This is a genomic window from Streptomyces sp. NPDC096339 (assembly GCF_044762985.1).
Taxonomy (GTDB): domain Bacteria; phylum Actinomycetota; class Actinomycetes; order Streptomycetales; family Streptomycetaceae; genus Streptomyces.
The window spans coordinates 1-342,445 of the sequence record NZ_JBIWFI010000004.1; the positions used below are offsets into that span (position 1 = coordinate 1).

Annotated in this window: 351 protein-coding genes, 4 tRNA genes, 1 rRNA gene, 1 pseudogene and 1 riboswitch; of the genes and pseudogenes, 193 read left to right on the top strand and 164 right to left on the bottom strand. The window is 71.6% G+C overall.

What is annotated here, in order from left to right; translation table 11 throughout:
• The first annotated feature begins 144 nt into the window (after positions 1-144).
• Together rrf and ACIQ5Y_RS08280 are read left to right on the top strand one after the other, a co-directional pair.
• Positions 145-261: ribosomal RNA gene (gene rrf, locus ACIQ5Y_RS08275) — 5S ribosomal RNA — on the top strand.
• A gap of 128 nt (positions 262-389) precedes the next feature.
• Positions 390-956: a GNAT family N-acetyltransferase gene (locus ACIQ5Y_RS08280; protein WP_403876574.1), complete on the top strand. Its 567-nt coding sequence runs from the start codon at positions 390-392 to the stop codon at positions 954-956.
• Here the strand turns inward: ACIQ5Y_RS08280 and ACIQ5Y_RS08285 are convergent.
• The 6 genes from ACIQ5Y_RS08285 to ACIQ5Y_RS08310 all read right to left on the bottom strand — a co-directional run bounded on the left by ACIQ5Y_RS08285 (position 953) and on the right by ACIQ5Y_RS08310 (position 8,032).
• Positions 953-2,470: a type VI secretion protein gene (locus tag ACIQ5Y_RS08285; RefSeq protein ID WP_403876576.1), complete on the bottom strand. Its 1,518-nt coding sequence runs from the start codon at positions 2,468-2,470 to the stop codon at positions 953-955. The two genes, ACIQ5Y_RS08280 and ACIQ5Y_RS08285, sit on opposite strands and share 4 nt — an antisense overlap.
• A gap of 2 nt (positions 2,471-2,472) precedes the next feature.
• Positions 2,473-3,888 carry an ATP-binding protein gene (locus tag ACIQ5Y_RS08290; protein ID WP_403876579.1) on the bottom strand — a complete coding sequence of 472 codons (1,416 nt, stop codon included), beginning with the start codon at positions 3,886-3,888 and terminating at the stop codon, positions 2,473-2,475.
• A gap of 19 nt (positions 3,889-3,907) precedes the next feature.
• Positions 3,908-5,467 carry an SCO6880 family protein gene (locus tag ACIQ5Y_RS08295; RefSeq protein WP_403876581.1) on the bottom strand — a complete coding sequence of 520 codons (1,560 nt, stop codon included), beginning with the start codon at positions 5,465-5,467 and terminating at the stop codon, positions 3,908-3,910.
• The gene (locus ACIQ5Y_RS08300) at positions 5,464-6,780 is read right to left on the bottom strand and encodes a hypothetical protein (protein WP_403876584.1); all 1,317 of its coding nucleotides are present in this window, start codon (positions 6,778-6,780) and stop codon (positions 5,464-5,466) included. Before ACIQ5Y_RS08300 ends, ACIQ5Y_RS08295 begins: the two co-directional genes overlap by 4 nt.
• The gene (locus ACIQ5Y_RS08305; protein WP_403876586.1) at positions 6,770-7,606 is read right to left on the bottom strand and encodes a hypothetical protein; all 837 of its coding nucleotides are present in this window, start codon (positions 7,604-7,606) and stop codon (positions 6,770-6,772) included. Before ACIQ5Y_RS08305 ends, ACIQ5Y_RS08300 begins: the two co-directional genes overlap by 11 nt.
• 117 nt (positions 7,607-7,723) lie before the next feature.
• The gene (locus ACIQ5Y_RS08310; protein ID WP_008742356.1) at positions 7,724-8,032 is read right to left on the bottom strand and encodes a hypothetical protein; all 309 of its coding nucleotides are present in this window, start codon (positions 8,030-8,032) and stop codon (positions 7,724-7,726) included.
• Between the two features lie 868 nt (positions 8,033-8,900).
• Between ACIQ5Y_RS08310 and ACIQ5Y_RS08315 the strand changes: the two genes are divergently transcribed.
• Positions 8,901-9,110 (top strand): hypothetical protein, encoded by a 210-nt coding sequence (locus ACIQ5Y_RS08315; protein WP_403876589.1) that lies wholly within the window; start codon positions 8,901-8,903, stop codon positions 9,108-9,110.
• Between the two features lie 37 nt (positions 9,111-9,147).
• Here the strand turns inward: ACIQ5Y_RS08315 and ACIQ5Y_RS08320 are convergent, their stop codons facing one another.
• On the bottom strand, positions 9,148-9,963 hold the full coding sequence (locus ACIQ5Y_RS08320) for a pentapeptide repeat-containing protein (RefSeq protein ID WP_403876592.1): 816 nt from the start codon (positions 9,961-9,963) through the stop codon (positions 9,148-9,150).
• 418 nt (positions 9,964-10,381) lie between these two features.
• On the opposite strand from ACIQ5Y_RS08320, the gene ACIQ5Y_RS08325 reads away from it, so the two are divergent.
• From ACIQ5Y_RS08325 to ACIQ5Y_RS08340, 4 genes are all read left to right on the top strand, one after another.
• The gene (locus tag ACIQ5Y_RS08325) at positions 10,382-10,990 is read left to right on the top strand and encodes a LysE family translocator (protein WP_403876595.1); all 609 of its coding nucleotides are present in this window, start codon (positions 10,382-10,384) and stop codon (positions 10,988-10,990) included.
• Positions 10,991-11,052: 62 nt separating this feature from the next.
• Complete coding sequence (locus ACIQ5Y_RS08330; protein ID WP_403876597.1) at positions 11,053-11,847, top strand: thioesterase family protein; 795 nt, start codon at positions 11,053-11,055, stop codon at positions 11,845-11,847.
• Positions 11,848-12,143: 296 nt separating this feature from the next.
• A complete protein-coding gene (locus ACIQ5Y_RS08335; RefSeq protein ID WP_403877450.1) occupies positions 12,144-13,151 on the top strand; it encodes an NlpC/P60 family protein in 1,008 nt (335 codons plus the stop codon).
• Between the two features lie 205 nt (positions 13,152-13,356).
• The gene (locus ACIQ5Y_RS08340) at positions 13,357-14,097 is read left to right on the top strand and encodes a phosphatase PAP2 family protein (RefSeq protein WP_403876600.1); all 741 of its coding nucleotides are present in this window, start codon (positions 13,357-13,359) and stop codon (positions 14,095-14,097) included.
• A 130-nt stretch (positions 14,098-14,227) separates the two neighbouring features.
• Here ACIQ5Y_RS08340 and ACIQ5Y_RS08345 read toward each other — a convergent pair whose 3' ends face one another.
• Complete coding sequence (locus ACIQ5Y_RS08345) at positions 14,228-14,446, bottom strand: hypothetical protein (RefSeq protein ID WP_403876603.1); 219 nt, start codon at positions 14,444-14,446, stop codon at positions 14,228-14,230.
• 74 nt (positions 14,447-14,520) lie between these two features.
• Entirely contained in the window at positions 14,521-14,736 is a 216-nt protein-coding gene (locus ACIQ5Y_RS08350; protein ID WP_403876605.1) for a hypothetical protein, read from the bottom strand.
• Between the two features lie 132 nt (positions 14,737-14,868).
• Here ACIQ5Y_RS08350 and ACIQ5Y_RS08355 point away from each other — a divergent pair, with 132 nt between their 5' ends.
• Together ACIQ5Y_RS08355 and ACIQ5Y_RS08360 are read left to right on the top strand one after the other, a co-directional pair.
• On the top strand, positions 14,869-15,699 hold the full coding sequence (locus ACIQ5Y_RS08355; RefSeq protein WP_403876608.1) for a hypothetical protein: 831 nt from the start codon (positions 14,869-14,871) through the stop codon (positions 15,697-15,699).
• Between the two features lie 150 nt (positions 15,700-15,849).
• On the top strand, positions 15,850-16,044 hold the full coding sequence (locus tag ACIQ5Y_RS08360; RefSeq protein WP_384590815.1) for a hypothetical protein: 195 nt from the start codon (positions 15,850-15,852) through the stop codon (positions 16,042-16,044).
• Between the two features lie 333 nt (positions 16,045-16,377).
• Here ACIQ5Y_RS08360 and ACIQ5Y_RS08365 read toward each other — a convergent pair whose 3' ends face one another.
• On the bottom strand, positions 16,378-16,692 hold the full coding sequence (locus ACIQ5Y_RS08365; RefSeq protein ID WP_384590818.1) for a metal-sensitive transcriptional regulator: 315 nt from the start codon (positions 16,690-16,692) through the stop codon (positions 16,378-16,380).
• A 196-nt stretch (positions 16,693-16,888) separates the two neighbouring features.
• On the opposite strand from ACIQ5Y_RS08365, the gene ACIQ5Y_RS08370 reads away from it, so the two are divergent.
• Both ACIQ5Y_RS08370 and ACIQ5Y_RS08375 read left to right on the top strand, forming a co-directional pair.
• On the top strand, positions 16,889-17,509 hold the full coding sequence (locus tag ACIQ5Y_RS08370) for a DUF47 domain-containing protein (protein WP_384590821.1): 621 nt from the start codon (positions 16,889-16,891) through the stop codon (positions 17,507-17,509).
• 5 nt (positions 17,510-17,514) lie between these two features.
• Positions 17,515-18,513: an anion permease gene (locus tag ACIQ5Y_RS08375; protein WP_403876612.1), complete on the top strand. Its 999-nt coding sequence runs from the start codon at positions 17,515-17,517 to the stop codon at positions 18,511-18,513.
• Positions 18,514-18,795: 282 nt separating this feature from the next.
• Here the strand turns inward: ACIQ5Y_RS08375 and pstB are convergent, their stop codons facing one another.
• From pstB to mshD, 7 genes are all read right to left on the bottom strand, one after another.
• Complete coding sequence (gene pstB / locus ACIQ5Y_RS08380) at positions 18,796-19,572, bottom strand: phosphate ABC transporter ATP-binding protein PstB (protein WP_384590827.1); 777 nt, start codon at positions 19,570-19,572, stop codon at positions 18,796-18,798.
• Between the two features lie 29 nt (positions 19,573-19,601).
• Positions 19,602-20,684, bottom strand: a complete 1,083-nt coding sequence (gene pstA, locus ACIQ5Y_RS08385) for a phosphate ABC transporter permease PstA (RefSeq protein ID WP_403876614.1) — start codon at positions 20,682-20,684, stop codon at positions 19,602-19,604.
• A complete protein-coding gene (gene pstC / locus ACIQ5Y_RS08390) occupies positions 20,684-21,670 on the bottom strand; it encodes a phosphate ABC transporter permease subunit PstC (protein ID WP_403876617.1) in 987 nt (328 codons plus the stop codon). The genes pstA and pstC overlap by 1 nt, the downstream gene beginning before the upstream one ends.
• 129 nt (positions 21,671-21,799) lie before the next feature.
• The gene (gene pstS, locus ACIQ5Y_RS08395; RefSeq protein WP_403876620.1) at positions 21,800-22,936 is read right to left on the bottom strand and encodes a phosphate ABC transporter substrate-binding protein PstS; all 1,137 of its coding nucleotides are present in this window, start codon (positions 22,934-22,936) and stop codon (positions 21,800-21,802) included.
• A 245-nt stretch (positions 22,937-23,181) separates the two neighbouring features.
• Complete coding sequence (locus tag ACIQ5Y_RS08400; protein WP_403876622.1) at positions 23,182-24,153, bottom strand: CHAD domain-containing protein; 972 nt, start codon at positions 24,151-24,153, stop codon at positions 23,182-23,184.
• The gene (locus ACIQ5Y_RS08405) at positions 24,134-26,398 is read right to left on the bottom strand and encodes an RNA degradosome polyphosphate kinase (protein ID WP_403876624.1); all 2,265 of its coding nucleotides are present in this window, start codon (positions 26,396-26,398) and stop codon (positions 24,134-24,136) included. Before ACIQ5Y_RS08405 ends, ACIQ5Y_RS08400 begins: the two co-directional genes overlap by 20 nt.
• Before the next feature lie 608 nt (positions 26,399-27,006).
• A complete protein-coding gene (gene mshD, locus ACIQ5Y_RS08410; RefSeq protein ID WP_403876627.1) occupies positions 27,007-27,933 on the bottom strand; it encodes a mycothiol synthase in 927 nt (308 codons plus the stop codon).
• A 192-nt stretch (positions 27,934-28,125) separates the two neighbouring features.
• Between mshD and ACIQ5Y_RS08415 the strand changes: the two genes are divergently transcribed.
• Positions 28,126-29,943 carry a bifunctional metallophosphatase/5'-nucleotidase gene (locus ACIQ5Y_RS08415; RefSeq protein WP_403876630.1) on the top strand — a complete coding sequence of 606 codons (1,818 nt, stop codon included), beginning with the start codon at positions 28,126-28,128 and terminating at the stop codon, positions 29,941-29,943.
• A gap of 62 nt (positions 29,944-30,005) precedes the next feature.
• Here ACIQ5Y_RS08415 and ACIQ5Y_RS08420 read toward each other — a convergent pair whose 3' ends face one another.
• Both ACIQ5Y_RS08420 and ACIQ5Y_RS08425 read right to left on the bottom strand, forming a co-directional pair.
• Positions 30,006-30,656: a dihydrofolate reductase family protein gene (locus tag ACIQ5Y_RS08420; RefSeq protein ID WP_403876633.1), complete on the bottom strand. Its 651-nt coding sequence runs from the start codon at positions 30,654-30,656 to the stop codon at positions 30,006-30,008.
• Positions 30,657-30,763: 107 nt separating this feature from the next.
• Positions 30,764-31,546 carry an alpha/beta fold hydrolase gene (locus tag ACIQ5Y_RS08425; protein WP_403876636.1) on the bottom strand — a complete coding sequence of 261 codons (783 nt, stop codon included), beginning with the start codon at positions 31,544-31,546 and terminating at the stop codon, positions 30,764-30,766.
• 129 nt (positions 31,547-31,675) lie between these two features.
• Here ACIQ5Y_RS08425 and ACIQ5Y_RS08430 point away from each other — a divergent pair, with 129 nt between their 5' ends.
• A complete protein-coding gene (locus ACIQ5Y_RS08430) occupies positions 31,676-32,245 on the top strand; it encodes a TetR/AcrR family transcriptional regulator (RefSeq protein ID WP_403876639.1) in 570 nt (189 codons plus the stop codon).
• A 134-nt stretch (positions 32,246-32,379) separates the two neighbouring features.
• A complete protein-coding gene (locus tag ACIQ5Y_RS08435) occupies positions 32,380-33,252 on the top strand; it encodes a phosphatidylinositol-specific phospholipase C (protein ID WP_403876642.1) in 873 nt (290 codons plus the stop codon).
• On the opposite strand, the gene ACIQ5Y_RS08440 is transcribed toward ACIQ5Y_RS08435, so the two are convergent.
• The 3 genes from ACIQ5Y_RS08440 to ACIQ5Y_RS08450 form a co-directional block, all read right to left on the bottom strand.
• Complete coding sequence (locus tag ACIQ5Y_RS08440; protein WP_403876645.1) at positions 33,232-34,689, bottom strand: sensor histidine kinase; 1,458 nt, start codon at positions 34,687-34,689, stop codon at positions 33,232-33,234. The genes ACIQ5Y_RS08435 and ACIQ5Y_RS08440 overlap by 21 nt on opposite strands.
• Positions 34,686-35,417, bottom strand: coding sequence for a response regulator transcription factor (locus ACIQ5Y_RS08445; protein WP_403876648.1), 732 nt, complete (start codon positions 35,415-35,417; stop codon positions 34,686-34,688). Before ACIQ5Y_RS08445 ends, ACIQ5Y_RS08440 begins: the two co-directional genes overlap by 4 nt.
• 67 nt (positions 35,418-35,484) lie before the next feature.
• On the bottom strand, positions 35,485-36,753 hold the full coding sequence (locus ACIQ5Y_RS08450) for a S1C family serine protease (RefSeq protein ID WP_403876651.1): 1,269 nt from the start codon (positions 36,751-36,753) through the stop codon (positions 35,485-35,487).
• A 158-nt stretch (positions 36,754-36,911) separates the two neighbouring features.
• Between ACIQ5Y_RS08450 and ACIQ5Y_RS08455 the strand changes: the two genes are divergently transcribed.
• Positions 36,912-37,289 carry a hypothetical protein gene (locus ACIQ5Y_RS08455; RefSeq protein WP_403876654.1) on the top strand — a complete coding sequence of 126 codons (378 nt, stop codon included), beginning with the start codon at positions 36,912-36,914 and terminating at the stop codon, positions 37,287-37,289.
• A complete protein-coding gene (locus ACIQ5Y_RS08460; protein WP_403876657.1) occupies positions 37,271-37,408 on the top strand; it encodes a hypothetical protein in 138 nt (45 codons plus the stop codon). The genes ACIQ5Y_RS08455 and ACIQ5Y_RS08460 overlap by 19 nt, the downstream gene beginning before the upstream one ends.
• Before the next feature lie 31 nt (positions 37,409-37,439).
• Here the strand turns inward: ACIQ5Y_RS08460 and ACIQ5Y_RS08465 are convergent, their stop codons facing one another.
• Together ACIQ5Y_RS08465 and ACIQ5Y_RS08470 are read right to left on the bottom strand one after the other, a co-directional pair.
• Positions 37,440-38,462: a LacI family DNA-binding transcriptional regulator gene (locus ACIQ5Y_RS08465; protein WP_403876659.1), complete on the bottom strand. Its 1,023-nt coding sequence runs from the start codon at positions 38,460-38,462 to the stop codon at positions 37,440-37,442.
• Between the two features lie 91 nt (positions 38,463-38,553).
• Complete coding sequence (locus tag ACIQ5Y_RS08470; protein ID WP_403876662.1) at positions 38,554-39,327, bottom strand: response regulator transcription factor; 774 nt, start codon at positions 39,325-39,327, stop codon at positions 38,554-38,556.
• Between the two features lie 472 nt (positions 39,328-39,799).
• On the opposite strand from ACIQ5Y_RS08470, the gene ACIQ5Y_RS08475 reads away from it, so the two are divergent.
• From ACIQ5Y_RS08475 to ACIQ5Y_RS08535, 13 genes are all read left to right on the top strand, one after another.
• On the top strand, positions 39,800-40,054 hold the full coding sequence (locus ACIQ5Y_RS08475; protein ID WP_403876665.1) for a MoaD/ThiS family protein: 255 nt from the start codon (positions 39,800-39,802) through the stop codon (positions 40,052-40,054).
• 10 nt (positions 40,055-40,064) lie between these two features.
• Entirely contained in the window at positions 40,065-42,068 is a 2,004-nt protein-coding gene (locus ACIQ5Y_RS08480; RefSeq protein ID WP_403876668.1) for a hypothetical protein, read from the top strand.
• A gap of 64 nt (positions 42,069-42,132) precedes the next feature.
• Positions 42,133-42,849 (top strand): DUF2993 domain-containing protein, encoded by a 717-nt coding sequence (locus ACIQ5Y_RS08485; protein ID WP_403876671.1) that lies wholly within the window; start codon positions 42,133-42,135, stop codon positions 42,847-42,849.
• Between the two features lie 161 nt (positions 42,850-43,010).
• A complete protein-coding gene (locus ACIQ5Y_RS08490; RefSeq protein ID WP_350206375.1) occupies positions 43,011-43,094 on the top strand; it encodes a putative leader peptide in 84 nt (27 codons plus the stop codon).
• A 182-nt stretch (positions 43,095-43,276) separates the two neighbouring features.
• Positions 43,277-44,122 carry a sulfurtransferase gene (locus ACIQ5Y_RS08495; protein ID WP_384589020.1) on the top strand — a complete coding sequence of 282 codons (846 nt, stop codon included), beginning with the start codon at positions 43,277-43,279 and terminating at the stop codon, positions 44,120-44,122.
• 67 nt (positions 44,123-44,189) lie between these two features.
• The gene (locus ACIQ5Y_RS08500; protein WP_384745469.1) at positions 44,190-44,480 is read left to right on the top strand and encodes a DUF1416 domain-containing protein; all 291 of its coding nucleotides are present in this window, start codon (positions 44,190-44,192) and stop codon (positions 44,478-44,480) included.
• A 151-nt stretch (positions 44,481-44,631) separates the two neighbouring features.
• Positions 44,632-44,895: a DUF3099 domain-containing protein gene (locus ACIQ5Y_RS08505; protein ID WP_403876675.1), complete on the top strand. Its 264-nt coding sequence runs from the start codon at positions 44,632-44,634 to the stop codon at positions 44,893-44,895.
• Positions 44,896-45,025: 130 nt separating this feature from the next.
• A complete protein-coding gene (locus ACIQ5Y_RS08510; protein WP_403876678.1) occupies positions 45,026-45,889 on the top strand; it encodes a hypothetical protein in 864 nt (287 codons plus the stop codon).
• The gene (locus ACIQ5Y_RS08515; protein ID WP_403876681.1) at positions 45,886-46,734 is read left to right on the top strand and encodes a hypothetical protein; all 849 of its coding nucleotides are present in this window, start codon (positions 45,886-45,888) and stop codon (positions 46,732-46,734) included. The genes ACIQ5Y_RS08510 and ACIQ5Y_RS08515 overlap by 4 nt, the downstream gene beginning before the upstream one ends.
• On the top strand, positions 46,731-47,633 hold the full coding sequence (locus ACIQ5Y_RS08520; protein WP_403876684.1) for a hypothetical protein: 903 nt from the start codon (positions 46,731-46,733) through the stop codon (positions 47,631-47,633). Before ACIQ5Y_RS08515 ends, ACIQ5Y_RS08520 begins: the two co-directional genes overlap by 4 nt.
• Positions 47,634-47,915: 282 nt before the next feature.
• Entirely contained in the window at positions 47,916-48,488 is a 573-nt protein-coding gene (locus tag ACIQ5Y_RS08525; RefSeq protein WP_385404312.1) for an FABP family protein, read from the top strand.
• Between the two features lie 80 nt (positions 48,489-48,568).
• Complete coding sequence (locus ACIQ5Y_RS08530; RefSeq protein ID WP_403876687.1) at positions 48,569-49,033, top strand: Fur family transcriptional regulator; 465 nt, start codon at positions 48,569-48,571, stop codon at positions 49,031-49,033.
• Between the two features lie 21 nt (positions 49,034-49,054).
• Positions 49,055-50,023 carry a YgfZ/GcvT domain-containing protein gene (locus ACIQ5Y_RS08535; protein ID WP_403876690.1) on the top strand — a complete coding sequence of 323 codons (969 nt, stop codon included), beginning with the start codon at positions 49,055-49,057 and terminating at the stop codon, positions 50,021-50,023.
• Between the two features lie 18 nt (positions 50,024-50,041).
• On the opposite strand, the gene dtd is transcribed toward ACIQ5Y_RS08535, so the two are convergent.
• Entirely contained in the window at positions 50,042-50,467 is a 426-nt protein-coding gene (gene dtd / locus ACIQ5Y_RS08540) for a D-aminoacyl-tRNA deacylase (RefSeq protein ID WP_403876693.1), read from the bottom strand.
• 136 nt (positions 50,468-50,603) lie between these two features.
• Here dtd and ACIQ5Y_RS08545 point away from each other — a divergent pair, with 136 nt between their 5' ends.
• From ACIQ5Y_RS08545 to ACIQ5Y_RS08560, 4 genes are all read left to right on the top strand, one after another.
• A complete protein-coding gene (locus ACIQ5Y_RS08545; protein WP_403876696.1) occupies positions 50,604-51,188 on the top strand; it encodes an AmfC protein in 585 nt (194 codons plus the stop codon).
• Positions 51,189-51,263: 75 nt separating this feature from the next.
• Complete coding sequence (locus tag ACIQ5Y_RS08550) at positions 51,264-52,508, top strand: GNAT family N-acetyltransferase (RefSeq protein WP_403876699.1); 1,245 nt, start codon at positions 51,264-51,266, stop codon at positions 52,506-52,508.
• A gap of 80 nt (positions 52,509-52,588) precedes the next feature.
• Positions 52,589-53,440, top strand: a complete 852-nt coding sequence (locus ACIQ5Y_RS08555; RefSeq protein ID WP_403876701.1) for a sigma factor-like helix-turn-helix DNA-binding protein — start codon at positions 52,589-52,591, stop codon at positions 53,438-53,440.
• Positions 53,441-53,464: 24 nt separating this feature from the next.
• Positions 53,465-54,232 carry a putative protein N(5)-glutamine methyltransferase gene (locus ACIQ5Y_RS08560; RefSeq protein WP_403877453.1) on the top strand — a complete coding sequence of 256 codons (768 nt, stop codon included), beginning with the start codon at positions 53,465-53,467 and terminating at the stop codon, positions 54,230-54,232.
• A gap of 164 nt (positions 54,233-54,396) precedes the next feature.
• On the opposite strand, the gene ACIQ5Y_RS08565 is transcribed toward ACIQ5Y_RS08560, so the two are convergent.
• A complete protein-coding gene (locus ACIQ5Y_RS08565) occupies positions 54,397-54,873 on the bottom strand; it encodes a hypothetical protein (protein WP_403876704.1) in 477 nt (158 codons plus the stop codon).
• A 166-nt stretch (positions 54,874-55,039) separates the two neighbouring features.
• On the opposite strand from ACIQ5Y_RS08565, the gene ACIQ5Y_RS08570 reads away from it, so the two are divergent.
• The 3 genes from ACIQ5Y_RS08570 to ACIQ5Y_RS08580 all read left to right on the top strand — a co-directional run bounded on the left by ACIQ5Y_RS08570 (position 55,040) and on the right by ACIQ5Y_RS08580 (position 56,483).
• A complete protein-coding gene (locus tag ACIQ5Y_RS08570; RefSeq protein ID WP_403876706.1) occupies positions 55,040-55,447 on the top strand; it encodes a helix-turn-helix domain-containing protein in 408 nt (135 codons plus the stop codon).
• An 18-nt stretch (positions 55,448-55,465) separates the two neighbouring features.
• Positions 55,466-56,023 (top strand): hypothetical protein, encoded by a 558-nt coding sequence (locus tag ACIQ5Y_RS08575; RefSeq protein WP_403876709.1) that lies wholly within the window; start codon positions 55,466-55,468, stop codon positions 56,021-56,023.
• A gap of 118 nt (positions 56,024-56,141) precedes the next feature.
• Entirely contained in the window at positions 56,142-56,483 is a 342-nt protein-coding gene (locus ACIQ5Y_RS08580; protein WP_403877456.1) for a DUF2516 family protein, read from the top strand.
• Positions 56,484-56,506: 23 nt separating this feature from the next.
• On the opposite strand, the gene ACIQ5Y_RS08585 is transcribed toward ACIQ5Y_RS08580, so the two are convergent.
• The 3 genes from ACIQ5Y_RS08585 to ACIQ5Y_RS08595 form a co-directional block, all read right to left on the bottom strand.
• Positions 56,507-57,859, bottom strand: a complete 1,353-nt coding sequence (locus ACIQ5Y_RS08585; protein ID WP_403876712.1) for a PP2C family protein-serine/threonine phosphatase — start codon at positions 57,857-57,859, stop codon at positions 56,507-56,509.
• A gap of 993 nt (positions 57,860-58,852) precedes the next feature.
• A complete protein-coding gene (locus ACIQ5Y_RS08590; protein ID WP_403876715.1) occupies positions 58,853-59,893 on the bottom strand; it encodes an NlpC/P60 family protein in 1,041 nt (346 codons plus the stop codon).
• Positions 59,894-60,144: 251 nt separating this feature from the next.
• A complete protein-coding gene (locus ACIQ5Y_RS08595) occupies positions 60,145-60,984 on the bottom strand; it encodes a class I SAM-dependent methyltransferase (protein ID WP_403876718.1) in 840 nt (279 codons plus the stop codon).
• Positions 60,985-61,217: 233 nt separating this feature from the next.
• Here ACIQ5Y_RS08595 and mshA point away from each other — a divergent pair, with 233 nt between their 5' ends.
• On the top strand, positions 61,218-62,600 hold the full coding sequence (gene mshA, locus ACIQ5Y_RS08600; RefSeq protein WP_403876721.1) for a D-inositol-3-phosphate glycosyltransferase: 1,383 nt from the start codon (positions 61,218-61,220) through the stop codon (positions 62,598-62,600).
• A complete protein-coding gene (locus ACIQ5Y_RS08605) occupies positions 62,593-63,087 on the top strand; it encodes a YbjN domain-containing protein (protein ID WP_403876724.1) in 495 nt (164 codons plus the stop codon). The genes mshA and ACIQ5Y_RS08605 overlap by 8 nt, the downstream gene beginning before the upstream one ends.
• 13 nt (positions 63,088-63,100) lie before the next feature.
• On the opposite strand, the gene ACIQ5Y_RS08610 is transcribed toward ACIQ5Y_RS08605, so the two are convergent.
• Positions 63,101-64,417: an MDR family MFS transporter gene (locus ACIQ5Y_RS08610; RefSeq protein ID WP_403876727.1), complete on the bottom strand. Its 1,317-nt coding sequence runs from the start codon at positions 64,415-64,417 to the stop codon at positions 63,101-63,103.
• Between the two features lie 152 nt (positions 64,418-64,569).
• On the opposite strand from ACIQ5Y_RS08610, the gene ACIQ5Y_RS08615 reads away from it, so the two are divergent.
• Both ACIQ5Y_RS08615 and ACIQ5Y_RS08620 read left to right on the top strand, forming a co-directional pair.
• A complete protein-coding gene (locus tag ACIQ5Y_RS08615) occupies positions 64,570-65,328 on the top strand; it encodes a phosphoglyceromutase (RefSeq protein WP_403876729.1) in 759 nt (252 codons plus the stop codon).
• A 164-nt stretch (positions 65,329-65,492) separates the two neighbouring features.
• Positions 65,493-65,855, top strand: coding sequence for a hypothetical protein (locus ACIQ5Y_RS08620; protein ID WP_403876732.1), 363 nt, complete (start codon positions 65,493-65,495; stop codon positions 65,853-65,855).
• Between the two features lie 88 nt (positions 65,856-65,943).
• Here ACIQ5Y_RS08620 and ACIQ5Y_RS08625 read toward each other — a convergent pair whose 3' ends face one another.
• A complete protein-coding gene (locus ACIQ5Y_RS08625; RefSeq protein WP_167350612.1) occupies positions 65,944-66,093 on the bottom strand; it encodes a hypothetical protein in 150 nt (49 codons plus the stop codon).
• Between the two features lie 151 nt (positions 66,094-66,244).
• A complete protein-coding gene (gene phoU, locus ACIQ5Y_RS08630; RefSeq protein WP_403876735.1) occupies positions 66,245-66,922 on the bottom strand; it encodes a phosphate signaling complex protein PhoU in 678 nt (225 codons plus the stop codon).
• Positions 66,923-67,148: 226 nt separating this feature from the next.
• On the opposite strand from phoU, the gene ACIQ5Y_RS08635 reads away from it, so the two are divergent.
• Positions 67,149-68,348 (top strand): sensor histidine kinase, encoded by a 1,200-nt coding sequence (locus ACIQ5Y_RS08635; protein WP_403876738.1) that lies wholly within the window; start codon positions 67,149-67,151, stop codon positions 68,346-68,348.
• Positions 68,349-68,400: 52 nt separating this feature from the next.
• Positions 68,401-69,081, top strand: coding sequence for a response regulator transcription factor (locus ACIQ5Y_RS08640; RefSeq protein WP_007265514.1), 681 nt, complete (start codon positions 68,401-68,403; stop codon positions 69,079-69,081).
• 260 nt (positions 69,082-69,341) lie between these two features.
• On the opposite strand, the gene ACIQ5Y_RS08645 is transcribed toward ACIQ5Y_RS08640, so the two are convergent.
• Positions 69,342-70,028 carry a DUF461 domain-containing protein gene (locus ACIQ5Y_RS08645; protein WP_403876740.1) on the bottom strand — a complete coding sequence of 229 codons (687 nt, stop codon included), beginning with the start codon at positions 70,026-70,028 and terminating at the stop codon, positions 69,342-69,344.
• 659 nt (positions 70,029-70,687) lie between these two features.
• Between ACIQ5Y_RS08645 and ACIQ5Y_RS08650 the strand changes: the two genes are divergently transcribed.
• The 6 genes from ACIQ5Y_RS08650 to ACIQ5Y_RS08675 all read left to right on the top strand — a co-directional run bounded on the left by ACIQ5Y_RS08650 (position 70,688) and on the right by ACIQ5Y_RS08675 (position 76,946).
• Positions 70,688-71,170 (top strand): CarD family transcriptional regulator, encoded by a 483-nt coding sequence (locus ACIQ5Y_RS08650; protein WP_003953493.1) that lies wholly within the window; start codon positions 70,688-70,690, stop codon positions 71,168-71,170.
• A gap of 296 nt (positions 71,171-71,466) precedes the next feature.
• Positions 71,467-72,213: a 2-C-methyl-D-erythritol 4-phosphate cytidylyltransferase gene (gene ispD, locus ACIQ5Y_RS08655; protein WP_403876743.1), complete on the top strand. Its 747-nt coding sequence runs from the start codon at positions 71,467-71,469 to the stop codon at positions 72,211-72,213.
• Positions 72,203-72,700, top strand: a complete 498-nt coding sequence (ispF, locus tag ACIQ5Y_RS08660) for a 2-C-methyl-D-erythritol 2,4-cyclodiphosphate synthase (RefSeq protein ID WP_403876746.1) — start codon at positions 72,203-72,205, stop codon at positions 72,698-72,700. The genes ispD and ispF overlap by 11 nt, the downstream gene beginning before the upstream one ends.
• Positions 72,701-72,794: 94 nt before the next feature.
• Entirely contained in the window at positions 72,795-74,195 is a 1,401-nt protein-coding gene (cysS, locus tag ACIQ5Y_RS08665) for a cysteine--tRNA ligase (RefSeq protein WP_403876749.1), read from the top strand.
• A 104-nt stretch (positions 74,196-74,299) separates the two neighbouring features.
• Complete coding sequence (gene rlmB, locus ACIQ5Y_RS08670) at positions 74,300-75,271, top strand: 23S rRNA (guanosine(2251)-2'-O)-methyltransferase RlmB (RefSeq protein WP_403876752.1); 972 nt, start codon at positions 74,300-74,302, stop codon at positions 75,269-75,271.
• Positions 75,272-75,413: 142 nt separating this feature from the next.
• Positions 75,414-76,946, top strand: a complete 1,533-nt coding sequence (locus ACIQ5Y_RS08675; RefSeq protein ID WP_403876754.1) for a DoxX family membrane protein — start codon at positions 75,414-75,416, stop codon at positions 76,944-76,946.
• 81 nt (positions 76,947-77,027) lie between these two features.
• Here the strand turns inward: ACIQ5Y_RS08675 and ACIQ5Y_RS08680 are convergent, their stop codons facing one another.
• The 3 genes from ACIQ5Y_RS08680 to ACIQ5Y_RS08690 form a co-directional block, all read right to left on the bottom strand.
• Complete coding sequence (locus tag ACIQ5Y_RS08680) at positions 77,028-77,747, bottom strand: NDP-sugar synthase (protein WP_403877459.1); 720 nt, start codon at positions 77,745-77,747, stop codon at positions 77,028-77,030.
• 67 nt (positions 77,748-77,814) lie between these two features.
• On the bottom strand, positions 77,815-78,228 hold the full coding sequence (locus ACIQ5Y_RS08685) for a hypothetical protein (protein ID WP_384586365.1): 414 nt from the start codon (positions 78,226-78,228) through the stop codon (positions 77,815-77,817).
• A gap of 165 nt (positions 78,229-78,393) precedes the next feature.
• On the bottom strand, positions 78,394-79,482 hold the full coding sequence (locus ACIQ5Y_RS08690; protein ID WP_403876757.1) for an ABC transporter ATP-binding protein: 1,089 nt from the start codon (positions 79,480-79,482) through the stop codon (positions 78,394-78,396).
• 174 nt (positions 79,483-79,656) lie between these two features.
• Between ACIQ5Y_RS08690 and ACIQ5Y_RS08695 the strand changes: the two genes are divergently transcribed.
• Together ACIQ5Y_RS08695 and ACIQ5Y_RS08700 are read left to right on the top strand one after the other, a co-directional pair.
• Positions 79,657-80,346, top strand: a complete 690-nt coding sequence (locus tag ACIQ5Y_RS08695; protein ID WP_403876760.1) for a hypothetical protein — start codon at positions 79,657-79,659, stop codon at positions 80,344-80,346.
• Between the two features lie 42 nt (positions 80,347-80,388).
• Positions 80,389-80,463: transfer RNA gene (locus ACIQ5Y_RS08700), tRNA-Thr, on the top strand.
• A 59-nt stretch (positions 80,464-80,522) separates the two neighbouring features.
• Here ACIQ5Y_RS08700 and ACIQ5Y_RS08705 read toward each other — a convergent pair.
• Positions 80,523-81,905, bottom strand: a complete 1,383-nt coding sequence (locus tag ACIQ5Y_RS08705; RefSeq protein WP_403876763.1) for an NAD(P)/FAD-dependent oxidoreductase — start codon at positions 81,903-81,905, stop codon at positions 80,523-80,525.
• 161 nt (positions 81,906-82,066) lie between these two features.
• Here ACIQ5Y_RS08705 and ACIQ5Y_RS08710 point away from each other — a divergent pair, with 161 nt between their 5' ends.
• A complete protein-coding gene (locus ACIQ5Y_RS08710; RefSeq protein ID WP_403876766.1) occupies positions 82,067-82,900 on the top strand; it encodes an aminoglycoside phosphotransferase family protein in 834 nt (277 codons plus the stop codon).
• A gap of 9 nt (positions 82,901-82,909) precedes the next feature.
• A complete protein-coding gene (locus tag ACIQ5Y_RS08715) occupies positions 82,910-83,380 on the top strand; it encodes a GNAT family N-acetyltransferase (protein WP_403876768.1) in 471 nt (156 codons plus the stop codon).
• Between the two features lie 4 nt (positions 83,381-83,384).
• On the opposite strand, the gene ACIQ5Y_RS08720 is transcribed toward ACIQ5Y_RS08715, so the two are convergent.
• Complete coding sequence (locus tag ACIQ5Y_RS08720) at positions 83,385-84,377, bottom strand: zinc-binding dehydrogenase (RefSeq protein ID WP_403876771.1); 993 nt, start codon at positions 84,375-84,377, stop codon at positions 83,385-83,387.
• Between the two features lie 73 nt (positions 84,378-84,450).
• Between ACIQ5Y_RS08720 and ACIQ5Y_RS08725 the strand changes: the two genes are divergently transcribed.
• Complete coding sequence (locus ACIQ5Y_RS08725) at positions 84,451-85,125, top strand: pentapeptide repeat-containing protein (RefSeq protein WP_403876774.1); 675 nt, start codon at positions 84,451-84,453, stop codon at positions 85,123-85,125.
• Positions 85,126-85,195: 70 nt separating this feature from the next.
• On the opposite strand, the gene ACIQ5Y_RS08730 is transcribed toward ACIQ5Y_RS08725, so the two are convergent.
• From ACIQ5Y_RS08730 to ACIQ5Y_RS08745, 4 genes are all read right to left on the bottom strand, one after another.
• Positions 85,196-86,026, bottom strand: a complete 831-nt coding sequence (locus tag ACIQ5Y_RS08730) for a hypothetical protein (protein ID WP_403876777.1) — start codon at positions 86,024-86,026, stop codon at positions 85,196-85,198.
• The gene (locus tag ACIQ5Y_RS08735) at positions 86,023-86,526 is read right to left on the bottom strand and encodes a hypothetical protein (protein WP_403876779.1); all 504 of its coding nucleotides are present in this window, start codon (positions 86,524-86,526) and stop codon (positions 86,023-86,025) included. Before ACIQ5Y_RS08735 ends, ACIQ5Y_RS08730 begins: the two co-directional genes overlap by 4 nt.
• 162 nt (positions 86,527-86,688) lie before the next feature.
• Complete coding sequence (locus ACIQ5Y_RS08740) at positions 86,689-87,312, bottom strand: response regulator (RefSeq protein WP_385129605.1); 624 nt, start codon at positions 87,310-87,312, stop codon at positions 86,689-86,691.
• A complete protein-coding gene (locus tag ACIQ5Y_RS08745) occupies positions 87,309-88,517 on the bottom strand; it encodes a sensor histidine kinase (protein ID WP_403876783.1) in 1,209 nt (402 codons plus the stop codon). The genes ACIQ5Y_RS08740 and ACIQ5Y_RS08745 overlap by 4 nt, the downstream gene beginning before the upstream one ends.
• A 626-nt stretch (positions 88,518-89,143) precedes the next feature.
• Here ACIQ5Y_RS08745 and ACIQ5Y_RS08750 point away from each other — a divergent pair.
• A complete protein-coding gene (locus tag ACIQ5Y_RS08750) occupies positions 89,144-89,698 on the top strand; it encodes a heme-binding protein (RefSeq protein ID WP_403876786.1) in 555 nt (184 codons plus the stop codon).
• Positions 89,699-89,742: 44 nt separating this feature from the next.
• A complete protein-coding gene (locus ACIQ5Y_RS08755) occupies positions 89,743-91,155 on the top strand; it encodes a M1 family metallopeptidase (protein ID WP_403876789.1) in 1,413 nt (470 codons plus the stop codon).
• 19 nt (positions 91,156-91,174) lie between these two features.
• On the opposite strand, the gene ACIQ5Y_RS08760 is transcribed toward ACIQ5Y_RS08755, so the two are convergent.
• From ACIQ5Y_RS08760 to ACIQ5Y_RS08770, 3 genes are all read right to left on the bottom strand, one after another.
• Positions 91,175-93,160 (bottom strand): bifunctional metallophosphatase/5'-nucleotidase, encoded by a 1,986-nt coding sequence (locus ACIQ5Y_RS08760; RefSeq protein WP_403876792.1) that lies wholly within the window; start codon positions 93,158-93,160, stop codon positions 91,175-91,177.
• A 24-nt stretch (positions 93,161-93,184) separates the two neighbouring features.
• Positions 93,185-93,766, bottom strand: a complete 582-nt coding sequence (locus ACIQ5Y_RS08765) for a GNAT family N-acetyltransferase (RefSeq protein ID WP_403876794.1) — start codon at positions 93,764-93,766, stop codon at positions 93,185-93,187.
• Positions 93,767-93,866: 100 nt separating this feature from the next.
• The gene (locus ACIQ5Y_RS08770; protein ID WP_403876796.1) at positions 93,867-94,442 is read right to left on the bottom strand and encodes a TerD family protein; all 576 of its coding nucleotides are present in this window, start codon (positions 94,440-94,442) and stop codon (positions 93,867-93,869) included.
• Between the two features lie 166 nt (positions 94,443-94,608).
• Here ACIQ5Y_RS08770 and arfB point away from each other — a divergent pair, with 166 nt between their 5' ends.
• Complete coding sequence (gene arfB, locus ACIQ5Y_RS08775) at positions 94,609-95,034, top strand: alternative ribosome rescue aminoacyl-tRNA hydrolase ArfB (RefSeq protein WP_403876798.1); 426 nt, start codon at positions 94,609-94,611, stop codon at positions 95,032-95,034.
• A gap of 239 nt (positions 95,035-95,273) precedes the next feature.
• On the opposite strand, the gene ACIQ5Y_RS08780 is transcribed toward arfB, so the two are convergent.
• Positions 95,274-95,843, bottom strand: a complete 570-nt coding sequence (locus tag ACIQ5Y_RS08780) for a flavin reductase family protein (protein ID WP_403876801.1) — start codon at positions 95,841-95,843, stop codon at positions 95,274-95,276.
• Between the two features lie 310 nt (positions 95,844-96,153).
• On the opposite strand from ACIQ5Y_RS08780, the gene cdgB reads away from it, so the two are divergent.
• Complete coding sequence (gene cdgB / locus ACIQ5Y_RS08785; RefSeq protein ID WP_403876805.1) at positions 96,154-97,881, top strand: diguanylate cyclase CdgB; 1,728 nt, start codon at positions 96,154-96,156, stop codon at positions 97,879-97,881.
• Between the two features lie 68 nt (positions 97,882-97,949).
• The gene (locus ACIQ5Y_RS08790) at positions 97,950-98,969 is read left to right on the top strand and encodes a CBM35 domain-containing protein (protein WP_403876806.1); all 1,020 of its coding nucleotides are present in this window, start codon (positions 97,950-97,952) and stop codon (positions 98,967-98,969) included.
• 4 nt (positions 98,970-98,973) lie between these two features.
• Here ACIQ5Y_RS08790 and ACIQ5Y_RS08795 read toward each other — a convergent pair whose 3' ends face one another.
• The 3 genes from ACIQ5Y_RS08795 to ACIQ5Y_RS08805 form a co-directional block, all read right to left on the bottom strand.
• Entirely contained in the window at positions 98,974-99,897 is a 924-nt protein-coding gene (locus ACIQ5Y_RS08795; RefSeq protein WP_403876809.1) for a 1-phosphofructokinase family hexose kinase, read from the bottom strand.
• Between the two features lie 114 nt (positions 99,898-100,011).
• Positions 100,012-101,163, bottom strand: coding sequence for an N-acetylglucosamine-6-phosphate deacetylase (gene nagA / locus ACIQ5Y_RS08800; protein ID WP_403876812.1), 1,152 nt, complete (start codon positions 101,161-101,163; stop codon positions 100,012-100,014).
• Positions 101,163-102,095: an ROK family protein gene (locus tag ACIQ5Y_RS08805; protein WP_403877462.1), complete on the bottom strand. Its 933-nt coding sequence runs from the start codon at positions 102,093-102,095 to the stop codon at positions 101,163-101,165. The genes nagA and ACIQ5Y_RS08805 overlap by 1 nt, the downstream gene beginning before the upstream one ends.
• A gap of 177 nt (positions 102,096-102,272) precedes the next feature.
• Here ACIQ5Y_RS08805 and ACIQ5Y_RS08810 point away from each other — a divergent pair, with 177 nt between their 5' ends.
• The 3 genes from ACIQ5Y_RS08810 (at position 102,273) to otsB (ending at position 104,809) form a co-directional block, all read left to right on the top strand.
• A complete protein-coding gene (locus ACIQ5Y_RS08810; RefSeq protein WP_403876815.1) occupies positions 102,273-103,592 on the top strand; it encodes an extracellular solute-binding protein in 1,320 nt (439 codons plus the stop codon).
• A gap of 61 nt (positions 103,593-103,653) precedes the next feature.
• Positions 103,654-103,890, top strand: coding sequence for a DUF3263 domain-containing protein (locus tag ACIQ5Y_RS08815; protein WP_376658593.1), 237 nt, complete (start codon positions 103,654-103,656; stop codon positions 103,888-103,890).
• 64 nt (positions 103,891-103,954) lie between these two features.
• Complete coding sequence (gene otsB, locus ACIQ5Y_RS08820; RefSeq protein WP_403876818.1) at positions 103,955-104,809, top strand: trehalose-phosphatase; 855 nt, start codon at positions 103,955-103,957, stop codon at positions 104,807-104,809.
• 1,459 nt (positions 104,810-106,268) lie between these two features.
• Here otsB and ACIQ5Y_RS08825 read toward each other — a convergent pair.
• The gene (locus tag ACIQ5Y_RS08825) at positions 106,269-107,714 is read right to left on the bottom strand and encodes a trehalose-6-phosphate synthase (RefSeq protein ID WP_403876821.1); all 1,446 of its coding nucleotides are present in this window, start codon (positions 107,712-107,714) and stop codon (positions 106,269-106,271) included.
• A 46-nt stretch (positions 107,715-107,760) separates the two neighbouring features.
• Positions 107,761-108,738: a glucosyl-3-phosphoglycerate synthase gene (locus ACIQ5Y_RS08830; RefSeq protein WP_403876824.1), complete on the bottom strand. Its 978-nt coding sequence runs from the start codon at positions 108,736-108,738 to the stop codon at positions 107,761-107,763.
• A 185-nt stretch (positions 108,739-108,923) separates the two neighbouring features.
• Positions 108,924-109,076, top strand: a riboswitch (SAM riboswitch).
• Between the two features lie 17 nt (positions 109,077-109,093).
• Here ACIQ5Y_RS08830 and thrC point away from each other — a divergent pair.
• From thrC to ACIQ5Y_RS08855, 5 genes are all read left to right on the top strand, one after another.
• The gene (gene thrC, locus ACIQ5Y_RS08835) at positions 109,094-110,368 is read left to right on the top strand and encodes a threonine synthase (RefSeq protein WP_384758101.1); all 1,275 of its coding nucleotides are present in this window, start codon (positions 109,094-109,096) and stop codon (positions 110,366-110,368) included.
• 240 nt (positions 110,369-110,608) lie between these two features.
• Positions 110,609-110,887, top strand: coding sequence for a MoaD/ThiS family protein (locus ACIQ5Y_RS08840; RefSeq protein WP_365172731.1), 279 nt, complete (start codon positions 110,609-110,611; stop codon positions 110,885-110,887).
• A gap of 408 nt (positions 110,888-111,295) precedes the next feature.
• The gene (locus ACIQ5Y_RS08845) at positions 111,296-111,502 is read left to right on the top strand and encodes a cold-shock protein (RefSeq protein WP_030009783.1); all 207 of its coding nucleotides are present in this window, start codon (positions 111,296-111,298) and stop codon (positions 111,500-111,502) included.
• Positions 111,503-111,866: 364 nt separating this feature from the next.
• Positions 111,867-113,489: a chaperonin GroEL gene (gene groL / locus ACIQ5Y_RS08850; RefSeq protein WP_403876828.1), complete on the top strand. Its 1,623-nt coding sequence runs from the start codon at positions 111,867-111,869 to the stop codon at positions 113,487-113,489.
• Between the two features lie 293 nt (positions 113,490-113,782).
• Entirely contained in the window at positions 113,783-114,391 is a 609-nt protein-coding gene (locus tag ACIQ5Y_RS08855) for a phosphoribosylanthranilate isomerase (protein ID WP_403876831.1), read from the top strand.
• Between the two features lie 455 nt (positions 114,392-114,846).
• Here ACIQ5Y_RS08855 and ACIQ5Y_RS08860 read toward each other — a convergent pair whose 3' ends face one another.
• The 3 genes from ACIQ5Y_RS08860 to ACIQ5Y_RS08870 form a co-directional block, all read right to left on the bottom strand.
• Positions 114,847-115,242 carry a VOC family protein gene (locus ACIQ5Y_RS08860; protein ID WP_403876833.1) on the bottom strand — a complete coding sequence of 132 codons (396 nt, stop codon included), beginning with the start codon at positions 115,240-115,242 and terminating at the stop codon, positions 114,847-114,849.
• Positions 115,243-115,402: 160 nt separating this feature from the next.
• A complete protein-coding gene (locus tag ACIQ5Y_RS08865; RefSeq protein ID WP_403876836.1) occupies positions 115,403-116,644 on the bottom strand; it encodes a hypothetical protein in 1,242 nt (413 codons plus the stop codon).
• A gap of 130 nt (positions 116,645-116,774) precedes the next feature.
• Positions 116,775-117,140, bottom strand: a complete 366-nt coding sequence (locus ACIQ5Y_RS08870; protein WP_403876839.1) for a protease inhibitor I9 family protein — start codon at positions 117,138-117,140, stop codon at positions 116,775-116,777.
• Between the two features lie 194 nt (positions 117,141-117,334).
• On the opposite strand from ACIQ5Y_RS08870, the gene ACIQ5Y_RS08875 reads away from it, so the two are divergent.
• Complete coding sequence (locus ACIQ5Y_RS08875; protein ID WP_403876842.1) at positions 117,335-118,513, top strand: S8 family peptidase; 1,179 nt, start codon at positions 117,335-117,337, stop codon at positions 118,511-118,513.
• Positions 118,514-118,517: 4 nt separating this feature from the next.
• Here ACIQ5Y_RS08875 and ACIQ5Y_RS08880 read toward each other — a convergent pair whose 3' ends face one another.
• A complete protein-coding gene (locus tag ACIQ5Y_RS08880; RefSeq protein ID WP_403876845.1) occupies positions 118,518-118,715 on the bottom strand; it encodes a DUF397 domain-containing protein in 198 nt (65 codons plus the stop codon).
• Positions 118,699-119,535 (bottom strand): Scr1 family TA system antitoxin-like transcriptional regulator, encoded by an 837-nt coding sequence (locus tag ACIQ5Y_RS08885; protein WP_403876847.1) that lies wholly within the window; start codon positions 119,533-119,535, stop codon positions 118,699-118,701. The genes ACIQ5Y_RS08880 and ACIQ5Y_RS08885 overlap by 17 nt, the downstream gene beginning before the upstream one ends.
• 115 nt (positions 119,536-119,650) lie before the next feature.
• Here ACIQ5Y_RS08885 and ACIQ5Y_RS08890 point away from each other — a divergent pair, with 115 nt between their 5' ends.
• Together ACIQ5Y_RS08890 and ACIQ5Y_RS08895 are read left to right on the top strand one after the other, a co-directional pair.
• Complete coding sequence (locus ACIQ5Y_RS08890) at positions 119,651-119,869, top strand: hypothetical protein (protein ID WP_403876850.1); 219 nt, start codon at positions 119,651-119,653, stop codon at positions 119,867-119,869.
• Positions 119,866-120,516 (top strand): hypothetical protein, encoded by a 651-nt coding sequence (locus tag ACIQ5Y_RS08895; protein ID WP_403876853.1) that lies wholly within the window; start codon positions 119,866-119,868, stop codon positions 120,514-120,516. Before ACIQ5Y_RS08890 ends, ACIQ5Y_RS08895 begins: the two co-directional genes overlap by 4 nt.
• Before the next feature lie 4 nt (positions 120,517-120,520).
• Here ACIQ5Y_RS08895 and ACIQ5Y_RS08900 read toward each other — a convergent pair whose 3' ends face one another.
• A complete protein-coding gene (locus ACIQ5Y_RS08900) occupies positions 120,521-120,724 on the bottom strand; it encodes a hypothetical protein (RefSeq protein WP_403876855.1) in 204 nt (67 codons plus the stop codon).
• A 119-nt stretch (positions 120,725-120,843) separates the two neighbouring features.
• Between ACIQ5Y_RS08900 and ACIQ5Y_RS08905 the strand changes: the two genes are divergently transcribed.
• On the top strand, positions 120,844-122,265 hold the full coding sequence (locus ACIQ5Y_RS08905; RefSeq protein ID WP_403876857.1) for a hypothetical protein: 1,422 nt from the start codon (positions 120,844-120,846) through the stop codon (positions 122,263-122,265).
• 10 nt (positions 122,266-122,275) lie between these two features.
• Here ACIQ5Y_RS08905 and ACIQ5Y_RS08910 read toward each other — a convergent pair whose 3' ends face one another.
• Positions 122,276-122,827: a GNAT family N-acetyltransferase gene (locus ACIQ5Y_RS08910; protein WP_403876860.1), complete on the bottom strand. Its 552-nt coding sequence runs from the start codon at positions 122,825-122,827 to the stop codon at positions 122,276-122,278.
• Positions 122,828-122,915: 88 nt separating this feature from the next.
• Here ACIQ5Y_RS08910 and ACIQ5Y_RS08915 point away from each other — a divergent pair, with 88 nt between their 5' ends.
• A complete protein-coding gene (locus tag ACIQ5Y_RS08915; protein ID WP_403876863.1) occupies positions 122,916-124,361 on the top strand; it encodes a PQQ-binding-like beta-propeller repeat protein in 1,446 nt (481 codons plus the stop codon).
• A gap of 178 nt (positions 124,362-124,539) precedes the next feature.
• Here the strand turns inward: ACIQ5Y_RS08915 and ACIQ5Y_RS08920 are convergent, their stop codons facing one another.
• From ACIQ5Y_RS08920 to ACIQ5Y_RS08930, 3 genes are all read right to left on the bottom strand, one after another.
• Positions 124,540-125,139, bottom strand: a complete 600-nt coding sequence (locus ACIQ5Y_RS08920) for a hypothetical protein (RefSeq protein ID WP_403876866.1) — start codon at positions 125,137-125,139, stop codon at positions 124,540-124,542.
• A 25-nt stretch (positions 125,140-125,164) separates the two neighbouring features.
• Positions 125,165-125,749: a GNAT family N-acetyltransferase gene (locus tag ACIQ5Y_RS08925; protein ID WP_403876869.1), complete on the bottom strand. Its 585-nt coding sequence runs from the start codon at positions 125,747-125,749 to the stop codon at positions 125,165-125,167.
• Between the two features lie 88 nt (positions 125,750-125,837).
• Positions 125,838-126,419: a MarR family winged helix-turn-helix transcriptional regulator gene (locus tag ACIQ5Y_RS08930; protein ID WP_403876872.1), complete on the bottom strand. Its 582-nt coding sequence runs from the start codon at positions 126,417-126,419 to the stop codon at positions 125,838-125,840.
• Positions 126,420-126,635: 216 nt separating this feature from the next.
• Between ACIQ5Y_RS08930 and ACIQ5Y_RS08935 the strand changes: the two genes are divergently transcribed.
• Positions 126,636-127,709, top strand: a complete 1,074-nt coding sequence (locus ACIQ5Y_RS08935) for an alkene reductase (protein ID WP_403876875.1) — start codon at positions 126,636-126,638, stop codon at positions 127,707-127,709.
• Positions 127,710-127,770: 61 nt separating this feature from the next.
• Here the strand turns inward: ACIQ5Y_RS08935 and ACIQ5Y_RS08940 are convergent, their stop codons facing one another.
• The 3 genes from ACIQ5Y_RS08940 to ACIQ5Y_RS08950 all read right to left on the bottom strand — a co-directional run bounded on the left by ACIQ5Y_RS08940 (position 127,771) and on the right by ACIQ5Y_RS08950 (position 131,222).
• Positions 127,771-129,345, bottom strand: a complete 1,575-nt coding sequence (locus ACIQ5Y_RS08940; protein WP_403876878.1) for a PTS transporter subunit EIIC — start codon at positions 129,343-129,345, stop codon at positions 127,771-127,773.
• An 80-nt stretch (positions 129,346-129,425) separates the two neighbouring features.
• A complete protein-coding gene (gene murQ, locus ACIQ5Y_RS08945; protein ID WP_403876880.1) occupies positions 129,426-130,358 on the bottom strand; it encodes an N-acetylmuramic acid 6-phosphate etherase in 933 nt (310 codons plus the stop codon).
• 9 nt (positions 130,359-130,367) lie between these two features.
• Entirely contained in the window at positions 130,368-131,222 is an 855-nt protein-coding gene (locus ACIQ5Y_RS08950; RefSeq protein WP_403877465.1) for a MurR/RpiR family transcriptional regulator, read from the bottom strand.
• Between the two features lie 285 nt (positions 131,223-131,507).
• Here ACIQ5Y_RS08950 and ACIQ5Y_RS08955 point away from each other — a divergent pair, with 285 nt between their 5' ends.
• Both ACIQ5Y_RS08955 and ACIQ5Y_RS08960 read left to right on the top strand, forming a co-directional pair.
• Positions 131,508-131,885, top strand: coding sequence for a hypothetical protein (locus ACIQ5Y_RS08955; RefSeq protein ID WP_403876883.1), 378 nt, complete (start codon positions 131,508-131,510; stop codon positions 131,883-131,885).
• Positions 131,886-131,892: 7 nt separating this feature from the next.
• Positions 131,893-132,159: a DUF4031 domain-containing protein gene (locus ACIQ5Y_RS08960; RefSeq protein WP_403876886.1), complete on the top strand. Its 267-nt coding sequence runs from the start codon at positions 131,893-131,895 to the stop codon at positions 132,157-132,159.
• On the opposite strand, the gene ACIQ5Y_RS08965 is transcribed toward ACIQ5Y_RS08960, so the two are convergent.
• From ACIQ5Y_RS08965 to ACIQ5Y_RS08975, 3 genes are all read right to left on the bottom strand, one after another.
• Positions 132,156-133,442: a serine hydrolase domain-containing protein gene (locus tag ACIQ5Y_RS08965; RefSeq protein ID WP_403876889.1), complete on the bottom strand. Its 1,287-nt coding sequence runs from the start codon at positions 133,440-133,442 to the stop codon at positions 132,156-132,158. The two genes, ACIQ5Y_RS08960 and ACIQ5Y_RS08965, sit on opposite strands and share 4 nt — an antisense overlap.
• An 82-nt stretch (positions 133,443-133,524) precedes the next feature.
• A complete protein-coding gene (locus ACIQ5Y_RS08970) occupies positions 133,525-134,769 on the bottom strand; it encodes a Cmx/CmrA family chloramphenicol efflux MFS transporter (protein WP_403877468.1) in 1,245 nt (414 codons plus the stop codon).
• A 72-nt stretch (positions 134,770-134,841) separates the two neighbouring features.
• Positions 134,842-135,522: a hypothetical protein gene (locus ACIQ5Y_RS08975; RefSeq protein WP_403876892.1), complete on the bottom strand. Its 681-nt coding sequence runs from the start codon at positions 135,520-135,522 to the stop codon at positions 134,842-134,844.
• Between the two features lie 109 nt (positions 135,523-135,631).
• Here ACIQ5Y_RS08975 and ACIQ5Y_RS08980 point away from each other — a divergent pair, with 109 nt between their 5' ends.
• On the top strand, positions 135,632-136,324 hold the full coding sequence (locus tag ACIQ5Y_RS08980) for a copper homeostasis protein CutC (RefSeq protein ID WP_403876895.1): 693 nt from the start codon (positions 135,632-135,634) through the stop codon (positions 136,322-136,324).
• A 217-nt stretch (positions 136,325-136,541) separates the two neighbouring features.
• Here ACIQ5Y_RS08980 and ACIQ5Y_RS08985 read toward each other — a convergent pair whose 3' ends face one another.
• Positions 136,542-138,629 carry a HelD family protein gene (locus ACIQ5Y_RS08985; protein ID WP_403876898.1) on the bottom strand — a complete coding sequence of 696 codons (2,088 nt, stop codon included), beginning with the start codon at positions 138,627-138,629 and terminating at the stop codon, positions 136,542-136,544.
• Positions 138,630-138,965: 336 nt separating this feature from the next.
• On the opposite strand from ACIQ5Y_RS08985, the gene ACIQ5Y_RS08990 reads away from it, so the two are divergent.
• A complete protein-coding gene (locus ACIQ5Y_RS08990) occupies positions 138,966-139,154 on the top strand; it encodes a hypothetical protein (RefSeq protein WP_384582154.1) in 189 nt (62 codons plus the stop codon).
• A gap of 212 nt (positions 139,155-139,366) precedes the next feature.
• On the opposite strand, the gene ACIQ5Y_RS08995 is transcribed toward ACIQ5Y_RS08990, so the two are convergent.
• On the bottom strand, positions 139,367-141,010 hold the full coding sequence (locus ACIQ5Y_RS08995; RefSeq protein ID WP_403876902.1) for a DNA repair helicase XPB: 1,644 nt from the start codon (positions 141,008-141,010) through the stop codon (positions 139,367-139,369).
• Positions 141,011-141,154: 144 nt separating this feature from the next.
• Here ACIQ5Y_RS08995 and ACIQ5Y_RS09000 point away from each other — a divergent pair, with 144 nt between their 5' ends.
• Entirely contained in the window at positions 141,155-141,682 is a 528-nt protein-coding gene (locus ACIQ5Y_RS09000; RefSeq protein WP_403876906.1) for a GNAT family N-acetyltransferase, read from the top strand.
• Here the strand turns inward: ACIQ5Y_RS09000 and ACIQ5Y_RS09005 are convergent.
• On the bottom strand, positions 141,679-142,296 hold the full coding sequence (locus tag ACIQ5Y_RS09005; RefSeq protein WP_403876909.1) for a TetR/AcrR family transcriptional regulator C-terminal domain-containing protein: 618 nt from the start codon (positions 142,294-142,296) through the stop codon (positions 141,679-141,681). The two genes, ACIQ5Y_RS09000 and ACIQ5Y_RS09005, sit on opposite strands and share 4 nt — an antisense overlap.
• 75 nt (positions 142,297-142,371) lie before the next feature.
• On the opposite strand from ACIQ5Y_RS09005, the gene ACIQ5Y_RS09010 reads away from it, so the two are divergent.
• Positions 142,372-142,956: a peroxiredoxin-like family protein gene (locus tag ACIQ5Y_RS09010; protein WP_403876912.1), complete on the top strand. Its 585-nt coding sequence runs from the start codon at positions 142,372-142,374 to the stop codon at positions 142,954-142,956.
• A 27-nt stretch (positions 142,957-142,983) separates the two neighbouring features.
• Here the strand turns inward: ACIQ5Y_RS09010 and ACIQ5Y_RS09015 are convergent, their stop codons facing one another.
• A complete protein-coding gene (locus tag ACIQ5Y_RS09015) occupies positions 142,984-143,601 on the bottom strand; it encodes a DUF4291 domain-containing protein (protein ID WP_403876915.1) in 618 nt (205 codons plus the stop codon).
• 214 nt (positions 143,602-143,815) lie between these two features.
• The gene (locus ACIQ5Y_RS09020) at positions 143,816-146,296 is read right to left on the bottom strand and encodes a helicase C-terminal domain-containing protein (protein WP_403876918.1); all 2,481 of its coding nucleotides are present in this window, start codon (positions 146,294-146,296) and stop codon (positions 143,816-143,818) included.
• Between the two features lie 156 nt (positions 146,297-146,452).
• Between ACIQ5Y_RS09020 and ACIQ5Y_RS09025 the strand changes: the two genes are divergently transcribed.
• Complete coding sequence (locus ACIQ5Y_RS09025; RefSeq protein ID WP_403876921.1) at positions 146,453-147,520, top strand: hypothetical protein; 1,068 nt, start codon at positions 146,453-146,455, stop codon at positions 147,518-147,520.
• A gap of 584 nt (positions 147,521-148,104) precedes the next feature.
• Here ACIQ5Y_RS09025 and ACIQ5Y_RS09030 read toward each other — a convergent pair.
• The 3 genes from ACIQ5Y_RS09030 to ACIQ5Y_RS09040 form a co-directional block, all read right to left on the bottom strand.
• On the bottom strand, positions 148,105-148,647 hold the full coding sequence (locus ACIQ5Y_RS09030; RefSeq protein ID WP_403876924.1) for a GNAT family N-acetyltransferase: 543 nt from the start codon (positions 148,645-148,647) through the stop codon (positions 148,105-148,107).
• Positions 148,648-148,914: 267 nt separating this feature from the next.
• Positions 148,915-149,754: a hypothetical protein gene (locus tag ACIQ5Y_RS09035; RefSeq protein WP_403876927.1), complete on the bottom strand. Its 840-nt coding sequence runs from the start codon at positions 149,752-149,754 to the stop codon at positions 148,915-148,917.
• Positions 149,755-149,771: 17 nt separating this feature from the next.
• A complete protein-coding gene (locus tag ACIQ5Y_RS09040) occupies positions 149,772-150,272 on the bottom strand; it encodes a SigE family RNA polymerase sigma factor (RefSeq protein ID WP_403876930.1) in 501 nt (166 codons plus the stop codon).
• Positions 150,273-150,437: 165 nt separating this feature from the next.
• Here ACIQ5Y_RS09040 and ACIQ5Y_RS09045 point away from each other — a divergent pair, with 165 nt between their 5' ends.
• Entirely contained in the window at positions 150,438-151,058 is a 621-nt protein-coding gene (locus ACIQ5Y_RS09045; protein WP_403876934.1) for an HAD family hydrolase, read from the top strand.
• 10 nt (positions 151,059-151,068) lie between these two features.
• Here the strand turns inward: ACIQ5Y_RS09045 and ACIQ5Y_RS09050 are convergent, their stop codons facing one another.
• Positions 151,069-151,320: a hypothetical protein gene (locus ACIQ5Y_RS09050; RefSeq protein WP_403876937.1), complete on the bottom strand. Its 252-nt coding sequence runs from the start codon at positions 151,318-151,320 to the stop codon at positions 151,069-151,071.
• Between the two features lie 226 nt (positions 151,321-151,546).
• On the opposite strand from ACIQ5Y_RS09050, the gene ACIQ5Y_RS09055 reads away from it, so the two are divergent.
• Entirely contained in the window at positions 151,547-151,930 is a 384-nt protein-coding gene (locus tag ACIQ5Y_RS09055) for a cold-shock protein (protein WP_136213802.1), read from the top strand.
• Positions 151,931-151,998: 68 nt separating this feature from the next.
• On the opposite strand, the gene ACIQ5Y_RS09060 is transcribed toward ACIQ5Y_RS09055, so the two are convergent.
• The 4 genes from ACIQ5Y_RS09060 to ACIQ5Y_RS09075 all read right to left on the bottom strand — a co-directional run bounded on the left by ACIQ5Y_RS09060 (position 151,999) and on the right by ACIQ5Y_RS09075 (position 155,654).
• Positions 151,999-152,886: a 1,4-dihydroxy-6-naphthoate synthase gene (locus ACIQ5Y_RS09060; RefSeq protein ID WP_403876940.1), complete on the bottom strand. Its 888-nt coding sequence runs from the start codon at positions 152,884-152,886 to the stop codon at positions 151,999-152,001.
• Positions 152,840-153,598, bottom strand: a complete 759-nt coding sequence (locus tag ACIQ5Y_RS09065; RefSeq protein WP_403876943.1) for a futalosine hydrolase — start codon at positions 153,596-153,598, stop codon at positions 152,840-152,842. The genes ACIQ5Y_RS09060 and ACIQ5Y_RS09065 overlap by 47 nt, the downstream gene beginning before the upstream one ends.
• A 15-nt stretch (positions 153,599-153,613) precedes the next feature.
• Entirely contained in the window at positions 153,614-154,102 is a 489-nt protein-coding gene (locus tag ACIQ5Y_RS09070) for a DUF2771 domain-containing protein (protein WP_403876946.1), read from the bottom strand.
• 187 nt (positions 154,103-154,289) lie between these two features.
• The gene (locus ACIQ5Y_RS09075; protein WP_403876949.1) at positions 154,290-155,654 is read right to left on the bottom strand and encodes an MFS transporter; all 1,365 of its coding nucleotides are present in this window, start codon (positions 155,652-155,654) and stop codon (positions 154,290-154,292) included.
• A gap of 456 nt (positions 155,655-156,110) precedes the next feature.
• On the opposite strand from ACIQ5Y_RS09075, the gene ACIQ5Y_RS09080 reads away from it, so the two are divergent.
• From ACIQ5Y_RS09080 to ACIQ5Y_RS09090, 3 genes are all read left to right on the top strand, one after another.
• Entirely contained in the window at positions 156,111-157,034 is a 924-nt protein-coding gene (locus ACIQ5Y_RS09080) for a DUF3027 domain-containing protein (protein ID WP_403876952.1), read from the top strand.
• A gap of 40 nt (positions 157,035-157,074) precedes the next feature.
• Positions 157,075-157,305 (top strand): hypothetical protein, encoded by a 231-nt coding sequence (locus tag ACIQ5Y_RS09085; RefSeq protein ID WP_403876955.1) that lies wholly within the window; start codon positions 157,075-157,077, stop codon positions 157,303-157,305.
• Positions 157,306-157,420: 115 nt separating this feature from the next.
• A complete protein-coding gene (locus ACIQ5Y_RS09090; RefSeq protein WP_403876958.1) occupies positions 157,421-158,896 on the top strand; it encodes a flotillin family protein in 1,476 nt (491 codons plus the stop codon).
• A 279-nt stretch (positions 158,897-159,175) separates the two neighbouring features.
• Here ACIQ5Y_RS09090 and ACIQ5Y_RS09095 read toward each other — a convergent pair whose 3' ends face one another.
• The gene (locus ACIQ5Y_RS09095) at positions 159,176-160,222 is read right to left on the bottom strand and encodes a WD40 repeat domain-containing protein (protein ID WP_403876961.1); all 1,047 of its coding nucleotides are present in this window, start codon (positions 160,220-160,222) and stop codon (positions 159,176-159,178) included.
• A gap of 76 nt (positions 160,223-160,298) precedes the next feature.
• Between ACIQ5Y_RS09095 and ACIQ5Y_RS09100 the strand changes: the two genes are divergently transcribed.
• Positions 160,299-160,967, top strand: coding sequence for a GDSL-type esterase/lipase family protein (locus ACIQ5Y_RS09100; RefSeq protein ID WP_403876964.1), 669 nt, complete (start codon positions 160,299-160,301; stop codon positions 160,965-160,967).
• Here the strand turns inward: ACIQ5Y_RS09100 and ACIQ5Y_RS09105 are convergent.
• Positions 160,964-161,263 carry a hypothetical protein gene (locus tag ACIQ5Y_RS09105; RefSeq protein WP_403876967.1) on the bottom strand — a complete coding sequence of 100 codons (300 nt, stop codon included), beginning with the start codon at positions 161,261-161,263 and terminating at the stop codon, positions 160,964-160,966. The genes ACIQ5Y_RS09100 and ACIQ5Y_RS09105 overlap by 4 nt on opposite strands.
• Before the next feature lie 262 nt (positions 161,264-161,525).
• Between ACIQ5Y_RS09105 and ACIQ5Y_RS09110 the strand changes: the two genes are divergently transcribed.
• A complete protein-coding gene (locus tag ACIQ5Y_RS09110; protein ID WP_403876970.1) occupies positions 161,526-164,138 on the top strand; it encodes an NACHT domain-containing protein in 2,613 nt (870 codons plus the stop codon).
• A 68-nt stretch (positions 164,139-164,206) separates the two neighbouring features.
• Here ACIQ5Y_RS09110 and ACIQ5Y_RS09115 read toward each other — a convergent pair whose 3' ends face one another.
• Both ACIQ5Y_RS09115 and ACIQ5Y_RS09120 read right to left on the bottom strand, forming a co-directional pair.
• A complete protein-coding gene (locus ACIQ5Y_RS09115; RefSeq protein ID WP_403876973.1) occupies positions 164,207-165,196 on the bottom strand; it encodes an aldo/keto reductase in 990 nt (329 codons plus the stop codon).
• 66 nt (positions 165,197-165,262) lie between these two features.
• Positions 165,263-165,874 (bottom strand): CGNR zinc finger domain-containing protein, encoded by a 612-nt coding sequence (locus tag ACIQ5Y_RS09120; protein WP_403876976.1) that lies wholly within the window; start codon positions 165,872-165,874, stop codon positions 165,263-165,265.
• A 104-nt stretch (positions 165,875-165,978) separates the two neighbouring features.
• Here ACIQ5Y_RS09120 and ACIQ5Y_RS09125 point away from each other — a divergent pair, with 104 nt between their 5' ends.
• On the top strand, positions 165,979-166,827 hold the full coding sequence (locus ACIQ5Y_RS09125; protein ID WP_403876979.1) for an SDR family NAD(P)-dependent oxidoreductase: 849 nt from the start codon (positions 165,979-165,981) through the stop codon (positions 166,825-166,827).
• A gap of 148 nt (positions 166,828-166,975) precedes the next feature.
• On the opposite strand, the gene thpR is transcribed toward ACIQ5Y_RS09125, so the two are convergent.
• The 3 genes from thpR to ACIQ5Y_RS09140 form a co-directional block, all read right to left on the bottom strand.
• Positions 166,976-167,575, bottom strand: coding sequence for an RNA 2',3'-cyclic phosphodiesterase (gene thpR, locus ACIQ5Y_RS09130; RefSeq protein ID WP_403876982.1), 600 nt, complete (start codon positions 167,573-167,575; stop codon positions 166,976-166,978).
• A 277-nt stretch (positions 167,576-167,852) separates the two neighbouring features.
• Positions 167,853-169,217: an MFS transporter gene (locus tag ACIQ5Y_RS09135; RefSeq protein WP_403876985.1), complete on the bottom strand. Its 1,365-nt coding sequence runs from the start codon at positions 169,215-169,217 to the stop codon at positions 167,853-167,855.
• A 24-nt stretch (positions 169,218-169,241) separates the two neighbouring features.
• Positions 169,242-169,679 (bottom strand): MarR family winged helix-turn-helix transcriptional regulator, encoded by a 438-nt coding sequence (locus ACIQ5Y_RS09140; RefSeq protein WP_403876988.1) that lies wholly within the window; start codon positions 169,677-169,679, stop codon positions 169,242-169,244.
• A gap of 160 nt (positions 169,680-169,839) precedes the next feature.
• Here ACIQ5Y_RS09140 and ACIQ5Y_RS09145 point away from each other — a divergent pair, with 160 nt between their 5' ends.
• Positions 169,840-170,022, top strand: coding sequence for a hypothetical protein (locus ACIQ5Y_RS09145; protein WP_030156886.1), 183 nt, complete (start codon positions 169,840-169,842; stop codon positions 170,020-170,022).
• A 14-nt stretch (positions 170,023-170,036) separates the two neighbouring features.
• On the opposite strand, the gene ACIQ5Y_RS09150 is transcribed toward ACIQ5Y_RS09145, so the two are convergent.
• The gene (locus tag ACIQ5Y_RS09150; RefSeq protein WP_403876991.1) at positions 170,037-171,497 is read right to left on the bottom strand and encodes an NCS2 family permease; all 1,461 of its coding nucleotides are present in this window, start codon (positions 171,495-171,497) and stop codon (positions 170,037-170,039) included.
• Between the two features lie 128 nt (positions 171,498-171,625).
• Here ACIQ5Y_RS09150 and ACIQ5Y_RS09155 point away from each other — a divergent pair, with 128 nt between their 5' ends.
• Both ACIQ5Y_RS09155 and ACIQ5Y_RS09160 read left to right on the top strand, forming a co-directional pair.
• A complete protein-coding gene (locus ACIQ5Y_RS09155; protein WP_403876994.1) occupies positions 171,626-171,925 on the top strand; it encodes a DUF2530 domain-containing protein in 300 nt (99 codons plus the stop codon).
• 164 nt (positions 171,926-172,089) lie between these two features.
• Positions 172,090-174,561, top strand: coding sequence for an HAD-IC family P-type ATPase (locus tag ACIQ5Y_RS09160; RefSeq protein WP_403876997.1), 2,472 nt, complete (start codon positions 172,090-172,092; stop codon positions 174,559-174,561).
• A 5-nt stretch (positions 174,562-174,566) separates the two neighbouring features.
• Here ACIQ5Y_RS09160 and ACIQ5Y_RS09165 read toward each other — a convergent pair whose 3' ends face one another.
• Positions 174,567-175,085 (bottom strand): PaaI family thioesterase, encoded by a 519-nt coding sequence (locus ACIQ5Y_RS09165; RefSeq protein ID WP_403877000.1) that lies wholly within the window; start codon positions 175,083-175,085, stop codon positions 174,567-174,569.
• Positions 175,086-175,181: 96 nt separating this feature from the next.
• On the opposite strand from ACIQ5Y_RS09165, the gene ACIQ5Y_RS09170 reads away from it, so the two are divergent.
• Complete coding sequence (locus tag ACIQ5Y_RS09170) at positions 175,182-176,141, top strand: GlxA family transcriptional regulator (protein ID WP_403877004.1); 960 nt, start codon at positions 175,182-175,184, stop codon at positions 176,139-176,141.
• Positions 176,142-176,154: 13 nt separating this feature from the next.
• Here ACIQ5Y_RS09170 and ACIQ5Y_RS09175 read toward each other — a convergent pair whose 3' ends face one another.
• From ACIQ5Y_RS09175 to serC, 4 genes are all read right to left on the bottom strand, one after another.
• Positions 176,155-179,274: a sacsin N-terminal ATP-binding-like domain-containing protein gene (locus ACIQ5Y_RS09175; protein WP_403877007.1), complete on the bottom strand. Its 3,120-nt coding sequence runs from the start codon at positions 179,272-179,274 to the stop codon at positions 176,155-176,157.
• Between the two features lie 75 nt (positions 179,275-179,349).
• A complete protein-coding gene (locus tag ACIQ5Y_RS09180) occupies positions 179,350-179,979 on the bottom strand; it encodes a class F sortase (protein WP_403877010.1) in 630 nt (209 codons plus the stop codon).
• Positions 179,972-180,760, bottom strand: coding sequence for a hypothetical protein (locus tag ACIQ5Y_RS09185; RefSeq protein ID WP_403877013.1), 789 nt, complete (start codon positions 180,758-180,760; stop codon positions 179,972-179,974). Before ACIQ5Y_RS09185 ends, ACIQ5Y_RS09180 begins: the two co-directional genes overlap by 8 nt.
• Positions 180,761-181,031: 271 nt before the next feature.
• Positions 181,032-182,150 (bottom strand): phosphoserine transaminase, encoded by a 1,119-nt coding sequence (gene serC / locus ACIQ5Y_RS09190; RefSeq protein WP_403877016.1) that lies wholly within the window; start codon positions 182,148-182,150, stop codon positions 181,032-181,034.
• A 200-nt stretch (positions 182,151-182,350) separates the two neighbouring features.
• Between serC and ACIQ5Y_RS09195 the strand changes: the two genes are divergently transcribed.
• Positions 182,351-183,307, top strand: coding sequence for an EamA family transporter (locus ACIQ5Y_RS09195; protein ID WP_403877018.1), 957 nt, complete (start codon positions 182,351-182,353; stop codon positions 183,305-183,307).
• 71 nt (positions 183,308-183,378) lie between these two features.
• Positions 183,379-183,651, top strand: a complete 273-nt coding sequence (locus ACIQ5Y_RS09200) for a DUF1876 domain-containing protein (protein WP_403877021.1) — start codon at positions 183,379-183,381, stop codon at positions 183,649-183,651.
• Positions 183,652-183,697: 46 nt separating this feature from the next.
• Here the strand turns inward: ACIQ5Y_RS09200 and ACIQ5Y_RS09205 are convergent, their stop codons facing one another.
• Both ACIQ5Y_RS09205 and ACIQ5Y_RS09210 read right to left on the bottom strand, forming a co-directional pair.
• On the bottom strand, positions 183,698-184,450 hold the full coding sequence (locus ACIQ5Y_RS09205) for an ABC transporter permease (protein ID WP_403877024.1): 753 nt from the start codon (positions 184,448-184,450) through the stop codon (positions 183,698-183,700).
• Positions 184,447-185,373, bottom strand: coding sequence for an ATP-binding cassette domain-containing protein (locus ACIQ5Y_RS09210; protein ID WP_403877027.1), 927 nt, complete (start codon positions 185,371-185,373; stop codon positions 184,447-184,449). The genes ACIQ5Y_RS09205 and ACIQ5Y_RS09210 overlap by 4 nt, the downstream gene beginning before the upstream one ends.
• A gap of 103 nt (positions 185,374-185,476) precedes the next feature.
• Here ACIQ5Y_RS09210 and ACIQ5Y_RS09215 point away from each other — a divergent pair, with 103 nt between their 5' ends.
• Entirely contained in the window at positions 185,477-186,262 is a 786-nt protein-coding gene (locus ACIQ5Y_RS09215) for a TetR/AcrR family transcriptional regulator (RefSeq protein WP_403877471.1), read from the top strand.
• 12 nt (positions 186,263-186,274) lie between these two features.
• Here the strand turns inward: ACIQ5Y_RS09215 and ACIQ5Y_RS09220 are convergent, their stop codons facing one another.
• Positions 186,275-187,273, bottom strand: a complete 999-nt coding sequence (locus tag ACIQ5Y_RS09220; protein WP_403877030.1) for a hypothetical protein — start codon at positions 187,271-187,273, stop codon at positions 186,275-186,277.
• A gap of 82 nt (positions 187,274-187,355) precedes the next feature.
• Entirely contained in the window at positions 187,356-187,751 is a 396-nt protein-coding gene (locus ACIQ5Y_RS09225) for a hypothetical protein (RefSeq protein ID WP_403877032.1), read from the bottom strand.
• 430 nt (positions 187,752-188,181) lie between these two features.
• Here ACIQ5Y_RS09225 and ACIQ5Y_RS09230 point away from each other — a divergent pair, with 430 nt between their 5' ends.
• The gene (locus ACIQ5Y_RS09230) at positions 188,182-188,511 is read left to right on the top strand and encodes a helix-turn-helix domain-containing protein (protein WP_403877035.1); all 330 of its coding nucleotides are present in this window, start codon (positions 188,182-188,184) and stop codon (positions 188,509-188,511) included.
• 11 nt (positions 188,512-188,522) lie between these two features.
• Here the strand turns inward: ACIQ5Y_RS09230 and ACIQ5Y_RS09235 are convergent, their stop codons facing one another.
• The 3 genes from ACIQ5Y_RS09235 to ACIQ5Y_RS09245 form a co-directional block, all read right to left on the bottom strand.
• Positions 188,523-189,482, bottom strand: a complete 960-nt coding sequence (locus ACIQ5Y_RS09235; protein WP_403877038.1) for a hypothetical protein — start codon at positions 189,480-189,482, stop codon at positions 188,523-188,525.
• 101 nt (positions 189,483-189,583) lie between these two features.
• Complete coding sequence (locus ACIQ5Y_RS09240) at positions 189,584-189,979, bottom strand: hypothetical protein (RefSeq protein WP_403877041.1); 396 nt, start codon at positions 189,977-189,979, stop codon at positions 189,584-189,586.
• A gap of 258 nt (positions 189,980-190,237) precedes the next feature.
• On the bottom strand, positions 190,238-190,705 hold the full coding sequence (locus tag ACIQ5Y_RS09245; protein ID WP_403877044.1) for a DUF3995 domain-containing protein: 468 nt from the start codon (positions 190,703-190,705) through the stop codon (positions 190,238-190,240).
• Positions 190,706-190,845: 140 nt separating this feature from the next.
• Here ACIQ5Y_RS09245 and ACIQ5Y_RS09250 point away from each other — a divergent pair, with 140 nt between their 5' ends.
• Both ACIQ5Y_RS09250 and ACIQ5Y_RS09255 read left to right on the top strand, forming a co-directional pair.
• Entirely contained in the window at positions 190,846-191,076 is a 231-nt protein-coding gene (locus ACIQ5Y_RS09250; RefSeq protein WP_403877047.1) for a FitA-like ribbon-helix-helix domain-containing protein, read from the top strand.
• Complete coding sequence (locus ACIQ5Y_RS09255) at positions 191,073-191,471, top strand: type II toxin-antitoxin system VapC family toxin (RefSeq protein WP_403877050.1); 399 nt, start codon at positions 191,073-191,075, stop codon at positions 191,469-191,471. Before ACIQ5Y_RS09250 ends, ACIQ5Y_RS09255 begins: the two co-directional genes overlap by 4 nt.
• An 84-nt stretch (positions 191,472-191,555) precedes the next feature.
• Here the strand turns inward: ACIQ5Y_RS09255 and argS are convergent, their stop codons facing one another.
• On the bottom strand, positions 191,556-193,325 hold the full coding sequence (argS, locus tag ACIQ5Y_RS09260; RefSeq protein ID WP_403877053.1) for an arginine--tRNA ligase: 1,770 nt from the start codon (positions 193,323-193,325) through the stop codon (positions 191,556-191,558).
• Between the two features lie 179 nt (positions 193,326-193,504).
• Here argS and lysS point away from each other — a divergent pair, with 179 nt between their 5' ends.
• Positions 193,505-195,244, top strand: coding sequence for a lysine--tRNA ligase (gene lysS, locus ACIQ5Y_RS09265; RefSeq protein WP_403877056.1), 1,740 nt, complete (start codon positions 193,505-193,507; stop codon positions 195,242-195,244).
• 69 nt (positions 195,245-195,313) lie between these two features.
• Here lysS and ACIQ5Y_RS09270 read toward each other — a convergent pair whose 3' ends face one another.
• The 3 genes from ACIQ5Y_RS09270 to ACIQ5Y_RS09280 all read right to left on the bottom strand — a co-directional run bounded on the left by ACIQ5Y_RS09270 (position 195,314) and on the right by ACIQ5Y_RS09280 (position 198,555).
• On the bottom strand, positions 195,314-196,681 hold the full coding sequence (locus ACIQ5Y_RS09270; RefSeq protein ID WP_403877058.1) for a DUF2637 domain-containing protein: 1,368 nt from the start codon (positions 196,679-196,681) through the stop codon (positions 195,314-195,316).
• Positions 196,682-196,806: 125 nt separating this feature from the next.
• On the bottom strand, positions 196,807-197,571 hold the full coding sequence (locus ACIQ5Y_RS09275) for a DUF3558 family protein (RefSeq protein WP_403877061.1): 765 nt from the start codon (positions 197,569-197,571) through the stop codon (positions 196,807-196,809).
• A gap of 114 nt (positions 197,572-197,685) precedes the next feature.
• Positions 197,686-198,555, bottom strand: a complete 870-nt coding sequence (locus ACIQ5Y_RS09280; RefSeq protein ID WP_403877064.1) for a DUF3558 domain-containing protein — start codon at positions 198,553-198,555, stop codon at positions 197,686-197,688.
• Between the two features lie 158 nt (positions 198,556-198,713).
• On the opposite strand from ACIQ5Y_RS09280, the gene ACIQ5Y_RS09285 reads away from it, so the two are divergent.
• The 4 genes from ACIQ5Y_RS09285 to ACIQ5Y_RS09300 all read left to right on the top strand — a co-directional run bounded on the left by ACIQ5Y_RS09285 (position 198,714) and on the right by ACIQ5Y_RS09300 (position 203,020).
• The gene (locus ACIQ5Y_RS09285) at positions 198,714-199,907 is read left to right on the top strand and encodes an RtcB family protein (protein WP_403877067.1); all 1,194 of its coding nucleotides are present in this window, start codon (positions 198,714-198,716) and stop codon (positions 199,905-199,907) included.
• 163 nt (positions 199,908-200,070) lie between these two features.
• Positions 200,071-201,288 carry an NAD(P)/FAD-dependent oxidoreductase gene (locus ACIQ5Y_RS09290; protein ID WP_403877070.1) on the top strand — a complete coding sequence of 406 codons (1,218 nt, stop codon included), beginning with the start codon at positions 200,071-200,073 and terminating at the stop codon, positions 201,286-201,288.
• Positions 201,289-201,320: 32 nt separating this feature from the next.
• Positions 201,321-202,217, top strand: a complete 897-nt coding sequence (locus ACIQ5Y_RS09295) for an RNA polymerase sigma-70 factor (protein ID WP_403877073.1) — start codon at positions 201,321-201,323, stop codon at positions 202,215-202,217.
• A gap of 143 nt (positions 202,218-202,360) precedes the next feature.
• On the top strand, positions 202,361-203,020 hold the full coding sequence (locus ACIQ5Y_RS09300) for a polysaccharide deacetylase family protein (RefSeq protein ID WP_403877076.1): 660 nt from the start codon (positions 202,361-202,363) through the stop codon (positions 203,018-203,020).
• Between the two features lie 9 nt (positions 203,021-203,029).
• Here the strand turns inward: ACIQ5Y_RS09300 and ACIQ5Y_RS09305 are convergent, their stop codons facing one another.
• The gene (locus ACIQ5Y_RS09305) at positions 203,030-203,797 is read right to left on the bottom strand and encodes an SDR family NAD(P)-dependent oxidoreductase (protein ID WP_403877079.1); all 768 of its coding nucleotides are present in this window, start codon (positions 203,795-203,797) and stop codon (positions 203,030-203,032) included.
• An 84-nt stretch (positions 203,798-203,881) separates the two neighbouring features.
• The gene (locus ACIQ5Y_RS09310; RefSeq protein ID WP_403877082.1) at positions 203,882-204,217 is read right to left on the bottom strand and encodes a YnfA family protein; all 336 of its coding nucleotides are present in this window, start codon (positions 204,215-204,217) and stop codon (positions 203,882-203,884) included.
• Between the two features lie 134 nt (positions 204,218-204,351).
• On the opposite strand from ACIQ5Y_RS09310, the gene ACIQ5Y_RS09315 reads away from it, so the two are divergent.
• A complete protein-coding gene (locus ACIQ5Y_RS09315) occupies positions 204,352-204,828 on the top strand; it encodes a hypothetical protein (RefSeq protein ID WP_403877084.1) in 477 nt (158 codons plus the stop codon).
• Here the strand turns inward: ACIQ5Y_RS09315 and ACIQ5Y_RS09320 are convergent.
• Together ACIQ5Y_RS09320 and ACIQ5Y_RS09325 are read right to left on the bottom strand one after the other, a co-directional pair.
• Positions 204,816-205,586: a Mut7-C RNAse domain-containing protein gene (locus tag ACIQ5Y_RS09320; protein ID WP_403877087.1), complete on the bottom strand. Its 771-nt coding sequence runs from the start codon at positions 205,584-205,586 to the stop codon at positions 204,816-204,818. The two genes, ACIQ5Y_RS09315 and ACIQ5Y_RS09320, sit on opposite strands and share 13 nt — an antisense overlap.
• A gap of 41 nt (positions 205,587-205,627) precedes the next feature.
• A complete protein-coding gene (locus tag ACIQ5Y_RS09325; RefSeq protein ID WP_403877090.1) occupies positions 205,628-206,074 on the bottom strand; it encodes a winged helix-turn-helix transcriptional regulator in 447 nt (148 codons plus the stop codon).
• A gap of 137 nt (positions 206,075-206,211) precedes the next feature.
• On the opposite strand from ACIQ5Y_RS09325, the gene ACIQ5Y_RS09330 reads away from it, so the two are divergent.
• The gene (locus tag ACIQ5Y_RS09330) at positions 206,212-207,108 is read left to right on the top strand and encodes an NADP-dependent oxidoreductase (protein ID WP_403877474.1); all 897 of its coding nucleotides are present in this window, start codon (positions 206,212-206,214) and stop codon (positions 207,106-207,108) included.
• 396 nt (positions 207,109-207,504) lie between these two features.
• On the opposite strand, the gene ACIQ5Y_RS09335 is transcribed toward ACIQ5Y_RS09330, so the two are convergent.
• Positions 207,505-208,035 carry a GNAT family N-acetyltransferase gene (locus ACIQ5Y_RS09335; RefSeq protein ID WP_403877093.1) on the bottom strand — a complete coding sequence of 177 codons (531 nt, stop codon included), beginning with the start codon at positions 208,033-208,035 and terminating at the stop codon, positions 207,505-207,507.
• Positions 208,036-208,085: 50 nt separating this feature from the next.
• Positions 208,086-208,622 (bottom strand): potassium channel family protein, encoded by a 537-nt coding sequence (locus tag ACIQ5Y_RS09340; protein WP_403877096.1) that lies wholly within the window; start codon positions 208,620-208,622, stop codon positions 208,086-208,088.
• A gap of 111 nt (positions 208,623-208,733) precedes the next feature.
• On the opposite strand from ACIQ5Y_RS09340, the gene ACIQ5Y_RS09345 reads away from it, so the two are divergent.
• Positions 208,734-209,129, top strand: a complete 396-nt coding sequence (locus tag ACIQ5Y_RS09345) for an SHOCT domain-containing protein (RefSeq protein WP_403877098.1) — start codon at positions 208,734-208,736, stop codon at positions 209,127-209,129.
• 43 nt (positions 209,130-209,172) lie between these two features.
• On the opposite strand, the gene ACIQ5Y_RS09350 is transcribed toward ACIQ5Y_RS09345, so the two are convergent.
• Positions 209,173-209,742, bottom strand: a complete 570-nt coding sequence (locus ACIQ5Y_RS09350; RefSeq protein ID WP_403877101.1) for a hypothetical protein — start codon at positions 209,740-209,742, stop codon at positions 209,173-209,175.
• Between the two features lie 102 nt (positions 209,743-209,844).
• Here ACIQ5Y_RS09350 and ACIQ5Y_RS09355 point away from each other — a divergent pair, with 102 nt between their 5' ends.
• Positions 209,845-211,695: a protein kinase gene (locus tag ACIQ5Y_RS09355; RefSeq protein ID WP_403877104.1), complete on the top strand. Its 1,851-nt coding sequence runs from the start codon at positions 209,845-209,847 to the stop codon at positions 211,693-211,695.
• On the opposite strand, the gene ACIQ5Y_RS09360 is transcribed toward ACIQ5Y_RS09355, so the two are convergent.
• A complete protein-coding gene (locus ACIQ5Y_RS09360) occupies positions 211,661-212,077 on the bottom strand; it encodes a hypothetical protein (protein WP_403877107.1) in 417 nt (138 codons plus the stop codon). The genes ACIQ5Y_RS09355 and ACIQ5Y_RS09360 overlap by 35 nt on opposite strands.
• Before the next feature lie 123 nt (positions 212,078-212,200).
• On the opposite strand from ACIQ5Y_RS09360, the gene sigJ reads away from it, so the two are divergent.
• Complete coding sequence (sigJ, locus tag ACIQ5Y_RS09365) at positions 212,201-213,154, top strand: RNA polymerase sigma factor SigJ (RefSeq protein WP_403877110.1); 954 nt, start codon at positions 212,201-212,203, stop codon at positions 213,152-213,154.
• Between the two features lie 61 nt (positions 213,155-213,215).
• Here sigJ and ACIQ5Y_RS09370 read toward each other — a convergent pair whose 3' ends face one another.
• Positions 213,216-213,653, bottom strand: coding sequence for a hypothetical protein (locus ACIQ5Y_RS09370; protein WP_403877476.1), 438 nt, complete (start codon positions 213,651-213,653; stop codon positions 213,216-213,218).
• Positions 213,654-213,963: 310 nt separating this feature from the next.
• Here ACIQ5Y_RS09370 and hemL point away from each other — a divergent pair, with 310 nt between their 5' ends.
• The 8 genes from hemL to ACIQ5Y_RS09410 all read left to right on the top strand — a co-directional run bounded on the left by hemL (position 213,964) and on the right by ACIQ5Y_RS09410 (position 222,230).
• Positions 213,964-215,286, top strand: a complete 1,323-nt coding sequence (gene hemL, locus ACIQ5Y_RS09375; protein ID WP_403877112.1) for a glutamate-1-semialdehyde 2,1-aminomutase — start codon at positions 213,964-213,966, stop codon at positions 215,284-215,286.
• Positions 215,283-215,972, top strand: coding sequence for a histidine phosphatase family protein (locus ACIQ5Y_RS09380; RefSeq protein ID WP_403877115.1), 690 nt, complete (start codon positions 215,283-215,285; stop codon positions 215,970-215,972). The genes hemL and ACIQ5Y_RS09380 overlap by 4 nt, the downstream gene beginning before the upstream one ends.
• A gap of 168 nt (positions 215,973-216,140) precedes the next feature.
• Entirely contained in the window at positions 216,141-217,364 is a 1,224-nt protein-coding gene (locus tag ACIQ5Y_RS09385) for a hypothetical protein (protein ID WP_403877118.1), read from the top strand.
• 76 nt (positions 217,365-217,440) lie between these two features.
• Complete coding sequence (locus tag ACIQ5Y_RS09390) at positions 217,441-218,070, top strand: TlpA family protein disulfide reductase (RefSeq protein ID WP_403877121.1); 630 nt, start codon at positions 217,441-217,443, stop codon at positions 218,068-218,070.
• 10 nt (positions 218,071-218,080) lie between these two features.
• Positions 218,081-218,818, top strand: coding sequence for a cytochrome c biogenesis CcdA family protein (locus tag ACIQ5Y_RS09395; protein ID WP_403877124.1), 738 nt, complete (start codon positions 218,081-218,083; stop codon positions 218,816-218,818).
• 13 nt (positions 218,819-218,831) lie between these two features.
• Entirely contained in the window at positions 218,832-220,559 is a 1,728-nt protein-coding gene (locus ACIQ5Y_RS09400) for a cytochrome c biogenesis protein ResB (RefSeq protein ID WP_403877127.1), read from the top strand.
• A complete protein-coding gene (gene ccsB, locus ACIQ5Y_RS09405) occupies positions 220,556-221,677 on the top strand; it encodes a c-type cytochrome biogenesis protein CcsB (RefSeq protein ID WP_403877130.1) in 1,122 nt (373 codons plus the stop codon). Before ACIQ5Y_RS09400 ends, ccsB begins: the two co-directional genes overlap by 4 nt.
• A 40-nt stretch (positions 221,678-221,717) precedes the next feature.
• Entirely contained in the window at positions 221,718-222,230 is a 513-nt protein-coding gene (locus ACIQ5Y_RS09410) for an SRPBCC domain-containing protein (RefSeq protein WP_403877133.1), read from the top strand.
• Between the two features lie 145 nt (positions 222,231-222,375).
• Here ACIQ5Y_RS09410 and ACIQ5Y_RS09415 read toward each other — a convergent pair whose 3' ends face one another.
• A complete protein-coding gene (locus ACIQ5Y_RS09415) occupies positions 222,376-222,843 on the bottom strand; it encodes a MarR family winged helix-turn-helix transcriptional regulator (protein ID WP_403877136.1) in 468 nt (155 codons plus the stop codon).
• Positions 222,844-222,935: 92 nt separating this feature from the next.
• Between ACIQ5Y_RS09415 and ACIQ5Y_RS09420 the strand changes: the two genes are divergently transcribed.
• On the top strand, positions 222,936-223,301 hold the full coding sequence (locus ACIQ5Y_RS09420) for a cupin domain-containing protein (protein WP_403877139.1): 366 nt from the start codon (positions 222,936-222,938) through the stop codon (positions 223,299-223,301).
• Positions 223,302-223,347: 46 nt separating this feature from the next.
• On the opposite strand, the gene ACIQ5Y_RS09425 is transcribed toward ACIQ5Y_RS09420, so the two are convergent.
• Positions 223,348-223,734, bottom strand: a complete 387-nt coding sequence (locus ACIQ5Y_RS09425; RefSeq protein WP_403877142.1) for a PLD nuclease N-terminal domain-containing protein — start codon at positions 223,732-223,734, stop codon at positions 223,348-223,350.
• An 89-nt stretch (positions 223,735-223,823) separates the two neighbouring features.
• Here ACIQ5Y_RS09425 and ACIQ5Y_RS09430 point away from each other — a divergent pair, with 89 nt between their 5' ends.
• Genes ACIQ5Y_RS09430 through mqnP form a run of 4 tightly spaced genes read left to right on the top strand, consistent with a single transcriptional unit; the run spans position 223,824 to position 227,078 of the window.
• The gene (locus tag ACIQ5Y_RS09430; protein ID WP_403877145.1) at positions 223,824-225,281 is read left to right on the top strand and encodes a menaquinone biosynthesis decarboxylase; all 1,458 of its coding nucleotides are present in this window, start codon (positions 223,824-223,826) and stop codon (positions 225,279-225,281) included.
• Positions 225,278-225,760, top strand: a complete 483-nt coding sequence (locus ACIQ5Y_RS09435) for a hypothetical protein (RefSeq protein WP_403877148.1) — start codon at positions 225,278-225,280, stop codon at positions 225,758-225,760. The genes ACIQ5Y_RS09430 and ACIQ5Y_RS09435 overlap by 4 nt, the downstream gene beginning before the upstream one ends.
• Entirely contained in the window at positions 225,757-226,161 is a 405-nt protein-coding gene (locus tag ACIQ5Y_RS09440) for a hypothetical protein (protein WP_403877151.1), read from the top strand. Before ACIQ5Y_RS09435 ends, ACIQ5Y_RS09440 begins: the two co-directional genes overlap by 4 nt.
• Positions 226,158-227,078 carry a menaquinone biosynthesis prenyltransferase MqnP gene (gene mqnP, locus ACIQ5Y_RS09445; RefSeq protein ID WP_403877154.1) on the top strand — a complete coding sequence of 307 codons (921 nt, stop codon included), beginning with the start codon at positions 226,158-226,160 and terminating at the stop codon, positions 227,076-227,078. The genes ACIQ5Y_RS09440 and mqnP overlap by 4 nt, the downstream gene beginning before the upstream one ends.
• A gap of 48 nt (positions 227,079-227,126) precedes the next feature.
• Here the strand turns inward: mqnP and ACIQ5Y_RS09450 are convergent, their stop codons facing one another.
• The gene (locus ACIQ5Y_RS09450) at positions 227,127-228,362 is read right to left on the bottom strand and encodes an RNA-guided endonuclease InsQ/TnpB family protein (protein WP_403877157.1); all 1,236 of its coding nucleotides are present in this window, start codon (positions 228,360-228,362) and stop codon (positions 227,127-227,129) included.
• A gap of 45 nt (positions 228,363-228,407) precedes the next feature.
• Here ACIQ5Y_RS09450 and tnpA point away from each other — a divergent pair, with 45 nt between their 5' ends.
• Together tnpA and ACIQ5Y_RS09460 are read left to right on the top strand one after the other, a co-directional pair.
• On the top strand, positions 228,408-228,836 hold the full coding sequence (gene tnpA / locus ACIQ5Y_RS09455) for an IS200/IS605 family transposase (protein WP_403877160.1): 429 nt from the start codon (positions 228,408-228,410) through the stop codon (positions 228,834-228,836).
• A 111-nt stretch (positions 228,837-228,947) separates the two neighbouring features.
• Positions 228,948-229,535: a Uma2 family endonuclease gene (locus ACIQ5Y_RS09460; protein WP_403877164.1), complete on the top strand. Its 588-nt coding sequence runs from the start codon at positions 228,948-228,950 to the stop codon at positions 229,533-229,535.
• A 28-nt stretch (positions 229,536-229,563) separates the two neighbouring features.
• Here the strand turns inward: ACIQ5Y_RS09460 and ACIQ5Y_RS09465 are convergent, their stop codons facing one another.
• Complete coding sequence (locus ACIQ5Y_RS09465) at positions 229,564-230,172, bottom strand: rhomboid family intramembrane serine protease (RefSeq protein WP_403877167.1); 609 nt, start codon at positions 230,170-230,172, stop codon at positions 229,564-229,566.
• Between the two features lie 86 nt (positions 230,173-230,258).
• Here ACIQ5Y_RS09465 and ACIQ5Y_RS09470 point away from each other — a divergent pair, with 86 nt between their 5' ends.
• Entirely contained in the window at positions 230,259-230,942 is a 684-nt protein-coding gene (locus ACIQ5Y_RS09470) for a UbiX family flavin prenyltransferase (protein WP_403877170.1), read from the top strand.
• On the opposite strand, the gene ACIQ5Y_RS09475 is transcribed toward ACIQ5Y_RS09470, so the two are convergent.
• On the bottom strand, positions 230,939-231,073 hold the full coding sequence (locus ACIQ5Y_RS09475; protein ID WP_403877505.1) for a hypothetical protein: 135 nt from the start codon (positions 231,071-231,073) through the stop codon (positions 230,939-230,941). The genes ACIQ5Y_RS09470 and ACIQ5Y_RS09475 overlap by 4 nt on opposite strands.
• Before the next feature lie 121 nt (positions 231,074-231,194).
• Between ACIQ5Y_RS09475 and ACIQ5Y_RS09480 the strand changes: the two genes are divergently transcribed.
• From ACIQ5Y_RS09480 to ACIQ5Y_RS09490, 3 genes and pseudogenes are all read left to right on the top strand, one after another.
• Positions 231,195-231,650, top strand: coding sequence for an Lrp/AsnC family transcriptional regulator (locus tag ACIQ5Y_RS09480; protein WP_030009228.1), 456 nt, complete (start codon positions 231,195-231,197; stop codon positions 231,648-231,650).
• A gap of 59 nt (positions 231,651-231,709) precedes the next feature.
• Positions 231,710-232,873 (top strand): aminofutalosine synthase MqnE, encoded by a 1,164-nt coding sequence (gene mqnE, locus ACIQ5Y_RS09485; RefSeq protein WP_403877174.1) that lies wholly within the window; start codon positions 231,710-231,712, stop codon positions 232,871-232,873.
• Between the two features lie 98 nt (positions 232,874-232,971).
• Positions 232,972-233,495 (top strand): annotated as a pseudogene (locus ACIQ5Y_RS09490) (GNAT family N-acetyltransferase).
• On the opposite strand, the gene ACIQ5Y_RS09495 reads toward ACIQ5Y_RS09490, so the two are convergent.
• The gene (locus ACIQ5Y_RS09495) at positions 233,470-234,375 is read right to left on the bottom strand and encodes a hypothetical protein (protein WP_403877177.1); all 906 of its coding nucleotides are present in this window, start codon (positions 234,373-234,375) and stop codon (positions 233,470-233,472) included. The pseudogene ACIQ5Y_RS09490 and the gene ACIQ5Y_RS09495 sit on opposite strands and share 26 nt — an antisense overlap.
• A gap of 90 nt (positions 234,376-234,465) precedes the next feature.
• Positions 234,466-234,840, bottom strand: a complete 375-nt coding sequence (locus tag ACIQ5Y_RS09500) for a peptidase inhibitor family I36 protein (protein WP_403877179.1) — start codon at positions 234,838-234,840, stop codon at positions 234,466-234,468.
• Between the two features lie 294 nt (positions 234,841-235,134).
• Here ACIQ5Y_RS09500 and ACIQ5Y_RS09505 point away from each other — a divergent pair, with 294 nt between their 5' ends.
• From ACIQ5Y_RS09505 to ACIQ5Y_RS09515, 3 genes are all read left to right on the top strand, one after another.
• Positions 235,135-235,407: a DUF4229 domain-containing protein gene (locus tag ACIQ5Y_RS09505; RefSeq protein WP_403877479.1), complete on the top strand. Its 273-nt coding sequence runs from the start codon at positions 235,135-235,137 to the stop codon at positions 235,405-235,407.
• Between the two features lie 416 nt (positions 235,408-235,823).
• Entirely contained in the window at positions 235,824-237,164 is a 1,341-nt protein-coding gene (locus tag ACIQ5Y_RS09510) for a dicarboxylate/amino acid:cation symporter (RefSeq protein ID WP_403877182.1), read from the top strand.
• A gap of 125 nt (positions 237,165-237,289) precedes the next feature.
• A complete protein-coding gene (locus tag ACIQ5Y_RS09515; RefSeq protein WP_403877185.1) occupies positions 237,290-237,757 on the top strand; it encodes a DIP1984 family protein in 468 nt (155 codons plus the stop codon).
• Between the two features lie 280 nt (positions 237,758-238,037).
• Here the strand turns inward: ACIQ5Y_RS09515 and ACIQ5Y_RS09520 are convergent, their stop codons facing one another.
• The 5 genes from ACIQ5Y_RS09520 to ACIQ5Y_RS09540 form a co-directional block, all read right to left on the bottom strand.
• Entirely contained in the window at positions 238,038-238,376 is a 339-nt protein-coding gene (locus ACIQ5Y_RS09520) for a hypothetical protein (RefSeq protein ID WP_403877188.1), read from the bottom strand.
• A gap of 83 nt (positions 238,377-238,459) precedes the next feature.
• Positions 238,460-238,798, bottom strand: coding sequence for a hypothetical protein (locus ACIQ5Y_RS09525; RefSeq protein WP_403877191.1), 339 nt, complete (start codon positions 238,796-238,798; stop codon positions 238,460-238,462).
• On the bottom strand, positions 238,771-239,091 hold the full coding sequence (locus ACIQ5Y_RS09530) for a hypothetical protein (protein ID WP_403877195.1): 321 nt from the start codon (positions 239,089-239,091) through the stop codon (positions 238,771-238,773). The genes ACIQ5Y_RS09525 and ACIQ5Y_RS09530 overlap by 28 nt, the downstream gene beginning before the upstream one ends.
• The gene (locus tag ACIQ5Y_RS09535; RefSeq protein ID WP_403877198.1) at positions 239,088-240,476 is read right to left on the bottom strand and encodes a hypothetical protein; all 1,389 of its coding nucleotides are present in this window, start codon (positions 240,474-240,476) and stop codon (positions 239,088-239,090) included. The genes ACIQ5Y_RS09530 and ACIQ5Y_RS09535 overlap by 4 nt, the downstream gene beginning before the upstream one ends.
• Positions 240,473-240,922 carry a hypothetical protein gene (locus ACIQ5Y_RS09540; RefSeq protein WP_403877201.1) on the bottom strand — a complete coding sequence of 150 codons (450 nt, stop codon included), beginning with the start codon at positions 240,920-240,922 and terminating at the stop codon, positions 240,473-240,475. Before ACIQ5Y_RS09540 ends, ACIQ5Y_RS09535 begins: the two co-directional genes overlap by 4 nt.
• 131 nt (positions 240,923-241,053) lie before the next feature.
• On the opposite strand from ACIQ5Y_RS09540, the gene ACIQ5Y_RS09545 reads away from it, so the two are divergent.
• Complete coding sequence (locus tag ACIQ5Y_RS09545) at positions 241,054-241,704, top strand: hypothetical protein (protein ID WP_403877204.1); 651 nt, start codon at positions 241,054-241,056, stop codon at positions 241,702-241,704.
• 16 nt (positions 241,705-241,720) lie between these two features.
• Here ACIQ5Y_RS09545 and ACIQ5Y_RS09550 read toward each other — a convergent pair whose 3' ends face one another.
• Both ACIQ5Y_RS09550 and ACIQ5Y_RS09555 read right to left on the bottom strand, forming a co-directional pair.
• Positions 241,721-241,912: a DUF397 domain-containing protein gene (locus tag ACIQ5Y_RS09550; RefSeq protein WP_403877207.1), complete on the bottom strand. Its 192-nt coding sequence runs from the start codon at positions 241,910-241,912 to the stop codon at positions 241,721-241,723.
• A complete protein-coding gene (locus tag ACIQ5Y_RS09555; protein WP_403877482.1) occupies positions 241,909-242,766 on the bottom strand; it encodes a helix-turn-helix domain-containing protein in 858 nt (285 codons plus the stop codon). The genes ACIQ5Y_RS09550 and ACIQ5Y_RS09555 overlap by 4 nt, the downstream gene beginning before the upstream one ends.
• Before the next feature lie 137 nt (positions 242,767-242,903).
• On the opposite strand from ACIQ5Y_RS09555, the gene ACIQ5Y_RS09560 reads away from it, so the two are divergent.
• The 3 genes from ACIQ5Y_RS09560 (at position 242,904) to ACIQ5Y_RS09570 (ending at position 245,117) form a co-directional block, all read left to right on the top strand.
• Entirely contained in the window at positions 242,904-243,329 is a 426-nt protein-coding gene (locus ACIQ5Y_RS09560) for an ATP-binding protein (protein ID WP_403877210.1), read from the top strand.
• Between the two features lie 325 nt (positions 243,330-243,654).
• Positions 243,655-244,515, top strand: a complete 861-nt coding sequence (locus ACIQ5Y_RS09565) for a helix-turn-helix domain-containing protein (RefSeq protein WP_403877213.1) — start codon at positions 243,655-243,657, stop codon at positions 244,513-244,515.
• Between the two features lie 14 nt (positions 244,516-244,529).
• Complete coding sequence (locus ACIQ5Y_RS09570; RefSeq protein ID WP_403877216.1) at positions 244,530-245,117, top strand: Uma2 family endonuclease; 588 nt, start codon at positions 244,530-244,532, stop codon at positions 245,115-245,117.
• Positions 245,118-245,142: 25 nt separating this feature from the next.
• Here ACIQ5Y_RS09570 and ACIQ5Y_RS09575 read toward each other — a convergent pair whose 3' ends face one another.
• On the bottom strand, positions 245,143-245,592 hold the full coding sequence (locus tag ACIQ5Y_RS09575; protein ID WP_403877219.1) for an adenylyltransferase/cytidyltransferase family protein: 450 nt from the start codon (positions 245,590-245,592) through the stop codon (positions 245,143-245,145).
• A 180-nt stretch (positions 245,593-245,772) separates the two neighbouring features.
• Between ACIQ5Y_RS09575 and ACIQ5Y_RS09580 the strand changes: the two genes are divergently transcribed.
• From ACIQ5Y_RS09580 to ACIQ5Y_RS09595, 4 genes are all read left to right on the top strand, one after another.
• Complete coding sequence (locus ACIQ5Y_RS09580; protein WP_403877222.1) at positions 245,773-246,120, top strand: GntR family transcriptional regulator; 348 nt, start codon at positions 245,773-245,775, stop codon at positions 246,118-246,120.
• 77 nt (positions 246,121-246,197) lie between these two features.
• Positions 246,198-247,121: a DUF1648 domain-containing protein gene (locus ACIQ5Y_RS09585; RefSeq protein ID WP_403877225.1), complete on the top strand. Its 924-nt coding sequence runs from the start codon at positions 246,198-246,200 to the stop codon at positions 247,119-247,121.
• Between the two features lie 144 nt (positions 247,122-247,265).
• Positions 247,266-249,131, top strand: a complete 1,866-nt coding sequence (locus ACIQ5Y_RS09590; RefSeq protein WP_403877228.1) for an AMP-dependent synthetase/ligase — start codon at positions 247,266-247,268, stop codon at positions 249,129-249,131.
• A 422-nt stretch (positions 249,132-249,553) separates the two neighbouring features.
• Positions 249,554-251,113: an alpha/beta hydrolase gene (locus tag ACIQ5Y_RS09595; protein WP_403877231.1), complete on the top strand. Its 1,560-nt coding sequence runs from the start codon at positions 249,554-249,556 to the stop codon at positions 251,111-251,113.
• Positions 251,114-251,134: 21 nt separating this feature from the next.
• Here the strand turns inward: ACIQ5Y_RS09595 and ACIQ5Y_RS09600 are convergent, their stop codons facing one another.
• Positions 251,135-252,304 carry a lipase family protein gene (locus ACIQ5Y_RS09600; protein WP_403877234.1) on the bottom strand — a complete coding sequence of 390 codons (1,170 nt, stop codon included), beginning with the start codon at positions 252,302-252,304 and terminating at the stop codon, positions 251,135-251,137.
• 377 nt (positions 252,305-252,681) lie between these two features.
• Between ACIQ5Y_RS09600 and ACIQ5Y_RS09605 the strand changes: the two genes are divergently transcribed.
• Complete coding sequence (locus ACIQ5Y_RS09605) at positions 252,682-253,881, top strand: calcium-binding protein (protein WP_403877237.1); 1,200 nt, start codon at positions 252,682-252,684, stop codon at positions 253,879-253,881.
• Here ACIQ5Y_RS09605 and ACIQ5Y_RS09610 read toward each other — a convergent pair.
• The 4 genes from ACIQ5Y_RS09610 to ACIQ5Y_RS09625 form a co-directional block, all read right to left on the bottom strand.
• On the bottom strand, positions 253,850-254,911 hold the full coding sequence (locus tag ACIQ5Y_RS09610) for an AraC family transcriptional regulator (RefSeq protein ID WP_403877240.1): 1,062 nt from the start codon (positions 254,909-254,911) through the stop codon (positions 253,850-253,852). The genes ACIQ5Y_RS09605 and ACIQ5Y_RS09610 overlap by 32 nt on opposite strands.
• Positions 254,912-254,971: 60 nt before the next feature.
• Complete coding sequence (locus tag ACIQ5Y_RS09615) at positions 254,972-255,397, bottom strand: ATP-binding cassette domain-containing protein (RefSeq protein WP_403877243.1); 426 nt, start codon at positions 255,395-255,397, stop codon at positions 254,972-254,974.
• Positions 255,398-255,589: 192 nt separating this feature from the next.
• Complete coding sequence (locus tag ACIQ5Y_RS09620) at positions 255,590-255,865, bottom strand: hypothetical protein (RefSeq protein WP_403877246.1); 276 nt, start codon at positions 255,863-255,865, stop codon at positions 255,590-255,592.
• Between the two features lie 122 nt (positions 255,866-255,987).
• The gene (locus ACIQ5Y_RS09625; RefSeq protein WP_403877249.1) at positions 255,988-256,416 is read right to left on the bottom strand and encodes a hypothetical protein; all 429 of its coding nucleotides are present in this window, start codon (positions 256,414-256,416) and stop codon (positions 255,988-255,990) included.
• 454 nt (positions 256,417-256,870) lie between these two features.
• On the opposite strand from ACIQ5Y_RS09625, the gene ACIQ5Y_RS09630 reads away from it, so the two are divergent.
• From ACIQ5Y_RS09630 to ACIQ5Y_RS09645, 4 genes are all read left to right on the top strand, one after another.
• Positions 256,871-258,613, top strand: coding sequence for an AMP-dependent synthetase/ligase (locus ACIQ5Y_RS09630; protein ID WP_403877251.1), 1,743 nt, complete (start codon positions 256,871-256,873; stop codon positions 258,611-258,613).
• 72 nt (positions 258,614-258,685) lie between these two features.
• Positions 258,686-259,414, top strand: a complete 729-nt coding sequence (locus ACIQ5Y_RS09635; RefSeq protein ID WP_403877253.1) for a DUF2625 family protein — start codon at positions 258,686-258,688, stop codon at positions 259,412-259,414.
• A 67-nt stretch (positions 259,415-259,481) separates the two neighbouring features.
• On the top strand, positions 259,482-260,297 hold the full coding sequence (locus ACIQ5Y_RS09640) for a class I SAM-dependent methyltransferase (protein ID WP_403877256.1): 816 nt from the start codon (positions 259,482-259,484) through the stop codon (positions 260,295-260,297).
• 61 nt (positions 260,298-260,358) lie between these two features.
• A complete protein-coding gene (locus ACIQ5Y_RS09645; protein ID WP_403877259.1) occupies positions 260,359-260,907 on the top strand; it encodes a hypothetical protein in 549 nt (182 codons plus the stop codon).
• Positions 260,908-260,920: 13 nt separating this feature from the next.
• Here ACIQ5Y_RS09645 and ACIQ5Y_RS09650 read toward each other — a convergent pair whose 3' ends face one another.
• Positions 260,921-261,424: an FBP domain-containing protein gene (locus tag ACIQ5Y_RS09650; protein WP_403877485.1), complete on the bottom strand. Its 504-nt coding sequence runs from the start codon at positions 261,422-261,424 to the stop codon at positions 260,921-260,923.
• 249 nt (positions 261,425-261,673) lie between these two features.
• On the opposite strand from ACIQ5Y_RS09650, the gene ACIQ5Y_RS09655 reads away from it, so the two are divergent.
• The gene (locus ACIQ5Y_RS09655) at positions 261,674-262,582 is read left to right on the top strand and encodes an endonuclease/exonuclease/phosphatase family protein (protein WP_403877487.1); all 909 of its coding nucleotides are present in this window, start codon (positions 261,674-261,676) and stop codon (positions 262,580-262,582) included.
• Positions 262,583-262,585: 3 nt separating this feature from the next.
• Here ACIQ5Y_RS09655 and ACIQ5Y_RS09660 read toward each other — a convergent pair whose 3' ends face one another.
• The gene (locus ACIQ5Y_RS09660; RefSeq protein ID WP_403877262.1) at positions 262,586-263,419 is read right to left on the bottom strand and encodes a thioredoxin domain-containing protein; all 834 of its coding nucleotides are present in this window, start codon (positions 263,417-263,419) and stop codon (positions 262,586-262,588) included.
• A gap of 240 nt (positions 263,420-263,659) precedes the next feature.
• Here ACIQ5Y_RS09660 and ACIQ5Y_RS09665 point away from each other — a divergent pair, with 240 nt between their 5' ends.
• On the top strand, positions 263,660-265,354 hold the full coding sequence (locus ACIQ5Y_RS09665) for a lytic transglycosylase domain-containing protein (protein ID WP_403877265.1): 1,695 nt from the start codon (positions 263,660-263,662) through the stop codon (positions 265,352-265,354).
• 283 nt (positions 265,355-265,637) lie between these two features.
• Here the strand turns inward: ACIQ5Y_RS09665 and ACIQ5Y_RS09670 are convergent, their stop codons facing one another.
• Complete coding sequence (locus tag ACIQ5Y_RS09670) at positions 265,638-265,841, bottom strand: cold-shock protein (protein WP_030012116.1); 204 nt, start codon at positions 265,839-265,841, stop codon at positions 265,638-265,640.
• Positions 265,842-266,078: 237 nt separating this feature from the next.
• Between ACIQ5Y_RS09670 and ACIQ5Y_RS09675 the strand changes: the two genes are divergently transcribed.
• Positions 266,079-266,978 (top strand): menaquinone biosynthetic enzyme MqnA/MqnD family protein, encoded by a 900-nt coding sequence (locus ACIQ5Y_RS09675; protein WP_403877269.1) that lies wholly within the window; start codon positions 266,079-266,081, stop codon positions 266,976-266,978.
• Between the two features lie 85 nt (positions 266,979-267,063).
• On the opposite strand, the gene ACIQ5Y_RS09680 is transcribed toward ACIQ5Y_RS09675, so the two are convergent.
• Positions 267,064-267,396, bottom strand: a complete 333-nt coding sequence (locus ACIQ5Y_RS09680; RefSeq protein WP_403877272.1) for a DUF4190 domain-containing protein — start codon at positions 267,394-267,396, stop codon at positions 267,064-267,066.
• Positions 267,397-267,487: 91 nt separating this feature from the next.
• On the opposite strand from ACIQ5Y_RS09680, the gene ACIQ5Y_RS09685 reads away from it, so the two are divergent.
• The 3 genes from ACIQ5Y_RS09685 (at position 267,488) to ACIQ5Y_RS09695 (ending at position 271,232) form a co-directional block, all read left to right on the top strand.
• A complete protein-coding gene (locus tag ACIQ5Y_RS09685) occupies positions 267,488-269,266 on the top strand; it encodes a serine/threonine-protein kinase (protein WP_403877490.1) in 1,779 nt (592 codons plus the stop codon).
• A gap of 78 nt (positions 269,267-269,344) precedes the next feature.
• Entirely contained in the window at positions 269,345-270,544 is a 1,200-nt protein-coding gene (gene mqnC, locus ACIQ5Y_RS09690) for a cyclic dehypoxanthinyl futalosine synthase (protein ID WP_403877275.1), read from the top strand.
• Positions 270,545-270,587: 43 nt separating this feature from the next.
• Positions 270,588-271,232: an imidazolonepropionase-like domain-containing protein gene (locus tag ACIQ5Y_RS09695; protein ID WP_403877279.1), complete on the top strand. Its 645-nt coding sequence runs from the start codon at positions 270,588-270,590 to the stop codon at positions 271,230-271,232.
• Here the strand turns inward: ACIQ5Y_RS09695 and ACIQ5Y_RS09700 are convergent.
• Both ACIQ5Y_RS09700 and ACIQ5Y_RS09705 read right to left on the bottom strand, forming a co-directional pair.
• Positions 271,201-271,512 (bottom strand): response regulator transcription factor, encoded by a 312-nt coding sequence (locus ACIQ5Y_RS09700; RefSeq protein ID WP_403877282.1) that lies wholly within the window; start codon positions 271,510-271,512, stop codon positions 271,201-271,203. The two genes, ACIQ5Y_RS09695 and ACIQ5Y_RS09700, sit on opposite strands and share 32 nt — an antisense overlap.
• 2 nt (positions 271,513-271,514) lie before the next feature.
• Positions 271,515-272,432, bottom strand: a complete 918-nt coding sequence (locus tag ACIQ5Y_RS09705; protein WP_403877285.1) for a DUF3152 domain-containing protein — start codon at positions 272,430-272,432, stop codon at positions 271,515-271,517.
• A gap of 246 nt (positions 272,433-272,678) precedes the next feature.
• Between ACIQ5Y_RS09705 and ACIQ5Y_RS09710 the strand changes: the two genes are divergently transcribed.
• Positions 272,679-273,371, top strand: a complete 693-nt coding sequence (locus ACIQ5Y_RS09710; RefSeq protein WP_403877288.1) for a demethylmenaquinone methyltransferase — start codon at positions 272,679-272,681, stop codon at positions 273,369-273,371.
• Positions 273,371-274,282 carry a glutaminase gene (locus ACIQ5Y_RS09715; RefSeq protein ID WP_403877493.1) on the top strand — a complete coding sequence of 304 codons (912 nt, stop codon included), beginning with the start codon at positions 273,371-273,373 and terminating at the stop codon, positions 274,280-274,282. Before ACIQ5Y_RS09710 ends, ACIQ5Y_RS09715 begins: the two co-directional genes overlap by 1 nt.
• Before the next feature lie 153 nt (positions 274,283-274,435).
• Here the strand turns inward: ACIQ5Y_RS09715 and ACIQ5Y_RS09720 are convergent, their stop codons facing one another.
• Positions 274,436-274,966, bottom strand: a complete 531-nt coding sequence (locus ACIQ5Y_RS09720) for a GNAT family N-acetyltransferase (RefSeq protein ID WP_403877291.1) — start codon at positions 274,964-274,966, stop codon at positions 274,436-274,438.
• A 153-nt stretch (positions 274,967-275,119) separates the two neighbouring features.
• Between ACIQ5Y_RS09720 and ACIQ5Y_RS09725 the strand changes: the two genes are divergently transcribed.
• Positions 275,120-276,316 carry an RNA-guided endonuclease InsQ/TnpB family protein gene (locus ACIQ5Y_RS09725; RefSeq protein WP_403877294.1) on the top strand — a complete coding sequence of 399 codons (1,197 nt, stop codon included), beginning with the start codon at positions 275,120-275,122 and terminating at the stop codon, positions 276,314-276,316.
• A 133-nt stretch (positions 276,317-276,449) separates the two neighbouring features.
• The gene (locus ACIQ5Y_RS09730) at positions 276,450-277,733 is read left to right on the top strand and encodes a geranylgeranyl reductase family protein (protein ID WP_403877297.1); all 1,284 of its coding nucleotides are present in this window, start codon (positions 276,450-276,452) and stop codon (positions 277,731-277,733) included.
• Between the two features lie 11 nt (positions 277,734-277,744).
• On the opposite strand, the gene ACIQ5Y_RS09735 is transcribed toward ACIQ5Y_RS09730, so the two are convergent.
• From ACIQ5Y_RS09735 to ACIQ5Y_RS09765, 7 genes are all read right to left on the bottom strand, one after another.
• Positions 277,745-277,996, bottom strand: coding sequence for a hypothetical protein (locus ACIQ5Y_RS09735; RefSeq protein ID WP_403877300.1), 252 nt, complete (start codon positions 277,994-277,996; stop codon positions 277,745-277,747).
• A gap of 43 nt (positions 277,997-278,039) precedes the next feature.
• The gene (locus tag ACIQ5Y_RS09740; RefSeq protein WP_403877303.1) at positions 278,040-279,269 is read right to left on the bottom strand and encodes an ABC transporter permease; all 1,230 of its coding nucleotides are present in this window, start codon (positions 279,267-279,269) and stop codon (positions 278,040-278,042) included.
• Positions 279,266-279,991 (bottom strand): ABC transporter ATP-binding protein, encoded by a 726-nt coding sequence (locus ACIQ5Y_RS09745; RefSeq protein WP_403877306.1) that lies wholly within the window; start codon positions 279,989-279,991, stop codon positions 279,266-279,268. The genes ACIQ5Y_RS09740 and ACIQ5Y_RS09745 overlap by 4 nt, the downstream gene beginning before the upstream one ends.
• Positions 279,988-281,709, bottom strand: a complete 1,722-nt coding sequence (locus ACIQ5Y_RS09750; protein ID WP_403877309.1) for a peptidoglycan-binding protein — start codon at positions 281,707-281,709, stop codon at positions 279,988-279,990. Before ACIQ5Y_RS09750 ends, ACIQ5Y_RS09745 begins: the two co-directional genes overlap by 4 nt.
• Positions 281,706-281,867 (bottom strand): hypothetical protein, encoded by a 162-nt coding sequence (locus tag ACIQ5Y_RS09755; protein WP_403877312.1) that lies wholly within the window; start codon positions 281,865-281,867, stop codon positions 281,706-281,708. Before ACIQ5Y_RS09755 ends, ACIQ5Y_RS09750 begins: the two co-directional genes overlap by 4 nt.
• Before the next feature lie 413 nt (positions 281,868-282,280).
• Entirely contained in the window at positions 282,281-282,733 is a 453-nt protein-coding gene (locus ACIQ5Y_RS09760; protein WP_403877315.1) for a hypothetical protein, read from the bottom strand.
• Between the two features lie 412 nt (positions 282,734-283,145).
• Complete coding sequence (locus ACIQ5Y_RS09765) at positions 283,146-283,985, bottom strand: C40 family peptidase (protein WP_403877317.1); 840 nt, start codon at positions 283,983-283,985, stop codon at positions 283,146-283,148.
• Positions 283,986-284,786: 801 nt separating this feature from the next.
• Between ACIQ5Y_RS09765 and ACIQ5Y_RS09770 the strand changes: the two genes are divergently transcribed.
• Genes ACIQ5Y_RS09770 through nuoN form a run of 14 tightly spaced genes read left to right on the top strand, consistent with a single transcriptional unit; the run spans position 284,787 to position 300,619 of the window.
• A complete protein-coding gene (locus ACIQ5Y_RS09770) occupies positions 284,787-285,146 on the top strand; it encodes an NADH-quinone oxidoreductase subunit A (protein ID WP_030028256.1) in 360 nt (119 codons plus the stop codon).
• A 15-nt stretch (positions 285,147-285,161) separates the two neighbouring features.
• Positions 285,162-285,716, top strand: a complete 555-nt coding sequence (locus ACIQ5Y_RS09775) for a NuoB/complex I 20 kDa subunit family protein (RefSeq protein WP_376658070.1) — start codon at positions 285,162-285,164, stop codon at positions 285,714-285,716.
• A complete protein-coding gene (locus ACIQ5Y_RS09780) occupies positions 285,713-286,456 on the top strand; it encodes an NADH-quinone oxidoreductase subunit C (RefSeq protein WP_403877321.1) in 744 nt (247 codons plus the stop codon). The genes ACIQ5Y_RS09775 and ACIQ5Y_RS09780 overlap by 4 nt, the downstream gene beginning before the upstream one ends.
• Complete coding sequence (locus ACIQ5Y_RS09785) at positions 286,456-287,784, top strand: NADH-quinone oxidoreductase subunit D (protein WP_403877324.1); 1,329 nt, start codon at positions 286,456-286,458, stop codon at positions 287,782-287,784. Before ACIQ5Y_RS09780 ends, ACIQ5Y_RS09785 begins: the two co-directional genes overlap by 1 nt.
• The gene (gene nuoE, locus ACIQ5Y_RS09790; protein WP_403877327.1) at positions 287,781-288,530 is read left to right on the top strand and encodes an NADH-quinone oxidoreductase subunit NuoE; all 750 of its coding nucleotides are present in this window, start codon (positions 287,781-287,783) and stop codon (positions 288,528-288,530) included. The genes ACIQ5Y_RS09785 and nuoE overlap by 4 nt, the downstream gene beginning before the upstream one ends.
• Positions 288,530-289,879 carry an NADH-quinone oxidoreductase subunit NuoF gene (gene nuoF / locus ACIQ5Y_RS09795; protein WP_384745630.1) on the top strand — a complete coding sequence of 450 codons (1,350 nt, stop codon included), beginning with the start codon at positions 288,530-288,532 and terminating at the stop codon, positions 289,877-289,879. Before nuoE ends, nuoF begins: the two co-directional genes overlap by 1 nt.
• On the top strand, positions 289,876-292,383 hold the full coding sequence (locus ACIQ5Y_RS09800; protein WP_403877330.1) for an NADH-quinone oxidoreductase subunit G: 2,508 nt from the start codon (positions 289,876-289,878) through the stop codon (positions 292,381-292,383). The genes nuoF and ACIQ5Y_RS09800 overlap by 4 nt, the downstream gene beginning before the upstream one ends.
• On the top strand, positions 292,380-293,747 hold the full coding sequence (gene nuoH, locus ACIQ5Y_RS09805; RefSeq protein ID WP_403877333.1) for an NADH-quinone oxidoreductase subunit NuoH: 1,368 nt from the start codon (positions 292,380-292,382) through the stop codon (positions 293,745-293,747). Before ACIQ5Y_RS09800 ends, nuoH begins: the two co-directional genes overlap by 4 nt.
• Positions 293,740-294,375 carry an NADH-quinone oxidoreductase subunit NuoI gene (nuoI, locus tag ACIQ5Y_RS09810; protein ID WP_403877336.1) on the top strand — a complete coding sequence of 212 codons (636 nt, stop codon included), beginning with the start codon at positions 293,740-293,742 and terminating at the stop codon, positions 294,373-294,375. Before nuoH ends, nuoI begins: the two co-directional genes overlap by 8 nt.
• Entirely contained in the window at positions 294,372-295,190 is an 819-nt protein-coding gene (locus ACIQ5Y_RS09815; protein ID WP_403877338.1) for an NADH-quinone oxidoreductase subunit J, read from the top strand. Before nuoI ends, ACIQ5Y_RS09815 begins: the two co-directional genes overlap by 4 nt.
• A complete protein-coding gene (nuoK, locus tag ACIQ5Y_RS09820; protein ID WP_403877341.1) occupies positions 295,187-295,486 on the top strand; it encodes an NADH-quinone oxidoreductase subunit NuoK in 300 nt (99 codons plus the stop codon). Before ACIQ5Y_RS09815 ends, nuoK (ACIQ5Y_RS09820) begins: the two co-directional genes overlap by 4 nt.
• A gap of 12 nt (positions 295,487-295,498) precedes the next feature.
• Complete coding sequence (nuoL, locus tag ACIQ5Y_RS09825) at positions 295,499-297,394, top strand: NADH-quinone oxidoreductase subunit L (protein WP_403877344.1); 1,896 nt, start codon at positions 295,499-295,501, stop codon at positions 297,392-297,394.
• Position 297,395: 1 nt separating this feature from the next.
• Positions 297,396-298,967, top strand: a complete 1,572-nt coding sequence (locus ACIQ5Y_RS09830) for an NADH-quinone oxidoreductase subunit M (protein ID WP_403877346.1) — start codon at positions 297,396-297,398, stop codon at positions 298,965-298,967.
• A 5-nt stretch (positions 298,968-298,972) separates the two neighbouring features.
• Complete coding sequence (gene nuoN, locus ACIQ5Y_RS09835; protein ID WP_403877496.1) at positions 298,973-300,619, top strand: NADH-quinone oxidoreductase subunit NuoN; 1,647 nt, start codon at positions 298,973-298,975, stop codon at positions 300,617-300,619.
• 64 nt (positions 300,620-300,683) lie between these two features.
• On the opposite strand, the gene ACIQ5Y_RS09840 is transcribed toward nuoN, so the two are convergent.
• The 3 genes from ACIQ5Y_RS09840 to fahA form a co-directional block, all read right to left on the bottom strand.
• Complete coding sequence (locus ACIQ5Y_RS09840; protein WP_403877349.1) at positions 300,684-301,286, bottom strand: Uma2 family endonuclease; 603 nt, start codon at positions 301,284-301,286, stop codon at positions 300,684-300,686.
• A 58-nt stretch (positions 301,287-301,344) separates the two neighbouring features.
• The gene (locus ACIQ5Y_RS09845) at positions 301,345-301,923 is read right to left on the bottom strand and encodes a hypothetical protein (RefSeq protein WP_403877352.1); all 579 of its coding nucleotides are present in this window, start codon (positions 301,921-301,923) and stop codon (positions 301,345-301,347) included.
• A gap of 152 nt (positions 301,924-302,075) precedes the next feature.
• On the bottom strand, positions 302,076-303,299 hold the full coding sequence (gene fahA, locus ACIQ5Y_RS09850) for a fumarylacetoacetase (protein WP_403877354.1): 1,224 nt from the start codon (positions 303,297-303,299) through the stop codon (positions 302,076-302,078).
• A gap of 142 nt (positions 303,300-303,441) precedes the next feature.
• On the opposite strand from fahA, the gene ACIQ5Y_RS09855 reads away from it, so the two are divergent.
• Positions 303,442-304,260: a Cof-type HAD-IIB family hydrolase gene (locus ACIQ5Y_RS09855; protein WP_403877357.1), complete on the top strand. Its 819-nt coding sequence runs from the start codon at positions 303,442-303,444 to the stop codon at positions 304,258-304,260.
• A 301-nt stretch (positions 304,261-304,561) separates the two neighbouring features.
• On the opposite strand, the gene ACIQ5Y_RS09860 is transcribed toward ACIQ5Y_RS09855, so the two are convergent.
• Together ACIQ5Y_RS09860 and ACIQ5Y_RS09865 are read right to left on the bottom strand one after the other, a co-directional pair.
• Entirely contained in the window at positions 304,562-306,565 is a 2,004-nt protein-coding gene (locus ACIQ5Y_RS09860; protein WP_403877360.1) for a CocE/NonD family hydrolase, read from the bottom strand.
• 32 nt (positions 306,566-306,597) lie between these two features.
• On the bottom strand, positions 306,598-308,124 hold the full coding sequence (locus ACIQ5Y_RS09865) for a peptide MFS transporter (RefSeq protein ID WP_403877362.1): 1,527 nt from the start codon (positions 308,122-308,124) through the stop codon (positions 306,598-306,600).
• 189 nt (positions 308,125-308,313) lie between these two features.
• Between ACIQ5Y_RS09865 and ACIQ5Y_RS09870 the strand changes: the two genes are divergently transcribed.
• From ACIQ5Y_RS09870 to ACIQ5Y_RS09885, 4 genes are all read left to right on the top strand, one after another.
• Positions 308,314-309,324 carry a polyprenyl synthetase family protein gene (locus ACIQ5Y_RS09870; protein WP_403877365.1) on the top strand — a complete coding sequence of 337 codons (1,011 nt, stop codon included), beginning with the start codon at positions 308,314-308,316 and terminating at the stop codon, positions 309,322-309,324.
• A gap of 222 nt (positions 309,325-309,546) precedes the next feature.
• A complete protein-coding gene (locus ACIQ5Y_RS09875) occupies positions 309,547-310,758 on the top strand; it encodes an outer membrane lipoprotein carrier protein LolA (RefSeq protein WP_403877368.1) in 1,212 nt (403 codons plus the stop codon).
• A gap of 126 nt (positions 310,759-310,884) precedes the next feature.
• Complete coding sequence (locus ACIQ5Y_RS09880) at positions 310,885-311,088, top strand: ribbon-helix-helix domain-containing protein (protein WP_225884906.1); 204 nt, start codon at positions 310,885-310,887, stop codon at positions 311,086-311,088.
• On the top strand, positions 311,085-311,501 hold the full coding sequence (locus ACIQ5Y_RS09885; RefSeq protein WP_403877371.1) for a hypothetical protein: 417 nt from the start codon (positions 311,085-311,087) through the stop codon (positions 311,499-311,501). Before ACIQ5Y_RS09880 ends, ACIQ5Y_RS09885 begins: the two co-directional genes overlap by 4 nt.
• A gap of 69 nt (positions 311,502-311,570) precedes the next feature.
• Here the strand turns inward: ACIQ5Y_RS09885 and ACIQ5Y_RS09890 are convergent, their stop codons facing one another.
• From ACIQ5Y_RS09890 to ACIQ5Y_RS09920, 7 genes are all read right to left on the bottom strand, one after another.
• Complete coding sequence (locus ACIQ5Y_RS09890; protein WP_403877373.1) at positions 311,571-312,887, bottom strand: M28 family metallopeptidase; 1,317 nt, start codon at positions 312,885-312,887, stop codon at positions 311,571-311,573.
• A gap of 212 nt (positions 312,888-313,099) precedes the next feature.
• On the bottom strand, positions 313,100-314,044 hold the full coding sequence (gene rarD / locus ACIQ5Y_RS09895; protein ID WP_403877377.1) for an EamA family transporter RarD: 945 nt from the start codon (positions 314,042-314,044) through the stop codon (positions 313,100-313,102).
• A gap of 167 nt (positions 314,045-314,211) precedes the next feature.
• Entirely contained in the window at positions 314,212-315,279 is a 1,068-nt protein-coding gene (locus ACIQ5Y_RS09900) for a 2-oxoacid:ferredoxin oxidoreductase subunit beta (RefSeq protein ID WP_403877380.1), read from the bottom strand.
• Positions 315,272-317,215, bottom strand: a complete 1,944-nt coding sequence (locus ACIQ5Y_RS09905; RefSeq protein ID WP_403877383.1) for a 2-oxoacid:acceptor oxidoreductase subunit alpha — start codon at positions 317,213-317,215, stop codon at positions 315,272-315,274. Before ACIQ5Y_RS09905 ends, ACIQ5Y_RS09900 begins: the two co-directional genes overlap by 8 nt.
• Before the next feature lie 172 nt (positions 317,216-317,387).
• Positions 317,388-318,047: a LuxR C-terminal-related transcriptional regulator gene (locus tag ACIQ5Y_RS09910; protein ID WP_403877499.1), complete on the bottom strand. Its 660-nt coding sequence runs from the start codon at positions 318,045-318,047 to the stop codon at positions 317,388-317,390.
• A 494-nt stretch (positions 318,048-318,541) separates the two neighbouring features.
• Entirely contained in the window at positions 318,542-319,843 is a 1,302-nt protein-coding gene (locus tag ACIQ5Y_RS09915) for a sensor histidine kinase (protein ID WP_403877386.1), read from the bottom strand.
• Between the two features lie 447 nt (positions 319,844-320,290).
• Complete coding sequence (locus tag ACIQ5Y_RS09920) at positions 320,291-321,475, bottom strand: sensor histidine kinase (protein WP_403877389.1); 1,185 nt, start codon at positions 321,473-321,475, stop codon at positions 320,291-320,293.
• 147 nt (positions 321,476-321,622) lie between these two features.
• Between ACIQ5Y_RS09920 and ACIQ5Y_RS09925 the strand changes: the two genes are divergently transcribed.
• The 15 genes from ACIQ5Y_RS09925 to ACIQ5Y_RS09995 all read left to right on the top strand — a co-directional run bounded on the left by ACIQ5Y_RS09925 (position 321,623) and on the right by ACIQ5Y_RS09995 (position 334,094).
• Positions 321,623-322,030, top strand: a complete 408-nt coding sequence (locus ACIQ5Y_RS09925; protein WP_403877392.1) for an NADH-quinone oxidoreductase subunit A — start codon at positions 321,623-321,625, stop codon at positions 322,028-322,030.
• Complete coding sequence (locus ACIQ5Y_RS09930) at positions 322,021-322,635, top strand: NADH-quinone oxidoreductase subunit B (protein ID WP_403877394.1); 615 nt, start codon at positions 322,021-322,023, stop codon at positions 322,633-322,635. The genes ACIQ5Y_RS09925 and ACIQ5Y_RS09930 overlap by 10 nt, the downstream gene beginning before the upstream one ends.
• Entirely contained in the window at positions 322,632-323,795 is a 1,164-nt protein-coding gene (locus ACIQ5Y_RS09935; protein ID WP_403877397.1) for an NADH-quinone oxidoreductase subunit C, read from the top strand. The genes ACIQ5Y_RS09930 and ACIQ5Y_RS09935 overlap by 4 nt, the downstream gene beginning before the upstream one ends.
• The gene (locus ACIQ5Y_RS09940) at positions 323,792-324,760 is read left to right on the top strand and encodes an NADH-quinone oxidoreductase subunit H (protein WP_403877400.1); all 969 of its coding nucleotides are present in this window, start codon (positions 323,792-323,794) and stop codon (positions 324,758-324,760) included. The genes ACIQ5Y_RS09935 and ACIQ5Y_RS09940 overlap by 4 nt, the downstream gene beginning before the upstream one ends.
• The gene (locus tag ACIQ5Y_RS09945) at positions 324,760-325,467 is read left to right on the top strand and encodes a NuoI/complex I 23 kDa subunit family protein (protein ID WP_403877403.1); all 708 of its coding nucleotides are present in this window, start codon (positions 324,760-324,762) and stop codon (positions 325,465-325,467) included. The genes ACIQ5Y_RS09940 and ACIQ5Y_RS09945 overlap by 1 nt, the downstream gene beginning before the upstream one ends.
• Positions 325,467-326,063 (top strand): NADH-quinone oxidoreductase subunit J, encoded by a 597-nt coding sequence (locus ACIQ5Y_RS09950; RefSeq protein ID WP_403877406.1) that lies wholly within the window; start codon positions 325,467-325,469, stop codon positions 326,061-326,063. Before ACIQ5Y_RS09945 ends, ACIQ5Y_RS09950 begins: the two co-directional genes overlap by 1 nt.
• On the top strand, positions 326,063-326,428 hold the full coding sequence (gene nuoK, locus ACIQ5Y_RS09955; protein WP_403877409.1) for an NADH-quinone oxidoreductase subunit NuoK: 366 nt from the start codon (positions 326,063-326,065) through the stop codon (positions 326,426-326,428). The genes ACIQ5Y_RS09950 and nuoK (ACIQ5Y_RS09955) overlap by 1 nt, the downstream gene beginning before the upstream one ends.
• Positions 326,425-328,449 carry an NADH-quinone oxidoreductase subunit L gene (locus ACIQ5Y_RS09960; RefSeq protein WP_403877412.1) on the top strand — a complete coding sequence of 675 codons (2,025 nt, stop codon included), beginning with the start codon at positions 326,425-326,427 and terminating at the stop codon, positions 328,447-328,449. The genes nuoK (ACIQ5Y_RS09955) and ACIQ5Y_RS09960 overlap by 4 nt, the downstream gene beginning before the upstream one ends.
• 38 nt (positions 328,450-328,487) lie before the next feature.
• A complete protein-coding gene (locus tag ACIQ5Y_RS09965) occupies positions 328,488-330,041 on the top strand; it encodes a NuoM family protein (protein ID WP_403877502.1) in 1,554 nt (517 codons plus the stop codon).
• The gene (locus ACIQ5Y_RS09970; protein WP_403877415.1) at positions 330,038-331,600 is read left to right on the top strand and encodes an NADH-quinone oxidoreductase subunit N; all 1,563 of its coding nucleotides are present in this window, start codon (positions 330,038-330,040) and stop codon (positions 331,598-331,600) included. Before ACIQ5Y_RS09965 ends, ACIQ5Y_RS09970 begins: the two co-directional genes overlap by 4 nt.
• 208 nt (positions 331,601-331,808) lie before the next feature.
• Positions 331,809-332,672 carry a zinc metalloprotease HtpX gene (gene htpX, locus ACIQ5Y_RS09975; RefSeq protein ID WP_403877419.1) on the top strand — a complete coding sequence of 288 codons (864 nt, stop codon included), beginning with the start codon at positions 331,809-331,811 and terminating at the stop codon, positions 332,670-332,672.
• Positions 332,669-333,061 carry a YccF domain-containing protein gene (locus ACIQ5Y_RS09980; RefSeq protein WP_384590665.1) on the top strand — a complete coding sequence of 131 codons (393 nt, stop codon included), beginning with the start codon at positions 332,669-332,671 and terminating at the stop codon, positions 333,059-333,061. The genes htpX and ACIQ5Y_RS09980 overlap by 4 nt, the downstream gene beginning before the upstream one ends.
• Positions 333,058-333,246 carry a hypothetical protein gene (locus ACIQ5Y_RS09985; RefSeq protein WP_403877422.1) on the top strand — a complete coding sequence of 63 codons (189 nt, stop codon included), beginning with the start codon at positions 333,058-333,060 and terminating at the stop codon, positions 333,244-333,246. Before ACIQ5Y_RS09980 ends, ACIQ5Y_RS09985 begins: the two co-directional genes overlap by 4 nt.
• 69 nt (positions 333,247-333,315) lie before the next feature.
• The gene (locus tag ACIQ5Y_RS09990; protein ID WP_403877425.1) at positions 333,316-333,573 is read left to right on the top strand and encodes a hypothetical protein; all 258 of its coding nucleotides are present in this window, start codon (positions 333,316-333,318) and stop codon (positions 333,571-333,573) included.
• Positions 333,570-334,094 (top strand): SMI1/KNR4 family protein, encoded by a 525-nt coding sequence (locus ACIQ5Y_RS09995; protein WP_403877427.1) that lies wholly within the window; start codon positions 333,570-333,572, stop codon positions 334,092-334,094. The genes ACIQ5Y_RS09990 and ACIQ5Y_RS09995 overlap by 4 nt, the downstream gene beginning before the upstream one ends.
• Here ACIQ5Y_RS09995 and ACIQ5Y_RS10000 read toward each other — a convergent pair.
• From ACIQ5Y_RS10000 to ACIQ5Y_RS10010, 3 genes are all read right to left on the bottom strand, one after another.
• Positions 334,078-335,313: an APC family permease gene (locus tag ACIQ5Y_RS10000; RefSeq protein WP_403877430.1), complete on the bottom strand. Its 1,236-nt coding sequence runs from the start codon at positions 335,311-335,313 to the stop codon at positions 334,078-334,080. The two genes, ACIQ5Y_RS09995 and ACIQ5Y_RS10000, sit on opposite strands and share 17 nt — an antisense overlap.
• A 9-nt stretch (positions 335,314-335,322) precedes the next feature.
• Positions 335,323-336,759, bottom strand: coding sequence for a SulP family inorganic anion transporter (locus ACIQ5Y_RS10005; protein ID WP_403877433.1), 1,437 nt, complete (start codon positions 336,757-336,759; stop codon positions 335,323-335,325).
• A 199-nt stretch (positions 336,760-336,958) separates the two neighbouring features.
• Positions 336,959-337,447: a YajQ family cyclic di-GMP-binding protein gene (locus tag ACIQ5Y_RS10010; protein WP_150209206.1), complete on the bottom strand. Its 489-nt coding sequence runs from the start codon at positions 337,445-337,447 to the stop codon at positions 336,959-336,961.
• A gap of 200 nt (positions 337,448-337,647) precedes the next feature.
• Between ACIQ5Y_RS10010 and ACIQ5Y_RS10015 the strand changes: the two genes are divergently transcribed.
• A tRNA-Tyr gene (locus ACIQ5Y_RS10015) sits at positions 337,648-337,729 on the top strand.
• 104 nt (positions 337,730-337,833) lie between these two features.
• A complete protein-coding gene (locus ACIQ5Y_RS10020; RefSeq protein ID WP_403877436.1) occupies positions 337,834-338,274 on the top strand; it encodes a DUF3574 domain-containing protein in 441 nt (146 codons plus the stop codon).
• A 28-nt stretch (positions 338,275-338,302) separates the two neighbouring features.
• Here ACIQ5Y_RS10020 and ACIQ5Y_RS10025 read toward each other — a convergent pair whose 3' ends face one another.
• Together ACIQ5Y_RS10025 and ACIQ5Y_RS10030 are read right to left on the bottom strand one after the other, a co-directional pair.
• Positions 338,303-338,959 (bottom strand): SDR family oxidoreductase, encoded by a 657-nt coding sequence (locus ACIQ5Y_RS10025; RefSeq protein WP_403877439.1) that lies wholly within the window; start codon positions 338,957-338,959, stop codon positions 338,303-338,305.
• A gap of 53 nt (positions 338,960-339,012) precedes the next feature.
• A complete protein-coding gene (locus ACIQ5Y_RS10030; RefSeq protein WP_403877441.1) occupies positions 339,013-340,299 on the bottom strand; it encodes an amidohydrolase family protein in 1,287 nt (428 codons plus the stop codon).
• Positions 340,300-340,614: 315 nt separating this feature from the next.
• On the opposite strand from ACIQ5Y_RS10030, the gene ACIQ5Y_RS10035 reads away from it, so the two are divergent.
• The 5 genes from ACIQ5Y_RS10035 (at position 340,615) to ACIQ5Y_RS10055 (ending at position 342,094) form a co-directional block, all read left to right on the top strand.
• A tRNA-Thr gene (locus tag ACIQ5Y_RS10035) sits at positions 340,615-340,687 on the top strand.
• Between the two features lie 48 nt (positions 340,688-340,735).
• Positions 340,736-340,808 (top strand) — tRNA-Met (locus ACIQ5Y_RS10040).
• A gap of 88 nt (positions 340,809-340,896) precedes the next feature.
• The gene (gene rpmG / locus ACIQ5Y_RS10045) at positions 340,897-341,061 is read left to right on the top strand and encodes a 50S ribosomal protein L33 (RefSeq protein ID WP_003956487.1); all 165 of its coding nucleotides are present in this window, start codon (positions 340,897-340,899) and stop codon (positions 341,059-341,061) included.
• Positions 341,062-341,211: 150 nt separating this feature from the next.
• The gene (locus ACIQ5Y_RS10050; protein ID WP_403877444.1) at positions 341,212-341,664 is read left to right on the top strand and encodes a MaoC family dehydratase N-terminal domain-containing protein; all 453 of its coding nucleotides are present in this window, start codon (positions 341,212-341,214) and stop codon (positions 341,662-341,664) included.
• 1 nt (position 341,665) lies between these two features.
• Entirely contained in the window at positions 341,666-342,094 is a 429-nt protein-coding gene (locus ACIQ5Y_RS10055) for a MaoC family dehydratase (protein WP_403877447.1), read from the top strand.
• Positions 342,095-342,445: the final 351 nt, after the last annotated feature.

Here is a 342,445-nt window from a genome sequence, read left to right on the forward strand (position 1 = left end):
CCAGATGTGGAAGCCCGGTAACGGGTGAAGCTGACTGGTACTAATAGGCCGAGGGCTTGTCCTCAGTTGCTCGCGTCCACTGTGTTAGTTCTGAAATAACGAACGGCTGTGATTACACACCAGCATTCGTAAATTTCATAGTGTTTCGGTGGTCATAGCGTTAGGGAAACGCCCGGTTACATTCCGAACCCGGAAGCTAAGCCTTTCAGCGCCGATGGTACTGCAGGGGGGACCCTGTGGGAGAGTAGGACGCCGCCGAACAATCATTGTGGGAAAGCCCCGCACCAGCCCTTCAGGGTTCGGTGCGGGGCTTTTCTGCGTTTACGGGTCGGATGCCCGGCCGGGAAATTGGAGTGAGCCCGCGGTGTGGGCGTCGTTAGGATCCGGGCATGAGCGATGACTACGTGATCAGGGCCGTACGGGGCGACGAGTGGGAGAAGGTCAAGGAGCTGCGGTTGGTCGCGCTGCGGGATCCGGCTGCGGCCGTGGCCTTCCTCGAGACCGAGGAGAATGCGCTGTCCCAGGAGGACGCGTTCTGGCAGCAGCGGGCTGCGGGGGCTGCCGAGGGGCGTGGTGCCAGGCAGTTCATCGCCGAGGCCGGCGACGGGCGTTGGGTCGGGTCCGCGACCGTGCTCATCGAGGCACAGGGCGCGACCGACTACTTCGGGGAGGTCGTCGAGCAGCAGCAGGGCCACGTGGTCGGCGTGTTCGTACGGCCCGAGCAGCGGGGCAGCGGGCTGGTGGAGAGGCTGTTCGATGCCGCGCTGGAGTGGGCCTGGTCGCTGGAGGAGCCGGTGACCGAGCGGGTGCGGCTGTTCGTGCACGAGGACAACGCCAGGGCCGAGGCCTTCTACCGGCGGTACGGGTTCGAGTCGAGTGGTGTGCTGGTACCGCTGGAGACCGGTGCCAAGGAGCGGGAGTACGTCTTCACGCGGCCGGCCGTGCCCGTCGGCTAAGGGAGGATCGCTTCCGGCCAGCGGGAGCGGGCCTGTTCGCGGCTGCGGCACAGGGCGACGAGGGGGAGCGCGTCGTCCGTCAGGAGTTCTGGGAGCTGGGGGATCGGGGCGACGGCCGCCACGTCCTCCAGGACCAGGGTGAGTGGTGGGTCGAGCCGACCGTGGGATGACCGTGCGGCCATGCGGCGGCCGTGCTCGACCACGTGAGCGGCGAGTGCGGTGAGGAAAGGCATCGCACCCGGGTGGGTGCGGGGGTCTTCCAGGGGTTCGCCCACCACGTAGAGGGTGCCCCCCTCGGCCACGAACGAAGCCAGGGTCAGGGAATCGGTTCGATTCGGGTTGCAGGCCTCGCGGATGTGGATCGAGGTCAGGGCGGACAGGGCGCGGGCCGTCAGTTGGAGGGCCTGTTCGCGGCGTTCGGGGTGGGCCGTGAGGGCGCTCTCCAGTTCGCCGGCCGCACCGGGGGCCGCCTGGGGGTGGGTGCGCAGGATCCGGACGGGGTCCTGGGCGTTGTTGCCCTGGGTCCAGCGGTGGAGCTGCTTGAACGGGCGGTCGTCGAGGGCGGCTGCCTGGAGCCAGCTGCGCAGGAGCGTTTCCGCCGTGTGGGTGAGGGCGGCGTCGAGGCGGGCCTGCGGGCGTACGGGGGCCAGGAGGGCGATCGCCCGGGCGGCGGCGGTGTCGCGGTCGGCGCAGCCCTCGGCCGGGTTCCAGTGCATGCGGGCCGGGGTGTCGCACAGGTGGGAGGGGTCGTAGAGGAGGACCGGGCCCATTTTGGCTCGGGCGTCCTTGGTCTCCGACCAGAGGACGGGGGAGGAGGTGACGACCAGGGCCGCGCCCTCGGCTGCCGTGATGGCCTGGAGGGCGGTGTGGTGACGCTCGGCCGGTCCGCCGTAGGCGAGGCGGGGAGTCGGGGTGGTGGCCGCGGGGGCGTAGCCGAATCCGTAGCGGTAGGCCTCGTCCGTGGTGGGCCGGCGGACTGCTGCCGAGGGAGCGTGGGCCGGGGCCGGGGTTGGTGAGGGGGCCGCGTTCGTGTGCGAGGGCTCGGCGGGGGCAGGTGCCTGAGCGGGTACGGAAGCCGTGGGGGAAGGGGCCGGGTGCGGGGGCTCGGCCGGGGCGGGTGCGGGTACAGGGGCCGGGTGGTGTTTCGCGAGGGTGCGGCGGGCCTTGGTACGGGCGACGACGCCCATCGTGAAGATCGTCAGGACCAGCAGGATGAGGAGCTGGCTGATGAACAGGCCCCAGAAGAGTCCCCAACCGGAGAGGGCTTCCGGGTTGGTGTCCGGCCATGCGGCCGGGATGTCGTGGGGTTGCGCTATCAGGGCGCGGACGGCTCCCGGGGTGCGGGTGAAGGTGACCGTGGCCGGCCAGGTGCCCTTGGCGAAGAGGGCCGCCAGGCCGGTGGCCGACCAGACCAGGACGGCGAGGCCGAGGAGGAAGGCCAGGAGGCCGACGAGAACCCCGTCGGGGATTCCGCCGGCCCGGGCCGTGGGCTCCGTACCTCTGGCGTTGGACACGGTCAGGCCACCGTGGTCGCCGAGCCGGGGCCGTTGTTGCGATGGCGTTCCATCGACAGGGCCCTTTCCTCCGCCTCGAGTTCCGCGGCCAGCATGTCGGCTGGGAGCACCGGGGCCGAGGACTCCGTCATCGCGCGGTCGGTGTAGACGAGGGGGCGTTCGGCCTCGGTGATCAGGTGTTTGACCACCTGGACGTTGCCGTTGACGTCCCATACGGCGATGCCGGGGGTGAGGGTGGGGATGATCTCGACCGCCCAGCGGGGCAGGCCCAGGACGCGGCCGGTCGCGCGGGCCTCGTCCGCTTTCTGGGCGTAGATGGTGCGGGTCGAGGCCATCTTGAGGATGGCCGCGGCTTCGCGGGCGGCCGCGCCGTCGACGACGTCCGAGAGGTGGTGGACGACGGCGACGAAGGACAGGCCGAGGCGGCGGCCGAACTTGAGGAGGCGCTGGAACAGCTGGGCCACGAAGGGGCTGTTGATGATGTGCCAGGCCTCTTCGACGAGGAAGATGCGCTTCTTGCGGTCGGGTCGGATCCAGGTGTGTTCCAGCCAGACGCCGACGATCGCCATGAGGATGGGCATGGCGATGGAGTTGCGGTCGATGTGGGACAGGTCGAAGACGATGAGGGGCGCGTCGAGGTCGATGCCGACGGTGGTGGGGCCGTCGAACATGCCGCGGAGGTCGCCGTCGACGAGGCGGTCGAGGACGAGCGCGACGTCGAGGCCCCAGGCGCGGACATCGTCTATGTCGACGTTCATCGCGAGGGCCGATTCGGCTTCGGGGTGGCGCAGTTGTTCCACGATGTCGGTGAGGACGGGCTGGCGGTCCCGGATGCTGTCGACGACGTAGGCGTGGGCGACCTTCAGGGCGAAGCCGGAGCGTTCGTCGAGGCCGTGGCCCATGGCGACTTCGATGATGGTGCGGAGCAGCGCGAGCTGACCGGTCGTGGTGATCGCCGGGTCGAGGGGGTTGAGGCGGATGCCCGAGTCGTTGGCGGCGATCGGGTCCAGGCGGATGGGGGTTATTCCCAGCTGCTGGGCGATCAGGTTCCACTCGCCGACGCCGTCTTCGCCCTGGGCGTCGAGGACGACGACCTGGCGGTCGCGGAAGCGGAGCTGGCGCAGGACGTAGGTCTTCTCGAGGGCGGACTTTCCGTTGCCGGATTCGCCCAGGACCAGCCAGTGGGGGGCCGGGAGCTGCTGGCCGTACAGCTGGAAGGGGTCGTAGATGTAGCCCTTGCCGCTGTAGACCTCGCGGCCGATGATGACGCCGGAGTCGCCGAGTCCGGGCGCGGCGGTGGGCAGGTAGACGGCCTGCGCCTGCCCGGTGGAGGTGCGTACGGGCAGGCGCGTGGTTTCGACCTTGCCGAACAGGAAGCTGGTGAAGGCGTCCGTCAGCGCGGACATGGGATCTCGCATGTGCGGAACTTCCCTCCAGCTAGCGTCGGATGCCGGTGGCGAACGGCAAGGTGTTGACGAAGGCGCGGTGGTGCTCGCGGTCGCACCATTCGAGTTTCAGGTAGGACTTGCCGGCGGAGGCGCGGATGGTGCGCTTGTCGCGGGCGAGGGCTTCGGGTGATCGCGAGGACACCGTGATGTACCCGACCAGGTTGACTCCCGCAGCGCCGCTGGCGAGATCTTCACCCCTCTGGTCGAGCCGTCCGTGGGCGGCGATGTCGCGGGGGTCGACGGTGCGGTTCATCTTGGCGGCGCGGCTGGCGTCGGCCTCGTCGTTCGTCTTCTCCGTGAGCATGCGCTCGATGGCGATCTCGGTGGGTTCCAGGTCCATGGTGACGGCGACGGTGCGGATCACGTCGGGGGTGTGGACGAGGAGCGGGGCGAGGAAGTTGACGCCGACGGGGGTCATCGGCCACTCCTTCACCCAGGCGGTGGCGTGGCACCAGGGGGCGCGGGTGGAGGACTCGCGGGTCTTGGCCTGGAGGTAGGTGGGTTCGACCGCGTCGAGTTCGGCGGGCCAGGCGTTGCGCTTGGTCATGGCCTGGATGTGGTCGATGGGGTGGTCCGGGTCGTACATGGAGTGCACGAGGGAGGCGAGGCGGCCCTGGCCCAGGGGCTGGCGGACGCGGATGTCGGCCTCGGCGAGGCGGGCGCAGATGTCGGTGAGTTCGCGGGCCATGACGATGGCGAGGCCGGCGTCGCGGTCGAGCTTGCGGCCCTTGGGGGAGCCGGCGCGGGCGATGGTGTGGGCTTCGGCGGCGAGTTCGCGCGAGTAGTGCATGCAGGCGACGAGGTACGCGCGGTGCTGCTCGGAGGAGGTGGACACCATCGACTGCAGCTGGTCGTACGAGTCGCGCAGCCAGCCGGGGGCGTTGGTGTCGCCGCGCTGGGCGACGTCCTTGGCGTGGGCGTCGGGGTCCGCGGGGAGGGTGCGGGCGAGCATCTGGAGGCGGGTGACGAAGCCGTCGCCGTTGGCGACGTGCTTGAGGAGGGTGCCGAAGCGGTCGACGAGGGCCTCCTGGTCCTCGCTGTCGCGCAGGCCGACGCCGGGGCCCTCGATCTCGATGGCCGCGGTGACGGTGCGGCGGTCCGCGTGGAGGAGTACGGCGATCTCGTCGGGGCCGAAGGGGGCGGCGAGCCAGCTGATGCGGCCGATGCCGGGGGGCGGGCCGATCTCGACCTCGCGGCCGTCGGCGGCGCGGGTGCCGGCTTCCATGGCGGTGGAGCGGTACGTGGTGCCGCGGCGCAGGGTGCGCTTGTAGCTGCGGTTGATCTCGAACCACTTGTAGAAGGTGCGGCCGCGGTAGGGGACGTACACGGCGGCGAGCGCGAGCATGGGGAAGCCGGCGAGGCTGACGATGCGCAGGGTGAGGTCGGGGACGAGCAGTCCGCTCATCATGCCGAGGAACGCCCCCGCGATGATCAGGGCGATCTCGCCGGTCTCGCGGTTCTTGCCGACGATCGCGTTCGGCCGGGCGCGGCCGATGAGATACGTGCGGCGGGGCGCGACCGGGTGCAGCTGGTGGGACTGGGTCGTCAACGCCCGTCACCTCCTGTGTTCCTCGTGCTGGAGCTCGTGCGGGGCGCGGGTGCGGCGGAGGGGACAGTTCCGCCGCCGGCTCCGCTGCCGGTGGGGCGGCTGCTGTGGGCGGCCACGCCTCCGGAGATGGGGTTGGCGGGACGGGCGGCGTTGGCCGCCCCGCCGTCGCCGCCGCGGTGGGCACCGCGGCTGCTGTGGGTCTTGATGCCCTGGGAGACGAGGGAGGCCGGGGAGCTGATGACGGCGGCTGCCTGGGCGCCGTCGGTGGCCTTGCTGCGGCCGGCGCGGGCGGAGGCGATCTCGTCGCCGAAGCCGGGGACGAAGCGGTAGATCACGGCGGAGGCGAAGATCGCCAGGAGGATGATGGCGAGGCCGGTGACGACGGCGGAGAAGGCGTTGGGGCCCTTTTCGCCGGTCAGGGCGCCGGCGAGGCCGAGGACGATGACGATGACCGGCTTCACGAGGATGACGGCGATCATGATGCCGGCCCAGCGGCGGACGTGGCCCCAGAGGTTGCGGTCGACGAGGCCGGAGTAGACGACTACGCCGAGGAGGGCGCCCACGTAGAGGAGGGCGGCCCGGATGAAGAGCTCCAGGAACAGGATGCCGGCGGCGAGGACCGTGACGAGAGAGACGACGATCAGCATGATCGGGCCGCCGCCGATGTCGTCGCCCTTCTTGAGGGCTTCGGAGAAGGAGCCGAAGAAGACGTCGGTCTGGCCGCCGGTGGCGGAGGCGATGACCTCGGTGACTCCGTCGGTGGCGGAGACGACGGTGTAGAGGATGAGGGGGGTGAAGGCGGAGGCGAGGACCGTGAGCCAGAGGAAGCCGATGGCTTCGGAGAGGGCGGTGGTCAGGGGGACGCCGCGGACGGCTCGTTTGGCCACGGCGAAGAGCCAGAGGACGAGGGTGAGGATGGTGGAGGCGGCGAAGACGACGGAGTACTGCTTGAGGAAGGCGGGGTTGGTGAAGTCGACGTTGGCGCTGCCCTTTACCGCTTCGCTGAGTTTGGCGACGATCCAGGAGGCGGCGTCGGCGCAGCCTTTGGCCAGGGAGGCTAGGGGGTTGAGGGCGTCGGTGGGGTCGCTCGGGGCGAGGCCGGTGCGGGGAGCGGCTCCGGAGCCCTTCTCGCAGTAGTCCTTGGCCGAGCCGACGAGGAGTTCACAGTCCTTGTTGCCCGTGGGTGTCGGCGTGGGCGTGGGCGTCGGGGTTGGGCTGGGGGCCGCGTAGGCGCGGGTGGCCAGGGTCGCGAGGGCCAGGTGGGCAGAGGCGATCACGCCCAGCCGGGCGGGGAGCCGACGGCTAGCGGGCATAGGTGAATCCTCCGAATTCCTTGATGGCCTTGCTCATGTCGTCGGACGTCGACACGGGGACATCGCCGGGAACCGGGGCGGGCCCGTCCTGCTGGGTGTCGACGGAGACCTTCCAGTCCTCGCCGATCCAGCTCAGTTCGAAGGTCCAGGTCTTCCAGAGGGTGCGGACCGGGTCGGTGGACTTGGCGCCGGACATGCCGATCAGACCCGTGTACCAGACGGCGATCTTGGCGCCGGTCGGGGTGTAGCTCTCGACTCGGGTGCCGATGGGGACGGCCCGGGTCACGAAGGTGCTCCCCTGCGGTGGGTTTCCGTTCGCGTCGAGTCCGAGCTTGGCGAGGAACGCGGCCGAGTACGCCTCGTCCTGAGGGCCCTTCAGGCGCGCTGCCGCTTCGGGTGTGTAGATCCCGTCGACGAGGGCGTGTCGGGTGTTCTTCTTGAACATGCCGTCGGAGCCCAGGGCCACCGCGTAGTTGGCGGCCGCGGACTGGGCGCCCTGTTCGTCGTGGGCGAAGCCGCGGGGGATGCCGGCTGCTTTGCCGGTGACGGGGTTGGTGCCCGTGGCCGCCGTGGAGGAGGCGGCCGGGGCGTTGTCCGCGGGTTTGTCCTGGGTGCCGTCCGGGGCCTGGTTCGCGAACGCGATGGCGGCGATCAGGAGCACCACGACGCCGACCACCGTGATCAGGCTGCGGGATGCGCGGGGGGCGCGGCGGGCCGGACCGTAGGGGTCGGCGGGCGCGTCCGGGAGGCGGGTGCGGGTCTGGCCCGTGCCGCCGACCTCGCCGTAGCCGCCGTTGCCGCCGCCGTAGTGGTCGTCGTTGCTCATTCCGTGTCGGCCCCCTCCGCGTCGTACGACGGTAGCGCTGGTTCCCGCGCAGGCGCGGTGTGGTGATTCCTCATCAGGTGCCGTTGCTGCCGTGGCCCCGCTGGGTGGGTGGTGCGGCTAGACGGCCATCCCGTAGACGATCGTGAAGAGCGTCCCGAGGGAGCCGATGATGAAGACTCCGGTCAGGCCGGCCACGATGAGGCCTTTGCCCTGTTCCGCGCTGAACGTGTCGCGCAGCGCGGTCGCGCCGATGCGCTGCTTGGCCGCGCCCCAGATGGCGATGCCGAGGCAGAGGAGGATCGCCACGGCCATGACCACTTCGATCATGACCTTCGCTTCGTTGCCGAGACTGCCGAACGGCCCCCAGTTCGGGGCGATTCCGCCGATGATGGTGGTGATGTCGCCCTTTTCGGCTGCCAGGATCATGTAACTCACCGCCCCTGTATGGGTAGTTCCGGTAGCCCGTGCCCGACGGCAGGGGTCACTCACTATCTTCGCTGATGAAACCGCCGTCGTCGTCGACTTGACGGCTCTCTTTACCCGATGTCCCAGCCTGTGACCCGACCGTGCGCTCTGACCTGGGCACGGATGGTGGGTATGCGAATGTGCGTGTGATCACTGTGTGTATCACGGGGGGTGACCCCGGGCAATGATCGCCGTCTCGGCGTGCGGGGGGTGGGGTGAGGGGCCGCCGTTCGGCGGAGTGCGGGGGTGTGTCGTTGGGCCGTCTCGCTGACATATGTCCGACATTCCGACAGTCATTCCATCCGTACGCGCTAATGCGGGTGATGCTCCGGTCGTTCGGAACGGCGACACGAGGAGTGGACGGATGGGTTCGGCAATCAGGGCGGGTCGGCGTGCATGGCTGGCCGGTGGTCTGGCGGTGCCGTTGGCGCTTGGGTTTACGGGTGTTTCGGCTTCGGCTTCGGCTTCGGCGTCGGCGTCGGCGTCGGCGTCGGTTTCGGCTTTGGCTTCGGCGGCTGCGGAGGGCTTGGGGGGTTGGGGGTGTGACGACGGCTTGAGAGCGGCCGGGAAGGAGGAGGTGAGGGCCACGCCGGAGGTCGGTGCTGAGGGGTGTGTGGGGCCGCGGGGGGCGCGGGGGCCGAAGGGGCCACCGGGGCCGAAGGGGCCCAAGGGCGACCGGGGTCCGGCAGGGCCTCCCGGGCGGCCGGGCGCGCCGGGTGCGCCGGGGCCGTGCTCGGACATCGACACGGTCCGGGGCACGGCCAACCTGGAGTTCACCGCGGCACTGGACCGGGGGCGGACCTTCATCGGGCGGCGGACCGTGAACCCCGTGCCGGGGCCCTACTCCTGGAAGAACCTCACCACGGCGGCGAACCCGGGCTACCCGAGGAACGCGTGCAGCGTGTCCATCGCCAGCGAGGGCAACACGGTGCGGATCAAGGTGCTCACGACCACGGGTGACATCTACGAGAACTTCTGCACGCACACGGCGGGCGTCGTGACCTGCCCTTCGGGGTGGACGGCCATCGTCCGGCCCTGAGGTGCGCGGGCGCGCCGCCGTTGCGGGGCTGTGGTTGTCAGGTCCAGTGGGCGGGGCGGGTGAGGGTGGCGGGGATGCGGGTTCCCGCGTTGCCCCGGGCGGCGGCCAGCTGGGGCTGGGTGAGGAAGACGGCCCCGCGCAGGTCCGCGTCGCGGAGGTCGGCGTCGCGGAGGTCGGCGCCGATCATGTCCGCGGTACGGAGGTCGGCGCGGCGGAGGTCGGCGGCGATCAGGTAGGCGCCGCGGAGGTTCGCGCCGCGCAGGTCGGCGCCGGCGAGGCGGGCGCCCATCAGGTCGGCGCCGCGGTGGTTCTTCCTGCGGCCCGGCACCTTGGCCCGTACGAGTTCGCTGGTCTTGAGGAGGAGGGCGTTCGCGTCCTGGCGGAGGGCGGACACGTCCAGGGCCACGAGGGCGGCGGCGTCGGCTCGCGTCCACTCCTCCGTGGTGTCGAGCACGCGCCGCAGGTCCGGGTGGAGCGGGGCGGCGGCGGGGAGGGTGAGGGCCTCGGCGAGGTAGAAGAGCAGCTCGTGCAGCTGCCGCATCACCGGGAAGACCTCGAACATCGGGCGGGCCGTGTCGGGGCCGGTGCGCCAGTCGCGGCCGCCGAAGGTCACCTGGGAGACCTGCTGGCCCGCGCCGAAGCAGTCGAAGACTGTGCAGCCCTGGAAGCCCTTGTCGCGCAGCTGGGTGTGGATGCCGCAGCGGAAGTCCTGCCGGAGGTTCTTGCAGGGGGTTCCGGCGGGCTTGTTCACGGCGAAGTCGTTCGACTTGGCGAAGGGGAGGGCGACGCAGCAGAGCGCGAAGCAGTTCGAGCAGTCGGCTTGCAGTACGGGGAGGGCGGGAGGGATGGCCACCGGTTCATTGTGACCTGTGGGGGGAGGGCGGCCGCATTTGGATGCGTGGGTGGTGGGTGGTGCCGGTGGCGGGTGTGCCTCCTGCTGCCGGGGTGGGGCCCCTTGTCGCGCGTACTGCCGTGCCGGTCGCTTCCCGCTCGGGGCCGCGGGTGGGTGCCGCTGCGCGGGGCCTGTCCCCTACCCGCCCTTCCACCGTTCCCCGGGCTCCGCCCGGACCCTCCCCCAGCTACCGCTGGGGGTACCCCCTGCCTCAGACGCCGGCGAGGCTGAAAGACCCGGGGCTCCGCCCCGGACCCCGGTCCTCAAACGCCGGACGGGCTGGAGGGGCCGGGCGGGCTGGAGGGGACGGGTGGGTTGGGGGGTGTGGGTGGGTTGAAAGTGGTTGAGGGTGGGTCGGGTGGGGGCTCAGGATCGGTGCATGACAGAAGTGATCGCAGTCGCAGTCATCACCCTTCTCGCCGTGATCAGTCCCGGCGCCGATTTCGCCATGGTGGTCCGCAACAGTTACCTCTACGGGCGGCCCACCGGGCTGTTCGCCGCCGCCGGGGTCGCCGCCGGGGTGCTGGTCCACGTCACGTACACGATGCTCGGGGTCGGGTTGCTGATCGCCTCCTCCACCGCGCTGTTCACGGCGATCAAGCTGGCGGGCGCGGCGTATCTGGTGTGGATCGGCGTGAAGACCTTCCGCGCGCGGGACACGGTGGCCGTGGACCTGGAGTCGAAGCCGGAGCTGACGCGGGCCGGGGCGTTGCGGTCGGGGTTCTTGACCAATGTGTTGAACCCGAAGACGACGCTGTTCGTGGTGTCGACGTTCACGCAGGTGGTCGGGCCGGACACGCCGGTGTGGCAGCAGGCGGGGTACGGGCTGTTCATGTCGGCGGCGCATCTGGGGTGGTTCGGGGCGGTGGCGTTGTTCTTCTCCGACTCCCGGCTGCGCGAGCGGATGCTGAAGGCGCAGAAGACGCTGAACCGGGCCATCGGGTCGGTGCTGGTGGGGCTGGGGGTGGGGCTGGGGTTCGCCCGTTGAGGGTGCGGGGTGCGCGGTGTGGGGGTGGTGCCGGAGGTTACCTGTCGGTAGCGTGAGGCCGCATGGGCGCTGTCGAGGGGTTCTACGAACGGGTGGATGCGGGGCGGTTCGCCGCCACCGAGTACACGAGGGGGCCGTGGGACGCGCGGTCGCAGCACGCCGGGCCGCCCGCCGCGCTGCTCGGGCGGGCGGTTGAGGAACGGCCGGGCGCGCGCACGGACATGAGGATCGCGCGGATCACGTACGAGATCCTGCGCCCGGTGCCGATCGGCGCGCTGGAGATCACCACGAGCGTGCTCCGGGCCGGCCGCAGTACCGAGGTCGTGGAGGCCGCGCTCACGCCGGAGGGAGCCGAGGCTCCGGTGATGCTCGCGCGGGCCCTGCGGATCAGGGTCGCCGAGGAGGCCGTGCCGGCGGTGGTGCCGGCGCCGGTGCTGCCTTCGCCTGGGGAGGTGGCGCAGACCCCGTTCTTCCCGGTGCCGTGGGACGTCGGCTACCACACGGCGATGGAGACCCGGTTCGTCGAGGGCGCGTTCGTCGAGCCGGGGCCGGGCACCTGCTGGATGCGGATGAGGGTGCCGTTGCTGGCGGGGGAGGAGCCCAGGGCGCTGGACCGGGTGCTGGTCGCCGCAGACTCGGGCAACGGCATCAGTTCGGTGATGGACTTCCGGCGCTTCGTCTTCATCAACGGTGACCTGACCGTCCACCTCCACCGCCATCCCGTGGGCGAGTGGGTCTGCGTGGAGGCCGCGACCAGTGTGGACGCGGGCGGGATCGGGCTGGCGGACGCGCGGCTGCACGACGAGAAGGGGCCGGTCGGGCGGAGCGCGCAGAGTCTGTTCGTCGCGCCCAGGTAGTTGCTCAGGTAGTTGCTTGGGTGGTTGTCCAGGCGGTTGCCCAGGTGGTTGCCCAGGTGGTTGTCCAGGTGGTTGCTCAGGCGGTCGTCCGGCTCGTTCGGATCGTTCGGCCCCTCCGTGCTTGTCGCACCCTGCGCCGCGCTCGGCCCACTGGTGCGTTCGCGTACCGGGAGGGACTGGACGCCCGTCCGCTGTCCGTCAAAGATGGCAAGTGGGGTAGTAGGACAGGCGACACGGTCGAATCGCGTCCGAAAGCGACAGCGATGGGGGAGGGTTGACGGGTGCGCAGATTCTGGATGGCCGGCGGGATCGGGATCGGGCTGTGCCTGAGCTTCCTCGTGTTGATCGTCGTCGGTACCTACTCCGCCGCGGCGGGACTGGGGCGCGCGGGCGCCGGCGCCAGTGCGGTGGGCCTCGCCAAGGGGGCGGTGCCCGCGAAGTACCAGGCGCTGGTGGAGAAGTGGGGCAACCTCTGCCCGGCCGTCAACCCGGCGCTGCTCGCGGCGCAGCTGTACTCGGAGAGCGGCTGGAACCCGAGTGCCGTCAGCCCGGCGGACGCGCGCGGTATCGCGCAGTTCATCCCGGGTACGTGGGCGGGCCACGGCATCGACGGGGACGGGGACGGGGACCGGGACATCTGGGATCCGAACGACGCGATCCCCTCGGCGGCCTCGTACGACTGCGAGCTGGCCAAGGACGTCGCGAGCGTGCCCGGTGACCCGGCGTCGAACATGCTCGCCGCCTACAACGCCGGGGCGTACGCGGTCATCAAGTACGGCGGGGTGCCCCCGTACAAGGAGACCCAGGGGTACGTGAAGACGATCACCAGCCTGGCGAAGAGCTTCGCCCGGCCCGTCGGCCGGGTCGCGCCCTCCCAACAGGCCGCCGGGGCGATCTACTTCGCGCAGAAGCAGCTCGGCACCCCGTACTTGTGGGGCGGCAACGGAACGCCCGACCAGGACGGGCGGTTCGACTGCTCGGGGCTGACCAAGGCCGCGTACGAGACGGTGGGGATCCAGCTGCCGCGTGTGGCGAACGACCAGTACAACGCCGGTCCGCACCCTTCGCGGGATCAACTGCTTCCGGGCGACTTGGTGTTCTTCTCCGATGATCTGACGAATTCTCGGGAGATTCGTCACGTGGGGCTCTACGTGGGGGGCGGCTATATGATCAACGCTCCCTACACCGGCGCGGTCATCCGCTTCGACAAGATCGACACGCCCGACTACTTCGGCGCCACGCGCGTCACGAAGGACGGCGCGGAGGCCCTTCCGGAGCGGGCCGGGGCGAGCGCGGCACCCTAGCAACTCTCCGTGAACCAAAGGCCCTGAGCTGCGACGATGAGTCACTCTTCGATAACGTTGGAGTGATCATTCGGTGGAGAGTGGAACGTACTTGCCAGAACGGGCGTTCCATGGACACGGGGCTTGATCAAAACGGGGGGCGAAGGGGCGCACACCGGCGTGCGTCCGCAGGGGAACCACGGCAAGAGCAAGGGGCCGCATCACCATGGCTGGACTCACGAGCAGTGGGCCGAATGTGGATGTCAGCCTGCTGTACGAGATCAACGGCGCGGCCCGGCAGGCCCCGAGCTGGCTGGACCGGGCGATCGGTCTGGCCGGTGAGTACGTGATTCCGCTGGCCTTGGTGCTCCTGGTCCTGTGGTGCTGGTGCGGTGCGCGCCGCCAGGACGAGGCCGCGGCCGTCGAGTCGTTCACCGCGCTGGTGTGGGCCCCGCTGGCGGCGGGCCTGGCCCTCCTCGTGAACGTGCCGCTGCGCGAATTCGTCCGGCGGCCGCGGCCGTTCGCACAGCACGAAGGGCTCCAGGTGCTCGACCCCGGTCTCGGGGCGCGCCTCGGCGCCGAGTTCGGCGACGCCCGGTTCTCCTTCGTCAGCGACCACGCCACCCTCGCGATGGCCCTGGGGATCGGCCTGTTCGTGGCCAACCGGAGGCTCGGGCTGCTGGGGATCGGGCTGGCCCTCGCCGAGGGCGCGTGCCGCGTGTACATGGGGGTCCACTACCCGACGGACGTCATCGGCGGCTTCGCGCTCGGCACCGCCGTCGTCCTCGTCCTCGCACCGCTCGCGATGGCCCTGCTGAACCCCGTCGTGCGGGCCGTCGCCCGGGCCCCGCGCCTGGGACGGCTCGTACGGGCCAAGGAGCGGATGCTGCCGAAGCCGGTCGGGCTGGCACAGCCGCAGAACCCGGCGGCCGAGCATCGCACGCACGAGAGCGACCTCGCTGCCTGAGCTCGGGCGGTACCCAGGGTCCGACCGCACTAGCCGTACAGCCTCCATACGCCGAGCAGTACGGCCGCCAGCAGGCACAGCCCCGCCGCGCCGAAGCACATCCGTACCGCCGTCGGGCGGGAGCGGGGGGTCACGGGTCGCCGCCGTCGGCATCGCCGCCGCGGCGGTAGCGGGAGCGCAGCCACAGGCCGGTCGCCAGGGCGGCGAGGACGGTGAGTCCCACGGCCAGGGCCACGTCGCCCGGCCCCTCCGCCGAGCCGACCGGTCTGGCCCAGGCCGCGGCGGCCGGGGCGGACACGATGAGCAGGGCCCAGAGGAGGGCGGCGAGGCGGGCTGCGGGTCCTGGCATGAGTCCAGGGCATCGGCTCCGGTACGACCCGGCCAGCCGAGTCGTCCGAACGGGTGACCCCCGGCCCAGGCGCCCTAGGGGGCCGTGTGCCGGGAGGCGTCCTTGCGGGCCAGGTCGCGGGAGCGGCGGGCCGGGCCCTTCCAGCCGCAGCTGCACACGGCCAGACAGAACGAGCCCCGCTCGGCGGTGGAGGTGGTGTGCCCGGCGGGCGGCTGCGGCGGCAATTGCGGGTGCTGGAGCGGTACGGAGACAAGCGGAGGGACCAACGGCGCGTCTATATACGGTTCCACACCCCAACGGTACCCGGGCGGGGCGCGGTTCCGGGAGGGCCGGGGGCCGTGACGGGAAACCCCGGACCTCGTTAACCGGAGCGGGTGGGGGCCTCGGGCAGACAGCGGTCACGCGTTGGGGGTTGGCAGGCGATGGTGGTGCACCAGCACAGGCGGCTGCGCGGGCGTGCGGGTGAGGCGGTGCTCGCGGCCGGCGTCACCCTGGCCGTCACGGCGCTGGCCGGATGCGCGGGCGGCGGCAGTGACGACAGGCCCCACGGGGACCCGGCGGCGGTGGTCCGCGGGGCCGCGGACGCGCTGACGAGGACGGGCAGCGCGCGGGCCCGTACGGCCATGGAGATGGCGACGGGCGGCACCCGGGTCACGATCCGCGGCGAGGGCGGCGTCGACTTCAAGAACCGGATGGGACAGCTGCTGGTCATGCTCCCCGCGGACGTGAAGGGGCAGGCCGAGCACCGGCCCATCACCGAGCTGCTCGTGCCCGGGGCCCTGTACATGAAGAACCGGGGCGCGGGCGTGCCCGACGACAAGTGGGTCCGGGTCGACACGACGACCCTCGCCGACGGGAACCTGGTCACGGGCGGGGCCACCGATCCGCTGGTCGCGGCGGAGCTGCTGCGGGGCGCGCAGGAAGTGACGTACGTCGGGGAGACCGAGGTGGCGGGCACCAAGGTGCGGCACTACCGGGGGACGACGGACATCGGGCGGGCCGCGCGGATCGCCTCCCCGGAGGTGCGCGGGGCGCTGGAGGCGGCGGCGAAAGGGTTCAGCAAGGACACCGTGCCGTTCGACGCGTACCTGGACGAGGAGGGGCGGCTGCGGAAGGTCCGGCACCGGTTCACGTACGTCAACGATGGCGTGATCGATGTCTCGTCCACGACGCTGCTGTACGGCTTCGGGACGCCGGTGACCGTCGTGCTGCCGGCCGGTGGGGACATCTACGCAGGGAAGATCGCCGAGTAGTGGGCATGGGCCGGTGCCGTCGGGCGGGTCGGGGCGGGCGGGTCGGGCCATGGCCCGGTGCCCGGAAATGGTCCTTCCGTGCCATGGGCGGCGCCGGGCGCTCTCCCTACGCTGAGAGACCGGGCGCCGGCGAGTGATGCGGCATGACCGATGACGGCCGGTGGCCGGTGGCAGATTGAGGTGACACGCGTGACTCCCGCAGGCGGTACGACGGTGCAGGACCACGTGGCGCTGGCCGAGATCGAACTGTGCGGTGAGCTGATCATCGCGGCGTCGGCCGCGGCCGAGGAGCGGCTGAGCCAGGACCGGATCGACGAGGTGCTGATGGGGATCTGGTCCGGCTGACGCGCCGTTGCCGGGGCTCCGCCCCGGACCCTCCCGCCGAGCCTGGTTCGCTCCGGACCTCCCGCCGCGTCCTGGGGCTCCGCCCCAGACCCCGCGCCTCAAACGCCGGCGGGGCTGGGTGGGTGCGCCTCGAACGCCGGCGGGGCTGGGTGGGTGCGCTTCGAACGCCGGCGGGGCTGGGTGGGTGCGCTTCGAACGCCGGCGGGGCTGGGTAGGTGCGCTTCGAACGCCGGCGGGGGCTGGGTGGGTGTGCCTCGAACGCCCGGCGGGGGCTGGGTGGGTGTGCCTCGAACGCCCGGCGGGTGGGGCCCGGCGTCCGGGCGTGGCAATCGGTTACGTGCGCAGCAGCCGGGCGATGGCCTTCGTGGCCTCTTCCACCTTGGCGTCGATCTCCGTGCCGCCCTTGACCGCGGCGTCCGCCACGCAGTGGCGCAGGTGCTCCTCCAGGAGCTGGAGCGCGAAGGACTGGAGGGCCTTCGTGCTCGCGGAGACCTGGGTGAGTATGTCGATGCAGTACACGTCCTCGTCGACGAGCCGCTGGAGGCCGCGGATCTGGCCCTCGATCCGGCGCAGCCGCTTGAGGTGCTCGGCCTTCTGGTGGTGGTAGCCGTGGACGGCTCCGGAACCCTCGGCCTCGATGGTCGTCATGACTTCTCCCGTGTGGTCCGCGCATACCCCTCGTGGGTATATGATACCGGGCTCCTGTCGAAGGGACAGGGGTCCGTGGTCCTCACTCTGCCTGATGGAGGACACTGGGGAACTGCCCGGAACCGCCGGTTAGCCGTGACCGGGGGATGCGCCTAGCATCAGCCTGACCGAATCCAATGCACCCCGAGGACCTCACGTGCGATTTCGTCTGACCCCCAGGGAGACGAGCTTCTACGACATGTTCGCCGCATCCGCGGACAACATCGTCACGGGCTCCAAGCTCCTGATGGAACTGCTCGGAGCGGACTCCTCCGCCCGGGCCGAGATCGCGGAGCGGATGCGGGCAGCGGAACACGCGGGGGACGACGCGACCCACGCGATCTTCCACCAGCTGAACTCCTCCTTCATCACGCCGTTCGACCGCGAGGACATCTACAGCCTGGCCTCGTCGCTCGACGACATCATGGACTTCATGGAGGAGGCGGTCGACCTGGTCGTCCTCTACAACGTGGAGGAGCTCCCCAAGGGCGTCGAGCAGCAGATCGAGGTGCTGGCGCGGGCGGCGGAGCTGACCGCGGAGGCGATGCCGCACCTGCGGACGATGGACAACCTCACCGAGTACTGGATCGAGGTCAACCGTCTTGAGAACCAGGCCGACCAGATCCACCGCAAGCTGCTCGCCCAGCTCTTCAACGGCAAGTACGACGCCATCGAGGTGCTGAAGCTCAAGCAGATCGTCGACGTGCTCGAAGAGGCGGCCGACGCGTTCGAGCACGTCGCGAACACGGTGGAGACCATCGCGGTCAAGGAGTCCTGAACCTCGTGGACACCTTTGCTCTGGTCGTGACCATCGGTGTCGCGCTCGGTTTCACGTATACGAACGGCTTCCACGACTCCGCGAACGCCATCGCGACGTCGGTCTCCACGCGGGCGCTGACCCCGCGCGCGGCGCTCGCCATGGCCGCCGTGATGAACCTCGCCGGCGCCTTCCTCGGCAGCGGGGTGGCCAAGACGGTCAGCGAGGGCCTGATCGAGACGCCCACGGGCGCCACGGGCATGTGGATCCTGTTCGCGGCCCTGGCCGGTGCGATCGTCTGGAACCTGATCACCTGGTACTTCGGACTGCCCTCCTCCTCCTCGCACGCGTTGTTCGGCGGCATGGTGGGTGCGGCGCTGGCGGGCGGTACCGGGGTGATCTGGTCGGGTGTGATCGACAAGGTCATCATCCCGATGTTCGTCTCGCCGGTCGTCGGTCTGACCGCCGGTTACCTGGTGATGGTGGTCATCCTGTGGATGTTCCGCCGCTCCAACCCGCACAAGGCCAAGCACGGCTTCCGTATCGCGCAGACCGTGTCCGCGGCCGCGATGGCGCTGGGCCACGGCCTCCAGGACGCGCAGAAGACGATGGGCATCGTGGTGATGGCCCTGGTCATCGCCGACGTGCAGACCGCCGACGACCCGATCCCGGTCTGGGTCAAGATCGTGTGCGCGGTGATGCTGTCGCTGGGTACGTACGCGGGCGGCTGGCGCATCATGCGGACGCTCGGCCGGAAGATCATCGAGCTGGATCCGCCGCAGGGCTTCGCGGCGGAGACCACGGGTGCCTCGATCATGTTCGGCTCGGCGTACCTCTTCCACGCGCCGATCTCCACCACTCACGTGATCACCTCGGCGATCATGGGCGTGGGCGCGACGAAGCGCGTGAACGCGGTCCGCTGGGGCGTCGCCAAGAACATCGTCCTGGGCTGGTTCATTACGATGCCGGCGGCGGCGCTGGTGGCCGCGTTGTGCTTCTGGGTGGTCGATCTCGCCTTCGTCTAGGCGGAGCCGCCCTCCTGCTGGGGGTCCGGGGGTCGTCCCCCGGGGGATGCGGTATCGCGATGCCGGCGGCGGCGCTGGTCGCCGCGCCGTGCTTCCGGGGCGTGGACCTGGCGTTCGTCCGGGCGGAACCGCCCCCCCCCTGCTCGGGGTGCGACCCAGGCGGTGCGGCCGCCGAGAACGAGAGCGGGCCGGCTCCCCCCACCCAGGGGGAGCCAGCCCTTTTTCTTTCGCCTTGCGGTGGCACCGCCATGCAGCACCGCAGGACGTCTGTGACCTCGGGGTTTAGCCGAAGCGGCCCGAGATGTAGTCCTCGGTGGCCTGGACGGACGGGTTGGAGAAGATCCGGTCCGTGTCGTCGAGCTCGATGAGCTTGCCCGGCTGGCCGACGGCGGCGAGGTTGAAGAAGGCGGTACGGTCCGAAACGCGGGCCGCCTGCTGCATGTTGTGCGTCACGATGACGATCGTGAAGCGCTCCTTGAGCTCGCCGATCAGGTCCTCGATCGCGAGGGTGGAGATCGGGTCGAGGGCCGAGCAGGGCTCGTCCATCAGCAGGACCTGCGGCTCGACCGCGATGGCGCGGGCGATGCACAGACGCTGCTGCTGACCGCCGGAGAGGCCGGAGCCCGGCTTGTTCAGGCGGTCCTTGACCTCGTTCCAGAGGTTGGCGCCCTTGAGGGACCGCTCCACGATGTCCGTGAGCTCGGACTTCTTGTACTTGCCGTTCAGGCGCAGGCCCGCCGCCACGTTGTCGAAGATCGACATGGTGGGGAAGGGGTTGGGGCGCTGGAAGACCATGCCGACGGTGCGGCGGACCGCGACCGGGTCCACGCCCGTGCCGTACAGGTTCTCGTCGTCCAGCAGGACCTTGCCCTCGACGCGGCCGCCGGGGGTGACCTCGTGCATGCGGTTGAGGGTGCGCAGGAAGGTGGACTTGCCGCAGCCGGACGGGCCGATGAAGGCGGTCACGGAGCGGGGCTCCACGGTCATCGAGATGTCGTCGATGGCCTTGTGGGCGCCGTAGAAGGCGGACAGTCCGCTGACGTCGATTCGCTTAGCCATGAGGGGTCACTTCGCTTTCAGTAGTCGCGTCAGCGACCGGTCTTCGGGGCCTTCCAGCGGGCGATGCCGCGGGCCACCAGATTGAGGATCATGACGAAGGCGATCAGGACGAGCGCTGCGGCCCATGCCCGGTCGTAGGAGGCTTCACTGCCGACCTTGTACTGCTCCCAGATGTAGAGGGGGAGCGAGGACTGGGCGCCTTCGAAGGGGTTGCCGTTGATCAGCTGGGTACCGAAGACCAGCAGCATGATCGGGGCGGTCTCGCCCGCGATGCGTGCCACTGCCAGCATGACGCCGGTGGCGATACCGCCGATGGCGGTGGGGAGCACGACCTTGAGGATCACGCGCCACTTCGGCACACCGAGGGCCAGGGCGGCCTCGCGCAGCTCGTTCGGGACGAGCTTGAGCATCTCCTCGGTGGAGCGGACCACGACGGGCATCATCAGGATCGACAGGGCCATGGCGCCGGCGAAGCCGGAGGGGCCGAAGCCGAGCATCAGGTTCCAGGTCGTCAGGATGAACAGACCCGCGACGATGGAGGGGATGCCGGTCATGACGTCGACGAAGAAGGTGACGGCCTTGGCGAGCGAGCCCTTGCCGTACTCGACGAGGTAGACGGCGGTCAGCAGGCCGATCGGCGCGGCGATCAGGGTGGCCAGGGCGACCTGCTCGATGGTGCCGAGCAGCGCGTGGTAGACGCCGCCGCCCTCGTCGAAGCTGGTCACGCCGTTCATGGAGTGCGAGAGGAAGTTCCCGCTGAGCAGCTTCAGGCCGCGGCTGATCGTGGTCCACATCAGCGAGAGCAGCGGGATCACCGCGAGGACGAAGCAGACCCACATGAGGGAGGTCGCGACGCGGTCCTTGGCCTGGCGGGCGTTCTCGATCACCGCGCTGGCGGTGTACGTGATGACGACGAAGAGGAGGGCCGCGAGCAGACCCCACTGGACCTTGCTGTCGAGGCCGAAGCCGAGGCCGATGCCGCAGCCGAGGGCGATCGAGAGGGCCGCGATGCCGGCCGGGGCCCAGCGGGGCAGGCCGCCGCGGGTCAGGCTGGTGGGGGCGGCGGACCGGGGGGCCCGGGCGGGGCGCTGGTCCTGGATTGCGTGGCTCATCAGGCGTTCGCCCCCGAGAAGTCCTTGCGGCGAGCGATGATCAGGCGAGCTGCACCGTTGACCAGCAGGGTGAGCAGGAAGAGGACCAGACCCGAGGCGATCAGCGCGTCACGGCCGAACTCGTTGGCCTCGTCGAACTTCGCGGCGATGTTCTGCGCGAAGGTGCCGCCGCCGGGGTTCAGGACGTGGAAGGAGATCAGGAAGCTCGGGGAGAGGACGGTCGCGACGGCCATGGTCTCGCCGAGCGCGCGGCCGAGGCCGAGCATCGAGGCGGAGATGACACCGGAGCGGCCGAAGGGCAGCACCGACATGCGGATGACCTCCCAGCGGGTCGCGCCGAGGGCCAGGGCGGCCTCCTCGTTCATGCGCGGGACCTGCAGGAAGACCTCGCGGCTGACGCTGGTCACGATCGGCAGGATCATGATCGCGAGCAGGATGCCGACGGTGAAGAGGGAGCGGGCGACGCCGACCTGGGTCTTGTCGAAGACGTAGGTCCAGCCGAAGAACTCGTCGAGCCAGAGGTTCAGGCCGTTCAGCTGCGGCACCAGGAAGAGGGCGCCCCAGATGCCGTAGATGATCGACGGCACGGCGGCCAGCAGGTCGACCACGTACGCGATCGGCGCGGCCAGCTTGCGCGGCGCGTAGTGCGAGATGAACAGGGCGATGCCGACAGCGATCGGAACCGCGATGGCCATCGCGATGATCGAGCTGACGACGGTGCCGAAGAGCAGGACGGCGATGCCGAAGACGGGCGGGTTGGCCGACGCGTTCCAGTCGAAGGTGGTGAGGAAGTTCCCCTCGTTCTTCGACAGGGCGATCGAGGCGCGGTAGGTGAGGAAGGCGGCGATCGACGCCATGATCACCAGGAGCAGGATGCCGGAGCCCTTGGAGAGCCCGGCGAAGATCTTGTCACCGGCGCGGCCGGTGGACTTGCTCTTGGAGAGGACTGGCGGAGCCGTGTCTATCTGGGTGGGTGTGAAAGCCATGGTCTTTCCGGTCTGTGTGGGGGGCAGGCCCCCTGGCGGCGGTGCACCGGATTTCCCCCGGGTGGAGGGGAGGGTCCCGGAGTCCGGCCCGCCCCGGACGGGGGGCGGACCGGACCTCGGGGTCAGGATTTAGCCGAGCGAGTTGATGACCTCGCGGACCTTCGCGTTGATCTCGGCCGGGATCGGCGCGTAGCCGTTCTCGAGGAGGACCTTCTGGCCCGCGTCCGAGGCGGTGTAGTTGAGGAAGGACTTCACGGTCGGCAGGGTCTCCGCCTTGTTGCCCTTGTCGCAGACGACCTCGTAGGTGACCAGGGTCAGCGGGTAGGCGCCCTCGGCCTTGGTGGTGTAGTCGAGCTTCAGGGCCAGGTCGGAACCGGTGCCGGCGATCTTGGCGGCGGCGATGGCCTTGGAGGCGTTCTCGCCGGAGGCCTTGACCGGGGCGGAGGCGCCGGTGTTCAGGTCGACGGTCTTGATGTTCTGGGCGCTGGCGAAGGAGAGCTCGAAGTAGCCGATCGCACCGTCGACCTGCTTGACCTGGGCGGCGACACCGGCGGAGCCGGAGGCGGCCTGGCCGCCCGGGGCGGCCCACTTCTTCGCGGGCTCGGCGGTCCACGCGTCGGGGGCGGCGGCCTTCAGGTACTTGGTGAGGTTCTCGGTGGTGCCCGAGTCGTCAGAGCGGTGGAAGGCCTGGATGGCGGTGGAGGGAAGCGTGACGCCGGGGTTCAGCTTCTTGATCGCCTCGTCGTCCCACTTCTTGATCTTGTCGTTGAAGATGTTGGCGATCGTGGCGGCGTCCAGGTTCAGCTTGTCCACGCCGGCGACGTTGAAGCCGAGGGCGATCGGGCCGCCGACCATCGGGAGGTCGATGCCCTGACCACCGGTGCAGACCTTCTTGGACTCCTCGACCTGCTCCGGCTTCAGCGCCGAGTCGGAGCCGGCGAAGCCGACGGTGCCCTGGTTGAACGCGACGATGCCCTCACCGGAGGAGGAGGACTTGTAGTTCACCTCGACGCCCGAGCAGGCGGCCATGTAGTTCTTGATCCACAGCTCGACCGCGTTCTTCTGGGCGGAGGAGCCGGAGGCCAGGAGCTTGCCCTTGGCGTCGGCGCACTTGATGTCGCCGGCGGCGGGGGCGGAGGCCTTCGGGCTGCCTTCGGCGGTCTTGGTGTTGTCGTCCGAGCCGCACGCCGTGAGGACCAGGGCGCCGGACACGACGAGCGCCCCGAGGGCAGAGGCACGAAGCATGTTCTTGCGCTGAAGCTTCACTTTCGGGTGTTCCTTCCAGAAGCCGCCGGCCGCTTTCTGTATCGGGGCGGCGTGCGAAGAGGACTACGTCGGTTTGCCCGGGTGAGCCGCTGGTCCGACCGGCGACTCGCTCCTTGCACCACCGAAATTAGGCAGAACAGGTGAAGCAGCCGACCGAGGAGAGTGAACGGACGGTGAACCGTGGCGGACGGCCCGGTGCGTTCCGACTGGTATGTACACGGCCGTAAGCATCCGTTATTCCTCCGTTACCGTGGCGTGATTGCGACGGGTTCCGGGAGGGGCTGCGGGAGCCAGATGCCCTGGAAGGCCGCCCGGGCCGCCTCGACCTCGTGCCGCTGGTCGGCGTGCAGCACGCCCAGCGCGTACGCCGTGGCCGGGGCGATGCGCGGGGTGCGGGCCGCCGTCGCCGAGGCCGCCGCGGCTTCGGCCGCGTCGCGGTGCCGGTCCAGGGCCTCGCCGGCCGCGGCCAGCCGGGCCACGTCGCCGCCGAGCGCCTCCCGTGCGTAGCGGTGGGTGCGCAGCAGTCGGCGCACCTCGTGCCAGAGCCCGTCGTGATCGCAGTCGTACGGGTGTGAGTGGTCGACCGGCGGGAGCGCCGCGACCGCCGTCGCCAGACGGTTTTCGGCCACCTCAGCCAGGGGGGCCAGGACCTCCGACACCCGGCCGCGGGCCGCGACCAGGTTCAGCGGGACCTCCGAGGCCAGCACCGCCACCGCGTCCGCCACCGCGTGGAAGCGGGCCGAGCCGAGGGCCTGGAGGGTGGCCGAGTGGGCGCGCGTCCGGGCCAGGGTGAGCTGCCGTTCCAGCAGTGCGCCCGCCCGGGCCGAACCCACCGTGAGGGCGCCCGCGCCGGCGCGGGGGCCCGGCACGTCCGCGGAGGAGGACCCCGACAGCCGGTGCAGCGCGTCCATCAGCCGGGTCAGCCGGGCCGCGTACGCGTGCTCGTCGGCCAGCGTCGTGGACAGCCACACCAGCTCGGTGCGCAGCCCGTCCGCCCAGGAGGATTCCGTCACCCCCCGGAAGGTGGCCAGCGAGCCGCTGATCCGGCGCGCGGCCCCCCGCAGGCCGCGCGCCGCCTCACTGCTCTCCACGGAATCCGACGTGCCCGCCGCGCCCGCATCGTGCAGGCGCAGCGCGCGCAGGAAAGCCGTGGCTTGGGATGTCAGGTAGACGCCGAGCACGTCACCTGCGGTCGGGTCATGGTTTGGCTGAGCCACGCCGGCGCCTCCGGGCGTCTATGAGCATCTCCTGTACGTGCCGCAGCGGCTGGCCCTCGGAGTCCGTGCTGTGCCGGGTCCATTCGCCGTCCGGGCCCAGGTGCCAGGAGGAGGTGAGGTCGGACATGCCGGTCTCCAGCATCCGGTCCAGTGCCGCGCGGTGGGCCGGGTCGGCGACCCTGACCAGTGCTTCGATTCGGCGGTCGAGATTGCGGTGCATCATGTCGGCGCTGCCGATCCACACCTCGGGCTCGCCGCCGTTGCCGAAGGCGAAGACCCGGGAGTGTTCCAGGAAGCGGCCGAGGATCGAGCGGACCCGGATGTTCTCCGAGAGCCCGGGGACCCCGGGGCGCACGGCACAGATGCCGCGGACCCAGATGTCGACGGGCACGCCGGCCTGGGAGGCCCGGTAGAGCGAGTCGATGAGCGCCTCGTCGACGATCGAGTTCATCTTCATGCGCACGTACGCGGGGCGGCCGAGCCGGTGGTGGGCCGCCTCCTTGTCGATGCGCGCTATCAGCCCGTCGCGCAGCGAGCGCGGGGCCACCATCAGACGGCGGTAGGTCTCGCGGCGCGAGTAGCCCGACAGCCGGTTGAACAGGTCCGAGAGGTCCGCGCCGACCTGCGGGTCGGCGGTGAGCAGGCCGAGGTCCTCGTAGAGCCGGGCGGTCTTGGGGTGGTAGTTGCCGGTGCCCACGTGCGAGTAGCGGCGCAGCGTCTCGCCCTCCTGGCGGACGACGAGCGAGAGCTTGCAGTGGGTCTTGAGCCCGACGAGCCCGTAGACGACGTGGCAGCCGGACTCCTCCAGCTTGCGCGCCCACTTGATGTTGGCCTGCTCGTCGAAGCGGGCCTTGATCTCGACGAGTACGAGGACCTGCTTGCCGGCGTCCGCGGCGTCGATCAGCGCGTCCACGATCGGCGAGTCGCCGGAGGTGCGGTAGAGCGTCTGCTTGATCGCGAGGACGTCAGGGTCGGCGGCGGCCTGCTCCAGGAAGGCCTGCACCGAGGTGGAGAACGAGTCGTACGGGTGGTGCAGCAGGACGTCCCGCTCGCGCAGCGCGGCGAAGATGTCGGGCGCGGACGCGGACTCGACCTCCGCGAGGTCCCGGTGGGTGCCGGCGACGAACTTCGGGAACTTCAGCTCCGGGATGTCCAGCGAGGCGATCCCGAAGAGCGCGGTCAGGTCCAGCGGCCCGGGCAGCGGGTACACCTCGGAGGCGTTGACCTTCAGCTCCTGTACGAGGAGGTCCAGGACGCCCGGGTCGATGGACTCCTCGACCTCCAGGCGCACGGGCGGGCCGAAGCGGCGCCGCATGAGCTCCTTCTCCAGGGCCTGGAGGAGGTTCTCGGCGTCGTCCTCCTCCACCTCGAGGTCCTCGTTGCGGGTCACGCGGAACATGTGGTGCGCGAGCACCTCCATGCCGGGGAACAGTTCCTCCAGGTGCGCGGCGATGACGTCCTCCAGCGGGACGTAGCGCTGCGGGGAGGCCTCCAGGAAGCGGGAGAGGATCGGCGGGACCTTGACCCGGGCGAAGTGGCGGTGGCCGCTGACCGGGTTGCGTACGACGACGGCCAGGTTGAGGGAGAGGCCGGAGATGTACGGGAACGGGTGCGCGGGGTCCACGGCCAGCGGGGTGAGCACCGGGAAGATCTGGTTCCGGAACAGCGTGAAGAGACGGGCCTGCTCCTTCTCCGTGAGGTCCGGCCAGCGGATCAGGTGCACGCCCTCCTCGGCGAGGGCCGGGGCGATGTCCTGCTGGAAGCAGGCGGCGTGCCGGGCCATGAGCTCGCGGGAGCGGGTCCAGATCAGGTCCAGGACCTCGCGGGGCTGCAGGCCGGAGGCCGAACGGGTGGCGACACCGGTCGCGATACGCCGTTTGAGGCCGGCGACGCGGACCATGAAGAATTCGTCGAGGTTGCTCGCGAAGATCGCCAGGAAGTTCGCCCGCTCCAGGAGGGGCGTCGTGGGGTCTTCGGCGAGTTCGAGCACGCGCTCGTTGAAGGCGAGCCAGCTGCGCTCCCGGTCGAGGAACCGGCCAGGGGGGAGCTCGTTGCCGTCCTTGTCCTCGTACGCGTCCAGATCGGCGTCGAGGTCCGGATCCAGGCCCACGTGGGGCCGGTGCGCGGCTATGGACCCCAGCCGCGGCGGCGCGCTGAACTGCGCCGCGGTGCTGGTGGTGGTGGCGGTGTGAGACGGGTGCTGGGCGGGGACCTCGGTGGGGCCTGCGCTGGGCTTGTGGCTCATGACTCCATTCTTCCGCGCACGCGGTAGGACAGGCGCGTCGGAAGTGTCGGCCGTCAGTCGGAGTCGGGGCTGCCGGGGCTGCATTCACGGAGCGTCGCAAGCGCGTCTGAATGCGCGGTTAATGGCGTGTGGCTTCCCGGGTCCGGCTGCCGCACGGACCGGTGTGGGCGTGGCGGTGGGCCTCGGGCCCCGTGCCGTGGGTTCCGTGCCGTGGGTTCCGCGCCTCGGGCTCCGCGCCTCGGGCCCCCGTGCCGTGGGTTCCGCGCCTCGGGCTCCGCGCTTCGAGCGTCGGCGGGCTGGAGTCGGCGGGGCTGAGCGGTTGCGGGTGCGGCGCCGTTGCGCGAGCGTCCCCGGGCTGCGCCCGGGCTTTCGGGGCTCTGCCCCGGACCCCGCTCCTCAAACGCCGGAGGGGCTGGTTTCGCCCGGCCGCGCCGGGTTCGCCGAGGAGCGGATCTTTGCCCGGCGGGGGCGGGTTCGCCGAGGAGGGGGTCTTTGGCCGGTGGGGGCGGGTTCGCCGGCGAGGGGGTCTTTGCCTGGTCGCGCCGGGTTCGTCGGTGAGTGGGTTTTCGGCCGGTGGGGGCGCCGGGACCGGCGCCCCCGGGGCGTGGTCAGCTTTCCGTGCGGTACATCAGGTCCACCTCGTGGGTGGTGAAGCCCATGCCCTCGTAGACGCGGAGGGCCGCCGGGTTGTCGGCGTCCACGTAGAGCATCGCCGTCGGGAGGCCCTGGGCCGCCAGGTGGCGCAGGCCGATCGAGGTGAGGGCCTTGCCGAGGCCGCCGCCCTGGGCGCCCGGGCGGACGCCGAGTACGTAGACCTCGCCGAGCTTGTCCGCCTCGTGGACCTTCGTCCAGTGGAAGCCGACGAGCTCGCCCTCGCGCTCGGCGAGGAAGAAGCCGTCCGCGTCGAACCAGGGCTGGGCGATCCGGTCGTTCAGGTCGCGCTGGGTCAGCGCGCCCTGCTCGGGGTGGTGGGCGAAGGCGGCCGCGTTCACCGCGAGCCAGGCGGCGTCGTCGGCGCCGGGTACGAAGGTCCGTACCGTCACGCCGGTCGGCAGGACCGGCTCGGGCAGCGGGTCGCCTTCGGCCAGCGGGCGGCGCAGCTGACGGAGCTCGCGGAAGAGGGTCAGCCCGAGCACCTGCGCCAGGTGCCGGGCCGCGGACTTGCCGCCGTGCGCCCATACGCGGATCCGCTTGCCGGAGGCGGCCAGCAGGGCCGAGCCCAGCGCGCGCCCGTGGCCGCGGCCGCGCAGTGCGGGGTGGACGACGAGCTCGGCGGCCGGGGCCTCCACCGGGTCGGTGTCCTCCAGTTGCCCGTATCCGGCGAGCCGCCCGCCATCGGTGAGCAGGAAGTGCCGGATCCCCTCGCGCGGCCCGCCGCGCAACTGGAGCCGGCCCTGCTCGGACACGGCGGTGGTGCCGTCCGACCGGGCCGCGTCCTCGATCAGCGCGAGGACGGCATCGGCCTGTTCCTCCGTCAGTTCGTCGAGGGTCTCAATCTGCCGTCCCGGCTCCAGGGCCGCTGTTGCGTCAGTCATGACACGAGCCTAGGCCGTCTCGTTCGAGTCGGGGAGGATCAGCCCGCGTTGTCCGGCTCCGTACCGGCGGGGGCGGTTCCTTCTTCTGCATGTAACCAGCTCGATACCGGTTACCCCCTGTCGTGCTACGCGCGTTGACAATAGGCTTCGGCGGACCTCCCAAGCAGTATCGCTGTCCACAAAGGGGATTAAATGTCAGCGACGCCACAACGGCACCGCCGAGCCCGCCGGTTGACCCTCACCGCCCTCGCCGTGACCGTCGGCGCCGGGGCCGTGGTCGCCGCCGCCCTTCCGGCCGGAGCCGCGAGTGGTGGCGGTAAGTCCGCCCAGGCCCGCACCGTCGACGTGCAGCTGCTGTCGTTCAACGACTTCCACGGCACGCTGGAGCCCCCGCAGGGCTCCTCCGGCAACGTGACCGAGCGTCAGGCCGACGGCACCACCAAAGCCATACCCGCGGGCGGGGTCGAGTACCTCGCGACCAGCCTGCGCGAGGCCCGCAAGGGCCACGAGTACTCCGTCACGGCCGCGGCCGGCGACATGATCGGCGGCAGCCCGATGCTGTCGGGCATCTTCCACGACGAGCCGACCGTCGAGGCGCTCAACAAGCTCGACCTGGACGTCACCAGCGTCGGCAACCACGAGTTCGACGAGGGCAAGGCCGAGCTGCGCCGCATGGTGTACGGCGGCTGCCACCCGGTCGAGGGCTGCTTCGAGTTCGGCAAGGAGTTCACGGGCTCCGAGTTCAAGTACCTCGCCGCGAACGTCACGGACGAGAAGACCAAGCGTCCGCTGCTGTCGCCCACCTTCATCTGGAAGAAGGGGGACGTGAAGATCGGCTTCATCGGCGTCACCCTGGAGGGCACCCCGGACGTCGTCACCGCCGAGGGCGTGAAGGGCCTGAAGTTCGGCGACGAGGTCGAGACGATCAACAAGTACGCCGCCGAGCTGAACAAGCAGGGCGTGAAGTCGATCGTCGCGCTGATCCACGAGGGCGGTCTGCCCGCGAGCGGCGCGTACAACTACGACTGCGACGCCCCGGGCGCCGGCGCCGGCATCTCGGGCGCGATCGTGGACATCGCCAAGAACGTGGACCCGAAGGTCGACGCGCTGGTGACCGGCCACACGCACCAGGCCTACAGCTGCAACATCCCCGACCCGGCGGGCAACCCGCGCACGGTGACCTCGGCGGCCTCCTACGGCCGGCTGTTCACGGACACCACCCTCACCTACGACCGGGCGACCAAGGACATCGTCCGCACCCCGGTCAAGGCGCCCAAGCCGGTCAACAAGATCGTCTCCCGGGACCAGCCCAAGGCCCCGGACATGACCGAGCTGGTCGACCGCTGGAAGGCCCTGGCGGCCCCGATCGCCAACCGCCCGCAGGGCTTCATCTCCGCCGACATCCCGGGCCGCGGCTCGGAGTCTCCGGAGAAGCCGCTGGGTGACCTGATCGCCGACGCGCAGCTGGAGGCCCTGGCCCCGGCGGACAAGGGCGGCGCGCAGCTCGCCATCATGAACCCGGGCGGCATCCGCGCCGACCTCGCCTACAAGGCGGCGGGCGCCGAGGGCGACGGCGTGGTGACGTACGGCGAGTCGTACACGGTCCAGCCGTTCAACAACATGATGAACGTCGTCGACCTGACCGGCGCGCAGCTGATCACGGCGCTCCAGCAGCAGGTCACCGGTCCGGTCAACGGGGCCAACCCGAAGATCCTCCAGGTGTCGAAGGGCTTCACGTACACCCTCGACATGACGAAGACCGGCGCGGACCGGATCGTCGTCGACTCGGTCAAGCTGAACGGCGCGGCGATCGACCCCGCCAAGACCTACCGCGTCGCGATGAACGAGTTCCTCGCGGGCGGCGGTGACGGCTTCACCGTCCTGAAGGAGCACAAGAACAAGCTGAACGGTCCGTCCGACCTGGACTGCTTCAACGCCTACCTGATGAAGTCGACGGCCGCGACCCCGATCGCTCCGCCGGCGGCGGACCGGATCACGGTCATCAAGTAGTACTTCGGTACGTCGTCGCGTCCGGAGGGGCGGTGGGCCTGGCCCGCCGCCCCTCCGGCGTTTCACCTGCGCCAGAACAGGTGGTGCGTCACCGCGCCGGCCGGGCTGGGCACGACATCGAGGTGGTAGCGGTCCAGGAGGTCTTCGGGGTACTCCCACAGCCGTACCCCGGAGCCGAGCACCACCTTGTCGCAGACCACGACGTGGAGGGTGTCGACGAGTCCGGCGTCGAGGAACTCCCTGACGGTGGTGGCCCCGCCGCCGAGCCGTACGTCCTTGCCCCGCGCCGCTTCCCGCGCCCGTTCCAGGACGGTGGCCGGGTCGGCGTCGACGAAGTGGAACGTGGTGTCGGAGAGGGTGAACGAGGGGCGCACGTGGTGGGTCATGACGAACACCGGGGTGTGGAACGGGGGCTCGTCGCCCCACCAGCCGCGCCAGTCGAGGTCCGTCCAGGGACCGCGCTGCGGACCGAACTTGTTGCGGCCCATGATCTCGGCGCCGATGTTGTTCCGGAAGTCCCGTGTGAAGTAGTCGTCGAGGCCGCGGCTGCCCCCGGGGTCGGTGCGGTTGGGCCAGCTCGCCGTGGCGCCGGCCCAGGAGAACATCTCGCCGGGATCGGCGTGGCCGAAGGGCCTCTCCAGGGTCTGGTTCTCACCGGCTCCGAATCCGTCCGCGGAGACGGTGAAGTTCTGGACCCTCAACAGCTGTTCCATGCGTTTCCTCCAACGTTGTCGACGTCGACAACGTTGGAGACTGCCCCGGCGGGCCGGACTCATCGCTCCGGACGCGCCCGACCGGTAACCCGGTCGGCGCAGAGGGCTCAGAGACCGGCCAGGAACTTCTGCACCGCGCGGTAGAAGCCCTCCGGGTCCTGGAAGGGCACGAAGTGGTCGCCTTCCAGGGGGGCGTACGAGGTTCCCGGCCGCCGGGTGACCATCGCGTCGGCCACCTCCCGGGGCAGGGCCGCGCTGCGCGTGCCGTGGACGAGCAGCGCGGGGCAGTCGCTCGCGAGCCAGGCGTCCCAGTGGTCGCCGCGGCAGCCTTCGATCGAGTCGAGCTGGTCCTGCGGGTGGAACGGCAGCCGCCAGCCGGAGCCGTCGGCGAGCGGGCGCAGCGCCTGCCCGACGATCTGGGCGCCCAGCGGTCCGGCGGCCTCCAGCAGCTCCTCGCGGGTGGGGGCGGTGTAGCGGGCGCCGCGCAGGAAGTCGAACCAGTCGGATTCGGCGGGGTGGATCTGCACCGTGGCGTCCACGTCGACGAGCGCACCGACCCGGTCGGGGTGGGCGGCGGCCAGGTGGAGGGCGTTGAGCCCGCCCAGGCTGTAGCCGAGGACGGTCACGGGCTCGTGGAGGCCGAGGTGGTCGAGCAGGGCGACGGCGTCGGCGACGTATCCCTCGCGGCCGTAGTCGGGGGCGCGGTCGGAGTCGCCGTGGCCGCGCTGGTCGGGGGCGATGACCCGCCACTCCTCGCCGAGGGCCGCGGCGAGCCCGGTGAAGGCGCGGCCCTCGGACATGCCGCCGTGCAGGGCGAGCAGCGGGCGGCCGGTGCCGCCGAAGTCGGTGTAGGCGAGGGTGCGGCCGTCGATCTTCAGCTCGCTGCGCATGTTCTTGCCTCCCGTTGTGGACCGGTGATCTTTCCGATGACGGAAGCCTGGCAGAATTTGGGCAAGCGCGCAATACGTTCGTCTTGCGCGCTTGCCCAACCCTCCGGAGGGCGCGGATACGATCCCGGTATGGGAAATCGCGAGGACCTGCTGGCCGGAGCCCGCCGCTGCCTGGAGGGGAAGGGGTACCTGCGCACGACCGTGCGCGACATCGCCACGGCCTCGAACGTGAGCATGGCCGCGATCGGCTACCACTTCGGGTCGCGCGACGCCCTGCTCAACCAGGCGCTCTTCGACGCCATGGAGGAGTGGGCCGCCGGGTCCGGACGCCTCACCGGGCAGGGCGAAACCGCCGAGGAGCGCTATGCCGACACCTGGGACCGCAAGATCCGGGACTTCGGCGAGATGCGCTGGTTGTGGACCGCCTCCGTCGAGGCCTTCGTGCACGCGCAGGCCCATCCGGAGCTGCTGGCGATCCTGGCCGAAGGGCAGCGCCGCAACCGGCGCATGGTGGCCGCCACGCTGGCCGGCGTGCCCGAGGCGGAGGTCGCGGAGGAAGACGTACGGTCCCTGGGCTCGCTGCACATCGCGCTGCTCAGCGGGGTCATGGTCCAGTGCCTGACCGACCCGGAACAGGCCCCGAAGGGCCGCGAGCTCGCCCAGGGGCTGCGCCGCATGGCGGACTTGCTGGAGGGTTAGGGCCCGTCCGACCCTGATCCGCCGGGCCGGCCCCGGTCGATACCCGGCAGTGCGAGAGGTCCGTACCGGCGGGTAGTGGAATTGACGTGGGCACGCCATAATCGCCCCACCACTGGGTCGGCGAAGGGGCGGGCATGGGCAGGGGACTGGACCGGCGGGCGTTTCTGACCGGAGCACTGGCGACCGGCGCCGCCATCGGGCTCGGCGCACCACCCGCCGCCGCGACGGCCCTCGGCACCCAGGACTGGATGGCCGGCCTCTCCGACGCCACCGCCCTCCAGCGGATGACCATCCCCGGCACGCACGACTCCGGCGCCACCAAGGGCGGCCTCTACGTGGCCTGCCAGAACACCTCGATCGCCCAGCAGCTCGACTCCGGCATCCGCTTCCTCGACGTCCGCTGCCGCGTCACCGGCGGCTCGTTCGCCATCCACCACGCGGCGTTCTTCCAGGACCTGATGTTCGGGGACGTCCTCGTCGCCTGCTGGAACTTCCTCGCCGCGCACCCGTCCGAGACCGTCCTGATGCGCCTCAAGCAGGAGTACTCCACGGACGGCGACGCCACCTTCCGGGCCGTCTTCGACGACTACCTGGACAACCGCGGCTGGCGCCCGCTGTTCCGCATCGCCGACACCCTGCCCTCGCTCGGGCAGGCCCGCGGCAAGGTGGTCCTGCTCGCCGACAACGGCGGCCTGCCCGGGCTGCGCTACGGCGACGGGAACGTCTTCGACATCCAGGACGACTGGAACGCCGAGCCCTTCGCCAAGCGCGGCAAGATCGAGAACCACTTCCGCAAGGCCGTCCAGCAGCCCGGCAGGCTCTTCGTGAACTACACGAGCACCTCGGCCTACATGCCGCCGCGCTGGAACTCCGATCGGCTCAACCCTCAGGTGCACGCCTTCGTCGACGGCGCGGAGATGGCCGGCCGCACCGGGCTCGGGATCGTCCCGATGGACTTCCCGAACACCCGGTCCGGCCTGGTCGCCTCACTGATCCGGCACAACTGACGGCTCCGCCGCCGGTGGCGGGGTCGGCGCCCCCGGGATGCGGAGCACCGCCTCCGTGCCCGGGCCGCCGTCCGCCGCCGCCCGCAGCTCGGCGCCGCCGCCCGCGCGTGCCGCCGTACGGGCCACGATCGACAGGCCGAGCCCGCTGCCGGGCAGGGCGCGGGCCGACTCGGAACGCCAGAACCGCTCGAACACGTGCGGGAGTTCCTCGGCCGGGATGCCGGGCCCGTGGTCCCGTACGGTCAGCTCGCCCGCCCGCAGCCTCACCTCGACCGCGCCGCCCGGCGGGCTGAACTTCACCGCGTTGTCCAGGAGGTTGACCACCGCCCGCTCCAGCGCGGCCGCCTCGCCCCGTACGTACCAGGGGTCCAGCGCGGAGGTGAACTCCAGCTCCGGACCGCGCAGCCGGGCCCGGGACAGCGCCGCCCCCGCGATCTCGTGCAGGGCCACGACCTGGAGCGGGCCGGGGGAGGCGGCGTCCGACCGGGACAGCTCCTGGAGGTCGCCGATCAGCGAGGCGAGCTCCGTCATCTGGGCCTTGACCGAGGCGAGCAGCTCCTTGCGGTCCTCGGGCGGGATGGCCCGGCCGGTCTGTTCGCTGCGCGCGAGGAGCTCGATGTTGGTGCGCAGCGAGGTGAGCGGGGTGCGAAGCTCGTGCCCGGCGTCCGCGATCAGCTGGGCCTGCCGTTCCTGGGAGGAGGCGAGGGCCGCCGTCATCGAGTTGAAGGACCGCGACAGGCGGGCGATCTCGTCGTGGCCCTCGTCGGGGATGCGGACGGTGAGGTCCTCGGTACGGGCGATGTGCTCGACCGCGCCGGTCAGTTCGTCGACGGGCCGCAGTCCCGTCCGGGCCACCCACAGGCCGGCGGCGCCCGCGCCGACGACTCCGAGGCCGGAGACGAGGAGCAGCACCCAGGCCAGGGTGGACAGGGGCTTGTCGATGTCGGCCACCGGCTTGGCGATGGTGATCCCGAAGACCGCGGAGCCGGGCTGGGTCCGCGCGGTGCGGGTGTAGACGCGCATCTCGATGCCGTCGGCGGTCGTCACGTCGTGCAGGGCGCTGGTGCGCTCGCCCCGGGCGATCTGCCGGTCCAGGGCGGTGACCGGCAGGGTCGCGGGACCGCTCACCCAGCAGTGCCTGCCGTCGGCCGTCACGATCTGCACGGTCGCGTTGAGGTTCCCGGCGATCTCCTGGCCGTTCTGCGGGGTGGGCGGCCGGTCCACGCAGGCGCCGTCGCGGATGGTCCGCAGCACCTGCGCGTCCGCCGACTCGTTCGCGGTCGTCAGGGAGTTGTCGAGCTGGTCGCGCAGCTGTGTCCGCACCATCACCCAGGACACGGCGGCGACCGCCGCGACGGCCAGCGCCACCGCGACCGCCACCAGCAGGGCCAGCCGCGAGCGCAGCGGCAGCCCGCGGAATCTGGCGGCCGGGCTCACTCGGGCCCGCTCTCGCCGGCGCGCAGTACGTAGCCCACCCCGCGCACGGTGTGGACCAGGCGGGGTTCGCCGCCGGCCTCGGTCTTGCGGCGCAGGTACATCACGTACACGTCCAGGGAGTTGGAGCTGGGCTCGAAGTCGAAGCCCCACACGGTCTTGAGGATCTGCTCGCGGGTCAGGACCTGGCGCGGGTGCGCCAGGAACATCTCCAGCAGGGTGAACTCGGTGCGCGTCAGCTCCACCGGCCGCCCGCCCCGGGTGACCTCGCGGGTCGCGAGGTCCATGCGCAGGTCCCCGAAGGTCAGCGCGTCCTCGTGGGTCTCGGCGTCGGGGCGCGGGGCGGCGTAGGAGCTGCGGCGCAGGAGGGCGCGGACGCGGGCGAAGAGCTCGTCGAGCTCGAACGGCTTGACGAGGTAGTCGTCGGCGCCCGCGTCGAGGCCGGTGACGCGGTCGCCGACGGTGTCCCGGGCGGTGAGCATCAGGATCGGGGTGACACTGCCCGAGGAGCGCAGCCGGCGGGCCGCCGTCAGACCGTCCATGCGGGGCATCTGGATGTCCAGGACCATCAGGTCGGGATCGTACGAGGCCGCCTTGTCGAGGGCGTCGAGCCCGTCGACCGCGGTCTGAACCTCGTACCCCTCGAAGGCGAGACTGCGGCGCAGGGCCTCGCGTACGGCCGGTTCGTCGTCCACGACGAGGATCCGCGCTTCGCCTTCGGCGGGATTCATCTGGCTGTCCCCCTGGGTGGTGTCCGGTGGGTGTGCGGGCGGGCGCCTCCCAGCCTCGCACGACGGGCTAGTAGGAGGTGCCGAAGCCGTTGTAGCTCTGGCCGCCGGTGTCGGAGGAGGAGCCGGTGCCGCCCGGGCCGCCCTTGCGCAGCGAGTCCAGGTCGGCCTTGATCGTGTTGACGGGGATGGCGAAGCCGAGGCCGACGCTGCCGGCGGTGGAGCTGCTGCTGGAGGGGGAGTAGATCGCGGAGGGCATGCCCACGATCTCGCCGTTCATGTTGACGAGGGCGCCGCCGGAGTTGCCGGGGTTGAGGGAGGCGTCCGTCTGGATGGCCTTGTAGGTGGCGGTGTCCGAGCCGGTCCGGCCGTTGAACTGCTGCCCGCCGTAGGAGAAGGGCCAGCCGTCGGTGCCCTGCTGGGGGGACTGGCGCTGCTCGGACTTGTCGACGGTGACGTCGCGGTTCAGGGCGGAGACGATGCCGCTGGTGACCGTGCCGGTGAGGCGGTCGGGGGAGCCGATGGCGACGACCTGGTCGCCGACCTTCACGTTGTCGGAGTTGCCGAGGGAGGCGGCCTTGAGGCCGCTCGCGCCCTGCAGCTTGACGAGGGCCAGGTCCTTGTCGGGGTCGGTGCCGACGACCTGGGCCTTGTACTTCTTGCCGTCGCTCGTCGTCACCTGGATCTCGGAGGCGCCCGCGACGACGTGGTTGTTGGTGACGATCTCGCCGTCGGAGGTGAGGACGATGCCGGAGCCGGTGCCCTGGCCGGAGCCCGTACGGGTGTCGATGCGGACCACCGAGGGGCTGACCTGCTCGGCGACGCCGGCGACGGTGCCGTTGCTGGACTGCGAGACGTTGGTGCCGTTCACACCGCCGCCGGAGGAGCCCTTGACCACCATCAGCTGCTGGACGGCGGCTGCGGTGCCGCCACCGACCACGGCCGCGGCGAGCGCCACGGCGGCCAGCAGCGCGACGGGCTTCTTGGCGCGGGGGGCGGGGGCGGCCGCGTGGGCGGGGCCGTGCGGGGCGGAGCCCCAGGTGTCCCAGCCGCCGGAGCCGCCGGAGCCGCCGGAGCCGCCGGAGCCGTCCGAGGCGTTGGCGGTGGTGGCGGCCGCGGGAACGGTCTCGCCCTGGATCACCGGGGGCTGGGACTGGGGTCGGTGTGCCTCGTGCCAGCCGGGGGCGGCGGGCGGGTAGGCGGGCGGCGGCGGGTAGGACCCCGCGGCCTCCTGCGCGAGCCGGTCACGTCCGCGCTGCCAGTCCTCGCCGAAGGGGGCGTGCTGGGTCGGGCGGTGTTCCTGGGGGTACTCGCCTTCGCGGCGGAGGTTCTCGGTCATGGCAATGACTCTGGGCGCCGTTGATGAGAGCTTCCTGAGTCTGGGCTGAGAAGCCCGACAGAACCGCGTATGCCCGAAATAAGTGCGCTTCCCCCGGGTGCCGCACTCCGCTATCTTGAACGTGTTCAGGTGAACGTGTTCAAAACCAGGGGGCGAGTATGGGCGGGAACGGGAACGGGACGGGTACCGGGATCAGGGCCACGGGCGCGCGTCGCAAGGTGGTCGGCCTGCCGTGGGGGGCGGCCGTGACCGCCGCCGCGGTGGCGGTCGCGATGTCACTCGCCCTCGGTGGCCGGGACTTCCTCTGGCTCGCGCTCTTCCAGTCCCCGATCGCCCTGCCGCTCCTGACGCGGTGGGCACCGAAGGCCTTCCCGGTGGCCTGCTTCGTCGTCGGCGCTCCCATGCTGCTCCTGGGCCTGCCCCTCGCCCTCTACGGAATCCCCGCGTTCCTCGCGGCGCCCCTGCTGCTGATCTTCGCGGCCTTCGCGGACCGCCTCGACCGGCAGACGGGGGCGACGTGCCGCGCGGCGTACTGAACGGAGTCGCCAAGGCCGCCCTGGCCGTCGGGAAGATCCTGCTGGCCTGGACGGCGATCATCGCCGCCATCCTCGGCTTCCTGTTCCTCCCGGTCCTGGCGATGCTCCTGGTGGCCTGAGGAGCCCGTCGGCCGCGACGGCCGACAGGCCCTAGCGACAGCCGCAGGAGCGGCGGATCACCAGGGCCGACGGGAACTGCTTCAGCCGCTCGCGCCGGGAGCCCGACACGCGCACGGCGTCGTCCAGGACGAGGTCCACGGCCGCGCGGGCCATCGCCGTGCGGTCCGAGGCGATGGTGGTCAGGGGCGGGTCCGTGAGGGCCGCCTCCTTCACGTCGTCGAAGCCCGCCACGGCCAGCTCCCCGGGCACGTCGATGCGCAGCTCGCGGGCGGCCCGGAGCACACCGATGGCCTGGTCGTCCGTGGCGCAGAAGATCGCAGTCGGCCGGTCCGGCCGGGCCAGGACCTCCAGGGCGACCTGGTACGCGTCGTAGCGGTTGTACGGGGCCTCGATCAGCCGGCCCTCGGTCGAGCGGCCCGACTCCAGCATGGCCCGGCGCCAGCCCTCGACGTGGTCGGCCACCGGGTCGCCGACCGACGGGGTGTTCTCGACCCCGCCGATGCAGGCGACGTACTCGTGACCGTGCTCCAGCAGGTGCCGGGTCGCCATCTGGGCCCCGCCGATGTCGTCCGTGATGACCGCGACGTCGTCGATGGCCTCCGGCCGCTCGTGCAGCAGCACCACCCGGGCGTCCCAGGCCTCGATCTCGCCGGCCGCCTGCTCGCTCATGCCCTGGCTGACCAGGATCAGGCCCGAGACCCGCATGCCGAGAAAGGCCCGCAGGTAGTGGACCTCACGCTCGGTGCGGTAGTCGGAGTTGCCGACCAGCACCATCTTTCCGCGCTCGGCGGCGGCCTGTTCGACCGCGTGCGCCATCTCCGCGAAGAACGGCTGACGGGCGTCCGGGACGATCATGCCTATGAGGTCGGTGCGCCGCGAGGCCATCGCCTGGGCGACCCGGTCCGGGCGGTAGCCCAGGTCCTTGATCGCGGCGAGGACACGCTCGCGCGTGGCCGGGGCAACCGGCCGGGGTCCGTTGTTGATGACGTAGCTCACGACGGCGGTAGACGTACCCGCAAGTCGTGCAACGTCATCCCGCGTCACCTTGGCCACGTCCGGGAGTCTACGCGGGGTGACCTACCTCTGGGCAGGGCGTCCTGCCGAGTGGACGGTCACACGGCCTTCGGCCGACCGGGTGACGACCTCAACCAGTGTGCACCGAGGCCTGCGCGGAAGCCTGCGCGGAGGCCTTCGCCGTGGCCTTCGCGGCAGCCTGCGCCGCCGCTTCCGCCGCCGCCCGTTCCACCTTCTCCGGGGTCACGAAGCGGTAGCCGACGTTGCGCACCGTACCGATCAGGGACTCGTGCTCGGGGCCGAGTTTCGCGCGCAGCCTCCGTACGTGCACGTCGACCGTGCGGGTGCCGCCGAAGTAGTCGTAGCCCCAGACCTCCTGCAGCAGCTGCGCACGGGTGAAGACCCGGCCAGGGTGCTGCGCGAGGTACTTCAGCAGCTCGAACTCCTTGAAGGTCAGGTCCAGGACCCGGCCCTTCAGCTTCGCGGAGTACGTGGCCTCGTCGACCGACAGGTCGCCGTTGCGGATCTCCATCGGGGAGTCGTCCGAACCCATCTGCTGCCGGCCGGTGGCCAGCCGCAGCCGTGCCTCGACCTCGGCGGGGCCCGCGGTGTCCAGCAGTACGTCGTCGATGCCCCAGTCCGCGGTGACCGCGGCCAGACCGCCCTCGGTCACGACCAGGATCAGCGGACAACCGGGCCCGGTGGAGCGGAGCAGCTGGCACAGCGACCGCACCTGCGGCAGGTCGCGGCGGCCGTCCACGAGGATGACGTCGGCGCCCGGGGTGTCCACGAGCGCGGGACCCTCGGCCGGGGCCACGCGGACGTTGTGGAGCAGCAGGCCGAGGGCGGGCAGCACCTCGGTCGACGGCTGCAGGGCGTTGGTGAGCAGCAGGAGAGAGCTCATGCCCGACCACCCGCCCGGGTCGGACGGTGGTGCACGGATCGCTGGTCCATCACGTCGGTTCCTCCTCGGTCCCGTCGAGGACGTGCGCGGTACTGCTTCGTACGGTGTCGTTCGCGGTCCCGCCGGCGTCCTCGCGGCCCCGCGCCCTGAGGCTTGCGGGGACGGCCAGTGTTCCCGTCTCGTTCAACGTGCTGAAAGCACAAAAGGACCCGGGGGCAACGTTGCCCGGATCCTCTCGCCACGAGAATAGCCCACCGGCCCTTTCGGGGCCGAGGCCTCTTCCGCTTCCGATTCTGTGGTTCGTGCCACGCCCGCGCCCTGCGTATGACCCGGTTTCACCGGATCGGCGGCCCGCCGAGCGGTGCGGTGGGGCCGACCGGGCGCATCCGGGGCGCGTGGAAGCACGCCGGGGTCGGGCGCGCGAGGGGTCATCATGGAGGCCGACGGTAGAGAGCCGACGATAGGAGCTGCAGTGGCAACCGGAACCATCCGCTACTGGGCGGCGGCCAAGGCCGCGGCCGGGACTGCGGAGGAGCCGTACTCGGCGGGCACACTGGCCGAGGCGCTCGACGCCGTGCGGGAACGCCACCCCGGGGAGCTGACCCGGGTCCTGCTGCGCTGCTCCTTCCTGGTGAACGACGAGCCGGTGGGCAAGCGCCCGCACGATGCCGTGCCTCTGACCGAGGGGGGCACCGTCGAGGTGCTCCCGCCGTTCGCGGGCGGGTGAGCGGAAGCCGATGAGCACGCCCGAGGAACAGCAGCAGAACCCCCAGCAGCAGCACCCGGCCCCGGTCCCCGACCCGGACCCGTACGGGACGCAGACCTGGCAGGCCGACACATGGGACACCGGCTACCAGCCGGTGCAGCCGCCGCTCGGCGCCGTCCCCGGCCAGCCGGTGGCCCCGGAGGGCTGGTTCCGCGACGAGGCCCCGGCCGGCTCCGCCGGCGAGGCATCGGCTGCGGCCGGCGTGCCGTGGCCCGGGGACCCGGCCGCCGAGGCCTACCCGTCGTACCCGGCCGCCCCGCAGGTCCAGGAGCCCCAGGCCGGCGGCCCGTGGCAGGACGGCTCCGCTCCCGGTGCCGGTTCGGGCCCGTGGCCCGAGGGCCCGGCCGCCGAGGCGTACCCCTCGCAGTACCGGCAGGCCCCGGCGGGGCAGCCCGCCGTGCCCGAGGGCTGGTTCCGTGACGAGGCCCCGGCCCCGGCCCAGGACTGGTCCCAGGGCGCGGGCTCCGCGTACGCGCCCGCCGCCGCCGCGGACCCCTACCTCCCGCCCCACCTCGACCCGCAGCCGCAGGCGGCCGTGCCCGCCTCGGCCGCGGAGACGGCGTACCTGCCGCCCTACCCGGGCCCGGAGCCGCAGCAGGCCGCGGCCGCCCAGCCGGACTTCGCGCAGCAGCCCGCCGGCGCGGCAGCCGCCGCGGAGACGGCCTATCTGCCGCCGTACCCCGGCCCGGAGCCGCAGGCCGCCGCGCCGCAGGCAGCCGCCTCGGCCGCGGAGACGGCCTATCTGTCGCCCTACCCGGGCCCGGAGCCGCAGGCCGCCGCGCCGCAGGCCGCCGTGCCCGCCTCGGCCGCAGAGACGGCGTACCTGCCGCCTTACCCCGGCCCGGAGCCGCAGGCAGCCGCGCAGCAGGCCGCCGTGCCCGAGGGATGGTTCCGGGACGAGGTTCCGGCTCCCGCCCCCGCCCAGGACTGGTCCCAGGGCGCCGGGACGGCCGTCTCGGCTGCCGAGACGGCGTACCTCCCGCCCTACCCCGGCCCGGCCGCCGAGGCCCCGGCCGAGCCCGCCGCGGGCGGCGCGGCTGCCGAGACGGCGTACCTGCCGCCCTACCCGGGCCCGGCGGAGCCGGAGGCCGCCGCCGAGCGGACGGCGTACCTGCCGCCGCAGGCGGCCGCCCCCGCCCCCACCGCCGAGCCCGCCGCAGGCGAACCGGCGGACGACGCGGCCTGGTCGCCCCCCACCCTCGGCGGGAACACCCTCCGCGCCGTCGACCCCGCGCAGGCCCGCGCCGAGGGCCGGTCGCCGATCATCGACCCGGGTCCGCAGTCGGCCATACTGACGGCCGCCCTCGGCCTGCTGATGGCCCTCGCCGCCTTCCTCGGCCAGTACGCCGTGCTCGTCCCGCTGATCGCCCTCCAGGCGCTCACCGCGGCCGGCTGGTTCCGCCTCAACGGCATGTGGCCGGCCCGCCAGGGCATCGCCCTGGCCTTCGCGGGTGCCCTCGTCGCCGACGCCGCCGTGCTCGCGGTGGACGATGCGTACGGCCCCGGCGCGATCATCGGCACCCTCGGTGCCTGGGTGCTGATCACCCTCGTCCTCCAGCTGCGCAGCCACGCCGACCCGGACGAGCGCATGTACGGCCTGATGGCCTCGGTGGCCTCCGCCGCCCTCGCCATCGTCTGCGCGGGCTGGCTCGCGGCCGACACCGCCGCGGTTTCGGTCGGCGCGTCGGCCGTCGCGGTGGCCGTGTTCACCCGCGCCCTGCCGCTGCCCACGGCCCCCTCGGTCGGCGTCGCGCTGGCCTCGGCCGCGGGCGCCGGACTCGTCGTGGGCGGGCTCACCGACGTCGGTGTGGGCGGGGCCCTGGTCGGGCTCGCGGCGGGCGTCTGCGCCCTGATCGGGCTGCGCGTGGCCGCGTACGACTACCCGTCGAAGTTCGTGCACATGACGGCCGGCGTCGCGCTGCCGCTCGCGGTGGCCGCTCCCGCCGTGTACCTGATCGGCCGGGTGGTGAGCTGATCTGTCCCTGACATCAGGCGTGGTCAACTAGAACGCACGTACCGGACTAGCGGGGGAGGGGCGCGTGCGGGTTCTGCGTGTCGTCGTGATCATCGGAGTGGTGCTGGGAGCCCTGTTCGCCGGGGTGGACCGGTGGGCGGTCGGCTACGCCGAGAACAAGCTGGCCGACCGGATCCAGGCCCGGCAGGGCCTGGCCGGCAGCTCGGAGGTGGAGATCCACGGGTTCCCCTTCCTCACGCAGGCGCTCAGCCACGACCTGGACCGGGTGGACCTGAAGCTCCGGGGCGTCGAGGTGACGGCGGACGGGCGCAAGACCCGCCTCTCGGAGCTCGACGCGAGCTTCCACGGAGTGAAGATCGACGGTGACTACGCCGGCGGGACCGCCAAGCGCGCCGAGGGCTCCGGGCTCATCACGTACGCCGACCTCACGGCGGCGTCCCAGACCGGCGCGACCCTCTCCTACGGCGGGGCGCCCGGCAAGGTGAAGGTCTCCGTGGGAGTGGACGTGCTCGGCAAGACCCTCACCCGCAGCGTCGTGTCGACCGTCACCCTGGTGGACGCGGAGGGCGGCAAGGGCGGAAAGATCGTCCGGGTGCACGCCGACGAGGTGCCGGGCGAGGGCATACCCGGCCTCGAACGGCTCGTCCGCAAGCGGACCGACTTCGACCGCAGCCTCGACGCGGGCCTGCCGGCCGGCCTCCAGCTCACCGCCCTGACCTCGGACGAAGCGGGCGTACACCTCGAACTGGGGGGTTCGAACGTGGTGCTGGCCGGATCGTGAGACGGAGCGGTCCGATCCGCAGAAGGACGGGCCGCCGGACGGCTCCAGGAGGCGGCGCGGCGGCCGCGAGCCGAGCCCGGGTCCCAGTATTCGGACGATCCCGTCTCGGGATATGACACGCCGGTGACAGGGCGGCCGATTCGTCCCTACGATCCATGGCTATGAAGCATCAGCAGGCGGACCTCACGAAGCGGCGGGCAGTAGACCTGTGTCGCGTCGCCGCCATGCTCTGTCGATCCATGTGACTTGTGAGCGATACCGCTCCATACGACCGGACGACGGCCGCCAGACCGGCCCTTCCCGCGTGACCGCACCCGCCTCCTGATCCCTGACGCCTCCCCGCGCAGGTTCGGAAGCGCACCCGTACGCACGCAGCAGCACCGCAGCACCCGTACTGCCCCCCGCACACTGCCCCGGAGGAGACACCATGAGCCGCAGCGACGTCCTCGTAGACGCCGACTGGGTCGAGGCCCACCTGAACGACGCCAACGTCGTCATCGTCGAGGTGGACGAGGACACGTCCGCGTACGACAAGAACCACATCACCAACGCCGTCCGGATCGACTGGAAGACCGACCTCCAGGACCCGGTCCGCCGCGACTTCGTGGACCAGGAGGGCTTCGAGAAGCTCCTCTCCGCCAAGGGCATCTCCAACGACGACACCGTCGTCCTCTACGGCGGCAACAACAACTGGTTCGCTTCCTACGCCTACTGGTACTTCAAGCTCTACGGTCACCAGGACGTCCGCCTCCTCGACGGCGGCCGCAAGAAGTGGGAGCTCGACTCCCGCGACCTGGTCGACGGCAAGGACGTCCCGAACCGCCCGGCCACCGAGTACAAGGCCAAGGCCCAGGACACCTCCATCCGTGCCTTCCGCGACGACGTCGTGGCCGCGATCGGCGCCCAGAACCTGGTCGACGTCCGCTCCCCCGACGAGTTCTCCGGCAAGCTGCTCGCCCCGGCGCACCTGCCGCAGGAGCAGTCGCAGCGTCCCGGCCACGTGCCGAGTGCCCGCAACATCCCGTGGTCGAAGAACGCCAACGACGACGGCACCTTCAAGTCCGACGAAGAGCTGACCGCCCTCTACGAGGCCGAGCAGGTCGACCTGGCGAAGGACACCATCGCCTACTGCCGCATCGGTGAGCGCTCCGCGCTCACGTGGTTCGTGCTGCACGAGCTCCTGGGCCAGGAGAACGTCAAGAACTACGACGGCTCCTGGACCGAGTACGGCTCGCTCGTCGGCGTGCCGATCGAGCTCGGCGCCAACAAGTAACCACAGGCGGCGGGCACGCGACGCCCTCCAGCCAGACGTACGACCTCTCTAGGACAGGACAGAGAACATGTGTGGAGCACAGATCGGCGGGCCTTCCCTCGACACGCTGAAGCCCGGTGAGACCGCGATCCAGGGCCAGATCACCCAGGGCGGCGAGCCGGTGTCCGGCTACGTCCGGCTGCTGGACTCGACCGGCGAGTTCACCGCCGAGGTCCCGACCTCGGCCACCGGCCAGTTCCGCTTCTACGCGGCCCCCGGCTCGTGGACGCTGCGCGCGCTCGTCCCGGGCGCCAAGGCCGACCGCGCCGTCGTGGTCGCCGAGGCCGGCGGCGTGACGGACGTGGCGATCGCGGTCTGACGGACCGTGCTCGCGCACTGAAGCACTGAACGACCGGCCGAAGGGCCGCACCCCAGGGGGTTGGACGCCACTGGACGGGGTGCGGCCCTTCGCGCCGTTCTCGCGCCGCCCGCGCCCTTGTGCGCGGGCGGCGCGGTTCTACCCTGGAGCTATGTACGCCAGGCGTAGGCGCGTGTACTTCCTGCTCATGGGCGGATGCCTGTTCCTCTTCGTCTCCGCCTGGTCCTTCGTGCGTCTGCTCTCGGTGGAGGCGGCGGTGGCCCTCTGCGTGGTCGCCATGGTCATCCCGCCGGTCGCCGCGGTGATCGCGAACCGGCGCGGCCCGGACGACCGTTGGTGGGACGACCCCTCGGGCGATCCGAAGTCCGACGAGTGGTGGGACGAGCTGGACGGCAAGCGGCGCCACGAGGACTGAGCCGGTCGAGCCGGATCCAAACCCGGCGAGATAAGAATGTAATAAGCATTCGTACAACCGCTCCCCCCTGGGTCGGGTCATGGATACGCACGGGTAATCAACCTGTGCCTCATGTCCGTGGGGGACTTCTTTGGAACACGAACAGACCATCCCCGAGCCGCGAAAAGAGGCGGAGACCAGCCCGGATTCGTACGTTCCGGACCAGCTCTCCACCCCTGAGGCCGCCGAACCCGCTGCCCACGGCGTTGCCGCTGCCGATGCCGCCGACGCCGTCGTCCCGCGCCGGGGTCTGCGTCGTACGACGCTCCTGATCGCGGGCGCGGCCGCACTCGGCGTTCTCGCGGGCGTGGTCACCGGCTACGCGATCCAGTACGACCGCGAACCGACCCCGCTGCCGCCGCTGGCGCAGCAGAAGATGGCGAACCCCGCGCCGGTCGCGGCGAACGACGCGACCAGCGACCGTTCGATCAACGGCAACCGCTGGGACAAGTCGGACGAGGACCTGGCGAAGAAGCTTCTGGAAGCCCCGGGCGGGGCGAAGGACGCGCAGTCGGGGTACGAGTCGGCGGACGAGTTCGCGGTGCGCTTCTACAAGGAGCCGGGGCGGAACTTCGGCAACCTGGTCGGCCACGGTCTGCGGCGGATCGCCACGGCGAGCTGGCAGGAGGGCGAGCACGAGTTCGTGGAGATCAGGCTGCTCCAGTTCCAGGAACGCTCCGGAGCCGAGTACTACTTCGGCCAGCCGAAGCACTACATGGCGGAGGACGGTTACGCGGGCAACGGCGGATACACCCTGCCCGGGGTGCCGGACGCTTTCGGGCACGCCTGGCTCTACAAGCTGAGGGAGAAGCCCGGCTACCTCCCCCTGCGCGAGGGCCGTGCGGTCATCCGGCGCGGGAACACCGTCGTTGACGTCGAGATCGTCAACAAGCGGGGCAATCTCACCGAGGGTGAGATCAATGAACTCGCCAAGCGACAGTTGGAGCGGCTGTGAGCGAACGGACGACCGGGGCCGGGGCCGGGACCGGGGCCGAGACCGACGTGGACGCGGGCCAGGAGCTCCTCGCCTCCGTCCGGCCTCCCCGTGAGACAAACCGCAAGGCCGTCTCCCTGATCGCAGCCGGCCTCGGAGCGGCGGTTCTCGCCGGCGGTGGCTTCTGGGCGTCGGCCAGGCTCGACGCGGCCGACCGGACGGCAGAGGCCCGGTACTGGACGCCGGCCGGTCGCTCTTCGGCGAGCGAGTCGAAGCCGGCCCCGACAGTGCCGCCCAACGAGCTCGTCGCGAAGCTGCTGCCGATGGAGTTCGGCGACGCGCTGGGCCCCGACATGGGCGGTGAGGGCAACAACTTCTACGTGTCCGGCGAACGCGCGTTGCACACGCTCAGGGACTCCGGGTCGGGCCTGTCCGGTGGCGAGCGGGCCGACCGGGACAAGGCGCTGGCCGGGCTGAAACTCAAGGGTCTCGCCGGCCGCAGCTTCTTCACGCAACGCGAACGCGTCGTCACCGAGGTCGAGCTCATGCAGGCCGACCCGAAGGCCCTCGCCGGCCTCTCGGAAGTCAACAAGAAGCTCCTCGACGTCCTGGAGAAGGTCTCCGGCAAGCGGCAGGCGCCCGCCGTGGACGGTTTCCCGCAGGCCAAGTGCGTGCTGTTCGACGTCGTCGACCCCCGGCCGGAGAGGGAAGAGAAGACGAAGCTCGACTCCCTCGAATGCCTGGCGGTCGAGGGAGACGTACTCGTCTCGTTCCGGACCTACGGGTACGTGATCTCGGTGGACTCTTCGGTCGCCCTGTTCAAGAAGCAGCTCAACCACCTGAAGTCCCCCGGGGAGTCCGTGTGACCGAGCAGAACACCATCGGCGAGATCTCCGCCGTCGAGCCGGCGACGCCGCAGACCGTGGAGACCCCGGTCCCCACTCCCGGACCGAAGGACCGCCGCAAGCTCCGTGCCGCCCTGCGCTGGACGGCCGCCGCGCTCGTCTTCGCCGTGGTCGGGGCGGGGACCGCGTACGGGATCACGCGGTCGGAGCGGACGGACCTGCCCGGCCTCTCCACCCTGCCCGACGGGCGGTGGACGTATCCCGCGCAAGCCCGGCCCGAGCTCCCCGCGGGTGCTCCGGTGCCCGCGGGTTCGGACAACCCGGACGGGACGCACTACGCGGACCTGCACGGTCTGCTGCTCACGGCCCCCGAGGGCGCCAAGCCCGACGAGGGCCTCAAGGCCGACAAGGACGGGGTGGTGACACCGGACGCGTTCCTGGAGGAGTACCCGGCCGAGAGTCGGCCGAGGCTGAAGGAGTCCTTCGAGTGGGAGGGAGTCCGGAAGATCGTCGGCCGGGGCTGGACGATGCCGGACGGCACCCGGAGCCGCGTCTACCTGCTGCGCTTCCACTCCTCCGACTTCGTCGGCGCCTTCGGCGGCTGCGCCCTCGGCACCAGCCTGAACGGTGCCGCCGCCCTTTCGCTCGACCCGGTCTGGGTCAAGGCCAAGACGAAGGAGCGCAGCGACCTCGGCACCATCGGCGTCGGCGCGACCGGGACCGGGATCGGCAGCGGGAGGGCCGGTGGCCCCGAAGCCAACGTCTACGAGGAGACCAAGCCCTTCGGTGACGAGCAGACCCGCCTGGGCTGCCTCCAGGCGGGTGATGTCCAGGCCGTGATCATCCAGACGCGCAAGGGCGGGGCGGCGGTCGTCCCCTTCCACCAGACGCTGATCCTCCAGGCCCAGCTGCTCGGCTGACCGGCGGTACGGCCCACCTCACACAGTGCGCCGGTCCCCGGGCCAGTAGGCTTGGGGACCGGCCCCGTACAGCCCCAGAAACGAATTCCGAGGAGCACCCCGTGCTTGAGGCAGTCTTCACCTCCCTGCTGGTCCTGGTCTGCGTCGGCGTCTTGGCCTTCACCGGCCTGGCGGTCAAGAAGCTGTACCAGGGTCAGCGCTGAGCCCCGGCTCCGCAGCCGGCCCAGCAGAGCGCCCAGACCGCCCCGGAACCCCTCCCACAGATCGCCTGAGCAGCCATTCATGATCCAGATCCCGTCCGACCTGAACCCCGGCCTCGTCCCCCTGGCCTTCCTCCTCGGTACCTGGGAGGGCGCGGGAGTCTTCGACTTCCCCGGTGAGGAGAAGTGCAACTTCGGCCAGGAGGTCGTCTTCGGCCACGACGGCCGGGACTTCCTGGAGTACACCTCCCACACCTGGGCCCTCGACGCCGAGGGCAACAAGGTGCGGCCGCTGGAGTCCGAGTCCGGCTACTGGCGCATCGACAAGGACCGCAAGGTCGAGGTCGTCATGGTCCGCGACCAGGGCGTCGTCGAGGTCTGGTACGGCGATCTCGCCGACCAGAAGCCGCAGATCGACCTGGTCACGGACGCCGTCGCGCGCACCGCGGCCTCCGGCCCGTACAGCGGCGGCAAGCGGCTCTACGGCTACGTCAAGAGCGACCTGATGTGGGTCGGCGAGAAGGCCACGCCCGACGTCGAGCTGCGTCCGTACATGTCGGCCCAGCTGAAGAAGGTCGTCACGCCCGAGGAGGTCGCCGAGATGGCGCGCAACCTCCCGGACATGCCGGACGACGGCATCGCGTTCTTCCGCTGATGCGCTGAGCGGTCCACAGGCTGTGAGTGAAGGGGACCGGGGCTCGCCCCCGGTCCCCTTCACGCGCTTACACTGGCGGGGTGGTCAGCACCGAGAGCGCCGAGAGCCCCGAGGGCACCGACTGGAAGAGCGACCTGCGGCAGCGCGGATACCGGCTGACACCGCAGCGCCAGCTCGTGCTGGAAGCCGTCGACGCACTGGAGCACGCCACTCCGGACGAGATCCTCGCCCAGGTGCGCAAGACCGCCTCCGGGGTCAACATCTCGACCGTCTACCGCACGCTGGAGCTCCTGGAGGAACTGGGCCTCGTCTCGCACGCCCACCTCGGGCACGGCGCCCCCACCTACCACCTCGCGGACCGGCACCACCACATCCACCTCGTCTGCCGCGACTGCGCGGACGTCATCGAGGCGGACGTGGACATCGCCGCCGACTTCACCGCGAAGCTGCGCGCCACCTTCGGTTTCGAGACCGACATGAAGCACTTCGCGATCTTCGGCCTGTGCAAGAAGTGTTCCGCCAAACACCATGACGGCCACGCGTAGCGGAGTCGTACGCTTGGTCCCATGACCAGCAGCCCCTTGCTCCACCTCCCCGGCGCCGTGCAGGCCGAAGGCCGCGACGAGGGCGTCGCCGCCCACTACGGCGAGCTGTACGGCGAACAGCGCGCGCTCGCCGACGGCCGCGGCTTCGTCGACCTCTCGCACCGCGGAGTTGTCACCGTCAGCGGGCCGGAGCGGCTGAGCTGGCTGCACCTGCTGCTCACCCAGCACCTCACCGAACTGCCCGCGGGCCAGGCCACCGAGGCGCTGATCCTCTCCGCCAACGGCCACATCGAGCACGCGCTGTACCTCGTCGACGACGGCGAGACCACGTGGGCGCACGTGGAACCCGGCACCCAGGGGGAGCTGCTCGCCTACCTGGAGGCGATGAAGTTCTTCTACCGCGTCGAAATCGCCGACCGCACCGACGAGTTCGCCGTCGTGCACCTGCCGGCCGGGTCCATCGCCGAGGTGCCCAAGGAGTTCACCGTCCGGGAGACCGCGCACGGCCGTGACGTCTTCCTGCCCCGTGCCGAGCTGGAGGCCTTCGCCGCGGCGCACGGCCCGGCCGCCGGGCTCCTCGCGTACGAGGCCCTGCGCGTCGAGGCGCACCGCCCGCGGCTCGGCCTGGAGACCGACCACCGGACCATCCCGCACGAGCTGGGCTGGATCGGCACCGCCGTCCACCTCCAGAAGGGCTGCTACCGGGGTCAGGAGACGGTGGCCCGCGTCCACAACCTGGGGAAGCCGCCGCGCCGCCTGGTCTTCCTGCACCTGGACGGCTCCGAGGTGGTCCTCCCGGCGCACGGCGCTCCCGTCCGGCTCGCCGCCGACGGGGAGGAGGGCCGCCAGCTGGGCTTCGTGACCACCGCCGTACGCCACCACGAGCTCGGCCCGATCGCGCTCGCGCTGGTCAAGCGGAACGTGCCGGTGGACGCGCCGCTGCTGGTCGCCGGTACGGCCGCCGCGCAGGAGGTCGTCGTAGCGCCGTGATCCCCGCGCGTCAGAGCACTAGATGTCGATGACGATGGTGAACGGGCCGTGGTTGGTCAGCGAGACCCGCATGTCCGCGCCGAACCGGCCCGTCTCCACCGTCGCGCCCAGCGCCCGCAGCTGTGCCACGACCTCGTCCACCAGCGGCTCGGCCACCGGGCCCGGCGCCGCCGCGTTCCAGGTGGGGCGGCGGCCCTTGCGGGCGTCGCCGTAGAGCGTGAACTGGGAGATCACCAGCAGCGGGGCGCCCACGTCGCTACAGGACTTCTCGGCCTCCAGGATCCGCACCGACCACAGCTTGCGCGCCAGCAGCGCCGCCTTCTCCGGGGTGTCGTCGTGGGTCACCCCCACCAGCACGCACAGCCCCTCGCCGACGATCTCGCCCACGGTCTCGCCGCCCACGACGACGCTCGCGCCGTCCACCCTCTGCACCACAGCTCGCATACCACCTGTGTACCAGCCTTGCACCCGTCCGGGGCCGATCGGGTGGAGTACGACTGCGTCGGGACCACGGAGAGTGGCACGATGCACGCAGGCGGTGCGGGTGCGCCGCACCGGTCGAGGGGACGGACCCGTTCGTATGAATACTTCTGGTACCTCCGTACCTGCATCACCCGCCTCCGTCGCAGCTGCCGCGGTACGACCGCCCGCGCAGCGCACCGGCGAACAGCCGGGGCCGGAGGACCCCACCAGCGAGCTCGGGCTGCCGGAACTGCGCGCGCTGCGCCGGGACGCGCAGCGCGACGAGGCCGATCTGAGCTACGTACGGCGGCTGCTCCAGGGCCGCATCGACATCCTGCGGGCCGAACTCGCCCGGCGCGCCGACCCCGGGGCGCCGGTGGTGGACCGGCTGGACCGGCTCTCGGAGATCCTCGCCGACGCCCCCTCCAGCCGCAGCGCCTCCGCCCGGCACGTCACGCTCGGCACCCCGCACGGCGAGGAGTACCGGCTGCTGGCGGCGGAGATGCTGGCCGACGTCGAGCTGTCGGACCTCAGTGCCCGCACGGACGGTGAACTGTACGAGGGGATGGGCAAGCTCGTGCGCTACGAGCAGCAGGTCTCGCGGCGCCGGCAGCAGCTCCAGCGGACGGTGGACGACTGCAGCGCGGAGATCACCCGGCGCTACCGGGAGGGAGAGGCGCAGGTGGACGACCTGCTGGCGTAGGGACGGCAGGGCGGCGCGGCGCCGGGCGGAAATCCGGGCGACCGGGCGCCGGGCCGGCTATTAGCGTGGGCGGCTATGAGTGCTGACGTCCGGCCGATCGCCGAATCCGAACTCCCCGAGTGGCTGCGGACCGTGAACACCGGTTTCCTGACCACCGCCCGTGTCACCGACTCCGACGTGGCCCAGCGGGCCAAGCACAACGACTTCACCCGGACGGTGGGCGCGTTCGACTCCGAAACCGGCCGCTGCGTCGCCGCCTTCCGCTCCTTCGCACAGGAACTCACCGTGCCCGGCGGGGCGTTCGTCCCCTCCAGCGCCGTCTCCAACGTCGGCGTGCTGCCCACGCACCGCCGCCAGGGGCTGCTGTCCCGGATGATGGCCGACGAGCTGGCCGCCGCGAAGGCGCGCGGCGACGTGCTGTCGACGCTGATCGCCGCCGAGTACCCGATCTACGGGCGGTACGGGTACGGCCCCGCGGCCTCCGTCTCGGAATGGGAGATCGACGTACCGCGCACCGGACTGGACCCGCGCCTCGCCGCGCCTGTGGACGGCGGTCGGATCGATCTGGTCGACGCGGCCGAGGTCCGGCGGGTGGGTCCGGAGCTGCACGAACGGCTGCGGGCGCGCACGCACGGCGCCGTGAACCGGAACGAGCGCTGGTGGAACCTGGCGACCGGCCTGGAGGAGATGTCGTACCGCCCGTACAAGGAGCAGTTCTTCGCGGTGTACCGCACGGCGGCCGGTGAGGTGGCGGGGCTGGCCGCGTACGGGGCCGACGACCACTGGACGGACGCGAAGGTCCCGCAGAACACCGTGCGGGTCAAGGACCTGATCGCCGTCACCCCGCAGGCGGAGCGGGCGCTGTGGCAGTTCCTGTGCTCGATCGACTGGGTGACCAGGGTCCGTACCGGCTACCGGGCCCCCGACGACCTGGTCCCCCAGATGCTGCCCGACCCGCGCTCGGCGCGGATCGTCACCGCCGCGGACTTCCTGTGGGTGCGGCTGCTGGACGTCGTACGGGCCCTGGGTGCGCGGACGTACGCCGTACCGGGGACCCTCGTGTTGGAGGTCGCGGACGCGGCGGGCCTGTCGGACGGCCGCTACCGGTTGGACGCGGGCACCGGCGCGTGCGAGCGGACGGAGCGGCCGGCGGAGCTGAGCCTGGACGTGTCCGCGCTCGGCTCGCTCTACTTGGGCGACGAGTCGGCGGTACGGCTGGCCGCGCTCGGCCGGGTGAGCGAGCTGCGGCCGGGGGCGGTGGAGCTGGCGGACGCGGTGTTCCGCACGGCCCGCCGGCCGTGGTGCCCGGACGTCTTCTGAGCCCTCGCCGCCGCGTCCGGTCCGTCACGTTCGCCGGCTCCGAGCGGTCAGTGTGACAACGGGCGAGAGGAGCCGGGGCGATGGGGAGCGGTACGAGCGGTACGAGCGACACGGGCGGGACGGGCGGGACGGGCGACGGGGAGTACCTCGCCGCGCGGTTCGAGGAGCGGCGCGGGCGACTGCTGGCGGTGGCCGAACGGATGCTCGGCTCGGCGGACGAGGCGCGGGAGGCGCTCCAGGAGGTCCGGCGGCTGGTGGAACACGCCGACGCCGGCTGGCTGACCGGTGTCGTCGCCCGGGTCTGCCTCGACCGGCTGCGGGCGCGGGCCGGCGTACTCGTGCTCCCCTCCGGCCGGCCGGAGCGGGAGGGGCTGCTCGCGGACTCGGTCGCGCTCGGGCTGCTCGTCGTACTGGACCAGCTCGCGCCCGCGGAGCGGTTGTCGTTCGTACTGCACGACCTGTTCGGGATGCCGTTCGAGGAGGTCGCGCCGATCGTGGAGCGCAGTCCGGAGGCGGCCAGGCAGTTGGCGATCCGGGCCCGGCGGCGGGTGCGGGGCGGGGTGCCGGAGCCGGAGGCGGACCCGTTCCGACAGCGGGAGATCGTCGAGGCGTTCCTCGCGGCGGCCCGGGAGGGCAGCTTCGAGGACCTGACCGCGGTGCTCGACCCGGACGTGGTGCTGCGGGTGGACGAGGCGGAGACGGCGGTGGGCGCGGGCGCGGTGGCCCGGCAGGCGCTCACCTTCCAGCGACTGGCCCCGTACGCGCGGCCCGCGCTGGTGAACGGCGTACCGGGGGCCGTCACGATCCCGCCCGGGGGCAGGACGGTGGCGGCCATGGGTTTCACGGTGGGCGACGACCGTATCGTCGCCATCGACATCTCGGCGGATCCGGCCCGGCTGGCCGCCCTGGACGTCACATCCATCGACAACTGAGGAAAGATCTACTTGACGCACTCGATGTCACCGGTGTCACTGGTGGAAGCCCTGCGCGCGGCAGGCTGCGTCTTCGCCGAGGAAGAGGCGGAGTTGCTGGGCGGGGCCGCCCGGGACGACGCCCACCTGGCGGAGCTGCTGGCCCGCAGGGTGGGCGGTGAACCGCTGGAACACGTCGTGGGGTGGGCGGAGTTCTGCGGGCTGCGCATGGAGGTGGGCGAGGGGGCCTTCGTGCCCCGCCGGCGCACCGAGTTCCTCGTGGAGGAGGCGGTGGCGCTCGCCCGGCCCGGCGCGGTGGTGCTCGACCTGTGCTGCGGGGTCGGCGCCCTGGGCGCGGCGGTGGCGGCGCGGACCCCGGGCGGGGTGGAGCTGCACGTGGCGGACGTGGACCCGGCGGCGCTGGCGTACGCGCGGCGCAACGTGGCCCCGTACGGAGGCACGGTGTGGGAGGGCGACCTGTACGAGCCGCTCCCCGCCTCCCTGCTCGGCCGGGTGGACGTGCTGGTGGTCAACGCCCCGTACGTGCCCACGGAGGAGATCGGCCTCATGCCGCCCGAGGCGAGGGACCACGAGCCGCGGGTCTCCCTGGACGGGGGCGCGGACGGCCTGGACATCCACCGCCGGGTCGCGGCGGGCGCCCCGCGCTGGCTGGCCCCGGGCGGCCGCCTGCTGATCGAGACGAGCGCCCGCCAGTCGCCGTCGACGGCGGCGGCCCTCACCTCGGCGGGCCTCAGGGCGCGGGTGGCCACCTCGGAGGAGTTCTACGCGACGGTGGTCATCGCCGAGGCCTGATCGGGGTGCGCGGAAAACCGTTTCGGCGGGGCTGTCACGTCCTTCTCCTGTTCCCCGTCATGTACGCGGCCCCCCGCGGTGGTGGCCCTGACGCTCGGCTCAGCGGCTGAACGCCGCCGGCGGGGGCCCGCGGACCGCTGCGGGCCCTGTTCAGGCCACCGGGTTCAGAAGCGGGGGCGGTTGAACCACTGCTTGGCTTCGTCACTGTTCGCATTGATGATCAGGAAGGCCGAGAGTGCGATGCCGACGCCGTTGGCGCCCTCCCCGCTGAGGAGGCTCACCACGGCGTTGACGGCGACGAGCCCGCCGAGGACGAGTACGGCGATCCGTACGCCGTTCTTGCCGTTGCGGCAGAGCGCGCCGAGGGTGATCGCCGCGGCGGCCAGGGCCAGGGCGATGACACCGATGGCGTAGAGCGTGGGCGCGGATCCGAACTCGGCGCTCTCCTTCAGCGCTCCGCTGGTGGTGGCGTCCGCGGCGGCGAAGACCAGCAGGCCGCCCAGCGTATTGAGGCCACCCATGACGAACAGGAGAACGCGCAGGGTCGTGACCTTCTTCGGCATCTCGACCGGGACCGGCCCGTAGCCGGGTATCGGCGAGGGTCCGGGGTACGGGGGCAGGTTGTCGGGTGTCGTGTTCATGGAGTTCTCCCTCGCGTTCGGTGTGATGCGCGGGCCCCTGCCCGCGCGGCGTCCCATGATCGGGGTCGATCCGGCGTGGTGGCGAGGGTTTTCCGGCATCGATACGGGTGGGAGATGCTGCAAGCGTCTGCTTGCAAAAGTTAGCAGGGTGGGGCAGGGTAGGGGCATGGCATCGCTCAACGTCGGAAACCTCGGCGAGTACCTCCGTGAGCAGCGTCGACAGGCCCAGCTTTCGCTGCGGCAGCTGGCCGACGCGGCGGGGGTGTCGAATCCGTACCTGAGCCAGATCGAGCGCGGGCTGCGCAAGCCGAGCGCGGAGATCCTCCAGCAGCTGGCCAAGGCGCTGCGGATCTCCGCGGAGACGCTGTACGTGCAAGCCGGGATCCTGGATGAGCGGGACCGGGACGAGGTGGAGACGCGGGCCGTCATCCTCGCCGACCCGTCCATCAACGAGCGGCAGAAGCAGGTGCTGCTCCAGATCTACGAGTCGTTCCGCAAGGAGAACGCGCTCGATGCGCAGGCCGGGGCGCCGAGCGACAGTGACGAGATGCCGCCGAAGACGAACTGGAATTGATCCGGGAGGACCAGCCACATGGCCATCGCCGATGACCTGAAGAAGACCCTCACCGACCCCACCCCGCTCTACTTCGCCGCCGGCACCGCGGACCTCGCGGTGCAGCAGGCGAAGAAGGTGCCGGGGCTCATCGAGCAGCTGCGTGCCGAGGCCCCCGCGCGGATCGAGGCCGTGAAGAACACCGACCCGAAGGTCGTGCAGGAGAAGGCGAAGGAAGCGGCCAAGGAGGCGCAGGAGGCGGTCACCGCCAAGGTCGCCGAGGTGCTCGGCGCGATCGACCCCAAGAAGCTCGGGGAGACCGCCCAGGATCTGGCGCTGCGCGGGGTCGGCGTGGCCGCGGAGTACGCCGTTCGCGCCAAGGAGACCTACGACAAGGTCGCCGAGCACGGTGAGCAGGCCGTGCGCGCCTGGCGGGGCGAGGTCTCCGAGGAGATCGTCGACATCGCCGTGGCCGTGGAGCCCGCGCCCGAGGCGGCGCCCGCCGCGGAGGCCGGCGCGGAGCCGGAGGCCGAGGCCGCCCCCAAGAAGGCCCCCGCGCGCAAGAGCACGGCGAAGAAGGCCACGGCCGAAGCGTAAGGGCGCGGCGGGCCGGGCACCTGGAGGGTGTCCGGCCCGTTGTGGTTCATGAGGGCACGGGTGCCGGTAGCGTGGATTGCGCAGGTATGCGCAGGCGGAGAAGAAGGCGGTCGAAGCGATGCTGATGAACGGGTTCGATAACGGGGTGCTCCCGTTGCTCGGGTTCGCCATGCTGGCGCTCGCCGTCGTGGCCTTCGTGTTCGCGCTGCTGGCGCGCGAGGACGCCTACCGGGCGGCCGACAAGCAGACCAAGACCTTCTGGCTGGTCATCCTCGGCGTCACGGTCCTGGTGGACTTCTTCCTGGCGTCGATGCTGTTCCTGACGATCGCCGGACTGGTCGCGACCATCGTGTTCCTCGTCGACGTCCGCCCGGCCCTCAAGCAGGTCTCGGGCGGCGGCCGGCGCAGCGGTGGCAGCAGCAGCGACGGGCCATACGGGCCCTACAACGGCGGGCGGTAGGCCACGGGGCCGGGTTCCGGCTCTCAGGTCTCGGTGCGTGAGAGCAGGACCACGGCCACGTCGTCGGTGAGTTCGCCGCCGGCGAGGCGGCGGGCCTCGGTGACGGACGCCTCCAACAGGCCTTCTCCGCTCAGACCGCGGCCCAGGTGCCGGTTGATCATCTCGACCATGCCGTCCTGCCCGAGGCGCTCCTTGCCCTCGCCGATCCTGCCCTCGATCAGGCCGTCCGTGTAGAGCATCAGGCTCCACGTGCCGCCGAGCTCGACCTGGCGGCGCGGCCAGCGGGCGCGCGGCAGCAGTCCGAGTGCCGGGCCGCTGTTCTCGTACGGGAGCAGGCGCGCGGGGCGGCCCGGCCTGGACACCAGCGGGGCCGGGTGGCCGGCCAGGCACAGGCCCGCGTGCCGGCCGTCGGGGGAGATGTCGACCGTGCACAGCGTCGCGAAGATCTCCTCGCACGGGCGCTCCACCTCCAGGACCTCCTGGAGGGTGGCCAGCAGGTCGTCGCCGCACAGACCGGCCAGGGTCAGGGCGCGCCAGGCGATGCGGAGCTCGACGCCGAGGGCGGCCTCGTCGGGGCCGTGGCCGCAGACGTCGCCGATCATGGCGTGGACGGTGCCGTCGGGGGTGCGGACGGCGTCGTAGAAGTCGCCGCCGAGGAGGGCCCGGCTGCGGCCGGGGCGGTAGCGGGCGGCGAAGCGGAGGTCCGAGCCTTCGAGGAGCGGCGTGGGGAGCAGGCCGCGCTCCAGGCGGGCGTTCTCCTGGGCCCGCAGTTTCGATTCTGCAAGCTTGTACTGGGCGATGTCCGCCCGCTTTCTCTCCACCGCGTAGCGGATGGCGCGGCTCAGCAGCCGGCCGTCCAGCTCGTCACGGAAGAGGAAGTCCTGGGCGCCGACCCGGACGGCCTCGGCGGCGCGCTCGGCGTCCGCCTCGGAGGTGAGGACGAGCACGGCGTGGCGGGGGGCGAGGCGCAGTACCTGGCGCAGGATCGCGAGCTGGTCGACGGCGGTGGCCGTCGCCGCTGCCCGGGGGCTCGTCTCCGGGAGGGACAGGTCGAGCAGGATGCAGTGCACGTCGGGGGTGAGCAGGCGCTCGGCCTCGACGAGGTTGCGGGCGGTGCGGAGCCGGATGCGGTGCCCGTCGGAATCGAGGATCTCGGGGACGGTGAGGCCGCCGGCCGGGTCGTCCTCGATGAGGAGGAGGGTCAGGGGGCTCGAGTGCGGGGTCGCCGTCGCGGTGGCCGTGGCCGTGGCCGTGGCTGTGGCCGTGGCCGTGCCGGTGGCGACGGTGGCGCCCGCGGTGGTGGTGGCCGTGTGTACAACGGCCTGACCGCTCGCCTCGGCAGTGATCTCCCGCTGCCTCGGTACGGGTACGGGCATCGTCTCCGGTTCCTTCCCTCCCCCCGAGGATGGTGCGCTCGTCCGGCAGACCCTAGCTGCCGGGCCGGGCGAGCGGAATGCCGTTGTGGATCGGGAGCTCCGGCATATGCCGTCATCACGGGGGAAATTCGGTCTCACTGGATGACAAACGTCACGGCGGGACCGTTGTCCGTCCCGTCTGGCGAGACGTGTCCGGGCCCGAGTTGGTTGCCTCGTTCCCGACGATGCGGACCATTCGCCCGATATCGCCCCCATCTTGCGTGCCGTCGGGGCCGTGCGCGCGTGCCGGCCGGGGTGTCCCCGCGGCCCCGCACTCCCGTGCCGGGGCGCCCCCGCGACCCCGTACCGTCCCGCCGGTGTGTCCGCCGCGGCCCCGTGCTCCCGCGCCGTCGGGGTCGGGTGTGCGGTGGGGCGCCCCCGCAGGGCGTCGAACGCACCCCGCTTCCCCTCTTCACCGCCTCGAACCGTTCGACGCCCGAGGAGGTGCCCCGGCGCGCGCCCGGCCCCGGCGGCCCCTCGCGTGCGGGCCGCCCCGGGGGTGCCGCCGCGTGCGGGCCGCCCCGGGGTGCCGCTGCGCGGAGCCGTCCCCTACCCGCCCTTCCACCGTTCCCCGGGCTCCGCCCCGGACCCGTCCCGGGGGCTCCGCCCCCAGACCCCCGCGCCTCAATCGCCGGCGAGGCTGGATGGGGGCCCGGTCCTCAAACGCCGGCGAGGCTGGAGGGGGACCCGGTCCTCAAACGCCGGACGGGCTGGACGTGCCCGGCGGGCGCCGGAGAGGCCGGGGCTCCGCCCGGACCCGGTTCTCAAGTGCCCGGCGCCCCGGGCAGGAGCCCCGCGCCGAGCCGCCCGCAGGGCAGTGGCGCGCGGGCCCAGTGTGATCGCCGAGCCGCCCGCAGGGCAGTGGCGTGCGGGCCCAGTGTGATCGCCGAGCCGCCCGCAGGGCAGTGGCGTGCGGGCCCAGTGTGATCGCCGAGCCGCCCGCAGGGCCAAGGGCTACGCGTCGGGTCGGACCACTGCCTTGATCGGCATGGAGCCCGCTCCCGCGATCGTGACGTTGCGGCCCGGGCGGGGGGCGTGGACCATCGCGCCGTCGCCGATGTACATCGCGACGTGGCTCGCGTCGTCGAAGTAGATGATCAGATCGCCGGGCCGCATGTCCTTCAGCGCGACCTTCGGCAGCAGCCGCAACTGCTCCTGCGAGGTGCGCGGGATGCCCTTGCCCGCCGCCCGCCAGGCCTGGGAGGTCAGTCCCGAGCAGTCGTACGAGCCCGGACCCTCGGCGCCCCAGACGTACGGCTTGCCGATCTGCGCGGTGGCGAACTGCACGGCCCGCTTGCCCGCGTCCGTCGCCGTGGCGTTGAGGTCCTTCAGCGCGCCCGTCGACAGCCACGCCGTCTGTGCCTTGTACAGCGCTTCCTGTTCGAGCTGGATCAGCCGGGCCTTCTCCTCGGCCTGCAGCTTGTTCTCCAGCTCCTCCGCCGCCTTGATCTTCCCCTCGATCTCCTTCTTGGCGGCTTCCTGCTTGACCCGGTTGGCCTCCAGGATCGCCCACCGCGCGCTCGCGTCCGCCGCGTACCGCCGCAAGTCGTTCTGGGTGCTGTCCAGTTCGGAGAGCATGCTGGAGGTGGCCTTCTCGCCCTGCCGCAACCGGCCCGCTCCGTCGAGGAACTGCGTCGGGCTTCCGCTCAACGCCAGCTGCGCGCCCGGGGGCAGGCCGCCCGAGCGGTACTGGGCGCGGGCGGCGGCGCCCGCGCGGCTCTTGAGGGTGTCGATCTTCGACTGCCCGGCCACGATCAGGTTGGCGAGCTCGACGATCTTCTCCGACTGGGCCTTGGTCTCGGCCTCGGCCTGGTTGTAGGCGTCGGTGGCGGCGCCCGCCTGGTGGTAGAGGTCCTCTATCTCCGCGTGGACCTGCTCCAGGGACTTGGCCCCCGGTTCCGGCGCGGGCGCGGCGGGCGCGGCGGGCGCGGCGGGCGCGGACGGTGCCGCGTGTGCCATGCCCGTCGCGAGGCCCGGCGCGGTCAATATCGCCATCGCACACAGCAGTACGAGAGCGCTCGCGCCACGCCTTTGCCTCACGGCCCCCATGGTCCCCCCAGACTCCATAACTGACTATCCATCAGTAACTTGTCATCGCCTTCGGGATGGTGTCACGAGTCGGTGAATTCCAACACCCTTGTGGATGGCCGGCCGGATCGGACAGGTCAGACCGGATTCATTTGAGCGCCCCCACCCCTGACGACTCAACGGGCCACCCGGATCACCGGTTCCCCGGCCCGCCGTATTCACCCCACCGGGCGCAAGGCCTCCCAGCGCACCGTCAGTTCCCCCTGCCGCCACCGCCCCGGACCGTCGGCCAGCGGCCAGTCGGCGGCCAGGTCCCGCGCCGTCCGGATCCAGCGCTGCCGCGCCCCGTAGGAGGCGTACGGGGCGGCCGCCGCCCACGCCCGGTCGAAGTCGCGCAGGAACGCGTGCACCGGCTCGCCCGGCACGTTCCGGTGGATCAGCGCCTTCGGCAGCCGCTCCGCCAGGTCCGAGGGCCGGTCCAGGGAGCCCAGCCGGGTCGCGAACGTCACGGTGCGCGGCCCCTCCGGGCCCAGCGCCACCCACACGTGCCGCCGCCCGATCTCGTCGCAGGTGCCCTCCACCAGCAGGCCCTCCGGGGCCAGCCGCGCGCACAGCCGCGCCCAGACCTCCGCGACCTGCTCCTCGTCGTACTGGCGCAGCACGTTCGCCGCGCGGATCAGCGCAGGGCGCTCCCCGCCCTCCAGCGGCACCTCGAAGCCGCCGTGCCGGAAGCTCAGGCCCTCCCGTTCGTACGGCTTCGCCCCCGCGACCCGCGCCGGCTCGATCTCGATGCCGACCACCCGCACCCGGGGCGCCGCCTCCCGCAGTCGCGTCAGCAGCTCGACCGCCGTCCACGGCGCGGCCCCGTAGCCGAGGTCGACGGCGACCGGCGCGTCCGCCCGCCGCAGCGCCGCCCCGTGCGCGGCCGCCATCCAGCGGTCCATGCGGCGCAACCGGTTCGGGTTGGTCGTCCCGCGCGTCACCCTGCCCACGGGGCGGCCCTGCTTCTGGCCGGAGCCACGGCTGGGCGAGGGGGACGGGGTGCTGCGGGAGGCCATGAGCCGAGGTTAAGCGGAGCGCCCCCACCGCGGGAAAACCGGGCCTCGGCGCAGCAGCACCACGCCCTCCGCAAGAAAAATCGCGGAATTCCCGGCCATCCCGGAATGCGCGGGACCGCCATCCGGGTTGCACTCCTTGAAGGGCGCCCCGTGCGCTCCCGTCGGCATGCCCGCCGGCCGTACAAGTCCGTCCGATCAGTCCGAGCGTCGTCCGAGCGAGAGGAACTGCTCCCTTGAGCCAGTACGTGTCCCGCATCGGCGGCAGTATCGGCGGCCGCCTCGCCGCCCGCGCGGGTCGCCACGAGCCGCCGCGGCTGCGCCTGCCGGCCGCCGTCGGAGGCCACCGCAAGCCGCGCCGCGTCGCCATGCTCAGCGTGCACACCTCACCGCTGCACCAGCCCGGCACCGGCGACGCCGGCGGGATGAACGTCTACATCGTGGAGCTGGCCCGGCGCCTCGCGGCGATCAACATCGAGGTCGAGATCTTCACCCGGGCCACCACCGGCGGGCTGCCTCCCGTGGTCGAGCTGGCCCCCGGAGTCCTCGTGCGGCACGTGGACGCCGGACCGTACGAAGGCCTGGCCAAGGAGGAGCTCCCGGCCCAGCTGTGCGCCTTCACGCACGGCGTGATGCAGGCCTGGGCCGGCCACCGCCCCGGCTACTACGACCTCGTCCACTCCCACTACTGGCTCTCCGGCCACGTCGGCTGGCTCGCCGCCGAGCGCTGGGGCGTGCCGCTCGTGCACGCCATGCACACCATGGCGAAGGTCAAGAACGCCGCGCTCGCCGAGGGGGACACCCCCGAGCCCGCCGCCCGTGTCATAGGCGAGACGCAGATCGTGGCCGCCGCCGACCGCCTCATCGCGAACACCGCCGAGGAGGCCGACGAGCTCGTACGGCACTACGAGGCCGACCCCGCCAAGGTGGCCGTCGTCCACCCCGGCGTGAACCTCGACCGCTTCACCGTCGGCGACGGCCGGGCCGCCGCCCGCGCCCGCCTCGGGCTGCCGCAGGACGCCGTCATCCCGCTCTTCGCGGGCCGCATCCAGCCCCTGAAGGCCCCCGACATACTGCTGCGGGCCGTCGCCGTCCTGGTCGACCAGGACCCCTCGCTGCGCCGCCGCCTCTTCGTCCCCGTCGTCGGCGGACCGAGCGGGAGCGGGCTGGCCAAGCCGGAGGGGCTGCAGAAGCTCGCCGCCAAGCTCGGCATCGCCGACCTCGTGCACTTCCACCCGCCGGTCGCGCAGGACGGCCTCGCGGACTGGTTCCGGGCCGCGTCCGTGCTGGTCATGCCCTCGTACAACGAGTCCTTCGGGCTCGTCGCGATAGAGGCCCAGGCCGCCGGCACCCCGGTGCTCGCCGCCGCGGTCGGCGGACTGCCCGTCGCCGTCGACGACGGGGTCACGGGCATCCTCGTACCCGGCCACGACCCGGTGGACTACGCGCGGCAGTTGCGGCGCTTCGTCGACGAGCCCGCGCTCACCGACCGGATGGGCGGGCAGGCCGCCCGGCACGCGCAGTTCTTCGGCTGGGACACCGCCGCCAGCGCCACGGCCGACGTGTACACGGCGGCGATGCACGATCACCGCCGTCGCGTACGCTCCCACCATGGCTGACACCGCCGAGATCACCGCGATCGTCGAGAGCGCCCTGACCGGCGCGGAGCTGAACTGGGAGAGCCCCGAGCCGGGCTCGTACGTCGTCCAGCTCCCCGGCACCCGCAAGCTGAGCACGACCTGCTCGCTCCGGATCGGCCGGCACTCCCTGTCGGTCAACGCCTTCGTGATCCGCCACCCCGACGAGAACGAGGCCGGTGTCCACCGCTGGCTGCTGGAGCGCAACCTCAAGCTGTACGGGCTGAGCTACGCGGTGGACCGGCTCGGGGACGTCTACCTCACGGGCCGGCTGCCGCTGTCGGTGGTGAACCCGGAGGACCTGGACCGCCTCCTCGGCACCGTCCTGGAGGCGGCCGACGGAGCCTTCAACACCCTGCTGGAGCTGGGCTTCGCGAGCGCGATCCGCCGCGAGTACGAGTGGCGCGTCTCCCGCGGCGAACCGACCTTCAACCTCGACGCCTTCAAGCACCTGACGCAGCCGTCGTAGCGCGTGACAGGCCCTACGCCTCGGTGGCGGCCGGAAGCGGTACGGCCTTCGGCGGGGTGCCGCCACCGGCGGCTCCCGCGTCCGCGTCCGCATCCGCATCCGCATCCGCATCCGCATCAGAGTCTCCCGCGGGGAGCCGGCGCATCAGCGCCCAGTACCCGAGCCCCGCGACCGTGCCCAGGACCGCCGTCGTCCCCCACAGCCACTGCGCCCCGAAGCGGTCGATGACCCACCCGGCCAGCAGGGGCGCGACCAGCGAGGCCACCGCCCACGACAGCGTGTACATGCCCTGGTAGCGGCCCCGTGCGTGGACCGGCGACAGCCGCACGACCAGGCCCATCTGGGTCGGCGAGTTGATGATCTCGGCCAGCGTCCACACGGACACCGTCAGCGCGAGCGCCCCGACGGAACCGCCGAAGGCCGTCAGCCCGAACCCGTACCCCGCGAGCAGGGCGGAGACCACCAGCAGCCTCTGCGGGTCCCGGTGCTCGATGAACCGCGTCACCGGGATCTGGAGCAGCACGATCATCACGCCGTTCACCGCGATGACCAGGCCGTAGTCGCCGGTGGAGAAGCCCGCGGCCCCCATCGCCAGCGGCAGGCCGAACGAGCCCTGCATGAAGATCAGCGAGATCAGGAACGACAGCCCCACGACCCCCATGAACCGTGCGTCGCGCAGCACCGCGCCCAGCCCGACCTCGGGCTCCGCGGCCGCCGCCGAGGCGTCGTCCTTCACGGGCCGAGACTCGGGCAGCTTCAGGTAGACGAGGAGCGCGCAGAGCAGCGTCAGCGCCGCCTCGCCCAGGAAGCCGGCGAGGTAGCTGTACTCGGCGATGAAACCGGCGACGGTGGAGGAGACGGCGAAACCGAGGTTGATCGCCCAGTAGTTCAGCGCGAACGCCCGTACCCGGTCCTCGGGCCGCACGATGTCGGCCATCATCGCCTGCACCGCCGGACGGGACGCGTTCGAGGCCATGCCGACCAGCAGGGCCACCGCGGCGATGGCCGCGGGGTGCTCCATGAAGCCCAGCAGCGCCACCGACAGGGCGGTCGACACGTTGGCGGCCAGCATCGTCGGCCGCCGGCCGAGCCGGTCGGTCATCACACCGGCGACCAGGGACGAGATCACCCCGCCGAGCCCGTGGAGGGCGACCACAAGTCCCGCGAAGGAGGCCGAATAGCCCCGGTCCAGGGTCAGGTACAAGGCCATGAAGGTGGCGACGAAGGCCCCGAGACGGTTGACCAGGGTGCTCGCCCACAGCCACCAGAACTCCGTCGGCAGACCCGACACGCTCTCCCGGGCGGCCCGTCTGACGCTGGCAACGGACATAAGGAATCCCCCCGGAAAAGTAAGTGTCGCTCGACCTGAACGCACGTTACGAGTGGAGGTCTCCGGGCGCCACTCGATTGACGCGGACCGTCAATCGGGGGCCCGCGTACGGCGCGAGCGGGCGCCCCCGAACGTCCATTAGGCTCGTACGCATGGCCGACGCACCGTACAAGCTGATCCTCCTCCGCCACGGCGAGAGCGAGTGGAACGCGAAGAACCTGTTCACCGGCTGGGTGGACGTCAATCTCAACGAGAAGGGCGAGAAGGAGGCGGTCCGCGGCGGTGAGCTGCTCAAGGACGCCGGCCTGCTCCCCGACGTGGTCCACACGTCCCTGCAGAAGCGCGCGATCCGCACCTCCCAGCTCGCGCTGGAGGCAGCCGACCGCCACTGGATCCCCGTCCACCGCTCCTGGCGCCTGAACGAGCGCCACTACGGCGCCCTCCAGGGCAAGGACAAGGCCCAGACCCTCGCCGAGTTCGGCGAGGAGCAGTTCATGCTGTGGCGCCGCTCCTACGACACCCCGCCGCCGGCCCTCGCCGACGGTTCGGAGTTCTCGCAGTCCGAGGACCCGCGCTACGCGTCGATCCCGCCGGAGCTGCGCCCGCGCACGGAGTGCCTCAAGGACGTCGTCGTCCGCATGCTCCCGTACTGGTACGACTCGATCGTCCCGGACCTGCTCGACGGCCACACCGTCCTGGTCGCCGCGCACGGCAACTCGCTGCGCGCCCTGGTCAAGCACCTCGACGGCATCTCCGACGCCGACATCGCGGGCCTGAACATCCCGACCGGCATCCCGCTCAGCTACGAGCTGGACGCCGAGTTCAAGCCCCTCAACCCGGGCGGCACCTACCTCGACCCGGAGGCCGCCGCGGCCGCCATCGAGGCCGTCAAGAACCAGGGCAAGAAGTAACCCACAGGCGCGAACAAGCCCCCGACCTGCGGTTTCACCCGTAGGGCGGGGGCTTGACGCACGTCGGTGCGGTGCGGGGGCCGGACGGGGGGATCGGTGCGGCCGAACGGGGGACGGCGGGCCGGGAGCGGTGACCGGGGGCCGTGTACCGGCGTTTTCCCGGCATGAAGATCAATCGATTCTCCGCGGTCGGCGCCCTCGCCGGCGTCGTCCTGCTGGCCGGTGGCGCCCCCGCGCAGGCGGACCCGCTCCTCGACCTCATCGACAACCTCAACATCTCGGACCTGAACGTCTCGCGGGTCCTGAGCAACCCGGCGGTCGTCGTCACCAACGGCGGCTCGACCACGCTCCAGCAGGCGGAGCCGCTGCTGACGCCGCTCGCCGCCCCCGCCGCCGCGCCCGCCGCCGCCCCGGCCGCCCCCGCCGCCGCCCCGGCCATGCCCGCCGCCCCGGCCGCCCCGAAGCGCACCGTGCAGGCCGCCCCCGTCCTCCCGGGTGGTGCCGCGCGCATCGACATCGCCCCCTAGCAACGGCCGCCCCTCCGACCAGCGAAAGCGCGAGGGCCCCGTCCGCGGAAACGGACGGGGCCCTCGCGCGCGCACGCACGGGCGGCGGTCAGCCGCCGCACTGGCAGGGGGCGCCGGACTGGCAGCCGCAGCCGCAGCCCGAGCCGCAGCCGCAGGCCGCCAGCAGAGGGAGCCGCAGCGGCTCCGGCTTCGGCGGCTGTTCCTGCTCCGGGGTGATGGGGACGGGGGAATCGGGCATGGATCCTCCTCGCAGGCGACGAACGGGATGTCGTGCTGCCTTCGCCTCATTCATGCCCAGCCACACCGGCGCGTCAACGGCGCATTGGCGCAGGGACCCGAGTACCCCCGGCGCGGACCGGACGCCGGTCACGCGCCGGCCGGGGCTCCGGTCAGACGCCGTCGACGACCGTCGGCTGCTGGAGCTCGTCCGCGTGCTCACCCGTCACCAGGTAGACCACGCGCTTGGCCACCGACACCGCGTGGTCGGCGAAGCGCTCGTAGTAGCGGCCCAGCAGCGTCACGTCGACCGCCGTCTCGATGCCGTGCTTCCAGCGGTCGTCCATCAGGTGCTGGAAGAGCGTGCGGTGCAGCTGGTCCATCTCGTCGTCGTCCTGCTCCAGCTGGAGCGCCAGGTCGACGTCCTTCGTGATGATGACCTCGGCCGCCTTCGCCATCAGGCGCTGCGCCAGCTGACCCATCTCCAGGATCGTGGCGTGCAGGTCCCGCGGCACCGCCGTGTCCGGGAAGCGCAGCCGGGCGAGCTTGGCCACGTGCTGGGCCAGGTCGCCGCTGCGCTCCAGGTCGGCGCTCATGCGCAGCGAGGTCACGACGATGCGCAGGTCGGTGGCGACCGGCTGCTGGCGGGCCAGCAGGGCGATGGCACGCGCCTCCAGGTCGTGCTGGAGGTCGTCGACCTTCTGGTCGGAGGCGATGACGCTCTCGGCGAGCTTCAGGTCGGCGTCGAGCATGGACGTCGTGGCCCGCCCGATCGCGGAACCGACGAGCCGGGCCATCTCGACCAGGCCTTCCCCGATCGAGTCCAGTTCCTCGTGGTACGCGTCGCGCATGTCTCGTGTCCCTCTCTCGACCTACTGATACAGCTCTACCGCTGGTGTTCCGGCGCCCGGGGATGTGTGTCCGGGCCCCACGTTTTCACGTTGAACCGCAAACGCGTCCGACTCCGGCATCACAAATGAATCAACCCCGTCGCCAGGGTGAACTCTGGGCGACGACTGTTCGAGGTGCCACCCGAACGGCTGTGGAAGTGTCGTCGGGCCTGCTTAACCTGGATCCATGGACGTGAACGCGGCGGTCGCCGCAGCTGCAGCGATCGCCGGTCTGTGTACCGGCGTCATCGCGATGCTGGCGTTCCGCTGGAGCGAGCGCGACCAGGCCCGCCCCACCCGGAGCTCCATGCGCCCCGACATCAACGCGGTACTGCCGCCCGGCGTGGACACCGTCCTGTCCGTGCTGCGGTCCTCCGCCGTGGTGCTCGACGAGGGCGACGCGGTGGTCAAGGCGAGCTCGGCCGCGTACGCCCTCGGGCTGGTCCGCGGCGGCAAGCTCGCCGTGGAGCCCATGCTGCACATGGCCCGCGACACCCGCCGCGACGGGGAGATACGCCAGGTCGAGCTCGACCTGCCCCGGCGCGGCACCGGCCGCGGCGAGGCCCTCGCGGTCTCGGCGCGCGTCGCCCCGCTGGGCTCGCGCCTCGTACTGCTCCTGGTCGAGGACCTCACCGAGGCCCGTCGCATCGAGGCCGTCCGCCGTGACTTCGTGGCCAACGTCTCGCACGAGCTGAAGACCCCGGTGGGCGCGATCTCCCTGCTCTCCGAGGCCGTCATGGACGCCGCCGACGACCCCGAGGCGGTCAGCCGCTTCGCGGGCCGGATGCAGATCGAGGCCACCCGGCTGATCAACCTCGTCCAGGAGCTCATCGACCTCTCCCGGGTCCAGAACGACGACCCGCTGGAGGACGCCGAGCCCGTCCGCGTGGACACCCTCGTGGCCGAGGCCATAGACCGCTGCCGCCACACGGCGTCGTCGAAGCAGATCACCATGGCCGCGGGCGGCACCGCCGACCTGCGCGTCTGGGGCAACCGCGGCCAGCTCGCGGCAGCCCTCGGAAATCTGGTCGAGAACGCCGTCAACTACAGCCCCGCCCGCACCCGCGTCGGCATAGCCGGACGCAGGGTGACGGCCCCCGGGGGAGACTTGATCGAGATCGCCGTGACCGACCAGGGCATCGGCATCCCGGAAAAGGACCGCGAGCGCATCTTCGAGCGCTTCTACCGCGTGGACCCGGCCCGCTCCCGAGCCACGGGAGGAACCGGCCTCGGCCTTGCGATCGTGAAGCACGTAGCGGCCTCGCACGGAGGGGAGGTGTCGGTATGGAGTTCCGAAGGCCAGGGGTCCACCTTCACCCTGAGGCTCCCCGAAGCGGCGGCGCAGTCCCCGGCGCCGGACCGCCACACCCACCCGACCCCCGCCTGACCCCGACACCCCCGCAAACCGCTCCAGCCACACCTGCCCCGGAGGACCTTCCGTGACCCGAGTGCTCGTCGTCGAGGATGAGGAATCCTTCAGCGACGCCCTGTCCTACATGCTCCGCAAGGAGGGCTTCGAGGTCGCCATCGCGGCGACCGGGCCCGACGGGCTCGACGAGTTCGAGCGCAACGGCGCCGACCTCGTCCTCCTCGACCTGATGCTCCCCGGCCTGCCGGGTACGGAGGTCTGCCGACAGCTGCGCGGCCGCTCCAACGTTCCCGTGATCATGGTGACCGCCAAGGACAGCGAGATCGACAAGGTCGTCGGGCTGGAGATAGGAGCGGACGACTACGTCACGAAGCCCTTCTCCTCGCGGGAGCTGGTCGCCCGCATCCGCGCGGTCCTGCGCCGCCGCGGCGAGCCGGAAGAGGTCACCCCGGCCGCCCTGGAGGCCGGTCCGGTCCGCATGGACGTCGACCGCCACGTGGTCACCGTCGCCGGCGCCAAGGTGGACCTCCCGCTGAAGGAGTTCGACCTGCTGGAGATGCTCCTGCGCAACGCGGGTCGCGTGCTGACCCGCATGCAGCTGATCGACCGGGTCTGGGGCGCGGACTACGTCGGCGACACCAAGACCCTCGACGTCCACGTCAAGCGCCTGCGGGCCAAGATCGAGCCGGACCCGGGTGCCCCGCGCTACCTGGTGACGGTGCGCGGCCTCGGCTACAAGTTCGAGCCGTAAGCCGACGACTCTGCCGGTGTTCCGGGGCCGGTCGGAGGCCGGCGCAGCGTCTCGAAGCCGGTGTGGCCCCCCGGGGCCTCGCCGTGCGAGGGGCGCACGCGGGATGGGGCTCGAGCCCGATCCCGGTGCGCCGCGCTACCTGGTGATCGTGCGCGGCCTCGGCTACAAGTTCGAGCCGTAAGCCGGCGCCGCCCCCGCAGCTACGGGAAGGGCCCCGGCCGCATCGTGCGGCCGGGGCCCTTCCCGTTTGCGTACGTGCCTCAGTGGCCGGCGCCGTGCGAGGCCGAGCCGGACGGGGTGCCCGCCGGGGTGCCCGAGGCCGCGCCCGCCGGGGTGCCCGAGGCAGCGCCCGAGGGAGTGCCGGACGGCGTGCCCGAGGGGGTGCCGGACGGGGTGCCCGAAGGGGTGGTGCCGGCGGCCGGGACGGCGCCCGGGGCGACGGTGGGGCCCCACGCGGCGTACATGCCGGTGGCGGGGACCACGAAGGCGCCCAGCGCGACGTCGCCCGTGCGGCTGAGCTGGAAGACGACCCTCTGGTTCTCGCCGAGCTTGGCGGCCTCGGCGCCTTCCTCGATCACGGCGGAGGCGTTGCCCTTGCCGCCCAGGACCACGGACCCGCCGGCCGGCACGGTGACCTTGCCCGAGCCCTCGGCACCCTTCAGGGTGACCTTGCCCTTGCCACCCGGGAGGGTGATGGCGTCGAGGGTCTGCTCCGTCTTGCCGGAGTTGAAGACCGTCGCCGAAATGGCGGCGGGGCCCTTCTTCTCCTTCTCGCCCTGGATGATCAGAGCGTTCTGGATCTTGATGACGCCCTTGGTGGTGGCGGCGTTGTCCGGCTTGATCTGGAGGGTCTGCGCGTCCTGGCCGGCGCCGCAGGCGGCCAGCGAGGCGATCGAGAACACGACGGCGGTGGCGGCGAGGGCGCCGCGTCGAAGGCTGCGGCTCACGGCGGCGGCATCTCCTTGGACGTACGGAACGGAAGGGTGGGTCCTCGGAACGGCCGGGGTAAAGCCGCTCTAAGGGTGTGTCAGCGGGCTCAGGTTACCGAGCCGCCACCCTGCCCCCGCACCCGACCCTCCGCAGCGCGGCCCCCGCCCTCACGCGGGTGCCGCGATCTTCCATTCCTCTCGTCGATCACGCGTCGGTTCAGGCCCCGCTTGATGTCCCGCTCCCCGCGCTGCTTCATGTCGGCTTCACGTGTCGATCACGTGAAGTCCCGGAGGGCCTGCGCATAACACGGCGCGGCCGCCGGTGATCAAATTCCGAGATTCCTTCGAACGGCGCTTCGTGATCAATTCAGGATTGGTCCGGAACCGATCCGTGCGGGTGCCCGCCAGTCGAACGGAGTAGTTCGGTTTCCCGGCGCGCAAACCGGCAAAACGGGACGTACGTCACACTGGCGGCGGCACGGGGGAGGTGTAGCGTGGCCCTTTCGGCTGGTCCGCACAGCGCCCCCGACCTGCGAATACCCCCTTCCAGAAGCCCTTCGCAGCACGTTCCTGTTGCTGTTGTCAAGCCCCGAGATGTGCCCTGACCTGCGAAAACGCCATTCATAACAGTCAGTTCTCGTGTTACCCTGGATAGCCACGGAAGGGGTACCTGTCACATGACGTTCAAGGTTGGCGACACCGTGGTCTATCCCCATCACGGGGCCGCGCTGATCGAGGCCATTGAGACTCGTCAGATCAAAGGCGTGGACAAGACCTACTTGGTGCTCAAGGTCGCTCAGGGCGACCTGACGGTTCGCGTGCCTGCGGACAATGCAGAGTTCGTCGGTGTTCGCGACGTAGTCGGCCAGGACGGGCTGGACCGGGTCTTCGAGGTGCTCCGCGCACCGTACGCAGAAGAGCCGACGAACTGGTCCCGGCGCTACAAGGCAAATCTGGAGAAGCTCGCTTCTGGCGATGTCATCAAGGTCGCCGAAGTGGTGCGTGACCTGTGGCGTCGTGAGCGTGAGCGCGGGCTCTCCGCGGGCGAGAAGCGCATGCTCGCGAAGGCGCGTCAGATCCTGGTGAGCGAGCTCGCGCTCGCTGAGAACACGAACGAGGACAAGGCCGAGGCCCTCCTCGACGAGGTGCTCGCGTCCTGACGCGAGGCCCGTACACCACGTTCTTCGAAACTGGGTGTACACAGTTGTGCCGCGGTGCCCGATGACACGGTCTCTCCTCCGAGAGAGGCCTGTTGCCGGGCGCTGCGGCATGTCTGTACCCATGCCTTTTGATCTACCGTTTCAGAACCGGTTCAGAACCCATCACCTCGATGGCGTGCCGGGTCCGGGCAGCCTGCTCGACCGGTCGTCACGGAAGGGGCGAGGGGCGTCGCACCCGGCACGCTTCAGGCCATACCCATGTCGGCCGAAGTCACAAACCTGGCTCGGAGCTACTGATGTCTGACGAAACGCGCCCCCACCGCACCGCCGCGGTGATCCCGGCCGCCGGCCGGGGGGTACGCCTCGGCCCCGGTGCCCCCAAGGCCCTGCGGGCCCTCGGCGGCACCCCGATGCTCGTCCACGCCGTCCGCGCGATGGCCCGCTCGCGCGCGATCTCCCTCGTGGTGGTCGTCGCCCCGTCCGACGGGGCCGAGGAGGTGCGCCTCCTGCTCGCCGAGCACGCCCTGCCGGAGCGGACCGAGGTCCTGGTCGTCCCCGGCGGGGAGACCCGCCAGGAATCCGTACGGGCCGGCCTGCGCGCGCTCCCCGCGGACATCACCTCCGTCCTCATCCACGACGCGGCCCGCCCGCTCGTCCCCGTCGACACCGTGGACTCCGTCGTCGAGGCCGTGCACCGGGGCGCCGCCGCCGTGGTCCCCGCCCTGCCGCTCGCCGACACCGTCAAGGAAGTCGAGCCCGGCAAGCCCGGCGAGCCCGAGCCGGTCGTCGCCACCCCCGAGCGGGCCCGGCTGCGCGCCGTACAGACCCCGCAGGGCTTCGACGTCGCCACGCTGCTGCGCGCGCACGACGAGATCGCCGTCGACGGCGAGGGCGCCACCGACGACGCCGGCATGGTCGAGCGGCTCGGCACCACCGTGCTGGTCGTCCCCGGCCACGAAGAGGCCTTCAAGGTCACCCGCCCCCTCGACCTGGTCCTCGCCGAGGCCGTACTCGCCCGCAGGAGGGCCACCGATGTCTACTGACCTGCCGCTGATCCCCCAGGTCGGCATCGGCACCGACGTGCACGCCTTCGAGACCGGCCGCGAACTGTGGTGCGCCGGCCTGCTGTGGGAGGGCGAGGACGGCCTCGCCGGGCACTCCGACGGGGACGTGGCCGCGCACGCCGCCTGCGACGCGCTCTTCTCCGCCGCCGGCGTCGGCGACCTCGGCGCGCACTTCGGCACCTCCCGCCCCGAGTGGTCCGGAGCCGCCGGCGTCACCCTCCTGGCGGAGGCCGCCCGTATCGTCCGCGCCGAGGGCTTCGAGATCGGCAACATCGCGATCCAGGTCATCGGAGTGCGCCCGAAGATCGGCAAGCGGCGCGAAGAGGCACAGAAGGCGCTCGCCGCCGCGGCGGGCGCCCCCGTCTCCGTCTCGGGCACCACCACCGACGGACTCGGCCTCACCGGGCGCGCCGAAGGGCTCGCCGCGATCGCCACCGCGCTCGTGTACCGGACGAACCGGGGCTGAATTCCGCCGGAGACGGCACATCTTCGGCAACAAAGGTGCCCCGGGGCCCCAAAGGGTCGCGGGGCACTGCTATGCGCGCACTACCCTGGATGCCGTGACTATTCGCCTGTACGACACCAGCGCCCGGCAGATCCGCGACTTCGTCCCGCTCACCGAGGGCTGCGTCTCGATCTACCTCTGTGGCGCCACCGTCCAGGCAGCCCCGCACATCGGGCACATCCGGTCGGGCCTCAACTTCGACATGATGCGCCGCTGGTTCGAGTACCGGGGCTACGAGGTCACCTTCATCCGCAACGTCACGGACATCGACGACAAGATCATCGCGAAGTCCGCCGAGCAGCGGCGCCCCTGGTGGTCCATCGGCTACGAGAACGAGCGCGCCTTCAACGACGGCTACACCGCCCTCGGCTGCCTCCCGCCCACCTATGAGCCCCGCGCCACCGGCCACGTCACCGAGATGGTCGAGATGATGCGCGGCCTCATCGAGCGCGGTCACGCCTACGAGTCCGAGGGCAACGTCTACTTCGACGTGAAGTCGTTCCCCGGCTACCTCTCGCTCTCCCGCCAGGAGCTCGACAACATCCGCCAGCCGGAGTCCACGGGCGAGACCGGCAAGCGCGACCCGCGCGACTTCGCCATGTGGAAGTCCGTCAAGCCGGGCGAGCCCTCCTGGGAGACCCCCTGGGGTCGCGGTCGCCCCGGCTGGCACCTCGAATGCTCCGCCATGGCGCACAAGTACCTCGGCGAGGCCTTCGACATCCACGGCGGCGGACTCGACCTGATCTTCCCGCACCACGAGAACGAGATCGCCCAGGCCAAGGCCTTCGGCGACGAGTTCGCCAAGTACTGGGTCCACAACGCCTGGGTCACCATGTCCGGCGAGAAGATGTCCAAGTCCCTCGGGAACTCGGTCCTCGTCTCCGAGATGGTCAAGCAGTGGCGCCCCATCGTGCTGCGCTACTACCTCGGCACCCCGCACTACCGGTCGATGATCGAGTACAGCGAGGAGGCCCTGCGCGAGGCCGAGTCCGCGTTCGCGCGCATCGAGGGCTTCTACCAGCGCGTCATCGAGAAGGCCGGCTCGCCTGTCGAGCCCGCCGCCGAGGTCCCGCCCGCCTTCGCCGAGGCCATGGACGACGACCTCGGGGTCCCGCAGGCGCTCGCCATCGTCCACACCACCGTCCGCCAGGGCAACAGCGCGCTGGCCGCCGACGACAAGGACGAGGCCATCGCGCGCCTGTCCGAGGTACGGGCCATGCTCGGCGTCCTCGGCCTGGACCCCCTCGACCCGCACTGGGCCGAGGAGACCGACCGCGGCGAGGACCTCCACGGCGCCGTGGACACCCTCGTGCGCCTCGTCCTGGAGCAGCGCGAGTCCGCCCGCGCCCGCAAGGACTGGGCCACCGCCGACGCCATCCGCGACCAGCTCCAGCAGTCGGGCCTCGTCATCGAGGACAGCCCGACCGGACCGCGCTGGACACTCGGCCCCCGCTGAGTCGCGCCGGCACAGCCGGCTCAGCCTGTTGTGCCGCCCGGCACTCCGGGCGGCACACTCTTCATACGTACATATCGCAGCACCAGACGAAACAGGTAGAAGTCATGGCCGGGAACAGCCAGCGCAGGAACCGCCGCACGTCCAACAAGAAGGGCGCGACGGTCGGCAGCGGTGGCCAGCGGCGCAAGGGTCTGGAAGGCAAGGGCCCCACGCCCAAGGCCGAGGACCGCAAGAAGCACAAGGCGAACCGCATCGCCAACGCCATGGCCCGGCAGGCCGCCAAGCGTCGTCCCGCCCCCCGCCGAGGCGGCCCCAAGGGCACCAGCGAGATGGTCGTCGGCCGCAACCCGGTCTTCGAGGCGCTGCGCGACGGCGTCCCCGCCACCACCCTGTACGTCCAGCAGTTCATCGACAACGACGAGCGCGTCCGCGAGGCCCTCCGGCTCGCCGGCGAGCGCGGCAACATCAACCTGATGGAAGCCCCGCGCCCCGAGCTCGACCGGATGACCAACGGGCTCAACCACCAGGGCCTGGTCCTCCAGGTCCCGCCGTACGAGTACGCGCACCCCGAGGACCTCACCGACGCCGCCTACGACAACGGTGAGGAGCCCCTCATCGTCGCCCTCGACGGCGTCACCGACCCGCGCAACCTCGGCGCGATCGTCCGCTCCGTCTCCGCCTTCGGCGGCCACGGCGTGGTCATCCCCGAGCGCCGCGCCGCCGGCATGACCGCCGGAGCCTGGAAGACCTCCGCCGGCACCGCCGCCCGCACCCCGGTCTCGCGCGTCACCAACCTGACCCGCGCCCTCCAGGAGTACAAGAAGGCCGGCATCGCCATCGTCGGCCTCGCCGCCGAGGGCACGCACGAGGTCCAGGACCTCGACGCGCTCGCCGGCCCGGTCGTCATCGTCGTCGGCTCCGAGGGCAAGGGCCTCGGCCGCCTCGTCGGCGAGAACTGCGACTACCTCGTCCGCATCCCGATGCCGGGCGGCGCCGAGTCGCTCAACGCCGGTGTCGCCGCGGGCGTCGTCCTCTACGAGGCCGCCCGCCGCCGCGCCACGACCCCGCGCACCTGAACCGCTTGATCCACTTGGCTCACGGAATGTGACCCGTGAGCGTGTCACCCCGCCCGTTTCGGGCGGGGTGGCTTGATCTTGACGGGCCTCGGACACATCGCTGGTGTCAAGGCAGTGTCCTAAACACTGATCACTCGGTTAGATGAGTGTGGACACCAGAACGTCAGGGTTCGACGACCAGCCCGCGCTGAGCATGGTCAAGGTGCCGTGCGATCCCGCACAGGTCATCGTCAACCACGCCAGCTTCCGCGTGCGGCTCGCACCGAGCACGAGCGCGCGTTCCAAGCCCGCGAACGCCCCCTCCCGCGCACCCGTCCTCGGCGGCGCCGTGGCCGCTGCCGCCGGGGCCACCCGCCGCCGGGCCCCCGTCGTCTGGAGCGGCAGGTCGGCCCCCGGCGACTCCGCCGCCATGGGCGGCCTCCTCCAGGCCGTACGCGAGGCCGGGCGCGGCCGCGACGAGTACGGCGGCGACTACGACGGCGGAGCCACCCAGGTCATCCCCCGAGTCGACCTCGCGCACGACCTCGCCGACGACACCCTCGCCACGCCGACCGTCATCGGCCAGCGCAGCTACGGCGACCCGGACGAGACGCGCACGATGGCCGCCGTACGGGACCTGCCGTACGAGCCCGCGCGCACCGGCGGCGGGGCCCCCGACCAGGCGGCGGACGGCCGCCGCACCGCCTCCGACTCCCGCGGTCAGGCCTCGTACTACCCCGGCCGCCGCATGAACCTCGGCGTCGTCCTGCTCCCGCTGCGGTGCTTCCTCGGCTTCATCTCCATCTACGCCGGCATGGGCAAGCTGTGCGACCCCGTCTACTTCGACGGCGGCGAACGCGGCTCCATGGTCACCTGGCTGCGCACCCTGCACCCCTGGGCCCTCGCCGAGCCGCTGCGCGACTTCGCCCTCGCCCACCCCGTCGGCGCCGGGCTCACCGTGGCCTTCCTCCAGGTCATCGTCGGCGTCCTGACCGTCTTCGGCCTGTGGCAGCGCTTCGCCGCCTGCATCGGCGCCCTGCTCTCCGCCGCGCTCCTGATGACGGTGAGCTGGAAGACCGTCCCCGCCTACGACGCGCCCGACATCATCTACCTCGCCGCCTGGAGCCCGCTGATCATCGCGGGCGCGCCCGTCTACTCCCTCGACGGACGCCTCGCCGGGGAGGCCTGGCGCACCCTCGGTCCCCGCTCCGAGATCTGGCAGCTGCGGCGGCGCGTCCTGCGGCGCGGAGCCGTCATGGCCACCGTCGTCTGCGGGCTCACCCTGCTCGTCGGCTCACTCCTCGGCGGCGCCGTCCGCTCCAGCACCGTGGTCACCGTGCCCGGCCCCGGCCAGGCCCCGACGAACTACCTCCCCGGCCAGCCGCTGCCGCAGGCCCCGGCCCGGCAGCAGCCCTCGCACCCGCAGCAGCCGGCGAAGCCGCAGCCGTCCGCGACGGCCACCGGGCCCTCCGCCAAGCCCGGCGCGAGCGCCACGGGCGGCCCCGCCCGGGAAACCACCGGGACGGGCTCGCAGTCGCCCACCGCGACGAAGGGCACCACCGGCAAGTCGACCCCGCGCAGCACCCCGCGCCAGTCGACCTCCCCGAAGACCCCGACCAGCTCCGGGAGCAGCGCGAACGGCGCGGGGGCGCCCTCCAAGCAGCCGGCCAACCTGATCGGCGGCCTCATCGGCTGAGCCGACGGCCGCGTACGAATCGAGGGGCCCGGCGCACGGGAGGCGCCGGGCCCCTCGCTTCGCACGAGCGGGAGGCGGGCCTCAGGAGGCGGTCTGGGCCGCCAACTCCCTCGCCGCCTCGGTCAGGTCCTTCGCCGTGTCGATCGCCCGCCAGTAGGCCCCCTGCGGCAGCGGGAAGCCCGCCAGCCGCCGCTCACGTGCCAGGCGCGGGAACGTCGTCCGCTCGTGGTCCCCCAAATCCGGGAGGAGCGAGGCGAATTCGGGACCGAAGACGTACACCCCCGCATTGACCGGGTACGGCGACGGCGGCGCCTCGATGAAGTCCAGCACCTGACCGAACTCGTTCGTCTCCACCACTCCCCACGGGATCCGCGGCCGGGCCAGCGCCAGGGTCGCCGTCGCGCCCCGCTCCTCGTGGAAGGCCGCCATCTCGCGCAGCGAGAACCGGGTCCAGACGTCCCCGTTCGTCGCGTACCAGGCCCGGTCCGGGTACGGCAGGTGCCGTGCCGCGTACTTGAGGCCGCCGCCCCGGCCGAGCGGCTCCTCCTCCACCACCGTCGTCACCCGCAACGGCAACCGGGCCCCGTCCAGCCACTCCTGGAGCACCTCGGCGAGGTGCCCGCAGGACACCACGGCGTCCGTGACCCCCTCGGAGGCCAGCCACGCCAGTTGATGGCCGATGATCGGCACCCCCGTGCCCGGGATCTCGACCATCGGCTTCGGCCGGTCGTCCGTATACGGCCGCAGCCGCGAACCCTGGCCGCCCGCCAGGACGACTGCCTGGGTGGGGGCGGCGGGCAACGCGGCTGCGGGAGGGGCGGATCGGGGGGGTTCGTTCATGAAGGCCAGCGTAGGGAGGCGGTCCGCCTCAGCCCATGGAGGCGACGCCGGTCGCGTACGAGGTGTCGCACACGGGACGCGCGAAGGACTGCGCCTTGGTCGGCCCGTACGCCTCGACGGCGGCCCGCCCCAACGCCCGCGCGATGCCCACGCAGTGCTCGGCGAGCGACGGCCGCCGGTTCACCTCCTGCTGGAGGTCGGTGAGTACGTCACCCGGCGCCTTGCCCCGCTGCAACTGGCCGACGAGGTCGTCGCGCAGCACCTCGTGCGGGGCACGCGGCTTCGCGGGAGCGGAGACGCCCTCGGCGGAGGCCGTCAGGATCTGGGAGGAGGAGTTGTCCGCCCAGGGGACCATCGTGACCGCGAGCGTCCCGGACAGGACCAGGACGACGGGCAGGACCAGGGCGAGGGAACGGCCGATTCGGCGGGCAGTGTGGGTCACGAGGGCGAGAGTAGCGCTAGGTGAGGATTTGGCGACATTTAGTCACCCGGTCGGGGGATGGTTCGATGCGGCTTTTCGATTTATGGGTTGACGTGCCAGGGTCGAATGCCACGAAAAGGGGCGCCCCTTGACGGGACGCCCCTCTCATCTCACCGCGGTGACGGCTCAGTCGGAGAGCCGCTCGCCGGAGGAGGTCGAGAACACGTGGATCTCACCGGGCCGCGGCGCCACGTGCAGCGTCGAGCCCTTCTCCGGCACCTGGCGGCCGTTCACGCGGACCACGATGTCCTGAGAGCCCGAGGGGGTCTTGGTGGAGCCGTAGACGTACCCGTCCGCACCCAGCTCCTCGACGACGTTCACGACGATGCTGAGGCCGCCCTCGCTGCCGATGTCGAAGTGCTCGGGGCGCACGCCGACCGTGACGGTGCGGTCGCCCGCGTCGGCCGCGGCGGACAGCGCCTCGCGCGACACCGGGACGACGCTGTCGCCGAACTTCACGCCGCCGTCGGTGATCGGAACCTCGACCAGGTTCATGGCGGGGGAGCCGATGAAGCCGGCGACGAAGAGGTTCGCGGGACGGTCGTACATGTTGCGCGGGGTGTCGACCTGCTGCAGCAGACCGTCCTTGAGCACCGCCACCCGGTCGCCCATGGTCATGGCCTCGACCTGGTCGTGCGTGACGTACACGGTGGTGATCCCCAGGTCCCGCTGGAGCGCGGCGATCTGGGTGCGCGTCGACACGCGGAGCTTGGCGTCCAGGTTCGACAGCGGCTCGTCCATGAGGAACACCTGCGGCTTGCGCACGATGGCCCGGCCCATCGCGACGCGCTGGCGCTGACCGCCGGAGAGCGCCTTCGGCTTCCGGTCGAGGTACTGGGTCAGGTCGAGCATCTTCGCCGCGTCCTCCACCTTGCGGCGGATGGTGGCCTTGTCCTCACCGGCGATCTTGAGCGCGAAGCCCATGTTGTCGGCGACGGACATGTGGGGGTAGAGCGCGTAGTTCTGGAACACCATCGCGATGTCCCGGTCCTTGGGCGGCAGGTGCGTGACGTCGCGGTCGCCGATGCGGATGGCGCCGCCGTTGACGTCCTCCAGGCCGGCGAGCATGCGCAGCGAGGTGGACTTGCCGCAGCCGGACGGACCGACGAGGACGAGGAACTCGCCGTCCGCGATCTCCAGCTCCAGCTGGTCCACGGCGGGCTTTTCGCCGCCGGGGTAGAGCCGGGTCGCCTTGTCGAAAGTGACAGAAGCCATGGTGATGAATCCCTTCTACCGGCAGGAACGTGCCGGACGATCCGAGTGGAAGGTCTAGTCCACGTAGTGGACTCCGCCCGACGCTACCGGCCGGTCCGCCTCCTGTCAGCACCCGCACGGCCGTGACTTCGAACTCTGTGCGATCTGTCGGAGGCGGCTGCTTGGATGCCACCCATGACCGCCACCACCCCGCGTCCCCGGGACGTCCACGAACTGATCCGCGTCCTGCCCGACACCGAGACCCTGCGCGACCGCTGCCGGGCGCTGGCGGCCCTGGAGGTGCTGATGGACGGCAGGTACGGCCGCCACTTCGACTACGACCCGGCGTGGGGCCCGGGGACCGAGGCCGCGTTGATGAACAACGCGGCGGGCGCCGAGTACGCCGTCCTCTTCACTCCCGACGGGGTCTTCGGCCGGGGCTTCGACCACGAGTCCTCGATGAGCCCCTACACGAACGAGAACATGGAGCTGTGGCCCGGCCTCGTCGACACCCTGCCGGATGTCTTCCGGCCGCTGCTGGACGAGCCGGCCTTCTGCGACGACGAGGTGAGGGTCGCCACGGTCGTCTTCTGGCGGGAGAACGGCGACACGGCATGGCGGGCGGGCCCGGTGGAGCTGCCCGGGGAAGGGGAGGACGGCGCGGGCTACCTCTTCGGCGTCCTCGCGGCGGGCACGCCGGAGGCGTACGCGGACTGGGCGCGGGGCTACTACGGGCGGGAGGTCGACCTGGAGGCGGTCCGGCAGGTGTGGGAACTGCGGCCGCCGACCGAGGCGGTGATCAAGGCCGTCAACCCGGCCATGACCCTCGACCAGGCGGCTCCCGGCCTTGCGGCCGCCGGGTTTCCCGTGGCGGACAGAACTTGATGGCTAGGGGAATCCGCTGCTGTGTAGAGTGAGTGCGGCCCCGCCTCCTTAGCTCAGTCCGGCCAGAGCAACGCACTTGTAATGCGTAGGTCGTCGGTTCGAATCCGACAGGGGGCTCCGCGTGCGAAGGCCCCGGACCGTATCGGTCCGGGGCCTTCGGCATGAGCGGGTGGGGATCAGTGACGGCCCGAGATGCGGTCGGCCAGGCGGGCCAGGGGGGTCGTCGTCGGGCGGTGGGTGGTCGTTTCGTGGCGGTCCGCCTCGCGGTAGGCGGCGTACAGGGCCTGGACGCCGAGCCAGCGGAAGGGCTCCGGCTCCCAGCGGCGGACGCGGTGGTTGACCCAGGGGAGGGTGGTCAGGTCCGAGGACGTGCCGAGGACCAGGTCGCGCAGGGTGCGGGCCGCCAGGTTGGCGGTGGCCACGCCCGAGCCGACGTAGCCGCCCGCCCAGCCGAGGCCGGTGGCGGAGTCCAGGGTGACCGTGGCGCACCAGTCGCGGGGGACGCCGAGGACGCCCGACCAGGCGTGGGTGATCTCCGTGCCGGTGAGCTGGGGGAAGAAGGCGAAGAGGAGGTCGCGCAGGGCGGTGATGGTGGCCGGCTGGGTGCGGCCGTCGTTGTCGGTGCGGGAGCCGAAGCGGTACGGGACGCCGCGGCCGCCGATCGCGATGCGGTCGTCGGCGGTGCGCTGGGCGTACATGTAGGCGTGGGCCATGTCGCCGAGGAGCGGGGCGTCCGACCAGTTGAGCTGGGACCACACCGAGTCCGGGAGCGGGGCCGTGACGATCATCGAGGAGTTCATCGGGAGCCAGGAGCGCTTCTGGCCCTTGAGGGACGCCGTGAAGCCCTCGGTGCAGCGCAGGACGTACGGGGCGCGGACCGTGCCGTAGGGGGTGACGGCCCTGCGGGGTTCGATCTCCGTGACGGGTGTCGACTCGTGGATGACGACGCCGAGGCGTTCGCAGGCCGCGGCCAGGCCCTTGACCAGCTTGAGGGGGTGGATGCGGGCGCCGTGCGGGGTCCAACTGGAGCCGACGGCGTCGGCGATGTTGATGCGGGTGTGGGTTTCCGTGGCGTCGTAGAGCTCGCGGTCGGTCTCGCCGAAGGAGAGTTCGGTGGCGTGGAAGGCCTTGAGGCGGTTCAGCTGGGCGGGGGTGCGGGCCACTTCGAGGACGCCGCCGCGGTGGACGTCGGCGTCGATGTTCTCTTTGGTGGTGACGTCGATGACTTCGGTGACGGTGTCGTTCATGGCCTGCTGGAGGCGCTGGGCGGCCGGCCGGCCGTGGAGGGCGGCGTAGCGGTCGCGGCCCGCGATGCCGTTGTAGAGCCAGCCGCCGTTGCGGCCGGAGGCCCCGTAGCCGCAGAACTTCTGCTCCAGGACGGTGACGCGCAGGTCGGGGGCGGAGGACTTGAGGTAGTAGGCGGTCCACAGGCCGGTGTAGCCGCCGCCGACGATGACGACATCGGCGGTGGCGTTGGCGGTCAGGGGCGGCCGGGGTGGGGCGGCGGGGGTGGTGTGGTCGGTCGCGTACCAGAAGGAAATGCCGCCGTTGATCGTCATGGGGGAGTTGGTACACCTCGTTTCGAGGGGGTGTCCAGGGACGTGTTGTCGTGCCTTGGGGGGTCAGGGGTGGCCGGATGGTCGATGTGGGAGGGGTGGCGGGGGACGTAGGGAGGCGGGGATTCCGGCATGCTGCCGGGCCGTTCTTGTAGCGTCGGAGCATGATCGAGACGGTGCTCGCGGAGCGGTTCCTGGACCGGTGGCGACTGCGGTGCACGGGGCCCGGGATGCGCGGGATGACGGCCCTGGTGCTGCCGGTGGAGCGGGCCGACGGGAGTCCGGCGGTGCTGAAGGTGCTGGTCCCGGACGAGGAGACCGCCGGGGAACCGGTCGCGCTGCGCGCGTGGGACGGGGACGGCTGCGTACGGCTGCTGGAGCACGACGCGGACACGGGCACGATGCTGCTGGAGCGGCTGGACGAGGGGCGGCACCTGTCGGCGCTCGCGCGCGAGGACCCGCGGGCGGCGGTGACGGTCGTCGGGGGGCTGCTGGCTCGCCTGACGGCGGTGGCCGCGCCGGCCGGACTGCGGGGGCTCGGGGGGATCGCCGCCGGGATGCTGGAATCCGTACCGTCGGCGCTCGCGCGGCTGGCGGACGAGGGGGACCGGCGGCTGCTGCGGGACTGCGCGGCGGCGGTGGCGGAGGTCGCGGGGGAGCCGGGGGACCGGCTGCTGCACTGGGACCTGCACTACGACAACGTGCTGGCGGGCGGCCGGCAGCGGCGGGAACCCTGGCTTGCGATCGATCCGAAGCCGCTGTCCGGGGACCCGGGTTTCGAGTTGCTGCCGGCGATCGTCAACAACTTCCGGGAGGAAGAGGTGCGTTGGCGGTTCGAGTCGCTGGCGGAGGCGGTGGGGTCGGACCGGGAGCGGGCGCGCGCGTGGACGTTGGGGCGGGTGCTGCAGAACTGCCTGTGGGACGTGGAGGACGGGGAGGAGCGGCTGGAGGAGCGGCAGTCGGCGGTGGCGCGGGCGCTGCTGGGGCGGCCGGTCTAGGGTGCGGGGATGATTCGAAGTGCTGTGGTCAGTGATGTTCCCGTCATGTGCGCGATGATCCGCGAGCTCGCGGAGTACGAGAAGGTGCCGCACGAGGCGCGGGCCACCGAGGAGCAGTTGCGGGAGGCGCTGTTCGGGGAACGGCCGGCGGTGTTCGCGCACATCGCGGAGTCGAAGGACGGGGAGGCCGTCGGCTTCGCGATGTGGTTCCTCAACTTCTCGACGTGGCGCGGGGTGCACGGGATCTACCTGGAGGACCTGTACGTCCGGCCGGGCGTGCGCGGGGGCGGCCACGGGAAGGCGCTGCTGCGGGAGTTGGCGCGGATCTGCGTGGAACGCGGTTACGAGCGGCTGGAGTGGTCCGTGCTCGACTGGAACTCGCCCGCCATCGACTTCTACCGCTCGGTCGGCGCGGTGCCCATGGACGAGTGGACGGTGTACCGGCTGACGGACGGGGCGCTCGCGGAGCTGGGCTCGTAGGGGGTCAGGGCTCCAGGACCACCTTGCCGGTGGTGGCGCGGGATTCCAGGTCGCGGTGGGCGGCGGCGGCCTCGGCGAGGGGGTAGCGGGTCAGGGCCGGGCGCAGGCGGCCGGCGGCGGCCTCGGCGAGGGCACGGGTCTCCAGTACGCGCATGGGGTCGGGGGCGCCGACGCGCTGGAGCATGGCGGGGCCCAGCACGCTCGGGCTGGTGATGCCTCGGGCGGTGAGCCCGGCGCGGTCGGCGTCGGTGAGCGGGATCGGGCCGCCGGACCAGCCGAAGACGAGGTGCCGGGCGCCGGGGGCGAGCAGTCCGAGGGCGGCGCGGGCGGTTTCGCCGCCGACGGAGTCGAACAGGACGGTGGCGCCGGCGGGGTGCGCCGCGCGGACGGCGTCGGGCCAGCCGGGGTCGGTGTAGTCGAGGGCGAGGTCGGCGCCGTTCGCGGCGGCGAGGGCGGTCTTGGCGGGGCCGCCGGCGAGGGCGATGACGGTCGCGCCCGCGTTCTTCGCGTACTGGACGAGCAGGGTGCCGATGCCTCCGGCGGCGGCGGTGACGAGGGCGGTGGAGCCCGGGCCGAGGTCGGCGAACTGGAGGATCCCGAGGGTGGTGCGGCCGGTGCCGATCATGGCGACGGCCGCTGCGGGGTCGAGGCCGGGCGGTACGGGGTGGAGGCGGCCGGCGTCGGCGACGGCGTACTCGGCGTAGCCGCCGGGGGCGAAGCCGAGGTGGGTCACGACGGCCCTGCCGAGCCAGGCGGGATCGGTGCCGGGGCCCAGGGCGTCGACGGTGCCGGCGACTTCCCGGCCGGGGATCGTCGGGAGCTCGGGGAGGGCGGGGGTGGGGCCCCGGTCGCCCTGGCGGAGGGCGGTGTCGAGCAGGTGCACCCCGGCGGCGGCCACGGCGATGCGGACCTGGCCGGGGCCGGGGCTGGGGGTTTCGGCGGTCTCGTAGGAGAGGTTCTCGGCGGGGCCGAAGGCGTGGAGTCGGATGGCGTGCATGGGGTAAGCCTCGGACCTAAAGCGCGGTTGAGGTCAAGGGGTTGTTGTCGGTGGGGTGGGCGACGATGGGGCCATGGCGCGCAACGGACGGCAGCAGACGGTGAAGGCGGCGCGGCGGCCGGAGGTGCGGCTGCCGGAGCTCGTGGCGTGGGAGGGGCGCGGGCTGGAGCCGGACGGGGATTACGACGGGCTGGAGTTCGCGGACCTCGATCTGGCGGGGCAGGAGGGGGTGGGGGCCCGGTTCATGGACTGCGCGGTACGGCGCTGCGCGCTGGATGAGGCGGGGCTGGCGAAGGCGCGGTTCCTGGACTCGGTGCTGGACGGCGTCCGGGGGGTGGGCACGGACCTGGCGGGGGCCTCGTTCCGGGACGTGGAGCTGGTGGACGCGCGGCTGGGCGGGGTCCAGTTGCACGGGGCGGTGCTGGAGCGGGTGCTGGTCCGGGGCGGCAAGATCGACTACCTGAACCTGCGGAAGGCGCGGCTGAAGGACGTGGTCTTCGAGGGGTGCGTGCTCGTGGAGCCGGACTTCGGGGGTGCGGTGTTGGAGCGGGTGGAGTTCCGCGACTGCGTGCTGCGGGGGGTGGACTTCAGCGGGGCGCGGATGACGGACGTGGACCTGCGGTCGGCCGCGGAGCTGTTGATCGGGCGGGGGGTGGACGCGTTGGCGGGGGCGGTGATCAGTCCGGCGCAGCTGTTCGACCTGGCGCCGGCGCTTGCTGCGCAGTTGGGGGTGCGGGTGGTGCCGTAGCCGTAGCCGTAGCCGTAGCCGTAGCCGGTTTCGGTGCCTGGCCGGCCATGTGGCTACGGCCCGTCGACCGTCACGGCGTCGGCCGGGCCGCGTCCAACGGCTTGGGGGGGCCGGGCCAGTGCGGGTCGCTCTCGCGGTCGGGACCGGGGAGGCCGAGGAGGCGTGCGGTGTGGACGAGCCGGTCGGGGGCGCCGCGGGCGCGCAGCCGTGCGGGGGCGTGGTGCGCGAACCAGGCGCAGAGCTCGTCGTGGAGGTCGTTGTCCTCGTCCCAGGTGGTGCCCCAGGTGGTCCACGGCACGTAGCCGTACATCAGGTCTGTTTCCCAGGCCTCTATGGTGTCGGCCAGGTGCTGGTCGGGGGCGGGGCCCTCGGTCGCTTCCCATACCGCCAGCCACGGGGCGAGGGTGTCGGAGGCCTCTCTGAGCAGCGCGAGGAGGTCGCGCGCGGGGACGGCGGGGTCCGGGGCGAGGAGGGTGTGGGCCCACCAGGCGTGCAGGAATTCCCGCACCGCCGCGTTCTGCGGGGCGGGCCACTGCTGCCAGTTGCCGCGGTTGAACGAGGTGCCGACGTTGTGGATGTCGTACGCGTACGGGCCGAGGCCGCGGGTCAGCTCGCGGGCGAACTGGGGCAGGACGCGGCGCAGCACGGCTCCGTGGTCGGTCCAGTCGGGGGCGGACCAGGTGCGGTGCAGCAGGTCGGGGTCGAGTGCGGTGTCGGGGAGCTTCAGCAGGGCGAGCTCCTCCGGGCTGCCCCAGTGGCATTTGCACTGGGTTTCGTCGGCCCTGGCGGTCATGCCGCGGAAGGTGACGGCCAGGTGGACGAGGGCCCGGTCGAGCCGCGCGCGGGCGGCCTCGGCCTCCGGCATGGGCGCGGTCATGTCCCCGCTCGTGTCCGGGCTCATGCGGGGACGCGGGGGAACTTGGCCTGGAGGGTCCAGATGGCCGGGTTGTCGGCCAGGCCCTCGTGCATGTCGATCAGGTCCGCCACCAGGTCGTGGAGGAAGTCGCGGGCCTCGCGCCGCAGCAGGCGGTGGCTGAAGGTGAGGGGGTCTTCCTCCGCCGGCATCCAGTCGGCCTCGATGTCGACCCAGCCGAAGCGGCGCTCGAACAGCATCCGGTCGGTGGATTCGGTGAAGTCGAGCTCGGCGTACTGGCGGCGGGAGGAGCGGCTGCCGCGCGGGTCCTGGTCGAGCTGCTCGACGATGTCGCACAGCGCCCACGCGAAGTCGAGTACGGGTACCCATCCCCAGGCTGTGGACACCTCCCGGTCCTTGACGGTGTCCGCGAGGTAGACGTCCCCGCAGAACAGGTCGTGCCGCAGGGCGTGGACGTCCGCCGAGCGGTAGTCGGTCTGCGGGGGGTCCGGGAAGCGCCGGGAGAGGGAGTAGCCGATGTCGAGCACGTACCCGATGGTGTCACGGGTCCGGTGCGGTGCTCACCCCACCGGCGAGGTCCCCGATGGGCGAAGTCCCGCACCGGGGAGTTCCCCGGCCGCCGGACGGAGCCCGGCGCAGCGGCCCGAAGCCTGTGGGGCGCCCCGGCGCCGAGCAGTGCGAGGGGCGCGTCAGGAGGAGAGGAGGCGCTGTTCCTTGGCCACCGAGACCGCGCCCGCGCGGGTGTCGACGCCGAGCTTGTCGTAGATGCGGCCCAGGTGCGTCTTGACCGTGGCCTCGCTGATGAAGAGCGCCCGGGCGATCTCGCGGTTGCCCAGACCGCGGGCGAGCTGGCCCAGGATGTCCAGTTCGCGGTCGGTGAGGGTGGGGCGGCTGCCGCGCATGTGGGCCATCACGCGGCTGGCGACCGGTGCGGAGAGCGTGGTGCGGCCCTGGGCCGCCGAGTGGATGGCGGCGAAGAGCTCTTCCGGGCGTTCCGCCTTGAGGAGGTACCCGGTCGCGCCGGCGCCGATGGCGCGGGTGATGTCGGCGTCCGTGTCGTAGGTGGTGAGGACCAGGACGTGCGGGGGGTTGGGGGCGGACGTGATCCGGCGGGTGGCCTCCACGCCGTCGATGCCCTCGCCGAGCTGGAGGTCCATGAGGACCACGTCCGGCCGGAGCTTGGCGGCCAGGGCGACGGCCTCCTCGCCGCTGCCCGCTTCGCCGAGGACTTCGATGTCCGGTTCGCTGCCCAGGAGGGCGAGGAGTCCGGCGCGGACGACGACGTGGTCGTCGCAGAGGAGGATCGTTGTCATCCGGTGGGCTCCAGGGGGACGGACGCGGAGAGGACGGTGCCCTCGCCCGGCGTGGATTCGATGGTGAGGGTGCCGCCCAGCTGGCGGACGCGGGCCCGCATGGCGGGGAGGCCGTGGCCGCGCCCGGGGGTGGCGGCCGAGGGCTGGGGTTCGGCGAAGCCGTGGCCGTCGTCGGCGATGTCCAGGACGACCTGGTCGCCCAGGAAGCTCAGGGTGAGTGCGGCCGTACGGGCGCCGGAGTGCTCCCGGATGTTGGCGAGGGCCCCTTGGGCGATGCGCAGCAGGGCGGACTGGACGCGGTCCGGGAGGGTGGTCGGGGTGCCTTCGAGGTGGAAGCGGACCTCGATGTCCGGGCCGGCGTCCAGGGCGCGCAGGGCGTCGGCGAGGCCGGCGCCGTCGGCGAGCTCGGAGGGGGCCAGGTCGTGGACGAGCCGGCGGGCCTCGGCGAGGCCGTGCGCGGCGATCCCGGTGGCGGTACGGACGTGCGCGCGGGCGGTGGCCGGGTCGGTCTCCCAGGTGCGGTCGGCGGCCTGGAGCAGCATCTGCTGGCTGGAGAGGTTCTGGGCGAGGGTGTCGTGGATCTCCATGGAGAGGCGCTGGCGTTCGGCGAGGGTGCCTTCTCGGCGTTCGGTGGCGGCCAGCTCCCGGCGGGTGCGGATCAGGTCGTCGATGAGTGCGCGCTGCGCCTGCGTCTGGCGTTCCATGTGGACGAAGACGGCGGTGGCGAGGGCGGCGACCGCGGGCGGGGCGAGGAGGAGGTTGGGGTCGAAGGCCTTGGCGAGCTGGAGCTGCGCGATGACGACGAAGGTGGTGAGGAGGGCCACGAGGATGATCGCGGCGCGCGGGGGGAGGGTCCGGAGGGCGGTGAAGAAGAGGGGTACGGCGCACCAGGCGAAGCTCGGCGCGAGGACGACCAGGACCACCCAGGTGGCGACGACGAGGCCGAGCCAGACGAGGCGGCGGGGGGTGGGGGCGGCGTCCCGGATGCCGAGGGCGGGGCCCAGTACGTAGAGCAGGGCCAGGGTGACGCTGAGGGCGATGATCCACGGGGTGCGGGGGTCGCCGGGGTGGCGGAGGAGGAAGCGGGCCAGGGAGGCGCCGAGGAGCAGGAAGAACGCGGTGTGCGCGACCGTGGCCAGGGTTCGGGTGTCCGGGTTGCGGGCGGGGGTCACGGGGGTGCTCCTGGGTCGGGGGCGTGGGTCCATTGTCTGCCGTTTGCCTGCCGGCGGGGCGCGGGCTGGGTGTGCCGGGTGCGGCGCCGCTGCCGGGGCTCCGCCCCGGGCCCCGGGGCCCCGGGCCCGCCGTTGCCGGGCTCTGCCCCGGGCCCCGCTCCTCAAGCGCCGGAGGGGCTGGATGCGGCCGGTGGTGGTCGCGGCGGGTGCGGCGCCGTTGCCGGGGGCGCTGCCCCCGGACCCCCGCGCCTCAAACGCCGGCGGGGCTGGGTTCGTCCCCCCGCCGGGGCCGGGTTGTCCTCGGTGGGGCTGGGTTTGTCCCCCGCCGGGCCGGGTTGTCGTCGGTGGGGGCGGGGTGTGCTCGCCGGGGCGGGGTGTTGTCGGTGGGGGCGGGGTGTGCTCGCCGGGGCGGGGTGTTGTCGGTGGGGGTGTGCGGGTCCGTGACCAGCCAATACCGCCGTGGAGCGGGTCCGCATCAGCCGATCGGTTGACCCTCGGGTCAGCCGGTGCGGTGGGCGGGCGGAGCCGGTACGGGGACGGGGTGGCGGGGGGTTCGGGCCCAGGCTTGGAGCAGGGAGGGAGACGGGCCGCTCTGAAGCAGCGGGCCGCTCGCCCACCGCACCGATGCCGTCACCGTGTCACCGTCCTCAGGAGCAGAGATGAACACCCGCACCCGCGTTCTCACCGGTACCGCCCTCGCCATCGCCCTGGGCGCCGGGACCTTCGGTGCCGTCAGCGCCAGTGCCACCCCCGCCCCGGAGTCCGCCCCGGCCGCCGTCGCGAAGAAGGAAGAGGTGAAGGACAAGAACTTCACCACCACCACGCACCTCACCATCGACGCCGCCACCCGCGCCGCCCAGGCCTCCCTGGAGGCCGCCCAGAGCGAGAACCAGAAGGTGACCGTCGCCGTGGTGGACCGCAACGGCAACACGATCGTCACCCTGCGCGGCGACGGCGCCGGCCCGCAGTCCTACGAGTCGGCCCAGCGCAAGGCCTTCACGGCCGTGTCCTGGAACGCCCCGACCTCGGTGCTCGCGGGCCGTCTCGCCCAGGCCCCGAACCTGAAGGACATCCCCGGCACGCTCTTCCTCGGCGGCGGCGTCCCGGTCCAGGCGAACGGCGCCCCGGTCGCCGGTATCGGCGTGGCCGGCGCCCCCAGCGGCGACCTGGACGAGAAGTTCGCGAAGGCCGGCGTCGACGCCCTCTCGAAGTAGTAGAAGAAGTAGTACAAGTCGGTCGGACACTTAGGATCGAGCGTGTGGAACACCGCGCGCTCACCCGCCTCGCCGCCCCTGCCGTCGCAGCCCTGATCGCCCTCACCGCGGGGTGTACGGGTGGGACGGTGCAGGGGCGGCCGGGTGCGTCCGGGCTGCGCGACGCGTACTTTCCCAAGGCCGGCAACGGCGGCTACCAGGTCGACCACTACGCGCTGGACCTGGACTACGACCCCGCCGACGGGGAGCTGCGGGGCACGGCCGTCATCACGGCCCGCGCGGAGCAGGGGCTCAGCTCCTTCAACCTCGACCTCAGCGGTCTGAAGGTCGAGGGCGTGACCGTGCAGGGCGAGCCGGCCCGCCACAACCGGGCGGGCAACGAGCTGACGGTGCGGCCCGCCGAGGACCTGAAGAAGGGCGAGGTCTTCCGCGTCGAGGTCGACTACGGCGGCAAGCCGAGGACCGTGGTGGACCCGGGCGGCGCCAAGGAGGGGTGGATCACCACCGAGGGCGGTGCCGTCGGCGTCGGCGAGCCGGTCGGGTCGATGGCCTGGTTCCCCGGCAACCACCACCCGAGCGACAAGGCCACGTACGACATCACGATCACCGTCCCGCACGGCTACGAGGCCGTGTCGAACGGGGAACTGCGTGCCCGCACCGACACCGGTGACGGGCGGACCGAGTTCGCGTGGCACAGCCCGGAGCCGATGTCGAGCTATCTGGCGACCGCGGTCGTGGGCCCGTACAAGGTGACGACCACGAAGACGCCGTCGGGGGTTCCCGTCTACAACGCGGTGGCGCCGGGGGAGGAGGCCGAGAGTGCGGTCCCGCTCGCTCGGCTGCCGGAAATGGTGGAGTGGGGCAGCGGCCGGTTCGGCCCGTACCCCTTCACCACGACGGGGGCGATCGTGCTGCCGAAGGGGACTTTGACCTACGCGCTGGAGACCCAGACCAAGCCCGTCTTCTCCGGTGCGCCCGTGGAGGAGGACCTCGTCGTGCACGAGTTGGCCCACCAGTGGTTCGGCGACTCGGTGTCGCCGAAGTCCTGGAAGGACATGTGGCTCAACGAGGGCTTCGCGACCTACGCCGAGTGGTTGTGGGCCGAGGACCACGGCGGTCACACCGCCGAGGAGTACTTCCGGGCGTTCCTGACCGGTGACACGGACGTGGACGACGACGCCGACCTGGACTGGGACGCCTTCCCGCCCGCCGCCCCGCCCGGGCCCGAGAAGATCTCGGAGACCCCGGTGTACTACCGGGGCGCGATGGTCCTGCACCGGATCCGGCAGGAGGTCGGCGACGCGAAGTTCTTCGACCTGGTCCGCGGCTGGGCCGCCGACCACCGGCACGCGAACGCGAGCACGTCCGACTTCACCGCGTACGCCGAGAAGCGGACGGGCCACGACCTGAAGAAGGTCTGGGACGTGTGGCTGTACGGCGAGGGCCGGCCCCACTAGCCGGTTCGTCGGCGGCCCGTCAGCAGGGCGGATACGGCCGGCCGTCCGGCCTCGCCGCAGTGACGATCGCCGCCTCGGGCCGGGGCATCGGGGTCCCGTCGGAGAGCACGGGTCCCACCGGATCCACGATCTCCCCGAGTTCCGATCCCAGTTCGCCGGCCGACATCGCCGAGACGCGGTCGGTCGGTGCGGGAACGAGGGTTCCCGCCTGCCGGACGAACGACACGAAACTCTCGAAGTCCCGCTGGTGGGTGAAGGGCTCTTCGAACTCGGTCAGCGCCGGGTAGCCGTCCGCCCCCAGCAAGGTGTAGGCGAGGGTTGCGAGGCGGTAGCGCTTCTCCGGCTCAAGACGCTCGCCGTCGATGTGGACGTCCTGGGGATCGACGCGGTACCCCACATCGGCGACCGAGTTGAAGCCGTAGCGCACGTTCTTCGACACGGCGAGCGGCGCGTACTGGATGCTCCCGTCCGCTCTTGTCGTCCACTGCTGCTCCAGGGCGTCGTGGATCTGTCGGCCTGTGACCCAGACGCTGACGATCGGGTCGCCGTAACCCACGCCGCGCCACGCGCGGACGAACGGGATCGCCCCGTTCGTGGCCGGGTCGTGGACGAGGTCCCCGGCGATCACCGTCTGCCCCACCCGGGGAGCGATGGCCACCAGGGCCAGCTGTGCTGGCACGTTCGGGTGGCGGTTGCCGTTGAAGTTCCCGTCCGTGGGCCGACTGCCGGCCCACAGCGCCCAGTCGGCGACGAGGTCGCCCATGGTGCTCTCCCCGGCGGCGTTCCGCTTGCGGAGGAACGAGCCGCTCTGTCTGCCGATCGTCGAATTGGCCCGGGCGGTCGCTTGACCGTCCCAGTACGAGACGAGTTGCCGCATCTCGGGGTCCGGCGCGACATCGGTCCGCGTGTTGGGGTGGTTGGTGGACACGGTCAGCTCGCGCACCACCGTGCCGGACCGCGGATCCAGCTTGAGGTTGATCTCGTTGATGAGCTGGCCGTAGCAACCGGCCTCCACGAAAGGCCTGGGCACCCCATTGGGGTCGGGCAGCATCATGTTGAACCGGGTGTGCCAGTGGCCGGTGACGATCGCGTCGATGTCGGGCGAGGCACGCAGGGCAAGTTCGTACGCGGGTCCCGAGGGATCGAGTCCGGCATTGAAGTCGCTCCCGGCAACGGCTCCGTCGTGCATGCTGAGCACGATCGCGTTGACTCCGCGCGCTTTGAGGAGTGCGGCGAGGCGGTTTACGGTCTCGATCTCGTCGTTCGTCTTCACGGCGGGCAGGTACGCGGTGCTGCTGGACTCCGTGCCGACGGCCGTCAGGTGAATGAAGCCGATGGGGATCCTCTCGCCCCCGGGGCCGGTCGCGTACCTGATGTTGTACGAAGGGAGGACGTCGGCGCCGTCGTCGCGCCACTGCACGTTGCCGGTGTAGCAGAGGAAGTCCGCCCCTCGGAAACGGCTGCCGGTGGAGTCGACGAACGACGTGTCCTGCCCCGCCACCGGGAAGGGGACGCCCTCCTCCATGTGCTGCGTGATCATGGCCGGCGACTTGTCGAACTCGTGGTTGCCCGCGGTGGAGAAGTCGAGCTTCATCAGGTTGAGGGCCTCGATCGTCGGCTCGTCCGCGAACACCGCCGTATCGAACTCCCAGCCGGAGAAGTTGTCACCGGGGCTGAAGAAGATCGAGTTCGCCCTCCCGCCCCGGATCCGCTTCAGATGTGCGGCCATGTAGGCGACTCCGCCGACGCTGTAGGTCTGGTCGCCGTTGCCGTGGATGGTGGCATTGCTCCCCGGTGCCGCGGCCAGGTAGCCGTGCAGATCCGTGATGCTCACCAACTGCACGTCCACGTACCCGTCGGCCTTTCCGACGTCCCGCGCGCCGTCCGATGCGTACGCGGGCACGCCGGTCGCGATGGCGGCACCCACGGCGCCCATGGCGGTGAGGAAGGAACGACGGCCGGCACGTACGTCGTTCCACGGCTTGACCGATCCCAGTGAAGTCATGCCGCGGACTCTTCCGTGACGGTTTCAGGCGAACGGCGTCTCGTCGGCCGTGCCCCGTCCGAGTTCACCCGCATGCCCGGGCCGGGTCGTGCCGAGCGGTTTGCGCATCACCGTGCAGTCGCGGCCCAGTTCGCGGTCCCGGGCCCGGCGCAGGGCGGTGTAGCCCTGGGATTTCCAGAAGGCGACGGCCTTGGGGTTGTTGTCGAGTACGGCGATCCGCACGCCCGCGCGTCCGGCGGCGCGGAAGCGGTCCTCGACGAGGGTGGCCACGGTGCGGCCGAATCCCTCGCGGTGCGCGCCGGCGTCGATGAGCAGCAGCCCGATCCACGGGTCCGGGTCCCCGGAGGCCGGGTCGGGGTGATGGGCGAGGGTGGCCGCGAGTCCGACGAGCCGGCCGGCGGAGCGGGCGAGGAGCACCTCGGCGCCGTCGTGTGAGAGTTCGTCGGCGAGGGCGGTCGCGACCTGTTCGACCGTGATGTGGTGCGGATCGGGGAAGTCCCCGCTGAGCTCGAAGAAGGCGTGGTTCGTGGCGTAGAGGGCGGCGATCTCGGTGAGGACCGGTCCGGGCAGTGCGCCGTCGACGCTGACGAGCGGTTGGAGGATCACCTGCCGAACCGTAGCGAAGCCCCCTCCCCGGACGGCTGGGAGGGGGCTTCGCGGGCGGTGTGTCCGCCGTCGGCTCGGGAGCCGGGTCAGCTGCTCAGGCTCAGACGTTGACGCCGAAGTCCTGCGCGATGCCGGTGAGGCCGGAGGCGTAGCCCTGGCCGACCGCGCGGAACTTCCACTCGGCGCCGTTGCGGTAGAGCTCGCCGAAGACCATGGCGGTCTCGGTGGCCGCGTCCTCGGAGAGGTCGTAGCGGGCGATCTCGGCGCCGCCGGCCTGGTTGATGACGCGGATGTACGCGTTGCGGACCTGGCCGAAGTTCTGGCTGCGGCTCTCGGCGTCGTAGATGGACACCGGGAAGACGATCTTGTCGACGTCGGCCGGGAGGCCCGCGAGGTTGACGTTGATGGCCTCGTCGTCGCCGGCGCCCTCGCCGGTGCGGTTGTCACCGGTGTGGACGATGGTCTGGTCCGGGGTGGAGCGGTTGTTGAAGAAGACGAAGTGGCCGTCGGAGACGACCTTGCCCGTCGGGTTCACCGCGATCGCCGAGGCGTCGAGGTCGAAGTCCACACCGGTGGTCGTGCGGACGTCCCAGCCCAGGCCGACCGTGACGGCAGCGAGGCCCGGGGCCTCCTTGGAGAGCGAGACGTTGCCGCCCTTGGACAGGCTGACAGCCATGGATGTCCCTTACCTTCCTGATCCGACATGCACGCACAACACGTACAGGCGGCCAAATTACCGCTGATCCCTATAACGCCACGAGGGGGCGGGCAGGTTCCCGGGTGAATTCGTCGTGGCGGTAAATGCGGGTGACGGGGCGGCGGCGGGCGCGGATCATAGGGGCATGCCTGGTCCCTATGTCATCCGCGGTTCGGTCGCGCTCCCCGAGGGGGAGCTCGCCTGGCGGTTCTCGCGTTCCTCCGGGCCGGGCGGTCAGCACGTCAACACCTCCGACTCGCGCGTGGAGCTCCTCTTCGACCTGGGTGCGACGAAGGCGCTGCCCGAGGTGTGGAAGGAGCGCGCGCTGGAGCGGCTCGCCTCGCGGCTGGTCGACGGGGTGGTGACCGTACGGGCCTCCGAGCACCGGTCGCAGTTCCGCAACCGGGAGATGGCGCTGGTCCGGCTGGCGTCGCTGCTGGCCGAGGCGACCGCGCCGCCGCCGAAGCCGCGCCGGCCGACGAAGATCCCTCGCGGGATCAACGAGCGGCGGCTGCGGGAGAAGAAGGCCCGGGCGGAGACGAAGCGGGGGCGGACCGGGCGGGACTGGTAGCCCCCCGCCTGCGCGCCCCCGTCGGGTTCGGCCCGTGCGGCGCCTTTGCCGGGGTTCGGCCCCGGGCCCCGCGCCTCAAACGCCGGTGGGGCTGGGTTCGGCCGGTGTGGTCTTGCCGGTGCGGCTCAAAGATCGGGGCTCCGCCCCGCACCCCGCGCCTCAAGCGCCGGCGAGGCCGGGTTCGGCCCCCGGCGCTTTTGATGGCAGGCGGGGCCGGATTTGGCCGGGGCAGGGTTCGGCTACTGCGAGAGGTGCCGGTAGCGGCTGCGGAAGTAGGTCAGGGGGGCCGATTCCGGCTTCGGGAGGCCGGCCGTCAGGACGCGGCCCACGACCAGGGTGTGGTCGCCCGCCTCCACGCGGTTCTCCGTACGGCATTCCAGGGTGGCCAGCGCCCCCGTCAGCAGCGGGGCGCCCGAGGCCTCGCCCCGTACGTACGGGACGTCCGCGAACAGCAGTCGGTCGCTGATCCGGCCCTTCATCGCGAACCGGCCCGCCACCTGGAGCTGGTCGTCGGCGAGGACCGAGACCGCCCACAGCGGCTGCTCCGCCAGCAGGTCGTCCATCCGGGAGCCCTCGCGCAGGCTCACCAGCACCAGGGGCGGGTCCAGGGAGACGGACATGAAGGCGGTCGCCGTCATGCCGACGTCCTCGCCGCGCGGGCCGTCCGCCGTCAGGGGGGTCTCGTGTGCGGTGATCAGGCATACGCCCGCCGCCAGCCGGGACATCGCGGCCCGGAACTCGTCGTTGCTCACCCCCTCAGGATGGGGGCTTCTCCGGGAAAGGGCGGGTACGGGGGTCGTCTTGGGCACGGTCGAACGCTAATCTCGCGTCCTCGTCCCCACATCGGGCCCCGGTCCGAGGCGTGGCCCCGTCTCCTGGCCTAGGTCGCGGCGTATGTTTGCTTCCGGGAACGGCCGGGGAGCGGTCGGGAGCGCTCTCAGTCCGCCGGCCCGTCATGCGCCCTATTGGTCATCTCATGTGACTTGAGTCACAGAGAGCAAGATTTGTTGACCCTGTGTACCTGCCGCACAGCTCACTGTGATTCAGTGGACGGGACACCGCAACGAAACGCCGATGACAAACCTGGAGTTGCTGTCGAGGTCTCGGGGAGAGCGAGCAATGGAGACCGAGTCGGAGCCGTACGTCCGTCTTGCGACCCTGCGGCAGCTGCACCGGGTGGTGGCCGAGCTCAATACGGCCAGGAGCCTGGCGGACACTCTGCAGACCGTCGTGGACGGCATCGTCGTGGGCCTCGGCTACGAACTCGCCTGCGTCAACCTCGTACGCCCCGACGGTGATCTCGTCGTCGCCGCCTTCGCCGGCGACCCCTCCGCCGAAGCCCTCATCACCGGCCGTGTGGGCTCCCGTTCCTCCTGGGAACGCCGCCTGACGATGGGTGAGGACTGGGACGGCCTCCGCTTCATCCCGCACACCGAGGGCTGGATCCTCCTGGAGGACGACGTCCCCCAGTGGCACACCGACGGCCCCGACCCGCGCTTCGAGGACGAGTGGCACCCCGAGGACCGGCTGTACGCCCCGATGTACGCGTCCGGCGGGGAACTCCTCGGTGTCATCTCGGTGGACAGACCCCGAAACGGCCGCCGTCCCGGAGCCTGGGGCCGCGAAGCGCTCCAGATGTACGCCTTCCAGGCCGCGATCGCGATCAGCAACGCCAGGCTCCGCGCGAACATGCAGCGGGCCCTGGTCCGGCTGGAGCGCGAACAACAGGCCCTGCGCGCCAGTGAAGAGTCGTTCCGGCAGGCCTTCGAGTACGCGCCCAGCGGCATGGCCATCGCAGAGATGGGCGGCGACCAGCACGGCCGGCTGCTGCGCACCAACGACGCGCTCTGTCGCCTCCTCGGCCGGCCGGCCTCCGTACTGCGCCGCTACTCCTTCTCCGACCTGGTCCACCCCGAGGACATCGGGACCCTCCTGCGGACCTCCGCCGAGGGCGGCCGCGCCGAACTGCGGCTGGGCCGCCGCGACGGCACGTACGTATGGGTCTCGCTGCGCAATTCCGTGGTCGCCGACGCCGCCGACGGGCCGCGCTTCCTGCTCACCCACGTCGAGGACATCGAGGAGCGCAAGCGGCACGAGCTCCAGCTCGCCCACCGCGCCAGCCACGACTCGCTGACCGGCCTGCCCAACAGCGCGGAGCTGCGCGCCCGGCTCGGCGCGCGACTGTGCCGAAGGCCACAGTCCGTACGGGCGAGCGCCATCGAGGCCCTGGACGCCGCCTACGACGGGCACGAGGCGCGGGGCGAGGCAGGGGGTGGTGCGGGCGAGCACGGCTTTCAGCCCGACTTCCGGCCCGACTTCCGCCCCGACCCCGCCGACGGCCTCCCCGGGGCCGATCCCTTCGAGTTCCCCGGGGCGCTGGCCGCCCCGGACGGCCCGTACGACCACCACGTGCACACGGTGGCGCCCGCGACCGACATCGACGACGGGACCAAGGGGCTCGCGGTGCTCTTCTGCGACCTCGACGGCTTCAAGTCGATCAACGACCGGTTCGGGCACCACACGGGCGACGCGGTCCTGATCGAGGTGGCGCGCAGGCTCACGACGGGCGTCAGGGACGGTGACACCGTCGCCCGGCTGGGTGGTGACGAATTCGTCGTCCTCGCGGACGGACTCGGCGCGGCGGACGCCGCCGACCTCGCGGTGCGGCTGCGCAACGCGATCATCCCGCCGATCCGGGTGGACGGCCGCGCGGTGCGCGTGGGAGCGAGTTTCGGCATCGGCTGGGCCGGCTGCGGCATGTCCGCGGACGAGGTGCTGCGCTCGGCCGACCAGCGCATGTACATCGAGAAGAGGTCGCGCTCAAAGGCACATCGCAGGGCGGGCTGAGCCGATCTGGCGCCCGTGGGCGCACCTGTTCGGGGTAGGCTCCCGTGGGTCGAAAGGAGTGACCTGCGATGACGACGCCCGCGAACAACGGACCGCACGGTGGGGCGAACCAGCCCGAGGACGACGATCCGTTCGGCTATCTCTACGCGGACGGCCAGGCCGCCGGAGCCACCCCGCCCGGTCAGGCCGGCGGATACGGCTACCCGGGACCCGCGGGTGGCCCTTCCGGCGCACAGCCCGGTGTTCCCCGTACCTCGCACCACCAGGTGCGGACGGTCGGCGAGCGCAGGAACGCCGGCGCGCAGCGCGGGCACGTGCCCGCGCAGCAGCAGCCGGGCTACCAGGCGCAGTACCAGGCCCCCGAGGCGCTCCAGGCGGGCGGATACGGCGTTCCGCAGCAGCAGCCCCCGCAGCACCAGACGCAGACGATGTCGCACTCCGGTGGGCACGGCGGTCACGGCGGCGGTGGCTCCAGCCGGAAGGGCATGCTGATCGCCGCGGTCGCGGTGGTCGCCGCGGTGGCGATCGGCATCGGCGCGGCCGTGGCCTTCGGGGACAAGGGCAAGGAAAAGAACGGGAAGAACGAGGCGAACGGCGGCCAGCAGTCCGCGGCGCCGCAGAACCCGTCGAGCGCGCCCCCGACGGCCTCGCAGTCGCCGGACGCCCCGCTGCCGAAGGCGGACTTCGGGGGCGCAGGCATGTCCCTCACCGGCGGCGCGCGCCTGAACAGCGCCGTTCCGGGCGCCAAGAGCGCCGGCGGCCAGTACGTGGACGGTCTGAACGGGCAGGGCGCCGCGGCGACGTGGACGTTCGACCTGCCGAAGGCGGGCAAGTACAAGCTGAAGATGACCTACGGGGTGCCGGGCAAGGACGCCAAGACCACGCTGACCATCAACGGCGACGCGCAGGAGCGGCTGATCAACATGGCCAACTTCTCGAAGGCCGCCGAGGGCGACTGGGCCAAGGGCTGGACCAACACGTATTCGCTCGTCGACCTCAAGAAGGGCCAGAACGTCATCAGGATCTCGTGCGAGGCCGGCAACCAGTGCGACGTCGTCCTCGACCAGCTGTGGCTGGAGCAGGGCTGATCCGCTAGCCGGCCTCCGTGACCTTCACCGACCCCCGTACCTCCTCGTAGGTGCGGGGGTCGAACTCTCCCGCCACCGGCGCGAGCACCGTGGCCGCCGACAGGGCCACCGCGCGGGTCAGGCGCTCCGGCCAGTCCAGGCCCTCCACCAGCGCCGACAGCAGCCCGGCGACCACGGAGTCACCGGCCCCGGTGGGATTGCCGGCCAGCGCCCGGGGCGGGGCCGCCTGCCAGGTGGCGCCGGAGGTGGTGGCCAGCAGGCCGTCGGGGCCCAGCGAGGTGACCACCGCGTGCGCGCCCCGGCGGCGGGCGTCGCGGGTGGCGGGCAGCGGGTCGCGGGAGCCGGTGAGCTCCGCCAGCTCGGCGGCGTTCGGCTTGATGATCTCCGGGCGGGCGGCGACCCCGCGCCGCAGGGCCTCGCCGCTGGTGTCCAGGAGGACCGGCACCCCGGCCGCGCGGGCCTGGCGCACGAGCACCGCGTACGCGCCCACGGGGACGCCCGGCGGGAGGCTGCCGCACAGGGCGACGGCCCGCGCGCCGGCCAGCAGCTCCTCGTACCGGGCCAGGAAGCGCGACCACTCCGCCGGAGTGACCTGCGGGCCGGGCTCGTTGAACTGGGTGGTGTCGCCGGAGGCCTCGTCCACCACGGCCACGGTGCGGCGGGTGGCGTCCGCGCACGGCACGAGGGCGTCGCTCACCCCGGGTGCCGCTGCCGCCAGCAACTCCCGTACGACGGCGCCCACCGGGCCGCCCGCGAAGCCCGTGGCCGTCACCTCGTGGCCGAGCGCGGCCAGCACCCGGGCGACGTTGAGCCCCTTGCCGCCGGGGCGTTCGGTGACGGCCGCGACCCGGTGCGAGGCGTGCGGCAGCAACCGCGGTACGCGGTACGTGACATCGAGCGCGGTGTTGAGCGTCACGGTCAGGATCATCTGGGCACCCCCGGGTCTGTTGCTGCCGGGATCATGCCAAACAGAAGGCGGTCGGCCCAGTTCTCGGGGCCGACCGCCTTCCTTCGTACAGCCGCTTGGCCGTCAGGGCGCCGCTCAGGGGGCGGGATTGACGATCCATTCGCCGCGCCGCATGACGCCCTTGAGGTCGAAGGACGCGTCCAGGACGACGAGGTCCGCGTACTTGCCGGGCTCCAGCGAGCCGATCTCGTCGTACAGGCCGATCAGCTTGGCCGGGTTGGCGGAGATCGCCTGCACCACGGACTCCACCGGCAGCTTGTCGAGGGTGACCGAGCGCTTGAACGCGGTGTCCAGGGTCAGCGTGGAGCCGGCGATGGAGCCGCCCTCCACGAGCCGGGCCACGCCCTCCTTGACCTCGACCTCCAGCGGGCCCAGGTGGTAGGTGCCGTCGCCGAAGCCCGCCGCGTCCATCGCGTCGGTGATCAGTGCCACCCGGTGCGCGCCCGCGTGGTGGAAGGCCAGCTCCAGCATGGCCGGGTGCAGGTGGACGCCGTCGTTGATCAGCTCGACGGTGACCCGCTCGTCCTCCAGCAGCGCCGCGATGGGGCCGGGGGCGCGGTGTTCCATGCCGGGCATCGCGTTGTACAGGTGCGTGGCGACGGTCGCGCCCGCGTCGATGGCCTGGCGCGTCTGGTCGTACGTGGAGTCCGTGTGGCCGATCGCGGCGATGACCCCGTGCTCGGCGAGCAGCCGTACGGAGTCCAGGCCGCCCGGCAGTTCGGTGGCGAGGGTGAACATGCGGGCCGTGCCGTGCGCGGCGTCGACGAGCTTGCGGACCTCGGCCGGGTCGGGGTCGCGCAGCAGCTCCTCCTTGTGCGCGCCCTTGCGGCAGGCGTTGATGAACGGGCCCTCGAAGTGGACGCCGGCGATCTCGCCCTGCTGCGTGAGCTCGGCGAGCAGCCCCGCGCGCCGGGCCAGCTCGTCCAGCTCCCCGGTGACGGTGGAGGCGACCAGGGTGGTCGTGCCGTGCTCGCGGTGGGTCCGTACGCCCTTGAGGACCTCTTCCGCGGTGCCGGAGGTGAAGGAGGCGCCGCCACCGCCGTGGTTGTGCACGTCCACGAAGCCGGGGACGATCCAGTGCCCCGACAGGTCGACGACCCGCGTGTCCTCGTGCGCGCTCCCGGCGATCCGGTCGCCGTCGACGATGACGCGGCCGCCCGCCACGATGCCGGTGGGCAGCACCACCCTGGCGCCGGAAAGGACTGTGCTGCGTGCGCTTCCGGACATCAGGCAGGTACCTCCGTGGCGAGTAGGTCCCAGGCGAGCAGCCCTGCGCCCAGGCATCCGGCGGTGTCCCCGAGGGCCGCCGGAACGATGTCGGGCAGCCGCTGGAACGTCACGCGTTCCCCGACGGCCGTCCGTAGTGGTGTGAACAAGGTTTCCCCCGCCTCCGCGAGCCCGCCACCGATGATCAGCGTGCGCGGGTCCAGCAGGGTGATGGCGGTGACCAGCCCGTCGGCGAGCGCCCCCACGGCGTCCAGCCACACCTCGCGGGCGCGCTCGTCGCCGGACTCCACGGCCTTGGCGCAGTCCGCGGCGTCGGCGTCGGGGTCGCCGGAGGCGGCCGCCCAGGCGCGGCTGACGGCGGAGGCGGAGGCGAGGGTCTCCAGGCAGCCGTACTGGCCGCAGCCGCACGCGGGGCCGCCGGGGCGTACCACGATGTGGCCGATCTCGCCCGCGTAGCCGTGGGCGCCGGCCTCGATGCGGCCGGCGATGCCGATGGCCCCGGCGATGCCGGTGCCGAGCGGTACGAACAGGAAGCGGTCGGCGCCCCGGCCCGCGCCGATGCGGCCCTCGGCGAGTCCGCCCGTGCGGACGTCGTGGCCGAGGGCGACGGGAATCCCGCCGAGGCGGCGGCCGAGCAGCTCGCGCATCGGTACGTCGCGCCAGCCGAGGTTCGCCGCGTACACGGCGATGCCGTTCTCCGCGTCGACGATGCCGGGCACGGCGACTCCGGCGGCCGAGGCGGGCTCTCCGAAGCGCTCCCGGCCGGTGGCGAGGAGCTCGGCGGCGAAGTCCTGGATCGTCTCGACGACGGCCTCGGGGCCCCGCTCGCGGCCGGTGGCGCGGCGGGCCTCGTGCAGCAGGGTGCCGTCGGCGGCGACCAGGGCGGCCTTCATCCCGGTGCCGCCCACATCGAGGGCGATGACGTGTTTCACGGGTTTCACAGGGACAGTCTCGCGTGCTCGGCCGGGAAAGGTCTAGTCCAGTGAGAGGGATTGTTGAGTGGCCATACAAATTCGGGACCAGGGGTGGGGGGTGGGTGTGAGGGAGCCGCCAAAGTGGTGTAGACCTTATGTGGATCGTACGAACTACAAAGGGGTGGATCGAGAACCGTGAAGGGCCGTTTTCTGAGCCTGGCCGCGTCCGGCGCCGCGCTGTGCCTGACCGCAGTGACGCTGACGGGCTGCGGAGCCGTCGGGGGACTCACCGGGGACAACGAGGTGACCCTGCGGGTCGTGGCGGCCGACTACGGGGACAATCCGCAGAACTCCTCGGCGGCCTACTGGAAGGACCTCGCCACCGGCTTCGAGAAGGCCAACCCGGGCGTGCACGTCGAGGTCAGCGTCTACTCCTGGTCGGAGGTCGACGCCAAGGTCGCCGCCATGGTCAAGGCCGGCAAGGCCCCCGACATCGCCCAGATCGGCGCCTACGCCGACTACGCGGCCGCCGGGAAGCTCTACACGGCCGACGAGCTGCTCTCCGTACGCACCGAGGCCGACTTCCTCGCACCCCTCGCCGACGCGGGCAAGGTCAAGCGCGTCCAGTACGGGATGCCCTTCGTCTCCAGCACCCGGCTGCTCTTCTACAACGAGAAGCTGCTGACCGACGCGGGCGTCGTCGGCAAGGACGCCAAGCCCGGCTCCGCCGGCGGGGCCGGCTGGCAGCCGAAGAACTGGGCCGACCTGGAAGCGGCGGCCAAGAAGCTCAAGGCCGCGGGCGTACCCACCCCCTTCGCGGTGCCGCTGGGCCGCGAGGAGGCGCAGGCCGAGACGATGATGTGGACCCTGGCGGGCGGTGGCGGCTACACCGACAACGAGGAGGCATACACCATCGACTCCCCGGACAACATCAAGACCCTGGAGTTCCTCCGGGACAAGATGGTCGGCCAGGGCCTCACGGGCTCCGTCGAACCGGGCAGGCTCGACCGGCAGGCCGCCTTCGACGCCTTCACGCGCGGCGAGGTCGGCATGCTCAACGGCCACCCGACGCTGCTGAAGCAGGCCGCCGCCAAGGGCATCAAGTTCGGGATGGTGCCGCTGCCGACGTCGGACGGGTCCGAACCCCAGGCGATGGGCGTCGCCGACTGGGTCATGGCCTTCAAGAACGGGCACCGCAAGGAATCCGGCAAGTTCCTGGACTACCTGTACGAGCCGCGGAACGTGACGGCCTTCACCGGCAAGTACGACCTGCTGCCGGCCACCACCAGAGGCTACCGTGCCGTGCAGGCCGCCACGGGAGGCGCCGCGACGCAGCTGAAGACCTTCCTGACCGCGCTGCCGAGCGCGAAGCTGTACCCCGTCGGCAAGAAGTCCTGGGCGGGCGTCAGCGAGGACATCAAGGAGAAGATCGGCACCGCGGTGCAGCCGGGCGGGCAGCCCGAGAAGGTGCTGGAGGAGATCGCGACGGCGGCACGGACGGCCGACGCCCACTGAGGGCGGGGCCGGCCGGGACGGGGCCGGGCGGGGTGTCGGTGGGCGGCGTTAATCTGGCGGTATGACGGACGAGGGGCAGTTGACGGCCACCGAGGCCGCGGTGCTCGCGTACGAGGGGCGGACCTGGCCCGGGCCCGGGGTCAAGGAGCGGGCCATACGGGAAGGGCTCGGCATGACGCCCGTCCGGTACTACCAGCTGCTCAACACCCTCATGGACGACCCGCGGGCCCTCGCCCACGCCCCGGGCACGGTGAACCGGCTGCGGCGCATCCGCGAAGCCCAGCGGGCACGGCGGTAGCGGGGCGATGGCCGCGCTGCGGGCCCCGTAGCCGCGATTCGGCTGGGCCATTAGGGTCATCCGTATGGGGAGCACTCCGCACCACCACCTGCCGATGCCCGTCACCGCAGCCGGACGCGAGGGACTCGAAGCCCTGCTCCGCGCACCCCGCCGCTCCGTGATCGCCCTCGACTTCGACGGCACCCTCGCCGAAATAGTCCCGGACCCGGACCAGGCCCGCGCCCACCCCCTGGCCGTCCCGGCCCTCTCCGCACTCGCCCCCGAGGTCGACTCGGTCGCCGTGATCACCGGCCGCCCGGCGGGCGTGGCAGTCCGCTACGGGGGCTTCGCGGGCGTTCCCGGCCTGGAGCACCTCGTCGTCCTCGGCCACTACGGAGCCGAGCGGTGGGACGCCGTCACCGGCATAGTCCACGCCCCCGCGGAGCACCCCGGGGTGGCGGCGGTACGGGCCGAGCTGCCGGGCTTCCTGGACTCCATCGGGGCCTGGCACGGCACCTGGATCGAGGAGAAGGGCCGGGCGCTGGCGGTGCACACGCGCAGGGCCGCCGATCCGGCAGCGGCCTTCGCGGCCCTGCGCGAGCCGCTGGCGGAGCTGGCGGCGCGGCACGGTCTGATGGTCGAACCGGGGAGGGCGGTGCTGGAGCTGCGGCCCCCGGGGATGGACAAGGGCGTCGCCCTGACCGAGTTCCTGGCGGAACGGTCAGCGGAGGCGGTGCTGTACGCGGGGGACGACCTGGGGGACCTGGCGGCGTACTCGGCGGTCGAGAAGCGGCGGGCGGAGGGGTTGCCGGGGCTGCTGGTGTGCAGCGGCTCCGCCGAGGTCCCCGAGCTGGCCGCCCGCGCGGACCTGGTCCTGCCGGGCCCGGCGGCGGTGGCGGCGTACCTGGCGGACCTGGCGGGGGTGCTGGGGCGGGGGTAGGGGGGCCGCCTCATGGCGCGGGCCGCCCATTCCCCCCTCGACCCCCCGGGGCCGGGCGGTGGCTGCCCACCCGCCTCTTTGGGTGCGGGTGGGTGTGGGTGCGGTGCCTCACTGCTCCGGGGCCTGAACGGTTCGGGGTGCTGGGGCGGGGAGCCCCGGAGGGGCGGAGGAGATCCGTCGTCCGGGACCTGGGTTGGCGGTGCCTCGGCCGGTCCGTGGTGAAGAGGGGTTGGGGGTTTCCCGTCAGTCCCATCGTCCTTCCGCGTCGGGCCGGCCTGTCAAGGGCGCTCCCTTCGGTCGCGTCGCTGCGCGATCGCCTTCGGCGACCCTTGACAGACCGTCCCGCCACGGAAAGACAAGGACTGCCGGGAACCCCCCAAAGGAACGGGCCGGGCCAGAGATTCCAACACGGGCCCACCGGAATGCCCGACCCGGTCGAGGACTCACCCCTCCTCGGCCCCTCCAGAGCACCGGCCAGGCCGGGCAGACGGCCACACCCCCCGAAACCCCCACCACAAGAGCCTGAGCGGGAGGAAGGGCGCCACAAATCGCTACGCGCTCCTCGACAACGGCGTCTGACCACCGCCTGGGGCTGGTCACGCACCGGATCGCTACGCGCTCCTCTTTGACGGCGCCCGACGGCCGCCGTGGGCTGGACATAAGCCGCCCAAGCCCTCGAATCGTCTTCCATGACGGCGTCCGACGGCTGTGTTCGGGTCACCGCGAGTATCAGCCCCGGACGGGGGGACAGTCGCGGTCGTCGAGAAGCGCGTAGCGATCGTGGGCGGCTTATGACCAGCCCGAAGAGGCCGTGGACGCCGTCGGGGAGAAGCGCGTAGCGATCTGGTGCGTGACCAGCCCCGGACGGGGGCCGGACGCTGAGACGTGAGGAGCGCGTAGCGATTTGATGCGCCCTTCCTGCCGCTCAGGCTCTTGTGGTCGACCTTTGGAGGGGTGTGGCCGCCTGTGCGGCCCGGAGGGCGGGGTGGGTGGCCCGAGGTGGGGCCCGCTGTCCGGGAGCCGGGTCGGGCATTGCTGTGGGCCCGTTTTGGGATCTCTGGCCCGGCCCGTTCCTTTGGGGGGTTCCCGGCAGTCCTTGTCTTTCCGTGGCGGGACGGCCTGTCAAGGGCGGCCGAAGGCCGTCGCGCAGCGACGCGACGACGAAGGAGGAGCGCCCTTGACAGGCCGGCCCGACGCGGAAGGACGATGGGACTGACGGGAAACCCCCAACCCCTCTTCACCACGGACCGGCCGAGGCACCGCCAACCGAGGTCCCGACCAGCTGTTCACCCTCCGCCCCTCCGGGGCTCCCCGCCCCCGCGCCCCGAACGGTTCAGGCCCCGGAGCAGTGAGGCACCGCACCCACACCCACCCGCACCCAAAGAGGCGGGTGGGCAGCCACCGCCCGGCCCTGGGGGGTCGAGGGGGACAAGGGCGGCCCGCGCCATGACGCGGCCCCCTACCCCCGCAGTGCCGTCAGCTGGGCCGTGAACCAGGCCGCCGGGGGGAGGGCCGTGGCGGCTGCGGCGAGGCGTTTCGTGCGGTCCGCGCGTTCCGCGGGTGGCATCGACAGGGCCCTGTGCAGGGCGGCGGCCGTCTCCGTGACGTCGTACGGGTTCACCGTCAGGGCGTCCCGGCGGAGTTCCTCGTACGCCCCCGCCCCGGTGGACAGGACCAGCGCGCAGCCGGCTTCCGATACCACCGGGATCTCCTTGGCGACCAGGTTCATGCCGTCGCGCACCGGGTTCACCAGTGCCACGTCCGCCATCCGGTACGCCGCCAGCGAGCGCGCGAAGTCGTCCTCGACCGACACCAGGACCGGCTGCCAGTCCGGTGTGCCGAATTCGGCGTTGACGGCAGCCGCCAGCTCCGTCACCGATGACGTGTACGACCGGTAGACCTCCAGGTCCTGCCGTGACGGGTACGCGGACGCCAGGTGGACCACCCGGCCCCGCCACTCGGGGTGGGTCGTGAGCAGCTCCCGGTAGGCGAGCAGGCCGCGCAGGATGTTCTTCGACAGTTCGGTGCGGTCCACCCGGACGATCGTCCTGCGGTCGCCGACCTCCGCGCGCAGCCCCGCCAGTTTGTCGTCCACCACCGGCCGGTGCGCGAGTGCCCGCAGGTCGTCGCCGTCCACGCCGAGGGGGTACACGTCCACGTCCGTGAAGCGGATCGGAGCCCCTGTGCGCTGGTGCTGGACGCCGCGGCGGCGGTCGCCGCCCGGCAGGGCCCCCCACGCGAGGCCGATCGCGTCGTCGGTCTCCGCGCCGCTGATGAAGGCGGAGGCCCAGGACCAGGTGTGGAATCCGAGCCGGTCCGCCCCGAGCATCCCCCACACCAGCTCCGACCGGACGTCGTCCGGCAGCATGTCCAGGAACTCCGGCGAGGCCCACGGCGTGTGCGTGAAGTGCGCGATGCGCAGGTCCGGCCGCAGCTCCCGCAACCGCCCGGGGACCAGAGCCAGGTGGTAGTCCTGGACCAGTACGCAGGCCCCCTCGGCGGCCTCCTCGGCGAGGGCGGCCGCGAAGGTGCGGTTGTAGGCGACGTAGGAGGTCCAGCGGCGGCGGAACTCCGCGTCGAAGACCGGCTCGCGCGGTACGTCGTACAGGTGGTGGTGGGTGAACCACAGCACCGAGTTCGCGATGCCGTTGTAGGCGTCGTCGTAGACGGCGGGGTCGATGTCGAGCATCCGGACCCCGGGCTCCGAGACCCCCCGCCGGACCGCCTCGCGGTCCGCCTCCGACAGGGCCGCGCAGATCCACAGCGCCTCCGGCTGCTCCGCGAGGGCCGCGGAGAGGCCGGAGACGAGACCGCCCCCGCCGCGTCGGGCACTGAGCGCGCCGTCTGCGGCGAGGGCGTAGGAGAGCGGGCCACGGTTCGCCGCGACGAGTACCTGAGAAGCCATGCGGCACACCTAGCCCGGCCGGGTCCCCCTCAAACCATGCGAAACCTCACGCCACGCGGCGCAGCGCGTACTCCTTGACGCCCAGCATCGGCGGCCGCTCCTCGGTGTCCACCGGGTGGGTGTGCGGTACGAATCCCTCCGGTCCGCGTTCGAACTGCGTCAGTTCCGGCCGTACGAGGTGCCCGCGCGACAGCCGTACCAGGGCCGTGCGGTAGATCGCCGCGGCCATCCGGCCCAGCGCCTGCCCGTCCTGGTGGCGGTGGAGGCGTACGCCCACGTCGACCTGGGCCAGCGCGTCCAGACCGACCGTGTGCAGCGCGTCCACCAGCAGCCCCAGCTCGACGCCGTACCCGACGGGGAAGGGGAGGCGTTCCAGCAGGGAGCGGCGTACGGCGTACTCGCCGCCCAGGGGCTGTACGAAACCGGCGAGCTGCGGCCAGTGCAGGTTGAGGAGGGGGCGGGCCACCAGCTCGGTGACCCGGCCGCCCTGGCCGGGGGTCTTGCCGGAGGCGAGCCCGTCGAATTCAGTGCCGAGGGGGCGGTCGTACATCGCCTTGACGAACTGCACGTCCGGCTCGGTCAGCAGCGGCCCCACGATGCCGGAGACGAAGGTGGCCGAGAAGTCCCGCAGGTCGGCGTCGATGAAGCAGACGATGTCGCCGGTGGTCGCCAGCAGCGAGCGCCACAGCACCTCGCCCTTGCCGGGCAGCGCCGGGATCCGCGGCAGTATCTCGTCGCGGTGCACGACCCGCGCGCCGGCCTTCGCCGCGACCTCGGCGGTCCGGTCGGTGGAGCCCGAGTCGACTACCACCAGATCGTCGACCAGCGGGACCGGCAGCCCCTCGATCAGCTCCCGCCGGATCGTCTCCACGATCGCGCCGACCGTCGGCTCCTCGTCGAGCGCGGGCAGCACCACGCTGACCGTGGTGCCCGCCGCCCGTTTCCGGTCGAGCAGCTGGTCGAGCGGTCGGTCGGCGGCTGACCAGGAGCGGTCTGCCAGCCAGCGCTCCACCTCTTCCAGCACCCTCAGCACTCCTTGCGTTTCGGCGTTATGGTGCGATATGTGATCCATCTCGCGGTTCGGACAGCAGTCTCACCCGCCCGGACCTTCGGTTACAGTCTTGAACAACGCGAAGGACCGCCGCATGCCGGGGGTCCCCGCCAACAAACGCACCGGCGCGCCATAGAGCGCGTGTGCCGGTGCCATACCGCTCATCCAGAGGGGCAGAGGGACACGGCCCGTTGAAGCCCCGGCAACCCTCCAGTCGGTTCTCGCGATGCGATACGCATCCCGCGGGGTCCCCGGCTAGGGAAGGTGCCAATTCCGTCTCATGGCGAAGTGCGCCATGGGGAAGATGAGGAGAAAGGGCCTCGCCATCATGGCTGCACAGACTGTCGCCACCTCTGTTGACCTCGGACCCGCCAACGGTCTTTCCTGTCGCGAGTGCGGTACCCGCTTCGAGCTCGGCCCCATCTTCGCGTGCGTCGAGTGTTTCGGACCGCTGGAAGTCGCCTACGACCTGCCCACCGGTGACCCGGAGGCCCTGCGCGCCGCGATCGAGGCCGGCCCGAACAACATCTGGCGCTACGCCCCGCTGCTGCCCGTCCCCGCGGACGTGGCCTCCAAGCCCAGCCTGAACCCCGGCTTCACCAAGCTCGTCGACGCGGCCAACCTGGCCAAGGAGCTCGGCGTCACCGGCAAGCTGTACGTCAAGGACGACTCCGGCAACCCGACGCACTCCTTCAAGGACCGCGTCGTGGCCATCGCCGTCGAGGCGGCCCGCGCGTTCGGCTTCACCACGCTCTCCTGCTCCTCCACCGGCAACCTGGCCGGCGCCGTCGGCGCCGCGGCCGCCCGCGCCGGTTTCCGCTCCTGCGTGTTCATCCCGCACGACCTGGAGCAGGGCAAGGTCGTCATGGCCGGTGTCTACGGTGGCGACCTGGTCGGCATCGAGGGCAACTACGACGACGTCAACCGCTTCTGCTCCGAGCTCATCGGCGACCCGCTGGGCGAGGGCTGGGGCTTCGTCAACGTCAACCTGCGCCCGTACTACGGCGAGGGTTCCAAGACCCTCGCGTACGAGATCTGCGAGCAGCTCGGCTGGCAGCTGCCCGACCAGATCGTCATCCCGATCGCGTCCGGCTCCCAGCTGACGAAGATCGACAAGGGTCTGCAGGAGCTGATCAAGCTCGGCCTCGTCGAGGACAAGCCGTACAAGATCTTCGGCGCCCAGGCCGAGGGCTGCTCCCCGGTGTCCGCCGCCTTCAAGGCCGGCCACGACGTGGTCCGCCCGCAGAAGCCGAACACCATCGCCAAGTCCCTGGCGATCGGCAACCCGGCCGACGGCCCGTACGTCCTGGACATCGCCCGCCGCACCGGCGGCGCGGTCGAGGACGTCAACGACGAGCAGGTCGTCGAGGCCATCAAGATCCTCGCGCAGTCCGAGGGCATCTTCGCCGAGACCGCGGGCGGCGTGACCGTCGGCGTCACGAAGAAGCTCATCGAGAACGGGCTGCTCGACCCGACGCTGACCACCGTGATCCTCAACACCGGTGACGGCCTCAAGACCCTGGAGGCGGTGGCCGCCGACAGCGGCCAGACCGCCACCATCCGCCCGAGCCTGGACGCGTTCCGCGCCGCCGGCCTGGCCTAGGGGGTATCGGGCGGGTCAGGGCCGGACCCTCGGCCCGCCCGGCCCGCCCGGCACCGCGCCTTGCCGCGTTGTCGTCGGTCGCCGACTTCCCCAAGCTCTCGGCTTCGCTCGAGCAGGGGAGACCCCATCCGCGTCGACTCCCTCCTCCGCCTTGCAATGCACGGCACCAGACGACCCGAGGGTCCGGCCCTGACCCGCCGGACACCCCTCCCCCCCTGTACCCGGAAAGGCAGTAGCGCCATGAGCGTCAACGTCCGCATCCCCACCATCCTGCGCACCTACACGGGCGGCGCCGCCGAGGTCTCCGCCGAGGGTGCGACCCTGGCCGAGGTCATCCAGTCCCTGGAGGCGAACCACCCGGGCATCGCGGCGCGCGTCCTGGACGACCAGGGCAAGCTCCGCCGCTTCGTGAACGTCTACGTCAACGACGACGACGTGCGCTTCGAGGGCGGGCTGGAGGCGGCGACGCCGGACGGTGCGGGCGTCTCGATCATCCCGGCCGTCGCGGGTGGCTGCTGACCGGTTGCCCACGGGCTGCCCACTGGAGCTCCATAAATAGAATTGCCCCCTCCGCTGAAAGCGGAGGGGGCAATTCTGCTTGATTGGGCACGGTAGAGTTGGGGAAGTCCCCTCCGCTGTCTTTGCCCGGCGCATATGAACGGGTCGCGTGAGGGTCGACATCTGGTCAATGTGCGGGTGCGGTTTGGGGCTTTGGCGAGACATGTCGGGCCCGAGTTGCCCTGGAATATGCCAAATTTTCACTTCATTTCAATGTATCTGTGTGTCCAGATTTCTCGTCGGATTGACCTGTTGCAGACAGCATCGGCGCAGATACATTCAGCCTCGGTCGACGCGTTCCGACGCAAGTTATGACCCGGTAACGCGAAGTGCGTTCCCGCGCAAGGGCCAGTAATAGGGGAGTTAGGCATGGCTCAGGGCACCGTCAAGTGGTTCAACGCGGAGAAGGGCTACGGCTTCATCGCGGTCGACGGTGGTGCGGATGTGTTCGTCCACTACAGCGCCATCCAGATGGACGGATACCGCACCCTTGAAGAGGGTCAGCGGGTCGAGTTCGAGATCTCGCAGGGCCAGAAGGGTCCGCAGGCGGACATGGTCAAGCTCGCACTCGGCTGAGTCCCGGAGCGATCGACCACCGACGCGATACGTACGCGCGCACCCGCGTACGCGCATGCACAACGAGGGGCCTGCATCCGAGGAGGGATGCGGGCCCCTCGTGCGTTCCCGACACGCCCTGCGCCACGTCCCCTCTGTTCAAGGGGGCGTTGACCGGTGTTGCCCCAAGCCGCTTGCACTCGTGGGGGTCGAGTGCTAATCATTGGCGTTAGCACTCTCCGGTTGAGAGTGCTACTGAACGAGGACCGGGTCGGTGAGGCCCGCAGGGTCCGGCGGGAAGGAACCGCCGGGCACGCAGGCCGTCCGTCGCGGGCGCGGGCGCGGTCCAGGAGCAATCCACCGCTGTCCGGGAGGACCACTTCAGATGGCCAAGATCATTGCGTTCGACGAGGAGGCCCGCCGCGGCCTCGAGCGTGGGATGAACCAGCTCGCCGACGCCGTCAAGGTCACCCTTGGCCCCAAGGGTCGCAACGTCGTCCTTGAGAAGAAGTGGGGCGCCCCCACGATCACCAACGATGGTGTCTCCATCGCCAAGGAGATCGAGCTCGAGGACCCGTACGAGAAGATCGGCGCCGAGCTGGTCAAGGAAGTCGCCAAGAAGACGGACGACGTCGCCGGCGACGGTACGACCACCGCCACCGTCCTCGCCCAGGCGCTCGTCCGCGAGGGCCTGCGCAACGTGGCCGCCGGTGCCAACCCGATGGCCCTCAAGCGCGGTATCGAGAAGGCCGTCGAGGCGGTCTCCGCCGCCCTGCTCGCCCAGGCGAAGGATGTCGAGACCAAGGAGCAGATCGCTTCCACGGCCTCCATCTCCGCCGCCGACACCCAGATCGGCGAGCTCATCGCCGAGGCCATGGACAAGGTCGGCAAGGAAGGCGTCATCACCGTCGAGGAGTCCCAGACCTTCGGTCTGGAGCTGGAGCTCACCGAGGGCATGCGCTTCGACAAGGGCTACATCTCGGCGTACTTCGCCACCGACATGGAGCGCATGGAGTCGTCCCTCGACGACCCGTACATCCTGATCGTCAACTCCAAGATCGGCTCGGTCAAGGACCTGCTGCCGCTCCTGGAGAAGGTCATGCAGTCCGGCAAGCCGCTGCTGATCATCGCCGAGGACGTCGAGGGCGAGGCCCTGTCGACCCTGGTCGTCAACAAGATCCGCGGCACCTTCAAGTCCGTCGCCGTCAAGGCCCCGGGCTTCGGTGACCGCCGCAAGGCCATGCTCGGTGACATCGCCATCCTCACGGGCGGCACGGTCATCTCCGAGGAGGTCGGCCTCAAGCTGGAGAACGCCGGTCTCGACCTGCTCGGCCGCGCCCGCAAGGTCGTCATCACCAAGGACGAGACCACCATCGTCGACGGTGCCGGTGACAGCGACCAGGTCGCCGGTCGCGTGAACCAGATCCGCGCCGAGATCGAGAACTCCGACTCGGACTACGACCGCGAGAAGCTCCAGGAGCGCCTCGCGAAGCTGGCCGGCGGCGTGGCCGTCATCAAGGCCGGTGCCGCGACCGAGGTCGAGCTCAAGGAGCGCAAGCACCGCATCGAGGACGCCGTTCGCAACGCGAAGGCGGCCGTCGAGGAGGGCATCGTCGCCGGTGGTGGCGTGGCCCTGCTGCAGGCCTCCTCGGTCTTCGAGAAGCTGGAGCTCAACGGTGACGAGGCGACCGGCGCCAACGCCGTGAAGCTCGCGCTGGAGGCCCCGCTGAAGCAGATCGCCGTCAACGGTGGTCTCGAGGGCGGCGTCGTCGTCGAGAAGGTGCGCAACCTGGCCGTCGGCCACGGTCTGAACGCCGCGACCGGCGAGTACGTCGACATGATCGCCGAGGGCATCATCGACCCGGCGAAGGTCACCCGCTCCGCGCTGCAGAACGCGGCGTCCATCGCGGCCCTGTTCCTCACCACCGAGGCCGTCATCGCCGACAAGCCCGAGAAGGCCGGCGCCGCTGCCGGCGGCGGCATGCCGGGCGGCGACATGGACTTCTGATCGACCGGGCCGGCCTCCGGCCCTGGCTGATCGGCTGTTCTTCACGTACCGAGGGCGGCACCCCTTCCTGACGGAGGGGGTGCCGCCCTCGGGCGTTTCCGCGGTGGCGGTGACTGTGTCTCTATCGGTGTGGCCCGCTCGGTCATGGTCGTCACCGTCGTCCTCCGGGTGGCGTGCTGCGCCTGAATGCAGTCCGAATGTCTGCTTCGTCCCAGGCTGGCGACGCGGAGGCGCCCGTGCCCGGCCTGTGGGACGGACCACCCGCCGGGGCCCGGCTTTGGTTGACTGGGGGCATGAGCGATCTCTTCGTCAAGATCTGCGGCCTCAAGACCGCGCACGACGTCGACGTGGCCGTCGCGGCCGGCGCCGACGCGGTGGGCTTCGTGTTCGCGCCCGGCAGCCCGCGGACCGTCGACGCCGCCACCGCGCGGGAGCTGGCGGCGCGGGTGCCGGAGGGGGTGCTCACCGTCGGGGTGTTCCGCGGGCAGCCGGTCGAGGAGGTGCGCCGGTTCGCGGAGGAGAGCGGCGTGCGGGGTGTGCAGCTGCACGGCGAGGAGGGCCCGGAGGACTTCGCGGCGCTGCGCGCCGAGGGCCGCACCCTGCTGCGGGCCACCGCCGAGCGCTTGGCGCGCTGCGGGGAGTACGGGGAGGACCTGCTGCTGCTGGACGCCCCCGACCCCGGCTCCGGCAAGCCGTGGAACTGGGGCGCGGCGGACTTCACCGCCCCCGAGGGGCGGTGGGTGCTGGCGGGCGGGCTGAACCCGGGCAACGTACGGGAGGCCGTCGAGGTGACCGGGGCGTGGGGCGTGGACGTGTCCAGTGGCGTCGAGTCCTCGCGGGGGGTGAAGTCCCCGGACCTGATCCGCGCCTTCATCGAGGCGGCGCGGGGCGGGGCCGTCTAGCCGAACCCGCTCGGCCGCTCCGCCTCCAGCCTCGCCGGCGTTTGAGGCGCGGGGTCTGGGGCGGAGCCCCAAGGCGGGTCCGGGCGGAGCCCGGGGAACGGTGGAAGGGCGGGTAGGGGACGGCTCCGCGCAGCGGCACCCCGGGGCGGCCCGCACGCGGCGGCACCCCCGGGGCGGCCCGCACGCGAAGGGCCGTCGGGGCCGGGCGCGCGGCGGGGCACCTCCTCGGGCGTCGAACGTGCAGAGGCAGCGGACGTGCGCGGCGTGGTTGCGTTCGACGCCCTGCGGGGGCGCCCCGCCGCGCACCCGACCCCGCCGGCGCGGGGGTGTCACGGCCCCGCCGCGCACCCGCGTTCGACGCCCTGCGGGGGCGCCCCGCCGCACACTCGACCCCGCCGGCGCGGGGGTGCGAGCGGGTCGGCCCGTCGAGTACGCGCGCCCGGCGCCGGGAGGGGTCAGGGCCTGGCGTAGGGCCGGGTCACGATCTCCATGTTGTGGCCGTCCGGGTCGGCGAAGTACGCGCCGCGCCCGCCGAAGAGGCCGTTGATGCGGCCCGGTTCGGTGTGGTTGGGGTCGGCGTAGTAGGTGACGCCGATCGCGTCCAGCCGGGCGATCATGCCGTCGAACTGCTCGTCGGGCACGAGGAACGCGTAGTGCTGCGGCTGGAGCGGCTCGCCGGCGGGCTGCTGGTAGTAGTCGAGCGTCACGTTGTTGCCGAGGTCGACGGGCAGGAACGGCCCGAAGGGGGCGCTCGGCTTCAGGCCCAGGACGGCGGCGATGAACTCGGCCGACAGTTGCCGGTCGGTGGCGTGGACGACGGTGTGGTTGAGCTGGACCGCGGTGACGGACATGTTGGGGTGGCTCTCCAAGTCTCGGGTTCGGGATCGAGGACATGGAGGGGGCGGCGGGCTCCTGGCCCGCCCGGTGGTCACGCGGAGGCCGGGGGCCTCGCTCGTGTGTGGCCCAAGGCCGACCCGGCAGTCACCGGGCCGACCTTACGCGCTGTCGGGGTCAGTCCGCGAGGCGGAGGGCGAACCTCTCGAAGATGTCGCCCACTTCGATCCAGCCGACCTGCTTGCAGCCCAGATCCTGACCGGCGCCGGAGCAGTTCCATCCCATGACGACCATGCCGTTCAGCTGCCGGGAGTCCTGGTCGTTGACGGTGATCACCGGCCCGCCGCTGTCGCCGGGCCGGGAGATGACGGGGCCGGGGCGGGGGTCCGGGTCGCTGGCGCTGCCCCAGACGAAGGCGCCGTTGTTGACCCAGGTCGCGCTGCCGGAGTACGCGGTGCGGATGTTGCAGGCCACCTTGGTGGTGTAGCCGAGGTGGCAGGTGAAGTCCCCGACGGCCACGTTGCGCACGCCGTTGAGGCGGCGGGTGTAGCCCTGTGCGTCGACGCCGTCCCAGGTGTAGCGGCTCGTCGGCGTCTCGATGAACGCCGAGTCGAGGTCGTCCAGCTTGGCTCCGACCGTGCCGACGCGGAAGCCGCCGGCGGTGAAGACGGTCTCGCCGAGCCCGTAGCAGTGCCCCGCGGTGACGAGCCACTGACGGTTGTCCACCGTGCTGTGGGCCGGGATGCCGCTGGTGCAGTGGGCGAAGGGGCCGTTCGCGGGTCCGAGCGCGGCCCCCGCGTAGAACGGTGCCCGGTCGTCCCAGCGGCTCAGCGGCACCGAGCGGGTCGACTGGCGGACGCGGATGGGAGTGGTCCGGGTCGCCGCGAGTTCCTGTGCGACGGCGGGCCCGGCGAGGTACTTCTGCGCGGCCTTCGCGTCGTCGACGTTGAGTTCGATCGCGCCGCCGTCGACGGTGCTCCCCGCCATGTCGATCTTGAAGGGGAGGTCCTTGCGGCTGCGGAAGGTGTTGATCTCCTTGCGCAGTTGCTGGAGCGTCTTCGCGCTCTTGCGTACGTTCAGCAGCTTCGTGTCGGCCTTCGGGTTGGCCTTGCGTACCGCGTCGAGGAAGGCCGCGCCCCGGGTCGTGTCGGTGAGGTAGACGTTCACCGAGCGGTAGTCGGGGGCCATCTCGACCTGCGTGTACACGTCCGCGTAAGCGGAGCGTCCGGCCCGGGCCGCGGCGTCGGCCACGACTCTGAGCGGTTCCAGCACCTCGCCCTGCTGTTGCGGCGTCATGGCCGCCACGGCATCGGCGGTCAGGGGCCCGGGCGCCCCCGCTTCGGCGGTCGCCGTCGCACCGAGCGGGAGGACGGCCAGCACGGTGGCGAGCGCGAGCGAACGCCAAGCAGCCTTGTTCATGCATCTCCTCGGGTGATTACTGTGCGTGTGCGGTGTGTACGCAGCGTGAACGTAGTGATCGCCCGAAATGCCCGGCAAGGGCGCACGGCGGCCCTCGGGGGGCGCGCAGGGGGCGTGCGCCCGGCCCGGGTCAGGCGCCGGCAGGTCCGCCCGAGGAGGCGGAACCGTCCTGCTCGACCGACTCCACGAGCGTGTCCGTCGCCCGCAGGGCCTCCACCTGCCCGGGGGAGAGCGGGGCGGCGAAGCCGTTCATAACGGTGCGGAAGACGTGGACCGGGGTGATCCCGTAGGCCCGCGCGACGGCGCCGGGGTCGAGGCCGCGCCGCACGGTGACGATGTACGTGGGATGGTCGGCAGCCGCCGAGGCCGCCGCCGGCCGTGGTGTGGGTGCGGGTTCGGGAGTGGCGGCGGCGTGGGCGGGCGGGGTGGCCGCGGCGGCCAGTACGAGGACGAGCGCGGGCAGCAGTGCTCGGTGCGGGCTCGGGGGGTTGCTCATGCGGCGAGGCCACCACCTGCGGCGGGGCCGGTCAACGAGCCCCGCGGGTGCGGAAGGCCGTACGGGTGATCGGTCGGGCGGGGGGCTGCGGTTCACACCGTGCCGGGGCGGCACCCGATGGGAAGGTGGGGCCGCGCCGCTGAGGGAGGCGGCTCGCCCGTGTCGACCCTCAACCCCGTCAGGGAGTTCCGTACATGCGCTTGCTCGCCCGTCTGGCCACCGCCGCCCTCCTCGCCGTGCCCCCGATCGCGGCCGGCACGGCCTCCGCCGTCGCCCCGGAGCCGCCCCCGGCGCCGCTGTTCACGGCGGCCGATCCGGTGCCGGGCCGGTACATCGTGACCCTGGAGGAGGGCCGGGACGCGGCGGAGGTCGCGCAGGCGCTGGGCCTGGAGCCGTCGTTCGTCTACACGTCGGCGATGACCGGCTTCGCGGTACCGCTGACCGCGAGCGAGCTGACGGTTGTCCGGGGCAGCGCCGGGGTGAAGTCGGTCGAGGAGGACGCCTCGGTCTACGTGCCGATGCCGACCGGTGCGGGGGAGACGCGGGCACCGGCGCATTCCTGGGGGCTGGACCGGATCGACCAGCGGAACCTGCCGCTGGACGACGGCTTCACCACCGTTGGTGACGGCGCCGGGGTGACCGCCTACATCCTCGACAGCGGCATCGACTACGCGCACGCGGAGTTCGGCGGCCGGGCCGCCTTCGGCTTCGACGCCGTCGGCGACGGCCGCCAGGGCCAGGACTGCTCCGGCCACGGCACGCACGTCGCGGGCACGGTCGCCGGTGCGACCTTCGGGGTGGCGCCCAAGGCGAACCTGGTGAGCGTCCGCGTGCTCGGGTGCGACGGTTCCGGCTCGTGGTCGGGGGTCCTCGCGGGCCTGGACTGGGTCGCGAAGAACGCCCGCCGGCCGGCCGTGCTGAACGGCTCCCTGGGCGGGGACCGCTCGACCACGGTGAACAGCGCCGCGACCGCCCTGGCGGAGGCGGGCGTGCTGCCGGTGTTCGCGGCGGGCAACTCCTCGGTCGACGCGTGCAGCTTCTCGCCCGCGTCCGCCGAGGGCGTGGTCGCGGTTGGCGCGTCCAACCAGTCGGACGAGCAGACCGGCTTCTCCGACTACGGCCCGTGCGTCACCCTCTACGCCCCCGGCCAGGCCATCGTCTCGGCGAGGCTCGGTGGCGGCAGCGTGGCCCTCAACGGCACGTCGATGGCCTCGCCGCACGCTGCCGGGGTGGCCGCCCTCTACAAGCAGGCCCACCCGGACGCGGCCCCGGCGGAGGTCAAGGCCTGGCTGGCGGACGTGTCCACGAAGAACGTCCTGACGGGCGTTGAGCCGGGCACCGCGAACCGGTTGCTGTTCACGGGTGGGTTGTGACGGGTCAGAGCGCGGAGATGAAGGTCGCCCAGGCCGATGCGTTGAACGCGATGTGCGGGCCGTTCGGGACCTTGGAGTCCCGGACGGGGACGATGTCGGCGTGTCCGTCGGCGACTTCGAGGCAGTCGCCGCCGCTGCCGCCGCTGTAACTGGACTTGTGCCAGTTGGCCATCGACAGGTCGTACTCAGGCGTGCTGATCATGTTCGTAATCCTCCGCCACCGATTCGATCAGGGCCAGCGACTTGCGCGGTGACAACGCGTTGGCCGTGAGGAGATCGTAGGCCAGGGTGTGCCGGGTGACGGTGGCCGGATCGTCGAACAGCTGCCCCGTTCCCATGCCTTGGACGTAGGCGAGCGGGGGAGCGTCCTCGAAGGACATCAGCTTGAGGGGCCCTTCTAGTGCGGCGTGGGCACCCTCGCTGAACGGGAGTACTTGCACGATGGCCCTCCGGGCGCGGACAAGAGCCGCGATACGGCGCAGGGCCTTGGCCATCACCGCCCCGCTGCCCACCTCCCGACGCAGCACCGCCTCGTCCAGCACGCACCACAACAGGGGCGTTGTTGGATCGGCGAGCAGCGAGGCGCGCGCCAGCCGGGCCTCGGTCAGTTGGTCGATGGCTTCCTGCGGTGCGGTGGGCTGGTAGGCGTGGAACACTTCCCGGGCATACGCCTCCGTTTGGAGTAGCCCTGGGATCAGGAGGGGTGCGTACTCCCGAATGGCAGTCGCCAGCGCCTCCGCTTCAGCCGCAGCGGCAAAGTGATCGGGGTACTTGGACTTGGCCGCCGCCCCGCAGTTGCGGGTGAAGAAGCCGTCCGTCCCGAGGATCTCGTCGATCTGCCGGGCGAAGTCGATGTGCATCCGGCGGGTGCCCGCCTCCAGTTGGCCGATGAAGGAGCCGCTCACGAAGAGCGGTTCGCCGAGCTCGGTCTGGCTCTTGCCCGCGCGTTCGCGCGCCACGCGGAGTTCGGCGCCCAGTAGGGCGCGGGGTGAGGAGGAGGGGTCGAGGTTCTTTCCTGGCATGGCAACTCCCTGGCCAACACGCACCGTTGTTGCGGTGTCCGCATTGAAAGGCTAGCGAGCCGGTCGCCACGCTGTGTGTCGAAGTCGGATACGCAGAGTAGAAAGGTGACATGTCATGGTGCTCTCCCCACAGGAGCGCATGCGGGCGGCCGAGGAGGCTGTCCGGCAGCTGAAGGAGTCCCTGGCCGGAGTGGGGGTGGTGTTCCCCTCCCTCGACGTGGAGCGGGTCTCCGCCGCCGGTACCTACGGCCTGCCTCTGGTCGACCTTGGCCGCTGCAACCTGGACACCGCGCTCCGGCTGGCAGCCGTACTCCACGAGAGGGCGCACCCGTGAGCGAGGCGGTGGAGTGGGGCTTCGAACTCGGTTGGAGGCTGCACGCGCTGGAGGCGGCCCTGGCCGGCGGGGCGTGGCGGCGTGGGGGTACGGGGCTCTCCGTACGGGTGCGGTGCGACGGCGGCGGGCTTTGGACGGCCGTCGGGGACGACGGGGAGCGGCGGGAGGCGCGTACGGCGGAGACGGCGGACGAGGCGACGGCGCTCGTGCAGGAGGCCTTCGGGTTGAAGGCGTGGCGGCCGCAGCCGCCTCCGCCGCCGGGGTGGCAGCGGTTCACGCTGCTGCACTGTCCGGTGGGGGAGTGCCCGGAGTTCGAGGACGCCCGTTACGAGGGGCTCAAGGCGCGCCCGCCGCAGGGGTGTTCGGTCGAGGAGGTCGGCGGGTACTTCGGGCTGCGCTGCGAGCGGCCGGGGGCGCGGCTGCTGGAGGCGGTCGCCGAGACCGTACGGGAGATCCGCGAGGAGCACGGGCTGCTCATGAACGACCTGGGCGTCGAGAAGCTTTGGGAGTGGTCGGCGGACGGTACCGACGGTTGGGGCGCGGAGATCGTCGGGCAGTTGCTGCTGATGGCGGCCGAGCGGGGGCCGAAGGTCGGCTACGGTGCCGATGACCTGGTGCGGTTCCTGCGGTGTACCGGCGGCGGCTGAAGGTTCACTTCTTGGTGATGGATTCGCCGTCGTGGGTGCCACCGATGCAGGTCCACAAGGCGGTGGCGGAGTCGTAGTGCAGCGTCCCCTTCTGCCTCACGCATTCCGGTCCCGTGACGGTCGGGGCGTTGGCCTGTGCGGCGGGGGCCGCGGAGCCGAGGACGGCCAGGACGAGGGCGGCGGTGAACCCGAGGATTCGTCTGCGCATGGGGGCTCTCCTCTCGGCACCAGCTTCGCCCCGCGCCGCGTCGGGCGCACCCTGGCGCGGAGCCGGCATGGGGCCGTACTCCAGAGGCGGGAGCAGCGATCAGGGGGCAGGCTGGTGTCATGGCGAATACGCCTGAGGTGACCGTGGGAGCGCCTGACGGCCTCGGCTTGCGCAAGGTTCAGATCGCCGGCAAGACCGTGGGCAAGGCCTGGTCTCCCAGGGAACTCCGAAAGTATCTGGATCGTGCCGGTGTGGAACCCGGGCACGACATCCATTGGTTCGGCGGCGACAGCACTGTCTGGCCGGACGGCAGGGGGTGGCGGCGACGAACGATCGGCTGTCTCATGTTCGCCGGCCTCCTCGCGACGTCCTGTCCGCTCTTCTGGATCGGAATTTCGGACAGCGGGGATGCCCTGACCTACGGCGGACGCATTGCCGGATTCACCGTGCTCGTGGCATCCGTGGTCGAAGTGTTCGCCGCGGTCGCCTGTGTCGACTACTGGGGTAAGCGGCGATGGCGTTACTCAGGGGTGGTCGTTCTCGCCGGAGTCGTGATCGCTTTCCTCTGCGGTGTCACCCTCCTCCTGCTGCAAATCGGCGAGCGCTCCACCCGCTACAGGCTGATCGGGATGGCCCTGACCCTCGCCTCTTCGCTGGCCTTGGTGGAACTCGCCAAAGCCCGGGCGTGGAAGGGGCTTCGCAACCCTACGAAGATCGCGATCGGGGCGGTCGTCTCCACGATTCTCGCTGGCGCCAACCTGGCGTATTCGCAGATCTACGTCCCTTATGTGAAAACCCCACTGGTGGAGAGCGGGGCGGAGTTCAGGGAGTCGAATCTGGAAAAGAGAGAGGGGCCGTTGTACGTGACGGTTCATCTGTACGTGAAGAACGCGGGAGAGGTCCCCGTCTACGTCCTCGACAGCCAGTACTGGATCCACGGAGTGCCCGCGAGTAGTCGCTCCGATGTCAAGGTGGAAAAAGACGACCTGATCTACGATGGCGCGTTCGTCAAGCCGGTGGGCCGCGTGCTGAATCCAGGGGAGGAAATCGCGCAGGATTCAGTCGTTGAGATCGATGATCCCGAGAGTCGCAAGTTCGAAGCGATCAGGGCGCAGACCGAGGTGTACGTGATCAGGAAGGACAGAATGAAGATGTCGTCTGAGTACGAGCGTTCCGGGGTTGGGGGCAGGGCTCTCGAGGAGGTGGCCAAGAAGGAAGACATCCCCGCCGGTACGAAATACATGTATCGATCCGACATCTCGAACAGCAGTGAAATCCTGAACGTGACCCGAGGGCGTCTGCGTATAACGGTGTTCAGGGTATCCATGGGTCGGTGGTCGAATATAGTCGTGGATGTGTCACCTCCGGGTGACCGAGTGAAATTTGATCCCCTGCATCCCTTGGGGGATCTCTTGCAGAGCGAAAAGCTCCGTGCCCGATACGGCCTCTCGGCGGTGCGCGGCTCCACGACGGAGATGCCCTACCGGGAGCTCTTGGAGAAGGCCCGGGCCGTCCAGAAGACGGCCGAGCCGCCCAAGTGATGGCTCGACTTCAGCGCAGAGCGAGCAGCATCACGTCACGGAGGTCCGTGCCCGGACCCAGCGGTTGGGCCTCGGCGACCTTGCGGTAGCCCCAGGCGCGGTAGGCGGCCGGGGCGGCCCCGCTCGCCGGGTGGACGTTCAGCAGGACCCGCTCGCGCTCGGCGGGGAGGGTGTCGAGCAGCGCGGTGTGCAGGCGGCGGGCGACGCCGCGGCCGCGCCATGGTCCGCGTACGGCCAGTTCCATGAGGGCGAAGGTGCGGTGTCCGTCCTCGCGCCGCATGTCGTCGGGGACGGGAGTGGTCAGCTCGTTCCACCACACCGCGTCGGGGGCGAGCGCGAAGCCGTACGCCATGCCGACCGGCTCGCCGTCCTCGGTGCGGGCCAGGGTGGCGAGGAAGCCGGGCCTGGCGGCCTGTACGGGGAAGCGGTGGAAGGCGGCTGCGACGTCCTCCTCGGTCTCGTCGTAGGGGGGTTCGGCGAAGGCTTCGGCGTAGATCAGCCTGAAGGCGTCCGCGGCCCGGATCGCGGTCGGCCCGTCCATGGGCTCGATTGAGAGGGTCATGTCCACAAGCTGTCATGGTCGACGGGCCGGAGTCGCGCGAGTATCCGCATAGTGTGGGTCGGGATTTGGGGGGATCGTGGACGGCGGAGTGCCTTTCTGGAAGCGGCTGTTGGGGAGTGCGTGGCCGGCGGTCACGGCGGCGCTCGGCGCGGTCGCGCTGCTGTACTTCGTGCTGTTCCTGAAGCTCGCGTTCGCCGACATGGACGGCAACAAGTGCGGCGGCGGCACGGACTGCCCGCGCGGCATGGGCGCGTTGATGCTCTCCGCCCTGCTGCTCGGCCTTCTCGCGGTGGGGTCGTCGCTGCTGCTCCGGAAGGTGGCGCCGCTCACCCGGTCCTGTCTGACCGGGGTCCTGGCCGCGGTGCTGGCACTGGTCGCGCTGTGGCCGGGCTGGCTCGGGTTCGAGTGGATGCGCGGCCCGCAGATGTACATGTCGGGGTGGCAGGCCCCCGACAAGCCGTCCTCGGTGAAGCCGGTCGGTGTCTGGGCGGTGGAGCGGTGGCCGGTGATGGTGCGGGCGCGTACGGACGGGCTCGTCTCCTTCAACGGCGAGGGCCGTCACGGCTGGCGGCTGGGCGCGCCCGAGCGGATGTCGGTGTGCGCGCTGAGCCGGACCACGCCCTCGGACATCGGGGTGGTCGCCTACGACCGGGGCGAGGGCTGCGGGGCGCGGGTCGAGGCGGTGGAGCTGACGTCCGGCAAGAGGCTGTGGGGCAGGGACACCGTGGGGGCCGGGGTGGCCGCGGTGGGCGGCACGGCCGTGGTGGCGGACAAGACCCTCGGAGTGATCGGCCTCGACCTGCGCGGGGGCGGGGAGCTGTGGCGGGCCGGTGTACCGGGCGAGTGCGCGGTCCGGGTCGTCGACGGGGCCGGGGAGCGGGTCCTGTACGTGGAGGAGTGCGGGCGGTCGGCCCGGGTCACGGCCGTCGACTCCCGTACGGGGGCCCGCGTCTGGCAGACGGCGCTGCCGGTGGAGAGCGGGCTGAGCGAGGTCCGGGTGCTGTCGGCGCAGCCGCTCGCGCTCCGGGTGAAGGAGTCGGCCGAGCGCGGCACGGACGGGGTGCTGCTCTTCGACGGGGAGGGGCGTACGCGGGGTTCCGTACCGGTGGCCGGGGCGGAGGAGGAGCTGCTGCTGTCGTCGGGGTCGCCGGAGCCGCTGGTCAGCGGGGAGCTGCTGGTCGTGCCGGTGAGGGACGGGAAGAAGGCGGGGGTGTCCGCGTACTCCCTCACCGACGGGCACCGCGCCTGGCACACCGGCTTCGGCCGGGAGCGGGTCCTGGGCCTGGGGCGGGCGCGGGGTGCGGGTGAGGTCGCCGTGGTGACCTCGGAGCACCCGTGGACGTACCTCACCCGCCTGGACCTGGGCGGCGGCGGGCGCCGCGAGGAGTCGACGGTGCTGCGGGAGGTGCCGCTGAGCCAGAGGTTCGCCTTCTGGCCGGGGCCGCCGGGCAGCTACGTCTTCGTGAACCTGGGGGCGTACGACTCGGAGCAGTTGCCGCCGACGTTCGAGGTGCTGCCGGTGTGGGGCTGGTGACGGGAGCGGGGCGCGCTCGGGCGCGGTACCAGGCGGCGAAGTCCTTCAGTGCTTGCGTGTCGAGGCTGATCCCGACGGGTGAGGGGATCGTCAGCCTGGAGCCGTACGCGAACGCGGGGCCCTGGCGGCACCTCCCGCCCTTGCTCCGGATGGAGCGATTCGGCCGAACGGCCGGGGGTCAACCCGATCGGGTGGGGGGCTGGGTCCGGGCCCGGGACCGGTCGTGGAACCAGGCGGCCGTTCCCACCAGGGCCGCGACGCCGACCCCGTACAGGGGCAGCCACAGGGTGGTCGTGGCCGCCAGGCAGTCGGCGACGGCCTCGCGGGCGTGGGTCTGCTGGGTGAAGGCCAGGGCCGCGGGGTCGCTGCCGGCCAGGTTCCCGAGGGCGGCCTCCGTCTGGACGGCCTGGTACCGGCCCAGCAGCGCGCACTGGGCGCGGGTGCCCGGCATGGGGAACAGCCAGGCGCGGCGTTGCAGCAGGGGCGCGAGGGCGATGGCCACGCACAGGCCGACGACCAGCGCGTAGGCGATCAGGCCGCGCATGTAGGCGGAGCGGAGGTCCGGGCTCCACCGTGCCCGGCGCTGGAAGGCGCACATCACGGCGAGGAGCGTCACCCCGATGAACGTGGCGAACCACTGCCACGAACCCTGGGCGAGCGCGAAGGTCAGCACCGCGGCGAGTCCGATGCCGATGACCCCGGGGGCCGGAAGGTCACTGCCCGCATCGGCTGCGGCGCTCGCCCGGCTCGGGGTCATTCGGGTGCTGGGATCACTCACGGGCCTCTCCCTGGCCGGGGAGCCCTCAGCATCCGCCGCGGGGCACCTCGGGTCGGGGCGCCATGCCGTACGGCCCCGGCGCCCCGCCCGGATGGCCCGCGGGGACGTCGTCCGTGCGGAGGCGGGCGTGGAGGTGTTCGTCGTGCCAGCCGTCCGCGTGGAGGAGGGCGCCGCGCATGGTGCCCTCCAGGGGGAAGCCGGCCTTGGTGGCGACGGCGCAGGAGGCGGGGTTGTGTACGGAGTGGGTGATGCGCAGGCGTTGCAGGCCGAGGTCCTCGAAGGCCCAGCGGGTGATGCGGGCCGTGGCCGCGACGGCGGCGCCGGTGCCGCGGCCCGCGGGGAGCAGCCAGTAGACGATCTCGCCGCTGCCGCCCCGCAGGTCGAGGTCGCCGATGCCGATGAGGCCGAGGGCCGGGGCTTCGGCGGCGGCCGGTGCGATGGCCCAGATCGCGGCCTCCTCCGCCTGCCAACGGTCGCGGAGGCGCACGATGTGCGCCTCGGCCTCGGCGGGGGTGCGGCGGGCCGGGCGGTTCCAGTGGCGGATGTCCGGGTCCTCGTACGACGCGAGCAGGGAGGGCGCGTCGGGCGCCTGCCACGGGCGGAGGCGCATCCCGCCGGGGAGGGGGAACTAGGGCTGGGGGAGTGCGGCCATCCGGCCGGCGGGGACCACCGGAGGTATGTCGTTGATCATGGTCGCATCATGCGGGATCCGCGCCGCCGGCGTTCTGCGTCGTGGCCTGGGTGAGGCCGTCCGCGATCCGGCTCAGGACCTGGAGGGCTTCGGTCTGCTGGTCGGGGGTCAGGCGGTCGGCGACGCTGCTTTCGAGTTCGGCCCAGATGTTCTCGACCTCGCGGCGCAGGGCGAGGCTGGCGGCGGTGGGTTCGATGATCGTGGCGCGCTTGTCGGTGGGGCTGGGGCTGCGGCGGACGAAGCCGGCGTGTTCGAGGCGCCTGATGGTGCGGGTCATGGTGGCGGCGTCGGATCCGAGGAGGCGCACGAGGTCGGTCTGGCGCTGCGGGCCGCGGTCCCACAGCTGCATCATGACCAGCTCCTGACCGGTGTGGAGGCCGACGCGGCGCAGCAGTTGCTGGGCGAGCATGCGGTGCAGGCGGGCCACGCGGAAGATCGCGTGGGACAGGGGGCCGGCCAGGACGGAGGGCGGCAGCGACTGCGCGGCCGCGGGGTCGGTGGCCGGGTCGGTGGCTGGGGCGACTGCCGGGTCGGAGGCCGGGTCGGTGGCTGCCCGGTTGCCGTCGGTCGTGGCCTTGGGCTCGCTCATGGGTCCCTCGCTGCGGTGTGTAACTGCTCGAACAGAGATCAGCCTATCGCGACGGGGGCGGGTGGAGCCCGGGCGTATGAGGCCGTGTTGCAGCACCTTGCTCTAGCTGGTGTGGTGCAGGTCACGCGTCCTCGGGAATGGGGTGGGCGCATTTACTTGTTCGGACAGTTAACTCCGCATCGAGCGGCAGCACCTGCGAAGACAAGGAACGCGATCATGCCGACGGCATTCGACTCTTACGACCTCGCCGGGAAGCGCCTGGCCAACCGCATCGCCATGGCCCCGATGACCCGCGGCCGCGCCCTCACTCCCGGCGCGACGGCCACGGACCTCATGGCCACCTACTACGCCCAGCGCGCGAGCGCCGGCCTGATCATCACCGAGGGCATCCAGCCCTCCGTGGTCGGCCAGGGCTACACCGACACCCCGGGCCTGCACTCCGCGGAGCAGGTCGAGGCCTGGCGCCCGGTGACCGACGCCGTGCACCGTGAGGGCGGCGTGATCTTCGCGCAGCTGATGCACACCGGCCGGATCGGCCACCCCAGCCTGCTGCCGGACGGCCTGGTGCCCGTCGCCCCGTCCGCGGTGGCCGCGAAGGGCACGGTCTACACCCACCAGGGACCGGCCGAGCTGCCCATGCCCAAGGAGCTGACCGAGGACGAGATCGCCCGGACCATCGAGGACTACGCCGCCGCGGCCCGGAACGCCGTGGCCGCCGGCTTCGACGGGGTGGAGCTGCACGGGGCGAACGGCTACCTGATCCACCAGTTCCTCGCCCCCGGCTCCAACCTGCGCACCGACGGCTGGGGCGGCTCGGTCAAGGGCCGGATCCGCTTCGCGGTGGAGGTGGCGACCGCGGTGGCCGAGGCCATCGGCGGGGACCGGGTGGGCTTCCGCATCTCGCCGGGGAACACGTACAACGACATCGCCGAGGGGGAGGACCTGGAGGAGACCTACAGCGCCCTGCTGGCGCGGCTGGAACCGCTGGGTCTGGCCTACCTGCACCAGCTGGAGGCCGAGGGGCGGCGCGACCTGGCCCTGCGGCTGCGCAAGCAGTGGCCCGGCACGTTCGTCCTCAACCCGTTCACCGGCGCGGAGCCGACCGGGCGGGAGCAGCTGGAGCTGGTCGAGGACGGCACGGCCGACCTGATCGCCTACGGCGTGCTGTTCCTGGCCAACCCGGACCTCCCGGCCCGCCTCGCGGCCGGAGGCCCGTACAACACCCCGGACCCCAGCGCCTTCTACGGCGGCGACCACCGCGGATACACGGACTACCCGGCCCTCGGGTGAGTCCGGTTCTTGCCGGTGCGGCCCGATCGGATGCTCGAACAGCCAATCAGGCCGCCGGAGGTCACGCCGGTACCGGCTGCTTCGCCGGTTCCGGCGCGGTGGCCGGGGCGGCGGGCTCCGGGCCGGTGTTCAGTTCGGCCAGCATCTGCTTCGTGAAGCCGAAGAAGAACGTGGCGGCGAAGCCCACCAGGTAGCCGACCGCCAGCCCGCCCGCGTAGATGGCGACGGTGACGCCCATGCCGGACTCGCCGTCCAGGAGCGGGAAGAGGGCCCAGCCCGAGGGGCCGATGGCGGTGGAGCCGAAGGCCACGCCGAGCTGGTTGAACAGGCCCACGAAGGCCCCGCCCGCCGCGCCGCCGATGCAGGCGGTGACGAAGGGTCGGCCCAGCGGGAGGGAGACGCCGTAGATCAGGGGCTCGCCGACGCCCAGGAAACCGGCCGGCAGCGCCGACTTGATGGTGGCGCGGAGCGAGCCGTTGCGCGGCAGCCGGCAGTAGACGGCGATGGCCGCACCGACCTGGCCCGCGCCCGCCATGGCGAGGATGGGCAGCAGGACGGTGTAGCCGGACTGCTCGATGAGGGTGGTGTGGATCGGGATCAGGGCCTGGTGCAGGCCCAGCATGACCAGGGGGAGGAAGAGCCCGCCCAGGACCAGGCCCGCGAAGGCGCCGCCGATGGCGAGCAGCCGGTCGGCGAAGGTGCCGATGGCGGCGGAGGCCTCGCCGGCGATGAACATCAGGCCGAAGAGGGTGACCAGGCCCGAGATCAGCACCGTGAGGGTGGGGGTGACCAGGACGTCCAGGGTCTCCGGCACCCAGCGCCGGCACCACTTCTCGACCTGGACCGCGAGGAGGGCTGCGGCCAGGGCGCCGAGCACGCCGCCCTGGCCCGGCCGGAGTTCATGCCCGAAGGCGGTGATCTTCGCGACCCCGGGGAAGACGATGATGGCGGCGACCGCACCGCCCAGGACGGGCGTACCGCCGAACTCCTTGGCCGTGTTGTGGCCGACGAACACCGCGATCAGCGACATGAATCCGGACGCGATCGCGGCGAGCGCCGGGACCAGGGCCGGCAGCCATCCGAGGTTGGTGAGCACGCCGTTCAGCCCCGCGATCACACCGCAGCCGATCAGGGCCGGGATCAACGGGACGAAGATGTTCGCGATGCGGCGCAGGAACAGCTTGAAGGGCGTGGCGTTGCGGGCCTTCCGGGCTTCCCTGAGGGCCGCGCCCTGGGCCTTCAGGTCGTCCGCCGTGACCGGGGGGTGGTGGGCGGCGGCGATCGCCGAGCGGCCCTGCTCCACCAGGGCCTCGAACTCCGGGGTCACCCGGGCGACGGCGCCCGGGCCGAGCACGATCTGGTACGTGTCGTCCTCGACCACCCCCATCACCGCGGGCAGGGCCTTCAGCGCCTCGTCGTCGACGAGGGAGCGGTCGCGCAGGGCGATGCGCAGGCGGGTCATGCAGTGCGCGATCGAGGTGATGTTGTCCGGGCCGCCGACCAGGGGGAGGATCGCGGCGGCCGTGGCGCGGTGCTTGTCGGCGGGCGGCTTGGCGGGCGGCTTGGCGGATGTCTTGGAGGGCGGCTCGGCGGGTGGCGTGGTGGGCCCGGTGGGTTCGTTGGGCTCGGTGGGCATCGTGGGGGTCGCCTTGCTCTCGGGGGGCGTGGGGGTGCGTCGGTGTGCCGGGGGCGTCGGTCGTTGTCGGTCTGCGCCTGTCAGCGGGGTTCGTGGGCGGCGGCCAGGGCGGCGCGGAGGTGGCCCCGGGAGGCGGCGAGGAGTTCGGCGGCCGCGTCGCCGTCGACCCCGCCGAGGATGACGAGGACGGCGTTCTTCACCTCGCCGCCGGTGGCGGTCAGCGCGGCCTCGATCTGCTCGTCGGGAGCGCCGGTGGCAAGGGACACGATGCGGCGGGCGCGGGCGCGCAGCTTCTCGTTCGACGAGCGCATGTCGACCATGAGGTTCCCGTAGGTCTTGCCCAGGCGGATCATGGTGATCGTCGAGATGAGGTTGAGCACGAGCTTCTGCGCGGTGCCCGCCTTCAGGCGGGTGGAGCCGGTGAGCAGTTCGGGGCCGACGACCACCTCGATGCCGTGCTCGGCGGCGGCCGCGAGCGCGGAGCCGGCGTTGCAGGAGAGCCCGACCGTGAGCGCTCCGCGCGTACGGGCGGCCTCGACGGCGCCGATCGCGTACGGGGTGCGGCCGGAGGCGGAGATGCCGACGACGGTGTCGTCCGGGCCGATGGCGAGCGCGGCGAGGTCCGCAGCGGCCAACTCGGCCGAGTCCTCGGCGCCTTCGACGGCCTTCACCATCGCCGTGGGGCCGCCCGCGATCAGGCCGACGACCTCGGCCGGGTCGGTGTTGAAGGTGGGCGGGCACTCGCTGGCGTCCAGCACGCCCATCCGGCCGGCGGTGCCGGCGCCCGCGTAGACGAGCCGGCCGCCGCGTGCCATGCGTACGGCGATGGCGTCGACGGCCGCGGCGATCTGCGGCAGTTGCGCGGCGACGGCGGCCGGGACGGTGGCGTCCTCGGCGTTCATGGTGCGGGCGATGTCGAGGGTGGACAGCCGGTCGATTTCGGCGAGTTCGGGACGGAAGGCCTCGGTGGTGAGGGTGGCGAGCTGGGCGCGGAGTTCGGCGTAGGCGGTCATGGGCGGCTCCTACCGGGTGGAGTGACGGTGTGCAAGGGCCTCGTACGAGGCCGCGAGCGCGGGCGCGGCCCGCTCGTACGTCCGCTGCGCGACGGCGACGAACAGGCAGTCGACGACGAGGAGCTGACTGGTGCGGCTGGACATGGCGGCCGGGCGCAGCGCGGTCTCGCGGGCGGCGGAGGTGGCGAGGACGTGGTCGGCGTAGTGGGTGACGGGCGCGTTCGGGCGGCCGGTGAGGGCGATGGTGGTGGCGCCGCGCTCGAAGGCGGTGCGCAGCGGCTCGATCACGTCGCCCGTGGAGCCGGAGTGGGTGATGGCGACGGCCACGTCGCCGGGTCGCAGCTGGACGGCGTTGGTGACGGCGAGGTGGGGGTCGCTGTGGGCGTGTGCGATCAGGCCGATGCGCAGCAGCTTCTGGGCGAGGTCCTGGCCGACGAGCGCGGAGGTGCCGATGCCGTAGACGTCGATGCGGCGGGCGGCCGCGAGGGCGGCGACGGCGGCGGAGAGCCGGGTGAGGTCGAGGCCGGCGGCGGTGTCGGCGAGGGTCTGCGCCTCCTCGTGCGCGAGCTTGGCGACGACGTCGGCGAGGGGGTCGTCGACGGCTATGTCGATGGTGACGGCGGGGGCCGCGCCGGACTCCTGCCGCGCGGCCAGGGCGGCGAGGGCGAGGCGCAGGTCGCGGTAGCCGGGGTAGCCGAGGAGGCGGGCGGTGCGGACGACGGTGGCCTCGCTGGTCCCGGTGCGTTCGGCGAGGGCGGTGACGGTGAGCGCGGCGCATTCGGCGGGATCGGCGGCCACGGCTTCGGCGACGGCCCGCACGGACCGTGTCATGGACGGCGCGAGACTCCGCACCCGCGCCCGCAGGGCCGGGGCCGGCGAAGCCGGCGGGGGCGGCGGGGGCGGGGCGGTCTCGGCTGTGCCGGGCCGGGCGGTGGCCGTGCCGGTGGTGTCGGGCCTGAGCGGGCCCCGAGCGGTTGTCCTGGCTGACGCGGTCGCGGGTTCGGACCGGGGCGGCGCCGGGGTGAAGGTTTCCTTCGGCTTCCTGCTCACGCGTGAAATCTATTTTCAGGGACAGGGTGGGGCAAGCCGCCACAAGTCATCCGCGAGAGGGCCTTCGCCACGGGCTTGTCACGGGGCCACAATGAGCGCATGGACCACGCGACCCCACTGGAACAGGCGCTGCATGTCGCCCGTGCACTCGTGCTCGCCGATCTCGCCGCCGGCGAGGTCGCCGATGCCGATGTCGTCTCCCTCGTCGAGGACTCGGTCACGCACCGCCGGTGGTGGGTGGAGCAGTGGCCGGAGGGGGTCGACTACCTCGCCGGACTCGTCGCCCAGGACGTGCAGGACGCACTGCTGGAGAAGTACGGCCGCTGGCCGCTGTGCCCGGTCTGTACGCACGGCGACCCGCACGCGCTGGACGTGGAACCGGAGCTGGGACCCGACCCGCACTGGGTGTGCTCGGAGGCGGGCGTGAGGGTGGCGTCCGTCGGCGCCCTCGGGCCGGTCTTCCACCCGGGCCGGTGAGCCGCCGGTGACGGTGTACATCGACCCGCCGACCTGGCCGGGTCATGGCCGCATGTGGTCGCACCTGGTCAGCGACGTCTCGTACGAGGAACTGCACGCCTTCGCGGCGTCCATCGGCTGCCCGCCCCGCGCCTTCGAGCGGGACCACTACGACGTGCCCTCGCACCGCTACGCGGACGCGGTCGCCGCGGGCGCGGTGGAGATCGGCAGCAAGGAACTGGTCCGCCGGATCACCCAGGCCGGCCTGCGCCGCCCCAAGGGCCGCCCGGCCTAGCCGGGTGGGAGGCTCGTCACTGGCGGGGACGAGGGCGGGGCCGGGGACGAGGGCGGGGCCGGGGATGACGGACGGGCCGACGGCTCAGGGACTCCGTTGGGCTGCGCCTCCGCCGGGAGCGACCACACGTGCTCCGGAGTCACGATCTTCGTGACCGTGTTGCCGATGAGGGAGCTCAGGTTGCCGTACTTCCCGTCGATGTCGGAGTTGACCACGATCACCAGGGTGGCCCGGGCCTGCGGGAGCCGGGCGGCGATGGTCTCGTAGCCGGGCAGCTCGCCGTTGTGGCCGATCCAGCCGTCGATGTCGGCGATGCCCAGCCCGTAGCGCACATCGGGGTACCCGGTGGGGAGCATGCGCAGCCGCTGGGCCTGGGTGCCGGGTTCCAGGAGGCGGTCGCCGTCGGGCAGCCGGCCGTCCACCAGGGTCGGGACCCAGGTGCGCAGGTCGCCCATGGTGGAGATCATCGCGCCGGCCGCCCAGGCCCAGGAGGGGTTCCACGTGGAGGCGTCGGCGGTCGCGCCGTCCGGTGTGAAGTTCGTGTAGCCGTGGGCGTACGGGCCGGGCATCGCGGAGTCCGTGGGCAGGGAGGTCTCGTCGAGGCCCGCCGGTTCGAGGACGTGCTCGTCCAGGTACGTGTGCAGGGGCTGTCCGGAGACCTTCTCGACGAGCAGGCCGAGCAGCACGGTGTTGGTGTTGCAGTACATCCAGCGGGTGCCGGGCGGGAATTGGGCGGGGTGCCGGAAGGCCACGTCGAGGAGTTGCCGCGGGGTCCAGGAGCGGTGCGGGTCGGCCTGGTAGGCGGCCAGCCAGGTCTTGTCCTGGGTGTAGTCGTACAGGCCGCTGCGCATCTCGGCGAGTTGGCGGACCGTGATCCGGTCGCCGCCGGGCACGCCGTCGAGGTACGTCGATATCGGCGCGTCGAGCCGTACCTTCCCCTCGTCCGCCAGCCGCAGGACGCCGGTGATGGTGAAGGTCTTGGTGACGCTGCCGATCCGGGTGGAGAGATCGGTCTTCATAGGGGTGCCGGCGGCCTTGTCGGCGGTGCCGAAGGCGCGCTCGTAGGGTTCGCCGCCGTCGATCCACAGGCCGACCCCGACACCGGGGATGCCCGCCTCGCGCATGGCCGCCGTGATCGCGTCGTCGAGCCGCTCGGCGGTCGCGGGATCGATGCCGGCCCGGCCAGGTGGGGCGGCGGCGGGGGCCTGGCCCGCGCACAGCGCGGTCAGCAGCAGGGAAGCGGCGGCCAGGGCGGTCGTCGTCCTCGTCCGGTGGCGGGCCATCGGGGACCCCCTCTGACGCACGTCCCCGAGCGGTCCCTCCCATCGTAGGAATCGGGGCCCGGGGCGGCGACCGGGCGCCTCGTCAGGCGCGGGCGGGCTCTACGGCCGACTCGCCGGTCTGCTCCGCGGCGCGGCCCGGCGCCGGGCTCGCGGAGGCCACCACGCGGGTCGGCCGGTGCGGTGTACGGCGGTGCAGGCGGAGGGCGACCAGGGTGAGGGCGATCGCCGTGACGGTCATGGCCGCGCCCGCCCAGGCGGTGGCGGCGAAGCCGAGGTTCGCGTCGATGACGGTGCCGCCGAGCCACGGGCCGCCGGTGTTGCCCAGGTTGAAGGCGGCCGTGGTGGTGGCGCCGGCCAGGGTGGGGGCTGCGCCGGCGACGTTGAACATGCGTGCGTTGAGCGCGGGGGCGGTGAAGAAGGCCGAGACGCCGAGGAGGAAGGACAGGGCGATCGCCGCGGCCGCCGTGGAGGCGAGGAGGGCGAGGGCGGTGAGGAAGACGGTGGAGGCGGTGATGCCCCAGATCATGACGCCGAAGAGGTGCGCGTCCGCGACCCGGCCGCCGATGGTGGTGCCCACGAGGGCGCCGATCCCGAAGAGGCCGAGGATCCACGGGACCCATCCCGCGTCGAGCCCGGCCACGTCCGTGAGCAGCGGCGACAGGTAGCTGAAGGCGCAGAAGACGCCGCCCGCGGCGAGGGCCGTGATGCCGACGGACAACCACACCTGGCGGTCGCGGTAGATGCGCAGTTCACGGCGGAGCGTGGGGCGTTCGGCGGGCAGCGGGATGCGCGGGATCAACGCCAGGATGCCGGCCAGGGCGATGGCGGAGGCCGCGCCCACCGACCAGAACGCGGAGCGCCAGCCCAGGTGCTCGCCGAGGAAGGCGCCGGCGGGGACGCCGAGGACGTTCGCGATGGACAGGCCGCCGATCATGACGGCCATCGCGCGGGCCCGCTGGTCCTTGTCGACCATGGCGATGGCGACGGCCGCGCCGACGGCCCAGAAGCCCGCGCAGGCGAGGGCCGAGACCACGCGGGAGGCGAAGAGGAGCTCGTACGAGGGGGCCAGCGCGCCCGCGACCTGCCCGAGGCCGAAGAGGCTGATGAGGGCGATGAGGGTGGTGCGGCGCGGGAGGCGCAGGGTGGCCACGGCCAGCAGTGGCGCCCCGACGACCATGCCGATGGCGAAGGCGGATATGAGCAGGCCCGCCTGGGGGATGGTGACGCCCATGTCCTCGGCGATGGGCGGCAGCAGCCCGGAGAGCATGAACTCGCTGGTGCCGAGTGCGAAGACGGAGAGTCCGAGGACGTAGACGGCCACGGGCATGCGGCTACGGGCGGGGTGCGAGGGGCGTGCGGCATCGGCGGGCATGACTGATACCAACCGGTGTGAACGCGATCAAATTCCCCGTTGCCGGGAGGGTCCAGTGAGCTGCGCCAGCTCGGCGGTGAGGTTGGCGCGGGCCGGGGCCTCCCAGTGCGCGGCTCCGTACGGGGTGCGGAAGAGCCGCGGCAGGTCGAGCAGCTGCCGCAGGACGGCGGCGCGGCCGGTGCGGAACGCCTCGTCGGGGACGAAGCCGTACTCCTCGCGGACGGCGGCCACGTACGCGGCGTAGGCCTCCGGGGCGCCCGCGAGCACGCCGAGGTCGGCGTCGCAGAGGACCTCGCCGTTGGTGTCGCCGGGGGCGGGGTCGTGGGTGACGGTGAGCCGGACCAGCCGGGCCACCTCCGCGGTGCGGGCGGCGTCCACGCCGAGCTTGGGCAGGGCGCGCTCGGCCATGGCGGCGCTGCGCTCCTCGTTCTCGGAGCGGTCGGGCCGGTAGACGGCGTCGTGGAACCACGCCCCGAGCCGGACGGCGGCGGGGTCGGCGGCGTGCGGGGCCAGTACGTCGATCCGCGCGAGTACGTCGGCCAGGTGCGCGGTGGTGTGGTAGCGGCGCTGGGGTTCCGCCCATGCGGCGAGGAGCCGGTCGGCGTAGGGGGCGGGGTCGCGGTCGGGGGAGGCGCCGGCGGCGGCGACGGCGGCCTGCCAGTGCGCCCGGAGGGCGGGGGTGTCGTCGTGCGGGGTGCCTGTGTCCATGCGCACATTGTGCGGGTGGCGTGATTGTGCTGGTGGAGCGCGGGCGGAGACCCGTACCCTGATATTGGACTAGACCTATTTTCCATTACCGGACGAAGGACGGCATCTGATGAGCAACCGTGCGCTCCTGGAGGTGATCGCCCTCGACGTGGAGGACGCGGTCGCGGCCCAGGCCGGTGGGGCGGACCGACTCGAACTGGTCACCGACATGGCCGCCGACGGGCTCACCCCGTCGCGCGAGACCTTCGCGGCGATCAGAGCGGCGGTCGACATCCCGCTGCGCGTGATGCTCCGCAAGGCGGACGGTTTCGCCGCGGGCGACGTCTCCGTGGTGGTGGAGGCGGCACGGGAGCTGAGGGCGGAAGGGGCGCGGGAGTTCGTCCTCGGCTTCCTGAACCCGGACGGCAGCCCGGACCTGGCCGCGGCCCGCGCGGTGGTCGCGGAGCTGGAGGGCTGCCGGTGGACCTTCCACCGGGCGATCGACCGCGCGGCGGACCGGGACGGGCTGCGCAAGGCGCTGGCCGAGCTGCCCGGGCTGGACACGTACCTCACGGCCGGCTCCGCGGCCGGGGTCGAGGAGGGCCTGCCGGTGTTGCGCGCGGAGGCGGGCGCGGCGAGGCGGGGAGAGCCGGGGTACGGGGCACGGATCATGGTCGGCGGCGGGCTGGCCCTGTCGCACCTGCCGGTGCTGCGCGAGGCGGGCATCGACGCGTTCCACATCGGTGGGGCGGCGCGTCCCTCCGGGTGGGGGCGGCCCGTCTCGGCGGCGGCCGTCGCGGAGTGGCGGGCCGCGCTGGCCTGACCGGCCGAGCCTCGGGGCGCTGCCCCGCCCCCGCGCCTCGAACGCCGGAGGGGCTGGGTTTCGCCCCCGTGCCTCGAACGCCGGAGGGGGAGGCTTTGCCCCCGGCGGGGATACCCAGCCCCGCCGGCGTTTGAGGCGCGGGGTCTGGGGCGGAGCCCCGGGGAACGGAGGAAGGGCGGGGCGGGGAGCGGCTGCGCGCAGCGCCACACCCCGCCCGTCAGACGAGGGCGGTCGGAAGAGGGGCCGCGTGGAGCAGGGTCAGGCCCGAGACGGCTCGGGTGAGGCACACGTACAGGCGGCGCAGGCCCGTCCGTTCGTCCGGCTCGCCGTCCACGATCGCCGCCGGCTCGTCCAGGACCACGTAGTCGTACTCCAGACCCTTCGCGAGCGAGGCCGGGACCAGGGTGAGGCGGGACTCGGCCGTCGTCTCCTCGCCGGGGGACAGGTAGGGGAGGTCCGCCGCCCGCAGGGCCTCCGCCAGGGCCGGGATGCGGGCGTCCGCCGCGATCAGGCCGATCGAGCCCTCGTACGCGAGGGACTCGCGGCAGGCGGCGAGGACCGCCGGAGTCAGGTCGGAGGGGTCTTCCGTCGCCGAGATCCGCAGCGAGCCCGGGGTCTCTCGGACCGAGGAGACCGGCGCCAGCCCCGGCGAGATCGACGGCAGCAGCCGCGACGCGTACGCGATCACCTCGCGCGGCACGCGGAAGCCCGCCGTCAGCTCCTCCACCACCGCCGCCGGCTTTCCCAGGTGCGCGAGGGCCTCGTCCCAGCTGCGCGTGGCCCACGGGGTGGTGCCCTGCGCGAGGTCGCCCAGCACCGTCGCCGAACCCGTCGTGCAGCGCCGCCCCACCGCCCGGTACTGCATCGGCGACAGGTCCTGCGCCTCGTCGACGACGACATGGCCGAGGGAGTGGGTGCGCTCCACCAGGTCCGCCGCCTCGTCGATCAGGACCAGGTCCGCCGCCGACCACTTCGCCGACTTCACGCTGCGGAAGGGCTTCGGCCAGAGCAGCAGCTTCTGCTCGTCCTCGTCGAGGACCCCCGCCGCGTGCTCCGCCAGGAACTCCGGGTCGGACAGGAGGCGCAGTACGAGCTTCGCGGGGTCGACCGGCGGCCAGACCTCCTTGACCGCCGCCTTCACCGCCGCGTTGCGGGCCACCGAGTCCTGCACGCGGTCGTCCGGCGCCTCGCCCGCCTGTTCCATCCGGACCAGGACGGCGTGCGCGATGCGCTGCGGGAGCGCCTCGCGGGCGGCCCCGTAGCGGATGTCGCGGTTCCGGAGCTCCTCCACCATCTCGGCCAGCTCGTACGACGGCACGCGCCAGCGGCGCGAACCGCGCACCACCATCAGCGCCTCGGTGGGCGCCGTCACGTGCGATTCGAGGGCGCGGCGCAACACCTGCGCCATCCGGGAGTCGCCCTTGACCACGGCGGTCGCGGCGGCGTCCGTACCGCGTACCTCCAGGCCGTCGCGGGCCACCAGGTCGTCGACGGTGGCCTGCTTGACCTCGAGCTCGCCGAGGGCGGGCAGGACCTGCTCGATGTAATGCAGGAAGGAACGGTTCGGCCCGATGACGAGGGTGCCGGTGCGGGCGAGGCGGTCGCGGTGCGCGTAGAGCAGGTACGCGACCCGGTGCAGGCCGACGGCCGTCTTCCCGGTGCCGGGGCCGCCCTGCACGCAGACGGAGCCGGACAGGCCGGAGCGGACGATCTCGTCCTGCTCGGGCTGGATCGTCGCGACGATGTCCCGCATCGGGCCGACGCGCGGCCGCTCGATCTCCTGCTGGAGCAGCTTGCTGACGGCCGACGCCTCGGCCGGGTCGGAGAGGTGCTCGTCCTCGTACGCCGTGAGCTCGCCGCCGGTGTAGCCGAAGCGGCGGCGCAGGCCGATGTCCTGCGGGTCCTGCTTGGAGGCCCGGTAGAACGGCTGGGAGACCGGCGCGCGCCAGTCGATGACCATCGGGTCGCCGCCGGCGTCGTGGACGTGGCGGCGGCCGATGTAGAACTGCTCGCCCTCCGCGCCCTCGGCGAGGTCGGCGCCGGGCGCGTGCAGGTAGTCGAGGCGGCCGAAGAAGAGCGGCGTGTGGGAGAGGTCCGCGAGGGCCTTGATGCGGTCGTCGATCTGGGCCTGGAGGACGATGGCGTTGACCCAGTTCGCGGTGACGTCGCGGATGTCCAGGGCCTCCACGTCCTCGCGCATGGCACGGAGCGCGGCGCGGGAGGCGGCGAGGTGCGAGCGTTCGCGGCCGAGCGGATCGGCCTCGGAGGTGGCGTCGGGGGTGGTGTCGGGGGCGTGCGCGGGCACGGGACTGCCTCCAGCTGCTGGTGCGGAACAGTTGGCCCGCCGGTTACCGTCCGGCGGGCGGCTCTCCCCGGTGGGGCGGTGGGAGGCGGCAAGAGCGGAGATTCTAGTCACCGCGGCGTGCGGGCGCGAACGGGTTTCGGGGCCGTGAGTCCCTCCGGTACGGGACTTCCGTCCGGGACTTCCGTCCGGGACCTCCGTCCGGGTGACGACCCGGCCGTTGTCACCCTTTGGGTACACCACTAGGGGGCCGTATGAGCCCCGAGGAGGACCCCCGCGGCCCCGGGGTTCCGCCCGCAGGGCGATGTGCGGTGCCGGCCGGAAGCGCACCATGGATACATGAGCACCGCAACCTTCACCCCGATCCAGGGCGGCCGCCCGAGCGGCGCCACCGCCACCTCCTCCGGCTCGCACCCCCGGCACTTCGTCGGCAATGCGCTGCGTGCGGCCAAGGTCTTCGCGGCGGCCGCCGTGAGCGTCGTCGTCCTCGGCGAGTACGCCGAGGACGCGGGCGTCATCCGCCGCTGACCTCCCGGTCCGGGTGCCGTGCCGTGATTCGGCTGCCGCGCCGCTGCCGGGGCGCTGCCCCGGACCCCGCGCCTCAAACGCCGGCGGGGCTGGATGTGCCGCCGCGCGGGATCCCGGCCCGGACCTCGTGCCTTGAACGCCGGCGGGCTGGATGTGCCGCCGCGCGGGATCCCGGCCCGGACCCCGTGCCTTGAACGCCGGCGGGGCGTTCGTCAGTCGCTCGCCAGCAGTTCGTCCGCGTCCATGATCCGGTACGCGTAGCCCTGTTCGGCCAGGAAGCGCTGGCGGTGGGCCGCGAAGTCCTGGTCGATCGTGTCGCGTGCGACGACCGAGTAGAACCGCGCCTCGTGACCGTCCGACTTCGGGCGCAGTACGCGGCCCAGGCGCTGTGCCTCCTCCTGCCGGGAGCCGAACGTGCCCGACACCTGGATGGCGACCGTCGCCTCCGGCAGGTCGATGGAGAAGTTCGCGACCTTCGACACCACCAGCACGTTGATCTCGCCCTCGCGGAAGGCGTTGAACAGCTTCTCGCGCTGCGCGTTCGACGTCTCGCCCTTGATGACGGGGGCGTCCAGGTGCTCGCCGAGCTCGTCGAGCTGGTCGATGTACTGGCCGATCACCAGCGTCTGCTCGCCCTGGTGCTTGCGCACCAGCGCCTCGGTGACCTTCCGCTTCGTCGCCGTCGTCGCGCAGAAGCGGTACTTCTCCTCCGTCTCGGCGGTCGCGTACGCCAGCCGCTCCGACTCGGTGAGGTTCACGCGGACCTCGACGCAGTCCGCCGGGGCGATGTAGCCCTGCGCCTCGATCTCCTTCCACGGCGCGTCGAACCGCTTCGGCCCGATCAGCGAGAACACGTCCGACTCGCGGCCGTCCTCGCGGACCAGAGTGGCCGTCAGGCCGAGCCGGCGGCGGGCCTGGAGGTCGGCGGTGAACTTGAAGACCGGCGCGGGCAGCAGGTGGACCTCGTCGTAGACGATCAGGCCCCAGTCCCGGGAGTCGAAGAGCTCCAGGTGCGGGTAGACGCCCTTCCGCTTCGTGGTGAGGACCTGGTACGTGGCGATGGTGACGGGGCGGATCTCCTTGCGGGTGCCGGAGTACTCGCCGATCTCGTCCTCCGTCAGCGAGGTCCGCTTCACCAGCTCGTGCTTCCACTGGCGGGCCGAGACGGTGTTGGTGACGAGGATCAGCGTCGTCGCCTTCGCCTTGGCCATGGCACCCGCGCCGACCAGCGTCTTGCCGGCGCCGCAGGGCAGTACGACCACCCCGGAACCGCCGTGCCAGAAGCCCTCGACGGCCTGCTGCTGGTACGGCCGCAGGGCCCAGCCGTCCTCGGCCAGGTCGATCGGGTGGGCCTCGCCGTCCACGTACCCGGCGAGGTCCTCGGCCGGCCAGCCCAGCTTCAGCAGCGTCTGCTTGATCTGCCCGCGCTCGGACGGGTGCACGGCCACCGTGTCCGCGTCGAGCCGCGCCCCGACCAGCGGGGTGATCCGCTTGGACCGAAGGATCTCCTCAAGCACCGGGCGGTCCGTGCTGGTCAGGACCAGTCCGTGCACGGGGTGCTTGGAGAGGGTGAGTCGGCCGTAGCGGGCCATGGTCTCGGCCACGTCGACGAGCAGCGCGTGCGGGACGGGGTAGCGGGAGTATTCGACGAGCGCGTCGACGACCTGCTCGGCGTCGTGCCCGGCGGCCCGGGCGTTCCACAGGCCGAGCGGGGTGATCCGGTAGGTGTGGATGTGCTCGGGAGCCCGCTCCAGCTCGGCGAAGGGAGCGATGGCGCGGCGCGCGGCTCCGGCGAGTTCGTGGTCGACCTCCAGGAGGAGGGTCTTGTCGCTCTGGACGATGAGAGGCCCGTTCACGCACGTACCTTTCCGACGCGGGGCGGTCACCCGGGTGCGGGCGGCCAAACCTCCAGTCTGCCTTATCGGGGAGGAGCGGGGTGGCCGGGGCGTGTTAGCTTGCCGGGCCGAAAGCGGATCACGGCCGACGGGGGACCGGACTTCATGGAGACGAGCAGGCGCACACCGACGAGCAGGCGCACACCGCCGACGGACGGCTTCCGCGTCGAGCGGGCCGGTGCCGGTGCCGGTGCCGGTGGCAGTGCCGGTGTCGACAGCGTGCTCCGGGATTGGCGTCACGTCCACAACCTGGTCGTTCCCACGGCCCCGCTCTCCCCGGAGGAGGTGCTGGAGCGGGCCGGGCGCAACCGGCTGGACGTCGCGTACGTCGGTGACGTGCTGGTGGGCTGCATGACGGTGCGCCCGCCCGCCGGCGAGGATCCGGTGGTCGTGATCGCACGGGTGCTGCCCGAGCACCGGGGGCGCGGCCTCGGCGCTGCGCTGTACGAGCACGGGTTGGCGCAGGCCCGGGAACTCGGGGCCGCGACGGTCCGGACGGTGGTGCTGGAGAGCAATCCGCAGGGGCTGCGGTTCGCGCTCGCGCGGGGGTTCGTCGAGATCGAGCGCTATGTACTGCCCGGGGACACCGTGGCCTTCGTCGACCTGGATCTGGAGCTCGCGGCGACTGCCTAGACCGGGCCCAGCCCGCGCAGCAGCAGGGCCAGGCCGCCGTCGAACTCCCGGTCCGGAGTGAGGGCCGGGGCTCCGCGTGCGGCCTCGGTCAGGTACGGGAACCGCTCCGCCGGGAGTTCGGCGATGGCGGCCGTGCCCGCGCCGGAGAGGGCGCCGAGGTGTTCTTGCTGGACCGCGCCGATCACGTAGGCGAGCAGGGCCCGCAGGGCGATGATCCGCTCCTCGGGCCCGATGCCGGCCTCGGTGAGCACCCCGAGCAGCGTCTCGCCCCAGCTCATCACGCTCAGGGAGCGGTGGCGGTGGGTGAGGACCAGCGGCAGGACGGCCGGGTGGGCGGCCACCGCGCCGCGGAGCCGGGCGACGAGCTCGGTGACCCGCTCCTGCCAGGGGCGGCCGGGGGGCGGCGGGGTGGAGTCGACCGCGCTGAGGACCAGTTCCACGACGAGGGCTTCGAGCTCCTCGCGGTCCTGGACGTAGCGGTACAGGGCCATCGTGCTGATGCCGAGCTCCACGGCGACGGCGCGCATGGACAGGCCGGTGAGTCCGTCGCGGTCGATGACGGCCAGGGCCGCGGCGGCCAGCCGGGCCGGGGTGAGCGAGCGGGGTCGGGGCATGGTGGTTGACAGCGTACGTCATACGCCTACGCTGGTAGGTGTACGGCATACGCCTAACCAGGGGGTCCAGCTCCGATGAAGCTCTCCGTAGGTTCCGTAGTCCCCGCCCGCACCCTCACCGCGGTAACGGACGGCGCGCCCGTGGCCGTCCCCGACCCCGACGCCGGACCCGACCGGCTGGTCCACCTCCAGTTCCGCCGGTTCGCGGGCTGCCCCGTCTGCCACCTGCACCTGCGCTCCGTCGTGCGCCGCCACGCCGAGATCGAGGCGGCCGGGATCAGGGAGGTCGTCGTCTTCCACTCCAGCGCCGCGGAACTGCGCGAGCACGTCGCCGACTTCCCCTTCGCGGTGGTCGCGGACCCGGACAAGCGGCTGTACGTCGAGTACGGCGTCGAGTCGTCCTACCGGTCCCTGCTCAGCCCCCGGGCCTGGTGGCCGGTGGTGCGGGCGGTGGCCGCAGGCGGGGTCGAGGTGATCAGGGGCAGGGGGAAGCTGCCCTCGCGCACCCAGGCGAACGGGCGGCTGGGGCTGCCCGCGGACTTCCTGATCGGGCCGGACGGCACCGTCCTCGCCCGGTCGTACGGGCAGCACGTCGACGACCAGTGGCCGGTGGAAAGGCTGCTGACGCTGGCGGAGGAGGCCCGTGGGGTCCGGGCATGAGCGATGTTTCGACGTCGGGCGGATCGACTACGCGCCCAGGTGAGGCAACGGGCCGGAGGGGTAAGGGGTTTCCGCGGGCAGTAGCGCGCGGGCCGCGTCACCCTCCCCGGACCGGACCAGCCCGTGGATCTCCCGGGCCAGCGGGGTGACGTCGCGGATGGAGACCGTCCACTCGTCGGCGTAGGCGCGCGAGAACGGACCGGACAGGCCCAGTTGGAGCGAGCGGTGCGGGAGCGGATCGAGGTGGAGGTCGCGCTCCGGGTCCCACTGGACGCGGGCCGACGTCGTCCGCACCGACTCCTGCCAGGCCGCGCGGTCCGCGTGCACGTCGGGGACGTAGTGCGACAGGCAGGCCCCGCGCAGCGCCTGGTCGAAGCCGGCGCGGGTGATCTCGACGGCCAGCACCGTCTCCTGGTCGGGCTTGGTGGCCCAGCCGCAGCGGTACATCATCCACAGGAACGAGGGCTTGATCCACGTCATGCGCTCGCGCTTCCATGCGGCCGGGAACCGGCCGTCGCGGGCGGCGGGGCCGCCGAGGTGGGGGGCGTAGGCCTGGTAGACGGTGACGGTGGTGTCCGTGTGCCGTGCTCGGATCTGGCGGGTGGGTACGTCTCGCGTGGCGTGCACGTCTCGCGTGTCTTGCATGCCGTTCAGGGTGCGGGGCGCCTGCGGCGGGCCGCCATTGGTTTTCCCTGCGGGTGCGGGTGCGGGTGCGGGTGCGGGGCTGCGCGGTGCGGGGCGGGGCTGTGCGGGCTGTGCGCAGGTGTGTGCGGCGCCGTTGCCGGGGCGCTGCCCCGGACCCCGCGCCTCGAACGCCGGCGGGGCTTGGGGGTGTGCCGGCGGGGTCGGGTGCCGTCGGCTAGAGGTGTTCCTCCGCCAGTTCCGCCACGCCCGTGATGCGGTGCAGGGCGTACGTGCGCACCTCGTCCGCCGTGTGGTCGTAGCCCGTGACGAAGCCGCCCTCCACCCGCACCGGGGCGATGACGCGCTGGCTCGCCGAGCCCTCCGCGTTCACGTAGCCGATCCACACCGCCGACCCGGTCAGGGCCGCCGCCTGGACCGTCGCCAGGGTCTCCGCCGCGCTCGTGCGCGGGAGTTCGCCGGGCACGACGGACGAGGCGGAGGACGCGGACGCCGCCGACGCCGACGCCGGTTCCTTGCGGACCGCCGTCGCCGCCACGTCGCCCGCCCGGATCGCGCGTACGGCCGCGCCGAGCAGCGTCTCGTCCGGGACCGGCGGGCCGTCCGGGACCGGTACCGGGGCCTGGCGGTCCGGGGTGCGGTGGGCGTCCGCGCGGGCCACCAGGACGTCACCGGTACGGGATTCCGCCGCCGGGGCGTAGCCCATCGCCCGCAAACCGTCGAGGAGGGCGGTCGGTTCGGCCTGGGCCGCCAGCACGGTCGGCGCGAGGCGGCGCAGCCCCAGGCCGGCCGAGCGCTTGTCGGCCAGGATCTCGTTCAGCATGCCGTCGTCGTCGCAGCGCACGTACGAGGACGCGGCCCCGACGCGCAGGTGCCCGTGGCGCCGGGCCACGTCGTCGATCAGGTACGCGAGCGGCTGCGGCACCGGGGTGATGCTGTGCTCGGCGAGGAAGGCGTGCAGGTCGGCGGCGGTCCGCCCGGCGTCCAGGGCGCGGCGCACCGACCCGGGCGTGAAGCGGTACACGGTCGCCCCGCCCTTGGACTCCACCTCCGCCAGCACCGCGAGGACCTCGGCGAGCGGGCGCCGCAGCGGACCGGGCGCCACCGCCGTGAGGTCGGCCTGCAGGAGGACGTGGTCCACGGGCTCCGGGAGGAGCGGCGCCAGCAGGGGTGCGGGGTCGTCGTGGGCGAGCAGCGCGCGGCCGGGGCCGGACAGCGCGCCGCGGCCGGTGACGCCGAGGACCTCCGCGTCGGCCATCGTCCATCGGGCGAGGCGGGCGCGCAGCTCGCTCGTACCGCGCACCGGACGTTCCCACGCGAGCCGCGCGAGGACCGCGTCCGGGTCGGCGGAGGCGCCTTCGGGCAGATCGGCGAGGAGCGCGAGGACCCGCCGGCGGACCTCGGGGGCGCCGGAGCGGTCGAGTTCGGGGCCCAGCGCCGACAGGGTGCGGCCCTTGGCGTCCTGTTCGCCGACCAGACCCGGCGTCCGGGTGGCCGGCAGCCAGGCCGCCACCAGCGCTGACCACCGCTCCGCGGGCGGCAGTTCGCACCAGTCGTCGAAGGCGGGCGTGGGCGCGTAACGCTCGTCGGCCTCGCCGTCACTGGCCAGCAGGCCCGCCGCGTAGGCGAGTTCGACCCAGAACGCCGCCTGGGGCTCGGCCGCGTCGAGAGCGACCGCCGTCCGCTTCAGGTCCCGTACGGACAGCCCGCCCGCGCGCAGCACCGGCGGACCGGCGTGCTCCCAGGACTTGACCAGTTCCTCGACGGTGGACAGCGCGGCCAGCGCCTGTCCGGCGGCGTTCGCGTCCACAAGCTGTGGACGGTGCTCGCGGTGCGCGGGCACCGCCGGGGCCACCGGCTCCACGGACCGGTGCGCGAGCCCGCCCCGCAGGTGCAACGCCACCTCGCGGGGCAGCACCACCGTCCGCGCCGACGCGGGCAGCAGCAGCCCCCGGTCGCGCAGCCAGCGCACCGGCGCCGTCGGATTCGGCGTCACCTCGCCGTACGGAGGACCCCAGACGAGCCGGCCCAGCACCTGGTGCGCCTCCGCCGGGGCCTCGTCCAGCAGCTGCGACATCCGCTGCCGGTCGGTGAACAGGGCGGTCAGCGCCGTCACCGCGGACACCGGGTCGTGGGTGGCGGGCAGCCCGGCGGCCGCCACGATCTCCTGGATCCGGGTCGGCGACATCCCGGCCGTGGCCTCGGAGACCGTGGGGCCGAGGCCGGTGGGGGAGGGCCGCTGCGCGGACGGCGCGAGCAACTCGCGGGCGGTGCGGACCAGCCGCAGCCGCTCGTCGTCGCCCCACACGAGGGCCTGGTCGCGCAGGGTGCCCAGCGCGCGGGGGAGCGCGTCCCGGGCCGCCTCGTCCTCGCCGCCGTCACCGGTCAGCAGCCGCTCCAGCACCTCGTACGGGCACGGCTCGGGGGCCACCGCGAGGGCCTCGGCGGTCTGCAGGGCGAACCGGTCGAGGCGGTCCAGGGCCCGCACCACCGAGGCCCGGGTCCCGGCCCGGGTGGCCAGCTGCGTCACGTCGCCGGGTACGGGGCTGAGCAGGTCCGGGCGGGCGTGGAGCAGCGCGGCGAGCGCCGCGTCGTCGCGGGCACGGAGCGCCTCCGCGAGGGAGCGGGGGGCGGTTCCGCTTGCTGCGGCGCTTCCGCCGGATGCCCCTGCTGTTCCCGCAGTGCTTGCCTCGGGCACGGTCGCCTCCTGGTCGCGTCGGCCGGTCAGGGTGGCCGGTCGGTCGGCCAGTGCGTCGGCCGGCCCCCATCCGGTCAACGTTATCCGCTGCGCCCACGGCCGCTCCACGGGCGCACGCGCTACCTTTCGGGCAGCGGGATTGGGAGGAGCCGGGGCATGGGGATCGAAAGCGACCATCTGGTCTACGAATATCTGAGCCGGGTCGGGGACTTGGCGCAGCGGCGGCAGCTTTCCTCCGGCGACCGGATGAGGCTGGTGGCCGGGCTGCGGGAGGAGATCGACCGTCGGCGCGCCAAGCACGACCCGGAGACCCCGGCCGCCGTCCGCCGCATCCTGGAACGCATCGGCACCCCGGAGGAGGTCCTGGACACGCTGGGGACGCTCTCTGGGGCTGGGGCTGGGGCTGGGGCTGGGGCTGGGGCCGGCTCCGGTTCCGGTTCCGGCTCGACCTCTGCTCCTGTCCCCGTCGCTGCCCAGGAGCCCGCGCCCGGCGCGGTACCCGTCCAGCGGAGCCCCGGCCTGCTGCGCCGCAAGGGCGTGCCGCCACAGCGGCCGGCGGCCGAGCCCCGGAACGTACCGCCGCACCTGGCCGGCCTCGACGAACTCGGCCCGTCCGACGGGGCCGAGCCCGACTGGTGGCGGGTGGCACCGGGTGCTTACGGGCGTGGGCCGCAGGTCGAGGGGTTCGCGGGCGGCATCGAGATCCCGGACCTCTTCAAGGAGGAGCTGGATGATGACGAGGCCGCTGCCGAGGCCGACGCCGACGCCGATGCCGGCGGGGCGGGGGAGGGGCGCGGGCGGACCCTCGTACGGTTCCTGCGTGACCGGCGGCGCGCCAAGCGGGAGGCCGCGGCGGCGGAGCCGGCCGCAGAGGAGACCCCCGCAGCCCGGCCGCGCCCGAACGCTTTCCTCTTGCTGGCCGCGATCGTGCTGCTCGCGGGGGTGGTCAGCGGCTACTGGCTGCTGCTGGTCATCGGCTGGCTCTTGCCTTACGCCTCGCGGGCCTTGGGCCCCGTCGAACGGAAGTGGACCGTCTTCGGCCCGCCGGGCGTGGTGCTCACGGGAGCGGTGGTGTGGGTGTGGGGCCGCATGAACGGCCGCTGGGGCGAGGTCCTGCCGGAGGACCAGCTGAGCACCGCCTTGCAGGGCATGTGGCCCTGGCTCCTGAGAGGCGCGGGCATCGCTTCGGCGGCGTACTTGGTGTGGCGGGCGCGGAGGCGGTAGGGGGCGGGAGTGGGGAGGCGGGTTGGCGGTGCCCCGGCCGGTCGGGAGCCAGTGAGGGTTGGGGGTTTCCCGTCAGTCCCATCGTCCTTCCGCGTCGGGCCGGCCTGTCAAGGGCGCTCCTCCTTCGTCGTCGCGTCGCTGCGCGATCGCCTTCGGCGACCCTTGACAGACCGTCCCGCCACGGAAAGACAAGGACTGCCGGGAACCCCCCAAAGGAACGGGCCGGGCCAGAGATTCCCAAACGGGCCCACAGCAATGCCCGACCAGGCTCCCGCCCAGCGGGCCCCACCTCGGGCCCGCCCGCCTCGCCCTCCGGGCCGCGCAGGCGGCCACACCCCTCCAAAGGTCGACCACAAGAGCCTGAGCGGCAGGAAGGGCGCCCCAGATCGCTACGCGCTCCTCACGTCTCGGCGTCTGCGACCCGCCAGGGGCTGGTCACGCACCGGATCGCTACGCGCTTCTCCCTGACGGCGTCCGACGGTCGATTGGGGCCGGACATAGGCCGCCGACGATCGCTACGCGCTCCTCGATGACGGCGTCTGCGGCCCGTCCTGGGCAGAGGAATTGCCCTTCCGGCCTTCTCGTCAGCCCTTGTCGGGCCGCTTCCAGTCCTGGACGAGCAGTCCGAGCAACACCTCGTCCAGGAACTCGCCCAGTACCCAGGCAGAGGAGCGCAGGACGCCTTCGCGGATGAAGCCGTTGCGCTCGGCCGAGCGCAGCATCGCGTGGTTGTCCGCCAGGGTCTCGATCTGCAGCCGCTGCAGGCCGCGCACGACGAAACCGTAGTGGCACAGCACGGCGACCACGTCGGTGCCGTAGCCCTTGCCACGGGAAGACGGCAGCAGTCCGAGTCCGATGTGGGCGGACCGGTTGTGGTTGTCGATGCCCCACAGGGTCGCGGTGCCGATCAGCGTGCCGCCGTCCAGCTCCACCACGGAGAACGGGACGTGCCCCTGCTCCTTGTCGTCCACCACGAGCCGTGGGTCCTTCGAACCGGGTGTGATCGGCCGCCACGGGCCGCCTTCGGCCCGCGAGCCGTTGACCACGTCGTCGTAGAGCTCGGTCCGCAGGATCGGGATGTCCTCATCGTGCCGGGCCCTGAGCCCGACCTTGCCGCCTCGAAGCATGCGACGTTCCTATCCACCCGGACCGGTCGACGGCAAGCCATTAACCGCCCGCCGTGGACCAGCCCAAGACCGCCTGCTGACGCCGTCGTTGAGGACCGCGTAGCGATCGTGGGCGGCCTATGACCAGCCCGAAGAGGCCGTGGGCGCCGTCAGGGAGAAGCGCGCGATGGGACTGACGGGAAACCCCCAAGACTTCTCTGACTGCCGGTCGGCCGCGGCGCCGCCCACCCGGGCTGCTGCCCCGCCGCACCCCTCCGTACGTCCCGCTCAGCCGCCCGGGATGGTCTGCTGCGGCTCCTGTAGCGGGTTGGCGTCGGCGGCTTTGACCAGGTCGAGGAAGGGCTGTGCCTTGGCGAGTTCGAGCAGTTGGTCGTTGGTGACCGGCGCCGAGGTGTTCGAGGCGTCGTGCGGTGCGATGGTCAGGGAGACGTTGCTCCTTCCGTAATGGAAGGACACCTGCGTCGCGGTGACGTTGCCGTTGTTGATCGGGGAGGTCGCCGCGGTGGCTTCGATGCCGCCCGGCAGAGTGGCCGTCTTGCAGATCTGGCCCTTCACCCCCAGGCAGGGCTTGATGCCGGGGTCCGCATTCGACGGGCGGACCCTGAAGATGATGGTGAACGCCTTGCCGTCCTTGGTGCCCTGGTATTGGCTCACGTGCAGGTCGGTCCGCTGTACGGTGCCGACCGTCCCCGGCAGCAGGTCCTGGAGGACGCCGACCGCCTGGTTCTGGAAGTTCTCCTGCCTGGCCCGCTCGGCCGGCGGCAGGTCGGCCATCGAATCCTCGCCCGCGGTCGGTTCGATGTGCACAGGCGGCAGCAGCGCACTGCTCGACGGTTGACCGGCCACGTTGATCGTCCCGCCCACCTGCCGGCCGCTGGTGTCGGCGGGCAGCGCGGTGGCGACGGCCACGCCGAGCGCGGCGACGGCGAGTGCGCCGCCGCCGATCGCGAAGCGGACGCGCGCCTTGCGGCGGCGGCCCTGGGCGCGGGCCGGGCCCGTGAGGTCGGGCAGTGGGGGCAGGTCGGCGGTCGTGCGGTCCATCGCGTCGCGGACCAGCAGGACCGCGCTGTCGTCCGGGAGTTCGTAGAGCTCTTCGTGGGTACTCATGGCGTCTCCTCAGTTCCTCAGTTCCCTGTGGCGTAGATGTGGGCCTCGCCGAGTTGCGTCCGCAGCCTGCCCAGGGCGCGCGAACACTGGCTCTTGACCGTGCTCTCGCTGCACCGCAGCAGCTCGGCGACCGTGCCGACGCTGAGGTCCTCCCAGTAGCGCAGGATGACCATGGCCCGGGCCCGTGGCGGGAGCTGGGCCAGTGCGGCGAGCAGGGTGACGCGCAGTTCGGCGTGTTCGGGCAGCGGTGGCACGTCGGCGTGCCGGTGCGCCAGGAGGTCGCGCAGGCGGCGGCGTCGCTCGGCGAGGAAGGTGCGGGTCAGTACGGTCCTGGCGTAGGCGTCGGGACTGTCGGCGGCGGACACCTTCCGCCAGTGCTGGAACAGTTTCGCGAGCGTCGTCTGGGTCAGGTCGCGTGCGCCGTCCGCGTTCCCGCACAGCAGGTACGCGGTGCGGTACAGCTTGCGCTGACTGGCCCGGGCAAAGGCCTCGAAGTCGTACTCGGTGCCTGGTGGCATCCGCCCTCCCCTTCACATCGTGTCTCTCACCCCTGTCCTGAGTGCTGCCGCACGGGAAAGGTTGAGAACAAATTTCGGGGAGGGCGAGGGGGCGGGGTGGGTTCGTTTTCCCGCCGTAGGCCTGCTGTCGGTCTGCCGTCCGTCCGCCTCGGCACAATGGACGGTATGAACCTCACAGTCGGCTTCGACCTCGACATGACCCTGATCGACTCGCGCCCGGGCATCAAGGCCGCCTACCAGGCGCTTTCGGCCGAGACGGGTACGTTCATCGACGCCGACGCGGCCGTCACGCGGCTCGGGCCGCCGCTCGACGAGGAGCTCGCGCACTGGTTCCCGGAGGCCGAGATCCCGGCCATGGCGGACCGATACCGTGAGATCTACCCCACGTACGCCATCGAGCCGACCCCGGCGATGCCGGGCGCCCGCGAAGCAGTGGAGGCGGTCCAGGCCCTCGGTGGCCGCGCGATCGTGGTCACCGCCAAGCACGAGCCGAATGCCCGTCTGCACCTGTCGCACCTCGGCATCGAGCCGGACGCGGTGATCGGCTGGCTGTGGGCGGAGGCCAAGGCGGGTGCGCTGCGCGAGTACGGGGCGCAGGTCTACGTCGGCGACCACGTGGGCGACGTACGCGGCGCCCGTACGGCCGGTGCCGTGTCGGTGGCGGTCCCGACCGGCCCTTGCCCGGAGCCGGAGCTGCGCGCGGCCGGCGCCGACGTGGTCCTGCCGGACCTGACGGCGCTGCCGCAGTGGCTGGCGCAGTACGTGGCGGCGGCCCAGCCGGTCTAAGGCTCCCTGATCACGCCTGTGAGGCCCGGGCGGCCCTGCGCTGGGCCGCGGCCGAGCGCAGTACGCCCGCCGCCGAGATGGCGAAGCCGACGCCCATGAGCATGCAGACGGCCCACGCGTACGACGGGAACGGGTCGATGTCGAGGAAGAGCGGGGCCATCGTCACCAGCGTGGCGACGGCGCCCGCGATGAACACGATGCCGCCGGCCTTCACCAGCGCGTCGCCGGGCCGCGCTTCGTCGGGGGAAGAGGTGTCAGTCACCGCACCAGGGTAGTTCCCGCCCGTGCCCGGTCCTTTCCGCGTCGTTCCCGGTGTTTTCCGCAAGGGTCGAGATCCGGGCAGGGGGTGTTCGGCCATGCTTGACGGGCCGCAACTCAGGGGAGACTCTTCACAGCGAGAGCAGGCAGTAACGGCCCAGGTACATGGATACCCTGACCTGCTGAGACATGTTGGTTCGGTTCCGGGTATGTGAGACGGGGTGCGTGCTTTGCCCACCGGCAAGGTCAAGTGGTTCAACAGTGAGAAGGGCTTCGGCTTCCTCTCCCGCGACGACGGCGGCGACGTCTTCGTCCACTCGTCGGTGCTCCCCGCCGGGGTCGATGCCCTCAAGCCCGGCCAGCGCGTCGAGTTCGGCGTCGTCGCCGGCCAACGCGGCGACCAGGCCCTTTCGGTGACCGTGCTCGACCCGGCGCCGTCCGTCGCGGCCGCGCAGCGGCGCAAGCCCGACGAGCTCGCCTCGATCGTGCAGGACCTCACGACCCTGCTGGAGAACATCACGCCGATGCTGGAGCGGGGCCGCTACCCCGACCGGACGCACGGCACGAAGATCGCCGGACTGCTGCGCGCGGTCGCCGATCAGCTCGACGTCTGACCCGTCGTACATACGCACGTCGCCGCCCCGCCACTCGAAAGAGCGGCGGGGCGCTTCGTCGTCGGGGGTTACGGGAAGTCGAGCGCGCCCGGCGCGATGGCCGGCACCAGGCCCTCGGCGGCCGCCCGGGTCAGCAGCCCGCGCACCGCCGCGTAGCCGTCCTCGCCGAGCCCGGCCGTGAACTCGTTGACGTACAGGCCGATGTGCTGGTCGGCGACGGCCGGGTCGAGTTCCTGCGCGTGGGCGCGCACGTACGGGCGGGAGGCCTCCGGGTCGTCCCAGGCCATCAGGACCGAGGCCTTGGCCGACGCGGCCAGCGTCCGCAGGGTCTCGGCGCCCAGCGAGCGCTTGGCGATGATCGCGCCGAGCGGGATCGGCAGGCCGGTCGTGGACTCCCAGTGCTCGCCCATGTCGGCCAGGCAGTGCAGTCCGTAGTCCTGATAGGTGAACCGGGCCTCGTGGATGACCAGTCCGGCGTCCACCCGGCCGTCGCGGACCGCCGGCATGATCTCGTTGAACGGCAGCACGACCACCTTGCCGACCCCGTCGGGCAGCACGTCCGCCGCCCACAGCCGGAACAGCAGGTAGGCGGTGGAGCGTTCGCTGGGCACGGCGACCGTCCTGCCCGTCAGGTCGAGATCCGGCTCCCGGGTCAGGACCAGGGGGCCGCAGCCGCGCCCCAGGGCCCCGCCGCAGGGGAGCAGCGCGTACTCCTCCAGCACCCACGGCAGTACGGCGTACGAGACCTTCAGCACGTCCAGCTCGCCGCGCTCGGCCATGCCGTTGGTGATGTCGATGTCGGCGAAGGTGACGTCGAGGTCGGGCGCCCCCGGGACCCGGCCGTGGGCCCAGGCGTCGAAGACGAAGGTGTCGTTGGGGCAGGGTGAGTAGGCGATCCGCACGGCGGCGTTACCGGTCGTGCCGGTGCTCGTGGCGGTGCTCGTGGCGTTGCTCAAGGCGTTCTCCCCAGTTCGCGAGTACGGGGCCCAGTGCGCGGAAGCCGCCGGCGAGCGCGTCGAGCGCGTCCCCGATCCGCCAGGCGGCGCGGTCACGCGGGCCCACGGCGTTGGACACGGCGCGGATCTCCAGTACGGGCAGCCCGTGGGCGGCTGCCGCCTCGGCGACCCCGAAGCCCTCCATGGCCTCGGCCCCGGCCAGCGGATGCCGGGCCGCGAGCACGGCGGCGCGGGCGGCGGTGCCCGTGACGGTGGAGACGGTCAGTACGGGCGCGAGCAGCGCGCCGGTGGCCTCGGCGGCGCGGGCCGCGAGTTCCGCGGGAGGCAGGTGCACGCTGTGCCCGAAGCCGAGGGCTGAGACGTCGAGGAAGCCGTCGGGGGTCTCGGCCCCCAGGTCGGCGGCGACGATCGCGTCGGCGACCACGAGGGAGCCGACCGGGGCGGCGGGCGGGAACCCGCCGCCGATGCCCGCGCTGACCACGAGGTCGTAGCCGGCGAGGGTCAGGGCGGTGGCGGTGGCGGCGGCTGCCGCGGCCGGCCCGACGCCCCCGACGAGCACGTCGAGGGCGATGCCGGGGAGGTCCCGCCGGGTCGTGCGGTAGCCACCGGGGAGGGTGCGCGGCTCAGGGCCGGGGGTGTCCGGATGAGGGGTCAGACCGGCGGCGACGGAGTCTGCCTCCGCCGCCACCGCGGTCACCACGAGCGCGCGCACCGGTGGGCCGTCCGGTTACTTGAGCTTGAGGTTGAAGGACCAGACCGCGAGCGGCTTGCCGGTCTCGTCGAGCTGGAGGAAGGCGAGCTTCTTCGAGGCGGGGGCTTCGCCCTGGCCGCCGGTCGCGAAGACGTCGGCGCCGGGGAAGCTGCGGTAGGTGTTCGACGAGGGCTCGGTGATCGGCTGGCCGTCCAGCACCGCCGACCACTTCTTGCCGTCCTCGACGACCTCCGGCTCGACACCCAGACGCAGGGTGTCGCCTCGGCCGTACTCGATGGTCTTGGCGTCCTTGAGGCCGGTGAGGCATTCCTGGACCCGGTCCATGGAGAGCGGCTCGCCGTCGGAGTGGCAGGCGGCTTCGGCGGACACCGACGAGGTGCCGATCGTGACGGTCGCCAGCGGTGTCGGCTTGTCGCAGGCGGAGAGGAGGAGGAGGCCGGCGGACACGGCTCCGAGGGCCGCGACGCTGCGGCGGGCCCTACCCGAGAAAAGCGGTGCGGTCATGAGCCGAAGGCTATCGGGCCGGTCGGCCGAGCCGCTGCACGGGGTCCGGCCTGCGGTGAGTCGCGGCCCTGCCTCGCCGGGGCTGCGCCCCGCACCCCGCGCCTCAAACGCCCGACCCAGCCCCTCCGGCGTTTGAGGAGCGGGTCTGGGCGGAGCCCAGGGGGCCGCGCAGCGGCGGCTTCGGCGGCTACGCGACGCGGGGTCGCTGGGCCCCCGGCTGGTGGTGGCGCGGCGCGGTCAACAGGCCGCGGAGGGCCATGGTCGTGCCCAGGGCGACCATCGCCGCGGCGACCGACATGCCCAGGACCCCGTTCAGCGGCAGGACGATGCCGATCGCGCCCCCCAGCACCCACGCCACCTGGAGGAGCGTCTCGGAGCGGGCGAACGCGGAGGTCCGCACGGCCTCCGGTACGTCCCGCTGGATCATCGCGTCCAGTGACAGCTTCGCCAGCGCCTGGCAGAACCCCGCCGTCGCGGCCAGGACGGCCATGAAGAGCCCGCTGAAGAAGACCGCCGCCAGGATCGCCACCCCGAGGGTCAGGCTCAGGACGGCCGCGATGATCGCCTCCGGCGCCCGCGCCCGCAGCCACGAGCCCACCGCCGTGCCGCACGCGTTGCCGATGCCCGCCGAGACGGCCACGATGCCCAGTGACACCGCCGCGCTCTGCCCGCCGAGCGGGTGCTCGCGCAGCAGGAACGCCAGGAAGAAGATGAGGAAGCCGGAGAGCGCCCGCATCGACGCGTTCGCCAGCAGTCCGCACAGCACCGACCGGCTCACCGTGCGAAGGCCCGGCCGCTTCGAGTGCGGCTCGTGCGTGGACAGCCGTGCCCGCCGTTCGCCCTTCGCCTCGTCCACCTTGTGCGGCAGCGTGAACGCCGCGACGGTCCCCCAGACGAAGATGGCGCTGGCCCCGTACAGCGGCCACTGCGGCCCGATCACCTGGAGCCCGGCGCCCACCGGCGCCGCCACGCCCGTGGCCAGCAGGCCGGCCAGCGTGACGCGCGAGTTCGCCTTGACGAGTGAGAACTTCGGCGGGAGGAGGCGCGGGACCACCGCGCTGCGCACGACCCCGTACGACTTGGACGCGACGAGGACCCCGAGCGCCGCCGGGTACAGCTGGATGCCGCCCGTGGCCACCGCGCCGGACATCATCACCGCCAGCAGCGCGCGGGCCAGCATCGCGGCCGCCATGGAGGCGCGGCGACCGTGCGGCAGCCGGTCCAGCAGCGGGCCGATCACCGGGGCCAGCAGGGTGAAGGGCGCCATCGTGATGCCCAGGTACAGGGCCACCCGGCCGCGGGCCTCGTCCGTGGGGACGGAGAAGAACACCGTGGAGGCCAGAGCCACGGTGATGAGCATGTCGCCGGCGCCGTTGATGGCGTGCAGCTCGATGAGTTTGCCGAGGCCCGATTCACCGGCCCCGTGCGCGTGCGTGGCCCGCCGGATCCCGCGTGCCGTACCGGTGATCGGGGTGTGCAGGGCACGCCCCAGGGCCCGGCCGGCCCGCCTGGCCGGTCCCGAGCCGTCGCCGGACGACCGTGCGGGTGCCACGTGGCCATAGTGCCCCACCCCGCCGTCGGGGAGCCCTCCCGGCGCGTGCTCGTGGCGGGCTCGTGGGGTCGTGGCCGCGTGGTCGTCGCGGCCCGTCCCGCCTTCGGATCCGCTTCGGGTCCGCTTCGGGTCCGCTCGGGGTGCCGCCTCGGGTCCGGTCCGGGGCCACTCCGGGTCCGCTCCTTGTCCGCGAATCGGACCTTGCATGTGGGCCGGAGGCTTCGGAGGAGGTAGCGTGCGTAGCGCGCCACCGGCGGTTGCTCCTGGCCGCGCGCCTCTTCGCGATCCCGCAGAATGGATCGCATAAAGGTGCGCCCGGAGTCCGATCGGGTGCGGACGTCGACGCGGCCCTCTGGTCCGCTCCGCCCGCGCCACGTACGGACGGCACCGACGGGTCGTTGACGACGACAGTACGGACGGCGCACACGTGAGACGGCGTAGGAGAGAACGAGAAAAGTGAGTGCTGCGACGACGCGAAGCCGTACCCCGCGTACCCCCGACCGCCTGTGCGTCGAGGCGGTAGAACTCGCCCGCGCGTCGGCCGAGGAGGCCGCGTACCCCGGTGTGGTGGGAGAGCACGTCTCCGCCGTCGCGGAGGGCGACCGGGTCGTCACTCACTTCTTCGAGTGCAAGGAACCGGGCTACCGGGGCTGGCGCTGGGCCGTCACCGTGACCCGCGCCTCCCGCGCGAAGAACGTCACCCTCGACGAAACGGTGCTGCTGCCGGGCGACGACGCGCTGCTCGCGCCGGAGTGGGTGCCGTGGAGCGAGCGGCTGCGCCCCGGAGACATGGGCCCCGGCGACCTGCTGCCCACGGACGCGGAGGACCTGCGGCTGGAGCCGGGCTGGTCGGGCGAGGACGCCCCGCCGCCGAACTCGGTCGTTTCCACCGAGATGGCCGAACTGGTCGAGGCGGAAGACGCCGACGTCACGGACCGCACGGTGGTCCCGGCCCGCGGTTCGATCACCTCGGTGGCCGAGGAGCTGGGCATGCGCCGGGCCCGGGTCCTGTCCCGGTACGGGCTGCACACCGCGGCCGACCGCTGGGACGAGGGCTTCGGCGCGAAGACCCCGATGGCGCAGGCGGCGCCGGCCTCGTGCGTCTCGTGCGGCTTCCTGGTCGCGATCGGCGGCTCGCTGGGCCAGGCCTTCGGCGTCTGCGCGAACGAGTTCTCCCCGGCCGACGGCCGTCTGGTCTCCCTCTCCTACGGTTGCGGAGGCCACTCCGAGGCCGCGGTCATGCCGGCGCCGCCGAGGCCGGCGCCGCCGGTGCTCGACTCGATGGCCGCGGACGAGTTCCCCCTGCACCCCGCCCCCGCCGCGGACACCGGCTCGGTCCCGCCGGCGGACGTACAGGCCGCGGACCTGGGTCACTCGTAAGGTCCGTCCGCCACCCGCTCCGGCGGCGTACCCTCGCGGCATGGGGGACGCCGACATGGACATGGTGGGGATGACCGGCCGGGTGACCGGGACGGTCGGGCCGGGCCTCGTGGGCGAGGTCATCGTACGGATCCGGGGCGGGGCGGAGCACTTCCTCGCCCACCCGGTGCCGGGCTCCGGGCCGGAACGGCTCGGCGTCGGGACGGTGGTGACGGTCGTCGAGTACCAGCCACCGCGCACCGTCTACGTGATGGCGGCCTACGACGCCTGAGCTGTGTGTATCAAGATGGCGATAAGAATCCGCCTACGTCTTCCCGGCCGGTCCGGGCAGGCGCAGACTCGCCCTCGTCGGTGCCGAACGGCACCGGAATAAGGGGGCGTTGCCGATGGCTATCGGCGTCGTGGCGGGGATCGTCCTCGCCGCAATCGTGGCTCTGATCGGCCTGTTCAAGCTCATGTGGCGGGTGGCCGAACCGAACGAGGCACTCGTCATCTCCGGCTCCACGCACAAGACCGAGGGACTCGGCGAGGGCATGGGGTTCCGGATCGTCACCGGGCGCGGAACGCTCGTCGTCCCGGGCGTACAGGCCGTGCGGAAGCTGTCCCTGGACCTCAACGAGACGCAGCTCGTGGTGGACTGCGTGACGCACCAGGGCATCCCGCTGCGGGTCAAGGGCGTGGTCATCTTCAAGATCGGCGATGACCTCGTGTCCATCGCCAACGCGGCGCGCCGCTTCCTCGACCAGCAGAAGATGATGCCGGAGCGGGTGCACATCGTCTTCGCCGGTCATCTCCGCTCCATCGTGGGCGGCCTGACGGTCGAGGACATGATCCGCGATCGGGAGAAGCTGACCGGGCAGACCCGGGCGGCCTGCGGTACGGAGATGGAGAAGCTCGGCCTGATCGTGGACTCGCTCCAGATCCACGAGATCGAGGACCCGACCGGCTACATCAAGAACCTGGCGATGCCGCACGCGGCCGCCGTGCAGCGGGACGCGCGGATCGCGCAGGCCGAGGCGAACCGGCTGGCGACGGAGGCCGAGCAGACCGCGTTCGCGCGGATGGCGGAGGCCACCCGGGACAGCGAGATCCTCCAGGCCGGCTACCAGGCCGAACGCGACAAGGCGGCGGCCACCGCCCGCCAGGCGGGCCCGCTGTCGGAGGCGGCGGCGCGCCAGGAGGTCGTGGTCCAGGAGACCAAGGTGGCGGAGCTGGAGGCGCACCGGCGGGAGCAGCAGCTCCAGGCGGACGTGCGCAAGCCGGCCGACGCGAAGGCGTACGAGATCAGGACCCGGGCCGAGGCGGAGCGCGACGCGCGGATCTCGTCGGCCCAGGCGAAGGCGCGGGAGACGGAGCTGGCGGCGGCCGCGGAGGCGACCCGCGTCAAGACGGCGGCGACCGCCGACGCGGCGGCCACGGAGGCCCGCGGTCTGGCGGCCGCGACGGCGACGCGGGCCACGGGTGAGGCGGAGGCGGCGGCGACGCAGGCCCGCGGTCTCGCGGAGGCGGCGGCGGCGAAGGCCCGGGGTCTCGCCGAAGCGGAGGCGATCAAGGCGCGGGCCGCGGCGCTGGCGGAGAACCAGGAGGCGGTGGTCGCGCAGCAGCTGGCCGAGAACTGGCCGGCGATCGTCGAGGCGGGCGCGGGGGCGTTCGGGAACGTGGAGCACATGGTGCTGCTGAACGGGGCGGAGGGGATGTCGGAGATGTTCGCGAAGGCCCTCTCCATGGGCGGCGCGGGCCTCGGCGTGGCCCGCCAGCTCCTCGCCTCGATGTCCCAGCCGCCGACGGCTGCCGCCGCCCCTGCCGAGGCGGCCCCGGCGGCCCCGTCCCTGAACGGCCGGGTGCCGATCCACGAGGAGTGACGGCCACCGGGTCCGGGCGGGGCCGAGACGCCGCTGCGCGGCATCCCGGGCTCCGCCCAGCCCCGCTCCTCAAACGCCGGAGGGGCTGGATGTTGCTGCTGCCGTCCGCCAGGCGCGGCTCAAAAGCCCCGGCGCTCAAACGCCGGCGGGGCTGAAATTGCCCTCCGGGCAATCCAGCCCCGCCGGCGTTTGAGGCGCCGCCGGAGGCAAACCCAGCCCCGCCGGCGTTTGAGGCGCCGGGTCTGGGGCGGAGCCCCCGGGAGGGCGGCCCGCAGGGGCTCAGTCCCCCGCGCCCCGCCGCCGGAACACGCGCTTCGCGCCGAAGGCCAGCACGAAGGCCACCGCCAGGACGGCCGCGCCCTTCGTGAAGCTGCCCTGCGGCGCCGGCTCCGCCGCGGAGGAGCCGGGCGCGGCCGGGGCCGCGGTGCCCGAGGGCGACGGGGCCGCGGAGGGTACCGGGACGGCCACGACGCGGCTGCCCTCGCCCTCCGCCCCGAACATCAGCGTCCGCCCGTCCGGCGTGTACGTCACCGACTCGGCCTGCCCCTGCCACGGCGCGTCGACCCGTTCGCCCTCACCCTCCGGCCGCCCGTCCTTCCACGGGTACGTACGGGCCATGAAGTACCCCCGCAGGGTCAGCCGCGTCCCGTCGGGGGAGAACGCCCCGTCCGTCACCCACGGCACGTCCGCGACCCGCCGGAACACGTTCGCCGAGCCGGTCGACAGCTCCGCGGGGCCCTCGTACAGGCCGCCCTTGCTCTCGTCCTTGCTCGCGATGTACACGCGGCCCGTGACCGGATGCACCATCAGCGCCTCCGCGTTCCGCGGCCCGTCCGCGTACCGCACGGTGAACTGGGTCGCCTTGACCGTGACGTCGGCCAGTTCCTTCGGTTCCTCGAAGCGGTAGATCCACACGTGGTCCCAGGTGCCGTTCAGGTTGTCGCCGATGTCCCCGACGTACAACTGCCCGTCCGGGCCCAGTGAGATGGCCTCGACGTCGCGCGGTTTCCCGATGCCCGTCAGGGTGACGCGGGCCACCGTCTTCCCGGTCGCCGAGTCCACGGCGTAGACGTACGGGCCGTCGTCGCTGTCGTTGTGCGTCCAGTACACGCCCGGGTGGATCCGGCTGGCCGCGAGCCCGCTCGACTCCTTGATCCGGGGGTCGGTGATGGTGAACGAGGACGCCCCGGGAGTCCCCGAGGCGGAGACGGCGAGGGCCGCCGAGGGCAGCACGGCGAGGGCGGCCGAGGGCAGCACGGCGAGGGCGGCCGCGACGACGGTGACGGCGGCGGTGACGGCGGCGGATGACAACGGCAGCATGCGCATTCCCCCAGCCTGCCGGCCCGCACCGCGTGTCCGGCATCACAGCTGCTCACGGCGGGCGATCCGCGATGATGACCGGATGCGTTTCATGTTCGTCGGCGACTCCATGACGATCGGACGCGCCGGCGATTACACCTGGCGCTACCGGATGTGGCAGCACCTCGACACCACCTTCGGCGGCCCCTACGAGATCGTCGGCCCGCGCCACGAGTTGTACGAGGGCTCCACCGCGTACGCCGACCCGGGCTTCCCCGAGCACGCCCGCCGGCACCTCGCCGGCTGGGGCGAGGGCTGGCAGCACATGGCGCCCCTGATCGGGCCCGCCGTCCGGGACTGCGGGGCCGACGTCCTGCTCGTCTCCCTGGGCCTGATCGACCTCGGCTTCTACACGAAGTCCGACGAGACCGCCGCCAACGCCCGCCGGTTCATCGCCGAGGCCCGCGCCGCCCACCCGGGCGTACGGATGGTGTTCCTGCCGGTGATTCCGAACGTCCGGGCCGAGGAGGACGCGCCCTTCGCGGCCGAGGTCGACCGCTTCAACGAGCTCCTGGCGAAGGCGGTCGCCGACTTGACGACCGACGCCTCGCCCGTCCTGCTGGCCGCGCGGCCGGCCTCGTACGACATCCACGACGACACCTACGACGGCACGCACCCCAACGCCTCCGGCGAGCACCGCCTGGCGGGGGAGTTCGCGGCGGTGCTGCACCAGGCCTGGGGCATCGGCGGCCCCTACCGCCCGCAGCACTAGGAACCTGCCCCTGCCTCTCCCCCTTCCGCTTCCCCCTCCCCGTCGGAAGGCCGCCGCGCCTGCCTGACCTCCCTCAGGTAGTCCAGGGCCTGCTTGCGCGACACCTCGCCCAGCAGCCGGTCCTCGTGCAGCCCGCGGCGCGCTTCGTTGCGGGCGTCGACGAGCGCCTCGGCCCGCAGGACCAGGAGGCCGGCGAACACCAGGGTGCCGGCCACCCACCAGGGAGCGTCGGCCACGACGCCCAGCGCGGCCGTCGACAGACCGCCGAGGGAGGCGAGAAGGCGGGAAGCAGTCATCGGTGAACTCCTCGAAGGACGGGCGGGGCAAGGGGACTTCGGCGGATCAGCCAACGAATCGACCGATCCCGGCAGTTGGCCGTACAAGCGCGGCCCGGCTCGCCAAGATGGGTGCTCCGGGCAGCGGCGGAGCCCCGGCTCCACGGCCGGCGACGACTTCCGCCGAGAACGTTTCTACGCCCGCCGCAAGCCGCTGACCAGGGGCTTCGGACATCCATGAACGCGTGAACGCCCATGAACGGTCCTTGAACGAGGAGAGTGAATGGCAGGAGCCGGAGGTAACCGCCCGAAGGGCCCCCAGCGCCCCGACCCGGCGGCGGCCGCACCCGACAGACAGCCCTGGGCGGCCCTCATGCGCCGGGTCTACGACGAGCTCTGGATGGCGCCGGCACCGGCCGACCGCTTGTCGGTCAGAGCGATGGCCCGCGAGGCGCACATCTCCTCCGGCGCCGTGTCGCAGTTCTTCTCCGGCAAGACGATTCCGGAGCTCGACTGCTTCCTCCCGTTGGTCACGGCGCTCGGCGGGGACCCCGGCGACTGGGAGCCGCGCTGGCACCGGGCCGCCGCCCGGGCGAAGGAGGCCGAAGACGGCGATCCGGACCCGGGGCCGCTCCCCGGGGTCGCGGACGAGAGCCCCGAGGAGGAGGCGGCGCAGCCCCTGTCCGGTCCCGGTACGGAACTGCCCCGCTACCCGGTCCGCCGCTTCCTGCGGGCCGTTCTCGCAGGGGTGGCCGCGGTGTTCACCTTCCTGGGGCGGCTGCGCAGGGACAAGGCCGCGGCAAAGATGCAGCGCCGGGTGATCAAAGGGTTCATGGAGAAGGCGGCCGAGGACTTCCGGCGCTCCGAGGCGCACTACTACCTCGAACCGCGGTTCGTGATCCTGGAGGAGGGGAAGCAGGAGCCGGCCCCCCGGACCGGACGCCGGGCCGGCAGCGTGCCGCGGGCCGCGCCCGAGCGGGTGGAAACCGACGTGAGCAACATCCGTGCGCTGTACGGGGCCAGGGACGATCTGGTGGTGCTGGGCAAGCCGGGCATGGGCAAGACCACGCAGCTCGCCCTCCTCGCCCACCGGCTGGCCGAGGAGGCCCTGGCCGGTGGTGGCGGCGCGGACCCCGCCCACATCCCGGTCTACCTGCGCCTTTACGGCTACCGCGGCGAAGCGGTCGAGGACTGGCTCACCACCGAGATGAGCAGGATCGAGGGCGTCTCGGCGGTCCTCGTGCGCAGCTGGCTGGAGCAGCACCTGCTGCTCCCGGTGCTGGACGGCCTGGACGAGGTCCCGAAGGTGCACTGGCGCAAGTGCGTCAAGGAGCTGCGGCGCCTTCGGGAGCTCTGCCCGGGCATGGCCGTCGGCTGCCGCACGGACGAGGGCGATCTGAAACGGCTGGCCGAGAGCCTGCGCGGGCTGAGCTACGTCGAGATCCAGCCGCCGGAGCGGGAGGAGGTGGAGGCCTTCCTCAACGCCAACAGGACGGCCCTCGCCGACGTGCGCGCGGCGCTGACGGAGCGGCAGGACCTGTGGCCGCTGCTGCAGTCGCCGATGATGCTGAACATCATCTGCGTCGCCTACGCCAACCGCTCCGCGGACGACCTGCGGCTGGGGGGCACCCTCGACGACCGGCAGAGCCGGATCTTCGACGCCTACGTGGGGACGTGCCTGCGGAGCGACCGCCCGCAGCCGGACGACGCCCCGCACCGGACGCTGACCTGGCTGACGTGGCTGGCCCGGACGCTCACCGAGCGCAAGGAGCAGGTCCTGTACCTGGACCGGCTGGACCTGAGCTGGCTGTCGCGCCGGGAGGCGATACTGCCGAAGATCGTGCCGACCGTGGCCATGGCGGCCTGCGCCCTGGGGGTGCCCGTGCTGTGGCTGGTGGCGGCGGACCGGGCCGGGGTGCTGCACGCCGACGTGCCGGCCGCCGCCGTCGTCGCCCTGGGCATGGTGGCCAACACCGCGGTACAGGCGTACCAGTCGGAGGAGCACTTCCTGACGCGGCCGGAGCCTGGAAGGGGCGGCGAGACGAAGCGCGGAAGGGGCCGCGAGAAGGAGCGCGGGGCCCTGGTGATTCCCATGGTGAACAACAGGCCGGCGATGCTGGTCATCCTGACCCTGATGCTGCTGACGGGCGTCCACCTGGGGTCGCCGGGAGCGATCGTGGTGGGGCTCGCCTATCTGTGGGTCGCGACCACCCAGATGGAAGGCATGCTCACCGACGTGTTCTCGCCCGTGGAGCAGTTGCGGTGGACCTGGCGCAGGAGCGAGCGGGCGATGTCTCCCCAGGGGTTCTTCCCCGTGAAACGGCTCGCGCTGTCCATCGCCATGTGGATCTCCATCGACCTCCTGGTCGGTTACGTCGTCCACCTGGTCTGCCCGGAGCCCGACTGGATCGCCCCGGTCGTGGCCCTCGCACTGGGCACCTTCTACGTCTTCGGCAACCAGTTCGAGCCCTCGCTGCAGGACCGGCGCCCCCGCCCCAACGAGGGCATCCGCCGGACCGTCCGCTTCTCCCTGGTCCACGGGTTCGCGGGCCTGGCCGTGGCGGCCGTGTTCGTGACGACGCTCATCGGGCTGGCCTCACCCGACCAGGACCTGCGCCGCGCGGGCTTCGTGGCAGGCCTGCTGGGCACGCTGTTCGCGGTGGTCCGCGGCTTTCGCTACGGGGGCCTGGCGGTCGTACGCCACTGGACGATCCGTGCGGTCCTCGCCCACCGGGGCAGCACCCCGTACCGCTACGGGCGCTTCCTGCACACCGCGGAGCAACGCGTCCTGCTCTTCCGCACGGACAGCGGATTCTTCTTCCCGCACAGCCTCGTCCAGCGCCATTTCGTCACCACGGCCGAGGAGTTGCTGCCGCGCGTGGGGCCCTTGCCCTGACGTCGTGACGTCGGCGCGCGTGCGGGCCGTCGCCCCCCGACGGGGGCGACGGCCGGTGCACCACGGGATCACCAGGCGAAGGCCTCCGGGGAGGGTCCCGGGCCGGGGAAGATCTCGTCCAGCTCCGCCAGCAGTTCCTTCGGGAGCTCCAGCTCCAGCGCGCGCAGGGCGCCCGCGAGTTGCTCCGGGGTGCGCGGGCCGACGATCGGGCCGGTCACCCCGGGGCGGGTGAGGAGCCAGGCCAGGCCCACCTCACCCGGGGCGAGGCCGTGCTTGTCGAGCAGGTCCTCGTACGCCTGGAACCGGGACCGCACCGCCGGGTCGGCGAGCGTCTCCGCCGCACGGCCCTCGGTACGGCGCTTGCCCTCGGCCTCCTTCTTCAGGACACCGCCGAGCAGGCCGCCGTGCAGCGGGGACCAGGGGATGACCCCGAGCCCGTAGTCCTGGGCCGCCGGGATGACCTCCATCTCGGCGCGGCGCTCGTAGAGGTTGTACAGGCACTGCTCGCTGACCAGTCCGACCATCCCGCGCCGGGCGGCCGTCTCGTTGGCCTGGGCGATCTTGTAGCCGGGGAAGTTGGAGGAACCGGCGTAGAGGATCTTGCCCTGCTGGATCAGCACGTCGACGGCCTGCCAGATCTCCTCGAAGGGGGTCAGGCGGTCGATGTGGTGGAACTGGTAGACGTCGATGTGGTCGGTCTGGAGCCGCTTCAGGCTGGCCTCGACGGCCCGGCGGATGTTCAGCGCCGACAGCCGGTCCTCGTTGGGCCAGGTCTCGCCCTCGCGGGACATGGAGGCGTAGACCTTGGTGGCCAGGACCGTCTTCTCGCGCCGGCCACCACCCTGTGCGAACCAGGTGCCGATGATCTCCTCTGTGCGCCCCTTGTTCTCACCCCACCCGTACACATTGGCGGTGTCGACGAAATTCAGACCCGCGTCGAGGGCGGCGTCCAGGATTTCGTGGCTGGTCGGTTCATCTGTCTGCGGACCGAAGTTCATGGTGCCGAGTACAAGTCGGCTGACCTTGAGTCCGGTGCGTCCGAGCTGCGTGTACTTCATGAGGCACAAGCCAACTGCTTCGAGTCCACTCCAGGCAAGCGCATTGGCGCCGGCGCAACCGCCCGTTCACGCCCCGGGAGTTGCCTCGTCCTCCCGGCGTTGCCGGCGGCGGTAGTTGCGCATGGACACCTGGGAGCCGCAGCCGGTACTGCAGTAGAGCCCCGCCCCGTTGCGCGTGCGGTCGAAGAAACCGAAGTGGCACGGGGGGTTGCGGCACGCCTTGATGCGCCCCCAGTCGCCGGTCTGCGCGAAGGTCGTCACCGCGGCCAGTACGGTCCCGAACACACGCGGCACCCCTGCCTGCGGCGACGCCAGCTCGACTCCTCCGGCCGTGACCACCGTCGCCAGCGGGTAGAGGGCACCCGCGCGCCGCAGGTGTTCCTCGGCCTGCCGGAGCGGCTCGCCCAGGCTCTCCTCGTCGCCCGAGTGCGCGAGCAGCAGGGTCACCAGGGCGTCGCGCAGTTCGCGTGCGGCGGCGGCGTCGGCATCGGTCGCCACGATGTCGCCGCCGAACTCGTCGTGCTCCGCGAGCCACGCCGCGAAGGAGTGCCCGTCCCCGAACAGCTCCCGCCGGCCGCCTCCGTCCGCGCGCGTGTTCACGAACGCGAGCACGGTCTCCACCGTCGGCGCGACGGTGCGCGGGCTGGGTTTCGCGGATCCGGCCGCAGTACTGCTCATCACCCCATCGTACCGCAGCGAGAAGAGGCACTAAGTCGTCTAACGGGCAACGTCCAGCGCCACATCGCTTGACGCGTTATGAGCTAACGACTTACGGTCGCAACATGAATGGAACGTCAAACCAGCAGGCCGGCTCCCGCACGTGGTTCATCACCGGTGCGACCTCCGGCATCGGCCGCGAACTGGCCCTCCAGGCAGTCGAGAACGGCGACGCCGTCTCGGCGATCGCCCGAGACACCGCACCCCTGGACGAACTGACCGAAGCGCACGGCGACCGCCTGCTCCTGATCCGGGCGGACGTGCGTGACGAGCAGGCCGTCCGGGAAGCGGTGGAACGCACGCTCTCGCGGTTCGGCCGCATCGACGTGGTCGCCAACAACGCCGGCTACGGGCTCTTCGGAGCCGTCGAGGAAGCCTCCGACGCGCAGGTCCGCGCCGTGTTCGACACCAACGTCTTCGGAGTTCTCAACGTGCTCCGCGCGACGCTGCCGGTACTCCGCTCCCAGCGATCCGGACACATCCTCCAGGGCTCGTCCGTCTACGGGCAGTCCGCCCACCCCGGCGTGGGACTGCTGGCCGCGACCAAGTACGCGGTCGAGGGACTGTCGGACGCGCTGGTGGCCGAGGTCGCACCACTCGGCATCAACGTCACGCTCATCCAGCCCGGGATGACGGCCACCCCGTTCCTGGCCAACCTCGACGTCGCCGCGGGCCTCGACGACTACGACCGGACCGTCCGCGAGGTCCAGAAGGGCATGGGGGAACTGCCCGCGTCCGCGTTCTCCTCCGCCGCACGGATCGCCGAAGGCATCCGAACCGCGGTCGACAGCCCCAACCCCCCGCTGCGCCTGGCCCTCGGCACCTCCAGTGCCACGGGCATGCGAAGCGCCCTGGAGGCCCGCACCGCGGACCTGGACGACTGGATTCGCGTGACCGACGCCGTCGACAGCTGACCGGCGCGGGGTCGCGGGGCCGTGGCGGACGCGGCCGCCGGCCCGTTCGTCACTGGCCTACGGCGGCCGCCACTGCCACGACGACGAACATCAGCACGAGCACACCGGCCATCACACGGTTTCTGGTCTTGGGATCCACCCGTCGAGCCTAACCGCTCCCCTCGGGCCGCCCTTCCAGGGGCCAGGCCGCGACCGTCTCGTACCGGGGCTGCTCACCGGGGATCCCGCTCGTGGGCAGGTTGCTGCGGACCAGGCTCAGCTCCGTGACCGGCCAGGCGGTCCCCTCGAAGGAGGCGAGTGCCTCCAGGTAGGGCCGCAGACCGTCACCGGATCCCTGCTCGGGGTGGTCGCGCCGGATCTCGCGGCTGCGGCCGAGGGTGAGGTGCGGGGTGTACCGGTGGTGCCGGCCCATCGGCACCCCGGCCCGCCGGGCGGCGGCCTCGGCGCGTTCGGCGAGCATGCGCATCGCGTCGATGCCCCCGGCGGCGCCGACCCACAGCGCACGGTCCCCGAAGTGCCCGACGCCGTGGAGGCGCAGGGGGAAGGGGGTCGTGCGGTGGGCGGCGCGTTCGAGGCGGGTGTGCAGCTCGGGGAGCACCTCGTCCCGTACCTCGCCGAGGAAGGCGAGCGTGAAGTGCCAGCCGGCCTGGCCGGTCCAGCGCAGCCGGTCGTCCCGCAGCCCCTCGACGGCCTGCGCGAGCTCCTCCACCGCGGAGGGGGGCGGCAGCACGGCGACGAACAGTCTCATGGCCCGAGCGTATAGGCCCCGCCGGGCACGCCGGAGGTACCGCTGCGCGGCACCCCGGGGCTCCGCCCCAGGCCCCGCGCCTCAAACGCCGGCGGGGCTGGTCTTGCCTCCGGCGGGGCTGGAATTGCCCTACGGGCGATCCAGCCGCGCCGGGCGGACGGCAGCGGCCACATCCAGCCCCGCCGGCGTTTGAGGCGCCGCCGGAGGCAAACCGAGCCCCGCCGGCGTTTGAGGCGCGGGGGCCGGGGCGGCGCTCCGGGGAGGTGGCCCGCAGGGGCTAGGCCACCGCCACCAGTTCGCGGCGGCGCGTAGGGGCCGGGACGAAGGCGACCCCGTGGCGGGAGACGCTCAGGCGCAGGCCGCCCACCCGGGCCAGGATCACCGCGATGGCGACGGAGGCCGCCAGCGACACCGCCCCGCCCGCCGCCATGCCGATCCTCGCGCCGTACGTGTCCGTGATCCAGCCGACGAGCGGCGCACCCACCGGGGTGCCGCCCGTGAACACCATCATGAACAGGGCCATGACCCGCCCCCGCATCTCCGGGTCGGTGGCCATCTGCACGCTGGAGTTGGCCGTGACGTTGACCGTCAGCCCGAACAGCCCGATCGGCACCAGCAGCGCCGCGAACAGCCAGAACCCCGGCGCGAAGGCCGTCACGATCAGCAGGACCGAGAACAGCGCGGCGGCCGCCGTCAGCAGCCGCAGCCGGGAGATCCCCCGCCGGGCCGCGAGCAGCGCGCCCGCCAGGGAGCCGGCCGCGATCAGCGTGTTGAAGAGCCCGTACGTGCCCGCGTCCCCGTGGAAGACGTCGTCGACGAACGCGGACAGCCAGATCGGGAAGTTGAATCCGAAGGTGCCGATGAAGCCGACCAGCACGATCGGCCAGATCAGCTCGGGCCGTCCGGCGACGTACCGCAGGCCCTCCCGCAGCTGCCCCTTCGTACGGGGCTGCGGCTCGACCGGGTGCAGTTCGTCCGTGCGCATCAGCAGCAGGCCGATGACGGGGGCGGCGAAGGACAGTCCGTTCAGCAGGAAGGCCCAGCCGGAGCCGACGGCGGTGATCAGCACACCGGCGATCGCCGGGCCGACCAGCCGCGCGGACTGGAAGTTCGCCGAGTTCAGGCTGACCGCGTTGGCCAGCTGCTTCTTGCCGACCATCTCGGGGACGAACGTCTGCCGCGCGGGGTTGTCCACGACGGTGACGAGGCCGAGCAGGAAGGCTGCGAGGTAGACGTGCCAGACGTGGACGTGTCCCGCCAGGGTGAGCGCGGCGAGCGCGATCCCGGTGAGGCCCATCGCGCTCTGGGTGGCGATCAGCAGCGGCCGCTTGGGCAGCCGGTCCGCGAGTACGCCTCCGTAGAGGCCGAACATCAGCATCGGCAGGAACTGCAGCGCGATGGTGATGCCGACGGCGGAGGCGGAGCCGGTCAGGGAGAGGACCAGCCAGTCCTGGGCGATGCGCTGCATCCAGGTGCCGGTGTTCGAGACGGCCTGGCCCGTGGCGAAGAGCCGGTAGTTCCGGATCCTCAGCGAGCTGAACATCGAGTTCTTGCTCTTGCCCGTGCTCGTGCACGGGCGTGTGTCTGTAGAGGGGGTGGATGTGTGGCCGGGTGCGGAGTCTGCTCCGTTTCCCGTACTCAAAGCGGTCGCCTCCTGGCGTCGTCCTTATAGGTGCGCGAGCTTCTCCAGGACGGGTGCGGCCGCGCGCAGCTTGGCCCACTCCTCCTCGGTCAGCTCGGCCGCGAGCCCGGCCAGGAAGGCGTTCCGCTTGCGACGGCTCTCTTCGAGCATCGCTTCGGCCTCCTCGGTCTGGCGGACCACCTTCTGTCGGCGGTCGTCGGGGTGCGGCTCCAGCGTGACCAGGCCCTTGGCCTCCAGCAGCGCGACGATGCGGGTCATCGACGGCGGCTGTACGTGCTCGCGCCGGGCCAGCTCACCGGGGGTGGCCTGGCCGCAGCGGGCGAGGGTGCCGAGGACCGACATCTCGGTCGGGCTCAGCGACTCGTCGACGCGCTGGTGCTTGAGGCGCCGGCCCAGCCGCATGACGGCGGAGCGGAGGTCGTTCACGGCGGCAGCGTCGTCGCCATGGGAAAGGTCACGCATGTCCTTAGAATAACTCATTACTCTCGCTAAAGAACACCGGGTTTCCCTTGCACCCCATCCGCCCCGCGTCGTCAGCCTCTACCAGGCCTCATCACTCGTAAGGGTGAGTAGGGCGCGGAAAGTGACACGCGTACACGCCCCCAGCCCCGACTCTTTCGGCATGGGGACACATGTGCTGAGCATGCGCATAGACGGGGAGCTCCTCGACAGGCTCCGGACTCATGCCGCCAAACGCGGAATGAGCGTCCAGGACTACGTGGTCCGGACGCTCATTCGCGATGACTTCGACGAGCGCTTCAAGGCGGCCGTCGACGAGACGGAGAAGTTCTACGGGCTGACGTGAGCCCGGCGCGGGGCCTACGTGAGGCCCAGGGCGGGCATCGCGTAGTAGAAGACGAACACCGCCGACACGACGTACATGGGCACCGGGACGTCCCGGCCCCGACCGGTCGCCAGCCGCAGCGCGCAGAAGCTCACGAAGCCGATGCCGATGCCGTTGGTGATCGAGTACGTGAAGGGCATCATCACCATGGCCAGGAAGGCCGGGACGGCGATGGTGAAGTCGCTCCAGTCGATGTCCTTGACCGAGCCCGCCAGGATCAGGAAGCCGACCGCCACCAGCGCGGGGGTGGCCGCCTGGGACGGGACCATCGTGGCGAGCGGGGTGAGGAACAGCGCCACGGCGAAGAGGCCGCCCGTCACGACGTTCGCCAGACCCGTGCGGGCGCCTTCGCCGACACCGGCCGTGGACTCCACGAAGCAGGTGGTCGCCGACGAGGAGGTCGCGCCGCCCGAGGCGACGGCCAGGCCGTCGACCAGCAGGACCCGGTTGATCCCGGGGAACTCGCCGGTCTTCTTGTCGATCAGCTTCGCCTCGTCGCCGACGCCGAGGATCGTGCCCATGGCGTCGAAGAAGCAGGACAGCAGCACGGTGAAGACGAAGAGGACGCCCGTCAGGAACCCGACCTTCCCGAAGCCGCCGAAGAGGCTGACCTGGCCGACGAGCCCGAAGTCGGGCGCGGCCACGGGGTTGCCCGGCCACTCGGGGACGGTCAGGCCCCAGCCGGAGTCCGGGAGCCCGACGACGAGCTGGACGACGACCGCGACGACGGTCATGGCCACGATCGAGATCAGGATCGCGCCGGGCGTCTTGCGGATCAGCAGCGCGAGGGTGAGCAGCACGCCGACCGCGAAGATCAGGACGGGCCAGCCGTGCAGGTGGCCGTCGGTGCCGAGCTGGAGCGGGACCGTGGTGTGCGCGGCGTCCGGGATGCGGGTGACGAAGCCGGAGTCGACCAGGCCGATCAGCATGATGAACAGGCCGATGCCGATGGCGATGCCCTTGCGCAGGCCGAGCGGGACGGCGTTCATGACCCGCTCGCGCAGGCCCGTCGCGACCAGCAGCATCACGACGAAGCCGGCCAGGACCACCATGCCCATGGCGTCGGGCCAGCTCATGCGCGGGGCGAGCTGGAGGGCGACGACCGTGTTGACCCCGAGTCCGGCGGCGAGCGCGATCGGGACGTTGCCGATGACGCCCATGAGGAGGGTGGTGAAGGCCGCCGTCAGGACGGTCGCCGTGACCAGCTGGCCGCCGTCGAGCTGGTGCCCGTACATGTCCTTCGCGCTGCCGAGGATGATCGGGTTCAGCACGATGATGTAGGCCATCGCGAAGAAGGTGGCGAAGCCGCCGCGGATCTCGCGGCCGATGGTCGAGCCGCGCTCGGAGATCTTGAAGTGGCGGTCCAGGCCGCCGGAGGGTTCCCGGGGGGAAGGCTCCGGACGGATGGCTTCGGGGGCGGGGGCCGAGGTGCTCATACGGTCCTCAAATGGGGGTTCATACGAAGAAAATGGGCCTGGCCCAAACCGTTTCAGTATGAACACATGAACGAAGGGGCGTCCATCTCCGCGCGTAGACCGCGAATTGCGGCGCCTAGACTTGGCGCATGGCGAAATGGACTCCGAAGCACGAGGCACCCGAGCCCCTGGAGGGCCCGGTCGTCGCGACCATCGTGGGCGGCACGATCCTCTGGTTCGCCATGTTCCTCGCCCAGCTCCCGTTCTACGGATGGTTCGCCGACCGGGACCTGCTGTGGTGGGTCTGGACCTGCGCGGCCGGCGGCTTCCTCGGCCTGATCGGCATCTGGTACGTCCGGGGCCGTGACGCCGCGCTCAAGCGCCACGCGGCCGAGGCCGCTGCGCGGGCCCGACAGGACGGCACGCTGCCGGAGGCGGGTCAGGCGTAGTGCGGCGAGCGGGGGCCAGGCCCCTGGGGCTCCGCCCCAGACCCCGCGCCTCAAACGCCGGCGGGGCTGTTGGGGCTACCAACGGACGATTCGGGTCATCCCGAAGTCGGATCTTCGGTCCGCTCGGCGGGTAAAGCGTTCGAACCGCCCTTAACGTCGAAACCATGACGCAGCGGGCAGACATCGACCACGACGGGCCGGAGCGGCGCCCGGCCGCCGCCGGCGGCGGGGCCGCCATCGACGCGGGGGCCGAGCTCGACCCCGTGCACCCCGTGCGGCCGCCGGCCCCCCGGTTCAAGCCCGCCGGACTGACCACGGCGGAAGTCGCCGAGCGCGTCGCGCGCGGCGACGTCAACGACGTCCCCGTACGGAGCAGCCGCTCCACCGCCGACATCGTCCGCGCGAACGTCTTCACCCGCTTCAACGCCATCATCGGCGTCCTCTGGGTGATCATGTTCATCGTCGCGCCGATCCAGGACACCCTCTTCGGCTTCGTGATCATCGCGAACACCGGCATCGGCATCATCCAGGAACTGCGCGCGAAGAAGACCCTCGACGGCCTGGCCGTCATCGGCGAGGCCAAACCCAGCGTCCGCCGCGACGGCCGTACCGCCGAGATCTCCACCTCCGAGATCGTCCTCGGCGACGTCATCGAACTCGGACCGGGCGACAAGGTCGTCGTCGACGGATCCGTCGGCGAGGCCGAGAGCCTGGAGATCGACGAGTCCCTGCTCACCGGCGAGGCCGACCCCGTCCTGAAGAAGCCCGGCGACCCGGTCATGTCCGGCTCCTTCGTCGTCGCCGGCGGCGGCGCCTTCACCGCCACCAAGGTCGGCCGCGAGGCCTACGCCGCCCAGCTGGCCGAAGAGGCCTCCCGCTTCACGCTCGTCCACTCCGAGCTGCGTTCCGGCATCTCCACCATCCTCAAGTACGTCACCTGGATGATGATCCCGACCTCGATCGGCCTGATCCTCAGCCAGCTCGTCGGCAAGGACTCCAACCTCAAGGACGCCATCGCCCGCACCGTCGGCGGCATCGTCCCGATGATCCCCGAGGGGCTCGTCCTCCTCACCTCCGTCGCCTTCGCCATCGGGGTCATCCGCCTCGGCCGCAAGCAGTGCCTGGTCCAGGAACTCCCCGCCATCGAGGGCCTCGCCCGCGTCGACGTGGTCTGCCTCGACAAGACCGGCACCCTCACCGAGGGCGGGATGGACGTCACCGAACTGCGCCCGCTCGGCGGCGCGGAACCGGCGTACGTCAAGAAGGTCCTCGGCGCCCTCGGCGAGTCCGACCCCCGCCCCAACGCCAGCCTCCAGGCGATCATCGACGCCTACCCCGACAGCGCGGAGTGGCGCTGCACCGAGTCGCTCCCCTTCTCCTCCGCCCGCAAGTACAGCGGCGCCAGCTTCAGCGAGGGCGACGGCGAGAACAACACCTGGCTGCTCGGCGCCCCCGACGTACTGCTGCCCGCCGGGGACCCGGCGCTCGACGAGATCAACGACCTCAACGAGCAGGGCCTGCGCGTCCTGCTGCTCGCCCGCTCCGCCCGCGAGCTCGACGACGAGGCCGTGGCCACCGGGGTGCGGCCGACCGCCCTCGTCGTCCTGGAGCAGCGGCTGCGCCCCGACGCCGCCGACACCCTGCGCTACTTCGAGGAGCAGGACGTCAAGGCCAAGGTCATCTCCGGGGACAACGCGGTCTCCGTCGGCGCGGTCGCCGGGAAGCTGGGGCTGCCGGGCGCCGAGAACACCGTGGACGCCCGGGGGCTCCCCGGCGAACGGGCCGACATGGCCGGGGTCCTGGACGAGAACACGGTCTTCGGCCGCGTCACCCCGCAGCAGAAGCGCGACATGGTCGGCGCCCTCCAGTCCAGGGGTCACACGGTCGCCATGACGGGCGACGGCGTCAACGACGTACTCGCCCTCAAGGACGCCGACATCGGCGTCTCCATGGGCTCGGGCTCCGAGGCCACCCGCGCGGTCGCGCAGATCGTGCTCCTGAACAACAGCTTCTCGACGCTCCCCTCGGTGGTGGCCGAGGGCCGCCGGGTCATCGGCAACATCACCCGCGTCGCGACCCTCTTCCTCACGAAGACGGTCTACTCGGTGCTCCTCGCCATCCTGGTGGTCTGCTCGCGCGTCGAGTACCCCTTCCTGCCGAGGCACCTGACCCTGCTGTCCACCCTCACCATCGGCATCCCGGCCTTCTTCCTGGCCCTGGCCCCCAACAAGGAACGCGCGAAACCGCACTTCGTGAGGCGCGTGATGCGGTACGCGATCCCCGGCGGCGTGATCGCGGGCACGGCCACCTTCGTCTCGTACCTGATCGCCCGCGCGTACTACACGGGCCCCGACTCCCTCAATGCCGAGACCAGCGCGGCCACCCTGACCCTCTTCCTCACCTCGATGTGGGTCCTGGCGATCATCGCGCGCCCCTACACCTGGTGGCGGGTCGCCCTGGTCGGCGCGATGGGCGGCGCCTTCCTGATCGTCCTGGTCGTCCCGTGGCTCCAGGACTTCTTCCAGCTCAAGCTGGTGGGCGCCACGATGCCCTGGATCGCCGTGGCCATCGCCGCGGCGGCGGCCACCCTGATCGAATTCACCTTCCGCTGGGTGAACCGCCGCTTCCCGGCGTAGCGCCCCTACCGCATGCGCAGGATCGCGCAGGTCGTCGTCCCGTGGGCGTAGAGCTTGCCTTCGCGGACGTCCGTGATCCGGGCCTCGGCCGTGGCCGTGGTGCGGCCCACGTGCAGGGCGGTGCCCTCGCAGCGCAGGGTGGGGGTGTCCGCCAGGACCGGGCGGATCATGTGGACGCCCAGCTGGACGGTCGTGTACGTGGTGCCCGCCGGGAGCCGGGTCATCACCGCGGAGCCGAGCGCGGAGTCCAGCAGGGTCGCCAGGAAGCCGCCGTGCACGGTGCCCATCGGGTTGAGCAGGTGGTCGCCAGGGTCGCCCTCGAAGACCGCGACCCCCTCGTGGGCCTCCGTCAGCCGGAAACCCAGGGTGCTCATCATCGAGGCGCCGGGAAGTTCGCCCTTCAGGCTCGCCCGGAGGATCTCCAGCCCGCTCATCCCGAGGATGTCCGGAGTGATCTCCGGCCGGGGCCGCCAGGTATGGGTGCGGGAGCGCTCTGCGGGCCCCGTGGTCTCGTACGTGGTCATGCCCCGACCCTAGGGCGGGGGCAGCCGCCCGGGGGAGTGTCGCATCCGGCACCTTGCAGTCCGATTCCGACAGGGAGGGCGGGCTAGCGTGGGGGGATGAAAATCGCAGTCCTCGCTCTCGACGGGGTCTTCGACTCCGGGATCTCGGCCGTCCTGGACGTCCTGCACACCGCCAACGCGCTGCGCGGCCAGGTGCCCGGCGCGGTCCCCCCGGCCTTCGACATCCGTACCGTCGGTGTCCGGCGGGACGTGCGCAGCGGGCTCGGCCACCGCATCCGGACCGAACCCGCCGCCACCGCCGAGGACGCGGGGTTGCTCGTGCTGCCCGCGCTCGCGGAACGCCGCCCCGACGCCCTCGTGGAGGCGGTCGCCTCCACCGGCCACCGCACGGCGCGTACGGTCCTCGCCCAGGCCCGGGAGCGCGGCACGCCCCTTGCCTCCTCGTGCACGGGAACGTTCCTGCTCGCCGAGTCGGGCGTCCTCGACGGGCTGCGGGCGACCACGAGCTGGTGGCTCGCGCCCGTGTTCAGGGACCGCTACCGGCGCGTGTCCGTGGACGAGACCCGCATGGTGACCACCTCCGACGGAGTCACCACGGCGGGCGCCGCCTTCAGCCACATCGACCTGGCGCTGGCCATCGTCGGGATGCGCAGCCAGAGTCTGGCCGACCTGGTCCGGCACTACCTCGTCGTGGACGACCGCGCCTCCCAGGCCGCCTACACGATCCCCAGCGCCCTGGCCCGGCAGGACCCGCTGGTGGCCGCCTTCGAGGAGTGGGTGCGCGCCCGCATCGCGGAGCCGCTGTCGGTCGCCGAGGCGGCCCGTGCGCTCGGCGTCAGCGAACGCACGCTCCAGCGCACCGTGGCCCGCACGCTGGGCCGCACCCCCATCGGGCTGGTCCAGGACCTGCGGGTGGAGCAGGCCGAGCACCTGCTGCGCACCACTCCCCTGCCCCTGGCGGCGGTGGCCCGTCGGGTCGGCTACGAAAACGCCGGCCCGCTGCGCGCCCTGCTCCGCCGCCGCCTCGGGACCTCTCCGCGGGCGATCCGGCCGTGACGGGGCAGCCGGCCTAGTCGAACCAGCGGTCGCGGGCCAGTTCCGCCGTGCGGGACGGGTCCTCCAGCAGGGCCGCCACCTCGAAGCGGCGGGGCCACTGGCCCGCCGACCAGGCCAGGCCCGCCGCCACGCCCTCCAGGGTGGCGGCGTGGAGGGTGCCGTCGGGGGTGCGGCGCCAGTCGAGCTCGGTGCCGCCCGCGATCAGTTCCTCGTGTTCGAGGTACGTCAGCGGGGTGGAGGGGCCGAGGAGGACGCGGACGGAGTCCGGTACGTCGTGTTCCTCGCCCGGGGTCGTGACCTCCGCCGGGACCGTCTCCGACAGGCGGCGGACCTGGAGCAGGTCCGCCAGGTCCGCGGCCCGGGACGGGGGGACGGGGAGGAGGGGGAGGCCCGCTGTGAGGGGGAGGAGGTCCGGGGCGTCGGCGATGACGGCTTCGGCCGCGTCCACCACGACCACCTCGCCGTCCACCACCGCGCGCAGCTCGTCCGGGAGGGTGACCTGCTCGGGGTCCAGGTCGGCCAGCGCGCCGTACAGCCCGTGCAGCTGCCGGCCCGTCACCTCGCGGTCCGGGTCGGCGAGCCGGCCCAGGAGCTCGGCCGCGCCGCCCGGCTCGTCGAGGAGCGCCGAGACCGAGGTGCGTACGCCGAGGGCCCGCAGCACCTGCTCGTCCTCGAAGCCGGTGGCGTCCGCCGAGGTGTAGAGCCCTTCGAGGAGCGGGTCGCCGCCCGCCGCGCGCAGCCCGGCCGGACGCCGGCCGTCGAGCACCGGGTGGTCGCGCAGCCACCACGCGGTGTACGGGCGCACGGACTGGGTGGTGCCGTCCGGGAGCAGGATGCGCACGGGCTGGGTCAGCGCGTCGCGCAGCGGGGGCTGCGCCAGCATCGCCAGGGCCTGGGGCCAGCAGTCGTCGTCGACCAGGTCGAGGTCGCGGACGGCGACGAGTTCCGTGGCGACCGGGGGGACGGGGGTGTCGGGGAGCTGGTCGAGGACGTCCTCGCACCACACGTCCACCGCGTCCAGCAGCCCCGCGTCGTCGGGCTCGGCGAAGTCGCCCTCGCGCGGCTCCAGTTCGTCCGGGTCGAGGACCACGTCGGTGGCGCGGACCAGCTGGAACGTGGCGAGGACCCCGCAGGCGGTGAGGGTGCCCGCGTCCCAGCGGGCGGCGAGGTCGGCGTCCACGTACGGGACTTCGTCCTCGCGGATGACGGAGGCCAGCGGGCTTCCGGGAAGCAGCAGTTCGCCCGCCGGGGTCAGTTCGCCGTCCTCGTCGGGCAGGGCGAGGGCCCCGAGCCAGGGCTCGTCGCCCGGGGACAGCTCGGCGTCGCGGACCAGCGTCAGGACGATCTCGGCGAGTTCGTCGGCGTCCGGGGTGTCCGCGTCCTCGTCCCAGATCTCGCCCGCGTCCAGGGAGGCGGCGACGGCCGCCCGTACCTGCGGGGTCGTCAGCACGGCCCGCGCCGTCGCCGGGAGGGCGCCGAGCTTCTCCAGCAGCGGGTGCGCCGCGTCCGGGTGGGCCACCTTCAGCCCGAGGCGGGCCAGGTCCGCCGGGGTGTCCGCGTACGGCAGCAGGACGTGGCGCGGGCCGATGGTCGTACGGCCGTCGGCGAGCGGCACGGGCAGCCCGGACAGCCGGTCCGGGTCGACGCCGGCGAGGCTGTCGTAGAGCCGGTGCCACCACTCCGGGGTCCGCTCGATGCCCGCGATCCGCTCGATGGCGTCGCCGAGCGGGAGCCGGCCCACGCCCAGGGTGCGCAGCTCGGGGCGGCGCTCCAGGCCCGCCGGGAGCAGCGTCGGCAGCACCTCGGCGAGGACGCGCACGGTGTCGGCGCCCGCGCCCTCCACCACCTCGGCCTCGAAGGGCCGCAGCGCCGAAAGCTCCTCGGAGGGGGCCGCCGGGGCGAGGAACGCGGTGCGGGGGAGCCGCTTCAGGACGGCCGCGCGCAGGGCACCGTCGAGCTCGCCCTTGCCGAGCGGGCCCGGTACGAGGTCCACGAGCCCGGTGCTCACCGGTTCCCAGTCGCCGAGGAGTTCGGCGTACGCGTCGGCCGCGCGCTCCACGAGGAAGTCGGTCAGCGGCCCCGGCGCGGGGTGCCGGCGGGAGGTGTCCAGCGGCAGGGTCGCGATGAGCAGGGCGGGGATGCCCAGCGGCTCGTCGGTCGGGGTCGGCGCGTGCACGACCGGCGCGGTGGCGGGGCGCACCGGGGCGCCGTCGGCGTCGACGGGCACCGCCCAGGACACCGCCCAGGCGGGCCGCAGCCGCTCTTCGACGGGCCGGTCGGCGAGCAGGGCCCGCTCGATGGGGCCGCCGTGGCGGACGGTGCGCCAGCGGTTGGTGCCGGTTCGGGAGTCCTCGATGACGGTGTACGGGCCCTCGTCGCGGCGGTACAGGGTGCGGGTGCCGCCCGCTGGGGTGTCCACGACGACCTCGCGCAGCCCCGGCAGGGTCAGCAGCAGGGCGTCGTCGATGCTGGCCAGGAGCCGTTCGGCGAGGTCTTCCGCGGCCGCGTCGCGCAGCGGGAGGACGACGACGGTGTCGTATCCCTCGGGTGCGGTGCCCTCGGCGGGCAGCGGGAGCCGCAGCAGCGGGACGTGCCCGTCGCGGCGGCGCAGCTCGTCGCCGAGGCCGGGGCTGCCGACGGCGGCGCCCCGCGCCAGTTCGCGGGCCTCGGCCAGGGACCAGCGGACCCCGCCGTGCCGGCCCAGCACCGCGGGCTCGTCGCAGACGGCGAGCACGGCGGCGAAGCCGACGCCGAAGCGGCCGACGCTGTCGTGCGCGGGCTCCCGCTTGGCGGAGGCCCGCAGGGTGGACAGGGATTCCACGCCCGTCGCGTCCAGCGGGGCACCGGTGTTGGCGACGGCCAGCACGGCGTGCTCGTGCTCGCCCTCGCCCGGGTGCAGGGTGAGCCGCAGCCGGCCCGGTACGCCCGCGCGGGCGGCGGCGTCGGCCGCGTTCTGCGCCAGTTCGACGACGAGCCGGTCGCGGTAGCCGCCGAGCGCGAGGTCCTCCTCGGCGTTGGCGTCCTCGCGGAACCGGGCCGGGCCCGCGCCCCACGCGTCGAGCACCCCGCGCCGCAGCCGGGCCGTGCCGAAGGGGTCCACGCCGCTCTGGGCCGCCGTCACTCGCACGCTCACGCCGCTGCCTCCAAGTCGCTTCCCGGGGGCGCTGACCGTGCTGACCCCGGAGCCCTGAAGGTATCGCGTACGGGGCTAGGCCTTGCCCGTGAGGTGGGCGAACACGACGACGTTGGAATCCCAGTGGCGGTCCTTCGTGAGCTCGCCGCCGCAGGTGATGACGCGGAGCCCGGCCTTGCCGTGGGTGTCGCCGTAGACCTTGTCGGTGGGGAAGGCGGCCTTCCTGAAGGTGTCGACCTCGTCGACGGCGAAGACGGCGGTGGTGCCGTCGGCCCGGTGCACGTCGATCTCGTCGCCCTTCTTCAGCTCCTTGAGGTCGAAGAACACGGCCTTCGGGACCTGCGGGGTGTCCATGTGCCCGACGATGGCGGCCGCGCCCGGCTCGCCGGGGGTGGGGCCGTCCTCGTACCAGGCCGCGTCCTTCGGCTTGGCGAAGTCGGGCTCCCGCATGACGCCTTGGGCGTCGAGGCCGACGGAGTCCAGCGGGGCGTCCACGCCGATGGCGGGGATGTCGATGCGGTCGGGGACGGACGGCGGGAGGGAGGAGGCGGCGGTGGCGTGCGCCGCCGGGTGGACGCCCTGTGCGGAAGCGCCCGCCGAGCAGCCGGAGGCGAGGGCCACGGCGAGGACCGAGGCCCCCGCCAGGGCGGCCGCGCGACGTGCGCGGCCGCCCCGGCGGGTGGCGGTGGCGGTGGACTCAGGCATTGCCGGCCCCGGGGACGTGACCGGCGGGGGCCTCGCCGGTGTTCACGGAGCCCTTGGGCGTCCTGTGCTCGCTCGGCTTCAGCGGCCGGGGCTTGGGCTGCGGCTTCACATCGGGGGTGCTCCCGCCCTCGGTGGAGAACTTGACGGTGTCGAACTTCTTGCCGCCCGCGTAGGCCTCGACGCCGTAGTAGCCGGTCTTGACGTCCTTGGCGACGACGGCGGTGCCGGTCCACGTGCCGTGGCCGTCGCTCTTCAGGTCGACGCGTCCGCCGGTGAAGGCGTCGGACTTCACGTAGGCGTTCTTCTCACCGGTCCTGATGGTGACGACGACCTTGTCGCCGGGGCGCCCGGAGTCGGTGGACAGGCTCAGGGTGGAGGGTGCCGGAGTGGGCTTGCCGCCCTTCTCGACGGTCAGTTCGGCGGTGGCCCGGAGCCCCGCGCCGTCGGGGCCGGTGCCGGTCAGGGAGACGCCGTAGGTGCCGTCCGGGACGTCGGCGACGACCGCGGTGCCGCCGCGGCCGTCGGTCGTCTTCACGTCGGCGAGGGCCTTGGAGGAGACGGACAGGTTCGTGGAGCCGTCGGGCACCTCCATCCGGAAGGTGAGCGCGGAGCCGGGCTTCGCCTTCGACTCCGACAGCTTCAGTCCCGCGGCGTCCTTGTGGGCGGCCGTGCCGATGGTGGTGACCGGAGCGGGAGCGCCGGCGGCGAAAGCGGTGGCGGCGCTGCCGAGGGCCATCGAGGAGGCGAGGGCGATGCTCGCGATGGTGAGTGCCTTGCGCATGGGATTCCTCCTGAACGGGCCGGGGTTGTTTCCCGGCACACCAGACATGAGGGACATCCCGGGTGCTTGGTTGCGGAGGCGGTCGGGGGCCGGAGGGGGGTCGGCCGAAGGTCCCGAGCGGCATGGCCGCAGGCAGGACGGGGTGCGAAGATCTTCCGTTTAAGGGCTCTTTGCCGCGATTTTTGGGACCAAGGTCCCGGAAGCGGCCGCACGACACGAAGCCCCCGGCGACCAGGTGGTCGCCGGGGGCCCGTACTGCTTGCCGGTCAGGTCAGAGCTGCTCGATGACGTAGTCGATGCAGGCGGTCAGCGCCTGCACGTCCGCCGGGTCGATCGCCGGGAACATCGCGATGCGGAGCTGGTTGCGGCCGAGCTTGCGGTACGGCTCGGTGTCCACGATCCCGTTGGCGCGCAGCACCTTCGCGACGGCCGCCGCGTCGATGTCGTCCGAGAAGTCGATCGTGCCGATGACCGCGGAGCGCTTGTCGGCGTCCACGACGAACGGGCTCGCGTACTTCGAGGCCTCGGCCCAGCCGTACAGGTTGCGCGCGCTGGCGGCCGTGCGGCCGGTGGTGAACTCCAGACCGCCCTGGCCGTTCATCCACTCCAGCTGCTGGTTCAGCAGGAAGAGGGTGCTCAGCGCCGGGGTGTTGTACGTCTGGTTCTTCAGCGAGTTGTCGATCGCCGTCGGCAGCGAGAAGAACTCCGGGATGTGCCGGCCCGACGCGTGCACGCGGGCGGCGCGCTCCAGGGCGGCCGGGGAGAACGCGGCCAGCCACAGGCCGCCGTCCGAGGCGAAGGACTTCTGCGGGGCGAAGTAGTAGACGTCGGTCTCGGTGATGTCGACCGGGAGGCCGCCCGCACCGGAGGTCGCGTCCACCAGGACGAGCGAACCGGCGTCGGCGCCCGCGACGCGCTTGATCGGCGCCGCGACACCCGTCGAGGTCTCGTTGTGCGTGTACGCGTACACGTCGACGCCCGCCTCGGCGACCGGCTCGGGGTGCGTGCCCGGCTCGGAGGAGATCACCGAGGGCTCGTCCAGCCACGGCGCGAGCTTCGCGGCCTTGGCGAACTTGGAGGAGAACTCGCCGAAGGTGAGGTGCTGGGACTTCCGCTCGATCAGACCGGCGGTCGCGATGTCCCAGAAGGCGGTCGAGCCGCCGTTGCCCAGGATCACCTCGTAGCCCTCGGGGAGGGAGAAGAGGTCCCGGAGGCCCTGGCGCACCGAGCCGACCAGGTTCTTGACCGGGGCCTGGCGGTGTGAGGTTCCGAGCAGGGAGGTTCCGGTGGCGGCGAGGGCGTCCAGCGCCTCGGTCCGCACCTTGGAGGGGCCCGCGCCGAAGCGTCCGTCGGCGGGCTTGATGTCAGCGGGAATCTGGATCTCAGCCACGGGCGGAGCGTATCGGGTCCGAGTCGGCGCCACCGCGCCGCGTCCACCCGATGAGACGCATTGGCGGACACCCGGCGGCGTTTCGCGGCGTTATGCCACGACTACGGCACGCACACGCCGCCGGCCCCGGAGCCCGCCCACCGCACGCCAGTAAGGAAAGACATAGGGCAACACTCCTTACCCCCGTCTACCCTGGGAGGATGACCGCGCCCGCGCCCTCCTCCAGCCCCACGACCCCTGCCGCCCAGTCGGCCGCGCCCGGCGCGGGGACCGCTTCCGCCGCTTCCGCCGCTCGTGGTGGGGCGGCCCGCTCCGGGCCGGTCGCGCTGGTGATCGCGGCGGGCGTGTCGGTGCAGTTCGGCGCCGCCCTCGCCGTCACGATCATGCCCAGGGTCGGAGCGGTCGGCGTGGTCACCCTGCGCCTCACGGCCGCGGCGATCGTGCTGCTGCTCCTGTGCCGGCCCACGCTGCGCGGCCACTCGCGCTCCGACTGGCGCACCGTGATCGCCTTCGGCATCGCCCTGGCCGGCATGAACGGCCTCTTCTACCAGGCCATCGACCGCATCCCGCTCGGCCCCGCCGTCACCCTTGAGGTACTGGGCCCGCTGGCGCTCTCCGTCATCGTCTCCCGCCGCCTGGTCAACGTGTTGTGGGCGGGTCTGGCCCTCGCGGGCGTCGTCCTCCTGTCCAGTCACGGTGGGGGCGGCTTCGGCGGCCTCGACCCGCTGGGCGCCGGCTTCGCCCTGGGGGCGGGCGCGATGTGGGCGGCGTACATCGTCTTCAGCGCGCGTACCGGGCGCCGCTTCCCGCAGGCCGACGGCCTGGCCCTGGCGATGGCGGTGGCCGCGGTGATCTCGCTCCCGCTCGGCGTCTTCGAAGCGGGCTCGGCCCTGCTGGACCCGAGCACCCTCGCGCTGGGCGCCGGGGTGGCCGTACTGTCCTCCGTCCTGCCGTACACCCTGGAACTCCTGGCCCTGCGCAGGCTGCCGGCCCCGACCTTCGCGATCCTGATGAGCCTGGAGCCGGCCATCGCGGCCACGGCCGGCTTCCTCGTCCTGCACCAGGCGATGTCCGCCCTGGACGCCCTGGCCATCGCCCTGGTCATCGCGGCGAGCATGGGGGCGGTCCGGTCGCAGGTGGGCAAGCGGGGGGAGTAGGGGCCCCGCTCGCGCTCCACACCCCGCGGGCGCACCCTGGAAGCAGGGTGACCCCCTGGAGGTGATGCACCATGGCCACACTCGTCGGGTGGCATGTGGATCTCGAATTCACCGAGGAGGGCCACCGCACCAGTGCGGCGGCCCTGGTCAGGCTCGGGGACGGCTCCGAGATCAGGGCGCACGGGTACGCCATGCGCCACCCCTCCGACCCGGAGCAGCTGAGGGTCGGGGAAGAGATCGCGGGCGCTCGCGCGCTCATGGATATCGCGTCGCAGATGCTGCAGAAGGCCCACAGCGAGATCGACGAAGCCACGGGCCGTCATTCCTATCCGCTCAATCGCTGAGCGACCGCGGCGGACAGGCTCGTTGACGGGCTCCCTCGGGAGTTCGTCAGCGGGTCCGGCCGCGGAACAGGACGCCGGCCAGGGTCACGGCCACCGCCGTGATGCCGGCGCACCAGGCCAGGGCCACCCAGGGGGAGTTCCCCGCGGGCTGCGCCAGCAGCAGCGCGCGCAGGGATTCGATCACCGGGGTCAGCGGCTGGTGCTCGGCGAAGCCGTGCAGCCAACCCGGCATGGTCCCGATGGGGACGAAGGCGCTGGACGGGTACGGCAGGAACATCATCAGGAAGGTGAACCCGCCCGCCGCCTCCGGCGACTTGGCGAGCAGGCCGAGTACGGCGGCCAGCCACGAGATCGCCGTGATGTACGCGAACAGCAGCCCGGCCGCCGCCAGGAAGGCGGCCGGTCCGGCCTCGGGTCGGAAGCCGATGGCGAGGGCGACGGCGAGCACGAGGGTGGTGGACAGCAGGTTCCGCAGGACGGAGGCCGTCACGTGCCCGGCCAGGATCGGGACGCCGCCGATGTCCAGGGAGCGGAAGCGGTCGACGACCCCGTTCTTCATGTCGTCCGCGACGCTGACGGCGGTGCTCGCCGCGCCGAACCCCGCGCACAGCAGCATCGCGCCGGGGACGACGTACGTCACGTACTCGGTCCCGGTGTCGATGGCTCCGCCGAAGAAGTAGACGAAGATCAGCATCAGCATCACGGGCAGCATCAGCGCGGCGATCAGCGCGTCGGGGCTGCGGCGGCTGATGCGCAGGCTGCGGCCCGCCAGGGAGAGGGCGTGGGTGGCGGCGGTCATCGGTCGGCTCCCGTCAGGGCGAGGAACACGTCGTCGAGGGTGGCGGTGCGGACCGCGAAGCGGTCGACGGCCGTGCGGTCCGGGTCGAGTTCGTCGAGCAGCGCCCGTACGTGCGCGGCGCTCCCGTCGGTGGCGAGGCCCAGGGTGAGCTCGTCCGGGTCGAGGTGGACCGCGCGCGGGGCCAGCGCCTCGTAGGCGGCCCGGCCGGTGAGCGTGAGGTCCAGCCGGTGCCCGTCGACACGGGACTTGAGCTCGGCGGGCGTGCCCTCGGCGGCGATGCGCCCGTCCGCGAGGACGGCGACGCGGTCGGCGAGCCGGTCGGCCTCATCCAGGTACTGGGTGGTGAGCAGCACGGTCGTGCCGTCCGTGCGCAGTTCCCGTACGAGGTCCCACAGGTCCTGGCGGCTGCGCGGGTCGAGCCCGGTCGTCGGCTCGTCCAGGAAGATCACCTCGGGTCGGGAGACCAGGCTCGCGGCGAGGTCGAGGCGTCGCCGCATACCGCCCGAGTACGTCTTGGCCGTACGCGCGCCCGCCTCGGCGAGCCCGAAGCGGTCGAGCAGTTCGTCGGCCCGGGCCCGGGCGGCGCGCGGCCCCAGTCCCCGGAGCCGGCCCATCATGCGGAGCGTCTCGGCGCCGGTCTGGAGTGCGTCGACGGCCGCGAACTGCCCGGTGAGGCTGATGGAGCGGCGTACGAGCGCCCGAGCGCCGGCGGTGTCGTGTCCCGCGACCCGGGCGGTGCCGGCGTCGGGCTCGGTGAGGGTGGCGAGGATCCGGACGGTGGTGGTCTTCCCGGCTCCGTTGGGGCCGAGGAGGGCGAGGACGCTGCCGCGGGGGACGGCGAGGTCGATGCCGTCGAGGACGCGCAGGGCGCCGTAGGACTTGGTCAGGCCGATGGCGTGGATTCCGAGGTCGGACGTGGTCATCGTGGACCGCGCTCCCTTCTGCGTATGGGTTACACGCTACTGCGTAAGTAATACACAGAACTAGGATGTGGGTCAACGACGTACGAGGAAGAGGGGGGTGGCCATGGTCGACCGGGAAGAAGCGGCGGACGACACCGGGCTGCCGGCGAGCCTGGAGATGGCCTGGGGCCTGCGCGAGCGCCCCGGCAAGGGCCCGCGCCCCACCCTCACCGTCCCGCGGATCGTGGAGGCGGCCGTCGCGCTCGCCGCCACGGAGGGGATGGACGCCGTTTCCATGGGCCGGGTGGCCAAGGAGCTCGGCGTCTCGACGATGTCCCTCTACCGGTACGTCGCGGCCAAGGAAGAGCTGTACATCCTGATGTCGGACGCGGGAGTCGGCACCCCGCCGCCGCTCGCGCCGGACGTGCACACGGACGGCCGGGCCTGGCGGGAGCTCCTGTCGGACTGGGCGTACGCGCAGCGCGCCGTACTGATGACCAAGCCCTGGATCCTGCGCATCCCGATCACCGCCCCGCCGGCCACGCCGAACCAGCTCGCCTGGATGGAACGCGGGCTCGCCGCCCTGGCGGGCACCGGCCTGCGGGAGAGCGAGAAGCTCTCGACGATCATCCTCATCGGGGGCCTCGTGCGGAACGAGGCGACCATGGCCGCCGACATGATGGACGCCATCGTCAAGAGCGGCGTCTCACCGGACCGGGTCGTGGGTCAGTACGTCCGCACGCTGCGGCTGCTCACCGGCCCGGACAGCCACCCGGCGGTGACCCGGCTGCTGGAATCCGACGCGTTCACCGGCTCCGACGAGCCGGACTTCCAGTTCCGGTTCGCCCTGGCCCGCCTGCTCGACGGCCTGGCCGAACTGATCGAGGCGCGGAGCGGGTCCGGCGGTTGAGCCGCCGGCGGCTCAGGCCCCGGACGCCTGCAACTGCGCCGCCAGTTTCATCCGCTCGTCCAGCTGCTTCTTCGCCAGGTCCAGCGTCTCCGCGTTCCGCTCGATCGCCCGCTGCTGGTAGGCGACTTCCACCGTGTACCAGATGCCCACCAGGTTGGATTCCTTCTTGCAGGCCACGTCCTGGGTGGCCATGGTGATCGCCTGCGGGCTGCCGATGTTGGAGTCGTCGATGCCCGGCGGCAGGCCCGTCGGGTCGGTGAAGCCGGCGTAGCCGCGCTTGCCCATGCACTCGCTCCACGCCTTCGTCGCCGCGACGACCCGGCTGTCCTTCTGGGCACGGCCGTAGGCCTCCAGCCCGTAGCCCTGCGCGACCATGGTGTCCACCGTGTCCTTGGTGGGCGTGAACAGCTTCAGGGCGCTCTCGCGCAGGCAGCCGCCCGCCGGGACCTTCTGGCCGCCGACGACCGTGGTCGCCACGTCGGACTTCTCGGCTTCCTCCTGGTTCATCGGGACCTGGAGGGACGGGTCCACCTCCAGCCCGTTCAGCACGAGCTTCTCGTTGGCTCCGCGGGACTGCTGCTGGGGCTTCGAGCCGCGGCCGAGCTGGGGGTTGGTGTAGCCGGACTGTGCCGCCTCGGCCGGGTCGGAGATCCCGTACCGGCGGCTGTCGTCCTGCTTCGGAGCCGTTTCGGCCCTCCGGCGCTGCTGGAAGCGGAAGCCGTAGCGCTGCATGCACTGGTCGATGAGCACGTCCTGCGCCTCGTCGAGCACGGCGAGCTGCCGGCCGTTCGGGGTGTACGGGGCCAGCGGAAAGACCAGGGTCCGGCTTTCGAGCAGTGCCGGGACGGCGCCGATGGCGGGTTCGTTGCCGGCGTCGGGGTCGGCCTTCTCGCTCTTCCCGGAGCCGGAGGAAGCCTTGCCGTCGCCCGGCTGCGAACATCCGGCCAGCAGGAGCACCAATGCGGTTGCGGAGGCCGCCAGAGCGGCGTGTCGGGCATGCGGCGAGAACATGGTGGCTCCGGATCGTGTGGGCGGCTGCGACGCGGCCGGCTTCGCCCGCTGTCCGCGGGCGGAGCCGGCTTCTCGCGCGGGCCTAGAAGAAGAACGCCGAGGAGGTCTGGTTGAAGAAGGTCCCGTTCATGTTGCCCCTGGTGCCGGCCCCGAGGGTGGCCATGTAGCCCGCACCGCCCGAGCCGGTGTACACCTTCCACGTGTAGGTGTCCCGGTTCGACCAGGACTCCGTGTTGTTGTCCGTCAGCTGGCCGGAACAGCTCCTCGACCCCTTGAAGGCGTCGGGGTAGAAGTTGATGTCGTTCACGTAGAGGTCGAAGACCGAGTTCGTCTGGTCCAGCATGCAGAACAGGCCGAGCTCGCCGTCGTTGAGCCAGCCGTCCTTTTCTTCGGCGGAGGCCGAGCCGGCGCCGAGGGAGAGCACGCCGAGGACCAGGCCGGCGGCCGCGACGGTGCGCAGGGAATTACGAAGCTTCATCATCCATGCCTTTCGGACAAACTGTCGCAATTTCGGGGGCGGGATCGTGGCCATTGCGGGCGGGGCTTCGACCGCCATGGAGTGGATCACGCTCCGGCTTTCCCTGCAACTGTCCCCGAGTACAGGAATTCGGCCCACCTGTCGACCTGGCGGCGGATTCCGCTTTCTTGTCCCCTTCGCCCGCTTGTCGAGGGCTCTCTCCGGCCCCGGCCGCGCCCGTCCGAGGGGTCGGGGCCGGGGGTGGAGTTGTCCGATATCCGGTCGCCGGCTTCCCGTGGCCGAAAACCGAAGGCCCTTTGGGTGAAGTGATGGTGACGACCCGTCAGTAATGTGGAAAGCGTCAAATGCGCCGACCCGTTTCGGAAAGTTACGATCAAGCTCGGCATTTGGTTCTCGTGAGGCCGTTTCCACCGCTACAGGCAGGAAGACCTTGAGTGCTGAATTGAGCCTCGGAGCAGATCGCAACCGCTGCCCGTGCTGCGTGCTCGGCGCGCGGGACCGCTGGGGAGGCGAATCGGAATGGATCCGGCAAGGACTCATGGGGATACCCGATTTGACCGATCGGGAACGTGAGGTGTTCGGCGCGATGACGTACGGGCCCTCGAACGAGGAGCTTGCGACGAGCCTCGGGATGGCCATTCGGACGGTCAAGTTCCATTTGGAGAACCTCCGCGGCAAACTCGGCGGTATTTCACGGATCCAGACGTGCCTCCTCGCGATGCACCACCGGATCGCCACCTGCCCCGCCGAACACGTCTGAGCGCCCGTCGGTCAGCGGCCGGTCGCGATGAGCGTGGCGGCGAACTTCATCCGCTCGTCGAGCTGCCTCTTCACCAGGTCCAGCTTTTCGGCGTTCTTCTCGATCACCCGGTTCTGGTAGGCGAGCTCCACCGTGTACCAGATGCCCACCAGGTTGGTCTCCCTCTTGCAGTCCACGTCCCGCGCGGCCTGGGCGATCGCCTGCGGACTGCCGATGTTGGAGTCGTCGATGCCCGGCGGCCGGTCCATCGGGTTGTCGACGGTGAAGCCGTGCCCGCCCATGCACTCGCTCCACGACTTGAAGGCCTTGACCACCCTGCCGTCCTTGCGGGAGCGGGCGTAGGCCTCCATGCGCAAGCCCTCCGAGTCCAGGGACCCCACCGTGTCCTTGGTGGGCGTGAACAGCTTCAGATTGCTCTCGCGCAGGCAGCCGCCCGCCGGGACCTTCTGGCCGCCGACGACCGTGGTCGCCACGTCGGACTTCTCGGCCTCCTCCTGACTCGTGGGGACCTGGAGGGACGGGTCCACGTCCAGCCCGTACAGCACGAGCTGCTCGTTGGGCCCGAGCTCCGGCTGCGGAGGCCTCTGCGCGCGGGCGGTCCGGGGCTGTTCGTAGCCGAGCCGGGCCGCCTCGGCGGGATCGGAGAGCCCGTACCGCCTGCTGTAGTCGTGCGCGGCCGCCGAATCGTCCTCGCGCCGCAACCGGTAGCGGAAGCCGTAGCGCTGCATGCACTGGTCGACGAGGACGTCCTGCGCCTCGGCGAGCACCCCCTGCTGCCGGTCGTCCGGAAGGTAGGCGTCCATCGGGAAGGCGAGATCGCGGCTTTGGAGCAGCGCGGGTACGGCGCCGATCGCGGGTTCCTCGCCGGGGTCGCCGCCCGGCTGCGAGCACCCGGCCAGAAGGAGCGTCAGCGCGGCCGCGGAGACCGCCAGGGCGGGGCGGGCGGAACGGGCGGAACGGGTCGGGGACATGCGGCTCCGATGGGGATGGGCGACGTACGGGGGAGAGGCGGTTCCGCCCGGAGTGCGGGGGCGGAACCGCCGTATCGCATGTGCGGCCTGGGCCGCCGTGCTCAGCGCGGGTAGGCCGAGGACAGCTGGTTGAAGTACGTCGGGGTCAGGCCGGCCCGCTCCCCGGGGTAGATGGAGGTGCTGTAGCCCAGGCGCTTCCAGTCCGTGTAGACGTCCCAGATGTAGGTGTCCTTGCTGAGGTAGGACTCCGTGTTGTCGTTCGGGGTCTGCCCGGAGCAGATCCGCGCTCCCTTGAAGACGTCGTTCGCGAAGTTGTCGTCGCGGTAGTAGAGGTCGAAGACCGCGTCCTGCTGGTTCCCGTAGCAGTACAGGCCCAACTCCCCGGGGCCGAGCACGCCGTCCTTCTCGACGGCCGAGGCCGGACCGGCGCCGACGGCGACGGCGCCGAGGACCAGGCCGGCGGCCGCCAAGGTGCGCAGGGAATTGCCGAGTTTCATCAATCATCCCTTTCGGTGGAATTTCATGCCGCTCTCGACGGGTTGGGTGTCGGTTATCCCGGCCGGGTCCTGACAGCCGAGGAGTCGACCACGTTCTCGCGGACCTTGACAACTGTCCCGGAGTACAGGTGAACGATCACGTGCCGCGCTTTACAGTGGCGGCGGTGCAAGAATCCCCAGGAGGTCGCCGCGCAATTTCCAGGCCCGTTTCGTGGCCGCCCCGGCTCTGCTTTCGGCCGCCTTTCCGTTGGCCGGGGTTCACCCGGTCACACGGACCGGCGACGCGTACAGCCGGGCCGCCGCCCATGCCAGGCCCAGGCACACGGGCGTGTAGAGCAGCAGGTTGAGGGTGTGGAACGGGCCGTCGGCCGGACCCGCCACCAGCCCCGCCACCCACCCGACCCCCGCGAGCCCCCGCACGGCCAGCCCGCCCGCGACCGCCCCCGTGACCAGGCGGGCCACCCGGCCCCCGCGCCCCCGGGAGTACGCCAGCACCGCCCCGGCCCCCGTCAGCAGCAACGCCGCCAGCGGGACCACCACGCGCGGCGTGAACGGGGCCTCCATGCCGAGGACGGCGAGCGACAGCGCCCGCGCGTCGGCGGCGGGCCAGGTCGCCCCGGTCGCCCAGTACAGGTGCACCAGCCCGTCGAAGGCGAGCACCCCCGCCACCGCCGACCCGTACCGGCGACCGCGTCGTGCCACGTTCTGCGTGTGAGCCGTCTTCATGTGAGCCCCCTCGGCCCTCGGTGCGCAAACTCCGTCGCACGAAAGGAGGCGCCCCGCGGAGCGGACATTCCCGTGGGCCCCGTCACACCGGCCCCCAGACGGTGCCAGCAGATTGCTGGCACCGCCACTACTCTTGTCGCATGGCCACTCTGTATGTGCGTGATCTGTCCGACGAGGCGCTCGCCGAGCTGAAGATACGAGCCGCCCGCAGTCGCCAGTCGCTCCAGGCGTACGCCCGGACCCTGCTGGAGGAGGAGGCGGCGACGCCGTCGATCGAGGACGTCGTCGCGCGCATCCGTGCCCGCGTATCGGCGGAACTGAGTGTGGACGAGGTCCTCGCGGACCTCGACGCCGGACGGCGGCGCGAATGATCGTGATCGACGCGAGCGCCGTCGTCCTGTTGGTCGCCGACGCCGGGGCGGCCGGCGAGGCCGTTCGTGAGCGGGTGCTGGGCGAGCGGCTCGCCGCGCCCCACCTGCTCGACGTGGAAGTCGCCCACGCGCTCCTCGGCCGCCACCGCGGCGGCAAGCTCTCCGACCGCCAACTGGACATGGCCTGGGAGGACTTCACCGACCTGCCCGTCCGGCGGATGGAGCACGTGCCGGTGCTGCCCCGGGTCCGTGAGTTGCACGCGAACCTCTCCGCGTACGACGCCGCGTACGTCGCACTCGCGGAAGGGCTCCAGGTGCCGCTCGTCACCTGCGACGCACGGATCGGCCGCTCGGGGAGCCCCCGCTGCAAGATCGAGGTCTTCGGCTCGGTGTAGGCGGGTGCACCTGCGGCCCACATGCCGACGGCCCCCGTCTCCCGGCCGGGAGACGAGGGCCGTCGAACGGCGAACAGGTACCGGTCAGAGCTTCTCGGGGGTCCGGATCCCGAGGAGGGACATGCCCTTCGCGAGGGTGCGGGCGGTCAGGTCGCACAGGAACAGGCGGTTCTCCGCGACGACCTGCTCCGGCTCCGGCTTGATGACCGGGCACTCGGTGTAGAACGTCGTGAAGAGGGAGGACAGCTGGTAGAGGTACGCCGCCACCTTGTGCGGCGCGTACTCCGCGGCCGCCTCGCCGATCAGCTCGCCGAAACCGTCCAGGTGCAGACCCAGCGCCCGCTCCGACGGCGCCAGCTCCAGCTCCGGGTGCGCGGCCGGCTGCCGCTCGCCCGCCTTGCGGAGGATGGAGCGGATACGGGCATACGCGTACTGGAGGTACACCGAGGTGTCGCCGTTGAGCGAGACCATCTGGTCCAGGTCGAACTTGTAGTCGCGGGCAGCGGACGTGGACAGGTCGGCGTACTTCACCGCGCCGATGCCCACGTACTGGCCGTTCTCGACGATCTCCGCCTCCGTCAGGCCCACCTTCTCGGCCTTCTCACGGACCACGGCGGTCGCCCGGTCCACGGCCTCGTCGAGCAGGTCCACCAGCCTGACCGTCTCGCCCTCACGGGTCTTGAACGGCTTGCCGTCCTTGCCGAGGACCGTGCCGAACGCCAGCTGAACGGCCTTGACCCCGTCGTTCAGCCAGCCCGCCCGGCGCGCCGTCTCGAAGACCATCTTGAAGTGCAGCGACTGCCGCGCGTCCACGACGTAGATCAGGGTCGTCGCGTCCAGGTTCGAGACGCGGTCACGGATCGCCGACAGGTCGGTCGCCGCGTAGCCGAAACCACCGTCCGACTTCTGCACGATCAGCGGCGTCGGGTTGCCGTCCGGGCCCTTGACGTCGTCGAAGAACACGCACAGCGCGCCGTTGGAGCGGACGGCGACGCCCGACTCCTCCAGCAGCTTGCACGTCTCGACCAGCATGTCGTTGTAACCGGACTCGCCGATCACGTCGGGGTCCTGGATGTCCATGTCCAGCTTGTTGAAGACGGAGTAGAAGTAGATCTTCGACTCGTCCACGAACCGCTGCCACAGCGAGAGGGTCTCCGGCTCGCCCGCCTGGAGGTCGACCACCCGGGCCCGGGCCCGCGTCTTGAACTCCTCGTCGGAGTCGAAGAGCGCACGCGAGGCCTTGTAGAGGCGGTTGAGGTTGGACATGGCCTCCTCGCCGGAGACCTCCTCCTCCGACTTGTGGTCCAGCTCGTGCGGGTGCTCCATCAGGTACTGGATGAGCATGCCGAACTGGGTGCCCCAGTCGCCGATGTGGTGGCGCCGGACCACCTTCTCGCCCGTGAACTCCAGGATCTCCACCATCGCCGCACCGATCACGGCGGACCGCAGGTGGCCGACGTGCATCTCCTTCGCGACGTTCGGCTGCGCGTAGTCGATCACCGTCGTGCCCGCGTCCGCGGCGAGCGGCACGCCGAGACGGTCGTCGCCCGCCCGGGCCGCGAGCGTCTCGATGATCGCCCGGTCGGTGATGGTGATGTTGAGGAAGCCCGGACCCGAGACCTCGATCTCCCGGATCAGGTCACCGCTCACGATGCCCTCGACCACGGTCGTCGCCAGCTCGCGCGGGTTGGCCTTCGCCTTCTTCGCGAGCGCCAGGATGCCGTTGGCCTGGAAGTCGGCCCGGTCGCTACGTCGCAGCAGCGGGTCGGCGCCACCGGCCTCCGGCAGGGCCGAGGCGAGGGCGTCCGCGACGCGCTGATTGACGGAAGAAGCGAGGGAAGGGACCGAGGCCATGAGCTGCCGTTCCTGTGAGGTTGTGCCGGTGGGTGCACTTGGTTGTTCCGACAAGTGCCGAGTATCCCACGTGGGCCCTCCTCGTTTCGCGGCATATCGCTGTGTGGGAGCAACCCCGGAGCGACCCGTTCCGTCTGGGAGAATGGCCCAAGCCAGCATTCGAGATAGAAGGACGTGTCGTGGCTCAGAGCGCCCAGAGCAGCACCGAGACCGACTGGGTCTCCCGTTTCGCGGACGAGGTCATCGCCGAATCGGAGCGCCGAGCCCCGGGCAAAGCGGTCGTCGTCGCGTCCGGACTCTCCCCCTCCGGCCCCATCCACCTGGGCAACCTCCGCGAGGTCATGACCCCGCACCTGGTCGCCGACGAGATCCGCCGCCGCGGGTACGAGGTCCGCCACCTCATCTCCTGGGACGACTACGACCGGTACCGCAAGGTCCCCAAGGGCATCCCCGGCGTCACCGAGGAATCGCACGCACAGCACATCGGCCGCCCGCTGACCGCCGTGCCCGCGCCCGAAGGCTCCTCGTACCCGAACTGGGCCGAGCACTTCAAGGCCGCCATGGTCGAGTCCCTGGCCGAGCTGGGCGTCGAATACGACCCCATCAGCCAGACCGAGCAGTACACCGCCGGCACCTATCGCGAACAGGTCCTGTTCGCGATGAAGCACCGCGGCGACATCGACGCGATCCTCGACCAGTACCGCACCAAGCAGAAGCCGGGCGGCAAGAAGCCCCAGCAGAAGCAGGTCGACGAAGCCGAACTCGAAGCCGCCGAAGGCTCCGGCGCCGCCGCCGAGGACGACGGCAGCAGCGCCGAGGGCGGCTACTTCCCGTACAAGCCCTACTGCGGCGAATGCGGCAAGGACTTCACCAAGGTCACCTCGTACGACGACGAGACCACCGAGATGACCTACGTCTGCACCGAGGACGAGTTCACCGAGACGGTCAAGCTCAGCGAGTTCAACCGCGGCAAGCTCGTCTGGAAGGTCGACTGGCCCATGCGCTGGGCCTACGAAGGCGTGATCTTCGAGCCCTCCGGCGTCGACCACTCCTCGCCCGGCTCCTCCTTCCAGGTCGGCGGCCAGATCGTCGGCATCTTCGGCGGCGAACAGCCCATCGGCCCGATGTACGCCTTCGTCGGCATCAGCGGCATGGCCAAGATGTCCTCCTCGAAGGGCGGCGTCCCCACCCCGGCCGACGCGCTGAAGATCATGGAGCCGCAGCTGCTGCGCTGGCTCTACGCCCGCCGCAAGCCCAACCAGTCCTTCAAGATCGCCTTCGACCAGGAGATCCAGCGGCTCTACGACGAGTGGGACAAGCTGGAGTCCAAGGTCGCCGACGGCACCGTCCTGCCCGCCGACGCCGCCGCGCACACCCGCGCCGTCAAGGTCGCCTCCCACGAGCTCCCGCGCACCCCGCGCCCGATGCCGTACCGCACGCTCGCCTCCGTCGTCGACATCACCGCCGGCCACGACGAGCAGACCCTGCGCATCCTGACCGACCTGGACCCGTCGCAGCCGCTGACCTCCCTCGACGAGGTACGCCCGCGCCTGGACCGCGCCGAGAACTGGATCACCACCCAGGTCCCCGCCGACCAGCGCACCCTCGTACGCGACGAGCCCGACACCGAGCTGCTGTCCTCCCTCGACGACGAGGGCCGCGCATCGCTCCGCCTCCTCCTCGACGGACTCGACTCGCACTGGTCCCTCGACGGGCTCACCACCCTCGTCTACGGAGTCCCGAAGGTCATGGCCGGGCTGGAGCCCGACGCCAAGCCCACCCCGGAACTCAAGGTCGCCCAGCGCACCTTCTTCGCGCTCCTCTACCGGCTCCTCGTCACCCGCGAGACCGGCCCGCGCCTGCCCACGCTGCTCCTGGCCGTGGGCGCGGACCGGGTGCGCAAGCTGCTCGCCGCCTGAGGCCCGTGACACGACGGAAGGGCCCGCACCCCTCGGGGGTGCGGGCCCTTCCCGCGTCACCGGACACGGCTACGCGATGTGCTCGTTCTCCAGGTCCTTCTGGTACCGCTGCTTGAAGGCAGGGATCATGCGGCGCAGCAGCGAGCCGCTGCGCGGGTGGGTCACCCCGTAACCGTCCGAGAGGTGTATGTCGAGGGCCTCCGCCGTCGGGAAGTCGTTCTGCTCGTCGACCAGCGCCCGGAACACCTTGTACGCGGCCTCGGCGAACTCCGCCTCGTCCGGCGTCTCGTCCGCCGCCCCGCCGCCCTCCGCGGCCTCGTCCTGCCTCGGAGCCGGTATCGGCACCTGCTCCTGCCCGTGCGGGAGGAACTGCTCCGCGTCCGGACCCGCCGGAGGCATGACCGGCGTCGGCTCCAGACCCTCCACGTACTGCGGGTTGTAACCACCCTCGTACGCCGCCTGCGGCGCCAGCGGCGCCGCGAACCACGCACTGTTGTGCGCCGCCGGCATCGCCGTCGGATCCACCGCGTACGCCGCCGGAACGTGCATCGCGGGCTGCGCCGAACCCTGCTGCTGGGCCTGCGCCTGAGCGAAGGCGAACGCCTGCGCCTGCACCAGGGCCTGGGCCTGCGCGAGGGCCTGCGCCTGGGCCTGCGGATCCAGAGCCTCGGCAGCCGCGGCCTCCAGCGCCGGCGCGACGGGCAGCCCCGCCTCCACCTCGACCTTGGACTCCGCCTCCACCGGAGGCAGCAGCGCCGGCTCGATCCCCGCCGCCGCCAGCCCCTCCGGGGCCGTCTGCGACAACGGCACGCCGATCCGCGCCAGCCGCAGCGGCATCATCGCCTCCACCGGAGCCTTGCGCCGCCACGCCCTCCCGTACCGCGCCTGCAGACGGGCCTGGTAGATCAACCGGTCCTGCTCCATGCCGACGGCCTGCTCGTACGAACGCAGCTCCCACAGCTTCATCCGCCGCCACAGCTTGAACGTCGGCACCGGCGACAGGAGCCACCGGGTGATCCGCACGCCCTCCATGTGCCGGTCCGCCGTGATGTCGGCGATCCGGCCCACCGCGTGCCGGGCCGCCTCCACCGTCACCACGAACAGGATCGGGATCACCGCGTGCATGCCCACACCCAGCGGGTCCGGCCACGCCGCAGCGCCGTTGAACGCGATCGTCGCCGCCGTCAGCAGCCACGCCGTCTGACGCAGCAGCGGGAAGGGGATCCGGATCCACGTCAGCAACAGGTCGAGCGCCAGCAGCACACAGATGCCCATGTCGATGCCGATGGGGAACACCAGAGAGAAGTCGCCGAAGCCCTTCTTCAACGCCAGGGCACGCACCGCGGAGTACGAACCCGCGAAACCGATCCCCGCGATGACCACGGCGCCGGCGACCACGACACCGATGAGTATCCGGTGGGTACGAGTCAGCTGCATCGCGGCCACCCGTGATCCCCTCCCCTTGTCGAGTGCTTACCGAGCCTTTACCGAGCCGCGGCAGGCACAGCGTAAGCCCGACCGGAAGTCACCGCTCCTCTGGCCCCGTTACTACCGGAGCGTCACTACTGGGCCTGCGGCGACTGCGACTGCTGTCCCTGCTGCTGGTTCGAGGTGTCCACCGAGGCCACGGCCTCCTTGGCGGCCACGATCGCGTCCTGGAGCAGCTTCGCCTGGTCCGGAGCACCGGCACCCTCGTACGCGGCACCGTTGTAGTCGAGCGTGACCACCACGTTGTGCGTGCGCGCCACGATCGTCGTGTTGAAGGAGTCGACGTTGTCCTTCTTCACCGAGTACACGACCGACGTCGCCTGGTCGCCGACGCCGCCCGCCTGCTCGGTCTTCAGGTTCTGCGCACCCTCGGTGCCCTTCGCGAGCTCGACCTGCTTGTTGAACTGCTCCTCGGCGCGCTTGTCGGCGTTGCCGAGCGAGGCGTGCGAGTCGGAGCGGGAGAAGTTCACCGCGAGCCAGCGGTACTGCGAACCCTTCAGGCCGTCCTCGTCCAGGCCGTTCCAGGAGCAGCCCGCCCGGCTGGCCAGGTCGTTCGACTTGGCCGCCGAACCGTTCTTGTCCTTCACCTTCGGGACGAGCGTGTCGAGCGTCGCCGACTGGAGCACCTTGCAGGGATCCGGGAGCGCGGCGAACGTCGCCTTCTCCAGGGCGGGCGAAGCCTTGCCGCTCGGCTTCGCAGACGCGGACGAACCGGACTTCTTGTTGCTGCCCGAGCTCGACTCCTTGCCCGAATCGGAGGAGCAGCCCGCGACGGCGAGGACCACCGGGACGGCTGCGCAGGCGAGAACGCGGGTGAGGCGCGAGGCAGATCGGTGCATGTTTCCTTCTGGTGCGATGGTCGGACTAATTCGGACGCGAACCCGAGCAACGGTAGCCCGACCCGACGCCTGCATGCTGTGCGCACCGTCACCTGAAGGCGCGCCGAACCCACTTCACTCGTTGAAACGCTCGACCAAGGCCTGCGCCAACTGCCTTGCCCTGTCCTGGGTTTCGCCGCTCGGCGGGACCACGCCCGGCAGGGCGGGCTGCACGCTGTACTCCACCGTCACGATGACATTCGAGGTACGGAACACAATCCGCACGGTCCGCGACTGCGCCGCGCTGGCCCCGGCGGGGCTCAGCTTGTCCTCGATGAAGGCCTCGGTCCCGAGCCCCTCCAGCACCCGCGACCCGAGCTCGACGGGCGCGGAAGGAGTCGGAGTCGGAGCCGCGGGCGCGGGCGCACTCGCGCCCGGCGCGGGCGCCCCGGCGGCGGGAGGCGTCGCGGCGGCCGGAGGTGCCGCACTGGAAGTGGGAGTGGGGGTGGGAGTGGGGCTCGGGCTGGGGAAGGGCAGGTGCGCGTCGGTCACCCGGCGCACGTACACCTGCCTCGCCTTGTCGTCGTCGCTCGTCACGGACCGGTCGTACGAGACCACGCGCTCGAAGACCACCGACAGCAGCCGGGTCTCCTCGGGCGTCTGGGCGTTCCAGCGGCAGCCGACGTGCCGGTCGCCGTCGTACGAGGGGTCCGCGACGCCCGCGTACAGCTGGTCGCGCTGCGGGGTGGGCAGCGTGTCCGGGACCGGCAGCATCCCCTTCAGCCGCTTGCTCTCGACGCCGGCCCGGCAGGGCGAGGGCAGGCTGCGGTACTTGCCGGGCTGCGCGGGCGCGGCCTGGTTCCCGCCGCCCTTGGCGTCGCTGCCGCCGCCGGCCTTGCCCCCGCCGGTGCACCCGGTCAGCGCTCCCGCGCCGGCCGCGAGCGCGGCGAACATCGCGATGCCGGGCAGGACTCGCCGTACCGCCGCCTTGCGCTGCACGTCCACTGGCCCCCTTAAATACGTTGCCGCGACTCGGACGCGGATGGACACAATGTCTACCGCACACGCTGGTGCCGACGCCGGTCCCCTGTCCCATTCAGGGCCAAGAGCGAGGCTTTTTGCGCTTTCCGACTTTTCCATGGTTTTCGGGGGATTGATTCCGTATGTCGTATGTAGAGGTACCCGGGGCGAAGGTTCCGATCCGGATGTGGACCGACCCGGCGTCGGTCGAGGACAGCGCGATGCGCCAGCTGCAGAACACGGCCGGCCTCCCGTGGATCAAGGGCCTGGCCGTCATGCCGGACGTCCACTACGGCAAGGGCGCGACGGTCGGCTCGGTCATCGCGATGAAGGACGCGGTCTGTCCGGCGGCGGTGGGCGTGGACATCGGCTGCGGCATGTCGGCGGTGAAGACGTCCCTGACGGCGAACGACCTCCCGGGGGACCTGTCGAAGCTGCGGTCGCGGATCGAGCAGGTGATTCCGGTGGGGGCGGGGATGCACAAGGAGGCCGTGGACCCGGCGCGGTTGTACGGGTTCTCGGCCGAGGGCTACGACGACCTCTGGGACCGGTTCGACTACATCGCCGACGCGGTCAAATTCCGTCGGGAACGCGCCATGAAGCAGATCGGAACGCTCGGATCCGGCAACCATTTCGTCGAATTTTGTCTTGATGAGTCAGGTTCGGTCTGGCTGATGCTCCACTCCGGTTCCCGGGGCATCGGCAACGAGCTCGCGGCCCACCACATCGGCGTGGCCCACGGCCTCGCGCACAACCAGGGTCTGGTCGACCGCGACCTGGCCGTGTTCCTGGCCGCCACCCCGGAGATGGAGGCGTACCGCAACGACCTCTTCTGGGCCCAGGAGTACGCCAAGTACAACCGCGCGGCGATGATGAGCCTGTTCAAGGAAGTCATCCGCAGGGAGTTCCGCAAGGCGAAGGTCTCCTTCGAGCAGGAGATCAGTTGCCACCACAACTACGTGGCGGAGGAGCGGTACGACGGAATGGACCTGCTGGTCACCCGCAAGGGCGCGATCCGCGCCGGCAGCGGCGACTACGGGATCATCCCGGGCTCCATGGGCACGGGCTCGTACATCGTGAAGGGCCTCGGCAACGAGAAGTCCTTCAACTCGGCCTCGCACGGCGCCGGCCGGAAGATGAGCCGCACGGCGGCGAAGAAGAAGTTCTCGGCGCGCGACCTCGCGGAGCAGACCAAGGGAGTCGAGTGCCGTAAGGACTCGGGCGTCGTGGACGAGATCCCTGGCGCGTACAAGTCGATCGAGCAGGTCATCGACCAGCAGACCGACCTCGTGCAGGTCGTGGCCAAGCTCAAGCAGGTCATCTGCATCAAGGGCTGACCCCCGCTTGTGGGGGCCCGGACCACCTGTGGTCCGGGCCCCTTCGTCTTTCCGGTGCACCCGCCGCGAGGTGATCCGGGTCACATGTCCTCGCGTTCTGTCACAGGCGTCGAGCGTGCGGTGTCTTGTGGTCGACCCCCTGGAAACGGAGCGAGGAGAGACCATGAGCGGCAAGACGAACGTCGTAGTGATCGGTGGCGGGTACGCGGGCGTCATGGCGGCCAACCGGCTGACGCAGCGCGGCGACGTGGCCGTGACGCTGGTCAACCCGCGTCCGGAGTTCGTGCACCGGATCCGGCTGCACCAGCAGGTCGCCGGGACCGGAGCCGCGGTCGTCGCCTTCCGGGAGGTGCTGGCGGACGGGGTGCGGCTCGTCGTGGATGCCGTGACGCGGATCGACGCGGCCGGGCGTCGGGTGGAGCTGGCGATGGGGGACGTGGTCGGTTACGACTACCTCGTCTACGCGGTGGGCAGCGGCAGCGCCGATCCGACGGTGCCGGGGGCGGCCGAGTTCGCGTACCCGATCGCCACCTTCGAGGACGCGGAGCGGCTGCGGCCGGTGCTGGACGCTGCCCCCGCGACGGGTGTGGTGACCGTGGTCGGGGCCGGGCCGACCGGTATCGAGACCGCCGCCGAGCTGGCCGAGCAGGGGCGGGCCGTGACCCTGGTGTGCGGTGGGGTGCTCGGCCCGTACCTGCACGCGCGCGGCCGGCGTTCGGTGGCGGGGCGGCTGGCCAAGCTCGGTGTGACCGTGCTGGAGGGCCCCGACGCGAAGGTGACGGCGGTGACGCGGGATGCGGTGGAGCTCGCCGACGGGCGGGTGCTGCCGAGCGCGGTGACCATCTGGACGGTCGGCTTCGGCGTCCCGGACCTTGCGATGAGAAGTGGGCTGACCACTGACGCGCTGGGGCGTCTGCTCACGGACGAGACGCTGACCAGCGTCGACGACGACCGTGTCTTCGCGGCGGGCGACTCGGCGGCCCCGTCGGGGCAGCCGCTGCGGATGAGCTGCCAGGCCGCGATGCCGTTGGGTGCGCGGGCCGCCGACACGGTGCTCAGCCGGATCGCGGGGGAGCGGCCCGAGGAGCTGCACCAGCCGTTCGCCGCGCAGTGCATCAGCCTCGGGCGGGGTACCGGCATCTTCCAGTTCGCCAGCAAGGCCGACGTCGCGGTGTGGGCGCACATCGACGGCCGCCTGGGCGCGAAGCTCAAGGAGACCGTGTGCAAGGTCGTCGTCAAGCACCTCGCCGAGGAGGGGCACAAGCCCGGCGGGTACAAGCTGCACCAGGGCGGGAGCGCCGCCAAGCGCCAGGAGCTGGTGCGGGCCAGGGCTGCGGCCGAGGGCGCTGAGGCTCGCGCGATTCTCGAGCGGCAGGCCTAGTCCCGACTGGCAGGGCAGGAGATGATCAAGGTATGAGTGATCATGTAGCCGACGAGGCGACCGAGCTGTTCGTCGCCCACCGCAATCTGCTCTTCACCGTCGCCTACGAGATGCTCGGCTCGGCGGCCGACGCCGAGGACGTCCTCCAGGAGACCTGGCTGCGGTGGGCCGAGGTCGACCTCGACCAGGTGCGCGACCAGCGCGCGTACCTGGTCCGGATCACGACCCGGCAGGCGCTCAACCGGTTGCGCAGCATGTCGCGCCGCAAGGAGTCGTACGTCGGTCCGTGGCTGCCGGAGCCGCTGCTGACCGCGCCGGACGTGGCCCAGGACGTCGAGCTCGCCGAGAGCGTGTCGATGGCGGTGATGCTCGTACTGGAGACGCTGTCGCCGACCGAGCGGGCCGTCTTCGTCCTGCGCGAGGTCTTCGACGTCGGGTACGAGGAGATCGCGGAGGCCGTCGACAAGACGCCGGCGGCCGTCCGGCAGATCGCGCACCGGGCCCGCAAGCACGTGGATGCGCGGCGTCCGCGCGAGGTGGTGTCCCAGAGCGAGACGCGCGCGGCTCTGGATTCGTTCTGGGCGGCGGCGAACGGCGGGGACATCCAGAGCCTGCTGGACGTGCTCGCGCCCGACGTCGTCCTGATGAGCGACGGCGGCGGCATCAAGCAGGCCGCGGTGCGGCCGATCCTCGGCGCGGACAAGGTGTCCCGCTTCTTCGTCGGCGGGTTCAGCAAGAACCGGCTGCCGGTCGCCGTCGGCCACACCCTGGTCAACGGAAGCCCGGCGCTCGTCGTGCACGTGGACGGGGAGCTGGACGGGGTCATGGCGGCGCGCGTGGAGGGCGGCCGGATCGTGGGCCTGTACTACGTCCGCAACCCGGAGAAGCTGTCCCGTGTCGAGTCGGAGACGGCGCTGACCCTGCGGTGAGCCGCGGTGGGCTCGGTGGGCCCCGGGAGCCGGTCGTGATCGGTCCCGGGCCCTGCTGCGCGGGTCGGTTCCGTTGTCGTCAACCGGGGGGTTGACGGCGGGAGTTGGTCTAGACCAGGGTGTGCCGCATGTGGAGATCTCGCGTGCTTGTCGCCGCTCTCGCGTCGTTGTCGCTCGCCCTCGGGGCCGCCGGGTCCGCTCAGGCCGGGGTGGGGCTGCCGCCCGTCGTGTCGCACGTGCCGACCGGGGAGAACGTCGTCTTCATCACCATCGACGACGGCTGGAACCACGATCCGGAGGCGGCCCGGATCCTGCTGGAGAAGCGGGTGCCGGTCTCGTTGTTCCTGCTGCCGGGGGCGACCTCGTACGACACGCAGTACTTCACCGCCCTCACCGAGCAGGGGCGGGCGACCGTCGAGAACCACACCGTCAACCACCCGGACCTGACCACGCTCGACGCCGCCGGCAAGGACGCCGAGGTGTGCGGGGCGGGGGAGCGGTTGGAGGCGGCGTTCGGGCGGACGCCGAAGCTGCTGCGGCCGCCGTACGGGGCGGTGAACGACGACGTGCGGCTCGCGGCGAAGGCGTGCGGGGTGAAGGCGCTCGTGACGTGGACGTACGACTTCACGACCTGGAGCCAGACGCCGCCCACGCCGCGGCTGAAGGCCGGTGACATCGTGCTGCTGCACTTCACGCCGACCCTGCCGGCGGACCTTCAGCGGGCGCTGGACGCGGCGAAGGCGGCCGGGCTGAAGCCGGCCGCCCTCATGCCGCACCTGAAGGCGGCCGGGTTGGTTCCCTGACGCCGGCGCCTAGAGCTCGCGGTGGAGCTTCGTGTTCGAGGCCTGGGCGCGGGGGCGGACCACCAGGAGGTCGATGTTGACGTGGCTGGGGCGGGTCACCGCCCAGGTGACGGTCTCGGCCACGTCGTCCGCGGAGAGGGGCTCCGCGACGCCCTCGTAGACCTTGGCCGCGCGCTCGGTGTCACCGCGGAAGCGGGTGGTGGCGAACTCCTCGGTCTTGACCAGGCCGGGGGCGATCTCGATGACGCGTACGGGCTGGCCGAGGAGTTCGAGGCGGAGGGTCTCGGCGAGGACGCGGGCGCCGTTCTTGGCGGCGACGTAGCCGGCGCCGCCCTCGTAGGTGGCGTGGCCGGCGGTGGAGGACAGGACGACCACCGTGCCGTCGCCGGAGGCGGTGATCGCGGGGAGCAGGGCCTGGGTGACGTTGAGGGTGCCGATGACGTTGGTCTCGTACATCGTGCGCCAGTCGGCCGGGTCCCCGGTGGCGACGGGGTCGACGCCGAGGGCGCCGCCCGCGTTGTTGACGACGACGTCACAGCGGTCGAGGGAGGCGGCGAAGGCGTCGACGGCGGCCCGGTCGGTCACGTCGAGGGCGTGGGCGGTGGCGGAGTGTCCGGCCGCGGTGATCTCGGCGGCGAGGGCCTCGATGCGGTCCTTGCGGCGGGCGGTGAGGACGACGTGGTAGCCGGCCGCGGCGAGCTGCCGGGCGGTGGCCGCGCCGATGCCGCTGCTCGCTCCGGTGACGACGGCGGTGCGGATGGCCGTGGTCGTGCTCATGTGGAGGGCTCCTCGGTTGGGTCGGGTGCGGGTCGGTCGTTCGTACGGTCGAATACTCGCCAGCATAGGCGGGACGGGCGGGGCTCAGCGGCCGCGCGGGGCGTACATGATCACGGCCATGCCGGCGAGGCAGACGAGGGCTCCGGCGATGTCCCAGCGGTCGGGGCGGTAGCCGTCGGCGATGACGCCCCAGGCGAGGGAGCCGGCGACGAAGACCCCGCCGTAGGCGGCGAGGACGCGGGCGAAGTCGCCCTGGGGCTGGAGGGTGGCGACGAAACCGTAGAGGCCCAGGGCGATGACTCCGGCGCCGATCCACGCCCACCCCTTGTGTTCGCGGACGCCCTGCCAGACGAGCCAGGCGCCGCCGATCTCCAGGAGGGCGGCGAGGGCGAAGAGGGCGATGGAGCGGGTGATCGACATGGCCGGAAGCCTATGCAGGGGGCGGCGGGCGGATGGGGGTATGCCTCGCCCTCATTCGTGTGATGGTCCGACTGGACGGGGTCGGCGCCGGCTAGCCTCCGCGCGAAGAGCACCGTGAGGAGGAGGTCGTGGCGATGCGCCGTGTTGCCGTGTCGGGTGTGGTGGTGGCGGGGTTGTCCGGGCTGCTGGCGTTGGGGACGGCGGCTCCCGCGGGGGCCTGGGCCGGGCCGGAGGCGGATGTCTCGTACCACGGCCGGGTGGCCCTGGCCGGGGAGCGGTTGCGGATCTGGCTGGTGCCGGAGAACGACGGGCCGTCGGCGGTGCCGAACGCGACGCTGCGGGTGCGGCTGTCGGCCGATCTCGCGGACCGCCAGGAACTGCCGGCCGGCTGTGTGCGGGCCGGGCTGCGGGAGGTGGTGTGCGAGACCGGGCCGATGGCGTTGCACGGGCACGGCCGGCACATCGGGATGGCGCTGGGGCTGCGGGAGCGGGCGTCGGAGGTGGTGGTGCGGGTGGACACGTGGTGGAACGGGGGCGCGACCGACCGCGACAGTGCGAACAACGAGCACGTGGTGCTCGCGCTGGACACCGGTGACGCCTATGCCTTCTGAGCCTGGGTCTGGGTCTGGGCCTGGGCCTGGTCCGCGGTGCCGAATTCGGTGAGGGCCTCTTCGACGATCCGCTCCAGGCGGGCGTGGTGGGCGCCGCGCCAGTAGACGCGTTCGCAGTCGGTGCACTGTGCGAACACGTCGTAGGAGCGGTGCGTGCCGTGCTCCAGGCGGTCGCCGACGCTGTCCTTGTCGGCTTCGTGGAGCGGCCCGTTGCAGGCGGTGCAGCGGGTCCACGGTGCGAGGGCGGGTGCGAACCGGCCGAGTACGTCGCGCAGTTGCTCGTCCGGGTTGTCGCTGTAGACGTACGCGCCGGCGAAGAGCTCGCGGCGGCGCAGCAGTCCGCGGTCGCGGGAGAGCAGTACGCGCTGTTCGGCGGCGGAGCGGGTGGCGAGGGCCGGGTCGCCGATGTCCTCGTTCTCGTAGGCGGCGTCGACGCCGAGCAGGCGCAGGCGGCGGGCGAGGGTGCCGAGGTGGACGTCGAGGAGGAAGCGGAGCGGGGCGCCGCCCACGCGCTGGGGCCGCTCGACGCCGAACACCTCGACGTTCTGGCCGTCTTGGGGGACGTACGAGACGGGGACCTCGTGGCCGTCGACGAGGAGGCGGCCGACTTCGGTGAGCGGAACCCCGGCGGATTCGACGACGTGTCCGAGGCTGGAGGCGCCGTCGGTGGCCGTCGGTACGCGGTCCGCGCGCCTGCTGGGTGCGGCGAAGAGGCGCAGGTCGGGGGCGAGGGTGAGCTGAATGCCGGGTCCGTTCACCTTGTCAGCATGCCACTGAGGGGGTGTGGGGCGCCGGGGTTTTAGTGGGCGGCGGCGGTCTGGGCCGCGGTCTCGGCCGCGTTCGCGTTCGCGTCGTAGGCCTGGCGGTGGGCGGCGACCTTCTCGAAGTGGTTCTCGGCCCACAGTTTCACCGAGGAGAGCAGGCAGCCGAGGCTGTCGCCGAGTTCGGTGAGCCGGTAGTCGACGCGGACGGGGACGGTGGGGGTCACGGTGCGGGTGACGATGCCGTCGCGTTCCAGGGAGCGCAGGGTCTGGGTGAGCATCTTCTGGCTGACGCCGGGGATCTTGCGGCCGAGGTCGCTGTAGCGCATGGAGCGGTCGTCGGCCTGGGCGAGGGCGCTGACGACGAGGCCGACCCACTTGTCGCTGATGCGGGCCAGGAGTTGCCCGGTGGGGCATTCCTTGAGGAAGGCGTCGTAGGCGTGGCGGGCTTCTTCGCGGCGGGCCGCGGCGGTGCGGGTGGCCATGGGTGCCCCACTTCCGGGTCGGGTACGCACCCGGAAGTACGTACTTACGAAAAGAGAGTACCTCTCCCTAGGTTAGTGCTCACCAGGAACGAACGGCTCGATGAGCACGACGGGGAGAGATCATGAGCGGCGCAACGATGAAGGCAGTGGTCGTGGACGCGTTCGGCGGACCGGAGAACGTCCGGATCGCCGAGGTGGAGGTTCCGCGCCCGGAGGCCGGGCAGGTGCGGATCCGGGTCCGGGCGGCCGGGCTCAACCCGGTGGACGCCGGGGTCCGCGCCGGGGTCTTCGGCGGGGAGGGGCAGCGGATCGGCCTCGGCTGGGACGTGGCGGGGGAGATCGACGAGGTCGGCGCCGGGGTGGCCGACTGGACCGCCGGGCAGCAGGTCGTCGGTCTGCACTACGGGACGGTGAAGCCGCTGGGCACGCACGCGGAGTACGTGGTCCTCGACGCGACGGCCATCGCCGCCGCCCCGGCCGGCGTGGACACCGCGACCGCGGCGGGCCTCCCGCTCGCCGGACTCACCGCGGCCCGCTCCGTGGACTTGCTCGGCCTCGCACCCGGCGCCTCGGTGCTGGTCACCGGCGCCGCCGGGGTGGTCGGAGCGCTCGCGGTCCAGCTCGCGGTGCGGGCGGGGCTGGCCGTGACGGCCCTCGCGGGCGCCGACGACGAGGCGTACCTGCGCTCCCTGGGCGCGACCGGCTTCGTACGGCGCGGAGAGGGCCCGGCCGAGCCGGTGGACGGGGTGCTGGACACGGCCGTACTGGGTGGGCCCGCGCTGGGCTTCGTCCGCGACGGCGGTGTCTACGTCGGCGTGATCCCGGGCGCGGCCCCGGCCGCGGAGCGCGGGATACGGGTGGTGGAGCAGGAGGTCGCCGCGGACGGGGAGCACCTGGCGCGCCTGGTCTCCCTGGTCGAGGCGGGCGACCTCGCGCTGCGGGTCGCGGAGGTCATCGACCTCGTGGACGCCGCCAAGGCGCACGACCGGCTGGCCACCCCCGGCGTGCGGGGCCGGATCATCCTGACCCCGTGACCGGGCGGGTCCGGGACGACCGGCGGGAGGCGTGAGGGCCGCACGGGGGGCGGCCCTCAGGCCCTCAGGCCCTCAGGCCCTCAGGCCCTCAGGCCCTCAGGCCCTCAGGCCCTCAGGCCCTCAGGCCCTCAGGCCCTCAGGCTCTCAGGCCCGGGGCCTCCGGGCTTCCGGACTCCCGGGCCTCCGGGCCTCCGGCCGCCGGGCTTCCGGGCTTCCGGGTCTCCGGGTCTCCGGGCTTCCGGGTCTCCGGGCTTCCGGGTCTCCGGGCTTCCGGGCCCCCGGGCCCCGGCCCCCGGGCCCCGGCCCCCGGGCCCCGGCCCCCGGGCCCCGGCCCCCGGGCCCTCGGGCCCCCGGGCCCCGGCCCCCGGGCCCTCGGGCCCCCGGGCCCTCGGGCGTTCAGCCCCTGATTCGGTGGCGCCAGTCGTTGCTCGGGTGGGGAACCCCGGGCGGGTACTCGAACTCGATCTCGCCGACGCAGACGAAGCCCGCCCGGCGGGCTACGGAGTTCGAGGCCGGGTGGTCGGTGCCGGGGAAGGCGTGGAGGGTCTCGCGGGCGGGGGAGCCGTGGGCGCGGACGTACGCGAGGAGCTCCCGCAGCGCGACCACCGCGAGGCCCCGCCCCTGGTACTCGGGCAGGATGCCCCAGCCGGTCTCGTACACCGGCTCGCCCTGCCACTCCCGTTCCCAGAAGCCGATGGAGCCGACGCTCTCGCCGGCCGGTTCCAGCACCACCCGGAACATCCGCCCGGCGGCCGGCTCCCGGGCGCTCATGGCCTCGTAGCGCCGCTGGCGGTCGGCGAGTTTGGCGGCCGTCTCCGGGCCGCCGAGGTGTTCGGTCATCACGGGCTCGTTCTTGCGCTCCAGCAGCCAGAAGTCGTCCGCCGTCCAGGGCGCCAGCCGTACCGCGAGGTCCTCGTGTTCCGCCATGCGGGAAGCCTACGGCGTGCGGTTGGGTCCCCCTCTGCGGCGGAGACGGCCTAGTCGGGGCCGTCGTCGTCCCCCTTGCGCCGCAGTCCCACCCGGACGGCACCGAAGAGCGCCTTGGCGACCACGCCGACCACGACCAGGTCGGCGATCATCTGGAAGGTGGTCAGCGCGCGGGTGGCCTCGGACACGGGGGTGATGTCCCCGAATCCGACGGTCGCGAACACGGTGACCGTGAAGTACAGGGCATCGGTCCTGTTCATCGGCTCGGAGAACGTGGCCGGGGCCTCCTGGGAGATCAGGAAGTACACCGAGGAGAACAGCACCAGGAACAACGGCACCGCGGTGGCCAGGGCCTCGACGCCGCGCAGTCTCGGATACTCCGAACGGGCGATGGCGGAGGTCTGCCAGACGACCACCGCGCCGAACAGGGACAGTCCCGCGAGCAGCGTCACGACGGTGACGACGCCCACCCCGCGGTTCAGCGGGACCGCGTAGTACAGCCAGGTCAGCAGGGCTGCCGATGCCACCGAGCGGACCATGTGGCCGATGATGACGCGGCGGCGCCGCCGGCCGTCGGGGAGGCTCATGTGCCCATCGTCGGGCGTCTCCTGCTCAGCGTGCGACTCCGATCACCGGGAGGTATGAAAGATGGGAAGGGTGAAAGATCCGCATTTGGGCGGAGACGATCGGAGTAGGGCATGGACGATTACCCGCTGCTCAACCTCTTCTGGACGATGCTGTGGCTGTTCCTGTGGGTGCTGTGGTTCTTCCTGCTCTTCAAGATCATCACGGACATCTTCCGTGACCACAGCATGAGCGGATGGGGCAAGGCGGGATGGCTGATCTTCGTCATCATCCTCCCGTTCCTCGGCGTCTTCATCTACCTCATCGCCCGCGGCAAGAGCATGGCCGAGCGGGACGCGAAGCAGATGAAGGAGAGCGAGGCCGCTTTCCAGGACTACGTCCGCAAGACGGCCGGGACCGGCGGTGGCGGCGGTTCGGCGGACGAACTGCACAAGCTCGCCGCGCTCAAGGACAAGGGCGACATCACCCAGGAGGAGTTCGACCGCGCCAAGGCGAAGCTCCTGGCGTAGTGCGCGGCCTGCCGCCGCGGCCCGCGGTCCGTAGCCCTCGCGCTCAGGGCGTCAGCCGGGCGGCGGCCTCACGGGCGGCGTCGACGGCCCCGGCCCGGGCGGCCTGGCGGTCGTCGTCGCCGCGCGCGTAGGCGAGGGAGACCACCATGTTGCTGCGGCGGAAGACGACCTGAGCGGTGATCTCCTTGCCGGGAGTGGGCGGCCGGAAGCGCAGGAACGCTTCGTCGCCGAGGCCGGACAGCTCCTCCTGGGTGTCCTTCTCCCAGCCGAGTTCGCCGCCGGTGCGCTGTTCGCGGATGTCCTTGCGGGCCAGGTCCACGGTGAGGCGGCTCGCGAAGAGATGGACGCCCGCCCGGTACGCGCCCTTCTCGCGCGGGGCGGCCCAGCTGCACGACGCCGCGTCGGCGCGCCCGCCGTACGCCTCGGGCACGAGCCGGTGGACGGTCTCGGGAGTGACGAGCCGGCAGAAGTCCGGATCGGCGCTGAACTCGCCGTCCTGCGCACGGTCCCACCACCGCCAGGCTCCGAAGGCGGCGAACACCACGACGAGCAGCGCGGTCAGCGCGATGAGCGCGCGGCGCGAGGGCTTGGCGGGATCGGCGGGAGTGGTCACCGCCGCAGCATAGGTGTGTTCGTCTCGGTGGCCGAAGGGTTTTGGAATGCCTGTGGCGAACCCCTATACGATCTCAACTTCTTGATCGTCTAGGGGGAACTGATGGCCAACGCCTCGAACGCGGAACCGTCCGTGCTGAGTCCGCTCGGGCCGAACGATCCACAGGAGATCGCCGGTTACCGGCTGCTCGCGCGGATCGGCGAAGGCGGCATGGGATCGGTCTACCTTTCCCGGACGCGGGGCAACCAGCCGGTCGCGCTGAAGGTCATCCGGCGCGAGTTCGCCCAGGACCAGGAGTTCCGTGCCCGGTTCGAGCGCGAGGTCCAGGCGGCGCGGCGCGTGCAGGGCTACCACATCGTGCCGGTCGTGGACCACGACACCAGCGGCGAACAGCCCTGGCTCGCCAGTGCCTACGTGCCGGGACTGGCGCTGGACGACGCGCTCGCCGCCCACGGGCCGCTCCCGCTGGCCGCCGCGTTCCAGCTGATCGGCTGCACCGCGCAGGCCCTCCACGCCGTGCACGCCGCGTCGGTGATCCACCGCGACCTGAAGCCCGGCAACATCCTGCTGGGCTCGAACGGCCCCTGGGTGATCGACTTCGGCATCGCCCGCGCGACCGACGCCACCCAGCTCACGCGCAGCGGCGGGTTCATCGGCACGCCGCAGTACATGTCGCCCGAACACGCCCTGGGCCGTGAGGTCACCCCGGCGACCGACGTCTTCGCGCTGGGACTGATCGCCGCGGTCGTGGCCACCGGACGCCACCCGTACGGCGACGGCTCGGGCATCTCGATCGCCGCCTCGATCGCCAACACCCCGCAGCAGGCACCGGACCTGAGCGGCTACCCGGACCAACTGCGGCCCCTGCTGGAGCGCTGCCTGACGGCCGACGCCGCCCGGCGGCCCGGGACCGCCGAGCTGGCCGAGTGGTGCGAGCGGCTGGCGGGGCGACCGCTGCGCGAGTTCAAGGACTGGCTGCCCGCCGGGCTCACGGCGGAGATAGCCCGCCGGGAGCAGCTCGCCCAGGCGCCCCTGCGGCCGCAGGCCGCGCCCCCGCAGCCGCAGACCCCGCCCATGCCCGCGCACAGCGCGCCGTACGCGCCGACGCAGGCGCCGACGTACGCGCCGACGCAGGCCCCGGCGTACGCGCCGACGCAGGCCCCGGCGTACGCCCCGACCCAGGCGCCCGGGCCGGTCGCCCAGCAGCCGTACGCCCCGACGCAGGGACCGGCCGGCGCCCAGGCCGGGATCTACGGCGCCGCCACGGCCGCCGCCTCCGCGCCTGTGCCCGCGTCGGCCCCCGCCCCCGCGAACCGGGGCCGCAGTCGGGTGCCCCTGATCGTGGGTGCGGGGATCCTGGCCGTCGCCCTGGCCGCGGGCGGCACCTGGTACCTCACGCGCGCCGACGGCAAGGCCGGGACCGAGAGCAAGGGCGGGGACAAGGCGGCGGATCCGTCGAAGTCCTCTGCGTCCGGGGCACAGGCCCAGGCCCCGACGTCCGCCGCGCCCCAGACCCCTGCCGCCCCCGCATACACGGCGGTGTTCAAGGACACCCCGGTGAAGCTCCTGTCCCCCCGGGAATTCGGCAAGTACAACGACGTCGACCTCGACTTCCCGAAGGTCGCGCCGTTCGGCGAGATCGGCTACAGCAACCGCGAACTGCAGATGGGATTCGACTTCCTCACGACCGGAACGCCGTTCGGCAAGAGCAAGGGCCCCACCCCCGAGGAGTGCGCGGCAGGAGCCGCCACGAACCCGATCCCCGACAAGCTGGACGGGGCCGCCCTGACCGGAGCGGACAGCGCCATCGTCAAGGGCGACCTGCTCTGCACGGTCACGACCAAGGGCAACCTGGCGATGGTGAAGATCCTTGCCATCGAGCCCTCGACCGACAAACTGCACGACATCCCGACGTACCTCACCGAAGTGACGCTCTGGAAGAAGCAGTCGTAGTCAGGACCCGGCCCAGGTCCAGCACGGTCAGGCCGAACATCGCGACGCCGAGCGGGACATGGAGCATCGGCATGTGCGCTATGCCGAGGATCACCTGCACCGAGGAGAGCACGAGGAAGCCGGTCGAGTAGAGGATCGGGCGGGGCGATCCCCCGCCCGGCTTCCACGCCAGGACCGCGGCGAGCACGTACACCATCGTCGCGCCGTACGTCACGCGCGCGCCGACGCCGTGCAGCGTCTCGCCGTAGGAGGTGGACAGCAGCAGACCGGCGCTGACCGCCTGGAAGAAGAGGGTCAGGGTCTGCAAGCCGATCGCCGCCTTCAGGAAGGCGGTCCCGGGCACTGCTGTCGTCGTCTGCGCCGGCATCGTCTCAACGGCCATGATGTGGACCTCTGTTCTGCCTCGCGGCGGTGGTCGGTAGTGTCTCGACAGTCCGACGACGCAGGCCCTGGAAATGTGAGGCCAGGCGTCGGAGACGAGAAGAACCAGGGGGCGACCGCGACCATGAGCACCTCAGTCGAACCGGCGTACGACCAGTCCGAGCCGGATCTGAGCGCGGTCGTCGGGGAGCGGCGGCATCTGATCAACATCGCCTACCGGCTGCTGGGTTCGGTGGCCGAGGCCGAGGACGCCGTGCAGGAGACCTACACCCGCTGGTACGCGATGTCGCGGCGGCAGCAGGAGGCCATCGAGTCGCCCGGCGCCTGGCTGACGACGGTGGCCGGCCGTATCTGCCTGGACGTGCTCGGTTCGGCGCGGGCCCGGCGTGAGCGCTACGTCGGGGCGTGGGTCCCCGAGCCGCTGCCGGACCGTTCGGAGTGGACGAGCGTGCGGGCGGACGGGGGCGGGGGCGAACCGGCCGACCCCGCCGACCGGATCACCCTGGACGAGTCGGTGAACATGGCCTTCCTCGTCGTCCTGGAGTCGATGACGCCGGCCGAACGCGTGGCGTTCGTCCTGCACGAAGTCTTCCGCTACCCCTTCGCCGAAGTCGCCGGGATCGTCGGCCGCACCCCCGCGGCCTGCCGGCAGCTGGCGTCCTCGGGCCGCCGGCGCGTCCGCGCCGCGCGGACCGGGTCGGCTCCGGCGGCCGGACAGGCCGGTCTGGTGCGGAATTTCAAGGAGGCGTGGGAGGCCAAGGACATCGAGGCCCTCGTCGGTCTCCTCGACCCGGACGCCACGATGACCGCCGACGGCGGCGGCATGGTCGGCACCGTCCTGCGCCCGGTCGTGGGCGGCCGTAGCATCGCCCAGTACCTGATCCACATCGCCGACAAGGCCCCCGGACTGACCCTCCTGGAACGCACGGTCAACGGCCGGCCCGGCCTGGTCGCCCAGCACACCGGGATCTCCGTGACCGTGGCGGCGTTCGAGATCGCCGACGGCCGAGTCACCGCCATCTGGGCGGTCCGCAACCCGGAGAAACTCCGCGCGTGGAACGAGCACGAAGAGGACTGACCCCGCGACCACCCGCGACCGCCCACGACCACCGGCCCGGCGCTCCGCCGGACCGGTCGGGTCAGGGCCAGACCAGGCAGTACGCCTGATGCCCGTTCTCGTGGAGGCGGTGCGAGAAGTCCTGCCACTCGTGGAGCAGCTGGTAGACGTTGAACGCGTCGCTCGGGCCGCCGCGGTCCGGAACCGTGGACCAGATGAAGGCCGCCGCGCCCACCGACTCCTCGCCGATGCCGCGCAGCGGGTCGATCACCGTCATCGGGAGCTTGACCACCGCGTAGTCGGGGTGCAGGACGACCAGCTCCAGCGGCGGGACCTTGTGGAGGGGTATGCCCTCGATGCCGGTCAGGACCATCGCGGCCACCGTCTCCGGCTTGATCTTGCTGAAGAGCCCGCCCATGCCGAGCTCGTCGCCGCCGAGCTCCTCCGGGCGCATCGTCACCGGGACCCGGGCGGCGCTCGCGCCGTCGGGGGCGCCGAAGTACCGGTAGGTCACTCCCATGCCCCGGCCGCCCTTGGGCAGGTCGTCGTCCGACGGCAGGCTGGGCCCGGGCACGGCGTCGGCGGCTTCCGCGGCACGCCTGCGGTGCTTGCCCCGACGGCGGGCCTCGCGGGCTTCACGGGCGCGCTGCGGGTCGAGGTCGCCCGTACCCTCGCCCGGTCCACCACCGCGTTGCATATCTCCACCCGACTGGTCTTGCTCGCCCCGGCCCCGCGGCCCCCGCCACGCAGCCTGATCATCATGGCAGTGACCTCCCCCGCGGCGACGCGGTGAAACGCCCGCCCGCAAGTCTGTCGCGGCCTCTGAGACCATGGCTGGTGTGAGCTACCCGTACCCGTATGAAGCCCCAGTTTCGCAGACGCTCTTCGAGCGCGCCTCCCTCGTGACCCCCGGCGGCGTGAACTCTCCCGTGCGCGCCTTCCGCGCCGTGGGCGGTACGCCCCGGTTCATGGTGTCCGGGACCGGTCCGTACCTCACCGACGCCGACGGTCGCGAGTACGTCGACCTCGTGTGCTCGTGGGGACCGATGATCCTCGGCCATTCCCACCCCGAGGTGATCGAGGCCGTCCAGGCCGCCGTCGCCCGCGGGACCTCCTTCGGCACGCCCGGTGAGGGCGAGGTCGCGCTCGCCGAGGAGATCGTCGACCGGATCGAGCCGGTCGAGCAGGTCCGGCTGGTTTCCTCCGGTACCGAGGCCACGATGTCGGCGATCCGCCTCGCGCGCGGTTTCACCGGCCGGGCCAAGGTCGTGAAGTTCGCGGGCTGCTACCACGGCCATGTGGACGCGCTGCTGGCCGCCGCCGGTTCCGGCCTCGCGACCTTCGCGCTGCCGGACACCCCCGGTGTCACCGGCGCGCAGGCGGGCGACACGATCGTGCTCCCCTACAACGACCTCGAAGCGGTACGGGCGGCCTTCGCCGCGCACCCCGGCGAGATCGCCTGCGTGATCACCGAGGCCGCGCCCGGCAACATGGGCGTGGTGACCCCGCTCGACGGTTTCAACCAGGGGCTCGCCGACCTCTGCCGTGAGAACGGCGCCCTGTACATCTCCGACGAGGTCATGACGGGTTTCCGTACGTCCCGCGCCGGCTGGTACGGCGTGGACGGGGTCAAGCCCGACCTGATGACCTTCGGCAAGGTCATGGGCGGCGGCTTCCCGGCGGCTGCCTTCGGCGGCCGGGCGGACGTCATGGGTCACCTCGCGCCCGCCGGGCCCGTCTACCAGGCCGGCACGCTCTCCGGGAACCCGATCGCCACCGCGGCCGGTCTCGCGCAGCTGCGGCTGCTGGACGACGCGGCGTACGACAAGGTCAACGCGGTCTCGAAGGAGATCCAGGGCCTGGTGACGGCGGCGCTGGCCAAGGAGGGCGTGGCGCACCGGCTGCAGACCGCGTCGAACATGTTCTCCGTGTTCTTCACCGAGGACGAGGTCCGCAACTACGACGACGCCAAGAAGCAGGAAGGCTTCCGCTTCAACGGCTTCTTCCACTCGATGCTGGCGCAGGGCGTCTACCTGCCGCCGTCCGCGTTCGAGTCCTGGTTCGTGTCCACCGCCCACGACGAGCAGGCGATCGAGCGGATCGCGGCGGCCCTGCCCGCCGCCGCCCGGGCCGCCGCGGAGGCCACCGCATGAGCACAGCCCCCACGAACGGCATCACCGTCGTGCACCTGGTGCGCCACGGCGAGGTGCACAACCCGGACGGGGTCCTGTACGGGCGCCGCGCGGGTTACCACCTCTCCGACCTGGGCCGGCAGATGGCGGACCGGGTCGCGGAGCACCTGAAGGGCCGGGACATCACCTACGTGGTGTCCTCGCCGCTGGAGCGTGCGCAGGAGACGGCGGAGCCGATCGCCAAGGCGCACGGCCTGGACCTGGCGACGGACGCTCGGCTGCTGGAGGCGGAGAACGTCTTCGAGGGCAAGACCTTCGGTGTCGGCGACGGCGCGCTGCGCAAGCCGGGCAACTGGAAGCACCTGACGAACCCGTTCAAGCCGTCCTGGGGCGAGCCGTACGTCGACCAGGTGGTCCGGATGATGAGCGCGCTGGAGGCGGCGCGCGACGCGGCCCGCGGCCACGAGGCGGTGGCGGTCAGCCACCAGCTGCCGATCTGGATCGTGCGCAGTTGGGCGGAGAAGCGCCGGCTGTGGCACGACCCGCGTCGTCGGCAGTGCACGCTCGCCTCGCTGACGTCGTTCACCTTCCAGGGGGACAAGCTGGTGTCGGTGGGCTACAGCGAGCCGGCCCGGGACCTGGTCCCGGCGCACCTGCTGGCCGGGGCGAAGCCCGTGAAGGGCGCGTCGAAGGCGTTCGGCGCCTGACAGGTCGTCGATCGTCTGATCAACGGACTGTTACGAACCGTTACAGCTTTACCTAAATAAATACAAGTTGCGCCGGGAATCACCGTTCCAGTGCTGCCAGTTCTGACGAATTGTCCGTTTATATGGGCAATGGCGTGAGCTGTGCGAGCGACGGACGGGGGCGGTGAGATGCGCGACTTCAGTCGAAGGGGAGTGCTCGGGCTCGGACTTGGGGCCGCGGCCGCGGTGGGCATCGCGGGCTGCGGTTCACCCGACAAGGCCGAGCCGGGCACCCCCGGACCGATCAAGAATCCCAAGCCCGAGAAGCCCCAGGCCAAGGCCATCGGCGACGGCTCCACCGCCGACACCGGCCCCCAGCCGGGCCAGCCCGCCAAGCCGGTGCCCCTCCAGCCCGGCGAGACACCGCCGCAGTTCGTCGTCTTCAGCTGGGACGGCGCGGGAGAGATCGGCAACGGACTCTTCCCGCGCTTCCTCAAGCTCGCCAAGGACCACGGCGCGAGCATGACCTTCTTCCTCTCCGGCCTCTATCTGCTGCCCGAGTCGAAGAAGAGCCTCTACCGGCCGCCGAACAACCCGGTCGGCGCCTCGGACATCGGCTACCTCAAGGACGAGAACGTCCGCTCCACCATCGGGTACGTCCGTGAGGCCTGGCTCGACGGGCACGAGATAGGCACCCACTTCAACGGCCACTTCTGCGGCGGCTCCGGCTCCGTCGGCAAGTGGAGCCCCGCCGACTGGCAGAGCGAGATCGACCAGGCCGTGTCCTTCGTCACCAACTGGCGAACGAACACCGGCTTCACCGACCTGCCGCCGCTGCCCTTCGACTACCGCAAGGAACTGGTCGGCGCCCGCACCCCCTGCCTCCTCGGCCAGGAGAACCTGCTCGAAACCGCCGCGAAGCTCGGCTGGCGCTACGACTCCAGCTCGCCCGGCGGGCTCCAGCGGTGGCCGGTGAAGCGGGCCGGGGTCTGGGACCTGCCGCTGCAGTCCCTGCCCTTCCCCGGGCACTCCTTCGAGGTGCTGTCGATGGACTACAACATCCTCGCCAACCAGTCGAAGAACACCACGAAGGGCGTACCGTCCAACTATCCGGCCTGGCGCACCCAGGCCACCGCCACCTACCTCGGGGGCTTCCGGCGGGCCTACGAGACCAATCGCGCCCCGCTCTTCATCGGCAACCACTTCGAGGAGTGGAACGGCGGCATCTACATGGACGCCGTCGAGGAAGCCCTCAAAGGCATGGCGGACAAAAGGGACGTAAGGCTCGTATCGTTCCGTCAGTTCACCGACTGGCTCGACGTCCAGGACCCCAAGGTGCTCGCCAAACTCCGCGGACTTGGCCCCGGTCAGTCGCCCGCCGGCGGCTGGAGCGCGTACATGACCTCGACCTGACAGCCCCTGACCAGCGCATTGCCCTCCCGCCGGGGGGTGCGGCAGAGTCGGAAATTGCTCATGCGAAACTTTTCACATGAGCCATAGCCGCGCCCCCCGACGCCGCCGCTCGACCAGCGGCCGCGCCCTCCTGCTCACCGCGGTGTCCCTCGCGAGCGCCCTCACCCTCACGGCGTGCACCGATGCGGACAGCAAGCCGAACGGCAGTTCCGGCGGCGGCTACGTCACGGGCTCGGGCGGGGTCTCCCGCGTCGCCCAGGGCGAGCGCACCGAGGCCCCCAAGCTCGACGGCGAGACCGTCGACGGCTCGACCCTCGACGTATCCACCCTCAAGGGCAAGGTCGTCGTCCTCAACGTATGGGGCTCCTGGTGCGCGCCCTGCCGCGCCGAGGCCCCCCACTTCGCGAAGGTGTCCAAGGAGTTCGCCGACGCGGGCAAGGACGTCGCCTTCGTCGGCATCAACACCCGCGACAGCAGCAAGCAGACCGCGGCCTCCTTCGAGACCGACTTCGGGATCACCTACCCGAGCATCTACGACCCCGTCGGCAAGCTGATGCTCCGCTTCCCCAAGGGCACCCTCAACCCGAGCGCCATCCCCGCCACCGTCGTCCTCGACAAGGAGGGCCGGATCGCCGCACGCGCCCAGGTCGCCATGGACGACGTGGCGCTGCGCGGGATGATCGAACCGCTCCTCGCGGAGAAGTGAGCGGTCCGGCGTGAACACGACGGTCCTCAGCGGCGCCCTGCTGCTCGCCCTGCCCATCTCGGTCCTCGCCGGGCTGGTGTCCTTCTTCTCCCCCTGCGTGCTCCCGCTCGTCCCCGGTTACCTCTCCTACGTGACCGGCGTGAGCGGGGCCGACCTCGCCGAGGCCCGGCGCGGGCGGATGCTGGCGGGCGCGAGCCTGTTCATCGCGGGATTCACCGCCGTGTTCGTCTCCACCGGCGCACTCTTCGGCTACTTCGGCTCGACCCTCCAGGAGAACAAGGAGCTCATCTCCCGGGTGCTCGGCGCCCTGGTGATCCTCCTCGGCCTCTTCTTCATGGGGGCCATCCCCGGGCTCACGATGCGGGAGTTCCGCTTCCACAAGAAGCCGACGGCGGGGCTCCTCGGCGCGCCCCTGCTCGGCGTGCTCTTCGGCGTCGGCTGGACCCCCTGCATGGGCCCGACCCTCGCCGCGGTCAACACCCTCTCCCTCGACCAGGCGAGCGCGGGCCGCGGGGCACTGCTGACCGTCGCCTACTGCCTGGGCCTCGGCCTGCCCTTCATCCTCGCCGCGATCGCCTTCCGCAAGGCACTCGGGGCATTCGGCTGGGTCAAGAAGCACTATGCGTGGGTGATGCGCATAGGCGGCGGCATGCTGGTCCTCACCGGTCTGCTGCTCGTCACAGGTTTGTGGGACAGCATCATCAGCGACATGCAGAGCTGGACCCAAGGCTTCACGGTGGGGATCTGAGGACTAAACGGACATGAGTACGACAGACAACGCGTCCACCGAGGCGTCGCACGACCCGGTGGACCCGGCGGACCCGGTGGCCTCCACCGCTGCCGCCGACGCCGTGGAGGCCGCGGCCGGCTCCCAGCTCTCCACCGCCCCCGAGGAGGACAGCGGTCCCGTCGGCATCGGCGTGATCGGCTGGGCCCGCTGGACCTGGCGGCAGCTCACCTCCATGCGGGTGGCGCTGATCCTGCTCTTCATGCTGTCCCTCGGCGCGATCCCCGGCTCCCTGATCCCGCAGAACTCCGTCGACCTGATGAAGGTCGCCGAGTGGAAGCGCACCCACGCCTCCTGGGTGACGGTCGCCGAGAAGCTCCAGCTCTTCGACGTCTACACGTCGTTCTGGTTCTCCGCGATCTACATCCTGCTGTTCGTCTCCCTCATCGGCTGCATCCTGCCGCGCACCTGGCAGTTCGTCGGCCAGCTCAAGGGCCGCCCGCCGGCCGCACCCCGCCGCCTCGACCGGCTCCCCGCGCACACCACCTGGCGCACCGAGAAGTCCCCCGAGGAGGTCCTCGCCCACGCGAAGACCCTGCTCGCCGGACGCCGCTTCCGCACCGAGGCGGGCAAGGGCCAGGTCTCGGCGGAGAAGGGCTACCTCCGCGAGGCCGGGAACCTGATCTTCCACGTCGCGCTCATCGTGATGCTCGTGGCCTTCGCCTGGGGCAAGCTCTTCATGTCCGAGGGCGGCAAGCTCGTCCTGCGCGGCAGCGGCTTCGCGAACACGCTCACCCAGTACGACGACTTCAAGTCGGGCAGCATGTTCGACCCCGACGACCTGCCGCCCTTCAGCTTCACCCTCGACGAGTTCGACGCCACCTTCGAGCCGACCGGCCCCCAGAAGGGCACCCCGCGCGACTTCAAGGCGCACGTCACCTACAGCGAGGGCGCCGACGGCAAGCCGAAGAAGGCCGAGATCGAGGTCAACAAGCCCCTCGAAGTGGACGGCTCCAAGGTCTACCTGCTCGGCCACGGCTACGCGCCGATCGTCTCGGTGACCGACCCCACCGGCAAGGTGGTCTTCAAGGACGCCGTGCCGATGCTGCCGCAGGACAAGAACCTCACCTCGCAGGGCGCGATCAAGGTCGCCGACGGCTACAGGAACAAGAACGGCGAGAAGGAGCAGCTCGGCTTCTCGGCCCGGTTCGTGCCGACCTTCGCGGGCAAGGGCGGGGGCACGATGCTCTCGCAGTTCCCGGACGCGAACTTCCCGGTCATGGCCCTGAACGCCTACCACGGCAGCCTCGGCGTGGACTCCGGCCTGCCGCAGAACGTGTACCAGCTGGACACGAAGAAGATGCAGCAGTTCAAGAAGGAGAACGGCGACCCGCTCGCCAAGCTGCTGCTGCCCGGCGAGTCGATGGAGCTGCCCGACGGCGCGGGCTCCGTGAAGTTCGAGGGCATCGAGCGCTGGGCCACCTTCTCCGTCACCCACCAGCCCGGCAGCGGCCTCGCCCTCGCGGGCGCGATCGCCGCCATCGCGGGCCTGGCCGGATCGCTGTTCATCCAGCGCCGCCGGATCTGGGTCCGCGCGGTGACCGGCGAGGACGGCGTGACCGTCGTCGAAATGGCGGGCCTCGGCCGCAGCGAGTCCGCCAGGCTCCCGCAGGAGCTGGCGGACCTCGCCGCCACGCTGCACCAGCAGGCGCCGACGGCACCTGCTCCTGCCCAAGAAACCCCTGAAGGAGAGCGCGGATGACGCCGCTCGCTGCCGCAGCCAACGAGAACCTGGCTCAGATCAGCAACTACCTGATCTATTCGTCGATGGCGGTCTACACGCTCGCCTTCTTCGCGCACATCGCCGAGTGGACCTTCGGCAGCCGCAGCAAGGTCGGCCGCACCGCCGCCGCGCTCACCGGCGCCGGGGAGGCCCAGGCGGCCCCCGCCGTGCAGGTCCGCGGCCAGAAGGGGGCGCGAAGCTCCAGTGGAGCCGGTGAAACCGGGGGTGCCACCGCCGTCCTGGACCGGCCCAAGGTCACCACCCGTTCCGCGGCCGGCACCCGTGACGTGCCGGACGGCCCGGGCGCCGCGGGCGGCACCGAGCAGGGCGACCTGTACGGGCGGATCGCGGTCTCGCTGACCGCGCTCGCCTTCCTCATCGAGGCGGGCGGCGTCCTCACCCGCGCGCTGTCGGTGCAGCGGGCCCCCTGGGGCAACATGTACGAGTTCTCGATCACCTTCTCCACGGTGGCCGTCGGCGCGTACCTGGTGCTGCTCGCCCTGAAGAAGAACGTCCGCTGGCTCGGCCTGATCCTGGTCACGACCGTCCTGCTGGACCTCGGCATCGCCGTCACGGTCCTCTACACCGACAGCGACCAGCTGGTCCCGGCCCTGCACTCGTACTGGCTGTGGATCCACGTCTCCACCGCGATCTTCTGCGGCGCCGTCTTCTACCTCGGCGCGGCCGGCACCCTGCTCTACCTCTTCCGCGACTCGTACGAGAACAAGCTCGCGGGCGGCGGCACGCCGGGCAGGTTCGCCACCTCCGTGATGGAGCGGCTGCCCTCGGCGGCCTCGCTCGACAAGTTCTCGTACCGCATCAACGCGGCCGTCTTCCCGCTGTGGACCTTCACGATCATCGCGGGCGCCATCTGGGCGGGCGACGCCTGGGGCCGCTACTGGGGCTGGGACCCCAAGGAGGTCTGGTCCTTCGTGACCTGGGTCGCCTACGCCTGCTACCTGCACGCGCGCGCCACCGCCGGCTGGAAGGGCCGCAAGGCCGCCTACCTGGGCCTCTTCGCCTTCGTCTGCTGGATCTGGAACTACTACGGCGTGAACATGGTCCTCAACGGCCTGCACTCCTACGCGGGCGTCTGACCGCCGGGCGTCCGGCCGCCCGGAGTGGGACGCTGGTGGTATGTCTCTCGTGAGCCATGCCACCAGCGAGCGCCGCGGCGAGAACCGCTGGCTGCTCCGCTTCGAGCTGCACCTGCCGTACTCCTACGAGACGCTCTGGCCCGCCCTGACCACGGCGCAGGGGCTGCGCGGCTGGCTGGCCGCGGCCGACGTGCTGGAACGCCGGCTCGGCGGGGCCGTGATGCTGCGCTGGCTGAACACCGGGACGGTGGTGACCGGCCGCATCACCGCCTGGGACGTCGAGCGGGTCGTGGAGTACACGGTCACCGAGCACGGGCGGATCCGCTTCCACCTGGAGGCGGTCGGGACGGACTCCACGGTGATCCGCTTCGTGAACGAACGGGGCGGTCCGGAGGACGAGCGCCTGGACTGCCTGGCCGGCTGGCACGAACACTTCGAACTGCTGAACTCCGCCCTGGCCGGCCACCCCGTGGACTGGTCCACCTGGTCCGACACCCGCTGGGCGGAGCTGCGTGAGGCCTACGCCTCCTTCTCCAGGGCCTCGGCGGCCTGACGCATCCAGCCCCGCCGGGGGCGGATTCAGCCCCGCCGGCGTTCGAGGCGCGGGGGTTCGGGGGCGGAGCCCCCGCAACGGCGCCGCACCCGTATGCCCAGCGGGGCTGCCCCGTCGCCCGCCCGCCGCCCCGCGAGGCAACGGCTCACCACACGGGCCGCAGCGGCGGCAGTTCCGCCTCCCCGTTGAGCGTGTGCACCAGGCGCCCCAGCTCGCCGCGCAGGGCGCCGAGGTCGACGGTGCCGCCCAGCTCCGCCTCCAGCTCGTGCAGGATCCCGCCCGCGACGGCCAGGTGCTCGTCGGCGGCGGCGGTGAGCACCACCAGCTTGCGCCGGCCCCCTTCCGGGTGCGGCTCGCGGCGGACGTAGCCGCGCTTCTCCAGGTCGTCGACGAGCTGTCCGGCCGCCTGCTTGGTCACCCCGAGCCGCTCGGCGAGCTCGCTCGCGGTGGCGCCGGGCCCCTTGAGCGCCTGGAACGCCATGCCGTGCGCGGGGCGCAGGTCGGCGTAACCGGCCTCGCCGACCCGCCTGGTGAACTCGCCCAGCAGCAGCTGGAAGCCGAGCCCCAGCAGGAATGCCAGCTCGATGCCGTCGTCGTCTCGTCGATTGGTCACGGAAACATGGTGACACGGGCAAGACAAGCTGCTTTACTCATCCCATCAAGTAAAGCTGCTTTACTCGACTGGAACGAGGGCTTCCCTTGCGCGTGATCACCACTTCCCCCGAGCACGTCACCATCACCCCGAACGCCACCATGACCGGCCTCGCCGCCCCCAGCCGGGGCAGCGCCGAGCTCAGCACCTGGCACGTCGACATGCCCGCCGGAATCACCGGCCCCGAACACTCCGTCAGCCGTGAGCAGGTCTGGACGGTCACGGCCGGCTCCCTGGAGGTCACCAGCGACGGCCGCACCGAGAAGGTGACCACCGGTCAGACCCTGGTCCTGCCGCCCGACGTGCTGCGGCGGATCCACGCCGCCGAGCCGTTCCAGGCGTACGTGGCCATGCGCGCGGACGGCGTGGCCTCCGTCCCCGGCACCGAGGGCACCCGCGTGCTGCCCTGGGCGCAGTGACCCCTCCCCGGCCCGAAATCCCCGCCCGGTAGGAGCCGCCGCTCCGTCAGCGGTCCTTGTCCCCGTCCTGCTCGCGCCGCTTCAGCTCCTCCTCGCGGCGGCGCAGGTCCGCCTCCCAGTCCTTGAGGAGGGCCTCGTCCTTCTTGTTCTCCTCGCGCAGCGAAGTGAGGAACTCCGGGTTGTCGTCGGGGGCGACCCACTCGTGACGGTGGTTGCGGTGCCACTCGGACGGCGTACGGCCGCCCGCGGGGGCGTGGCGCATCTTGCCCGCGGCGAACCACACGATCGGGCCGACGATCCAGAAGAGCAGGATGATGATGACCCAGACGACCTTGGGGAGGTGTTTGGCCTCGTCCTCGGGGGTGTTGAGGCAGTCGATGAACGCGTAGATCGTCAGCACGATCGGCAGGATGTAGAGCAGCGTCCTGATCATGCGGAACAGCCCCCTGGAAGCAATGGCGGGGTTCGATTCGACGGCCCCGGTGACAGGCTCAGCGTAGCCGGTGACCGATACTGGCCCCTATGGCTTACGACGATCTCCGCTCGCTGCTCCGGGCTCTGGAGCGAGAAGGCGACCTCAAGCGCATCAAGGCCGAAGTCGACCCGTACCTGGAGGTCGGGGAGATCGTCGACAGAGTGAACAAGGCCGGTGGTCCGGCCCTGCTCTTCGAGAACGTCAAGGGCTCGGCGATGCCGCTGGCCATGAACGTCTTCGGCACCGACCGCCGTCTGCTCAAGGCCCTCGGCCTGAAGTCGTACGGCGAGATCAGCGAGAAGATCGGCGGCCTGCTCAAGCCCGAACTGCCGCAGGGCTTCGTCGGGGTCCGCGAGGCCTTCGGCAAGCTCGGCTCGATGGTCCACGTCCCGCCGAAGAAGGTGAAGGGCGACTCCGCACCCGTGCAGGAGGTCGTCCTCACCGGCGACGACGTGGACCTCGACCTGCTGCCGGCCCTCTTCACCTGGCCGAAGGACGGCGGCTCCTTCTTCAACCTCGGTCTCACCCACACCAAGCACCCCGAGACGGGCGTGCGCAACCTCGGCCTGTACCGCCTCCAGCGCCACGACAAGCGCACCATCGGCATGCACTGGCAGATCCACAAGGACAGCCGCAACCACTACGCGGTCGCCGCCAAGCGCGGCGAGCGACTGCCGGTCGCGATCGCCTTCGGCTGCCCGCCGGCCGTGACGTACGCGTCCACCGCGCCGCTGCCGGGTGACATCGACGAGTACCTCTTCGCCGGGTTCGTGGCGGGCAAGCGGATCGAGATGGTCGACTGCAAGACGGTCCCGCTCCAGGTCCCGGCCAACGCCGAGGTCGTCATCGAGGGCTGGCTGGAGCCGGGCGAGATGCTCCCGGAGGGCCCCTTCGGCGACCACACCGGCTTCTACACCCCGCAGGAGCCGTTCCCGGCGCTGAAGATCGACTGCGTGACGATGCGCAAGCGCCCGCTGCTCCAGTCGATCGTCGTCGGCCGCCCGCCCACGGAGGACGGCCCGCTGGGTCGTGCGACGGAGCGTTTCTTCCTCCCGCTCCTCAAGATCATCGTGCCGGACATCGTGGACTACCACCTGCCCGAGTCGGGCGGCTTCCACAACTGCGCGATCGTCTCGATCGACAAGAAGTACCCGAAGCACGCGCAGAAGGTCATGCACGCCGTCTGGGGCGCGCACATGATGTCGCTGACCAAGCTGATCATCGTGGTGGACTCCGACTGCGACGTCCACGACCTGCACGAGGTGTCCTGGCGGGCGCTGGGCAACACGGACTACTCCCGAGACCTCACCGTCGTCGAGGGCCCCGTCGACCACCTCGACCACGCCTCGTACCAGCAGTTCTGGGGCGGCAAGGCGGGCATCGACGCCACGAAGAAGCTCCCCGAGGAGGGCTACACCCGCGACGGCGGCTGGCCCGACATGGTCGAGTCCGACCCGGCCACCGCCGCGCTGGTGGACCGCCGCTGGAAGGAGTACGGGCTGTGAGTTCCGAATTCGGTGGACCGGCGCTGTTCATCGGCGAGGACACGACGTTCATGCTGCTCGTGCGCCCGAAGCTCGACCCGGCGGACCCGTTCGTCCAGGAGGCTGCCGAGGAGGCGGGCGTCTCGGCCGAGGAGTTCGCGGGCCCCGGCAACGTGTGGGCCCTGGTACTGGACGACGACTACGAAGCCGACGGAGGCTTCGAGCTGCCCGGCGTACGTGACGCCGAGGTCGAGGACTTCGCGGAGCGCCTGCGGGCCGGGCTCGGCACCGGCGAGCCGTTCACCGTCGAGGCGGGTGCCGTGCTCCGGCTGGAGGCCCGCCCGGGCAGCTCCGAGCGCGTGGCCGAGGGCTACGTGTTCACGGTGCACGCCACCCCGCCCGAGCCCGAGGGCGCGCCCACGGTCTCCCTTGAGACGGGCCCCGTGCCCCTCAAGACCCTGCTGGCCAACCTCGACGAGTTCCGCCGGAGCCTGGCGTGACGGCGACACCGGAACTCCGGCTCGGCTACGGCCGCGCCGAGGTGGCGGTCGCACCGCTCCCCGGCCGGCCGGGCTGCTGGCGTATCACCGCCTCCTGGTACGGGAAACTGTCCGCCGACTTCGAGGCCGAGCACATAGACGCCGAGGATGTCCTCGAGTTCACCGACCGGCTGATCGCCGGGATGGGCGAGGGCGAGCCCTTCACCACCCAGTTGACGTCCGGTCGGAACAACCCGCTGCTCGTGCACGCCGTCCCGGTCGAGGACGCGTTCGGCTTCCACGCCCGGCTCACGCCGAACGGCGACGACGCCGTGGTCAACTTGCACGTTGAGCTCGACCACGTCGCCGCGGACGAGCTGCGCACCGACTTCGAGGAGTTCCGGAGGAGCCTCACATCATGACCACCGCCGACGAGGTCGTAGGACCGGGCCCCGCCCCCGAGGCCGGCAACAAGGTCAAGGCCTTCCTGCGGCTCGTGATGATCGAGCACTCGGTCTTCGCGCTGCCCTTCGCCTACATCGCCTCGCTCACCGCCATGTTCCAGCTCGACCGGACTGTGCACTGGGGCACGCTGCTGCTCGTCACCGTCTGCATGGTGGGCCTGCGCACCTTCGCGATGGCCGCGAACCGGATCATCGACCGCGAGATCGACGCCCGTAACCCCCGTACCGCCGGCCGTGAACTGGTCACCGGGGCCGTGTCCGTGCGGTCGGCCTGGACCGGGGCCGGGATCGCGCTGGCCGTGTTCCTCGGCTCGGCGGCGCTGTTGAACCCGCTCTGCCTGATGCTGGCGCCTCTCGCCGTCGTCCCGATGGTGGTCTACCCGTACGGCAAGCGGTTCACGAACTTCCCGCACGCCATCCTGGGCCTGGCCCAGGCCATAGGGCCCATCGGGGCCTGGCTGGCCGTCACCGGCGAGTGGTCCTGGGACGCCGTCATCCTCGGCCTGGCCGTGGGCGTGTGGATCGGCGGCTTCGACCTGATCTTCGGCAGCCAGGACGTGGCCGCCGACCGCGCCGAGGGCGTCAAGTCCGTCCCGGCCCGCTTCGGCGTGGCCGCCGCGCTCTGGGGCGCCCGGGGCGCGCACGTCGTGACCACGGCCCTGTTGGCCTGGTACGCCCTGGCCACGGACGCGGGCGCGCTGTTCTGGGTCGGCCTGGTGATCGTCGCCATCGCCTTCTGCTACGAGCACACGATCGTGAAGCCGCACGACCTCTCCCGCCTGAACCGGGCCTTCTTCACGGTCAACGGCTTCATCGGCATTGCCCTGTTCGTGTGCGCCCTGCTGGATCTCACGGTTCGGGGTCTGACCTTCTGAGTAGCGTGCGGTGGTGCGGCCTACCATCGAGTGCGTGACTCCTCCCCCTCATGAATGAGGGGGCTTCTCGCCATGCCGGTTGGCTTCGCGACGGACCAGCCCGGCCCGTAGGACGTTCAGGGCGCCCACCGTGTCCGCGTGCCCGGTGTGGCCGCACGCGACGCAGTGGAACTTCTCCTGTGTGGGCCGGTTCTCCTTGGCGGTGTGCCCGCATGCGGGGCACCGCCGGGAGGTGTTGCGGGGGTCCACGGCGATCACTTCCCGTCCGGCGCTTTCAGCCTTGGCGTTCAGGATCGCGAGGAACACCCCCCATCCGGCATCGTTGATCGAGTGGTTGAGCCCTGCCTTTGCGCTCGCCCCGTTGGGCAGGAAGCCGCCCGGTGTCCGGGGGTCGGGCTTCGGCGCGGGGGATTCGCCCATGTTGCGGATCTTGAGGTCTTCGTGCGCGATGAAGTCGTGTCCGCGGACCAGGCCCAGAGCGGTCTTGTGTGCGTGGTCGAGGCGCTGGCGGCGTACTTTCCCGTGCAGGGCGGCGACCTTCTCCACCGCTCGCTGGTGGTTGTTGCTCCGCATGTCGCGGCGCACCCGCGGAAACCGTGACAGGGCCTGCTGGGCGGCTTCGAGCTTCGCGCCGGCCTTGCGGCCGTGGCGGGGGCTGGGAACGAACCCGCCGTCTGAGTCGGCGAGGAAGTTGACTATGCCCAGGTCGATGCCGACCACGGACCCGGTAGCCGGTAGCGGCTCGGGCTGGTCGTGCTCGGCGGTGAGCAGGACGAACCACTTGCGGCGCTCGCGCTTGACCGACACGGTCTTGACCCTGCCGATCACCTGGCGGTGCTGGTTGACCTTGACGTGCCCGACGCCCTGGAAGCGGACACGGGTGACCGGGTCGTGCGGGGTGGAGTCCCACCGGCAGCCGTCCCCGTCCCTGGGGAAATCGACGGTGTCGAACCAGTACACCCCGCGAAAACGCGGGTAACCAGGAGTATCGCCGGATTTGACCCGTCGGAAGAACGCGGCGAACGCCTTGTCCAGACGGCGCAGCGTCGCCTGCTGCGACGAGAACGACCAGCGGCCCTGACGCTCCGGGTCGAACGTCCGGATGTCCTTGAGCTGGGCGGACTGCTGCCCGTACTTGACGCTCGTCTTCGAAACGTGCCGGTAGGCATCCCTGCGTTCCTGCAATGCGCCGTTGTAGAGCGAGCAGTGATCCCGCAGCATCTCGCCCAGCGCAACCTGCTGGCCCACGGTGGGCCGCATGAGGAACTTGTACGCACGGATCACCGGCCCACCCCCTTCCAGTCGGCTCGCGATGCCCACGCTTGGCGTATGTCACCGCGCTGGAAAACACACCCCGACATCCGTGCTGGCAGGCACGTTGCCCACGACCTGCATGCACACTTGGTGTTCGTCACCAAGTACCGGTACGGGATCTTCGATGACGACATGCTGCAGCGGTGCGAGGAGATCATGCGTGAGGTGTGCACGAGCTTCGAGGCAGAGCTGCGTGAATTCAACGGCGAGGCCGACCATGTGCACCTGCTCGTCCATTACCCGCCGAAGGTCGCCCTGTCGAAGCTGATCAACTCCCTCAAGGGCGTCAGCTCCCGCTACCTGCGGGCCGAGTACACCGGCCGGATCAACCGGACCGGGATGGGCTCGGTGTTCTGGTCCCGCTCCTACTTCGCAAGTTCCTGCGGCGGCGCACCGCTGACCGTGATCCGCCAGTACATCGAGAGCCAGAAACGGCCCGACTGACCGTCACCGAAGGGCACGCAGAGAAATCCGGCGCTCCGCGCCTCCGGGCCAAGGACGCGTTTCCCTCCCCGGCCGAAGCCGGGGAGACCCACGCCCACGCAAGATCAACGGATGGACAGGGAGGCCGATGTGAGCGTCTCGGAGAGCGACCGCCTGCACTCACAGCTCAGCCGGTTCGAGGACATGTTCCCGGGCTATCGGATGGAGATTGTCGAGGGCGCGATTGTGATGAGTCCGCTGGAGCCGCACCACAACGAGACCATTTGGGAGCTGTGGAGCGCGCTCAAGCGTCAGCTGTCGGGTGAGTGGGGCTTCCTCAGCGACGTCGCGATCCCTTTCGACGGCGAGAACGAATTCTGCCCCGACCTGGCGGTGGTGCCCGCCGTGGAGGCGGACAAGAACCTCAGCGCCTACCCGCCCGACCTGGTCGAGCCGGCCGTCGAGGTGGTCTCCCGCGGCAGCGTCCACAGCGACTACGAGGTCAAGGACCGCGCCTACGCCCGCCGCGGCATCCCGCACTACCTGATCTTCGACCCGTACAAGGCCCAGTGCACGACCCTGTGGAACCCCGGCCCGGAGGGTTACCGGGGCCGGGACGTGATCCCGTACGGCGGGACCGTCGTCGTGGACAGCGGTATCGGGAAGCTCTCCGTGGACACTTCCGCCCTGCCCGTCGACCCGTCGGCGGCCGTCGGCTGAGTCAGCCTAGTCAGCCGAGTCAGCCGAGTCAGCCGGTCAGAGTCGGCTGACGGGGCGCCGGGCGGCGGAAGTACAGGGCCGTCACCACGCCCGCCGCGAGGCCGCAGAGGTGGCCCTGCCAGCTGACCTCGGTGTTCGTCGGCAGGACGCCGAGGAAGAAAGAGCCGCCCCAGATCGCGGCGATCACCACGCCCACCACGATGCCAAGGGCCCGCCGCTCGACGAACCCGCGGACCACGAGGTAGCCGAAGAGGCCGAAGATCAGGCCGGAGGCGCCCGCGGTGATCGTGTTCGGGGCCGCGATCAGCCAGATGCCGATCCCGTCCGCCAGGATGATCAGCGCGCTGACGGCGAGGAAGCGGCGTATCCCGCTGAGGGCCGCGACGAATCCGAAGATCAGCAGCGGCACGCTGTTGGCCGCCACGTGCCCGAAGCCGAAGTGCAGGAACGGGGCGGTGAGGATGCCGCCGAGTCCGTCCGGGTCGCGCGGGGTGATCCCGTACGCGTCCAGCGCGTGTCCCGTGGCGTAGTCGACCGCCTCGATCGCCCACAGCAGTGCCACCCAGCCGAGCATCAGCCGGCCCGCCGCCTTCGCGCGGTCGCCCTGCGTCCAGGCCTTTTCCGTCGTCGTGCTCATCTTCGCCCCCCGTGCCGTCCCACCCTCTGGAACGTGCGGCCACCTTAGCGAGTGCCCGCCCATGGTGGCCGGATAGTCTCGGAGGTATGACTGAGCGCAAGCGCACCCCGTGGGTGGTCGGGGTTTCCGGCGCCTCCGGGACGCCGTACGCGGCGGCGGTGCTCCGCGGGCTGCTCGCGGCCGGGGAGAGTGTCGACCTGGTGGTGAGCCGGGCTTCGAGGCTCACCCTGTTGGACGAGACCGGGATCGCCTTCCGCGACGCGCACTGGCGGGAGGACCTGGGGGAGTGGCTGGAGCGGGGGGCCGACGGCAAGCCCGCCACGCATCCGCGGCCGGAGCTGGACGACGTCCGCTACTGGGGGGCCGGGGACCTGGCGGCCGGGCCGAGCTCGGGCTCGTACCCCGTCAAGGGGATGCTGATCGTGCCGGCGTCCACGGCCTGCGTGGCGGGGGTGGCGCTCGGGCTGTCGAAGGACCTGCTCCAGCGCGTCGCGAGCGTGACGCTCAAGGAGCGGCGCCGACTGGTGGTCGCGGTGCGGGAGACCCCGCTGAACGGGCAGACGCTGAAGCATCTCGTGGCGCTGGACGAGGCGGGCGCGGTCGTGCTGCCCGCCTCTCCGGCGTTCTACGCGGGTGCGACGCACATCCAGGATCTGGTGGACTTCGTCGCGGGGCGGGTGCTCGACGCGGCAGGGGTGCCGCACCGGCTGTACCGCCGTTGGGAGGGGGAGCTCGGTGGAGCCCGCCCCCCGGGGGCAAGTGGTGGCTAGCGCTTCTTGGCGGTGCGCGGCTTGCGGCTCTTGTCGGCGCGGTGCGCGGCGGACGGCTGGTCGGTGCGGGATCGGCTGGCCAGCTCCTGGAGCTGTCGCATGTGCGCGTAGGCCATCTCGATCGTGTACACGGTGAACCACTCCTGAAGATCGTCATTGATCTGTTGAAAGATTCACAGGGTGTTGACCCTGTGCGCCTTTGATTCTATACCTAGACTTGCAGGATCGCCGAATAATGGAAGGCTCCACGTAATGGACACGGTGGACAGGCAGCTCATCCAGGCACTCCGGGAAAACGGCCGTGCCTCGTACGCGGAGCTGGGCCGTCTCGTGGGCCTCTCCGGCCCCAGCGTCACCGACCGCATCAACCGGCTGGAGACGGCCGGTGTGATCACCGGCTACCGCGCGACGGTGGACTCGGCCTCGCTCGGCCTCGGTGTCACGGCGCTGATCGGCATCTCCCTCTCCGACGCCGCGGACCACGAGGACGTCGCCCGCCGGCTGCGCGACCTCGCCGAGATCGAGGACTGCTGGTTCATCGCCGGTGACGACTCCTTCATGCTGAAGGTCCGCGCCAACGACGTGGACGGCCTGGAGAAGATCATCCGCAAGCTCTCCGGCACCAAGGGCGTCTCGCGCACCCGTACCACGATCGTTCTCTCCACCAAGTGGGAGAACCGGGTCGGGGAGCTGCCCGAAGAGGCCTGAGAGTACGGTGGGTGACGGTTGCAGGACAGGCGGAAAAGGCATAGGGAGGCGACCGGTACATGGACGCTGGGCTCAAGCGTGAGCTGGAGGAGAAGGTCCGCTCCGGCGAGCGGCTGACCCGTGAGGACGGCATCGCCCTCTACGAGTCGGACGACCTGGCCTGGCTCGGTGGCCTCGCCCACGAGGTGCGTACGCGCAAGAACGGTGACGTCGTCCACTTCAACGTCAACCGTCACCTCAACATGACGAACGTGTGCACCGCCTCGTGCGCGTACTGCTCGTTCCAGCGCAAGCCGGGCGAGAAGGACGCGTACACGATGCGCATCGAGGAGGCCGTGCGCCTGGCCAAGGCCATGGAGAACGAGAACCTCACCGAGCTGCACATCGTCAACGGCCTGCACCCGAACCTGCCGTGGCGCTACTACCCGCGCTCGCTGTCGGAGCTGAAGAAGGCGCTGCCGAACGTCTCGCTGAAGGCGTTCACGGCGACGGAGATCCACCACTTCGAGACGATCTCGGGCATGTCGGCCTCCGACATCCTCGACGAGCTGATCGAGGCCGGCCTGGAGTCGCTCACCGGCGGCGGCGCGGAGATCTTCGACTGGGAGGTGCGTCAGCACATCGTCGACCACCGCACCCACTGGGAGGACTGGTCGCGCATCCACCGCCTGGCGCACGAGAAGGGCCTCAAGACCCCTTCGACGATGCTCTACGGGCACATCGAGGAGCCGCGCCACCGCGTGGACCACGTGCTGCGGCTGCGCGAGCTCCAGGACGAGACGGGCGGCTTCCAGGTCTTCATCCCGCTGCGCTACCAGCACGACTTCGTGGACATGAAGGACGGCAAGGTACGCAACAAGCTCCAGGCGCGGACGACGATGGCGACGGGCGCCGAGGCCCTGAAGACCTTCGCGGTCTCCCGGCTCCTCTTCGACAACGTCCCGCACGTCAAAGTGTTCTGGGTGATGCACGGCGTGCAGACCGCACAGCTCGCACTCCAGCACGGCGCGGACGACATGGACGGCTCGGTCGTCGAGTACAAGATCACGCATGACGCGGACAACTACGGCACCCCGAACAAGCTGAGCCGCGAGGACCTCCTCGACCTGATCCGCGAGGCGGGCTTCCGCCCGGTCGAGCGCAACACGCGCTACGAGATCATCCGCGAGTACCCCGGCCCGGAGGCCGGCCTGCGCGAGACCCCGCAGGCGATGCGCGTCTGACCTCGCGGTCGGCCGCGGTACCGACGAAGCCCCGATCCGACCGGATCGGGGCTTCGCTGTTGCTGGACCCTAGTTGAGGTAATGGGTAAACTGTCCATGTGTCTATTACCTTCACTTTCGATCCGGCTGTCGACCCCGCCCTGCACGGCGGCATCCTCGACCTGTGGACGGACGTGACCAACGCGGGTGGCGCCGTCGGTTTCGTCGCGCCGGTGACCCGGGAGGAGATCCGGCCGCAGCTGATCAAGCAGCTCGCCGCGGTCGCCGCCGGCGAGATGCGGCTGCTCGTCGGGCGCGACGAGCGGGGCGAGGTGGCCGCCACGTCCTTCCTCGCCTTCAACACGCACAGGCTCCAGCTCCACTGGCTGTGGGGTACACGGTGATGGTCCACCCCCGGCACCAGGGCAAGGGGTACGGACGCGACCTGATGGCCGCGACGGAGGCCGCGGCCCGCTCCTTCGACGGCATCAGGGCGATCCGCCTCGGCGCCCGCGGCGGCCACGGCCTGGAGCACTTCTACGCGGCCTGCGGCTACAAGGAGGTCGGCCGCGTCCCCGACGGCATCCGGGTGGCCGAGGGTGACTACCGGGACGACATCACGATGCTGCTGCCGCTCCACTGACGGCCGAGGCGGCCGCGGACATCGTCGCCCGCTTCGCGGCCAGGCCCTTTTCCAGCTCGGCCGAATTCTCCTTGATCAGCTGCTGCTGGTACACGGTTTCCGCGGCGGCCCATACGCCGATCAGGTTCACCTTCTGCTTGCACTGCACGTCGGCGAGTGCGACCTTCTTCTCGCGGTCGGTCGGCTCGGCGCCACGGAATTCCGTGTCGTTGATCGCGGCGGTGGGGTCGGGATAGTCGTGTCCGGATTCCTTCATGCATTTCGACCATGCGGCGCTCACCGCGGTCACCGCGGGATCCTGCCGCGACTTGGTGAAGCCTTCCGTGTTGAGTCTCTGTGCGGTGCCCAATGTCTGTTGCATCTCGGCTCCGTGGAGCTCCCTCTGCGCCTCGCCCCCGCACCCGCCTTCGGGAACGGGGGTGCCGTTGTATTCGGCTACCTCGCCGTTGATGACGGGCATGAGCGACGGCGGGTATTTCTCGCCCGTCCGAGCGGCGCTGGGGAGGTGGTAACCGGATTGCTCGGCGAGCTTCGTGTCCGCGAGACCGTAGCGCCGCTCATTTCCGTGGACCAGGGGGTCGCGCCGGACCTTGGGGGCCTGCGGAGCCCCCATTCGGGCAAGGCATCTGGCGATGGCGGATGCGTGCCCCTCGTCGATCGCAGTCAGATCGGCCGCCGAGACCAGGTAGTCGTCAAGCGGCAGCTTCAGGGCCTTGCTGTCTTTGAGCTCGTGGATCTCGCCTCTTCCCTGGGGTGCGCCAGGACTCGAGGAGGGAGCGCTCGCGCCGGTGTCGCCCGCCGAGCAGGCGGACAGGAGCGGTAGCAGAACGAGTATCGCAGTGGAATACGCGGCGCGCGCTCTGGAATGGGAAGAAGCCACGGAAATAATCCTCAGTTCACGCAGGCAAGGGTACTCTGCGGCCGCTGTTGCGGCTGGGCAGAGTACCCTTCAAGAATTCAGGCCCAGCACTCAGTAGATCTCGACGGAAGCGTTCTCGTTGTACGTGTTGACGAGATTGCCCGACTCCCTCCAGCTGAAGAAGTCGTACGGACCCGAGAAGTTGGAGTTGTAGTAGACCTTCGCGAAATCGGTGACGCTGTTGTTGTGCGCCGAGGCGGCGTTGTTCTTGACGATCTGGCCCGCGCCGGCGCCGGTGTTGTCGAACGTCTTGTTGTAGAGGTCGATCTGGTCCCAGTAGAACTGGTACTTGGCGCCACCGAGGTTGGAATTGTAGTAAAGGCAGAACCAGCCGGCCGGGCATGATGCCGCACTTGCCGGTGCGGACATTCCGAATGTGATGCCGGCCGTCACCGCGGCAACGGCCAGAGCGCGCTTCAGCTTCATTTTCCCACCCCTGTTCAATTGAGCCACCCCCCGAATGGAGGGCGCCTGTGCATGACAACCCTTCGTTAATGATCATGATCGTTCGGCGGTTCGTTGAGGAATTGGAGATCATTACGAGACCCCGGTTGCGCAGGGGTAAGCCCCGGCTGCCCGCCGGGTGGGCCCGTCGTGCTTCACTGGACGGGCGCGGGTCGACGTACGACCGCGACATACGACCGCGACGAACGACCGCGACGAGAGAGAGAAGGGGTCACCGTGTCCCCCAAGGCGAACGCAACGATCCGCTACACCGCGATGCGGCTGGGCATCTTCGTCGGATGCCTCGTCGTCGTCGCCGGGCTCGTCCGCGTCGGCGCGGTGCCCTCCGGGCTCGGGGACTCCAACCCCGTCTGGCTCGTGCTGCTCGCCCTCGTGCTCTCCGCCCCGCTGTCCTTCGTCCTCCTGCGCAAGCAGCGCGACGAGATGTCCGTGCAGATCTCCGGACGCGTCGCGGGTGCGAAGCAGAAGCTGGCCGAGAACCGCAGCCAGGAGGACGCGGCCGACGACACCGCGCGCGCGAACTCGTAGGGCCCCGGTTAGTTTCATCACACACCGAACCGCCCCGGCGCCGGGTACATCACCCGCAGTGCCGGGGTTTTGGCGTTTCCGGGCGGCTTCCGGGGCTTTCCGGCGTCGCGCAAGGGGGCCTCGCGCGCCCCTGTCTCAAAGTACGCCTTTGAGATTCTCAAAGTAGAAGTGTTAGCGTGTTCAACATGTTGACCACAGCTGCGCACCCGATGACCACGAGCGTCCCGCTCGTGGCGCGCCTGCACGTCGACCTCTGCCGCCGCGCGTCCGCGGCCTGTTGCTGTTGAGCTGAACTCGCACAGCAGCGGTCCCGGCCGGCCCCCTTTCCGGCTGCTGCCGCACCGCACTGCCATCAGCGCCACCCGCGCAGAACGTCCCCCTTTTTCTTCTTTGTGCGCCATCACCGGAGAGTGTCCGTGTCCGCGACCCCGCAGACCCCTGTCCCGGCCCCCGCCAGGGCCTCGTTCAAGTTCCCCTTCTGGGCCCAGATAGTCGCCGGCCTCGCCCTCGGCGTCCTCTTCGGCTGGATAGCCCGCAGCCAGGACGTCAGTTGGCTGGGCACCACCCTCGAAAAGACCGGCGACATCTTCGTCCAGCTGCTGAAGCTGGCCATCGCCCCGCTCGTCTTCTTCGCGATCCTGGTGTCCATCACCAACCTGCGGAAGGTCAACAACGCGGCCCGCCTGGCCTCCCGCACGCTGCTCTGGTTCATGATCACCTCGCTGATCGCGGTCGGCATCGGCATCGCCATCGGCCTGCTGACCGACCCGGGCGCCGGCACCGGCCTCACCGCCGCCGACGGCAAGGACCCGAAGAAGACCGGCTCCTGGATCGACTTCCTCACCGGGATCGTGCCGACGGACATCGTCACGCCGTTCACCCAGCTGAAGGTCCTCCAGATCGTCTTCCTCGCCGTCGTCGCCGGCATCGCCGCCCTGCAGCTCGGTGCCAAGGCCAAGCCGGTCCTCGACCTCGCCGAGTCCGCGCTGGAGCTCCTCCAGAAGGCCCTGTGGTGGGTCATCCGCCTCGCCCCGATCGGCACCATCGGCCTGATCGGCACCGCGATCGCCACGTACGGCTGGGAACTCATCGGCAAGTACGCGACCTTCACCGCCGACATCTACATCGGCTGCGCGCTCGTCCTCTTCGGCGTCTACCCGCTGCTCCTCGCCACGGTCGCGAAGGTCAGCCCGCTCCAGTTCTTCAAGGGCGCCTGGCCCGCCATCCAGCTGGCCTTCGTCTCCCGCTCCTCGGTCGGCACCATGCCGGTCACCCAGAAGGTCACCGAGCGCCTCGGCGTCCCGAAGGAGTACGCCTCCTTCGCCGTCCCGTTCGGCGCCACCACCAAGATGGACGGCTGCGCCGCGATCTACCCGGCCCTCGCCGCGATCTTCATCGCGCAGATCTTCGACGTACAGCTGGGCATCAAGGAGTACCTGCTCATCGTCTTCGTCTCGGTCATCGGCTCCGCGGCCACGGCCGGCCTGACGGGCGCGACGGTCATGCTGACGCTGACCCTCTCCACCCTGGGCCTCCCGCTGGCGGGCGTCGGCCTGCTGATGGCGATCGACCCGATCCTGGACATGATGCGCACCGCCACCAACGTGGCGGGCCAGGCCCTGGTCCCGGTCATCGTCTCGGCCCGCGAAGGCATCCTCGACAAGGAGGCCTACGCCACCGCCTCGGCCTCCGCCCTGGACGAGCCCGCCGCCCCGGCCGCCGCCGCCAAGGCCGAGCCGGTCGCCGTGGCCGCCTGACCCCGGCTCCCGCCCAGCCCTCGCCGCGACCCCCGCCCCCGTCCGGGCGGGGGCTGCGGCGTGCCGCGCTATAAGCTCCGTGAGGAAGGCGATACGACGGCACGAACGAGGCGGGTACGGACACAGTGAAGCTCGGAGAAGCCCTGGCGGAGCGCGCGGAGGCCACCCGCCGCGTCGAGCAGCTGCGGGCCCGAATCGTCGCCAACGTCCGCTACCAGGAGGGCGAGACCCCGGCCGAGGACGCCGCCCGGCTGCTCGACGACGCCGCCGAGACCCTCGCCGCGCTGGAATCCCTGATCAGCCGGATCAACCGCACCAACGCCGCCGTCGACATGGGCGAGGACGGAAGGCTCACGGACGCCCTTGCCCGCCGTGACATCCTGCGCCTTCGCCACTCGGTGCTGACCTCCGCCGCCGACGCGGCCGCGGGTGGTGAACGCGGCTACGGGCGCCAGCTGCGCTCCGAGCTCATGATGCTGTCCGCGCTCCCGGTGGCCGAACTGCGCGCCCAGGCCGACGCGGTGGCCCGGGAGATCCGCGAGATCGACGTACGGATCCAGCGCACGAACTGGGAGGCCGACCTCCTGGACTGATACCCGCGATGCGGAGCAGGTAGTCGCACCGGAGGCGTGCACGAGCCGAGGACCGGCGGTTTTCCGGTCCACCGTGGTGCGTGGAGAGCAACGCAGGGGTTCGATTCCCCATCGACAGCGCAGCTCAGAACCGCCCACAAGTAACAGTGCACAGCGCACGACACATCACCACGTGCAGATCCGGAGCGACGAGGGTGGGCTCGGGGCACCCGCATCGCAGGGCGGCGCCCGTACCCGGAGCGAAGGCTCCGGGTACGGGCGCCGTTTCGTCTCCCGCCGATCAGACCGTCAGCGACCGGACGTACGCGACGGCAGCCAGCAGCAGCGGCAGGATGTACCACCACTTGCCCATGGTCCGGCGGAACACGGGCGTGAGGGTGATCAGCAGCCCGATGGCGCAGAAGGTGATGGACAGATAGGCCGCCATCCGGACACCGTCCCGCCAGTCGTCGCTGGGGGTACCGGTCTGCGAGGCCAGCGCGAGCCAGCAGAAGAACACGGCGGGCGTGTACACGATCCCGAGCGGGACGCCGAGCACCCACCGCAGGCACCCCTGGTCCTCGGGCAGGTCGATGTTCTCGCGCGGCAGCCTCAGCCGAGCGTCGCGATACGCACGCATGAGATCACCCCCAGGAGGATCGGCGGGGCGAACGACCACGGCCCGAGGGGCCGGCGGACGGGCGGGATTCTGTTCGTCATCGATCAGATCGTGATCGACCGGACATAGGCGACGGCAGCCAGCAGCAGCGGCAGGATGTACCACCATTTGCCCATGGTCCGACGGAACACCGGGGTGAGGGTGAGCAGCAGGCCGATGGCACAGAGGGTGATGGAGAAGTAGGCGAGGTACTGCATGTCCGAACGCAACGGGTGATCGAGCGGACTCGGCCGCGAAACCAAGGCCAGGTAGCAGAAGTGGACGGCTAGTGCGTAGATCAACCCGAGGGGCACGCCCAGCACCCATTGCAGGCACCCCTGGTCCTCGGGCAGGTCGATGTTCTCGCGGCGGAGCCTCAGTCGAGCGTTGCGATACGCACCCACGCGATCACCCCCAGGAGGATCGGCGGGGCGAACCACCACGGCCCGAGGGTCCGGCGGACGGGCGGGATGAGGGTGATCAGCAGCCCGATCACGCTCAGGACGATCGAGATCAAGCAGGCCGTGGCAGTCCCGGCGTACCCCTGGTTGTCCCATTCGCCCTGCGGCGGGTAGCGCAACATGAGGTAGACGGTGGCGGCGTTCAGCAAGTGGACGAGTCCGAGGGGTACCCCGAGCACCCAGAGCACCCATCGACGCCGCTCGGCCCGGTCGCTGCCTGCGGTGCCGTCAGTCATCGCATCGCGTCCTTCACCTTGCCGAGGCTGTTGCCGAAATCGTTGCCATAGAACTGGGCCTTCTCCGACTGCCAGTACGGGCCGCCGTTGTAACGGGCGGCGATCTCGCGCATCTGGGCGTCGGTCAGCTGGTCGGCGGGGACGTCGCCGTAGCCCGCCTCGGCCTTGATCTGCGCGAGGAAGCCTGCGGCGATGAAGGCATTCTGCCTCGGGTCCTGGAGTGACTCCTCCACCAGGGCCCGCTGATCGTCGGTGAGGTGCGCAGGGTCGTAGCCGAGCACCTCGGCACCGCGCCGGAGTTGGATGGCGATCGGCCCGAAGGACGTTTCGTCGGGCGTTCCGCCGGCCCGGCTCGGGAGGTTCTCGGGGATGATGGGACTCAAAGGGGACTCGGCCCACTGGCGCACGGTGTCGATGCCGTCGTCGAAGGTCCCGGACTGGCCCGCGATCTCCTTCCAGGCGATGCCCGCGACCAGCTCCTCGGGCAGTCCCGCGTGCTGGGCCGCCGCCCGGAGGATCTCCTTCTTCTGGGAGATCCAGGCGGCCTTCTCCTCGTCTCCCTCCGGCGGGTTCCAGTAGCTGTCGTCGACCTCGGGCAGTCCCGCGATCCGCATCCGGATGTCACGCAGCTCCGGTGACATCTCCGTCTTCCCGAGCGGCCCGGTCATCTCCCGCTTCGGGCCGCTGCCCGGCAGATGGGCCAGCGGGCTACCGGCGGCCTCCGCCGCCTCGCGGCGGATGTCGGCCATCGCCGCGTACAGGTCGGGCCGTTGGCCGCCTCCCGGCACCTTGAAGTCGGGGAGCAGCTCGTACGCCTGCTTCAGCGCGTGCACGCAGGTGCTGCGCGCCTCCTGTTCGACCGTCTTCGCCAGGTGGAAGCTGCCGCCCGCCGCGTCGTGGAGGCGGTTCGCCTCGTCCCGGATGTCGTCCACGTCCATCGTCAGCTCGGCGAAGAAATCCATGACCCCGGTCGTGGCCCGCATGTCCTCCCACTGCCGCATCGGCTCCGCCCGCTGCGCGGTCTTGGTGATCGCGGTGCCCTTGGTCCCGATGAGCGCGGCGAGCGCCCGCTCGGAGCGCTTGCCGTCGCGGAAGTGCGTCTTGGCGGTGGCGAGCGCGAGGGCGTAGGCGTTCAGGGCGCTGGCGGCCTTGTCGTACCCCTCGGCGATGTGGGTGACGAGTTGGCGGGCCTCTTTCAGGCGCGAGGTGTACGTGTGGCTGTTGGCGCTGTGCCATTCGGTACGGGTCTCCGCGCGCGCGGCGGGTTCCTCGACCTGGACGAGGAGGTCGCGCAGCCGGCGGAACTCGGCCGCGTTGCGCTCGACGAGGGGCGGGTTGGCCTCCTCCAGGAACTGGACGTCCTTGTGGTAGCTGAGCCCGCTCACTTGCACTCCGGTGCTACGTACTGCCCTGATTCGAGGAGGTTGTCGAGGAAGGACCTGGCCGTGCCGTCGTCGACCTGGGCGAAGTTGCTGCCGGTGGTCTTCAGGCGGGTCGCGAGGCCGGCGAAGAGGGCGATCGTGTCCTTGAACTGGTCGTCGGCGAACCGGGCGAAGCGGAGGGCTTCGGTCGCCACGTCCTCGTGCGCACGCGGCACGCGGGCCATCGTGCTCGCGTCGCCGTCGGGGCGGCCCTCGTGGAGCAGGGCCGCGATCTCGATGAGGAGGTTGGCGTTCCCGTTGATGGACCCGACCCCGGCCAGCAGGCTCCCGGCCGCACTGCCGCCGCCGCCCGCCTCGGGCGCCACCTGGTTGAGCCGCATGGCGGGCGCGTGCGACTGCCCGGCCAGTGCGGCGGCCTTGTGCTGGGCCCATTCCGCGTCGAACGACATGTATCACCTGGTGAGTTGGGTGCAGGACGTGTGTGGAAGACGCGTGGAACGTGTGTGCGGTTCCGAGGCGGGCCGGCGGCGGCGCCCTATAGTCGACCGTTGTTGATCAACTCACGCTGTTCGGGGGACTCATGACGGTACGGGAGATGCGCGCGGCGGCGCAGATCATCGGGCGGCGCAACGCCTTGCGCTACCTGGCGATCGGGGTCGCCGGCTCGCTGGTCGCGGCGTGCGGAGGCAAGGACGGGGGCGGGACCCCTGCGCCGGGAGCCTCCTCGGGGACACCCTCGGGGGCTCCGGCCCCGGCCCCGTCGTCGGTCGCCCCGTCCGCGCCGGCGTCCGCGTCGCCGATCGCCCGGGCCTTCGACGCGTTCATCGGGGGCAACTGGAAGCTGGAGTCGACCACGCCCGGCAGCAAGACGGTGCGCGGCACGGCGACGGTGATGGCCCCGCCCGGCGGCAACGGCGGCTTCACCATCGTCTGGGACGCCGACGGCGAGTCGGTCACGTGGAACGGACAGTGGCTGCTGCGCGGCGGCCACCTGAGCTACCAGCTCTTCGTGGGGAGCAAGGAGATGACGAAGCTGAGCGGAGGCGAGGCCACGACCGTCCCGGGGACCGTCGAGGACACCGCCTCGCTCACCCTGCCGTGGAAGCCGCCGGGGTCGCACGGCATGGTCAGCGGTCAGCAGCTGAAGGTGACCTACAAGAACAACGTCCTGCGGATCGTCCACGACAACGGGCACGGGAGCGAGTCCGTGCACGTGTGCACGCGGGCCTGACGGCCCCCTTCGGCTGTCAGCTGCCGGACGCGTGGGCCACGAATCCGGCCCACGCGTGGCGGCCGATGGTGAGGTGGGGGAGCCGGATGTCCTTGGAGTCCCGGACGAGGACCGCACCAGGAGTCGCCGCCACCTCGACGCAGTCGTTGATGTCACTGCTGTCGCTGTAGCTGCTCTTGAACCAGTCCAACTCGGGGTGGTGGATCATGTTTCTCCCAGCAGTTTCTCGATGAAGGACCGTGACTCCCGGGGCGAGAGAGCCTGGGCCCGGATCATGCCATAGCGCAGCTCAAGGACTTGAAGCTGTTTGGGGTCGGAGACCGGCCTACCATTGAAGATCCCTTCGGAGCGCCCTACGGCGGTTCCGTCACCGAACTTCAGCACCTGGATGAGGCCTCCCATTCCGGCGTGATCGGCGCAGATGGTCGGCATCACCTGGATCGTGACGTGCCGCAACTGGCACAACTCCAGCAGGCGTTCGAGTTGGGTACGCAGAACCATTGTGCCTCCGATGGTGCGTCGAAGGGTGACCTCCTCCTGGACGAAACTGAGCGCAGGTCCCGGCGACCGTTCGAAGATCGTCTGTCGAGCCAGCCGTGCTGCGACTCCCCGCTCGACCTGCTCCCGAGACTGTGGGGGCTGAGCCATCTCGAACAGCGCCCGTGCATACCCTTCGGTCTGCAATAGGCCATGAATGTTGTGGTTGCCGTAGGCGGCGAGTTCTACAGCCCGCCCCTCCAGCTTGGCCAGGGCCCGGATCTTCTTCGGGTAACGGACCTGCTCCATGTCCGCCTTCATGGCGGAGATCCTGCCGCCCGCCCGCAGCACCTCGTCCGCCCTGTCCAGGTACTCGGGGCGGGGGATCCGGCGGCCCGCCTCGACCTTGCGGACCAGGTCCTCCCCGTACTTGATGGCCGCTCCGAACTCGGCGGGCCGCAGGCCGGCGGCCTCGCGCCAGGCCCTCAGCTGGCGGCCCAGCGCGGCCACCACCGCCACGCCCTGTTCGTCCTCCGGGTCCACGTCCCAGCCGGGCTCTTCCGTACCGTCACTGTCCACGCTCACGCGCACCCACCTCCGACGAGCCGATGTCCTCCGCGCCCTGTACCCCTGGGACCGCTCCGGACAGCCAGGACAGAGCCGGACAAGCTCCGGACAAACGCGGGACGCACGGGCGGAGTCCCTTCTCACGGTACGCACGGATGGCCACGCTGAGTGACGTGATCCTTCAACTCGCCGACTTTCACGTCCAGCTGTCCTCAACCCCGCGCGGGGCCCGACTCGGCCGCATGCTCGCCGTCGAACAACTCCGTGCCTGGGGGCTCCCCTTGGAGGTGCCGGCCCAGATCGTCGCGGAGCTCGCCGCCAACGCCGTGACCCACGGTCGGGTCGCCGGTCGGGACTTCAGGCTGGCCCTCACCGTCGCCTCCCGCACCCTCCTCATCGAGGTGACCGACACCCGGGGTGACCGGGTCCCGGAGGTCCGAGACCCGGGGCTGGGGCTCGTACTGGTCGAAGCGCTCGCGGACCGTTGGGGCGTAAGGGAAGGGCCGCTTCCCTGCAAGGTGGTGTGGGCGGAGGTGCTGCTCGGCGCCGGGTCCCGGGGCGCCGAGACCCGGCGTGCTTAGACGCATAAGGCTTCAAAAAACCGGGAGAAAAAACCAACCAACCCAACCCCACCGGTTCGAGTCCCTCGGTCGGGTGAATCGGGCCAACTGGACTGGATTTCGGGTCGGTTGCCGGGCATATGCTCGGCCCGACAACAGCAGACATGAGACGGCCCCCGGCGGGACTGCAATCCCGGTCGAGGGCCTGACCAAGCAGGAAGACGAGACCTTCCTTATGGCTCCCCAGCACCCTAGCGCGCCCTCGCGCGCCTCGTCCCGTGTTCGGCCCGGGACCCCCCGATCCGGTGTCATCCACGTCAACTCGCCGCACACGAGTCACTTCACCGTGGTCGGCAATCACCTCCTCCAGCACCCCCACCTGTCGGTGACGGCGATCGGGATCGGTGCGTACATCCAGTCGCTGCCCGACGGGGTTCAGGTCGGCATCAAGGCGCTCTCGGAGCGCTTCCCCGAAGGGGAGGTGCGCATCGCCTCCGCCCTGCGGGAGCTGGAGCACTACGGGTACCTGGAGCGGCGGCGCGAGCGGCTGGAGAACGGGCGGGTGGCGACGCGGACGTACTCGTACAACAAGCCAGGGGCCGTCACCGTCGCCGACACGACCCCGGACGACCCGCCGCCGGCTCCTCCTCCGCCGCCGGACCAGGAGCCCGTACCGCAGCCGCAGCCGCAGCCGCAGCCGCAGCCGCAGCCGCAGCCGCAGCCAGTGCCGGTGCCGGTGCCGGTGCCGGAGCCGGAGCCGCAGCCGGCGCCCGCCCCGCGGGCGGCCGCCGTGCCGCCGCCCGCAGAGCAGCGGCAGCGGCAGCAGCCCCTGCACCCGGCCTCCGTCGAGCTGCTCGCGGGCCTGCGGCGGTACGACCCCCGGCTGCTGCTGTCCGAGCGGGACATCCAGCGGCTCGCGCCGGGCATGTCGGCCTGGCTGGAACGGGGCGCCGACCCCGAGGCCATCGGGCAGGTGCTGTCCGCGAACCTGCCCGAGCGCATGCACAACCCGGCTTCCGTGCTCTCGTACCGGCTCACCGAACTGCTCCCGCCGCACCTGCCCCCGGCCCCGCCCTCGGTGGCGGCGGCCTGGCCGGTCAGACGGCCGGACCCCTTCCAGACCTGCGACGGCTGCGAGCGCGCCTTCCGGGCCCCGGAGCCGGGCCGCTGCCGCGACTGCCCGCCCGATGCGCGGATGGCGGCCTAGCCGGAGCCGAAACCATGACTATCGCCCAGGACGACGCGCGGCGGGACGGCCTCCGGTACCAGGCGATGCGCGATGTCGTGCGGACCCTCGACGACACGGTTCCCGGCAAGTTCGAGATCACCAAGGAAGGCATCGTCCACGACCTGACGGCTCCGTCCGGCCCTCACGAGCTGACCGCGCTGCGCCTCCGGAAGCGGCTGGAGAAGGTGATGCCGGAGGAGCTGGCGGCGCACACGGGGGCTCCCGATGTCGAGGCCGAGCCCGAGGGGATCATGCGGTTGCCCGACATCATCCTGATCGCCGAGACCGACATGGAGATCCAGGGTTCCTTCGATCCCCGGACCCTCATCGCCGCCATCGAGATCGTGTCCCGCTCGAATCCGGACAACGACTGGGTCGGCAAAGTGCGCGACTATCCGCTGCTCGGGATCCCCATCTACGCGATCTTCGACCCCCGCACCGGATCCGGCGCGGTGCTGTCCGACATCCACACCACCTCCGACGGTCCCCGGTACGCCACGCGCAAGGAGTTCGTGTACGGCGAGGACGTCACCATCGCCGACTGGACCATCCCGACCACCGACCTGCCCCGCTACCTCTGACGGGGCGGGCCGACGGCCACGGTCGTCACCGTGCCGACCGGGCCCGGTCGCCCGCGTCCGACACCAGCCGTTGGAGCTCCTGGCGCAGCGCGGTGGTGGAGACGTCGGCGGTGTACGGGAGGTACACGACCTCCACGCCCACCGCCGCGAACTCGCGTTCCCACCGGGCCCCGAGTTCGGTGCCCCGCCAGTCGTCGCCCTTGAAGAGGCGGTGGAAGCCGACCCGTTGCCACGCGTCCCGTTTGTCGAGCGTGGTGTCGGCGACGGCCTCGTCCACGTACCGCACGGCCCGGACGATCTCCAGCCGCTCTTGGAAGGGGACCACCGGTGGGAGCCCCTTGTGCGTGGCGACCTCGTCGAGGAGCACTCCGGCGACGAGGTGGTCGCAGTGGGCGCGGGCCTGCCGGAGCAGGTTGACGTGCCCGACGTGGAAGAGATCGAAGACACCGGACGCGTAGCCGATGATGCGAGACACGGATCCCCTTGTGACTGTGCTGTTTGCCCCGGTTGCGGCGGGGCGGCCTGATGGTAGATCAGGAAGGGGTCGGGGCGTGCGGCTGTCCACGGCGGTGGGCGGTGGTCGGTGGCCGGTTCCTTGTCGTTTCCCGTTCAGTGGCGGGCATTTGATGTGGATGGTGCTAGCTTCATTGGCATCATGTTGCTGAGGCTGAACACCGCAGACACCCGTCCCCTGCACGAGCAGGTGGCCGGCGCACTCAGGCGCGCCATCGCCGAAGGGGAATGCGCCCCCGGCGACCGCGTCCCGCCCGCCCGCGACCTGTCACAGGCGCTGGGCGTCAACGCCAACACCGTCCTGCGCGCGCTGCGTACGTTGCGCGACGAAGGCCTTCTGGAGTTCCGGCGGGGCCGCGGAGTCACCGTGGCGGGCGGGGCGGACGGACGGTCGGTACTGAGGGAGCGAGCGCGTGCGCTTGTCGCCGACGGGGCGCGGCTCGGCTACAGCAAGGCCGAACTCATAGAGATGATCCGGGAGGTGCCGTGAGCGACCGTGCTTCCGGCGGAACGAATCGAACAGGGTGGGGTGTCGTCGGCTGGGCCGTCGGCGTCACGGCGTTACTCGTGGCGCTGCCCCTGGCGGCGAGCGGCCGGCTTCCGGACCGGCTGGCGACCCATTGGGAAGGGCTCTCCGGGGCGCCCGACGGCTCCATGCCGCTGTGGGCGGCGGCGGTCTTCCCCGCGCTGATCTGGGCCGTCCTCGCGCTCGCCGTCGCGCTCGCGGCGCGGCGGGCCGGGGTGTCGGCGCGGGGCTGGGTGGCCGGCGCGCTGCTCTTCGGCGGCGTGGCCCTGGCCGGTGCCCAGGCGTCGATCGTCCGGGCGAACCTGGACCGCGAGGACTGGCGGCAGGCCCACTCGGCGACCGGCTGGGTCGTGGGCGTGTTCGCGGCGGCCGCGCTGGCGGGTGTGGGTGGAGTCCTGGCCGGCCGCCGGGGTGTCGGCGACGTGCGGGGGCCCGTGGTCGAAGGTCCCCGCATGGACATCCCCGGCGGTGAGCGGCTCGTATGGCTCTCCCGCGCGTCCAACGCGTGGCTCCGGCTGATCGCGGCCGGCGCCGGGCTGGTGGCCGTCGCGGGCGGGCTCGCGGGGCTGGGCGGCCTGCTGGGGCCGGAGTGGCTGCTGTTGATGGCGCCCTTCGCCTTCGCCTGCCTCGTGACCCTCGTCTTCTCCTCCGTCCGGGCGCGGGTCACCGGGCGGGGCCTGGAAGTGGCCTTCGGGCCGCTCGGCCTGCCGGTGCGGCGCTGGGCCGCCGATGAGATCGAGTCCGCCCGGGTCGAGGAGCGTACGGCGGGGCAGGTCGGCGGCTGGGGGTACCGGCTGAACGGGCTCGGTACGACCGTGATGCTGCGCGGCGGCGAGTGCCTGGTCATCCGCTCGAAGGGCAAGGACTTCGCGGTGAGCGTGGACGACGCCGAGCGCGGCGCCGCCCTCCTGAACTCCCTGGGCGGCTCCCGGGGCGACTCCCCGGGCGCCCGCCGCTCCGGGTGAGGCGATCTGGGGGGTGTGGGCGATGTGTGCGGATGTGGGGGGTGTGGGGGGTGTGGAAAGGAGCCGTGCAGGGGGGTGGTCGTCAGAGGCGGGCCGTGCCTAGATTACCGGCGGTAACACCTGACTGACCCAGGAGGACACGCCTTGGACGCCGCCGAGCCGAAGCTGGTCGAGCCCGTCAAGACCGTGGTCGACGGGGTCGTGCGCGAGGTGTACGTACCCGCGCTCGCCGCCGTGCCGGAGCGGGGGTCCCTCGGGGACATACCGTTCGAGAACGCCCGCCAGGCCCCGGGTGAGCCGGTGCTCGCCCGCAAGGAGCCGGACGGGACCTGGCGCGACGTCACCGCCGCCGAGTTCGCGGCCGAGGTGCTCGCCGTGGCCAAGGGCCTGATCGCGGAGGGGCTGCGCGAGGGCGACCGGCTCGCCATCATGGCCCGTACGACCTACGAGTGGACCCTGCTCGACTTCGCCGGCTGGGCCGCGGGGCTGGTCACCGTACCGATCTACCCGACGTCGTCCGCCATCCAGGCCCGCTGGATCATCCAGGACTCCGGCGCCGTCGCGTGCGCCGTCGAGGACACCGGGCAGGCCCGCATGATCAGCATCGAGCGGACCGCCCTGCCCTGGCTGACGCACCTGTGGGCACTCGACACCGGTGCGGTCGGCCGGCTCGTGAAGGCCGGGGAGCACCTGCCCGACCAGGTGGTGCACGAGCGGCTGACGGCCCGTACGCCGGACTCCGTCGCGACGCTGATCTACACGTCGGGTACGACCGGGCAGCCCAAGGGGTGCGTGATCACCCACGCCAACTTCTTCGCCGAGGTCGACAACGCGGTGGAGTTGCTGCACCCCGTCTTCAAGTCGGTGAGCAGCGATCCGGCGTCCACGCTGCTCTTCCTGCCGCTGTCGCACGTCTTCGGACGGATGGTCGCCATCGGGTGCATGCGGGCGCGGGTGAAACTGGGGCACGCGCCGAGCATCCGCACCGAAGACCTGCTGGAGGACCTCGCGGGATTCCGACCGACGTTCCTGCTCGCCATCCCCTACGTCCTGGAGAAGGTCTACAACACGGCCAGGGCCACCGCCGAGAAGATGGGGCGCGCTTCGTCCTTCGACCGGGCGGCGCGCATCGCGCGCAGCTTCGGCGAGTCGGTGGAGGGCACGGGGAAGGGCAAGGCCCCAGGTCTGGGGATGCGTGCGGCGCGGGCGCTGTACGACCCGCTGGTCTACCGCCGCATCCGGGCCGCGCTCGGCGGGCGCGTGCGGTACGTCCTGAGCGGAGGCTCCCCGCTGGGGCGGCGGCTCGCCGCCTTCTACACCGGGGCCGGGATCGAGGTCTTCGAGGGGTACGGGCTCACGGAGACGACCGGCGCCAGCACCGTGAGCCCGCCGCAGCGGCCCCGCCTCGGCACGGTGGGCTGGCCGCTGCCGGGCACGTCGGTGCGGATCGCGGACGACGGGGAGGTGCTGCTGGGCGGGCGGCACGTCTTCGCGGGCTACTGGAACAGCGGGCAGGGCGTCCCGTACGGCAGCTGGCTGCCGACCGGCGACATCGGGGAGCTCGACGCGGACGGGTACCTGACCATCACCGGCCGCAAGAAGGACGTGATCATCACCTCGGGCGGCAAGAACGTGGCCCCGGCCCCCCTGGAGGACTGGCTCCGGGCCCACCCGCTGGTCGGCCAGTGCATGGTGGTCGGCGACAACCGGCCGTACGTCACCGCGCTCATCACCCTGGAACCGGACGGGCTGGCGCACTGGCGTCAGATGCACAAGAAGCAGGACGTGCCGATGCGGTTGCTGGTGGAGGACGAACAACTGCGGGCGGACCTCCAGCGGGCGGTGGACGACGCGAACCAGCTGGTGTCGAGGGCGGAATCGATCCGGCGGTTCGCGGTGCTGCCGGGGGAGTTCACGGAGGCGCGGGGGCATCTGACGCCGTCGCTGAAGCTGAAGCGGTCGGCGGTGGCGCGGGACTATGCGGACCGGATCGAGGAGCTGTATCGGTAGCCACCCCCGGCGGGGGCACGGGCCGGCCGAGCGTCGACCGCGGCCCGCCCTCCCGGGGCTCCGCCCCGGAGCCCGCGCCTCAAACGCCGGCGGGGCTGAATCATGTGCGGCGCCGCTGCCGGGGGCTCCGCCCCCGGACCCCCGCGCCTCAAACGCCGGCGAGGCCGGAATGTGCCGCGCGTGACGGACAGCAGAAGGCACATCCAGCCCCGCCGGCGTTTGAGGCGCGGGGTCTGGGGCGGAGCCCCAGGTCTTTTCAGCCCGTCCGGCGTTTGAGGACCGGGGCTGGGCAGCGCCCAGGGAACGGGGGAAGGGCGGGTAGGGGACAGGCCCCGCGCAGCGGTCACCCCGTGACACGGCCGGACGTGCCGGGGCGGCGGGCCGCGCATATCGTGGGCCGGGGGGTCGCCCGAGGAGGGTCCGTGCCCCGCACCCGTACCGCCGCCGCATCCGTCGCACTCGGCGTGCTGGTCATGGCCGCCGCGCTGGGCGCCGCCCCCGCCTCCCGCGGGCTCCGCTGGGGCGCGTGCCCCGAGCCGCACGTCCCCGACGGGATGCGGTGCGCGACCCTCGACGTCCCGCTCGACCCCAGCGGCAAGCGCACCGGCCACGTCCGCCTCGCCCTGGCCCGGATACCCGCCGCCGAGCCCGAACGGCGGCTCGGCTCCCTCGTGATCAACTACGGCGGCCCCGGCGCCCCCGGCATCGCCAACCTCGCCGCCGACCCCACCGCCTTCGCTGAACTCGGCAAACGCTACGACCTCGTCGCCTTCGACCCCCGCGGCGTCGGCCACAGCGAGCCCGTCTCCTGCGGCGCGGGCCGCGGCTCCCCGCAGACCACGCAGGAGACGCCGCAGACCGCCACCGCCCAGCTCGCCGCCCTGCGCGCCGAGATCCGGCGGTGCGAGCTGGCCTCCGGGCCCGTGCTCCCGTACATCGGGACCGTCAACGTCTCCCGTGACATGGACCGGATCCGCCAGGCCCTCGGCGAGGACAAGCTCGACTTCCTCGGCTTCTCCTACGGGACCCGGCTCGGCGCCGTGTACGCCGCGCAGTTCCCGCACAAGACCGGCCGCATGGTGCTCGACGGGGTCGACACCCTCACCGAACCGCTCGCCGAGCAGGCCCTCGTATCGGCGCGCGGCCAGCAGCGGGCCCTCGACAACTTCCTCACCTGGTGCGCCCACCGGCCCGGCTGCGTCTACGGGACCAACACCCGCACCGCGAAGGAGAAGGTCGCCGCGCTCGTCGAACGGCTCGACGAGGAGCCCCTGATCGGCGACGACGGCGCGCCCGTGTCCGGGCAGGACGCGGTCGCCGCGATCGGCGCCGCCCTTTACTCGAAGAGCAGCTGGCCCGACCTCGCCGCAGCGCTCGCCCTCGCAGAACGGGACCGCGACCCGGTCGGGCTCCTCCAGCTCGGCGGCCCGACGAAGGAGGGGCGGCGGGACGGCCCCGGAACCGGAACCGGCCCCGGAACCGGCCCCGGAACCGGCCCCGGAACCGTCACCGTGCCCGCCGACAACTCCGAGGCCGCCCTCGCCGCCGTGAACTGCGCCGACGACCCCGACCGGCTGAAGATTCGGGCCGGGGCCAGTGCGGGCGCCGTGGCGCGGGTGCTGCACGCCCGCCAGGACGAGCTGCGGGGCGAGTTCCTGGAGGCCTCGAAGATCTTCGGCCCGAAGCAGCTGCTGACCGTCCTCGCCTGCTACGGCCGCCCCGCCGGCACCGACTTCATCCGCAGGATCGACCACCCCGGCGCCCCGCGGATGCTCCTGGTCGGGACCCGCGGCGACCCGTCCACTCCGTACGAGTGGACGGAGGAGACGGCGAAACGCCTCGGCTCGGCGGTGATCGTGGACTTCAAGGGCGACGGGCACACCGGCTACTCGTCCTCGAAGTGCGTGCGGGAGTACGTGGACCGCTTCCTCGTCGACGGCCGGCTGCCGTCCGGGACGCGGGCCTGCCCCGCCGAGGACTGAGCCCCGGCGGGGCGCCGCGGCTCAGCAGTCGGGGTGCGTGGCGCGACCCGCGAAGCGGTCCGCCATCCAGTTCCCGACCTCCGGGGAGTGGGTGATCACGCCGCTGACGTGCTCGCCGACCCAGACGGTGTCGAACTCGACGTTCGCGCCCCGCGCGCACCAGTCGGCGCGCAGCGCGCGGCCCACCGCGTACGGGATCAGCTCGTCGCCGAGGGCGTGGTACTGGTACACGGGCGCGGCGGGAGCCGTCCGGCCGAGCTTGCTCTGGTTCAGCCGGGCCTGCCAGTCAGGCTCGGCGAGCGGGTCGCGGGTGGTGAGGTCGGAGATCCGCTTGAAGGAGCCGGCGATCGCGTCGATGGCGACGCAGTTCTCCTTCATGCCGGCGACGAGGAGCCGGCCCGCCGGGTTGAGGTAGGAGTCCAGGCGCAGCTCCGGGAAGGCGGCGTCCTGTCCGGCCGCCGCCATGAAGATGAGCCCGGAGCCGTAGGAGCCGTTGTTGAAGGCGGCCACCTTGAGCAGGTCGGCCGGGACCCCGCCCGTCGCCGTGCCCTTCACGTTCAGCTCGGGGGCGTACGATCCCTGCAGCTCGGCCGCCCAGCCGCTCGCCTGCCCGCCCTGCGAGTACCCCATGATCCCGACGGGGGTGTCCGCCCCCAGCCCGGCCCCGGGGAGGCGGATGGCGGCACGGGCCGCGTCGAGGACGGCGTGCCCGGCGGAGGGCCCGACGGTGTAGGTGTGCACGCCCGGGGTGCCGAGGCCCTCGTAGTCGGTGACGACCACGGCCCAGCCGCGCAGGGTGTACTGCTGGATGAGGTTGGCCTCCATGGCGGTGCCGGCCGGGAGGTTGTCGCTCGGCGCGCAGGAGTCGCCCATGCCGACCGTGCCGACCGCGTAGGTGATGAGCGGACGCGGGCCGGTGCGGCCGTCCTGCGGGACGATCACGGTGCCGGAGACGACGTTGGGGGCGCCGTCGGCGGTGGTGGAGCGGTAATGGACCTTCCAGGCCTTGGTGTTGGTGGGCTGGCCGGGCAGCGGGTGGAAGGCGGAGGGCTCGACGCCGACGATGTCGCCCGGGGCGGAGGTCTGGGTGGGGGCGGCTGTCGCGGATGTCGCGGCGGGGATCCCGGCCGCGATGGCGGCCAGCGCGGCCGCAGTGGCGAGGACGGTGTTCCGGATGCTTCGGACGCGCATGAGCGGCTCTCCCGAGGTTCCGTGTGGGGGCAGGTGAGGAGAAGGTAGTGACGGACCGGTGGGAAGGTCGCTGACCGCACAGCTCACCTTTACCGGCCCGGACACGCACTCGCCCGTTCGGTCTCGGGACACCGGACTCATCGCCGTGAACGACGACGAAGTCGCCGTGTTCTGGAACTTCCAGTCCCTCTGAGGGTCGGGTCCCGCGCCCGCGCTGCCCGGTGCGGTGCCGCAGCCGGTCCGAGGTGCTGCCGGATGGCGGATCAGGGCCCCCGTCGGATGGACGGAGTGAGCCAGTCGGCGCAGCCGCCGCTTGCGGACCGGCCGTCGTGTGGGAGTCCTCCTGGGATCCCGCCACGGACCGTCGGAGGACCTGCATGGCACGCATCATCACGGCCGGTGTCGTCACCGCCGCCCTGTTCACGCTGGGGCTCCCGGCAGGCAGCGCCGTCGCCGCCGCGACGACCTGCTTCGGCGTCACCGCCACCATCACCGGCAGCGGCACGATCACCGGCACACCCGGCAACGACGTCATCGTCGGATCGTCGGCGGCCGACACGATCAACGGGCTCGGCGGCAACGACCTCATCTGCGGGCTCAGCGGTGACGACAAGCTGATCGGCGGCCTCGGCAACGACCGCCTCGACGGCGCCGGGGGCGACGACGTCATGCGCGGCGACACGGCCCTCGACACCGGCAACGCCGTGGGTGGCGGCGACGACGAACTCCGCGGAGGCGAAGGCGACGACGACATGGTGGGCGATTCGTTCACCGCGAGCGGGAACGCCGAGGGCGGTGGCGACGACCTGCTGGACGGCGGCTCCGGCGACGACTTCATGACCGGCGACTCCGAGAGCGACGACGCCGGGACCGCGCGCGGTGGCGGCGACGACCGCATGTTCGGCGGCTCCGGCGACGACGAGCACATGACCGGCGACAGCGTCGCCCTCGGAGGTGACGCCGAGGGCGGCGGCGACGACCTCCTGGACGGCGGCACCGGCAACGACGGCCTGCTCGGCGACTCGGCCGCGCCCTTCGGGGGCACCGGGACCGGCGCGGGCGACGACGTCCTGCGGGCCGGCCTGGGCACCTTCGACAGCATCGTCGGCGACAGCGAGGGCATCGCGGGGGCGGTCGGCAGCGGCGGCGACGACCTCCTGGACATGGGTACCGACGGCGGGTTCTTCGCCCTGGGCGACCACAACATCGGCGACCCCGCAGGCGGCCAGGCCCGGGGCGCGGGCAACGACACGATCATCGGCGGCGCCCGGGGCGAGATCCTCATCGGTGACAGCTCCGTCGGGGACGCCTCCGTCACCCGAGCCGGCAACGACCAGATCGACGGCGGAGGCGGCAACGACCTCCTCTTCGGCGACAACACCAACTACGACGGGGATTCGACCGCGGGCACCGCGGGCGGCCGGGACACGATCCGGGGCCAGGCGGGCAAGGACTTGATCTTCGCCGGTCCCGCCGACGACTTCCTCGACGGCGGCGCCAACGCCGACACCTGCGACGGCGAGGCGGGCACCGCCGACACCGCCGTCAACTGCGAGACGACCTCCGACATCCCATAGCCGGCCCGCCGACCTCCCCGACCCCGCCCGAAGCGATCCGGTACGCCCCCGGCGTCGTCCCCGTCCACCGCCGGAACGCCCGGTGGAAGGCGGTGTCCTCCGAGAAGCCCAGGCGGGCCGCGAGTTCCGCGATCGGTTCGCCGCCCTCGGCCAGGCCCGCGATGGCCGCGTCCCGGCGGACGCGGTCCTTCAGCTCCTGGAACGAGGTCCCCTCCTGCCGGAGCCGGCGCCGCAGTGTCGCCGGGGACACCGCGAGCAGCGCCGCCACTTCGGCCAGCGCGGGCAGCCGCGGCGAGGTGCGCAGCCGCCGGGTCAGGGTGCGGCGCACCTGCTCCGCGACCGTGGTCCCGTACTCCGGGCGGGAGAGCAGGTCGAAGGGGGCCCGGCGCAGCATCGCGTCGAGCGCGGCCTCGTCCCGTACGAGGGGGGCCGTCAGCCAGTGCGCGTCGAACGAGGCGCCCGTACGGTCCTCCCCGAAGCGGACCGGGCAGTCGAAGAGGAGCTCGTACTCGTCCTCGTGCCGCGGCGGGGGATAGGTGAAGGCGGCGTACGCGAGGGGGATGCGCCGCCCGACCATCCAACTGCTCAGCCGGTGCCAGATGGCGAGCACGCACTCGGTGAGGAACCGCCCCTCGTCGCGGGACAGGTCGTTGCGGACGGTGAACCGGGCCTCGGAGCCGGCCACTTCGAGCGCCAACTCCGGCCCGCCCGGGAACAGCCCGTAGAAGGCGGCGGCCCGTTCCGTGGCCGCGCCCAGGTCCCGGCAGCCGAGCGAGGCGTGGCACATCATCGCGAAGGTGCCGGGCCGGCTGGGCACCGAGCCCAGCCCGAGGAACTCGTCCTGCGTGGTCCGGTACAGCGCCCGGAACAGCCGGGCGAACTGCGCGGGCGTGACCCGGGCCCGGTCGTCACCGAGGAGGAGCGGCGGGATCTGCGCCTCCTGGAGCAGCGGCACGGTGTCGATGCCGCTGCCGCGGGCCCCCGCGAGCACGGCCCGCACATGGTGCACGGTGATCGTCCGCCTCCCCATGGTCCGACGGTAACCCCGCCGGGGCGCCCCGCGATACGGACGTGCGCGGGGCGGTGGGCCTCACCCCGCCGCCGCGATCAGCACGGTGTAGAGGCAGAACAGGCCCGTCGCCGGGGCCGTGGCGAGGTCGGAGCCCACCAGCGCGCGGGCGAACGGCCGGTCGTCCGCCGGGTACGCGGACACGTCGGTCAGCATCGCCCGGCCGGCCGCGAACCGCAGGGCCGGTTCCACCACCCGGCCCCACTCCGGCTGCGCCGCACGGGACGCGGCCAGCACGAGCGCGGAGGACAGGGTGCTGCCCTCGCCGTGCAGGAGGTCCGGCATCAGCTGGATGGTGGTGGACTTGCCCGCGCCGTTGGCGCCGACGAATCCGGTCACCTCATCGGCGCGGAGGGTCAACGGGACGTCGTCCAATACCCGCTTGGAGCCAAAAGACCGGCCGAGACCTTCCGCTTCGACCGCCGTATTCATGGGGTGGCGGTTCATGTAGGGTCTCCCTGCGTTATCGCAAGGGGGAGGAAGCCCGCACTCGGCGACCTGAACAGGCGTGGAAACCGAAGGGTTGTCACCCGCGGGCTTCTTCCCCCGATGAGCTTGTCCGTCAATTACGGCTCGGCACGCGGCGAAGGCATCGAATCGATGACTTCGCGCAGATGACTTCGCATTCATGACGCGACATCAATTCAGTACGAGCCACATCACCTGCACCGCGAGAGTCGCGTGCGCGAGAAAACACGTCACCCAGGCCCCGGGGCCGCGCATTCCGTGACGGGACACGGTCACCCAGCCCGCCGCCAGCAATACCGCGGACAAGGCGCAGAACGCCCAGGAAATGACGAGCCACGGCGTGGAGGGGGCGGTGAGATACCGGAGGGCCACCACCGGGAGAAGAGTCAACAGGGGCAAGGCCCATGCGCCTTCACCGGCTGCTCGGGCGGACTTGGCGTCGGTCATCCCGGGTACTCCGTCTTCGTTCTGGGGTGGTTCTGGGGTGGTTCCGGGTGATGGCGGGCCGGGCCGCCCGGGGAGAACCCGGACGGCCCGGCCGACGTCACTCGATCTGCCGCGGGGCTCGATCAGCCTCGGAGGGCGTTGTAGATCTCGAGGAGCGTCAGGCCCGGGGAGACGGCGGCGAGAGGCGCCCGGACCCACCACGACAGGCCGTCGTACCACTTCTTGAAGTCGCTGTACTTGCCGCCGATGGCCTTGGCGAAGCCGCCGACCTTGCTGAACGCGGCGCGGATCGCGCTCCACTTGCTCGCGGCCGAGGCCTCACCCGCGACGATCTTGTTCATCTCGGCGCGCTCGGCGGGCGTCAGCTCAGCCGCGAGCGGGCTCGCGAGCAGGGTGCGCGCGGCCTGCTGCGCCTCGGCCTGCTGGGTGGCCGAGACGGACTGGGGTGCGGCCACGGAGGCCGAGGAGGCCTGGGCCAGGCCGGCGCCACCCCCGATGGCGATGGCTGCGACGGCCGAAACGGCCGCCATGCGCAGGGTGTTGCGATTCATTTGGAATTCCCTTGCGTTGTCGCAAGGGGGAGGAAGCCCTTGTGGGCAACCTGAACAGGCGTGGAAACCGAATGGTCACCCGCGGACTTCTTTCCCCCGATTACTTGGTCGTTGCCGCACCGCTCCTGGTCAGGGAGAAGTCCGACGGTGTGCTCGTCATCTCATCCTTCGAGCGCCGGGCACACGTGCACGTTACCCACAAGTCGATCACTTGACCACCGTATGAATGGCCAACACGCCTCAGGCGCAACCAGGTTCAACGCGTCTACCTGCGGGTTTATCGGCAGGCCTTCGCTTTACCTTCACATTGCTTGGCTGGAAACCGCCTTTGTGGCCGGGACGAGGGGTATGCGCGATGAGCGCTCAGGTCAACACGCGTGACGCTTCCGGTCATATCGCCGCCCCGGCCCGGACGCCTAGCGTCGAGGGTCACCAACTCCCGGGAGGGCAGGCGATGGACACAGTCGACGGAGACCGGTCCAGGCCCGGCACACTGGCGCGCTTCACCCAGTGGACCGAGGTGCGGCACGGGCCCGAGACGGCCCTGCGGTTCCGTGCGGGTGACCACTGGCAGACCCGTACGTACGCGGAACTGGCCGCCGAAGTGCGAGCCGTCGGGTGCGCGTTGCTCGGCCTGGGCGTGGCCGCCGGCGAGCGGGTCGCCGTACTGGCGGAGACCCGCCCGCAGTGGACGTACACCCACTTCGGGGTGCTGGCGGCGGGCGCGGTCCTCGTACCGGTCTATCCGACGGCCGGGGAGGAGGAGCTCGCCTGGGTCCTCGCCGACTCGGACGCGGTGCTCGTCGTCTGCGACGACGCCGCGCAGGCGGAGCGGGTCGAGGTGCTGAGGGGGAAGCTGCCGCACCTGCGCGAGGTGGTCCTGATGGACGCGCTGCCGGGGCTCGCCGCCGCCCCGGAGGCGGAACTCCTCGCCCGGGCCGAGGCCGTCGCCCCCGAGGCGGACGCCTCGATCGTGTACACCTCCGGCACGACCGGCCTCCCGAAGGGCTGCCGCCTGACCCACGCGAACCTGGGCGCCATCCAGGACGCGACCCTCCCGCTGGTCCGGGGCGGTCCGGGCGACTCGACGTACCTCTACCTGCCGCTCGCGCACCTGCTGGCGCAGTTGATCCAGTTCACGACGCTGCTGGAGGGCGGGGAGCTCTGCTACTTCGGCGGCAGGATCGAAGACGTCCTGTCCGAGCTGGCCGTCGCCCGCCCCACCCATCTCCCCTCCGTGCCCCGCCTGTTCGAGAAGCTCCACTCCGTGGTGCTCTCCCTGGCCGAGTCGCAGGAGGGCGGCCGGGAGCGCTTCGAGGAGGCCGTACGCCTGGGGGTGCTGGCGGCGGAGGGGCGGCTGCCGGAGTCCCGTCGCGAGGAGCACGCCGCCGCCGAGGAATCCCTGTACTCCCTGGTCCGGGGCGCGTTCGGGGGCCGGCTGAAGTGGGCGCTCACCGGCGGCGCCCCGATCGCCCCGGCGACCCTGGACTTCCTGCGGGCGTGCGGGATGGACGTGTACGAGGGGTACGGGATGACGGAGTCGGCCGGGGTCATCTCCCTCAACCACCCGGACGCGGTCCGCCACGGGACGGTGGGCCGGCCGATAGCGGGCTGCGAGGTGCGGATCGCCCCGGACGGGGAGGTCCTGGCGCGCGGGCCGATGGTCTTCCCGGGGTACCACGCGAACGAGCTGGCCACGGCCGAGGCACTGGACGCGGAGGGCTGGCTCCACACGGGCGACCTCGGCGAACTCGACCCCGACGGCTACCTCCGCATCACGGGCCGCAAGAAGGAACTGGTCATCACCTCGGCGGGCAAGAACCTCACCCCGACGGAAGCCGAGTTCGCCGTCCAACGCTCCCGCTACGTCTCCCGCGCCGTCATGATCGGCGACGGCCGCCCCCACCCGGTCGCACTCGTCACCCTGGACGCGGAGGAGGTCGCCGCCTGGGCCACCCGCGAGGCCGTCGCCCTCGGCGACTCCCCGTCGACCCACCCGTCGGTCCGAGCCCTGATCGAGCAGGCGGTCACGGAGGCCAATGCCACCCTCTCCCGCCCGGCCCGCATCCGCGCCTTCCACATCCTCCCGGAGGACTTCACCCCGGAGGCGGGCACCCTGACCCCCACCCTCAAACTCCGCCGCAAGGCGATCTCGGAGCGCTACGCGACCGAGATCGAGGGGCTGTACGGGGAGTGAGGGACGGGGGCGCCGAACGGCTCCACCCACACCCGCCGTTCGACCCCCAAGTGCCCCTGCGACGATGCGGGGATGCGTGTACTCAATGAATTGATCAACGTCGAGGATCCCGCCTGGCCCGTTCTCCTGGAGGAGGTCGCCGGTGCGCAGGTGCCGGTCGAGGTGGTGGGCGGTGACGCCGGGCAAGGCGGGGCGGCCTTGCTGCAGTTGCAGGTGACCGCCCGGTCGTACCTCGGTGGGATCGTGCTCAACTGCGGCGGACTGCTCGTGGACGGCGGCTGGCTCCGGGTGTTCGGGAGTCCGGGCGCCGCCGCCCCGGCAGGGCTGCCGGGCCTGGCCGAGGTGAACGGCATGCCCGCGGCCTTCGACCCCGCCTGGCGGCCGGACGCGGGACTGGTCGTGGCCCAGGACGTGCTCGGCGGGGTCTTCGCGCTCAACGGCGCCGACCCCGCCGGGGACGGGCGGCCCGGTGGGCCGGGCGAAGTGGTCTACTTCGCGCCCGAGGCATTGCGCTGGGACGCGCTCGGCGCCGGGTATTCGGCCTGGCTGTCATGGGTGCTCGGCGGAGACCTCAAGGGGTTCTACGACGGTGTGCGGTGGACCGGATGGCGCGAGGAGGTCGCCGGGCTGAAGGCCTCGGAAGGCTTGTCGTTCTACCCGCCGTTGTGGTCGGCCGAGGGGCGCGGGGACCTGGAGGGGGCCGACCGCCGAACCGTGCCCATGGCGGAGCTGCTGGGCCTGAGCCGGGACTCCTGCCTCCAACTCGACGGGGTCGATCCGGGATTCCTCGGCATCGCCTGAGGCGCGCGGCGCACCGTTCGCGCGTGTCCCCGGCCGGTGCCCGCCCGGTCCCGGCATCGTGGTGGCCATGGACGAGCAGCGGTTCGGGGTGTGGGCGGCGGGGGACGCCTACGAGCGGTACATGGGGCGGTGGAGCCGGCCGGTCGCGGAGCGGTTCGTGGCGTGGCTCGGCTGCGCGGACGGGCTGCGGTGGCTGGACGTGGGCTGCGGTACGGGGGCGTTGAGCCGGGCCATCGCCGAACGGCGGCGGCCCCGGGCGGTGCTGGGGGTGGACCCTTCCCCGGGCTTCGTGGCCTCGGCCCGGGCGGACGCCCCCGCGCGGACCGGGTTCGTCGTGGGTGACGCGGCCTCGCTGCCGGTACGGGACGCGGAATGGGACGTCGTGGGCAGCGGGCTCGTGCTCAACTTCCTGCCCGAGCCCGGGGCCGCGCTCGCGGAGGCGGTCCGGGTGGTGCGGCCGGGCGGGCTGGTCGCCGCGTACGTATGGGACTACGCGGAGGGAATGGAGTTCCTGCGCCATTTCTGGCGGGCCGCGGTGATGGTGGACCCGTCCGCCGCGGAACCGGACGAGACCCGCCGGTTCCCGGTGTGCCGGCCGGAGCCGCTGCGTGCGCTGTGGGTGCGGGCGGGACTGGCCGAGGTGGCCGTCGCCCCGATCGAGGTGGCCACCGTGTTCGGCGACTTCGGGGATTTCTGGGAGCCGTTCCTGGCCGGGCAGGGACCCGCCCCCGGGTTCGTCTCCGGGCTCGACCCGGTCGTACGGGACCGGCTGCGCGAGGCGCTCCGCGCGGCCGTGCCGGCGCGCGCGGACGGGTCGATCGCGCTGACCGCCCGCGCGTGGGCGGTCCGGGGGCGCAGACCTGACCGCCCGCCGGGTCCCTGAGCCCCGGCGTTACTCCCGCCCCGCCCTGGGTATCCGGCCAGGGAGGGGAGAGGGGGCCGTCGTGCGTGCTGTCGTACGGAAGCTGGGGCGCGGGGCGGCCGCCGTGGGCGCCGTGCTCTGCCTCGCGGTCGCCGGGTGGCTGGTGTGGCTGCTGCCCGGGCCGCAACTGACCGCCATCCTGGGCTTCGGGCCCGTCGACGGGGTCGTCACCGTCTACGAGTGCCACGAGGCCACCGACGCCGAGGGCTACTCGACCGGCACCGACTGCACGGGCTGGTACGTCCCCAGGCAGGCCGGCGAGCCGGCGCGCGAGATCGTGCTGGCATCGGCCGCCGCGGAGCACCGGCACGGGGCTCGGGTGGAGGTCCGGACGGCGCGCGGGCGTGCCTACGAACTGTCCGGGACGGCCGTCTTCGACACGGGCACCACCACCGGACTGCTGCTCGTGCCGTTCCTCGCCGTCGCGGCCTGGCTGGTGTCCTGCGCGCGCGGCGCCGCCCCCGGGGACGGGGACGGCTACTTCTTCGCCGCGCTCGGCGGGATGGTCGCCGTCATCGTGCTGGCCATGGTGAGCGGCATCCTGGTCGCAATAGGCGTCGCGGTCTTCTGAACGGTCTGCCGCGTCACCCGGCGGTGACGCGGGCCGCGAAGGAGTCCAGGTTGAGCGCCATCCGCTCCAGCCGCTCGTCCAACGTCAGCGACTCCTCGTACCGGGTCGTCCGCAGCTTCGGCTGCCGCTTGCCCCGTACGTAGAGGGGACACGCGAGGTCCGCGCACACGTAGACCCCGACCGTGTTGCCCTCGCGGCCGCGGGCCCCCGCGAGGGGCGCGGCGAGCAGGGTGACGCCGGAGGAGGCGTGGCCCGTCAGGCACAGCTGGCAGAGACTGGACTTCACGGCGCTGGTACGGCTCACCGACGGCACACGGAGCGAGATGCCGAGCGGACCGTCCGGCCGGGGGAGTACGAGATGCGCCTTGAGGGGCGCGCCCGGATCCACCCAGCCCAGGAAGTCCAGGTCCTCCCAGGGCAGTTCGGCGAAGTCGAGCGGGAGGCGCAGGCGTGAGGCCTCACCCTTGGTGCAGTTCACGAAGGACGAGCGGATCTGGTTCTCGCTGAGTGGTTCCACGGGCATCGACCCTAATGTCCGGCCGGATCGGACCGCACCTCGATATCCCCGCCCGGCCGAGGCCGGGGAACCGGGCCGCGGCCGCAACCGGGCGCACGCGCGCGGCGTCCACCGACTGAGGGCGGCGACGGCGACGGCGAAGGCAGCGGCGACGTGGCGGCAGCGGCAGCGGCGACGGCGGGACGGACGGGGGTGCGGGTGACCGCGAAGGGCGACGGGCGACCGCCCCGGGAGCGGCCGGCGGGACGGATCATCCCCGCGCTCGCGCTGCTCACCGCGCTGCTGATGCTCCTCGCCGGCCGGATCCCGAACCGGTTCGGGAACCCGGGCAGCCTCGTGCAGACCTTCCTGCCGTGGAGCGGGATCGTCGTGCTCGTGCTCGCGGCGCTCGCGTTTCTGCGCAGGTCCAGGCCCGGGGTGGTGGCCGTACTGGTGCCGGCGCTCGTCTGGGGCTTCCTCCACGCGGGGACGCTCACCGACCGCTCCGGCACCGCGGGAGCCACCGATTTGACCGTCGTCACGCACAACGTCGACGACGAGAACCCCGACCCCGCCGGCACCGCCCGCGCCCTCGCCGCCACCGGGGCGCAGCTCATCGCGCTGGAGGAGCTGGTCGAGCCCGCGGCCGGCCGGTATGCGCAGGTGCTCGCGGGCGCGTATCCGTACCACGAGGTGCGCGGCACGGTCGGGCTGTGGTCCGTGTACCCCCTCGGCGACACCCGGCCCGTACCGATCATGGAGTGGACCCGGGCCCTGCGCACCACCGCGCAGACCCCGCAGGGGCCGCTGACGGTGTACGTGGCGCACCTCCCGTCCGTACGCGTACGTCCCGGCTCGGGCTTCGACACGGCCCGCCGCAACGCCGCCGCACGGCGGCTCGCGGAGGCCGTCCGGGGCGGTCCGGGCGGGCGGACCCTCCTGATGGGCGACCTCAACAGCACCACCGGCGACCGTGCGGTGGCCCCGCTCATGTCGCAGTTCCGCTCCGCGCACGACGCGGCGGGGGCGGGCTTCGGATTCAGCTGGCCCGCGGCGTTCCCGGTGGCCCGCATCGACCAGGTGCTGGTTCGCGACCTCACCCCGGTCTCGGCCCGGACCCTCCCCGCGACCCCGAGCGACCACCTCCCGGTGGCGGCCCGCCTGCGCTTCCAGCGCTGAGGGCTACGGCTTCCGGTTCTCCGCCACCAGCTTCCCGAAGGCCTCCGGGGTGATGGAGTCGATGCCCCGGCCCGTGTTGACGGTGATCTGCGTGCCGTCGACGAGGACCGCCGGGGTGCCCTTGACGCCCTCGTCGTAGAAGGTCTTGCCGACCTTGTCGACCCACGGCATGTACGTCAGTTCCTTGACGGCCTGGTTGAAGGCGGGGGTGCGCAGGCCCGGGACCTGGTCGGCGAGTTCCAGGAGGGTGGCGGTGGAGCCGAACTTGTCGTCCGTCTCCTTCTCCGGGTGGTTCTTGTAGAGCACCTGGAGGTACTCCATGAACTTCTCGGGGCTCTCGTTGACCGCCGCGCCCAGCGCGTTCACGGCACGCTTCGAACCCCTGCCGCCGCCGAGGGCGCCGTCGAGGAAGGTCGCGAAGCGGTACTCGACCTTGTACTCGCCCGCGTCGGCCTGTTCCTTGATGGTCTTGCCCAGGCCGATCTCGACGCCCGCGCAGTACGGGCAACGGGGGTCGAGCCAGACCGTCAGGGTGTGCTTCGCGTCGGCCTTGCCGTACGGGACCACGACCCCGTCCTCGCCAGAGGTGTTGGCGGGCTGGACGAATGGCTTTCCCGCCGCGTCGGGGTCGCTCGAACCACCCGGACCGGCGGGAGCGGAGGAGTCCGAGGCGTAGACGCCCACGCCGGCCGCGATGCCCAGTACGGCGACCAGCGAGCCCCCGACCAGCAGCCGGCCGCGCAGCCGCGCGCGCCGGGCCCGCGCCTCGCGCTCCAGGCGCAGCCGGTCGCGGGACTCGCGCCGCTGGTCCTTCTTCGTGTTCGTGCTCGTCGCCATGACGACCAGCGTACGGAGCGGACGGGGTCGAAACCGGGGGTCATTGGGGTATATGGGGCGGGGACTTAAGTCCTTTGTTCGTTCTGTCGTGAGGGTCCGGTGAAGCCGAGACGAATGGTGTGTCACATCTGCCGGGGCGACGGCGATTCGGGTCCGAAGACCTGATAAACAGAGGGATATTCACGATCGGATCGGTCGTGTGCCGTAAGCCTGACGGCTCCTTGGGGGGATCGCCGCACCGTGAAGCCGCTTCATCGTCACCTTGTCAGCACCTCGCGCAAGGTCCTGTGCACGGCCGCACTCGCGGCCAGCCTGACCACCGCCGCGGTCGTGACCAGCCCGACGACCGCCGACGCGGGCGAGTCCGAGCCGACCCCGGACAGCCCGCAGGCCGCCGAACGCGGCGACGCCCGCCTCGACCTGCCCGACCTCGTCGCCGATCCCCCGGGTACGGGTACGGGTTCGGGGGCCGCCGCGGCCGGGGGCGCCAACGGAATACCCGCCACCGCCCTGGACGCGTACAAGCGCGCCGAGCTGTCGGTGGGCGCCGCGCTGCCGGGCTGCAAGCTGTCCTGGGCACTGGTCGCCGGCATCGGCCGGGTCGAGTCGGTGCACGCCTCCGGCTACGGGCTCAAGCCGGACGGCTACACCGAGAAGCCGATCCGCGGCCCGCGCCTGGACGGCAACGGCTTCGCCGAGATCCGCGACACCGACAAGGGCGAGTGGGACGCGGACACCGTGTACGACCGGGCCATCGGCCCGATGCAGTTCATCCCGTCCACCTGGGCGAAGTGGGGCGCCGACGGGAACGGCGACGGCAAGCGGGACCCGAACAACATCTACGACGCCGCCCTGGGCACGGGGCTCTACCTGTGCGCGGGCGACCGGGACCTGTCGAACCCGGCCAAGCTCGACCAGGCGATCCTCAGCTACAACAACTCCCGCGAGTACGTGAACACCGTGCTCGGCTTCATGCGGCAGTACCAGAACGGCGGCGCCAGCGAGGTTCCGAACCCGCCCGCCGGCAACTTCCCGCCGGCGCCTCCGGGCAACCTGCCCACCCCGCGTCCGCCGGCGCCGCCGGTGACGCCGTCCCCGACGCCGGCCCCCAAGCCGACGCCGACGCCGACGCCGACGCCGACCCCGACCCCGACGCCCACCCCGACGCCCACGCCCACGCCGACCCCGGCTCCGCGGCTGGCCGAGCTGGTCGTGCTCGACGGTCCCGGTCTCACGGCCGAGGCCGGCGCGGAGGCCTTCGACGAGGTGCCCCGGGTCAAGGTGCTCCTCAGCGACGGCAAGCCGGCCGTCGGCCAGGAAGTGGTCTTCGCAGTCGACACGGACACCACCGGAGGCACGCTCTTCGGGACGAAGGACTCCCTGGTGGCCAAGGCGGACGCGAACGGCATCGCGTTCGCGCCGGGCCTGAAGCCGGGCCCCAAGGCGGGCGCCTTCAGCCTGCGCGCCTCGGCCTACGACACCCTGGGCAAGTTCACGGTGAAGTTCGACGGCACGGTCACGGCGAAGCCGGTCGTGGACAAGCTGGCCCGCCCGGAGGGCTCGAAGCCGCTGGAGGTCGTCGCCGGCGGCAGCCTCAAGGAGATCGCGGTACTCGCCACCGCCAAGGGCAAGCCCGTGGCGGTGTCCGGTGCGGTCGTCGACCTGGGCCGGCTGAAGGACGGCGAGTGGGTCCCGGCGGAACCGGCGAGCACGACCGGCCCGTACTTCCTGCAGGGAGAGAAGCGGGTCCACACCCGTGAGCTGGCCAAGACCGGCGCGGACGGCAAGATCGTCCTCCCGGAGCTCTTCACGGACGAGAAGGCCACGGAGCCCGGCACGTACCAGCTCCGTGTGACCACCCCGGAAGGCGTAACCCTGATCCTGGACATCAAGATCACCGCCGCCCCCGCCCCCGCCCCGAACCCGACCTCCTGACCCAAAGCCCCGGACCCCTGACCCCGACTCCCGGCCCCGACTCCCGGGCCCGGGCGCCCAGGCCCTCGGGTCCGGGCGGGGGCCCGAGCCCCGGCTCCGGCCCGCAGGGCCAAGGTGTGCCGAAGCCGCCCCGGCGCCGTGTCAACGGCGCCGGGGCGGCTTCGCACGCACCCCCACCCCACCCGGGAGGGAAAAGGCAGGAGCCCTGCCGCTCCGCTTGCGCAGAGGGGACAGGGCTCCTTGGGTACTGCTTTCCAACCCGCGAGAGAGTTGGCCCAGGCGACTAGGCCGGGGTGACGTTCTCCGCCTGCGGGCCCTTCGGACCCTGCGTGACGTCGAAGTTCACCGTCTGGTTCTCCTCGAGGGAGCGGAAGCCAGAGGCGTTGATCGCGGAGTAGTGGACGAAGACATCCGGGCCGCCGCCGTCCTGGGCGATGAAGCCGAAGCCCTTTTCAGCGTTGAACCACTTCACGGTTCCGGTAGCCATGAGCCCTCCTATGGGCCAAAGGGTCGCCCTGCTCCAGAACCTGCTAAGAAGTCTGAAAACTACAAAAGCCCGCGGGTCACATTCTCCGCAGGCCTCGTACTGCAAGGGAAACCAAACTGCAACTTGCGTCGAGCCTAGCACGCACCCAGCGGCCGAGACCAGAGGGAAAGATCACGTCACCCGGACGTTTGAGACCCGCCTCAAGGCTGACGCAGACCCGGCCGCTAGTCTCGCGATGTGGACGTCTATCGCAGCCGGCCCCGCGTCGGCCACATTCAGTTCCTGAACTGCCTGCCCCTCTACTGGGGGCTCGCCCGAACCGGCACCCTGCTGGACCTGGAGCTGACCAAGGACTCCCCCGAGAAGCTCAGTGAGCGGCTCGTCGAGGGGGACCTCGACATCGCCCCGATCACCCTCGTGGAATTCCTCCGCAACGCCGACCAGCTCGTCGCCTTCCCCGACATCGCCGTCGGCTGCGACGGTCCGGTGATGTCCTGCGTGATCGTTTCGCAGGTGCCGCTGGAGCAGCTCGACGGAGCCCGGGTCGCCCTGGGATCCACCTCTCGTACGTCCGTACGCCTCGCTCAGCTGCTGCTTTCCGAGCAGTACGGGGTACGGCCCGACTACTACACCTGCCCGCCCGACCTGAGCCTGATGATGCAGGAGGCGGACGCGGCCGTACTGATCGGGGACGCCGCGCTGCGCGCCTCCCTGCACGACGCACCCCGGCTCGGGCTGACCGTGTACGACCTGGGGCACATGTGGAAGGAGTGGACCGGACTGCCGTTCGTCTTCGCCGTCTGGGCCGCCCGCAAGGACTACCTCGAACGCGAGCCGGCCGTCGTGCGCGAGGTCCACGAGGCCTTCCTCTCCTCCCGGGACGTATCCCTCGAAGAGGTCACCAAGGTGGCCGAGCAGGCGGCCCGCTGGGAGGCCTTCGACGCCGACCTGTTGGAGCGTTACTTCACCACGCTCGACTTCCGCTTCGGACCGGAACAGCTCGCCGGCGTAAGGGAATTCGCGCGCCGAACGGGACCGACGACGGGCTATCCGGCCGACGTATCCGTGCAGCTCCTGGAAGCGGCGGTACCGGAGCCGGTCAGGGAACCGGTCAGGGAACCGGCCATGGAGTCCTGACCGATTTACCCGCTGTTTCCGGTGGCTTTCATTCCTTTCCGCTTTCCGCGCGCCCGGCACGGGAAAGCGGAAAGGAATGCAATCCCTACGCGGCGTCCACCAGCAGGGCCAGGCCGGTGATCAGCCCGACCGCGGTGGCGATTGCCGTCAGGCAGACCAGGAGCATCACCCAGCCCCCGAGGATGCCCGCCAGGGCAATGCCCTTCCCGTCCCCCGACAGCCGCCGGGCCCGGAAGCGGCCCACGTGCCCGGCCGGGATCGCGATCAGCGCGCACAGCAGGGCCAGGCCGACGAAGATCGGCGGGTTGAGCCAGGCGATGGGCCCGGCGAAGTTCGCCATGAAGGCGAAGCTCCCCGCCGCGAAGAACGCGCTGACCTTGGCCGCCCGGTTCCTGCCGGGCAGGACCGCCTCGCTCATGTTTCCTTCCCCCCTGTAGCGGACGTACGACGGCGGACACCGTAACGCCCTAAGGTGCTGCCAGGGATCTTCCCGGGGGATGGGGGACACGATGCAGCCGCTCGAAGCGGGCGAACCACGGACCATCGGCGCGTACCGGCTGCTCGGCCGGCTCGGCGCGGGCGGCATGGGTCGGGTCTACCTGGGCCGCAGTACGGGCGGCCGGACCGTGGCCGTCAAGATCGTGCACCCGCACTTCGCGGCCGACGAGGAGTTCCGCGCCCGGTTCCGCCGCGAGGTGGAGGCGGCCCGGAGGGTGGGCGGCGAATGGACCGCGCCCGTACTGGACGCCGATCCGGAGGCGTCCGTGCCGTGGGTGGCGACCGGGTACGTGGCCGGGCCCTCGCTGGACCGGGCGGTCGCCGGGCACGGGTCGCTGCCGGAGGCCTCGGTGCGGGCGATCGGCGCGGGACTGGCCCGCGCCCTGGTGGCCGTGCACGGGCTGGGGCTCGTACACCGCGACGTGAAGCCGTCGAACGTGATGCTGACCCTGGACGGACCCCGGCTGATCGACTTCGGGATCGCGCGGGCCACCGACGGCACCGCCTCGCTCACCTCCACCGGGGTGTCCGTCGGCTCACCCGGCTACATGTCGCCCGAGCAGATCCTCGGCAAGGGGATCACCGGGGCGGCCGACGTGTTCTCCCTCGGCGCGGTCATGGCCTTCGCCGCGACCGGCCGCCCGCCCTTCACCGGGGACAACTCGGCGACCCTCCTCTACAAGGTGGTCCACGAGCCGCCCGAGCTGGACTCGGTCCCGCCCGGCGCGCTGCGCGAGCTGATCGAGGCCTGCCTGGCCAAGGCCCCCGCCGACCGCCCGGCCCCGGAGGCCGTCGCGGCGGCCCTCGCCCCCGCCCTGGGCGTCCCGGGCTGGCTGCCCGCACCCCTGGTCGAGGAGGCCAGCCGGGCCGCGGTGGCCCTCCTGGACCTGGAGGCCGCCCCCGCCGAGGACATGCCCTCGGGCCCGGTCCCCTTCGCGACCCCCTCGTACGGGAGCCAGGCGCCGGTGGCCGGCTTCGGCGCACCGGACCCCTCGTACGGCGGCCCGGGCGCGGGCGCGCCCGGTTTCGGCGCGCCGGGCACGGCGTACGGAAGCGCGCCGGGCACGGCGTACGGAAGCCCGCCGGGCACGGCCGGCGGCTTCCCGTACCCCGCCCCGGCGGGTCCCTACGGCACGCCGACCGAGACCGCCGGGGGCGTACCGCAGCCCCGGACCGCGTCCCACGAGGAGCGGCGACAGGTCAGCGTCACCGCGGCCGGGCGCCGCCTCAGCTGCACGCTCGTGCTGGCCGCGGCCGCGGTGCTCGCCGTGCTGTCCGGCGGGCTGTACGGGATGGGGCTGCTGCCCGGGCAGGGCAAGGACAAGCAGCGGGACCTGGCCGACGCCAACACCCCGCCCGCCGCCTCCGGCTCCGCGGCCCCGGGGGCGACCCCGTCCGCGAGCGGCGGCTCCGCGCCGTCGAAGGGGAGTCGTGCCGACGTTCCCAAGGAGCTCATCGGCACCTGGAAGGGAACGGTCACCACCAACGCCAGGCTCTCCACCGAGTTCGAGATCACCATCAAGGCCGGCAAGACCGGCGAGGTCGTCGGCCGGGACAAGTCGATCATCCCGGTCCTCGGAACGGACTGCAGCGGCGACTGGAGGCTGGCCTCCGCCACCGACCGCTCCCTCGTCCTCGACACGTCGGACGGCCCCAACCCGGCCCCCGGCATCTGCTCCAACGGATCCGCCAACGAACGCTTCACCCTCAACGACAACGGGACACTGCACTACAAATCGGGCGACGGCCCGGCCGGAAACCCGGAAGGCAATCTCATCCGTAGCCCCTGAAATCCGAGGAGTACCCCTGGCGTAGGCTGGATCGGTCCGGACCTTGACACAGACACACCGCCGAAGGGTGACTCACCGGTGACCGACCAGGCCGTTCTCCAGTCTGTCCTCGACCGCGCCGCCGCGGGGGGCCGGATCACCAAGGAAGAGGCGCTCGACCTCTACCGCCACGCTCCGCTGCACGCGCTGGGCCAGGCGGCCGACGCGGTGCGCCGCCGCCGCTACGCGGGCACCGAGCACATCGCGACGTACATCATCGAGCGGAACATCAACTACACGAACGTGTGCGTCACGGCGTGCAAGTTCTGCGCCTTCTACGCGGCCCCCAAGGACACGAAGAAGGGCTGGACGCGCGACCTCGACGACATCCTGCGCCGCTGCGCGGAGACCGTGGAGCTCGGCGGCACGCAGGTCATGTTCCAGGGCGGGCACCACCCGGACTTCGGCGTCGAGTACTACGAGCACCACTTCTCCGCCATCAAGCAGGCCTACCCGCAGCTGGTCATCCACTCCCTCGGCGCCTCCGAGGTCGAGCACATGGCCCGCATCTCCAAGGTGTCGGTGGAGGAGGCCATCCAGCGCATCCACGCCGCCGGCCTCGACTCCTTCGCGGGCGCCGGCGCCGAACTGCTGCCGGAGCGGCCGCGCAAGGCGATCGCCCCGCTCAAGGAGTCCGGCGAGCGCTGGCTGGAGATCATGGAGATCGCCCACAAGCTGGGCGTGGAGTCCACCTCCACCATGCTGATGGGCACCGGCGAGACCAACGCCGAGCGCATCGAGCACATCGCGATGATCCGTGACACGCAGGACCGCACCGGCGGCTTCCGCGCCTTCATCCCGTACACGTACCAGCCCGAGAACAACCACCTCAAGGGCCGCACCCAGGCGACGATCTTCGAGTACCTGCGCATGATCGCGATCGCGCGCCTCTTCCTCGACAACGTCGCGCACATCCAGGGCTCCTGGCTGACCGTCGGCAAGGAGGCGGGCCAGCTCTCCCTGCACTACGGCGCGGACGACCTCGGCTCGATCATGCTGGAGGAGAACGTCGTCTCCTCGGCCGGCGCCAAGCACCGCTCCAACCGCCAGGAGATCATCGACCTGATCCGCAAGGCGGGCCGCACCCCGGCGCAGCGCGCGACGACGTACGAGCACCTCGCCGTGCACGACGACCCGGCGAACGACCCGGTCGACGAGCGCGTCGCCTCGCACATCTCCTCGATCGCCATCGAGGGCGGCACGGCCCACCCCGAGCTGAAGCTCATCTCGGCGAACTGACGCCGACGAAACCGACGCCAACGAAACCGACGCCGACGAACTGATGCGCACGCTGCATTCCGCCGAACTCCTCATCCCCGGGCCGGGATCCGCGCCGGTGGCCGACGGCGCGGTCCTGGTCGAAGGAGACCGGATCGCGGCGCTCGGCCCCTTCGCCGAGCTCGCCGAGCGCTTCCCGCACGCCCGCGCCCGCCGCTGGCCCGGGCTGCTCACCCCCGGCCTGCTGGTGCGCGGGGCGGACGAGCTGCTGGAGCGCACGTACTACCCGGACGACCCGTACGAGATCACCGAGCTCGGCGCCGACCCCATCAACGGGGAGGCGGCGCTGGAAGAGCTGAAGCTGACCGAAGCCCGCTGGGGCAACAGCGCCCGGCGCGGCACCCAGAAGCTCCTCGCGCGCGGGGTCGTGGCGGTCACGGGCCGCTTCACCGTCCCGGCGGTGCGCACGGCGGTGTCCCGTTCCGGCCTCACGATCCTGCCGCCGACCGCGCAGGAGGGTGCGCCCTCCCTGGACCCGTTCGCCGGGCGGGACACGGCCGGGCAGGCCTTCCACGGGGTGCTGGCGGCGGGTGCCCCGGCCCGCTTCGCGGTCTTCGCGGCGGCGGACGAGGCGGCGCTGCTGGAGCGCGGCGCGACGACGTGCGTGGCCACGGTCATCAGCGGCCGTCTGCTGCACCGCCGTCGCTGAGCGACGGGCCGGACGCCCCTTCGCGCGCGAGGGCGGCGAGCAGACAGGCCTGGAGCCGGCTTATCCCGCCGAGCTTGGACCGTATGTTCCCGACGTGGAACTTCACCGTGCTGACCGACAGTTGGAGCTGATCGGCGAGCTCCGCGTTGGAGGCGCCGGTGGCCAGCCAGAGGAACACGGCCGATTCCTGCTCGGTGAGCTGGGCCCCCTCGGGCACCTGAGTGCCGTACGAGGGGAACCAGCCGGGGACGGTGAAGCTGACGACTCGCAAGGTTTCCACGGTTATGGGACGTGCGGACCCGACAGATAAGTTCCGTGCTCGTCGTACGGCCAGGCGTTGGCCTTGCAGCCGTGCAGACCCTTGATCTGCTGCATCATCGCGGGCGCGGGCTTCCCCGGACCCGGGCAGGTCTCGTGATCGTGGCCGATCTCGTGCCCCACCTCGTGGTTGACGATCAGGGCCCGGTACTCCTCCACGGGGCCCTTGAACTGCGGCGAACCCTCCTGCCAGCGCTTGAGGTTGACGACGACGGTGTGGCCGGCGCGGCAGTTCGTCTCCCCGATCAGCTCGGGCGTGACCACCTCGCACAGCCGGTCGGTGGTCGTCGGCGTCGCGATCTTCACGGTGAAGTCCACCGGCTGGCCGGGACCGGCGAGCTGGAAGCCGTACGCGGGGTCGTTGGTCCAGCCGCGCGGGTGCCCGAGGATCGCCTCGACGGCCTTCGCGGCGCCGTCCGCGTCCACCCCGCTGCCCTCCTCGACCTCCACGCGCCAGCGGCGCACCGTCCCCTTGCCCTGCGGCCCGCCGGCGGCGGCGGAGGAGGTGAAGACCCCCGGCCGGGCGGGCGCGGTGCTCGTCGCGGCGGGCGACGACGGGTTCGCGGACGGCGAGGCGGGCGCGGTGGAGGGGGGCGCCGGGGAGGGGGAGCGTCGGCCGCCCTGCGCGGAGGGGTCCCCGCCGCCGGAGGTCTCCCCGTCCAGCTCGTTTGGCTGGGCGGCCGTCTTCTTGCGGCCGTCGGCGACGGTGGCGTCGTCGTCCGAGGTCGTCGCGTACGCGGTCACGCCCACCGCGACGGCGAGGACCGCCGCCGAGCAGATGAGCGTGCGCCGCAGCCGCCTGCGCCGCTCGGCGCGTCGTCTGGCACGCGGACTGTTCTGGGTGCTGCGGCGCGAGCGACCGGTGTTATGGCCTGCCGGCATCGTGAAGCCCTCTGTTTTCCGGCGGCCACTGCCCGGACCGGCCGCGATTCGGGTGCTGGTCCGGGGGGTGACCCTCGCACCGGGCCGCACCCCGCCAGTCAACGCGGCCGCACGGGCCCGGCGTAACTGTCCTTCGGGCCAGTTGTACGGGTTCGTGGAGCCCCCGCCGCGGGGGACGGCGCCGCCTGAGAGGATGGCTCCGTATCCGCCGATCCGTACCGCACGCACACCGAGGGGCCAAAGCCAGTGACCCGCGCTTCCCTGGACAAGCAGCCGCACGAAGTCGCCTCGATGTTCGACGACGTCGCGGCGAACTACGACCTCACCAACGACGTACTCTCCCTCGGCCAGGACCGGGTGTGGCGCAAGGAGGTCGCGAAGGCGGTCGCCGCGCGCCCCGGGCACAAGGTCCTCGACCTGGCCGCCGGCACCGCGACCTCCTCGCTGCCCTTCGCCGCGACCGGCGCGTACGTCGTCCCCTGCGACTTCTCCCTCGGGATGCTGCGCGAGGGCAAGAAGAAGCACCCGTGGCTGCCGCTGACCGCGGGCGACGCGACGAAGCTGCCGTTCAAGGACGACGTCTTCGACAGCGTGACGATCTCCTTCGGCCTGCGCAACGTCCAGGACACCGAGGGCGCGCTGCGCGAGCTGTACCGGGTGACGAAGCCCGGCGGCAAGGTCGTCATCTGCGAGTTCTCGCAGCCCACGTGGGCGCCGTTCCGCACGGTCTACATGGAGTACCTGATGCGCGCGCTGCCGCCGGTGGCCCGGGCGGTGTCCTCCAACCCCGACGCGTACGTGTACCTGGCCGAGTCCATCCGGGAATGGCCCGACCAGCCCGCCCTCGCCGGCCTCCTGCAGAAGGCCGGCTGGTCCAAGGTCGCCTGGCGCAACCTCAGCGGCGGCATCGTCGCCCTGCACCGGGGCACGAAGGTTTGATCGACTACGACGCCCTGCTGGAGCGGATCGCGAAGGACATCGCCCCGCTGATCGGCAGTGGTACGCCCGCCGAATACATCCCGGCCCTCGCGACGGTGGACCGGAACCGTTTCGGAATGGCGATCGCCGGCGTCGACGGCAGCGTGCACGGGGTGGGGGACTGGCAGGTCCCCTTCTCCGCCCAGTCGATCACCAAGGTCTTCGCCCTCGCCCTGGCCCTCGCCGAGGGCGGCGACAGCCTGTGGGAGCGGGTCGGCCGGGAGCCCTCCGGCAACCCGTTCAACTCGCTGGTGCAGCTGGAGTACGAGAACGGCATCCCGCGCAACCCGTTCATCAACGCGGGCGCGCTCGTGGTCACCGACCGGCTCCAGACCCTCACGGGCGACGCGAGCAGCGAACTGCTCACCTTCCTGCGGGCGGAAAGCGGCAACCCGTCCCTCGCCTTCGACGCGGAAGTGGCGGCCTCGGAGCAGGAGCACGGCGACCGCAACGCGGCCCTCGCCCACTTCATGGCCTCGTACGGCAACATCGACAACCCCGTGCCGGCGCTCCTGGACCACTACTTCTGGCAGTGCTCCATCGAGATGACCTGCGCCGACCTCTCCCGCGCGGGCCTCTTCCTGGCCCGACACGGCCTGCGCGCGGACGGCTCCCGCCTCCTCACGCGCAGCGAGGCCAAGCAGATCAACGCGGTGATGCTGACCTGCGGGACGTACGACGCGGCGGGCGAGTTCGCCTACCGCGTCGGCCTCCCGGGCAAGAGCGGCGTCGGCGGCGGCATCATCGCGGTCGTCCCGGGCCAGTGCGTCCTGACGGTCTGGAGCCCGGGCCTGGACGCCCAGGGCAACTCGGTCGCGGGCGTGGCGGCCCTGGACCGCTTCACGACGCTGACGGGCTTGTCGGTGTTCTAGGCGGGCGGGGTACGGGTCCACGCGCGGCCGGGACCTTCACCCCCTCGGGCCGCCGCCCCGAGGCGGCGGTTGCCCACCCGCACCCGCCCGCACCCGAGGGGGTGAAAGTCCCGGCCGGGCCTGGACCCGTACCCCGGCCCGGCCCCCGACCCCCTACCCCCGCGCGAGCGTGAGTTCGTAGCGTCGTCCGGTGCGCGTGCCGCCCGGGAGGGGGAAGCGCTTCGCCAGGGTCATGCCCAGGCGTTCCGCCACCGCGGAGGAGCGGGTGTTGGCGTCGTCGATCATCGCCACCACCTGGGGGACCCCTGCCTCCCGTACGCGCTCCAGGGTGGCCAGGGCAGCGGCGTACGCGTACCCCTGTCCCCACGCGGACCGGCTCAGCCGCCAGCCGATCTCGATCTCGCCGACCGGCCCCCACTCCTTCTCCCGTGGCCACGGCTGTGCGCCGGTGAAGCCGATGACCGTGCCCTCGCCGTCCAGCAGGGTCCACAGGCAGTAGCCGAGCTGTGCGTCGTGCATGCGCTGGCGCGCGGCCAACTCCTCGTAGGCAGACGCCTCGGCGGGGCCGCCGAGGAACTCCATGACGTCGGGGTCGTCGAAGGCCCGGTGCCAGGCGAAGGCGTCCTCGTCGGTGGGTACGCGCAGCTGTACGACGGGGAGCGGCCGGGTCGGCGAGGTGTTCATTGGGATTCCTCCGTGGGTTATCCCCCACCTTCAGGCGGGGGAACAAACGAAGCTCCTGCGGAGCCGAGCAGGGGAAAGCAGAAGCGCCGCCGAGCGATTCGGCGTCCGGTGCGACCAGGGATCCTTCACAAACCGAGGTGATAGTTTGTGAACGTGGCCACTCATGTGAAGCGGGCGTTCAAGTACCGCTTCTACCCGACCGATGCGCAGGCAGCTGAGCTGTCGCGCACGTTCGGATGCGTGCGCAAGGTTTACAACATGGCGCTCCACGCCCGTACTGAGGCGTGGGCGCGTCAGGAGCGGGTGAACTACAACCAGACCTCGGCGATGCTGACAGCCTGGAAGAAGACCGAGGAGCACGCCTATCTGAATGAGGTGTCTTCGGTTCCGCTCCAGCAGGCGCTGCGACATTTGCAGGTGGCGTTCACCAGCTTCTTCGGCAAGCGGGCGAAGTACCCGCGTTTCAAGAGCCGGAAGAAGTCCCGCAAGAGCGCGGAGTACACCACCAGCGCGTTCCGGTACCGCGACGGTCAGCTCAGTCTGGCGAAGATGGCCCGACCGCTTGACATCGTGTGGTCCCGGCCCCTTCCTGACGGCGCGGTCCCCTCCATGGTGACCGTGTCGCGGGACGCGGCGGGGCGCTGGTTCGTCTCGTTGCTCTGCGACGACCCGTCCGTGAAGCCGCTGCCCACTCTCGATACCGCAGTCGGTATCGACGTGGGCCTGAACCACCTCCTGACGCTCTCGACAGGGGAAAGGGTCACCAACCCCCGGCACGAGCGGCGCGACCGTGCCCGACTCGCGGTGGCACAAGGCCGCCTGGCGAAGAAGGCCAAGGGGGACGGTGCCAACCGGACAAAGGCCCGGCGCAAGGTTGCCAAGATCCACGCGCGGATCGCCGATCGCAGGCGGGATCACCTGCACAAACTCTCGACTCGTCTCGTGCGTGAAAACCAAACGCTCGTGATCGAGGACCTGACCGTGCGCAACCTGGTCAAGAACCGGAGCCTGGCCCGCGCCATCAGTGATGCCGCATGGGTCGAGTTCCGGACCATGTTGGAGTACAAGGCAGCCTGGTACGGGCGGGAACTCATCGCGGTCGACCGCTTCTTTCCCTCCTCCAGGCTGTGTTCCCACTGTGGCGCCCTTGCCGGGAGGATGCCGCTGAACGTCCGGGAGTGGACGTGCGAGAACTGCGGGACGACCCATGACCGGGACGTCAACGCGGCGGAGAACCTTCTGGCCGCCGGACTGGCGGTGACAGTCTGTGGAGCTGGTGTAAGACCTCAACGGAGAACTCCGGGCAGGCATTCGGCGACGAAGCAGGAAGCCCTACGGCGCGAGCCGTAGGAACCCCTCGTTCTGCGAGGGGGGAAGTCAAGTGGCAGCCCTTCGGATCGCGATCTCTGTCGCTGCATAGACTGCACATGTCCGGGGCCGCCCGGCACCCTTTATCGAGATCGAGCCTTCGGGAGACCCCGCAGTGACCGAGCCCCTCTCCGAACACTCCGCGGACGTCATCGTCGTCGGAGCCGGGCCCGCCGGCTCGACCACCGCCTACTACCTCGCCAAGGCCGGACTGGACGTCCTGCTGCTGGAGAAGACGGCCTTCCCCCGGGAGAAGGTCTGCGGTGACGGGCTGACCCCGCGCGCCACCAAGCAGCTCGTGGCGATGGGCATCGACATCTCCGAGGAAGCCGGCTGGCTGCGCAACAAGGGCCTGCGCATCATCGGCGGAGGGCAGCGGCTCCAGCTGGACTGGCCGGAACTCGCCTCCTTCCCGGACTACGGACTCGTCCGCAAGCGCGACGACTTCGACGAGATCCTGGCCCGCCAGGCGCAGAAGGCCGGCGCCCGGCTGTACGAGCGCTGCAACGTGGGCGAGCCGGTCCGTGACCCGCGCACCGGCCACATCACGGGCGTGCACGCCAAGCTGGGCGAGGAGAAGACCCCGGTCACCTTCCACGCCCCGCTGGTCGTCGCCGCCGACGGCAACTCCTCCCGGCTCTCGCTCGCGATGGGTCTGCACCGGCGTGAGGACCGGCCCATGGGTGTGGCCGTCCGTACGTACTTCACCTCGCCCCGCCACGACGACGACTACCTGGAGTCCTGGCTGGAGCTGTGGGACCGGCGCGGTCCGCAGGACCGGCTGCTGCCCGGCTACGGCTGGATCTTCGGCATGGGCGACGGCACGTCCAACGTCGGCCTCGGCATCCTCAACTCCTCCTCCGCCTTCAAGGAGCTGGACTGGCGCGAGGTCCTGAAGGCCTGGTGCGCCTCCATGCCGGAGGACTGGGGCTACACCCCGGAGAACATGACCCAGCCGATCCGCGGCGCGGCCCTGCCGATGGCCTTCAACCGGCAGCCGCACTACACCAAGGGCCTGCTGCTGGTCGGTGACGCGGGCGGGCTCGTCAACCCGTTCAACGGCGAGGGCATCGCGTACGCCATGGAGTCCGGGCAGATCGCCGCCGACGTGATCGTGCAGGCGCACGCCCGCGCGACCCCGGCGCAGCGCGAGCTGGCGCTGCACAGCTACCCGAAGGTGCTCAAGGAGACGTACGGCGGTTACTACACGCTGGGCCGCGCCTTCGTGAAGCTGATCGGCAACCCGACGGTCATGAAGATCGCCGCGCAGCGCGGTCTGACCCACCCGGTGCTGATGCGGTTCACGCTGAAGATGCTGGCCAACCTGACCGACCCGACGGGTGGCGACGCGATGGACCGCATCATCAACGGCCTCTCGAAGGTGGCCCCGAAGGCCTAGGCGGGGCGGACCTAGCGGTCCGAGGAGTCGGCGGCGCTGCCGTGCACCGTGCGCACGCACCGGGCCAGCAGCGCCAGCCCGCACACCAGCAGGGCCCCGGAGGCGGTCCAGCCGAGGCCCAGGGTGAGGGCGTGGCCGGGCTTCTGCCAGGGGCGGGCGGTGGTCAGCAGCCAGCCGCCGACGGCGAGCATGCCGAGGCCGAGTGCGGCCGGCAGGGCGGTGGGGTCGCCGGCGCCGTCGTGTTCGTACGGCTTCGGATTCACGGGGCCACCGCCTACTGGTCGAACGATGAGAACGCGCCAGTCCCTATCTTCGCAGGGCCTCGGCCGGTTCGATACGGGCCGCCCGCCAGGCGGGATAGAGACCGGCGAGCAGTCCGGTGACCAGCCCGGTGACCGGGGCCGCGGCGACGGTGGCCGGGTGGATGACCGGGGTCCAGTCGCGGGCCAGCGAGACGCCGACCACGGTCAGTTCGCCGAGCGAGGTGCCCACCAGCCCGCCGAGCGCGCCCAATGCCGCGGATTCGGTGAGGAACTGGGCCGAGATGTGCCGGCCGCGCGCGCCGAGCGCACGGCGCAGTCCGATCTCCCCGGTCCGCTCCAGTACGGCGACGAGGGTGGTGTTGGCGATCCCGACGGCGCCGATGACCAGGCAGATCCCGGCGAGCAGCAGGAACAGCGCGCTCAGGTCGGAGGTGACGCCGGAGCGCAGCATCCGCGGGTCGGGCGGCGGTACGGCCTTCAGGTACTCGGGGTGGTCGGGGCGCAGCGCCAGCGGAGCGAGATCGGCGACCTGGCGGGCGGCGCCGAGCTGGGTGGCGATCAGCATGCTCGCGCCGCCGGGCGAGGGCTGCCCCCACAGCTCCTCCGCGGTGGCGCGGGGCACGAGCACCGACAGCAGGTTCTCCGGCTTGCGTTCCACGTCGGAGATGATTCCGGCCACGGTGAACGGTTCCTGCCCGATGTAGAGCGCGGGCCGGGTCGCCAGGGTGGTGATGCCGAGGCGGCCGGCGAGTCCGCCGCCGATGACGACCACGCGGGCCTTGCTGCGTTCGGCGAACTCGTCGTAGAGCCGGCCCTCCTGGAGGGTGGGCACGAGGGCGGCCACGGCTCCGGGGGAGGCGGCGACGACGGACGCGCCGCTGCCGGTGGAGTCCGTACCGCCGCCCGCGGACGGCAGGGAGCCGATGGGGGTGCGGGAGTCCAGGCGTACGGTCCACAGCACCCCGGCGTGCTCGATGCCGGCGACGGCGCGCAGCCGCTGCTCGGCGTCGGCGGGGAAGCCGGGTCCGGCGAACTCGTCCCGCTGGGCGGCGACGTCCTCGACGGTCACCTCGGTGGCGGTGAGCACGTTGAACCGGCCGTCGATCTGCGAGGAGATGGTGGCGGTGAGGCCGAGCACGGCCACGAAGCTGCCGACGCCGAGGACGGTGCCGAGGGCGGTGAGCACGGCCCGGCCGGGGCGGCGCAGCATGCCGGCGACGGCCTCGGCGAGGGCGTCGCGCAGGGACAGCCGGGTCGGCCTGACGGTGCTCACGCGCGCAGCCGCCCGTCGCGGATGGTGACGGTCCTGGCGCCGCGCCGGGCCACCTCGGGGTCGTGGGTGATGACGAGGACGGTCATCCCGGAGGCGTGGAGTTCGTCGAGCAGCCCCAGTACGGAGGCGGCGTTGGCGGAGTCGAGGTTGCCGGTGGGTTCGTCGCACAGGAGGAGCGAGGGCCGTCCGACGAGGGCGCGGGCGATGGCCACGCGCTGCCGTTCGCCACCGGAGAGCCGCCCGGGCACGGCGTCGGCGCGGTGCCCGAGCCCGACTTGGTCGAGCGCCTCGCGGGCCCGTACGAGGCGCTGCGCGCGAGGTGTTCCGGTGTAGAGCATGGCGAGGGTGACGTTCTCCAGGGCGGACCGGTGGGGCAGGAGGTGGAAGGACTGGAAGACGAACCCGATCCGACGGCCGCGCAGGGCGGTGCGCTCCCGGTCGGGGAGGGCGGCGGTGTCGATGCCGTCGAGGAGGTAGTTCCCGGTGGTGGGGGAGTCGAGCAGTCCGGCGACGTTGAGGAAGGTGGACTTCCCGGAGCCGGAGGGACCCACGACGGTGATGAACTCCCCTCTTTCCACGACGAGTTCGCAGGGGTGCAGGGCCTCGACGGGCGGCGGCCCGGGGTAGGTGAGCCCGACCCCGCGGAACTCGATGACGGGCGCACCGCCGCCGTCCGGCGCGGCCTCGTCCTGACGGGGCCGACGCGCGCGGGGGAACCTCACGCGCCGGCCCCCTTGCCCGGTGTCCTGCCCGGCTTCGTCGTTTCGCCGCGGCCCTTGGCGGGTTCCCTGGGGGCGATGCCGATGACGACTCGGGCGCCGGCCGCGAGGTCGCCGTTCTTGACGGGGGTCACGGCCACGTAGCCGTCGCCGCTGGTGCCGGTGCGGACGGGGATGCGTCGCTGGGTGCCGTCGGTGGAGACGGCCGTCACGAGGGTCTGGCCGTCCGGGCTCGCGGAGACCGCGGTGACGGGGACCACGAGGGCTTCGCCGTCGGTGGCGGCGGACTCGATGGTCAGCCGTACGTCCTGTCCGGCGAAGGCGGCGGGCAGCGGCTGGTCGGCGCGGACCACCATGCGGTAGCCGAGGTCGGTGCCGCCGCCGCCCTTGCCCTGGGAGGGATCGCCCTGGGTCGTGCCCTGCTGCCCGTTCGGCTGGCCGCTGCCCGTCGGCCGGCCGGTGGAGCGTTCGGTGGCCACCGTCGCCACCTTGCCGTGGGCGTCGGTGCCGGCGACCTCGGAGGAGACCACCACGGGCATGCCCGCCCGCAGCAGCTGCCTCCTGTCCTCCTTGAGGTAGGCCTCGACGACGAGCTCACCCGCGGACAGGGTGAGCACCGCGCCGGACACGGGCCCGCCGATCCGGCCCGCGACGGCGCTGACCCGGGCGGGGAAGGCCCCGAGGAACACGGTCTCGGAGGCGGGGAGCATCGGCCCGTCGGCGGCCTCCGCCGCAGCCAGTTTGGCCCGGGCGTCGGCGAGTGCCTGGCGGGCACGGGTCAGGGCCCGGCCGGAGTCGCCCGTTGCGCCGCCGGCCTTTCCGCCGCCGCCCTTTCCGTCGTCCGTCGTGCCTGTCGTGCCCGTCGTGCCCGTCCCGCCCGTAGAGCCCGTCGCGCCCGTAGAACCCGTGGAGCCCGTCGTGCCCTTCGTGCCCGGGGAGGCGGACGCGGACGGGTCGGGGGTCGTCGACTTGCCCCCGCCTCCGCCGCCTCCGCCGGCACCCATCCCGGCCTGGACGTCCTCGACGCCCCACTCGGCGGACCGTACGGCCTCCCGCGCGGCCTTGAGCACCTCCGCGCCGTCCGGCACCGCGGGCAGCGGGTCGTACCCGATGGCCTTGTACCGCGCGGCGAGCGCGGCCTTCGTACCGGACCCGAACACGCCCTTCGCGTCTGCGCCGGTGCCGTGCCCGAGTTCGCGCAGCGCCTGCTGCAACTGCGCCACGTCGTCGCCGGTGGCGCCCGGCTTGAGGTCCCGGTAGACGGGCAGGTTCCCCCTGAGGGTGAACACGGGCCGCCCGGAGACCTCCGCCAGCAGTTGCCCGGCCGCGACCGGGTCCCCGGCCTTGAGCGGCAGCTTCGTCACCACCGGGGTGCCCGCACCCTCGGCGGAGCGCGGCTGCGGGGCCACCTCGACGCTCTGGTCGGCGACGACGGTCCCCCGCATCACCACCTTCTGCGCGAGCACCCGCCGCTCGACCTCCGCGGTCAGCAGCCCCTGCGCGGGCGGCCCGGTCTCGGCGGCCACCTGCGCGGGGGACTTCACCAGGGTGGTGGCCAGCAGCCCGCCGACGGCCATGAGTGCGGCCGCACCGACCACCCCGAGCACCACGCGGCGCCCCCGCGCGAGCCCGCCCGTTTCCGGGACGGCCTTCACTTCGTCGTCGGTGCCGTCCTGCTCGGCGCCGGCCACGTCCACCACGACGTCCTGCAGTTCGCTCATCCGCCGAGTACGGCTTCGCCGGCGGGCCGGTAGACCTTGTAGGCGATGTCCTCCTCGGTGGGCGGAGGACTGTCACCGGCCTTGGGCTCGCCGTCACCGGAACAGTCGGTGAGTGCGAGGGGCGCGGCGATGAACAGGGCAGTGGCGTACTTGCGCATGCTGGGGCGCTTCCCTCGGGGTGGGCCTGTGGAATGGGAGCGTCCGCACGATGAGAAGGGGTGTGAACGCGGTTCGTGATCCTAAGGAGAAATCAGACGCCGCGACAAGTCCTCTTCAGCGCAACCTTTCTGACAGTCCATGGGTTGAGAGGTGACTTGTGTCGCGATGCGCCCCCGGCCTCAACTCCCCTTCGGTCTGAAGCAGTTCAGGAATCATGAGCTGTCGATTTCTACGATGGGGAACGTGCGAATGAACAAGAACCTGCGTGGATTGCGTCTTGCGGCCGCCCCCGCGGCCATCACGGCCGCCCTGTTGGTCGGGACGGCCACTCCCGCCTCGGCATGGGTGCACGACGGCTACCTGGAGAAGTGCCCGGCTCCTGCGGCCGGGCCCGGGCCGTTTCCCGGTCCGCTCAGCGGTCCTTCCGGCATTTCATCAAGGCGTCGATGTGCTTGACCTTGAAGTTGGACCACTGCTCCTGGGTACCGCCCATGGTGTCGTTGACCTCGCCGGTGACCAGGTCGGGATCCGGGTACCAGGTGACGCCCTCCGCCCGCAGGCAGGCCGATACCTTCCGGGCGGCGGCGAGCCTCTCGGGGCTGATCGCCACCCGCACCGGTGGTGGCAGCAGAGGCGCGCAGGTCCCGTGAGCCTCTTCGTTCCACGGTTTGTCCTTGTTCACGCGCGGAGTCCCGTTGTCCGTGTAGACGATCTCCACGCCCTGCTTCTTCAGGCAGTCGTGGTAGACGATCTCCTCCGGGCTCGGCGGTGGGCTGTCGCCGGCCTCGGGTTCACTGCTGCCGCCTCCGCATCCCGTCAATGAAACACAAATGACGAGTGCGGGGATGAAATGGCGTACGTGCACGTCGGGTCCCTTGTGGCGGTAGAAGTGGAAGTCGGAAATCCGCGCGAGGGGGGTGACGCCAGATATTAGGTAGCGGTGCTCCGGCGGTGCAAGCCGTCTTTCAGGCAATGTGGATGACCGCAAGTCAGGCGTGAAAGTGCTTGTTCCGGGAAGGCGGTGACCGTTCAATCCCCGCCGAGTGGGAATTCACGAAAGCCGAGCCGTTCCGCTCCGGAATTCGAATTTCCGGAAGACCGGGAGTTCGGCCCGGCCGATTCGGGGTTCGCCGCGGCCCACGGGTATGACGAGTCCGCGGGTGGGGGAACGGTGCTCCCGGGCCGTCCGCGGCGGCCTCCCGGGCGTGAGCAGCGCGAAGGGCCGGCACTCCACCCCCGAGCGGGGGAGTGCCGGCCCTTCGCGGTGCCCGGACGACTCAGAGGACGCGGACGGCGCCCGTCGGCTTGTCGTAGCTCAGGCTGCGCTCGACGATGCCGGTGCTGGGGTTCTGCGCGCCGACGAACTTGCCGCCGCCGACGTAGATGGCGACGTGGTACGCGGAGCCGCGGGGGCCCCAGTACAGGATGTCGCCGGGCTGCAGGGCGCTCAGGGAGACCGATGTGCCCGCGGAGGACTGCGCCTGGGAGACGCGCGGCAGGGAGATGTTCGCCTGGCGGTAGGCGGCCTGCACGAGGCCCGAGCAGTCGTACGAGGACGGGCCGGTGCCGCCCGACACGTACGCCTTGCCGACCTGCGCGCGGGCGAAGTTGACGATCGCGGCGGCCGAGCCGGTGGCCGGGGCGGTCACGGTGCCCGTGCCCAGCTCGGAGCCCGAGCCGGAGGCCGAGGTGCTCTGGAGGGAGGCGCGGGAGGAGGAACGGGTGGCGCGGTCGGCCTCGGCCTTGCGGGCGGCCTCGTCCTTCGCCTTCTTCTCCTCGTCGGCCTTCTTCTGGGCCTCTTCCTTCGCCTGCTTCGCCTCGGCGGCGGCGCCGGTGCGGGCCGTCTCCTCCTGGGCGTTCAGTTCGCCGAGGACGGCGGCCGACTGGGTGTTCTCGGCGGCCGTGGTGACGGCGGAGGAGACCTCGGCGGCCAGGTCCAGGTTCAGGACCGGCATTTCGAGCGTCGTCTCGGCCACGGGCTCGGAGGGGGACGCGCTCGCGGTGCCGGCCATGGCCAGGGTGCTGAGGACGCCACCGGCAACTCCGGCGCGGACCGCGAGCTTCGAGGCGCTGCGGCGGGGCTTCCGGTGGCTGGGTATGTGAGCGGTGTGGGACATGAGAACAACCGCTATCAGGGGGGTAGGGGTCCCATCAAGAAACGTGGTCTGCGCCACAGTTGCGCGCGAAGTGCGCGAACCGGGCGCGTCGCGAACCTTATTGACGCCGTAACGGGCGAAACGGACATGCCCTCACAAGGCTGTGATCATGGGGTTTCCGCAATAAGTCCGAATTGATCTGCCGCCTACCATCCCTCCGCACTGATGGCCAAGCCCTCTTTCGGAACGACGGATTCACAGTGGCGCAGGTCACAGGAGAGTCTCGCTGTGAGGGTGTTGTGCCCCGTCCGTGATCCCGCTGTGAACCAGCCGGGGGGTCCGAGGGTGTACGGCGGCGCGCGGCGCGACCCGGCGGCCGCGGTCGCTCGTGAACGGACGCGCTTTGGTCCGGCCCTCCGGAGGTTCCGGCCGGCCCGCGTCCACCTCCGTACGCGGGGCCTCATCCGACCGGGGGAGGCCGATCCCTTTATCACTCCGGCGTCGGCATTGCCAATTTGCCTGCACGGTCCATCGTTTGATAGGGCGACCCGCCTTCTACCTGCGGTAACGGGCCCGGATGTCACCTTTGGTGATCATGTGGATGCTTCGCGTACGAAGATCACCACTCATCGGACTTCATGATCGTTCGTCAGGTGGTGGAGATCACAAACTCGTTGTTGTAACCCGTGTCGCAGATCACAGATGCGCGGGCATAAGATGCGCACCAGTCCGGCTTGTGAACTGCCTCACATGCGAGCGAGGCGGGGCACTCGGCGCCGGCAGCGGTCCAACGGTCAAGGACGACTGGAAGGAGCGAGGAGCGTGAATGCGTACGCGCCCATCCTCGTGCTCGGCGCCCTCGGCGCAGGGTTTGCGATCTTCTCCGTGGTCATGGCCACGCTGATCGGCCCAAAACGGTACAACCGGGCGAAGCTAGAGGCGTACGAGTGCGGCATCGAGCCCACTCCCACGCCGGCCGGCGGCGGTCGCTTCCCCATCAAGTACTACCTCACGGCGATGCTCTTCATCGTCTTCGACATCGAGGTTGTCTTCCTCTACCCCTGGGCCGTCACCTTCGACTCCCTGGGGATCTTCGGGCTCGTCGAGATGCTGCTCTTCGTGCTCACCGTCTTCGTCGCCTACGCCTACGTGTGGCGCCGCGGCGGCCTGGAATGGGACTGAGGGGCTGAATTTTCCATGGGACTGGAAGAGAAGCTGCCGAGCGGCTTTCTGCTGACCACCGTCGAACAGGCCGCGGGCTGGGTGCGCAAGGCATCCGTCTTCCCCGCGACCTTCGGCCTGGCCTGCTGCGCGATCGAGATGATGACCACCGGAGCGGGCCGGTACGACCTGGCCCGCTTCGGCATGGAGGTCTTCCGCGGCTCCCCGCGCCAGGCCGATCTGATGATCGTGGCCGGCCGGGTCAGTCAGAAGATGGCGCCGGTGCTGCGGCAGGTGTACGACCAGATGCCCGCTCCCAAATGGGTCATCTCCATGGGGGTTTGTGCATCTTCAGGCGGAATGTTCAACAACTACGCGATCGTCCAGGGCGTCGACCACATCGTCCCCGTGGACATCTACCTCCCCGGCTGTCCGCCCCGCCCCGAGATGCTGATGGACGCGATCCTCAAGCTCCACCAGAAGATCCAGGGCGGAAAGCTCGGCGTGAACCGGGAAGAGGCGGCCCGCGAGGCGGAGGAAGCGGCCCTCAAGGCACTCCCCATGATCGAGATGAAGGGGCTGCTCCGGTGAGCGAGACCCGAGAGCCGGAGAACGGCAACCCCGAGAACGGCGACAACGGCAACAACGTCCCCGCCCCGCGGGGCGGCGGCCCCGAGGTCATCGGCGTCCGCAAGGGCATGTTCGGAGCGGCGAACGGCGGCGACACCAGCGGCTACGGCGGCCTGGTCCGCACCGTGGCCCTGCCCGGCGCGAGCCACCGCCCGTACGGCTCCTGGTTCGACGAGGTGGCCGACGAACTCGAAGGCGCCCTGGAGGAGCAGGACCTGGTCCCCGGGAACGCCATCGAGAAGACGGTGGTCGACCGGGGCGAGCTCACCTTCCACATCGCCCGCGAGCACCTCGTCCGCGTCGCCCGCACCCTGCGCGACGACCCGGCGCTGCGCTTCGAGCTCTGCACCGGCGTCTCCGGCGTGCACTTCCCCGGCGACAAGGGCCGCGAGCTGCACGCCGTCTACCACCTGCGCTCGCTCACCCACGGCCGGATCCTGAGGCTGGAGGTCTCCGTCCCGGACGGCGACCCGCACATCCCGTCACTCGTCTCCGTCTACCCGACCAACGACTGGCACGAGCGCGAGACGTACGACTTCTTCGGCCTGATCTTCGACGGGCACCCGGCCCTCACCCGGATCATGATGCCGGACGACTGGCAGGGCTTCCCGCAGCGCAAGGACTACCCGCTCGGCGGCATCGCCGTCGAGTACAAGGGCGCCCAGATCCCGGCTCCCGACCAGCGGAGGTCGTACAGCTGATGTCCAACACCTCGAACCACGCGTCCTCCCGCGAGACGACCGAAGGCCTCGTCTACACCGTCACCGGCGGCGACTGGGACGAGATCGTCCAGTCCGCGGCCAAGGCCGACGACGAGCGGATCGTCGTCAACATGGGACCCCAGCACCCCTCCACCCACGGAGTGCTCCGCCTGATCCTGGAGATCGACGGCGAGACGGTCACCGAGGCCCGCTGCGGCATCGGCTACCTGCACACCGGCATCGAGAAGAACCTCGAATTCCGGAACTGGACGCAGGGCACCACCTTCGTCACGCGCATGGACTACCTGACGCCGTTCTTCAACGAGACGGCGTACTGCCTCGGCGTCGAGAAGCTGCTCGGCATCACCGACCAGATCCCGGACCGCGCCACCGTCATCCGCGTCCTGCTGATGGAGCTCAACCGGCTCTCCTCCCACCTGGTGTGCATCGCCACCGGCGGCATGGAGCTGGGCGCGACCACGATCATGATCTACGGCTTCCGCGACCGCGAGCTGATCCTCGACATCTTCGAGCTGATCACCGGCCTGCGCATGAACCACGCGTTCGTCCGCCCCGGAGGCCTCGCGCAGGACCTGCCCCCGGGCGCCGTCGACCAGCTCCGCGAGTTCGTCAAGACGATGAAGAAGAACCTGCCGGAGTACGACAAGCTCGCCACCGGCAACCCCATCTTCAAGGCCCGCATGCAGGACGTCGGCTACCTCGACCTCACCGGCTGCATGGCACTCGGCGCCACCGGCCCGATCCTGCGTTCCGCAGGCCTGCCGCACGACCTGCGCAAGTCGGACCCGTACTGCGGCTACGAGGACTACGAGTTCGACGTGCCGACCACCGACACCTGCGACTCCTACGGGCGCTTCCTGATCCGCCTGGAGGAGATGCGCCAGTCGCTGCGGATCGTCGAGCAGTGCCTGGAGCGCCTGGAGCCGGGCCCGGTGATGGTCGCCGACAAGAAGATCGCCTGGCCCGCGCAGCTCGCCATGGGCCCCGACGGCCTCGGCAACTCGCTCGACCACATCAGGAACATCATGGGCACCTCCATGGAGGCCCTCATCCACCACTTCAAGCTGGTGACCGAGGGCTTCCGGGTGCCGGCCGGGCAGGCGTACGCGGCGGTCGAGTCCCCCAAGGGCGAACTCGGCGTCCACCTCGTCTCCGACGGCGGCACCCGCCCCTACCGGGTCCACTTCCGCGACCCGTCCTTCACCAACCTCCAGGCCATGGCCGCGATGTGCGAGGGCGGCCAGGTCGCCGACGTCATCGTCGCCGTCGCCTCCATCGACCCCGTGATGGGAGGCGTCGACCGATGACCGACATCTCATTGGGCATGCCGCAGCTTCCCGCCCCCGACTTCCCGGCCGACGTGCGCGAGCGGCTCGAAGCGGACGCGAAGCAGGTCATCGCCCGCTACCCCGACAGCCGCAGTGCGCTGCTCCCGCTGCTGCACCTGTGCCAGTCGGAGGAGGGCCACGTCTCGCGCACCGGCATCCGCTTCTGCGCCGACGTGCTGGGCCTGACCACCGCCGAGGTCACGGCGGTGGCGACCTTCTACACGATGTATCGGCGGGGGCCCTCCGGGGACTACCAGGTCGGCGTCTGTACGAACACCCTGTGCGCGGTCATGGGCGGCGACGCCATCTTCGAGGAGCTCAAGGAGCACCTCGGGGTCGGCAACAACGAGACCACCCCCGACGGCAAGGTCACCCTCGAACACATCGAGTGCAACGCGGCCTGCGACTTCGCCCCCGTGGTGATGGTCAACTGGGAGTTCTTCGACAACCAGACCCCCGAGTCCGCCAAGGCCATGGTGGACGACCTGCTGGCCGGCCGCCCCGTGCAGCCGACCCGGGGCGCGCCGCTGTGCACGTACAAGGAGACCGCCCGGATCCTGGCGGGCTTCCCCGACGAGCGCGAGGGCGCGGTCGAGGCGACCGGCGGCGCCGGACCCGCCTCCCTGATCGGTCTGCGCATCGCCCGCGGCGAGTCCCCGCGCACCCCGATCGTCCACCCGCGCAGCGAGTCCCGCGGCGAGACCGGCACCGAGGGAGGGGAGTGATGTCCGTGTCGACGGAACTGAGCAAGAACGGCACCAGCCCGGAGAAGCTGCTCGCACCCGTGCTCTCGGCGTTCTGGGACGAGCCCGAGTCGTGGACGCTGGAGACCTACCGGCGCCACGAGGGCTACGAGGGCCTGCGCAAGGCCCTCGCGATGACCCCGGACGACCTCATCGCCTACGTGAAGGACTCCGGTCTGCGCGGCCGCGGCGGCGCCGGCTTCCCCACCGGAATGAAGTGGCAGTTCATCCCGCAGGGCGACGGCAAGCCGCACTACCTCGTCGTGAACGCGGACGAGTCGGAGCCGGGAACCTGCAAGGACATCCCCCTCCTCTTCGCCAACCCGCACTCCCTCATCGAGGGAATGATCATCGCCTGCTACGCGATCCGTTCGGAGCACGCCTTCATCTACCTGCGCGGCGAGGTCGTGCCGGTGCTGCGGCGCCTGCACGAGGCGGTGCGCGAGGCGTACGAGGCCGGATACCTCGGCAAGGACATCCTCGGCAGCGGCCTGAACCTCGACATCACGGTGCACGCGGGCGCGGGCGCGTACATCTGCGGCGAGGAGACGGCGCTGCTCGACTCCCTCGAAGGCCGGCGCGGCCAGCCCCGGCTGCGTCCCCCCTTCCCTGCCGTCGAGGGGCTCTACGCCTGCCCCACCGTGGTGAACAACGTGGAGTCCATCGCGTCCGTTCCCGCGATCCTGAACAAGGGCAAGGACTGGTTCAAGTCGATGGGGACCGAGAAGTCCCCCGGCTTCACGCTGTACTCGCTCTCCGGGCACGTCGCCGGCCCCGGCCAGTACGAGGCCCCGCTCGGCATCACCCTGCGCCAGCTCCTCGACATGAGCGGCGGGATGCGGCCGGGACACCGGCTGAAGTTCTGGACCCCGGGCGGCTCCTCCACCCCGATGTTCACGGACGAGCACCTCGACGTCCCGCTCGACTACGAGGGTGTGGGCGCGGCCGGGTCGATGCTCGGCACCAAGGCGCTGCAGTGCTTCGACGAGACGACCTGCGTGGTGCGGGCCGTCACCCGGTGGACCGAGTTCTACGCCCACGAGTCCTGCGGCAAGTGCACGCCCTGCCGCGAAGGCACGTACTGGCTCGTCCAGCTGCTCCGCGACATCGAGGCGGGCAAGGGCGTCATGGCCGACCTCGACAAGCTGAACGACATCGCCGACAACATCAACGGCAAGTCCTTCTGCGCACTGGGCGACGGCGCCGCCAGCCCGATCTTCTCCTCGCTGAAGTACTTCCGCGAGGAGTACGAGCAGCACATCACGGGCAAGGGCTGCCCCTTCGACCCCAGGAAGTCGACCCTCTGGGCCGACACGGAGGTGAACGCATGACCGTCACCACTAACGCACCGGCAGGTGGCGGGGAGGCGGCGGTTCCCCCCGAGGACCTGGTGTCGCTCACCATCGACGGCGTCGAGCTGTCGGTGCCCAAGGGCACCCTCGTCATCCGGGCCGCCGAGCAGATCGGCGTCGAGATCCCCCGGTTCTGCGACCACCCCCTCCTCTCCCCGGCCGGCGCCTGCCGCCAGTGCATCGTCGAGGTCGAGGGCCAGCGCAAGCCGATGGCCTCCTGCACCATCACCTGCACCGACGGCATGGTCGTCAAGACGCAGCTGACCTCCGAGGTCGCCGACAAGGCCCAGCGCGGTGTGATGGAGCTGCTGCTCATCAACCACCCGCTGGACTGCCCGGTCTGCGACAAGGGCGGCGAGTGCCCCCTGCAGAACCAGGCGATGTCCCACGGCAACGCCGAATCGCGTTTCGAGGGCAGGAAGCGCACCTACGAGAAGCCGGTCCCGATCTCCACGCAGGTGTTGCTGGACCGCGAGCGGTGCGTGCTGTGCGCGCGCTGCACCCGCTTCTCCAACGAGATCGCCGGCGACCCGATGATCGAGCTGCTGGAGCGCGGCGCGCTCCAGCAGGTCGGCACCGGCGAGGGCGACCCCTTCGAGTCGTACTTCTCCGGCAACACCATCCAGATCTGCCCCGTCGGCGCCCTGACCTCGGCCGCCTACCGGTTCCGCTCCCGCCCCTTCGACCTCGTCTCCTCCCCGAGCGTGTGCGAGCACTGCGCGGGCGGCTGCGCGACCCGTACCGACCACCGGCGCGGGAAGGTGCTGCGCCGCCTCGCCGCCGAGGACCCCGAGGTCAACGAGGAATGGGTGTGCGACAAGGGCCGCTTCGGGTTCCGCTACGCGCAGCGCCCGGACCGGCTCACGACCCCGCTGGTGCGCGGCACCGACGGGGTGCTCGCCCCGGCGAGCTGGCCCGAGGCCCTGGAGGCCGCGGCGAACGGTCTCGCGGCCGCGCGCGGCCGGGCCGGCGTGCTCACGGGAGGCCGGCTCACCGTCGAGGACGCGTACGCGTACTCCAAGTTCGCCCGCGTGGTGCTCGACACCAACGACATCGACTTCCGGGCCCGCGTGCACAGTGCGGAGGAGGCCGAGTTCCTGGCCGCCACCGTGGCCGGCACCGGCAAGGACCTCGACGGTGACGGGGTCACGTACTCCTCGCTGGAAGCGGCCCCGGCCGTGCTGCTCGTCGGCATCGAGGCCGAGGAGGAGGCCCCCGGGGTCTTCCTGCGGCTGCGCAAGGCCCACCGCAAGCGCAAGCAGCGGACCTTCGCGCTGGCCCCGTTCGCCACCCGCGGCCTGGAGAAGGCGGGCGGCACCCTGCTGGCCGCCGCCCCCGGCACCGAGCCCGAATGGCTGGACGCCCTGACCTCCGCCACCGACTTGGAGGCGGGCGGCGCCGAAGCCGCGGAGGGGCTGCGGAGGCCCGGCGCGGTCATCGTCGTCGGGGAGCGCCTGGCCGGTGTGCCCGGCGCGCTGACCGCCGCCGTACGGGCCGCCGCCGCGACCGGCGCGAAGCTGGTGTGGATCCCGCGCCGGGCCGGGGAGCGGGCCGCCGTCGAGGCGGGCGCGCTGCCGTCCCTGCTGCCGGGCGGCCGTCCGGCCACCGACCCGCGGGCCCGCGACGAGGTCGCCACGGCCTGGCGGCTGGACGAACTCCCGCACCGCTACGGCCGCGACACCGGCCAGATCGTCGAGGCCGCGGCCACGCGCGAACTGTCCGCGCTGCTGGTGGCGGGTGTCGAGGTGACGGACCTGCCCGACCCGGCCCGCGCCCGCACCGCGCTCCAGGAGGCCTTCGTGGTCTCCCTGGAGCTGCGGCCCAGCGAGGTCACCGACCACGCCGACGTGGTGTTCCCGGTGGCCGCGGTCGCCGAGAAGGACGGCTCGTTCATCAACTGGGAGGGCAGGATCCGGCCGTTCGAGGCCGCGCTCAAGCCCGACCAGATGACCCGCCGGCTCGCCCCGGCCGACTCCCGCGTCCTGCACATGCTGGCCGACGCGGCCGACCGGCCGCTCGCGCTGCCCGACGTACACGCCGTACGCCGGGAGCTGGAGCGGCTCGGCCCGTGGGAGGGGCCGCTGGCCACCGAGCAGTCCACCGCCCCGCTGCCGATGCCCCGCCCGGGGGTCGGCGAGGCGGTCCTCGCGGGCCACCGGCTGCTGCTCGACCTGGGCAGGCTCCAGGATGGCGACGACGCCCTGGCCGGCACCCGGCACGAGGCGAGCGCCCGGCTGTCGGCCGCCACGGCCGCCGAGACGGGCGTCAAGAACGGCGACGTCCTCGCGGTCACCGGCCCGGCCGGCTCCGTGGAACTGCCGCTGAGGGTCACCGAGATGCCCGACCGGGTGGTCTGGCTCCCGCTGAACTCCACCGGCTCCGGCGTCCTCGCCGACACGGGCGCCGCCCCCGGCGCCCTCGTACGCATCGGTCCGGCGACCCCGGCCGACGCCGATGGCACCCCCGCGGAGGTGGACGCGTGAACGCGGTAGAGCTGGCCGCCGAGGACCTCAGCCTGTTCGGCCACGACGTGTGGTGGCTGGTCCTGCTGAAGGCGGTCTTCTGCTTCGCCTTCCTGATGGTGACCGTGCTGTTCTCCATCGTGTGGGAGCGCAAGGTCGTCGCCTGGATGCAGCTGCGCATCGGCCCGAACCGGCACGGCCCCTGGGGCATGCTCCAGTCGCTCGCCGACGGCGTGAAGCTGATGCTCAAGGAAGACGTCATCGTCAAGCGGGCCGACAAGGTCGTCTACGTACTGGCCCCGATCATCGCGGCGATCCCGGCCTTCATGGCCATCGCGGTGATCCCCTTCGGGCCCGCCGGCGACGAGGTCTCCATCTTCGGCCAGCGCACCACGATGCAGCTGACCGACCTGCCCATCGCGATGCTGTACGTCCTCGCGGTGGCCTCGGTCGGCATCTACGGCATCGTGCTGGCCGGTTGGTCCTCCGGCTCGACGTACCCGCTGCTCGGCGGACTGCGCTCCTGCGCGCAGATGATCTCCTACGAGATCGCGATGGGCGCGGCCTTCGCCTCGGTCTTCCTCTACTCCGGGTCGATGTCGACCTCGGCGATCGTGGAGGCCCAGGCCGACCGCTGGTACATCATCCTGCTGCCGGTCTCCTTCATCATCTACGTCGTCACGATGGTCGGCGAGACGAACCGCGCCCCCTTCGACATGCCGGAGTCCGAGGGCGACCTGGTCGGCGGCTTCAACACCGAGTACTCGTCGATCAAGTTCGCGCTGTTCATGCTGGCCGAGTACGTCAACATGGTCACCGTCTCCGCGGTCTCGGTCACCCTGTTCCTGGGCGGCTGGCGGGCCCCGGCGCCGATCTCCACGTACTGGGAGGGCGCGAACCACGGCTGGTGGCCGATGCTCTGGTTCGTGTTGAAGGTGCAGTTGCTGCTCTTCTTCTTCATCTGGCTGCGCGGCACGCTGCCGCGCGTGCGCTACGACCAGCTGATGAAGCTCGGCTGGAAGGTCCTGATCCCGGTTTCCGTGGTCTGGCTGATGCTGGTCGCCACCGTCCGGGCCCTGCGCAACGAGAGTTACGACTTCAGCCAGATCGTCCTCTACGTCGGCGGCGCGGTCGTCGCGATCCTGCTGCTCTCCTTCGTCGCGGACCTCTTCCGCGACAAGCGCGAGAAGCGAGAGAAGGCCGCGGCGACCGCGGCGGACACCGCGCCCTTCGACCCGCTGGCGGGCGGATTCCCCGTACCGCCCAAGCCCGGCCAGCACCTGGCACCCGTACCGCGCAGGCGGCCCCGCGGCGAGCGGGAGCTGATTGTCAGCGGCGGGACGAATACCGAGAGTGACCGAGAGGAGGGTGCTGAGAATGTCTGACAAGTCTGACGCTGACGAGAGCGAGAAGTGGCAGAACCCGGTTGCGGGCTTCGGCGTGACCTTCAAGGCCATGTTCAAGAAGCGCCTCACCGAGCAGTACCCGGAGCAGCAGAAGACGACCGCGCCGCGTTTCCACGGACGGCACCAGCTGAACCGGCACCCCGACGGTCTGGAGAAGTGCATCGGGTGCGAACTGTGCGCCTGGGCCTGTCCCGCCGACGCGATCTACGTGGAGGGCGCGGACAACACGGAGGAGGAGCGCTACTCCCCGGGCGAGCGCTACGGCCGCGTCTACCAGATCAACTACGCCCGCTGCATCCTGTGCGGGCTGTGCGTCGAGGCGTGCCCGACGCGGGCGTTGACGATGACGAACGAGTTCGAACTGGCCGACGCCAGCCGCGAGTCGCTCATCTACACCAAGGAGCAGCTGCTCGCGGGCCTGACGGAGGGCATGGTCGAAGCCCCGCACTCGATCTTCCCCGGCACCGACGAGCAGGACTACTACCGAGGGCTGGTGACGGGGGCCGCCCCCGGCACCGTCCGGCAGGTGGCCGTCTCCAAGGGCGAGGTGCCCGAGGACGAGGCCGCGGAGAAGAACAACGGGCACGCCGAGGAGGTGGGGGCATGAGCGCCCTCGCAGCCGCCACCATGACCTCTACGGGCGAGGCGGTCCAGTTCTGGGTCCTCGGCACGGTCGCCGTCATCGGCGCGCTGTCCACGATCCTGATGAAGAAGGCCGTGCACAGCGCACTGAGCCTCGCCGGGACGATGATCATCCTGGCGGTCTTCTACCTCGCCAACGGGGCGTACTTCCTGGGCGTCGTCCAGGTCATCGTCTACACCGGCGCGATCATGATGCTCTTCCTCTTCGTGGTCATGCTCGTCGGCGTCACCGCAGCCGACTCCCTGAAGGAGACCATCAAGGGCCAGCGCTGGCTGGCCCTGCTGTGCGGACTCGGCTTCGGCATCCTGCTGTTCGCCGGCATCGGCAACGCGGGGCTCACCCACTTCAACGGGCTCGGCCGGGTCAACTCCGCCGGACACGTCGAGGGCCTGGCCCAGCTGATCTTCACCAAGTACGTCTTCGCCTTCGAGATCACCGGCGCCCTGCTGATCACCGCGGCCGTCGGCGCGATGGTGCTCACCCACCGCGAGCGCACCGAGCGGGCCGCCACCCAGCGCGAGCTCGCGGAGAAGCGCGTACGCGAGGGAGTGCAGCTCCCGCCGCTGCCCGCACCCGGCGTCTACGCCCGGCACAACGCGGTGGACGTCGCCGGTCTGCTGCCGGACGGCACCCCGTCCGAGCTGACGGTCAGCAAGACGCTGCGTGCCCGCGGCCAGATCCGCGACGTCTCCAGCCAGGCGCTGGACGACCTCAAGGCGCTGGAGCAGAGCTCCGCGGAGCGCCTCGGCCGTGACTCGCGTGAGGAGGCCTCGAAGTGAACCCGGTCAACTACCTGTACCTGGCGGCCCTGCTGTTCACGATCGGCGCGACCGGTGTGCTGATCCGCAAGAACGCGATCGTGCTGTTCATGTGCGTCGAGCTGATGCTCAACGCCTGCAACCTCGCCTTCGTCGCGTTCTCCCGGATGCACGGCAACCTCGACGGCCAGATCATCGCGTTCTTCACGATGGTCGTAGCCGCCGCGGAGGTCGTGGTGGGCCTCGCGATCATCGTGTCGCTGTTCCGTAGCCGCCACTCGGCCTCGGTCGACGACGCCAGCCTGATGAAGCTGTAAGGGGCGTTCACAGTGGAGAATCTGATTGCGCTGCTGGTGGCAGTGCCCCTGCTCGGAGCGGCGGTGCTGCTGTGCGGCGGCCGGCGCCTCGACAAGTCCGGCCACTGGATCGGCACCTTCCTCGCGGCCGTCTCCTTCGGGATCGGCGCCGCCCTGTTCACGGACATGCTGGGGCGCGCCGCCGACGACCGGACCCTGACCCAGAAGCTGTGGACCTGGATCCCGGTGGAGGGCTTCCAGGCTGACATCGCCTTCCAGCTCGACCAGCTGTCGATGACGTTCGTCCTGCTGATCTCCGGGGTGGGCACGCTCATCCACGTGTACTCGATCGGGTACATGGAGCACGACGAGCGCCGCCGCCGCTTCTTCGGCTACCTCAACCTCTTCGTCGCGGCGATGCTGCTCCTCGTCATCGCCGACAACTACCTGCTTCTGTACTTCGGCTGGGAGGGCGTGGGCCTCGCCTCGTACCTCCTGATCGGCTTCTGGCAGCACAAGCCCAGCGCGGCCACCGCCGCGAAGAAGGCCTTCCTGGTCAACCGCGTCGGCGACATGGGCCTGTCGATCGCGATCATGCTGATGTTCACCACCTTCGGGACCTTCACCTTCGGGCCGGTGTTCGGCGCGGTCGGCGAGACCTCCGAGGGCAGGCTGACGGCGATCGGCCTGATGCTGCTCCTGGCCGCCTGCGGCAAGTCGGCCCAGGTGCCGCTGCAGTCCTGGCTCGGTGACGCGATGGAGGGCCCGACCCCGGTCTCGGCCCTGATCCACGCGGCGACGATGGTGACCGCGGGTGTGTACCTGATCGTCCGCTCGGGCGCGATCTTCAACGGAGCGCCGGACGCCCAGTTGGTGGTCACCATCGTGGGCGCGGTCACGCTCCTCTTCGGTGCGATCGTCGGTTGCGCGAAGGACGACATCAAGAAGGCCCTGGCCGGATCGACCATGTCGCAGATCGGCTACATGATCCTCGCGGCGGGCCTCGGCCCGATCGGCTACGTCTTCGCGATCATGCACCTGGTCACGCACGGCTTCTTCAAGGCGGGCCTCTTCCTCGGCGCCGGTTCCGTGATGCACGGGATGAACGACGAGGTCGACATGCGCAAGTACGGCGCGCTGCGGAAGTTCATGCCGGTCACCTTCGTCACCTTCGGCCTCGGCTACCTCGCGATCATCGGCTTCCCCGGCCTGTCCGGCTTCTTCTCCAAGGACATGATCATCGAGGCGGCCTTCGCGAAGGGCGGCACCCAGGGCTGGATCCTGGGCGGGGTCGCCCTGCTGGGCGCCGGCATCACCGCCTTCTACATGACCCGCGTCATGCTCCTCACCTTCTTCGGCGAGAAGCGCTGGCAGCCGGACGCCCAAGGCCACGAGCCGCACCCGCACGAGTCCCCGAAGTCCATGACCATCCCGATGGTCATCCTGGCCTTCGGATCGGTCTTCGCCGGAGCGTTCTTCGAGATCAACGAGCGCTTCCTGAAGTGGCTGGAGCCCGTCACCGGTTACTCGCACGGCGACTCCCCGGTCAGCGCCACGACGGTGACCGCGTCCACCATGGTGATGCTCCTCGTGGGCGTCGCCATCGCCTGGGCGATGTACGGCCGGGGGTCCGTCCCGGTGGTCGCCCCGCGCGGCTCCGTCCTCACCCGGGCGGCCCGCAGGGACCTCTACCAGGACGACTTCAACCACGTCGTGCTCGTACGCGGCGGGGAGCACCTGACCCGCTCGCTCGTGTACGTGGACCACAGCCTGGTGGACGGGGTGGTCAACGGGACGGCCGCCTCGGTCGGCGGGCTGTCGGGCCGGCTGCGCAAGCTCCAGAACGGCTACGTCCGCAGCTACGCGGTCTCGATGTTCGGGGGCACGGCGATCCTCATCGCCGCGACCCTGCTGATGAGGGCGGTGTGAGATGTCCTTTCCCCTGCTGACGGTGACGGCCGCGGTGCCCGCGGTCGGCGCGGTCCTGACGGCGGCCGTCCCGGCCGCCCAACGGACCGCCGCCAAGTGGCTCGCGCTGCTCTTCTCGCTGGCGACCCTGGCCCTGGCGGTGCTCGTCGCGGTCCGCTTCGAACCCGGTGGCGACCGCTACCAGCTCACCGAGTCCCACGCCTGGATCCCCGACTTCGGGGTCAGCTACGAACTGGGCGTGGACGGCATCGGGGTGGCGCTCATCGCGCTCACCGCGGTGCTGATCCCCTTCGTGATCGCGGCCGGCTGGCACGACGCCGACCCGCTGGAGACCAACTCCAAGCGCTGGCGCCCGACCCAGGGCTTCTTCGCCCTGATCCTGCTGGTCGAGGCGATGGTGATCATCTCCTTCGAGGCCACCGACGTCTTCCTCTTCTACATCTTCTTCGAAGCCATGCTCATCCCGATGTACTTCCTCATCGGCGGCTTCGGGGACCGGGCGCACGCCGGGTCCGACGAGAACGCGGCCGCGCAGCGCTCCTACGCGGCGGTCAAGTTCCTCCTCTACAACCTGGTCGGCGGCCTGATCATGCTGGCCGCGGTCATCGGGCTGTACGTGGTCGCCGGGAACTTCTCGCTCCAGGAGATCACCGCCGCGCGCGCCGCGGGCACGCTCGACATGGCGACCAACACCGAGCGGCTGCTGTTCCTCGGCTTCTTCTTCGCCTTCGCGGTGAAGGCGCCGCTGTGGCCGCTGCACACCTGGCTGCCGAACGCGATGGGCGAGTCCACCGCACCGGTCGCCGTACTGATCACCGCGGTCGTCGACAAGGTCGGCACCTTCGCGATGCTCCGCTTCTGCCTCGGGCTCTTCCCCGACGCCAGCAAGTGGGCCACGCCCGTGATCCTCGTACTGGCCCTGATCAGCATCGTCTACGGCGCGCTGGTCGCGGTCGGGCAGCGGGACATCAAGCGGCTGGTCGCCTACGCCTCGATCTCGCACTTCGGCTTCATCATCCTGGGCATCTTCGCGATGACCTCCCAGGGCCAGTCCGGCGCGACGCTCTACATGGTCAACCACGGGATCTCGACGGCCGCGCTGATGCTGGTCGCCGGCTTCCTGATCTCCCGGCGCGGCTCGCGGCTCATCGCCGACTACGGCGGCGTCCAGAAGGTGGCCCCGGTCCTCGCCGGCACCTTCCTGATCGGCGGTCTCGCCACCCTCTCGCTGCCGGGCCTCGCGCCCTTCGTCAGCGAATTCCTGGTCCTGGTCGGCACGTTCGCCCGGTACCCGGTCGTCGGCATCATCGCCACCATCGGCATCGTGCTGGCCGCGCTCTACACGCTGGTGCTCTACCAGCGCACGATGACCGGCCCCGTGAAGGAGGAGGTCCGCACCATGCCGGACCTGCGCCTGCGGGAGGTGCTGGTGGTGGCCCCGCTGATCGTGCTGCTGATCGGGCTGGGCGTCTACCCGAAGGTGCTCACCGACATCGTCAACCCGGCGGTGCAGTACACCATGTCCGACGTGAAGCAGACGGACCCTGCTCCTGAAGTGGAGGCGGCGAAGTGAGCACGATGACTGCTGCCCACAGCCTGTGGACACTGGCGGCCGCGGCGCCGGCCGACCGGATCCCGGCACCGAAGATCGAGTACGCCCAGCTCTCACCCACCCTGATCGTGGTGGGCGCGGCGGTCCTCGGAGTCCTCGTAGAGGCGTTCGTACCGCGCAAGTCCCGTTACTACGTCCAGGTGTTCATCGCCGTCGCCGCGCTGGCCTCGGCCTTCGCGGCGGTCGTCGGTCTCGCGGCCGGCGGGTACGGCTCCACCAAGGCGCACATCGCCGCGATGGGCGCGATCGCCGTGGACGGCCCGGCACTGTTCCTTCAGGGCACCATCCTGCTGGCCTCGATCGTCGCGGTCTTCACCTTCGCCGAGCGGCGCCTGGACCCGGCGGCGCACGGCAACCGGGTGGACTCCTTCGCCGCGCAGGCGGCGTCCGTACCGGGCAGCGACAGCGAGAAGGCCGCGGTCAAGGCGGGCTTCACCACCACCGAGGTGTTCCCGCTCGCCCTGTTCGCGATCTCCGGGATGCTGATCTTCCCGGCGGCCAACGACCTGCTGACGCTGTTCATCGCGCTGGAGGTCTTCTCCCTCCCGCTGTACCTGCTCTGCGCCGTCGCCCGCCGCCAGCGGCTGATGTCGCAGGAGGCCGCGGTCAAGTACTTCCTGCTGGGAGCCTTCTCCTCCGCCTTCTTCCTGTTCGGCATCGCGCTGGTCTACGGGTACGCGGGCTCGGTCTCGTACGCGGCGATCGCCGACGTGGTCGACGGCACGGTCTCCCGCGTCGACCCGGCGCTCGCCTCGACCATGGGCAACGACGCGCTGCTGCTGATCGGCGGGGCGCTGCTGCTGATGGGCCTGCTGTTCAAGGTCGGCGCGGTCCCCTTCCACATGTGGACCCCGGACGTCTACCAGGGCGCCCCGACCCCGGTCACCGGCTTCATGGCCGCGGCGACGAAGGTGGCCGCGTTCGGCGCGCTCCTGCGCCTGCTCTACGTGGTCCTCCCCGGTCTGCGGTGGGACTGGCGGCCGGTGATGTGGGCGGTGGCGATCGTCACGATGCTGGCGGGCGCGGTGATCGCCGTGACCCAGACCGACGTCAAGCGCCTCCTGGCCTACTCCTCGATCGCGCACGCGGGCTTCATCCTGGCCGGTGTGATCGCGACCTCGGAGGACGGCGTCAAGTCCGTCCTCTTCTACCTGGGCGCGTACTCCTTCGTGACGATCGGCGCCTTCGCCGTGGTCACGCTGGTGCGCGACGCGGGCGGCGAGGCGACGCACCTGTCCAAGTGGGCCGGTCTGGGCCGCCGTTCGCCGCTGACGGCGGCGGTGTTCGCGGTCTTCCTGCTGGCCTTCGCCGGCATCCCGCTGACCTCGGGCTTCTCCGGCAAGTTCGCCGTCTTCTCGGCGGCGGCGGAGGGCGGCGCGGGAGCGCTGGTCGTGGTCGGTGTCATCTCCTCCGCGATCGCCGCGTTCTTCTACATCCGGGTGATCGTCCTGATGTTCTTCAGCGAACCGAAGGCCGACGGCCCGACCGTGGCCGTCCCCTCGCCGCTGACGATGACCACCATCGCGGTGGGCGTCGCCGTCACGCTGGTGCTGGGCCTCGCGCCGCAGTACTTCCTGGAGCTGGCCGGGCAGGCGAGCACGTTCGTCCGCTGACCGCTACGAAGAACGGCCGAGGGCCCGGCTTCCTGGGGAAGCCGGGCCCAGTCGTGTCCGGGGGCTACTCCGGTCGGGGCTGCCGCTTCGAAGTGATCTCGGTGAGGTCCATGTCGATGGGGAAGGGGGACGAGAGCTTCAGGCGGTCGTGGAAGATTCCCGCGGTTCCGTAGCTCTTGGTCGACGGATCCCATTCGTAGACGTAGACCACGGCCCGACCGTCCTTGTTCTCCACCCGCCAGAAATGAGGAATCCCCGCCTCTGCGTACTTGACCGGCTTGACGCCACGGTCACGGCCGAACGACTCGGGCGAGACGACTTCAATGGCCAGGCGAACGGAACCGGCGGGGAGCCGAGTCTGCTCCAGATCGCCCACGGCACTCTCGTCCACGACGATGACATCGGGTTCTGGGCGGTTGTGGCGGTCGATGTCGATGGTGAACTCGCGGAAGACCTCCAGGCCCGGAGGCTGCTGAGCCATCAGCTGCCAGGTGAAGAAGTTGACCGCGCGCATGTGGAATTGGATCTGCGGACTCACAAAAACAAGGCTCCCGTCGATCAGCTCCGTGTGCGGAGGCAGATTCGGAAGCGTGTCCAGGTCATCGGCAGTCCAGCCGCCCGGAGGCGGGATCGGCCAGCTGTGTTCCGGGTTCATCAGAGCTCCCATGAGCCGCAGTCTTGCGAGTGCGTCCAGCGTATCGCCGGGCTTCCGTGAAGGGCCGCTCTTACGGGTGAGTCATATGCCCGGAGCACTTGAGGGCGGGGTTCCAGTTGTGGAAGCGGCCGGCGGGGTTGTTCTCGTACGCCCACATGTGGAGGTCGAAGTGCTTGGGCATGCCGGCCCAGTGGCCGGGCATCGGCCCGTCGAAGGGCAGCCCGAACATGCTCGGGCGGTCGTCGGCGGTGGTCAGGTCCTGGTCCCGGTCGCTCGACATCCACTCCACGGCCTGCAGCTTGCGACGGCCGTGCCGGTCCTTCTCGGTGCTGTAGAGGAGCGCGGTCGGCCTACTCGGGTCCTTCGAACCCCAGTAGGCCTCCTTGACGTAGTGGTAGCCCATGGCGCCGACCCCGAACGGGTTGGACATGCAATCCATGCCGTGCGGCACGTACCCGTCCGCGAGTGCCTGCCGTTCGTCCACGTACTTGGCCGTCACCCGGATCGCCGTGGCCATGTCCCGCATGGCCTGGACGTTGCTCGGGTCGGGCGCGGGCCCGTCCACCGCGTGGGCCGGGGCCACGGCGGCCAGCGCGAGCGACACCGCGGCGGCGGCACGGAGGAGGGTCTTCGGGCTGGGTACGGGCATGGCGGCGGCTCCTCGCGGTGGGGTACGGGTACGGGGTACGGGTTGGCCGTTCCGTCCGTCCGTCCACCATCCCGGCCCGCCCCGCCCCGCGCACGTGGCGCGCCTCCGAACGGGGGCGTCCGCTTACGGGGCGGGCCGGGCCGTGCCGCCGGCTAGCGGGCCGCCACGATGCGGCCGGTGACCTCGCCGAGGCCGATGCGCGTGCCGTCGGCGCCCGGGGCCCAGGCGGTCAGGGTGACGGTGTCGCCGTCCTCCAGGAAGGTGCGCTTGCCGTCGGAGAGCTCGATGGCGTCACGGCCGTTCCAGGTCAGCTCCAGCAGCGAACCGCGCTGGCCCACCTCGGGACCGCTGACGGTGCCGGAACCGTACACGTCACCGGTGCGCAGGGAGGCGCCGTTGACGGTCATGTGCGCGAGCTGCTGCGCGGCCGTCCAGTACATGGAGGCGAACGGCGGCCGCGCCACCTCCTGCCCGTTGACGGAGACGGTGATGTGCAGGTCGAAGCCGCCGGGGCGCTCGGCGTCCGCGTCGTCGAGGTAGGGAAGGAGCGGGAAGTCCCGGGCGGGCGGGGCGACACGCGCCGGGTCCAGGGCCTCCAGCGGGGTCACCCAGGCGGAGACGGAGGTCGCGAAGGACTTGCCGAGGAAGGGGCCGAGCGGCACGTACTCCCAGGCCTGGATGTCGCGCGCCGACCAGTCGTTGAGCAGGAACAGCCCGAAGACGTGGTCCTCGAAATCGCCCAGCGCCACCGGCGAGCCCAGCTCGGACGGGGTGCCGACGACGAAGCCGACCTCGGCCTCGATGTCGAGCTTGACCGACGGACCGAAGACGGGCGCCGGGTCGGTGGGCGCCTTGCGCTGCCCGGAGGGGCGTACGACGTCCGTCCCCGACACCACGATCGTTCCCGAGCGGCCGTGGTAACCGATGGGCAGGTGCTTCCAGTTGGGGGTCAGCGCGTCCCCGTCCGGGCGGAACATCATGCCCACGTTGGTGGCGTGGTGCTCGCTCGCGTAGAAGTCGACGTAGTCGGCGACCTCGTACGGCAGGTGCAGCGTGACCTCGTCCAGCGGCAGCAGGTGCGGCTCGACGGTGGGCCGGTGGCCGGGGTCGGTGACCCAGGCGGTCAGCGCGCGGCGCACGTCGCGCCAGGCGGTGCGCCCGGCGGCCAGCAGCGGGTTGAGGGAGGACTGCCCGAGCAGCCCGGCGTACGGTGAACCGAGCGCGGCGGCGGCCGCTCCCGCGTCGAGCACGAACCCGCCGATCCGCACGCCGATGCGGCGGCGGTCCTCCCCGGAGGTCGAGAAGACGCCGTAGGGGAGGTTGTGCGGCCCGAACGGGTCGCCCTCGGCGAGATCGAGGGGGCTCTGCTGGGGCATGGGGTGCTGCCTCGCTTTCGACGGCGGTCCGGGGGTGTCCCGGAAGCTGGTTGACACGTTACGTGGCTAGTGGGGTGTGTGGGAGGCCGGATTCGGGCGGCATTTGTAGGACTTGTCCGAGGGGGTCCGTATCCTTTGCGGGGTGACTTCCGCCCTTCCTCAGGCCCTTCCCTATGCCTTGATCGCCACTGACCTGGACGGGACTCTGCTGTGCGCCGGGGACACCGTCTCCGCCCGCTCGTACGAGGCGCTCGCCACGGCCCGTGAGGCCGGCGCCCAGCACATCATCGTCACCGGCCGCCCCGTCCCGCAGGTCCGGCACGTCCTGGATGACCTTGGGTACACGGGGCTCGCGGTGTGCGGTCAGGGCGCGCAGGTGTACGACGCGGCGCGCGGGAGCCTGCTGCACTCCGTCTCCATGGACCGGGACCTGGCCGAAGTGGCCCTCGGCAAGATCGAGGCGGAGATCGGCGAGGTGTACGCGGCGGTCAACCAGGAGGGCGTGGACGCCGAGATGCTGATAGGGCCCGGCTACCGCATGTGGCACCCGCACCTGCCGACGGTGCGGGTGGCGCGGCGCGGCGACCTGTGGGCCTCGCCGATCAACAAGGTGCTGCTCCAGCACCCGGAGCTGGACGACGACGAACTGACGCGGGTGGCGCGGGCGGTGGTCGGGGACCTGGTGAACGTCACGATGGCGGGGGAGCACACGGTGGAACTCCAGCCGCCCGGCATCGACAAGGCGACCGGGCTGGCGCGGGCGGCGGCCGTGCTGGGGGTGGGCGGGGAGTCGACGATCGCCTTCGGTGACATGCCCAACGACATCCCGATGTTCGCGTGGGCTGCCCGGGGGGTGGCCATGGCGAACGCGCACCGCGAGCTGGTGGCTGTCGCGGACGAGGTCACGCTGTCCAACGAGGAGGACGGCATCGCGGTGGTCCTGGAGCGGCTGTTCGCGTAGCGCTGCGGGTTGCCGCTGCGCGGAGCTGCTCCCCGCCCCGCCCTTTCACCGTTTCCCGGGGCTCCGCCCCGGACCCCGCCCCTCAAACGCCGGAAGGGCTGACTTTGGCCGGCGTCAGCCTGCAACCCTGCGCCCACGCGGCTGATTGCCGCGCAGCGGCAATTCCAGCCCCTCCGGCGTTTGAGGAGCGGGGGTTCGGGGGCGGAGCCCCCGACAGCGGCGCCGCACGCGAATCCAGCCCCGCAGGCGATTGGGGCGCGGGGGATCCGGGGGCGGAGCCCCGGGGCGGCGCCGCAGACGGCTAGCCCGCCGCACGGGGGAGCCGCCGCTCCCACGTGCGGTGGAAGACCACCTCGTCCCCCTCCCGGCACACCACCTCGTTCGACGTCACGAAGCCCCTCTCATCGCACGTGATCTCCGACCGGGTCTCCACACGGGCGTCCCAGCCCAGCTCCGGCCGGTGCAGCCGGATCCGCCACTCCGAGCGGGTGCGCGCGGAGAGCGGGTCCCCGTCGGTGATCTCGTACTCCTCCACCGCGTCCTCGTCGTACTCCAGCCCGTCCGGGTACACCCGCGTGCCCCCGTACCGCGGGTCGACCTCCAGCCGCCACAGCCCGCGCGCGACGTCCCGTACGACCAGCCGCTCCGGGCGCGGTTCGTCCAGAGTGGCCGGGTAGGCCACGCCCAGCGGCTCCGACTGTTCCGGCGCCTCGAAGACGATCCCCACCTCGGCGGGGGAGGAGGAGCGGACCGGGAGGGTCAGGAGGCTGCCCGCCGGATCCAGGGTCCAGCCCGCCTCCGAGCCCGCCCGCGGCCAGATCCACGGCCAGTACGCGGACGAGAGGGCGAGGCGGATGCGGTGCCCCGGCGGGAAGGAGTGCCCGATGCCGTTCAGCTCGAAGGCGACGTCCTCGTACGAGCCGACGGGCCACGGCACCGCCCGGTCCCGGCCCTGCCGCGCCGAGAGGTTCAGCGCGCCCCGGGTGACCAGCGTCGAGGAGCCGTCGGGCGCGACGTCGCACAGCCGGGCCACGACCTGCCCGTACGGCACGTCCAGCCGCAGCCGCAGCGTGACGGAGGGACGGCCCAGGATCTCGACCGGTTCGTCCGGCCCCACCGGGAACTCGAAGCACGCCGACTTCGCGTCCTCCTCCCGCTGGTCCGGCGGCAGGTCCGCGTCGTTGCCGAAGGGGAAGAACCGGCCCGCGTCCAGCCCGGTGTGCTGCGGGGACGCGACCACCACCGGCGCGCCCTGGAGTCCGTACGGCACGGGGACGACGGAGGACGGGGGCCAGCTCCGGTCGCCGACCCAGCGCCCCGGGAGCTCCTCGTACACCGTGGCCGGCGGGTGCGAGTCGCTGATCCAGGAACGCAGCAGCGGCTCGGACATGACGCCGTTGTACGTGCCCTTCAGCCAGTGGTCCCACCAGCGCAGGGTCTCCTGGAGGAAACCGATCGCCGGGCCCGGCGGAAGCCCCCGGTCCGGGTACTGGTGCGACCAGGGCCCGATCAGGCCCCGGACGCGGGAGGACGGCAGGTGGGTGACCAGCCGCAGCACGGTGTCCCGGTAGGGGTCGTGCCAGCCGCCCACCGCGAGGACCGCCGCACGGATCGCCGAGTAGTCCTCGCAGACGCTGCCGTGGCGCCAGTACGCGTCCCGGGTCTGGTGCGAGAGCCAGGTGTGGACCAGGGGTTCGACCGATTCCAGCCGGTCCAGCCAAAGCTGGCGCCAGCCGTCGCCGACGTAGCGGGGGTCCGGCGGCCGGGAGGCGAAGGCCAGCATGGTGGCCGCCCACGCGTGCATGTCGACGGCGAGCACCGAGCCGCCCATGTAGTGCACGTCGTTGTCGTAGCGGTCGTCGGTCGAGCAGACGGTGACGATCGCCTTCAGCGGTTCGGGGGCCAGCGCCGCGATCTGGAGGGAGTTGAAACCGCCCCAGGAGATCCCGAACATGCCCACCGAGCCCGTGCACCAGGGCTGCGCCGCCAGCCACTCCACCACCGCGACCCCGTCGGCCAGTTCGCGGGCGTCGTACTCGTCACCCGGACGGCCCCCGCTGCACCCGTGGCCGCGCACGTCCACCCGTACGGATGCGTAGCCGTGGCCCGCGTACCAGGGGTGGCGCTGCCAGTCGCGGGGCGAGGTCCAGTCGGTGAGCCGGTACGGGAGGTACTCCAGCAGTGCCGGAACCGGCTCGTCCGTGACCGGGCGCCAGATCCGGGCGTACAGCTCGACGCCGTCGGGGAGCGGGATCCGGACATCCTCGTGGGTGGTCTCGTACGGGAACTCGGTACGGATGATCATGCGGCAACCACCTCAGTGGACGTCGGCGGACCTCAGTGGACGGGGTGCATCGTGCGCCGCAGCCACGGCGCGAGCGCGATGACGGCCAGGCCCGCGGCGACCGCGACGGCGCCGTTGACGCCGAAGTACACGGGGTCGGAGACCGTGCCGTAGACCTTGACGACCTGCGCCTGGATGCCGTTGGCCAGCGCCAGCGAGAGGAACCACAGGGCCATCGTCTGATTGCCGTACGCCTTCGGCGCGAGCTTGGTGGTGGCCGACATGCCCGAGGTCTCCAGCAGGACGTCGCCGAGGCCGAGCAGCAGGTACGAGCCGACGATCCACCAGGCGGCCATCTTGTAGGCGTCCCCGCCGTCCCCGCCGTGCCCCGAGGTCGGGATCACCATCAGCAGGAAGGACAGGCCGCCCAGGATCACCCCGATGGCGATCTTGTTCGAGGCGTGCGGCTGGCGGCTGCCCATCCGGGCCCACAGCGCGGCGACGACCGGGGCGAGCAGCACCTCGAAGGCGCCGAGCGCGGAGGCGTACCAGCTCGCCGGGAAGTCGAAGCCGAGGATCGTGGTGCGGGCGTTGGTCGACGCCAGCAGCATCATCGTCGAGTAGGCCTGGAAGAGGATGAAGTTGAAGGCGACCGAGGCCAGGAAGAGGACGACGTACGGGCGCAGTCGCCCGCGCTCCTCGGCCGTCACCCGGGGGCTGCGGAACATGACCGCGAAGTAGACGGCCGGAGCGATCACCGAGGCGAGGGTGAGCAGGTCGACGAAGCGGTCCATGGTCAGCCACCCGGCCACCGTCAGGAGGGTGGCGAGCACGGCGAAGCCGAGGCAGCCGGCGATGATCTTCGTCACGGCGGAGCGCATCGCGTCGGGCGCCAGGGCGTACTCCGCCGAGTGCTTGCGCCCGGCCAGGTGGCGGCGGCCCAGCACGTACTGGACCAGGCCCGCGGTCATGCCGACGGCGGCGGCGGAGAAGCCCCAGTGCCAGCCCTTGTGCTCGCCGAGCCAGCCGGTGATCAGGGGTCCGGCGAAGGCGCCGATGTTGATGCCCATGTAGTAGAGGGCGAAGCCCGCGTCGCGCCGCTCGTCGGCCGTCCGGTACAGCTTGCCGACCATGCCGGCCACGTTCGGCTTGAGCAGGCCGGTGCCCGCGCTGATCAGGCCGAGGCCCACCCAGGTCATGGCGGCGGTCGGCACGGCCATCGCGTAGTGGCCGCAGGCGATCAGGACGCCGCCCCACAGCACGGCGCGGTAGGAACCGAGGATCCGGTCGGCGAGCCAACCGCCGGCGACGGAGACGAGGTAGACCATGGTCCCGTAGGCCGCCGAGACGGAGGCCGCGGTGCCCGGGTTCATGCCCAGGCCGCCGTCCGCCACGGTGTCCGCGAAGTAGAGGACGAGGATGGCCTGCATGCCCAGGAACGAGAAGCGCTCCCAGACCTCCAGTCCGGAGAGCGTGGCGAGCCCCCGGGGGTGGCCGAGGAAGGCGCGGTCGTCGCCGGGCGGCGGTTGGTCGGCCGCCGGATCCGCGGGTTCGTCTATATCGGTCGCAGTTCTGGACAAAACGCATTCTCCGGTTGTTTCGGCTCCTCAAGAACATACCGGTGCGGTTCGGGCGGTGCGCGGGTGACGCCGGACGGGCCCTCTCCGTGATCGAAAACAGACCCGATACGCTGGGTTGAGTGATGGCAGCGACACGTCGACAATCCAGGTGGTCGTCAGCGTGATCGTCAGCAGACAGGAGTACCCCTCGTGACCGTCGTCGGGCCGTTCGGACTGAGCGTGCGGGACCAGGCTCTTGAGACCGATGTCCAGGCCGGACTGGCCGCCGTCGAGGCGGGTCTGCTGGAGGCCACCAAGAGCGAAGTCCCCTTCATCACCGAAGCCGCGCAGCACCTCGTGCGGGCCGGAGGCAAGCGCTTCCGGCCGCTGCTCGTGATGCTCGCGTCCCGGTTCGGCGATCCGTACGCGCCCGGGATCGTGCCCTCCGCCGTCGTCGTGGAACTCACGCACCTCGCCACGCTGTACCACGACGACGTCATGGACGAGGCGGACGTGCGCCGCGGTGTGGCCAGCGCGAACACCCGCTGGGGCAACTCGGTGGCCGTCCTGACGGGTGACTTCCTGTTCGCCCGTGCCTCGCACATCCTGGCCGACCTCGGCCCCGAGGCCGTACGCATCCAGGCGGAGGCCTTCGAGCGGCTGGTGACGGGCCAGATCCTGGAGACGGCCGGCCCGCGCGACGGCCGCGACCCCGTCGCGCACTACCTCGACGTCATCGCCGGCAAGACCGGCTCGCTCATCGCCGTCTCCGGCCGCTTCGGCGCGCTGATGTCCGGCGCCGACGAGTCCGTCGTCGACATCCTCACCCAGTACGGCGAACGGCTCGGCACCGCCTTCCAGCTCGCCGACGACGTCCTCGACATCGCCTCCGACGCGCACGAGTCGGGCAAGACCCCGGGCACCGACCTGCGCGAGGGCATTCCCACCCTGCCCGTGCTGCGGCTGCGGGAGATGGCGGCCAAGGGTGGTAACCCGGACGACCTGGAACTCGTCGCCCTCCTGGACGGCGACCTCACCGACGACGCCCGCCACGCCGAGGTGCTGACCCGACTGCGGGCGCACCCCGCCCTGGAGCAGGCCCGCCGCGACACCATCCAGTACGCGGAGGACGCGCGGGCCATGCTCGCGCCGCTGCCCGAGAACTTCGCGAAGACGGCGCTGGAGGAGCTCTGCGACGCGGTGGTGCACCGCGCCGGCTAGTCCCCGCGAACAGTGGAACGGGCCCTTCCGCCCCATCGACCCCTACGGGTCGGGGTGGAGGGGCCCTTCTCGTGTCATCCCACGGTCGTACGCGCAGTTGCGTCCGGGGGGTGACGCCCCGGCGCCGCCGTTTTGGTCAGATGGAGTCATCAACCCCACCAGATCGGGTGAGCGCGGCGACACGGGGGTCGCCGCCTTGGACACAGAGGGCAGGGCACTGACATGGCAGCGAACACGAACACTTCTCGCAAGATCGCCCGGTACGCCGTACCGGTGGCGGTGGCGGGTGTGGCCGCGGCGACCGTGGCGATGGTCCCGGCCTTCGCCAACGCCGGGGGACCCGATCTGCCGAAGGTGACGGCGCAGCAGCTGATCGAGAAGATCGCCGCCTCGGACGTGGAGCAGCTGTCCGGCACCGCCAAGATCAGCACCGACCTGGGTCTGCCGAAGATCGCGACGGGCCTGCTCGGTGGTGGCGGCGGCGTCGCCGGTGGCTCCGCCAACCCGGAGGACAAGGTCGCGCAGCTGGCGAACGGCACGCACACCTTCCGCGTCGCGGCCGACGGACCGGACCGCCAGAAGCTGACCTTCCTCGACGGCAAGGACGAGTACAGCCTCATCCACAACGGCGCCGACGTGTGGGGCTACGACTCCAAGTCCAACGAGGTCTTCCACGAGAAGAACGGCGAAGCCGGCAAGGGCGCGGAGCACAAGAAGGGCGAGGGGCTCCCCGCCTCTCCGCAGCAGCTGGCCCAGGACGTACTGAAGGCCGCCGGCCCGACCACCGACGTCGGTGTGGGCGACACCGTGCAGGTGGCCGGCCGGGACGCCTACCAGCTGGTGCTCAAGCCCAAGCAGAGCGGCTCCACGGTCGGCTCGGTCCAGATCGCGGTCGACGCGAAGAACGGCGTCCCGCTGCGCGTGCAGCTGCTCTCCAGCCAGGGTGGCAAGCCGATCGTGGACGCGGGCTTCACCAAGGTCGACTTCGCCAAGCCGTCCGCCGACACCTTCGCCTTCACCGCGCCGAAGGGCGCCAAGGTGACCGAGGGCGGGGCCGAAGGAGCGGGCAGGGAGCACGGCAAGGAGTTCAAGGGACTCGACGCCTTCCCCGGCTTCGGTGACCTGCTGGGCGGCCCCGACGGCAAGGGCGGCAAGCACGGCGACGTGAAGGTGCTCGGCGAGGGCTGGGCGACCATCGCTCGCATCGACTCGGGGGCGGGCAAGGGCCTGAAGGAGCTGGAGAACGACAAGAACGCGCCGAAGCAGGCCAAGGACTTCCTGAACTCCCTCGGCGACAAGGTCAGCGGCAAGTTCGGTGAGGGCCGCGTCCTGTCGACCCGTCTGGTCAACGCCCTGATCACGGACGACGGCAAGGTCTACGTCGGCGCGGTCACCAAGGACGCCCTGGTGAAGGCGGCCGACGCCAACAAGTAGCCGCTCGGTAGCGGCCAAGTAGCCGCCCGCAGCGGCGGTGTTCGAAGGGTGGGCCGGGACTGTGTCCCGGCCCACCCTTCCGCCGTGACCCTGCCGCGTACAGCGGCCCCGCTGTACGGTGGTCGGATGTCGAGACACGTGACCATCCGCCTGGACGAAGAGTTCCACGAACGTCTGAAGGCGCGTGCGGCGGCGCTGGGGACCACGGTCACCGCGCTGATCACCGAGGTCACGGAACGCGAACTCGACGAGGACCGGAAGAACTTCCTCTCCGGCATAGAGGAGTTCGCGGACCACTGGGGCTACTTCCAGGAGCGGTTCGGCAATTGAAGATCACCATGGAGTGGGCCTGGACCGCTCTGGCCCACCACCTGCCCTCCGACCCCGCGGTATGGGACCCCTCCGGGGTGGCCGCCGCCGTCGCCCGGCACCGATGCGATCTCGTCCTGGTGCCCGAACAGCCCGCCCCGGACACCGCGTGGCGGGCCGCCGCGTTTCTGCACACCCTCGCCGTGTGCCCGGCGCTGGAATCCCCGATGAACGAGTTCTACGCGGCCGCCGCGACCCGCTCGTACCTGCGCGTCGCCGGGGCCAAGCAGCTGCCCTCGCCGGAGGAGCTCGGCGACCTGGTGGAGGCGGCGAAGCTGGGCCGCGCCGACGTCGCGGCGGTGGCCCAGGAGTTGCGCGCCCGTATCGAGGAGCCGCTGTCGGCCTCGCTGCGGGCGGCCGCGGAGGACGCGTAGCCGCGAACGCGCGGGGCCCCGGCGCGATCCGAGGGGATCACGCCGGGGCCGCCGGTCCGTCGGCGCGGGCTAGAAGGTGATCTTCCAGCTGTTGATGTAGCCGACGTCCTGCCCGGCCAGGTCCTTGGCCTGGAGCTTCCAGACCCCGTTCGCGACCTCGCTTGAGGCGTTGACGGTGTACGTCTTGACGAGGTTGTCGGCGCTGCCGCCGCTGCGGTTGTGCAGGTTGTAGACCGTGCCGTCGGGGGCGACCAGGTCGACCACCAGGTCACCGATGTAGGTGTGGACGATGTTCACGTCGACCTTGGTGGTGGCGGGCGCGTTGCCCGTGACGCCGGAGACCGTGATCGGCGAGGTCACCGCGGCGCCGGGGGAGTCCGGGATGGACACGTCCGCCGTGTTCTCGAAGGACGGGCCCGGCGGGACCGGAGTGGCCGCCCCGAGGTTCCAGATCGCGTAGGCGATGGCGTCGGAATTGCGGTCCAGGGCCGTGTCGTTGATGTTCGACAGCGAGTCGCACGAGGAGTGGTAGCAGCGGTCGAAGGCCTGACCGGAGGTGCCGCCCCACTTCTGCGCCTGCGCCGCCGTCTTGGTGTAGTCGGCGCCGGAGAACAGGCCGCCGACCGGTATGCCCGCGCTCTTGAACGGGGCGTGGTCGGAACGCCCGTCGCCCTCGGTCTCGATCTCGGTCGGGATGCCGAGGCCCGCGTAGTAGTTCTTGAAGGTCTGCTCGATGGTCGGGTCGTCGTCGTAGACGAAGTAGCCCGGGTTCGGCGAGCCGATCATGTCGAAGTTCAGGTAGCCGGAGATCTTCGCCTTCTCGGCGGCCGGCAGGTTGTTGACGTAGTACTTCGAGCCGACCAGGCCCAGCTCCTCCGCGCCCCACCAGCCGAAACGCAGGTGCTTCGTCGGCTGGAGCTGCGCCCGGGACACGGCGAGCGCGGCCTCCAGCACGGCGGCGGAGCCGGAGCCGTTGTCGTTGATGCCGGCTCCGGCGGTCACCGAGTCCAGGTGCGACCCGGACATCAGGACCGAGTTGGGGTCGCCGCCCGGCCAGTCGGCGATCAGGTTGTAGCCGGTCGCGCCGCTGGAGGTGAAGGTCTGCAGCGTGGTGGTGAAACCGGCCGCGTCGAGCTTGCCCTTCACGTAGTCGATCGACGCCTTGTAACCGGTCCGGCCGTGGGCCCGGTTCCCGCCGTTGTTGGCGGCGATGGTCGAGAGCTGCGACAGGTGGGCCTTGACGTTGGCCAGCGGGATGTCGGGCGGAGTGGGCGCGGCGGTCACCGCGGTGGGGGCGGCGAGCGCGGCGGGGGCGGTGGCGGCGAACAGGCCCGCGACCGCGACGGCGGTCACGGCGGCAAGGCGCCGGGAGACGGACAGGCTCATGTGGGGGCTCCGGAATTCCGCGGGGATGAAACGGAACGTTGGGGATAGAGCGGGTGAGCGTTAGTGCGTCAGTGCGAGCCTGATGTTCAGCGAGAGTATGACTGTCCGTCAAGACCACAATTCGGTCAGGGCAGTTCGGAAAACGGACGGTCCCCGGTACGAGGGTTTCGTACCGGGGACCGTGAGATCGGGGTTGCTCGTGATGCGGAACGCTAAGCCGGTTCGCGCGCCGGAGCGGTGACGGCGACGGGCGCGGCTTCGAGCACGGCCCGCGAGCGCCGTGCCGTACGCAGCGCGTCCCAGGTCAGGAGGGCGAGCGCGGCCCAGACCAGGGAGAAGCCCACCCAGCGCTCGGGCGGCATGGCCTCGTGGAAGTAGAGGACGCCGAGCCCGAACTGGAACACCGGCGCCATGTACTGGAGCAGCCCGAGGGTGGACAGCGGGACGCGGATGGCGGCCGCCCCGAAGAACACCAGCGGGACCGCGGTGACCAGACCCGTCGCGGCGAGCAGAGCGGAATGCGCCGCCCCCTGCGTGGCGAAGGTGGACTGCCCCTGGACGCTCAGCCACACCAGGTAACCGAGGGCGGGCAGGAACAGCACGGCGGTCTCGGCGGTCAGCGACTCCAGGCCGCCCATGTTGAGCTTCTTCTTGATCAGCCCGTACGTGGCGAAGGAGCAGGCCAGGATCAGCGAGATCCACGGCGGTCGCCCGTACCCGACGGCGAGCACGAGGACCGCGGCGAAGCTGATGCCGACCGCCACCCACTGCGCGCGGCGCAGCCGCTCGCCGAGCACCAGCACCCCCATCGCGATGCTGACCAGGGGGTTGATGAAGTAGCCGAGGCTCGCCTCGACGACCGCGCCGTTGTTGACGGCCCAGATGTACAGGCCCCAGTTCACGGAGATGATCGAGGCGGCGAGCGCGGTCAGGCCGAGCTTGCGCGGTTGGCGCACCAGCTCCCGCATCCAGCCCCAGCGGCGCAGCGCCAGCAGCGCCACTCCGACCACGGCCAGCGACCACACCATGCGGTGGGCCAGGATCTCGACCGCCCCGGAAGGCTTGAGGAGCGGCCAGAAGAGGGGGACGAGCCCCCATATTCCGTACGCGCCGAATCCGTAGAGCAGACCCGTGCGCTGCTCGTTCTGTGCCTCCACGGGCCCTCCTGTACGACTTTTCGGCCAATCTCACGAAGGTAGCGCCGCACGGCCCGGATGTCATGCCCGTAAGGGGGAGATACTCATGACATTGCGATGACGGTACGAAGAAGCCCGGAGCTCCTGGGCGGGAGATCCGGGCTTCGTCCTGGTGTGCGCGGGGCCGGTCAGCCGACGACGGTCCAGGTGTCGTTGCCGGTCAGCAGGGCGCCGAGGTCGCCCTTGCCCTTCTGGTCGATGGCCGCGTCGAGCTGGTCGGCCATGAGGGTGTCGTAGACGGGCCGTTCGACGCTGCGGAAGACGCCGATGGGTGTCTGGTGCAGGGTGTCGGGGTCGGCGAGCCGGGAGAGCGCGAAGGCGGTGGTCGGGCCGGCGGCGTGTGCGTCGTGGACCAGGACCTGCGACTCGTTCTCCGGGGTGACCTCGACGACGCGCAGGTCGCCGGTGGCCTGGTCGCGGACGACGCCCTTGTGGCCGTCGACGCCGAAGCGGATCGGCTGCCCGTGCTCCAGGCGGATCACGGCCTCCGCCGCCTGCTCGTTGTCCTTGAGGACCTCGAAGGCGCCGTCGTTGAAGATGTTGCAGTTCTGGTAGATCTCCACGAGCGCGGTGCCCTGGTGGTCGGCGGCCTGCCGCAGGACCTCGGTGAGGTGCTTGCGGTCGGAGTCCACCGTCCGCGCCACGAAGGAGGCCTCCGCGCCGATCGCCAGCGACACCGGGTTGAAGGGCGCGTCCAGCGAACCCATCGGCGTGGACTTGGTGATCTTGCCGATTTCGGAGGTGGGGGAGTACTGGCCCTTGGTCAGCCCGTAGATCCGGTTGTTGAACAGCAGGATCTTGAGGTTGACGTTGCGGCGCAGCGCGTGGATGAGGTGGTTGCCGCCGATGGAGAGCGCGTCGCCGTCGCCCGTGACGACCCAGACGGAGAGGTCGCGGCGGGAGGTGGCCAGGCCGGTGGCGATGGCGGGGGCGCGGCCGTGGATGGAGTGCATCCCGTAGGTGTTCATGTAGTACGGGAAACGGGAGGAGCAGCCGATGCCGGAGACGAAGACGATGTTCTCCTTCGCCAGTCCCAGCTCGGGCATGAAGCCCTGGACGGCGGCGAGGACGGCGTAGTCGCCGCAGCCGGGGCACCAGCGGACTTCCTGATCCGACTTGAAGTCCTTCGCGGACTGCCTGGCCTCCGCCTTCGGGACCAGGGAGAGCAGCTTGGGAACGTCGGTCACCTCAGTCATTGATGGCCTCCTTGAGAACCGTCGCGAGCTGCTCGGCCTTGAACGGCATTCCGTTGACCTGGTTGTACGACTGGGCGTCGACCAGGTATTTCGCGCGGATCAGGCTTGCGAGCTGCCCGAGGTTCATCTCCGGCACCACTACCTTCTGGTAACGCCCCAGCACCTCCCCGAGATTCCTGGGGAAGGGGTTGAGGTGGCGCAGGTGGGCCTGGGCGATGGGGATGCCGGCGAGCCGCAGGCGGCGGACGGCGGCGGTGATGGGGCCGTAGGTGGACCCCCAGCCGAGGACGAGGGTGCGGGCGCCGTCCGGGTCGTCGACCTCCAGGTCCGGGACCGCGATCCCGTCGATCTTGGCCTGGCGGGTGCGGACCATGAGGTCGTGGTTGGCCGGGTCGTAGGAGATGTTGCCCGTGCCGTCCTGCTTCTCGATGCCGCCGATGCGGTGTTCGAGTCCGGGGGTGCCCGGGACGGCCCACGGCCGGGCCAGGGTCTCCGGGTCCCGCTTGTACGGCCAGAACACCTCGGTGCCGTCGGCCAGCTCGTGGTTCGGGCCGGTGGCGAACTGGACCTTGAGGTCGGGCAGGTCCGCGACCTCGGGGATCCGCCAGGGCTCGGAGCCGTTGGCGAGGTAGCCGTCGGAGAGCAGGAACACCGGAGTCCGGTACGTCAGCGCGATCCGCGCCGCGTCCAGGGCCGCGTCGAAGCAGTCCGCCGGGGTCCTCGGCGCCACGATCGGCACCGGTGCCTCGCCGTTGCGCCCGTACATCGCCTGGAGCAGGTCGGCCTGCTCGGTCTTGGTCGGCAGACCCGTCGACGGGCCACCGCGCTGGATGTCCACGATCAGCAGCGGCAGCTCCAGCGACACCGCGAGCCCGATGGTCTCGGACTTCAGCGCGACGCCGGGGCCGGAGGTGGTGGTCACGCCCAGGGCTCCGCCGAAGGCGGCTCCGAGCGCGGCGCCGATGCCGGCGATCTCGTCCTCGGCCTGGAAGGTGCGCACGCCGAAGTTCTTGTGCTTGGACAGCTCGTGCAGGATGTCCGAGGCCGGGGTGATCGGGTACGAGCCCAGGTAGAGCGGCAGGTCCGCCTGCTGGGAGGCCGCGATCAGCCCGTACGACAGCGCCAGGTTCCCGGAGATGTTGCGATACGTACCCGTCGGGAAGGCCCGGGTCGCGGGCGCGACCTCGTAGGAGACCGCGAAGTCCTCGGTGGTCTCCCCGAAGTTCCAGCCCGCCCGGAAGGCGGCGACGTTCGCCTCGGCGATGTCCGGCTTCTTCGCGAACTTCTGCCGCAGGAAGCTCTCCGTGCCCTCGGTCGGCCGGTGGTACATCCACGACAGCAGACCCAGCGCGAACATGTTCTTGCTGCGCTCCGCCTCCTTGCGGGACAGCCCGAAGTCCTTCAGGGCCTCCACCGTCAGCGTCGTCAGCGGGACGGGGTGGATGTTGTAGGCGGAGAGCGATCCGTCTTCCAGCGGGGAGGTCTCGTACCCGACCTTCGCCATCGGGCGCTTGGTGAACTCGTCGGTGTTGATGATGATCTCGGCGCCGCGCGGCACGTCGGCGATGTTCGCCTTGAGGGCGGCGGGGTTCATCGCGACCAGCACGTTCGGGGCGTCGCCGGGCGTGAGGATGTCGTGGTCCGCGAAGTGCAGCTGGAACGACGACACACCGGGCAGGGTTCCGGCAGGTGCCCGGATCTCGGCGGGGAAGTTCGGCAGCGTGGAGAGGTCGTTGCCGAACGACGCCGTCTCCGAGGTGAACCGGTCACCGGTGAGCTGCATACCGTCACCCGAGTCGCCCGCGAAGCGGATGATCACGCGATCGAGACGGCGTACTTCCTTGCCGCCCGGGCTCGGCGGGGTGCGCTGTCCACCGACAACCGCACCCCCAGCCCCGTCGGCCTGCTCGGCTGGGCTGCTGACCTGGCTGGTCACTGAACTGGACCTCCTTCGAGGCGTGGGCTCCCCCACGGAACCCACCCTACGTCCGCGGGGAGGGCTTCCAAGGGAGCGACCACATTCTGGACCGTCGGGCCGCCCCTTGAGACGGCCCGGCCGGTATGCCGTTGTGTGCCGTAACTGCCGTACCTGACAGAGTGTCAGTCGATCATGATCTGAGGTAGGTGAGAACGGCCAGAACACGCCGGTGATCCCCGTCACTCGGCGACAGGCCCAGCTTCATGAAGATGTTGCTGACGTGCTTCTCGACCGCGCCGTCGCTCACCACCAGCTGCTTCGCCACGGCCGAATTGGTACGCCCCTCGGCCATCAGCCCGAGCACCTCGCGCTCGCGCGGGGTCAGCCCCGCCAGCACGTCCTGCTTCCGGCTGCGCCCGAGCAGCTGCGCGACGACCTCCGGGTCCAGGGCGGTACCGCCCCGGGCCACCCGCACCACCGCGTCGAGGAACTCCCGAACCTCCGCCACCCGGTCCTTGAGCAGGTAGCCCACCCCGGTGGTGGAACCGGCCAGCAGTTCGGTGGCGTACTGCTCCTCCACGTACTGCGACAGCACGAGCACGCCGATGCCGGGGTAGTCGCGCCGCAGCCGCACGGCGGCCCGTACGCCCTCGTCGGTGTGCGTCGGAGGCATCCGCACATCGGCCACCACCACGTCCGGCAGCGCACCCTCCGCGTCCAGGTCCGCCACCGTCTTGATCAGGGCTTCCGCGTCCCCGACGCCGGCCACGACGTCATGCCCCCGGTCGGTCAGCAGCCGGGTCAGACCCTCGCGCAGCAGCACGGAATCCTCGGCGATGACCACCCGCACCCTGTCGTCCACGATTCAGCTGCCCCCGCGTCCACTCGTTCCCACAACTCCCTGACTCGGCCAAGCATCCCAGCATCAGCCCCGAATCCAGGCAGAGCCCGGCCAACGAGTGGGCCCCGAGGGGGAGTTTTGGCCAGAGCCTCCCCTGGGGAGGCGAATTCCAGCCCCTCCGGCGTTTGGGGCGCCGGGGCGGCATCCAGCCCCTCCCGCGTCTGAGGCGGCCGGGCAGCATCCAGCCCGTCCGGCGTCTGAGGCGGCCGGGCAAAATCCAGCCCGTCCGGGGTCTGAGGTAGCCGGGCAGCATCCAGCCCGTCCGGCGTCTGAGGCGGCCGGGCAAAATCCAGCCCCTCCGGCGTTTGAGGAGCGGGGTCCGGGGCGGAGCCCCGGAAGCCCGGGCGCAGCCCGGGGCCGCTCGCGCAGCGGCGCCGCACCCGAAAACGGGAAACGGGACCCCCGTCCACTCGGACGGGAGTCCCGAACCACAGGTCAACCCCCTAGCCGCGCCCGCGCCACGGCAGCTCCGCCGTGACCACCGTCCCCCCACCCGCGGGGGAGTCCACCACCAGCACCCCGTCCACCGCGTCCAACCGTTCCGCGAGCCCCGCCAGCCCCGAACCCTCGGAGAGCCCGGCCCCGCCCCGCCCGTCGTCGCAGACCTGGATCAGCAACCGCTCCCCGGACTTCCACACGTCCACGCTCGCCCCCCGCGCCTCCGTCCCCGCGTGCTTGCTCACGTTCCGCAGCAGCTCCGACACCACGAAGTACGCGATCCCCTCGATCGCCTCCGTCGGCCTGGCGGGGAGGTCCACTGCCACCCGCACCGGCACCGCGCACCGTGCCGCCACCGCGGACAGCGCCGCGTCCAGCCCCCGGTCCGTCAGCACCGCCGGGTGGATCCCGCGTGCGAGGTCCCGCAGCTCCTGGAGGGCCAGCTTCACCTCGCCGTGCGCCTCGTCGACCATCGCCGCCGCGCCCTGCGGGTCCTCCGCGAGCTTCTGCTTCGCCAGGCCCAGATCCATCGCCAGCGCCGCCAGCCGGGCCTGGGCCCCGTCGTGCAGGTCCCGCTCGATGCGCCGCAGGTCCGCCGCGGCGGTGTCGACGACGACCCCCCGGTCGGACTCCAGCTCGCTCACGCGGTGGTCCAGGCGGGAGGCCCCGAGCAGCCCGACCACCAGCACCCGGTCCACGGTGGCCAGGGCCCGGATCACCCACGGCGTGGCGAGCGTGATGGCCAGCCCGGCGACCGAGGTGAGGGCGATCGCGAGGGGCGAGTCGAGCACGAAGGAGTAGTCGTCGTTCTGGAAGACGATCAGCCCGGCCTGGCCGGTGTAGGCCGGGAAGACCCAGAACCACAGCGGGTACAGCAGGAAGCCCCATCCGTACGCCCAGAACGTCAGTGCCATGCAGAAGCCGAACACCGCCCACGGGAAGTGGATCACGGAGTACAGCACGTGCCGCCATGCGCTCCCGCTCTTGAGCAGTGCCCCCATGGCCGCGAGCGGCCCGCTCTTCCCGGCGCGGATGCGCGCGGGAGCGGCGATGTCGACCCGCAGCAGGTGCCGCACCCGGGCGCGCTCCAGGTGCCCGAACCCGCGGCACGTGGCGAGCAAGCCGGCCAGGACCGGGATGCCGAGGAAGGTGACGAGCAGCCCGGCGCCGAGGCTCACACCCGTGATCGCGAGCGAGAAGTACACCGTGCTCAGCGGCAGCCCGATCAGCAGGTACCCGAACTCCCGCCAGGTCCGCCCCTCGACGGGGGCCCGCAACACCGCCCCGATGCCCGTCCCGTTGCCCATGATCCAGCCCCGCCCTTCCCGTCCGCCATTACCCCACCACCCTGTCGCCCGGAGCCCACCCGAACCATCCGGTGGGTAGGCGTCCCCGCCCGGGGGTTAACCCCACCCCGAACCCCTCGCCACCCGAGGCACCCACGCGAAATCCGCCCTCGACATCCGAGGCCCGGGGGCGAAATCCAGCCCCTCGGTGTTCGATGCGTTCCGGGGCGGTATTCGGCCTTCTGGCATGCGCCGTGTCCGCGTGAAATCGGCGCTGGCATCCGAGGCCTGGGGGCGGCCCGGGGGCGAAATCCAGCCCCTCCGGCGTTTGAGGAGCGGGGTCCGTGGCGGAGCCCTGGGAAGCGGCGCCGCACCCGCCGCACGCCCCCTGCCGCCCCCCCCCAAAAAAACGGGAAACGGGACCCCCGTCCACTCGGACGGGAGTCCCGAACAGAACCGCGGCACCTACTACCGGCCGCGCCCGCGCCACGGCAGCTCAGCCGTGACGACCGTGCCCTCCCCGGCAGGGGAGTCCACCACCAGCACCCCGTCCACCGCCCCCAGCCGCTCCGCGAGCCCCGCCAGCCCCGACCCCCGGGAGACATCCGCCCCGCCGCACCCGTCGTCGGAGACCCGGATCATCAGCCGCTTGTCCGCCCGCCACACCTCCACGCTCGCCCCCCGCGCCTCCGCCCCCGCGTGCTTGCTCACGTTCTGCAGCAGCTCCGACACCACGAAGTACGCGATCCCCTCGATCGCCTCCGCCGGCCGCTCCTCCACCGGCAGCTCCACCAGCACCTTCACCGGCACCACGCAACGCGTCGCCACCGACGACAGCGCCGCGTCCAGCCCCCGGTCCGTCAGCACCGCCGGGTGGATCCCGCGTGCGAGGTCCCGCAGCTCCTGGAGGGCCAGCTTCACCTCGCCGTGCGCCTCGTCGACCATCGCCGCCGCGCCCTCCGGGTCCTCCAGCAGCTTCTCCTTCGCCAGGCCCAGCCCCATCGCCAGCGCGACCAGCCGGGCCTGGGCCCCGTCGTGCAGGTCCCGCTCGATGCGCCGCAGGTCCGCCGCGGCCGTGTCGACGACGACCCCCCGGTCGGACTCCAGCTCCGCGATCCGCCGCTCCAGCTCGTCGGAGGGCGACAGCAGCCCCCGCACCATCGCCCGGTCCACGTTCGACAGCCACCGCACCAGGTACGGCAGCACCGGCCACAGCACGAAGAGCCCGGTCAGCGCTACCGTGAAGGTGAGCACCCCCCAGGGCAGCCGGATCAGCTGGTACAGCACCGTCCGCCAGCCGACCGGGTCCTTGATGCTCGTCCACAGCCAGGGGAAGAATCCGCCGGACCGCTTCGGTCCGGGGATCGGGGTCGGCTCGTCCACCCGTACGCCGAGCAGCGCGCGGGCGCGGGCCCGGTCCAGCCGTCCCAATTGCCGAGACAAAAAGAGGCCGACCGCGAGCAGCGGAATTCCGATCGCCGTCACGGACAGGGCCCCCGTGCCGGAGACCATGACAACCGTGTAAACGAATCCGACGATCGCCACCGGCAGATTCGTCACCAGATGGGCGATCTCCTTCCACGTCACGGCGCTGAAGGCGGCGCGTACCGGGGGAGGCCGATCGTTGTCGGGGGTGTCAGGGCTCGTGGTCATGGGCCACACCCTGCCAAGCGGACCCCGCTGATGCCATGGGGTGTCCGGGATGCTGTGAACGGGGGGTAACCCCACCCTGTGTGGCCCAGGCCCTAGACTCCCGTCCGTAACAGATCGTCGACAGTGGCCGAGGAGCGAGGAACGGACGTGCCTGAACCGACGGTATCGACCGTAACCGTGCTCGCGGCGGACTACTTCCGGAGTTATTCGGTCGTCGGCCTCCTGGCCGCGCTCGGTGTGCTCTTCGTGGCCGTCGCCTTCGGCGCCGGCCGCCTGCTGCGCCCCGTCGTCCCGACCGACGAGAAGCTGCTGACGTACGAATGCGGTGTGGACCCGGTGGGCGAGGGCTGGGCGCACACCCAGGTCCGCTACTACGTCTACGCGTTCCTCTACGTCATCTTCGCCGTCGACTCGATCTTCCTCTTCCCGTGGGCGACGGTGTTCGGCGCCGCCGGTTACGGCGCCACGACCCTGGTCGAGATGTTCATCTTCCTGGGCTTCCTGGCCGTCGGCCTGCTCTACGCGTACAAGAAGGGCGTCCTCGAATGGACGTGACACCGGCCGTGACGCCGACCGTGACGCAGACGGAGGGCGTGCTGCTCCCGGAGCCGAAGCGCCTCGGAGTCCTCTCGCGCCTCGCCCCGGAACCCATGAAGGTGGTCCTGAACTGGGGCCGCCGCTACAGCCTGTGGGTCTTCAACTTCGGTCTGGCCTGCTGCGCGATCGAGTTCATCGCCGCCTCCATGGCCCGGCACGACTTCATCCGCCTCGGCGTGATCCCCTTCGCGCCCGGCCCCCGTCAGGCCGACCTGATGATCGTCTCGGGCACGGTCACGGACAAGATGGCCCCGGCCGTCAAGCGGCTCTACGAGCAGATGCCGGAGCCGAAGTACGTCATCTCCTTCGGCGCCTGCTCCAACTGCGGCGGGCCGTACTGGGACTCGTACTCGGTCACGAAGGGCGTCGACCAGATCATCCCGGTCGACGTCTACGTGCCCGGCTGCCCGCCGCGCCCGGAGGCGCTGCTCCAGGGCATCCTCAAGCTCCAGGAGAAGATCGCCCGCGAGTCGCTGGCCGAGCGCTACGCGGCCGGCCCGTCCGTCGCGCAGCTCACGAGCGGCCTGGTCACGGCCCCGCCCACCCCGGGAGCCGGTGCATGAACCTCTACGACTCCCTGCCCGACGCGGCTGCGACGGTCTTCGGAGAGGAGGCCGTCGGCTCGTCGGCGTACGACCTCCTCACGGTCGACGTCCCGGTCGGATCCTGGATCTCCTCCCTGGAGATCGCCCGGGACAAGCTGGGCTGCACGTACTTCGACTGGCTGAGCGCGGTCGACGAACCGGGCACCGGATTCCGTGTCTGCGCCCACGTCGTCGCGCTGGAGAACCGTCGCGTACGCCGGCTGCTCCTGCGTACGACGGTCCCGCACTCGGCGCCCTCCCTGCCCTCCGCGATCGCGGTGTACGCGGGCGCGGAATGGCACGAGCGCGAGACGTTCGAGATGTTCGGGATCACCTTCACCGACCACCCGCACCTGGTCCACCTGCTCCTCCCGGAGGAGTTCGAGGGCCACCCGCTGCGCAAGGACTTCGTCCTGGCCGCGCGCGTCGCCAAGGCCTGGCCCGGAGCCAAGGAGCCGGGCGAGGCACACGACCCGGACGCGCCGAAGCGCCGCCAGATGCTCCCGCCGGGCGTCCCGGACCCCAACGACTGGGGCCCGCTGAAGGGCCAGCTCCCGCCGGCCCCCGCCCGCCCGGCCCGGACCCCGCGCGCAGCGGGAGCGGCCGCCCGCGAGGGCGCCCCGGCCCGCCGCGCCCGCTCGGTGGCCGACGGCTCGGCCACCCAGACCGCGGACACCCCGGCCGCGGCCCGCCCGGCGCGCCGCGCCCGCTCGGTGGCGGACGGCTCGGCGAGCCAGGCCGGCGAGGCGACCCCGGAAACCCCGGAAACCCCGGAGACCCCCGCCGCCGAGGCGGCGGAGGGCGCGCGCCCGCCCCGCCGTACCCGCTCCGCCGGCGAAGGCTCCGCGAGCCAGGAGACCGGCACGGCCGAGGCACCCCGCCGCGCAGCCCCCCGCAGCGCGGACGCGCCCTGGCACAACCCGAAGCCGGCCTTCGACGAGCCCGCGGCGGAGCCGGCTCCGGCCGGGCCGCAGGCCGAACCGTCGGCCGGCGAGGCCCCCGCACCCCGGCCGACCCGGCCGGAGGCACCGGCCACACCGGCCACACCGGCCGAACCGGCCACACCGGCCGAACCGGCCACCGAGGCCAAGAACAAGACCGAGACCGACCCCACCCCCGACAACGGAGGCGACGCGTGAACGACGTCCTCGACGTCGCCCTGCGGCTGATCGTCGTCTTCGCCGTCTTCCTCGTGCTCCCGCTCGTCGTCGGGCAGACCGAGCACAAGGTGATGGCCCACATGCAGGGCCGCCTCGGCCCCATGTACGCCGGCGGCTTCCACGGCTGGGCCCAGCTCGTGGCCGACGGCGTGAAGTTCGCGCAGAAGGAAGACATCGTTCCGGCCAACGCCGACCGGCGGATCTTCCAGCTCGCCCCTGCCGTCGCCCTGCTCCCCTACCTCCTCGTCCTCGTCGCCATCCCGATCGGCCCCGGCGAGGGCGCCGTCGGCCAGGTCATCGACGCGGGCCTGTTCTTCGTGCTCGCGGTCATGGGCGTCGGAGTCCTCGGCTCCCTCATGGCCGGCTGGGCCTCCGCGAACAAGTTCTCCCTGCTCGGGGGCCTGCGCACCGCCGCGCAGCTGCTCGCCTACGAGCTCCCGATGCTGCTCGCCGCCGCCTCCGTGGCCATGGCGGCCGGTACGGTCTCCATCCCCGGCATCGTCGAGAGCTTCCAGTGGTGGTGGCTGCCCTGGCAGATCGTCGGCGCGCTGGTCTTCTTCACCGCCGGCCTCGCCGAGCTCCAGCGGCCCCCCTTCGACATGCCCGTCGCCGACTCCGAGATCATCTTCGGCGCGTACACCGAGTACACCGGCCTGCGCTTCGCGCTGTTCCTGCTCGCCGAGTACGCCGGCATCGTCGTCCTGTGCGCCCTCACCACCGTCCTCTTCCTCGGCGGCTGGCACGGCCCCTTCGGCTCCGGCGACCTCGGCTGGGTCTGGACCCTCCTCAAGACGGCGGTCCTCGCCTTCATCGTGATCTGGCTCCGCGTGAGCTACCCGCGCCTGCGCGAGGACCAGCTCCAGAAGCTCGCCTGGACCGTACTCATCCCGCTCGCGCTCGCCCAGATCGCGCTCACCGGCATCGTGAAGGTGGCGATCCAGTAATGCCCATCCCCGGATCCGGCCTCGCCAAGGGCCTGGCCGTCACGCTGCGCACGATGACGAAGCGCTCGCACACCGCCCAGTACCCCGAGGTCCAGCCGCACCTCCCGCCCCGCTCCCGCGGGGTCATCGGCCTGTTCGAGGAGAACTGCACGGTCTGCATGCTCTGCGCACGCGAGTGCCCCGACTGGTGCATCTACATCGACTCCCACAAGGAGACGGTCCCGGCCGCCACCCCCGGCGGCCGCGAGCGCAGCCGTAACGTCCTCGACCGTTTCGCCATCGACTTCTCCCTCTGCATGTACTGCGGTATCTGCATCGAGGTGTGCCCCTTCGACGCCCTCTTCTGGTCGCCCGAGTTCGAGTACGCGGAGACCGACATCCACGAACTGACCCACGAGCGCGACAAGCTCCGCGAGTGGATGTGGACCGTCCCCGCCCCGCCCGCGCTGGACCCGGCCGCCGAGGAACCCAAGGAGATCGCCGCGGCCCGCAAGGCGGTCGAGAAGGCCGAAGCCGCCGCGGCCGCCGCCGAAGCGGAAGCCACCCCCGATGCGCCCAGCACCCCCGGCACGGGCTCCGGCACCCCAGAGACCCCGGCCACCCCCGGCACGGGCTCCGGCACCCCCGCGGGTCCGGGCTCCGAACCCAGTCCCGGTGATGCCCCCGGCACGGGAGCCGGCACCGACTCGGCGGGAGGCACCGCCTGATGCTGACCGCCCACCTCGCCGCCGCCGCCCAAGGCAACGGCCCCGGGTTCCTCTCGCCGACCGGCGTCGAGATCGCCTTCGTCCTCGTAGGCCTCGCCACCCTCGGCGCGGCACTCGTCACGGTCACCACCCGGCAGCTCGTGCACGCCGCCCTCTGGCTGGTCGTCGCGCTCGGCGGAATCGCCGTCGAGTACCTGCTGCTGACCGCGGAGTTCATCGCCTGGGTCCAGGTGCTGATCTACCTCGGTTCCGTGGTCGTCCTCCTCCTCTTCGGGCTGATGCTCACCAAGGCGCCCATCGGCCGCTCACCCGACGCCGACTCGGGCAACCGCCTGATCGCGCTCGGCGTCGCGGGCATCGCGGCCGTCGCCCTCGTCTGGGTCGTCGTCGACGCCTTCCGGACGACCTGGATCGACCTCGACGGCCCGGTCCAGGGCTCGACGAAGGTCTCCGGCGAGATCCTCTTCCAGCACTGGGTGCTGCCGTTCGAGGCCCTCTCCGTCCTCCTCCTCGCGGCCCTGATCGGCGCCATCGTGCTCTCCCGCAAGTCCGACCCCAACGACCCCGCCGAGGGCGCCAAGAAGGGGCAGCGCTGATGCACCTCGCCTACCCCGCCGTGCTCGCGGCGCTCCTCTTCTGCACGGGCCTGTACGGAGTACTCGCCCGCCGCAACGCCATCCTGGTCCTGATGTCCGTCGAGCTGATGCTCAACGCCGTCAACCTGAACCTGGTGGCCTTCGACGTCTGGCTGCGCGACACCCTGCACGCCGGCCAGGCCCTCACCCTCTTCACCATCGCGATCGCCGCCGCCGAGATCGGCATCGGCCTCGCGATCGTGCTGATGGTGTACCGCAACCGGGGCACCTCCGACGTCGACCGCCTGCGCGACACCGCCGAAGGCCACGAGCCCGCCCCTCACGCCCCCAACACTCAGAACACTCAGAGCGAGGTCACCGCGTGAGCACGACGACCCTCGCCGTCCTCGTCCCCCTCCTCCCCTTCCTGGGCGGGGTCGCGGGACTCCTTCTCGGCCGCACCGCACCCGGCTTCGTCCGGCCGCTCGCGATCCTGCCGACGCTCGCCACCGCCGTGCTGGCGGTGCTCGTCGCCGTCCGCCAGGGCGGCGGCAAGGCCATCGACGCGTCGACCCTGCTGACCCCGACCGGCTCGGTGCCGATCGAACTCTCGATCCACGTGGACGGCTTCGCCGCCCTGGTCGCCGTCCTCGTCGGAGTCGTCGCCACGTGCGTACAGCTCTACTCGACGGCATACCTCCGCGAGGACCCGCGCTACCCGTCGTACGCCGGTCTGGTCTCACTGTTCACCTCCGCCATGCTGCTCGTCGTCTACACCGGCGACCTGATGGTGCTGCTGGTCGGCTGGGAGATCATGGGCATCTGCTCGTACTTCCTGGTCGGGCACTACTGGGAGACCGAGGCGGCCCGCTCCGCCTCCCTGAAGGCCTTCCTCGTCACCAAGCTCGGTGACGTCCCCTTCCTCATCGGCCTGTTCGCGCTCGCCACCGACGCCGGCTCCTTCGAGATCACGAAGGTCCTGGGCACCGTCGCCGCCGGCGGACTCGACCACCCGACGCTGATCGCGCTGCTCCTGCTCGCCGGAGTCGCGGGCAAGTCCGCGCAGTTCCCGCTGCACACCTGGCTTCCGGACGCCATGGCGGGCCCCACCCCGGTCTCCGCGCTGATCCACGCCGCGACGATGGTCGCCGCCGGTGTCTACTTCATCGCCCGTCTCCTCCCCGTCTTCGCGGCCTCCAGCGCCGCGCTGGTGGTCATGGCCGTCATGGCGGCCGTCACGATGGTCGGCTCCGGCCTCGCGGCCCTCGCCCAGGACGACATCAAGCGCGTCCTCGCCTACTCCACGATCGGCCAGCTCGGCTACATGACCGGCGCGCTGGCCGTCGGCGACCGAGGCGCCGCCGTCTTCCACCTCCTGTCCCACGGCGCCTTCAAGGCGCTCCTCTTCCTCGGCGCGGGCGTGATCATCCACGCCGCCGGTACGAACTCCCTGGCCGCCATGTCCCGTATGGACGGCCTGGCCAAGCGCATCCCCGACGCCTTCTGGACGATGACGATCGCGCTGCTCGCACTCGCCGCGATCCCGCCGTTCGCCGGCTTCTTCTCCAAGGAAGCCGTCCTCGTCGCCGCCGAGCAGACCGCGACCGGCCACTCGGACTTCGCCCCCAGCAGCGCCGGCTGGGTGGTGCTCGTCTCCGGCGTGCTGACCGCCCTGCTCACCGCCGCCTACGCCACCCGGCTGTGGCTGATGGCCTTCCGCGGCCGGGGCGCCGCCGCCCCCGACCACGGCAAGGAGCCCCTCGCCATGACCGGCGTGCTGTGGCTGCTCGCGATCCCCACCATCGGCCTCGGCCTGGCCGCGGACTCCCTCGCCGACTGGTTCGACGGCAGGGAGCTCAGCCCGACCCTGGTGACCTCGGTCCTCGGCACGGGCGCAGCGGTCGTCGGCGTGATGCTCACCTACGCCCTCTGGCAGCGCGCCACGGCCAAGGCCGCGGCCGCGGCCGCCACCGCCTCGGCCGCCAACGGAGTCGCGGCCGCCGCCGCGGTCGCCGCCACCGTCGCGGAATCCGCCGCGGAAGCCCCCGAGGTGTCCGAGGTGACCCACGACCACCCCGCCGCCCCGGCCGGCCCCGCCGCCGACCCGGGCAAGGTGCTCCTCGGCCCCCTGCACCGGCACGCGGCAGTCGGCTTCCACCTCGACGCCGTCTACGACCGGCTCTTCGTCCGCCCCGTCCGGGCGGCCGCGAGCCTGGTCCGCTTCCTCGACCGCGAGGTCGTGGACACGTACGTCCGAGGCGCGGGCACCGCCCCCAAGCTGTTCGGCAGCCTCGTCCGCCGCGCCCAGACCGGCAACGTGCAGAGCTACCTGAGCGCCCTGTTCGCCGGTGCCGTGGTCCTGGCGATCGCCACCGCCGTCCTCGCCAACATCAACGCCGGATCGTGAGCCGAGAGTCAGCCGTGATCGATATCAGCCCGTCCGTGATGCAGTTCCTTCTGGCGTTCGTCGTGGCCGCACCGCTCCTCGGCGCGGTCGCGGCCCTCCTGCCGGCCCCGCCCGGCCTCAAGGGCAAGAGCCCCGAGCAGGCCGTACTCCGCCACGGCGTGACCGTGACCGGCGTGATCCTCGCCGCGGCGATCGCCCTCACCCTGGGCTTCGACCACGACACCCCGTCCCGCTTCCAGGCGACGACGGACATCAGCTGGATCCCGGCGCTGAACGTCCGGATCCACCTCGGCATCGACGGCATCTCGCTCCCCCTCCTCCTGATGACCGCGCTGCTGTTCTTCCTCTGCGCGCTCTACAGCTACTTCAAGCTCCCCGCAGGCCCTTCCCCGAAGGCCTTCGTCGCGCTGCTCCTGGTCCTGGAGTCCGGCACCCTCGCGACCTTCGCCGTCCTCGACCTGCTGCTCTTCTTCCTCGCCTTCGAGATGGTCCTCATCCCGATGTACTTCCTCATCGCCCGCTGGGGCGGTGCTCAGCGGCAGGCCGCCGCCTGGAAGTTCATCCTCTACACGCTCCTCGGCTCCGTGGTCATGCTGCTCGGGCTGCTGCTGATCGGACTGAACAGCGGCACATTCGACATGGTGACGCTCGCCACTGACAACGGCCGCGAACTGTCCCACACCACCCAGCTCCTGGCCGTCCTCACCATCGGCCTCGGCCTCGCCGTGAAGACCCCGATGTGGCCCCTGCACAGCTGGCTGCCCGACGCCCACACCGCCGCTCCGACCGTCGGCTCCGTCCTGCTGGCCGGCGTCCTGCTCAAGATGGGCACGTACGGGTTCGTCCGCATCCTGCTGCCCGCCACCCCCGAGGGCATGGCAACCTTCGCCCCCTACCTGGGTGCCTTCGCCGCCATCGGCATCGTCTACGGGTCGCTCGCCTGCCTCTCGCTCGCGCGCAAGGGCAACAAGGGCGACCTCAAGCGGCTCATCGCGTACTCCTCCGTCGGCCACATGGGCTTCGTCCTGCTCGGCATCGCCTCCATGACCCCCACCGGAGTCAACGGCGCGCTGTTCGCCAACATCGCCCACGGCCTGATCACCGGCCTCCTCTTCTTCCTGGTCGGCGCCCTCAAGGACCGCTACGGAACCGCCGACCTCGACACCCTCTCCGGAGTCACCGGCGCCGCCCTCTACGGCCGCGCCCCCCGCTTCGGCGCGTTCCTCGCCTTCGCCGCCGTCGCCTCCCTCGGCCTGCCCGGCCTCGCCGGGTTCTGGGGCGAGATGCTGGCCCTCTTCGGCGCGTTCGACCCCGCCGAGGGCCTGTCCCGGCCGGCGTTCCTCACGTACATGGCCTTCGGCGCGTTCGGCACCCTGCTCACCGCCGCCTACCTGCTGATCGTCGTACGGCGCGTCTGCATGGGCGACCCGAAGTCCGGCCCCGAGATCGTCCTCGCGGACGTCCAGCGCTACGAATTCGCCGCCTGGACCCCGCTCGCCGCCCTCACCGTCCTCGCCGGCCTGTGGCCCGCGGTACTGCTCGGCCTCACCGACCCGGCCGTCCAGAAGCTCCTCGCAGGAGGCAACTCATGACGGCCCTCGCGGTCCTCGCCGCCGCCCCGTCGGCGCAGGCCCCCAGCCTCGTCCAGACCGTCGACTGGCTCGCCATCGCACCGGTGGTCATCCCCGCCGCCGTCGCCCTGGTCGTCCTGATCGCGGACCTCTTCGTACCCGAGCGCCGAAAGCCGCTCCTCGGATGGCTCTCCGTGGCCGGCCTGGCCGCCGCGACCGCCACCCTGCTGCCGCTGCGCGCGGGCGACCGGTCCACCTTCTGCCTCGGCGGCGACCCGGCAGCCTGCAGCTACACGGCCGACCACTTCACGCTCGTCATCCAGTTCCTCGTACTGGCCGGCGCCCTGGTCACCGCCCTGCTGTCGGTCACCGCGGTCCGCGACACGCGCATGCCGGCCGGCGAGTACTGGTTCCTGCTGCTCTCCTCCGCCGCCGGCGCCGCGCTCCTGCCCGCCTCCCGCGACCTCGCCACCCTGATCGTCGCCCTCGAAGTCGCCTCGCTGCCCGCCTTCGCCCTCGTCGGCATGCGCCGCGGCGACCGGCTCTCCTCCGAGGCCGCCCTCAAGTTCTTCCTCTCCTCCGTCACCGCCACCGCGGTGTCGCTGATGGGCGTCAGCTTCGTCTACGCCGCCACCGGCACCCTGCACCTGACCCAGGTCGCCGACCGCCTCGAAAGCGTCCCCGGACAGCTAGACACCGTCGCCATGGTCGGCGTCGCGCTCACCCTCGTCGGCTTCGCTTTCAAGACCGCGGCCGTCCCCTTCCACTTCTGGGTCCCCGACACCTACGTCGGCGCCCCCCTGCCCATCGCCGGGTACCTCTCGGTGATCGGCAAGGCCGTCGGCTTCACCGGCCTCATCCTCGTGACGGTGATCGCCTTCCCGGCGTACTCCGACATCTGGGGACCGGCCCTCGCCGTCCTCGCCGCGCTCACCATGACCGTGGGCAACGCCGCCGCCCTGCGCCAGTCCGCGGACCGCCCGAACAGCGCCGTGCGACTGCTCGCCTGGTCCTCCGTGGGCCAGGCCGGCTACCTCCTGGTCCCGATCGCCGCCGCCGCGTACTCCGACCGCGACGAGATCGGCTCCACCGTCGCGTACGCCCTCATGTACGCCGTCGTGAACCTCGGAGCCTTCGCCGTGGCCGCGCTCGTCGCCCGTACGAAGCCGCTCCACCGGATCAGCGACTACCGCGGCCTGTACGCCGAGCGCCCGCTGGTCGCCCTGTCGATGGCCTTCTTCCTGCTCTGCCTGGCCGGTCTGCCGCCGGGCATCATCGGCCTCTTCGCCAAGGTCGTCGTCTTCCAGTCCGCCGTCGAGGCGGGCCTCGGCTGGCTCGCCGTGATCATGGCGGTCAACGTCGTCGTCGCCCTCTACTACTACCTGCGGTGGACCGCGACCCTCTTCCGCGCGCCCGAAGGCGCCGAGGCCGCCGAGGGCGCCCGGACCGCCACCGCCCGGACGAAGGCCCCCTGGCCGGTCACGGCGGCCATCGTCGTCACCGCGGTCACGGCCCTCGTCCTCTCGGGCGCCCCGCAGCTCGTCCTGCGCTTCGCGTCGAGCAGCCTCTTCCCGCAATAGCCCCCACACAGCCGTCACCCGTACGGAGCAACACGCGCGGCCGCCGCCCCACCGCCCCCACCCCGGGGCACCGGGGCGGCGGCCGCTCCGTCATGCCCCGGGAACCAGCCGCGCCCACCTCGCGTTGACCAGGAAGGGAGGGTCCACTGGACCGTAGACCCTCAGTCCAGGACGGGGGCTCCCTGCCGCACCACTAGGAGGGCGTACCGTGCACCGCCGGCACAACGGGCTGAAGACCGCCGTACTCCTCGGCGGGCTGTCCGCACTCATCATCGTCATCGGCAGCTTCTTCGGACGGGGCGGCCTGATCATCGCCGTCCTCGTCGCCCTCGGGACGAACGCGTACGCGTACTGGAACAGCGACAAGCTGGCCCTGCGCGCGATGCGGGCCCGCCCCGTCAGCGAGTTCGAGGCCCCCGAGCTCTACCGCATGGTGCGCGAGCTCTCCACGTCCGCGCGCCAGCCCATGCCACGCCTCTACATCTCGCCCACCGAGGCCCCCAACGCCTTCGCCACCGGCCGCAACCCGCGCAACGCCGCGGTCTGCTGCACCGAGGGCATCCTGCGCATCCTCGACGAGCGCGAGCTGCGCGGAGTCATCGGCCACGAGCTCAGCCACGTCTACAACCGCGACATCCTGATCGCGTCGGTCGCCGGAGCGCTCGCCTCCGTGATCATGTTCCTGGTGAATTTCGCCTGGCTGATACCCGTGGGCCGCTCGAACGACGACGAGGGGCCGGGCCTCTTGGGCATGCTGCTCGTCATGATCCTCGGCCCGCTGGCCGCCTCCGTGATCCAGCTGGCCATCAGCCGCTCGCGCGAGTACGAGGCCGACGCCTCCGGCGCTCAGCTCACGGGCGATCCGCTCGCCCTGGCCGCCGCGCTGCGCAAGCTCGACGCCGGCACCAAGCAGCTTCCGCTGCCCCCCGAACCCCGGCTGGAAACGGCGAGCCACATGATGATCGCCAATCCCTTCCGCCCGGGTCAGGGATTGACCAAGATGTTCTCGACACATCCTCCGATGGCCGAGCGCATCGCCCGGCTCGAACAGATGGCAGGCCGTTCGCAGTGAAGACAATCCTGAACATCATCTGGCTCGTCCTCAGCGGCGTCTGGCTGTTCCTCGGCTACTGCCTCGCCGGCGTGATCCTCTGCATCACCATCATCGGCATCCCGTTCGGCATCGCCGCCTTCCGCATCGCGGTGTACGCCCTCTGGCCCTTCGGCTACACCACGGTCGAGCGCCGCGACGCGGGCGCCGCGTCCTGCATCGGGAACGTCCTGTGGCTGGTCCTGGCGGGATGGTGGCTGGCCATCGGCCACATCGTCACCGGCCTCGCCCTGTGCGTCACGATCATCGGCATCCCGTTCGGCATCGCCAACTTCAAGATGGTCCCGCTCTCCCTGCTCCCGCTGGGCCGGGAAATCGTCCCGACGGACGCGCCGTTCGCCTCTCGGTGACCCAGGACTTCGGATTCGCCCTGCGGGGCGAGGACGAGGACCACGAGGACGAGTGGCTGTGGGCGCCGTGCGAGTCCGCGGAGAACCTCTTCGCCGACCCGCCGGCGCCCGTACGCACGCGGTACGGCGAGGCCCGGGGGAAGTGGTACCTGGAGGACGCCCAGGACAGGCCCCTGGGGCACTGACGGGACCTCGCAGAGGTCCTGCCCGCCGAAGAGCCGCCACCGCACTCCGTACGCCTCCTCGGGTGCGCGGTGCAGGGGCCGCTGCCGCAGGTGCTGGAGCGCCGGAAGAAGCGGCGCCTCGGCTACCGGCGCCTCGACGCGCTGGACGCCGCCGGGAAGCCCCTCGCCCGCGCAGGGCGCCCGGACGTCGTGGACTGGCGGCCCTCCGCGCGCGGGCCGGGCCACTACGACCCGACCGTCCACATGGAGCCCCAGCCGTCCGTCGCCACCGGGGTTGTCCACAGGCCCGGGCGGCTGTCAGTGGCGTGCGTCACCATGAACGCATGAACGAGACCGAGCAGTTGCTGGAGCAAGTCGCAGACCGCGTGCGCAACTCCGCGCAGGGGCGTGGAACACCCCTGCCGAAGCCGCTCGCCGACGGAGAGATCGCCCGGGCCGAAGGCATACTCGGCTTCGCCCTGCCGCCGCTGCTCGCCAAGCTCTACACGCGTGTCGGAGACGGCGGATTCGGACCCGAGTACGGGTTGCTGCCGCTCCGTCAGGTCATCGAGCGCCATGAGGCCCGGAGAGCCTCCGGCTGGCGGTGGCCCGAGGGCGTACTGCCGATGGCCGACTTCGGCTGCGGCATGGACGCCTGCGTCGACTGCCGCTCCGAGACCGCCCAAGTCCTGCTGTTCGACCCCAATCCCGGGGAACCGGACCTCGCCTGGTACGTCGACAGTCCCGGCCTGGCCGACTGGCTCCGCGGCTGGCTCGACGGCAGCGCCTGGTTCTGCGACGAGTCGGGACTGGGGGAGGAGTTCGACCTGGAGCCGGTCCCCTGGGCCGAGTTCAGGTCCCGGATCTGAACCGCCGGCGCACACCGTAGGCCAGCGCTCCGACGGCCAGCACCGCCGCCCCCGAAACCGCCGCAGCGAGGGGCAGCGCGCAGGCCAGCACCACACAGCCGGACAGCCCGACGACTGCCACGGCCCGACCCTTGAAACCTGAATCGAGAGTCCAAGCAGAAGCGTTCGCGATCGCGTAATAGGCCAGTACTCCGAAGGAGGAGAAACCGATCGCCCCCCGCAGATCGGCGGTGGCCGCGAGTACCGCCACGACCGCACCCACTGCCAGCTCCGCGTGGTGCGGGACCTGGTGCCGGGGATGCACGGCGGCCAGCGTGCGCGGGAGATGGCCGTCCCGGGCCATCGCCAGCGTGGTCCGCGAAACCCCCAGTACGAGCGCCAGCAGAGAGCCCAGCGCCGCCAGGGCCGCACCCACCCGGACGACCGGGACCAGTCCGGGCACGCCGGCCGCCCGGACCGCGTCGGCGAGCGGGGCCGCCGAGCGCGCCAGCCCGTCGGCGCCGAGCACCGACAGCGCGGCCACCGCCACGGCCGCGTACACCAGCAGCGCGATCCCCAGCGCGAGCGGCACCGCCCGCGGGATCGTCCGCTCCGGGTCGCGCACCTCCTCGCCCAGGGTGGTGATCCGGGCGTAGCCCGCGAAGGCGAAGAACAGCAGCCCGGCGCCCTGCAACAACCCCACGGCGTCCCAGTCCGCACCGCCCAGCCGTCCCGCCTCGGCGGCGTCCGAGGTCAGGCACGCGACCACCACCGCGGCCAGCACCGCCAGCACCGCCGCCACGATCAGCCGGGCCAGGCGGGCGGACTTCTGCACACCGCCGTAGCTCGCGGCGGTCAGCGCCACCACCGCCGCGACGGCCACGGCGTGCTGCTGCCCCGGCCAGACGTACGCGCCGACCGTCAGCGCCATCGCCGCGCACGAGGCCGTCTTGCCGATCACGAAGCCCCAGCCGGCCAGGTACCCCCAGAAGGGCCCGAGACGCTCGCGCCCGTAGACGTACGTGCCGCCGGAAGCCGGGTACCGGGCGGCGAGCCGCGCCGAGGAATGCGCGTTGCAGTAGGCGACGACCGCCGCCACCGCGAGGGCGGCGAGGAGCGCGCCGCCCGCCGCCCGGGCCGCAGGGGAGAGGGCGGCGAAGATGCCGGCGCCGACCATCGCGCCGAGTCCGACGACGACGGCGTCGGAGACTCCCAGGGTGCGCTTCAGCTCGTTTGTCACGGGCGGAGGCTAACCGGGCCAGATGAGGTCCTCACGTCCGGGGAGTGGAGTCCGCTCCCGCTCCCACCCTTCGAGGGCCGTCAGACAGGCGTGGTCGAGGTGGCGCAGCCCGCTCAGGTCGAGCCGCACCGGCTCGCCGGGCGGCAGCGCGTCCAGCGCGTCGAGCAGTTTGGGCAGCCGCAGGAAGCTGGCGTTGCCCACCACCCGGACGCACAGCCCGGTCTCCTCCCGCACCTGCTCGATGTGCACGTGGGAGGTTTCCCAGGCCGCCTTGGCGACGGCGAGCCCCAGCCCGAACAGCACCCCCTCGAAGAGGTTGGTGACCACGATCGCGGTGGCCGTGGCCAGCAGCACCACGGCCTCACCCCGGTGTGTCCGCCACAGCGCGTACACCGCCCGGGCGGGCAGCAGCTTCCAGCCCGCGTGCAGCAGCACCCCGGCCAGCGCGGCGAGCGGCACCACCTCCAGCACCTGCGGGAACGCGACGGCGAAGAGCAGCAGCCAGGCGCCGTGGAGCACCCTGGCCGCCCGGGTGCGGGCGCCGGCTTCCACGTTCGCGGAACTGCGCACGATCACCGCGGTCATCGGCAGGGACCCGAGCAGCCCGCACACGGCGTTCCCGAAGCCCTGGGCGACCAGCTCCCGGTCGTAGTCCGTCCTGGGCCCGTCGTGCATCCGGTCGACGGCGGCCGCGCTGAACAGGGTCTCGGCGGAGGCGATCAGCGCGAGCGCTGCCACGGTCCCGAGCGCTCCGGCCGAGGCCAGCACCCCGAAGTCGCCCGCGTCCGGCAGGGCCACCGCGTCCAGTACCCCCGTGACCCGTACGCGCTCGACGGGCAGCCGCAGCAGCGCGGCCGCGGCGGTGGCGGCGGCCACCCCGACGAGCGCCCCGGGCACGAGCCGCCACCGGGCGGGCATCCGGCGCCAGGCGGCCATCACGGCGATCGTCCCCGCCCCGAGAGCCACGGCCGCCCAGTCGGCCCGCGCCCCGAGGTCGTGCACCCCGGCCAGCTTCGCCAGGGTGTGCCCCGGAGCCTCCACCCCGCCCAGCGCGTACAGCTGCCCCGAGATCAGTACGAGCCCGATCCCGGCCAGCATCCCGTGCACGACGGCGACCGAGATCGCCCGGAACCACCGCCCGAGCCGCAGTACCCCCATGCCCAGTTGCACCACCCCGGCGGCCAGCACCAGCACCCCGAGCGCGGGCAGCCCGTAGGACCGCACCGCCTCGTAGACCAGCACGGTGAGTCCCGCCGCGGGCCCGCTCACCTGCAGGGAGCTCCCGCGGAACCAGCCGGTGACCAGCCCCCCGACCACTCCGGTGACGATCCCCAGCTCGGCCGGCACCCCGGATGCGACGGCCACCCCCACGCACAGCGGGAGGGCGACCAGTGCGACGACCACGGACGCCCCGAAGTCTTCGCGAAACGTGCCGGCCCCAGGCATGTGAGAACCCCCTGCCACGCGGTGATGGACGTCACCCAGCGTGGTGGGCGCACTCACCGTCGCCCAAGTGGCCACGGAAGCCCTCGGTGGCGCGTGCGCCGCACACGCCCCGCACACACTCCCGAGGGCCCCCACAACGCCGCGGCCCGGCGGTCCGTCAGGACCACCGGGCCGCGTGGAGGCAGGCCGCCGAGCTGCGTCAGCGGTAGTTCACGAACTGGATCGCGAAGTCCAGGTCCTTGCCCTTGAGGAGCGCCTGGACGGCCTGCAGGTCGTCACGGCTCTTGGAGCTGACGCGCAGCTCGTCGCCCTGGACCTGGGCCTTGACGCCCTTGGGACCCTCGTCCCGGATGATCTTCGCGACCTTCTTGGCGTTCTCCTGGGAGATGCCCTCCTCGATCGAGGCGAAGATCTTGTACTCCTTGCCCGACAGCTGGGGCTCGCCGGCGTCGAGCGCCTTCAGCGAGATGCCGCGCTTGACCAGCTTGGTCTCGAAGACGTCCAGGACGGCCTTCACGCGCTCCTCGGAGTTCGCCTCCATCAGGATCTTCTCGCCGGACCAGGCGATCGTGGCGCCGGTGCCCTTGAAGTCGTAACGCTGGGAGAGTTCCTTGGCGGCCTGGTTGAGGGCGTTGTCGACCTCCTGCCGCTCGACCTTCGAGACGATGTCGAAACTGGAGTCGGCCATGTGCTGTGGCTCCTTGAAGTCGGTTGTGGCGGCCCCGGAGGGCGCGGCCGGACGTCCCCGGCCCGCTCGGCAAAGCCTAGCCACCGCACTCACCGCAGGTGCTGATCAATCCGGTGGCGAAGCACCCCCGGTCATCAGGTATCGTTTACGTCGTTGCCAGGGAGCGCCGCCGGAAGGCGGAAGAAATGGCAGCAACTCTTGGCGGTGTGCCCGAGTGGCCAAAGGGAGCAGACTGTAAATCTGCCGGCTCAGCCTACCCAGGTTCGAACCCTGGCGCCGCCACGCGAGAGAGACCCCCGTTACTCGTAACGGGGGTCTTCTTCGTATTTCGTGCGGGCCGCCGCCCGCCGACCGCATCGTCGCGCCGGCCCGGTCGTTCACCAAGGGTGAAATGGACATCTGACACGCGGGGGAAGGTCGGCGGCGGGGTGCTCATCGCCCTGCTGGGAGCCAGCCTTCCGACACTGGTGGGGGCGGCGCTCGACACCCACGTGGGGAAGCCCTACCAGGAGACCAGGCTCTACTTCGGCACCGCGCGCCCCGGCGGACAGGGCCCGGTCGAGGAGCAGGAGTTCATGCGGTTCCTGGACCGGGAGATCACCCCCGCCTTCCCCGAGGGGCTGACCGTCCACGACGGGTACGGCCAATGGCGGGGCGGCGACGGCAAGGCCGTGCGCGAGACCTCCTACGAGGTGGTGCTGCTCTACCCCGAGAAGGAGGCCAAGGAGCGGAACACGCGCGTCGAGCGGATCCGGCAGGCCTACGAGGACCAGTTCCAGCAGGATTCGGTCGGGCGGTCGGACGACAAGGTGAGCGCCGAGTTCTGAGCCGCCGGATCGAACGGGCGGCGTGGGCTCAGTTGCCCGCCACGTCCTTGACGGCCACCGCCACAGGCGTGGAGCCCGTGGTCAGTTCCAGCGTCAGGCCCGCGGTCGCCGGAGTCTCGATCAGCTCGGCCAGCACCGCCGCCACATCGTCCCGCGGGACGGTCCCGCGGCCCGTGTGCGCCTCCAGGCGGACCAGGCCCGTACCGGCGTCGTCGACCAGCGAGCCGGGGCGCAGCACCGTCCACTCCAGACCCAGCCGGGTACGGACGTGGTCGTCGGCCTCGCCCTTGGCCCGCAGGTAGACGTCGAAGACGTCGTCGCCCTCGTGCCACGCGTCGGCGCCCATCGAAGAAACCATCAGGAAGCGGCGCACGCCCGCCCGTTCGGCCGCGTCGGCGAAGAGCACCGCCGCGGCCCGGTCCACGGTGTCCTTGCGTGCGATGCCGCTGCCGGGACCGGCACCGGCCGCGAACACCACGGCGTCCGCTCCGTGCAGGATCCCGGCCACGTGCTCGACCGACGCCGACTCCAGATCGCACAGCACCGGTTCGGCGCCCGCCTCCCTGAGGTCGTTGCCCTGCGCCGGGTCGCGGATGATGCCCGCCACCTCGTACCCGCCCGCGGCGAGCAGGCGCTCCAGCCGCAGCGCGATCTGACCGTGTCCACCAGCGATGACGATGCGCATGTCCCGACCGTACGACGAGCCGGGCGCCCCCGCCCGCGACGGCGCGGGAAAGCTCAGGGTCCGGGCTCCGTACGGCCCTGCCGGGGCAGGTCCAGGGCCACCGCGACGGCGGAGTCGCAGTACTCCCGTACGGCACTCGTACGGGCTACGACGCGCCCGCGGTGGATCACGATGCGGCTGTACGCGAGGGACAGCACGCCCGCGATCCGGTCCCCGCGCACGGCGAGCAGCTCCGCCGGGAACCCGGCCTCCACCCGCACCTCCGGCAGGCCCATGGCCTCGCGGGCGCAGGCGCTGACCGACTCGTACGCCTCCGCGGCCCGCAGGCCGCCCTGGGAGGCCAGCAGGTAAGCGGCCTCCAGCGGGTCGCCGCGGCCGACCGGGTTCCCGGCGTCCCGCAGCGCCCCGCTGCCGGCCGAGACGCGCACCCCGGCGGTCCGCAGCAGCCGCACGGGCGCGGTGCGCAGCCCGCGGCGCTCCAGGGCCGCGCAGTCGCCCTGCGGGAGGCAGGTCACCCGTACGCCGGCCGCGGCCAGCTGGTCGGCGGCGCGGGTCGCCGCGTCGAGGGGGAGCCGGGACAGGCCGCCGCAGGGGCCGATGGTCACCCCGGGGCGCAGTCCGCCTGCCATCGCCGCGAGCCGGGAGAGGCGGGCCGGGTCGTCACCGTCCGTGTGCAGGTCCACGGGGCAGCCGTGCTCGCCGGCGAGATCCAGGACGGCTTCGAGGAAGCCGGTCGGGTCCGGGTCCAGGTCCGGGCAGCCGCCGATCACCGAGGCGCCCATCTTGACCGCGTCCCGCAGCATGGCGAGCCCGTCCCCGCCGGCCACTCCGGTCAGCAGCCGGGGTACGGCCACGGTGGTCAGGTCGGTGAGCCCGCGCAGCGAGCGGCGGGCCTGGAGCACGGCTTCCAGGGGGCCCAGGCCGTGGACGTCGCCGATCCGCACGTGCGAGCGCACGGCGGTGGCGCCGTGGCCGAGCTGGAGCAGTGCGGCCTCGGTGGCCCGCCGCTGGACCTCGTCCGGGGTGTAGGAGACGGGCCCGTCGCCGTCGGCGGTCAGGGCGGTGTCCCCGTGGGCGTGCGGCTCGGCGGGGGCGGGGAGCAGCAGATAGCCGGTGAGGTCCACCCGGGACAGCGCGGGGGAGGGCAGGCTGCCCGCGGTGCCCACGGCCTGGATGCGGCCGCCGCTGAGGCGGACGTCGACGGTCCGGCCATCGGTGAGGCGGGCCCCCGCGAGCAGCAGGGTGGTGGCTTCGGCGGCGGCCGCGTTACCGAGACCGCCGCCCTCGCCACGGCCGTTGCGCGGGGAGTGGGACGGCTGCTGCGGCTGGCTGTCGGACATCGCGCTCCTGCGGTGGCTCGGGCGGTTCCTGGGCCTTTGACCGCGGCCCGTGGCCCAAGATCACGCAGCGTGCTCAGAGCCTAGGGCGCGGCGCACCCCGCTTCAGGGAAGAGCGCAATAGTCGTACCGGTGTGGTGCCCACGCGCCCTGGCGCGCGGAGGTGAGCCGGGGGTGACCCCGGACACATTCGGGGTGGGAATGGGGGTCGGGGAGGCCCCGAAGCCGATCAAGAAAGGCGGCCGGACCCCCTCGGAGCCCTGTTCCCGCAAAGGATTTGGGCGATGGGCGGGCAACCGTGTAATGTCTTCATCGCTCGCCCCAATAGCTCAGTCGGTAGAGCGTCTCCATGGTAAGGAGAAGGTCTGCGGTTCGATTCCGCATTGGGGCTCTGGTGAGAGAGGTTCCCCACCCTCGGGTGGGGAGCTGATCACATCAAAGCGGCGTAGCTCAGTCGGTAGAGCAAGCGGCTCATAATCGCTGTGTCACCGGTTCAAGTCCGGTCGCCGCTACACCCAGTAGCCGATTGCGGGGTCGGTCTCCCGATCGGCTACTCTTTTATGCGTTCATCCGTCCCATAGTCCGTCAAGGAGCACTCACGTGGCTGCCACCGACGTCCGCCCGAAGATCACGCTGGCCTGCGTGGAGTGCAAGGAGCGGAACTACATCACCAAGAAGAACCGGCGTAACAACCCGGACCGTCTTGAGATGAAGAAGCACTGCCCGCGCTGCAACTCGCACACCGCGCACCGCGAGACCCGCTGACCCCAGCGAAGTCTCGAATACAGGCAACGTCATGAGGTCGTCCCCTTTACAGGGGGCGGCCTCGTGCCGTTTCCGGGCGTCCGCCCCGGCCCCGGCTGTCCGCCGTCTTGTCCTTGTGATGCACCCGTTTCTTTGTGGAGGTAGTGAGTCATGGCTCTCGACCAGTCCTTCGTGGGGCGGAGCTACCCGCCCACCGATCCGTATGAGGTCGGCCGGGAGAAGATCCGCGAGTTCGCGGTCGCGGTGGGTGACGCCAATCCCGTCTGCACGGACCCCGAAGCCGCCAAGGCGTACGGCTACTCCGATGTGATCGCTCCGCCTACCTTCGTGTTCGCCATCACTTTCGCCGCGGCGAGCCAGGTGATCGAGGACCCGCAGCTCGGGCTGGACTACAGCCGCGTCGTGCACGGCGACCAGAAGTTCGCCTACTCCCGCCCGGTGCGCGCCGGCGACCGCCTCTCGGTGACCTCCACCATCGAGGCCGTGAAGTCGATGGCGGGCAACGACATCATCGACATCCGTGGCGAGGTCCACGACGAGACCGGTGAGCACGTGGTGACGGCATGGACGAAGCTCGTCTCCCGCGCCCCCGAGGAGGCCTGACATGGCAGCGCAGATCCAGTACGACGACGTCGAGGTCGGCACCGAACTGCCGGCGGCCTCCTTCCCCGTGACGCGCGCCACGCTGGTGCGGTACGCGGGGGCCTCCGGTGACTTCAACCCGATCCACTGGAACGAGAAGTTCGCCAAGGAGGTCGGACTGCCGGACGTGATCGCGCACGGCATGTTCACCATGGCCGAGGCGATCCGCGTGGTCACCGACTGGGTCGGCGACCCGGGCGCGGTGGTCGAGTACGGCGTGCGCTTCACGAAGCCGGTCGTCGTCCCGAACGACGACCAGGGCGGGCTGATCGAGGTGACGGCCAAGGTCGCGGCGAAACTCGACGACAATCGGGTCCGCGTGGACCTGACGGCGATGAGCGCGGGCCAGAAGGTCCTGGGCATGTCGCGCGCGGTGGTCGCGCTGGGCTGAGGGCGCGGGGTGGGCGGGGTACGGGTTTACGCGCGTGCGGGGCCTCCACCCCCTCGGGCCACCGCCCCGGACCGGGGGCTGCCCACCCGCCTGCCCACCCGCCCGGGTGCGTGCCGGATCGTGGGCGGCTCCCTGGGTGACCGGCTCTGGGCGGCTCCCTCTGCGGAGGGGGCTTTGCCCTTTCGGGCGCCGCTCCCGGGTGGCGGTCACGCACCCCAGGCCCGGAGGCTGGGCGGGGGTGGGGAGGCGGGTTGGCGGTGCCTCGGCCGGTCGGGACCGGAGAGGGCTTGGGGGGTTCCCGGCTGCCCCATCGTCCTTCCGCGTCGGGCCGGCCTGTCAAGGGCGCTCCTC

Excerpts from the sequence above, each read along its gene's own strand:
- ACIQ5Y_RS08280 (WP_403876574.1), top strand. The coding sequence starts at position 390 with ATGAGCGATGACTACGTGATCAGGGCCGTACGGGGCGACGAGTGGGAG.
- ACIQ5Y_RS08290 (WP_403876579.1), bottom strand. The coding sequence starts at position 3,888 with ATGCGAGATCCCATGTCCGCGCTGACGGACGCCTTCACCAGCTTCCTG.
- ACIQ5Y_RS08300 (WP_403876584.1), bottom strand. The coding sequence starts at position 6,780 with ATGCCCGCTAGCCGTCGGCTCCCCGCCCGGCTGGGCGTGATCGCCTCT.
- ACIQ5Y_RS08305 (WP_403876586.1), bottom strand. The coding sequence starts at position 7,606 with ATGAGCAACGACGACCACTACGGCGGCGGCAACGGCGGCTACGGCGAG.
- ACIQ5Y_RS08310 (WP_008742356.1), bottom strand. The coding sequence starts at position 8,032 with ATGATCCTGGCAGCCGAAAAGGGCGACATCACCACCATCATCGGCGGA.
- ACIQ5Y_RS08325 (WP_403876595.1), top strand. The coding sequence starts at position 10,382 with ATGACAGAAGTGATCGCAGTCGCAGTCATCACCCTTCTCGCCGTGATC.
- ACIQ5Y_RS08330 (WP_403876597.1), top strand. The coding sequence starts at position 11,053 with ATGGGCGCTGTCGAGGGGTTCTACGAACGGGTGGATGCGGGGCGGTTC.
- ACIQ5Y_RS08335 (WP_403877450.1), top strand. The coding sequence starts at position 12,144 with ATGGCCGGCGGGATCGGGATCGGGCTGTGCCTGAGCTTCCTCGTGTTG.
- ACIQ5Y_RS08340 (WP_403876600.1), top strand. The coding sequence starts at position 13,357 with ATGGCTGGACTCACGAGCAGTGGGCCGAATGTGGATGTCAGCCTGCTG.
- ACIQ5Y_RS08345 (WP_403876603.1), bottom strand. The coding sequence starts at position 14,446 with ATGCCAGGACCCGCAGCCCGCCTCGCCGCCCTCCTCTGGGCCCTGCTC.
- ACIQ5Y_RS08355 (WP_403876608.1), top strand. The coding sequence starts at position 14,869 with ATGGTGGTGCACCAGCACAGGCGGCTGCGCGGGCGTGCGGGTGAGGCG.
- ACIQ5Y_RS08360 (WP_384590815.1), top strand. The coding sequence starts at position 15,850 with ATGACGGCCGGTGGCCGGTGGCAGATTGAGGTGACACGCGTGACTCCC.
- ACIQ5Y_RS08365 (WP_384590818.1), bottom strand. The coding sequence starts at position 16,692 with ATGACGACCATCGAGGCCGAGGGTTCCGGAGCCGTCCACGGCTACCAC.
- pstB (WP_384590827.1), bottom strand. The coding sequence starts at position 19,572 with ATGGCTAAGCGAATCGACGTCAGCGGACTGTCCGCCTTCTACGGCGCC.
- pstA (WP_403876614.1), bottom strand. The coding sequence starts at position 20,684 with ATGAGCCACGCAATCCAGGACCAGCGCCCCGCCCGGGCCCCCCGGTCC.
- pstC (WP_403876617.1), bottom strand. The coding sequence starts at position 21,670 with ATGGCTTTCACACCCACCCAGATAGACACGGCTCCGCCAGTCCTCTCC.
- ACIQ5Y_RS08405 (WP_403876624.1), bottom strand. The coding sequence starts at position 26,398 with ATGAGCCACAAGCCCAGCGCAGGCCCCACCGAGGTCCCCGCCCAGCAC.
- mshD (WP_403876627.1), bottom strand. The coding sequence starts at position 27,933 with ATGACTGACGCAACAGCGGCCCTGGAGCCGGGACGGCAGATTGAGACC.
- ACIQ5Y_RS08415 (WP_403876630.1), top strand. The coding sequence starts at position 28,126 with ATGTCAGCGACGCCACAACGGCACCGCCGAGCCCGCCGGTTGACCCTC.
- ACIQ5Y_RS08420 (WP_403876633.1), bottom strand. The coding sequence starts at position 30,656 with ATGGAACAGCTGTTGAGGGTCCAGAACTTCACCGTCTCCGCGGACGGA.
- ACIQ5Y_RS08425 (WP_403876636.1), bottom strand. The coding sequence starts at position 31,546 with ATGCGCAGCGAGCTGAAGATCGACGGCCGCACCCTCGCCTACACCGAC.
- ACIQ5Y_RS08430 (WP_403876639.1), top strand. The coding sequence starts at position 31,676 with ATGGGAAATCGCGAGGACCTGCTGGCCGGAGCCCGCCGCTGCCTGGAG.
- ACIQ5Y_RS08435 (WP_403876642.1), top strand. The coding sequence starts at position 32,380 with ATGGGCAGGGGACTGGACCGGCGGGCGTTTCTGACCGGAGCACTGGCG.
- ACIQ5Y_RS08445 (WP_403876648.1), bottom strand. The coding sequence starts at position 35,417 with ATGAATCCCGCCGAAGGCGAAGCGCGGATCCTCGTCGTGGACGACGAA.
- ACIQ5Y_RS08450 (WP_403876651.1), bottom strand. The coding sequence starts at position 36,753 with ATGACCGAGAACCTCCGCCGCGAAGGCGAGTACCCCCAGGAACACCGC.
- ACIQ5Y_RS08455 (WP_403876654.1), top strand. The coding sequence starts at position 36,912 with ATGGGCGGGAACGGGAACGGGACGGGTACCGGGATCAGGGCCACGGGC.
- ACIQ5Y_RS08470 (WP_403876662.1), bottom strand. The coding sequence starts at position 39,327 with ATGAGCTCTCTCCTGCTGCTCACCAACGCCCTGCAGCCGTCGACCGAG.
- ACIQ5Y_RS08480 (WP_403876668.1), top strand. The coding sequence starts at position 40,065 with ATGAGCACGCCCGAGGAACAGCAGCAGAACCCCCAGCAGCAGCACCCG.
- ACIQ5Y_RS08490 (WP_350206375.1), top strand. The coding sequence starts at position 43,011 with ATGAAGCATCAGCAGGCGGACCTCACGAAGCGGCGGGCAGTAGACCTG.
- ACIQ5Y_RS08495 (WP_384589020.1), top strand. The coding sequence starts at position 43,277 with ATGAGCCGCAGCGACGTCCTCGTAGACGCCGACTGGGTCGAGGCCCAC.
- ACIQ5Y_RS08500 (WP_384745469.1), top strand. The coding sequence starts at position 44,190 with ATGTGTGGAGCACAGATCGGCGGGCCTTCCCTCGACACGCTGAAGCCC.
- ACIQ5Y_RS08505 (WP_403876675.1), top strand. The coding sequence starts at position 44,632 with ATGTACGCCAGGCGTAGGCGCGTGTACTTCCTGCTCATGGGCGGATGC.
- ACIQ5Y_RS08525 (WP_385404312.1), top strand. The coding sequence starts at position 47,916 with ATGATCCAGATCCCGTCCGACCTGAACCCCGGCCTCGTCCCCCTGGCC.
- ACIQ5Y_RS08535 (WP_403876690.1), top strand. The coding sequence starts at position 49,055 with ATGACCAGCAGCCCCTTGCTCCACCTCCCCGGCGCCGTGCAGGCCGAA.
- dtd (WP_403876693.1), bottom strand. The coding sequence starts at position 50,467 with ATGCGAGCTGTGGTGCAGAGGGTGGACGGCGCGAGCGTCGTCGTGGGC.
- ACIQ5Y_RS08545 (WP_403876696.1), top strand. The coding sequence starts at position 50,604 with ATGAATACTTCTGGTACCTCCGTACCTGCATCACCCGCCTCCGTCGCA.
- ACIQ5Y_RS08550 (WP_403876699.1), top strand. The coding sequence starts at position 51,264 with ATGAGTGCTGACGTCCGGCCGATCGCCGAATCCGAACTCCCCGAGTGG.
- ACIQ5Y_RS08555 (WP_403876701.1), top strand. The coding sequence starts at position 52,589 with ATGGGGAGCGGTACGAGCGGTACGAGCGACACGGGCGGGACGGGCGGG.
- ACIQ5Y_RS08560 (WP_403877453.1), top strand. The coding sequence starts at position 53,465 with ATGTCACCGGTGTCACTGGTGGAAGCCCTGCGCGCGGCAGGCTGCGTC.
- ACIQ5Y_RS08565 (WP_403876704.1), bottom strand. The coding sequence starts at position 54,873 with ATGAACACGACACCCGACAACCTGCCCCCGTACCCCGGACCCTCGCCG.
- ACIQ5Y_RS08570 (WP_403876706.1), top strand. The coding sequence starts at position 55,040 with ATGGCATCGCTCAACGTCGGAAACCTCGGCGAGTACCTCCGTGAGCAG.
- ACIQ5Y_RS08575 (WP_403876709.1), top strand. The coding sequence starts at position 55,466 with ATGGCCATCGCCGATGACCTGAAGAAGACCCTCACCGACCCCACCCCG.
- ACIQ5Y_RS08580 (WP_403877456.1), top strand. The coding sequence starts at position 56,142 with ATGCTGATGAACGGGTTCGATAACGGGGTGCTCCCGTTGCTCGGGTTC.
- ACIQ5Y_RS08585 (WP_403876712.1), bottom strand. The coding sequence starts at position 57,859 with ATGCCCGTACCCGTACCGAGGCAGCGGGAGATCACTGCCGAGGCGAGC.
- ACIQ5Y_RS08590 (WP_403876715.1), bottom strand. The coding sequence starts at position 59,893 with ATGGCGATATTGACCGCGCCGGGCCTCGCGACGGGCATGGCACACGCG.
- ACIQ5Y_RS08595 (WP_403876718.1), bottom strand. The coding sequence starts at position 60,984 with ATGGCCTCCCGCAGCACCCCGTCCCCCTCGCCCAGCCGTGGCTCCGGC.
- ACIQ5Y_RS08605 (WP_403876724.1), top strand. The coding sequence starts at position 62,593 with ATGGCTGACACCGCCGAGATCACCGCGATCGTCGAGAGCGCCCTGACC.
- ACIQ5Y_RS08610 (WP_403876727.1), bottom strand. The coding sequence starts at position 64,417 with ATGTCCGTTGCCAGCGTCAGACGGGCCGCCCGGGAGAGCGTGTCGGGT.
- ACIQ5Y_RS08615 (WP_403876729.1), top strand. The coding sequence starts at position 64,570 with ATGGCCGACGCACCGTACAAGCTGATCCTCCTCCGCCACGGCGAGAGC.
- ACIQ5Y_RS08620 (WP_403876732.1), top strand. The coding sequence starts at position 65,493 with ATGAAGATCAATCGATTCTCCGCGGTCGGCGCCCTCGCCGGCGTCGTC.
- ACIQ5Y_RS08625 (WP_167350612.1), bottom strand. The coding sequence starts at position 66,093 with ATGCCCGATTCCCCCGTCCCCATCACCCCGGAGCAGGAACAGCCGCCG.
- phoU (WP_403876735.1), bottom strand. The coding sequence starts at position 66,922 with ATGCGCGACGCGTACCACGAGGAACTGGACTCGATCGGGGAAGGCCTG.
- ACIQ5Y_RS08635 (WP_403876738.1), top strand. The coding sequence starts at position 67,149 with ATGGACGTGAACGCGGCGGTCGCCGCAGCTGCAGCGATCGCCGGTCTG.
- ACIQ5Y_RS08650 (WP_003953493.1), top strand. The coding sequence starts at position 70,688 with ATGACGTTCAAGGTTGGCGACACCGTGGTCTATCCCCATCACGGGGCC.
- ispD (WP_403876743.1), top strand. The coding sequence starts at position 71,467 with ATGTCTGACGAAACGCGCCCCCACCGCACCGCCGCGGTGATCCCGGCC.
- ispF (WP_403876746.1), top strand. The coding sequence starts at position 72,203 with ATGTCTACTGACCTGCCGCTGATCCCCCAGGTCGGCATCGGCACCGAC.
- rlmB (WP_403876752.1), top strand. The coding sequence starts at position 74,300 with ATGGCCGGGAACAGCCAGCGCAGGAACCGCCGCACGTCCAACAAGAAG.
- ACIQ5Y_RS08675 (WP_403876754.1), top strand. The coding sequence starts at position 75,414 with ATGAGTGTGGACACCAGAACGTCAGGGTTCGACGACCAGCCCGCGCTG.
- ACIQ5Y_RS08690 (WP_403876757.1), bottom strand. The coding sequence starts at position 79,482 with ATGGCTTCTGTCACTTTCGACAAGGCGACCCGGCTCTACCCCGGCGGC.
- ACIQ5Y_RS08695 (WP_403876760.1), top strand. The coding sequence starts at position 79,657 with ATGACCGCCACCACCCCGCGTCCCCGGGACGTCCACGAACTGATCCGC.
- ACIQ5Y_RS08705 (WP_403876763.1), bottom strand. The coding sequence starts at position 81,905 with ATGACGATCAACGGCGGCATTTCCTTCTGGTACGCGACCGACCACACC.
- ACIQ5Y_RS08710 (WP_403876766.1), top strand. The coding sequence starts at position 82,067 with ATGATCGAGACGGTGCTCGCGGAGCGGTTCCTGGACCGGTGGCGACTG.
- ACIQ5Y_RS08715 (WP_403876768.1), top strand. The coding sequence starts at position 82,910 with ATGATTCGAAGTGCTGTGGTCAGTGATGTTCCCGTCATGTGCGCGATG.
- ACIQ5Y_RS08720 (WP_403876771.1), bottom strand. The coding sequence starts at position 84,377 with ATGCACGCCATCCGACTCCACGCCTTCGGCCCCGCCGAGAACCTCTCC.
- ACIQ5Y_RS08725 (WP_403876774.1), top strand. The coding sequence starts at position 84,451 with ATGGCGCGCAACGGACGGCAGCAGACGGTGAAGGCGGCGCGGCGGCCG.
- ACIQ5Y_RS08730 (WP_403876777.1), bottom strand. The coding sequence starts at position 86,026 with ATGAGCCCGGACACGAGCGGGGACATGACCGCGCCCATGCCGGAGGCC.
- ACIQ5Y_RS08740 (WP_385129605.1), bottom strand. The coding sequence starts at position 87,312 with ATGACAACGATCCTCCTCTGCGACGACCACGTCGTCGTCCGCGCCGGA.
- ACIQ5Y_RS08745 (WP_403876783.1), bottom strand. The coding sequence starts at position 88,517 with ATGGACCCACGCCCCCGACCCAGGAGCACCCCCGTGACCCCCGCCCGC.
- ACIQ5Y_RS08750 (WP_403876786.1), top strand. The coding sequence starts at position 89,144 with ATGAACACCCGCACCCGCGTTCTCACCGGTACCGCCCTCGCCATCGCC.
- ACIQ5Y_RS08760 (WP_403876792.1), bottom strand. The coding sequence starts at position 93,160 with ATGACTTCACTGGGATCGGTCAAGCCGTGGAACGACGTACGTGCCGGC.
- ACIQ5Y_RS08770 (WP_403876796.1), bottom strand. The coding sequence starts at position 94,442 with ATGGCTGTCAGCCTGTCCAAGGGCGGCAACGTCTCGCTCTCCAAGGAG.
- arfB (WP_403876798.1), top strand. The coding sequence starts at position 94,609 with ATGCCTGGTCCCTATGTCATCCGCGGTTCGGTCGCGCTCCCCGAGGGG.
- cdgB (WP_403876805.1), top strand. The coding sequence starts at position 96,154 with ATGGAGACCGAGTCGGAGCCGTACGTCCGTCTTGCGACCCTGCGGCAG.
- ACIQ5Y_RS08790 (WP_403876806.1), top strand. The coding sequence starts at position 97,950 with ATGACGACGCCCGCGAACAACGGACCGCACGGTGGGGCGAACCAGCCC.
- ACIQ5Y_RS08795 (WP_403876809.1), bottom strand. The coding sequence starts at position 99,897 with ATGATCCTGACCGTGACGCTCAACACCGCGCTCGATGTCACGTACCGC.
- nagA (WP_403876812.1), bottom strand. The coding sequence starts at position 101,163 with ATGTCCGGAAGCGCACGCAGCACAGTCCTTTCCGGCGCCAGGGTGGTG.
- ACIQ5Y_RS08815 (WP_376658593.1), top strand. The coding sequence starts at position 103,654 with ATGACGGACGAGGGGCAGTTGACGGCCACCGAGGCCGCGGTGCTCGCG.
- otsB (WP_403876818.1), top strand. The coding sequence starts at position 103,955 with ATGGGGAGCACTCCGCACCACCACCTGCCGATGCCCGTCACCGCAGCC.
- ACIQ5Y_RS08825 (WP_403876821.1), bottom strand. The coding sequence starts at position 107,714 with ATGGCTTCTCAGGTACTCGTCGCGGCGAACCGTGGCCCGCTCTCCTAC.
- thrC (WP_384758101.1), top strand. The coding sequence starts at position 109,094 with ATGGCTGCACAGACTGTCGCCACCTCTGTTGACCTCGGACCCGCCAAC.
- ACIQ5Y_RS08840 (WP_365172731.1), top strand. The coding sequence starts at position 110,609 with ATGAGCGTCAACGTCCGCATCCCCACCATCCTGCGCACCTACACGGGC.
- ACIQ5Y_RS08845 (WP_030009783.1), top strand. The coding sequence starts at position 111,296 with ATGGCTCAGGGCACCGTCAAGTGGTTCAACGCGGAGAAGGGCTACGGC.
- groL (WP_403876828.1), top strand. The coding sequence starts at position 111,867 with ATGGCCAAGATCATTGCGTTCGACGAGGAGGCCCGCCGCGGCCTCGAG.
- ACIQ5Y_RS08855 (WP_403876831.1), top strand. The coding sequence starts at position 113,783 with ATGAGCGATCTCTTCGTCAAGATCTGCGGCCTCAAGACCGCGCACGAC.
- ACIQ5Y_RS08860 (WP_403876833.1), bottom strand. The coding sequence starts at position 115,242 with ATGTCCGTCACCGCGGTCCAGCTCAACCACACCGTCGTCCACGCCACC.
- ACIQ5Y_RS08865 (WP_403876836.1), bottom strand. The coding sequence starts at position 116,644 with ATGAACAAGGCTGCTTGGCGTTCGCTCGCGCTCGCCACCGTGCTGGCC.
- ACIQ5Y_RS08870 (WP_403876839.1), bottom strand. The coding sequence starts at position 117,140 with ATGAGCAACCCCCCGAGCCCGCACCGAGCACTGCTGCCCGCGCTCGTC.
- ACIQ5Y_RS08875 (WP_403876842.1), top strand. The coding sequence starts at position 117,335 with ATGCGCTTGCTCGCCCGTCTGGCCACCGCCGCCCTCCTCGCCGTGCCC.
- ACIQ5Y_RS08880 (WP_403876845.1), bottom strand. The coding sequence starts at position 118,715 with ATGATCAGCACGCCTGAGTACGACCTGTCGATGGCCAACTGGCACAAG.
- ACIQ5Y_RS08885 (WP_403876847.1), bottom strand. The coding sequence starts at position 119,535 with ATGCCAGGAAAGAACCTCGACCCCTCCTCCTCACCCCGCGCCCTACTG.
- ACIQ5Y_RS08890 (WP_403876850.1), top strand. The coding sequence starts at position 119,651 with ATGGTGCTCTCCCCACAGGAGCGCATGCGGGCGGCCGAGGAGGCTGTC.
- ACIQ5Y_RS08900 (WP_403876855.1), bottom strand. The coding sequence starts at position 120,724 with ATGCGCAGACGAATCCTCGGGTTCACCGCCGCCCTCGTCCTGGCCGTC.
- ACIQ5Y_RS08905 (WP_403876857.1), top strand. The coding sequence starts at position 120,844 with ATGGCGAATACGCCTGAGGTGACCGTGGGAGCGCCTGACGGCCTCGGC.
- ACIQ5Y_RS08910 (WP_403876860.1), bottom strand. The coding sequence starts at position 122,827 with ATGACCCTCTCAATCGAGCCCATGGACGGGCCGACCGCGATCCGGGCC.
- ACIQ5Y_RS08925 (WP_403876869.1), bottom strand. The coding sequence starts at position 125,749 with ATGCGCCTCCGCCCGTGGCAGGCGCCCGACGCGCCCTCCCTGCTCGCG.
- ACIQ5Y_RS08930 (WP_403876872.1), bottom strand. The coding sequence starts at position 126,419 with ATGAGCGAGCCCAAGGCCACGACCGACGGCAACCGGGCAGCCACCGAC.
- ACIQ5Y_RS08935 (WP_403876875.1), top strand. The coding sequence starts at position 126,636 with ATGCCGACGGCATTCGACTCTTACGACCTCGCCGGGAAGCGCCTGGCC.
- ACIQ5Y_RS08940 (WP_403876878.1), bottom strand. The coding sequence starts at position 129,345 with ATGCCCACCGAGCCCAACGAACCCACCGGGCCCACCACGCCACCCGCC.
- murQ (WP_403876880.1), bottom strand. The coding sequence starts at position 130,358 with ATGACCGCCTACGCCGAACTCCGCGCCCAGCTCGCCACCCTCACCACC.
- ACIQ5Y_RS08955 (WP_403876883.1), top strand. The coding sequence starts at position 131,508 with ATGGACCACGCGACCCCACTGGAACAGGCGCTGCATGTCGCCCGTGCA.
- ACIQ5Y_RS08965 (WP_403876889.1), bottom strand. The coding sequence starts at position 133,442 with ATGGCCCGCCACCGGACGAGGACGACGACCGCCCTGGCCGCCGCTTCC.
- ACIQ5Y_RS08970 (WP_403877468.1), bottom strand. The coding sequence starts at position 134,769 with ATGCCCGTGGCCGTCTACGTCCTCGGACTCTCCGTCTTCGCACTCGGC.
- ACIQ5Y_RS08975 (WP_403876892.1), bottom strand. The coding sequence starts at position 135,522 with ATGGACACAGGCACCCCGCACGACGACACCCCCGCCCTCCGGGCGCAC.
- ACIQ5Y_RS08980 (WP_403876895.1), top strand. The coding sequence starts at position 135,632 with ATGAGCAACCGTGCGCTCCTGGAGGTGATCGCCCTCGACGTGGAGGAC.
- ACIQ5Y_RS08990 (WP_384582154.1), top strand. The coding sequence starts at position 138,966 with ATGAGCACCGCAACCTTCACCCCGATCCAGGGCGGCCGCCCGAGCGGC.
- ACIQ5Y_RS09000 (WP_403876906.1), top strand. The coding sequence starts at position 141,155 with ATGGAGACGAGCAGGCGCACACCGACGAGCAGGCGCACACCGCCGACG.
- ACIQ5Y_RS09005 (WP_403876909.1), bottom strand. The coding sequence starts at position 142,296 with ATGCCCCGACCCCGCTCGCTCACCCCGGCCCGGCTGGCCGCCGCGGCC.
- ACIQ5Y_RS09010 (WP_403876912.1), top strand. The coding sequence starts at position 142,372 with ATGAAGCTCTCCGTAGGTTCCGTAGTCCCCGCCCGCACCCTCACCGCG.
- ACIQ5Y_RS09015 (WP_403876915.1), bottom strand. The coding sequence starts at position 143,601 with ATGCAAGACACGCGAGACGTGCACGCCACGCGAGACGTACCCACCCGC.
- ACIQ5Y_RS09025 (WP_403876921.1), top strand. The coding sequence starts at position 146,453 with ATGGGGATCGAAAGCGACCATCTGGTCTACGAATATCTGAGCCGGGTC.
- ACIQ5Y_RS09030 (WP_403876924.1), bottom strand. The coding sequence starts at position 148,647 with ATGCTTCGAGGCGGCAAGGTCGGGCTCAGGGCCCGGCACGATGAGGAC.
- ACIQ5Y_RS09035 (WP_403876927.1), bottom strand. The coding sequence starts at position 149,754 with ATGAGTACCCACGAAGAGCTCTACGAACTCCCGGACGACAGCGCGGTC.
- ACIQ5Y_RS09040 (WP_403876930.1), bottom strand. The coding sequence starts at position 150,272 with ATGCCACCAGGCACCGAGTACGACTTCGAGGCCTTTGCCCGGGCCAGT.
- ACIQ5Y_RS09045 (WP_403876934.1), top strand. The coding sequence starts at position 150,438 with ATGAACCTCACAGTCGGCTTCGACCTCGACATGACCCTGATCGACTCG.
- ACIQ5Y_RS09070 (WP_403876946.1), bottom strand. The coding sequence starts at position 154,102 with ATGACCGCACCGCTTTTCTCGGGTAGGGCCCGCCGCAGCGTCGCGGCC.
- ACIQ5Y_RS09085 (WP_403876955.1), top strand. The coding sequence starts at position 157,075 with ATGGGGGACGCCGACATGGACATGGTGGGGATGACCGGCCGGGTGACC.
- ACIQ5Y_RS09090 (WP_403876958.1), top strand. The coding sequence starts at position 157,421 with ATGGCTATCGGCGTCGTGGCGGGGATCGTCCTCGCCGCAATCGTGGCT.
- ACIQ5Y_RS09095 (WP_403876961.1), bottom strand. The coding sequence starts at position 160,222 with ATGCGCATGCTGCCGTTGTCATCCGCCGCCGTCACCGCCGCCGTCACC.
- ACIQ5Y_RS09100 (WP_403876964.1), top strand. The coding sequence starts at position 160,299 with ATGCGTTTCATGTTCGTCGGCGACTCCATGACGATCGGACGCGCCGGC.
- ACIQ5Y_RS09105 (WP_403876967.1), bottom strand. The coding sequence starts at position 161,263 with ATGACTGCTTCCCGCCTTCTCGCCTCCCTCGGCGGTCTGTCGACGGCC.
- ACIQ5Y_RS09110 (WP_403876970.1), top strand. The coding sequence starts at position 161,526 with ATGGCAGGAGCCGGAGGTAACCGCCCGAAGGGCCCCCAGCGCCCCGAC.
- ACIQ5Y_RS09115 (WP_403876973.1), bottom strand. The coding sequence starts at position 165,196 with ATGAAGTACACGCAGCTCGGACGCACCGGACTCAAGGTCAGCCGACTT.
- ACIQ5Y_RS09120 (WP_403876976.1), bottom strand. The coding sequence starts at position 165,874 with ATGAGCAGTACTGCGGCCGGATCCGCGAAACCCAGCCCGCGCACCGTC.
- ACIQ5Y_RS09125 (WP_403876979.1), top strand. The coding sequence starts at position 165,979 with ATGAATGGAACGTCAAACCAGCAGGCCGGCTCCCGCACGTGGTTCATC.
- thpR (WP_403876982.1), bottom strand. The coding sequence starts at position 167,575 with ATGAGACTGTTCGTCGCCGTGCTGCCGCCCCCCTCCGCGGTGGAGGAG.
- ACIQ5Y_RS09140 (WP_403876988.1), bottom strand. The coding sequence starts at position 169,679 with ATGCGTGACCTTTCCCATGGCGACGACGCTGCCGCCGTGAACGACCTC.
- ACIQ5Y_RS09145 (WP_030156886.1), top strand. The coding sequence starts at position 169,840 with ATGGGGACACATGTGCTGAGCATGCGCATAGACGGGGAGCTCCTCGAC.
- ACIQ5Y_RS09150 (WP_403876991.1), bottom strand. The coding sequence starts at position 171,497 with ATGAGCACCTCGGCCCCCGCCCCCGAAGCCATCCGTCCGGAGCCTTCC.
- ACIQ5Y_RS09155 (WP_403876994.1), top strand. The coding sequence starts at position 171,626 with ATGGCGAAATGGACTCCGAAGCACGAGGCACCCGAGCCCCTGGAGGGC.
- ACIQ5Y_RS09160 (WP_403876997.1), top strand. The coding sequence starts at position 172,090 with ATGACGCAGCGGGCAGACATCGACCACGACGGGCCGGAGCGGCGCCCG.
- ACIQ5Y_RS09165 (WP_403877000.1), bottom strand. The coding sequence starts at position 175,085 with ATGACCACGTACGAGACCACGGGGCCCGCAGAGCGCTCCCGCACCCAT.
- ACIQ5Y_RS09170 (WP_403877004.1), top strand. The coding sequence starts at position 175,182 with ATGAAAATCGCAGTCCTCGCTCTCGACGGGGTCTTCGACTCCGGGATC.
- ACIQ5Y_RS09180 (WP_403877010.1), bottom strand. The coding sequence starts at position 179,979 with ATGCCTGAGTCCACCGCCACCGCCACCCGCCGGGGCGGCCGCGCACGT.
- ACIQ5Y_RS09185 (WP_403877013.1), bottom strand. The coding sequence starts at position 180,760 with ATGCGCAAGGCACTCACCATCGCGAGCATCGCCCTCGCCTCCTCGATG.
- ACIQ5Y_RS09195 (WP_403877018.1), top strand. The coding sequence starts at position 182,351 with ATGACCGCGCCCGCGCCCTCCTCCAGCCCCACGACCCCTGCCGCCCAG.
- ACIQ5Y_RS09200 (WP_403877021.1), top strand. The coding sequence starts at position 183,379 with ATGGCCACACTCGTCGGGTGGCATGTGGATCTCGAATTCACCGAGGAG.
- ACIQ5Y_RS09205 (WP_403877024.1), bottom strand. The coding sequence starts at position 184,450 with ATGACCGCCGCCACCCACGCCCTCTCCCTGGCGGGCCGCAGCCTGCGC.
- ACIQ5Y_RS09210 (WP_403877027.1), bottom strand. The coding sequence starts at position 185,373 with ATGACCACGTCCGACCTCGGAATCCACGCCATCGGCCTGACCAAGTCC.
- ACIQ5Y_RS09215 (WP_403877471.1), top strand. The coding sequence starts at position 185,477 with ATGGTCGACCGGGAAGAAGCGGCGGACGACACCGGGCTGCCGGCGAGC.
- ACIQ5Y_RS09220 (WP_403877030.1), bottom strand. The coding sequence starts at position 187,273 with ATGTTCTCGCCGCATGCCCGACACGCCGCTCTGGCGGCCTCCGCAACC.
- ACIQ5Y_RS09225 (WP_403877032.1), bottom strand. The coding sequence starts at position 187,751 with ATGAAGCTTCGTAATTCCCTGCGCACCGTCGCGGCCGCCGGCCTGGTC.
- ACIQ5Y_RS09235 (WP_403877038.1), bottom strand. The coding sequence starts at position 189,482 with ATGTCCCCGACCCGTTCCGCCCGTTCCGCCCGCCCCGCCCTGGCGGTC.
- ACIQ5Y_RS09240 (WP_403877041.1), bottom strand. The coding sequence starts at position 189,979 with ATGAAACTCGGCAATTCCCTGCGCACCTTGGCGGCCGCCGGCCTGGTC.
- ACIQ5Y_RS09245 (WP_403877044.1), bottom strand. The coding sequence starts at position 190,705 with ATGAAGACGGCTCACACGCAGAACGTGGCACGACGCGGTCGCCGGTAC.
- ACIQ5Y_RS09250 (WP_403877047.1), top strand. The coding sequence starts at position 190,846 with ATGGCCACTCTGTATGTGCGTGATCTGTCCGACGAGGCGCTCGCCGAG.
- ACIQ5Y_RS09255 (WP_403877050.1), top strand. The coding sequence starts at position 191,073 with ATGATCGTGATCGACGCGAGCGCCGTCGTCCTGTTGGTCGCCGACGCC.
- argS (WP_403877053.1), bottom strand. The coding sequence starts at position 193,325 with ATGGCCTCGGTCCCTTCCCTCGCTTCTTCCGTCAATCAGCGCGTCGCG.
- ACIQ5Y_RS09270 (WP_403877058.1), bottom strand. The coding sequence starts at position 196,681 with ATGCAGCTGACTCGTACCCACCGGATACTCATCGGTGTCGTGGTCGCC.
- ACIQ5Y_RS09275 (WP_403877061.1), bottom strand. The coding sequence starts at position 197,571 with ATGCACCGATCTGCCTCGCGCCTCACCCGCGTTCTCGCCTGCGCAGCC.
- ACIQ5Y_RS09285 (WP_403877067.1), top strand. The coding sequence starts at position 198,714 with ATGTCGTATGTAGAGGTACCCGGGGCGAAGGTTCCGATCCGGATGTGG.
- ACIQ5Y_RS09290 (WP_403877070.1), top strand. The coding sequence starts at position 200,071 with ATGAGCGGCAAGACGAACGTCGTAGTGATCGGTGGCGGGTACGCGGGC.
- ACIQ5Y_RS09295 (WP_403877073.1), top strand. The coding sequence starts at position 201,321 with ATGAGTGATCATGTAGCCGACGAGGCGACCGAGCTGTTCGTCGCCCAC.
- ACIQ5Y_RS09305 (WP_403877079.1), bottom strand. The coding sequence starts at position 203,797 with ATGAGCACGACCACGGCCATCCGCACCGCCGTCGTCACCGGAGCGAGC.
- ACIQ5Y_RS09310 (WP_403877082.1), bottom strand. The coding sequence starts at position 204,217 with ATGTCGATCACCCGCTCCATCGCCCTCTTCGCCCTCGCCGCCCTCCTG.
- ACIQ5Y_RS09315 (WP_403877084.1), top strand. The coding sequence starts at position 204,352 with ATGCGCCGTGTTGCCGTGTCGGGTGTGGTGGTGGCGGGGTTGTCCGGG.
- ACIQ5Y_RS09325 (WP_403877090.1), bottom strand. The coding sequence starts at position 206,074 with ATGGCCACCCGCACCGCCGCGGCCCGCCGCGAAGAAGCCCGCCACGCC.
- ACIQ5Y_RS09330 (WP_403877474.1), top strand. The coding sequence starts at position 206,212 with ATGAAGGCAGTGGTCGTGGACGCGTTCGGCGGACCGGAGAACGTCCGG.
- ACIQ5Y_RS09335 (WP_403877093.1), bottom strand. The coding sequence starts at position 208,035 with ATGGCGGAACACGAGGACCTCGCGGTACGGCTGGCGCCCTGGACGGCG.
- ACIQ5Y_RS09340 (WP_403877096.1), bottom strand. The coding sequence starts at position 208,622 with ATGAGCCTCCCCGACGGCCGGCGGCGCCGCCGCGTCATCATCGGCCAC.
- ACIQ5Y_RS09345 (WP_403877098.1), top strand. The coding sequence starts at position 208,734 with ATGGACGATTACCCGCTGCTCAACCTCTTCTGGACGATGCTGTGGCTG.
- ACIQ5Y_RS09355 (WP_403877104.1), top strand. The coding sequence starts at position 209,845 with ATGGCCAACGCCTCGAACGCGGAACCGTCCGTGCTGAGTCCGCTCGGG.
- ACIQ5Y_RS09360 (WP_403877107.1), bottom strand. The coding sequence starts at position 212,077 with ATGGCCGTTGAGACGATGCCGGCGCAGACGACGACAGCAGTGCCCGGG.
- sigJ (WP_403877110.1), top strand. The coding sequence starts at position 212,201 with ATGAGCACCTCAGTCGAACCGGCGTACGACCAGTCCGAGCCGGATCTG.
- ACIQ5Y_RS09370 (WP_403877476.1), bottom strand. The coding sequence starts at position 213,653 with ATGGGAGTGACCTACCGGTACTTCGGCGCCCCCGACGGCGCGAGCGCC.
- hemL (WP_403877112.1), top strand. The coding sequence starts at position 213,964 with ATGGCTGGTGTGAGCTACCCGTACCCGTATGAAGCCCCAGTTTCGCAG.
- ACIQ5Y_RS09380 (WP_403877115.1), top strand. The coding sequence starts at position 215,283 with ATGAGCACAGCCCCCACGAACGGCATCACCGTCGTGCACCTGGTGCGC.
- ACIQ5Y_RS09385 (WP_403877118.1), top strand. The coding sequence starts at position 216,141 with ATGCGCGACTTCAGTCGAAGGGGAGTGCTCGGGCTCGGACTTGGGGCC.
- ACIQ5Y_RS09390 (WP_403877121.1), top strand. The coding sequence starts at position 217,441 with ATGAGCCATAGCCGCGCCCCCCGACGCCGCCGCTCGACCAGCGGCCGC.
- ACIQ5Y_RS09400 (WP_403877127.1), top strand. The coding sequence starts at position 218,832 with ATGAGTACGACAGACAACGCGTCCACCGAGGCGTCGCACGACCCGGTG.
- ccsB (WP_403877130.1), top strand. The coding sequence starts at position 220,556 with ATGACGCCGCTCGCTGCCGCAGCCAACGAGAACCTGGCTCAGATCAGC.
- ACIQ5Y_RS09410 (WP_403877133.1), top strand. The coding sequence starts at position 221,718 with ATGTCTCTCGTGAGCCATGCCACCAGCGAGCGCCGCGGCGAGAACCGC.
- ACIQ5Y_RS09425 (WP_403877142.1), bottom strand. The coding sequence starts at position 223,734 with ATGATCAGGACGCTGCTCTACATCCTGCCGATCGTGCTGACGATCTAC.
- ACIQ5Y_RS09430 (WP_403877145.1), top strand. The coding sequence starts at position 223,824 with ATGGCTTACGACGATCTCCGCTCGCTGCTCCGGGCTCTGGAGCGAGAA.
- mqnP (WP_403877154.1), top strand. The coding sequence starts at position 226,158 with ATGACCACCGCCGACGAGGTCGTAGGACCGGGCCCCGCCCCCGAGGCC.
- tnpA (WP_403877160.1), top strand. The coding sequence starts at position 228,408 with ATGTCACCGCGCTGGAAAACACACCCCGACATCCGTGCTGGCAGGCAC.
- ACIQ5Y_RS09460 (WP_403877164.1), top strand. The coding sequence starts at position 228,948 with ATGGACAGGGAGGCCGATGTGAGCGTCTCGGAGAGCGACCGCCTGCAC.
- ACIQ5Y_RS09465 (WP_403877167.1), bottom strand. The coding sequence starts at position 230,172 with ATGAGCACGACGACGGAAAAGGCCTGGACGCAGGGCGACCGCGCGAAG.
- ACIQ5Y_RS09470 (WP_403877170.1), top strand. The coding sequence starts at position 230,259 with ATGACTGAGCGCAAGCGCACCCCGTGGGTGGTCGGGGTTTCCGGCGCC.
- ACIQ5Y_RS09480 (WP_030009228.1), top strand. The coding sequence starts at position 231,195 with ATGGACACGGTGGACAGGCAGCTCATCCAGGCACTCCGGGAAAACGGC.
- mqnE (WP_403877174.1), top strand. The coding sequence starts at position 231,710 with ATGGACGCTGGGCTCAAGCGTGAGCTGGAGGAGAAGGTCCGCTCCGGC.
- ACIQ5Y_RS09500 (WP_403877179.1), bottom strand. The coding sequence starts at position 234,840 with ATGAAGCTGAAGCGCGCTCTGGCCGTTGCCGCGGTGACGGCCGGCATC.
- ACIQ5Y_RS09505 (WP_403877479.1), top strand. The coding sequence starts at position 235,135 with ATGCGGCTGGGCATCTTCGTCGGATGCCTCGTCGTCGTCGCCGGGCTC.
- ACIQ5Y_RS09520 (WP_403877188.1), bottom strand. The coding sequence starts at position 238,376 with ATGCGTGCGTATCGCGACGCTCGGCTGAGGCTGCCGCGCGAGAACATC.
- ACIQ5Y_RS09530 (WP_403877195.1), bottom strand. The coding sequence starts at position 239,091 with ATGACTGACGGCACCGCAGGCAGCGACCGGGCCGAGCGGCGTCGATGG.
- ACIQ5Y_RS09540 (WP_403877201.1), bottom strand. The coding sequence starts at position 240,922 with ATGTCGTTCGACGCGGAATGGGCCCAGCACAAGGCCGCCGCACTGGCC.
- ACIQ5Y_RS09545 (WP_403877204.1), top strand. The coding sequence starts at position 241,054 with ATGACGGTACGGGAGATGCGCGCGGCGGCGCAGATCATCGGGCGGCGC.
- ACIQ5Y_RS09550 (WP_403877207.1), bottom strand. The coding sequence starts at position 241,912 with ATGATCCACCACCCCGAGTTGGACTGGTTCAAGAGCAGCTACAGCGAC.
- ACIQ5Y_RS09560 (WP_403877210.1), top strand. The coding sequence starts at position 242,904 with ATGGCCACGCTGAGTGACGTGATCCTTCAACTCGCCGACTTTCACGTC.
- ACIQ5Y_RS09570 (WP_403877216.1), top strand. The coding sequence starts at position 244,530 with ATGACTATCGCCCAGGACGACGCGCGGCGGGACGGCCTCCGGTACCAG.
- ACIQ5Y_RS09580 (WP_403877222.1), top strand. The coding sequence starts at position 245,773 with ATGTTGCTGAGGCTGAACACCGCAGACACCCGTCCCCTGCACGAGCAG.
- ACIQ5Y_RS09600 (WP_403877234.1), bottom strand. The coding sequence starts at position 252,304 with ATGCGCGTCCGAAGCATCCGGAACACCGTCCTCGCCACTGCGGCCGCG.
- ACIQ5Y_RS09605 (WP_403877237.1), top strand. The coding sequence starts at position 252,682 with ATGGCACGCATCATCACGGCCGGTGTCGTCACCGCCGCCCTGTTCACG.
- ACIQ5Y_RS09610 (WP_403877240.1), bottom strand. The coding sequence starts at position 254,911 with ATGGGGAGGCGGACGATCACCGTGCACCATGTGCGGGCCGTGCTCGCG.
- ACIQ5Y_RS09615 (WP_403877243.1), bottom strand. The coding sequence starts at position 255,397 with ATGAACCGCCACCCCATGAATACGGCGGTCGAAGCGGAAGGTCTCGGC.
- ACIQ5Y_RS09620 (WP_403877246.1), bottom strand. The coding sequence starts at position 255,865 with ATGACCGACGCCAAGTCCGCCCGAGCAGCCGGTGAAGGCGCATGGGCC.
- ACIQ5Y_RS09625 (WP_403877249.1), bottom strand. The coding sequence starts at position 256,416 with ATGAATCGCAACACCCTGCGCATGGCGGCCGTTTCGGCCGTCGCAGCC.
- ACIQ5Y_RS09630 (WP_403877251.1), top strand. The coding sequence starts at position 256,871 with ATGGACACAGTCGACGGAGACCGGTCCAGGCCCGGCACACTGGCGCGC.
- ACIQ5Y_RS09635 (WP_403877253.1), top strand. The coding sequence starts at position 258,686 with ATGCGTGTACTCAATGAATTGATCAACGTCGAGGATCCCGCCTGGCCC.
- ACIQ5Y_RS09640 (WP_403877256.1), top strand. The coding sequence starts at position 259,482 with ATGGACGAGCAGCGGTTCGGGGTGTGGGCGGCGGGGGACGCCTACGAG.
- ACIQ5Y_RS09660 (WP_403877262.1), bottom strand. The coding sequence starts at position 263,419 with ATGGCGACGAGCACGAACACGAAGAAGGACCAGCGGCGCGAGTCCCGC.
- ACIQ5Y_RS09670 (WP_030012116.1), bottom strand. The coding sequence starts at position 265,841 with ATGGCTACCGGAACCGTGAAGTGGTTCAACGCTGAAAAGGGCTTCGGC.
- ACIQ5Y_RS09680 (WP_403877272.1), bottom strand. The coding sequence starts at position 267,396 with ATGAGCGAGGCGGTCCTGCCCGGCAGGAACCGGGCGGCCAAGGTCAGC.
- ACIQ5Y_RS09685 (WP_403877490.1), top strand. The coding sequence starts at position 267,488 with ATGCAGCCGCTCGAAGCGGGCGAACCACGGACCATCGGCGCGTACCGG.
- ACIQ5Y_RS09695 (WP_403877279.1), top strand. The coding sequence starts at position 270,588 with ATGCGCACGCTGCATTCCGCCGAACTCCTCATCCCCGGGCCGGGATCC.
- ACIQ5Y_RS09705 (WP_403877285.1), bottom strand. The coding sequence starts at position 272,432 with ATGCCGGCAGGCCATAACACCGGTCGCTCGCGCCGCAGCACCCAGAAC.
- ACIQ5Y_RS09720 (WP_403877291.1), bottom strand. The coding sequence starts at position 274,966 with ATGAACACCTCGCCGACCCGGCCGCTCCCCGTCGTACAGCTGCGCGTA.
- ACIQ5Y_RS09750 (WP_403877309.1), bottom strand. The coding sequence starts at position 281,709 with ATGAGCGAACTGCAGGACGTCGTGGTGGACGTGGCCGGCGCCGAGCAG.
- ACIQ5Y_RS09755 (WP_403877312.1), bottom strand. The coding sequence starts at position 281,867 with ATGCGCAAGTACGCCACTGCCCTGTTCATCGCCGCGCCCCTCGCACTC.
- ACIQ5Y_RS09765 (WP_403877317.1), bottom strand. The coding sequence starts at position 283,985 with ATGTCCCACACCGCTCACATACCCAGCCACCGGAAGCCCCGCCGCAGC.
- ACIQ5Y_RS09775 (WP_376658070.1), top strand. The coding sequence starts at position 285,162 with ATGGGACTGGAAGAGAAGCTGCCGAGCGGCTTTCTGCTGACCACCGTC.
- ACIQ5Y_RS09785 (WP_403877324.1), top strand. The coding sequence starts at position 286,456 with ATGTCCAACACCTCGAACCACGCGTCCTCCCGCGAGACGACCGAAGGC.
- nuoE (WP_403877327.1), top strand. The coding sequence starts at position 287,781 with ATGACCGACATCTCATTGGGCATGCCGCAGCTTCCCGCCCCCGACTTC.
- nuoF (WP_384745630.1), top strand. The coding sequence starts at position 288,530 with ATGTCCGTGTCGACGGAACTGAGCAAGAACGGCACCAGCCCGGAGAAG.
- ACIQ5Y_RS09800 (WP_403877330.1), top strand. The coding sequence starts at position 289,876 with ATGACCGTCACCACTAACGCACCGGCAGGTGGCGGGGAGGCGGCGGTT.
- nuoI (WP_403877336.1), top strand. The coding sequence starts at position 293,740 with ATGTCTGACAAGTCTGACGCTGACGAGAGCGAGAAGTGGCAGAACCCG.
- ACIQ5Y_RS09815 (WP_403877338.1), top strand. The coding sequence starts at position 294,372 with ATGAGCGCCCTCGCAGCCGCCACCATGACCTCTACGGGCGAGGCGGTC.
- ACIQ5Y_RS09830 (WP_403877346.1), top strand. The coding sequence starts at position 297,396 with ATGTCCTTTCCCCTGCTGACGGTGACGGCCGCGGTGCCCGCGGTCGGC.
- nuoN (WP_403877496.1), top strand. The coding sequence starts at position 298,973 with ATGACTGCTGCCCACAGCCTGTGGACACTGGCGGCCGCGGCGCCGGCC.
- ACIQ5Y_RS09840 (WP_403877349.1), bottom strand. The coding sequence starts at position 301,286 with ATGGGAGCTCTGATGAACCCGGAACACAGCTGGCCGATCCCGCCTCCG.
- ACIQ5Y_RS09845 (WP_403877352.1), bottom strand. The coding sequence starts at position 301,923 with ATGCCCGTACCCAGCCCGAAGACCCTCCTCCGTGCCGCCGCCGCGGTG.
- fahA (WP_403877354.1), bottom strand. The coding sequence starts at position 303,299 with ATGCCCCAGCAGAGCCCCCTCGATCTCGCCGAGGGCGACCCGTTCGGG.
- ACIQ5Y_RS09860 (WP_403877360.1), bottom strand. The coding sequence starts at position 306,565 with ATGATCATCCGTACCGAGTTCCCGTACGAGACCACCCACGAGGATGTC.
- ACIQ5Y_RS09875 (WP_403877368.1), top strand. The coding sequence starts at position 309,547 with ATGGCAGCGAACACGAACACTTCTCGCAAGATCGCCCGGTACGCCGTA.
- ACIQ5Y_RS09880 (WP_225884906.1), top strand. The coding sequence starts at position 310,885 with ATGTCGAGACACGTGACCATCCGCCTGGACGAAGAGTTCCACGAACGT.
- ACIQ5Y_RS09890 (WP_403877373.1), bottom strand. The coding sequence starts at position 312,887 with ATGAGCCTGTCCGTCTCCCGGCGCCTTGCCGCCGTGACCGCCGTCGCG.
- ACIQ5Y_RS09900 (WP_403877380.1), bottom strand. The coding sequence starts at position 315,279 with ATGACTGAGGTGACCGACGTTCCCAAGCTGCTCTCCCTGGTCCCGAAG.
- ACIQ5Y_RS09915 (WP_403877386.1), bottom strand. The coding sequence starts at position 319,843 with ATGGGCAACGGGACGGGCATCGGGGCGGTGTTGCGGGCCCCCGTCGAG.
- ACIQ5Y_RS09920 (WP_403877389.1), bottom strand. The coding sequence starts at position 321,475 with ATGACCACGAGCCCTGACACCCCCGACAACGATCGGCCTCCCCCGGTA.
- ACIQ5Y_RS09930 (WP_403877394.1), top strand. The coding sequence starts at position 322,021 with ATGGACGTGACACCGGCCGTGACGCCGACCGTGACGCAGACGGAGGGC.
- ACIQ5Y_RS09935 (WP_403877397.1), top strand. The coding sequence starts at position 322,632 with ATGAACCTCTACGACTCCCTGCCCGACGCGGCTGCGACGGTCTTCGGA.
- ACIQ5Y_RS09945 (WP_403877403.1), top strand. The coding sequence starts at position 324,760 with ATGCCCATCCCCGGATCCGGCCTCGCCAAGGGCCTGGCCGTCACGCTG.
- ACIQ5Y_RS09950 (WP_403877406.1), top strand. The coding sequence starts at position 325,467 with ATGCTGACCGCCCACCTCGCCGCCGCCGCCCAAGGCAACGGCCCCGGG.
- nuoK (WP_403877409.1), top strand. The coding sequence starts at position 326,063 with ATGCACCTCGCCTACCCCGCCGTGCTCGCGGCGCTCCTCTTCTGCACG.
- ACIQ5Y_RS09965 (WP_403877502.1), top strand. The coding sequence starts at position 328,488 with ATGCAGTTCCTTCTGGCGTTCGTCGTGGCCGCACCGCTCCTCGGCGCG.
- ACIQ5Y_RS09970 (WP_403877415.1), top strand. The coding sequence starts at position 330,038 with ATGACGGCCCTCGCGGTCCTCGCCGCCGCCCCGTCGGCGCAGGCCCCC.
- ACIQ5Y_RS09995 (WP_403877427.1), top strand. The coding sequence starts at position 333,570 with ATGAACGAGACCGAGCAGTTGCTGGAGCAAGTCGCAGACCGCGTGCGC.
- ACIQ5Y_RS10005 (WP_403877433.1), bottom strand. The coding sequence starts at position 336,759 with ATGCCTGGGGCCGGCACGTTTCGCGAAGACTTCGGGGCGTCCGTGGTC.
- ACIQ5Y_RS10010 (WP_150209206.1), bottom strand. The coding sequence starts at position 337,447 with ATGGCCGACTCCAGTTTCGACATCGTCTCGAAGGTCGAGCGGCAGGAG.
- ACIQ5Y_RS10025 (WP_403877439.1), bottom strand. The coding sequence starts at position 338,959 with ATGCGCATCGTCATCGCTGGTGGACACGGTCAGATCGCGCTGCGGCTG.
- ACIQ5Y_RS10030 (WP_403877441.1), bottom strand. The coding sequence starts at position 340,299 with ATGTCCGACAGCCAGCCGCAGCAGCCGTCCCACTCCCCGCGCAACGGC.
- ACIQ5Y_RS10050 (WP_403877444.1), top strand. The coding sequence starts at position 341,212 with ATGGCTCTCGACCAGTCCTTCGTGGGGCGGAGCTACCCGCCCACCGAT.
- ACIQ5Y_RS10055 (WP_403877447.1), top strand. The coding sequence starts at position 341,666 with ATGGCAGCGCAGATCCAGTACGACGACGTCGAGGTCGGCACCGAACTG.